This window comes from Streptomyces sp. NPDC014991 (genome assembly GCF_043080665.1).
Lineage (GTDB): Bacteria > Actinomycetota > Actinomycetes > Streptomycetales > Streptomycetaceae > Streptomyces.
Map to the genome: position 1 here is coordinate 57,672 of NZ_JBIBVY010000004.1, position 378,325 is coordinate 435,996.

302 protein-coding genes, 5 pseudogenes and 2 riboswitches (1 of these 309 running past the window's edge) are annotated in these 378,325 nt (G+C 72.5%); of the genes and pseudogenes, 195 read left to right on the plus strand and 112 right to left on the minus strand.

The features are described 5' to 3' along the window. The 6 genes from miaA to hflX form a co-directional block, all read left to right on the plus strand. A protein-coding gene (gene miaA, locus ACF1BE_RS08855) for a tRNA (adenosine(37)-N6)-dimethylallyltransferase MiaA (protein WP_392198284.1) crosses the window boundary here: on the plus strand, window positions 1–915 show its 3' portion. Its footprint begins 24 nt before the window's first position; 915 of the gene's 939 nt are visible here — the last part of the coding sequence; its start codon lies beyond the left edge, outside the window; it ends in the stop codon at window positions 913–915. A gap of 107 nt (window positions 916–1,022) precedes the next feature. Continuing rightward, complete coding sequence (locus ACF1BE_RS08860) at window positions 1,023–1,616, plus strand: hypothetical protein (protein ID WP_392198573.1); 594 nt, start codon at window positions 1,023–1,025, stop codon at window positions 1,614–1,616. A gap of 288 nt (window positions 1,617–1,904) precedes the next feature. Then, a complete protein-coding gene (gene dapF, locus ACF1BE_RS08865) occupies window positions 1,905–2,774 on the plus strand; it encodes a diaminopimelate epimerase (RefSeq protein WP_392198285.1) in 870 nt (289 codons plus the stop codon). Between the two features lie 284 nt (window positions 2,775–3,058). After that, window positions 3,059–5,260: a RelA/SpoT family protein gene (locus tag ACF1BE_RS08870; protein WP_392198286.1), complete on the plus strand. Its 2,202-nt coding sequence runs from the start codon at window positions 3,059–3,061 to the stop codon at window positions 5,258–5,260. Between the two features lie 85 nt (window positions 5,261–5,345). Then, complete coding sequence (locus ACF1BE_RS08875) at window positions 5,346–6,848, plus strand: M1 family metallopeptidase (protein WP_392198287.1); 1,503 nt, start codon at window positions 5,346–5,348, stop codon at window positions 6,846–6,848. 152 nt (window positions 6,849–7,000) lie between these two features. After that, on the plus strand, window positions 7,001–8,491 hold the full coding sequence (hflX, locus tag ACF1BE_RS08880; protein WP_392198288.1) for a GTPase HflX: 1,491 nt from the start codon (window positions 7,001–7,003) through the stop codon (window positions 8,489–8,491). Window positions 8,492–8,569: 78 nt separating this feature from the next. Here the strand turns inward: hflX and ACF1BE_RS08885 are convergent, their stop codons facing one another. Together ACF1BE_RS08885 and ACF1BE_RS08890 are read right to left on the minus strand one after the other, a co-directional pair. Then, window positions 8,570–9,793 carry a trypsin-like serine peptidase gene (locus ACF1BE_RS08885; protein ID WP_392198289.1) on the minus strand — a complete coding sequence of 408 codons (1,224 nt, stop codon included), beginning with the start codon at window positions 9,791–9,793 and terminating at the stop codon, window positions 8,570–8,572. Window positions 9,794–9,983: 190 nt separating this feature from the next. Continuing rightward, window positions 9,984–10,949 (minus strand): ScbA/BarX family gamma-butyrolactone biosynthesis protein, encoded by a 966-nt coding sequence (locus ACF1BE_RS08890; RefSeq protein WP_392198290.1) that lies wholly within the window; start codon window positions 10,947–10,949, stop codon window positions 9,984–9,986. A gap of 182 nt (window positions 10,950–11,131) precedes the next feature. Here ACF1BE_RS08890 and ACF1BE_RS08895 point away from each other — a divergent pair, with 182 nt between their 5' ends. From ACF1BE_RS08895 to ACF1BE_RS08970, 16 genes are all read left to right on the plus strand, one after another. Then, the gene (locus tag ACF1BE_RS08895; RefSeq protein ID WP_392198291.1) at window positions 11,132–11,800 is read left to right on the plus strand and encodes a ScbR family autoregulator-binding transcription factor; all 669 of its coding nucleotides are present in this window, start codon (window positions 11,132–11,134) and stop codon (window positions 11,798–11,800) included. Window positions 11,801–11,966: 166 nt separating this feature from the next. Next, window positions 11,967–12,665, plus strand: a complete 699-nt coding sequence (locus ACF1BE_RS08900; protein ID WP_392198292.1) for an HAD family hydrolase — start codon at window positions 11,967–11,969, stop codon at window positions 12,663–12,665. Between the two features lies 1 nt (window position 12,666). After that, window positions 12,667–13,419 (plus strand): SDR family NAD(P)-dependent oxidoreductase, encoded by a 753-nt coding sequence (locus ACF1BE_RS08905; protein WP_392198293.1) that lies wholly within the window; start codon window positions 12,667–12,669, stop codon window positions 13,417–13,419. Between the two features lie 180 nt (window positions 13,420–13,599). Then, entirely contained in the window at window positions 13,600–14,175 is a 576-nt protein-coding gene (locus tag ACF1BE_RS08910) for a TetR family transcriptional regulator (protein WP_392198294.1), read from the plus strand. Window positions 14,176–14,537: 362 nt separating this feature from the next. Next, window positions 14,538–15,554: an NAD(P)/FAD-dependent oxidoreductase gene (locus tag ACF1BE_RS08915; RefSeq protein ID WP_392198295.1), complete on the plus strand. Its 1,017-nt coding sequence runs from the start codon at window positions 14,538–14,540 to the stop codon at window positions 15,552–15,554. Between the two features lie 154 nt (window positions 15,555–15,708). Next, window positions 15,709–16,008: a 2Fe-2S iron-sulfur cluster-binding protein gene (locus ACF1BE_RS08920; RefSeq protein ID WP_392198296.1), complete on the plus strand. Its 300-nt coding sequence runs from the start codon at window positions 15,709–15,711 to the stop codon at window positions 16,006–16,008. Window positions 16,009–16,114: 106 nt separating this feature from the next. After that, complete coding sequence (locus ACF1BE_RS08925) at window positions 16,115–17,296, plus strand: fatty acid desaturase (protein WP_392198297.1); 1,182 nt, start codon at window positions 16,115–16,117, stop codon at window positions 17,294–17,296. A gap of 49 nt (window positions 17,297–17,345) precedes the next feature. Continuing rightward, entirely contained in the window at window positions 17,346–17,798 is a 453-nt protein-coding gene (locus ACF1BE_RS08930; RefSeq protein ID WP_392198298.1) for a cobalamin-dependent protein, read from the plus strand. Then, on the plus strand, window positions 17,795–19,252 hold the full coding sequence (locus ACF1BE_RS08935) for a methylaspartate mutase (protein ID WP_392198299.1): 1,458 nt from the start codon (window positions 17,795–17,797) through the stop codon (window positions 19,250–19,252). Before ACF1BE_RS08930 ends, ACF1BE_RS08935 begins: the two co-directional genes overlap by 4 nt. Window positions 19,253–19,259: 7 nt before the next feature. Continuing rightward, the gene (locus ACF1BE_RS08940) at window positions 19,260–20,222 is read left to right on the plus strand and encodes a quinone oxidoreductase family protein (RefSeq protein ID WP_392198300.1); all 963 of its coding nucleotides are present in this window, start codon (window positions 19,260–19,262) and stop codon (window positions 20,220–20,222) included. A gap of 60 nt (window positions 20,223–20,282) precedes the next feature. Beyond that, complete coding sequence (locus tag ACF1BE_RS08945) at window positions 20,283–21,203, plus strand: DMT family transporter (protein WP_392198301.1); 921 nt, start codon at window positions 20,283–20,285, stop codon at window positions 21,201–21,203. A 48-nt stretch (window positions 21,204–21,251) separates the two neighbouring features. Then, a complete protein-coding gene (locus ACF1BE_RS08950) occupies window positions 21,252–22,799 on the plus strand; it encodes a pyridoxal phosphate-dependent decarboxylase family protein (protein WP_392198302.1) in 1,548 nt (515 codons plus the stop codon). A 243-nt stretch (window positions 22,800–23,042) separates the two neighbouring features. After that, on the plus strand, window positions 23,043–24,563 hold the full coding sequence (locus tag ACF1BE_RS08955) for a diaminobutyrate--2-oxoglutarate transaminase family protein (RefSeq protein ID WP_392198303.1): 1,521 nt from the start codon (window positions 23,043–23,045) through the stop codon (window positions 24,561–24,563). Between the two features lie 260 nt (window positions 24,564–24,823). Next, the gene (locus ACF1BE_RS08960) at window positions 24,824–26,776 is read left to right on the plus strand and encodes an IucA/IucC family protein (protein WP_392198304.1); all 1,953 of its coding nucleotides are present in this window, start codon (window positions 24,824–24,826) and stop codon (window positions 26,774–26,776) included. Window positions 26,777–26,886: 110 nt separating this feature from the next. Then, a complete protein-coding gene (locus ACF1BE_RS08965; RefSeq protein WP_392198305.1) occupies window positions 26,887–27,657 on the plus strand; it encodes a GNAT family N-acetyltransferase in 771 nt (256 codons plus the stop codon). Between the two features lie 249 nt (window positions 27,658–27,906). Beyond that, window positions 27,907–29,925, plus strand: a complete 2,019-nt coding sequence (locus ACF1BE_RS08970; protein WP_392198306.1) for an ATP-dependent DNA helicase — start codon at window positions 27,907–27,909, stop codon at window positions 29,923–29,925. 150 nt (window positions 29,926–30,075) lie between these two features. On the opposite strand, the gene lexA is transcribed toward ACF1BE_RS08970, so the two are convergent. After that, the gene (gene lexA / locus ACF1BE_RS08975; RefSeq protein ID WP_392198307.1) at window positions 30,076–30,855 is read right to left on the minus strand and encodes a transcriptional repressor LexA; all 780 of its coding nucleotides are present in this window, start codon (window positions 30,853–30,855) and stop codon (window positions 30,076–30,078) included. 561 nt (window positions 30,856–31,416) lie between these two features. Here lexA and nrdR point away from each other — a divergent pair. Both nrdR and ACF1BE_RS08985 read left to right on the plus strand, forming a co-directional pair. Further along, complete coding sequence (nrdR, locus tag ACF1BE_RS08980; RefSeq protein WP_392198308.1) at window positions 31,417–31,962, plus strand: transcriptional regulator NrdR; 546 nt, start codon at window positions 31,417–31,419, stop codon at window positions 31,960–31,962. A gap of 165 nt (window positions 31,963–32,127) precedes the next feature. Beyond that, a complete protein-coding gene (locus tag ACF1BE_RS08985; protein ID WP_392198309.1) occupies window positions 32,128–35,031 on the plus strand; it encodes a vitamin B12-dependent ribonucleotide reductase in 2,904 nt (967 codons plus the stop codon). Window positions 35,032–35,255: 224 nt separating this feature from the next. On the opposite strand, the gene ACF1BE_RS08990 is transcribed toward ACF1BE_RS08985, so the two are convergent. After that, window positions 35,256–35,789 carry a TerD family protein gene (locus ACF1BE_RS08990; protein ID WP_392198310.1) on the minus strand — a complete coding sequence of 178 codons (534 nt, stop codon included), beginning with the start codon at window positions 35,787–35,789 and terminating at the stop codon, window positions 35,256–35,258. Between the two features lie 152 nt (window positions 35,790–35,941). Here ACF1BE_RS08990 and ACF1BE_RS08995 point away from each other — a divergent pair, with 152 nt between their 5' ends. The 3 genes from ACF1BE_RS08995 (at window position 35,942) to ACF1BE_RS09005 (ending at window position 38,268) form a co-directional block, all read left to right on the plus strand. Then, entirely contained in the window at window positions 35,942–36,547 is a 606-nt protein-coding gene (locus ACF1BE_RS08995) for a YdbC family protein (protein ID WP_392198311.1), read from the plus strand. Between the two features lie 152 nt (window positions 36,548–36,699). Then, complete coding sequence (locus ACF1BE_RS09000; RefSeq protein WP_392198312.1) at window positions 36,700–37,359, plus strand: histidine phosphatase family protein; 660 nt, start codon at window positions 36,700–36,702, stop codon at window positions 37,357–37,359. A gap of 12 nt (window positions 37,360–37,371) precedes the next feature. Continuing rightward, window positions 37,372–38,268, plus strand: coding sequence for an ADP-ribosylglycohydrolase family protein (locus tag ACF1BE_RS09005; protein ID WP_392198313.1), 897 nt, complete (start codon window positions 37,372–37,374; stop codon window positions 38,266–38,268). A gap of 359 nt (window positions 38,269–38,627) precedes the next feature. On the opposite strand, the gene ACF1BE_RS09010 is transcribed toward ACF1BE_RS09005, so the two are convergent. After that, window positions 38,628–40,178 carry an MFS transporter gene (locus ACF1BE_RS09010; RefSeq protein WP_392198314.1) on the minus strand — a complete coding sequence of 517 codons (1,551 nt, stop codon included), beginning with the start codon at window positions 40,176–40,178 and terminating at the stop codon, window positions 38,628–38,630. A gap of 185 nt (window positions 40,179–40,363) precedes the next feature. Here ACF1BE_RS09010 and ACF1BE_RS09015 point away from each other — a divergent pair, with 185 nt between their 5' ends. The 3 genes from ACF1BE_RS09015 to ACF1BE_RS09025 all read left to right on the plus strand — a co-directional run bounded on the left by ACF1BE_RS09015 (window position 40,364) and on the right by ACF1BE_RS09025 (window position 42,472). Further along, window positions 40,364–40,987: a TetR/AcrR family transcriptional regulator gene (locus ACF1BE_RS09015; RefSeq protein WP_392198315.1), complete on the plus strand. Its 624-nt coding sequence runs from the start codon at window positions 40,364–40,366 to the stop codon at window positions 40,985–40,987. Window positions 40,988–41,069: 82 nt separating this feature from the next. Beyond that, window positions 41,070–41,771, plus strand: coding sequence for a ribonuclease HII (locus ACF1BE_RS09020; RefSeq protein ID WP_392198316.1), 702 nt, complete (start codon window positions 41,070–41,072; stop codon window positions 41,769–41,771). A 68-nt stretch (window positions 41,772–41,839) separates the two neighbouring features. Then, window positions 41,840–42,472 (plus strand): hypothetical protein, encoded by a 633-nt coding sequence (locus ACF1BE_RS09025; protein ID WP_392198317.1) that lies wholly within the window; start codon window positions 41,840–41,842, stop codon window positions 42,470–42,472. Window positions 42,473–42,866: 394 nt separating this feature from the next. Here the strand turns inward: ACF1BE_RS09025 and ACF1BE_RS09030 are convergent, their stop codons facing one another. Both ACF1BE_RS09030 and ACF1BE_RS09035 read right to left on the minus strand, forming a co-directional pair. Continuing rightward, complete coding sequence (locus tag ACF1BE_RS09030) at window positions 42,867–43,487, minus strand: hypothetical protein (protein WP_392198318.1); 621 nt, start codon at window positions 43,485–43,487, stop codon at window positions 42,867–42,869. 268 nt (window positions 43,488–43,755) lie between these two features. Further along, the gene (locus ACF1BE_RS09035) at window positions 43,756–45,921 is read right to left on the minus strand and encodes a RecQ family ATP-dependent DNA helicase (RefSeq protein ID WP_392198319.1); all 2,166 of its coding nucleotides are present in this window, start codon (window positions 45,919–45,921) and stop codon (window positions 43,756–43,758) included. Between the two features lie 141 nt (window positions 45,922–46,062). Here ACF1BE_RS09035 and ACF1BE_RS09040 point away from each other — a divergent pair, with 141 nt between their 5' ends. From ACF1BE_RS09040 to ACF1BE_RS09070, 7 genes are all read left to right on the plus strand, one after another. Further along, the gene (locus ACF1BE_RS09040; RefSeq protein ID WP_392198320.1) at window positions 46,063–47,643 is read left to right on the plus strand and encodes a DUF4192 family protein; all 1,581 of its coding nucleotides are present in this window, start codon (window positions 46,063–46,065) and stop codon (window positions 47,641–47,643) included. A gap of 1,016 nt (window positions 47,644–48,659) precedes the next feature. After that, window positions 48,660–50,864: a glycogen debranching N-terminal domain-containing protein gene (locus ACF1BE_RS09045; protein WP_392198321.1), complete on the plus strand. Its 2,205-nt coding sequence runs from the start codon at window positions 48,660–48,662 to the stop codon at window positions 50,862–50,864. 150 nt (window positions 50,865–51,014) lie between these two features. Then, window positions 51,015–51,773 (plus strand): NUDIX domain-containing protein, encoded by a 759-nt coding sequence (locus ACF1BE_RS09050; RefSeq protein WP_392198322.1) that lies wholly within the window; start codon window positions 51,015–51,017, stop codon window positions 51,771–51,773. Between the two features lie 162 nt (window positions 51,774–51,935). Then, window positions 51,936–54,617: an ATP-binding cassette domain-containing protein gene (locus tag ACF1BE_RS09055; RefSeq protein WP_392198323.1), complete on the plus strand. Its 2,682-nt coding sequence runs from the start codon at window positions 51,936–51,938 to the stop codon at window positions 54,615–54,617. A 162-nt stretch (window positions 54,618–54,779) separates the two neighbouring features. Then, window positions 54,780–55,667 carry a FadR/GntR family transcriptional regulator gene (locus ACF1BE_RS09060; protein ID WP_392198324.1) on the plus strand — a complete coding sequence of 296 codons (888 nt, stop codon included), beginning with the start codon at window positions 54,780–54,782 and terminating at the stop codon, window positions 55,665–55,667. A gap of 455 nt (window positions 55,668–56,122) precedes the next feature. Beyond that, on the plus strand, window positions 56,123–57,664 hold the full coding sequence (locus ACF1BE_RS09065; protein ID WP_392198325.1) for an RNA polymerase sigma factor: 1,542 nt from the start codon (window positions 56,123–56,125) through the stop codon (window positions 57,662–57,664). Window positions 57,665–57,787: 123 nt separating this feature from the next. Then, window positions 57,788–58,627, plus strand: coding sequence for a S1 family peptidase (locus ACF1BE_RS09070; protein ID WP_392198326.1), 840 nt, complete (start codon window positions 57,788–57,790; stop codon window positions 58,625–58,627). 120 nt (window positions 58,628–58,747) lie between these two features. Here ACF1BE_RS09070 and ACF1BE_RS09075 read toward each other — a convergent pair whose 3' ends face one another. Continuing rightward, window positions 58,748–58,978: a hypothetical protein gene (locus ACF1BE_RS09075; RefSeq protein ID WP_392198327.1), complete on the minus strand. Its 231-nt coding sequence runs from the start codon at window positions 58,976–58,978 to the stop codon at window positions 58,748–58,750. 440 nt (window positions 58,979–59,418) lie between these two features. Here ACF1BE_RS09075 and ACF1BE_RS09080 point away from each other — a divergent pair, with 440 nt between their 5' ends. The 6 genes from ACF1BE_RS09080 to ACF1BE_RS09105 all read left to right on the plus strand — a co-directional run bounded on the left by ACF1BE_RS09080 (window position 59,419) and on the right by ACF1BE_RS09105 (window position 66,553). Beyond that, complete coding sequence (locus ACF1BE_RS09080; protein ID WP_392198328.1) at window positions 59,419–61,542, plus strand: type IIA DNA topoisomerase subunit B; 2,124 nt, start codon at window positions 59,419–59,421, stop codon at window positions 61,540–61,542. A 448-nt stretch (window positions 61,543–61,990) separates the two neighbouring features. Next, window positions 61,991–62,512: a DUF1453 domain-containing protein gene (locus tag ACF1BE_RS09085; protein WP_392198329.1), complete on the plus strand. Its 522-nt coding sequence runs from the start codon at window positions 61,991–61,993 to the stop codon at window positions 62,510–62,512. Continuing rightward, complete coding sequence (locus ACF1BE_RS09090) at window positions 62,509–63,660, plus strand: sensor histidine kinase (protein ID WP_392198330.1); 1,152 nt, start codon at window positions 62,509–62,511, stop codon at window positions 63,658–63,660. The genes ACF1BE_RS09085 and ACF1BE_RS09090 overlap by 4 nt, the downstream gene beginning before the upstream one ends. Next, window positions 63,657–64,343 carry a response regulator gene (locus ACF1BE_RS09095; RefSeq protein WP_392198331.1) on the plus strand — a complete coding sequence of 229 codons (687 nt, stop codon included), beginning with the start codon at window positions 63,657–63,659 and terminating at the stop codon, window positions 64,341–64,343. The genes ACF1BE_RS09090 and ACF1BE_RS09095 overlap by 4 nt, the downstream gene beginning before the upstream one ends. Before the next feature lie 69 nt (window positions 64,344–64,412). Continuing rightward, on the plus strand, window positions 64,413–64,961 hold the full coding sequence (locus tag ACF1BE_RS09100; RefSeq protein ID WP_392198332.1) for a DUF485 domain-containing protein: 549 nt from the start codon (window positions 64,413–64,415) through the stop codon (window positions 64,959–64,961). Continuing rightward, complete coding sequence (locus tag ACF1BE_RS09105) at window positions 64,958–66,553, plus strand: cation acetate symporter (protein ID WP_392198333.1); 1,596 nt, start codon at window positions 64,958–64,960, stop codon at window positions 66,551–66,553. Before ACF1BE_RS09100 ends, ACF1BE_RS09105 begins: the two co-directional genes overlap by 4 nt. 17 nt (window positions 66,554–66,570) lie before the next feature. Here ACF1BE_RS09105 and ACF1BE_RS09110 read toward each other — a convergent pair whose 3' ends face one another. From ACF1BE_RS09110 to ACF1BE_RS09125, 4 genes are all read right to left on the minus strand, one after another. Beyond that, window positions 66,571–67,248 carry a response regulator gene (locus tag ACF1BE_RS09110; RefSeq protein ID WP_392198334.1) on the minus strand — a complete coding sequence of 226 codons (678 nt, stop codon included), beginning with the start codon at window positions 67,246–67,248 and terminating at the stop codon, window positions 66,571–66,573. Next, window positions 67,245–68,942, minus strand: coding sequence for an ATP-binding protein (locus tag ACF1BE_RS09115; RefSeq protein WP_392198335.1), 1,698 nt, complete (start codon window positions 68,940–68,942; stop codon window positions 67,245–67,247). Before ACF1BE_RS09115 ends, ACF1BE_RS09110 begins: the two co-directional genes overlap by 4 nt. 129 nt (window positions 68,943–69,071) lie before the next feature. After that, the gene (locus ACF1BE_RS09120) at window positions 69,072–70,013 is read right to left on the minus strand and encodes a sucrase ferredoxin (RefSeq protein WP_392198336.1); all 942 of its coding nucleotides are present in this window, start codon (window positions 70,011–70,013) and stop codon (window positions 69,072–69,074) included. A 115-nt stretch (window positions 70,014–70,128) separates the two neighbouring features. Continuing rightward, window positions 70,129–71,385, minus strand: coding sequence for a citrate synthase (locus ACF1BE_RS09125; RefSeq protein ID WP_392198337.1), 1,257 nt, complete (start codon window positions 71,383–71,385; stop codon window positions 70,129–70,131). Between the two features lie 140 nt (window positions 71,386–71,525). On the opposite strand from ACF1BE_RS09125, the gene ACF1BE_RS09130 reads away from it, so the two are divergent. Together ACF1BE_RS09130 and ACF1BE_RS09135 are read left to right on the plus strand one after the other, a co-directional pair. Continuing rightward, complete coding sequence (locus ACF1BE_RS09130) at window positions 71,526–72,692, plus strand: citrate synthase/methylcitrate synthase (RefSeq protein WP_392198338.1); 1,167 nt, start codon at window positions 71,526–71,528, stop codon at window positions 72,690–72,692. A 225-nt stretch (window positions 72,693–72,917) separates the two neighbouring features. After that, window positions 72,918–74,030, plus strand: a complete 1,113-nt coding sequence (locus ACF1BE_RS09135; RefSeq protein ID WP_392198339.1) for a CobW family GTP-binding protein — start codon at window positions 72,918–72,920, stop codon at window positions 74,028–74,030. Window positions 74,031–74,079: 49 nt separating this feature from the next. On the opposite strand, the gene ACF1BE_RS09140 is transcribed toward ACF1BE_RS09135, so the two are convergent. Further along, a complete protein-coding gene (locus ACF1BE_RS09140; RefSeq protein ID WP_392198340.1) occupies window positions 74,080–76,539 on the minus strand; it encodes a DNA topoisomerase (ATP-hydrolyzing) subunit A in 2,460 nt (819 codons plus the stop codon). Window positions 76,540–76,809: 270 nt separating this feature from the next. On the opposite strand from ACF1BE_RS09140, the gene ACF1BE_RS09145 reads away from it, so the two are divergent. The 4 genes from ACF1BE_RS09145 (at window position 76,810) to ACF1BE_RS09160 (ending at window position 81,659) form a co-directional block, all read left to right on the plus strand. Next, window positions 76,810–78,213, plus strand: a complete 1,404-nt coding sequence (locus ACF1BE_RS09145; RefSeq protein ID WP_392198341.1) for a M16 family metallopeptidase — start codon at window positions 76,810–76,812, stop codon at window positions 78,211–78,213. After that, the gene (locus ACF1BE_RS09150) at window positions 78,210–79,598 is read left to right on the plus strand and encodes a M16 family metallopeptidase (protein WP_392198342.1); all 1,389 of its coding nucleotides are present in this window, start codon (window positions 78,210–78,212) and stop codon (window positions 79,596–79,598) included. Before ACF1BE_RS09145 ends, ACF1BE_RS09150 begins: the two co-directional genes overlap by 4 nt. A 231-nt stretch (window positions 79,599–79,829) precedes the next feature. Then, window positions 79,830–79,990, plus strand: a riboswitch (cyclic di-AMP (ydaO/yuaA leader). A gap of 12 nt (window positions 79,991–80,002) precedes the next feature. Then, the gene (locus tag ACF1BE_RS09155; protein ID WP_392198343.1) at window positions 80,003–80,758 is read left to right on the plus strand and encodes a M23 family metallopeptidase; all 756 of its coding nucleotides are present in this window, start codon (window positions 80,003–80,005) and stop codon (window positions 80,756–80,758) included. Between the two features lie 214 nt (window positions 80,759–80,972). Beyond that, on the plus strand, window positions 80,973–81,659 hold the full coding sequence (locus ACF1BE_RS09160) for a GntR family transcriptional regulator (protein ID WP_392198344.1): 687 nt from the start codon (window positions 80,973–80,975) through the stop codon (window positions 81,657–81,659). A gap of 250 nt (window positions 81,660–81,909) precedes the next feature. On the opposite strand, the gene ACF1BE_RS09165 is transcribed toward ACF1BE_RS09160, so the two are convergent. After that, window positions 81,910–82,191 (minus strand): HPr family phosphocarrier protein, encoded by a 282-nt coding sequence (locus ACF1BE_RS09165; protein ID WP_217128300.1) that lies wholly within the window; start codon window positions 82,189–82,191, stop codon window positions 81,910–81,912. Between the two features lie 177 nt (window positions 82,192–82,368). Here ACF1BE_RS09165 and ACF1BE_RS09170 point away from each other — a divergent pair, with 177 nt between their 5' ends. From ACF1BE_RS09170 to ACF1BE_RS09190, 5 genes are all read left to right on the plus strand, one after another. Next, a complete protein-coding gene (locus ACF1BE_RS09170; RefSeq protein ID WP_392198345.1) occupies window positions 82,369–85,245 on the plus strand; it encodes a GNAT family N-acetyltransferase in 2,877 nt (958 codons plus the stop codon). Between the two features lie 9 nt (window positions 85,246–85,254). Then, a complete protein-coding gene (locus ACF1BE_RS09175; protein ID WP_392198346.1) occupies window positions 85,255–85,380 on the plus strand; it encodes a hypothetical protein in 126 nt (41 codons plus the stop codon). A gap of 286 nt (window positions 85,381–85,666) precedes the next feature. Beyond that, window positions 85,667–86,263: a DUF5998 family protein gene (locus tag ACF1BE_RS09180; protein WP_392198347.1), complete on the plus strand. Its 597-nt coding sequence runs from the start codon at window positions 85,667–85,669 to the stop codon at window positions 86,261–86,263. Further along, complete coding sequence (locus ACF1BE_RS09185) at window positions 86,263–87,453, plus strand: alkaline phosphatase family protein (RefSeq protein WP_392198348.1); 1,191 nt, start codon at window positions 86,263–86,265, stop codon at window positions 87,451–87,453. The genes ACF1BE_RS09180 and ACF1BE_RS09185 overlap by 1 nt, the downstream gene beginning before the upstream one ends. A 43-nt stretch (window positions 87,454–87,496) precedes the next feature. Next, the gene (locus ACF1BE_RS09190) at window positions 87,497–88,147 is read left to right on the plus strand and encodes a thymidine kinase (RefSeq protein ID WP_392198349.1); all 651 of its coding nucleotides are present in this window, start codon (window positions 87,497–87,499) and stop codon (window positions 88,145–88,147) included. Between the two features lie 4 nt (window positions 88,148–88,151). Here the strand turns inward: ACF1BE_RS09190 and ACF1BE_RS09195 are convergent, their stop codons facing one another. After that, on the minus strand, window positions 88,152–88,943 hold the full coding sequence (locus ACF1BE_RS09195) for a VOC family protein (protein WP_392198350.1): 792 nt from the start codon (window positions 88,941–88,943) through the stop codon (window positions 88,152–88,154). Between the two features lie 316 nt (window positions 88,944–89,259). On the opposite strand from ACF1BE_RS09195, the gene ACF1BE_RS09200 reads away from it, so the two are divergent. After that, window positions 89,260–90,111: a sulfurtransferase gene (locus ACF1BE_RS09200; RefSeq protein ID WP_392198351.1), complete on the plus strand. Its 852-nt coding sequence runs from the start codon at window positions 89,260–89,262 to the stop codon at window positions 90,109–90,111. A 52-nt stretch (window positions 90,112–90,163) separates the two neighbouring features. On the opposite strand, the gene sepH is transcribed toward ACF1BE_RS09200, so the two are convergent. The 3 genes from sepH to ACF1BE_RS09215 form a co-directional block, all read right to left on the minus strand. After that, the gene (gene sepH, locus ACF1BE_RS09205; protein ID WP_392198352.1) at window positions 90,164–91,204 is read right to left on the minus strand and encodes a septation protein SepH; all 1,041 of its coding nucleotides are present in this window, start codon (window positions 91,202–91,204) and stop codon (window positions 90,164–90,166) included. Between the two features lie 459 nt (window positions 91,205–91,663). Further along, window positions 91,664–92,983: a D-arabinono-1,4-lactone oxidase gene (locus tag ACF1BE_RS09210; RefSeq protein ID WP_392198353.1), complete on the minus strand. Its 1,320-nt coding sequence runs from the start codon at window positions 92,981–92,983 to the stop codon at window positions 91,664–91,666. Continuing rightward, window positions 92,943–94,181: an MFS transporter gene (locus tag ACF1BE_RS09215; RefSeq protein WP_392198354.1), complete on the minus strand. Its 1,239-nt coding sequence runs from the start codon at window positions 94,179–94,181 to the stop codon at window positions 92,943–92,945. The genes ACF1BE_RS09210 and ACF1BE_RS09215 overlap by 41 nt, the downstream gene beginning before the upstream one ends. A 172-nt stretch (window positions 94,182–94,353) precedes the next feature. Here ACF1BE_RS09215 and ACF1BE_RS09220 point away from each other — a divergent pair, with 172 nt between their 5' ends. Both ACF1BE_RS09220 and ACF1BE_RS09225 read left to right on the plus strand, forming a co-directional pair. Next, complete coding sequence (locus ACF1BE_RS09220) at window positions 94,354–95,481, plus strand: ferrochelatase (RefSeq protein ID WP_392198355.1); 1,128 nt, start codon at window positions 94,354–94,356, stop codon at window positions 95,479–95,481. Window positions 95,482–95,489: 8 nt separating this feature from the next. Next, the gene (locus ACF1BE_RS09225) at window positions 95,490–96,305 is read left to right on the plus strand and encodes an inositol monophosphatase family protein (RefSeq protein WP_392198356.1); all 816 of its coding nucleotides are present in this window, start codon (window positions 95,490–95,492) and stop codon (window positions 96,303–96,305) included. An 85-nt stretch (window positions 96,306–96,390) separates the two neighbouring features. Here ACF1BE_RS09225 and ACF1BE_RS09230 read toward each other — a convergent pair whose 3' ends face one another. Further along, complete coding sequence (locus ACF1BE_RS09230) at window positions 96,391–96,564, minus strand: hypothetical protein (RefSeq protein ID WP_023546087.1); 174 nt, start codon at window positions 96,562–96,564, stop codon at window positions 96,391–96,393. A 413-nt stretch (window positions 96,565–96,977) separates the two neighbouring features. Here ACF1BE_RS09230 and ACF1BE_RS09235 point away from each other — a divergent pair, with 413 nt between their 5' ends. The 4 genes from ACF1BE_RS09235 (at window position 96,978) to ACF1BE_RS09250 (ending at window position 100,497) form a co-directional block, all read left to right on the plus strand. Further along, complete coding sequence (locus tag ACF1BE_RS09235) at window positions 96,978–97,631, plus strand: response regulator transcription factor (RefSeq protein WP_031165802.1); 654 nt, start codon at window positions 96,978–96,980, stop codon at window positions 97,629–97,631. 6 nt (window positions 97,632–97,637) lie between these two features. After that, a complete protein-coding gene (locus ACF1BE_RS09240) occupies window positions 97,638–98,885 on the plus strand; it encodes a sensor histidine kinase (protein ID WP_392198357.1) in 1,248 nt (415 codons plus the stop codon). 393 nt (window positions 98,886–99,278) lie between these two features. Then, on the plus strand, window positions 99,279–99,575 hold the full coding sequence (locus ACF1BE_RS09245) for a DUF4193 domain-containing protein (RefSeq protein WP_003997302.1): 297 nt from the start codon (window positions 99,279–99,281) through the stop codon (window positions 99,573–99,575). A 13-nt stretch (window positions 99,576–99,588) separates the two neighbouring features. Further along, window positions 99,589–100,497 (plus strand): hypothetical protein, encoded by a 909-nt coding sequence (locus ACF1BE_RS09250; protein ID WP_392198358.1) that lies wholly within the window; start codon window positions 99,589–99,591, stop codon window positions 100,495–100,497. A gap of 74 nt (window positions 100,498–100,571) precedes the next feature. On the opposite strand, the gene ACF1BE_RS09255 is transcribed toward ACF1BE_RS09250, so the two are convergent. Beyond that, the gene (locus ACF1BE_RS09255; RefSeq protein WP_121786488.1) at window positions 100,572–101,036 is read right to left on the minus strand and encodes a DUF3093 domain-containing protein; all 465 of its coding nucleotides are present in this window, start codon (window positions 101,034–101,036) and stop codon (window positions 100,572–100,574) included. Window positions 101,037–101,094: 58 nt separating this feature from the next. Between ACF1BE_RS09255 and ACF1BE_RS09260 the strand changes: the two genes are divergently transcribed. From ACF1BE_RS09260 to ACF1BE_RS09290, 7 genes and pseudogenes are all read left to right on the plus strand, one after another. Then, window positions 101,095–101,679, plus strand: a complete 585-nt coding sequence (locus ACF1BE_RS09260) for a PaaI family thioesterase (protein ID WP_392198359.1) — start codon at window positions 101,095–101,097, stop codon at window positions 101,677–101,679. Further along, window positions 101,676–102,245: a dUTP diphosphatase gene (gene dut / locus ACF1BE_RS09265; RefSeq protein ID WP_392198360.1), complete on the plus strand. Its 570-nt coding sequence runs from the start codon at window positions 101,676–101,678 to the stop codon at window positions 102,243–102,245. Before ACF1BE_RS09260 ends, dut begins: the two co-directional genes overlap by 4 nt. Before the next feature lies 1 nt (window position 102,246). Continuing rightward, entirely contained in the window at window positions 102,247–103,017 is a 771-nt protein-coding gene (locus ACF1BE_RS09270; RefSeq protein ID WP_392198361.1) for a DUF3710 domain-containing protein, read from the plus strand. Between the two features lie 424 nt (window positions 103,018–103,441). After that, window positions 103,442–103,796: pseudogene (locus tag ACF1BE_RS09275) on the plus strand (sensor histidine kinase); the annotation flags it as partial. Beyond that, window positions 103,793–104,482 carry a response regulator gene (locus ACF1BE_RS09280; RefSeq protein WP_392198362.1) on the plus strand — a complete coding sequence of 230 codons (690 nt, stop codon included), beginning with the start codon at window positions 103,793–103,795 and terminating at the stop codon, window positions 104,480–104,482. The pseudogene ACF1BE_RS09275 and the gene ACF1BE_RS09280, both read left to right, overlap by 4 nt. Before the next feature lie 85 nt (window positions 104,483–104,567). Beyond that, window positions 104,568–104,966, plus strand: a complete 399-nt coding sequence (locus ACF1BE_RS09285) for an OB-fold nucleic acid binding domain-containing protein (protein ID WP_392198363.1) — start codon at window positions 104,568–104,570, stop codon at window positions 104,964–104,966. 3 nt (window positions 104,967–104,969) lie between these two features. Further along, window positions 104,970–105,776, plus strand: a complete 807-nt coding sequence (locus tag ACF1BE_RS09290) for a DUF3159 domain-containing protein (RefSeq protein WP_392198364.1) — start codon at window positions 104,970–104,972, stop codon at window positions 105,774–105,776. A 132-nt stretch (window positions 105,777–105,908) separates the two neighbouring features. Here the strand turns inward: ACF1BE_RS09290 and ACF1BE_RS09295 are convergent, their stop codons facing one another. Both ACF1BE_RS09295 and ACF1BE_RS09300 read right to left on the minus strand, forming a co-directional pair. Next, on the minus strand, window positions 105,909–106,580 hold the full coding sequence (locus ACF1BE_RS09295) for a TrkA family potassium uptake protein (RefSeq protein ID WP_361992697.1): 672 nt from the start codon (window positions 106,578–106,580) through the stop codon (window positions 105,909–105,911). Further along, window positions 106,580–107,251: an NAD-binding protein gene (locus ACF1BE_RS09300; protein WP_392198365.1), complete on the minus strand. Its 672-nt coding sequence runs from the start codon at window positions 107,249–107,251 to the stop codon at window positions 106,580–106,582. Before ACF1BE_RS09300 ends, ACF1BE_RS09295 begins: the two co-directional genes overlap by 1 nt. Window positions 107,252–107,622: 371 nt before the next feature. Here ACF1BE_RS09300 and ACF1BE_RS09305 point away from each other — a divergent pair, with 371 nt between their 5' ends. Both ACF1BE_RS09305 and ACF1BE_RS09310 read left to right on the plus strand, forming a co-directional pair. After that, complete coding sequence (locus tag ACF1BE_RS09305) at window positions 107,623–109,671, plus strand: APC family permease (protein WP_392198366.1); 2,049 nt, start codon at window positions 107,623–107,625, stop codon at window positions 109,669–109,671. A gap of 104 nt (window positions 109,672–109,775) precedes the next feature. After that, window positions 109,776–111,104, plus strand: coding sequence for a class I SAM-dependent RNA methyltransferase (locus ACF1BE_RS09310; protein WP_392198367.1), 1,329 nt, complete (start codon window positions 109,776–109,778; stop codon window positions 111,102–111,104). 486 nt (window positions 111,105–111,590) lie between these two features. Here ACF1BE_RS09310 and ACF1BE_RS09315 read toward each other — a convergent pair whose 3' ends face one another. Continuing rightward, window positions 111,591–112,526 carry an MBL fold metallo-hydrolase gene (locus ACF1BE_RS09315; RefSeq protein WP_392198368.1) on the minus strand — a complete coding sequence of 312 codons (936 nt, stop codon included), beginning with the start codon at window positions 112,524–112,526 and terminating at the stop codon, window positions 111,591–111,593. 18 nt (window positions 112,527–112,544) lie between these two features. Continuing rightward, a complete protein-coding gene (locus ACF1BE_RS09320) occupies window positions 112,545–113,411 on the minus strand; it encodes an MFS transporter (protein WP_392198369.1) in 867 nt (288 codons plus the stop codon). Window positions 113,412–113,710: 299 nt separating this feature from the next. Between ACF1BE_RS09320 and ACF1BE_RS09325 the strand changes: the two genes are divergently transcribed. The 10 genes and pseudogenes from ACF1BE_RS09325 to ACF1BE_RS09370 all read left to right on the plus strand — a co-directional run bounded on the left by ACF1BE_RS09325 (window position 113,711) and on the right by ACF1BE_RS09370 (window position 126,345). Continuing rightward, window positions 113,711–113,917 (plus strand): hypothetical protein, encoded by a 207-nt coding sequence (locus ACF1BE_RS09325; RefSeq protein WP_392198370.1) that lies wholly within the window; start codon window positions 113,711–113,713, stop codon window positions 113,915–113,917. Beyond that, entirely contained in the window at window positions 113,904–115,295 is a 1,392-nt protein-coding gene (locus ACF1BE_RS09330) for an amidase (protein ID WP_392198371.1), read from the plus strand. The genes ACF1BE_RS09325 and ACF1BE_RS09330 overlap by 14 nt, the downstream gene beginning before the upstream one ends. Before the next feature lie 156 nt (window positions 115,296–115,451). Further along, complete coding sequence (locus ACF1BE_RS09335) at window positions 115,452–116,039, plus strand: TetR/AcrR family transcriptional regulator (protein WP_392198372.1); 588 nt, start codon at window positions 115,452–115,454, stop codon at window positions 116,037–116,039. A 241-nt stretch (window positions 116,040–116,280) separates the two neighbouring features. Continuing rightward, window positions 116,281–116,520: pseudogene (locus tag ACF1BE_RS09340) on the plus strand (type II toxin-antitoxin system death-on-curing family toxin); the annotation flags it as partial. Window positions 116,521–116,645: 125 nt separating this feature from the next. Beyond that, window positions 116,646–117,017: pseudogene (locus tag ACF1BE_RS09345) on the plus strand (hypothetical protein); the annotation flags it as partial. Between the two features lie 324 nt (window positions 117,018–117,341). After that, complete coding sequence (locus ACF1BE_RS09350) at window positions 117,342–117,755, plus strand: SseB family protein (RefSeq protein ID WP_392198574.1); 414 nt, start codon at window positions 117,342–117,344, stop codon at window positions 117,753–117,755. Further along, the gene (locus tag ACF1BE_RS09355; protein WP_392198373.1) at window positions 117,752–118,405 is read left to right on the plus strand and encodes a hypothetical protein; all 654 of its coding nucleotides are present in this window, start codon (window positions 117,752–117,754) and stop codon (window positions 118,403–118,405) included. Before ACF1BE_RS09350 ends, ACF1BE_RS09355 begins: the two co-directional genes overlap by 4 nt. A 2-nt stretch (window positions 118,406–118,407) precedes the next feature. Then, the gene (locus ACF1BE_RS09360) at window positions 118,408–123,171 is read left to right on the plus strand and encodes a putative T7SS-secreted protein (protein ID WP_392198374.1); all 4,764 of its coding nucleotides are present in this window, start codon (window positions 118,408–118,410) and stop codon (window positions 123,169–123,171) included. Between the two features lie 13 nt (window positions 123,172–123,184). Beyond that, window positions 123,185–123,937, plus strand: coding sequence for a hypothetical protein (locus ACF1BE_RS09365; RefSeq protein ID WP_392198375.1), 753 nt, complete (start codon window positions 123,185–123,187; stop codon window positions 123,935–123,937). Between the two features lie 803 nt (window positions 123,938–124,740). Further along, entirely contained in the window at window positions 124,741–126,345 is a 1,605-nt protein-coding gene (locus tag ACF1BE_RS09370; RefSeq protein ID WP_392198376.1) for an MFS transporter, read from the plus strand. 317 nt (window positions 126,346–126,662) lie between these two features. On the opposite strand, the gene ACF1BE_RS09375 is transcribed toward ACF1BE_RS09370, so the two are convergent. From ACF1BE_RS09375 to ACF1BE_RS09385, 3 genes are all read right to left on the minus strand, one after another. Further along, entirely contained in the window at window positions 126,663–127,496 is an 834-nt protein-coding gene (locus tag ACF1BE_RS09375) for a class II glutamine amidotransferase (RefSeq protein ID WP_392198377.1), read from the minus strand. Between the two features lie 206 nt (window positions 127,497–127,702). Continuing rightward, window positions 127,703–127,993: a potassium channel family protein gene (locus tag ACF1BE_RS09380; RefSeq protein ID WP_392198378.1), complete on the minus strand. Its 291-nt coding sequence runs from the start codon at window positions 127,991–127,993 to the stop codon at window positions 127,703–127,705. A 403-nt stretch (window positions 127,994–128,396) separates the two neighbouring features. After that, the gene (locus tag ACF1BE_RS09385; RefSeq protein WP_392198379.1) at window positions 128,397–129,596 is read right to left on the minus strand and encodes a PucR family transcriptional regulator; all 1,200 of its coding nucleotides are present in this window, start codon (window positions 129,594–129,596) and stop codon (window positions 128,397–128,399) included. Window positions 129,597–129,793: 197 nt separating this feature from the next. Between ACF1BE_RS09385 and ACF1BE_RS09390 the strand changes: the two genes are divergently transcribed. Beyond that, window positions 129,794–131,323 (plus strand): hypothetical protein, encoded by a 1,530-nt coding sequence (locus ACF1BE_RS09390; protein ID WP_392198380.1) that lies wholly within the window; start codon window positions 129,794–129,796, stop codon window positions 131,321–131,323. A gap of 159 nt (window positions 131,324–131,482) precedes the next feature. Continuing rightward, complete coding sequence (locus ACF1BE_RS09395) at window positions 131,483–131,950, plus strand: hypothetical protein (protein ID WP_392198381.1); 468 nt, start codon at window positions 131,483–131,485, stop codon at window positions 131,948–131,950. 152 nt (window positions 131,951–132,102) lie between these two features. Here the strand turns inward: ACF1BE_RS09395 and ACF1BE_RS09400 are convergent, their stop codons facing one another. Together ACF1BE_RS09400 and ACF1BE_RS09405 are read right to left on the minus strand one after the other, a co-directional pair. Next, entirely contained in the window at window positions 132,103–132,867 is a 765-nt protein-coding gene (locus ACF1BE_RS09400; RefSeq protein WP_392198382.1) for an SDR family oxidoreductase, read from the minus strand. Between the two features lie 182 nt (window positions 132,868–133,049). Beyond that, entirely contained in the window at window positions 133,050–134,063 is a 1,014-nt protein-coding gene (locus ACF1BE_RS09405) for a glycosyl hydrolase (RefSeq protein ID WP_392198383.1), read from the minus strand. 863 nt (window positions 134,064–134,926) lie between these two features. Between ACF1BE_RS09405 and ACF1BE_RS09410 the strand changes: the two genes are divergently transcribed. The 4 genes from ACF1BE_RS09410 (at window position 134,927) to ACF1BE_RS09425 (ending at window position 140,007) form a co-directional block, all read left to right on the plus strand. Continuing rightward, complete coding sequence (locus ACF1BE_RS09410) at window positions 134,927–135,934, plus strand: DUF2637 domain-containing protein (RefSeq protein WP_392198384.1); 1,008 nt, start codon at window positions 134,927–134,929, stop codon at window positions 135,932–135,934. Between the two features lie 298 nt (window positions 135,935–136,232). After that, a complete protein-coding gene (locus tag ACF1BE_RS09415; RefSeq protein WP_392198385.1) occupies window positions 136,233–136,445 on the plus strand; it encodes a hypothetical protein in 213 nt (70 codons plus the stop codon). Between the two features lie 200 nt (window positions 136,446–136,645). Then, a complete protein-coding gene (locus tag ACF1BE_RS09420; RefSeq protein ID WP_392198386.1) occupies window positions 136,646–138,229 on the plus strand; it encodes an FMN-binding glutamate synthase family protein in 1,584 nt (527 codons plus the stop codon). 14 nt (window positions 138,230–138,243) lie between these two features. Then, a complete protein-coding gene (locus ACF1BE_RS09425) occupies window positions 138,244–140,007 on the plus strand; it encodes a thiamine pyrophosphate-dependent enzyme (RefSeq protein WP_392198387.1) in 1,764 nt (587 codons plus the stop codon). Window positions 140,008–140,017: 10 nt separating this feature from the next. On the opposite strand, the gene ACF1BE_RS09430 is transcribed toward ACF1BE_RS09425, so the two are convergent. The 5 genes from ACF1BE_RS09430 to ACF1BE_RS09450 form a co-directional block, all read right to left on the minus strand. Continuing rightward, window positions 140,018–140,233 carry a DUF397 domain-containing protein gene (locus tag ACF1BE_RS09430; RefSeq protein ID WP_392198388.1) on the minus strand — a complete coding sequence of 72 codons (216 nt, stop codon included), beginning with the start codon at window positions 140,231–140,233 and terminating at the stop codon, window positions 140,018–140,020. Further along, window positions 140,215–141,057, minus strand: a complete 843-nt coding sequence (locus tag ACF1BE_RS09435; protein WP_392198389.1) for a helix-turn-helix domain-containing protein — start codon at window positions 141,055–141,057, stop codon at window positions 140,215–140,217. The genes ACF1BE_RS09430 and ACF1BE_RS09435 overlap by 19 nt, the downstream gene beginning before the upstream one ends. Window positions 141,058–141,116: 59 nt before the next feature. Next, window positions 141,117–142,607, minus strand: coding sequence for an MFS transporter (locus ACF1BE_RS09440; RefSeq protein ID WP_392198390.1), 1,491 nt, complete (start codon window positions 142,605–142,607; stop codon window positions 141,117–141,119). A gap of 23 nt (window positions 142,608–142,630) precedes the next feature. After that, the gene (locus tag ACF1BE_RS09445) at window positions 142,631–143,299 is read right to left on the minus strand and encodes an HAD family hydrolase (RefSeq protein ID WP_392198391.1); all 669 of its coding nucleotides are present in this window, start codon (window positions 143,297–143,299) and stop codon (window positions 142,631–142,633) included. 61 nt (window positions 143,300–143,360) lie between these two features. After that, the gene (locus ACF1BE_RS09450; protein ID WP_392198392.1) at window positions 143,361–144,836 is read right to left on the minus strand and encodes an amidase; all 1,476 of its coding nucleotides are present in this window, start codon (window positions 144,834–144,836) and stop codon (window positions 143,361–143,363) included. Between the two features lie 339 nt (window positions 144,837–145,175). On the opposite strand from ACF1BE_RS09450, the gene ACF1BE_RS09455 reads away from it, so the two are divergent. From ACF1BE_RS09455 to ACF1BE_RS09465, 3 genes are all read left to right on the plus strand, one after another. Further along, complete coding sequence (locus tag ACF1BE_RS09455) at window positions 145,176–146,771, plus strand: hypothetical protein (protein ID WP_392198393.1); 1,596 nt, start codon at window positions 145,176–145,178, stop codon at window positions 146,769–146,771. A gap of 162 nt (window positions 146,772–146,933) precedes the next feature. Continuing rightward, a riboswitch (cobalamin riboswitch) is annotated at window positions 146,934–147,068 on the plus strand. Window positions 147,069–147,106: 38 nt separating this feature from the next. Further along, the gene (locus ACF1BE_RS09460) at window positions 147,107–147,328 is read left to right on the plus strand and encodes a CbtB-domain containing protein (protein WP_392198394.1); all 222 of its coding nucleotides are present in this window, start codon (window positions 147,107–147,109) and stop codon (window positions 147,326–147,328) included. 20 nt (window positions 147,329–147,348) lie between these two features. Continuing rightward, window positions 147,349–148,113 carry a CbtA family protein gene (locus ACF1BE_RS09465; protein WP_392198395.1) on the plus strand — a complete coding sequence of 255 codons (765 nt, stop codon included), beginning with the start codon at window positions 147,349–147,351 and terminating at the stop codon, window positions 148,111–148,113. Between the two features lie 62 nt (window positions 148,114–148,175). Here the strand turns inward: ACF1BE_RS09465 and ACF1BE_RS09470 are convergent, their stop codons facing one another. The 5 genes from ACF1BE_RS09470 to ACF1BE_RS09490 all read right to left on the minus strand — a co-directional run bounded on the left by ACF1BE_RS09470 (window position 148,176) and on the right by ACF1BE_RS09490 (window position 155,657). Next, the gene (locus ACF1BE_RS09470) at window positions 148,176–148,757 is read right to left on the minus strand and encodes a histidine phosphatase family protein (protein ID WP_392198396.1); all 582 of its coding nucleotides are present in this window, start codon (window positions 148,755–148,757) and stop codon (window positions 148,176–148,178) included. Then, window positions 148,754–149,770: a methylmalonyl Co-A mutase-associated GTPase MeaB gene (gene meaB / locus ACF1BE_RS09475; RefSeq protein WP_392198397.1), complete on the minus strand. Its 1,017-nt coding sequence runs from the start codon at window positions 149,768–149,770 to the stop codon at window positions 148,754–148,756. Before meaB ends, ACF1BE_RS09470 begins: the two co-directional genes overlap by 4 nt. Before the next feature lie 5 nt (window positions 149,771–149,775). Further along, window positions 149,776–151,950 (minus strand): methylmalonyl-CoA mutase, encoded by a 2,175-nt coding sequence (scpA, locus tag ACF1BE_RS09480; RefSeq protein WP_392198398.1) that lies wholly within the window; start codon window positions 151,948–151,950, stop codon window positions 149,776–149,778. Then, on the minus strand, window positions 151,950–153,767 hold the full coding sequence (locus ACF1BE_RS09485) for a methylmalonyl-CoA mutase family protein (protein WP_392198399.1): 1,818 nt from the start codon (window positions 153,765–153,767) through the stop codon (window positions 151,950–151,952). Before ACF1BE_RS09485 ends, scpA begins: the two co-directional genes overlap by 1 nt. Window positions 153,768–153,911: 144 nt before the next feature. Further along, window positions 153,912–155,657 carry a hypothetical protein gene (locus ACF1BE_RS09490; RefSeq protein WP_392198400.1) on the minus strand — a complete coding sequence of 582 codons (1,746 nt, stop codon included), beginning with the start codon at window positions 155,655–155,657 and terminating at the stop codon, window positions 153,912–153,914. Between the two features lie 224 nt (window positions 155,658–155,881). Between ACF1BE_RS09490 and ACF1BE_RS09495 the strand changes: the two genes are divergently transcribed. The 5 genes from ACF1BE_RS09495 (at window position 155,882) to ACF1BE_RS09515 (ending at window position 159,660) form a co-directional block, all read left to right on the plus strand. Continuing rightward, window positions 155,882–156,259 carry a cell division protein SepF gene (locus ACF1BE_RS09495; RefSeq protein ID WP_121786420.1) on the plus strand — a complete coding sequence of 126 codons (378 nt, stop codon included), beginning with the start codon at window positions 155,882–155,884 and terminating at the stop codon, window positions 156,257–156,259. Window positions 156,260–156,411: 152 nt separating this feature from the next. Then, complete coding sequence (locus ACF1BE_RS09500; protein WP_392198401.1) at window positions 156,412–157,608, plus strand: AAA family ATPase; 1,197 nt, start codon at window positions 156,412–156,414, stop codon at window positions 157,606–157,608. Beyond that, window positions 157,605–157,958, plus strand: a complete 354-nt coding sequence (locus ACF1BE_RS09505; RefSeq protein ID WP_392198402.1) for a nucleotide pyrophosphohydrolase — start codon at window positions 157,605–157,607, stop codon at window positions 157,956–157,958. Before ACF1BE_RS09500 ends, ACF1BE_RS09505 begins: the two co-directional genes overlap by 4 nt. A gap of 169 nt (window positions 157,959–158,127) precedes the next feature. After that, window positions 158,128–158,622 carry a DUF6099 family protein gene (locus ACF1BE_RS09510; protein ID WP_392198403.1) on the plus strand — a complete coding sequence of 165 codons (495 nt, stop codon included), beginning with the start codon at window positions 158,128–158,130 and terminating at the stop codon, window positions 158,620–158,622. Between the two features lie 114 nt (window positions 158,623–158,736). Further along, entirely contained in the window at window positions 158,737–159,660 is a 924-nt protein-coding gene (locus ACF1BE_RS09515; protein ID WP_392198404.1) for an LLM class F420-dependent oxidoreductase, read from the plus strand. Window positions 159,661–159,747: 87 nt separating this feature from the next. On the opposite strand, the gene ACF1BE_RS09520 is transcribed toward ACF1BE_RS09515, so the two are convergent. Further along, window positions 159,748–160,704: a D-alanyl-D-alanine carboxypeptidase family protein gene (locus ACF1BE_RS09520; RefSeq protein WP_392198405.1), complete on the minus strand. Its 957-nt coding sequence runs from the start codon at window positions 160,702–160,704 to the stop codon at window positions 159,748–159,750. Between the two features lie 293 nt (window positions 160,705–160,997). On the opposite strand from ACF1BE_RS09520, the gene ACF1BE_RS09525 reads away from it, so the two are divergent. The 7 genes from ACF1BE_RS09525 to ACF1BE_RS09555 all read left to right on the plus strand — a co-directional run bounded on the left by ACF1BE_RS09525 (window position 160,998) and on the right by ACF1BE_RS09555 (window position 171,557). Continuing rightward, on the plus strand, window positions 160,998–162,479 hold the full coding sequence (locus ACF1BE_RS09525; protein WP_392198406.1) for a 3' terminal RNA ribose 2'-O-methyltransferase Hen1: 1,482 nt from the start codon (window positions 160,998–161,000) through the stop codon (window positions 162,477–162,479). Further along, the gene (locus tag ACF1BE_RS09530; RefSeq protein WP_392198407.1) at window positions 162,476–165,019 is read left to right on the plus strand and encodes a polynucleotide kinase-phosphatase; all 2,544 of its coding nucleotides are present in this window, start codon (window positions 162,476–162,478) and stop codon (window positions 165,017–165,019) included. The genes ACF1BE_RS09525 and ACF1BE_RS09530 overlap by 4 nt, the downstream gene beginning before the upstream one ends. Before the next feature lie 192 nt (window positions 165,020–165,211). Further along, window positions 165,212–167,059, plus strand: coding sequence for a RiPP maturation radical SAM C-methyltransferase (locus tag ACF1BE_RS09535; RefSeq protein ID WP_392198408.1), 1,848 nt, complete (start codon window positions 165,212–165,214; stop codon window positions 167,057–167,059). Continuing rightward, window positions 167,056–167,613 carry a DUF5825 family protein gene (locus ACF1BE_RS09540; RefSeq protein WP_392198409.1) on the plus strand — a complete coding sequence of 186 codons (558 nt, stop codon included), beginning with the start codon at window positions 167,056–167,058 and terminating at the stop codon, window positions 167,611–167,613. The genes ACF1BE_RS09535 and ACF1BE_RS09540 overlap by 4 nt, the downstream gene beginning before the upstream one ends. 101 nt (window positions 167,614–167,714) lie before the next feature. Beyond that, window positions 167,715–168,938, plus strand: a complete 1,224-nt coding sequence (locus ACF1BE_RS09545) for an arginine deiminase (protein WP_392198410.1) — start codon at window positions 167,715–167,717, stop codon at window positions 168,936–168,938. Window positions 168,939–169,000: 62 nt separating this feature from the next. Then, a complete protein-coding gene (argF, locus tag ACF1BE_RS09550) occupies window positions 169,001–170,008 on the plus strand; it encodes an ornithine carbamoyltransferase (RefSeq protein WP_392198411.1) in 1,008 nt (335 codons plus the stop codon). A gap of 100 nt (window positions 170,009–170,108) precedes the next feature. Further along, the gene (locus tag ACF1BE_RS09555; protein ID WP_392198412.1) at window positions 170,109–171,557 is read left to right on the plus strand and encodes an amino acid permease; all 1,449 of its coding nucleotides are present in this window, start codon (window positions 170,109–170,111) and stop codon (window positions 171,555–171,557) included. Here ACF1BE_RS09555 and ACF1BE_RS09560 read toward each other — a convergent pair. Continuing rightward, on the minus strand, window positions 171,517–171,954 hold the full coding sequence (locus ACF1BE_RS09560) for an ATP-binding protein (RefSeq protein ID WP_392198413.1): 438 nt from the start codon (window positions 171,952–171,954) through the stop codon (window positions 171,517–171,519). The two genes, ACF1BE_RS09555 and ACF1BE_RS09560, sit on opposite strands and share 41 nt — an antisense overlap. Before the next feature lie 213 nt (window positions 171,955–172,167). Between ACF1BE_RS09560 and ACF1BE_RS09565 the strand changes: the two genes are divergently transcribed. After that, window positions 172,168–172,995, plus strand: coding sequence for an enoyl-CoA hydratase family protein (locus ACF1BE_RS09565; protein WP_392198414.1), 828 nt, complete (start codon window positions 172,168–172,170; stop codon window positions 172,993–172,995). 7 nt (window positions 172,996–173,002) lie between these two features. Next, window positions 173,003–175,363, plus strand: coding sequence for a bifunctional salicylyl-CoA 5-hydroxylase/oxidoreductase (locus tag ACF1BE_RS09570; RefSeq protein WP_392198415.1), 2,361 nt, complete (start codon window positions 173,003–173,005; stop codon window positions 175,361–175,363). Window positions 175,364–175,397: 34 nt separating this feature from the next. Here the strand turns inward: ACF1BE_RS09570 and ACF1BE_RS09575 are convergent, their stop codons facing one another. After that, window positions 175,398–176,210, minus strand: coding sequence for a PaaX family transcriptional regulator C-terminal domain-containing protein (locus tag ACF1BE_RS09575; protein ID WP_392198416.1), 813 nt, complete (start codon window positions 176,208–176,210; stop codon window positions 175,398–175,400). Then, on the minus strand, window positions 176,207–177,817 hold the full coding sequence (locus tag ACF1BE_RS09580) for an AMP-binding protein (RefSeq protein ID WP_392198575.1): 1,611 nt from the start codon (window positions 177,815–177,817) through the stop codon (window positions 176,207–176,209). Before ACF1BE_RS09580 ends, ACF1BE_RS09575 begins: the two co-directional genes overlap by 4 nt. A gap of 225 nt (window positions 177,818–178,042) precedes the next feature. Here ACF1BE_RS09580 and ACF1BE_RS09585 point away from each other — a divergent pair, with 225 nt between their 5' ends. The 3 genes from ACF1BE_RS09585 to ACF1BE_RS09595 all read left to right on the plus strand — a co-directional run bounded on the left by ACF1BE_RS09585 (window position 178,043) and on the right by ACF1BE_RS09595 (window position 180,163). Continuing rightward, window positions 178,043–179,173 carry an acyl-CoA dehydrogenase family protein gene (locus ACF1BE_RS09585; protein ID WP_392198417.1) on the plus strand — a complete coding sequence of 377 codons (1,131 nt, stop codon included), beginning with the start codon at window positions 178,043–178,045 and terminating at the stop codon, window positions 179,171–179,173. Then, complete coding sequence (locus ACF1BE_RS09590) at window positions 179,170–179,568, plus strand: RidA family protein (protein WP_392198418.1); 399 nt, start codon at window positions 179,170–179,172, stop codon at window positions 179,566–179,568. Before ACF1BE_RS09585 ends, ACF1BE_RS09590 begins: the two co-directional genes overlap by 4 nt. Before the next feature lie 148 nt (window positions 179,569–179,716). Further along, complete coding sequence (locus ACF1BE_RS09595; protein WP_392198419.1) at window positions 179,717–180,163, plus strand: DUF6299 family protein; 447 nt, start codon at window positions 179,717–179,719, stop codon at window positions 180,161–180,163. 65 nt (window positions 180,164–180,228) lie between these two features. Here ACF1BE_RS09595 and ACF1BE_RS09600 read toward each other — a convergent pair whose 3' ends face one another. Next, window positions 180,229–181,047 (minus strand): GntR family transcriptional regulator, encoded by an 819-nt coding sequence (locus tag ACF1BE_RS09600; protein WP_392198420.1) that lies wholly within the window; start codon window positions 181,045–181,047, stop codon window positions 180,229–180,231. A 301-nt stretch (window positions 181,048–181,348) separates the two neighbouring features. On the opposite strand from ACF1BE_RS09600, the gene ACF1BE_RS09605 reads away from it, so the two are divergent. The 10 genes from ACF1BE_RS09605 to ACF1BE_RS09650 all read left to right on the plus strand — a co-directional run bounded on the left by ACF1BE_RS09605 (window position 181,349) and on the right by ACF1BE_RS09650 (window position 194,136). Then, complete coding sequence (locus ACF1BE_RS09605; RefSeq protein ID WP_392198421.1) at window positions 181,349–182,629, plus strand: extracellular solute-binding protein; 1,281 nt, start codon at window positions 181,349–181,351, stop codon at window positions 182,627–182,629. A gap of 281 nt (window positions 182,630–182,910) precedes the next feature. Beyond that, a complete protein-coding gene (locus tag ACF1BE_RS09610) occupies window positions 182,911–183,909 on the plus strand; it encodes a carbohydrate ABC transporter permease (RefSeq protein WP_392198422.1) in 999 nt (332 codons plus the stop codon). Further along, entirely contained in the window at window positions 183,906–184,736 is an 831-nt protein-coding gene (locus ACF1BE_RS09615; protein ID WP_392198423.1) for a carbohydrate ABC transporter permease, read from the plus strand. The genes ACF1BE_RS09610 and ACF1BE_RS09615 overlap by 4 nt, the downstream gene beginning before the upstream one ends. A gap of 8 nt (window positions 184,737–184,744) precedes the next feature. After that, window positions 184,745–186,256, plus strand: a complete 1,512-nt coding sequence (locus tag ACF1BE_RS09620; RefSeq protein WP_392198424.1) for a glycoside hydrolase family 3 protein — start codon at window positions 184,745–184,747, stop codon at window positions 186,254–186,256. 155 nt (window positions 186,257–186,411) lie between these two features. Continuing rightward, the gene (locus ACF1BE_RS09625; protein WP_392198425.1) at window positions 186,412–187,443 is read left to right on the plus strand and encodes a phytanoyl-CoA dioxygenase family protein; all 1,032 of its coding nucleotides are present in this window, start codon (window positions 186,412–186,414) and stop codon (window positions 187,441–187,443) included. Further along, window positions 187,440–188,729: a DUF6271 family protein gene (locus ACF1BE_RS09630; protein WP_392198426.1), complete on the plus strand. Its 1,290-nt coding sequence runs from the start codon at window positions 187,440–187,442 to the stop codon at window positions 188,727–188,729. Before ACF1BE_RS09625 ends, ACF1BE_RS09630 begins: the two co-directional genes overlap by 4 nt. Then, the gene (locus ACF1BE_RS09635; RefSeq protein WP_392198427.1) at window positions 188,726–190,000 is read left to right on the plus strand and encodes a type III PLP-dependent enzyme; all 1,275 of its coding nucleotides are present in this window, start codon (window positions 188,726–188,728) and stop codon (window positions 189,998–190,000) included. Before ACF1BE_RS09630 ends, ACF1BE_RS09635 begins: the two co-directional genes overlap by 4 nt. An 11-nt stretch (window positions 190,001–190,011) precedes the next feature. Beyond that, window positions 190,012–190,533, plus strand: a complete 522-nt coding sequence (locus ACF1BE_RS09640) for a GNAT family N-acetyltransferase (protein WP_392198428.1) — start codon at window positions 190,012–190,014, stop codon at window positions 190,531–190,533. Then, on the plus strand, window positions 190,533–191,729 hold the full coding sequence (locus ACF1BE_RS09645) for an MFS transporter (RefSeq protein WP_392198429.1): 1,197 nt from the start codon (window positions 190,533–190,535) through the stop codon (window positions 191,727–191,729). Before ACF1BE_RS09640 ends, ACF1BE_RS09645 begins: the two co-directional genes overlap by 1 nt. Window positions 191,730–192,012: 283 nt before the next feature. Continuing rightward, on the plus strand, window positions 192,013–194,136 hold the full coding sequence (locus ACF1BE_RS09650; RefSeq protein WP_392198430.1) for a SpoIIE family protein phosphatase: 2,124 nt from the start codon (window positions 192,013–192,015) through the stop codon (window positions 194,134–194,136). Window positions 194,137–194,327: 191 nt separating this feature from the next. On the opposite strand, the gene ACF1BE_RS09655 is transcribed toward ACF1BE_RS09650, so the two are convergent. Further along, window positions 194,328–196,349, minus strand: coding sequence for a non-reducing end alpha-L-arabinofuranosidase family hydrolase (locus ACF1BE_RS09655; protein ID WP_392198431.1), 2,022 nt, complete (start codon window positions 196,347–196,349; stop codon window positions 194,328–194,330). Between the two features lie 53 nt (window positions 196,350–196,402). Beyond that, the gene (locus ACF1BE_RS09660; protein WP_392198580.1) at window positions 196,403–196,714 is read right to left on the minus strand and encodes a hypothetical protein; all 312 of its coding nucleotides are present in this window, start codon (window positions 196,712–196,714) and stop codon (window positions 196,403–196,405) included. Between the two features lie 306 nt (window positions 196,715–197,020). On the opposite strand from ACF1BE_RS09660, the gene ACF1BE_RS09665 reads away from it, so the two are divergent. Continuing rightward, on the plus strand, window positions 197,021–198,667 hold the full coding sequence (locus ACF1BE_RS09665; protein ID WP_392198432.1) for a glycoside hydrolase family 27 protein: 1,647 nt from the start codon (window positions 197,021–197,023) through the stop codon (window positions 198,665–198,667). A 278-nt stretch (window positions 198,668–198,945) separates the two neighbouring features. On the opposite strand, the gene ACF1BE_RS09670 is transcribed toward ACF1BE_RS09665, so the two are convergent. Then, on the minus strand, window positions 198,946–200,475 hold the full coding sequence (locus ACF1BE_RS09670) for a helix-turn-helix domain-containing protein (RefSeq protein WP_392198433.1): 1,530 nt from the start codon (window positions 200,473–200,475) through the stop codon (window positions 198,946–198,948). A gap of 598 nt (window positions 200,476–201,073) precedes the next feature. Here ACF1BE_RS09670 and ACF1BE_RS09675 point away from each other — a divergent pair. After that, window positions 201,074–203,869, plus strand: a complete 2,796-nt coding sequence (locus tag ACF1BE_RS09675; RefSeq protein ID WP_392198434.1) for an aconitate hydratase — start codon at window positions 201,074–201,076, stop codon at window positions 203,867–203,869. 121 nt (window positions 203,870–203,990) lie between these two features. On the opposite strand, the gene ACF1BE_RS09680 is transcribed toward ACF1BE_RS09675, so the two are convergent. Continuing rightward, complete coding sequence (locus tag ACF1BE_RS09680; RefSeq protein WP_392198435.1) at window positions 203,991–206,705, minus strand: SpoIIE family protein phosphatase; 2,715 nt, start codon at window positions 206,703–206,705, stop codon at window positions 203,991–203,993. Between the two features lie 426 nt (window positions 206,706–207,131). Here ACF1BE_RS09680 and ACF1BE_RS09685 point away from each other — a divergent pair, with 426 nt between their 5' ends. Further along, window positions 207,132–210,455 carry a GH92 family glycosyl hydrolase gene (locus ACF1BE_RS09685; protein WP_392198436.1) on the plus strand — a complete coding sequence of 1,108 codons (3,324 nt, stop codon included), beginning with the start codon at window positions 207,132–207,134 and terminating at the stop codon, window positions 210,453–210,455. Window positions 210,456–210,567: 112 nt separating this feature from the next. Here ACF1BE_RS09685 and ACF1BE_RS09690 read toward each other — a convergent pair whose 3' ends face one another. Beyond that, entirely contained in the window at window positions 210,568–214,371 is a 3,804-nt protein-coding gene (locus ACF1BE_RS09690; RefSeq protein WP_392198437.1) for a GH92 family glycosyl hydrolase, read from the minus strand. A gap of 384 nt (window positions 214,372–214,755) precedes the next feature. Between ACF1BE_RS09690 and ngcE the strand changes: the two genes are divergently transcribed. From ngcE to ACF1BE_RS09740, 10 genes are all read left to right on the plus strand, one after another. Next, complete coding sequence (gene ngcE / locus ACF1BE_RS09695) at window positions 214,756–216,204, plus strand: N-acetylglucosamine/diacetylchitobiose ABC transporter substrate-binding protein (RefSeq protein WP_392198438.1); 1,449 nt, start codon at window positions 214,756–214,758, stop codon at window positions 216,202–216,204. 120 nt (window positions 216,205–216,324) lie between these two features. Beyond that, complete coding sequence (locus tag ACF1BE_RS09700; protein WP_392198439.1) at window positions 216,325–217,260, plus strand: carbohydrate ABC transporter permease; 936 nt, start codon at window positions 216,325–216,327, stop codon at window positions 217,258–217,260. A 15-nt stretch (window positions 217,261–217,275) separates the two neighbouring features. Beyond that, the gene (locus tag ACF1BE_RS09705; RefSeq protein WP_392198440.1) at window positions 217,276–218,199 is read left to right on the plus strand and encodes a carbohydrate ABC transporter permease; all 924 of its coding nucleotides are present in this window, start codon (window positions 217,276–217,278) and stop codon (window positions 218,197–218,199) included. A gap of 185 nt (window positions 218,200–218,384) precedes the next feature. Beyond that, complete coding sequence (locus ACF1BE_RS09710; RefSeq protein ID WP_392198441.1) at window positions 218,385–219,584, plus strand: ROK family transcriptional regulator; 1,200 nt, start codon at window positions 218,385–218,387, stop codon at window positions 219,582–219,584. Window positions 219,585–219,705: 121 nt separating this feature from the next. Then, window positions 219,706–220,821 carry a substrate-binding domain-containing protein gene (locus ACF1BE_RS09715; RefSeq protein WP_392198442.1) on the plus strand — a complete coding sequence of 372 codons (1,116 nt, stop codon included), beginning with the start codon at window positions 219,706–219,708 and terminating at the stop codon, window positions 220,819–220,821. Between the two features lie 181 nt (window positions 220,822–221,002). Then, the gene (locus tag ACF1BE_RS09720) at window positions 221,003–221,791 is read left to right on the plus strand and encodes an ATP-binding cassette domain-containing protein (protein ID WP_392198443.1); all 789 of its coding nucleotides are present in this window, start codon (window positions 221,003–221,005) and stop codon (window positions 221,789–221,791) included. Further along, window positions 221,788–223,080: a sugar ABC transporter permease gene (locus ACF1BE_RS09725; protein ID WP_392198444.1), complete on the plus strand. Its 1,293-nt coding sequence runs from the start codon at window positions 221,788–221,790 to the stop codon at window positions 223,078–223,080. Before ACF1BE_RS09720 ends, ACF1BE_RS09725 begins: the two co-directional genes overlap by 4 nt. 140 nt (window positions 223,081–223,220) lie before the next feature. Next, complete coding sequence (dxs, locus tag ACF1BE_RS09730) at window positions 223,221–225,182, plus strand: 1-deoxy-D-xylulose-5-phosphate synthase (protein WP_392198445.1); 1,962 nt, start codon at window positions 223,221–223,223, stop codon at window positions 225,180–225,182. 142 nt (window positions 225,183–225,324) lie between these two features. Next, a complete protein-coding gene (locus ACF1BE_RS09735) occupies window positions 225,325–226,851 on the plus strand; it encodes an amino acid permease (protein WP_392198446.1) in 1,527 nt (508 codons plus the stop codon). 74 nt (window positions 226,852–226,925) lie between these two features. Next, complete coding sequence (locus ACF1BE_RS09740) at window positions 226,926–228,464, plus strand: ArnT family glycosyltransferase (protein WP_392198447.1); 1,539 nt, start codon at window positions 226,926–226,928, stop codon at window positions 228,462–228,464. Here the strand turns inward: ACF1BE_RS09740 and ACF1BE_RS09745 are convergent. Next, window positions 228,385–228,777: an NTP pyrophosphohydrolase gene (locus ACF1BE_RS09745; protein ID WP_392198448.1), complete on the minus strand. Its 393-nt coding sequence runs from the start codon at window positions 228,775–228,777 to the stop codon at window positions 228,385–228,387. The two genes, ACF1BE_RS09740 and ACF1BE_RS09745, sit on opposite strands and share 80 nt — an antisense overlap. 72 nt (window positions 228,778–228,849) lie before the next feature. Here ACF1BE_RS09745 and ACF1BE_RS09750 point away from each other — a divergent pair, with 72 nt between their 5' ends. Continuing rightward, entirely contained in the window at window positions 228,850–229,866 is a 1,017-nt protein-coding gene (locus ACF1BE_RS09750; protein WP_392198449.1) for a hypothetical protein, read from the plus strand. A 109-nt stretch (window positions 229,867–229,975) separates the two neighbouring features. On the opposite strand, the gene ACF1BE_RS09755 is transcribed toward ACF1BE_RS09750, so the two are convergent. The 5 genes from ACF1BE_RS09755 to ACF1BE_RS09775 form a co-directional block, all read right to left on the minus strand. Further along, window positions 229,976–232,105, minus strand: a complete 2,130-nt coding sequence (locus tag ACF1BE_RS09755; protein ID WP_392198450.1) for a 3-hydroxyacyl-CoA dehydrogenase NAD-binding domain-containing protein — start codon at window positions 232,103–232,105, stop codon at window positions 229,976–229,978. Continuing rightward, window positions 232,102–233,319, minus strand: coding sequence for a thiolase family protein (locus ACF1BE_RS09760; protein ID WP_392198451.1), 1,218 nt, complete (start codon window positions 233,317–233,319; stop codon window positions 232,102–232,104). Before ACF1BE_RS09760 ends, ACF1BE_RS09755 begins: the two co-directional genes overlap by 4 nt. A gap of 381 nt (window positions 233,320–233,700) precedes the next feature. Continuing rightward, window positions 233,701–234,990 carry a ribonuclease D gene (locus ACF1BE_RS09765; RefSeq protein WP_392198452.1) on the minus strand — a complete coding sequence of 430 codons (1,290 nt, stop codon included), beginning with the start codon at window positions 234,988–234,990 and terminating at the stop codon, window positions 233,701–233,703. 146 nt (window positions 234,991–235,136) lie between these two features. Beyond that, window positions 235,137–235,796, minus strand: coding sequence for a LuxR C-terminal-related transcriptional regulator (locus tag ACF1BE_RS09770; protein ID WP_392198453.1), 660 nt, complete (start codon window positions 235,794–235,796; stop codon window positions 235,137–235,139). Window positions 235,797–236,077: 281 nt separating this feature from the next. Continuing rightward, complete coding sequence (locus ACF1BE_RS09775; protein ID WP_392198454.1) at window positions 236,078–236,749, minus strand: DUF3000 domain-containing protein; 672 nt, start codon at window positions 236,747–236,749, stop codon at window positions 236,078–236,080. A gap of 86 nt (window positions 236,750–236,835) precedes the next feature. Between ACF1BE_RS09775 and hemE the strand changes: the two genes are divergently transcribed. Next, entirely contained in the window at window positions 236,836–237,903 is a 1,068-nt protein-coding gene (hemE, locus tag ACF1BE_RS09780; protein WP_392198455.1) for a uroporphyrinogen decarboxylase, read from the plus strand. Window position 237,904: 1 nt separating this feature from the next. Here the strand turns inward: hemE and ACF1BE_RS09785 are convergent, their stop codons facing one another. After that, window positions 237,905–238,729 (minus strand): rhomboid family intramembrane serine protease, encoded by an 825-nt coding sequence (locus tag ACF1BE_RS09785; RefSeq protein ID WP_392198456.1) that lies wholly within the window; start codon window positions 238,727–238,729, stop codon window positions 237,905–237,907. Between the two features lie 122 nt (window positions 238,730–238,851). On the opposite strand from ACF1BE_RS09785, the gene ACF1BE_RS09790 reads away from it, so the two are divergent. Further along, window positions 238,852–239,112, plus strand: coding sequence for a hypothetical protein (locus ACF1BE_RS09790; protein WP_392198576.1), 261 nt, complete (start codon window positions 238,852–238,854; stop codon window positions 239,110–239,112). A 147-nt stretch (window positions 239,113–239,259) separates the two neighbouring features. Here the strand turns inward: ACF1BE_RS09790 and ACF1BE_RS09795 are convergent, their stop codons facing one another. Next, complete coding sequence (locus tag ACF1BE_RS09795) at window positions 239,260–240,675, minus strand: FAD-dependent oxidoreductase (RefSeq protein ID WP_392198457.1); 1,416 nt, start codon at window positions 240,673–240,675, stop codon at window positions 239,260–239,262. 28 nt (window positions 240,676–240,703) lie between these two features. Then, window positions 240,704–241,675: a DUF4349 domain-containing protein gene (locus ACF1BE_RS09800; protein WP_392198458.1), complete on the minus strand. Its 972-nt coding sequence runs from the start codon at window positions 241,673–241,675 to the stop codon at window positions 240,704–240,706. Between the two features lie 158 nt (window positions 241,676–241,833). Between ACF1BE_RS09800 and hemG the strand changes: the two genes are divergently transcribed. Further along, window positions 241,834–243,369, plus strand: coding sequence for a protoporphyrinogen oxidase (gene hemG / locus ACF1BE_RS09805; protein WP_392198459.1), 1,536 nt, complete (start codon window positions 241,834–241,836; stop codon window positions 243,367–243,369). A gap of 5 nt (window positions 243,370–243,374) precedes the next feature. Then, window positions 243,375–244,106, plus strand: coding sequence for a hydrogen peroxide-dependent heme synthase (hemQ, locus tag ACF1BE_RS09810; protein WP_392198460.1), 732 nt, complete (start codon window positions 243,375–243,377; stop codon window positions 244,104–244,106). Between the two features lie 79 nt (window positions 244,107–244,185). Here the strand turns inward: hemQ and ACF1BE_RS09815 are convergent, their stop codons facing one another. From ACF1BE_RS09815 to ACF1BE_RS09830, 4 genes are all read right to left on the minus strand, one after another. Continuing rightward, the gene (locus tag ACF1BE_RS09815) at window positions 244,186–245,826 is read right to left on the minus strand and encodes an alpha/beta hydrolase (RefSeq protein ID WP_392198461.1); all 1,641 of its coding nucleotides are present in this window, start codon (window positions 245,824–245,826) and stop codon (window positions 244,186–244,188) included. Window positions 245,827–245,994: 168 nt separating this feature from the next. Continuing rightward, window positions 245,995–246,774 (minus strand): TIGR04222 domain-containing membrane protein, encoded by a 780-nt coding sequence (locus ACF1BE_RS09820; protein WP_392198462.1) that lies wholly within the window; start codon window positions 246,772–246,774, stop codon window positions 245,995–245,997. A gap of 107 nt (window positions 246,775–246,881) precedes the next feature. Continuing rightward, window positions 246,882–247,652, minus strand: a complete 771-nt coding sequence (locus ACF1BE_RS09825; protein ID WP_392198463.1) for a DUF4142 domain-containing protein — start codon at window positions 247,650–247,652, stop codon at window positions 246,882–246,884. A 385-nt stretch (window positions 247,653–248,037) separates the two neighbouring features. Continuing rightward, window positions 248,038–249,369 carry a DUF692 domain-containing protein gene (locus ACF1BE_RS09830; protein ID WP_392198464.1) on the minus strand — a complete coding sequence of 444 codons (1,332 nt, stop codon included), beginning with the start codon at window positions 249,367–249,369 and terminating at the stop codon, window positions 248,038–248,040. Window positions 249,370–249,876: 507 nt separating this feature from the next. Between ACF1BE_RS09830 and ACF1BE_RS09835 the strand changes: the two genes are divergently transcribed. Then, window positions 249,877–250,086, plus strand: coding sequence for a hypothetical protein (locus ACF1BE_RS09835; RefSeq protein ID WP_392198465.1), 210 nt, complete (start codon window positions 249,877–249,879; stop codon window positions 250,084–250,086). Window positions 250,087–250,152: 66 nt separating this feature from the next. On the opposite strand, the gene ACF1BE_RS09840 is transcribed toward ACF1BE_RS09835, so the two are convergent. Next, complete coding sequence (locus tag ACF1BE_RS09840; protein WP_392198466.1) at window positions 250,153–250,878, minus strand: peptidyl-tRNA hydrolase; 726 nt, start codon at window positions 250,876–250,878, stop codon at window positions 250,153–250,155. 121 nt (window positions 250,879–250,999) lie between these two features. On the opposite strand from ACF1BE_RS09840, the gene ACF1BE_RS09845 reads away from it, so the two are divergent. After that, window positions 251,000–251,479 carry a hypothetical protein gene (locus ACF1BE_RS09845; RefSeq protein ID WP_392198467.1) on the plus strand — a complete coding sequence of 160 codons (480 nt, stop codon included), beginning with the start codon at window positions 251,000–251,002 and terminating at the stop codon, window positions 251,477–251,479. A 129-nt stretch (window positions 251,480–251,608) separates the two neighbouring features. On the opposite strand, the gene ACF1BE_RS09850 is transcribed toward ACF1BE_RS09845, so the two are convergent. The 8 genes from ACF1BE_RS09850 to zapE all read right to left on the minus strand — a co-directional run bounded on the left by ACF1BE_RS09850 (window position 251,609) and on the right by zapE (window position 260,246). Then, window positions 251,609–252,457 carry a polysaccharide deacetylase family protein gene (locus tag ACF1BE_RS09850; RefSeq protein ID WP_392198468.1) on the minus strand — a complete coding sequence of 283 codons (849 nt, stop codon included), beginning with the start codon at window positions 252,455–252,457 and terminating at the stop codon, window positions 251,609–251,611. Window positions 252,458–252,660: 203 nt separating this feature from the next. Beyond that, entirely contained in the window at window positions 252,661–254,205 is a 1,545-nt protein-coding gene (locus ACF1BE_RS09855; RefSeq protein WP_392198469.1) for an FAD-dependent oxidoreductase, read from the minus strand. A 28-nt stretch (window positions 254,206–254,233) separates the two neighbouring features. Next, window positions 254,234–255,103, minus strand: a complete 870-nt coding sequence (locus ACF1BE_RS09860; protein ID WP_392198470.1) for a PPK2 family polyphosphate kinase — start codon at window positions 255,101–255,103, stop codon at window positions 254,234–254,236. Window positions 255,104–255,365: 262 nt separating this feature from the next. Beyond that, complete coding sequence (locus ACF1BE_RS09865; RefSeq protein WP_392198471.1) at window positions 255,366–256,259, minus strand: slipin family protein; 894 nt, start codon at window positions 256,257–256,259, stop codon at window positions 255,366–255,368. Between the two features lie 107 nt (window positions 256,260–256,366). Beyond that, on the minus strand, window positions 256,367–257,863 hold the full coding sequence (locus ACF1BE_RS09870) for a SulP family inorganic anion transporter (RefSeq protein ID WP_392198472.1): 1,497 nt from the start codon (window positions 257,861–257,863) through the stop codon (window positions 256,367–256,369). Between the two features lie 8 nt (window positions 257,864–257,871). After that, window positions 257,872–258,450 carry a carbonic anhydrase gene (locus ACF1BE_RS09875; RefSeq protein ID WP_392198473.1) on the minus strand — a complete coding sequence of 193 codons (579 nt, stop codon included), beginning with the start codon at window positions 258,448–258,450 and terminating at the stop codon, window positions 257,872–257,874. An 88-nt stretch (window positions 258,451–258,538) separates the two neighbouring features. After that, complete coding sequence (locus ACF1BE_RS09880; RefSeq protein ID WP_392198474.1) at window positions 258,539–258,931, minus strand: hypothetical protein; 393 nt, start codon at window positions 258,929–258,931, stop codon at window positions 258,539–258,541. A gap of 211 nt (window positions 258,932–259,142) precedes the next feature. After that, a complete protein-coding gene (gene zapE / locus ACF1BE_RS09885) occupies window positions 259,143–260,246 on the minus strand; it encodes a cell division protein ZapE (protein WP_392198475.1) in 1,104 nt (367 codons plus the stop codon). A 37-nt stretch (window positions 260,247–260,283) separates the two neighbouring features. On the opposite strand from zapE, the gene ACF1BE_RS09890 reads away from it, so the two are divergent. The 8 genes from ACF1BE_RS09890 (at window position 260,284) to ACF1BE_RS09925 (ending at window position 267,427) form a co-directional block, all read left to right on the plus strand. Further along, window positions 260,284–261,084, plus strand: coding sequence for a pyrimidine reductase family protein (locus ACF1BE_RS09890; protein WP_392198476.1), 801 nt, complete (start codon window positions 260,284–260,286; stop codon window positions 261,082–261,084). A gap of 180 nt (window positions 261,085–261,264) precedes the next feature. Next, a complete protein-coding gene (locus ACF1BE_RS09895; protein WP_392198477.1) occupies window positions 261,265–261,738 on the plus strand; it encodes an indole-3-glycerol phosphate synthase in 474 nt (157 codons plus the stop codon). 100 nt (window positions 261,739–261,838) lie between these two features. Beyond that, window positions 261,839–263,230, plus strand: a complete 1,392-nt coding sequence (murC, locus tag ACF1BE_RS09900; RefSeq protein ID WP_392198478.1) for a UDP-N-acetylmuramate--L-alanine ligase — start codon at window positions 261,839–261,841, stop codon at window positions 263,228–263,230. Between the two features lie 17 nt (window positions 263,231–263,247). Next, window positions 263,248–263,655, plus strand: a complete 408-nt coding sequence (msrB, locus tag ACF1BE_RS09905; RefSeq protein WP_392198479.1) for a peptide-methionine (R)-S-oxide reductase MsrB — start codon at window positions 263,248–263,250, stop codon at window positions 263,653–263,655. Window positions 263,656–263,832: 177 nt separating this feature from the next. Beyond that, on the plus strand, window positions 263,833–264,960 hold the full coding sequence (locus ACF1BE_RS09910) for an ABC transporter ATP-binding protein (protein ID WP_392198480.1): 1,128 nt from the start codon (window positions 263,833–263,835) through the stop codon (window positions 264,958–264,960). After that, window positions 264,960–265,613 (plus strand): ABC transporter permease, encoded by a 654-nt coding sequence (locus ACF1BE_RS09915; protein ID WP_392198481.1) that lies wholly within the window; start codon window positions 264,960–264,962, stop codon window positions 265,611–265,613. The genes ACF1BE_RS09910 and ACF1BE_RS09915 overlap by 1 nt, the downstream gene beginning before the upstream one ends. After that, window positions 265,610–266,278, plus strand: coding sequence for an ABC transporter permease (locus ACF1BE_RS09920; protein WP_392198482.1), 669 nt, complete (start codon window positions 265,610–265,612; stop codon window positions 266,276–266,278). Before ACF1BE_RS09915 ends, ACF1BE_RS09920 begins: the two co-directional genes overlap by 4 nt. Window positions 266,279–266,467: 189 nt before the next feature. Beyond that, window positions 266,468–267,427: an ABC transporter substrate-binding protein gene (locus ACF1BE_RS09925; RefSeq protein ID WP_392198483.1), complete on the plus strand. Its 960-nt coding sequence runs from the start codon at window positions 266,468–266,470 to the stop codon at window positions 267,425–267,427. 4 nt (window positions 267,428–267,431) lie between these two features. Here the strand turns inward: ACF1BE_RS09925 and ACF1BE_RS09930 are convergent, their stop codons facing one another. The 3 genes from ACF1BE_RS09930 to ACF1BE_RS09940 form a co-directional block, all read right to left on the minus strand. After that, entirely contained in the window at window positions 267,432–267,602 is a 171-nt protein-coding gene (locus tag ACF1BE_RS09930) for a hypothetical protein (RefSeq protein ID WP_392198484.1), read from the minus strand. A gap of 281 nt (window positions 267,603–267,883) precedes the next feature. Next, a complete protein-coding gene (locus tag ACF1BE_RS09935) occupies window positions 267,884–268,348 on the minus strand; it encodes a DUF6114 domain-containing protein (RefSeq protein WP_392198485.1) in 465 nt (154 codons plus the stop codon). After that, window positions 268,342–269,040, minus strand: a complete 699-nt coding sequence (locus tag ACF1BE_RS09940) for a DUF6230 family protein (RefSeq protein WP_392198486.1) — start codon at window positions 269,038–269,040, stop codon at window positions 268,342–268,344. The genes ACF1BE_RS09935 and ACF1BE_RS09940 overlap by 7 nt, the downstream gene beginning before the upstream one ends. 638 nt (window positions 269,041–269,678) lie before the next feature. Between ACF1BE_RS09940 and ACF1BE_RS09945 the strand changes: the two genes are divergently transcribed. Continuing rightward, the gene (locus tag ACF1BE_RS09945) at window positions 269,679–270,329 is read left to right on the plus strand and encodes a Tat pathway signal sequence domain protein (protein WP_392198487.1); all 651 of its coding nucleotides are present in this window, start codon (window positions 269,679–269,681) and stop codon (window positions 270,327–270,329) included. Window positions 270,330–270,508: 179 nt separating this feature from the next. On the opposite strand, the gene ACF1BE_RS09950 is transcribed toward ACF1BE_RS09945, so the two are convergent. Next, window positions 270,509–271,432 (minus strand): lytic polysaccharide monooxygenase, encoded by a 924-nt coding sequence (locus ACF1BE_RS09950; RefSeq protein ID WP_392198488.1) that lies wholly within the window; start codon window positions 271,430–271,432, stop codon window positions 270,509–270,511. A 434-nt stretch (window positions 271,433–271,866) separates the two neighbouring features. Between ACF1BE_RS09950 and ACF1BE_RS09955 the strand changes: the two genes are divergently transcribed. The 7 genes from ACF1BE_RS09955 (at window position 271,867) to ACF1BE_RS09985 (ending at window position 281,031) form a co-directional block, all read left to right on the plus strand. Next, window positions 271,867–272,514, plus strand: a complete 648-nt coding sequence (locus tag ACF1BE_RS09955) for a ScbR family autoregulator-binding transcription factor (RefSeq protein WP_392198489.1) — start codon at window positions 271,867–271,869, stop codon at window positions 272,512–272,514. A 22-nt stretch (window positions 272,515–272,536) separates the two neighbouring features. Continuing rightward, complete coding sequence (locus tag ACF1BE_RS09960; RefSeq protein WP_392198490.1) at window positions 272,537–273,736, plus strand: damage-control phosphatase ARMT1 family protein; 1,200 nt, start codon at window positions 272,537–272,539, stop codon at window positions 273,734–273,736. A 149-nt stretch (window positions 273,737–273,885) separates the two neighbouring features. Then, window positions 273,886–276,048, plus strand: coding sequence for a germacradienol/geosmin synthase Cyc2 (cyc2, locus tag ACF1BE_RS09965; RefSeq protein WP_392198491.1), 2,163 nt, complete (start codon window positions 273,886–273,888; stop codon window positions 276,046–276,048). A 114-nt stretch (window positions 276,049–276,162) separates the two neighbouring features. Continuing rightward, window positions 276,163–278,037 carry an O-aminophenol oxidase PhsA gene (gene phsA, locus ACF1BE_RS09970; protein WP_392198492.1) on the plus strand — a complete coding sequence of 625 codons (1,875 nt, stop codon included), beginning with the start codon at window positions 276,163–276,165 and terminating at the stop codon, window positions 278,035–278,037. Between the two features lie 123 nt (window positions 278,038–278,160). After that, window positions 278,161–278,721, plus strand: a complete 561-nt coding sequence (locus tag ACF1BE_RS09975; protein ID WP_392198493.1) for a PDZ domain-containing protein — start codon at window positions 278,161–278,163, stop codon at window positions 278,719–278,721. Window positions 278,722–278,914: 193 nt separating this feature from the next. Continuing rightward, on the plus strand, window positions 278,915–280,042 hold the full coding sequence (locus tag ACF1BE_RS09980) for an aminopeptidase P family protein (protein ID WP_392198494.1): 1,128 nt from the start codon (window positions 278,915–278,917) through the stop codon (window positions 280,040–280,042). A 53-nt stretch (window positions 280,043–280,095) separates the two neighbouring features. Further along, entirely contained in the window at window positions 280,096–281,031 is a 936-nt protein-coding gene (locus ACF1BE_RS09985; RefSeq protein WP_392198495.1) for a phosphotransferase family protein, read from the plus strand. A 20-nt stretch (window positions 281,032–281,051) separates the two neighbouring features. Here the strand turns inward: ACF1BE_RS09985 and treZ are convergent, their stop codons facing one another. After that, window positions 281,052–282,797, minus strand: coding sequence for a malto-oligosyltrehalose trehalohydrolase (gene treZ, locus ACF1BE_RS09990; RefSeq protein ID WP_392198496.1), 1,746 nt, complete (start codon window positions 282,795–282,797; stop codon window positions 281,052–281,054). Between the two features lie 194 nt (window positions 282,798–282,991). On the opposite strand from treZ, the gene ACF1BE_RS09995 reads away from it, so the two are divergent. Both ACF1BE_RS09995 and ACF1BE_RS10000 read left to right on the plus strand, forming a co-directional pair. Further along, a complete protein-coding gene (locus tag ACF1BE_RS09995) occupies window positions 282,992–283,543 on the plus strand; it encodes an FHA domain-containing protein (protein ID WP_392198497.1) in 552 nt (183 codons plus the stop codon). 108 nt (window positions 283,544–283,651) lie between these two features. Beyond that, complete coding sequence (locus tag ACF1BE_RS10000; protein WP_392198498.1) at window positions 283,652–284,068, plus strand: SSI family serine proteinase inhibitor; 417 nt, start codon at window positions 283,652–283,654, stop codon at window positions 284,066–284,068. Between the two features lie 39 nt (window positions 284,069–284,107). Here the strand turns inward: ACF1BE_RS10000 and ACF1BE_RS10005 are convergent, their stop codons facing one another. Next, window positions 284,108–285,358 carry a M14 family zinc carboxypeptidase gene (locus ACF1BE_RS10005; RefSeq protein WP_392198499.1) on the minus strand — a complete coding sequence of 417 codons (1,251 nt, stop codon included), beginning with the start codon at window positions 285,356–285,358 and terminating at the stop codon, window positions 284,108–284,110. 136 nt (window positions 285,359–285,494) lie between these two features. Next, on the minus strand, window positions 285,495–287,003 hold the full coding sequence (gene lpdA, locus ACF1BE_RS10010; protein WP_392198500.1) for a dihydrolipoyl dehydrogenase: 1,509 nt from the start codon (window positions 287,001–287,003) through the stop codon (window positions 285,495–285,497). Between the two features lie 88 nt (window positions 287,004–287,091). On the opposite strand from lpdA, the gene ACF1BE_RS10015 reads away from it, so the two are divergent. Further along, window positions 287,092–288,027: a LysR family transcriptional regulator gene (locus ACF1BE_RS10015; protein WP_392198501.1), complete on the plus strand. Its 936-nt coding sequence runs from the start codon at window positions 287,092–287,094 to the stop codon at window positions 288,025–288,027. 15 nt (window positions 288,028–288,042) lie between these two features. Here ACF1BE_RS10015 and treY read toward each other — a convergent pair whose 3' ends face one another. Together treY and glgX are read right to left on the minus strand one after the other, a co-directional pair. Beyond that, window positions 288,043–290,412 carry a malto-oligosyltrehalose synthase gene (gene treY / locus ACF1BE_RS10020; RefSeq protein WP_392198502.1) on the minus strand — a complete coding sequence of 790 codons (2,370 nt, stop codon included), beginning with the start codon at window positions 290,410–290,412 and terminating at the stop codon, window positions 288,043–288,045. Between the two features lie 253 nt (window positions 290,413–290,665). Next, window positions 290,666–292,777, minus strand: coding sequence for a glycogen debranching protein GlgX (gene glgX, locus ACF1BE_RS10025; protein WP_392198503.1), 2,112 nt, complete (start codon window positions 292,775–292,777; stop codon window positions 290,666–290,668). A gap of 196 nt (window positions 292,778–292,973) precedes the next feature. Between glgX and ACF1BE_RS10030 the strand changes: the two genes are divergently transcribed. The 4 genes from ACF1BE_RS10030 (at window position 292,974) to ACF1BE_RS10045 (ending at window position 297,357) form a co-directional block, all read left to right on the plus strand. Beyond that, window positions 292,974–293,786, plus strand: coding sequence for a Tat pathway signal sequence domain protein (locus ACF1BE_RS10030; protein WP_392198504.1), 813 nt, complete (start codon window positions 292,974–292,976; stop codon window positions 293,784–293,786). A gap of 52 nt (window positions 293,787–293,838) precedes the next feature. Then, window positions 293,839–295,179 (plus strand): copper amine oxidase, encoded by a 1,341-nt coding sequence (locus ACF1BE_RS10035; protein WP_392198505.1) that lies wholly within the window; start codon window positions 293,839–293,841, stop codon window positions 295,177–295,179. Window positions 295,180–295,294: 115 nt separating this feature from the next. Next, entirely contained in the window at window positions 295,295–296,533 is a 1,239-nt protein-coding gene (locus ACF1BE_RS10040) for an SAV2148 family HEPN domain-containing protein (protein WP_392198506.1), read from the plus strand. A gap of 101 nt (window positions 296,534–296,634) precedes the next feature. Further along, on the plus strand, window positions 296,635–297,357 hold the full coding sequence (locus tag ACF1BE_RS10045; RefSeq protein ID WP_392198507.1) for a 3'-5' exonuclease: 723 nt from the start codon (window positions 296,635–296,637) through the stop codon (window positions 297,355–297,357). 17 nt (window positions 297,358–297,374) lie between these two features. Here the strand turns inward: ACF1BE_RS10045 and ACF1BE_RS10050 are convergent, their stop codons facing one another. Further along, entirely contained in the window at window positions 297,375–298,238 is an 864-nt protein-coding gene (locus ACF1BE_RS10050; RefSeq protein WP_392198508.1) for a phosphotransferase enzyme family protein, read from the minus strand. A gap of 142 nt (window positions 298,239–298,380) precedes the next feature. Between ACF1BE_RS10050 and ACF1BE_RS10055 the strand changes: the two genes are divergently transcribed. The 4 genes from ACF1BE_RS10055 to mgt all read left to right on the plus strand — a co-directional run bounded on the left by ACF1BE_RS10055 (window position 298,381) and on the right by mgt (window position 302,746). Beyond that, complete coding sequence (locus ACF1BE_RS10055; protein WP_392198509.1) at window positions 298,381–299,352, plus strand: carbohydrate ABC transporter permease; 972 nt, start codon at window positions 298,381–298,383, stop codon at window positions 299,350–299,352. Beyond that, window positions 299,349–300,182 carry a carbohydrate ABC transporter permease gene (locus ACF1BE_RS10060; RefSeq protein ID WP_392198510.1) on the plus strand — a complete coding sequence of 278 codons (834 nt, stop codon included), beginning with the start codon at window positions 299,349–299,351 and terminating at the stop codon, window positions 300,180–300,182. The genes ACF1BE_RS10055 and ACF1BE_RS10060 overlap by 4 nt, the downstream gene beginning before the upstream one ends. Continuing rightward, on the plus strand, window positions 300,182–301,456 hold the full coding sequence (locus ACF1BE_RS10065; protein ID WP_392198511.1) for an ABC transporter substrate-binding protein: 1,275 nt from the start codon (window positions 300,182–300,184) through the stop codon (window positions 301,454–301,456). The genes ACF1BE_RS10060 and ACF1BE_RS10065 overlap by 1 nt, the downstream gene beginning before the upstream one ends. 78 nt (window positions 301,457–301,534) lie before the next feature. Beyond that, entirely contained in the window at window positions 301,535–302,746 is a 1,212-nt protein-coding gene (gene mgt, locus ACF1BE_RS10070; protein ID WP_392198512.1) for a macrolide-inactivating glycosyltransferase, read from the plus strand. Between the two features lie 10 nt (window positions 302,747–302,756). Here mgt and ACF1BE_RS10075 read toward each other — a convergent pair whose 3' ends face one another. Then, window positions 302,757–303,155 carry a hypothetical protein gene (locus tag ACF1BE_RS10075; protein ID WP_392198513.1) on the minus strand — a complete coding sequence of 133 codons (399 nt, stop codon included), beginning with the start codon at window positions 303,153–303,155 and terminating at the stop codon, window positions 302,757–302,759. A gap of 342 nt (window positions 303,156–303,497) precedes the next feature. Here ACF1BE_RS10075 and ACF1BE_RS10080 point away from each other — a divergent pair. The 3 genes and pseudogenes from ACF1BE_RS10080 to ACF1BE_RS10090 form a co-directional block, all read left to right on the plus strand. Then, a pseudogene (locus ACF1BE_RS10080) lies at window positions 303,498–303,754 on the plus strand (ketopantoate reductase family protein); the annotation flags it as partial. 143 nt (window positions 303,755–303,897) lie between these two features. After that, complete coding sequence (locus ACF1BE_RS10085) at window positions 303,898–304,545, plus strand: DsbA family protein (protein WP_392198514.1); 648 nt, start codon at window positions 303,898–303,900, stop codon at window positions 304,543–304,545. Window positions 304,546–305,240: 695 nt separating this feature from the next. Continuing rightward, on the plus strand, window positions 305,241–305,564 hold the full coding sequence (locus tag ACF1BE_RS10090) for a hypothetical protein (RefSeq protein ID WP_392198515.1): 324 nt from the start codon (window positions 305,241–305,243) through the stop codon (window positions 305,562–305,564). 107 nt (window positions 305,565–305,671) lie between these two features. Here the strand turns inward: ACF1BE_RS10090 and ACF1BE_RS10095 are convergent, their stop codons facing one another. From ACF1BE_RS10095 to ACF1BE_RS10175, 17 genes are all read right to left on the minus strand, one after another. Then, complete coding sequence (locus ACF1BE_RS10095) at window positions 305,672–306,763, minus strand: hypothetical protein (RefSeq protein ID WP_392198516.1); 1,092 nt, start codon at window positions 306,761–306,763, stop codon at window positions 305,672–305,674. Window positions 306,764–306,828: 65 nt separating this feature from the next. Next, window positions 306,829–307,305: a hypothetical protein gene (locus ACF1BE_RS10100; RefSeq protein ID WP_392198517.1), complete on the minus strand. Its 477-nt coding sequence runs from the start codon at window positions 307,303–307,305 to the stop codon at window positions 306,829–306,831. Between the two features lie 179 nt (window positions 307,306–307,484). After that, entirely contained in the window at window positions 307,485–308,225 is a 741-nt protein-coding gene (locus ACF1BE_RS10105; RefSeq protein WP_392198518.1) for a sirohydrochlorin chelatase, read from the minus strand. A gap of 4 nt (window positions 308,226–308,229) precedes the next feature. Further along, window positions 308,230–309,114 (minus strand): ABC transporter permease, encoded by an 885-nt coding sequence (locus ACF1BE_RS10110; RefSeq protein ID WP_392198519.1) that lies wholly within the window; start codon window positions 309,112–309,114, stop codon window positions 308,230–308,232. Then, entirely contained in the window at window positions 309,101–309,904 is an 804-nt protein-coding gene (locus tag ACF1BE_RS10115) for an ABC transporter ATP-binding protein (protein WP_392198520.1), read from the minus strand. Before ACF1BE_RS10115 ends, ACF1BE_RS10110 begins: the two co-directional genes overlap by 14 nt. Before the next feature lie 12 nt (window positions 309,905–309,916). Continuing rightward, a complete protein-coding gene (locus tag ACF1BE_RS10120) occupies window positions 309,917–311,020 on the minus strand; it encodes an ABC transporter substrate-binding protein (RefSeq protein WP_392198521.1) in 1,104 nt (367 codons plus the stop codon). A 223-nt stretch (window positions 311,021–311,243) separates the two neighbouring features. After that, a complete protein-coding gene (locus ACF1BE_RS10125) occupies window positions 311,244–312,578 on the minus strand; it encodes a sulfate adenylyltransferase subunit 1 (protein WP_392198522.1) in 1,335 nt (444 codons plus the stop codon). A gap of 2 nt (window positions 312,579–312,580) precedes the next feature. Next, entirely contained in the window at window positions 312,581–313,516 is a 936-nt protein-coding gene (gene cysD, locus ACF1BE_RS10130; protein WP_392198523.1) for a sulfate adenylyltransferase subunit CysD, read from the minus strand. Further along, window positions 313,513–314,049, minus strand: coding sequence for an adenylyl-sulfate kinase (cysC, locus tag ACF1BE_RS10135; RefSeq protein WP_392198524.1), 537 nt, complete (start codon window positions 314,047–314,049; stop codon window positions 313,513–313,515). Before cysC ends, cysD begins: the two co-directional genes overlap by 4 nt. Before the next feature lie 26 nt (window positions 314,050–314,075). After that, window positions 314,076–314,786, minus strand: a complete 711-nt coding sequence (locus ACF1BE_RS10140; protein ID WP_392198525.1) for a phosphoadenylyl-sulfate reductase — start codon at window positions 314,784–314,786, stop codon at window positions 314,076–314,078. Then, window positions 314,783–314,965 carry a hypothetical protein gene (locus tag ACF1BE_RS10145; protein ID WP_392198526.1) on the minus strand — a complete coding sequence of 61 codons (183 nt, stop codon included), beginning with the start codon at window positions 314,963–314,965 and terminating at the stop codon, window positions 314,783–314,785. Before ACF1BE_RS10145 ends, ACF1BE_RS10140 begins: the two co-directional genes overlap by 4 nt. After that, on the minus strand, window positions 314,962–316,659 hold the full coding sequence (locus tag ACF1BE_RS10150) for a nitrite/sulfite reductase (protein ID WP_392198527.1): 1,698 nt from the start codon (window positions 316,657–316,659) through the stop codon (window positions 314,962–314,964). Before ACF1BE_RS10150 ends, ACF1BE_RS10145 begins: the two co-directional genes overlap by 4 nt. Before the next feature lie 126 nt (window positions 316,660–316,785). After that, window positions 316,786–316,869: a putative leader peptide gene (locus ACF1BE_RS10155; RefSeq protein ID WP_311136957.1), complete on the minus strand. Its 84-nt coding sequence runs from the start codon at window positions 316,867–316,869 to the stop codon at window positions 316,786–316,788. A 127-nt stretch (window positions 316,870–316,996) separates the two neighbouring features. Beyond that, window positions 316,997–317,569 (minus strand): GNAT family N-acetyltransferase, encoded by a 573-nt coding sequence (locus tag ACF1BE_RS10160; RefSeq protein ID WP_392198528.1) that lies wholly within the window; start codon window positions 317,567–317,569, stop codon window positions 316,997–316,999. 49 nt (window positions 317,570–317,618) lie between these two features. Next, window positions 317,619–318,953: a hypothetical protein gene (locus ACF1BE_RS10165; RefSeq protein ID WP_392198529.1), complete on the minus strand. Its 1,335-nt coding sequence runs from the start codon at window positions 318,951–318,953 to the stop codon at window positions 317,619–317,621. Window positions 318,954–319,092: 139 nt separating this feature from the next. Then, on the minus strand, window positions 319,093–320,409 hold the full coding sequence (locus ACF1BE_RS10170; RefSeq protein WP_392198530.1) for a GAF domain-containing protein: 1,317 nt from the start codon (window positions 320,407–320,409) through the stop codon (window positions 319,093–319,095). A gap of 366 nt (window positions 320,410–320,775) precedes the next feature. Then, window positions 320,776–322,410 (minus strand): acyl-CoA dehydrogenase family protein, encoded by a 1,635-nt coding sequence (locus ACF1BE_RS10175; RefSeq protein ID WP_392198531.1) that lies wholly within the window; start codon window positions 322,408–322,410, stop codon window positions 320,776–320,778. Between the two features lie 193 nt (window positions 322,411–322,603). On the opposite strand from ACF1BE_RS10175, the gene ACF1BE_RS10180 reads away from it, so the two are divergent. From ACF1BE_RS10180 to ACF1BE_RS10195, 4 genes and pseudogenes are all read left to right on the plus strand, one after another. Continuing rightward, the gene (locus ACF1BE_RS10180) at window positions 322,604–323,758 is read left to right on the plus strand and encodes a YihY/virulence factor BrkB family protein (protein WP_392198532.1); all 1,155 of its coding nucleotides are present in this window, start codon (window positions 322,604–322,606) and stop codon (window positions 323,756–323,758) included. A 54-nt stretch (window positions 323,759–323,812) separates the two neighbouring features. Then, window positions 323,813–324,439 (plus strand): annotated as a pseudogene (locus ACF1BE_RS10185) (ThuA domain-containing protein); the annotation flags it as partial. 122 nt (window positions 324,440–324,561) lie between these two features. After that, window positions 324,562–325,425, plus strand: a complete 864-nt coding sequence (locus ACF1BE_RS10190; RefSeq protein WP_392198533.1) for an oxaloacetate decarboxylase — start codon at window positions 324,562–324,564, stop codon at window positions 325,423–325,425. Then, window positions 325,422–325,685, plus strand: a complete 264-nt coding sequence (locus ACF1BE_RS10195; protein WP_392198534.1) for a hypothetical protein — start codon at window positions 325,422–325,424, stop codon at window positions 325,683–325,685. Before ACF1BE_RS10190 ends, ACF1BE_RS10195 begins: the two co-directional genes overlap by 4 nt. A 355-nt stretch (window positions 325,686–326,040) precedes the next feature. Here the strand turns inward: ACF1BE_RS10195 and ACF1BE_RS10200 are convergent, their stop codons facing one another. Together ACF1BE_RS10200 and mmuM are read right to left on the minus strand one after the other, a co-directional pair. Next, the gene (locus tag ACF1BE_RS10200; RefSeq protein ID WP_392198535.1) at window positions 326,041–327,120 is read right to left on the minus strand and encodes a LacI family DNA-binding transcriptional regulator; all 1,080 of its coding nucleotides are present in this window, start codon (window positions 327,118–327,120) and stop codon (window positions 326,041–326,043) included. A 424-nt stretch (window positions 327,121–327,544) separates the two neighbouring features. Further along, a complete protein-coding gene (gene mmuM / locus ACF1BE_RS10205; protein WP_392198536.1) occupies window positions 327,545–328,489 on the minus strand; it encodes a homocysteine S-methyltransferase in 945 nt (314 codons plus the stop codon). Between the two features lie 302 nt (window positions 328,490–328,791). On the opposite strand from mmuM, the gene ACF1BE_RS10210 reads away from it, so the two are divergent. The 3 genes from ACF1BE_RS10210 to ACF1BE_RS10220 all read left to right on the plus strand — a co-directional run bounded on the left by ACF1BE_RS10210 (window position 328,792) and on the right by ACF1BE_RS10220 (window position 333,118). Beyond that, a complete protein-coding gene (locus ACF1BE_RS10210) occupies window positions 328,792–329,886 on the plus strand; it encodes a family 43 glycosylhydrolase (RefSeq protein WP_392198537.1) in 1,095 nt (364 codons plus the stop codon). 1 nt (window position 329,887) lies between these two features. Continuing rightward, window positions 329,888–331,297, plus strand: a complete 1,410-nt coding sequence (locus tag ACF1BE_RS10215; protein ID WP_392198538.1) for an RICIN domain-containing protein — start codon at window positions 329,888–329,890, stop codon at window positions 331,295–331,297. Window positions 331,298–331,420: 123 nt separating this feature from the next. Continuing rightward, on the plus strand, window positions 331,421–333,118 hold the full coding sequence (locus ACF1BE_RS10220; RefSeq protein ID WP_392198577.1) for a DUF2264 domain-containing protein: 1,698 nt from the start codon (window positions 331,421–331,423) through the stop codon (window positions 333,116–333,118). Window positions 333,119–333,218: 100 nt separating this feature from the next. On the opposite strand, the gene ACF1BE_RS10225 is transcribed toward ACF1BE_RS10220, so the two are convergent. From ACF1BE_RS10225 to ACF1BE_RS10240, 4 genes are all read right to left on the minus strand, one after another. Continuing rightward, window positions 333,219–333,920, minus strand: a complete 702-nt coding sequence (locus ACF1BE_RS10225) for an alpha/beta fold hydrolase (protein WP_392198539.1) — start codon at window positions 333,918–333,920, stop codon at window positions 333,219–333,221. Next, window positions 333,913–334,497, minus strand: a complete 585-nt coding sequence (locus ACF1BE_RS10230) for a TetR/AcrR family transcriptional regulator (protein WP_392198540.1) — start codon at window positions 334,495–334,497, stop codon at window positions 333,913–333,915. The genes ACF1BE_RS10225 and ACF1BE_RS10230 overlap by 8 nt, the downstream gene beginning before the upstream one ends. Window positions 334,498–334,562: 65 nt before the next feature. Next, window positions 334,563–337,475: a glycoside hydrolase family 2 TIM barrel-domain containing protein gene (locus tag ACF1BE_RS10235; RefSeq protein ID WP_392198541.1), complete on the minus strand. Its 2,913-nt coding sequence runs from the start codon at window positions 337,473–337,475 to the stop codon at window positions 334,563–334,565. Window positions 337,476–337,808: 333 nt separating this feature from the next. Next, window positions 337,809–339,134: an FAD-binding protein gene (locus ACF1BE_RS10240; RefSeq protein WP_392198542.1), complete on the minus strand. Its 1,326-nt coding sequence runs from the start codon at window positions 339,132–339,134 to the stop codon at window positions 337,809–337,811. A 109-nt stretch (window positions 339,135–339,243) separates the two neighbouring features. Between ACF1BE_RS10240 and ACF1BE_RS10245 the strand changes: the two genes are divergently transcribed. The 10 genes from ACF1BE_RS10245 (at window position 339,244) to ACF1BE_RS10290 (ending at window position 352,614) form a co-directional block, all read left to right on the plus strand. Further along, window positions 339,244–340,251, plus strand: a complete 1,008-nt coding sequence (locus tag ACF1BE_RS10245) for a hydroxyacid dehydrogenase (RefSeq protein WP_392198543.1) — start codon at window positions 339,244–339,246, stop codon at window positions 340,249–340,251. 150 nt (window positions 340,252–340,401) lie between these two features. Then, the gene (locus tag ACF1BE_RS10250) at window positions 340,402–341,745 is read left to right on the plus strand and encodes a radical SAM protein (RefSeq protein WP_392198544.1); all 1,344 of its coding nucleotides are present in this window, start codon (window positions 340,402–340,404) and stop codon (window positions 341,743–341,745) included. 278 nt (window positions 341,746–342,023) lie between these two features. Next, entirely contained in the window at window positions 342,024–343,529 is a 1,506-nt protein-coding gene (locus ACF1BE_RS10255) for a cellulose binding domain-containing protein (RefSeq protein ID WP_392198545.1), read from the plus strand. Window positions 343,530–343,812: 283 nt separating this feature from the next. After that, the gene (gene rsgA, locus ACF1BE_RS10260; RefSeq protein ID WP_392198546.1) at window positions 343,813–344,907 is read left to right on the plus strand and encodes a ribosome small subunit-dependent GTPase A; all 1,095 of its coding nucleotides are present in this window, start codon (window positions 343,813–343,815) and stop codon (window positions 344,905–344,907) included. A gap of 196 nt (window positions 344,908–345,103) precedes the next feature. Further along, complete coding sequence (locus ACF1BE_RS10265; RefSeq protein ID WP_392198578.1) at window positions 345,104–346,498, plus strand: AlkA N-terminal domain-containing protein; 1,395 nt, start codon at window positions 345,104–345,106, stop codon at window positions 346,496–346,498. 370 nt (window positions 346,499–346,868) lie between these two features. After that, a complete protein-coding gene (locus ACF1BE_RS10270) occupies window positions 346,869–348,050 on the plus strand; it encodes a GDSL-type esterase/lipase family protein (RefSeq protein ID WP_392198547.1) in 1,182 nt (393 codons plus the stop codon). A 453-nt stretch (window positions 348,051–348,503) separates the two neighbouring features. Further along, window positions 348,504–350,021, plus strand: coding sequence for a protein phosphatase 2C domain-containing protein (locus ACF1BE_RS10275; RefSeq protein ID WP_392198548.1), 1,518 nt, complete (start codon window positions 348,504–348,506; stop codon window positions 350,019–350,021). A gap of 69 nt (window positions 350,022–350,090) precedes the next feature. Then, complete coding sequence (locus ACF1BE_RS10280; RefSeq protein ID WP_392198549.1) at window positions 350,091–351,833, plus strand: pyruvate dehydrogenase; 1,743 nt, start codon at window positions 350,091–350,093, stop codon at window positions 351,831–351,833. A 128-nt stretch (window positions 351,834–351,961) separates the two neighbouring features. Continuing rightward, window positions 351,962–352,132 (plus strand): hypothetical protein, encoded by a 171-nt coding sequence (locus ACF1BE_RS10285; protein ID WP_392198550.1) that lies wholly within the window; start codon window positions 351,962–351,964, stop codon window positions 352,130–352,132. 26 nt (window positions 352,133–352,158) lie between these two features. Then, entirely contained in the window at window positions 352,159–352,614 is a 456-nt protein-coding gene (locus ACF1BE_RS10290; RefSeq protein WP_392198551.1) for an ATP-binding protein, read from the plus strand. Window positions 352,615–352,724: 110 nt separating this feature from the next. Here the strand turns inward: ACF1BE_RS10290 and ACF1BE_RS10295 are convergent, their stop codons facing one another. Next, the gene (locus ACF1BE_RS10295) at window positions 352,725–353,765 is read right to left on the minus strand and encodes a DUF2637 domain-containing protein (RefSeq protein WP_392198552.1); all 1,041 of its coding nucleotides are present in this window, start codon (window positions 353,763–353,765) and stop codon (window positions 352,725–352,727) included. Between the two features lie 317 nt (window positions 353,766–354,082). Further along, window positions 354,083–354,925, minus strand: coding sequence for a (2Fe-2S)-binding protein (locus tag ACF1BE_RS10300; protein ID WP_392198553.1), 843 nt, complete (start codon window positions 354,923–354,925; stop codon window positions 354,083–354,085). A 174-nt stretch (window positions 354,926–355,099) separates the two neighbouring features. Here ACF1BE_RS10300 and ACF1BE_RS10305 point away from each other — a divergent pair, with 174 nt between their 5' ends. Then, window positions 355,100–355,921, plus strand: coding sequence for a GntR family transcriptional regulator (locus ACF1BE_RS10305; RefSeq protein ID WP_392198554.1), 822 nt, complete (start codon window positions 355,100–355,102; stop codon window positions 355,919–355,921). 204 nt (window positions 355,922–356,125) lie between these two features. On the opposite strand, the gene ACF1BE_RS10310 is transcribed toward ACF1BE_RS10305, so the two are convergent. Together ACF1BE_RS10310 and ACF1BE_RS10315 are read right to left on the minus strand one after the other, a co-directional pair. Beyond that, window positions 356,126–356,890: a hypothetical protein gene (locus ACF1BE_RS10310; RefSeq protein ID WP_392198555.1), complete on the minus strand. Its 765-nt coding sequence runs from the start codon at window positions 356,888–356,890 to the stop codon at window positions 356,126–356,128. 166 nt (window positions 356,891–357,056) lie between these two features. Beyond that, entirely contained in the window at window positions 357,057–358,730 is a 1,674-nt protein-coding gene (locus tag ACF1BE_RS10315) for a PucR family transcriptional regulator (RefSeq protein ID WP_392198556.1), read from the minus strand. Between the two features lie 354 nt (window positions 358,731–359,084). Here ACF1BE_RS10315 and ACF1BE_RS10320 point away from each other — a divergent pair, with 354 nt between their 5' ends. The 5 genes from ACF1BE_RS10320 to ACF1BE_RS10340 all read left to right on the plus strand — a co-directional run bounded on the left by ACF1BE_RS10320 (window position 359,085) and on the right by ACF1BE_RS10340 (window position 365,765). Then, on the plus strand, window positions 359,085–359,978 hold the full coding sequence (locus tag ACF1BE_RS10320) for an FAD binding domain-containing protein (protein ID WP_392198557.1): 894 nt from the start codon (window positions 359,085–359,087) through the stop codon (window positions 359,976–359,978). Beyond that, window positions 359,978–360,568, plus strand: a complete 591-nt coding sequence (locus ACF1BE_RS10325; protein ID WP_392198558.1) for a (2Fe-2S)-binding protein — start codon at window positions 359,978–359,980, stop codon at window positions 360,566–360,568. The genes ACF1BE_RS10320 and ACF1BE_RS10325 overlap by 1 nt, the downstream gene beginning before the upstream one ends. Window positions 360,569–360,570: 2 nt before the next feature. Next, window positions 360,571–362,952, plus strand: a complete 2,382-nt coding sequence (locus ACF1BE_RS10330; protein WP_392198559.1) for a xanthine dehydrogenase family protein molybdopterin-binding subunit — start codon at window positions 360,571–360,573, stop codon at window positions 362,950–362,952. A 154-nt stretch (window positions 362,953–363,106) separates the two neighbouring features. Beyond that, complete coding sequence (locus tag ACF1BE_RS10335) at window positions 363,107–364,564, plus strand: NCS2 family permease (RefSeq protein ID WP_392198560.1); 1,458 nt, start codon at window positions 363,107–363,109, stop codon at window positions 364,562–364,564. Window positions 364,565–364,613: 49 nt separating this feature from the next. Further along, window positions 364,614–365,765 carry an XdhC family protein gene (locus tag ACF1BE_RS10340; RefSeq protein ID WP_392198561.1) on the plus strand — a complete coding sequence of 384 codons (1,152 nt, stop codon included), beginning with the start codon at window positions 364,614–364,616 and terminating at the stop codon, window positions 365,763–365,765. 71 nt (window positions 365,766–365,836) lie between these two features. Here ACF1BE_RS10340 and ACF1BE_RS10345 read toward each other — a convergent pair whose 3' ends face one another. Continuing rightward, entirely contained in the window at window positions 365,837–366,277 is a 441-nt protein-coding gene (locus ACF1BE_RS10345) for an SRPBCC family protein (RefSeq protein ID WP_392198562.1), read from the minus strand. A 109-nt stretch (window positions 366,278–366,386) separates the two neighbouring features. Further along, complete coding sequence (locus ACF1BE_RS10350; RefSeq protein WP_392198579.1) at window positions 366,387–367,154, minus strand: polysaccharide deacetylase family protein; 768 nt, start codon at window positions 367,152–367,154, stop codon at window positions 366,387–366,389. Between the two features lie 218 nt (window positions 367,155–367,372). Here ACF1BE_RS10350 and ACF1BE_RS10355 point away from each other — a divergent pair, with 218 nt between their 5' ends. The 5 genes from ACF1BE_RS10355 to ACF1BE_RS10375 are packed head-to-tail and all read left to right on the plus strand — an operon-like array spanning window position 367,373 to window position 375,717. After that, window positions 367,373–369,064, plus strand: coding sequence for a trypsin-like peptidase domain-containing protein (locus ACF1BE_RS10355; protein WP_392198563.1), 1,692 nt, complete (start codon window positions 367,373–367,375; stop codon window positions 369,062–369,064). Beyond that, window positions 369,061–371,310, plus strand: coding sequence for a tetratricopeptide repeat protein (locus ACF1BE_RS10360; RefSeq protein ID WP_392198564.1), 2,250 nt, complete (start codon window positions 369,061–369,063; stop codon window positions 371,308–371,310). Before ACF1BE_RS10355 ends, ACF1BE_RS10360 begins: the two co-directional genes overlap by 4 nt. A 29-nt stretch (window positions 371,311–371,339) precedes the next feature. Continuing rightward, on the plus strand, window positions 371,340–373,331 hold the full coding sequence (locus ACF1BE_RS10365; protein ID WP_392198565.1) for a VWA domain-containing protein: 1,992 nt from the start codon (window positions 371,340–371,342) through the stop codon (window positions 373,329–373,331). After that, window positions 373,328–374,404 carry a hypothetical protein gene (locus tag ACF1BE_RS10370; RefSeq protein ID WP_392198566.1) on the plus strand — a complete coding sequence of 359 codons (1,077 nt, stop codon included), beginning with the start codon at window positions 373,328–373,330 and terminating at the stop codon, window positions 374,402–374,404. Before ACF1BE_RS10365 ends, ACF1BE_RS10370 begins: the two co-directional genes overlap by 4 nt. After that, on the plus strand, window positions 374,401–375,717 hold the full coding sequence (locus ACF1BE_RS10375) for an extracellular solute-binding protein (RefSeq protein WP_392198567.1): 1,317 nt from the start codon (window positions 374,401–374,403) through the stop codon (window positions 375,715–375,717). Before ACF1BE_RS10370 ends, ACF1BE_RS10375 begins: the two co-directional genes overlap by 4 nt. A gap of 16 nt (window positions 375,718–375,733) precedes the next feature. On the opposite strand, the gene ACF1BE_RS10380 is transcribed toward ACF1BE_RS10375, so the two are convergent. Next, a complete protein-coding gene (locus tag ACF1BE_RS10380) occupies window positions 375,734–376,864 on the minus strand; it encodes a magnesium and cobalt transport protein CorA (RefSeq protein WP_392198568.1) in 1,131 nt (376 codons plus the stop codon). Between the two features lie 153 nt (window positions 376,865–377,017). Here ACF1BE_RS10380 and ACF1BE_RS10385 point away from each other — a divergent pair, with 153 nt between their 5' ends. After that, window positions 377,018–378,157 (plus strand): winged helix DNA-binding domain-containing protein, encoded by a 1,140-nt coding sequence (locus tag ACF1BE_RS10385; RefSeq protein WP_392198569.1) that lies wholly within the window; start codon window positions 377,018–377,020, stop codon window positions 378,155–378,157. Window positions 378,158–378,325 lie beyond the last annotated feature (168 nt).

Sequence of the window (378,325 nt, forward strand, 5' to 3'; positions counted from 1 at the left end):
CGCGTCATCGCCGTCGTCGGACCGACCGCGGCCGGTAAATCCGATCTCGGTGTCTTCCTGGCCCAGCGCCTCGGCGGCGAGGTCGTCAACGCCGACTCCATGCAGCTGTACCGGGGGATGGACATCGGTACCGCCAAGCTGACGCCGCATGAGCGCGGCGGCGTCCCGCACCACCTGCTGGACATCTGGGACGTGACGGTCGCCGCGTCGGTCGCCGAGTACCAGAAACTGGCCCGCGCGCGGATCGACGCCCTGCTCGCCGAGGGCCGCTGGCCGGTCCTGGTCGGCGGCTCCGGCCTGTACGTCCGCGGAGCCGTCGACAACCTGGAGTTCCCCGGCACCGACCCGGACGTGCGGGCCCGCCTGGAGGAGGAGCTGACGCTGCGCGGCCCGGGCGCCCTGCACGCGCGGCTCGCCGCCGCCGACCCCGACGCCGCCCGCGCGATCCTGCCCGGCAACGGCCGCCGTATCGTCCGGGCCCTGGAAGTGATCGAGATCACCGGGCGGCCCTTCACGGCCAACCTGCCCAGCCACGACTCCGTGTACGACACCGTCCAGATCGGGGTCGACGTGGCGCGTCCGGAGCTGGACGACCGCATCGCGCGGCGCGTCGACCGGATGTGGGAGGCGGGTCTCGTGGACGAGGTGCGCGCACTGGAGGCGCGCGGCCTGCGCGAGGGGCGCACGGCGTCCCGCGCGCTCGGCTACCAGCAGGTGCTGGCCGCGCTCGCCGGGGAGTGCACCGAAGCGGAAGCGCGGGCCGAGACCGTCCGTGCGACCAAACGCTTCGCGCGCCGTCAGGATTCGTGGTTCAGGCGCGATCCCCGGGTGCATTGGTTGAGTGGGGCCCTCGCGGACCGCGGGGAACTTCCGCAGCAGGCCCTGGCGTTGGTCGAACGACCGGTCACAGCCTGATCACGTCCTGGCATCGGGATGCGCCGCCGGTCATCCCGGCCCGTGGCGCCGTGCCATCATCGAGCTTCGATCGACCAAGTGGAGCCTAGTTGGGAGGGCGCGTGGCGATGGAGGCCGGCCCTCGCGACACCGCACGAAGTGCCGAGCACGTCACTACGGACAGTGACGAGCCGGGTCGGGCCGATGCCGGTCCGACCGTGGACGGTCTGGCTGTGGACGGATCGGCCGTGGACGGTCTGGCCGTGGACGCTCTGATCGTCGACGGAGCGGCCGTGGACCGGCTGGCCGACGACGGGCCCGACGAGACGCTGGGCGGCGTCACCGCAGACGGACCCGATCCCGAGGAGATGTACCCGGTCGGGCCGGAGGTCGAGGTCGAGCTGCGCCCGCAGCGCCGGCTGCGCATCTGGCAGCTCGCCCCCATCGTGGGGCTCTCCGCAGTCGGCTCCCTGATGTTCGCCTTCCCGCTCGCCTTCGACTTCGGCGACAGCGGCGCGGTCATCGCCATGCTCGGCCTGCTGATCTGCTCGTGCGCGGCGGGCTGGGGCATGATGGCCGCCCGCCGGGTGGGCTACACCTGGCCCGGCCTGCCCCCGCGCGGCTCCGGCCGCCGCCCCGACTGGCGGGTCGTGCTCGGCTACCTCCTGCTGGTGGCCCTGGTGGTCGTCCTCGCGGTATGGCGAGTGGCAAGACTCCGCTGAAACGCCCGCACGAGGTGCCCCGCGAGCGCCCCGTGCACCGCCCCGGCAAGGAACCGGCTCCGAAGCGCGCGTGAAACGCCTCCGTAAGGCCGCCGGGAACCGCGCGTGAAGCACCCTGGCAAGGTGTCCGCGACCCGCGTCCGGAACGCCCCGCGAAGGCCCCGGCAACCGCTCCACCGCCCACGGACCACCCGCACCGGCCCGCCCCCCCCGCACCACCCCCCGCCTCGATCGGCGCCGCGCCACCTCCACCGGCCCCGCCGCGCACCGCTCCCGTACGATCGAGGGATGAGCACACGGATCGCCTTCCTCAAGGGGCACGGCACCGAGAACGACTTCGTGATCGTGCCGGACCCCGAGAACGCCATCGAGCTGCCCCCGGCCACCGTCGCCGCCCTGTGCGACCGCCGGGCCGGTATCGGTGGCGACGGCGTGCTGCACGTCGTGCGGTCCGCGGCGCACCCGGAGGCCATGGCGATGGCCGCCGAGGCCGAGTGGTTCATGGACTACCGCAACGGCGACGGCTCGGTCGCCGAGATGTGCGGCAACGGCGTGCGTGTGTTCGCGCGCTACCTCCAGCACGCGGGACATGTGGCCGAAGGAGATCTCGTGATCGCCACGCGCGGGGGCGTGAAGTCCGTCCACATCGCGAAGGACGGTGACGTCACCGTCGGCATGGGCCGCGCCCGCCTCCCCGAGGGAGAGGTCACGGTGACCGTCGGCGAGCGCAGCTGGCCCGCGCGCAACGTCAACATGGGCAACCCGCACGCCGTCGCCTTCGTGGCCGACCTGGCGCACGCCGGCCATCTGTTCACCCCGCCGCCGGTCGGCCCGGCGGGCGCCTACCCGGACGGCGTGAACGTCGAGTTCGTCGTCGACCGCGGCCCCCGGCACGTCGCGATGCGTGTGCACGAGCGCGGCTCCGGCGAGACCCGCTCGTGCGGCACGGGCGCGTGTGCCGTCGCCGTGGCCGCCGCCCGGCGTGACGGCGCCGATCCGGCCGTCACCGGCACCCCGGCGACGTACACCGTCGACGTGCCCGGCGGTCGCCTGGTCATCACCGAGCGGCCCGACGGCGAGATCGAGATGACCGGCCCCGCCGTGATCGTCGCCGAAGGCGAGATCGACGGCGACTGGCTGGAAAACGCCGCTCGCTGACCTGGGGGAACAAGGAGGACGAGGCGTCGCGCGCCCGGATCACCGCCTGCCTGCTGCCGGGACCGTTCGAAACCGCGGCCGAGCGCCGCGCATGTGGCGCAAACCGTTAAACCTCGTTTCCATCGCTCGTACGGGTGATCCGTTTCACGCTCGGCGAGAGGCGGTCTACCGCACGTGGTGGGCTCGGTAGCATCAAGCACCGGCACGGACGGGGGAACGTCGCCATCCCTGAGCCGCGTACGCCCTGGGGGCCCCGTCCGCCGGTCCGAGAGCCGGAGGTGCCCATGAGTGCGGAGGCCACGAACCCTGCGACCCCTGGCCCGGCAGCGCCCACTGCGCCCACAGCCACGGCGGGCCGCAGGAAGTCCCGGCCCCGGATCGACCTGCGCCGGCTCGGCCGGGCCGCGCTGCTCGGCCCCGCCGCCCGCGACAGGCTGCCCGACGCCATCGGCCACGTCGTCGAGGCCCACCGCGCCCACCACCCCGACGCGGACCTCGAACCCCTGCGCCGCGCCTACGTCCTCGCCGAGTCCTCCCACCGCGGCCAGATGCGGAAGAGCGGTGAGCCGTACATCACCCACCCGCTCGCCGTGACCCTGATCCTCGCCGAACTGGGCGCCGAGACCACCACGTTGACGGCCTCCCTGCTCCACGACACCGTCGAGGACACCGAGGTGACGCTCGAACAGGTGCGGGAACAGTTCGGCGAGGAGGTGCGTTATCTGGTCGACGGCGTCACGAAGCTGGAGAAGGTCGACTACGGAGCCGCCGCCGAGCCGGAGACCTTCCGCAAGATGCTCGTCGCCACCGGCAACGACGTGCGCGTGATGTCGATCAAACTCGCCGACCGCCTGCACAACATGCGCACCCTCGGTGTGATGCGCCCCGAGAAGCAGGCGCGGATCGCCAAGGTCACCCGTGACGTCCTCATCCCGCTCGCCGAACGCCTCGGTGTGCAGGCCCTGAAGACCGAGCTGGAGGACCTGGTCTTCGCCATCCTCCGGCCCGAGGAGTACGAGCACACCAGGGAACTCATCGCCGAGAACGCCGCCCGCCCCGGCGACCCCCTCGCCGAGGTCGCCGACGAGGCCCGCGGTGTGCTGCGCGAGGCAGGCATCCCCGCCGAGGTCCTCATCCGGCCCCGGCACTTCGTCTCCGTGCACCGCGTGGCCCGCAAGCGCGGGCGGCTGCGCGGCGCCGACTTCGGCCGGCTGCTGGTGCTGGTGAACGAGGACGCCGACTGCTATGCCGTCCTCGGCGAGCTGCACACCTGCATGACGCCGGTCGTCTCGGAGTTCAAGGACTTCATCGCCGTACCGAAGTTCAACCTGTACCAGTCGCTGCACACCGCTATCGCCCGGCCGGACCGCCAGGTCGTCGAGGTCCTCATCCGCACCCACCAGATGCACAAGGTCGCCGAGGCCGGCGTCGTCGCGCTCGGCAACCCGTACGCCGCCGGGACCGACACCCCGGGCACCGACACCCCCGCGGCCGACGCCCCCGCCGACGGCGAGCGCGCCGACCCCACCCGCCCGGGCTGGCTGTCCCGGCTGCTCGACTGGCAGCAGGCCGCCCCCGACCCGGACACCTTCTGGTCCACCCTGCGCGAGGACCTCGCCCAGGACCGGGAGATCACCGTGTTCCGCCCCGACGGTGGCGCCCTCGGCCTGCCCGAGGGCGCCACCTGTGTCGACGCCGCGTACGCGCAGTACGGCGAGGACGCGCACGCCTGCATCGGCGCCCGGGTCAACGGCCGCCTGGCCACGCTCAGCACGGTCCTGGGCGACGGTGACACGGTCCAGCTCCTCATGGGCCAGGACCCGGCCTCCGAGCCCTCCCGCGAGTGGCTGGAGCACGCCCACACCGCGGCCGCCCGCATCGCCATCCAGCGCTGGCTCGCCGCGCACCCCGGCGGCGGCACCGGCGGCGAGGGCGCGCGCGGCAGCCGTACCGGGCCCGCCGGCGGCGCCGCCCGTGCCGGAGCCGCCTCCGCCGCGCGCCCCGCGGACGGCGCCCCCGCCGCGCGCCCCCGGCGCGCCGACGTCCTCGTGGACCGGCCCGGTGCCGCCGTACGGCTCGCCGGATGCTGTACGCCCGTGCCGCCGGACGAGATCACCGGGTTCGCGGTCCGCGGGGGAGTGGTGACCGTGCACCGCGGGGAGTGCGCCGCGGTGGCGCACATGAAGAGCCGGGGGCGCGCGGAGATCGGTGTGCGCTGGGGGGACACCACCGAGTGCCGGGTCACGCTGGTCGCCGAATCGTTCGGCCGGCCCCATCTGCTCGCCGACCTCACCGAGGCGATCGCCCTGGAGGGCGCCGAGATCGTCTCCGCCACCGTCGAGCCCCCCAGCCAGCAGCGGGTGCGCCACACCTACACCCTCGAGCTGCCCGACGCGGCCCGCCTCCCGGCGCTGATGCGCGCCATGCGGGACGTCCCCGGCGTGTACGACGTGAGCCGCGCCCGGCACCAGGCGCCGGCCTCCTGAACACGGCGTCCCGCGGCCGACCCGTTCGGGTGGCCCGGGCGCGAGTCGCCGCCCTGCCGGGGGCACACCCTGGTAGCGGTGGTCCATGCTGTTCACCTCGCGCCACCGGCCCCGGCCCAGGATCTCCCGGCACCGCAAGGCGGCCCTGCTCGCCTGCGCCGTCTCCGGCTGTCTCGTCGCCGCCGCGGCGCCGCCCGTGCCCCTGGGCGTCGGCGACCGCCTCTACCCGTACCTGGGCAACCCCGGCTACGACGTGGTGTCGTACGACATCTCCCTCACCTACCCGGGCACCAACGACAAGCCGCTCCAGGCCGTCACCACCATCGACGCCTGGACCACCGCCGACCTGGACCGCGTCAACCTCGACTTCGCGCACGGCACCGTGCGGTCGGTCGAGGTCGACGGGCGTCCCGCGAGGTTCACCAGTGCCGGTGAGGACCTGGTCGTCACGCCGCGGGCCGCCCTGACCGAGGGCAGCTGGACCCGGATCACCGTGCGGCACACCAGCGACCCGGTCCCCGCCAAGGACCAGGACGGCGGCTGGGTGCGCACCGTGGACGGTCTCGCCATGGCGAACCAGGCCAACGCCGCCCACCTGGTCTTCCCGGGCAACGACCACCCGTCGGACAAGGCGGTGTTCACGTTCCGGATCACCGCCCCCAACGGCTACACCGCCGTCGCCAACGGCCTGCCCACCGGCGCGCACCGGGCCGGCCGCACCACCACCTGGACCTACCGCACCCGCCACCCCATGGCCACCGAGCTGGCCCAGGTGTCCATCGGCCGCTCCGCGGTGGTGCACCGCGCGGGACCGCACGGGCTGCCCCTGCGGGACGTCGTGCCCGCCGCCGACCGCAAGGCCCTCGAACCGTGGCTCGCCAGAACGCCCGACCAGATCGCCTGGATGGAGAGCAAGGTCGGCCGGTACCCGTTCGAGACCTACGGCGTGCTCATGGCACAGGCCGATACGGGGTTCGAGCTGGAGACACAGACCCTGTCGCTGTTCGAGAAGGACCTGTTCACCAAGCCCGCCTACCCCAAGTGGTACATCGAGTCGGTGATGGTGCACGAGCTGTCCCACCAGTGGTTCGGCGACAGCGTCACCCCGCGCACCTGGTCCGACGTGTGGCTCAACGAGGGGCACGCCACCTGGTACGAGGAGCTGTACGCCGAGGAGACGGCGAACCGGCCCATGGAGAAGCGGATGAAGGCCGCCTACGGCGCCGCCGACCGCTGGCGCGAGGCCGGCGGCCCGCCCGCCCGGCCCAAGCCGCCCGCCCCCGGCCAGAAGATCGACATCTTCCGGCCCGGCATCTACGACGGCGCCGCACTCGCGCTCTACGCGCTGCGGCAGGAGATCGGCCGGCCGGCCTTCGAACGGCTGGAACGGCTCTGGGTCCAGGAACACCGGGACGTCACCGCCACCACCGCCGACTTCGTGCGGCTCGCCTCGGCCGTCGCCGGGCGCGACCTGGGAGGTTTCCTCGGGGCCTGGCTGTACGGCGAGAAGACCCCGCCGATGCCCGGCCATCCCGACTGGAAGCCGACGGCCGAGGCCGGCCCCGCCGAGCCCCGCGCCACGCGATAAGCCCGTGACGAGACGTGCCGTACCGTGCGACCATCTACGCGCACCGGGGGACACGGGAATCTCCCGGGGTACCCGTGCGTTGTACACCACGAGCGGTCGAGCAGACCGCCGTATCGATGCCGTAACGGCACTCTCATCGACTTAAGGATCAAATGACCTCCTCTTCTTCCCCTTCCCAGGACACCCAGCGCCTCGCGCACGCCTACCCCGAAGGTCTTCGGGCCGATGCCCTGATGGAAGAGGACGTCGCCTGGAGCTTCGAGATCGACGGCGAGCGGGACGGCGACCAGTTCGACCGCTCCGAGCGCGCCGCCCTGCGCCGCGTGGCAGGCCTGTCCACCGAGCTGGAGGACGTCACCGAGGTCGAGTACCGCCAGCTCCGTCTGGAGCGGGTCGTGCTCGTCGGCGTGTGGACCACCGGCACGGCGCAGGACGCCGACAACTCCCTCGCGGAGCTGGCCGCCCTCGCCGAGACCGCGGGCGCGCTCGTGCTCGACGGCGTCATCCAGCGCCGCGACAAGCCCGACGCGGCCACTTACATCGGCTCCGGCAAGGCCCTGGAGCTGCGCGACATCGTCCTCGAGACGGGCGCGGACACCGTCATCTGCGACGGTGAGCTCAGCCCCGGCCAGCTCATCCAGCTGGAGGATGTCGTCAAGGTCAAGGTCATCGACCGTACGGCCCTGATCCTGGACATCTTCGCCCAGCACGCCAAGTCCCGCGAGGGCAAGGCACAGGTCGCGCTCGCGCAGATGCAGTACATGCTGCCGCGGCTGCGCGGCTGGGGTCAGTCGCTGTCCCGGCAGATGGGCGGCGGCCGCGGCGGCCTCGCCACGCGTGGCCCCGGTGAGACCAAGATCGAGACGGACCGGCGGCGGATCCGCGAGAAGATGGCGAAGATGCGCCGGGAGATCGCGGACATGAAGACCGGCCGCGAGGTCAAGCGGCAGGAACGCCGGCGCAACAAGGTGCCGTCCGTGGCGATCGCCGGCTACACCAACGCCGGCAAGTCCTCCCTGCTCAACCGCCTCACGGGCGCCGGTGTCCTGGTCGAGAACGCCCTGTTCGCGACCCTTGACCCGACCGTCCGCCGCGCGGAGACCCCGAGCGGCCGGCTCTACACCCTGGCGGACACCGTCGGCTTCGTCCGGCACCTGCCGCACCACCTGGTCGAGGCGTTCCGCTCCACCATGGAGGAGGTCGGCGACTCCGACCTGATCCTGCACGTGGTGGACGGCTCGCACCCGACCCCGGAGGAGCAGCTCGCCGCCGTACGCGAGGTGATCCGGGACGTAGGCGCCACCGGCGTGCCCGAGATCGTCGTGATCAACAAGGCCGACGCGGCCGACCCGCTGGTCCTCCAGCGGCTGCTGCGGGTCGAGAAGCACTCGATCGCCGTGTCGGCCCGCACCGGACAGGGCATCGACAAGCTGCTCGCCCTGATCGACGACGAGCTGCCCCACCCCTCGGTCGAGATCGAGGCGCTCGTGCCCTACACGCACGGCCAGCTGGTCGCCCGCGCCCACACCGAGGGCGAGGTGATCTCCGAGGAGCACACCGCGGAGGGCACCCTGCTCAAGGGCCGGGTGCACGCGGAACTGGCGTCGGACCTGGCGCCGTACACAACGGTCGCCACGGCCTGACCCACGGCACCGAGCCACGAAGGCCCGCCACCCCCTCGGGGGCGGCGGGCCTTCGCCGCGCCGTGACGACGCGGCCGGCTACCGGCCGGCGAACTGCTTGCTCACCGAGTCGTACACGCCCTTGGCCACCTCGCCCAGCCGGGGGCCGGCCAGCCAGCCCGAACTCACCGGGCCGATGGACGTGTTGGAGACCAGCGCCGGCTTGCCGTCGGCGCCCGTCTCCACCCAGCCGCCGCCGGAGGAGCCACCGGTCATCGTGCAGCCGATCCGGTACATCGTCGGGTCGGACCGGTCCATGGACAGCCGGCCCGGCCGGTCCTGGCACTGGTACAGCAGCTGACCGTCGAACGGCGCCGCCGCCGGATACCCGGACGCGGTCAGGCTGCGCACGTTCGCCACGGCCGGCGCGTCGAAGTCGACCGGCAGCGCCCCGCCGACGGTCTCCTCCAGCGACCTGCCGCCGCTGCCCCGCTCCGGGGTCACGTGGATGACGGCGAAGTCGTACGAGGCGCCGTTGCCGCCCGTCGCACCGCCCTCGCTGATCCACTGCTGGGAGGTCTTCGCCGCGTCGGCCCACCAGACGCCGTACGGGGCGACCTCGGAGCGGCCGGCGTTCTCCAGCTCGGCGGCCGACCTGCCCTGGTTGTTGTACGACGGCACGAAGGCGATGTTGCGGTACCAGCCGCCCTTCTTGCCGGCGTGCACACAGTGGCCCGCCGTCCAGACGAGGTTGGACCTGCCCGGGTGCGCGGGGTCCGTCACGACCGTCGCCGAGCAGACCATGGTGCCGTCGGGGGCGTCGAAGAGCAGCTTGCCCGAGGTGGCCGCGCTGCTGTGGTACGGCGGCACGACCGTGCGCGCCCGCACGGGCTGCGGCGCCGGGTCGGTCACGCCCTGGTCACCGGAGATGTCGTTGTCGTCGACGCCCTTGTCCGGGTCGTCGGCGTCCCGCATGCGGTCCGGGTCCCACAGGCCCTTGATCATCGGGTTGACGAAGTCGTCGGCCTCGCGCAGCCAGTCCTGCTTGTTCCAGTTCCTCCAGGCGCCGTTCTTCCACTTGTCGATGTCGATCCCGTGCTCCTTGAGCCTCTGCCTGAGGTCGTCCGGGATCCTGAGCTTGCCGTCGCCGGAGCCGCCCGCGGTCGCGCCCGTGGCGGGCCGGCCGGCGGCGTTGTCGTCCCCGCCGCAGGCCGTGGCGGTCATCGCCAGCGCCGAGGCGAGGGCGACCGCCGCCAACGCGCGGGAGGTCCGGTGTGGGCCCCTCCCTCGCCGAACGGTGAACGACGGCCGTATGGATCGCATGCTTCTGACTCCCCCTGCTGTGAAGGAACTCGGCGATGAGGACGTGCCACCGGCATGCCTCCTCCGCGGAGTTCATGCCGGGCCGCATCCTTGCGGAACGGCATCACACCCTATGCGGTCGCCGCGGGGGAGTTCCGACGGGACCGCAACGCTTCGGCTACAAGCCGCCCGACCTGCCGCGTCTTGGTCCTCACCAAGCCGGGGTGAGCGTGACGACGGCGGTGAACAGGGCCTCGTCGTGCTGCACCGCGGTGACGCGCACCCGCTGTCCGGCGGCGCCGGACGATTCCCGGGTGGTCTCGATCCAGCACGGCGAGTCCAGCTCGACATAGCGCCTGAAGTCGGCTTCCAGGCCGGTCACCACCATCGGCTCGGGCTGTGCGTCCCGGTGCGCGGCCTGCCGCGCGGCCTCCAGCAGCAGCATCCCGGGAACGTGGTCCACCGGGTGGTCGAAGAGCACCGGGTGGGACAGGTCCACCCGCAGCCGGCTGCGGCCGGTCCGCTCACCGGCCGACAGGACGACGTCGGCGGAACGCCGGCGCGCCACCTCACCGGGTGCCATCGGGGGCGCCGCCGGCACGGCCTGAGCGGTGGCCCGCTCCAGGTCGGCGTAACGGCCGCGCAGCCGCTGGTAGATCGCGGGCGGGTGGTTGTGGAAGGCCAGCTCCGCGGTGCCGAGCGGCAGGCCGTCGCGGACCATGTCGACCCGCATGGTGGCCGAGGCCAGCCGTCCGGCCCGGCGCACCACGTCGGTGCAGGAGATGCGCAGTTCCGTGTCGGCCGCCGTCGTGCCGCTGGTCAGTGCGGCCGGGGAGAGCGTCTGCCGGTAGTGGTCCCAGGACTGGCGGTGCCCGAACGGCACGTCGTAGGCGGTGTGGCTCAGCAGCGGGACCGCCTGGCGAATCGATTCTGCTGCGAACAGCGGATCGAAGAGGCCGTGGACCGGGCCGTAGAAGGAGTGGCCGACGGGCCAGCGTGCGGTGACCAGGAACGTGTCGGGCGCGACCGTCTGGCATTCCCTCAGCAGAACCTCGGATTCGGCCAGCTTGTGTACCAGCTCCCGTGGCACGGGGTCGATGACGGATGTCGACCCCGGCGCGCTGTGCCCTTCCCGGCTGGTGACGGCCAGCATGTGCATCCCCCTTGGTGCGGACATCGGTTACCACATGGTTGCGCCCACAAGATAAAGAGTGATCGTTTTGTTTTGGGTAAAGCGACGGTAATAACTGAGGCTCGCGAGGTCGAGATCCGGCCTCGGGCGGAGGTTCAGGGGCAGAACGACCCGCTCAATGCCGCTTACCATAGGGAACGTTTCATTTGAATGAAGGAGGGAACGTGGTGGGGCAACCCAGACAGGAGCGGGCCATACAGACGCGCGGGGCGCTCATCCTCGCGGCGGCGGAGGTCTTCGACGAGTACGGCTTCGCGGGCGCCAGCATCAGCCGCATCCTCAAACGGGCCGGGGTCACCGCGGGAGCCCTGTACTTCCACTTCGAGTCCAAGGAAGCCCTCGCCAAGGCCGTGATGAACGCCCAGTCCGACACGATCCTGCCGTTCCTGGAGTCCCAGGGGCTGCAACGGCTGGTCGACATCACGCTGGTCTGGGCGCGCCGGCTGCAGACCGATCCGCTGTTGCGGGCCGGGGTCCGGCTCACCGGCGAGCAGACGACCTTCGGACTGCGCGACTCCAGCCCCTACCAGGCATGGAGTCAGATCATGGAGGAATGCCTCCTGGTCGCCCGGGACAAGGGGGAACTCCAGGCCGGTGTCGAGCCGTGGGAACTCGCCGAGCTGATCGTCGAGGCCTGTACCGGCATGCAGATGTACGCGGCGGCGCAGACCTGCCGCGCCGACCTGTCCGACCGGGTCGTGCGGATGTGGCGGCTGCTGCTGCCGGGCATCGCCGTGCCGGCCGTGGTCGCCCGTACCGCGGTCGATCCCGCCCGTGCCCTGGCGGCCGAGGAAGCACCGGCTCCCGTCGGCGCCCCGGGCGGGACCACCGGCTGAGCCACCGCGCCCACCACGCCCCGAGCAAGATCACCCACCCCCCGCGGCCGTCAGGGCACCTGCACGTAAGGTGTCCCGCGTCGTACGCCCTGTCTCCCGACAGGTCTGTCCCGCGGGGCCGTTCAGGCATCCGGCGGGGTTCGCGCCACCGTAGGGGGAGTAACTCATGGTTCACACGCTCAGCCGGCTACGCCTGGCCGCGGTCAACATCGACGGCGTCCTTCTCAACGACACCTTCAGCCCGGTCATCCACCACTTCCTGGTCGACCGGGGCTGCGCCTACACGGCCGAGCTGGAACGCAGCATCTTCTCGCAGCCACGCGCCGTCGCCGGCCGGCTGCTGGCCGAGGCGATCGGCGGATCCGTCACCCCGGAAGCGGCGCTGGAGCTGTACTTCCGGGAGCGCGCGCAGTATCTGGAGACCCATCCCGTGCGGCTCGACGAGGGCGCGGTGAAACTCCTGCGGCGGCTGCGCGGCACCGGTCTGCGGACCGTCTGCTACGGCGGCCTCGACAAGGGTCACTTCGACACGTTCCTCGGCCCGCACGCGGACCTCTTCGACGACCCCGGGTACATCTGCACCGACGCGTTCCGGCCCGGCATCCACGAGATCGTCACCGAGCACTTCGGGCTCGAGTACGACGAGGCCGTCTTCATCGACGACGTGGCGAACGTCGGCCGTGCCGCCAGAGAGCTGAACGTGCCCTTCATCGGCCGTCCCACCGACTTCCGGCACAGCTTCCAGCGGCAGCTGATGCGCGAGGCCGGCGTGCGGCACATCGTGGACTCCCTGCACGCCGTCGACGAGGAACTGCTGCGGACCCTGGACCGGGAAGCGGCACTCGGCACCGTCTGGCGGGACTGACATGCTGGGCGGCAAGGTAGCCATGATCACCGGCGCGTCCAGCGGCATCGGTGCCGCGGCCGCGCGGCTGTTCGCCGAGGAGGGCGCCGCCGTGGTGCTCATGGCCCGGCGCGGGGACCGCCTCGGGCAGCTGGTGGCGGAGATCCGCGCGGCGGGCGGACGCGCGCTCGCGGCGGAGGGTGACGTCTGCTCGTCCGAGGACGTCGAACGGGCCGTCACGGCCGCCGTCGACACCTTCGGCAGGCTCGACGCGGCCTTCAACAACGCCGGTTACGCCACCGTCGGCACGCCCCTGCTGGAGATGGACGACGAGGACTACGCCCGCACGATGGACGTCAACGTGCGCGGCGTCTGGAACTGCCTGCGCCGGCAGATCCCGGCGATGCTCACCTCCGGCGGCGGGGCCGTGGTGAACACCTCCAGCGTCGCCGGGGTGCTGGCCTCCAGCGCGTCCGCCGCGTACGTGGCCGCCAAACACGCGGTGATCGGCCTGAGCCGGGCCGCCGCGCGCGAGTACGGCGACCGCGGGATCCGGGTCAACGCGCTGGTCGTGGGCAGCACGCGCACCGAGATGATGGACCAGGTCATCGGTGGGTCCCGGGAGCTGGAGGAACGTTTCGAGGCGCGCACGCTGCGCCGGCGCATGGCCTCGCCCGAGGAGATCGCCCAGGCCGCGGTCTGGCTGTGCAGCGACCGGGCGGCCTTCGTGACGGGCGCGGCGGTGCCGGTCGACGGCGGCCGGACGGCGGTCTGAGCCGACGCGGGCGTGCCCGGCCGGAGGGGCGGGCGGCGTTCCGAGGGGGCGGCCTTCCGGGGCCGCCCCCTCGTCCCATCGCAGGCGCGGAGCTCGCGGGAGGTGCCGAGGCCCAAGCACCTGACGGGGACTGGTAAATAAAGCGAACACTTGCTTTTATTCGCCGACCGGAGGTGCCTCATGGTCAGTCAGGAGAGATCCGCCCGCACCCGGCAGCGGCTGGTGTTCGCCGCCGCCACCGCGATCGCCGAGAGCGGTTACGAGGGGGCCACCCTGGCCCGCATCTGCAAGGCCGCCCAGGTGTCCATCGGGGCGCTGACCTTTCACTTCAGCTCCAAACGGCATCTTGCCGACGCGGTGCGCGCAGACGCCCGCGCCCTCACCCACGACCGGATGCGGCAGGCGGTGGGCATGGTGGACGCGGCGAGCACCTCGGGCGCCGCGCTGCCCTGCCTGGTCCGGCTGACCGTCCAGCTGGCCCATCTGCTGGAGACGGAGGTGGTCGTACGGTCCGCGGCCCGGCTCGCCCGGGACTGTCCTGACGATGACGCGTGGGTGGGCGTCTGGCTTCCCCTGGTACGCCGGCTGCTGTCACAGGCGCAGCGCTCCGGAGAGCTGCGGGCAGGGGTGGATCCGCAGGTCATGGCCGCTCTGGTGCATTACCTCGTGATCGGGGCGCAGCCGCTTCCGGGGTCGGCCTCGCAACTGGAGCGCGTCTGGGAGGTCGTCCTCCGGGGTGCCGCGTCCTTGCGCTGACTTCCTCGCGCCGGCCGGCCGTGCGCGACGGGGCCCGGATCGGCCAGGCCTTGAAAAAAATAGCGAACGTTCTCTACTCTTTTCCTCGGGCCAACGGTCGATGACGGGCTGTGGCCTCCGTGTGCACGGGGGCGAACGGGCTCCTGGTCGAAACAGGAACGGGGGAGTGGGTCGTGACAGCCATGGATGCGCGCGACGCGGAGCGGGCGCTGAGTGCACGCGTCGCACTCGGCGCCAGGGGTGCCGGCGGTGACGCCGGTGGGGTCGGCGGTTCCGGTGGTGTCGTCGACGGGGCTCGCGGTTCTGCCGGTGCTCATGGTGTCGATGTGGGCGCCGGTGTCCGCCCGGCCGAGAAGCTTGACATGCCCCCCTCAATCGAGTCGGATGTCGACCTCGCCATCGTCGGCGCGGGACCGAGCGGACTCCACGCCGCGTACTACGCCGGATTCCGCGGCCTCACCACCGCCGTGCTGGACACCCTCCCGCACGCCGGCGGACAGGTGGCCGCGATGTACCCGGAGAAGCCGCTCTACGACATCCCGGCGCACCCCGCCATCAAGGGACGCGACCTCGTGGACAACCTGCTCCGGCAGGCGGCGCCCTTCCAGCCGCACTACCTCCTGGGCCAGACCGCCACCACACTCGTCCGCACCGGCACCGGCTGGACCCTGCGGACCGACCGTGGCACATGCGTGCGCGCCGGTGCCGTGCTCATCACCGCCGGCCTCGGCGCCTTCGTACCGCGCAGGCTGCCGGCCGCCGCGGAGCACGAGGGTCGCGGGGTGACGCACCATGTGCCGCGGCTGGACGAGCACCGCGGCCGGGACGTCGTCATCACCGGCGGCGGCGACAGCGCGGTGGACTGGGCGCTCGCCCTCGCCCCCCTCGCCCGCTCCGTGACCCTCGTGCACCGGCGGGCCGCCTTCCGGGCCCACGAGTACAGCGTCCGGCAGCTGTACGCCGCACCCGTGCGGGTCATCACCGACGCGCGGATCACGCGGTGCCTGGGGGAGCGGCGGCTCGAAGCGGTTCAGGTACGGTCCGGCGACGACCTGCTGACGCTGCCCGCCTCCACCCTGATCACCGCGCTCGGCTTCACCGCACAGCTCGGCCCGATCGCCGACTGGGACGTCGAGCTGGAATTCCGGCAGATCAAGGTGGACGCGACCATGCGCACCAATCTGCCCCAGGTGTACGCCGCCGGGGACGTCTGCACCCACCCCGGCCGGGTGCCCCTCATCTCCGTCGGCTTCGCCGAGGCCGCCACCGCGGTCAACCACGCGGCCGTGGCACTCCGGCCGGGCGAGCGCCTCGCCCCCGGCCACTCCTCCGACGCGGTACCCCCGCCGGAGCAGCCGCTGCCTGCCGCCGTGGCCTGACCACCGTACGCCTCGCCCGGTCCGACGGCCGGGACGGCCCGCGACCACCCGGCGCCACGGTGGCGCGGCCCGCAACAACCGGCCCCGCCGGCCGACCGAACCCGCCCCCGGCCCCGCCGGGGAACCGACATGCCCTCAGGGAGATACCGCCGCAATGGACCGCAAGAAACTGACCCTGATGCCGTACGGCCTGGAAGTGCATCTGCCGGCCGGGTCACCGCTGACCGACCTCGAGCGCGAGACCTCACAGCGCGTCATCCCGTTCGGCTGCCAGCAGGGGGCGTGCGGGGCCTGCGTCATCGAGGTGCTCGACGGCTTCGACGCGCTGGGCGAGATGGACCCCGAAGAGGCCGACTTCCTCGAGGACCTCGGCCAGACCGGCGGGAACTACCGCCTGGCCTGCCAGTGCCGCCTGATGAACGCCGCCACCGTCCGCGTCGCGGAGGCCCTGTAGCCCTGCCGGCTCCCTTCGCACAGCCCACGAACAGACAACCTCGGAACCGATAGGAGTTCTTGTGTCGGCGACCAACTCCGCAGTCCGGAGTGCCGGTGTACGTCCCGTGTCCCCGCCCCAGCCCCAGGACCCCCGCGAGACCCTGACCCGTCTGCCGAAGGCGTTCCAGTTCCCCCTGACCCTGTTCACCGGCAAAGCACTGCCCGGCCAGGCCGCCCCGGGCTGGACCCCCACCCTCCACCTCGCCACGGCACTGTCCTCCACGGCCGCCGGCGTCCTGGTCGGCACGCTCGGGTACGCACTCGGCGGCGGCTGGCTGCTGCTCCTGATACCGGGGTGGGCCATCACCCTGCACGGCATACGCAACCTGCGGATGATGATCTACCACCAGTGCTCCCACCGGAACATGTACCGGCGGCGCAAGCTCGACCGGTTCATCGGCCACGGCGTCTCCAGCCTGCTCATCATCCAGAACTTCCAGCGCTACAGCCGCGAGCACGTCAAGGACCACCACGCCGCCGGGCACATGACGCTCAAGGACCCGACGGTCCAGGCGTTCCTGGTCAGCCTCGAACTGCACCCGGGCATGACGCGCCGCCGGATGTGGCGCCGGGTACTGGGCAAACTCGTCTCCCCGCGCTTCCACTTCGCCTTCGCCGTCTCCCGCGCCCGCTCCTTCTGGAGCGAGTCGGCCCGCAGCGAGAAGGTCTCCGCGCTCGTGCTGTACGGCGGTGCCGTCACCGCCACCGTGGCCACCGGCACCTGGCCGGCCCTGCTGCTGATCTGGTTCGTGCCGCTCGTCCCGCTGTTCCAGGTGAGCAACACCCTGCGGCTGTGCGTGAAACACACCTTCCCGGAGCCCGGTGTGGAGATCCGCCACGGCCGTGAGTACTTCTCCAGCCTGACCAACGCCATCTTCATCGGCGACCCGGCCCCCTCCGCCGGCCTCCCGGCCGCCCGCCGCATCGCCGCCTGGGCCCGCTGGACCCTCCGGCTCCTGTTCGTGCATGCCCCGTCCCGCTACCTGGTGCTGACCGGCGACACCGTCGTACACGACTACCACCACCGCTACCCGGCCGCCCCGAACTGGGCGAACTACATCTTCGCCCGCCAGCAGGACATCGACGCCGGCCACCAGGGCTGGCCCCCGTACCAGGAGGTCTGGGGCCTCGTCCCCGCCATCAGCCACGTCTTCGACTCGCTGTCCCGCGCGGACGCCCAGGAATACGACATCGACCGGCTGAAGGCGGTCAGCAAGCGCGAACTGTTCGCGGCCTTCGACGACTGACGACCACCGACGACCGACGATCACCACGTGTGACGAGGAAAACAGGTCCATGCAGAGCAAGCAAGCAACCGCCACCCGCACGGTCATCCTCGGAGTGGCCGCCAGCGACAGCCACGCCGTGGCCAACCACCTGATCGCCTACGCGCTCCGCGGCGCCGGCTTCGACGTGGTCAACCTCGGCACCTGCACACCCGTCGAAGAATTCGCACAGGCGTGCGCCACCCACCCGGACGCCGAAGCCGTCATCATCGGCAGCCTCAACGGCCACATCCACGAGGACCTGCGCGGACTCGCGGAGACCAAGCGCTCCGGCAAGATCCCCTGCCCGGTCGTCGTGGGCGGGAACCTCTCCGTCGGCAGCCACAAGGACGGCTCCGCGCACGAGCGCCTCTACGCCCTCGGCGTCGACCACATCCTGACCGACCCCGGTGAACTCCCCGCGCTGCTCGACGAACTGCGCGCCACCCGGGACGGCATCACCGCCCTGCGCACGGCGTCATGACCGGGCCGCACCAGCCCCTGGCCCTTCTCGGCGGTGCCACCGGGAAGGCCCCGGCCGGGGACACGGCCGCCGGCCTGCCCACCGTGGCCGAGTCCGCCGCCTACATCACCGCCCTCGGCAAACCCACCGCCGCCGAGGTCCTGCAACGCTGCCGGGCCGCGGGCCGGGTCGCCATCCAGCCGCGCTGCGGGGTCGGCGGACACGCCGAGATGACACAACTGCTGCGCACCCTGGAAGCCGAGGCGCACCCCGACATCCTCACCCTCACCATCGACTCGCACACCCGGCTCAAGCGGTTCGAGGAAGCACTGCGCAGCCTCAACCTTCACCCCGACGACCTCAACGGCTACCCGCTGGTCGCCCACGGCTGGCGGCGCGGCCGGGAACTGAACGAGTCCGTCGCCGCACCCCTGGAGATCCGGCACGGCTCACCGGACGCCCGGCGGCTCTTCGACGTCTCCGTCGCCTCCGGCATCACCTCCTTCGAGGGCGGCGGCATCTCCTACAACCTGCCGTACTCCAAGGCCGTCCCGCTCACCGAGTCCCTCGGCGCCTGGCAGGACGTCGACCGCCGCTGCGGCGAACTCGCCGACCTCGGCGTCATCGTCGACCGGGAGCTGTTCGGCACCCTCACCGCCGTCCTCGTACCGCCCTCCATCAGCCTGGCCGTCAGCGTCGTCGAAGCGGTGCTGGCGGCACGCGCCGGAGTGCGCTGCATCTCCGTCGCCTACCCCCAGGGCGGCCACCTCGCCCAGGACATCGCGGCCCTGCGCTGCATCCCCGTCCTCGCGGAGCGCTACCTGCCCGCCGGCGTCGACGTGCACGCCGTACTGCACGAGTTCATGGGCGTGTTCCCCCGGCAGCGGGACAACGCCGAGGACCTCATCCTCTACGGCGCCCTGGTCGCCCGCCTCGGCGGCGCCTCCAAGCTCATCACCAAGACCTACCAGGAGGCCTACGGCATCCCCGACACCCGGGCCAACGTGGAGGGGCTGCGGCTAGCGGACCGGGCCAACTCCCCGCTGCTGGACTTCCTCCGGGTCGACGAGGCGCGGGTCGCCGAGGAGATGGAGTGGATCCTCACCGAGGTCGGTGACCTCGTGGATCCCCTCGTCGAGCGCGCGGACCTCATCGAGGCGGCGGCCGAGGCATTCGAACGGGGCGCCCTGGACATCCCGTTCAGCGCGAGCCGCTACGCACGCTCCGACGTCATCCCCCGGCGCGACGCCGAGGGCGCCATCCGCTATCTCTCGGCCGGTTCCCTGCCGTTCTCCGCGGCCGGCCGCCGTCGCAACGAGGAATTACTCGCGGCCCGGCCCGGCACGGAGGCGGCCCTGGGCTCCCTGATGGCCGGCCTCACCGGCGACATCAACTACTTCCGCACCGTCTTCGACGAAACGGACGACACCGCATCAGCCGGCACCACCGGTGCCGACATCCCCGTGAGCAAGTGAGGTATCCATGCGCGCGATCCAGGTGACCCGGACAGGCGGCTCCGCGGCTCTCACCCCTGTGGAACTGCCCGAGCCCGCACCCGCGGCCGGCGAAGCCGTGGTGCGCAACGCGGTGATCGGACTCAACTTCATCGACGTCTACTTCCGCGACGGCAGCTACCCCGCGCCCTGCCCGTTCGTCCCCGGCCAGGAAGCCGCGGGCACCGTCACCGCGGTGGGCGAGGGCGTCGAGGGCATCGCCGTCGGCGACCGCGTCGCCTATGCCACCCAGCTCGGCGCCTACGCCGAGTCCACCGCCGTACCCGCGGCCAAGCTCGTCCCCGTCCCGGAGAACATCCACCTCCGCGACGCCGCCGCCGTACTCCTCCAGGGCCTGGCCGCGCACTACCTCACCCACACCACGCACCCCGTCACCGCCGGCGAGACCGTGGTCGTCCTCGCCGCGGCCGGCGGACTCGGCCGGCTGCTGGTCCAGCTCGCCGCCCACCGCGGGGCGACCGTCGTCGCCGTGGCCTCCACCGAGGACAAACAGCGCCTGGCACTCGAAGCAGGGGCCCGGCACGCACTGCCCTACGACGGCTTCGCCGAGCGGATCAGGGAACTCACCGGCGGCGAGGGCGCCCACGTCGTCTACGACTCGGTCGGCGCCGACACCTTCGACCACAGCCTGGCCGCGCTGCGCCGCCGGGGCCACCTGGTGGTCTGCGGGCTCTCCAGCGGTCCGGTCGGCGCGATCGACGTCGAACGGCTGCGCACGGCCGGGTCGCTGACCCTGACCCGGCCGTCCCTGGGCGACCACGTACCCGACACGGCCGCCCTGCGCGCCGCCGCCGCGGACGTCTTCGCCCACGTCGCCGACGGCGTCGTACGACCGCGGGTCCAGACCGAGCTGCCGCTGTCCGAGGCGGCCCGGGCCCACGACCTGCTGGAGGGCCGGGGCACGACCGGAAAGGTCCTGCTGCGCCCCTGAGAACGCGGCACCGGACGGACGGAACCGACGGACGAGACAGGCGACGAGGAAGGCTGAACCATGAGTGTCGAAGCGGGAGTCGGACCACAGCCCGCCGGGGCCGCCCCACCCGGCACACCGGACGCGGCGGGCCCGGACGCCCGGGGGATCGGCCTGGTCCCGGCCCCGGTGCTCATGCTGATCGGCATGGTCAGCACGCAGCTGGGCGCGGCCTTCGCCAAGCAGATGTTCGGCACGGTCGGACCCGCCGTCATGACCGTCCTCCGCCTCGGCTTCGCCGCCGTCGCACTGCTGCTGTGGTGGCGGCCCTCCTTGCGGCTGGAGCGGCGCACCGCCCTCACGGTGGCCGGCCTCGGCGTCACCATCGCCGGCATGAACATGTGCTTCTACCTGGCCATGGCCCGCCTGCCCGTCGGCGTGGCGCTCACCATCGGCATGTCGGGGCCGCTCATGGTCGCCGCACTGTCCAGCCGGCGGGGCCGTGACCGGATGTGGACGCTGCTGGCCGGCGCGGGCATCGCCCTGCTCGGCTGGCAGGGCGGCGCCACCGGCCTCGCCGGCCTGCTGATCTCCGCTGGCTGCGCCGTGTTCTGGGGCGCCTACGTCCCCCTGTCCGCCCGGGTCGGAGCCCAGCTCCCGGGCGGCGGCGGGCTCGCCCTCGCCATGCTCTTCGGCACCGTGTGCGCGCTGCCGTTCGGGCTGACCGAGGGCGGCTCGGTCCTGGGCCACCCCTGGGCGCTCGCCTTCGGGTTCGGCGTGGCGATGCTGTCCTCGCTCGTCCCGTACACCTGCGAGATGGAGACCCTGCGCCGGGTGTCGGCGCTGGTCTTCGGCGTACTGCTGAGCCTGGAGCCGGCGATCGGCGCACTCGTCGCCCTGATCGTGCTGGGCGAGACCCTGTCCGCCGGGCAGGTCCTGGGGCTCGCCTCCGTGGTCACCGCGTCGATCGGCGTCATCCGCGGCACCCGCGCCACCACCTGAACCCGCCGCCCCCGCGCCACCACCGAACCCGACAGAAGGATGCGATCCGTGAACGACACCACCCCCGCCACCACCGGCACCGGGCACCGCGTGGCCCTGGCGGGCACCCCCGACGGTCTGGAGCAGCTGCGCACGCTGGTGACCGCCGCCCTCGACGCGGTCTCCGCCGCCGCGGCCCAGCGGACCGGCCCGGTCCCGGCCGGCGGCCCCGACGCGGCGGTCGCCGCGGTACGCGACCTGGTGCGCGACGGCGGCTTCCTCACCGACGCACCCGGCCCGGACCGGGTGCGGGAGCTGTTCGAGGCGTACGCGGCCGGGGCGGCCGACCTGACCCACCCGGCCGCCGTCTCCCGGATGCAGTGCGCGCCCACGCCCGCCGCCGCTGCCGCCGAACTCCTCGCCGCCGTCCTCAACCAGTCGCTGCACTCCTGGGAGAGCGGCCCCTTCGCCCTCGAACTGGAACGCCGGCTGATCGCCGAGATGGCCGACTGGGTCGGTTACGGCGAGACGGCCTCCGGCACCCTGACCCCCGGCGGCAGCATCTCCAACCTGATGGGCCTGCTGCTCAGCCGCGACCACGTGCTCGGCGGCGTCACCGGCGCCGACATCTCCCACACCGGACTCGCCGGCCGGGCCGTACGGCCGCGGATCCTCTGCTCGACCGCCGCGCACTTCTCCGTCGCACGCGCCGCCGGCTTCCTCGGGCTGGGCCGGGACGCGGTGGTGCGGGTGCCCGCGGACGAACGAGGCCGCATGCTCCCCGAGGAGGCACGCCGGCTCCTGGACGGATTCGCCCCCGACGAGGTCCCCATCGCGCTGGTGGCCACCGCCGGCACCACGGACCACGGCTCCTTCGACCCGCTGCCGGAGCTCGCCGCCCTCGCCGCCGAACGCAGGATCTGGCTCCACGTCGACGCCGCGTACGGCATCGGCGCCCTGTTCTCGGACACGCTCCGCCCCCTCTTCGACGGACTGGCGGAAGCCGACTCCATCGCCTTCGACCTGCACAAGTTCGGCTGGACACCGGCGTCCTCCAGCATTCTCCTGGTACGGGACCGGGCCCGGATGAACCCGCTCGGCCAGCAGGCCGTCTATCTCAACCCGCCGGACGACGAGGCCGAGGGCTACACCGCGCTCCTGGGCACCTCCCTCCAGACCACCCGCCGCTCCGACGCCTTCAAGATCGCGGCCTCGCTGCTGGCCCTGGGCCGCGAGGGCATGGGCGAATGGGTCGACGCCTGTCACTCCCAGGCCCGGTACGCAGCCGCGCGCGTCACCCGCGACCCGGACCTCGACCTGCTCGCCGAACCGGTCCTCAGCACCGTGGTCTTCCGCTGCCGGGCCGGTTCGGCCGTCGAGGACGAGAGCGCCTGGAACGCCGCGGTCCGCAGGCACCTGATGGCCGAGGGCAAGGCCCTGCTGGCCCGCACGAAGGTACGGCGCCAGGACGGGCAGGCACAGGTGCACCTGAAGCTGGTCTTCCTGAACCCGGCGACCACCACGGAGGAGATCGACGCGCTGCTGGACGACGTCGTGGCCGCCGCCGCGGAGGTCCGGGAGTCCACGCGGGCGCGGACGCCGCAGACGGCACACTGAGCGGCCCACCGGTCCGGGCCCTGGCCGGCGTTCCCACGCCCGTCCGGGGCCGTACCGCGCCCCGGACGGCACGGACGCCGAACCGGAACGGCACGACACCTTCCGGCGGCAGTCACGGCACCGATCTCGACGCAACCCGTAACCCGCTGAACGGTCCGCGGTTGTAGGCGGTGGGGGGACTGTCGGCTGAGCCCGGTCCCCGCGGATCAACTCGCCTCTGGACAGCGGGGAGGACAGCGCGTCGTGGCCGTTACGGAGTCGGTGGCAGGAGGCACGCCCGGGCAGACGCGGGCCGTGCACGAGGGAGTTCTCAGACGCCAGTCGGCGCGTGAGTCCTCGGCGCGCACCTACGCCCGCGCCCTGCCCATCGTGCCCGTCCGGGCGCGTGGGCTCACCATCGAGGGCGCCGACGGGCGCCGCTACCTCGACTGCCTCTCCGGCGCCGGCGCCCTCGCGCTCGGCCACAACCACCCCGTGGTGCTGGAGGCCATCCGCGCGGTCCTCGACTCCGGCGCCCCCCTCTCCGTCCTCGACCTGGCGACCCCCGTCAAGGACGCCTTCGTCACGGAGCTGTTCCGCACGCTTCCGCCCGGCCTCGCCGGCCGCGCCCGCGTGCAGTTCTGCGGACCGGCCGGCACCGACGCCGTCGAGGCCGCCCTCACCCTGGTCCGGGCCGCGACCGGCCGCGCCGGCATGCTCGCCTTCACCGGCGCCTACCACGGCATGACCACCGGCGCCCTGGCCGTCTCCGGCGGTGCCCCCGATGTCCGGGTCGCCCGCCTGCCCTACCCGCAGGACTACCGCTGCCCCTTCGGTGTCGGCGGTCCGCGCGGCGCCGAACTCGCCGCCCGCTGGACCGAGTCCCTCCTCGACGATCCCAAGTCGGGCGTCCCCCTGCCCGCCGGGATGATCGTCGAACCCGTCCAGGGCGAGGGTGGTGTGATTCCCGCGCCGGACGACTGGTTGCGGCGCATGCGACAGCTCACGGCGGACCGGTCCATCCCGCTGGTCGCCGACGAGATCCAGACCGGTGTCGGCCGGACGGGCAGCTTCTGGGCCGTCGGCCACAGCGGCGTCACCCCCGACGTCATGGTCCTGTCCAAGGCCATCGGCGGCAGTCTCCCCCTGGCCGTGATCGTCTACCGCGACGATCTCGACGTCTGGCAGCCCGGCGCCCACGCCGGCACGTTCCGCGGCAACCAGCTCGCCATGGCCGCGGGCACCGCCACCCTCGCCTACGTCCGCGAGAACGGCCTCGCCGACCGCGCCGCCGCCCTCGGCTCCCGCATGCTGTCCCGGCTCCAGGACCTGGCCCGCGAGTTCCCCTGCGTGGGCGACGTACGGGGGCGGGGGCTGATGATCGGACTGGAACTGGTCGACCCGGAAGCCGACGGACCCGTCCCCGGCCGCGGACACGTCCCGGTCCCCGTCCCCGGCTCCGGACTCGTCCCCGGCTCCGGACCAGCCCTCGGCGAGCGCGGCGCCACACCGGCAGGGCAGGAGCCCACCCGCACGCCGCACCCCGCCGCGCCCCAACTCGCCGCCGCCGTACAGCGGGAGTGTCTCCAGCGAGGCCTGATCGTCGAACTCGGCGGCCGTCACGCGTCCGTGGTCCGGCTGCTTCCCCCACTGACGATCAGTGACGAACAGGCGACGGCCGTACTCGACCGCCTGGCCGACGCGGTGGCGGCCGCGGCCCGCCGGCACGAGACCCACGGCCCACACCACCCAGGCCGCCACGGCCCCGCCGAGCGCGCCGGCTGAGCACCACCCGCACCCCACCCGGCCCCTGACACAGGTGCCGGCCATCGGGCCGTCACTCCGTCCCCTCACGCCACGCCCCCTTTCCCGGACGTCCGGGCCGACGCCGCCCGCCGGCACCGACCGCAAAGCCATCTCGTCCACGTCCAGCTCTCTTCGCCCACCCACCCCGTCGCTCCGGCGACCCCCACCCAGACGATGCGGCGACCGAGCGGACGGCCGACCGAGCCGCACCACCTCACCTCCAGCCCCGAGGAGCCGTCATGAACGCCACACCCACTCCCGACGGCCACTCCGGCGCCCCCGACGAACCAGGGGGCTCCGGCGCCCCGGCCACACCGGTACCGCTCACCGAATCGCTTCCTCAGCAGAAGCGGCGGGACGCGGACCTCACGCGACGGACCGAGCCAGGCGCCGACCCCCTGGAGAGCCCCGATCCCCGCACCGCGGCCCAGGCCGCCGCGGTGGAGAACCTGCTGCGCTGCTGGGTCCGCGAGACCGGCCTGGCCGCCCCCACGACCGGCAGCCTCCACATCCCGCTGCCCGCCAGCGGCACCGCACTGACCGTGCCGGTCCGCTACTGGTCCCCGACGGGCTGGCACCGCTTGGGCCCTCCCCGTTTCACCGGCGCTCCCGAGACCGCGCCGCCCGTCGACGCCGTCACACTCGCGGCACTGCTCGTAAGGGAACCAGCCGATGACCGGCGCGGCGCCGTCCGGACCTCGCAGAGCACCGCCGCCGGCCCGGGAGACGACGACCTGGTGACGCGAGTGGCCGACTCCGTCCGCCGCACCGCCGCCTTCATCCGCCACCGGCGCGACCACTCGGCCGACGCCCCCGACCTCTTCCTCAGTGCCGAACAGTCCCTTCTCCTCGGCCACCCGCTGCACCCGACCCCGAAGAGCCGGGAAGGCCTGACCGAGGCCGAGGCCGACCGGTACTCACCCGAGCTGCACGGCTCCTTCCCCCTGCACTGGCTGGCTGTCGCCCCTTCCCTCCTCGCGACCGACACCGCCTGGACCGAACGCGGCCGTCCCGTCCCCGCCGGCCACCTCGTCCGACGTCTTGCCGGAACCGGACTCCCCCTGCCCGACGGCTACACCGCCCTGCCGTTGCACCCCTGGCAGGCCCGCGAGGTACGGCACCGCCCGTCCGTCGCCGCACTCCTCGGCTCAGGACTCCTGCGCGACCTCGGCCTCCTCGGTGCTCCCTGGCATCCCACCTCCTCCGTACGAACCGTCCACCGGTCCGGCGCCCCCGCGATGCTCAAACTGTCGCTGGGCCTGCGCATCACCAACTCCCGCCGCGAGAACCTGCGCAAAGAGCTCCACCGCGGAGTCGAGGTGCACCGGCTGCTGCGCACCGGCCTGGCCGAGCAGTGGCAGGCCGTGCACCCCGGCTTCGACATCGTCCGCGACCCGGCCTGGCTCGCCGTCGACGACCCGGACGGCCTGCCCGTGCCGGGCCTCGACGTGGTGATCCGGCACAACCCGTTCACCCCGGCCGACGACGCCGGCTGCGTCGCCGGACTGCTCTCGCCCCGTCCCGTCGCCGAGCAGACCGCCGAGTCCTCACGGGGACAGGGGACCTGGCCGATGCGCTCCCGGCTGGAACGACTCGTCGCGAGGCTCGCCGCGCACACCGGCCGGCCGGTCGGCGCCGTCGCCACGGAGTGGTTCCTCCGTTACCTGGAGCACGTGGTCCGCCCCGTGCTCTGGCTGGACGGCGAGGCAGGCATCGCTCTCGAGGCCCACCAGCAGAACACCCTGCTCCTGCTCGACCGCGACGGCTGGCCCGCCGGCGGCCGCTACCGCGACAACCAGGGGTACTACTTCCGAGAGTCCCGGCGAGCCGAACTGGACGCCCGGCTGCCCGGCATCGGTGAGCACAGCGACACCTTCGTCTCCGACGAGGTCACCGACGAACGCTTCGCCTACTACCTCGCCGTCAACAACGTGCTGGGGCTGATCGGCGCCTTCGGCTCCCAGCACCTGGCCGACGAACGGCTGCTCCTCGCGGCCTTCCGCCGCTTCCTCACCGACCTCGCCACGGGACCCGCCCCGCTGCGCACCTCCCTGCCCGGCCGCCTGCTCGACTCTCCCGTCCTGCGCTGCAAGGCCAATCTGCTGACCCGGCTGCACGGCCTCGACGAACTCGTCGGCCCGGTCGACACCCAGTCCGTCTACGTCACCATCGCCAACCCCCTTCATTCCTGAGCGCGACACCCCGGGGCGCCGCCCGAGCGGACCGCACCCCTGGCGAGCCGCACCGTCTTCCCGCACATCCGAGGAACATGAACCACCTCGTCTCCTGAGAGGAGCGCACCGTGCCTCCCACCGACGCCGGCGCCGCAACCAGCCCCGCCCCTGCCCACCAGGGCTGCGCCGGCCCCGGACCGGACACCGCGGCCCCTCGTAGCTCACGCTTCCGCGGGTTCACCGTCGAGGACGACGACCCGGACAGCGAGGACACGCTGGACCTGCGCCTGCCCGCCGACTTCATCGCCTTCTGCGCCGGAGGGACGGTCGGCCTGCTCGACCGGCCCTCCGCCTGGGGGCCGGTCACCACCTCGGCCGGCACCTTCCGCCTGATGCCTGTACGCATCGAGCACGACCTGCCGCTCGTCCACCGCTGGATGAACGACCCCGCCGTCGCCCCCTTCTGGGACCTGGCCGGATCCCGGAGCCGGACCGAGGACCATCTGCGGACCCAGCTGGCCGGCGACGGACGCAGCGTGCCGTGCCTCGGCGTACTGAACGGCACCCCGATGAGCTACTGGGAGATCTACCGCGCGGACCTGGATCCACTGGCCCGCCACTACCCGGCCCGTCCGCACGACACCGGGATCCACCTCCTTCTCGGTGATGCCGCCGACCGCGGACGAGGGCTGGGAACCGCCCTGCTCCGAGCCGTGGCCGACCTGGTCCTCGACCGGCGTCCCGCATGCGCACGCGTCGTAGCGGAACCCGATCTGTGCAACACCCCCTCCGTGGCCGCGTTCCTGAGCGCGGGCTTCCGGTACGCGGCCGAGGTCGACCTGCCTGCCAAGCGGGCCGCCCTCATGATCCGGGACCGACTCCTGCGCCATGTTCTGTAGCGTTCAGTCATCGAGTGCTCACCATGAGATACGAACGGCGGATCCCCGATGTTCCCCGCGGCCGAAGAAATCTCCGCCTCACCGAGCGCCCCTCAACGCCCCACCCCGACGACCTCCCCCTCCGCCCCGTCCCCCCGATCCGGCCTCGCCGATTCCCCCGCCCCCACCAGGAGCCCCGGCCGTGATCCCGCCCCCTGTCGCCGCCACGAGACCCCGTTTGTCAGTGCAGGGCCGTAGGGTGGTCGGGCTATGACGAAGCCCTCACTTCCCGAACTCCTGCATGCCGCCGTCACTGCCGTCGGCGGCACGGAGCGCCCCGGCCAGGTCACCATGGCCGAAGCGGTCGCCGAGGCGATCGACGACGGATCCCACCTGCTGGTCCAGGCCGGCACCGGCACCGGAAAGTCGCTGGGCTATCTCGTGCCCGCGCTCGCGCACGGAGAACGGGTGATCGTCGCGACGGCCACACTCGCCCTCCAGCGCCAGCTGGTGGAGCGGGACCTGCCGCGTACGGTCGACGCCCTGCACCCGCTGCTGCGCCGCCGTCCGGAGTTCGCCATGCTCAAGGGCCGGTCGAACTACCTGTGCCTGCACCGGCTGCACGAGGGCATGCCGCAGGACGAGGAGGAGGGCCTCTTCGACCAGTTCGAGGCCGCCGCGCCCACCAGCAAGCTGGGCCAGGACCTGCTGCGGCTACGGGACTGGGCGGATGACACGGAGAACGGCGACCGGGACGATCTCAGCCCGGGCGTCTCCGATCGCGCCTGGGCGCAGGTGTCGGTGTCGTCGCGGGAGTGCCTGGGCGCGTCGAAGTGCGCGTACGGTGCCGAGTGCTTCGCGGAGATGGCCCGCGAGCGCGCCAAGCTCGCCGAGGTCGTGGTCACCAACCACGCCCTGCTGGCCATCGACGCCATCGAGGGCGCCCCGGTGCTGCCTCAGCACGAGGTGCTCATCGTGGACGAGGCGCACGAACTCGTCTCCCGTGTCACCGGCGTCGCCACCGGCGAACTCACGCCCGGCCAGGTGAACCGTGCCGTGCGCCGTGCCGCCAAGCTCGTCAACGAGAAGGCCGCCGACCAGCTGCAGACCGCCGCCGAGGGCTTCGAGCGGCTCATGGAGCTGGCGCTGCCGGGCCGTCTGGAGGAGATCCCGGAGGATCTCGGCTACGCCCTGATGGCGCTGCGCGACGCTGCCCGTACGGTCATCTCGGGGATCGGCGCGACGCGCGACAAGTCCGTCCAGGACGAGGACGCGGTCCGTAAGCAGGCGCTCGCGTCCGTGGAGTCGGTGCACGATGTGGCGGAGCGGGTCGTGAACGGCTCGGAGTGGGATGTCGTCTGGTACGAGCGGCACGACCGTTTCGGCGCCTCCCTCAGGGTCGCCCCCATGTCGGTGTCGGGGCTGCTCAGGGAGAAGCTCTTCGCCGACCGTGCCGTCGTCCTCACCTCGGCGACGCTCAAGCTGGGCGGCGACTTCAACGGGGTCGGGGCCTCCCTGGGGCTCGGGCCCGAAGGCGTGGAGGGCGAGGACCTGCCGAAGTGGAAGGGTGTCGACGTCGGCTCCCCCTTCGACTACCGCAGACAGGGCATCCTGTATGTCGCCAAGCACCTGGCGCGCCCCGCGCGGGACGGCGACCGGACCGACATGCTGGACGAGCTGACCGAGCTGATCCAGGCGGCCGGCGGCCGCACCCTCGGGCTGTTCTCCTCCATGCGGGCCGCCCAGCTCGCGGCGGAGGAGCTGCGCTCCCGGATCCCCGAGTTCCCGATCCTCCTCCAGGGCGAGGAGACGCTCGGTGAACTGATCAAGAACTTCGCGGCCGACCCGAAGACCTGCCTTTTCGGCACGCTCTCGCTGTGGCAGGGCGTCGACGTCCCGGGACCCAGCTGCCAGCTGGTCGTCATGGACAAGATCCCGTTCCCGCGTCCCGACGACCCGCTGATGAGCGCGCGCCAGAAGGCGGTGGAGGAAGCGGGGGGCAACGGGTTCATGGCGGTGGCCGCGACACACGCCGCCCTGCTGATGGCGCAGGGCGCCGGCCGCCTCGTACGGGCGTCCGGCGACCGGGGGGTGGTCGCCGTACTGGACCAGCGGCTGGCCACCGCGCGATACGGCGGCTATCTGAAATCGTCGCTGCCGGAATTCTGGTACACCACGGACCGTAACCAGGTCCGCAGGTCGCTGGCGGCTATCGACGCGGCGGCGCAGCAGGGCGAGACCCAGCGGGCAGAGACGCAGCGGCCGGAGACGCAGCACGCGGCGACGTGACCGTGGGGTGGTCCGACCGCACTGGGCGGACCACCCCACGACGGCAGCCGTCCGTGCGGCCACCCGGGCACAGGCAGGACCCCGGAACCGGCGCAGAGGTTCCGGGGCCCGGTCAGGGAGCGAGCCGCCGGGGCCCGCCTGCCGCGTTCGTCACACGCGGCGCAGCACCGCGACGACCTTGCCCAGGATCGTCGCGTCGTCGCCGGGGATCGGCTCGTAGGCCGCGTTGTGCGGGAGGAGCCAGACGTGGCCGTCCTCGCGCTTGAAGCGCTTGACGGTGGCTTCGCCGTCGAGCATGGCGGCCACGATGTCGCCGTTCTCGGCGACCGGCTGGCGGCGCACGGTCACCCAGTCACCGTCACAGATCGCGGCCTCGATCATCGAGTCACCGACGACCTTCAGGACGAACAGTTCGCCGTCGCCGACGAGCTGGCGGGGGAGGGGGAAGACATCCTCGACGGACTCCTCCGCGAGGATCGGGCCGCCGGCCGCGATACGGCCGACCAGCGGGACGTACGACGCGGCGGGCTTGCCGGCGGTGTCCGTGGGCTGCACCGTCACGGCCTGGTCGGAGCCGCGCACCTCGTACGCGCGCGGGCGGTGCGGGTCGCGACGCAGGAAACCCTTGCGTTCCAGTGCCATCAGCTGGTGGGCGACCGAGGACGTGCTGGACAGGCCGACGGCCTGGCCGATCTCCCGCATCGACGGTGGGTAGCCTCGCCGCTGCACCGAGTCCCTGATGACCTCGATCACCCGGCGCTGCCGGTCGGTGAGCCCCGAGCTGTCCGCCCGGATGCCCGGAGGCCGGCCCGGTAGGGAGCGCTTGTGTCCCTCGGGATTCGTCACTTCGTTCGTCACGTGCACCGGCTCGACTCGGCCCTGGGAGCGGTCCTGGGCGGTGATGGTGGCACTGTCTGCGGTGGTGGTCACGGCGGCCCCTCTCGATGGTCTCCCTGCTGCACAACGGTAGTTGCTTTCGAAAGGTTGCGCCAAACACACGTTCGAGTGAAAAAGTGCGTTTCGCGTGACGCGATCGTGTGTCTGGGTGTATGGCTCATCCGACACCTGGCGGACAAAAGCGCCCATTGCTGTACTCTTCACCGCCGGGGTCGCCGAACTTGTGGGCCGCGCCCTCAGTCTGCCATCCGGAGCCCCGCGGTCCGGGATCCGGGGCCCTTCTGTGCCGGAGTGCCACGCTCCTCCGTGCGGTGTCCACGCTATCCGCGTATGCGTCACGGTGGCACGGGTACGCGTGCGCGTGTCGGGTGTGGTCACCGCCGATGCCCGGGATCCCCTGTTCTGCCGCGACACGCGTGTCTGCCTGGCTGTATGGGTGAATCCCCACATCTAGTGGTTGGATGGCTACAGCAGCCCACAAGTTGTGGTCCCCCGGTCGGAGATGGCTCGTCGATCGCCTATGCTTAGGGCTGCTTCGCGGGGCCCGTGGGTCTGGTGGAGTCAACGAGACTGCTGTGAGGAGGGTTGGAGATCATGCACTGCCCCTTCTGCAGGCATCCCGACAGCCGCGTGGTCGACAGTCGTACGACTGACGACGGCACGTCGATCCGCAGGCGCCGCCAGTGCCCCGACTGCTCCCGTCGTTTCACGACCGTGGAGACGTGCTCGCTCATGGTGGTCAAGCGATCCGGGGTCACCGAGCCGTTCAGTCGCGCCAAGGTCATCAACGGTGTGCGCAAGGCATGCCAGGGACGGCCTGTCACCGAGGACGCACTCGCCCAGCTCGGCCAGCGGGTCGAGGAGGCGGTGCGCGCCACCGGAAGCGCCGAGCTGACCACCCATGACGTGGGTCTGGCCATACTCGGCCCCTTGCAGGAACTCGACCTCGTCGCTTACCTGCGGTTCGCCTCCGTCTACCGGGCGTTCGACTCGCTCGACGACTTCGAGGCCGCGATCGCGGAGCTGAGGCGGGCCACGCGAGGCCCCGCCGCGGACGGCGAGGGCCCGGGTGACCGGGAAGCAGACTGCGGGCCCGGCGGGACCACCCAGGTCCCGGCGCCCGCTCACGCCGCCGACTGACCGGCGGGCCGGGAGCCGGGGGGAGACCCGGATCCCGGCCGGGAGGCGGCCTACAAAGACCTGTTGCGGGCGGCAGCTGAGGGTGCCCGCAACACATGACAGAACACCGTGCCACGGGAACAAACGGGGCACTTCAGGGCGTTTTGCCCGTACCAGGGAGGCGGCATGACAGAGACGGCGAGCGGTCCGGCACGAGGTTCCCGAGCCAAGGGCGGCAAGGCGGGGAACAAGGGGCTGCACATCGAGCGCATCCACACCACCCCCGGCGTGCACCCGTACGACGAGGTGAGCTGGGAGCGCCGTGACGTCGTCATGACCAACTGGCGCGACGGCTCGGTCAACTTCGAGCAGCGTGGCGTCGAGTTCCCCGACTTCTGGTCGGTGAACGCGGTCAACATCGTCACCAGCAAGTACTTCCGGGGCGCCGTGGGCACCCCGCAGCGCGAGGTCAGCCTCAGGCAGCTGATCGACCGCATCGTGAAGACGTACCGGAAGGCCGGTGAGGACCACAAGTACTTCGCCTCGCCCGCCGACGCCGAGATCTTCGAGCACGAACTGGCCTACGCCCTCCTGCACCAGATCTTCAGCTTCAACAGCCCCGTCTGGTTCAACGTCGGCACCCCGCAGCCCCAGCAGGTCTCCGCCTGCTTCATCCTGTCCGTCGACGACTCCATGGAGTCGATCCTCGACTGGTACAAGGAAGAGGGCATGATCTTCAAGGGCGGCTCCGGCGCCGGCCTGAACCTCTCCCGCATCCGCTCCTCCAAGGAGCTGCTCTCCTCCGGCGGCAACGCCTCCGGCCCGGTCTCCTTCATGCGTGGCGCCGACGCCTCCGCCGGCACCATCAAGTCCGGTGGTGCCACCCGGCGCGCCGCCAAGATGGTCGTGCTCGACGTCGACCACCCCGACATCGAGGACTTCATCGAGACCAAGGTCAAGGAGGAGGAGAAGATCCGCGCCCTGCGCGACGCGGGCTTCGACATGGACCTGGGCGGCGACGACATCACGTCCGTCCAGTACCAGAACGCCAACAACTCCGTCCGTGTCAACGACGAGTTCATGACGGCGGTCGAGAAGGGCGGCAAGTTCGGCCTGCGTGCCCGCATGACCGGTGAGGTCATCGAGGAGGTCGACGCCAAGTCCCTCTTCCGCCGGATGGCCGAGGCCGCCTGGGCCTGCGCCGACCCGGGCATCCAGTACGACGACACCATCAACAACTGGCACACCTGCCCCGAGTCCGGCCGGATCACCGCGTCGAACCCGTGCAGCGAGTACATGCACCTGGACAACACGTCCTGCAACCTGGCCTCGCTGAACCTGATGAAGTTCCTCAAGGACGACGGCAAGGGCCACCAGTCCTTCGAGACCGAGCGCTTCCAGAAGGTCGTCGAGCTGGTCATCACCGCGATGGACATCTCGATCTGCTTCGCGGACTTTCCGACCGAGAAGATCGGCGAGAACACGCGCGCGTTCCGCCAGCTCGGCATCGGCTACGCCAACCTCGGCGCCCTGCTGATGGCCACCGGCCACGCCTACGACTCGGACGGCGGTCGCGCCCTGGCAGGCGCCATCACCTCTCTGATGACGGGTACGGCGTACCGCCGCTCCGCAGAGCTGGCCGCGGTCGTCGGCACCTACGACGGCTACGCCCGCAACGCCGACGCCCACAACCGCGTCATGAAGCAGCACGCCGACGCCAACGGCACGGCCGTCCGCATGGACGACCTGGACACCCCGGTGTGGGCCGCCGCCACGGAGGCCTGGCAGGACGTGGTGCGCCTCGGCGAGCGGAATGGTTTCCGCAACTCCCAGGCGTCCGTCCTCGCCCCGACCGGCACCATCGGTCTCGCGATGTCCTGCGACACCACGGGCGTCGAGCCCGACCTCGCGCTGGTCAAGTTCAAGAAGCTCGTCGGCGGCGGCTCGATGCAGATCGTCAACGGCACCGTCCCGCAGGCCCTGCGCCGCCTGGGTTACCAGGAGGAGCAGATCGAGGCGATCGTCGCCCACATCGCCGACAACGGCAACGTGATCGACGCCCCCGGTCTCGCGCACGAGCACTACGAGGTGTTCGACTGCGCCATGGGCGAGCGCGCCATCTCCCCGATGGGCCACGTCCGCATGATGGCCGCGATCCAGCCGTGGATCTCCGGCGCCATCTCCAAGACGGTCAACATGCCGGAGTCGGCGACCGTCGAGGAGGTCGAGGAGATCTACTTCGAGGCCTGGAAGCTGGGCGTCAAGGCGCTCGCCATCTACCGCGACAACTGCAAGGTCGGCCAGCCCCTCTCCGCGAAGACGAAGGAGAAGGAGAAGGCCGAGGTCACGGAGAAGACCGAGACGGCCATCCGCGAGACGGTCGAGAAGGTCATCGAGTACCGCCCGGTCCGCAAGCGCCTCCCCAAGGGCCGCCCGGGGATCACCACCTCCTTCACGGTCGGCGGCGCCGAGGGCTACATGACGGCCAACTCCTACCCGGACGACGGTCTCGGCGAGGTCTTCCTGAAGATGTCCAAGCAGGGCTCCACCCTCGCGGGCATGATGGACGCCTTCTCCATCGCCGTCTCCGTCGGCCTCCAGTACGGCGTGCCGCTGGAGACGTACGTCTCGAAGTTCACCAACATGCGCTTCGAGCCGGCCGGTATGACGGACGACCCCGACGTGCGGATGGCGCAGTCGATCGTCGACTACATCTTCCGCCGCCTGGCGCTGGACTTCCTGCCCTTCGAGACGCGCTCCGCGCTCGGCATCCACTCCGCCGAGGAGCGTCAGCGCCACCTGGAGACCGGTTCGTACGAGCAGTCCATGGAAGAGGACGAGCTCGACGTCGAGGGCCTGGCCCAGTCGGCGCCGCGCACCCAGGAGCTGAAGGCGGTCGCCACGCCGAAGGCCGAGACCGAGGCGGCCAAGCCCGCCCCGAAGCAGGCCCACACCAGCGCCGAGCTGGTCGAGATGCAGCTGGGCATCCAGGCCGACGCCCCGCTGTGCTTCTCCTGCGGTACGAAGATGCAGCGGGCCGGTTCCTGCTACATCTGCGAGGGCTGCGGCTCGACCAGCGGTTGCAGCTGACCAGCAGCCGGAACGAGACTTGACACGTAGTCCCTGGTGAAGAGGGGGCGCCGGCCACACGCCGGCGCCCCTTCCGCACACCCCGGCGACCGAGCAGCCCCGCCGTTGCCGGACGGGACCCTCCCTCGCCGGTCACCCCCATGCCCACGTGCCACTGGGGTCTTAGGGTCGCCACAGGTAAGGGGCGCGCCGCCATGGCCGCGCGCCCCTTGCCTGTCGCCGTGTCAGGGCCGGCGTGCCCGGCCCATGACCTGGGTGAAGGTCGCCGGATCGTCGTCGAAGCCGTGCACGCCGGGACGCAGGGTCCACTCGCCGGAGTCGTCACGCACGAACTCGGCGATCGTCGCGGCCGTCGCTCCGAGGACCGACCCGAAGTCGTCCTCGGCGAGGACCGTGTAGCCCTCCCGGACGCGCACGGCCGGATTCAGTACGTCGGAGAACGTCTTGTACCCGGGCCGCTGCTGGATGACGACACCCACCACCACGCGCGCGTACCGGCTGTCGAGCCGTTCCAGCTCGAGCATCATGACCTCGTCCCAGCCGAAGCCCCTGCCGTCCGTGCTGTCGCGGTTGAGGAAGATCGTGCCGTCCGGTGAACGGCTGTCGAAGTGCACCAGATAGGCCGGAGTCCCGTAGGCGTCGGCCGACACGAACGTCGCGGCGATGATGTCGAGATCGGTCGGCGGCCGTCCCGCCGGACTGGGATCCCACTTGAGCGCGATCTCGACCTTGCGGATTCCCTTGCTGAAGCCGGTCACCAGGCTCCCCCTTCCCCCTGTGGCTCGCTCGCCCCCAACTCTCCTGAGTGGGACGCTCCTTGCCCATCGTGCCACGTGCGTGGGGGCGCACGCCCGGGCGTTGTCCACCGGAGCATGACCGGTGGCACGCCCGGTGGCCTTACGATGGCGCGGTGCTGGTCAAGTGGATTCGCTGCACCGTGGTCGACCGCCGCGGTTTCGAGCGCGGGCAGCGGAAATGGGCGGGGCTTCCGGGGGAGCCGGGTTTCCGGGGACAGGGCGGGGGCTGGAGCCGGCAGCGGCCGGGAGTGGCGCACGTCTTCACCTTCTGGGAGAGCCGCGCCTTCTACGACTCCTTCATGGCCCGTTCCCATGACCGCCTGGCCGCCGCCCAGTCCGGCACCTTCAAGGACGCACAGGTCAGGCTGTTCGAGTACCGCTTCGACGTGAAGACGGGCTTCGAGCCGCGCTTCACCGACGCCGATCTCGTCCGGGTGGCCCTGTGCCGGATCCACGAGGAGCGCGTGGAGCACTTCACGCTCATGCAGGAGAAGGTCTGGAACCCGGCCATGGCCGGTTCGCCCGGCATGATCCGCGGCATGTTCGCCGAGGCACCCGAACAGGAGTTCCTGATCCTCTCGATGTGGCGGTCGGCGGCCGAACACGGCAAGTACCGCACCGAACGCATCGAACGGCTCGCCCTGCGCGCCCAGACCGAGGCGGACGTCGCGGCGCTCTCCGGCGACATCGTGGAACTGGAGCCGTCCTGGACGGTCTGAGGTCACATCGGTCGGTTGGGGAACCGGACGTACTGTCCGAGGCCGTCGCACCGTCGTCACGGAAGGGGCCACGGCGCGCAGATCATGTGACCTACGCCGTATGGAGCCCATACGAGTGCTCGACCGTCCGCCGTTCGATCTAGGGTTTCGGCATGGCACGACCACGGCGCATCGTCCTTGTCCGGCACGGGGAGTCGACCGGCAACATCGACGACTCCGTGTACGAACGTGAGCCCGACCACGCCCTCGCGCTGACCGAGCGCGGCCGGCGGCAGGCCGAGGAGACCGGAGAGCGGCTCCGGCAGCTCTTCGGCAGGGAACGCGTGAGCGTGTACGTGTCCCCGTACCGCCGCACGCACGAGACGCTCCGCGCCTTCCACCTCGACTCCGACCTCATACGCGTCCGGGAGGAGCCCAGGCTCAGGGAGCAGGACTGGGGGAACTGGCAGGACCGCGACGACGTACGCCTGCAGAAGGCCTACCGCGACGCCTACGGCCACTTCTTCTTCCGGTTCCCCCAGGGAGAGTCCGGCGCCGACGTGTACGACCGGGTCGGCGGCTTCCTGGAGAGCCTGTTCCGCAGCTTCGAGGCCCCCGACCACCCTCCGAACGTGCTGCTGGTGACCCACGGGCTGGCGATGCGGCTGTTCTGCATGCGCTGGTTCCACTGGACGGTCGCCGACTTCGAGTCGCTGGCCAATCCGGGGAACGCCGAGATGCGGATGCTCGTCCTCGGGGACGACGGCAAGTACGCACTCGACCGGCCCTTCGAACGCTGGCGGGAGCCGGTGCCGTACTGGGTCAGCGGATAGAGTGGCAGAGCGATGACCGCTGACTCCTCTTCCCTCGAACGCGCCTCGGCGAGCCTGCGCGGACTCGCCGTGGGAGACGCGCTGGGCTCCCAGTTCTTCGTTCCGGTGAACTACCCCCTGCTGAAGCGCCGCGAACTGCCCCCGGGCCCCTGGCAGTGGACGGACGACACCGAGATGGCCTGCTCCGTGCTGGCCGTCCTCGCCGCCCACCAGCGGATCGACCAGGACGCGCTCGCCCGCTCCTTCGCCGAGCACCACGACTTCGACCGGGGTTACGGACCCGCGGTCAACCGCCTGCTGCGTCTGGTCCGGGAGGGCGGGGACTGGCGTGAGCTGGCCGCCGGTCTCTTCAACGGCCAGGGGTCCTGGGGCAACGGCGCGGCCATGCGGATCGCCCCCCTGGGCGCCTGGTACGCGGACGATCCCGAGCAGGCGACCCACCAGGCGGAAATCTCGGCCTACACCACGCACCAGCACCGGGAGGCCGTGGTCGGGGCCATGGCGGTGGCCGCGGCAGCGGCTCTGGCCGGCTCGCCCGACGGCCCGCCCAGCGGGGAGGCACTCCTCGACGGTGTCATCGCGCTCGTGCCCAAGAGCGCGGTCGGCCAGGGCCTCCGCCGCGCCCGGGACATGCTCGACTACGGCGACCCGGGCACCGTCGCGGCCGTGCTGGGCAGCGGTCGCCGCACGACCGCGCATGACACCGTCCCCTTCGCCCTGTGGTCCGCCGCGCGGGCCCTCGGCGACTATGAGACGGCGTTCTGGACGACCGCCCAGGTGGGCGGAGACGTGGACACGACCTGCGCGATCGTGGGCGGCGTGCTGGCCGCGGGCAAGGCCGGGGCACCGCCCGCCGAGTGGGTGCGGCGCACGGAGGCGCTGCCGGAGTGGGTGCCCACGGGCCTCTGACGGGTCCCCCGGCCGGTGGTCCGGAGAACGCTCCGTGTCCGCCGGGAACTCTCTGTGATCGACGCTCGTTCTTCCCGTATCCGCCGTGCACCGCGTCTTCCGGCGCGAGGGCGGACGGAGCGGCGGGGGCGAGAAGCGGCACGGGAGAGGAGGGGGGCGGGATGGGGTATGTCCTGCTGGCGCTGGGGCCGGCTGCGCCGCTGGTGGTCCTGGCGTGTGCGCTGGTGTTCCTGACGCCGGTGCCTTCGGTGCCCTTGGTGCCGTTGGTGTCCCTGGTGCGGCCGACCGGTCCGCTGTTCGCGCCGGCTGCGTCCGGGCGACGGTCCGGCCGGCCGCGACTCCGCGCCGCGCGGCCCGGATCAGCCGATGCCCGGGCCCGCCACGCCCGCGAGGGAGTCGAGATCGCTCTTGCGGACCCTGATCACCAGCCAGGCGGTGAGGAAGGCGAGCACGGCCATCGCGGCGGCCGGGACGAAGGCCGTGGAGATGCCGTGGGCGAGCACCTCGTGCCCCCAGGGCGCGGGCAGCTGGTGCGTCTTGGCGAACTGTGCCTTCTGCTCCGGCGAGCCGTCGGCGAGGAACCTCGGCAGCTGTTTCTTCGCCTCGTCCTTGCCGGCCGAGCCGAAGACGGTCGTCAGGATGGACAGGCCGAGCGAGCCACCGACCTGCTGCATGGCGTTGAGCAGCCCGGACGCCGCGCCCGCCTCGTGCTGGGCCACGCCGGACACGGCGGTGACGGTGGCCGTCACGAAGTTCAGGCCCATGCCGAAGCCGAACACCAGCAGGGGACCCAGCACACCGCCGACGTAGGTGCTGTCGGGCCGGATGAACGTCTGCCACGTCAGCCCGATCACCACGAACGCCGAACCGCTCATCATGAACGGCTTGGGGCCGAAGGCCGGCAGGAAGCGCTGGGACAGACCCGCGCCGACCGCGATCGCCACGGTCACGGGGAGGAAGGCGACACCGGCCTTGATGGCGCTGTAACCGAGCACGTTCTGCACGAACAGCACGATGTAGAAGAACATGCCGAACATCGCCGCGGCCAGGCTGAGCATGATCACGTACGTGCCCCAGCGGTTCCGGTCGGTGAACATCCTCAGCGGAGTGATCGGCTCCTTGGCCCGCATCTCGGTGAAGACGAAGGCGAACAGCAGGACGACGGACGCGGCGAACGAGCCGATGGTGAGACCGTCCCGCCAGCCCTCCTCCGCGGCACGGATGAATCCGTACACGAGCGTGGCCATGCCGGTCGTGGAGGTCAGCGCTCCCGTGAGGTCGAAGCGTCCCGGGTGTCGCCGGGATTCGTTGATGTACAGCGGCGCGAGCGACGCGATCAGCACGCCGATGGGCACGTTGACGAACAGCACCCACCGCCAGTCGAGCCAGTCGGTGAGCATGCCGCCCGCGAGCAGGCCGATGGCACCACCGCCGGCGGACACGGCGGCGAACACTCCGAAGGCGCGGTTGCGTTCGGGGCCTTCGGGGAAGGTCGTCGTGATCAGTGCCAGCGAGGTGGGCGACGCGATCGCGCCACCCACGCCCTGCAAGGCCCGTGCGGCCAGCAACTGCCAGGGTTCCTGAGCCAGACCGCCCAGCAGAGAGGCGAAGGTGAACAGCAGGATGCCGGCCATGAACACCCGGCGGCGGCCGAGGATGTCCCCGGCCCGCGCACCGAGCAGGAGCAGGCCGCCGAAGGTGAGCGTGTAGGCGCTGACCACCCAGGTGAGGTCGGTCGTGCTGAACTCGAGAGCGTCTTGAATGTGCGGGAGCGCGATGTTCACAATCGTCGCGTCGAGCACCACCATGAGTTGGCAGGCCGCGATGACGGCGAGCGCGATGCCGGGATGTCCTTCCCGGCGGGCCGTGCCCGGTTTCCGATCGTCCTGGAGCAGCTGAGAGGTCGTCACTATGGGTCCCCCATCAAGGCTTTAGTGAACGCTCGCGTTCACTGTCGCGCCCACGGTAGTGAGTCCTCAACAGTGAACGCAAGCGTTCACTTAATCGTGTGCCGCGCCCCGCGTCCCCCGTTGCTGCGACGTGGCATCCGCCTCCCCGGAATCCCCGCTTCCCTTTGCATGCTGGAGAAATACAGATGGCTACCTCGCGCTGGACGGCCGCGCCCGCTCGGACGGCTTCCCCTCGTCGGCGTGGTGCGGTGCTGGAGCGCGCGATCCTCGAAGCCGCCCTGGAGCAGCTGAGCACGGTGGGCTGGAAGGGGCTGACCATGGAGGGCGTCGCGGCCGGAGCTCAGACGGGCAAGGCCGCGGTCTACCGGCGCTGGCCGTCCAAGGAGGATCTGGTCGCCGACGCGCTGGTGTCCGGGCTGCCCCGGCTGGAGAAGGCGCCCGACCTCGGAAGCATCCGCGAGGATCTGCTCACGCTGTGCCGGCAGGTGCGGCGGATCATGTTCTCGCGTCCCGGCGTCGCACTCCGTTCAGTCATTCACGAATGCGATCAACTGCAAGCCGAGCGCTTCGAGGAGGTGATCGTGGGGAGCGTCGTCGAGCCGACTGTCATGCTTCTCCGTGCGGTCATCACCCGTGGCATACAGCGAGGAGAGGTCCGCTCGGACGCGGCCAACGGATACGTCTTCGACGCCATCCCGGCCATGATGATGTACCGGTCGAAGATGTGCGGAAGTGAATGGAGCGATCAAGACCTCGGGGAGATGGTCGACCGGTTGATGCTCCCGCTGCTGCGTCCGTACGGAGCCTGATCCCCCGCGCCGATGGTCCCCGCGCGGGACGGGCGGACCGGGGTGTCGCGCGGCGATCCCGGCGGCGTACGCTAAGGGCGCCATGCCGTACGAACCTCCTACACACACCGTCGAGCGCTCCCTGCGCGCCACGACCGGAGCGAAGGTCATTGCCGGTGTCGACGAGGTGGGACGCGGCGCCTGGGCCGGGCCCGTCACCGTCTGCGCGGCGATCACCGGTCTCCGCCGGCCGCCCGAGGGACTGACCGACTCCAAGCTGCTGACGATCCGGCGGCGCACGGAACTGGCCGAGATCCTCCGGGCATGGGTGACCGCCTATGCCCTGGGACATGCCTCCCCCGAGGAGATAGACGACCTGGGGATGACGGCCGCGTTGCGGCTCGCCGCGATCCGTGCCCTGGAAGCTCTGCCGGTCCGTCCCGACGCCGTGATCCTCGACGGGAAGCACGACTATCTCGGCTCTCCCTGGAAGGTCCGCACGGTGATCAAGGGAGACCGGTCGTGTGTGGCAGTCTCGGCCGCGTCGGTGATCGCCAAGGTTCAGCGCGACAAAATGATGGCCGAACTGGCTGTCGACCATGCAGACTTCGGATTCGCGGACAACGCCGGGTATCCGTCGCCCGTGCACAAGGCCGCACTGGCGGAGCGGGGGCCCACCCCGCACCACCGTTTGTCATGGGCGTATCTTGATGCGTTGCCTCAGTGGCGGCACCTCAAGAAGGTCCGCAGCTGGGCGGACGGAGGCGTTCCGGAAATCGAGGGTCAGCTCGGCTTCGATTTCTGACGGTTCCACTGGCACTGATGTGCCACCCGGGCATCCGCGCCGCACGAATGTTTGATAAAAATCAGCTCATGCCTCTCATTCCCGAGGAGCCTCAGATTCACGAGAGTGCCCAGGGTCCCCGCGCCACTCCGGCCAGCAGCCGTACCGCGCCGACCCCCCGCCCCGTACCCGGCCCCCGTCCCGCGGCTCCGTCCCGCCCCGGTCGTCCCGGCCCTCTGCGGCCCACGCCGCCGGTGCAGCGCACGCCGCGTGACGGAGCTCCGGCCAAGCCGGGCCCGTCCGGTCCGGCCGTTCCCCCCGCTGCTGCGGCAAACCCGCAGATCCAGCTGATCCCGGCGTCGCCCGAGGGTGCGCTCGACGCCGCCGACGAGGCGGTGGACCTGCTCCTTGACTCGGGCCGCGCCCCCGGCGACGTGCTTGTGATCACCACCGGTGCCCAGCACCCGTGGGCCGAGCACGAGTTGTCCTTCGGCGAGGCGTCCTACTGGGCGCAGCACGATGCCGGCGACGACGTCTTCTACGCGGACGCCGCCGTCGTCTCCCGTGCCGCGACCCGCCCGGTGGTCGTCGTGGCCGTCAACGGAGGCCCCGGCTCCGCCGCCGGCTCCGCTCTGCCGCTCGCCCACTCCCGGGCCGGCGCCCTGCTGATCGTCTGCGGCGACCCGCAGACGATCAACTCGGTGCTGGGCGCCGGCGTCTGAGTCCTCCGGCACCACGGGGAACCGAGGTGCCGGAGGAGCCGCTCCGGCGGGATCCGCACGGTGCGGCTTTCGGCATGCCCGGCTGACGGGCGATGGGCCACACCATTCCCCGGTCGGCTTCCCGGGAAGCCCGAGGGTGGAGCCGAAGCTACCCGGCCGTGCTGAGCAGGTCGCCGGGGCGGCCGTGCGCCGGCCGGAGGATGAGCCGGGCGCCACAGCGCAGCCAGGGCGATCCGGGCCTGGATGTCAGTGGCGGCCCGGGCCGGCGGGTGCGCCCGCCGGTGCCTCACCGCGCCGGTTGCCGTCCGCGTGCGCGCCGGCAGGTCTTCCCACTGGTACCGCCCCGTCGATCAGACCGGCCGTGATGCCGAGGTCCCGCCCGCGCCCGCGCCGTTCAGCGGGCCGCGGCCCGGCGCAGGACCTCGGAGACCGGTCCGCCGGTGCGTGGCACGAGCGGCGGGACCTCCGACGTCGCGACGGGTTCCGGCGCCGAGTGCGCGTGGGGATGGCGTCCGCCACGCCCCTCGCCGAGCACATGCCACCCGTCCTGCGTCAGCGTGATGTACGCCCCGCAACGCAGCCCGTGAAGTGTGCAGGCATCACGCAGCCCCCACATCCACGCGCCGTCCTCCTCCGTCCAACGCCCGTCCCCTTCGCGGCAGTAGAGGAGTACGGCCGTACGTACGGGGGTGCGGCGGCGCAGGTCGTGCGGGATCACCCGGCGCAACTGGGCGAGCAGGGCGTTGCGGAACATCCAGCCGTCGGCCGGAGCCGGACGAGGGGTGAACGAGGCGCTGGCCCGCAGCCGCTCGTCCGGATCGAGGACCGCCACGATCGCCGTGGACGGCTTCGGGTGATGACGGGCATGCAGCCCGCTGACGACCTCACGGGGGTTGCGCAGCAGAGGGATTCCTGCGGCGGCCCACTCCGCCGGCTCGAGCAGGCGGCTGGCGGAAGCGGCGGACGCGGACGTCGACAAGGAGGCCGCCGAGGACGAGGCGAATCCGAAGGTCACGTTCCTCCCTTCGGCTACGCGCCCATACTGCGGGCGAGGTCGGATTCCAGGGGAGCGCGCACCGCAGGGGAGCCCAGCCTGATCACGGACGAGCCGTGCGGGGAGCGGAGCTCAATTCTTCCTGTCGAACTTGGATGCGGCAACGAGCAATTGGGGCCACCGACTGTTATCTGCTGGTGCGTGGCTTATATCCCTACCCAAAGGTGAGACGGCCGACGCTTGCGGCGCCCGCCTCCGCCCGGCGGGGCTGCGGCGAGCGCCCGGGTGGTCAGCCCTGGACGGCGAGGACGAGCGGCAGCACCCCCTGCGCCCCGGACTTCCTGAGCAGGCGGGCCGCGACCGCCAGGGTCCAGCCCGTCTCGGTGAAATCGTCGATCAGCAGCACCGGGCCGTGGGCCTCGGTGAGTGCGGACGCGAGGACAGGCGGCACGGTCAACGCCCCGTCGAGTGCCTTCAGTCGCTGGGCGCTGTTGCTGCGCGGCATCCGGGGCGCGTCTCCGTCGTACTCCACGGCGCCGAGCAGGGGAAGCCTGCCGATCTCCGCGATCCGCAGGCCCAGCGAATGGACCAGCCGTGGCCGGCTGCGCGAGGCGACGGTGACCACGCCCACCGGCCGGGGCGCGGCGTCCGGGGCACCGGAGGCCCAGCCACCGGGTCCTCTGGCCCAGTCGGCCAGCACGTCGACCACGGCTCGCGCCACGTCGTCCGGGACAACGGTGTCCGGCGCCTGGGGCGCGAGCAGCGGACGCAGCCGGTTGCCCCAGCCGATGTCCGACAGACGTCCCAGAGCCCGCCCCATCGAGGCCTGCTCACCGGCCGGGATGCGCCCCTTGAGGTCGATGCCGATGGCCGGGAGCCCGGTCGGCCACATGCGGCGGGGCTCCACCTCCACTCCGGCACGGCCCAGGTCGCTCCGTGCGGCGTCCAGGGCCGTCGTGGAAAGACCGGCTGTGAAGCGCGGACCCGCGCAGTTGTCGCAGCGGCCGCAGGGTTTGGCACCCTCGTCGTCCAGCTGGCGCTGGAGGAACTCCATCCGGCACTCGGTGGTGGCCGCGTACTCGCGCATCGCCTGCTGCTCGGCAGCTCTCTGCCGGGCCACCCACGCGTAGCGCTCGGTGTCGTACGACCACGGCTGTCCGGTCGCGATCCAGCCGCCCTTGACGCGGTGCACCGCTCCGTCCACGTCGAGCACCTTGAGCATGGTCTCCAGGCGTGATCGGCGCAGTTCGACCAGGGGTTCCAGGGCGGGCAGCGACAAGGGGCGTCCGGCCCGGGCGAGGACGTCCAGGGTGCGCCGGACCAGTTCCTCGGAGGGGAAGGCCAGCGAGGCGAAGTACTCCCAGATCGCCTCGTCCTCCTTGCCGGGCAGCAGCAGGACCTCCGCGTTCTCGACGCCGCGGCCGGCACGGCCGACCTGCTGGTAGTAGGCGATGGGGGAGGACGGAGAGCCGAGGTGGACGACGAAGCCGAGATCGGGCTTGTCGAAGCCCATGCCGAGTGCCGACGTGGCGATCAGGGCCTTGACGCGGTTGGCCAGCAGGTCGTCCTCGGCCTGCTGGCGGTCGGCGTTCTCCGTCTTGCCCGTGTAGGAGGCGACAGTGTGCCCGCGCTGTCGCAGGAACGCGGTGACCTCCTCGGCCGCGGCGACGGTGAGCGTGTAGACGATGCCGGAGCCCGGCAGCTCGTCGAGATGGTCGGCGAGCCAGGCCATCCGGTGGGCGGCGTCCGGGAGCGGCAGCACAGCCAGGCGAAGGCTCTCCCGGTCCAGTGGCCCGCGCAGCACCAGCGCGTCCGACGCACCGCCGGTGCCGAGCTGCTCGGCGACGTCCGCGGTCACCCGCGCGTTGGCCGTGGCCGTGGTGGCCAGCACGGGTACGCCGGGCGGGAGATCGCCGAGCATGGTGCGCAGCCGGCGGTAGTCGGGGCGGAAGTCGTGACCCCAGTCGGAGATGCAGTGGGCCTCGTCCACGACCAACAGGCCGGTGGCCGCGGACAGCTTGGGCAGGACCTGGTCACGGAAGTCGGGGTTGTTCAGCCGCTCCGGTGAGACGAGCAGCACGTCGACGCCACCGGCCGCGATCTCGGCCTGGACGTCCTCCCACTCCTCGGTGTTGGCGGAGTTGATGGTCCGGGCGTGGATGCCGGCCCTGGCCGCGGCCTCCACCTGGTTGCGCATGAGCGCGAGCAGGGGCGAGACGATCACCGTGGGTCCGCTTCCTCTGGCCCGCAGCAGCGAGGTGGCCACGAAGTACACCGCGGACTTGCCCCATCCCGTGCGCTGCACGACCAGGGCCCGGCGCTTGTCGGCGACCAGCGCCTCGATCGCCCGCCACTGGTCCTCGCGCAGCCGGGCGGCGCCCGAGGCATTCCCGACGAGCCGGGCGAGGACGGCGTCCGCCTCTGCCCGGAGATCCGCGTTACTCGTGTGCTCCATGCGTCCCATACAACAGGACGGGACCGACAACCGGACGGTCCCGGCCGAGACTGTGGACAACGACCGCGTTCTTGTCGTGCCCCTGATTCGACTTATCCACAGGCCCAAGCGGAATCACAAGATCCGCGAGATCGTCGGCGCATGACGAATCACAGCGAGACCACCGGGCCCTTCGAGAACAGCGGGTTGACGCGTCGGGAACCGCCTGCCGAACCGGCCGAGCAGGCCGCGCAGGTCACTCTGCGCACCCCGGCGGAACTGGCCGACGCACTGCCCTACCTGCTGGGGTATCGCCCGGAGGACAGCATGGTGCTGGTCGCCCTGCACGATCACGCGGGCCGGGGCAGGTTCGGCGGCCGGGCTCGGCTCGGCATCCCCGCACACGAGGAGGACTGGGAGGCCGCCGCACGGCAGCTGGCCCGCGGGCTGGTCACCGGCAGCGAGCGGCGCGGAGCCCGGCCCGAGCGCATGGTGGCCTACGTCTGCCAGGAGCCCGGCCCTGGAGAGTCCGGCCGCGACGTCAAACGACGACTCGGCCGGCTGGCCCATCTGCTGCGCACCGAGTGCGGCAGCCTCGACGTGCCGGTCATCGAGGCACTGTGCATCTCGGACGGCCGCTTCTGGTCGTACTGCTGCGCGGTCGAGGACTGCTGCCCCGAGGACGGCTCACCGATGGGCCTTCCCGGCACCTCCGTTCTGGCCGCCGCGGCCACCTATGCCGGCCTCCAGGTGCGCGGCACGCTCAGGGAGTTGCATGTCCGGCTACAGCCCTGGGAGACCACCGCGGCGCTGGAGCAGGAGATCGCGCTGGACACGGCCGGCATGACCCTGGTGCCCCGCATCCTGGACGAGACGACCCGCCAAGGCGTCGCGCAGGAGACCCTGGACCTCGCCGAGCGGATCATCCGCCGCTACACCGCGGCAGCGCCGGTCTTGGGCACACATCCGGCGGACGTGCGCGACGACGACCTCCTCGAAGACGACGAGGCGGCGATGCTGATCCTCGGGCTCCAGGACCGCACGACCCGTGACCGGGCCGCCGCCTGGATGGAGGGGGAGGAGGCCGGCCCGGCTCTCCGGCTCTGGCGCGCCCTGGCCCGCCGCTGCGTCGGGCCTTACGGGGAGCACGCCGCCGCTCCCCTGACCCTCGCCGGCTGGGTCGCCTGGTCCATGGGCGACGAACTGGAGGCGCGGGAGGCGCTGGCCATGGCGCTGGGCGCCGATCCTGACTATCTCTTCGCCCGCCTGCTGCACCAGGCCTGCAACGAAGGACTCGACCCCGAGTCGATCCGCCGCTGCCTGCGGGCGCAGAGCGCGCAACGCACACCGGCGGAGGCGGAAGCGACCTCGGCGCGGACCGCGGGACAATCGGCCCCCGCGTCGCACGGTGCGCCCACCGAGCCCTCGCGGACCCCGGCGCCCGGGCTCGCGGCGAGCCGATCGGCGGACGCCGAGGAGACGGCATCCAGCTCGCGGACGGACACGCATCGCCGGCGTCGCGCTCGATCCGAGTCCGGTGAGGGCAGCCGTCACGCGGCCCGGGCCACCGGTGGCCGACGCCGGCCGGCCGACTCCCGTCCCCGTTCGTTCGCTCCCGAACCCACACGGCCCCGCACCCGCACCCCGAGCGCCACACGCGCGCGTGCGACGGGCACGGGCGACACCACGACCACTGGGACCCCGTCGGAAAGCGGGCGCCCTGAGCCCGAGGTCGACGGATGAGCACCCGCCGGTTCGCGGGCGGGCCGGTATCCGACGTCCGGGGGAGAGGCGGGGCCGCGCCGGCGCAGAGCGGGGAGGCCACCCGGAACCGGGTCGTGACGACGAGCCCGCGCTGCCGAGGAAGGGCAGTGTCCGGCGAGTGTCAGGGGGGACCGGCGGCGCGGGAGCAACGCCGTCCATGCGGGGTGGTGCCGCGGCATCGTCACGGCTCTCGGCCGGTGTTCGCAGGGACCGCGGGACGTCCGGAGACGTTCCACGGTCACCTCGGACGCCCGGCCGTGTCGGCACCGTACGACTCAGGAACGGAGGTGTCCGCGCGGTGCCACGGACATCGAGCGGTGTCCGCTCGGTGCTACCGGCCTTCAGCTGTCCCCGCGCGTGATTCCCGGCCTTCGACCGGGTTCACGCCGGGTTACGAGTGCATGGTCGTGCCCGATCGTGTCCCCGGCCCCCGGCCGTATGCACGCGGGGCCACGGGCGTCCGGCAGCGTCCGCGCCGTCCCACCGGGCTCCGGGTGTGTCCGTGCGGTGGCATGGGCGTATCGACGCGTCCGCACGGCACTGCCGGCGTCCGGCCGTGTCCACGCGGTCCGATCGGCGCCCGGCGATGTGTACGCCGCGCCACCGGTGCCCGGGGGTATCGGAGCAGGCCCACCGCAGGCGTCCGGTGCCGTCCGTGCGGTGCCGTTGCCGCATCGGCCCTCTTCGCCCTCCTATCTCTGACCGTCCTGTTCGGCCGGGCACCTCGGAGCGCGCCTCCTACGCCCTCGACCCGGTCCCGCCCCCGTCGGCGCAACCGGTCGAGGGCCGCAGAGACGGACGCCCCCGTCGCCCGCTCACGCCGCCATTCGATCGGCTTCTCCCAGCCGAGCCGTGACCCGCACGAGTTCCCTTCCGTTCACCTGAGTGGCGGAATGCCCGGACGGGCCCTGCCGCCGCACCCTCCCTGTCCCCCGGGGCGGCCTTTCGGCCGCCCAGCGCGTCCGAGGCGCACCGAGCGCAGAAGAAGCCACCGCATGCACCAGCAGCCGTCGCAGTCGTCTCCGCCCTCCGCCGCCCGTGAAGATCCGCCCCGGAGCAGCCGCGGGCCGTTCCCCGGGCACGGTGCCGGCTCCGCCGCACCCGAGCCCACCGGCCGCCCGCTGCCACCGGCCCCGGCCTCCCTGTCCGACTCCCCGTCCCTCCTCGGCAACCGGCCGTCCCCCGTCCCGGGACGGATCCGCCGACCCGCCGCGGTCCCGTCCGCGGGTACAGCCCCGGGCAGCCGCTCGGCGCCCGGACTGCCGCCCACGCACGACGCGCTCATCTGTGTGGCCCTGCCCGGCCTCGCCATCTCCGGCGAGCCGGGACAGCTGGCCGGCCGGGGACTGGACGGGTTCTACCGAGGCGGCAGGCGCCTGCTCTCGCGGTGCCAGGTCCGCGTCGCAGGACGTGAACCCCTGCCGATGCAGGCCAGGATGACCGGAGCCGACAGCGCCCGCTTCGTGGGCACCCTGCGCGTTACCCCGGTGGCGGGCCCCGACCCGGACGTCGTGGTCGAACGGGCACGCCACGCCGACGGAACCGAACGGATCACCCTCCGCAACACCGGTCTGCGTCCACTGCGTCTGCCCGTCGAGGTCGCCCTCGGCACCGACCTGGCGGAACTCGGCGCCATCGCCTCCGGCACGGCAGGCCCCGACCTCACGGCCAGCGTGCACGACTCGGGCCTGCGCTGGGCCACGGCCGACGCCGCCGCCTGTGTCACCGCCGACCCGCCGCCCTCGGACGCGCTGGCGTCGGCCGGGATGCTGCGCTGGGAAGTGGAACTGCCACCGGGCGGGACGGCGGCCGTGGAGCTGAGGGTACGGCCGGAAGGCGCAGGCCCGCTGCGAGCGGCGGGCCAGGCCGCGACCAGCCCCCTCGCCGCCGCGCAGGCGGCAGGCGACGACCCCCGGGTGGCCCCTCTGCTGCACGCGGCGGTCGCCGACCTTCATGCCCTGCTGCTGCGCGACCCCGCACACCCCTCCGACACCTACCTTGCGGCGGGCGCCCCCTGGCGCTGCGGAATGGCCCCCGCCGAGGCACTCGCCGCCGCCCGCATGGCCCTGCCCCTGGGCACCCGGCTCGCCGCGGGCACACTGCGCACCCTGGCCCGCACCCAGCTCGACGGTCCAGGCCCCGGGGCCGGGATGATCCCCGGTCCACGACGCGACGCGGGCCCGCACCTCCCGCCGGGCTGCACCGCGACGGAGGCCACTCTGCTCTTCCCCGTCCTGCTCGCGGAGGCCCGCCGCTGGGGGCTCCCCGAGCAGGAGACGAGGGATTTGCTGCCCGCGGCGGAACACTGCCTGACCTGGCTGCGGACCACCACCGGCGACGGTATCTACCTCCCCGACCCGTATCCGGCAGGCCCGGTCCGTTGCGAGACCCAGGCCCATGCGCACCGCGCGGCCCTGCTCGGCGCCGACCTCCTCGATGCCTTCGGCAGACCGGGCGCCACGGAGTTACGCCAGTGGGCCCAGAACCTGCGTGCGGCCTTCCGGGCCGACTTCTGGATCGAGGACCGCGGAGGCGGCCGCCCGGCCGCGGCCCTGGCACCTGACGGCCGGCCCGTTCCCCATCTGTCCGCCACCACGGTCCACCTCCTCGACACCGGCCTGCTCGATGCCGGTCGGCCGGCTCCGGGTCTGCTGGACAAGGCGAGCACCGAACACCTCGCCCGATTGCTCGGGACCCCCGCGATGGACGCGGGCTGGGGACTTCGGGGACTCGGCACAGAGGAGCCGGGACACAACCCGTTCGGCCACCGGACCGGGGCTGTACGGGTCCAGGAGACCGCACTCGCCGTCGCAGGACTGGCTGCGGCCGGCTGCGAGAAGGAAGCCGGTGGTCTCCTGCGAGGACTGCTGGGGGCGGCGGAACACTTCGGCCACCGGCTGCCCGAGATGTTCGCCGGCGAGCAGCGCTCCGCCGGCAGCGCACCCCTCCCGCATCCCGCGGCCTGCCGGCCGGCGGCCACCAGCGCGGCAGCCGTGGTCCTCGTGCTCACCGCTCTCGCGGGTGTCCGCCCCGACGTACCGGCCCGGACGGTCACCCTGCGCCCCGTTCGAAGCGCACCGCTGGGCGAACTCAGCCTCACCGGGCTGCGTGTCGCAGGCGCACCCTTCGCCGTGCGGATCAGCCGACTGGGACTCGCCGTGGTGGAGGAGGCCGCGGACGGACTCCAACTGGGATCGTGACTCCCCCGGGATCAAGAGGGACCTCACGCGGCGCACTCGGTCGACGATCCGAGCCGACCCCTGTGAGCCGTACCGGGATCCTGCCGAACCACCACCGATGCGGTTGACGAAGGGAGTGTTTATCGTCAGGAAGACGACTATGATCGCGGCATGCCCTACGACCCGTCAGCCTTTCCGCCTTTCGCTGTCACCGTGGACCTGGTCGTGCTGACCGTGCGCCGCCACGCACTGTGCGCGCTGGCGGTACGCAGGGGTGAGCCCCCCTTCCAGGGGCGCTGGGCACTGCCGGGGGGCTTCGTACGGGCCGATGAGGATCTGTCGCAGGCGGCGGCGCGGGAGCTGGCCGAGGAGACCGGGCTGCGCGCACACGACCCCTCGGTCCCGGTTCAGGATCAGGGCGCCCATCTCGAGCAGCTCGCCACCTATGGCGACCCGAAGCGGGACCCGCGTATGCGCGTGGTCAGCGTGGCGCATCTCGCGCTCGCGCCCGACCTGCCCGCACCGCGTGCCGGAGGCGACGCGAGCAACGCGCGCTGGGCACCGGTCGAGGAACTGCTCCAGCAGGCGGGCTACGCCCGCGAGGGCGAGTCCGCGGCGCCACTCGCCTTCGACCACGCCCAGATCCTCGCCGACGGAGTGGAACGGGCCCGCTCCAAGATCGAGTACTCGTCACTGGCCACCGCTTTCTGCCCGTCCGAGTTCACCGTGGGGGAGTTGCGCCGGGTGTACGAGGCGGTGTGGGGCGTGGCCCTCGACCCGCGCAACTTCCACCGCAAGGTCACCGGCACCCCCGGCTTCCTCGTCCCCACAGGGGGTACGACCACACGCCAGGGCGGCCGGCCGGCACAGCTCTTCCGGGCCGGTGGCGCCACCCTGCTCAACCCGCCGATGCTGCGCCCGGAAGTGTGAGACGCGGGGCGGCGAGCCCGCCGGGCGACCGGGCACACCCGCCGTCCGCACCGAGTCGTGGCTGCGTCGAACGGCGGCCATCGGTGGGGTCAGGGCAGACAGCAGCTTGCCGTACAGCGCCTTATACCCAGAAAACGGACATCTCGCGCTATCTTGCTGTAGGTGATCCAGGCCTTCGGACTGACCAGCGACTCCCGCAAGGCGCACCCGCCCGCCCTTGACGACGTTTCCTTCGAGGCGCGCGCCGGGCATGTCACCGCGCTTCTCGGTGGCGCCGGTGCGGGCAAGACCACGGCGTTGAAGCTGATGCTCGAACTCCAACACGGGCGAGGCATCACCTACTTCAGAGGACGCCCCCTGCACCGGATCGCTCATCCGTCGCGGGAGGTCGGCGTACTCCTCGGAGACGTACCGGGCCATCCGGCCCGCACGGTACGTGGTCACCTGCGCATGCTGTGCGCAGCCGCGGGAGTTCCCGCGCGGCGCGCGGACGAGGTGCTCGAAGTGGTCGGCCTCGTCAGCCTCCGGGAGGAGCGCCTCGGGACGCTGTCCCGCGGCATGGACCGCAGACTCGGCCTGGCCTGCGCCCTGCTGCCCGACCCCCACACGCTCGTCCTGGACGAACCGACCGACGGCCTCTCCGCCCGCGAGGCGGAGTGGCTGCACGGCATGCTGCGGGCCCACGCCGCCCAGGGCGGCACGGTGCTTTTCACCACGGCCGAACCGAAAGAGGCCGCACGCACCGCCGACCGGGTCGTCACCCTCGACGGCGGCAGGCTCGTCGCCGACCAGGAGGCAAGGGAGTTCGCCCGGACCCGGCTGCGCCCGCGCGTGGCCGTTCGCAGCCCTCACGCCGCACGCCTCGCGGCTCTCCTCGCCAAGGACGCCCGCATCACCCGCCGCTCCGTCGAAGTCGTACGTGAGGACGGCAACCGGCTCTCGGTGTACGGCAGTACGACCGCCGACGTCGGTGAGATCGCGTTCCGCCACGGCATCCTCGTCCACCAACTCGCGGACGAGGTAGGTGACATGGGGCCGGGAGCCGGAGCCGGCAGTGACGAGGGAACACCGTCCGCCGAGTCCGGGCGGGCCGCACCGGACACGCCGCCGGAGGAGCGGGCCGACGCGGAGCATGCCATCAAGCGGGCGGAGCGGGACCAGGCCGAAGCCGACCACACCCACACCCCGGCAGGCCGCAGAGACACGGAGCCCGGCTCCCCGGCGGGGCGGGCCGTCTCTGCCGCGCCGGATGCCTCACCGGAAGACCCGAGTCCGGCCGTGGGCGAGTCGCCTACCGCGCCGGCACACGCTGCGCAGCCGGACACCGCCACGACCGACGCCCCGGCCGCCGGGTTGCGCTTCGCAGAGCCGGCGACGAAGCCGGACACCGCAGCGATCGACCCGCGACCGGCCGAACCCTGTCCCGGCCGGTCCGGGACGGTCCAACGGTCCCCGGTGCCGGCTCTGCCGTCGAAAGGCCGGGACACATCACCGTCCGGCCGGTTGTCGGGGCATCGGGAGCACACCGCGGACGACCCGTCGACGCCGGAAGCGGAGCGGGCAGTGGCCGGCCTCTGTGTCCCCGACGAGACGCGGAGACCGTCGGGTTCCCCGGTGCCGGAGCGGGCGCGGGCCGCCGCCGGCGAGCCGTCCGCGACCGGCGATGCGCTCGGCCGACGGCCCGTGCCGGACCGCACGGAGCCCCGCCCGGGCACAGCGGCCCCGAGCATGTCGCCGGCCGCCGCTTCCTGCTCGGCCGGCGACACGGCGCACGGTGACGCCGCACCGGATGACAAGCACGCCTCCGGCGCGGGTCCGGGCGAGATTCGCGCGCGAACCGCCGGCGGCCGGTCCGCCGACCCGACGGCCGCGCCCGACGCCGGCCCAGGCGGGGTCGCGACGGCATCCGGACCGCAGCCCAGCACCAACAGCGTGCTCGCGGAAGGCACCACCGGCACCCGCACCCGGCTCCCCGGGGCCAGGCAGCCGCAGGCCGGTCGCACCGCCCGCCCCGACGCCGCCCGCACGGTCACCGCCCTGCCACCGCTCCCGCCCCCCATCTCCGTCCGCCCCGCCCCCAGCCCCCTGCGCCCCCTCCGCTACGAGGTCCGGCGCGCCACCGGAATCGGCACCGGCTTCCTCACCTGCGGCATCGCGCTGGTGGTGTCCGCCTTCACAGCCGTACTCCTGGCGCGACTCGGTCACACCCCGCAGGCGCGGCTGTTCGCCGCCTGGCCGCGGGAGCTGCCGCTGCCGCCCGCGGCGCTCGCGGCCGGACTGCTCGGCGCGCTGGCGTTCGGGGACGAGTTCCGCCACCCCGCCCTGGCGGCGGACCGCGGCACCGTGCCCCGCCGGCTGGGCCTGCTGACCGCGAAACTGCTCGTCTCCGGAGCCACCGCCGCGCTGCTCGCCTTCCTCACCGTGGGCTGCGACGCCGAAGTGCTCTACGTCGTCTACGGACGGGAGCTCACCCGAGTTCCCGCGGACTGGCTTTCGCTCACCGCGAGTTGGTTCGGGCTGGTCACCGGGTGTGCCTGGGCCGGTGTGCTCGCGGCGGGTGTGTTCCGGTCGGCGTCGGCCGGCCTGGCCGCCGTACTCGCCGTACCGGTCCTTGTCGTCCCCGTCGTCCACGAGGTGCTGCGGGACCCCGCCGTCAGGATGGCGGCGGGCTTCCCGGTGCGGATGCGGCAGGTCCTCCTGTTGCAGTGGCCCTTCGGAGGGGAGCGGTACGTGCTCGCAGCCGCGCGGGTCGTAGCTCAACCCGTCGGCGGCGCGCTCGCGTTGTCCCTCACGGCTCTGCTGTGCGCGTACGTGCTCACGACCCTGCGCACCAGGTTCCGGTGACGGCTGCTCCTACGGTTCTGGACCCACTGTGCCCACAACTCCCCTCAGAACGCCCATTTCTTTCCGATAAGGCGTCAATTGCGACGGGGTGAGCGATCACCCTTTCGTGTGCTTTTCACCAAAGACCTCAAGGGAGTTGAAAGGGACGCCGACAAAGGATCCGTGAGTACCCTTGCGCACACCATGATGACCGCCGCCCGCTCCGCAGACTCAGGTCTGGCCGGCCCGGGCGGATTCGACCGCTACCCCTACGCCGAGACCCCGATGGCCGACCGCGTCGGCGTTCCCGCCTGGGACGGCGGGGATCCCGAGCTGGGCCGCGTCGGCCGGCGGGCCGGGGGCAGCCGCGGGCGCGGACTGCACGGCCAGCTGGTCCAGCAGCTGGGCCAGATGATCGTCTCCGGCGACCTGGGCGCGGACCGGCCGCTGGTGCCCGAGGAGATCGGCCAGCGGTTCGAGGTCTCCCGTACCGTCGTCCGCGAGTCCCTCCGCGTCCTCGAGGCCAAGGGCCTGGTCAGCGCCCGCCCGAACGTCGGAACGCGCGTGCGTCCCGTCAGCGACTGGAATCTCCTCGATCCGGACATCATCGAGTGGCGGGCGTTCGGGCCCCAGCGCGACGACCAGCGCCGGGAGCTGAGTGAGCTGCGCTGGACGATCGAGCCGCTCGCCGCCCGCCTCGCCGCCGGGCACGGCCGCGAGGAGGTGCAGCAGCGCCTGTGCGACATGGTCGAGATCATGAGCCACGCCATGGCCCAGGGTGACGCGCTCACGTATTCGCGCGCCGACACCGAGTTCCACGCGATGCTCATCCAGATCGCGGGCAACCGCATGCTGGAGCACCTCTCCGGCATCGTCTCGGCGGCCCTCCAGGTCTCCGGTGGCCCGGTCACCGGCTGTGACCGGCCCACCGAGGCGTCTCTCGCGCAGCACGCGCGGATCGTCGACGCGCTCGGCACCGGGGACGGCACGGCGGCGGAGACGGCCATGCGTCAGCTGCTCGCGATCCACCCGGAGGTGGAGCGCGTGGTTCCCGCCCCGCGTGAGCACTGACTGCGTGCGGAACGCGGTGCGGTCGCCGGTGTGCGGCGTCCCTGCGGTGCTCGCGTCGGCACCTGGCCCCGGGTGCCGGCCGTCGCCGGACCCTGCCGGACGCTCTGGAGTCCGGCGGGGTCCGGGGGTGTGGCGAGGTCCGCCGGTGCGACGGGCCGCCGCGGTCGTGAGGGTGCTCGGCCGTACATCACCAACTATCACGTTTGACCACATCTGACCGTTTTTGACTGCTTACGGGGTGTGACTCGGGCCACGCAGATTGGGCGTAACGCTCGTGGAGACAGCGCGATGACCTAAGAGGTGACAGCCGCGGAGGGAATACGGACGCCAGTGCAGGCGCTGTGCATCCTCCCGGCCCCCGCCCGCGCCGTCGGCCGATCCCCAGGCCGGTGGTCGGCTCCCGTCCGTACTGGGCGGCGCCGGAAGCCGTTTTCCAACGTTCCGAGAGGTTGTTCGTGTCGGCCAGCACATCCCGTACGCTCCCGCCGGAGATCGCCGAGTCCGTCTCTGTCATGGCGCTCATTGAGCGGGGAAAGGCTGAGGGGCAGATCGCCGGCGACGATGTGCGTCGGGCCTTCGAAGCTGACCAGATTCCGGCCACTCAGTGGAAGAACGTACTGCGCAGCCTCAACCAGATTCTTGAGGAAGAGGGTGTGACGCTGATGGTCAGTGCCGCAGAGCCCAAGCGCACCCGCAAGAGCGTCGCAGCGAAGAGTCCGGCCAAGCGCACCGCCACCAAGACGGTCGCGGCGAAGACGGTGACCACGAGGAAGGCCACCGCCACCGCGGCAGCCCCCGCGGCGCCCGCCGCTTCGGCAGAGGCCGATGCCCCCGAGGAAGCCGCACCCGCCAAGAAGGCCGCCGCCAAGAAGACGGCCGTGAAGAAGACGGTCGCCAAGAAGGCCGTCGCCAAGAAGACGGCCGCCAAGAAGACCACGGCCAAGAAGGACGATGTCGAGCTCCTCGAGGAGGAGGTCCTCGAGGACACCAAGGTCGCCGACGAGCCCGAGGTCACCGAGAGCGCCGGCTTCGTCCTGTCCGACGAGGACGAGGACGACGCGCCCGCGCAGCAGGTCGCCGCGGCCGGCGCCACGGCGGACCCCGTCAAGGACTACCTGAAGCAGATCGGCAAGGTCCCCCTGCTCAACGCCGAGCAGGAGGTCGAGCTGGCCAAGCGCATCGAGGCGGGCCTGTTCGCCGAGGACAAGCTGGCCAACGCCGACAAGCTGGCCCCGAAGCTCAAGCGCGAGCTGGAGATCATCGCCGAGGACGGCCGCCGCGCCAAGAACCACCTCCTGGAGGCCAACCTCCGTCTGGTGGTCTCCCTGGCCAAGCGCTACACCGGCCGCGGCATGCTCTTCCTGGACCTCATCCAGGAGGGCAACCTCGGTCTGATCCGCGCGGTCGAGAAGTTCGACTACACCAAGGGCTACAAGTTCTCCACGTACGCCACCTGGTGGATCCGTCAGGCGATCACCCGCGCCATGGCCGACCAGGCCCGCACCATCCGTATCCCGGTGCACATGGTCGAGGTCATCAACAAGCTCGCGCGCGTGCAGCGCCAGATGCTCCAGGACCTGGGCCGCGAGCCCACCCCGGAGGAGCTGGCCAAGGAACTCGACATGACCCCGGAGAAGGTCATCGAGGTCCAGAAGTACGGTCGCGAGCCCATCTCGCTGCACACCCCGCTCGGCGAGGACGGCGACAGCGAGTTCGGTGACCTCATCGAGGACTCCGAGGCCGTGGTCCCGGCCGACGCGGTCAGCTTCACGCTTCTCCAGGAGCAGCTGCACTCCGTCCTGGACACCCTGTCCGAGCGTGAGGCCGGCGTCGTCTCCATGCGCTTCGGTCTCACCGACGGTCAGCCCAAGACCCTCGACGAGATCGGCAAGGTCTATGGCGTGACGCGTGAGCGCATCCGCCAGATCGAGTCCAAGACCATGTCGAAGCTGCGCCACCCGTCCCGCTCCCAGGTGCTGCGCGACTACCTCGACTAGGTCGCGGTCGTACGACGGCGAAGGCCCGGTCCTCCTCGAGGAGGACCGGGCCTTCGTGCTGCGCGCGGCGGGCCGGTGGCTGACTCTGGGTGTCCCAGCAGCATCCCCGAGTGAGGAGTCTGCATGCGCCGTTACATTGCCCGGGCGCTGATCCGGCCGCTCGCCCTGGCGGCCGCCTTGACCGGCATACCCCTGGTGACCGCCGGCCCGGCCGCAGCCGGCAGTGTGGTGGTCGGGGGCTTCCCGATAGATGTCTCGCAAGCTCCGTGGACCGTGGCGCTGGCCAGCCGTGACCGGTTCGGAGGTACGCGGGCGGGTCAGTTCTGCGGCGGTGTGGCCGTAGCCCGCACCGTCGTGCTCACCGCGGCCCACTGTATGACCGAGGAGGCCCTCGGAGTGCCACCGAACCGTGTGCGTGATCTCAGGGTCATCGCGGGCCGCACGGACCTGCTGTCGGGCGAGGGCGAGGAGATCGCCGTACGGGGCGTCCAGGTCAATCCCGCGTACGAGCCCACGTCCGACTCCGGCGACTTCGCGCTCGTCTCTCTTGCCGGGGAGCTGCCGCAGAGCGCGGTCGTCGCCATGGCCGGCACGGACGACCCGGCCTATGCGCCGGGCACCGAGGCCTTGGTGTCCGGCTGGGGCGACACGACCGGCGGAGGGGACTACGCGCGCCGGCTGCGCGCCGCACGCGTGCACGTACTGCCCGACGACTCGTGTGCCCGGGCCTATCCGGGCGGTCCGGAGGGCACCTACCGGGCCGCCACCATGCTGTGCGCCGGCGAGCTCGCCGGTGGCCCCGACGGCTGCCAGGGGGACAGTGGCGGCCCCCTGGTGGCCGGAGGCCGGCTGATCGGTCTGGTGTCGTGGGGAAGCGGCTGTGGGCGGCCGGGGAGACCCGGCGTCTACACGCGGGTCTCGGAGGTCGCACGGACGCTGCAAGCGGCTACAGAGGCCACGTAGGGCCCTGGAAGGCGCAAGTGAGTGCCTGGGGGGGAGCATGAGCACGGGCGGCCGCTCCCGAGAAGGGCGGCCGCCCGTTCACCGGCCTGTGCCGGGGCTGGCTCGTCGTGTGTGCGAGATTCAGCGCTCTTCTTCAGAACCGGTGTCCGGAACGGACGTCAGCCGCTCCGTCTCGTCCTGTATCTCGGCGGCGATCTTCTTGAGTTCCGGCTCGAACTTGCGACCGTGGTGGGCGCAGAAGAGCAGTTCTCCGCCGCTCAGCAGGACGACGCGCAGGTATGCCTGGGCGCCGCAGCGGTCGCAGCGATCGGCGGCCGTCAGCGGGCTCGCGGGGGTCAGAACAGTAGTCACGTCGCCTCTTCTCTAGCTCGACGAGCTGTCGTACCAGGGTCAACATCCAACCAGCCCCAAAACGTTCCCGCTCGTGGCTTTTCCTCGAAAATTTCTTTCCGGGGCGGCTGTCTGCTGCCGGTTGGCGGCGAATGTGCCGTAGTGCGTCTCTGGGTGCGTACGGGTTCGCGCTGTCTTGCGGTCTCGGTCCTCCCGGCCGGGTTGCCGGTTGTTCATGAGGACGTGCCCGGAGCCTAAATGGTTCATGCCTCCAAGGGAACCTGATGTCTACTTCACTCCGACGAGGGATCGAACGTCCATGCGAGTCTGGTCTAGTCTGAGTTCCCGCCGAGGGTGGCGTTACACCAGCTCTACCAGGCCTCGGTACCCTCTGAGCGGCGACCGAAGCCGCCCCCTTACCCAAAAGGGGGCCACCTGAAATTCAGCGAGGAGCGAACCGCGTGACCGCCGATACGTCCGTGCCGTCCACAGCGCTGCTGGCAGGAGCAGACCGGGACGGTTCCAACTACACCGCGCGGCACCTGCTCGTCCTCGAGGGCCTTGAGGCCGTGCGCAAGCGCCCGGGCATGTACATCGGCTCGACCGACAGCCGCGGTCTGATGCACTGCCTCTGGGAGATCATCGACAACTCCGTGGACGAGGCCCTCGGTGGCTACTGCGACCACATCGAGGTGATCCTCCACGACGACGGCTCGGTGGAGGTGCGCGACAACGGGCGTGGCATCCCCGTGGACGTGGAGCCGAAGACGGGCCTGTCCGGTGTCGAGGTCGTCATGACCAAGCTTCACGCGGGCGGCAAGTTCGGCGGCGGCTCCTACGCCGCCTCCGGCGGCCTGCACGGCGTCGGCGCCTCCGTGGTCAACGCGCTCTCCGCCCGTCTCGACGTCGAGGTCGACCGAGGCGGCCACACCCACGCCATCAGCTTCCGGCGTGGCGTGCCCGGTGCCTTCGCCTCCGCCGGCGCCGACGCCAAGTTCGAGGCCAAGAGCGGTCTGCGCAAGACCAAGAAGGTTCCCAAGACCCGCAGCGGCACGCGCGTGCGTTACTGGGCCGACCGGCAGATCTTCCTCAAGGACGCCAAGCTCTCCCTGGAGAACCTCCACCAGCGCGCCCGGCAGACCGCGTTCCTGGTCCCCGGCCTGACCATCGTCGTCCGCGACGAGTTCGGTCTGGGCGACGGCGGCAGCAAGGGCGAGGAGTCCTTCCGCTTCGACGGTGGCATCAGCGAGTTCTGCGAGTTCCTGGCGAGCGACAAGCCGGTCTGCGATGTCCTCCGCCTGTCGGGCCAGGGCAGCTTCAAGGAGACGGTCCCGGTCCTGGACGAGCACGGCCAGATGACCCCCACCGAGGTCACGCGCGAGCTGGGCGTGGACGTGGCGCTGCGCTGGGGCACCGGCTACGACACCACCCTGCGCTCGTTCGTCAACATCATCGCCACCCCCAAGGGCGGCACCCACGTGGCCGGTTTCGAACAGGCCATCGCCAAGACGATGAACGAGATGCTGCGCGCCAAGAAGCTGCTGCGCGTGGCCGAGGACGACATCGTCAAGGACGACGCGCTGGAGGGCCTGACCGCGGTCGTCACCGTGCGTCTGGCCGAGCCGCAGTTCGAGGGGCAGACCAAGGAGGTGCTCGGCACCTCGGCGGCCCGCCGCATCGTCTTCAACGTGATCTCCAAGGAACTGAAGGCGTTCCTGACCTCCACCAAGCGGGACGCCGCCGCGCAGGCGCGGGTGGTCATGGAGAAGGTGGTCGCCGCCGCCCGCACCCGTGTCGCGGCACGCCAGCACAAGGACGCCCAGCGCCGGAAGACCGCCCTGGAGTCCTCGTCCCTGCCGGCCAAGCTCGCCGACTGCCGCAGCGACGACGTCGACCGCAGCGAGCTGTTCATCGTCGAGGGCGACTCCGCGCTCGGCACGGCCAAGCTGGCACGGAACTCCGAGTTCCAGGCGTTGCTGCCGATCCGCGGCAAGATCCTCAACGTGCAGCGCTCGTCCGTGACCGACATGCTCAAGAACGCCGAGTGCGGCGCGATCATCCAGGTCATAGGAGCGGGGTCGGGCCGCACGTTCGACATCGACCAGGCCCGCTACGGCAAGATCATCATGATGACCGACGCCGACGTGGACGGTTCCCACATCCGCTGCCTGCTGCTCACGCTGTTCCAGCGCTACATGCGGCCCATGGTCGAGGCGGGCCGGGTCTTCGCCGCGGTGCCGCCGCTGCACCGCATCGAGCTGATCCAGCCGAAGAAGGGGCAGGACAAGTACGTCTACACGTACTCCGACCGCGAGCTGCGGGACACGCTCATGGAGTTCCAGAGCAAGGGCATCCGGTACAAGGACACCATCCAGCGCTACAAGGGTCTGGGCGAGATGGACGCCGACCAGCTGGCCGAGACCACGATGGACCCGCGCCATCGCACCCTGCGCCGCATCAACCTCGCCGACCTGGACGCCGCCGAACAGGTCTTCGACCTGCTGATGGGCAACGACGTGGCGCCCCGCAAGGAGTTCATCTCCAGCTCGGCGGCGACGCTCGACCGGTCCCGCATCGACGCGTGACCGCTGCGCCGGGCTCGGGCCGACGGGGTTCCCGAGGCCGGGGGCGGTGCGTGCAGGCGGCGGACGGGCTGGAGACCGAGGCCCCTGGGCGCGTCGGGGAGGGCGGAACGGTGTCGGTGGCGGTGGGAGGGGATTCCACCGCCACCGGTGTCCGGCCGTCGCTCCATGGCAGTCGGCCAGTCGGCCAGTCGGTCAGTCGATCTGGTCGTACCGCAGTACTGCGACGCACCTGTTCCGTCACCCCGGACTCCCTCGGGTCACGGGGCGCCCCGAGCCGTCGTCGCAGCCGACCCGGATGGTTTCTCCACCCGGGGGTGGACGCGGGCCGTTCGGAGGCTCCACCCGTGATCCACCCCAGCTCCGATCCCGTGACCTGCTCCTTTCCGTAACTTCGAAGGCGTCGGCAGCGCTCGCTTCCGGCACCACCTTCGCGGTCAGGGAGGCGCCGATGTCCGGGCTCGTCAACGCACTGGTGATCGTGGCCGTCGTCGGCACAGCGATCGCGCGGCAGTTCCGTGCCCACGCGATCGACACGGACCGACGCTGGTGGCTCCCACCCGCGGTCCTGGCGGTTGTCGCCCTGCGCGAGCCCGGAATACTTGACGCCCATCACCGTGTGGAGTCCGCCGCCCTGCTCGCGACGGAACTGCTCCTCGGCCTGGCCATTGGCGCGGGCTGGGGCTGGACCACGCGCATCTGGACGGCTCCGGACGGTGCCGTCCGCAGCAGAAGCACGAAGGCGAGCGTCGCGGTATGGGGCCTCGGCATAGCTCTGCGCGCCGGGCTCTTTCTCCTCGGCTCCGCGCTCGGTCTGCGCCAGGACAGCTCCACCCTGATGCTCGGTCTCGCCGGCACCCTGCTGGTCCGCGGTGGGGTCCTGGCCTGGCGGGCCCAGTCGTCCGGCACCGCCGGCCGACCGGCCCCGGCGTACGGGGACGACAAGCGTTCGGCGTGTAAGGAGCGGGTGTGACGGACAACGCCTGGACACGCTGGCCGTCGCGGGAGGCGCTCGGCCGTGCGGGTATCACCATGCCCCGCCGCCTGCTCGCCTGGGCTGTCAGACTGCTCGTGCTCGCCACGCTCCTGTGGGGTGCCTTCAGCCGGAAACACGTCGGCCCCTGGGGAGCACTCGCGGCAGCGGGGGCGATCGTCCTCGTCGCTCTGGTCTCCTGGGCCTTCTTCACGACCACCTACGAGCACCGGCTGGTGCGGTCCCTCGCGCTCATGAGCGTGCTCCTGTGCGTCGCGGTCGCCGCCGAGGCCACCGGGTTCACCGGACCCGCTCTCGTGATCTGGTGCGGCTGCGGGGTCGCCGCGTTGGAGCGGCTGCCGCTCGGGGCCGCCGTCCCCGTGACCTCGGTGGCACTGGCCTCGTACTCCGCGTTCACCAGCGACGTCTGGCTGACCACGGCCGCCACCGTGGCGGGCATGGCCCTGGCCGGATACGTCCTGCGGCTGGACGCCGAAGCGAGAGGCAGCGCGCAGCGGCTGCTCGCCCAGGAGCGGGCCGCACGCGCGGCCGAGGCCGAGTCCGCCGCGCTGGCCGAGCGGGCCCGCATCGCACGGGAGATCCACGACGTGCTGGCCCACAGCCTCTCGGCGCAACTGGTGCACCTGGAGGCGGCCCGGTTGCTGATCGAGAACGGCGCCGACCGCGAGCGGATCCTGGAGCGGGTGGTGGCCGCCCGGGGAATGGCCCGCGACGGCCTCTCCGAGACCCGGCAGGCGCTGTCCGCCCTGCGGGGCGAGCTGACCCCGCTGGAGGACTTCCTCAGCGAACTCGTCAGCGCGGCAGACGGCGCCGAGGTCACCGTCACGGGTGAGCGCAGGCCGCTGCCGGCCGAGGCGTCCCAGGCGGTACGGCGGGTCGCGCAGGAGGCGCTGACGAACGTCCGCAAGCACGCCCACGGCGCCAGGGTCCGGGTGCGGCTCGACTACAAGGAGCACGAAGTGGCACTCCACGTGCGGGACTCGGGTGGACGCGCGGGCGAACTCGGCGCAGCCGGAGGTGGGTACGGTCTGCTGGGCATGCGTGAGCGTGCCGAGCTGCTGGGCGGTTCGCTGGACGCGGGACCGGACGAGGAGGGGTTCATGGTGACGCTGAAGGTGCCCGTATGACGGAGACGGAGGGGGAGAAGAAGCCGGCACGGGTGGTGGTCGTCGACGACCAGACCGTGGTCCGGGAGGGCATCGTGATGTTGCTCGGGCTGCTGCCCGGTGTGGAGGTCGTCGGCGCCGCGGGGGACGGTGAGGAGGCGGTGCGGCTGGTCGGAGAACTCTCCCCGGACGTCGTCCTGATGGACCTCAGGATGCCCCGCTGCGACGGCGTGGAAGCCACCCGGCGGATCAGGGAGCAGTACCCCGGCACCCAGGTGGTGGTGCTCACCACGTACGCGGACGACGAGTCTCTGTTCCCCGCCCTGCGGGCCGGTGCCCGCGGGTACTTGACCAAGGACGCCGGCGGAGACGAAATCGTCCGTGCCGTGCGGAGCGTGCTGTCGGGAGACGCGGGACTGTCGCCGAGTGTCCAGCGTCGGCTGCTGGAGCGGCTCTCGCAGCATCCCGCGCCGGCGCCCGCGCCCGCCGGGGCACCGGACGGATTGACCGGGCGTGAGTGCGAGGTCCTGGTGCTGATCGCCGAAGGCCTCAGCAACCAGGAGATCGCCCGTCGGCTGCATGTGTCGACCGCGACAGTGAAAACCCACATCAACAACCTCTTCGCCAAGACGGGCCTCAAGGACCGGGCGCAGGCGGTGCGGTACGCCTATAGCAAAGGACTGGTGCGGCCGCCCATCGGATGAATCACCTGATGGGGTGAAGAGCCTGGGGAAGAGAAGTCGCGGAAGCTCCCGGTCTGTCCATGCTTGGGCATGCAGTCAAGCAAAGGTCGCTCCCGCGGAGTCGGGGACGGTCCCGACAGTTCGGCCGGGAACCAGCAAGAACACGGCGCGCCCGCCCGTGACGTGACGTATGTAGACCCCTGGCACGACGCGCCGGCCTCGGGTTGGGGTGAACTGGACGGCACCGGCAGCCCGGCGCCGGCCGTGCCGCCCGCTCGCCGGAGCCCGGACGCAGCGGCGGTACGTGCCCGGGACGTGTACCTCGAGGTCCAGCGCAGCAAGGCGTTCCAGGAGGTGCGCGGCAGGTACCGCCGGTTCGTGGTGCCGGGCGCCACCACCTTCCTCGCCTGGTACGTGGCGTACGTGATCACCGCGACGACCGCACCCCGGCTCATGGCCCGGCCCGTGGTGGGGGCGGTGAACGTGGGCATGCTCGCGGGGCTCGGACAGTTCCTCACCACGTTCCTGCTGACCTGGGCCTACGCCCGGCACGCGCGGATGCGCCGGGACCGGGCCGCGCTGGAGCTGCGCTGGGACACGCAGGAACTGACCCGCGGAGTGCGGAGGGGTGCCTTGTGACCGGTGACCATCAGACTCTCGCACTGCTGCTGTTCAGCGGCTTCGTGGCGGTCACCCTCGGGATCACGACCTGGGTGAGCCGTAAGCGGCACGGTTCGGCGGAGGAGTTCTACGTCGGCGGGCGGTTGTTCTCCCCGATGGAGAACGGGTTCGCCATCGCGGGCGACTACATGTCGGCGGCCTCCTTCCTCGGGATCAGCGGGCTGATCGCGCTGTACGGGTACGACGGGCTGCTGTACGGGGTGGGATTCCTCGTGGCGTGGCTGGTCGTGCTGCTCCTGGTGGCCGAACTGGTGCGCAACTGCGGGCGGTTCACCCTGGCCGACGTGGTGGCCGCGCGGATGAGCGAACGGCCGGTGCGGATCGCCGCGGGAACTTCCTCGGTCACGGTGTCCGTTCTCTACCTGGTGGCACAAATGGTCGGCGCCGGCAGCCTGGTGGCGCTGCTGCTGGGGCGGACCAGCGGTGCGGCCCAGGCCTGGACGGTCATCGGCGTCGGTGCGCTCATGGTGATCTATGTGTCGTTGGGAGGGATGCGGGCCACCACCTGGATCCAGATCGTGAAGGCGGTGATACTGCTCGGCGGGACGGTCACGCTGACCGTGCTCGTTCTCGTGCGGTTCCACGGAGACGTGGACCAGCTGCTGCTCACGGCCGCGGAGCGCAGCGGGCACGGGAAGGCTTTCCTGGCGCCGGGCCTGAAGTACGGCGGGGACTGGACGGCCCGTCTCGACTTCATCAGCCTGGGAATCGCGCTGGTGCTGGGCACGGCAGGTCTGCCGCACATCCTGTCCCGCTTCTACACCGTGCCGACGGCGCGGGCGGCCCGCCGCTCCGTCGTGTGGTCCATCGGCCTGATCGGCAGCTTCTACCTGATGACGATCGTCCTCGGGTTCGGAGCGGCGGCGGTGGTGGGGCCGCAGGCCGTGCGCGGTTCGAACGCGGCGGGGAACACGGCGGTGCCCCTTCTCGCCCTCGACCTGGGCGGTGGAGCGGGCTCCACCGGAGGGACGGTCCTCCTCGCGATCGTCGCTGCCGTCGCCTTCGCCACCATCCTCGCGGTGGTCGCCGGCATCACGCTCGCCTCCTCGGCCTCGGTCGCCCATGACCTCTACGCCTCGCTGCGCCGGCCGCACCGCAGGGCCCCGCGCAGTGAGGTGACGGTGGCCCGGTGGGCGGCGGTCGGTGTCGGCGTCGTGGCGATCGCACTCGGTCTGCTGGCCCGCGATCTCAACGTCGCCTTCCTGGTGGGTCTGGCCTTCGCGGTGGCCGCGTCGGCGAACCTGCCGGTCCTGCTCTACTCGCTGTTCTGGCGGGGCTTCACCACACGCGGCGCGGTGTGGGCGGTGTACGGCGGGCTGTTCCCCGCGATCGGGCTCGTGCTGCTCTCCCCGGTGGTTTCCGGCAGTCCGGGTTCCCTGTTCCCGGACGTCGACTTCCAGTACTTCCCGCTGGAGAACCCGGGCATCGTCTCCATCCCGCTCGGCTTCCTCGCCGGCTGGCTGGGTACGGTCACCTCGGACGAGGTCGCGGACGAGGCCAAGTACGCGGAGACGGAGGTGCGCTCGCTGACCGGGGCCGGGGCCGTCTGACCGGGCCGCTCACGGCGCTACGGCGCCACCCAGGCGTACCGGTGTTCCGGGCGGCCCGCGTCGCCGTACCTGAGGGTCAACCGGGTCCGTCCGGTGCGTTCCAGAAGTTTCAGGTACCGCTGGGCGGTCTGCCGGCTCACCCCCGTCCGCTCGGCGATCTCCTGGGCGGACAGCGGCCCCTCTGCGTTGATCAGTGCCTGGCGCACCAGCTCGGCCGTGGTGGGGGAGTGCCCCTTGGGCAACCGGGGCTCCGACGGGGCGGACAGGGCACCGAAGATGCGGTCCACCTGCGCCTGTTCGGCCTCGCCGCCGCCGTCCAGGGTCCGCCGCAGCTCGGCGTAGGCCTCCAGCTTGGCCCGCAGTCCGGCGAAGGCGAACGGTTTCACCAGGTACTGGAGCGCTCCATGCCGCATGGCCGCCTGGACGGTCGACACGTCCCGCGCCGCGGTCACCATGATCACATCTGTCTGGTGGCCGCGCCGGCGCATCTCCTGGACGACCGCAAGCCCCGTGCCGTCGGGCAGGTAATGATCCAGCAGGACCAGGTCCAGCCGCGGCAGGTTCTCCACCTGGCGCAGCGCCTCGGCGGCGTTGTGTGCCTGGCCGGCCACATGGAAGCCGGGCACCTTCTGCACGTAGGCGGCGTTGACGCGGGCGACGCGGATGTCGTCGTCCACGACCAGAACCTCGATCATCGCGCCTCCTCCTCGGCCTCGGCGGTGACGACGACGCCGGCGGCGCCCTCGGGAGGCTCCTCGCGCACCGCCGGATCGTTCCCCGGCCCGGTCAGCGCCTCGGGCAGCACCACGGTGAACTCGGCGCCGCCACCGGCCGCCGCACCCACGGCCGCGCTGCCGCCCTGCCGTTCGGCGAGGCGGCGCACCAGGGAGAGTCCGATGCCCCGTTTCCCGTGCGCGGGCGGCTCCTTGGTGGACCACCCTTCCGTGAAGACCAGCTCCCGCTGGTCCGCCGGGATGCCGGGGCCGGTGTCGCACACCCGGAGTACGACCGTACGGCCTTCCGTGCGCAACTCGGCCTCCACGCGCGCGTGCGGGGTGCCCGCGACCGCGTCCACGGCGTTGTCCACGAGGTTGCCCACGATCGTCACCAGCCCTCGAGGATCGACCAGCCGATCCGGGAGCCGGGTGCGCTCCGACACCCGCAGGGCGACGCCGCGCTCGGCCGCCACGGTCGCCTTGCCGACCAGCAGCGCGGCCAGCAGCGGGTCCTGGATCCTCTCGGTTACCTGCTCGGCGGTGGCCCGGTGGTCGCCCACCACTTCACCGACGAACTCCACGGCGTCGTCGTACATCTCCAGTTCCAGCAGCCCGAGCAGGGTGTGCATGCGGTTGGCATGCTCGTGGTCCTGGGCGCGCAGGGCGTCGATCAGTCCACGGGTGGAGTCGAGTTCGCGGCCCAGCTGTTCCAGTTCGGTGCGGTCGCGCAGGGTGGCGACGGCGCCCCCGTCGTCGATGGGCATCCGGTTGGCGACCAGGACCCGTTGGCCGCGCACGGTCAGCAGGTCGGTGCCGGTCACCCGGCCGGCGAGCACGTCCGTCGTACGGCCCGCGCCGAGCGCCTCGTCGGGGGCCCGCCCGACCGCCTCGTCGCCGATGCCCAGCAGCCGCCGCGCCTCGTCGTTGAGCAGGCGGATCCGGCCACCGCGGTCGAGCGCGACAACGCCCTCCCGGATGCCGTGCAGCATCGCCTCACGCTCCGCGAGCAGCGCCGAGATGTCGGAGAACGCGAGGTCCCGGGTCTGCCGCTGGACCCGGCGTGAGATCAGCCAGGCGGCCAGGGCGCCCACCGCGAGCGCACCGCCGGCGTACGCGAACAGCCCCGGGATCGCACTGATCAGCCGAGCCCGGACGCTGTCGTAGGCGATGCCCACCGAGACCGCGCCGACGACGCGGTGCCCGGGGTCGTACAGCGGCACCTTCCCACGGGCCGAGCGCCCGAGGGTGCCCTTGTCGATCTCCATGACCTCCTTGCCGGCCAGGGCGTCGGTGGGGTCGGTGGAGACGCGCCGGCCGATCTCCGAGGCCGTGGGGTGCGACCAGCGCACCCAGTCCCGGTTCAGTACCACGATGTACTCGGCGTGGGTGGCCCGCCGTATTCGCTCGGCCTCCCGTTGTACGGGTCCGGTCCTGTCCGGCGGGGCGGTGAGGACGCCTTCGGCGATCTGCGGATCCTGGGCGGTGGTCTCGGCGATGGCCAGCGCGCGGCGCATCGCCTCCTGGTCCAGCTGCTTGCTCAGCGGCGCCAGGAACAGCCCGGTCGCGAGCACGGCGACTCCCGCGGCGATCGCCACCTGCATCAGCAGCACCTGCGAGAACATCCGCCGGGGCAGACCGAGGCGCAGGCGACGGGCGGGGGGAGTGGGGCTCATACCCACGACGGTACGTGGGACGGCCGTGAGCGCCCCAGCGCGTGTGGCGGGGATCTCTTGATCAATCTTGACGCACTGATCAATGCTCGGCAGAACCGGCCGGCCGCTGCCGTCGATCGCGCGTCCCGCCTAGCCGGCCAGCGCCGTCGGGCTCAGTGCGCGCAGGTGGGTCACGTCCATCCGCGCGGGCGCACCGAGCACCGCCGCGCCGCAGCTCTCGGGCCGGGGCGGAAGCGACGCGCCCTGAGCCACGGTGACGCGCCAACGGCGACCGTCGGCGTGGACGACGGTGACCTCCCAGCGCGGGGCTCCGCCATCGGTCCGCACCACGCTGAGCACACCCGCCCGGTACTCGCCCGCGGCGGACCGGACGGCCAGCTCGGCCGCCTGGCCGGGCCGGGCCCAGGCGGAGCACCCCCGGCATCCCTCGACGACCACACGGCCCTCCCGTACGCCGTGCAGGGCTTCCTTGATGGTGTGGGCCCCGGCGCGGCCGTAGGCGTAGCCGTACGGCAGCACGAGCACCGTCGGCGCGAAACGATGTCCACCCAGATGGGTGACCTCCCACACCCCGCGCACTCCCGAGTCGGCCAGCTCGGCGGCGAGGGGGCGGCCCAGGAGGGCGCAGCAGCGGTCGCGCTTGCCGTTGGTGCACACGAGTGCGAGCGGGTCACCGCGGTGCGGCCGCGCACCGAGCACGGTGCCGAGGGAACGGTGGTCGCCCGCTCCCAGGGCGGGGAAGTCCAGTTGGAGGAGCCGTTGAGGATCCCGGGTGATGGCGCTGTGCAGCCACACGCGTCCCGGAACGGTGTGGGCCGCGTACACCTGGCGGACCGGGGGCGCGCCGTGGTCGGCATGCGGCCCCGGCTGCCGGATCAGGGCGACGCGTACACCCGTTCCGTCGGCGGCGGCCTCAAGGGCCCGGCCCAGCGCGGAGTCCAGGTGACTCGAAGTGAGCGCCTCGGCACCCCACGGGCCGGGCTGTTCCAGCAGCAGCCAGGTCGTCGCCGTGGCCGCTGTGCCGGAAAGCGGCTCGTCGAGGTTTCGGGACACGGTCGCACACCTACTCACAGAGGTGAGCCTAACCTGAGTCGTTCCGAGGCGACTTCCGGCCTGGCCGTGTCCTAGGCCCTCTCGTTCGGATCATGCCGGGCTCGCGGGTCCGGCCTGATCCGAACGAAAGACCCTAGTCCGGGAGGGGCTGCGGCGGTCGCGCGCCGACGTAGTGGCCGCTGGGGCGCATACGCAGCGGGCGCTCGCCGTACTCCTCCAGGGCGTGCGCGATCCAGCCCGCCGTCCGCGCGACGGCGAAGATGGTCTCGCCGGCCGTGGCAGGCATGCCGCTGGAGGCGGTGAACACGGCGAGAGCCAGGTCGACGTTGGCGTGCAGTGGCGTGTGCCGGGTGGTCGTGGTGACGATGTCGCGGGCGGCGAGCAGCGCGGACTCCGCGCGCGGGACCTCCTCCAGGAGGTCGAACAGCACGCGCGCGCGGGGGTCTTCGCCGACGTAGAGCCGGTGCCCGAGCCCGGGTACGCGGCGACCCGCGCGGAGTTCGTCGGCGATCACCGGGACCGCTGTGCCCTGGTCGAGCACGTCGAGCAGCATCCGGTGGGCCAGGCCACTGGCGGCGCCGTGCAGCGGGCCCTCCAGGACGCCGAGGCCGGACGAGACGGCCGCGTAGGCGTGCGCCCGGGCGGAGGCGGCGACCCGGACCGCGAGCGTGGACGCGGCCAGGTCGTGGTCGGCGAGCAGGGCCAGCGCGGTGTCCAGGACACGCAGGGAGGCCTCGTCGGCCGGACGGCCGGTGAGCCGGCCCCACAGGCGGTGGGCGAGCGGGCCGTCGTCCTTGTGGTCGTCCCGGGCCGGCGGCAGCGCGGCGACGAGGGTGGGGATGAGGGTCCGTGCCGTGTTCAGCACGGCCTCCTCGGACAGGTCGAAGCGCAGGGGGTCCTCGGCCGCCGCGGCGATCGCCGCCACCCGCAGCCGGTCGGTCGGAGAGGCGTGCTCGGAGAGGGCGGCGACCGCGCGGCGGGCGACCTCGACGGTGGTCGGGGGTGCGGAGAACGTCACCCCCGGGGTCAGCCGGCCCGTCCACAGCCACTCCGCGACCTCCTCGTAGGAGTGGCGGACGGCCAGATCGACGGCGTCCACGCCCCGGAAGAAGTACCGGTCCTGCTCGATCAGCGTGATCCGGGTGCGCACGGAGAGGTCTCCGCCGGAGCCCGGACCGCCGGCCGCCTCTCGTCGGTTGCGGCGGGCGAGGGCCTCCACCTCCCTGGCCTCGAAGGTGCTGGCCCGGCCGCCGGGTTCGCGTCTGCTGCTGAGCAGGCCTCGGCTCACGTACGCGTAGACCGTCTCGGGCTTCACGCCGAGCAGCTCGGCGGCCTCCTTGGTGGTGAGCCGGCGCCCGGGGCGGTGCGGAGCGGGTTCGTGATCGCGCATGGAGTTCACCGTAGCGGCCTCTGCACACCTTGATACCTGCAAGTTGATTCAATCAATATTGACAGATAATTAATCAACTATGGATAGTCGCATGAAGACCGAAGAGTCCAGGGAGCCCAGAGCATCCAGGGAGGACAACCATGACCGTCGACAGGACCGCCACCCCCCTCATCGACGCGCCGCGCGGTCTCGCGGGCGTCGTCGTCACCGAGACCGAGATCGGTGACGTCCGGGGCCGCGAGGGCTTCTACCACTACCGCCAGTACTCGGCCGTCGACCTTGCCCGCACCCGCGGCTTCGAGGACGTGTGGCATCTCCTGGTGCACGGCACACTCCCCGACGCTGAGCGCGGTGCCGCCTTCGCCGCGCAGACCGCGGCACTGCGACGCCTGCCCGAGGAGGTGAGCGCGGTCCTGCCCGCGATCGCCGAGGCCGGCCGTGCCTCCGGTCCACTGGCCGGCCTGCGCACCGCGCTGTCGCTGCTGGGCGCCACGCGGGGTTTCCGGCCGGTGTACGACATCGACGCGGACCGGCGGCGCGACGACACCCTGGCGGCCTGTGCGGCCGTACCCACCCTGCTGGCCGCTCTGTACCGGCTCGGCCAGGGACTGGACCCCGTCGAGCCGCGCACGGACCTCTCCCACGCGGCCAACTACCTGTATATGCTCACCGGTTCCGAACCCGATCCGCGCCGGGCCCGCGCGGTCGAGCAGTACCTGATCTCAACCATTGATCACGGATTCAACGCGTCGACCTTCACGGCCCGTGTCATCGCCTCCACGGGCGCCGACATCGCGGCCTGCCTGGCCGGCGCCGTCGGCGCGCTGTCCGGGCCGCTGCACGGAGGTGCGCCCAGCCGAGCCCTGGACACGCTGGACGCGATCGGGGTGCCCGGTCGGATCGACTCCTGGATACGGCAGCGGGTGGGCGCGGGCGACCGGATCATGGGCTTCGGCCACGCCGTCTACCGCACGGAGGACCCCCGCTCGCGGATGCTGCGCGAGATCGCCCTCGGATTCGGCGGTCCCCGGGTGGACTTCGCGGTGGAGGTCGAGCGCCGGGTGGAGGCCATCCTCGCCGAGCTGAAGCCCGGCCGTGAACTGCACACGAACGTCGAGTTCTACGCCGGTGTGGTCATGGAACTGTGCGGCCTGCCCCGGGAGATGTTCACGCCCACGTTCGCCGCGGGACGGGTCGTGGGCTGGAGCGCCAACGTCCTGGAGCAGGCGGCCGACTCGAAGATCATCCGCCCGGTGGCGCGGTACGTGGGGCCCGAGCCGGTGGCCGTGGTGCCGGCAGCCGGATAGTCGCCGAAGCGGGCCGACCAGCCGCCGGGCGAGCGGCCGACCGGCCTGCCGGACGAGGGGACGACCGACCGTCAGGTGAGCGGTCCGACCGGTCACCCGTCCCGGTCAGGCCGACGCGTCTTTTCCCCACACTGCAGCCCGCTCGTATCCTGGACGCTCGGTCCATGCTCGTCCGCGCGCCGGGCCCCGAGCCGGTGCGCGCTGGTGCGTCAGAGAGGTCGCCCGTTGGGGAACAGCTCAGGGAACAGCCGCGGTCCGCGGCAGATCCCGGTCGTCGTGCTCGCCGGATTCCTGGGCTCCGGGAAGACCACGCTCCTCAACCACCTGCTGCACCGCAGCGGAGGCAGCCGGATCGGGGCGATCGTCAACGACTTCGGGGCCATCCAGATCGACGCGATGGCCGTCGCGGGCGCACTCGGCGACTCGACCGTCTCGCTCGGCAACGGCTGCCTGTGCTGTGCCGTCGACGCCGGTGAACTCGACCTCTACCTGGACCGGCTCGCCGCGCCCGCCGCCGGTGTCGACGTCATCGTCATCGAGGCCAGTGGGCTCGCCGAGCCGCAGGAACTCGTGCGGATGGTCCTGGCCAGCGAGCACCCGGGCATCGTCTACGGCGGCCTCGTGGAGGTCGTCGACGCCGCCGAGTTCGACGACACGCGCGCGAAGCACCCCGAGATCGACCGGCATCTCGCCCTGGCCGACCTGGTCGTCGTCAACAAGCTGGACCGCGTGGACGACGCCGACCGGACCCTGCGCCTCGTCCGCTCGCTCACCGGCCGCGCGGCCGTCGTCCCCGCCACGTACGGCCGCATCGACCCGGAGTTCCTCTTCGACTGCAAGCCCGTCGGAGAACGCGTCGGGCAGCTGTCCTTCGACGACCTGCACGAGTCCGGCGCGGACGACGAGCACGCCGGCGCCGGCCATCTGCACACCGGTTACGACAGCGTGTCCTTCACCTCCGGCGTGCCCCTGGAGCCCCGTCGGCTCATGGAGTTCCTGGACAGCCGCCCCGAGGGGCTGTACCGGATCAAGGGGTACGTCGACTTCGGGCCGTACGACCCGCTCAACCGCTACGTCGTGCACGCCGTCGGCCGGTTCCTGCGCTTCTACCCCGAGCCCTGGCCGAGCGGCGGCGACCGTCTCACCCAGCTTGTGCTGATCGGCTCCGGAATCGTCACCGACGCGCTCGGCAAGGCGCTTAAGGCGTGCGGGAACGACGCCCCGCACGCCGACGAGCACGGCATGTGGGGCGTCCTGCGGTACGTGCCGGGCACCGAGGAGGAGCCGGCCGCGGAAGCGAACGAGGCCTGGGACGCCGGCCCCGCCACCGAGGCATGAGCACCGGCCCGGGCACCCGAATCCGGGGTGCCCGCCCCGTCACCAGGTCCTAGCCGACCGGCCCCGCCACCACGGCCACCGTCTTCGGCAGCGACGTGCCCGAGCCGTCCCGGCGCGGGTCGGGTTCCGGCAGCTCCGCCGGGGTGCCGTTCTTCTGCGCCGCGCGCGCGGGAGCCGGGCCCGCCCAGGCCAGCGACAGGCAGTCCTCGCCCTTCAGGAACCGCTGGCAGCGCACGCCACCCGTGGCGCGGCCCTTGCGCGGATACTGGTCGAACGGGGTCAGCTTGGCAGTCGTCTGCACCGAGTCGTCCAGCGTGCCGCGCGAGCCGGCGACCGTGATCACCACCGCGTCGACGGCCGGGTCGACCGCCGTGAAGGAGATCACCTTCGCGCCCTCGGTGAGCTTGATGCCGGTCATGCCGCCGGCCGGACGGCCCTGCGGGCGCACGATGGAGGCCTGGAAGCGCAGCAGCTGCGCGTCGTCGGTGATGAACACCAGGTCCTCGTCGCCGGTGCGCAGCTCCACCGCGCCGACGATCCGGTCGCCGTCCTTCAGGGTGATGACTTCCAACTCGTCCTTGTTGGACGGGTAGTCGGGGACCACGCGTTTGACGACGCCCTGCTCGGTGCCGAGCGCCAGCCCCGGGGACGACTCGTCCAGCGTGGTCAGGCAGACCACCGTCTCGTCACCCTCCAGGGAGACGAACTCCGCCAGCGGAGCGCCTCCGGAGAGGTTCGGCGCGCTCGCCGTCTCCGGGAGCTGCGGCAGGTCGACGACGTTGATCCGCAGCAGTCGGCCCGCCGATGTCACCGCGCCGATCACCCCGCGCGCGGTCGTCGGCACCGCCGAGACGATCACGTCGTGCTTGACGCGCCTGGCGTCCGCCCCCTCGGAGGAGGTGTCGACGCTCGCCGTACGGGCCAGCAGTCCCGTCGAGGACAGCAGCACCCGGCACGGGTCGTCGGCCACCTGCAACGGCACGGTGGCCGCGGGGGCGCCCGCGGACTCCAGCAGGACCGTGCGCCGGTCGGTGCCGAACTTCTTCGACACGGCGGCCAGTTCGGCCGAGACGAGCTTGCGCAGCTCCGCGTCCGACTCCAGGATGCGGGTCAGCTCCGCGATCTCCGTGGTGAGCCGCTCCTGCTCCGCCTCCAGCTCGATCCGGTCGTACTTGGTGAGCCGGCGCAGCGGCGTGTCGAGGATGTACTGCGTCTGCACCTCGCTCAGCGAGAACCGCTCCATCAGGCGGCCCTTGGCCTGCGCGGAGTTCTCGCTGGACCGGATGATCCGGATGACCTCGTCGATGTCGACCAGTGCGGTCAGCAGACCCTCGACCAGGTGCAGCCGGTCGCGCCTCTTGGCGCGGCGGAACTCGCTGCGGCGCCGGACCACCTCGAAGCGGTGGTCGAGGTAGACCTCCAGCAGCTCCTTCAGGCCCAGGGTGAGCGGCTGGCCGTCGACCAGGGCGACGTTGTTGATGCCGAAGGACTCCTCCATGGGCGTCAGCTTGTACAGCTGCTCCAGGATCGCCTCGGGCACGAAGCCGTTCTTGATCTCGATGACCAGGCGCAGGCCGTGCTCGCGGTCGGTGAGGTCCTTGACGTCGGCGATGCCCTGGATCTTCTTCGCGTTGACCAGATCCTTGATCTTCGCGATGACCTTCTCGGGGCCGACGGTGAACGGCAGTTCGGTGACCACCAGGCCCTTGCGGCGGGCGGTGACGGCCTCGACGGTGACCGTCGCGCGCATCTTGAAGGTGCCGCGGCCCGTCGCGTAGGCGTCACGGACGCCGCCCAGTCCGACGATCCGGCCGCCGGTGGGCAGGTCCGGGCCCGGCACGTGCCTCATCAGCGCGTCGAGGTCGGCGTTCGGGTACCGGATCAGATGGCGGGCGGCGGCGATGACCTCGCGCAGGTTGTGCGGCGGCATGTTCGTCGCCATGCCGACCGCGATCCCCGAGGAGCCGTTGACCAGCAGGTTCGGGAAGGCGGCCGGCAGCGCCACCGGCTCCTGCTCCTGGCCGTCGTAGTTCGGCGCGAAGTCGACCGTGTCCTCGTCGATCGACTCGGTCATCAGGCTCGACGCCTCGGCCATCCGGCACTCGGTGTACCGCATGGCGGCCGGCGGGTCGTCGTTGCCCAGCGAGCCGAAGTTGCCGTGGCCGTCGACCAGTGGCACGCGCATGGAGAACGGCTGTGCCATGCGCACCAGGGCGTCGTAGATCGAGGCGTCGCCGTGCGGGTGCAGCTTGCCCATGACCTCGCCGACGACACGCGCGCACTTCACGTAGCCGCGCTCGGGGCGCAGGCCCATCTCGTTCATCTGGTACACGATGCGGCGGTGCACCGGCTTGAGGCCGTCACGGGCGTCCGGCAGGGCACGCGAGTAGATGACCGAGTAGGCGTACTCGAGGTAGGAGCCACGCATCTCGTCCACGACGTCGATGTCGAGGATCCGCTCCTCGTACGAATCGTCGGGCGGCGGGGTCTTCGTGCTGCGGCGGGCCATCGCTGCCGGCTCCTTGCTGAAGCGACTGACTGAACTGACGCGGACCATTGTGGACCGCGGCACTGACAGCCCGGGCCACGACCCGGTCTCCGTCGGCCCGGCCGGTGCCGGCGAGCCCTGCGGAGACGGGTCGCACGCAGGCTACGCGATCCGCTGTGGGCGTACGTCCCGCGGGAACTTCGCCGGGGCCCCGCACGCTTTGCATACAGTGGCAGGAACGGCAGGAAAACCGCGGTTTCTACGACCGCCTCCGCTCGCGAAGGGACGTACATGCCCATGGGTCACACGACCACAGCCGAGGCAGGCTCCGGGGGCCTGACAGCGACCGAGCATCGCCTGGCCAACGGTCTGCGCGTGGTGCTCTCCGAGGACCACCTGACCCCCGTGGCGGCGGTCTGCCTCTGGTACGACGTCGGCTCCCGCCACGAAGTCAAGGGGCGAACCGGCCTGGCTCACCTCTTCGAGCACCTGATGTTCCAGGGTTCCGGTCAGGTCAAGGGCAACGGCCACTTCGAGCTGGTGCAGGGCGCCGGCGGCTCGCTCAACGGCACCACCAGCTTCGAGCGCACCAACTACTTCGAGACCATGCCCGCCCACCAGCTGGAGCTGGCGCTCTGGCTGGAGGCCGACCGCATGGGCTCCCTGCTGGCGGCCCTGGACGACGAGTCCATGGAGAACCAGCGGGACGTCGTCAAGAACGAGCGCCGTCAGCGCTACGACAACGTGCCCTACGGCACCGCCTTCGAGAAGCTGACCGCCCTGTCCTACCCGGAGGGCCACCCCTACCACCACACGCCGATCGGCTCGATGGCGGACCTGGACGCGGCCACCCTGGAGGACGCGCGCCGGTTCTTCCGCACCTACTACGCGCCGAACAACGCGGTGCTCTCCGTGGTCGGCGACATCGACCCCGAGCAGACCCTCGCCTGGGTCGAGAAGTACTTCGGCTCCATCGCCGCCCACGACGGCAAGCCCGAGCCCCGCGACGGTTCCCTGCCGGACGTCATCGGTGAGCAGCTGCGCGAGGTCGTCGTGGAGGAGGTCCCCGCGCGCGCCCTGATGGCCGCCTACCGGCTGCCGCACGACGGTACGCGCGCGTGCGACGCGGCCGACCTCGCCCTGACCGTCCTCGGCGGCGGCGAGTCCTCCCGGCTCTACAACCGGCTGGTGCGCCGCGACCGTACGGCCGTCGCGGCCGGCTTCGGCCTGCTGCGCCTGGCCGGCGCGCCCTCCATGGGCTGGCTGGACGTGAAGACGTCCGGTGACGTCGAGGTGCCGGTCATCGAGGCCGCCATCGACGAGGAGCTGGCCCGGTTCGCCGAGGAGGGCCCCACCCCCGAGGAGATGGAGCGCGCGCAGGCCCAGCTGGAGCGCGAGTGGCTGGACCGGCTCGGCACCGTCGCGGGCCGCGCCGACGAACTGTGCCGGTACGCCGTCCTGTTCGGTGACCCGCAGCTCGCCCTCACCGCGGTGCGGCGCGTCCTGGAGGTCACCCCCGAGGAGGTGCGGGAGGTCGCCAAGGCCCGACTGCGCCCCGACAACCGCGCGGTCCTCGTCTACGAGCCGAAGTCCCCGGAGGCCGTCGAGGACACCGCGGTCCCCGAGGACCCGGAGCGGGAAGCCACCGTAGAGGCGGGCCGCGTCGAGACCGAGAACGAGGAGACGGCCAAGTGACCGAGCTCGCCACCATGGAGTTCCACCCCCAGCCGCAGCCCGGTGAGGCCAGGCCCTGGGCGTTCCCGGCCCCGGAGCGCGGCACCCTCGGCAACGGCCTGACCGTGCTGCGCTGCCACCGCCCCGGCCAGCAGGTCGTCGCCGTGGAGGTGCTGCTGGACGCGCCGCTGGACGCCGAGCCCGCCGGCCTGGACGGCGTCGCCACGATCATGGCGCGGGCCTTCTCCGAGGGCACCGACAAGCACTCGGCCGAGGAGTTCGCCGCCGAGCTGGAGCGCGCGGGCGCCACGCTCGACGCGCACGCCGACCACCCCGGTGTCCGGCTCGGCCTGGAGGTCCCGGCCTCCCGCCTGGCCAGGGGTCTCGGCCTGCTCGCCGACGCCCTGCGTGCGCCCGCCTTCGCCGAGAGCGAGGTCGAGCGGCTGGTCCGCAACCGCCTGGACGAGATCCCGCACGAGCTGGCCAGTCCGGCTCGCCGGGCCGCCAAGGAACTCTCCAGGGAGCTGTTCCCGGCGACCTCGCGCATGTCCCGCCCGCGCCAGGGCACCGAGGAGACGGTCGGGAAGATCGACGCGGAGGCCGTGCGCGCCTTCTACGACCGCCATGTGCGGCCCGCCACGGCCACCGTGGTCGTCGTCGGCGACCTGACCGGCGCCGATCTGGACGCGCTGCTCGCCGACACCCTGGGCGCCTGGACCGGCACGCCGGGCGAGCCGCGGCCCGTCCCGCCGGTGACCGCCGACGACACCGGGCGCGTGATCGTCGTGGACCGGCCCGGTGCCGTCCAGACGCAGCTGCTCATCGGCCGCGTCGGGGCCGACCGGCACGACCGGGTCTGGCCCGCCCAGGTGCTCGGCACGTACTGCCTCGGCGGCACCCTCACCTCCCGACTGGACCGCGTCCTGCGCGAGGAGAAGGGCTACACCTACGGTGTGCGCGCCTTCGGTCAGGTCCTGCGCTCGGCGCCGGACGGCACGGGCGCGGCGATGCTCGCCATCAGCGGCTCGGTGGACACGCCGAACACCGGCCCCGCGCTGGACGACCTGTGGAAGGTGCTGCGCACGCTCGCGGCGGAGGGCCTGACCGACGCGGAGCGGGACGTCGCCGTGCAGAACCTCGTCGGTGTGGCGCCGCTGAAGTACGAGACCGCGGCGGCCGTCGCCAGCACGCTGGCCGACCAGGTCGAGCAGCACCTGCCCGACGACTTCCAGGCGACGCTGTATCAGCGGCTGGCCGCAACGGGCACGGTGGAGGCCACCGCGGCCGTCGTGAACGCCTTCCCGGTGGACCGCCTGGTGACGGTCCTCGTCGGTGACGCGTCCCAGATCAAGGCGCCGGTCGAGGCGCTCGGCATCGGCGAAGTCACCGTCGTCGCCGCGGAGTAGACGCACCGGCGGACGCGCCGGTGCCATGTGCGCGTGGGGCCCTGCCGACCTACGGGTCGTCAGGGCCCCTGCTGTTCCACTCGTTCCCTCAGATGCCCGTTTTGGGGCGGAGGTTGCCTGTCTGCCCTGTGGGATGCGCTACAAAAACCCGGATCTGTTTGAGGATGAGAAGCGGGCCGCCGTACCGTCATGCGGGCTGTTCGTCAGGCAGTGCGCCGCACCCGCGGCACCGGACAGTCATCGCCGAGTCCCCGTACGGCGCGAGCCAGGGGAGCCGGGGACCCATCGTCCCTGGGGTGAATCGGGCGCCCGCGCGTGAGCGAGGGGGCCCGTAGGAGACCTTCCTGCTCCGAACCCGTCAGCTAACCCGGTAGGCGAGAGGGAAGGAAAGGACCAGCCACTTCATGGCGTTCATGTGCGCCACCGGGAAGCACCGCAAGCCCGGCCGGGTCAAGCGCACCACCGCTCAGGCGGCGGGTGTCGCGGCCCTCACCACCACCGGTGTCATCGGCACCCTCGCTGCGTCCCCGGCGCTCGCCGCCGAAAGCCCCGTGGAGCAGACCGGCCTCACTCCGGTCCTCACCGTGAACGACGACGTCGCCGAGCAGATCGACGCGCAGGCCGCCGCCCAGCAGCAGGCCGCCGAGCAGAAGGCGGCCGAGGAGGCCGCGGAGAAGGCGGCCGCGAAGCGGGCCGAGGAGGTCCGTGAGGCGCGGGTCCGTGCCGCTCGTGAGGCCGAGCGCAAGCGGCTGAACGCCTTCGTGATCCCGATCGCGCACTCGTACGTCTCCACGGCCTACCAGGCCAGCAGCTCCCTGTGGTCCTCCGGTTCGCACACCGGCGTCGACTTCCACGCGGCCAGCGGCACCTCCGTCCACGCGGTGGGTTCCGGCACGGTCGTCTCCACTGGCTGGGGCGGCGCGTACGGCAACCAGATCGTGATCCGGATGGCCGACGGCATGTACACCCAGTACGGCCACCTGTCGTCCATCGGCGTCACGGTGGGCCAGAAGGTCGTCCCGGGGCAGCAGATCGGCGTGTCGGGCGCGACCGGCAACGTCACCGGCCCGCACCTGCACTTCGAGGCCCGTACGACCCCCGACTACGGCTCGGACATCGACCCCGTCGCCTATCTCCGCAAGCACGGCGTGAACGTCTGACCGGACGGTCGTCCGCACGGCATCCGAAGCCCCGGCTCACCGAGCCGGGGCTTTCGCCTTTTTCCGCGTTTCCTTCCGGTGCCCGCAGGACCCGCTGACCAAAAAATATCCATGGATGACTCCCTGCCGTCGGAAATTCGAGTCCCTTGGAATAGAGTCGCGGGAACACGCGTCCATCGTCGGCGTTTTACGGGTATTGAGGCGGAGGTCGGTCATGCGTATTCCGGCGCAATCGGTGTGCACCGCTGTCCGGGACGACATCGTCGCCGGTGTCTACGAGCGCGGCAGCCGCCTCACCGAGGAAGTCCTGGCCCGCCGCTACGGCGTCTCGCGTGTCCCCGTCCGAGAGGCCCTGCGCACCCTGGAGGCGGAGGGCTTCGTGGTGACACGCCGGCACGCGGGCGCGTGCGTGGCCGAACCGACCGAGCAGGAGGCCGCCGACCTGCTGGAGATGCGGATGCTGCTGGAGCCGTTGGGGGCCGCCCGGGCCGCGCAGCGACGCACGGAGGCCCATCTGAAGGTGCTGCGCGGACTGGTCCGGCTGGGCCAGGAGCGGGCCAGGAGGGGCGGCAGCGAGGATCTGCGCGCGCTGGGCGGCTGGTTCCACGAGACGCTCGCCCAGGCCTCCGGCAGTCCCTCGCTGACCTCGGTGCTCACCCAGCTGCGGCACAAGATCGCCTGGATGTACGCGGTGGCGACGCCGCTCGGCCCGGTGGAGTCGTGGGCGGAGCACGGGGCGATCGTGGACGCGGTGGCGCGGGGGGACGGCGAGCGCGCGCGGGCGCTCACCGCGCTGCACACCGAGCGTGCCACCGGCGGCCACCGGCTGCGTTTCTCGGGCGCCGCGGAGCGTGTGAGGACTTCGCAACGGGCCGTAAACACGACGGGCCCGCGGAATTAACAGGGACACCGTATACAAAGGAGAGTCATTTCGGGGGGCCTCGGCGGGCTTTTTTCGCTGCCCTCCGCTGCCTCCCGCTGCCCTCCGCCGTGTGAAAACCGCTCTCCGTGAATTCGCGGGAAATGCCGGCGCGGGCCGGTTGTGAACCGGCGGCCGGAAACCGGTGGACCGTGCGGAGCTTTGCGCGGATACGGCGAAGCCGCGCCGCCCCGGGGGGCGAACGCGGCTCCGGCGTTCTGTGCGGTGCCGCTCAGACGGTCTCGGGCAGCTCCTCGAGGCCCTCGGAGACCAGCTTGGCCAGGCGGTCGAGGGCGGCGTCCGCGCCCTCGGCGTCGGAGGCGAGGACGATCTCCTCGCCTCCCTGGGCGCCCAGACTCAGGACGGCCAGCATGGAGGCCGCGTTGACGGGATCGCCTCCAGCCTTGGCGATCGTCACCGGGACGCCTGTGGCCGTGGCGGCTCGGACGAAGATGGAAGCGGGGCGGGCGTGGAGACCCTCGGCCCAGCCGACGTTGACGCGGCGCTCAGCCATGTGTTGCTGCCCTTCAGTGCTCAGGGTTGTCTAGACCAGTTTCCCATATCGTGAAGCGTGCCCGGAGCGGGCCTTCGTCCCCTCCGGTGCGCCGTCGGACCGCGGCCTCGGTCCGGCGTGTCGTCCCCCACAGACTGCCTCGCGCCGTTGTCGTACGCGAGCCGTACTCTGGGGCCCATGCAGACCTCGGCGGACCGGCAGGACCGGCACGAGTACCCCGCCCACTGGGAGGCGGACGTGGTGCTGCGCGACGGGGGTACCGCGCGCATCCGGCCCATCACCGTCGACGACGCCGACCGCCTGGTCAGCTTCTACGAGCAGGTGTCGGACGAGTCGAAGTACTACCGCTTCTTCGCTCCGTACCCACGGCTCTCCGCCAAGGACGTCCACCGCTTCACGCACCACGACTTCGTGGACCGGGTGGGACTCGCGGCCACCATCGGCGGCGAGTTCATCGCCACCGTACGCTACGACCGCATCGGCGCCGACGGCATGCCCGCCTCCGCGCCCGCCGACGAGGCCGAGGTCGCCTTCCTCGTCCAGGACGCCCACCAGGGCCGCGGGGTCGCCTCCGCCCTGCTGGAGCACGTCGCGGCCGTCGCGCGCGAGCGGGGCATCCGCCGCTTCGCCGCCGAGGTGCTGCCCGCCAACAGCAGGATGATCAAGGTCTTCACGGACGCCGGCTACACCCAGAGGCGCAGCTTCGAGGACGGCGTCGTCCGCCTGGAGTTCGGCCTCGAACCCACCGACCGCTCACTGGCCGTGCAGCGCGCGCGGGAGCAGCGCGCCGAGGCCCGCTCGGTACGGCGGCTCCTCGCGCCCGGGTCCGTGGCGGTCGTCGGCGTCGGCCGCGCCCCCGGCGGGGTGGGCCGCAGCATCCTCGGCAACATCCGCGACGCCGGTTACCCGGGCCGGCTGCACGCCGTGAACAAGGCCTTCCCCGAGGACCTGGAGGAGGTCGACGGGGTGCCCGCGTACCGGTCGGTGCGGGACGTCGAGGGGCCCGTGGACCTCGCCGTCGTCGCCGTACCGGCCGAGCACGTGCCCGCCGTGGTCGCCGAGTGCGGGGAACACGGCGTCCAGGGGCTGGTGGTGCTCTCCTCCGGATACGCCGAGAGCGGTCCCGGGGGACGGGAGCGGCAGCGGGCGCTGGTCCGGGCCGCGCGCGCGTACGGCATGCGGATCATCGGCCCCAACGCCTTCGGGATCATCAACACCGCCGCGGACGTCCGGCTGAACGCCTCCCTCGCCCCGGAGATGCCCCGCCCCGGCCGCATCGGGATGTTCGCCCAGTCCGGGGCCATCGGCATCGCCCTGCTGTCACGGCTGCACCGGCGCGGGGGAGGGGTCACCGGAGTCACCGGCGTGTCCACCTTCGTCTCCGCCGGCAACCGCGCGGACGTCTCCGGCAACGACGTCCTTCAATACTGGTACGACGACCCCGAGACCGACGTCGTCCTCATGTACCTGGAGTCCATCGGCAACCCCCGCAAGTTCACCCGCCTCGCCCGGCGGACGGCGGCGGCCAAGCCGCTGGTGGTCGTGCAGGGCACGGGGACGGCCCCGCAGGGGCACGCCGTACGGGCCACACGGCTGCCGTACGCCACCGTCTCCGCGCTGCTCCGGCAGGCCGGGGTGATCCGGGTCGACACGATCACCGAGCTGGTCGACGCGGGCCTGCTGCTCGCCCGCCAGCCGCTGCCCGCCGGGCCGCGCGTGGCCATCCTCGGCAACTCCGAATCGCTGGGCGTACTGACGTACGACCGGTGTCTGGCCGAGGGGCTGCGGCCGGCGCGGCCGGTGGACCTGACGACCGGGGCGACGGCGGAGGACTTCCACCGGGCGCTGTCGGCCGCGCTGGCGGACGACACCTGCGACTCCGTGGTGGTCACCGCCATCCCCGCCATCGGGGAGGCGTCTCCGGGCGACGCCGAGCTGGCGGCGGCGCTGCGGTCCGCTTCGGCCGCGGTGCCGGGAAAGCCGGTGCTGGTGGTGCACGTGGAACTCGGAGGGCTGGCCGAAGCGCTGTCGGCCGCGGCGAGCACCGCGCCGGGAGCCGCCGACAGGACGCCCGGCCCCGAGGGCGGTACCCACCCCGTCCGTCGCCTCGCGGAACGACCGCCCACCACGACAGCGGACACGGGGCCGGGCGCGGCACCCGCTGCCGTGCCGTCGGCCCCGCCGGAAGGCACCCGCCTCATCCCCGCCTACCCCGCGGCCGAGCGCGCCGTCCGCGCGCTCTCCGAAGCGGTGAAGTACGCGCAGTGGCGCCGGGAGGCGACCGACCCCGGGAAGGTGCCGGAGTACGACGACATCGACGAGAAGGGCGCCGCCCGCCTGATCGGCGAGCTGCTCGCGCGCGGGGAGGGACTGACGATCCCGGCCGCCGAGACCTGCGAGCTGCTCGAGAAGTACGGCGTCCACGTCCGTCGGGCGTTTCCCGCGCCCACCCCGGAGGCCGCCGCCGCGGCGGCCCGCGCGCTCGGCTACCCCGTGGCCCTCAAGGCCACCGCCCCGCACCTCAGACACCGCGCCGACCTGGGCGGCGTACGCCTGGATCTCGCGGACGAGGAGCAACTACGCCGGGCGTACGCCGAGTTGGCCGAGCTGTTCGGGCAGCCGGAGGAGCTGCGGCCGGTGGTGCAGGGGATGGCGCCGCGCGGGGTCGACACGGTCGTACGAGCCGTGATCGATCCGGCGGCCGGGGCCGTGCTGTCCTTCGGGCTCGCCGGGGCGGCGTCGCAGCTGCTCGGGGACATGGCGCACCGGCTGGTTCCCGTCACGGACCGGGAGGCGACCTCGCTGGTGCGGGCGATCCGCACCGCACCGCTGCTGTTCGGCTGGCGCGGCTCCACGCCCGTCGACACCCCCGCGCTGGAGGAGCTGCTGCTGCGGGTGTCCAGGCTGGTCGACGACCATCCGGAGGTGGTCGCGGTCACCCTGGAGCCCGTCGTCGTCGCCCCGCAGGGCGTGAGTGTCCTCGGCGCCACCGTACGGCTCGCGCCCCCGCCCGCCCGCGACGACCTGGGCCCGCGCACGCTGCCGGCCTACTGAGCGGGGCGCGTGGAGATCGCCGGACGGGAGCTGCCCGAGGGCAGCTGGTGGGACCGCAAGGCCGTCGTCCGGGCCGCGGGGCAGCCGCGCCGGGCGGCCGGGTACGACCTCACCCACCACCACGGCCTGGGCTGATCCTCGTCGGTCCCGCCCTCGTCTCCTGCCCGCGGAGCGCCCAGGACCCCGGCTTCCGCCCGCCCACGGCCGCCGGGACGGAGGGGTCCGCGCGGGCACCGGCCGAGGAGCGCCGCTCCTCGTCGCGTTCGAGGCGGACGCCGGCGGACCGGAACCCGTGTCCTGTCCGATCGCCGCCGAGCGGCCGGAGATCCGGCCGGGGCTCGCGCCGAGGCCCCCGCGCCCGGACGCACGGGCGGCCCCGGGCCCCGTGACTGGCCCGGACCGCCTCCGCCCACGGATTAGGATGGACGCCATGGCCAAGACCAGTACGACGACCCAGGGGCTGCGCACGGCGATCGAGCGCAGCGGCTACTACCCGGCCCTCGTGGCCGACGCGGTGGAGGCCGCCGTGGGCGGCGAACCCATCAGGTCGTACCTGGTCCACCAGGAGACGACGTTCGACCAGAACGAGGTGCGCCGGCATGTGACGGTGCTGGTCCTCACCGGCAACCGCTTCATCGTCAGCCACACCGACGAGCAGGCCGCCGACACCACCTCCCCGACGCCGTACGCCACCACCTCCACCGAGTCCGTCAAGCTCAGCCGGATCTCGTCGGTCGTGGTCAGCCGGGTGGTGGCCAACCCCGAGCAGTACACGCCGGGCACGCTTCCCCGCGAGGTCGTGCTGACCATCGGCTGGGGCGCGGTCAGCCGCATCGACCTGGAGCCCGCCGCCTGCGGCGACCCCAACTGCGACGCGGACCACGGCTACACGGGGAACTCCACGGCGGACGACCTCAGCCTGCGCGTCAGCGAGGCGGGGGACGGCCCGGAGACGGTGCGCCAGGCGCTCGCCTTCGCGCAGGCCATCTCGGAGGCGACCGCGGACTTCACCCGCTGATGTCCCAGTTCTCCACCTGGGACGATCCGGAACCCCTCGCCCTGGACACCGCGCCGCTGCCCGAATACGGCACCGGCTCCCTGGCCGACCTGCTGCCCACCGTGGCCGCCGGTATGGGCGTCCCCGGCCTGACCGCAACGATCACGGAACTGACCGCGGCCGACCGGGTCTGTGTCTTCCTGATCGACGGGCTCGGCTGGGAACAGCTCAGGTCCCACCCCGACGAGGCCCCGTACCTGACCTCCCTGCTCGGCAGCTCGCGCGGCGGCACCGGCCGCCCGCTCACCGCCGGCTACCCCGCCACCACCGCCACCTCCCTCGCCTCCGTGGGCACCGGCCTGCCGCCCGGCGCCCACGGCCTGCCCGGGTACGCCGTACGGAACCCGGCCACCGGCGAGCTGATGAACCAGCTCCGCTGGCACCCGTACACCCCGCCGCGCCCCTGGCAGCCGTACCCCACCGTCTTCGAGCTGGCCCACCAGGCCGGGGTGCACGCCGCGCAGGTGTCCTCGCCCGCCTTCCAGCACACCCCGCTCACCAAGGTGGCGCTCAGCGGCGGCACCTTCCACGGACGGCTCACCGGCGAGGAGCGCATGGACCTCGCCGCCGCGCAGCTGGCCGCCGGGGACCGCTCACTGGTGTACACGTACTACGCCGAACTGGACGGCTCCGGACACCGCTACGGCATCGCCTCCGACACCTGGCGCGGCCAGCTCATGTACGTCGACCGGCTCGTCCAGCGACTCGCGGAGCAACTGCCGCCGCGCAGCGCGCTGTACGTGACCGCCGACCACGGGATGGTCGACATCCCGTTCGACGAGCGGCACCGCATCGACTTCGACGAGGACTGGGAGCTGAGCGCCGGGGTCGCCCTGCTGGGCGGCGAGGGCCGGGCCCGGCACGTGTACGCGGTGCCGGGCGCCGAGAACGACGTCCTGACCTGCTGGCGCGAGGTGCTCGGCGAGCAGTTCTGGGTGGCCTCGCGCGACGAGGCCGTCGCGGCGGGCTGGTTCGGGCCGCGGGTGGACGAGCGCGTGTACCCGCGGATCGGGGACGTGGTCGCCGCCGCACACGACGACGTGCTGCTGATCGCCTCCGAGCGGGAGCCCAAGGAATCGGCGCTGGTCGGCAACCACGGTTCGATGACGTCCGCCGAGCAGCTGGTCCCGCTCCTCGAAGTACGCTCCTGACGGCCCCTCGCCCCGCTCCTCACCGAAAGGCGTTCCACCCCTCATGCCCGAGCTGGTCTTCTTCTCCGGAACGATGGACTGCGGGAAGTCGACGCTGGCTCTCCAGATCGAGCACAACCGCTCCGCGCGCGGCCTCGCCGGGATGATCTTCACCCGGGACGACCGCGCGGGTGAGGGCAAGCTGTCCTCCCGGCTCGGCCTGGTCACCGACGCGGTGGAGGTCGAGGACGGCCAGGACCTGTACTCCTACCTCGTGGACCACCTCTCCCAGGGCGGCCGGGCCGACTATGTGATCGCGGACGAGGCGCAGTTCCTCGCGCCGGAACAGATCGACCAGCTCGCGCGCGTGGTGGACGACCTCGGCCTGGACGTGTTCGCCTTCGGCATCACCACCGACTTCCGCTCCAAGCTCTTCCCCGGCTCGCAGCGGCTCGTGGAGCTGGCCGACCGGATAGAGGTGCTCCAGGTGGAGGCGTTGTGCTGGTGCGGCGCCCGCGCCACGCACAACGCCCGCACGGTCGGGGGCGCGATGGTGGTCGAGGGCGCCCAGGTGGTCGTGGGCGATGTCAACCAGTCGGCGGGCGAGGTCGGTTACGAGGTGCTGTGCCGCCGCCACCACCGGCGCCGGATGACCGCCGCGTCGGCCCGCGCGGCGGCCCTGTCCCCGGACGTCCTGCCGGTCCCGTCCTCCTGAGGGATCAGCCCGGGTCGCGGACCACCGAGAACTCGGCGCCCTCCGGGTCCGCGACCGTCGCCACCCGTCCGTGCGGGCCGTCGTGCGCCGCCCTGAGGATCCGCCCGCCCAGACCGGTCACCTGCCGCAGCGTCTCGTCGACGTCGGCGACCTCGAAGTACGTCCGCCAGTGCGGCCCCCGGTCCCGGGGCATGGCGTGGCCCACCCCGTGCAGCCCGGCCACCGGCCGGTCGCCCAGGCGCAGGGTCACGTAATCGAAGTCGGGGGAGACCACCGGCTCCTCCTCGTAGCCGAACACGCTCGTGTAGAACTTGGCGACGCTCTCCGTCTCGAAGGTCACCAGCTCGTTCCAGACGGGGGTGCCGGGCACACCGGTGATCGCCGTGCCCAGATGCGCGGAGCCCTGCCAGACCCCGAACACCGCCCCGGAGGGGTCGGAGGCGATCACCATCCGGCCCGCCTCGGCGGCGTCCAGCGGGCCGACGGCCACCGTCCCGCCGCACAGCCGTACCGTGTCGGCCGTCCGGTCCACGTCGTCCGAGGCGAAGTACGGCGTCCAGGCGACCGGAAGCCGGTGGTCCGGCGGCAGATGGCCCATGCCCGCCACCTCCCGCCCGTCGAGCAGCGCCCGCACGTACGGGCCGAGCTGCTGCGGGCCCGGCAGGAACTCCCAGCCGAACAGCTCACCGTAGAACTCCTCGGTGGCGTCCAGCCCGTGCGCCATCAGGCTCACCCAGCAGGGTGTGCCGGGCGCGCGCCGCGCGTGCGGACCGGCCGGTTCCCGTGCCTCGGTCATCGATCACTCTCTCCCCGGCCCCTTCACGGTGGCCGTGTCGCTTCCGCTCCCCGGAAGGGGTGTCCGCGCCGCCGGCGCGCACGCCCGTGCCGGTACCCGCATCCTCCGTGGTGCCGCGGGGCCGTGTCGCGCCCGGCGTTCCCCCCGGAAGGATGCCCGAATGCCGTCTTCCGCTGCTTCCTGACGATGGCCGGCGGGTGTCCGTCGGCTGTACGGACGGTGCCCGATCGCATACGCCATGTGACCGAACCTGTCCGGCGGAGCAGAGTAGCCGGACCTGGACGCCGCGGCCACCCCTGGCGTAAGGATGGACGCCATGACAGCCATCATCACCGCAACCCGACTCGCGGACGAGCTGACCGGCGCGAACCCGCCCGTGCTGCTGGACGTCCGCTGGCAGCTGAGCCTGGCGAAGGCGGCGGGCGCGCCGGCCTTCGACGGCCCGGCCGCGTACGCCGCCGGGCACATCCCCGGCGCGGTCTTCGTCGACCTGGACCGGGAACTGGCCGCCGCGCCCGGCACGAACGGCCGCCATCCGCTGCCCGACCTCGCGGAGTTCGGTGCCGCGATGCGCCGCGCGGGCGTGTCGTCGCACCGGCCGGTCGTCGTGTACGACGGCGGGCAGGGCTGGGCCGCCGCGCGCGCGTGGTGGCTGCTGCGCTGGACGGGTCACCCGGACGTGCGGGTGCTCGACGGCGGGTTGCCGTCCTGGCAGGGTGAGCTGACCTGCGAGACACCCGCCCCGGCCGAAGGCGACTACCGTCCCGCGCCCGCGGCCGCGGGGCTGCTCGACGCGGACGCGGCCGCGGCCCTGGCCCGCACGGGCGTGCTCCTGGACGCCCGCGCGGGGGAGCGGTACCGCGGTGAGGTGGAGCCGATCGACCGGGTCGGCGGGCACATCCCGGGCGCCGTGTCGGCGCCCACGACGGAGAACGTGGGTCCCGACGGCCGCTTCCTGCCCGCGGCGGAACTCAGGGACCGCTTCAAGGCCCTGGGCGTCTCGGAGGACACCGAGGTGGGTGTGTACTGCGGTTCGGGCGTCTCGGCCGCCCACGAGGTGCTCGCCCTGGCGGTGGCGGGCGTTCCGGCGGCCCTGTACGTCGGCTCCTGGTCCGAGTGGTCCTCGGATCCGTCCCGCCCGGTGGCTGTGGGTGCGGACCCGCAGTAGGGCAGCCCGGTGAGGGGGCACGCGCGCGTGCCCCCTCACCCGGTGGGGCAACCTACTCCTGCTTCTTGCGGCGCGTGCCGAACACGATCTCGTCCCAGCTCGGTACGGCCGCGCGGCGGCCGGGGCGGACCCCGTCGGCCTCGGCCTGCCGGTCGGTCGCGCCGACGAGCCGGTCACGGTGACTGCCGACGGAGCGCGGCATGAGGACGTCCGCGTAGGCGGAGCCGGCCGACGCGGCGGGTGCCGGGGGTTCCTCGGCGACGGGCTCGTCGTCGACCTCCTCCACGGACTCCGGGGGGCCCTCCGGGACCACCAGGTCGCCCCGGAAGCTCGGCACGGCCTCCAGCAGGCTGGTCAGCGAGTCGCGTTCACCCGTGCTCTCCTCGGCCGGCTCGGACGCCTGCGAGGGCAGGCTGAGCCGCTCCCGGTCGACCCGCTCGAGCGCGCGGTCCATCGACCGCTCGCGCGGCAGCCGGGCGATGCGCGGGACGAACGGGAAGCTCGGCTCGGGTACGGCGAGGTCGTCCGACTCACCGATCAGCGAGCGCGCCTCGTCGTCCACGGCCTGGACGAGCCGCCGGGGCGGGTCGTACGTCCAGCTGGCCGAATGCGGTTCGCCCGCGACCCGGTAGACGAGCAGCACCTCCCAGGTGCCGTCGTCGCGGCGCCAGGAGTCCCACTGCACGGTGTCCTTCTCGGCGCCGCGCAGCAACAGCCGCTCCTGGACGGTCTCGCCGAGCAGCGGGCCGGAGTTCTCACCGGGGCGGCGGACCGGGGTCTTGCGGGCCCGCTCGGCCATGAAGGCGCGCTCGGCCAGCACGGGCCCCTCGAAGCGCCGTACCCGGTCGACGGGAATGCCGGCGAGCTGCGCGACCTCTTCCGCGGTGGCACCGGCTCGTATCCGCGCCTGGATGTCACGCGGGCGCAGATGGCTCTCGACCTCGATCTCGATCTGCCCGAGGCGCGGCCGGTCGCCCCGTACGGCGGCGCGCAGCCGTTCGTCGATCGGAAGCGTGTACTCCGTGGAATCGGCAGCCTTCAGCACCAGCCGTGTGCCGTCATTCGAGACGGCCACGACACGCAGTTCGGGCATGGGGACCTCCCGGGTGGTGCCTGCCGACGTCACGTGCGTCGCTGCTTCCGCTAGTCGAGTGTGGCCTGCCCGGGTTCAGCCTGCCACAACCTTGCCGAGTTGCCCGGCGTGTCGGGCACGGGCCCGGGGCCGCCGTTATGGCACGGTTACCTGTTCGCAACGCTAAGTGACCAACCGCGGTCACCCTGTGCAACCAGCCTCCTCCCGGCGGTCCTGCAAGCCCGCGGGCACCCTGGTGGGAGGCCGGACCCAGGGCTCGCCACAGTACTCCATTCGGGCCATGTGCGTGGATCGGCGCGCCGCCCAACTTCTGGCAAGGGCTGCGACTTGGCCGCGCGCAACCGGTTCTCCCGATCTCGGACGTGGCGAACGTCACGCGCTCTTCCGAAGGCGGTTCCACGGTTTCGTCCCTGCCCCTCGGGGCAGGCAAATACCGCGGGCACCGGGCGAGTTCACCACCTACGCGCCGAGAACCCTGCGTACGTAGTCGTTCTGGAAGAGCCGGTCCGGGTCGAGGCGGTCCCGCAGTGCGGTGAACTCACCGAAGCGCGGGTACACCCGGGCGAGGTACTCCGCGTCCCGCGTGTGGACCTTGCCCCAGTGCGGACGTCCCTCGTGCGCGGTGAGGACCCGCTCGGCGGCGGTGAAGTACGCCCGATAGGGCGTGCCGCGGAACATGTGCACGGCGATGTAGGCACTGTCCCGGCCCGAGGCGGTCGACAGGGTGATGTCGTCGGCCGGCGCGGTGCGCACCTCCACCGGGAAACTCACCCGCAGGCCCGAGCGCTCGACCACGGCCTTGAGTTCGCGCAGCGTCTCCGTCAGGGCGGCGCGCGGGACGGCGTACTCCATCTCCACGAACCGGACCCGGCGCGGCGAGGTGAAGACCTTGTACGGGATGTCCGTGTACGTCCGCGCGGACAGCGCCCTGCTGGAGATCCGGGCGATCGCCGGGACGGTGGCGGGGACGGCGCGGCCGGCCCACTGGGCCACCTGGAAGACGCCGTTGGAGAGGAACTCGTCCTCGAACCAGCCGGCCAGCCGCCCCACCGGCTGCTCGGGGCCCGCGCTGCGGTTGTTGCGCTTGGTGTTGGTGCTGCCGGTGTGCGGGAACCAGTAGAACTCGAAGTGCTCGTTCTCGGCCCACAGCTGGTCGAACTCGGCGAGTACGCGCTCGAAGGGCATCGGTTCCTCGCGCGCGGTGAGCAGGAAGAGCGGTTCCACGGCGAAGGTGAGGGCGGTGACGATGCCGAGGGCGCCCAGGCCGACGCGGGCCGCCGCGAAGACGTCCGGGTTCTCCTGCGCGGAGCAGGTGAGCACCGAGCCGTCCGCCGTGACGACTTCCAGTGCCGTGACCTGCGCGGCGATCGAACCCGACTCGCGGCCCGTGCCGTGCGTGCCGGTGCTGATGGCCCCGGAGACGGTCTGTTCCATGATGTCGCCCATGTTGGTGAGCGACAGGCCCTCGCGCGCGAGGGCGGCGTTGAGTCTCTTGAGCGGGGTGCCCGCCTCCACCGTGACGGTCATGGACGTACGGTCGATGCCGCGTATGCCCGTCAACAGTTGAGGGCGTATCAACACACCGTCGGTGGCGGCTATGGACGTGAAGGAGTGGCCGGTTCCCACCGCCTTCACCTTCAGGCCGTCCTCGCGGGCCCTGCGCACCGCCGCGGCCAGCTCCTCCACCGAGGCGGGCGTGACCTGCCGGGCGGGCCGGGCCGAGACGTTGCCGCCCCAGTTACGCCAGGTGCCGTTCTTCCCGCTCGCTGTGCTGCCCAACGGTGCCTCCCCGACCCGAGGCCGGCCTGCGCAGCCGGCGGTACCCGAGGAAACCCACCACGACCGCGACGGCCCCGGACACCACCGGGACCCCGTACCCGGCCCGCGCCCCGGCTGCGTCGATCACCCAGCCGGCCAGGGAGGAGCCGAGCGCGACGCCGACCGCGAGACCGGTGCTCACCCAGGTCATGCCTTCGGTGAGCCGCGCGCGAGGTACGTGCTCTTCGATCAGGGACATCGTCGTGATCATCGTCGGTGCGATGGACAGCCCCGAAACGAACAGCGCCACGGCCAGAAGCGGCAGGTTCCCGACCAGTAGGAGGGGGATCATACTCACGGCCATGGCCGTGACGCCCAGCAACCAGCGTCGTTCGGGCGCCCCGGTGAAGCGCAGCAGCCCGAAGACGGCGCCCGCCGTCCCGGAACCGGCCGCGTACAGCGCCAGGACCATGCTCGCCGCGGCCTTGTGGCCGCGTTCGTCGGCGAAGGCGACGGTGACCACGTCCACCGCTCCGAAGATCGTGCCGGTCGCCACGAAGGTCGCCACCAGGACCCGCAGCCCCGCCGAGCGCAGGGCGCTGCCGTCGGCGTGCCGCTCGCGCGGATGCGGCTCGGGCTCGGTGGCGCGCTGGGCGGTGAGCCAGAGGACGCCGGCCGCCAGGAAGCAGGCGGCCAGCAGGGGGCCGGCCTCCGGGAACCACGCCGTGCACAGGCCGATGGAGAGGATCGGCCCGACGACGAAGCAGATCTCGTCCACGACCGACTCGAAGGAGTAGGCCGTGTGCAGCTTCGGGGTGCCCCGGTACAGCGCCGCCCACCGGGCCCGGATCATCGCGCCCAGGCTGGGCACCGAGCCGATCCCGGCGGCGCACACGAACAGCACCCAGTCCGGCCACCGCAGGTGCGCGGCGAGCAGCAGCCCGGCCGCCGCGGCCAGCGCCACCAGCGTCGCGGGGCGCAGCACCCGGCGCTGCCCGTGCCGGTCCACCAGCCGGGAGATCCGCGGCCCGAGCACGGCGGCGGAGAGCGCGATGGTGGCCGACAGGGCGCCCGCGAGGCCGTACCGCCCGGTGAGCTGGGAGACCATCGTGACCACGCCGATGCCCATCATCGACAGCGGCATCCGGCCGAGGAATCCCGCGGCGGAGAAGGCCTTGGTGCCGGGCGCGGCGAACAGGGCTCTGTAGGGGCTGGGCACGTGGTCTCCGGAGTGGCTCGGTAAGGCGCCATGCGGCTCACACAGCTTACAAGTGAGGCGACCCCTCATCGCATCGTGTGTCAAACGTGGGAAAAGCGGATCAAAACATCCGCAACGCGACTCTACGTCCGGCTGATTCCCCGCTGTCGGCGCCGGGTGGCAGGATCGAGACATGCCAGACGCGCTCGATGCCAGCCCCTACGACGCCCTGCTCCTGCTCTCCTTCGGCGGCCCCGAAGGCCCGGACGACGTGGTCCCCTTCCTGGAGAACGTCACGCGCGGGCGCGGCATCCCGAAGGAACGCCTCAAGGAGGTCGGGCAGCACTACTTCCTCTTCGGCGGGGTCAGCCCCATCAACGACCAGAACCGCGCCCTGCTGGACGCCCTGCGCAAGGACTTCGCCGAACACGGCCTGAACCTGCCGGTGTACTGGGGGAACCGCAACTGGGCGCCGTATCTCACGGACACCCTGCGCCAGATGGCCGCCGACGGCCGCCGCCGCGTCCTGGTCCTCGCCACCAGCGCCTACGCCTCCTACTCGGGCTGCCGCCAGTACCGCGAGAACCTCGCCGACGCGCTGGCCACCCTGGAGCGCGAGGGCCTCCGCCCGCCGGCGGTCGACAAGCTGCGGCACTACTTCAACCACCCCGGTTTCGTCGAACCCATGACCGACGGCGTGCTGCGCTCCCTCGCCGACCTCCCCGAGGACGTCCGCGCGGGCGCCCACATCGCCTTCACCACCCACTCCGTGCCGACCGCCGCCGCCGACACCTCCGGTCCGGCCGAGGCCCACGGCGAGGGCGGCGCCTACGTCGAGCAGCACCTGGACGTGGCCCGGCTGATCACCGACGCCGTCCGCGAGCGCACCGGCGTCGACCACCCCTGGCGGCTCGTCTACCAGTCCCGCTCCGGCGCCCCGCACATCCCGTGGCTGGAACCCGACATCTGCGACCACCTTCAGGAGCGGCACGCGGCGGGCGTCCCCGCCGTCGTCATGGCTCCCATCGGCTTCGTCTCCGACCACATGGAGGTCCTCTACGACCTCGACACCGAGGCGAAGGCCAAGGCCGAGGAGCTGGGCCTGCCGGTGCGCCGCTCGGCCACCGTGGGCGCCGATCCGCGGTTCGCGGCGGCGGTCCGCGAGCTGGTCCTGGAACGGGCCACCGTGGAACGCGGCGGCCGGGCCGCCCCCTGCGCCCTGGGCGCGCTCGGTCCCAGCCACCACGTGTGCCCGGCCGGCTGCTGCCCGGCCCGCGCCCCCCGCCCGGCCGCCGCGGGCGCCGACAGCCCCTACGCGTGAGGACACCCGTGACCGACGCCCTGCACCGGGACCTGCTCGCCCTCGCCCAGGAGGCCGCCCGCCGCGCCGGCGAGCTCCTGCGGGACGGCCGCCCCGCCGATCTGGCCGTGGCCAGGACCAAGTCCAGCCCCATCGACGTCGTCACCGAGATGGACATCGCGGCGGAGAGGCTGATCACCGATCTGATCTCCGGACGGCGCCCCGACGACGGCTTCCTCGGGGAGGAGGGCGCCTCGGCCGAGGGCACGAGTGGCGTCCGCTGGGTGATCGACCCCCTCGACGGCACGGTCAACTACCTGTACGGGCTGCCGACCTGGGCGGTGTCCATCGCGGCCGAGCAGGACGGGGAGACCGTCGCCGGGGTGGTCGCGGCGCCGATGCGCGGCGAGACGTACCACGCCGTGCGTGGCGGCGGCGCGTGGGCCACGGGCGCGTGGGAGGGAGAGCGGGCGCTCACCTGCCGCCCCGCGCCCCCGTTGGACCAGGCACTGGTCTCCACCGGCTTCAACTACGTCACCGAGGTCCGCGCCCATCAGGCCGAGGTGGCCGGCCGGCTGATCCCGCTGCTGCGGGACATCCGGCGCAGCGGCTCGGCGGCGGTCGACCTGTGCGACGTGGCCTGCGGCCGGCTCGACGGGTACTACGAGCGCGGACTTCACCCGTGGGACGTCGCGGCAGGGGACCTGATCGCCCGGGAGGCGGGTGCCCTGACCGGTGGACGCCCCGGAGAGCGCCCCTCACGTGACCTCACGGTCGCGGGGACGCCGGGGGTGTTCGAGCCCCTCCAGCGGCTGCTGGAGGACTTCGGCGCCTGGCACGACTGACGCTCGTCCCGGACCGGGTCCGGGACGAGCGAGGGGCCCCCGGCGCTGGATTCGCCGGGGGCCCCGCTGTCGAGCTTCGGGCAGGTCAGACGCGTGAAGCGCCGACCTCCACGCCGTGTTCGGCGGCGAGGCGTCGCAGGTCGTCCAGCTCTGCCTGCTCCACCTCGACGAGGAAGTCGTCGCCCTCGTCACGAGCCCGCGACAGATCGGACTCCGTCGCCCTTATGCGCTGGAGAAGTCCCGCGGTGAAAGCGTCCATGCTGCGCCCCCTCGTCATGGGTCGTGGGTCGGGTGGCACGGGGGTGTGCCGGGTGGAAGGGGTGATCACGTCTCTCGCGGGTGCCCAGCGCTGCCCGGCCGGGCGGCGACGGTGCCGGACACCCACGCCCGCTCTGCGAAGCGGACCGCGAAGTACCACATGGTGCTGTGGCACATGCAGAGCGTGATCGCGGGGTGTACAGCCGTCCTCCCCGCACGCCGTTCCCCGGAAACCTCGGACGGAGCACAAAATCTCGCGTTCCTCCGCCGGCACCCGGATTCCTGCGGCCCGGACCTCGTCTTACAGCCGACTTACGGCCGAAAAGGGCAGGATGGGGGCCACATCCCACGAACACCCCCGCCCGCGGGGCGCACACGGCGCGCCGCGCGGTGGACACAGGAAGGACAAGCGACGTGCGCGTACTCGTCGTCGAGGACGAGCAGCTGCTCGCCGATGCGGTGGCCACCGGACTGCGCCGGGAGGCCATGGCCGTCGACGTCGTGTACGACGGTGCGGCCGCCCTGGAACGCATCGGCGTGAACGACTACGACGTCGTCGTCCTCGACCGCGACCTCCCGCTCGTGCACGGCGACGACGTCTGCCGCAAGATCGTCGAGCTGGGCATGCCCACGCGCGTGCTCATGCTCACCGCCTCCGGCGACGTCAGCGACCGGGTCGAGGGCCTGGAGATCGGCGCCGACGACTATCTGCCCAAGCCGTTCGCGTTCAGCGAGCTGATCGCGCGCGTGCGCGCCCTCGGCCGCCGGACCAGCGTGCCGCTGCCGCCGGTCCTGGAGCGGGCCGGGATCAAGCTCGACCCCAACCGCCGCGAGGTCTTCCGCGACGGCAAGGAGATCCAGCTCGCGCCCAAGGAGTTCGCGGTCCTGGAGGTGCTGATGCGCAGCGAGGGCGCGGTGGTCTCCGCCGAGCAGCTGCTGGAGAAGGCGTGGGACGAGAACACCGACCCGTTCACCAACGTGGTGCGCGTGACGGTCATGACCCTGCGCCGCAAACTGGGCGAGCCGCCCGTCATCGTCACGGTCCCCGGCTCCGGCTACCGGATCTGACCGGCCGTGGCCGCCACCCCCGCGCCCCCGCAGGCGCCGCCGAAACCCACCTGGGACCCCAGCAGGGCGCAACCTCCCTTCCCGTGGCTGCGCCCGACCATCCGCATACGGCTCACGCTGCTGTACGGCGGCATGTTCCTGATCGCCGGCATTCTGCTGCTGTCGATCATCTATCTGCTGGCCGCCCAGGCGATCAGCACCGGGAACCAGCCGCTTTTCAAGATCGTCAGTTTCCAGAAGCTCCAGGTCTCCAGCGACAACTGCCCCGCGATCAACACCACGAGCCTGCCCCTCGAGGACTTCAAGGACGCGATCAGCCGGTGTGTGACCCACCAGCGCCAGGAGGCCCTGGACAATCTGCTCAGTCGCTCCCTGCTGGCCCTGCTGGGGCTCGCCGTCATCGCCTTCGCGTTCGGCTACGCGATGGCCGGCCGCGTGCTCTCCCCGCTCGGCCGGATCACCCGTACCGCCCGCCAGGTGGCCGGTTCGGACCTGTCGCGCCGGATCGAGCTGGACGGCCCGGACGACGAGCTGAAGGAGCTGGCGGACACCTTCGACGACATGCTGGAGCGGCTGCAGCGGGCCTTCACCGCCCAGCAGCGCTTCGTCGGCAACGCCTCGCACGAACTGCGCACCCCGCTGGCGATCAACCGCACGCTCCTCGAGGTGCACCTGTCGGATCCGGACGCGCCGGTCGAGCTCCAGCAGCTCGGCAGGACCCTTTTGGCCACCAACGAGCGCAGTGAACAGTTGGTCGAGGGCCTGCTGCTGCTCGCCCGGAGCGACAACCAGATCGTCGAGCGCAAGCCCGTCGACCTGGCCGAGGTCGCGACGCAGGCCGTCGACCAGGTGCACGCCGAGGCGGAGGCCAAGGGCGTCGAGATCCGCGGTGAGCGCAAACCGGCCGTCGTGCGGGGCAACGGCGTGCTGCTGGAGCGGATCGCCCTGAATCTCGTGCAGAATGCGGTGCGCTACAACGTGGCCGAGCACGGCTGGGTGGAGGTGCATACCGAGGTCGAGCACGGGCAGGCTGTGCTCACCGTCTCGAACACCGGCCCGGTGGTGCCCGCGTACGAGATCGACAACCTCTTCGAGCCCTTCCGGCGGCTGCGCACGGAGCGGACGGGCAGCGACAAGGGCGTGGGCCTCGGTCTGTCGATCGTCCGGTCGGTGACCCGCGCGCACGGCGGGCACATCCTGGCAACGCCCCGGGAAGGCGGTGGCCTGGTGATGCGTGTCACCCTGCCGGTGTGACGGGCGACCGACACACGCGGAGTCCGTTCGCTCGGCGCGGAATTTCCCGACCACCGCGCGGGGTTCTCCCTGTGTGATCGATCACATGGACGATTTTCCGGCCATGCACGCAGAGTGATCATGGCCGTAGGTGGAAAGCCGGGAAAGTCCTGGTTTTCAGGGCACTTGATCACGGGAAGTACACGATGAGGCGCCTTTGAGGTGCGGCATCCGAACCGTGTACGGTCCTCACCGCCAGCCAAGCCGATCACCATCAAGTGGTCGGGTTGGGTGTCGATTGAGTAACAGACCTTGATGTGAGGCAAAATCTCCGCCTCAGGTCGGGCACAGATCCGGCCTCTCACGCGTTACGTGCGCTGGAGACACCGCAGACACCCAGAGGGGGAGAGCGATATGGCAACCGATTACGACACTCCACGCAAGACCGACGACGACGTCGACTCGGACAGTCTTGAAGAGCTGAAGGCCAGGCGGAACGACAAGTCCACCTCGTCGGTGGACGTCGACGAGTTCGAGGCCGCCGAAGGCCTCGAACTGCCCGGAGCGGACCTCTCGAACGAGGAGCTGGCCGTCCGGGTGCTGCCCAAGCAGCAGGACGAGTTCACATGTATGAGCTGCTTCCTGGTGCACCACCGCAGCCAGCTGGCCCGGGAGAAGAACGGTCAGCCGATCTGCCGCGACTGCGACTGAGGACGGGTCGGCCGTGTCTGGCTCGACCCCTCCACGGAAGCGCCGCTTCTCCTTGCGGAAAGCGGACCAAGGGCCGTCAGACGGCTCGCACGGCGCGCGTGACGACGAGCGGGGCTCACCCGGGGCGGTGGCCTCGCCCGGACCGGCGGCCGACAGGGACGACCTGCCGGTGCCGGTGCGGCCGCCCGTCGCACGGCGCCGGGCTGTGGTCCTGCGCCAAAGGGCCAGGGACCTCGCCCGGGAAGGGTCCCGCAAGGGCGGCAGCCACGCCCGCGCGGGCCTGGCGTACGTCGCGGACCGCATCATCGACATCGCGCCCCGGGTGCCCGTACGCGGTCTCGACACCCTGCGCGGACAGTTCCCCGGACTCGGGCCGGAGGAGCTGGCCGACAAGCTGGTGGCGGGCGCGGCGGCCGGCACCTCGGCGGTCGGAGCCGGGATCGGGGCGGCGGCGATGCTGCCCGTGCCGCCGGCCATGCCGACCGAACTCGCCGCGGAGATCACCGGGGTCGCCGCGATCGAGCTGAAACTCATCGCCGAACTGCACGAGGTCTACGGCGTCCGTGCACCGGGCGGGCTGAGAGCCCGCAGCACCGCGTACCTGTCCGCCTGGTCGGAGGAGCGCGGCATCGACGTGACGAAACCGTCGACGTACGACACGGCCCTCGGCGGCCGGATGAAACGCGAACTGCGCCGGCAGATCATGAAGCGGATGGTCCGCAACCTGCCCAACCTGACGCCGTTCATGGTGGGAGCCGCGGTCGGAGCGGTCATGAACCGCCGGGACACCAGAAAGCTCGCCGCACAGATCCGGGCCGACCTGCGCCGGATCCAGGTGCCCTGGGACGAGTTGCCCGAGCTGCCGCCGCTGGAGAAGCCGGCGGATCCGCTGTCCCTGCGCGAGCTCCCCGAGGAGCCGTAGGAGCCACCGCCAGGAAGCCCCGGCGCTCCCGGGGTCTCAGACGCCCGGAACCGCCTCGGGTGCCGTGCACCGCATCAGGCGTTCGCCGTGCGGGCCGCCTCGATCGCCGCCGCCAGCTTCTCCGGCTCACGCGTCGACAGGTACAGGTACGGCGTCGGGTCCTGCGGATCCGTGACCTCCACGCGCAACGCCGTCGGGATGTAGGCACGCAGCAGCAGGAAGGCGCGGGTGTCGGCCTTGTACGTACGCCAGGCACGTGCCTCCTGCGCGTCCAGCACCTGCGTCGCGCCCAGCGCCGACACGGGGATCCGCGCCTCGCCCGCGACCAGGGAGTCGCCCACGACCCGGATGCGCGGAGAGCCGTAGGCACTCGCCACCACCGCCGCGGCGGCCGTACCCCCGACCAGCCCGCCGAGCAGCGGCAGGGTGCCGAAGGGAAGCAGGATCAGCGCGAAGGAGACGCCCACCAGGAAGCTGATCAGCCACCACGAACGGGGGGCGGTGAGGCGTTCTTCGTAGGGGGTGGCGGAGAGCTGCATGAGGCCAAGCTTGGCACGGGATCCGCGCAGGCCCGACGCACGGGTAAGGTCTGCGGCTGTGAGTGGTAGTCCCGCAGCTCTTCAGCCTCCCGCGGACGCGGTGAAACCGGTACGGCACCCCGACGCGCCCGCGCCCGGGGAGCTTCTCGGCGCCCACTACGAACACTGCTTCGGCTGCGGTCCCGGGCAGCCGCACGGACTGCACCTGGAGGCCCGCGCCGGCGAGGGCGTCACGCTGACCGCCGAGTTCACCGTCCGGCCCGCCCACCAGGGCGCCCCCGGCCTCGCGCACGGCGGAGTGCTGGCCACGGCCCTGGACGAGACCCTCGGCTCGCTGAACTGGCTGCTGCGCACCATCGCCGTGACGGGACGACTGGAGACGGACTTCGTCCGGCCCGTCCCCCTCGGCACCACGCTGCACCTGGCGGCCGAGGTGACCGCCGTCGCCGGGCGGAAGATCTACTGCACCGCCACCGGACGCATCGGCGGCCCCGGCGGACCGGTCGCCGTCCGCGCCGACGCCCTCTTCGTGGAGGTCAAGATCGACCACTTCATCGACCACGGCCGCGGCGAGGAGATCCGGGCGGCCATGGAGGATCCCGATCAGATCCGCCGTGCCCGTGCCTTCGAGGTGAACCCGTGACCGCGGCAGGCCCCGCCGGCCGGGTGCCCCTGGACGTGCAGATCCGGCGCGTCGATCCGGACGTACCGCTTCCGGCGTACGAGCATCCCGGGGACGCCGGAGCCGATCTGCGCACCACCGAGGCCTGCGTGCTTCGGCCCGGCGAACGGGCCGTTCTGCCCACGGGAGTGTCGATCGCCCTGCCCGAGGGGTACGCGGCCTTCGTGCATCCGCGTTCCGGCCTCGCCGCCCGCTGCGGTGTCGCCCTCGTCAATGCCCCGGGGACGGTCGATGCCGGGTACCGTGGGGAGATCAAGGTGATCGTGGTGAATCTCGACCCGCGCGAGAGCGTGCGGTTCGAGCGCTTCGACCGGATTGCCCAACTGGTCGTCCAGCAGGTCGAGAGGGTCCGCTTCCAGGAGGTCGCGGAACTTCCCGGCTCGGCGCGGGCCGAAGGGGGCTTCGGGTCCACCGGTGGCCATGCCGCGGTGGGCGGCGAGAGCGGCACAAGCGGTCAGGCCGCCGAGGGCGGTCCGACGGGTGGGAATCGATACGCTTCGGTCGTATCCGACCGGGAAGGACAGTGACGTGTTCGGACGTCGCAAGAAGAAGGGTGCCGCCGAGGAAGCGGCCGGCGAGGCCGAGCAGGTCGTCGACAGCGTCGACACCGAGGCGGACGAAGAGGAGGCCGAGCGCGAGCGAGAGCGCGTCCGGCTGGAGCCCGGGCCCCGGCCCGACGGGCCGTGGGACAGCAGTGAGGTGCGCGACCCGGCCGAGGGCCGCGTGGACCTCGGTGGTCTGTTCGTACCGGGCGTCGACGGCATGGAGCTGCGGGTCGAGGTCGCCGGTGACGCGATCGTCGCCGCGACCGTCGTGCTGCGTGACAGCGCCATCCAGCTCCAGGCGTTCGCCGCGCCCAAGCGCGAGGGCATCTGGGGCGAGGTCCGTGAGGAGATCGGCAGCGGTATCACCCAGCAGGGTGGCATCATCGACGAGGTCGAGGGCCCCCTCGGCTGGGAGCTGCGCGCCCAGGTGCCGGTGCAGCTGCCCGACGGCACCGGCGGCTTCCAGGTCGTCCGGTTCGTCGGTGTGGACGGCCCGCGCTGGTTCCTGCGCGGTGTGATCTCCGGCCAGGGCGCCGTGCAGCCGCAGGCCGCCGGGCTGCTGGAGCAGATCTTCCGCGACACGGTCGTGGTCCGCGGTGAGGGCCCGATGGCCCCGCGCGACCCCATCGTCCTCAAGCTCCCGAACGACGCCCAGATGGTCCCCGAGGGCGTTCAGCAGGAGGAGGAAGGCTCGCGCTTCTCCGGCGGTATGGGACATCTCCAGCGCGGACCGGAGATCACCGAGGTCCGCTAGGGCCTCTCGCCGGGGTCGAAAGACCCTGGCCCCTCCGTTCGCCTTCAGCCGTGACACCGGGCCGTACTCCCCGCGGGGAGTACGGCCCGCTGCGCGTGACGGGCCGAAGCCCGCGGTGCGTGCCCGAGGCCGGTCGCGCGGTCTCCCGCGGCGCGCCCGTCGTCCGGCGTGCCGGGGAGGTACCCCGGCGTGCTCATCGGGGTCGCGTCAAAGTCGCCCGCCGCCCCCGATCCCGTTCGGTCCGCCGTGATGGCGGGCCAGTAGGGTCGACGCCGCAGGCAACGGGCACGGGAAGACCATGAGGCCAGGGCACCCGGCAGGCCACGGATCCACCTGGGCGCGGCACCCGGCGTGGGCAGGGCCTACCCGATGCTCGCCGAGGCGCACCGCCGGACCGACCGGGGCACCGACTGCGTCGTCGCGCCGGCGCGTCCTGGTCGCCGCCGGTGCCCTCGCCGACCGCGGGGAGGTACGGGTGGTGGACCGCGGGCCGGGGCGTGCCGGACGAGGCCAGGGACCGTATCGTCGAGCCGTTCCAGCGCTACGGTGACGCCCCGCTCGGCGCCGGTGCCGGACTCGGCCCCGCCGTCGCCCGGGATTTCCGCCGAGGCCGTGGGCGGCACCCCCGACGCGAGGACACGCCGGGCGGCGGGCTCACCATGGTGCTGACCCTGCGCGCGGCGGGCCCGCGCCCCGGCTCCCGCGACGTGGGCACGGACATCGCGGACGACGGGGACACGGGCACGGACATCGCAGAACCGGAAAGGCAGGTCCTATGACGACCCGGGTGCTCGTGGTCGACGACGAGCCGCAGATCGTGCGGGCCCTCGTGATCAACCTCAAGGCGCGCGGGTACGAGGCCGACGCCGCCTCCGACGGCAGGACCGCCCTCGAACTCGTCGCCTCCCGCCACCCCGACGTCGTCGTCCTCGGCCTCGGCCTGCCCGACATGGACGGCGTCGAGGTGATCAGGGGCCTGCGCGGCCGGACCCGCGTGCCGATCCTGGTGCTCTCCGCGCGGCCCTCCTCCGACGAGAAGGCGGAGGCGCTGGACGCCGGCGCCGACGACTACGTCACCAAGCCCTTCGGCATGGACGAGCTGCTGGACCGGCTCCGCGCCGCCGTCCGCCGGGCCGAGCCGGCCGGGCCCGGCGAGGACGACCTGACGACCGTGGAGACCGCGGGCTTCACCGTCGACCTGACCGCGAGGAAGGTGCACCGCGGCGGCAGGGACGTCCGACTCACCCCCACCGAGTGGCACCTGCTGGAGGTGCTGGTCCGCAACACCGGCCGCCTGGTCGGCCAGAAGCAGCTGCTCCAGGAGGTGTGGGGGCCGTCGTACGGCACCGAGACCAACTACCTGCGCGTGTACATGGCCCAGCTGCGCAGGAAGCTGGAGGCGGACCCCTCGCACCCGGAGCACTTCATCACCGAGCCGGGCGTCGGCTACCGGTTCGAGAAGTGAGGCGGCGGTCGTTCGCTGTGTGCGGCGGTCGCGGGGTGGTGAGCTGCGCACCGGTCCTGTCGGCGCACCCCGGTACGCTTCAGGTATGAGTGCTGTTCCTCGTTCCGAAAAGCCGGCCGGCCGGTTCCGGCGCATGCTCGACCGGCTCTCCTCGTCGCAGGAGGACCTGGAGTCCGAGGAGCTGCGCGAGGACGCCGAAACCGCGGGCTGCACGAAGATCGGCGACTGCCGTGACCGGCAGATCGTCACGGTAACTGGTACCTTGCGCACGGTCACCTTGCGCCCGCGCGCCGGCGTCCCGGCCCTGGAGGCCGAGCTGTTCGACGGCTCGGCCGCGCTGGACGTGGTGTGGCTCGGCAGGCGTTCCATCGTGGGCATAGAGCCGGGGCGCAAGCTGATCGCATCGGGCCGGGTCTCCATGAGCCGGGGCCGCCGGGTGCTGTTCAACCCCAAATACGAACTGCGACCCCTCGGACGGGAGTAGCCGGTGACGTCCCTCGACAAGCCGACCCAGGACACCGACCAGCCCCCGTCGGAGGTGAGCGAACCGGGCGGGCCCCGCCCGGACGACGCCCGCGCCGTGACGGAGGCCGCGCTGTTCGAGGCGTTCGGTGGTGTCCGTGGCATGGTCGAGACGGTCGTGCCGGGCCTGCTCTTCGTCACGATCTTCACGATCAGCAAGGACCTGCACCTCTCGGCGATCGCCGCACTGGTCGTGTCGCTGGTGCTGGTCGTGGTCCGGCTGGCCATGAAGGACACCGTCAAGCACGCCTTCAGCGGCGTCTTCGGCGTGGCCTTCGGCGTCGTGTTCGCGATGTTCACGGGCAACGCCAAGGACTTCTACCTCCCCGGCATGATCTACACGCTCGGCCTGGCGGTGGCGTACATCGTCACGACCCTCGCCGGCGTGCCCCTGATCGGCCTGATCCTCGGCCCGGTCTTCAAGGAGAACCTCTCCTGGCGCACCCGCAATCCGGGCCGCAAGAAGGCGTACGCCAAGGCCAGTTGGGCCTGGGGTCTGATCCTGCTCGCCAAGTGCGCGATCCTCTTCCCGCTGTACTGGTGGGCCGACACCACCCAGCTCGGCTGGATCCTGATCGCCCTGAAGATCCCGCCGTTCCTGCTGGCGGTCTGGCTGACCTGGGTCTTCCTCGCCAAGGCGCCGGCCCCCATCGACGTCTTCGCGGAGATGGAGGCCGAGGAGCGGGCCGAAAAGGCGGCGAAGGAGCGCGAGGCCGCCACGGCCGCGGAGAGCGGCGAGCCGACGGGCGGACGGCACCGCCGGGAGGCGTGAGCGAGGTCCTACGACGCCGAAGGGCGCCCCCTGGCAGTCAGGGGGCGCCCTTCGCCGTACCAACGACCGCTGCCGATGCCTGCCGTCCGCTGCCGGACGGCGCGGGCGCCGGCCGCCCGCCGCAGGAGACGCTCAGGCCTCTTCCCGGCGTACCGACAGCAGTTCCTCCAGCTGCTCCTCCCGGGCCTGCGCGGCCACGAAGAGGAGTTCGTCGCCCGCCTCCAGGGAGTCCTCCCCGGAGGGGGTCAGCACACGGGTGCCGCGGATGATCGTGACCAGGGAGGTGTCCTGCGGCCACTCCACGTCGCCGACCTGGGTGCCGGCCAGGGCCGACTCCTCCGGCAGGGTCAGCTCCACCAGGTTGGCGTCACCGTGGCTGAAGCGGAGCAGGCGGACCAGGTCGCCGACGCTCACCGCCTCCTCGACCAGGGCGGACATCAGGCGCGGGGTGGAGACGGCGACGTCGACGCCCCAGGCCTCGTTGAACAGCCACTCGTTCTTGGGGTTGTTCACGCGGGCCACGACGCGCGGAACGCCGTACTCCGTCTTGGCGAGCAGCGAGACGACCAGGTTCACCTTGTCGTCGCCGGTCGCGGCGATCACGACGTTGCAGCGCTGCAACGCCGCCTCGTCCAGGGACGTGATCTCGCAGGCGTCGGCCAGCAGCCACTCCGCCTGCGGGACGCGCTCGACCGAGATGGCGGTCGGCGCCTTGTCGATCAGCAGGACCTCGTGGCCGTTCTCGAGCAGCTCGCCCGCGATCGAGCGGCCGACGGCGCCGGCCCCGGCAATGGCGACCCTCATCAGTGACCGCTCTCCTCTTCCGGGCCACCGGCGAACGCCGCCTCGACCTTGTCCACGTCGTCCGTCCGCATCATCACGTGCACGAGGTCGCCCTCCTGGAGCACCGTCTGCGAGCTGGGCAGGATCGCCTCGCCCAGGCGGGTCAGGAACGCCACCCGGACGCCCGTCTCCTCCTGGAGCCTGCTGATCTTGTGACCGACCCACTTCGGCGAGGCGTGCACCTCGGCGAGCTGCACCCCGCCGGTGGGGTCGCGCCACAGCGGCTCGGCCCCGGAGGGCAGCAGGCGGCGCAGCATCTGGTCGGCGGTCCAGCGGACCGTGGCCACGGTGGGGATGCCCAGGCGCTGGTAGACCTCGGCGCGACGGGGGTCGTAGATGCGGGCGGCGACGTTCTGCACGCCGAACATCTCACGGGCCACGCGGGCGGAGATGATGTTGGAGTTGTCACCGCTGGAGACGGCGGCGAAGGCACCGGCTTCCTCGATGCCCGCCTCGCGCAGGGTGTCCTGGTCGAAGCCGACACCGGTGACCCGGCGGCCTCCGAAGCCCGGGCCCAGCCGGCGGAAGGCGGTGGGATCCTGGTCGATCACGGCGACCGTGTGTCCCTGTTGCTCCAGGGTCTGGGCAAGAGCGGAACCCACTCGTCCGCAGCCCATGATGACGATGTGCACAACCGTCCTTCCGGTGTCCCAAAGTTACTGCTGAGCATCAGGGTCTCAGACCGACGCCCAAAGCTACACACGGGTGCTGCCCGGGCGGCACCCCTGCGCCGGGACCGGGGGAAGCCGCCGCCGAGTGATGCTGCGCACGCTGCACAGGGTCAGGATTCCGAGGCCGGTGAGGGCGAGCGCCGCCCCGATCAGCTCCGCGGTCGCGGGCATGGCACCTCCGGAGGGCGATGGCGGGCGGGGTTTGCCATCTAGACACGGAGGGCACCCGCACCACGGAATCCGTAGTTCCGTGCGCCCCCGATTTCACTCGTGAGGCAGATACAGCACGCCGGGTGGGCGGGTGCCAGTTCAAAGGCTTACGATCCTCTCTCGTGTCCAAACTGACCGACGTGCCCAAACGGATCCTGATCGGGCGCGCACTGCGCAGTGACCGGCTGGGCGAGACGCTCCTGCCGAAGCGCATCGCACTGCCCGTCTTCGCCTCCGACCCGCTGTCCTCCGTCGCCTACGCGCCGGGGGAGGTCCTGCTGGTCCTGTCCATCGCGGGCGTGTCGGCGTACCACTTCAGCCCCTGGATCGCGGTCGCGGTCGTGGTGCTGATGTTCACCGTGGTCGCCTCCTACCGGCAGAACGTGCATGCCTACCCGAGCGGCGGCGGCGACTACGAGGTCGCCACCACCAACCTCGGCCCCAAGGCCGGCCTGACCGTGGCCAGCGCCCTGCTCGTCGACTATGTGCTGACCGTCGCCGTCTCCATCGCCTCCGGCATCGAGAACCTCGGCTCCGCGATCCCCTACGTGGTCCAGCACAAGGTGCTCTGCGCCGCGGCCGTGATCATCCTGCTGACGCTGATGAACCTGCGCGGCGTGAAGGAGTCGGGCAAGCTCTTCGCGATCCCGACGTACGTCTTCGTGGGCGGCGTCTTCATCATGATCGCCTGGGGCGCCTTCCGCGGCCTGCTCCTGGGCGACACCATGCGCGCCCCGACCGCCGACTACCACATCAGGGCCGAGCACCAGGGGCTCGCGGGCTTCGCGCTCGTCTTCCTGCTGCTGCGCGCCTTCTCCTCCGGCTGTGCGGCCCTCACCGGCGTGGAGGCGATCTCCAACGGCGTCCCCGCCTTCCGCAAGCCGAAGTCGAAGAACGCCGCCACCACGCTCGCGATGATGGGCCTGCTGGCCGTCACCATGTTCTGCGGAATCATCGCGCTCGCCATGACCACCAAGGTCCGCATGGCCGAGAACCCCGCGACCGACCTGCTGCACCACGGCGTCCCGCTCGGCGGGGGGTACGTGCAGAACCCGGTGATCTCCCAGGTCGCCGAGGCGGTCTTCGGCAAGGGCAGCTTCCTGTTCGTCGTCCTGGCCGCCGCCACCGCGCTGGTCCTGTTCCTGGCCGCCAACACGGCCTACAACGGCTTCCCGCTGCTCGGCTCGATCCTCGCCCAGGACCGCTACCTGCCGCGCCAGCTGCACACCCGCGGTGACCGCCTCGCCTTCTCCAACGGCATCGTGCTGCTCTCCGGAGCGGCGATGCTGCTGGTGTTCCTCTACGGCGCCGACTCCACCCGCCTGATCCAGCTCTACATCGTCGGTGTGTTCGTGTCCTTCACGCTCAGCCAGACCGGCATGGTCCGGCACTGGAACCGCCACCTCGCGGTCGAGAAGGACCCGGCCAAGCGCAGCCACATGATCCGCTCCCGCGCGATCAACACGTTCGGCGCCTTCTTCACCGGCCTGGTGCTCGTCGTCGTCCTGGTCACCAAGTTCACCCACGGCGCCTGGGTGGCCCTGCTCGGCATGTGCATCTTCTACGCGACGATGACCGCGATCCGGAAGCACTACGACCGCGTCGCCGAGGAGATCGCCGCCCCCGAGGGCCCGAGCGACGACATGGTCCGCCCCTCCCGCGTCCACTCGGTCGTCCTGATCTCCAAGATCCACCGCCCCACGCTCCGCGCCCTGGCCTACGCCAAGCTGATGCGCTCCGACACCCTGGAGGCGCTCACCGTCAACGTGGACCCGGCCGAGACGAAGGCGCTGCGCGAGGAGTGGGAGCGGCGCGGGATCGACGTACCGCTGAAGGTGCTGGACTCGCCCTACCGCGAGGTCACCCGCCCGGTGATCGAGTACGTCAAGAGCCTGCGCAAGGAGTCCCCGCGCGACGCGGTCTCCGTGATCATCCCCGAGTACGTGGTCGGCCACTGGTACGAGCACCTGCTGCACAACCAGAGCGCCCTGCGCCTGAAGGGCCGCCTGCTGTTCACGGCCGGCGTGATGGTCACCTCCGTCCCCTACCAGCTGGCCTCCTCCGAGGCCGCCCGGACCCGTGCCCGCAAGCGGCAGGAGTGGAACGCACCGGGCGCGGTCCGGCGCGGCCCGGCCGTGATGCGGCCCAAGGAGCCGTCGGGCAAGGACTGAGCCGGGGCGGGAAGGCCGTAGACTGGTGGGCTGTTGTCCGGCCCACCGGTGTGCGGCCGTCCCTCGCGCCACCTTCCCGCCTCCCGATCTGGAGTCACCCCACCATGCAGGCAGAACCGAGCACGTCCCTGGTGGGTGAGGAGTACGAGGTCGAGATCGGCCCCGTCGCCCACGGTGGCCACTGCATCGCCCGTACCTCCGAGGGACAGGTGCTCTTCGTCCGGCACGCGCTGCCCGGCGAGCGGGTCGTGGCCCGGGTCACTGAGGGCGAGCAGGGCGCCCGCTTCCTGCGCGCCGACGCCGTGCGCATCGTCGAGGCGTCCAAGGACCGCATCGAGGCCCCCTGCCCCTTCGCCGGGCCCGGCCGCTGCGGCGGCTGCGACTGGCAGCACGCCAAGCCGGGCGCCCAGCGCCGCCTCAAGGCCGACGTGATCGCCGAACAGCTCCAGCGGCTCGCCGGCCTCACCCCCGAGGAGGCGGGCTGGGACGGCACGGTCCTCCCGGCCGAGGGCGACAAGCTGCCGGCGGGTCAGGTGCCGCAGTGGCGGACCCGGGTGCAGTACGCCGTGGACGCCGACGGCAACGCCGGACTGCGCCGCCACCGCTCGCACGAGGTCGAGCCGATCGACCACTGCATGATCGCGGCGGCGGGCGTCAGCGAACTCGGCATCGAGGAGCGGGACTGGTCCGGCATGGCCTCCGTGGAGGCGATCGCCGCGACCGGATCCCAGGACCGCATGGTGATCCTGGAGCCACGGCCCGGGGCACGGCTGCCGCTCGTCGAGCTGAACAGGCCCGTCTCCGTCATGCGCGTCGAGGAGAACGACGGCGGCATCCACCGCGTCCACGGCCGGGCGTTCGTGCGCGAACGCGCCGACGACCGCACCTACCGCGTCGGCAGCGGCGGCTTCTGGCAGGTCCACCCGAAGGCGGCCGACACCCTGGTCAAGGCTGTCATGCAGGGCCTGCTGCCGCGCAAGGGCGACATGGCCCTGGACCTGTACTGCGGCGTGGGCCTGTTCGCCGGCGCCCTGGCCGACCGCCTCGGCGAGAAGGGTGCGGTCCTCGGCATCGAGTCCGGCAAGCGGGCGGTGGAGGACGCGCGGCACAACCTGGCCGCCTTCCCCCGGGTCCGTATCGAGCAGGGCAAGGTCGAGTCGGTCCTGCCCCGCACGGGCATCACCGAGGTCGACCTCATCGTCCTGGACCCGCCCCGCGCCGGCGCCGGCCGCAACACGGTCACCCACCTCGCCTCCCTGGGCGCCCGCCGCATCGCCTACGTCGCCTGCGACCCCGCTGCGCTGGCCCGCGATCTGGCCTACTTCCGCGAGGGCGGATACCGGGTGCGGACGCTTCGGGCGTTCGATCTGTTCCCGATGACGCATCACGTGGAGTGCGTGGCTATTTTGGAGCCTGCGGACAAGGGTGTATGACCTGCGGTTTTGTGGTCCGGGTGGGTCGCTCGACCTGTTTTCTCCGTGTAGCGGGTCGGGCAGACGCACTGCTTGTCCAAACTCGCCTGACCTGCGGTTACAGGGTGTGGCGGGGTTCGTACGAATGATGTCGGCGACGCGCAGTCATCATTCTTGACGCTCGAATGACGCTCGATTCGTGAGACTGAAGCAGGGTCGCGTTGCTCGGCCGGCGAGGGGCGAGTGGGGCCGGCACGTGGCCCTCGTTCGCGACGCGTCGGCGTGACTGACGCCCACGTGGGACAGCCGACAGCCGGCTTACGCAAAGGGCGCAAGCCGGTGATCGATCGGTCATCACTTCCTCCGGCACCACCGGTGACGACGGAGCGCATGCCGGAGGAGTCTCACATCCGCTCCCGGGCCGTCCGGTCGCGGACGCTCAGGACGTCACCCGCACGGACTCGGTGCGACTCGGTGCGCGGCCCGTCCCGGGTGCTTTGATCCGCTTCAGCCCCCGATGGGCGTGACCCCTGAGGGAGCCGGGGCCAGTCGGTACCCGCCGTCCTCGCGTCGCACGTGTCCGGCGGTCGGCGGCGGGAAGTGGCTTCCCAGCAGGAGAGTTGACGTACCGGCCAGTGAGCCGAGCACCTGGTTCCGGGTCCTGGCCGCTAGTTCGGGAGCGACGTCCACACAGCTGCAGAGCTCCGGATGCGCCATCTGGACCGGGTGGTGGATGCTGTCGCCGGTGACCAGTGCGCTCTCGCCACGGCTGCTCAGTTCCACCGCTACCTGCCCCGGTGTGTGGCCGGGGGTGGGCAGCAGACGGATGCCCGGCGCGACGTCCGTGCCGTCGTCCGCGACATCGATGAGGTCGAACAGACCTGCCTCCCGGACGGGATGGACCGAGTCCCGGAACATCTGCCGACGCCCCTCCTCCATGTCGACCCCCGCCCAGTAGTCCCACTCGGTGCGTGAGGTGAGATAGCGCGCGTTCGGGAAGGTGGGCACCCAGGCGTCGCCCTCGGCACGCGTGTTCCACCCCACGTGGTCGGCGTGGAGGTGGGTCAGGACCACGACGTCAACGCTCTCCGGCGCGAAACCCGCCGCCCGTAGCCGTGCTTCGTAGTCGCTGTTCAGGTTGTGCCAGGCGGGGTTGGAGCGCCGCTTCCCGTTTCCGATGCCGGTGTCCACCAGCACCCGCATGCCGTCCACCTCGACGGCGAAGCTGTGACTCGCCAGGCGCAGGACGCCTTGTTCGTCGGCGAAATCGGGGCTCAGCCAGGGAGTCCGGCTCACGAGGTCGGTGGTTGCCCCGGGCAGCAGCCACGGACCGGTCTGGGCGGGCAGGGCCACTTCGTCGATGCGTCGTACGGTGTGGTTGCCCACCGTCCAGGAAGAGGCGGGGGGAGTAGTGGACTTGGTCGTCTGCGATGAGGTGAACACGGCGACTTTCCTTATCTGTTATGGGTCGCGAGGACGTAGATGTCTGGAGCGGGTGTGTCGGGTGAGGCGGATGTGTAGTTGCTCGTTGCCGGGCGGGAGTGGGCGTCCGGGCGGCGGGGCACCCAGGGTCAGGACGGCCGCCGGAATCACCGTGCAGCTCCAGAGAAGAGCGGAGACGCCGGCACGCATCCTGCGCGTGAAGTACACCGTCGGGGCGGCGACGGCCGTCAGCGTGAAGAAGACCAGGCCGCCGGCGTATTCGGGTCCGCCGGGGGAGACGAGCCGTGTGAAGCCCGGTCCCAGGGACGAGTCGAAGCCGCCGAGTGCCCAGACGGCGACGACGCCGGCGCCGTTGAGCAGGAGAGCGTGGGCGGCCGCCGACGGCAGCGTCAGGTGGGGCCGCGTCGAGCGCAGTGCTCCGGGACGGCGGCGGACGGTCTCGGACGTCGAGACTAGGGCGATGGCGATGGCCTGCGCGGCGAACACGGCGATCAGGGCCGCGTACACCGTGATCGCCGGAACGGGGGCGAAGCGCACCATGAGGGTGGCTGCCAGGACGCCGGCCGCCATGCCCGTCACCGGCGCGATGCGTTGGGCCAGAGCGGGGCGCCCCGGCCGGGCGGGGTCTTCCAGGTCGAGGAGAGCCGCACCTGCTGCGCTGGTCGCCGCGCCGGTCGCGATGCCCTGCAGCACGCGGGCGCCGATCAGGGCGGTCAGGCCGTCGGCCGTCGCGAACAGTGCCATGGAGGCGACCTGGACCGCGAGCGCGCCCAGGAGCACGGGGCGGCGTCCGACATGGTCGGAAAGGGCTCCGGTCGTCAGCAGTGCGATCAGGAGTGCCAGAGCGTAGGCGCTGAAGACCACCGTGATGTCGAGGGCCGACAACTGCCACTGAGCCTGGTAGTGGGGGGTACAGCGGGGTCGGCGCGCTGGACGCGGCGAGCAGCGCGATGAGGATCGAGGTGTGCAATGCGAACGGCAGGCGTCCGGATGGGGAGGTGCGGGGAGGCGTGAGGCCCGCGGGGACGCTCTGCATGAGGGCCCTTCCTGCGCTAAAAGCGATTGGTTTGCTTTAAGGCACCGTAGGTCCTACGATCGACTAAAGCAAATGATTCGCTTTTACGGTGGTCGGAGGTCCTGTACCAGCTCCGGCCCGTCGCGCCGCACAGATCCGGAAGGAAGCCATGACCAGCGAACTCACCCCCCAAGAGGCAGCCCGAGGGGCGCTGCGGGCGGGGCTCCCCCTCGGGGACGGCCGAGATGAAGAAGTGGCCATGACGGCCAACTACATCCATTCCGTGATCAGCACGTTGCGCGAGCTCGATTTCGGCGAGACCCCTCCCGCGTCCTCCTACCGAGCCGGACAGGGGAACGCCGATGCAACCGTTTGAGCTGTCGCTGACCGAAGCCTCCCGTGCGGTGCGCGCACGGGAGCTGTCCCCCGTCGAACTCACCGAATCGGTGCTCGCCCGTATTGACGCCGTCGAAGGACGGCTGGGCGCCTACGTCACCGTCGCCGCCGACGCGGCCCTGGCCGCAGCGGTCCGCGCCGAACGGGAGATCTCCGGAAGCGGACCGCGCGGGCCGCTGCACGGGATCCCCATGGCGCTCAAGGATCTGATCGACGCAGAGGGGGTACCCACCACGGCGAGCTCGCACGTCCGGGCAGGGCACGTGGCGGAACGCGACAGCCGGGTGGCCGAACGGCTCGGCGCCGCCGGGGCCGTCCTCCTGGGCAAGACGCACACGCACGAGTTCGCCTACGGCCTGACCACTCCGCAGACGAACAATGCCTGGGACCACAGCCGGGTCGCGGGCGGGTCGAGCGGCGGCTCGGCGGTAGCTGTCGCCGCCGGCGGGGCGACGTTCGCCATGGGCACGGACACGGGCGGTTCCATCCGGGTCCCCGCGGCCCTGAACGGCGTGGTGGGCCTCAAGCCGACCTATGGCCTGGTCCCACGCACAGGCGTGACCTCGCTGTCCTGGTCCCTGGACCACCTTGGCCCTCTCACCCGCACCGTCCAGGACGTCGCCCTGGTGCTGTCGGCGACCGCCGGCCACGACCCGCGTGACCCGGCGAGCGTGTCCGGCCCCATGCTGGACCGCTTCCCGGGAGGCGACCTGCGGGGACTGAAGGTCGGCGTACCGCGGAACCACTACTTCGACCGGGTCACGCCCGAGGTCGAGGAGTCCGTACGCGGCGCGATCGAGCGGCTGGCGGAGCTGGGGGCGGAGCTCGTCGACGTCGAGATCCCGATGGCGCGCTACATCCAGGCCGTTCAGTGGGGGCTGATGGTTCCCGAGGCCACCGCTTACCACGAGCGGTCGCTGCGCGCCACCCCCGACCTGTACGCGTCGGACGTTCGCATCCTGCTGGAGGCCGGCGAACTCACCTCTGCGGGCGACTACCTCCGCGCCCAGCGGGCCCGCACCATGATGCGAGACGCCTGGGCTCGCATGTTCGACGGAATCGACGTCCTCGCCGCGCCGACGGTGCCGATGACCGCCGCCGAGGCGGGGCAGGAAGCCATCGAGTGGGCCGATGGCACGACCGAGGCCGTGTCGGACAGCTACGTCCGCCTCTGTGCCCCCGCCAACATCACCGGCGTCCCGGCCCTCACCCTGCCGGTCGGTCACGACCGCGCCGGACTGCCGATCGGTATGCAGCTGATGGCGCGCCCCTTCCACGACGCGACGGTGCTCCGTGTGGGCCGGGTCTACGAGGAGTCGGTGGCCGGCGCGGGGCGGCTTGCTCCCCTCGCTGCCTGAGGGAAGGCGGATGTTCCAACCGGCATGCGGTCGCGTCGCCGCAGGGCGTCCGACCTGCTCGGGCGCCCGGATACGCAGCCCTGCGGGTCGCCGACGCCGGCCACCGCCTAGAAGCAACAAATTCGCATTAAGGTGGAACGCATGAGTCCCAGGCCCATGGCCCGCCCCGGCGGGCGCAGCGCACGCGTACAGGAGTCCGTCCATGCGGCGGTACGTGAACTCGTAGGGGAGGTGGGCCGCGACGCGCTCACGGTCCCGATGGTGGCCACTCGGGCGGGCGTGACTCCCTCCACGATCTACCGTCGTTGGGGCGACCTGCAGGAACTCCTGTCCGACGTGGCCGTCGAACGACTGCGCCCGGAAACGGATCCGGCCGATCTCGGAAGCCTGCGGGCCGATCTCGACGCGTGGGCGGAACAGTTCCTCGACGAGATGGCCTCACCGACCGGGCGTGCCTACATCCGGGACGCCCTGCTCGGCGACCCCGACGGCACCAATGCCGGTCAGTGTTCGGCGTATGCCGCAGAGCAGATCGACGCCGTGTTGGCCCGTGCGGTGCAGCGGGGGGAGCCGGTGCCCGAGACGGAACTGCTGATCGACCGTGTCGTGGCGCCGATCATGTACCGCATCCTCTTCCGCCCTGGCCGACTGGACGCCGCATACGCGCGCGAGCTCGTGACGAACGCCGTGTACTCCCTGCAGACCGAGGCCGGCTCTCGCCCCACCCGGTCCGCCGCCCCGTGACGCTCGAATAAACCCGACAGCTGACCACTTCGCTCATCGGGCGGTCTGGCCACCGGGCCGTGGAGGCCAAACGGCTGGCTGTACCGGCAGGGGTCCTGAAATCCCGAGCAATGACCGATCCCAGGACGTAGCCCTGGGGCGTGACGCCCGTTTGACGCTCCGTGCGCACGAAGGGCCCTTCAGCGGAGTAGAAAATGACCCCTGACCTGGTGTTATACGAGATCCATCCTGCCGGGACATCGTGCACGAGAAGGCTGCGGCACTGCTGCACTCCGTCGCCCGCAATCACGCGCTGATCGACGGCAACAAGCCCATCGCCTGGCTCGCCATGCGTGTTTTCCTGCGGTTCAACGGCGTCAGCGCCCGTATCGTTCCGCCGCCCGTCTCCATCGCCGGCCCGTTCGTCGAGGAAGTCGCACAGGACAACATCGATGTACCGGCCATCGCCAAGCGCCTGTCGGCCTGGTTCCCAGTCTCCTGAGGTTCGACGTCGTGAAGTGGGGGTGAGGTTCCCCTCGCAGTGCGGAGTCGGTGACAGCAGGGGACGTCGGTTGTCATGGGGGCGGGGTGTAGCCAAAGTCCGGGGCGGCCGGGAGCTGTTCAGGGGTGCAGCAGTGGGAGCGTACGCAACCGGTCATTGATCGTCGCGGTGACGAAGTCCGGTACGGGGAAGTCCCCTGGCACGCTGGGCCAGGAGCGGGCCATGGCGTCTGCAGGCTCCGCGACTGTGTCGACGATCTGCTCCTCGGGCAGGCCGAGGGCGGGGGACAGGCCCCGGAAGTTGCGTCGGGTGACGGCCCCGGGCCCGCCTCGACAGGCACGCCCGCCAACCAGCGCAAGCTCGACGCTGCCGAACAGCTCGCCGTCCGGAGAAGGCCGGCCTCACACTCATCGCTCGCCGTCCCCTTCGTCGTCAACCACCCCGGCGTCACCTCGGTGATCATCGGAACGCCCAGCATGGCGCAGTTGGAGGCGTTCCTGCCCGCCGCCGACGTCACGCTGCCGGCCGACGTGCTCGGCGCCATCGACGGGATCGTCGCCCCCGGGGTCACGGTCAAGCCGGTCGACAACAGCTACGGCGACCTCGAGCTGTGGGTCGACTGGGGCAGCGGTGACGCGAGGCGGATCGGCAGGCCAGGATCGGTCGATGCGCATCCCGGGTCGACGAGAAGCGATGCGCGATGCCGCCCGCAGTCCGTCGCCGAGCACTTCCGCCGTCTCACGAGACCCCGGAGAACCACACCCGCGTTCCTGCGCGTCCCTCCCTACGGTGCCATCACCGACCACGGCCAGGGAGGAAGCGTGCAGCAGCCGAAGACGGCGTTCGCCGAGCGCATCGCCGAGCGGAGAAGGGCGGAAGGCGACCCTCGAGCCCTCGTGGGTGAGATGCGCCGCTCGGTCCTTCTGGTGCCGGTGGCCGACGGAGGGCTGTGGTCGGTGCGTTCGGGCGGGGTGCGGTGGATCTGCGGGTTCACCGACGAGGCCGCACTGGCCCGGTTCGTCCTGCACCACGCGCCCGGTGACCAGCCGGTGGACTACGCGGCTCTGCTGGGCGCGCGCATCGTCGACGAGATCGTGCCGGCCCTGGGTGAGCCCGCCGGTCTCGCCGTCGACATCGCCACCGAGGAAGGGGCGATGCTCTTCCCGCCGGTCGCCGGCATCGTCCCGGACGCGGTCGCTGTCGACACCGGCCGGGCGGGGGATAAGGGGGCATGAACGACGACGGCAAGGACCTCCAGCTGGACAAGGAGTCCGTCGCCAAGTTCACGCAGGGCCTGGGGACGACCATCGACCAGCTCGGCGACCTCGGCGGCGCCACCGGTTCCCTCATGGGAAAGGGCTTCTCCGAGCTGGCGATGACGGGGATGGAGGCCGGACACCACGGCCTCGCGACCGACTTCGAGGACTTCTGCGAGTCCTGGGAGTGGGGCGTGCGCGCCCTGGTCCGGGACGCCAGCGAGATCGCGAACCGGCTCGGCCTGGCGGCCGGCACCCTCTGGGAGGAGGACCGGTACGTCGCGGGCTCGCTGAAGGTGGGCGCCAACGCCGTGTTCGGCGGCAACCCGCACGCCGGCGAGGAGGAGATCGCCAAGCAGAGCTGGGGCGACATCTTCACCCCGGACTACCTGCACCCCGACTACAGCGCCGAGTCGTTCGACAAGGCCGGGGACGACATGGCGCAGACCTGGAAGGACACCGGCCGTACTGTGCTCACCGAGGGCCAGGGCGGCCGGCAGTCGCACCTGCTCAACGAGGCGTTCGGGATCTCCGACGGCCAGTGGAACCAGGCGCTGGACGACACCTTCGGACCGTCGCCCGAGGAGCGCGCGCAGCAGCAACAGCAGGGTGAGCCCGGGGGGAACTGACGGTGGGTATCGGCGACTTCATCAGTGACATTACGCCCGACTCGGTCGAGGACAAGATCGAGGACGGCGTCGAGTGGGTGGGCGACCGGGTCGAGGACGCGGGCAACTGGACCGCCGACCGTTTGCAGGACGTCGGCTGGCAGTCCGGCGCCGACTGGGTGCGCGAGCAGTCCCGTTCGGTCGCCAACCGGCTGGGCGCCGAGGTCGACGAGATGGACCTCGGGCAGACCGAGGACAAGACCAAGCTCATCTACGGCAGCCCGAGCAAGATCAACTCCGTCGCCGCGAAGCTCCGCGCCTTCGAGTCGGCCTTCGACGAGACCGGCGACGGTCTCAGGGGCCTCGACACTTCCCGGCTCAAGGGCGAGGCGGCCGACGCGCTGCGCACCACCGTCGGCAAGCAGCCGCACAGGTGGTACCAGGCGGCTGACGCCTGCGTGAAGGCGATCAGCGCGCTGGAGTCGTTCGCCGACACGGTCATCTGGGCCCAGGGCCAGGCGCAGACGGCGATCGACAAGTGGAAGGCGGGCGTCAAGGCGTCCGAGGACGCCGCCGACGCCCACCGCGCGAAGGTCGATGCCTACAACAAGGCCGTCGACCGCTACAACGCCCAGCCCGCCGACAAGCGGGACCCCTCCTCGCTCCCGCCACGCCCCGCCGAGACGTTCGACGACCCCGGCAAGAAGCTGATGAAGGACGCGCAGGACATCCTGGCCGAGGCGCGCAAACAGCGGAACTCGGCCGCGGAGACCGCGCGCTCGACGGTCCGCGCAGCCCGCGCCATGGCCCCGAAGAAGCCGTCCTACGCCGAGCAGTTGCGCGACGGCTACGGCGAACTGCAGCTCATGCAGGACCATGTGGCAGGGGGCCTGATCAAGGGCACCGCCGGGATAGTGAACTTCGTCCGCAGCGTCGATCCCATGGACCCGTACAACCTCACGCACCCGGCCGAGTACGCCACGTCCCTCAACAGCCTGGCCGCCGGCCTCGTCGTGGCCGCCAACGACCCCGCCGGCACCGGCACCCAGATGGTCAAGGACTTCATGAAGGACCCGGCCGAGGGGTTCGGCCGGCTGATCCCCGACATCGTGCTGACCGTGGCCACCGACGGCGGCGGCGCCGCGGTGAAGGGCGTGCGCATCGCCGAGGACGCTTCCGGGGCCTCGAAGGTCCGGCGGCTCGTCGACGACGTCGAGGAGGGGACCCACAAGCGCCCGGACGGGGAACGCCTCACCGACGGCTCAGACCCGGTGGACCTCGCCACCGGCCGGATGTTCCTGCCCCAGACCGACGTGGAGATCCCCGGCATCCTGCCGCTGGTCTTCACCCGGCGCACCGAGTCGGGCCTCGCGACCGGCCGCTTCCTGGGGCCGTCATGGACATCCACGGTCGACGAACGGCTGGAGGTCGATGCCATCGGCGTCGTCCACGCCACCGCCGACGGCCTCCTGATCACCTACCCGCACCCGGTCCCCGGCGACCCCACCCGGCCGGACTCCGGCGGCCGTACCCTGCTCGCCCGCGACGCCGACGGCGACTACACCCTGACCGACCCCGATTCGGGCCTGGTCCGCCACTTCACCGCCCCGCCCGGCGCCGAACCCGGCGGCGACGGCACCGCCTGGCTGTCCGGCATCGGAGCACGGGGCGGCCACTCCGTCACCGTGGACCGGGCGGACGACGGACTGCCTCTGGCCCTCGTCCACTCCGCGGGCCACCGGTTGAGACTGACCACCGCCGACGGCCGCGTGACCGCGCTCTTCCTCGCGGGCGCGGGGGAGAACGGCGCGGACTTGCCACTGATGGGCTACGGCTACGAGAACGGCGACCTCACCACCGTCACCCGCCCGTCCGGCGCCGTCACCATCTTCGACTACGACGAACGCCACCGTGTCATCGCCTGGACCGACTCCAACGGCCGCCGCTACGACTACGTGTACGACGACAGCGACCGGATCGTTGCCGAGGGCGGCGAGGCCGGCCACGTCCAGATCACCCTGACGTACACCGAACCGGACCCCACGACCGGCCACCGTACGACGGTCCTGACCACCGCCGACGGCCGGGTCACCCGGCATGTGATCGGCCCGGGGTGCCAGATCCTGGCCACCACGGACGCGCTCGGCCACACCACCCGCTTCCGCCACGACGCGAGCGGCAACCTGCTGTCCCGCACCGACCCGCTCGGCGCCACGAACGGCTTCACCTACGACGACGAGGGCCGGCTTATCTCGGCCGTCCGCCCGGACGGCTCCGAACTGCGCGTCGTACGCGGCCCGTTCGGGCTGCCGACGGAGGTCGTCGGGCCGGACGGCGCCCGCACCACGTACGCCTACGACGAGCGCGGCAACCGCACCGCGTACACCGACCCGGCCGGACACACCACCCGCACCGCCTACGACGACGCGGGCCGCCCCGCCTCGATCACCGACGCCCTCGGGAACACCACCCACGTGGTGTGCGACGCGGCGGGGCGGACCGTGGCGGTGACCGACCCGTCCGGCGCCACCACCCGTTCCGAGCGGGACGGGCTCGGCCGCCCGGTCCGCGTCACCGATCCGACGGGCGGGGTCACCCGCCTGGAGTGGAACGCGGACGGCCAACTCGCCCGTCGCACCGGCCCGGACGGTGCGAGCGAGTCATGGACCTACGACGGCGAGGGAAACTGCACGGCCCACACCGACGCCTCCGGAGCCGTCACGAGCTACGAATACACCCACTTCGACCTTCCTCTCGCCACCACCCGTCCCGACGGCGGCCGTTACGAGTTCGAACACGACGCCGATCTGCGCCTCACCCGGGTCACCAACCCACAGGGCCTGGCCTGGACCTACGAGTACGACGCGGTCGGCAACATCGTCTCCGAGACCGACTTCGACGGGCGCACCCTGAGCTACCGCGTGGACGCCGTCGGTCGCCTCACCGCCAGGACCGACGCCCTCGGCGGCACCATCTCCTTCGAGCGCGACTCACTCGGCCAGGTGCTCGCCAAGACCGTCGACGGCCGGGTCACGACCTACGCGTACGACCGGGCGGGCCGCCTCCTCGAGGCGGTCGCACCGGACAGCGAACTGCGCTACCAGTACGACCGCAACGGGCGCGTCAAAACGGAACTGGTGGACGGCCGCCCGATGCTCTACTCCTACGACGCCCTGGGCCGGCGAGTCCGCCGGACCACGCCAACCGGGCACGTCACCTCCTGTTCCTACGACTCCGACGGGCTCCCCGCACGGCTGACCACCGGCGGCCGCCCGGTCGACTTCACCCACGACGAGGCCGGTCGCGAACTGCTCCGTGTCTTCGGTGACGCGCTCACCGTGACGTCGGCCTGGGACGAGGCCGGCCGGCTTGCCACGCAGCACATCACCGCCGGGGCCCACGCCGTCGACAGCCGTGCCTACGCCTACCGTGCCGACGGGCACCTGCTCTCCGTCGAGGACCGGCTCTCCGGGATCCGCACGTTCGACCTGGACCCGATGGGCCGGGTGACCGCCGTCCACGCCCCGGGCTGGACGGAGCGGTACGCGTACGACGACGCCGGCAACCAGACCTCGGCCACCTGGCCCGACCGGCACCCCGGCGGCGAGGCCACTGGACCGCGTACCTACAGCGGCACCGGCATCACCCGTGCCGGAGACGTCCGTTTCGAGCACGACGCCCTCGGCCGGGTCACCCTGCGGCAGAAGACCCGCCTGTCCCGGAAGCCGGACACCTGGCGCTACGAGTGGGACACGGAGAACCGCCTCACCTCCCTCACCACCCCCGACGGCACCCGGTGGCGCTACCGCTACGACCCGCTGGGCCGCCGCACCGCGAAGCAGCGTCTCGCGGCCGACTGCGAGAGCGTGGTCGAGGAGGTCCGTTTCACCTGGGACGGACTCACCCTGTGCGAGCAGACCAGCCATCGGCCGGACCTCCCGCACACGGTCGCGCTCACCTGGGACCACCGGGACGTCGTCCCCCTCGCCCAGACCGAGCGCATCCTGACAGCCGACAGCCGGCAGCAGGAGATCGACCGGCGGTTCTTCGCCATCGCCACCGACCTGATCGGCACACCCACCGAACTGATCGACGAGACCGGCGACATCGCCTGGCGCAGCCGCAGCACCCTCTGGGGCACCACCGCCTGGGCGCAGGACAGCAGCGCCTACACCCCGCTCCGCTTCCCCGGCCAGTACTACGACCCCGAGACCGGCCTCCACTACAACCTCTTCCGTTACTACGATCCCGCGACCGGCCGCTACGCCTCCCCGGACCCGCTGGGCCTCGGCCCCGCGCCCAATCCCCTCGGCTACGTGGACAACCCGTACATGGGGTGCGATCCGCTTGGGCTGATGCCCAAGTACACGAAGGAGGAGAAGGCCAGGCAGCGGAGCGTCAAGACTGCGGACGGGGTGATAGAGCGGGCGCAGGACGGCACGTTTCGGAAACACCCCAAGTACCACGGGGACGAGATGCACGGCTTCACCGACGAACGTGTCCTGGACATCCTGAAGAACCCGGATGCCGTGTACCAATCGTCGGGCTCGGCCGGAAAGCTCGTCTTCCGGCAGGGCGAGGACGTCGTTGTGACCCATGGGCCCGGCTCCGAAGCCGGTCAGGCCATCACGGCCTACGGGCCGTCGGGCATCAGGGGCGAATCCGGAGCGACGGCACTGGGCGGCAAGCCGACCGATCCCGGTGCACCGATCACCCACGAAGACATCGTGGAGGGAAGGATTCCGGGCAAGGATGGATCCATGCCCCCCGCGGTACAGATCAAATGAGGCAGCACTGACCATGAGACTGACCCTCGACAACGACTGGCGCGCGACGGTGACGGACGATCCTCTGCGCTTCACTCCGCGCTTCCCGGGCACCTTCGTGGCCGTCGCGCCTTACGCGGACGTGAAGGAACGTGTGCGGTTCCTCGCGGACACCTTCGGCAGCCAGGAGTGGCTGTGGGACACCCCGGACACGCTCCGGTTCGACCGGGCGAGCCGGGAGCTGGTCGGCGCCGAGTTCCAGCTGCCCCACGAGTCGGCATCAGTCGAGGACTGCGCCCGCCTCCCCTCCGTGCCGGCCGTCCGTCCGGGCGGGCTGCGCGCGGACGAGGAGCGCGACTGCCGCTTCGAAGCGGCCTCGGTGCTGTGCCGTGCGCCCGGGGATGCCGTGCTGACCTGTCTGCGCGACCTCGAGGTCCTCGACGCACCGCTGGAGGCCCGTATCGGGATCGCCCCGGACGTGGCGCTCCTGGTCCAGGACGGCACCGTCGTCGGCTGGAGTCTCACCGATCCCGCGCGCTATCTGACAACCGCCTACGCTGCTACCGACCCGGCTCCGCCGTCTCCGGCCACCCGCGCGCTGCTCAGTTCCTGCCTCGACCTGATCACAGATCCGCTGCTCGAAGAGGTGCAGGACGGGGACCCGGCCGCCCTGGACCGGCTCTGGGAGGTCCACCAGGCCCTGCGCGCCCAGCGCGAGGACAGGCACCGCGCCGACGCCCTCCTCTCGCTCATCGGCAACCTGGTGGAGGACTACGGGAACCGGTGAGGTCGGCGAGGAGGCCGTGGTCGCTGTCCGCCCGGTTCGGCTTGGCGGAAACGCTGATGGATATGGTCGTGACGCTCGTTTGACGCTCCGGGCGTCAGCCAAGGCCGCTCAATGTGGCTGACGCCCGCGCTGACGCAACACTCGGCTTCCGTGACGTGCTTCGATGACGCATCACGTGGAGTGCGTGGCGATCCTTGAACCGGCGGCTAAGGGCTCCTGACCTGCTGCTCTTCTGATTTGCCCAGACCGCGGGCGGGTCGTGCCGACATGTTTCCGTAAGTCCACCCCGTGGAGCATGATGCAGGTCCCGCCACATGTCTCACCTGCGGTTTCCCAGTGGGGCGCCGGCCGGGATCGCTCGGCCTCAACTCCGTGAGAGAGGGGTTCGGGGAATGTCTTGACGCTCGTTCGACGCTGATTCCGACGGAGCGACGCGGTTGTCCTGGATCAGACAGTGATGCCGGTCGCCGCCGACGCCGGGCTGGTCTCCCGGCTCGACGACGTGGTCGCAGGAGCGACAACGCACATGCGGCGAAGACAGGCCAGCCGTTCCCGGCGCCGGTGCTCCCCGCACTCCGTGCCGCGGCACCCGAGCGGGCCGCACTCAGCACAATCGCGCCCTCGCGTTCGCGTTCGGCCGGTCAAGCTACTTCCCATCTCCTCTCACCGGAGCCGCTACTCATCTCAGGGCGTCCGACCGGCAGCGCTCGGCGAGCAGCTCACGGCCGGGAGCGACTCCGCCAATCGGTCGACCTCCGGGGTGGGACGGGTTTCACCCCGAGGGCGGCTGGAACGATGCGCGCATGGCACCCAGGGAAAGCCCGGCAAAGGCGCGGACCGTTCTGCTGACACTCGCGGCTGGTCAGTTCCTGATGGCGCTCGACAGCTCGGTCATGAACGTCTCGATCGCGACGGTGGCCGACGACGTGGGCGCGACGGTGACGGGCGTCCAGGGCGCCATCACGGCCTACACCCTCGTGATGGCGATGTTCATGATTCTCGGCGGCAAGGTGGGGGCGCTCATCGGCCGCAAGCGCGTGTTCATGATCGGCTGCGTCATCTACGGCTGCGGCTCCTTCACCACGGCACTCGCACCGAGCCTGACCGTGCTGCTGATCGGCTGGTCGTTTCTCGAGGGGATCGGGGCGGCGCTCATCATGCCCGCGATCGTGGCGCTCGTGGCCGGCAACTTCGCCACCGAGCGCCGTCCCGCCGCCTATGGTCTCGTCGCGGCCGCGGGGGCCGTGGCGATCGCGGTCGGGCCGCTCATCGGGGGTGTCGCGACGACGTACTTCTCCTGGCGGTGGGTCTTCGCGGGAGAGGTCCTGGTCGTGCTCGGCATCCTGGTGCTCGCCCGCCGTATCGCCGACGCGCCGGTCGGCGAAGGCGCTCGCATCGACGTCGTCGGCGCCGTGCTGTCCGCGCTCGGGCTCGGGGTCTTCGTCTACGGCGTGCTCCGCTCCGACGAGTGGGGCTGGTTCCAGCCGAAGCCCGACGCGCCTTCGTGGCTCGGGGTCTCGCTCGTCGTGTGGCTGATGCTGGCCGGGCTCCTGCTGGTCTGGCTCTTCCTCCGCTGGGAGGCCCGCACGGTGAAGCGGCACAGGGAGCCACTCGTCGACCCGGCCATGCTGCAGAACAAGCAGCTCACCGGCGGACTGACGATGTTCTTCTTCCAGTACCTCGTCCAGATGGGCGTCTTCTTCGTCGTACCGCTCTATCTGTCGGTCGCTCTGGGCCTGTCCGCGCTGAAGACGGGTGCCCGCCTCCTGCCGCTCTCCGTGACCCTGCTGGCGGCCGCCGTCCTGATCCCCCGTTACCTGCCGGACGTCTCGCCCCGTCGAGTGGTGCGGCTCGGAGTGTGCGCGCTGTTCGCGGGGGCGGTGGTCCTGATGGCCGCGCTCGACGTGGACGCCGGTGCGGAGATCGTCACCATCCCCCTGCTGCTGATCGGGCTGGGCATGGGCGCGCTGGCGTCCCAGCTCGGGTCGGTGACCGTGTCCGCCGTGCCGGAATCGGAGAGCGCGGAAGTCGGCGGCGTCCAGAACTCCGTCACCAACCTGGGCGCCTCGATCGGCACGGCGCTCGCCGGGTCGATCCTGATCGCCGCGATGACGACGTCCTTCCTCACCAGCGTGGAGCAGAATCCGGATGTCCCGGCCCAGGTCAAGAGCCAGGCGACCGTCGAGCTGGAAAGCGGCGTACCGTTCCTGTCCGACGCCGACCTCGAGTCCGCGCTCGACGAGGCGGGCACCAGCGAGAAGGTGGCTCAGGCGGCACTCGACGCGAACGAGGCGGCCAGGATCGACGGTCTGCGCGCCGCGGTCGCCATCCTCGCCTCGGCCGCGCTCCTCGCGATGTTCTTCACCTCACGGATCGTGAAGGTCCAGCCGGGGTCGACGAAGCCGTAGCCCTGGGGCGGCTGCATCCGAGCTGTCCTCGTCTCACCGCCCCGCCGGGCCAGGGGCGGCGGAGCGGTGAGACGGACCGACGGTGCGGGCCGGGTAGCCTCTGTGACGCACCGCAGCCATACGTCCACCCGGAGCCGGTGCGGCCATCTCGGTGCACGGTGTACCGTGCGCGCACGCGGTGTGCGACCGGCACGGCCTCCGATCCCGACCGAACGGCACATCCGCAACACGGGACCGGGGCGTCGCGCACGGCCAACCCCGCTGAACCGGCGGCAGGTCGGGCGTCAGGATGTCGGTCGACGGAGAGTACCGGCGCCCTACACAAGTTGCGGGGCGAAGGGGATCAGGTTGGCCCCTCCGGGTTGTACGACGCCGTAGCTGCTCTCGGGGACCTCGTTCCAGGCGCCGGGCAGATCGCCCAGCGGTTCGGACACGATGAGACGGGTCTCGTCGGACACCTCCTGCAGGAATTCCACGTCGGGGTGGAGTGCGCGCAGCGCCTCCACCCGGGTGCTGTAGTACAGCGAGCGGGAGGCTCCCTGACTGGAGTAGCGGAAGGCCCACACCTGCCGGCCGTCGGTCACGGCGACCGTCATCTGCATCGGGAACTCCACCCCGTGCTCATGACCGGTCCGTTCCACCAAGCCGACCATACGGGCGACGGCGCCCGGCGGGTCCTGCTCCAGACCGAAGGTGAGTGCCAGGTAGAACATCATCTCGGAGTCCGTCGATCCCTCGATATCGAGGAAGAGTCCCGGATCGACCGCCAGGGCGAGATCACGCCTCACCTGGTGGAAGTCGGTGATCCCGCCGTTGTGCATCCACATCCAGCGGCCGTGGCGGAACGGGTGGCAGTTGGACTGCTGCACCGGTGTGCCGGTCGAGGCCCGGATGTGGGCGAAGAACAGGGGGGAGCGGACATGGTCGGCGATCTCCCGCAGATTGCGGTTGCTCCATGCGGGGCCGGTGTCCCGGAAGACCGCGGGGGTGCCGTCGTCCGGTGTGTACCAGCCGACGCCGCACCCGTCGCCGTTGGTCGTCTCGACACCCATCCGGGCGTGCAGGCTCTGGTCGATCAGCGAGTGGACCGGTTTGTACAGCACGGTGTCGAGCAGTACGGGTGTTCCTGTGTAGGCAAGCCACCGGCACATCGGCTACCACCTTCCTGGTGTTCGAAAACCACGCCGCAGGGGTGTCGTCTCCGACGGAGGCGCAGCGGCTGCTTCTCTGTGAAGTCCACCGTGGGCCCGCTGTGTGCGGTTCCGCATCACCCGGGACGGGTGCGCGGGAGCTGTTGCTCGCCGTTCCGCGGCCGGTGCGGAACCAGTGGCCGTACGCCGTTGCGGTGATGGAAGGCTCACTTCCGCCCCGGAGCACGGTCACCTGTCTCCGGGTCCCGACGGCGTCGGCCTGCCTCGGCAGCCCTGACCACCACCCGAGCCGCGAGCCCGACAAGCAGGATCCCGCCGACGATCTGGATCATCGTCATGACGCGTGCCGTCTCGGTGCGTGCGGTGATGTCGCCGAAGCCGACGGTGCTGACCACGGTGAGTGCGAAGTACAGGGCGTCGGTACGGGTGAGGGGCTCGGTGAAGCTGCCGTGTGTGTTCCGCGCCAGCAGGAAACACGAGGTGGCGAAGAGCAGCACGAACAGGGGAGGACGGCGGCGACTCCACGGCCCGCAGTCCCGGGTGCGGGGAACGTACGATCGCACGAACCTGCCGGAGGAACAGCACCGTCACCGCGAGCAGACCGAGGACGAGACCGGTCACCGTGCCGCCGTCGAGCGGTGCGTCCATGGGCAGCAGGTAGTACGCGAGGACCAGTCCGGACGACATGAGGACCGACCGCGTCACCGCCGACAGGACCGCGTGACGGCCGGGCCGTGGGAGGTCATCCGTCATGTCCCGCAGCCCTCCTCATCGCCGTCACGGCCAGCCGTCGCACCCCGTGCCGGTCCATCGCGGGGCTGGCGCGGGGCACGCCGGGGCGGTCGCGGGGCACCCGCACGCGCAGGGCGCGCGGCAGGGTGCGGCACCGGACGGGGGTCGTCATCGATCGCGCGCCGGTGGCATCACCGCGGCCGGACGGCCGTGCACCCGCTGGTGCGCCAGCGCCCACCAGACTTCTGCCAGGTCCCCCGGATCGCGCAGACTGGTCCCGGAGACCTCCTCGAACCGGCGCAAGCGGTTGCGGAGGGTGTTCGGGTGGACGAACAGGGTGCGCGCGGCCGCCTCCAGCCTGAGCCCGTGTTCCAGGTACGCCGTCACCGCCTCCTCCAACTGGGCGCCGTCGTCCCCGCGTTCGTGCAGGGGCGCGAGTCGCTGGCGTACCAGAAGCTCACCCAGCACCGGCGTCTGCGTCACGGCAGCCCGCAGCCCCAGCTCGTCGCAGGTGAACACCCCGGCCATGCCGAAGGCCACCGCCGTCTGCACCGCTCGGCTCGCCGCCGTGAACTCCTCGGCCAGGTCGTGTGCGGCGACCGCCACACCCAGGCCCACCACCAGGTTCCGGCACAGCGCGGAAGGGCGCCCGGTCAGCAACCCCGCCGCGTCGCCGTCGACGGTCGTCACCATGGGCTCACCGGCCGCGTCCACGGCCAGCCACGGCCGCAGTGAGCGCACCACGGCGGTCAGCGCCGTCGCCCCGGACGTCGCCCGCGCCCTGAACGGCAGGCGCGCCGTACCCGGCTTTCCGGCGAAGGCCCGCACCACGGCCGGATCCGCCGGGGTCGTCAACAGAAGGCGTACATAGGCCCCGAGCCGGCCCTCGGCCGACCCGGGGCGCGTTTCGGCCCGCGCATCGCGAAGCGCTCTGCGGCGTACGATCCGCAGCGTCATCGCCCCGGCCCACGACCACACCTGTTCACCGATCGCCAGCAGTTCCTCCGGGGTGGCCTGCCGCGCGGCCATCTCCGCGCCGAACCGCGACCACACCACGTCGACGCCGGTCCGGTAAGCGTGGATGACGTCGTCGACCGGCACGGTGTCACCGATCGCCCCGACGGCGGTGACCGGCACCGCCGGGTCGCCGCCGGTGCCACGAGCGGCCACCGGCAGGGCGTCCGCATCCCCGGCCGCGCACAACCGCGCCACGACACCCAGGCCGCGGTCCACCGCTCGCGTCACGCGCAGCGTCAGCAGCTCCGGCGGCACGCGTGCGTACGACGGCAGTTCCGCCCTCAGCCGGTCGGTCAACTCACCGGCGATGGCGGGCAGATCGTCGCGCAGCGCGGCGACCGCCGCCGGCACTCTTGTGGAAACCCCCTCCGTGCCCCCCACTGGTCGCTGCCTTCCTCCATGGTGCGTTGTTCGAACGCTCGACATGCTAGGTCCAGCAGTCCCGGACTCCGGAGCACCGACATACGTCAGGTGGCCGGTGAACGACGGGACTTGGAGGACCGCGCTGCCGGTCCCACCCCCCTCATGACGCACACGAAGGACTCCCCATGGCCTTTTCCTGGAGACGTGTGGCGCTGCCCGCCGCCGTCCTCGGCATACTCGTGCCCGCCGGACTCGGCGCGCAGGCGCTGCTCTCCCCGTCCGGCGACGCCCCCTCGGCAGTCGCCGCGCCCCTGAGCAGCGCCTCGGCACCCGCCTACGAGGAGGTGGAGAGCGACGGCGCCGGTGCCGTGGTCGGGCAGCCGTCCGCCCGGCCCGACCGGCGTGTGCACTCCGCGTCCGTCCGCGTCGCCGCCTACGACCGGGGGCAGCGCCGGGCGGTGCTGAAGACGTCGGAGCGCGGGGCCGTACGCGCCGGTGACGTCGTCGCCTCGGCGCCGACACGTTCGGCGCCCGCCGGTGCGCTGTTCAAGGTCGCCAAGGTGGTGCGGAGCAACGGGGACGAGGTCTCCGTGACGACGGCGCCCGCCACCCTTCCCGAACTTCTCGGCGAGCGCAGCGTGGAGCGGCGCGCGGCCGTCCCCGCCGGCGAACTGCGCGTCAAGCCGCTGTCGGAGGGCGTGACGGCGACCACGGACCGCGCGTCGGCGGCTGCGAGCGCCCCGGTGTCCCCCTCGCCCACCGGTCCCGTTCCGTCGCATGCTGCGCCGTCGGTCTCCCCCGAACCGGCAGGCACGGGCACGGGCGCCGGTACGGCCTCACCCGTGCCGTCCGCGTCGCCGTCACCGTCGCTCACCGCGTCCTCGGAGGCATCCGCCCCCGCCTCCGCTCCGACGGCGAGCGCCGGGCCCGGCCTGCCGCGTGAGGCGGCGACGCCGCTGACCACGCTCCGCCTGGCCCTCGACGTGCCCCTGCCCGCCGGGATCGAGGCCACCGACCGCTCACCCGCGCGGCTGGCGGGCGAAGTGAGGTTCACCCCCGAGGTGTTCTTCCAGTACGAGAAGCGGCGCGGTCTGTCGGTCCTGCCCGAGCGGGCGGCCGTCGGCCTCGGCGGCTCGTACGCGTACGACTGGCAGGTCCACGGCAAGGTGAGCCGCGCAGTGGACTCCGGCGAGGTCACCCGGCCGCTCGCGGCAGTCACCGGCCGGCACACCTTCTGGGTGGGTCCCGTGCCCGTCGTCGTCAACACCGAGGTCGTCTTCGTCTACCGCTTCACGGCCGACGGGCGCATCGTCCTCGACGCCGACCAGCGCACGTCCGGCTCGTTCGACATCGGCGCCCGCTACGACCGCGCCAACGGCTGGCAGTCCGTCCGGCACGCCGAGCAGCGCACCGAGGGCGACCAGCCGCGCGTCGAAGGGGCGGCCACCGCCAAGGCCGTCATCGGTGCCAGGACCAAGGTCTCCCTCTACGACGCGGCCGGAGTAGGTGGCGACCTCTCCGTCCAGCTGCGGGGACGTGCGAGCGGGGCCTCGGACGCGGAGCCCGCCTGGGAGCTGACGGCCGGGTACGACCTCAAGACCGAGCTGACGCTTCAGCTGAAGATTTTCGGCATCAGCGTCGTGGACCTGCGCACCACTCCCTTCACCCTGCACGGAGAGCGCCGCCTCTTCGGCCAGGGCACGCCGACGGCGTGACGCGGCGCTGACCGGGGGTGCCGGCCTTCGGTTCGGTGCCCATCGGCCCGTGGCCCGTCTTCGAACCCGGGTGCAGCCGCTTCCTGCCCGCCGGCAGTGCCGTTCGCCCTCACCCTCCCTGCCTGATTCGGCTCGAGCGCAGGGGGGACTCGGCCAGGCATGATGCAGACCATTGTGCGCGGTGGGGCGGCAGGCGCCGCCGGGACGACGGTACTGAACGCCGTGACCTATGCCGACATGGCACTGCGGGGCAGGCCATCGAGCCAGACCCCGGCCCGGACCGTGGACAAGATCGCACACGGTACGGGGCATCCGGTCCCGGGGGCGGGTGAGATCCGGGACAACCGGCTGTCGGGGCTGGGTGCGCTGTCGGGCATAGCCGTCGGCTGCGGCATCGGCATGGCTGTCTCGCTCACCCGCGGCGCGGGTATTCGGCCGCCGTGGTGGTTGGGCGGGGTGCTCACCGGTGCCCTGGCCATGGTGGCGACCGACCTGCCGATGGCACGGTTGGGTGTGAGTGATCCGACGAGCTGGTCGGCGAAGGACTGGGCATCGGACGTGGTGCCGCATCTGCTGTACGGGCTGACCACCTACGGGATGCTGGCCGGCTCCGACCGCCGGCCATGAGGCGGGTTGCTTCTGCCGGCTGTGCAAGTCGGTGAAAGCCGGCTCTTCCCTCCTGGTGGAGGTGAGCAGCGCGGCATGCGAACGCGGAGCCTGGACGGCGAGGCCGACGGTGAGGAGCGCTCAGGCTGTGGCTCCTGCCCTGCCGAGCCGCCTCACGGCCAGGACGATTCAGTTCGCGGCACGATCACCACTTCCGGCATGGCACTGGTGGAGGGTACGGACAACGCGCACAGCACTGCGTCGGCCACGATATCGGGATGCTGAAGTTTCGATGTGTCGGCGTCCGGGAAACGCTCGGTGATGAACGGCGTTTCCATCCCACCGGCAATCACGCCCGTGACGCCGATTCCGAGACAGTCTCGCTGGGCCTCCTGGAACAGCGTGTGGGTAAAAGCCCGCAGGCCCGTTTTGCTCGCGGCGTAGGGACCCGCTTCGGTCCAGGTCCGGTTGGAGGCGGTGGACAGAACATTGACGATATGGCCCTCACCGCGTGCGATCATGCGCCGATAAACAGCCAGACACAGATACATGGGGCCCAGGAGGTTCGTGGTCACCACATGGGTGACTTCGTCGGCCGTCAGGTGCTCGATCGGCTTGGTGACGTCCACCGCGGCGTTGTTCACGAGGATGCCCACCGGCCATCCGTCCTGTTCGATGTCCTCGATCGCCGCGGCGACGGCGTCGGCGTCGCGGACATCGAGGTGCACGAAGCGCGCGTCGTGACCGTCCATGGCCAGAGCGGCGCACACCTTCTCGCCGTCTTCACGGCGTACGTCGGCGAGGCACACACTCGCACCGGCCTGAGCCAGGCGACGGGCGATGGAGGCCCCCAGACCCCGTGCCGCCCCCGTGACAACGGCGCGTCTTCCGGACAGGTCTGGAGGGGAGTCGGGTCTCAAGGTGGGTCCCTTCTTCATCTCTTCAGCGGCGGCTCCTTTCTCCTTGCCCCGGCAGGGGCGGGCGGGACGGCGCCCGGCAGGGAGAGCACCCGGTTGGGTCAGGGACGTTGACCGACGGAGTGCCGGGCGTCGGGGGTCCGGTGCGCCGACGGGCACTGCGCGGCCGGCTGTGAGCGGCACAGCCGGCCGGCTCCAGGGGGTCAGGGCAGTGCGACCTCGCCCTGGTTCAGCACACGCGGGAGGAAGTACGCCGTCTGGATCTCCGCATTGGTGTTGCTCCCACGCAGTTGTTCGGACCAGATCATGAACCACGCCCACTGCGGCTGACTGTCCAGCAGTGCTGCGGTCGGCACCTTGCCCATCTCCGCGATGGCCATGGGCTTCGTCCCCGCGATGCTCCGCATCTGCTGGTAGTCGGCGGAACTGGGGTAGTTCTTGTACCAGGCGTCCAGCGAGACGACATCCACGTACTGGTCGCCCGGATAGTAGTTGCTCCAGCCGCCCGCCGGATTGTCCTGCACGTTCCAGACCCAGATCAGATTGTCCAGGCCCTTCGTCTCGGCGAGATAGTCATGGGTGATGCGGTAAAGGCGCGCACTGCCGTTGGTTCCGGGCCGGTTTCCCCACCAGTTCCACGCTTCGTTCATCTCGTGCAGCGGCCGGAAGAGGACCGGAACGCCCGCGTTCCTCAGTTGCTGAAGGTAGGGGACGACCTCGTCGAGGCGCCGCTTCCAGGCATTGTTCAGGGCGCTGCCGTCGGTGACGATCTCCGAGAACTGCGCGTTCGAGATGTTCGACTTCACGCCGCCCTCGAACGCGCAGGTGCTCCCGCCGGTCGGCGGGCAGACGTGCCACGTGAGGGCGACCAGAGAGCCGTTCGCCCACTCGGTCTTCGCCTGGTCGATCACGCGCTGGCGGTCGGCCACGTCCGCGGCGGCGAACATCAGGTCGCCGCCCCACAGACCGGGATACTGCCCGGTCACGTCCTTGACCTGTTGCGTGTACTGCCCGGGCGCGGAAGCGGGCTCCTTGTTGTGTTGCCCGGAAACGATGTGGTCACCGGAAATGGAGCGGAGGTAGTTCAGGACAGTCTGCTTGGGAGTCGCGGGAAACGCCTGCGCGGATTCCGTCGCCGGCCAGACGAGGACCGCCGCGGCGACAGAAGCGACAGCCACGATGAAGGTGACGTGATGCCGGATTGTTCTCTTGAGCATCCGAGCTCTCCTGGTCGATCGGAATACGTGTCGCCAAGGTGGCTGCTAAACCGGTTCGGCGTCAATGGGTCGGACCCTCGTCCGCAACCCGCTCGCGGAATTCTTGACTAAACGTTTCCTGAACGCTGTCGAGAAGCCGGCTTCTTCTCCGCTATATGCCTTTTCGTGCTGCGGCTCGTCGGCCGACCACGGAGGCCCCGGACCGCGACGGACTTCGGTCGCGGCCGTAGCGGTCGGCCGGCGTGGGTGGCTCGGCCCTGCCCCGTGCCGAGGTGGCCGGGACCTGACCAGCCGGCTGCCGGGTGCGCCGCGGCGCCTAGGGGCAGCGCACCCGAACGCGGCGACCGCGGCCACGCCCGGAACCGGTACGGATGAGAGCCCTGGACCGATATGCCGAGATGCGTGGCAGCGATGGGCGCCGCTTCGACGGTGTCCGCTTGTCTTTATTAATACAGCCTCATATAGGTCCAGACGATACCTGACCGAGGTGCTAGTCGGGCTAATGTGTCACCCGTTCGCTCCCGCATCCATCATCGAATGGCGGCGTTACTCGTAACATGACGAAGGGAATCAGAGGGCGAGCATCCGAAGTCGCTACAGGGTGGTCGTACTCGACGGTGAGGCGACCGGCACGGCTGGGCTCCTACATGTATCTGCCTGCGCCGAACATGGCCGGGTCCACCAAGGGGGTGCTGGTGAAGGGTGGCCTCCCCGTCACGCTCGAGGTCATCGAGGGGACGCTACAGGAATTCATGGACGCCATCAGTTCCCTGGAAACGGACATCTCGAGACGATGGCCCAGTCCGGAGGCCGGGTTCTGCGTGCCGACGGAATGACCGGGCGGCGCCATGTACGGTGAACATATGGGGTATTACCCAGAGCCCCCCGTCGAATATCCGGACGGCTTCCAGAACGGCGGGGGACGGCATCGGGCGTCCACCGACGATTTCCAGTCGAACCTGACTCCTCCTGACTCGAACTGGGATCCCGCGGAAGAGCTGGCCTTCATGCTGCGGGACGCCATCGACCAGCAGTCGAGGATCCCGACGGCACATGACGAGGACTTTCTCGCCGGTCCGGGTCCGACGCCCCCTCGCGAAACCTTGGTGGAAGTCACGGCGGAAGCGCCGCCGGTGACGTCTCCTCCTCGGAACCATCGGAAGGTGCGAACACGGCAGCGCCCGAACAAGATCCGGATCGCCACCCGCTTCATCGCCGCACTGGTGACCGCCATCGCCTCCGCTGTGAGCATCTTCGGCGGCCTGATCGCCTACGATCCGCTGCGGTTGGTGGCGGAGTCGCGGATGCAGAGCAGCGTGGTGTCCTGGTGGCCTCTCCTGGTGTTCGGCCCCTGGCTGGTGGCGTCGCTGTCCATCCTCCGGGCAGCGTTGCACCAGCGTCGGGCCCTGCATTCCTGGTCCATGCTCCTGGTCTTTTCCGCCATCGCCATGACGCTGTGCGTCGCACAGGCTCCGAGGAACGTCATCGGCACCGCGGCTGCCGCCTTGCCGTGCTTCGCCTCGCTGGCGTGCTTCCAGCAGGTGGTGCGGCAGATCACCCTGACGAGGCCGCCCCGGCGGGTGCTGCCCCGGCACCGGTTGCGGCTTCCCAGGGCGCCCGCCGGGGAGGCGCCGGACGTACGACTGCCGCAGGGCGGTACGACGTCGGCATACGGTGACCTCCCCTTGGGGGAGCATGGGCAACGGGATGCCCGCTCCCACGGTCGCGGGCCGGTGACGCGTCCCGACGTGGCCGCGACCGGCCGCACGCTACAGACCGAGCCGGGGCGGTTCGGCTCCGGCGGCCAAGCGGTCTACGACCAGCGCCTCGGCGATCCGCGCCTCTTCGGACGGGCCGGCGACATCCTGTGAGCCCGCGCCGGCGCACCGAGGCGTCACCAGCCAGGCCGACCACCGTCTGAAGAACAGTTGAGGGCTCCACATCGATGACGAGTTCCATCACTCCGGTCCGGGCAGCCCCCGGCGCCCGCTCCGCCGGCGGCCGGTCCCTCCGGCGCGAGGGGTCCACGGCAGGCACCGGCCGCGGGCTCATCCAGGACATCGCGGGCAGAGGGCCGGCCGTCGACGCCCGGTGCCACCACCCCCGCGGCCCGGACAGGCAGCCACACGGCGCAGGGGTCCAAGGCGGGCTGCGCGTCAGGACCACCGAGTGAACAGTTCTGTCACGTTGCTCCCGTCCTTCCCCGACGTCGCCCAGCTCCTGCCCCGCCAGCAGATGGCCATGGACTGTGCCGTCTGCGCCTGCCCGCTGGGAGCGAGCGGCCGGGTGCTGGCAGAGGTGCGCCACCGGGGACTGCCGTTCCGGCTCTGGGTCTGCGGAAACGGCTGTCCGGTGGCCCGGTCGACCTTCCTGGCCGTCTAGGGCCTCTCTTTCGGATCTTGCCGGGGTCGCGGGGCCATGCGGCGCCCGCGATCCCGGCCGGCCTGATCCGGACACGCACCTGGCGCCGGCTTCCGCGCAGCTCGTCCGGCGCCTCCTCACCGCGTCCGCTCCGCCGCACCTTGCCGGTTTCTTGACGAAACCCTGGGACTGGAAGGGCGGCCCAGGGCAAGGAGCGAGAGGTGACTCGTATGGCAATCGTGGCCCTGACCCTGGCCGCCGGCATCGTGGCGGCCGTCGCGGCGGTCGGCCTGTCCCCCTGGTGGTGCGCGGCCGCCGTACCGCTCGTCCTGCTCGGTCTGCTGGGTGCGGCGGACCTGGTGCAACGCAGGCACTCGGTGCTGCGCAACTATCCCGTTCTGGGACACGCCCGCTTCCTCCTGGAGCGGATCCGCCCGGAGCTGCAGCAGTACTTCATCGAGCGGAACTTCGACGGCCGCCCCTTCGACCGGGACGTCCGCACGATCGTCTACGAGCGGGCGAAGGGCACGGATGCCGAGCAGCCGTACGGCACGGAGCGGGACGTCTACCAGCCGGGTTACGAGTTCCTGGTGCCGTCCATGGCTCCCTGCCCGGTGCCGGAGACGCCCCCGCGGGTGCGGATCGGCGGCCCCGACTGCGGCCGCCCCTACGACATGGCGCTGCTGAACGTGTCGGCGATGAGCTTCGGCTCGCTGTCGGGCAACGCCGTCCTCGCTCTCAACGGCGGCGCGGCGGCCGGCGGTTTCGCCCACGACACCGGTGAGGGCGGCCTGTCGGAGTACCACCTGCGGCCGGGTGGGGACCTGGTCTGGGAGATAGGCACCGGATACTTCGGCTGCCGTACCCAGGACGGCGACTTCGACCCTGCCGAGTTCGCCGACAAGGCCGCTCACGAGCACGTCAAGTGCGTGTCCCTCAAGCTCTCGCAGGGCGCCAAACCGGGCATCGGCGGGGTCCTGCCGGGCGCGAAGGTCAACGCCGAGATAGCGAAGGTGCGGGACGTGCCCGAGGGGAGGACGGTGATCTCACCGCCGTACCACCGGGTGTTCTCCACCCCACGCGAACTCGTCCGCTTCATCGCCCGGATGCGGGAGCTGTCCGGCGGCAAGCCCGCAGGGTTCAAACTGTGCGTGGGCTCGCGCCGGCAGTTCCTGGCCGTGTGCAAGGCCATGCTGGAGGAGGGCACGAGCCCCGACTTCATCGTCGTGGACGGAGGCGAGGGCGGCACCGGAGCCGCGCCCCTGGAGTTCGCCGACCACATGGGAACCCCCCTGACCGAGGGCCTGCTCACCGTGCACAACGCCCTCGTCGGCGCCGGCCTGCGTGACCGCGTCAGGATCGGAGCGAGCGGCAAGATCGCCACGGGTACCGATCTGGTCAAACGCCTGGTGCAGGGGGCCGACTACGGCAACGCGGCACGGGCGATGATGTTCGCCGTCGGCTGCATCCAGGCCCAGCGGTGTCACACGAACACCTGCCCCACCGGTGTGACCACCCAGGACCCCCACCGCGCCCGCGCCCTCGACGTGCGGGACAAGACGCCGCGGGTCCAGCGCTTCCAGGAGGCGACGGTGGCCGGCGCCCTCCAGCTCATGGCGTCCATGGGCGTCACCGACCCCGCCGAGCTGCGCCCGCACATGCTCCGCCGGCGCATCGACCCGTACACCGAGCGCTCCTACGAGGAGTTGTACGAGTGGCTCGAACCGGGGCAGCTGCTCGCTGAACCCCCTGCCTCCTGGGCGGCCGACTGGCAGGCCGCCGACCCCGACCGATTCACCGTCTGACCTGGAGGAACAAAGTGGCCCGTACCGTCGCCCGCGTCATCGTGGACGCACTGAGCGAACTCGGCGTGCGCCAGGTGTTCGGCGTGGTGGGAGACGCGCTCAACCCCCTGACGGACGCCATCCGCACCACCGAGGACCTGGAGTGGGTGGGCTGCCGGCACGAGGAGGCGGCGGCGTTCGCCGCGAGCGCCCAGTCGCAGCTCTCGGGCACCCTCGGCGTCTGCATGGGCACGGTCGGACCCGGTTCCGTCCACCTGCTCAACGGGCTGTACGACGCGGCCAAGAGCCACACCCCCGTCCTGGCGATCGCCGGCCAGGTACCGCTCGCCGAACTCGGCACCGACTACTTCCAGGAAGTCGACAACGACGCCCTCTTCAGCGACGTGGCCGTCTTCCGCGCGACCATCACCTCTCCCGACCAGCTGCCGCAGATGCTGGAGACGGCGGTGCGCCACGCCCTGGGCCGCAAGGGGGTCGCCGTCCTGACCGTGCCCGGCGACCTGGGCGAACTCGAACTGGACACGGACCGCCCGGCCAGGTTCTCCCTCAACCCTCCGCTCAGCCGGCCGGAGGAGTCCGCCGTGCGCCGGGCGGCCGAGCTCCTGGACGGCTCGGAACGGGTCACGCTGCTCGTCGGACGGGGCGCGCGCGGCGCCCGCGAGGACGTGCTGGCCCTCGCCGACCGGCTCGCCGCGCCGATGGTGCTCACCCTCAAGGCCAAGGAGGGCTTCGAGGGCGACACCAACCCGTTCCAGGTCGGCCAGACCGGACTGATCGGCAACCCGGCCGCCGCGTCGGCCCTGAACGACGCGGACACCCTGCTGCTCCTGGGAACCGACTTCCCCTACCGGGACTGGTATCCGGAAGGGAAGACCGTCATCCAGGTGGACACCGAGGCGGCTCACATCGGGCGGCGCGTACCGGTCGACATCGGCCTCGTCGGCGACACCGGCGTGACCGTCCGGGACCTGCTCGTCCACCTCGCCGCCCCTCCCGCCGGCACGGACGGCGCGCGGGACCGCTCGCACCTGGAGAAGGCACGTGAGCGTTTTCAGCAGTGGCGCCAGAACCAGGCACGACTGGCCGACCCGGCGCACGACAAGGGCCTGATCGGCCGCGTCCGTTCCTCGCTCGACAACCGCACCCACGACATCCGGCCGGAGGCGCTGGCGGCCGTGGTGGACCGGCTGGCCGACGACGACGCCGTCTTCACCTCCGACACCGGCATGGCGACGGTGTGGCTCTCACGTTTCGTCGAGATGCGGGGCGAGCGGCAGCTCATCGGTTCCTACAACCTCGGCTCGATGGCCAACGCGATGCCCCAGGCGCTGGGAGCCCAGTGCCTGGACCGCGGGCGGCAGGTTGTGGCCTTCTGCGGGGACGGCGGGCTGAGCATGCTCCTCGGCGACCTCATGACCCTGAAGACACACCGTCTCCCGGTGAAGCTCGTCGTCTTCGACAACCGCCGCCTGGGCATGGTGAAGCTGGAACAGGAACAGGCCGGGCTCCCCGAGTTCGGCACCGTCCTGGACAACCCCGACTTCGCCGCCGTCGCCACGGCCATGGGCATCCCCGGCATCCGCGTGACCGACCCGGCCGAGCTGGAGAAGGCCGTACGCCACGCCTTCGACACCCCCGGGCCCGTCCTGCTCGACGTGCTCACCAACCCGGACGAGGTCGCGGTACCGGCCAAGCCGACCGTCGAGCAGGGCTGGGGGTTCGCCATGGCCAAGCTCAAGGAGATCGTCCGCAGCCACGGGGACGACAGCACGCCTTGACAGAACCGGTTCAGCGTCCGTCGCTCAGCCGGTCGTCGGTGACGGCGGTCACGAAGCTGGCCCAGCCACCGGCGGGGAACACGAGCACCGGCCCGTGCGGGACCTTGCTGTCCCGCACGGGAACGACGGCGTCGAGGTCGTCGCAGACCTCGAGGCACGCGCCGCCGTCCTGGTTGCTGTAGCTGCTCTTACGCCAAGACACCGCACTCAGGTCGATGGATCGCACGCCTTTTCCTCCAACATCCGCAGGATGAACTTGCGCGACTCCACCGGGGTGAGTGCCAGGTCGCGCACCGCATCGTACGTCTTCTGCAAACGTACAACCGGACCGGCATCCTCGATGAGTTGGCCCCAGTATCCGTTCTCGGTGTACGCCACGGTTCTGCCCTCGGGAAGGAGCAGATACCAGACGTCCACCCCCAACAGGCCGTGCAACCCGGCACTCTGTAGGACCACTTGGACCGTGACGTTGGGACGCTCCGCAACTCCTACCAGGTACTCCAACTGCCCCCGCCACTCGCCCACGTCCCGCAACGGCGTCCGAAGCACCGCCTCCGACAGGATCGTCCGGAACGGCGGCGCGTCCTTCCCCTCCAACAACTCCCGCCGCCCCATGCGGGCCTTGACCTGTTGCTCCAGCTCCTTCTCCTTCAGCCCACCGGCCGCCAGCACCTCCCGCGCGTATCCCGGTGTCTGAAACAGCCCCGGCAGGACGCTCACCGCGAAGTGCCACAGGCTCACCGCCTTCGCCTCCAGCGCCATGTACCGCCGGTACCGCTCGCGGAACTGCGTATGGTCCCCGGCGGCCAACTCCCACAGCGCGAGCAGCAGTCCCGGCGTGCCGTAGTGCGTGTCGAGGGCCTGGACGACCTCGGGGCTGCCGAGCGTCTCGCCCTTCTCCATCTTGCCGAACAGGGACCAGTCCCAGCCCAGCCGCTCCCCGAGCTGCCGCAGGCTCGTCCCGCTGCCGGTGCGCAGGGTCCGCAGTTCCTCGGCGAAGCGCTGGCGTGGTTCCTGGCTGCGGCCGGTGACGACGCGTCGCTGCGACATACGGCTGGCTCCCCTCGGTCCGAGCGCAGTCTCGTAACGCTCCGGCTACACAGCGTAGTTCACCCGGTGTGTGGGTGGCTGCCACGGTGGGCCGCCGCTGCGGACAGGACCGACAGGGCGGCCGACGCGCAGAGCATCCACTGGAGTGCGTGGGCCGCCGACCCGGCCGTGGCCCTGGCCGTGTCGGACAGGAAGAGGTAGACGCCGCCCAGTGTCGCGACACCCAGCGCCCCGCACAGTTGCGCGTTGGTGCTGATGACCCCGGACAGGTCGGCGGCGTAGTCGTCCGGGAGGGTGAACGTCATCTGCCCGATCAGGGAGTTGGAGCTGATGCCCAGGCCCAGTCCGCCGATGCCCAGCAGCAGGAACAGGACGGGGCCGGAGCGGTGCCCGGTGACCAGGTAGCACCACACGGCGGTGTAGCCGGCGGCGAGGATCAGGCAGCCGAGGGCGGGCATCGCCGGCCGGTGGCGTTCGGGTACGGCGGCGAGCAGCGGGCCGGCCAGGCCGAAGGCCGCCACCCACGAGACCATCGCCAGCCCGGCGTAGGCGGGTCCGTGTCCCAGCCCGTCCTGGAGGTAGACCGCCAGGACGAACAGCAGGGCGAAGTAGGTCATGGTGGTGACGCCGTGGGCGGCCAGCAGCCACCGGACGGCAGGTTCGCGGACCACCTCCTCGGCGATCAGGGGCCTGCCGCCCCGCGCGGCGAGACGGCGCTGGCCGCGCCGGAAGGCCACCGTCACCGGCACGCTCGCGGCCAGGCAGAGCCAGGTCCAGGCGGGCCAGCCCTGGTCGGTGCCGAGCAGCAGCGGGACGATCAGCAGCAGGACCGCGACGGACAGCAGGAGCATGCCGCGGGCGTCCACGTCGTCCCAGCCGCCTCGCCTCTCCTCGGCCGGCATCCAGCGTAGTGCCGCCCAGCTGAGCAGGATGCCGACCGGCACGTTGATCAGGAAGATGGGGCGCCAGCCCGTACCGAACAGGTCGGCCGCGATCAGCACGCCGCCCAGGGCCTGGCCGGCCACCGCGCCTCCGGAGAGCGCGATCGCGTAGTAGCCCAGCGCCTTGATCCGCTGCCGGCCGGCGAAGTGCGTCTGGATGCCGCTGAGCACCTGCGGCACCATCAGCGCCGCGCCGGCCCCTTGCGCGACTCGCGCGGTGATCAGCACGAGCGCGCCCGGGGCCAGCGCGCAGGCCAGCGAGGCGACGGTGAAGAGGGCCATCCCGGCCAGGAAGACACGGCGGTGGCCGTGGCTGGCGCCGAGCCGCGCGCCGGTGACGAGCAGTACGGCGTAGGCCACCACGTAGCCGGAGATCACCAGGCCGGTCTCCCCGCCGGAGGCGTGGAGGTCGCCGCGGATCGCCGGTGCGGCGATGTTGGCGATCGCGGTGTCGATGTTGGCCATGAACTGTGCCGCGAGCAGCACCGCAAGGAGCCGCCAGCGGTGGGCGGCCGGCAGGGCCGGCGCACCGCTCCCGCCGGGGGATACCGGGTCGTCCGTCCGCGGTGGTGCGGGGGAGCGGTCCGGGTCGGCGTCCTTGCTTCGCATGGTGGGTCCGTCCGTGAAGTGGATCAGGCGGCGAACAGCCGCGGCCAGCTGATGCCGGCGAGGTCGGGTGCGACGAGATCCGCGGCGCCGAGCGCCTCGGCGGCGTGCGTGGTGGTCAGCGCGACGCACCTGAGCCCGGCCGCCTTGGCCGCGGCGATCCCCGCGGGCGCGTCCTCGAACGCCACCGCCCGCGCCGGGGAGACGCCCAGCGCGGCACACCCCGCCAGGAATCCCTCGGGGTCCGGTTTGCCCCGGCGCACGTCCTCGGCGGTGATCAGCGCGGTGAACAGGCCCGCGCCGCCCACGTGGTCGAGGAGCGCGCGGGCGTGTTCGCGCAGCCCGGAGGTGACCACGGCCATCGGCACCCCCTCGGCGTGCAGCTTCTTCACCAGCACCTCGGCGCCCGGTACGGGATGGGGCGGCGGGATGTCGGGGCCGTTGAGGTATCCGACGGCCTCCTCGAACAGGTCGGGGACGGAACCGCCCGGGAAGCGGTGCACATGGTCGGCCAGCGCCTCCTGGCCGCGGCGGCCGACGAAGGTGGCCAGCAGGGCGTCGTCGACCTCCAGCCCGTGCGCGCGGAACAGCCGGGTCCACGCGGCACGGCTGCGGTGCTCGGTGGCCACGAGCGTGCCGTCGAGATCGAAGAGTGCGGCGCGGACCGGCTCAGCGCCGGAGGGTTCTTCAGTCATCGGTGTCAACCATCCTTAGTCCCTGGGGGGCGGGTGTGGGGCCCGGTGGCCGGCCGGGACGTCACCGGGCGGTGAGCCCCGGGTCGAACTCCTGGTACAGGTGCTGCCAGTCGAGGTGCTCCTGGCAGGCGGCGGCACCGCGCACGACGGCCGCGTCGTTGTGCCGGCGGGCCGCGAGCTGCATGCCGACGGGGACACCGTTGGCCGCCCGGCCCACCGGGACCGTGGCCGCGGGGCTGCCGATCAGGTTGTACGGGCTCGTCATGGACCAGCCGACGAACGGGTCGGTGTCCTGGCCGTTGACCTGACGGGGGCCGACGGTGGTGCGCGTGCTGTCGTTGGGGATGCCCGCCACACAGTTCACCGGGCTGACGATCAGGTCGTAGCCGTCGAAGAGGTCCTCGAACGCGTCCAGCACCTGGGTGCGCACGAGGTCGCCGAGACGGAAGTCCACCGCGCTCAGCGCGGCGCCGGTCCGGACGCTCTCCAGATAGCCCGGGTCCACGACACGGCCCTGCTCACCCAGCAGATCGATGCCCTGCCGCAGGCTGATCGCGGCGGACTCGGCGTGGGCCATCGACAGGTAGCGGCGCCACATCCGGGTCAGCTCGGCGGCGGGCAGCGGCAGCCGGAAGTCGACCTCCACGATCTCGGCACCGGCCTCTTCGAGGGCGGGCAGTGCCGCCCGCACCAGCGCCTCGACCTCCGGCTCGACCGGGTAGCCGCCGAGGTCGGGCAGGTAGGCGACACGCATTCCGGCCAGCGACGGCGAGAGTGCCGCCGCCAGCGGCTCACCCACCGGGAAGGAGTACGGGTCCCGGGGGTGCGGGCCCGACATCAGGTCGAGTCCCAGGACGGCGTCGTCCACGGTCCTGGCCAGCGGCGCGTAGCAGACCATGGGGTTGAGACGGCGGAACGCGTTGGGCCGGGCCGGCACCGCCACCCGTCCGAAGGTCGTCATCATGGTGAACACACCGCAGAAGGCTCCGGGTACGCGCAGCGAACCGCCCGCGTCCGAGCCCTGCGCCAGCGGGACCATGCCCGTCGCGACCGCCGCCGCGCTCCCGCCGGAGGAGCCGCCCGCGTTCATCGCCAGGTTGAACGGCGTGGAAGCCGGCCCGAGCAGGGAGCTGTCCGTCGTGGCCTTGAACCCGAACTCCGGCGTGTTCGTCTTGCCGACCACGATGGCGCCGGCATCGGTCAGCCGTTCGACACACAGGATCGTGTCCTGTGCCACCTCCTCGGCGAAGATCTTCGAACCACGCGTGACGCGCACGCCGGCGACGGGGTCCAGGTCCTTCACCCCGATGGGGACGCCGTGCAGCGGACCCAGCTCGGCTCCGGACAGCACGGCCTGTTCGGCTTCCTTGGCGGCGGCGAGCGCCTGGTCGGCGCAGACCGTGACGAACGCGTTGACCGCGGGGTTGAGCCGCTCGATGCGGTCCAGGGAGTTCTGCACCACTTCCACCGGTGACACGGCCCGGGAACGAACAAGCTCAGCGAGCTGGAGCGCCGTCAGCGCCTCGAAATCGCCCATCACTCTTTCCTTCCTCGACAACACTGGCGTCCGTGGACCGGCGTACCAGGAGCCGGCCCAGCCGGGTGGGACTTGGTACGGACTAAAACACCGCGGCGTCGCAGAGGGTTGCATGATCGGTGGCCGCTCACCCCCACCGAACAGCCCCTGACGATCGTTTCTGGCCGCACGCGCGCCGATCGGCAAAAGCCGGACACCGATCGTGAGGAACGATGCGCGCTGCGAAGTCATGGCCGGTCGGGTGCGGCGGTACTACGGTGACCCCTCAAGTGACGCCCTGACCGTGTTCGAGGGGGGACCGGTCCGCTCGCCGGGCGTCCGGGGCTGAGGGGAGCCACCGTGCAGGTGCTGTATGCCGTCGCCTTCGACGTCCAGGACGCCCGGTCCGCCCGGCGGCCCGGCCACGTGTACGAGCGTCTGCGCGACCATCTCGCCGCATGGCTCGGTGACCGCGGCCGGTCACCGGCCCCGTACCCCGCGGACCTCGACCGCGCCGGGCGTGCGGTGCTCACCGGCAGGGACCCCGGGCAGGGCGAGCGGAGGGTGAGCTGGTCCGTGGCGGGCGACGAGCGCGCCCGTGCGCTGCGGATGACCATCCACCAGCCGCTGTCCGACGGTCCGGCACAGTTCGTCACCCGCGTCACGGTCTCCGGGACGGAGGACGGCGGCGGGGGACTCCGGGTCGTCATGGGCAGGGAGATCCCCGACGGCTGGATCGCGCCGGTGCAGAATCCGCGGCTCAGGCGTCCCCATCTGCTGCGGGCGGTGCTCGCGGACGGCGAACTCGACGTGCGGGTGCTCGGTCAGCGCGCCACCGGGCGGTACGAGCGGATCCGGGAGCCCGGGCATGCGGCGGTGCTGCTGGAGTCGCTGGTACTGAGCACGCGCCTGCCCATCCTCCTGATGCACCCCCGGGACCAGGCGGCATGGACCGTGGCGGCCGACGCCTCGGGACAACTCGCCGGACTGGCCCAGGTCGTGACCCTGAACTACGTCACCGCGCAGGCCGTCCGCCGGGTCCACGAGCAGGTGGCCGTCCCCAGCGGCGGGGCACGGCTGGTCTGGCCCAACCTCGGCCTGGAACATCCCGCCTACTCACGTGAGCAGGTGACCCAGCCGTCCTTCGTGAGCAGACGGCTCATGCCGTCGCTCGCCCATCTCTCCGTCATCGCCCGGGGCAGTGACACGGCCTGGGAGCGGGCACGGCAGGCCTCGTACCGGGCCGGGGCACGCAGAGCGGCCGAACGGCTGTCGCGCGCACAGGCCGCCGGGGACACGACCGCCGAGCTCGAGGCGCTGAAGGAACGCGCGCGGCAGCTGGAGGAGGACGCCAGGTCGTGGGAGGACATGGCCCAGAGCTGTATGGAGGAACGTGACAAGGCGCAGTCCGAGGCCGCCGCGGCCGAGACGCTGCGCCAGGACCGGGACTACTGGAAGAAGCTGTACCTGGACCTGTCGCGGGGCGGGGCCGGGCAGGCGGCCGAGCCGGACGTCTGGCACGGGATCCCGGTCCTGGGCACGGACGCCGTGCCCACCTTCGAGGCTCTCGCCAGGACGTCGGAGGAGCGCATCGTGTTCACGGTGCGGGCGGCGCGCGCGTGGAAGGCCTCCCAGTACCCGTATCCCGAGGAGATGACCGACCAGCTGATCGCCCTCGCGCAGGCCGCGATGGACCTGTACACCAAGCCCGGCAAGCGGCCCAGACTCGACCAGTGGTTCTACGACCACCACGGGCTGAGGTTCGCGAACAGCGACGAGAAGCTCAGCAAGAACAAGGACAAGCGCTACTTCATGTTCGAGCACAAGCGCCGGGACGGGCTGCCGCACATCAAGGTCCGCGACGCCGTGTCGCCCAACGAGGCCGGACGCATCTACTTCGCCCTGGACCCCGAGGGCAAGCGGCTGATCGTGAACCATGTGGGGCTGCACCTGTGACCCGTGCGGCCGGGGCGGCCGTCGAGGGCGTCATCGCCGCAGGCGGGTTCGACGAGGGTGTCGTCGGGGAGGGGGGCGTGCGTCCGAGGGGGCGTACGCCGGGCGCCGCGGGCGCCGGCACCCGGCCGTCCGCCCGCCCGCGGTGCGCTCTTGGCCGGGCGGGCACCACGCGGTACTGTCCGTCCGACATCGACGACGGTCGACGGAAGCCGGTGGGAGTCCGGCACGGTCGCGCCACTGTATGCGAGAGCCTCCGGGTGTTCGTGAGTCAGACCCGTGGCCGTCGTCCTGTGCACCACCGAGATGGGACGCGAACTCCCAGAGGAGGTCCTGCCATGGCGCAGACCGTCGCCCGGCCGACAGCCACCCTCCCCGCCGTACCGGCCAAGCTGCCGCTGAAGGCCATCGCCCCGTGGGCGGTCTTCTTCGGCATCCTCATGCTCGTCCTGCTGTACTTCGTCGGCGCCGAACAGGGCGCCACCTCCGTGCTCGACGGCACGGACGTCCACGAGTGGGTGCACGACGCCCGCCATCTGCTCGGCTTCCCCTGCCACTGACGCGAGGGACGCCCCCACCCATGAACTCCGCGACGGTGAGGAACCTCCTCGTGCGGGGCATGCTCGCCGGCCTGGCCGCCGGCGTGCTCGCCCTGCTCACCGCCTACTTCCTCGGCGAGCCGAGCGTCGACAGCGCGATCGGCTTCGAGGACGCTCACTCCCACACGCACGGGACGGAAGTCGTCCCGCGCTCGGTGCAGTCCACCGCCGGCCTCGCCACCGGCGTCCTCGTCTACGGGGTCGCGTTCGGCGGCATCGTCGCACTCGCCTTCTGCTTCGCGCTCGGCCGCGTCGGCCGTTTCTCCCCGCGGGCGACCGCGCTGCTGCTGTCGGGCTGCGCGCTGCTCGCCGTGTACGTCGTGCCGTTCCTGAAGTACCCGGCCAACCCGCCGTCGGTCGGCGACCCCGGCACCATCGGCGAGCGGACCGGCCTGTACTTCCTGATGATGCTGCTCAGCGTGCTCCTCGCGGTCGCCGCCACCCTCCTGGGCAAGCGACTCGCACCCCGGCTGGGCACCTGGTACGCCACCGTCGCCGCGGTGGCCGCCTTCGTCCTCGTGACCGCCCTGGCCTACGCCTTCCTGCCGGCCGTCAACGAGGTGCCGAAGGACTTCCCGGCCGCCCTGCTGTGGCGGTTCCGTCTCTCCGCGCTGGCCGTCCAGGCCGTCCTGTGGGCCGGTTTCGGCCTGCTCTTCGGCGAGTTCGCCGAACGGCTGCTGCGCCCGGAGCCCGTACCGTCCGGCACCGGGCGGTCGGTCGCCGCGCCGCACCGAACCGCCACCTGACGCGGGAGGGCCCTCCGGATCCGTCCGAGGGCCCTCCCGCGTTGTCGGGACACCGGCCGGCGTCAGTGGGCGGACGCGTTCCCCAGCGGGTGTCCGAGCCGCAGATTCCAGCGTCCGGACCGGCCGGTGACCTCCGTCGCCGTGAGCGGCGGCACGTCGAGGCGCCAGAACGCGGCGCCGGGCACGTCCAGGACGTGCACCGCCACCGCGCGGACCACCTCCGGCTCCACCACGGCCACCGTCCGGCCGCCGGCCTGGCCGCACCGCTCCAGCCACCGTGCGACGCGTTCGCACAGCTCCCGTACCGAGGTGCCGCCGTGCGGTGCCGCGTCGGGATCGGCCAGCCAGCGGGCCAGCGCCGCCGGTTCGGCGCCGCCGACGTCCGCCAGCGCCCGGCCCCGCCACCGGCCCACGTCCAGTCCGGCGAGTTCCGCCGTCGCGGCGGCGTCGAGGCCGAGCGCCGAGGCCGTCTCCCGGCAGCGCGTACTGGGCGAGGAGAGGACCTGCCCGGCGGCGGGCACATACCCCGCCGCCGCCCTGGCCTGCGCCGCTCCCGCGCCGTCGAGCGAGTCGCCGTCGTCGAAACGGGCCCGCCGCAGGGAGGGAGTGGCCGCCGGTGCGATCAGGGTGACACGGGTCGTCACGAGGCCGGTTCAGCGGCCGGCGGGGGAGCGGTGCGGTCCTCGAAGGCCGCGAGGATGCGTTCCGCGGCCAGGGTCGCCGTCAAACGGCCCTCCCTCACCTGCCGTTCGAGGTGGGGCGCGGTCGCACGCACCGCCGGGTCGGCGTGCAGCCGGCCGAGCAGTTCGTCGCGGACCATCGCCCAGGTCCACTCGACCTGCTGGTCCCGCCGCTTGGCGGCCAGCCGCCCGGTGGAGTCCAGCAGCGTACGGTGCTGCTCCAGCCGCTCCCACACGGTGTCCAGGCCCGTGGAGTCCCGGGCACTGCAGTGCAGCACCGGCGGCGTCCAGAACGCGTCCTTGCCGTGCATCAGCCGCAGCGCGCCCGCCAGCTCCCGGGCCGCGGCCCGCGCGTCGCGCTCGTGCGGGCCGTCCGCCTTGTTGACGGCGATGACGTCGGCCAGCTCCAGGACGCCCTTCTTGATGCCCTGGAGCTGGTCGCCGGTGCGGGCCAGCGTCAGCAGCAGGAAGGAGTCGACCATGCCCGCGACCGCCGTCTCCGACTGGCCCACGCCGACGGTCTCCACGAGGATCACGTCGTAGCCGGCCGCCTCCATGACCACCATCGACTCCCGGGTGGCCTTCGCGACACCGCCCAGCGTGCCCGCGCTGGGAGAGGGCCGGACGAAGGCGTCCGGGTCCACCGCGAGCCGTTCCATCCGGGTCTTGTCACCGAGGATGGAGCCGCCGGTGCGGGTGGAGGACGGGTCGACGGCGAGGACGGCGACCCGGTGCCCCAGCGAGGTCAGCTGCGTACCGAACGCGTCGATGAACGTCGACTTGCCGACACCGGGCACGCCGCTCACCCCGATCCGCCGGGCCCGGCCGCTGTACGGCAGCAGCTCGGTCAGCAGCTGCTGAGCCAGCGCCCGGTGCTGCGGGCGGGTGGACTCGACGAGCGTGATGGCACGGGCCACCAGGGCCCGCTTCCCGTCGAGGACACCCTTCACATACGTGTCGAGACCGATCGCTGCCATCGGCGCTACAGGGTGTGGCCGAGGTCGGCCGACAGCTGCTTGACCAGGTCGTGGGCCGCGTCCGGGATCACCGTCCCGGGCGGGAACACGGCCGTGGCGCCCATCTCGAGCAGGGTCGGCACGTCCTGCGGGGGGATCACCCCGCCGACCACGACCATGATGTCCTCACGGCCCTCCTCGGCCAGCTTGTCGCGCAGCGCCGGTACGAGGGTGAGGTGCCCGGCGGCCAGCGAGGACACGCCGACCACGTGCACGTCCGCCTCGACCGCCTGCCGGGCGACCTCCTCCGGCGTCTGGAACAGCGGGCCGACGTCGACGTCGAAGCCGAGGTCGGCGAAGGCGGTCGCGATCACCTTCTGGCCGCGGTCGTGGCCGTCCTGGCCCATCTTGGCGACCAGGATGCGCGGCCGGCGCCCCTCGGCCTCCTCGAACGCGTCCACCAGGGCACGGGTGCGGTCCACGGACGGGGACTGGCCTGCTTCGTTGCGGTACACGCCGGAGATCGTACGGATCTGGCCGGCGTGCCGCCCGTACACCTTCTCCAGGGCGTCGGAGATCTCACCCACGGTCGCCTTGGCGCGGGCCGCGCGCACGGCCAGCTCCAGCAGGTTCTCGCTGCCGTCGGCGGCCCGGGTGAGCGCGTCCAGGGCGTCCTGGCAGGCCTGTTCGTCCCGCTCCGCGCGCAGCCGTCGCAGTTTCTCGATCTGCTGGGCGCGTACCGAGGAGTTGTCGACCTTGAGGACGTCGATCTGCTCGTCGGTCTCCACGCGGTACTTGTTCACGCCGATCACGGGCTGCCGTCCGGAGTCGATGCGCGCCTGGGTGCGGGCCGCCGCCTCCTCCACGCGCAGCTTCGGGATGCCGGCGTCGATGGCCTGCGCCATGCCGCCGGCCTGCTCGACCTCCTGGATGTGCGCCCAGGCCTTGCGCGCGAGGTCGTAGGTCAGCCGCTCCACGTAGGCGCTGCCGCCCCACGGGTCGATGACCCGGGTGGTGCCCGACTCCTGCTGGATGAGCAGCTGGGTGTTGCGGGCGATGCGCGCCGAGAAGTCGGTCGGCAGCGCGAGGGCCTCGTCGAGGGCGTTGGTGTGCAGCGACTGGGTGTGGCCCTGGGTGGCGGCCATCGCCTCGACACAGGTGCGCGTGACGTTGTTGAAGACGTCCTGCGCGGTCAGCGACCAGCCCGAGGTCTGCGAATGGGTGCGCAAGGACAGGGACTTGGCGTTCTTCGGGTCGAACTGCGCGACCAGCCTGGCCCACAGCAGCCGTGCCGCGCGCAGCTTGGCGACCTCCATGAAGAAGTTCATGCCGATCGCCCAGAAGAACGACAGCCGGGGCGCGAACGCGTCCACGTCCAGGCCCGCCCCCCGCCCGGCACGGAGGTACTCCACACCGTCGGCGAGGGTGTACGCCAGCTCCAGGTCGGCCGTCGCGCCCGCCTCCTGGATGTGGTAGCCGGAGATCGAGATGGAGTTGTAGCGGGGCATCCGCTGCGAGGTGTACGCGAAGATGTCGGAGATGATCCGCATCGACGGTTTCGGCGGGTAGATGTAGGTGTTGCGGACCATGAACTCCTTGAGGATGTCGTTCTGGATGGTCCCGGCCAGCTTCTCGGGCGGTACGCCCTGTTCCTCCGCCGCCACGATGTACAGCGCCAGCACCGGCAGCACGGCGCCGTTCATCGTCATCGACACGGACATCTTGTCCAGCGGGATGCCGTCGAACAGCTGACGCATGTCGTAGATCGAGTCGATGGCCACGCCCGCCATGCCGACGTCACCCGTCACGCGCGGGTGGTCACTGTCGTAACCCCGGTGCGTGGGCAGGTCGAAGGCGACCGACAGGCCCTTCTGGCCCGCCGCCAGGTTGCGCCGGTAGAAGGCGTTGGACTCCTCGGCGGTGGAGAAGCCCGCGTACTGGCGGATCGTCCAGGGCTGGTTGACGTACATCGTCGGGTAGGGGCCGCGCAGGTACGGCGCGATACCGGGGTACGTCCCGAGGAAGTCCAGGCCCTCCAGGTCACGGCCGGTGTACAGCGGCTTGACCCCGATGCCTTCCGGAGTCTCCCAGAGCGGCGGCGCGCCACCGGTGGCGGCTTCGACGGCCGCCCGCCACGCGTCGTCACTTCCGCCGGCGACCGGGGTCCCCAGCTCGATGCCGGAGAAGTCGGGGATTCCCATCAGGACACTCCCATGCGGTCGAGGGTCGCGGACAGCACGGTCACGGCGTCGCAGCCCGCGTAGACGTACGAGTCGATGCCGGTGTGGTCGGCCGGCCGGCCCGCCAGGGTCACGTGCCGGGCACCGGCCGCGCGCAGCGACCGGGCGGTCTCGGCGGCCCGTTCGGCGTAGACGGCGTCGCTGGAGCACAGTACGGCCTCGCTCGCGCCGCTGTCCTCGAAGCGGCCCTCGGCGACCGTTTCGATGCCGCCCGCCTGGAAGAGGTTGGCGGCGAAGGACGCGCGCGCGGTGTACTCGGCCGGCGAGCCGAGAGTGGCCAGGAAGATCCGGGGCCGGGCGCCGGTCGCCGCGAGATGGGCGTCGGAGCGGGCCCGCAGTTCCTCGTACGCCTCGTCGCGGCGCACCCGCGGCAGCCCGCCGGACGGCGGCTCGGGCGCGGGGGCGCGCTCCACCGGCTTCTCCGACAGCAGCGGGAACTCGCTGACACCGGTGATCGGTTCACGCCGCTTGGCCAGCTTCTTGGAACGCTCGGCCCAGGTCGTCGCCAGGTCGGTGCGCAGCCGGCCGGAGCGCAGCACGGCCGCCTGGCCGCCGTCCCGCTCGACGGACCGGAAGAACTGCCAGGCGGACTCGGCGAGTTCGTCCGTCAGCCGCTCGACGTACCAGGAGCCGCCCGCCGGGTCGATGACCCGGGCCAGGTGGGACTCCTCGATCAGGATCGAGGAGGTGTTGCGGGCGATCCGCCGCGCGAACGCGTCCGGCAGCCCGAGTGCGTGGTCGAACGGCAACACGGTCACGGAGTCGGCGCCGCCCACTCCCGCGGCGAGCGTCGCGACGGTCGTGCGGAGCATGTTCACCCACGGGTCGCGGCGGGACATCATCACCGGCGAGGTCACCACGTGCTGCACCTGCGCGCCCGCGTCCGGCGCCCCGCACACCTCGGCGACCCGCGCCCACAGCCGGCGGGCGGCACGCAGCTTGGCGATGGTCAGGAACTGGTCGGCGGTGGCCGCGTACCGGAACTCCAGCTGACGGACGGCCTGCTCGACGCCGAGCCCGGCCTCGGTCAGCTCCCGCAGGTAGGCCACGCCGGTGGCGAGCGAGGCGCCCAGCTCCTGCGCGGCCGAGCCGCCCGCCTCGTGGTACGGCAGCGCGTCCACGGTCAGCGCGCGCAGGCCCGGGTACGACTCGGCGCAGCGCGCGGCCAGCGCGGCGAACGGCGCGAAGTCCAGCGCGGTGCCGGTACGGGCCTCGTGGCCCAGCGGGTCGCCGCCCAGGTTGCCCCGTACGACCTCCGGGGCGACGCCCCGGCGCGCGTACAGCCGCAGCAGCGCCTCGGCGGCCGGCTCGGTGTCACGGCCCGCGTCCAGGACGACCGGCGCCAGGTCGAGGTAGACGCCGTCGAGAGCGCGGTCCAGCTCGGAGACGGGGATGCCCCCCTCACCGAGCACCAGCCAGAGGGAGGTACCGCCGTTCTCCAGGTCGGCGAGCACGGCGTGCGCCGTGCCGTCGCCGAGTGCCGCGTGCCGCTGCCGTACGTCCCAGCCGTTCGCGAGGGAGCCCTCGGGGCGGCTGCCCCGCACGAACGGGGAGAAGCCCGGCAGGCCGGGGTCGGGCGCGCTGTCGCGCGCGGTGTACAGGGGCCGGGTGCGCAGCCCGTCCTCCAACGTCGTGGACAGGGCGTCCTCAGCTGCCGCGCCGGCGACTTCCCTGCCCGACTTGCGCAGTACGCCCTCGACCAGGCGTTGCCACTGCTCATGTGTCGCGTCAGGAAACTCGGCGGCCAGTGAGAGCCCGTCGTCAGGCAGGACCGTCATGGCTCGGATGCTAGGGCAGGCCGCGGAACCGGGGGCGGCGCACGGGCTGTGAGGTTTCTCCCCTTGCGGTGGTGACCGGCACCGCTTCCGCCCGGACGGGACGCCCGCCGGTCCCGGCGCGCGCGGCGTCGGCCGCGCTCCGGTTCATCCGGGCGGGTGCCCGAGGCCCAGTTCCCCGCGCCGTACGTCCCGGGTGGACAGCGTCTGCGGGTCCGCCGTGAAGGCGCGCAGCCGCAGGCGGGATCCCCTCTTCGGCGACGCCCTGAACGCGCCGGAGGGGGCGCGCAGTTCGACGGTCGCCGTGCTGTGCGCGGCGATGGTGGCCGGGCCGCGCACCAGCGACCAGTAGCGGCTCATGCCCTGGCCGGTGGCCAGCATGTAGTGCGGGGTCAGCGCGTCACCGCCGGTGTTGGCGACCCGCAGCGTCAGCCGGGACACGGTGTACGGCGAGGTGCGCCGGGCCGCCGTGACGTCCATCCGCAGCGGTGGTCTTCCCGTCACCGCCAGCGCCGCGCTCACCAGCGCGGGTGTCAGCAGCAGGACGACGGCAGCGGCCGGGGCGGCCCGGCGGCGCGGGCCGGCCGGCGAGCGGGGCCGCGGCTGCCAGGCGTGGGCGAACTCCGGCAGGGGCACGGTGACCGCCGCCGCCAGCCACAGCGGGGTCATCATCAGGTAGTAGCCGTCCTGCGACCGGGTCGCGAGGTAGAACGCGCACCACGGCAGCACCGTCACGGCCGGCCCGAGGCGCCGCACGAACAGCACGGACAGCGCCAGCAGGGCCACGGCGAGCAGTATCCCCGCGTGGCCGTACCAGTCGAGCCGGTCGCTGCCGTGGGTGAAGTACAGCGAGACGCCGGCCAGGCCCTGGCCGTGCAGCACCGCGCCCTGGGTCAGCGGCAGGGCGACGCCCCGCAGCCACGGCCCCGGCTCGCTCACGATGAAGTACGTGCTGATCAGCAGCCAGGTGAGCACCGCTGTGCCGACGAGCCGCAGGACCACCCGCGCCGCCTCCCGTCCGCCCAGCTCGCCGCGGCGCACGGCGTACACCCCGGCCAGCAGGAACGGGGTGACGAACCACGGCAGCTGCTGGGCCGCGCACGCCGCGCCCAGGCACACGGCCCGCGCCACCCCGGCCCCGCCCAGCCGGCCGTACGCGCCGAGCCGGGGCCAGCGCACGACCACCGGGATCAGCAGGACCATGCCGATGATCGCCGGATAGCCCTGACGGGCGTACGACGGCAGGAGACCGAAGCCCAGGCAGACCATCGTCGCCGCCGAGCGCCACGGCACCGGAAGCAGCCGCCACAGCGTGACCGCGCCCACGACCAGCGCCGCCGTGGCCGCCGCTGTCGCCGGGGCGCCGCCGTGGCCCAGCCACAGCAGCGGCACGGTGAGCAGCGGGGCCAGCGGGGGATAGCCGTAGGTGAAGTCGTACCCGCCGTCGGTCGTCGGGGTGAGCGCGATGCCCGGGCCGTGGAACAGCCAGGGCCAGGGCTGCCCGTACACGGCGTGGCCGCCGGCCAGTTCCCGCGCCGCCTGTGCGGTGAGGACGGCCTCGTCGCCGCCGGCGTGGTTCAGCGCCCACGCGCACAGGGCGAGGATCACCGCGGTCACCAGCACCACCAGGTCCAGGCGGGCCAGTGAACGCGCCCGGCGGACCGTCAGGGTGAGCACTCCGGTCACCAGGATCGCGGCGTAGCAGGCCGAGATGACCCCCGCGAGGACCAGCCGGTGCGTGGCCGCCTGGGTCCACACCGACCGCGTGCCGATGAACAGGCTCACGTCGGCGAGCAGCGTCAGCACACGGTGCCACTGCGCGGGACCGTCCTGGGCTTCCGTGCGCACGGCCCGCGGAGCGGGTGCCACCTGTTGTCGTTCTGCCAAGTGCACGGCACCGCACGCTAGCGCTCACCGGTGAGCGGAGCACGGAGGCCGGTGAAGAGTCGGGTATGAGCCAGGTAAGAACCGGGCGTATGCCCACATCTGACGCGAGACGGGGCCCGGATCGGCTGCCGGGCCGGTCGCGGACCGTGTCGCTGTTGGGCCGAACAGGTGACTTGGCGTAAGAATTGGCTGGTGCAGGGATCGCAAGCGAGTCAGGTCAGGGGGAGCCGGTGAGCCGTTACGACGTCACCGATGAACAGTGGGAGGGGCTCGCCCAGGTCGTGCCACTGCGGGGCCGGGACGCCTGGCCCTCCGCGGTGAGCCACCGCTCGCTGCCCGACGCCGAGACCGAGACCCGGCGCCGGTTCGTGGTTCTTCGTGTCAATGTCTTCGCGGACGCCCGCGAGGTCGCGGAGACACTGATGGCGGGATCACCGGTCCTGCTCGACCTGTCCGGCGCGGAAGGGGACGTCGCCAAGCGTGTCCTGGACTTCAGCACGGGCGTCGTCTTCGGCCTGGGCAGCGGAATGCACCGCGTCGACCGCAACGTGTTCCTGCTCACCCCGCCCGGTACGGAGGTCAGCGGCCTGATGGAGGGTGCCGGCTGATCCACGGGCCCCGGTCCGCCGCGGTACCTGCCGTGGGCTCCGGCCCGGCGGGGTGGGTGCCGGTGGCCGTGGGGGCCGGGTGGTCGCTCGTTCGTGGGAACGGGTCGGTGGTGAAACGGTTCGCCGGTGGAGCGGAGTCTTACGGTCCGCATATGGCCGTGCCTTCCGTGTCCGCTGACCCCCCGCCGGTCGCCGCACCCCCCGGGACCGTTCCCGCGCCCTCCCGGCCGCCCCTCGACGTCCGCGCCCGGATCACCGAGCTGCGGCTGTCGGCCTTCGCCGGACACCGCGGTGCCCGGTATCCGCTGGGGCCGGTCACCCTGTTCGCGGGGCCCAGCGGGTCCGGCAAGACGACCGCGCTGGCCGCCTACGAGGCCCTCGCACGGCTCGGTGGCGGCGCCCCGCTCGCCGAGGCGTTCCGGGACCCCGCCGCCCGCGTACCGGAACGGGCGAGCCCCGACGCCGGGGGGCGGCGGGGCTTCCGGATCGGTTGTACGGCCGACGGCGCGCAGGGCCCGGTCCGGCTGGACATCGCCGTACAGGCCGAACCCGAGCTGCGGATCGTGGGGGAGCGGCTGACCGCGCGCGGAGTCGTCCTGCTGGAGACCGCCCTGCGCGACCCGGGCCGCCGGACCGTCCAGGCCGCCTGGCACACCGCGGGCTCCGCCCCCGTGACCCGCGCCCCGCTCCCCGACGACCGCCTCGGCACCGCCCTGCTGCCACTGCGCGTGGCCGGCAAGACGGACGGACAGCGCCATGTGCTGGCCGCGGCCGAGCAGATGGTCGTCGCCCTGCGCTCGGTCTTCCCCTGCGACCCGCGCCCCGCGTCCATGCGCGCCCCCGTCCCCCTGGGCTCGGGCCGGCTGCTGTCCGGCTGCGACAACCTCGCCGACGTGCTGTGGCGCACGCGCGCGCAGTGCGGCCGTCGGCACGCCCAGCTGGTCGAGGCGCTGGACGCGGGCTGCGCCGGACCGGTGGCCGACCTGGTCGCCGAGCCGCTGCCGGACGGCACGGTCCGGGCGGTGCTCGACCGCGGCGACGGCTTGCGCACCGGGCTCGCCCGGCTCGGCGACGGTGAACTGCGCTATCTCGCGCTGACGCTGGTGCTGCTGACCGGGCCCGGCGTCCTGGAGGTGGACGCCCCGGGCGAGGTACCCGACGCCCTGCGCACCCTCACGGTGCTGGCCGACGGTTTCGACCGCGGCCTCGACCCGGCACAGCGCCGGGAACTGCTGGGGCTGGCCGCGCGGATGGGCGGGCGTGGGCACATCCGCTGCGTGGCCGCGGTGAGCGACGCCTCGTGGGCCACGGGAACCCCGGACGTCACAGTGGTACACATGAACCCGTGACAGAACATCCTGACCTCGCCGGACTCCAGCGCAGACTGGCCGAGTTCGCCGCCGTGCGGAACTGGCAGCCGTACCACACCCCCAAGAACCTCGTCGCCGCCCTCTCGGTGGAGGCCTCCGAACTCGTCGAGATCTTCCAGTGGCTGACCCCGGAGGAGTCCGCCGGGGTGATGACGGACCCGGACACCGCGCACCGGGTCACCGACGAGGTCGCCGACGTGCTGGCCTATCTGCTGCAACTGTGCGAGGTCCTCGGCATCGACCCGCTGGCCGCTCTGGCCGCGAAGATCGACCGGAACGAACACCGCTTCCCGGTCCCGGAACGGGAGGACCAACAGCCGGAATCCTGAATTCCGTTATTACTCTCCGGAGTCAAATTGCCCGCCGAATCCGAATTGTTGTCCACAATTTCCGTCTTCCTCTAGCTTTTCGATCCGGATCCCCTCACGCTGGGTAGTGGACAAGAAAGAGTCCCAGCAGAGGCGCGGCAGCGCACGGAGGACGGACGGGGGGCACCGGATGGACGCGGTACGGCTCATCCTCACGAGCAGGCGTGCGCTGGCGCGCGGCGCCGACGCGGCGGAGATGATGGCGGAGGTCTGGCAGGCTCAGGCCCTGGCGCAGGCGATCGGCAGCCGCCTCGCGGTCTCCGGCCCGCCGGAGCTGCGCGGCGAGGCGCTGGGGCTGACGGAGCTGGCGGGCCGGGGCTGCGGCGTCCTGGACCCGCCCGAACTCGACCCCGGTGACCTGCGCGCCGCCCAGCTCACCGAGCTGGCCGACGCCCGCGAGACACTGCTCTGCCTCGGCGGCCTGCTCGGCGAGGTCGGCATAGCCCTGGTCGGCATGGCCAGCGCCGCGGCCGACGAGACGACGTACTGGCAGTGCATGGAGGCCATCGACGCGGCCGACGAGTCCCGTGACCGCGTCCGGGAGATGCTGCGCAAACTGGCCGCCCGGGAGGAGGTGTTACGGGAGAGCGGCAACGAGAGCAGCAGTCCCTCCGGCGCCCTGTGACGAGGGGCGGGACGGGCAGGACGAACCGACGGCCGGTCCGGTCGGGTCCTCACCCGGCCGCGGGCGGCCGTGCCGGACGGTACCGGCGCGGTCCGCGGCGTGCAGGATAGGTGTATGGACCTTCGAATTTTCACCGAGCCCCAGCAGGGCGCCACCTACGACACCCTGCTCACCGTGGCCAAGGCCACCGAGGACCTCGGCTTCGATGCCTTCTTCCGCTCCGACCACTACCTCCGCATGGGCAGTGTGCACGGCCTGCCCGGTCCCACGGACGCCTGGATCACCCTGGCCGGCCTGGCCCGTGAGACCAAGCGCATCCGCCTCGGCACCCTGATGACGGCCGGCACCTTCCGGCTGCCCGGCGTGCTCGCCATCCAGGTCGCCCAGGTCGACCAGATGTCCGGCGGCCGGATCGAGCTGGGCCTGGGAGCGGGCTGGTTCGAGGAGGAGCACAAGGCGTACGGCATCCCGTTCCCGAAGGAGAGGTTCGCCCGGCTGGAGGAGCAGCTGGCGATCGTCACCGGGCTGTGGGCGACCGAGGCCGGCAAGAGCTTCGACTTCCACGGCACGTACTACGACCTCACCGACTCGCCCGCGCTGCCCAAGCCCGCCCAGCCGAAGGTGCCGGTGCTCATCGGCGGTCACGGCGCGACCCGCACCCCCCGGCTCGCCGCCCGGTACGCCGACGAGTTCAACATCCCGTTCGCCTCGATCGAGGACAGTGAGCGGCAGTTCGGCCGGGTGCGGGCCGCCGCGGTGGAGGCCGGCCGCGACGCGGACGACCTGACGTACTCCAACGCGCTCGTGGTCTGCGTCGGCAGGGACGACCGGGAGGTGGCCCGGCGGGCCGCCGTCATCGGCCGCGAGGTGGACGAGCTGAAGGCCAACGGCCTGGCCGGCTCCCCGGCCGAGGTCGTCGACAGGATCGGCCGGTACGCGGCGATCGGCTCGCAGCGGATCTATCTCCAGGTGCTGGACCTCGACGACCTCGACCACCTGGAGCTGATCTCCTCCCAGGTCCAGTCGCAGCTGTCGTAGCGGCCTCCATGGCCCCGCCCGGTTCCGGGGAGCCGGACACGGGCCCGGGCGGTGCCGGGGGGATCGGGTGATCCCCCCGGGCCCCGCTCAGCCGCGCTGGGCGAAGCCGTAGTCCAGGATCTTCGTGGCGTCCTTGAACCGCTGGTCCACCGAGGTGTCCGCGAGCACGGTGCCCACCACGGTCCTCGAGCCGCGGGTCGCGGCGAACACCAGGCAGAACTTCGCCTCCGGCCCCGAGCCGGTCTTCACGCCGATCGCGCCCCGGTACGAGCCGAGCAGCGTGTTGGTGTTCTTCCACTCCTTCATCGCGTGCGTTCCGCCGCCGGGCCGGTAGGACTTCATGTCGGCGTAGACCTTCCTGCCCACGACCGCCTTGAACGTCTTGTTCTTCAGCGCGGTCCCGGCCAGCTTGGCCAGATCACGCGGCGAGGCGTGGTTCTTGCCGTTGGACACCCCGTCGAAGGAGTCGAAGTGGGTGTTCGTCAGGCCGAGTTCCCGGGCCTTGGCATTCATCTTGCCGATGAAGGACTTGGTGCGCTGGGCCGTCGTCGTGCCCGACCCGTAGGTGTCGGCGAGCGCGTACGCCGCGTCGCAGCCCGAGGGGAGCAGCAGCCCGTACAGCAGGTCGCGCACCTTCATCGAGTCGCCGAGGATCAGGTTCGCGCTGGAGTAGCGCTGGGTGTGGGTCACCGGGTCGATGACGTAGTCCGTGTACTCCTTCCTGATCCTCACCTTGCGGTCGAGGTCGACGTTCCGCTGGGACAGCACCACGAGCGCCGTCATGATCTTCGTGGTGGAGCCGGTGCGCAGCTGTCCGTTCGGCGCCTTGCCGAAGAGCTGCTTGCCCGTGGCCGCGTCCATCGCGTACGCGCCCTGGGCCTGCACCTGCGGCGCCGCCGCGGCGGCGCGCACCACGCCGGCGGCGGGCGTCGGCGTGACCGCCCGGGCCGGAGCGGTCGCGAGGACGCCCGCACCCAGGACGGCGCCGGCCGCCACGACGGCGGCGGCTCTCCCGCGCACCCGGACTCCCTGGCCGATGGTCATGGTTCCCCCTTCAGTCACTGGTCAGTTGACGAGCACTCACTTCATCAGGTCCCGGGTGGCGGGGGCCATAACGGAGATCACATGGAACGCCCGTGCGCCCGGGTGAGCCCTCGGCACGGCCGAGCGGAAGGCCCCGGACACAGCCGGCCCGCGGCGGCCGACAGCACCCCAGAGCCCCACGGCGCCCCGCAGGCCCCACGGCGGGCCACGGCGCCCGGCCCGGCGCCCCGGCCGGTCGCCAGGATGCGGAAAACCTCTGGTCACAGGGGCTCGGGCCCGGGAGACTCGGCACCATGTTCGTGACGATCTCCACCACCGGTGCGCCCGGCAGCCCGGCCACCGACCTGGGGTACCTGCTGCACAAGCACCCCGACAAGGCGCAGGCGTTCTCCACCTCGTACGGCACGGCACACGTGTTCTACCCCGAGGCGGACGCCGATCGCTGCACGGCCGCGCTCCTGCTGGAGATCGACACCGTCGCGCTGGTCAGGCGGGGGAAGGGCAAGGGCCGCGGCGGCGCGCCCGACGCGGCCCTCGCGCAGTACGTCAACGACCGCCCCTACGCGGCCTCCTCGCTGCTCGCGGTCGCGCTGAGCAACGTGTTCTCCAGCGCCCTGCGCGGGGTGTGCGCCGCCCGCCCGGAGCGGGCGGCCACGCCGCTGCCCCTGCGCGTCGGGATACCGGCCCTGCCGGCCCGCGGCGGGGCGGGCCTCGTACGACGCCTCTTCGAGCCCCTCGGCTGGAGCGTGACCGCCGATCCCGTGCCCCTCGACACCGAGTTCCCCGAGTGGGGCGACTCGCGGTACGTACGGCTCGTCCTGGAGGCGCGGACACTGACCCTCGCCGAGGCGCTGCGCCATCTGTACGTCCTGCTGCCGGTGCTCGACGACGCCAAGCACTACTGGGTGTCCGCCGACGAGGTCGACAAACTGCTGCGGGCCGGCGAGGGCTGGCTGGCCGGGCACCCGGAGCAGCAGCTGATCACCAGCCGCTATCTCTCCCGCCGCTGGTCGCTGACCCGGCAGGCGCGGGAGCGGCTGGAGCTGGTGCGCCTGGCCGAGGCCGACGACGGCGAGGTCGAGGACATCGACAACGCGGTCGCTGAGGACACCGGCGCGGAGGCCGAGGAGAAGCCGGCCCCGCTCGCCGTCCTGCGCCGGGAGGCGGTCCTCGCCGTCCTGCGTGGCCGCGGTGCCGCCCGCGTGCTCGACCTCGGCTGCGGGCAGGGCCAGCTGGTGCAGGAGCTGCTGAAGGACACGCGGTTCACCGAGGTGGTCGGCGTCGACGTGTCCGTGCGGGCCCTGGCCGTCGCCTCCCGCCGGCTGGGACTCGACCGCATGGGGGAGCGGCAGGCGTCCCGCGTCAGGCTCGTCCAGGGCTCCCTGGCCTACACCGACAACCGGCTCAAGGGCTACGACGCCGCCGTGCTCAGCGAGGTGATCGAGCATGTCGACCTGCCCCGGCTGCCCGCCCTGGAGTACGCCGTGTTCGGGCACGCGCGCCCTGGCACGGTCGTGGTGACCACCCCGAACGTCGAGTACAACGTCCGCTGGGAGACCCTGCCCGCCGGGCACGTCCGGCACGGCGACCACCGTTTCGAGTGGACCCGCGAGGAGTTCGGTGCCTGGGCGGCGGCCGTGGCCGGACGACACGGCTACGACCTCGCGTTCACCCCCGTCGGACCGGACGACCCCGAGGTCGGACCGCCCACGCAGATGGCCGTGTTCACCCTCACGACCACCACGGACGAGAAGAAGGAGGCGAGGGCCGCATGACCGAGACCCGCACGGGACGGGTGCTGCCCGTCACCGACCTCTCCCTGGTCGTCCTCGTCGGCGCCTCAGGCTCGGGCAAGTCCACCTTCGCCCGCAGACACTTCAAGCCGACCGAGGTGATCTCCTCCGACTTCTGCCGCGGCCTGGTCTGCGACGACGAGAACGACCAGAGCGCGTCCGGGGACGCCTTCGACCTCCTGCACTACATCGCGGGCAAGCGGCTGGCCGCCGGCCGCCGCACCGTCGTGGACGCCACCAGCGTGCAGCAGGACAGCCGGCGGCAGCTGGTCGAACTGGCGAAGAAGTACGACGTGCTGCCCATCGCCATCGTGCTGGACGTGCCGGAAGAGGTGTGCGCCGAGCGCAACGCCGCCCGCACGGACCGCGCCGACATGCCCCGCCGGGTCATCCAGCGGCACATCCGCGAACTGCGCCGCTCCCTGCGCCACCTGGAGCGGGAGGGCTTCCGCAAGGTGCACGTGCTGCGCGGAGCGGAGGAGGCGGAGAACGCCACCGTCGTCACCGAGAAGCGCTTCAACGACCTGACCCACCTCACCGGCCCCTTCGACATCATCGGTGACGTCCACGGCTGCTCGGCCGAACTGGAGTCGCTGCTCGCGGAGCTGGGCTACACCGACGGCGTGCACCCCGAGGGCCGTACCGCCGTGTTCGTCGGCGACCTGGTCGACCGTGGCCCGGACACCCCCGGGGTGCTGCGCCGGGTGATGGGCATGGTGAAGTCGGGCAACGCGCTGTGCGTGCCGGGCAACCACGAGAACAAGTACGGCCGTCATCTCAAGGGCCGGACGGTCCGCCACACCCACGGGCTCGCCGAGACCGTCGCACAGATGGCGGGGGAGAGCGAGGAGTTCCGGGCCGAGGTCCGCCAGTTCCTGGACGGGCTGGTCAGCCACTACGTCCTGGACGGCGGCCGGCTCGTGGTCTGCCACGCCGGTCTGCCCGAGAAGTACCACGGCCGCACCTCGGGCCGGGTCCGCTCGCACGCCCTGTACGGCGAGACCACCGGGGGGACCGACGAGTTCGGCCTGCCGGTGCGCTATCCGTGGGCGGAGGACTACCGGGGCCGGGCGGCCGTGGTCTACGGGCACACGCCGGTCCCGGAGGCCACCTGGCTCAACAACACCATCTGCCTGGACACCGGTGCCGTCTTAGGCGGCAAGCTGACCGCGCTGCGCTGGCCGGAACGCGAGCTGGTCGACGTACCGGCGCAGCGGGTCTGGTACGAGCCGGCGAAACCGCTGCGCTCCGAGGCCCCCGGCGGGCACGACGGCCGGCCGCTGGACCTGGCGGACGTCCACGGCCGCCGGTCCGTGGAGACCCGGCACGCCGGCAGGGTGGCGGTCCGCGAGGAGAACGCGGCGGCGGCCCTGGAGGTCATGAGCCGCTTCGCCGTCGACCCGCGCCTGCTGCCCTACCTGCCGCCGACCATGGCGCCGACGGCCACCTCGGCGGTGGACGGCTACCTGGAGCATCCCGAGGAGGCGTTCGCGCAGTACGCGCGGGACGGGGTCGCACGGGTGGTGTGCGAGGAGAAGCACATGGGCTCGCGGGCCGTGGCCCTGGTGTGCCGGGACGCGGACGTCGCCCGCACCCGTTTCGGAGCCGGGGAAGGCCCCACGGGCTCGCTGTACACCCGTACCGGGCGGCCGTTCTTCGACGACGGCAGGACGACGGAGGAGATCCTCGGCCGGCTGCGCTCGGCGGTCACGGACGCGGGACTGTGGGACGAACTCGCCACGGACTGGCTGCTGGTGGACGCCGAGCTGATGCCCTGGTCGCTGAAGGCCGCCGGGCTGCTGCGCAGCCAGTACGCGGCGGTGGGCGCGGCCTCCGGCGCGGTGTTCCCGGGCGCGCTCGCCGCCCTGGAGGCGGCAGCCGCGCGTGGTGCCGACGTCGGCGGCCTGACGGCCCGGCAGCGGGAACGCGCGGCGGACGCCGCCGCGTTCACCGCCGCCTACCGCCGCTACTGCTGGACCACCGAGGGCCTGGAAGGGATCCGGCTGGCCCCCTTCCAGATCCTGGCCGTCCAGGGCCGCAGCCTCGCCGCGCTGCCGCACGACGGACAACTGGGCCTGATCGACCGGATGGTGGAGCACGACGGCAGCGGACTGCTCCGGACGACCCGGCGGCTGTACGTCGACACCGGTGACCCGGAGTCGGTCCGCGCGGGCGTCGACTGGTGGCTGGAGATGACCGGCCGGGGCGGTGAGGGCATGGTCGTCAAGCCGGTCGGCGCGCTGGTCCGGGGCGGCGACGGACGGCTGGTGCAGCCCGGCGTCAAGGTCCGGGGCCGGGAGTACCTGCGGATCGTCTACGGTCCCGAGTACACCCGGCCGGACACCCTCACCCGGCTGCGCCGGCGGTTCCTGAACCACAAGCGTTCGCTGGCCCTGCGCGAGTACGCGCTCGGCCTGGAGGCCCTGGACCGGCTCGCGGACGGGGAGCCGCTGTGGCGGGTGCACGAGGCGGTGTTCGGGGTGCTGGCGCTGGAGTCGGAGCCGGTGGACCCGCGCCTGTAGGCGGGCCGTCACAGAAAGCCCTTGTGTCGCACGGGCGACTGTCCATATGGTGGACAGCCGTGCGACACAAGGGTGTTGGCGCGTCGTGACGGGAGTGGTGGGCGTGGAGATCAAGAAGGTGGTGGTCCGCGAGGACCCGAAGAGCACCACGCGCCGGCCGGCGATCCTGGAGAAGCGGCCGACCCGCTGAGCATGCGCGTCCACCTCGTCACCATGCCGTGGCATCCCCTCGACCTGCCCTCGCTGCAACTGGGCCTGCTCAACCGGATCGTGCGGCGGACGCGTCCCGGTGATGAGGTGACCGAGTTCCACGGTGCGCTGCGCTGGGCGGAGTTCCTGCTGGAGCGGACCGGCGGCCGACTGCTGCCGGGCGACTGCGTGGAGGTCGGCAGCGACGGGATCTTCCACGGCCTCGGCGACTGGGTCTTCGCCGGAGTCCTCCACGACGACCCCGGCTGGGGCCTGGCCCGGCTGCGGGACTACGCGGCCGGCCGGGACGTCCGCATCGATACGGCCCTCGCCATGCGCCCGCACGCGGCCCCCTTCGTCGACGCCTGCGCCACCGAGGTGCTGGCGGCCGAGCCGGACGTGGTCGGGTTCACCAGCACGTTCATGCAGAACGTGCCCTCTCTCGCCCTGGCCCGCGAGCTCAAGCGCCGGCGCCCGGAGCTGACGGTCGTCCTCGGCGGCAGCAACTGCGACGGCCCCATGGGCCACGCCCTGCACCGCAACCACCGCTTCGTCGACCACGTGGTCCGCGGCGAGGCCGAGCACGCCTTCCCGGCCCTGCTGCGGCACCTGGCCGAGGGCACCGCCCCGGCGGACGTGCCCGGCCTGTGCTGGTGGGACGGCGCCACGGCGCGGGCCAACACGGAGACCCGGCGGACCGTGGCACCCGCCGACATCCCCTCGCCGGACTACGACCAGTGGCAGGCCGCGCTGGACGCCTCCCCGGTCCGGGAGCACATCCACCCCAAGCTGGTCGTGGAGGGGGCCCGGGGCTGCTGGTGGGGCGAGAAGCACCACTGCACCTTCTGCGGGCTGAACGGCACCGCCATGGAGTTCCGGGCCAAGCCGGGGGAGCGGCTGTGGGCCGAGATCGACCGGCTGGTGCGCCGCCACCGCCTCCTCGACGTGGTCACCGTCGACAACATCATCGACATGGCCTACTTCCGCGACTTCCTGCCCCGCGTCGTCGGCAGCGGCTGGGACCTGCGGCTGCACTACGAGGTCAAGTCCAACCTCACGCCCGAACAGCTCCGGCTCCTCGCCGCGTCCGGCACGGTGCACATCCAGCCCGGCATCGAGAGCCTGGGCAGCCGGGTCCTGGACCTCATGGACAAGGGTGTCACCGGCGCCCGTAACGTCCGCACCCTGCGCGAGTGCGAGAACCACGCGCTGACCTGTTCCTGGAACCTGCTGTACGGCTTTCCCGGCGAGAGCGCCGAGGACTACACGCCCGTCGTCGACCAGCTCCCGAACCTGGTCCACCTCCAGCCGCCCAGCGGCGCCCACCGCATCCAGCTGGAGCGGTTCAGCCCCCACTTCACCGATCCGCGGCTCGGCTTCGGCAAGCGCCGCCCGGCCGAGATGTACCAGCACGTCTACGACCTGCCCGAGGAGGAACTCACCGACCTGGTCTACCTGTTCGACACCGAGGACGCGGGCATCAGCGGCCCGGTCGAACGGCGGCTGCGGGAGGCCGTGGCCGCCTGGCGGGCCGGGCACGCACACTCCCGGCTGCTGTTCGAGGAGGACGGCGCGGTGCTGCTGGTGCACGACCGGCGGCACGGCCGGCCGCCCGCCACCCACCGTGTCACGGGCTGGCGCGCCGCGGCCCTGCGCCGCCTGGAGGACGGCCGGACCGTTCCCGCGCTGCACCGGCTGCTGGCCGCCGACGGCCACGAGGTGCCGTCCGGCGCGCTGGCGGACTGGGTCGACGAGGCCCTGCGGCTCGGCCTGTTGTTCCGGGACGGCGCCACCTGCGTGTCCCTGCCGACCTGGGGCGAACCCGTACGGCTGCCCGAGGGGGCCGGATGAGCGGGCTGCCCGGCACCGTGCCGCACCGGCTCACCGGGTGCCGGGTGGAGACGGCCGGGCTCCTGGACCTGAGCGGAAGCGGGCGGGGGACGGCGGAGGCGGTGCGGTTCCTGCGCGAGTGCCAGAGCCTCGGCCTGCGCGTGGACTGGCGGGCGACGGGCACCCCGTCGTACGACCCCGCCCTGCTGCACCACCTGCCACCGCCCGCCCAGCTCCCCCCGCCCACCGCACGCCCCTCTCTCGCGCGCGACCAGGCGGGCTGGCGGGAGGCCTACGGCCACGGCGTCCTCTACCACCGGCGCGGCCCGGACTTCGTCACCGTCCTGGACCGCCGGGAGCGGGGCACGGCCGTGCGGCTCACCCTGGACCACCCCGCTCTCGTCGGCACGTTCCTCCGCCTCCTGGAGCCGACGCCCGTCGACGCCCTGGATCCCGACGGACGCGAGGCGCTCGGCCTGCTCGTCGCCGAACGGCTGGTCCTGGCCGCCGGCGGGTGGGCGGTGAGCCTGCCGCCGCGGATCCGGCGGTGGCCGGTCCCGTGCACCGCGATCTGAGCCCGCCCCACGGACGGCTCGTGGCCGACGTGCGGAAGAACGGGGACGCGGATCCGGCCGCGCAGGGGGTGAACCCCGCCCTTCGTGGTCAGGATGGAGGCATGGGATTCCACGTCGACTCCGAGGCCGGGCGGCTGCGCCGCGTCATCCTGCACCGGCCGGATCTGGAGCTCAAAAGGCTCACCCCCAGCAACAAGGACGCCCTGCTCTTCGACGACGTGCTCTGGGTGCGCCGGGCGCGCGCCGAGCACGACGGGTTCGCCGACGTCCTGCGCGACCGCGGGGTCGAAGTCCACCTCTTCGGGGACCTGCTCGCCGAGACCCTGGCGCTCCCCGAGGCCCGCACGCTCGTCCTGGACCGCGTCTTCGACGAGAAGGAGTACGGCCCGCTCGCCACCGACCACCTGCGCGCCGCCTTCGACGGGATGGCCCCGCCCGAGCTGGCCGAGGCGCTGGTCGGCGGCATGACCAAGCGGGAGTTCCTGGACTCGCACGCGGAACCGGCCTCGGTCCGCTTCCACGTCATGGACCTGGACGACTTCCTGCTGCGCCCGCTGCCGAACCACCTGTTCACCCGCGACACCTCCGCCTGGATCTACGACGGCGTCTCCATCAACGCCATGCGCTGGCCCGCCCGGCAGCGCGAGACGGTGCACTTCGAGGCGATCTACCGGCACCACCCGCTGTTCCGTGGCGAAACGTTCCACGTCTGGTCCCGGGGGCAGGCCGACTACCCCTCCACCATCGAGGGCGGGGACGTCCTGGTGCTCGGGGGCGGCGTCGTCCTGATCGGTATGAGCGAGCGCACCACCCCGCAGGCCGTCGAGATGCTCGCGCACAAGCTGTTCGAGGCCGGCTCGGCGCGCACGATCGTCGCCCTCGACCTGCCCAAGCGGCGCGCCTTCATGCATCTGGACACGGTGATGACCATGGTCGACGGCGACACCTTCACCCAGTACGCCGGCCTCGGCATGCTCCGCTCGTACACCATCGAACCGGGTGTCGGTGAGCGGGAGCTGAAGGTCACCGACCATCCGCCGGAGCACATGCACCGCGCGATCGCCGCCGCACTCGGCCTCGGCGAGATCCGGGTGCTGACCGCCACCCAGGACGTGCACGCCGCCGAACGCGAGCAGTGGGACGACGGCTGCAACGTCCTCGCCGTGGAACCCGGTGTCGTCGTCGCCTACGAGCGGAACGTGACCACCAACACGCATCTGCGCAAGTGCGGCATCGAGGTGATCGAGATCCCGGGCAGCGAGCTGGGCAGGGGGCGGGGCGGGCCGCGGTGCATGAGCTGTCCCGTGGAACGAGACGCCGTATAGAAATGTGGAAGGTCGTATAGACTTTCAGGGTCATCCGTAGTCGTACGTCTGGAGCGCCCCCCATGGCGACAGTGCCGACGGCCCTCGCCGGCCGCCACTTCCTCAAGGAGCTGGACTTCACCGAGGAGGAGTTCCGCGGCCTGGTCGAGCTGGCCGCCGAGCTGAAGGCCGCCAAGAAGGCCGGGGCCGAGACCCGGTACCTGCGGGGCAGGAACATCGCGCTGATCTTCGAGAAGACCTCGACGCGCACCCGCTGCGCGTTCGAGGTCGCCGCCGCCGACCAGGGCGCCCACACCACCTACCTCGACCCCTCCGGCTCGCAGATCGGGCACAAGGAGTCCGTGCGGGACACCGCCCGGGTCCTCGGCCGGATGTACGACGCCATCGAGTACCGGGGCGACAGCCAGGCCAAGGTCGAGGAGCTGGCCGCGCACGCCGGCGTGCCCGTCTACAACGGCCTCACCGACGACTGGCACCCCACCCAGATGCTCGCCGACGTGCTCACCATGACCGAGCACAGCGCCAAGCCGCTGCGGAAGATCACCTTCGCCTACCTCGGTGACGCCCGCTTCAACATGGGTAACTCCTACCTGGTCACCGGCGCCCTGCTCGGCATGGATGTCCGGATAGTCGCCCCCAAGCCCTACTGGCCCGCCCAGGAGATCATCGACCACGCCCATGACCTGGCCGCGTCCAGCGGTGCCCGCATCACCCTCACCGAGGAGGTCGCCGAGGGCGTCGCGGGCGCCGACTTCGTGGCCACCGACGTCTGGGTCTCCATGGGAGAGCCCAAAGAGGTGTGGAGCGAGCGGATCAAGGCCCTCGCCCCCTACGCCGTCACCATGGACGTCCTGCGCGCCACCGGCAACCCCGACGTCAGATTCCTGCACTGCCTGCCGGCCTTCCACGACCTCGGCACCGAGGTCGGCCGGGAGATTCACGACCGCCACGGCCTGACCGCCCTGGAGGTGACCGACGAGGTGTTCGAATCCGCGCACTCGGTCGTCTTCGACGAGGCCGAGAACCGCCTGCACACGATCAAGGCGGTGCTGGTGGCGACACTCGCCTGACCCGCCTTATCCTGACCGGCGGCCCGGAGCCACCCCTTCCTGGGCCGCCGCCGCGCCCGTACGACGGGCGCCCGCACCACCAGAAACGAGCACCACCCGCATGCCCGCTCCCCGCATCAAGTCCCCGCACGTGCTCGTCGCCGAATCCGGCGCCGACCGCGAGGGGCACGGCCTGAAGCGCACCATGGGCCTCTTCCAGCTCATCTGCTTCGGCGTCGGCGCCATCGTCGGCACCGGCATCTTCGTCGGCCTCTCCGACTCCGTCGCCCAGGCCGGCCCGGCCGTCGTCGTCTCCTTCATCCTCGCCGCGCTGACCTGCGTCTTCACCGCCTTCTCCTTCGCGGAGCTGGGCGGCGCCATCCCGGTCTCCGGTTCCTCGTACTCCTTCGCCTACGCCGGCCTGGGCGAGTCCACCGCGTTCCTGGTCGGCTGGTGCCTGCTGCTGGAGTACGGCATCTCCATCTCGGCCGTCGCGGTCGGCTGGAGCCAGTACGTCAACGAGCTGCTGCACAGCCTCACCGGCTGGCAGCTCCCGGCCGCACTGTCGGCGGGGCCGGGCGACGGCGGGGCCGTGAACCTCCCCGCCGTGATCGTCATCGGCATGGCCTCCGTACTGCTCGTGCGCGGGGTGCGCGAGAGCGCCCGGGCCACCGCCGCCATGGCCGCCGTCAAGCTCGCCATCCTGCTCGCCTTCTGCGCCATCGGCTACAGCGCCTTCAAGGACGGCAACCTCACCCCGTTCTCCCCGGCCGGCCTCGGCGGGATCGGCGCGGGCACCACCGCCGCGTTCTTCTCCTACATCGGCTTCGACGCGATCACCACCGCCGGCGAGGAGGCGAAGAACCCGCGCCGTGACGTGCCCGTCGCGATCCTCGTCTGCATGGGCCTGGTCACCCTGCTCTACTGCGCCGTCGCGGTCGCCGCCATCGGCGCCATCGGCGGCGACCAGGTCGCCGGCCGGCCCGCGGCCCTCTCCTACGTCGTCAACGAGGTCACCGGCTCCGCCGTCGGCGGCGGTGTCATCGCCTTCGGCGCGGTCGTCGCCATCGCCTCGGTCGTCCTCGCCGTGATGTACGGCCAGACCCGCATCCTGATGTCGATGTCCCGGGACGGCCTCGTCCCGGGCGTCTTCGAGAAGGTGTCCCCGAGGACGTCCACGCCCGTCGCCGGCACGCTGATCGTCGCCGTCGTCTTCGCGGTCCCGGCGGCCTTCGCCTCCCTCGACGCCGTGATGAACCTGTGCACCATCGGCACGCTCGCCATCATGGCCGTCGTCAACGTCTGCGTGATCGCCCTGCGCCGCCGCGAACCGGGCCTCGCCCGCAGCTTCCGCGTGCCCCTCTACCCCGTGGCACCGCTGCTCGGCGTCGCCTTCTGCCTGTACCTGATGTACGAGACCGGCTGGCGGACCTGGATCCAGTTCGCCGTGTTCCTCGCGGCCGGCCTGCTGGTCTACGGCGCCTACGGACGCCGGCACTCCACGCTGGCCGCCGCCGGGCCGGACCCGGTCACGCCGGACGCCGCTGAGCGGGAACCACAGGCAGTCTGAACCACACCGCCTTGCCCGACGGGGTGGGGCGGTGTCCGCACGAGGAACTCAGGGCGCGGATCAGCAGCAGCCCGCGCCCGCCCTCGTCCCAGACGTCGGGCGTCTCGATCACCGGCCGGGTCAGATGGCCGGGGGGCGCCGGGTCCGGATCGTGCACCTCGACCTGGCAGCCGGTCGGCGCCAGCTCCACCACCAGCTCTATCGGACCGCGCCCGGCGGTGTGCTCCACGGCGTTGGCGACCAGCTCGGCCGTGAGCAGCTCCGCCGTGTCGCAGTCGGTCGCGTGCTCCACTTCGGTCAGCGCCGTGCGCACCAGGGCACGGGCCACCGGCACCGCCGCCGTGGTGTGCGGCAGCGCGATGCGCCAGGAGGCCGGTCGGGCGGAGCGTTCGTGCAAGGCGAGTCCGTTCTGGGAGCAGGCTGTCCTGCTTGCGACTGTAGGAAATGGTACGGGCCCGGTCCCGCGGGCCGTCGCCGGGCGTCGTCCGGAGCCCCGGCCCGGGCGGACGGCACCAGCTTGTCGCGCCCCCGTGACGACGGTCACAAAGAGGTGATAACTTCGTCAGGGAGAGCAACGTACGGCACCACCCCCTCCAGGAGGCCGCACGTCATGAGTCCCTTCACCGGCTCCGCCGCCCGCACCGCCGACTGGGAACACCTGCGCGTCCGGTTCGACGACGGGGTCGCCACCGTCACCCTCGCCCGTCCCGAGAAGCTCAACGCCCTCACCTTCGGCGGCTACGCCGACCTGCGTGACCTGCTCGCCGAGCTGTCCCGGGAACGCTCGGTGCGCGCCCTCGTCCTGGCCGGCGAGGGACGCGGCTTCTGCTCCGGCGGCGACGTGGACGAGATCATCGGCGCCACGCTGTCCCTGGACACGGCCCAGCTGCTCGACTTCAACCGGATGACCGGCCAGGTGGTGCGGGCGATCCGTGAATGCCCGTTCCCGGTGGTCGCGGCGGTCCACGGCGTCGCCGCCGGCGCCGGCGCCGTCCTCGCCCTCGCGGCCGACTTCCGGATCGCCGACCCCTCGGCCCGCTTCGCCTTCCTCTTCACCCGGGTCGGCCTGTCCGGCGGTGACATGGGCGCGGCCTATCTGCTGCCCCGGGTCGTCGGCCTGGGCCACGCCACCCGCCTCCTCATGCTCGGTGACCCGGTACGGGCCCCCGAGGCCGAGCGCATCGGCCTGATCAGCGAACTGACGGAGGAGGGCCATGCGGACGAGGCCGCCCAGGCCCTCGCCCGCCGCCTGGCCGACGGCCCGGCCCTGGCACACGCCCAGACCAAGGCCCTGCTGACGGCCGAGCTGGACATGCCGCTGGCCGCGTCGGTGGAACTGGACGCCTCCACGCAGGCCCTCCTCATGAACGGCGCGGACTACGCCGAGTTCCACGCCGCGTTCACGGAGAGGCGCCCGCCGAAATGGCAGGGCAGGTGAGCTCGTGATGCCGACCCCCGGCGCGCCGGCCCCAGGGGCGCGGGAGACCGCGCGTCCGGTCACGCGCGGCCCGCGGCCACCGACGACGGGCGACCGCCCCGCGCGCATAGCCGTCGTCGGCGGCGGCCCCGGCGGCCTCTACGCCGCGGCCCTGCTGAAACGCCGCGACCCCGCACGGCACGTCACCGTCTGGGAACGCAACGCCCCGGACGACACCTTCGGCTTCGGCGTCGTCCTGTCGGACGAGACCCTGGGCGGCATGGAACACGCGGACCCCGTCGTCCACGAGGCCCTCAGCCGGGACTTCACCCGCTGGGACGACATCGACGTCGTGCACCGGGGCGTGCGGCACCGCTCGGGCGGACACGGATTCGCGGCCCTGGGACGGCGCCGGCTCCTGGAGATCCTGCACGCCCGCTGCCACTCACTCGGCGTGGAGATCAACTTCCGTACCGAGGCCCCGCACCCGGACGTCCTGTCCGCCGGACACGACCTCGTCATCGCCGCCGACGGGGTCCACAGCACCGTCCGCACGGCCTACGCCCACGTGTTCCGCCCCCAGGTGGCCGAACACCACTGCCGCTACCTGTGGCTCGCCGCCGACCTCCCCTTCGACGCCTTCCGCTTCGAGATCGCCGAGACCGAGCACGGCGTCATGCAACTGCACGGCTACCCCTACGCGGCGGACGCCTCCACCGTCATCGTCGAGATGCGCGAGGAGGTCTGGCGGGCGGCGGGATTCGACGACGTCACCCCCCAGGAATCCGTCGAACGCTGCGCCAAGATCTTCGCAGACGCACTCGGCGGCCGGCCCCTGCGCTCCCACCGGCCGGCCTGGACCACCTTCCGCACGGTGGTCAACGAGCACTGGTCGCACGGCAACGTCGTCCTCCTCGGCGACGCCGCCCACACCGCCCACTTCTCCATCGGCTCCGGCACCAAACTCGCCGTGGAGGACGCCGTGGCCCTGGTGGCCTGCCTGGAGGAACAGCCGGACGTCCCCAGGGCGCTGGCGGCCTACGAGGAGGAGCGCAAGCCCGTCGTCGCCTCCACCCAGCGGGCCGCCCGGGCCAGCCTGGAGTGGTTCGAGAACCTGCGGCTGTACCTGCGCCAGCCGCCCCGCCAGTTCGCCTTCAACCTCCTCACCCGCAGCCGCCGCGTCACCCACGACAACCTCCGCCTGCGCGACGCCCGCTTCACCGAGACCGTCGAGCGCGAGTTCGGCTGCCCGCCCGGCACACCCCCGATGTTCACCCCGTTCCGGCTGCGCGGCCTGACCCTGCGCAACCGGGTCGTCGTGTCACCGATGGACATGTACTCCGCCACCGACGGCGTCCCCGGCGACTTCCACCTCGTCCACCTGGGCGCCCGCGCCCTCGGCGGGGCCGGCCTGGTGATGACCGAGATGACGTGCGTCAGCGAGGAGGGCCGCATCACCCCCGGCTGCGCCGGCCTCTTCACCGGCCGGCAGGCCGAGGCCTGGCGGCGCGTCACCGACTTCGTGCACACCCGGGCACCGGGCACCGCGATCGGCGTGCAGCTCGGGCACTCCGGCCGCAAGGGTTCCACGAAGCGGATGTGGGAGGGCATGGACGAGCCGCTGCCCGACGGCAACTGGCCACTCGTGGCCGCCTCGCCGCTGCCGTACCGGCCGGGCGGCCAGATCCCGCGCCAGCTCTCGCGCGCCCAGCTGACCGACATACGCGAGCAGTTCGCAGCCGCCGCCTGGCGGGCCGCCCGGGCCGGCTTCGACCTGCTCGAACTGCACTGCGCCCACGGCTATCTGCTCTCCGGCTTCCTCTCCCCGCTCACCAACCGGCGCACCGACGCCTACGGCGGCTCGCTGGAACGGCGGCTGCGGTTCCCGCTGGAGGTCTTCGACGCCGTACGCGCGGTGTGGCCGGCGGAACGGCCCATGACGGTCCGGATCTCGGCCACCGACTGGGCGGAGGGCGGGACGACCGCCGAGGACGCCGTCGAGACCGCCCGGGCCTTCGCCGCGCACGGTGCCGACGCGCTCGACGTCTCCACCGGGCAGGTGGTGGCGCAGGAGCGGCCGGAGTTCGGGCGGTCGTACCAGACGCCGTTCGCCGACCGGATCCGGCACGAGGCGCGCGTCCCGGTGATCGCGGTGGGCGCGATCTCCTCCTGGGACGACGTCAACTCCCTGATCCTGGCCGGACGGGCCGACCTGTGCGCACTGGGCCGCCCGCACCTGTACGACCCGCACTGGACGCTGCACGCGGCGGCCGAGCAGGGATACGAGGGCCCCGGCGCCGGCTGGCCCGCGCCCTACCGCGCGGGCAGCCGGCCCCCGCGCACCGGCCGCACCGACGCCCCCGGGCCCCGCCTGTCGCTCGGCGGCTGAGACCCGCCGCCCCGGCGCCCGACGACGCCTGGGGTCACAGTCCCGCGAACTCCGCCCCCGCGTCCCGCAGCCGTTCGTGCAGGCCCCGGAAGACCTCCGCCGAACGGACACCCGGCCAGTCGGGGGGCAGCAGCCGGGCGGGCAGGCCCGGGTCGACGTAGGGGAGGTGGCGCCAGGAGTCCAGGACGAGGAGGTAGTCCCGGTAGGCCTCCTCGGGCGGGGTGCCGGTACGCCGCTGCCAGGCGTGCAGCACCGGCGCGTGCGTCTCCAGGAACCGCTCGTGCTCCTTGGCGATCGCGGCCAGGTCCCACCAGCGGGCCACCGCCTCGCCCGTCGGCGCGAAGCCCAGGTGCTCGCCGCGGAAGAAGTCCACGTACGGATCCAGACGCAGCCGGCGCAGGGTGTGCTCCGTCTCCTCGTACAGCCGGGCCGGGGCGATCCACACCCCCGGGGCCGCCGTGCCGAACCCCAGCCGGGCGAGCCGGGAGCGCAGCACGTGCCGCTTCTGCCGCTCCGACTCGGGCACCGAGAACACCGCGAGCACCCAGCCGTCGTCCCCGAAGGGCGCGGTGGCGTAGATGCGCCGGTCGCCGTCGTGCAGCAACTGGCGCGCCTCGGCGGAGAGTTCGTAACCGGCGGCGCCGGACCCGGTGCGGGCCGGCACCAGCAGGCCGCGCCGCTTGAGCCGGGACACCGAGGAACGCACGGAGGGCGCGTCCACCCCCACCGCGGCCAGCAGCCGGATCAGCTCGGCGACGGGAACCGGGCCGGGCATGAAGCGGCCGTACGCGCCGTAGAGCGTGACGATGAGGGACCGGGGGGCGTGTTGCTCGGACACGTTGATCATTTTAGGTCGTCGGCATCGCCGCTGGTCACGTGGGTGCGCAGCCGGAACCGCTGCACCTTGCCGGTGGCCGTGCGGGGGAGTGCGTCGAGGAAGACGAACTCGCGCGGGCATTTGTAGGGCGCCAGTTCGGAGCGGAGGAAGGCGCGCAGCGCCTCCGGGTCGCGCCGGGCCCCCGCGCGCAGCACGGTGTAGGCCACCACCACCTGGCCGCGGGCCTCGTCGGGACGGCCGACGACCGCCGTCTCGGCCACGTCCGGATGGCGCAGCAGCGCGTCCTCCACCTCCGGGCCCGCGATGTTGTACCCGGCGGAGATGATCATGTCGTCGGCGCGGGCCATATGGCGGAAGTACCCGTCGGCCTCACGGACACACGTGTCCCCGGTGATGTTCCAGCCGTCCCGGACGTACTCCCGCTGCCGCGGATCGGCGAGATAACGGCAGCCGACCGGGCCGCGTACCGCCAGCAGACCGGGCTCGCCGTCGGGCACGGGCCTTCCTTCGGCGTCCTGGACACGCGCCTGCCAGCCCGGGACCGGGATGCCCAGGGTGCCCGGCCTGGTCCGCTCGTCGGCGGCGGAGAGGAAGATGTGCAGCAGCTCGGTGGCGCCGATGCCGTTGATGAGGCGCAGGCCCGTGCGTTCGCGCCAGGCCTGCCAGGTCGCCGCGGGCAGGTTCTCGCCGGCCGACACACAGCGCCGCAGCGACGACAGGTCGTACCGGTGCGGGTCGTCCAGCATGGCGCGGTAGGCGGTCGGCGCGGTGAACAGGATTGAGACCCGGTGCTCGGCGATCGCGGGAAGCAGCTGCCGGGGGCCCGCCCGCTCCAGCAGGAGCGTGCTGGCACCGGCGCGCAGGGGGAAGACCACCAGTCCGCCGAGACCGAACGTGAAGCCGAGCGGGGGGCTGCCGGCGAAGATGTCGTCCACATGGGGGCGCAACACATGCTTGGAGAACGTGTCGGCTGTTGCCAGCACATCCCGGTGGAAGTGCATGCACCCTTTCGGGCGGCCCGTCGTGCCGGAGGTGAACGCGATCAGCGCGACGTCGTCGGCGGCGGTGTCCACCGCCGGGTACGGCGCGGCGGGCGCCGGGCGGCGCAGCAGGTCGTCGGGGGAGTCGCCGCCGTACGTCGTGACGCGCAGCCCGGGTATCCGGGCCCGCGCCAGGTCGTCCACCGCCCGTATGTCGCACAGCGCGTGTCCCACCCGGGCGATCCCGCACAGGGTCGCCAGCTCCTGCGGGCGCTGCTGGGCCAGCACGGTGACCGCGACCGCGCCCGCCTTCAGCACGGCCAGCCAGCAGGCGGCGAGCCACGGGGTGGTGGGACCGCGCAGCAGGACCCGGTTGCCCGGGACCACGCCCAGGCCGGTGGTCAGGACGTGCGCGACGCGGTCGACGCGTGCCCGCAGCTCGCCGTACGTCCAGGTGGCACCGGCCGGGGTGCGGAACACCGGCCGGTCCGGATCGGCGTGGTCCACCAGCTCCGCGGCACAGTTCAGCCGGCCGGGGTAACGCAGCTCCGGCAGGTCGAACCGCAGCTCGGGCCAGGCGTGCGGCGGCGGGAGATGGTCGCGCGTGAACGTGTCGACGTGGGCCGAGCGATGTATGGCGGTCCGCCCCCTTGCCGTGACAGACGTCCGGACGGTTCCTGGTGGGCTCGCAACTGGAGCGTATCGTGTTGGTGACGGCAGTCAACTGTGCGCGATAACCTCGTCGGAGGGCGGAAGGCCGTCCCGGAGGTGACGGCGCGTCAGCGGGGCACGCCCCCCGGGTGGCGAGCGTCATGGCGTCGCGGGGAGGGCCCGTGGTCCTTCCCCGGAGGGAGGACGGCAGTGTCCGCATTCTCGCTCGGGCCGGAACAGACGGCCTGGTGCGCCGAGCTGCGCGCACTGGCCGCCGGCCGGCTGCGCCCGCTCGCCGACCGGGGCGAACCCGGCCGTGTCAACCGGCCGCTCCTCGCCGAACTGGGCCGGCTCGGCCTGCTCGCCCGGCTGTTCGGCTCCGGCGCCCTCGACCTGTGCCTGATGCGCGAGTCCCTCGCCCAGGCCTGCACCGAGGCCGAGACCGCCCTCGCCCTCCAGGGCCTGGGCGCCCACCCGGTGCACGCGCACGGCACGCCGGCCCAGCGAGGTCACTGGCTGCCCCGGGTCGCCGACGGCAGCGCCGTCGCCGCGTTCGCGCTGAGCGAGCCCGGGGCCGGTTCGGACGCGGCGGCGCTGGCCCTCGCGGCCGAGCCCGACGGCGGCGGCTGGCGGCTCACCGGCGCCAAGTGCTGGATCTCCAACGCCCCCGAGGCCGATTTCTACACCGTCTTCGCCCGCACCACCCCCGCCGCCGGCGCCCGGGGCGTCACCGCCTTCCTGGTCCCCGCCGGGCGGCCGGGACTCACCGGCAGCCCCCTGGAGATGATCTCCCCGCACCCCATCGGCGCCCTCGACTTCGACGCCGTGCCCGTCACCGCCGACGACGTGCTGGGCGAGCCCGAGCGCGGTTTCGCCGTCGCCATGGGCACCCTCAACCTCTTCCGCCCCAGCGTCGGCGCCTTCGCGGTCGGCATGGCCCAGGCCGCCCTGGACGCCACCCTCGCCCACACCAGCCGGCGCGAGGCGTTCCAGGGCCGGCTGATGGACCTTCAGGCGGTGTCCCACCAGGTCGCCGAGATGGCCCTGCGCACGGAGGCGGCCCGGCTGATGGTGTACGCGGCGGCCTCGGCGTACGACGCGGGGGCCGCCGACGTCCCCCGGCGCGCCGCGATGGCCAAGCTGCTCGCCACCGAGACCGCGCAGTACGTCGTCGACACCGCGGTCCAGCTGCACGGCGCCCGCGCCCTGCGCCGCGGCCACCTCCTCGAACACCTCTACCGCGAGGTGCGCGCGCCCCGTATCTACGAGGGCGCCAGCGAGGTGCAGCGAGGCATCATCGCCAAGGAGCTGTACGCCACGGCACCCGAGGAGGCCCGGTGACGACCGAGCGCGTCAACCCGCCCGAGCTGTCCCCGCCCACGGGGTTCTCGCACGCCGTCGTCGCGACCGGTTCCCGCGTGGTGTTCCTCGCGGGCCAGACCGCACTCGACGCCGGCGGCAAGGTCACCGGCGACAGCCTTCCCGAGCAGTTCGAAACGGCGCTCGGCAACCTCCTCACGGCCCTGCGCGCGGCCGGCGGCACCCCCGCCGACCTGGCCCGGGTCACCGTCTACGCCACGGACGTCGCCGCGTACCGCACGCACGCCCGGCAACTGGGCGACGTCTGGCGCCGGCTGGCGGGCCGTGACTATCCCGCGATGGCCGTCGTGGAGGTCGTACGGCTGTGGGACGAGCGGGCGCTGGTCGAGCTGGACGGGTTCGCCGTACTGCCGTAGGGCGACCGGCCCGCACCGGCCGTACCCCCGCCCGACCGGCCCCGGACGGTTCCATGACGCGCCACCGATGGGGTGACGGTCACGCCCGCCCGCCCGGCCGCCCGGTACCAGTGGACCCGTCGAATCCGCCGATACCGGGAGGTATCCCATGTTCCTGCGCCCCGCCCTCGTCACGGCCCTCAGTGCCGCGGCCCTGCTGTGCGTCACCGCCGGCCCGGCCGGCGCCGCCCCCTCCAAGGCCGTCACCGACCCCTCCGAGACCGTCACCGTCGACACCGTCGGCCGGCTCGCGTCCGACGGCTCGGTGACGCTCTCGGGCACCTACCGCTGCGCCGGCGGCACCGGCCCGGTCTTCGTCAGCTCCTCGGTCAGCCAGGGCGACTCCCTGGTCGAGCACGCCATCGGCGGCGACCTGGCCCGGTGCGACGGTGCCGAACACCGCTGGGAGAACTCCGGGCCGGTCTCCTCGGAGGTGCTGAAAGCCGGGGCGGCGCACGTCGAGGCCACCCTCACGGAGCTGCGCCCCTCGGGCCTCCTGCTGCTGCCGGCGTTCCACGCGGTGAGCGGCCAGGACGTCACGCTCGTCCAGGAGTGACATCGGGCGCCCCCGCCCGCCGTCCCCCGATCGGCGGCTACGCCTGAACCGTCCCCGACCCGGTTTCAGGCGTGGCCGAGCCCGTCCCGCTCGACAGGGGCCGTCCTGCGCCGGACCACCGGGGGGCCCGGCCGGTGCAGGGCGGCGACGAACTTGTAGCGGGAGCCCCGGTACACCGAGCGCACCCACTCCACCGGGGAGCCCTCCGCGTCCCGTGAGTGCCGGGACAGCAGGAGCATCGGCAGCCCCACGTCGGTGCCGAGCAACTGTGCCTCGCGCGGGGTCGACAGCGAGGTCTCGATGGTCTCGTCGGCCTCGGCGAGATGGACGCCGTACACCTCGGCGAGCGCCGTGTACAGCGACGGGCAGCCGGTCAGGGATCGGCGCAGGCCGGGGAAGCGGCGTACGGACAGGTGGGTCGTCTCGATCGCCATCGGGTCGCCGCTGGCCAGCCGCAGCCGCTCGATGCGCAGCACCCGTTCGCCGATCCCGATGCCGAGCAGGCCCGCCAGCTTCTCGTCCGCGGGCACCTCCCCGACGTCCAGCGTCTGGGAGGCGGGCGTGAGGCCCTGCGCCCGCATGTCCTCGGTGTGCGAGGTGAGCTGGAGCGTGCGGTACAGCTTGGGCTGGGCGACGAAGGTGCCCTTGCCCTGGATCCGGTCGAGCCGGCCCTCGCCCACGAGTTCCTGGAGCGCCTGGCGGACGGTGGTCCGGGAGGTGTCGAACCGGACGGCGAGCAGCCGTTCCGCGGGCATGGCCGAACCGGGCTGGAGCGCCTCGGCCATGCTGAGGAGCTGTTGCTTGATCCGGTAGTACTTCGGCACGCGCGCGGTGCGGCCGGGCACCCCTCCGTGCGGCTGGGCGCTGCTGACGTCGGTGGTCATGCCTGCCTTCCCGGCTGTGTCGATGGGCTCCCGTTATAGCGACCAACTGCCTTATGGTCTAGTCCAACTGGCCCGTCCGGGCGAAGGGGGCCGAATGCGGATGGACGCGCTCCGGTGTCTTTCTCGTAACGGCCCGGACCGGCTTTCCGAACCACCCTTGACACTCCAAAAGGTCTAGGCCAAGCTCCCGGTACTGGTCTACACCATTAGTGGCCAGGTCCCGAGCCCTACGTGCAACAGCGTCGTACGCAGGTCACCGCCGAGGGCGTGGGGGGTTAGTGGCATCCCTGAGGAGGGTGGCGTGAAGCGCAAGCTTGCGGCCGCGATCGTGATCGCGGGCATGATGGTCTCCGTGTCGGCGTGCGGCGGAGACGACGGCGACGACAGCGGCAAGAACGCCGGACCGGACAGCTTCAAGGGGCAGACCCTGACGGTCTGGGCGATGGACGGCTCCACGCCGGACCAGTGGTCCAAGGACGTCACGGCCGCCTTCGAGAAGAAGACCGGCGCCAAGCTGAAGTTCGAGACGCAGAAGTGGGACGGGATCCAGCAGAAGATCACCACCGCCCTCTCCGAGTCCACCCCGCCGGACGTGCTGGAGGTCGGCAACACCCAGACCCCGGCCTACGCGGCCACCGGCGGCCTGGCCGACCTGAGTGACCTCAAGCAGGAGATCGGCGCCGACTGGACGCCGTCGGTCTCCCAGTCCTCGGTCTACGAAGGCAAGCAGTACGCCGCCCCCTGGTACTTCGCCAACCGCGTGGTCATCTACAACAAGAAGATCTGGGCGAAGGCCGGCATCAAGGACACCCCCAGGACCCGGGACGAGTTCTTCCGGGACCTGGAGACCATCGGCAAGAAGACCGACGCCGAGCCGCTCTACCTGCCCGGCCAGAACTGGTACTTCTTCGACGGCCTGACCATCGGCCAGGGTGCCGACCTGGTGAAGAAGGACGGCGGCACGTACGTCTCCAACCTCGGTGACCCGAAGGTCGCCAGGGCCATGGAGATCTACAAGAAGTACGCCTCCTACTCCAAGGCCCCCAAGGACAAGGACGAGGCCACCCCGCAGCAGGCCGAGGTCTTCGCCAAGGGCAGGACCGGCGCCTTCATCGGCATGGGCTGGGAGGCCGGCACCGCCGTCACCGCCAACAAGGCGATCGAGAAGGACCTCGGCTACTTCACGATCCCCGGCGAGAGCGCGGACAAGCCCGAGGGCGTCTTCCTCGGCGGCTCCAACCTCGCCATCGCGCAGGGCAGCAAGAAGCAGGCCCTGGCCAAGGAGTTCCTGAAGATCGCCCTGTCGGACCGGTACGAGGGCGAGCTGGCCAAGCTCAACGGCGTCATCCCGAACAAGCAGGCCCTGGAGAGCAACCTCAAGGGCAACGCCGTCGCCGAGGCCGCCGCTCCCGGCGCCGCCGTGGGCGGCACCACCCCGCTGATCCCCGAGTGGGGCGCGGTGGAGAACAGCCCCAACCCGATCAAGTCCTACATGACCGCCGTGCTCAACGGTAAGTCCCCGGCGGACGCCGCCAAGCAGGTCGAGGGCGAGATCAACAAGCGCCTGGCCCAGCAGAACTAGGCCCTCTCGTTCGGATCATGCCGGGCTCGCGGGTCCTGGCACCGCGCCTCGCCGCGTTGTCGTCGGTTGCCATGGCTCCGCCATGGCGCCCTCCTCCGCCGTGCGACGCACGGCACCAGGACCCGCTCCCTGATCCGGCCCGATCCGAACGAAAGACCCTAGACCCGCGCCCGGGGCGCCACGAGGGGGCGCCCCCGGCTCACCTGTGCCGGCGCACGGCCCGGACGCCGTGCGCGCGGCCGAGGAAGTCGTTCGTACGGCCACGGAAGAGATGGCAACTCATGTCAGTGCAGACCGAAGGCACGGACACGGCCGGGGAGCCCGCTGTCCGCAAGGCCCGGGTGCCGGCCCCGCCGCCAGGCGGGGACCGCACCCCCGCCGGGGCCCCGTCCCGGCGCGCCGCCGCCCCCTACCTGCTCCTGCTGCCCGCGCTGCTGGCCACCCTGGTGCTGCTCGGCTGGCCCCTGGTCAAGAACGGCATGCTGTCGTTCCAGAACCTCAACCCGCGGCAGCTCATCCAGCACCTCACCGAGTGGAACGGCGTCGACAACTACCGGGAGGTGCTGAGCGGCGGGGAGTTCTGGCACGTCGTCGAGCGTTCCGTCGTCTTCACCGCCGTCAACGTCGTCCTGATCATGGTGGTCGGCACCCTGATCGGGCTGCTGCTCGCCCGGCTCGGCAAGAAGATGCGGCTGCTGCTCATGGTGGGCCTCGTCCTCGCCTGGGCCATGCCGATCATCGCGGCCACCACCGTCTACCAGTGGCTGTTCGCCCAGCGCTTCGGCGTCGTCAACTGGGTGCTGGACAAACTCGGCTGGCACTCCATGGCCGACCACAACTGGCTGGAGACCCAGTTCTCCACCTTCGCCGTGGTCACCCTGCTCATCGTCTGGCAGTCGATCCCCTTCGTGGCGATCAACCTCTACGCCGCCACCACCACGATCCCCCGCGAGCTGTACGAGGCCGCATCCCTGGACGGCGCCGGCGCCTGGCAGAACTTCACCTCCGTGACCCTGCCCTTCCTGCGGCCGTTCCTGTACGCCACGACGTTCCTCGAAGTCATCTGGGTCTTCAAGTCGTTCGCGCAGATCTTCGCCATGAACGAGGGCGGCCCCGACCACCTCACCGAGACCCTGCCGATCTACGCCTACGTCCAGGGCGTCGGCAACCAGCACTTCGGACTCGGCGCGGCGATCTCCTTCCTGACCATCCTGGTGCTGCTCGCCATCACCTCGTACTACCTGCGCATGGTGCTCAAGCAAGAGGAGGACGAGCTGTGAAGCGCTCGCTCATCGGCCGCATCTGGCCCAACGCGACCGCCGCCGTCCTCTTCGCCGGCTTCGTGTTCCCCGTCTACTGGATGTTCGCGACGGCCTTCAAGCCGACCGGCGACATCATCGCCGACGACCCGGTGTGGTTCCCGACGCACGCCACGCTCGACCACTTCAAGAAGGCCGTCGACGCCGACCACTTCTGGACCCTGGTCCTCAACTCCGTCACCGTCACGGTCCTGTCGGTGGTCTTCTCGCTCGTCATCGCCCTGTTCGCGGCCTTCGCCCTCACCCGGATGCGGTTCCGGGGCCGGCGCGGCCTCATCGTGACGTTCATGCTGGCGCAGATGGCCCCCTGGGAGGTCATGATCATCGCCATCTACATGCTCGTCCGCGACAACGACATGCTCAACAGCCTGGTCCCGCTCACCGTCTTCTACACCATGATGGTGCTGCCCCTGACCATCCTGACGCTCCGCGGCTACGTCGCCGCCGTGCCCAAGGAGCTGGAGGAGTCGGCGATGGTCGACGGCTGCACCCGCTTCCAGGCCTTCGTCAAGGTGATCTTCCCGCTGCTCGCGCCCGGCCTGATGGCGACCTCGCTGTTCGGTTTCGTCACCGCCTGGAACGAGTTCCCCCTCGTCCTGATCCTCAACAAGGACGTCGAGAAGCAGACCCTTCCGCTGTGGCTGTCCCAGTTCCAGACCGCCTTCGGCGACGACTGGGGGGCCACGATGGCCGCCTCGTCCCTGTTCGCGCTGCCCATCCTGATCCTCTTCATCTTCCTGCAACGCAAGGCAGTCAGCGGTCTCACCGACGGCGCCGTGAAGGGATGACGCCCCCGATGACCACCATCCCCACCACCGCGTCCGACAGCGGCTCCGCCGCGGGCGACACCCTCAGCCGGGACGCCCTCGCGGTGCTCCAGCCGGGGTTCGACGGCACCACCGCCCCCGACTGGGTGCGCCGCCGCATCGGCGAGGGCCTCGCCTCCGTCGCCCTGTTCGGCCGCAACGTCGTCAGCGAGAAGCAGGTCACCGCTCTCACCGCCCAGTTGCGCACCGAACGTGACGACCTCCTGGTCGCCATCGACGAGGAGAGCGGCGACGTCACCCGGCTCGACGTACGCACCGGCTCCTCCTTCCCCGGCAACCACGCCCTCGGCGCCGTCGACGACCCCCAGCTCACCCGGGCCGTCTCCCGCGAACTGGGCCGGCGCCTGGCCGCCTGCGGCGTCAACTTCGACTGGGCGCCCTCCGCCGACGTCAACGCCAACCCCGACAACCCCGTCATCGGCGTCCGCTCCTTCGGCGCGAGCCCCGACCTGGTGGCCCGGCACACCGCCGCCTGGGTCGAGGGCCTCCAGTCCACCGGCGTCGCCGCCTGCACCAAGCACTTCCCCGGCCACGGCGACACCAACGTCGACTCCCACCACGCCGTACCCCGCATCGACGTCGACGCCGACACCCTCCACGCACGCGAACTGCCGCCGTTCCGTGCCGCGATCGCCGCCGGCACCCGGGCCGTCATGAGCGCCCACATCCTCGTCCCGGCCCTCGACCCGGACCGCCCCGGCACCCTGTCCCGGCGCATCCTCACCGAGCTGCTGCGCGGCGAACTCGGCTACCAGGGCCTCATCGTCACCGACGGCATGGAGATGCGCGCGATCTCCGGCACCTACGGCCTGGAGCACGGCGTGGTCCTCGCGATCGCGGCCGGCGCCGACGCCATCTGCGTGGGCGGCGGACTGTGCGACGAGCGCACCGTGCTGAACCTCCGGGACGCGCTCGTCGCCGCCGTACGCTCCGGTGAACTGCCCGAGGAGCGGCTGGCCGACGCGGCCACCCGGGTGCGGGCGCTGGCCGCCTGGACCGCCGCGGCACGCGGTGACGCGGACAGGACCCCCGCCGACCCGGAGATCGGCCTGGTCGCGGCCCGCCGCGCGCTGACCGTGACCCGCGCCGGTGCCGCCGCACCCGTCACCGAACCCGTGTTCACCGCCCAGTTCAACCCGGCCCCGAACATCGCCGTCGGCGACCAGACCCCCTGGGGCGTCGCCGCCGAACTGCAGCGGCTGCTGCCCGGCAGCACCTCCGGCTCCTTCACCGGTGACGGCGCCGGTGCCGCCGTCCTCGCCGCGGCCGGCGGACGCCGGATCGTCGCCGTCGTCCGCGACGCGCACCGGCACGACTGGATGCGCTCCGCGCTCGACACCCTGCTCGCCGCCCGGCCCGACACCGTCGTGGTCGAGATGGGCCTGCCGCAGGCCCCGCCCCGCGGCGCCCCGCACATCGCCACCTACGGAGCCGCCCGCGTCTGCGGCGTGGCGGCGGCCGAGGCCGTCGTCGCCGGCTGACCCACGGCCGCACCGGGCCGCCCGCCCCCGCGGTGGGCGGCCCGCCCCTTCCCTTTCCGCGGAACCCGACGGCCCTGCCGCGCTCCGGCGCCCGTCACCGGCACATGTCTCACGCCCGACCCGAAGGTGTTCCCGTTCCACCCCGGAGTGATCGCATGCAGACACCCGCCCCCTACCTGCACCGAGCGGCGACCGGCCGCCCCTACTTCAGTGCCGACGGCGAGACCTACCTCGCCCCGACCCCCCTGCGCGACCTCGAGAAGAGCCGGCCCCTGCGCGTGCTGTCCGAGGAGGATCTCGCCTTCTGGCAGACGTACGGCCACGTCGTCGTCCGCGAGGCCATCACCCCCGGCGAGGCCAAGGAACTGCTCGACTTCGCCTGGGACTTCCAGGGCCTCGACCCCGACCGCCCCGACACCTGGTACACCGAACCGGAGTTCCGCTCCGAACTGGACCGGCACCTCTACATCTACGGCTTCGTCGAGGCGTACCACCACCAGCTCCTGTGGAACAGCCGCCAGAACCACCGCGTCCACGACGCCTTCGCGGACGTCTGGGACAGTGAGGAACTGTGGGTCACCCTGGACCGGCTCAACCTCAACCCGCCCAACCGGCACACCCGTTCACGCTCCCTGATCGAGCCCACCGACGAGGGCTTCGACATCGAACTGCACTGGGACGTCGACACCACCCTCGCCGTGCTGCCGCAGCGGGTCCAGGGCATCATCGCGCTCACCGACACCCGGCCCGAACTCGGCGGCTTCCAGTGCGCGCCCGAACTCTTCCGCCGCTTCGAGGAGTGGCGCGTCGCCCAGCCTCCCGGCCGCGACCCGGTCCGGCCCGCGATCGACCGCGCCGAGTTCCCCGTCGTCCGTCCCGACCTCCAGGCCGGCGACCTGCTGATCTTCAACGGGCTGCTCGCCCACGGCGTCGCCCCCAACGTCTCTGACAACGCTGTCCGAGCCGTCCAGTACCTGTCGATGATGCCCGCGCTGGAGGAGCACACCGCCCTGCGCGACTCCCGCGTGGAGTCCTGGCGCACCCTCGCCACCCCCGACTGGAACGCCACCCTGCTCGGCGACGCCCGCACCCCCGAAGCCCTGCGTTACGGCCGCGCCGAACTGAACGACCTCGGGCGCAAGCTGCTCGGCCTCGACTCCTGGACCCCCGCGGAAGGGGACCGGTGAACCGCGTCTGCCTCACCCTGCCCACCAACCGTGCCTGCTCCGCCACCATCGCCGCCGTGCACGCCGAAGCCGCCTACGCCGCACGCCACTTCGGCGCCGACGTCCAGCTGCTGATCCTGGACTCCGCCGACGAGCGCACCCGGGCCGCGCACACCCGCACGGTCGCCGCCCTGCCGCAGGAGCCGGGCGTGACCGTCCACCACCTCGACGAGGAACGGCAACGCGTCCGGCTGCGCCGCACGATCGAACGCGCCGGCCTGTCCGACCGGGACCGTCTGCTCCGCCTGATGCTCCCGTCCGCCGTCTCCTACGGCGCGTGCACCAACCGCGCCTTCCTGCTGGCAGCCTCCCTCGGCTGCCATTCGGTGCACCGCAGGGACTCCGACAGCACCTACCAACTCAACTCCGGCGAACCGGTGTTCCCCGTCCACCACGAGCTGCCCTGGCTGGGCCGGCCCGCCACCGACGCCTCGGCCGCCGTCACCCGCACCGACCTCGACCCGGCCCTGGCACACCGCCCGGTCTCGCTGGCCGGGGCCTCCTTCATCGGTGAACTCTCCGTCGACATCGCGGAGATACGACGGCTCGACGAAGCCGTCTACCAGGACGTAGTCGGCCTCTGGGCGCCCGGCGACTGGCCCGAGGACCGCAGACGCGCACTGGTCGAGGAGTCCTTCACCGGGGCGGGCACCGCACCCTTCACCGGGGACCACTCCACCCTCACGCTGGTCGACCCCATGCGCGTCGACATGTGCAACGTCGCCTTCGACCGGGCGGTGTACGAGCGGGTGCCGCTCCCGCCCGCCACCGACACCATCGGCAGCGACTACTTCCTCCTCCACCTCGTCCACGACGCGAGACTGCCCGGCATCCTGCACAACCGGCACATCGAGAACTTCCACACCCCCGAACGCCGCACCGACACCGGCTTCCCGGCCTACCAGCGGCGGTTCGTGAAGTTCCTGCTGTCGATGCTCTACTTCCACCACGTCTACGACCGGATGGCCGCCCAGGACGACCGGCTCCTGGACACCGGCCTGCGCGTCCGCCCCGAGGCCGTCACCGGCCTGCTGCGCGAGAGCACCGGACTCGACCGCGCCGAGAACGCCTGGCGGCTCGACCGCGTCGACACGGCGTACCGCAAACTCGGCGGACGGTACGCGGCCTTCGCGGACCGGCTCGCGGTGGAACGCGACCGGTTACTGGACGAGGCCGAGTCGGACATCGAGGACTTCGCCGACCTGACCGAGGCCTGGCCGGCACTCATCGAGGCGGCCCGCACATGAGCGTCCCGCACGGGCGCGGGGGACCGCGCGCACAACCACGACCGGCCCACGGCCGCCCAACGGCGGTCCAAGGCACTCCCAGCGACGCCCTGACCACCGCGCTGGCCACCGCCGAGACCGACCGCATCGTCTACGACCTCTCCGGCATAGAGCGCCAGTTCGACGCCCTGCTGGCCGAGTTGCCCGGCACCCGCGTCCGCTTCGCCCTCAAGGCCTGCCCCGTGGACGACGTCCTGCGCCGCCTTGCCGCCCGCGGAGCGGGATTCGACGCGGCGAGTCCCGCCGAGATCGCCCAGGCCCTGGCCGCCGGCGCTCCCGCCGACCGCATCCACCACGGCAACACCGTCAAGTCCGACCACGACATCGCCGAAGCCCACCGCCTGGGGATCCGCACCTTCGCCACCGACAGCGTCGAGGACGTCACCGCGATCGCCCGGCACGCCCCCGGCGCCCGCGTGTTCTGCCGCCTCGCGACCAGCGGGCAGGGCGCCCTGTGGGGCCTGAACCGCAAGTTCGGCTGCACCCGCGACGACGCCGTCCGCGTCCTGGCGACGGCCCGCGCGGCGGGCCTCGTCCCGGCCGGGCTGTCCGTGCACGTCGGCTCCCAGCAGATGACTGGCGAGGCCTGGCAGGAGGCGTTCGACACGCTCGCCGACACCCTGACGGCACTGGCCGGGCAGGGGATCGTACCGGACCACGTCAACCTCGGCGGCGGTCTGCCCGCGCTCGGTTACCGGGACCGCCACGGCAACCCCCTCGACCCGCCCCTCGACAAGATCTTCACCGTCATCCGCGAAGGCACCGACCGCCTGCGCGGCCTCACCCCCACGCCCCTCGCCCTGGTCATGGAACCGGGCCGGCACCTCGTCGCCGACCACGGTGCCGTCCGCGCCCACGTGCTGCGGCTGACCCGGCGCCGGCAGCCGGACGGCGAGGACGCGCACTGGCTCTACCTGAGCTGCGGCAAGTTCAACGGCCTGTACGAGATGGACCAGGTGACACACCGGCTGGTCTTCCCCGCCCGAACCCGGGCGGCCGGCCACGTCCGGGCGGTCGTCGCCGGCCCCACCTGTGACAGCGACGACGCCTACGGCGGCGGCCGGCACCCGGTGTCCGTCCCCCGCTCCGTCGCCTCCGGCGACCCCGTCTGGATCCTCTCCGCCGGCGCCTACGCCACCAGCTACACGACCCAGGGGTTCAACGGCATCCGCCCGCTGCCGTGCGTCTGCGTACCCGGCACCGCGTCCGACGCCCCCGAAGAACGGCATTGAAAGGCCACCCCATGCGCATACGCGGGATCACCGAGGCCGACTGGCCGCGGCTGGCCGCCATGGAGAGCGAGGCGTACGCGGACCTCTCCCTCGCGGAGGGCGAGGAACTGCTGCGCTCACGGGCCCGCGCCTCGCCCGGCACCTGCTTCGTCCTCGACCTCGACGGCCGGCTCGCGGGCTATGCCCTCGCCCTGCCCTACCCGCCGTTCCGCTGCCCCGACCCGGCCCGCCCCGAGCGGACCGTCCACCACAGCACCAACCTCCACCTGCACGACCTGGTCGTCAGCGCCCCGCTACGGCGCCGCGGACTCGGCACCCGGCTGGCACGCCATCTGACCGGCGTGGCCCGCACCCGCGGCTTCACGACCATGTCGCTGGTCGCCGTCGCCGGCAAGGAGGGGTTCTGGCGGGCCAACGGCTACCGCACCCACCACGCGGCACCCGTCCCGCCGGGCTACGGCAGCGACGCGGTCTACATGTCGGCACCGCTGGCCGCCGCACCCCGCCCGCACCAGGCCCGGGAGGCCGTGTGATGCCCGAACCCTCCTTCACACGCGCCAAGTGGTCGATAGCGGCGCTGTTCTGCTTCCTAGGCTTCCAGTACGGCACCTGGGTCGCCCGCCTGCCCGCGCTCAAGACCCGCCTCGACCTGGGCGCTGGCGAGGTCGGCCTGCTGCTCATGGCCTGCGGCGTCGGCGCGGCGGCCTCCTTCCCGCTGGTCACCGTCCTGATGCGACGGTTCGGCTCCCGGCGCCTCTGCCTCGCGTCCGCCGCCTGCCTGATCGCCGTACTGGCCGCCCTGTCCGTCGTACCCGACTACCCGCTCGCGCTGCTCGCCGTCGCCGCCGACGGCGTCGCGGTCGGCTGCCTCAACGTCGCCATGAACGCGCAGGGCGCCGCCCTGGAGAGCGCCCACGGGCGTACGGCCATGTCCCAGCTGCACGCCACCTTCAGCGGCGGCCTGCTCGCCGCCGCCCTCCTCGCCTCCGGCGTCACCACCCTGACCACCTCGGTCACCGCCCACTTCGCGCCGGCCGGGGCCCTGCTGCTGCTCCTGCTCGGCGGCGCCCGCCCGGGCCTGCTGACACACCGGGAGGCGACCCCCTCGAACGAGGGCCGGCCGAAGCGGCACGCCCGTCACCTCCCCTCGGGCACGACCCTCCTCATGGGCTGTGCCATGGCCTTCGGCACGATCACCGAGGGCGCCATGAACGACTGGTCGACGCTCTACATGAAGGACGTCGTCAGGGCGTCCACGACCGTCGCCCCGCTCGGCATCGCCGTCGTCTCCGTGATGATGCTGCTCGCCCGCCTCCGCGCGGACCGCTGGCGCAGCCGCTGGGGCGACGGACCCGTGGTGCGCGCCGGCAGCGCGGTGGCCGCCGCCGGCCTGGCCCTCGCCCTGCTCACCGGGGGAGTGGTACCCACGCTCCTCGGCTTCGCCTGCGTCGGCCTCGGCGCCGCCGCGATCACCCCGTGCGTGTACGTGGCGGCGGCCGGACACGGCTCCGGCGCCCTCGCGCTGGTCGCCGCGATGGGCACCACGGGCCTGCTGGCCGGCCCGGCCCTGATCGGCTTCGTCGCCGGCGCCGCGAACCTGACGGCAGGCATGGCCACCGTCGCCGTATCGGCGCTGATCGTCACCCTGACCGCCCTCCGTATCCCGTGGCGGACCCGCACCCCCGACGCCGCCCGCCTGCCGGGCGAGGCACCGGCACCGGCCGGGTGAGGGCGCGCCGCGGTCGGGCCGGGTGGCGCCGCGGGGCCGGCCGGGTGCCGGGTGACGCCCCAGCGGCCGAGGCGGCGCCCCGCGCTACCGCCCTCCCGGCCGCGGGGGAGCAGGGAGTACGGGCGACCCGTCGGCCACGGGGTCCGGGACGGCGTGCCGACCGCCGTCCGGGGCGGTAGCGTCCCCCTAGGGGCTGAGGTCGCCGGCGCGGTGTCCCGCCGGCCCGGCCCGAGCCCCTCCGTGGTGACTTCCCGAAAGTCGCCGGCCAGGCTGGAGGCGCCTCGTGACGAGTTCGGGTGGCGGGGACACGGACGCGGAGGCACGAGATGCCGCGTTCGCGGAGACGGTACGCCGGGCAGGCGCGTCCATCGGCGCTCTCTACCTCCTCACCCCGGACGGGCAGCAGCTCTCCCTCGACGTGCTCTACGGGGCACCCGCCGACTTCGCGGTCCCGTGGGCCAGGATCCCGGTCACCGCACCGGCGCCGGTGGCCGACGCCCTGCGCGGCGACCGCGTGGTGTGGGTGGCCAGCCAGGAGGAGATGGCCCGCGGCTACCCGCGTACCGCGATGGCCCTGCCGTACCCGCTCGCGCTGGCCGCCGCACCGGTCACCGGCATCCGCCGCTGGGGAACGCTCCTGCTGATGTGGCCGGCCACCCGGCCGCCCTACATGACCCAGCGGGAACGAGGACACATCGCGTCCAGCTGCGGACGTCTGGCCCGGCTGATCGAGGAGGCCGTCGACCACGGAGCGTTCCCGGTCCCCGGCCCCCGGCCGCGCGTACTGGCCCCCGACCGGATGCGCCGGTCCGCGGGCCCGGAGATGGCCGTCGCCGACTTCGTCGAGCGGCTGCCCGGCGGCAGCTGCGCCCTGGACCTGGAGGGGAACCTCACCTTCCTGAGCGCGGGAGCCTGCGAACTGCTCGGCCGCGACGCCGGTGAGCTGCTGGGGACGCAGCCCTGGCAGTCCCTGCGCTGGCTGGACGAACCCGTCTACGAGGACCGCTACCGTGCCGCGGTCATCAGCCGCGAGCCCGTCGTCTTCACCGCGTGCCGCCCGCCCGACCGGTGGCTGGACTTCCACCTCTACCCGGACGCCAGCGGCATCAGCGTCCGTATCCTCCCCAGCGGCGGTCAGGGGCCGCCGTCCCCGGCGTCCCCGTCCTCCTCACGCACCGTCCCGATGACCCGCGCGGGCCGCCTCTACCAGCTCATGCACCTGGCCGCCGCGCTGACCGAGGTCGTCGGCGTCCAGGACGTCATCGACCTGGTCGCCGACCAGATCATGCCCGCCTTCGGCGCCCAGTCCCTGGTCCTGTCCGCCACCGACGCCGGGCGGCTGCGGATCACCGGGTACCGCGGCTACGACCCGGACACCGTCGAGCGTCTGGACGGCCTGCCCCTCGACACCGTGTTCACCCCGGTCGGACGGGTCCTGCGCAGCGGCGTCCCCGCGTTCTTCGCCGACCCGGAGGACATGCGGCGCAGTTACCCGGAGGCCTCCGTGATCAGCGGCAAGCAGGCCTGGGCCTTCCTGCCGCTCATCGTCTCCGGCCGGCCCGTCGGCTGCTGCATCCTCTCCTACGACGCACCCCGCGCGTTCCCGGCCGAGGACCGCGCCGTACTGACCGCGCTCGCCGGCCTCGTCGCCCAGGCCCTGGACCGCGCCCGCCTCTACGACACCAAACGCGACCTCGCCCACGGCCTCCAGCAGGCGCTGCTCCCGCGTACCCTGCCGGAGGTCACCGGTCTGCGGGTCGCCGCCCGCTATCTGCCCGCCACCCGGGGCATGGACATCGGCGGGGACTTCTACGACCTCATCCCTCTCGGTGACAGCGCCGTCGCGGCCGTCATCGGCGACGTCCAGGGCCACGACGCGGCAGCCGCCGCGCTCATGGGGCAGGTCCGTACCGCCGTCCACGCCCACGCGACCCTCGGCACCACCGCGGACCAGGTCCTCGCCGGCACCAACCGGCTCGTCCTCGATCTCTGCCCGGACCTGTTCACCAGCTGTCTCTACGCCCACCTCGACCTGGCCGGACGCCGCGTGACCCTGGCCAGCGCCGGTCATCCACCACCGGTCGTACGGCTGCCCGGCCGCGGCGCCCGGCCCCTCGACGTGCCGCCCGGCCCGCTCCTGGGCATCGACCCCGACGCCGCCTTCCCGGTCACCGAGATCCCGCTCACCCCCGCACTCATGCTCCTCCTCTACACCGACGGCCTCATCGAACGGCCGGGAGACGACCTGGAGGACTCCATCACCGCCCTCGCACACCATCTCGCCCAGGCCGACACCGCGGACCTGGAGGTCCTCATCGACACCCTCGTCGGCAAGGCGGGCACCAGCTGGCAGCGCACCGACGACGTCGCCCTCCTGGTCCTGCACGAGACGACACCGCACCCGTGAAGAGGGGCGGCGGCGGTGGCCCGCCGGCCGGCGTGTGTGACCGCCGCCCTTGACCACGCCGGCCGCCCGTACCTGCCCGATCACCGGATCCACCGCGACGGCCCGACCAGCGAGCGCCCCCTGCCCCTCGGGCCAGGGGGCGCTTCGGCCGGCCGGCAACGGCCACTCGTGGCCCGACGCGTACCCGGCTGTCAGCAGGTGGAGCTGGTCTGGGTGAGCAGGCCCAGCCGCCACGGCAGGCTGTCGTAGTCACCGCCCGCGTCGGGGTCCTTGCCCTGGTACAGGTACTGCAGCCTGCAGGCCGGGACGGTGAGCGTCTGGTCGTAGCCCGCGCGGATCATCTCGCCATGACTGATGTCCCGCGTCCAGGTGCCGGCGGGGAACGTCACGTTGCTCGACCTGGCGAACGGGTTGCTCTCGGACGCGGCGAGGGGGGACCACGAGCCGGCGAGGCTGCCCGCGGTCCACGAGCGGAAGTAGCGCCGGCCGTCCGAACCGATGGCCTCGACGAGGAGCAGGTACTGGTTGCTGCCCTGCACCTTGTACACGTTGCTCGCTTCGAACAAGGCGTACCTGTTGGAGTCCTGGGCCGCGATGACGGTGTTCGTGAAGCCGTTGGGGAACTGGCCGACGGTCGTCTGCGAGCGGTACAGGTGTCCGTTGTCGTCGGAGGAGAACAGGTAGCAGTTCGCGCTGTCGCAGATCACCCACATGTCGACCCAGTAGCCGTTGCCGATGTGCTGCCGGATGATGTCCGGCATCGAGGCGTAGAAGTTGCGCGGCGCGCTCCACCCGTCGGGGTTGCTGATGTCGGGGTTGGTGGAGTACGACGCGTTGCCGGTCTGGTAGACGAGGTACCACAGGCGCTGCGGCGCGTAGTAGAAGACCTGAGGCGCGGCCCGGTACCCGGCGCCGATGGCGGTGCGGTCGAGGTAGTGGTGCGTGGCCGACCCGGCCTGCGACCAGTCGCTGAAGCTCAGGTACACCAGGTTGTACCCGGAGGAGCCGGCGGCGCTCGCGAACACGTGGTACTTGCCGTTGTAGTAGACGACCGACGGGTCTTTTATCCCCGCGATGTGGTGGGTCGAGTCCGGCTTGGGGGAGATCAGCGGCCCGCTCGAGCTCCAGCGGAAGGAGGAGGGGAGTGCGGCGGCGGACCGGGCCGGCCGGGCGTCCGTCCGCTGTGCCGCGGCACTGCCGCCCAGGGCGGTGAGCACGGACTGGTAGGCGGGCTTCTTGTTGCCGTTGCGGTCGAACAGCAGCGGGTTCTCCCCGCTGCGCCAGGAGTCGCTGTCACGGATGCCCCAGACGGTGATGCCGGTGCAGCGCGCGACGTTCATGCAGGCCCGGACCGTGTTCGCGTACGCGGTCGCCGGCGCCTGTGCGATGTCCAGTTCGGTGATCTGGACGTCCACGCCGAGGGCGGCGAAGTTCGCCAGCGTGGTCTGGAAGCTCGACGGCGGGCCGCCGGTGCCGAAGTGGGACTGGAAGCCGACGCAGTCGATGGGCACGCCGCGCGACTTGAAGTCGCGCACCATGCGGTAGACGCCCTGGGTCTTGGCGTCGTTCCAGTTCTCGATGTTGTAGTCGTTGTAGCAGAGTCTGGCCGCCGGGTCGGCCGACCGCGCGGTGCGGAAGGCCTGTTCGATGAAGCCGTCGCCGAGCAGGTTCTGGAACACCGAGGAGCGGTGCCGGCCGCTGCCGTCGTCGGCGAAGGCCTCGTTGACGACGTCCCAGGAGTGGATCCGGCCCTTGTAGTGGCTCATCACGGTGGTGATGTGGTTGTTCATCACGCTGCGCAGGGTGTTCGCGTCCGTGAGGGAGCTGACCCAGCCGGGCAGCTGGGAGTGCCAGACCAGGGTGTGGCCGCGTACGCGCTGCCCGCGGGACGTGGCGCGGTCGACGATCTGGTCGGCGGAGCGGAAGTCGAACGAGCCGCGGGACCGCTCGGTGGTGTCCCACTTCATCTCGTTCTCGGGCGTGACCGAGTTGAACTCGCGGTCCAGAACCGAGGTGTACGTGCCGTCACCGAGCCTGCCGGCGGCCACAGCGGTGCCGAAGTACCGTCCGGACTGGGCCGCCTGGGCACCCAGCGTGCCGGCCTGGACCGCGTCGGGTGCGCCGGTAGCGGTCCCGGGCGTCATCAGGGCGGCCGCGGCCACCAGGGCCGACAGCAGGGCTCGGCGACGGCCGAGCCGCTTCAGCGGGTTCATGGTCCTCCTCGTACGGTCGGGTGCGGGTGGGTTGTGCGAGGGATCGGATCGGTTCAGGGCGGGGACAGCTCGAAGCGCGTGACGCGGACCGCGCCGCCCAGGGCCTGCGTGGCGTGGTGGAAGAGGGCGAACCGGTAGCCGCCGCCGGCTTTACGCGGCCGTCCGGGGGCTCCGGCCAAGGGAAGGAAGGCACCCGTGACCAGGCCGGCGGCGCCGGTCAGCGCCGACTTCTCGTAAGGATTGATGTGGCCATGACATGTCCTTGTCTCGCTCTCCTTGTGCGGTCCGGCCGTCGGGGGTGGGTGCGGCGCCACGGTGTGCGGTTCATTGCGGCGGGAGCGGCGGTGCTGCGCGGGATGCGACAACGCGAGAAGCCTTGACGTTCGTGATGTCGAACATTGGTCGGAGCGTCGAGCATTCTGGATGATAGAAGGTCGCTGTCCGCCGTCAATACCTCTCGCAGGATTCGCTTTACCCGTCGAATCATTTCGAAGGAGCGGTGGTTCCGCGAGGCCGTGGCGCGACTGAAAGCCCCGGTCGGAGGGCGTTGACATGTTCGAAAGTCCCTCTATCATCCGTGACGGCACGACATGCGGAATGACGTTCGGCATATCGAGCACATGACGTCCACGTGTTCCGCGCGCCCACCCCCCTCAGGGAAAGGAGCCCCGGTGCCCCGACGATCAGGCAGACGACTGCTCCACCTCCTCGCGGCCGCCGCGCTCACGGTCGCCGCGTCCCTCACGGCCTCCGCCCACTCCACCGCTTCGGCCGCACCGGGCAGCCCGGCACTCACCCCGCCCCTGGGCTGGAACAGCTGGAACAGCCTCGGGTGCGGGGTCACCGAGGCGCAGGTACGCCAGGCCACCGACGCGATGGTGTCCTCGGGCATGCGGGACGCCGGCTACCGGTACGTGGTGGTCGACGACTGCTGGTTCGCCCCGCAGCGCGACGCGGCGGGCAATCTGCGGGCCGACCCGGCCAAGTTCCCGAGCGGGATGAAGGCGCTCGGCGACTACATCCACGGCAAGGGGCTGAAGTTCGGCATCTACCAGGCGCCGGGCGAGCGCACCTGCGCGCAGGCCACGGGCGGCTACCCGGGATCCACGGGCAGCGGGGGACACGAGGCCCAGGACGCCGCCACGTTCGCCTCGTGGGGGGTCGACTATCTCAAGTACGACTGGTGTTCCCCCAACGGCACCCGGGACGAGCAGGTCGCGCGGTTCACGCTCATGCGCGACGCCCTGCGCGCCACCGGGCGGCCGATCGTCTACAGCATCAATCCCAACAGCCTGCACGCCATCACCGGCGCCACGTACGACTGGGGCGAGGTCGCCGACCTGTGGCGGACGACGGAGGACCTGCTCGACATCTGGCAGAACGGCAACACCAACAGCTATCCGATGGGCGTCGGCAACGTCCTGGACGTCACCGCCCCGCTGGCGGCGCAGTCAGGCCCGGGTCACTGGAACGACCCCGACATGCTGGTCGTCGGCCGTCCCGGCCTGTCACTGACCGAGTCCCGCTCCCACTTCGCCCTGTGGGCGCTGCTCGGCGCCCCGCTCATGGCCGGCAACGACATCCGCACCATGTCCACGGACGTGAGCGCGGTCCTGCGCAACCCACGTCTGCTGGCGGTGGACCAGGACCGGCTGGGCGCGGGGGGACGCAGGGTGCGCGACGACGGCAGCACCGAGGTGTTCGCCAAGGCGCTGTCCGACGGCTCGGTCGCGGTGGGCCTGTTCAACCGGGGAGCCGGCACCGCGACGGTCACCACCACGGCAGCGCAGGCCGGCCTCTCCGGCGGGCCGTTCACGCTGACGGACCTGTGGACCGGTGGCACGTCGAGCACGTCGGGGCAGATCTCGGCGACCGTCCCCGCGCACGGTGCGGCCGTGTTCCGGGTGAGCGGTGGCAGCCCGCTGCCCGCCACCACGTCCCGTCTGCGCGGCAGCGCGTCCGGCCGTTGCCTGGACGTGGACAACGCCTCCACCGCGGCCGGGGCCACCGTACTGATCTGGGACTGCCACACGGCCGCCAACCAGCTGTGGACCACCTGGGCCGGCGGCGAGATCCGCGTCTTCGGCGACAAGTGCCTGGACGCCTACGACCAGGGCACCACCAACGGCACGCGTGTCATCACCTGGCCCTGCAACGGCCAGGACAACCAGAAGTGGACCGTCGGCTCCGACGGGACGATCCGCAACGCCCACGCCGGGCTGTGCCTCGACGCCGACCGGGCCGGCACCGCCGACGGCACCCCGCTGGTCCTGTGGACCTGCGACGGCCAGGCGAGCCAGAGGTGGACCCGTGCGTGAGGGAGGTCGTGCACCGTCCGGCGGCAAACCGTCCGCCGGCCGTCCTCCGCCGGCCGTCCTCCGTCGGCGGAGGCGAGGGCCGGCCCTCCTTCAGGAGGTCATGCCGGTCACCGTGCCTCCCGGGTCGGCGTCGGGGACCGCCCCGAAGGCCTTCCCCCACAGCGGAGGGGGGCCGGCCGGGCTGACGCATCGACAGCCCGCACCCCTGGAACCCGCGCATCGGCGGCCCGGGACGGCGCCCTGCGCACCGCCGTCCCGGGAGCGGGGTTCTCGGAGGTTCAGATGTCCCGGAAGATCTCGATCTGCGCCCCGATCGAGTTCAGGCGTTCGGCGAGGTCCTCGTAACCGCGGTTGATGACGTACACGTTGCGCAGTACCGACGTGCCCTCGGCCGCCATCATCGCCAGCAGGACGACCACGGCGGGGCGCAGGGCCGGCGGGCACATCATCTCGGCGGCGCGCCAGCGGGTCGGTCCCTCGACCAGCACCCGGTGGGGGTCCAGGAGTTGGAGCCGGCCGCCGAGGCGGTTGAGGTCGGTGAGGTAGATGGCGCGGTTGTCGTAGACCCAGTCGTGGATGAGGGTCTGGCCCGACGCGACCGCCGCGATGGCCGCGAAGAACGGGACGTTGTCGATGTTCAGGCCCGGGAAGGGCATGGGGTGGATCTTGTCGATCGGGGCTTCGAGCTTGGAGGGGCGGACCGTGAGGTCCACCAGCCGGGTGCGGCCGTTGTCCGCGAAGTACTCGGGGCTGCGGTCGTGGTCGAGGCCCATCTCCTCCAGGACCGCCAGCTCGATCTCCAGGAACTCGATCGGCACCCGGCGCACCGTCAGCTCCGACTCGGTCACCACGGCGGCGGCGAGCAGGCTCATCGCCTCGACCGGGTCCTCGGAGGGGGAGTAGTCGACGTCGGTGTCGATGTTCGGCACGCCGTGCACGGTGAGCGTGGTGGTGCCGATGCCCTCCACCTTGACGCCCAGCGCCTCCAGGAAGAAACACAGGTCCTGGACCATGTAGTTGGAGGACGCGTTGCGGATGACGGTGACGCCGTCGTGCCGGGCGGCGGCCAGCAGCGCGTTCTCGGTCACGGTGTCGCCGCGCTCGGTCAGCACGATCGGCCGGTCGGGACGGACCGTGCGGTCCACCCGTGCGTGGTACTGGCCCTCGGTGGCCGCGATGTCGAGGCCGAACCGCCGCAGCGCGATCATGTGCGGCTCGATGGTGCGGGTCCCCAGGTCACAGCCGCCGGCGTAGGGCAGCTTGAAGTGGTCCACGCGGTGCAGCAGCGGGCCCAGGAACATGATGATCGAGCGGGTGCGGACGGCGGCCTCCGCGTCGATCGCCGCCATCTCCAGCTCGGCGGGCGGGACGAGTTCCAGGTCGACGCCGTCGTTGATCCAGCGGGTGCGCACGCCGATGGAGTTGAGGACCTCCAGGAGGCGGTACACCTCCTCGATCCGCGCCACCCGGCGCAGCACCGTGCGCCCCTTGTTCAGCAGCGAGGCGCACAGCAGGGCCACGCACGCGTTCTTACTGGTCTTGACGTCGATGGCGCCGGACAGACGGCGACCGCCCACCACGCGCAGATGCATCGGGCCCGCGTAACCGAGCGACACGATCTCGCTGTCGAGGGCCTCGCCGATACGGGCGATCATCTCAAGGCTGATGTTCTGGTTGCCGCGCTCGATGCGGTTGACCGCGCTCTGGCTGGTGCCGAGCGCTTCCGCGAGTTGCGTCTGGGTCCAGCCCCGGTGTTGCCGGGCGTCACGGATGAGCTTGCCGATGCGTACGAGGTAGTCGTCTGACATGACGTCGAGGCTATCTCAGATATGAGATGGCGCCTGTTGGGGGGTCTGTTCGGGTGACGTCCCTTCGGGTGAGCTCGGTGACGGCCCGTCAACCATGTTGTCCGATTCTCGCCTGATAATTCGTAGGGATGTGGGTTAATCCGTCCATATCGGCGCGAAACGCCTCGCGATCCGTCCGCCCCGCCCGGTGTGCGCGGAACCCCTGTCCGCGCGTCCCTCTCTCCTTCCCGGGTGCGACACCTTCCCGTTGTCGCCGCGCTCGCTCTCTGTCGCCCACCGGGGCCTTCCGGACCTCACGAGTGACGGCCGGGGCGGCCAGTGCCTTCCTGGCGCCACGTCCTGGGCCGGCCAGGACCGCCGCGAGCGGGGCCGGTGGCCGCCGTGCGCGCCGGCCCGGAACGGGTGCCGGGCCGGGTCGGGCATGACCATCCGACGCCCATGTACTAGAGTTATCTCGACATCGAGATATCTGCCGAGGCGCACCGCAGCCGCCATGTTAGTAAGGGTCACCTAACTTAGCCTGACCTTAGCGGATCGGCCCAGTCGGCGTGGCGGCAGGATTGACGGTGGTACGCGCACATCAATGAAGGAGACTGTCGTGTCGGCGAACAGCTTCGACGCCCGCAGCACGCTGCCGGTGGGCGACGAGTCGTACGAGATCTTCCGGCTGGACAAGGTGGAGGGCTCGGCCCGCCTGCCGTACAGCCTCAAGGTCCTGCTGGAGAACCTGCTCCGCACGGAGGACGGCGCGAACATCACCGCCGACCACATCCGCGCACTCGCCAACTGGGACTCCCAGGCCCAGCCCTCCCAGGAGATCCAGTTCACGCCGGCCCGCGTGATCATGCAGGACTTCACCGGCGTTCCCTGCGTGGTGGACCTCGCCACGATGCGTGAGGCCGTCAAGGAGCTGGGCGGCGACCCGGCCAAGATCAACCCGCTGGCGCCGGCCGAGCTGGTCATCGACCACTCCGTCATCGCCGACAAGTTCGGCACGAACGACGCCTTCAAGCAGAACGTCGAGCTGGAGTACGGCCGCAACAAGGAGCGCTACCAGTTCCTGCGCTGGGGCCAGACCGCGTTCGACGAGTTCGCGGTCGTACCGCCGGGCACCGGCATCGTCCACCAGGTGAACATCGAGCACCTGGCCCGCACGGTCATGGTGCGAAACGGCCAGGCGTACCCCGACACCCTGGTCGGCACCGACTCGCACACCACCATGGTCAACGGCCTCGGCGTCCTCGGCTGGGGCGTCGGCGGCATCGAGGCCGAGGCCGCCATGCTCGGCCAGCCGGTCTCCATGCTCATCCCGCGCGTCGTCGGCTTCAAGCTGACCGGTGAGCTGCCCGCCGGCACCACCGCCACCGACCTCGTGCTCACCATCACCGAGATGCTCCGCAAGCACGGTGTGGTCGGCAAGTTCGTCGAGTTCTACGGCGAGGGCGTCGCCGCCACCTCCCTGGCCAACCGCGCCACCATCGGCAACATGTCGCCGGAGTTCGGCTCCACCGCCGCGATCTTCCCGATCGACGACGAGACCCTGAACTACCTGCGCCTGACCGGCCGCTCCGCGCAGCAGGTCGCCCTGGTCGAGGCCTACGCCAAGGAGCAGGGCCTCTGGCTGGACCCGCAGGCCGAGCCGGACTTCTCCGAGAAGCTCGAGCTGGACCTGTCCACGGTCGTGCCGTCCATCGCCGGCCCGAAGCGCCCGCAGGACCGCATCATCCTCGCCGAGGCCGCCCAGCAGTTCGCCAAGGACGTCCTGAACTACGTCGAGGCGCCCGTCGGGCAGACGCCGGCCGCCGCCGACTCCCCGGTCGACGAGGCCAGCGCCGAGTCCTTCCCGGCCTCCGACGCCCCGGCCTACGGCCACCAGGAGAACGGTGCCGGCGCGCCGCGGCACGGCGAGGGCACCGGTGCCGTCCCGTCCCACCCGGTCCAGGTGACCGCCCCCGACGGCACCACCTACGAGCTGGACCACGGTGCGGTGACGGTCGCGGCCATCACCTCCTGCACCAACACCTCCAACCCGTACGTCATGGTCGCCGCCGCCCTGGTGGCCAAGAAGGCGGTCGAGAAGGGTTTGACCCGCAAGCCGTGGGTCAAGACCACCCTCGCCCCGGGCTCGAAGGTCGTCACCGACTACTTCGAGAAGGCGGGCCTGACCCCGTACCTGGACAAGGTCGGCTTCAACCTCGTCGGCTACGGCTGCACCACCTGCATCGGCAACTCCGGCCCGCTGCCGGAGGAGGTCTCCAAGGCCGTCAACGAGCACGACCTCGCGGTCACCTCGGTCCTCTCGGGCAACCGGAACTTCGAGGGCCGCATCAACCCCGACGTCAAGATGAACTACCTGGCGTCCCCGCCGCTGGTCGTCGCGTACGCCCTCGCGGGCTCCATGAAGGTGGACGTCACCCGTGACGCCCTGGGCACCGACCAGGACGGCAACCCGGTCTTCCTGAAGGACATCTGGCCCTCCGAGGCCGAGGTCAACGACGTCGTCGCCAACGCCATCGGCGAGGACATGTTCGCCAAGTCCTACCAGGACGTCTTCGCCGGCGACGCCCAGTGGCAGTCGCTGCCGGTCCCCACCGGCAACACCTTCGAGTGGGACCCGCAGTCCACCTACGTCCGCAAGCCCCCGTACTTCGAGGGCATGACGATGGAGACCACCCCGGTCTCCGACATCACGGGCGCGCGCGTCCTGGCCAAGCTGGGCGACTCGGTCACCACCGACCACATCTCCCCGGCCGGCGCCATCAAGGCGGACACCCCGGCCGGCAAGTACCTCACCGAGCACGGTGTGGAGCGCCGTGACTTCAACAGCTACGGCTCCCGCCGCGGCAACCACGAGGTCATGATCCGCGGTACGTTCGCCAACATCCGCCTGCGCAACCAGATCGCGCCGGGCACCGAGGGCGGCTACACCCGCGACTTCACCCAGCCGGACGCGCCGGTCTCCTTCATCTACGACGCCTCCCGCAACTACATCGAGCAGGGCATCCCGCTGGTCGTCCTGGCCGGCAAGGAGTACGGCTCCGGCTCGTCCCGCGACTGGGCGGCCAAGGGCACCGCGCTGCTCGGCGTGAAGGCCGTCATCGCCGAGTCGTACGAGCGCATCCACCGCTCGAACCTCATCGGCATGGGCGTCCTGCCGCTCCAGTTCCCGGAGGGCCAGAACGCCGAGTACCTCGGCCTGACCGGCGAGGAGACCTTCTCCATCTCCGGTGTGACCGAGCTGAACGACGGCACCACGCCGCGCACGGTCAAGGTCACCACCGACACCGGTGTCGAGTTCGACGCGGTCGTCCGCATCGACACCCCCGGTGAGGCCGACTACTACCGCAACGGCGGCATCATGCAGTACGTGCTGCGCAGCCTGATCCGCAAGTAAGCGGTACGGCACAGCAGGTCCAGGGCCGCATCCCCGCCCCCGGGGATGCGGCCCTCGCCGTACCCCGGGGGTGGCGGCGGCATGCGGACCAGGGGGCTGCCCGGCAGCCCGCCCGAGCCCCTCAGTCCTCGAGCAACGCCGAGAGGTCCGGCAGTGTCAGCTCGGCCCAGATGACCTTGCCGTGCGGGGTGTACCGGGTGCCCCAGCGCTCGGCCAGCTGGGAGACCAGGAACAGTCCCCGGCCTCCCTCGTCGGTCGTCGCGGCGTACCGCAGATGCGGCGAGGTGCTGCTGCCGTCGGCCACCTCGCAGATCAGCGTGCGGTCGCGGATGAGCCGCACATGGACGGGATCGGAGCCGTACCGGATGGCGTTCGTGATCAGCTCGCTCAGTACGAGTTCCATCCCGAAGCCCAGCTCCGACAGCCCCCACTCCTCCAGCCGGTCGGAGACGGCACTGCGCATCCCGGACACGGCGGCCGGGTCGCGCGGCACGTCCCAGTCGGCGACCTGTCCGGGCGGCAGCGCCCGGGTGCGGGCGACCAGCAGGGCCACGTCGTCCTTGGGGCGCTCGGGCAGCAGCTCCTCCAGCACCGCCCGGCAGCTCTCCTCCGGCGACCGCTCGGGGTGGCCGGCCAGCGCCCGGCGCAGCATCTCGAGCCCCACGTCCAGATCGCGCGAGCGGTCCTCGACCAGGCCGTCGGTGTACAGGACGAGCTGGCTGCCCTCGGCCAGCTCCAGCTCGGCCGTCCGGAACGGCATGCCGCCCAGCCCCAGCGGCGGGCCACCCGGCAGATCGGGGAAGACGACGCTGCCGTCGGGGTGGACCAGCGCGGGCGCCGGATGCCCGGCCCGGGCCATGACACAGCGCCGCGTCACGGGATCGTAGATCGCGTACAGACAGGTGGCGCCGACGATCTCCCCGGACCGGTTCGCGGAGCCCTCGTCCTGATCGATGCGGCCTACCAGGTCGTCCACGTGATGCAGCAGCTCGTCGGGCGGCAGGTCGAGGGTGGAGAAGTTGTGCACCGCGGTCCGCAGCCGGCCCATCGTCGCGGCGGCGTGCAGGCCGTGCCCGACCACGTCGCCGACGGCCAGCGCGACCCGGCCGCCCGGCAGCGGGATCACGTCGAACCAGTCACCGCTCACCCCGGACTGCGCCGGCAGATAGCGGTAGCCGACGTCGAGCGCGCTCTGTTCGGGCAGGGCCCGCGGCAGCAGACTGCGCTGGAGCGTGACCGCGAGGGCGTGTTCACGGGTGAAGCGGCGGGCGTTGTCGATGCTGACCGCGGCCCGGGCCACCAGTTCGTCCGCCAGGGACAGCTCCTCCGCGTCGAAGGCCTCCCGCTTGGCACGCCAGAAGTTGGCCATGCCCAGCACGACACCGCGCGCCTGGATCGGGGCGGCGATCAGCGAGTGGATGCCGTAGTCCAGGATCTGCCGGGTCCGCTCCGGGTCCTGCACCCGCCAGCCGTCGGCCGCCGACAGGTCCGTCACCAGCTCGGAGCGTCCGGCGCCGTAGCCGCGGGCCTGCGGGGTGGAGGGCAGGAAGTCGATCAGCCGGCCCTCCTCGTAGAGCGGGTGGTCGTCCCGGATGCCGCACACCGAGACCCGCCGCATGTCCGTCGCCGCCGGCATGGTGTCCCCCGCCGTCGGAGCGGGTTCGTCCCCGTGCAGTACGGCGTCGGCCAGGTCGACGGTGACGAAGTCGGCGAACCGGGGCACGGCGACCCGCGCCAGCTCGTCCGCGGTGCGGACCACGTCCAGGCTGCTGCCGATGCACAGCCCCGCGTCGTACAGCAGCTCCAGCCGTTCCCTGGCGGTCTCGGCGCGGCCCGACACCGCCTGGAGCTCGGTGGAGTCGCGCAGCGTCACGACGGTTCCGCCGGGGCCTCCCGCCCGGTCCGTGGGCCGTTGGTTGACCGCCAGCAGCCGGCCCTTGGCGAAGTGCACCTCGTCGCTGGCCTCGCGCCCGGAGGCGAGCAGCTCCACCGTCGCGGGTTCGAGGTCCGGCAGTTCCCGTATCGTGCGTCCCTCGCTGTCGGCGGGCAGCTCCAGCAGGCGTCTGGCCTCGTCGTTGACGAGCAGCAGCCGGCCGTCGGGGCCCACGATGAGCACGCCCTCGCGCACCGAGTGCAGGACCGTGTCGTGGTGCTCGTACATGCGGGTCATCTCGTCCGGGGCCAGGCTGTGGGTCTGCCGCCGGAGTCTGCGGCCCACCATCGCCGTACCGCCCGTCGACACCACGAGCGCGCCGGCCCCGGCGCCCAGGATGATCGGCAGCTGCCGGTCCAGCTCGCTGGTGACGTTCCGGACCTTCAGCCCGGCGGAGACGAGCGCGACCACCTTGCCGCGGGTGTTCTCGACGGGCACGGTGGCCTGCACCTCGTGGCCCAGCGGACCGTGGACGCTCTCGGTGTACACCTTTCCGGCCAGGGAGGGCGCGATGTTGCCCACGAACCGCTTGCCGATCCGGCTGGGCATCGGATGGGTGTACCTGGTGCCGTGCGTGTCCATGACCACGATGAAGTCGACGCCGGCGACCTTGCGCGCCGCCTCGGTGAGCGGCTGGAGGACCGTGGACGGATCAGGGAGCCGAAGTGCCTGCTGCAGCCCCGGAGCGTGGGCGAAGGTCTCGGCGACGGCCACGGACCGGCGCCTGGCCTCCGTGGTGGTGTCCCGCCGTGACTGGAGCACGAGGGCGAGGACGGCGCAGAGCACGAGCAACACCACCAGCGCCACCTGTAGCAGGAAGACCTGTCCGGCGACGCTGCGGGGACTTTTGCCGATCACAGTGCGCCATGCGAGGCGCCTGAATCGGGCAGGTGCGTCCGACATGCGGCATTTGTAGCACTGGTGATTTCCGGCTGGCTATGGCCCGTCCACGAGATGGACGGTCCGGATGCCGTCTCCGGGGCTCCGTGACCCGTTTCCGGCATCTGCTCTCCAGCATCCACCCGCCGCGGCCGGGATCCAAACGGCCGCCGGCGGGAGGGGCGGGTCGTGTCGTGCCCGGGAGGCCCGGGAACTGCGTGGCTTGTGCGCCGACATGACCGCGCGACATCGTTGTCAAAGGTTCGTACCTGACTCTACCCCCCCAACCGACAACGATGTCAACCCACTTGACCGGTCCGGCCGGGGGGACGGGAGCGCGCCTGCCCGGGCGCAGGCGGTCTTCCGTGGTACCGGTGACCCACGCTACTGTCCCTGCGGCTTGTGCGACCCGTGGTGCGCGACCCGTCCGTAAGGAGGAAGGGCCGCGTCATGCGTTTACGACCCACGTCCCTGCTGCTGGCCGCGTTCCTGGCGACCACCGGCACCGCAACCCCCGCCCTCGCGGCGCCCGCCGCGCCACCCCGCCTCGTCGAGGACCCCACGCCGTACGTCGATCCGCTGATCGGCACCAGCAACGGCGGCGACGTCTTCCCGGGCGCCGTCGTGCCGTTCGGGATGCTCTCCTGGAGCCCGGAGAACACCCGCGGCGACGCCACCAGAACGGCCGCCCCGGGCGGCTACCGGTACGACGCCACCCGCATCCGGGGCTTCAGCCTCACCCACATGTCCGGCACCGGCTGCGCCGGCGGCAGCGGCGACATCCCGTTCTTCCCGTACGCCGGCGAGGTCACCTCCTCACCGGCGAGCGACACGGGGAACACCGTCTACGCGTCCGGGTTCACCCACGCCGACGAGACCGCCGAACCCGGCCACTACAAGGTCGCCCTGGCCTCGGGCGTCACCGCCGACCTCACCGCCACCGCCCGTACCGGATCGGCCCGCTTCACCTTCCCGGCCGGAGCACCCGCCTCCCTGCTCGTGCGCACCGCCGACTCCGAGGTGGGGTCCGAGGACTCGACGGTCTCGATCGACCCGGACACCCGCACCATCTCCGGATCGGTCACCTCCGGGAACTTCTGCGGCTACCTCGATCCCGAGGGCCGGCGCGCCTACTACACCCTGCACTTCACCGCCCGCTTCGACCGCGCCTTCCGGGCCACCGGCACCTGGCACGACGACACGCTCCAGCCCGGGTCCCGGGAGACGTCCGGCGGCACCGGCGGCTTCTCGCACGGCGGCCGGCCCGTCGCCGGCCGGGGCGCCGGCGGTTACGTCGAGTTCGAACCCGGCGACGGTCCGGTGAACGCCAAGGTGGGCATCTCCTACGTCGGCGGGGCGGCGGCCGAGGCGAACCTCGCCGCCGAGAACCCGCCGGGCCGCACGTTCGACGCCGTCCGCGACGCGGCCCGGCGCGCCTGGCGGGAGCGGCTGGGCGCCGTCCGGGTCGGCGGCGGTACGGAGGCCGAGCGCACCACCTTCTACACCGCGCTGTACCACGCGCTGCTGCACCCCAACGTCATCAGCGACGCCGACGGCGGGTACCGCGGAGCCGACGGCCGTGTGCACACCGTCGCCGGCGCGCATCCCGGCGCGCATCCCGGCGGGGACGGCCGGCGGGACCCGGCCGGGCGTCGCCGGCACGCCCAGTACGGCACCTTCTCCGGCTGGGACGTCTACCGCGACCAGCTCCAGCTCCTCACTCTCCTCGACCCGGACACCGGATCCGACATCGCCCGGTCGCTGTACACCCTGGCCCGCCAGAACAACGGCGTCTGGGACCGCTGGCTGCACGGCGCGAGCGGCACCCACGTCATGAACGGCGACCCCGCGCCGACCGCGCTGGCCGGCATCCACGCCTTCGGCGGGACCGGCTTCGACCTGAAGGGCGCCCTGCGCTCGCTGGTCAGGGCGGCGACCGTGGCCACCCCGCAGGACCTGTCGGCGGCCGGCAAACCCGTGCTGTCCGCCGGCCAGCGCCCCTCGCTCGACAAGTACCTGAAGCTGCACTACATGCCCAGCGTGTCCAACGCCTGGGGCGGCGCCGCGGAGACCCTGGAGATGTCCACCGCGGACTTCGCCATCTCCCAGCTCGCCCGGGCGGCGGGGGAGAGGCACACGCAGGCCGACTTCGCCCGCCGCGCGCAGTGGTGGCAGAACAACCTCGACATCGCCGCCGCCCCCTCCGGCGCCTACATGGCCGACCGCAGGGCCGACGGCAGCTGGGTGACCGGCTTCACCCCGGACACCGGACACGGCTTCGTGGAGGGCACGGCCGCCCAGTACACCTGGATGGTCCCGCACGATCCGGCGGGCCTCTTCGCCGCGCTCGGCGGCCGGGACCGGGCCCTGGCCCGGCTGGACGACTTCTTCCACGACGCCGGCGGCGGCTGGGCGTTCACCGGTGGTGGCGGCACCAAGGCGGAGCTGGACAACGAACCGTCGATCAACGTCCCCTACCTGTACGACTACGCGGGCGCCCCCTACAACACGCAGGAGACCGTCCGCGCGGCGATGCGGCAGCTGTGGTCCGACCGGCCCGGCGGCATCCCGGGCAACGACGACCTCGGCGCGATGTCGGCCTGGTACGTCTTCTCGGCCCTCGGCATGTATCCGCAGGTGCCGTCCCGGGCCGAACTGGTCCTCGCCTCCCCGCTGTTCGAGCGCGTCGAGATCAGCCGGCCGCGGGGCAACGACATCTCCGTCCGTGCGGCGGGAGCCGCGGCCGACGCACCCTACGTCCAGTCCCTGCGGGTCGACGGCCGGCCCAGCGACCGCCCCTGGCTGCCCGCGTCCTTCGTCCGGGACGGCGGCCGGCTCGACTACACCCTGGGCCGCAGCGCGAACCACGCCTGGGGCGCGGGCAGCCCGCCGCCGTCCTTCCGGCAGGGCGAGCAGCCGTACCAGATCGGTGTCGGGCCCACCGCCGCCACCCTCGCGCCCGGCGACAGCACCACGGTCGGCGTCCGCGCACTGTCCCTGACCGGCGGCACCGGCCCACGGGTGCGTTTCCGGGTGGAAACCCCGGCCGGGGTCACGGCCACGCCCGCCGAGGGCACGGTCACCGACGGCGCCCGGGAGATCACGCTCACGGCGGCCCGGGACGCCGCACCGGGCTTCTCCGACGTCACGGTCACGGTCACCTCGGGCGACACCTCCTACCGGCAGCCGGTGGCCCTCACCGTGGCCGCCCCCGGAACGCTCCTCGCCGCCTACGACAACACGGGCGTCTCCGACGACTCCGGTGACCATGACGAGGCCGACTTCGACGGCGGCGGCTGGAGCTACTCACGCCAGGCGCTCGCCGCGGCCGGCCTCACCGGGGGCGCCCGGGGCAGCGTCGAGGGGCTGGTGTTCACCTGGCCCGCCTCACCCGGTGGCCGCCCCGACAACGCCTCCGCGGCCGGGCAGACCATCCGGCTGCCGGCGCCCGCGGAGAGGCTGGCCTTCGTCGGCAGCGCGGTCAACGGCGACCAGCGCTCCGGTGCCACCGTCACGTACACCGACGGCACCACCGGCACCGTCGACCTGTCCTTCACCGACTGGACCGTGGGCGGCGGAGGCGGCAGCGTGCAGTACGGCAACGAGGTCGTCGCCAGGACCGCGTACCGCAATGTCGCGGGCGCGGACAAGGACCCGGTGGCGACGTACGTGTTCGCCACCCGGCCGTACCGGGCCCCGGCGGGCAGGGCGATCCGGAGCGTCACGCTCCCGCGCGACGGGGACCTGCACGTGTTCACCCTCGCGACGGGCTGAGCCCCCGCACACCGAAGCGGCCCGCTCCCGGTTCCCGGGGCGGGCCGCCTCGCTCTCGTTCCGTGCCGCGCGCCGTCCGGCCGAACGGCCGGCCGCCGTACGCGCCTGGAGGTCAGGCCAGCAGTTCCACCTCCGCCAGGGCCGACTCGCCGTCCAGGACCAGGCGGTACCTCGTGTACGTGCCGGGCGCGGCGATGGTGAAGGCACGGGTCTGCCGGTCCCAGCCGAACGTCTCACCGGAGCGGTGGTCCAGCGTCCGCCAGGCCGTGCCGTCGGCGGAACCCTGGAGGGTCCAGCCGGCCGGCGCCCTGGTGTGGTCCGCCGCCGAGGTCAGCGTGTACTGCACCGGCTTCACGGCGCCCGGGACCGGCAGGTCCGCCGTGGTGACCGTCGCGCTCGTCGCCGAGGTGTCGTCGAAGAGCGGGCCCTCGCCCTTCAGGACGTCCGACCGGGGCGCCGGGACCTTGTCGTCCCGGGTGACGGAGACCGGCGCCGCGTCCTTCCCCGTGCCCCACGTCGAGGGCTCGGCGCCCATGGCGAAGTCCAGCACCCCGCCCTCGGACAGCAGCGAATGGGGCAGCGACGTCGACGTCCAGGGGCGGCCGTTGAACCGGACCCCCTGGACGTAGACGTTCCTGGCACTGTTGTGCGGCGCCCGGACCACCAGGTCACGGCCGTTCTCCAGGTGCACGGTGACCTGCTTGAACAGCGGGGAGCCGATGGAGTACTCGCCGCTGCCCATGACCAGCGGGTAGAAACCGAGCGCGGAGAAGAGGTACCAGGCCGACTGCTCGCCGTTGTCCTCGTCGCCGTGGTAGCCCTGCCCGATCTCGCTGCCGGTGTAGAGCCGGGAGAGCGCCTCGCGCACGCGGGCCTGCGTCTTCCAGGGCTGACCGGCCGCGTCGTACATGTACAGGACGTGGTGGGCGACCTGGTTGGAGTGGCCGTACATGCCCATGCGCACGTCCCGGGCCTCGGTCATCTCGTGGATGACCCCGCCGTAGGAGCCGACGTAGTCCGGGGAGGCCGTCTCGGGGGTGGCGAGGTACGTGTCGAGCTTGTCCGCGAGTCCGTCCCGGCCGCCGTAGAGGTTGGCCAGGCCCCGGCTGTCCTGCGGTGCGGTGAAGGCGTAGCCCCAGCCGTTGGTCTCCGTGTAGTCGTAGCCCCACACGCGCGGGTCGTACTGCGCGGAGTTCACGCGCCAGTCGCCCTCGGCGTCCCGGCCCTGGAAGAAGCCGGCCCTGGTGTCGAACAGCTTCACGTAGTCCCGGGCCCGGTTGAGGAAGTACTCCGATTCCTCGCGGTAGCGTTTCTCGCCCGTCTTCCGGTAGAGCGCCTCGCCCATCTTCGCGATGCCGTAGTCGTTGACGTAGCCCTCCATCGCCCAGGACAGGCCCTCGTGCGTGTCGGTGCTGGTGTAGCCGAGGAAGGGCGAGGTGCTCATGCCCTTGCGGCCCACGCCCGGCATCGGCGGGACGACGGTCGCGTTCTTCACGGCCGCGTCGTACGCCGCTCCCGCGTCGAACCTCACGCCCTTGACGTAGGCGTCGGCGAACGCCACGTCCGAGGAGGTGCCGGTCATCAGGTCGGCGTAGCCGGGGGAGGACCAGCGGGAGGTCCAGCCGCCGTCCTTGTACTGCTGCACGAAACCGTCGGCCATCTTGCCCGCCTGGGAGGGCGTCAGGAACGAGTACGCCGGCCAGGTGGTCCGATAGGTGTCCCAGAAACCGTTGTTGACGTACACCGTGCCGTCGACGATCTTCGCCCCGGTGTGCGTCGGGGTGTCCGGGCCCGGCATGGGGGAGAACGGGGAGGCGTACCGGTTCCTGCCGCCGGCCTTCTCGAAGCCGGAGTTGGGGTAGAGGTACAGCCGGTACAGCCCGGAGTACAGCGTGCTCAGCTGGTCCGGGGTCGCGCCCTCCACCTCGACCCTGCCCAGCAGCTTGTCCCAGACGCGCTGGGCGTGTGCCCTGACCGTGTCGAAGGACGCGCCGCCCGGGACCTCCTGGCGCAGGTTGTCCTTCGCCTGGTCGACGCCGATGAGCGAGGTGGCGATCCGCAGGGTGACGGTGCGGTCGGCGCCCGCGTCGAAGCGCAGGAAGCCCTTCACCCCGCTCGAACCGCCGTCCTTCACCGGCTTGTCGAACTCGCCGTACACGAACAGCCGGGTCGCGCCCGTGGACAGCCCCGACTTCACGTCCGAGTAGCCGGTGAGGGTGCCGTGCTCCTTGTCGAGTGTCAGGCCGGCCTGCTCGGTGACGTTGTCGAACAGCACGCTCGCGTCGTCACCGGGGTAGGTGAAGCGGAGGACGGCCGCATGGTCGGTCGGGGTCATCTCGGCCTTGAGGCCGTTGTCGAACCGGACGCCGTAGTAGTAGGGCCGCGCGGTCTCGTTCTCGTGCCGGAAGGGCAGTGCCCGTGCCTCGCGCCCGGTGTCCGGGGTGCCGGACGCGGCCGACGGCATCAGCTGGAAGGTCTGCCGGTCGCCCATCCAGGGGCTCGGCTCGTGACTCGCGCTGAACGCCTGGATGGTCGGCAGGTTGTCGGCGTTGTTCGCACGTGCGTACTCGTACAGCCAGCTCAGCGAGGACGCGTTGGTGACCGGCGTCCAGAAGTTGAAGCCGTGCGGCAGGGCCGTCGCCGGGAAGTCGTTGCCGCGCGAGAAACTGCCGCTGGAGTTGGTGCCGCGGGTGGTCAGGGCGTAGTCCGACAGGTGCGCCTTCGGCCGCTCCGGTGCCACGGGTCTCAGGGACACGTCGTCGATCCATCCGCGGAACTTGGCCGGGCCGGCGGGGGAGTCGTACGCCACCAGGATCCGGTCGACCGTCCTGCCCGCCGCCACCGCGCCGATCCGCGCGCCCACGTTGTTCCACTGGTTGACGTACAGCGCCTTCGACGCGCCCTGTCCGCGCGGCGAGAGCGGGAAGCCGTGCTGGTCCAGCGCGCCCAGGCCGCTGAGGTAGGTGCCGTCGGTGAAGGCCAGGTCGAGGGAGACGAAGGTGGCGTCGTAGTCGCGGTCGCCGTCGGCCATCGAGGGGAGGACGCGGTACGAGAGCCGGGTGTCACGGCCCACCTTCACGTTCACGTCGAAGACCTTGTTGTACGAGTACGCCCGGCCGGCCGCCGTGTGCCGCCCGGCATAGCGCAGGGCCCGCTTCCCGGTGAAACCGGCCCGTGCCTTCGCGGTCGGCGAGCCGCTCGGGCCCCGGTCGGTCAGGGTCAGCATGTCCTGCGGCACCGGCCCGCCCCCGCCGCCGGTGGAGAACTGCACGTCGGCGAGCTGGAGGATGTCCGGAGCGCCGTGGTTCCTCGTCACCTCCAGCCGGAAGTGCCGGTACTCGGCCGGCTCGGCGAGGTCGTAGGACTTGGTCCGGAACCGTTCGGAGAACGTCTCGTCCGAGCGGGTGTCGACGGTCTTCCAGTCCTTGCCGTCGGTGGAGCCCCGCAGGGTCCAGTCCGCGGGGTCCCGTTCGGCGTAGTCGTTGGCCGAGGTGAGGGCGTACGTCGTTATCCGGGTGGGCTTGTCCAGGTCGAACTCCACCCAGCCGGTGGGCTCGAAGGTCAGCCACTTGGTGCCGGGCTCGCCGTCGGCGAGGTTCTCCCCCACCTCGCCGGCGCCCGGGTTCTCGCCGCTCGCCCGGACCTCGGTGACGTGGTCGGTCACATTGCCCGGAATGCCGGTGCTGTACCCGCCGTCGACGCCCGAGGCGCGTTTGCCGCCGTCCGGCCCGGTGTCGACGGTGTTCAGCCAGTCCGGCGCCGGATCCCCCGCCTCGAACGAGGATGCGAACTCCCGGTCGGCTGCCGCAGCCCTGGCCGGCAGGGCGACCGCCGCGCCCTGCGCGCCGACGGCCATGACAAAGGCGGCCGTGAGGACGGCCGCCGGGCCCCAGCTGTGCCGAGTTCTCCGCTGCATCTATGGAATTCCCCTCCCGCACCCTCTTCGGACAACGTTGTCAGTTGCGGGGCGCAGGAACCAGTAGGTGGTCAAGTGGCCCGGGATGTCAAGGGTGTTGGCTGTGGCATTCAGGGCGTTATACCGCTGGTTTTCCGGGCATGGCGCACGACGGCGTCCGATATTTCCGTGAGGTCTCAACTCGGAAAAGACCCATGGCCAACCTTGCGTTCGATCTTGCTCCGTTGGCGGGAAGTGGACTATACCTGTCGGCGCCCGGTACAGAATCGCACTTCCGGCAGAACACGCACTCCGTACTTCCCGCACCACCCAGCTTGACCCGACCGCGGTGCCGGGCAGGATCCGGTTCACCGCCTGAGTCCTGGAGAAGGCGAGGACTTGAGCATGGGATCCACTCCCGAAGGGGACCACGGCCGCGCAGGTGTCGGCCGCCGCGCACTGATCAGGCGGTCCGCCGCACTCGGCCTGGTGAGTGTCCCGGCGATGAGCTTCCTGTCCGCGTGCGCCAGCGGAGGCGGAGGCGACGGCGACGGCGGCGACACCGCCAAGGGGAAGACGTCGAAGGACAACCCCTTCGGCGCCAAGAAGGGCGGCAAGCTCGACGTCGTCGTCTTCAAGGGCGGATACGGCGACGACTACGCCAAGGCGTGGGAGGCCGACTTCGCCGAGAAGCTCGGCGTCACCTCCAGCCACACCGGCACCCAGGAGATCACCGGCAAGCTCCAGCCGCGCTTCAACGCGGGCAACCCACCGGACATCGTGGACGACTCGGGCGCCCAGAAGATCAACATCGATGTCCTGTACAAGAACGGCCAGCTCCTCGACCTCGCCGAGGTCCTGGACGCGCCCTCGGTCGACGACCCGGCCCGCAAGGTCCGCGACACCCTGATCCCCGGCACGCTCGACCCGGGCATGCAGGAGGGCAAGATCGTCGCGCTGAACTACATCTACACGGTCTGGGGCCTGTGGTACTCCGGCAAGCTCTTCGAGGAGAAGGGCTGGCAGGCGCCGAAGACCTGGGACGACTTCCTCGCCATCTGCAAGGACGCGAAGTCGCAGGGCATCGGCGGCCTCGCCCACCAGGGCAAGTACCCGTACTACATCAACGTCGCCCTCATGGACCTGATCGCCAAGAAGGGCGGTCTGGACGCGATGAAGGCCATCGACAACCTGGACCCCAAGGCGTTCGTCGGCTCCGACGCCGCCCAGGCCGCCGTCGAGGCCGTCTACGAGGTCGTCGAGAAGGGCTATCTCATGCCCGGCACGAACGGCCTGACCCACACCGAGTCGCAGACCCGCTGGAACCAGTACAAGGCCGCGTTCATCACCTGCGGCTCCTGGCTGGAGAACGAGCAGCTCAAGCAGACGCCGACGGACTTCGACATGAAGTTCCTGCCCATGCCGCTGCTGTCCGGCAGCGCCCTGCCGTTCGAGGCGATCCGGGCCGGCTCGGGCGAGCCCTTCGTCATCCCGTCGAAGGCCGGGAACCTGCCGGCCGCCAAGGAGTTCATGCGGCGCATGCTCTCCAAGGAGTGGTCGACGCTCTTCGCCAAGCAGGCCAACTCGCTCACCATCCTCAAGGACGGCGTCGACCCGGGTGTGCGGTTGCGCCCGGGCACGCAGTCCACGGTCGAGGCGTCCAAGGCGGCCGGTGACCACACCTTCCGATACCTGTACACCGAGTGGTACGGCGAGATGGGCACCGCCATCGAGGCCGCGTCCAACGAGCTGATGGCCCGGCGCATCCAGCCGAAGGAGTGGCTGAAGCGGTGTCAGGCCGCGGTGGACAAACAGGCCAAGGACCCCGCGTCGAAGAAGAACCACCGGGACTAGTCCGCCGGGGCGCCCCGGGGGCGCGGGCGTGACTGCGGATGCCGGTTCGTCGCGGCGTGTCGCGCAGTCCCCCGCGCTCCCTCCGGGGCGCCGGTGCGGGCCGGAATGTCAGGGGCAGGTATGCGCAGAGGGCAGTACCGGTTCGTCACGGGATTTCTCCTCGTCCCCGTGGCGCTTTATCTGATCTTCGTGATCTGGCCGTACATCCAGACGATCGGCTATTCACTGACCGACTGGAAGGGACAGTCGCAGACCTTTCGCTTCGTCGGTCTGGACAATTACCGGGCGCTGTTCCAGGACGACATCTTCCTGGAGGCCGTCTGGCACAACATCCTCTTCCTGGTCTTCATCCCGGTGATCACGATTCTGCTCGCCCTGTTCTTCGCCTACATGCTCAACGCGGGCGGGCGCAGCCGGGCCGGCGGGGTGCGGGGAGTCGCCGGAGCGACGTTCTACAAGATCCTCTACTTCTTCCCCCAGGTGCTGTCACTGGCGATCCTCGCGGTGCTGTTCAACGCCGTGTACCGCAGCGACGGCGGTGGTCTGCTCAACGGCCTGCTGATCAAGACGGGGCTGGTCGACGCCGACAACCCCGTCGAATGGCTCAACGAGCCGAGCATGGTGCTCTGGGCGCTGATGCTGGTCGTGGTCTGGCACGGCGTCGGCTTCTACCTGGTGCTGTTCTCCGCCGCCATGCAGACCGTCCCGCGGGACATCTACGAAGCCGCCCTGATCGACGGGGCGAGCCGCAACCAGTCCTTCTTCCGCATCACCCTGCCCCTGCTGTGGGACTCGGTGCAGACCGCCTGGGTCTACCTCGGCATCGTCGCCATGGACATGTTCGTGCTGGTCTCGGCCATGACCCAGAACATGGGCGCGTACGGCGGCGGCCCCGACCACCACAGCGACGTGATGTCGACGGTGATGATGCGCAACTTCCTGTACTACGGCAAGAGCGGCTACGCCTGCGCCATGGGCGTCGTCATGCTGCTGCTCACGCTGGTCCTGTCCGTGGTCACGCTGCGCGCCACCCGCCGCGAGCGCATCGAGTTCTGAGCGGGAGAGACGACGATGAGCGCACCCATCAAGGAAACCGCCCCCGCGCAGGCCGGGCGGCCCGTCGCCAGGCCCCCCCTGCGAGCCGGCGGCCGGCGCGGCGAGGGCGTGGTCCTGAACGCCTTCTCCCACGGCTTCCTCGCCCTGTGGGCCCTGCTGATCGTGCTGCCGCTGCTGTGGCTGGTGCTCAGCTCCTTCAAGACCGACGCCCAGATCGGCGGCTCGGCCTTCGGCTGGCCCCGGCACTGGTCCCTGGACGTCTTCGCCCGCGCCTGGGACAAGGGCATCGGCGACTACTTCCTGAACACTGTGATCGTCCTGGTCTTCTCCGTGCCGCTGACCATGCTGTTCGGGTCGATGGCCGCGTACGTGCTGGCCCGGTACCCGTTCCCGGGCAGCCGGCTGCTGTACTACTTCTTCGTCGCCGGCGCGATGTTCCCGGTGTTCCTGGCCCTGGTCCCGCTGTTCTTCATGGTCAAACGGCTGGACATGCTCAACACCTACCAGGGGCTGGTCCTGGTCTACATCGCCTACTCGATGCCGTTCACGGTGTTCTTCATGCACGCCTTCTTCCGGACCCTGCCCACCGCCGTCTTCGAGGCGGCCGTACTGGACGGCGCCTCGCACACCCGGACGTTCTTCCAGGTGATGCTGCCCATGGCCAAGCCGGGACTGATCAGCGTGGGGATCTTCAACACGCTGGGGCAGTGGAACCAGTTCATCCTGCCCACGGTCCTCATGCAGCCGCAGAGCGGCTCCGACCCCGAACGGTACGTCCTCACCCAGGGCCTGATCCAGCTGAACCAGCAGCAGGGATACGCCGCCGACCTGCCCGTTCTGTTCGCGGGTGTGACCATCGCCATGATTCCGATGCTGGTGGTGTACCTGTCCTTCCAGCGCCAGGTGCAGGCGGGGCTGACCTCGGCGACCCTTAAATAACCGCACCCGGCGCCGTCCGCGCGTACGCCGCTCCAGGCTCCGGGGGCGGCGCGCACGCGTGCGTCCGGGTACCCGGAAACGGTTCAACCTCTTGACGGGAGTCACCCCGAACGGCTCAGCTTAGAGTTCACTAGTTGGACATACACGGGGCCTCGCCGAAGCGGCCCCGCGCTCAGGAGGTCGTCGTGGAGACTCCAGGGTCGCAGTCATCACTGCACCGAGCCAACCTGGAGCGGGTCGTCCGGGCCGTGCGCCTGGCCGGGTCCCTCACGCAGGCGGAGATCGCGCGGACGACCGGTCTGTCGGCCGCGACCGTCTCCAATATCGTGCGGGAACTGAAGGACGGTGGAACCGTCGAGGTCACGCCCACGTCGGCGGGCGGGCGGCGGGCCCGCAGCGTCAGTCTGAGCGGGGACGCCGGCATCGTGATCGGCGTGGACTTCGGGCACACCCATCTGCGCGTCGCGATCGGGAACCTCGCCCACCAGGTGCTGGCCGAGGAGGCCGAGCCGCTGGACGTCGACGCCTCCGCCGACCAGGGTTTCGACCGGGCCGAACAGCTGGTCAGCCGGCTGGTCGCGGCAACCGGGGTGGACCGGTCCAAGGTGGCCGGCGTGGGACTCGGCGTGCCGGGTCCGATCGACGTGGAGTCGGGGACGCTGGGGTCCACCGCGATCCTCCCCGGCTGGGGCGGCACCAAGCCCGCCGAGGAGCTGCGCGAACGGCTCGGCGTGCCCGTGCACGTGGACAACGACGCCAACCTCGGCGCCCTCGGCGAGCTGGTCTGGGGCAGCGGCAAGGGCGTGCGCGACCTGGCGTACATCAAGGTCGCCAGCGGTGTCGGGGCGGGCCTGGTGATCGACGGGAAGATCTACCGCGGCCCCGGCGGCACGGCCGGCGAGATCGGGCACATCACCCTCGACGAGTCCGGTCCGGTCTGCCGCTGCGGCAACCGCGGCTGCCTGGAGACCTTCGCGGCGGCACGCTACGTGCTCCCGCTGCTCCAGCCCAGCCACGGCAGCGACCTGACGATGGAGGGCGTCGTACGGCTGGCCAGGGACGGTGACCCGGGCTGCCGCCGGGTGGTCGCCGACGTCGGCCGCCACATCGGCAGCGGCGTGGCCAATCTCTGCAACCTGCTGAACCCGAGCAGGGTGGTCCTCGGCGGTGATCTCGCCGAGGCGGGTGAGCTGGTGCTCGGGCCCATCAGGGAGTCGGTCGGCCGCTATGCCATCCCCAGCGCGGCGCGCCAACTGTCCGTGCTCCCGGGGGCACTTGGCGGTCGCGCGGAGGTGCTCGGGGCGCTCGCCCTCGCCCTCAGCGAGATGGGTGATTCGACCCTTTTGGAGGGGGCGCTCCCCGTGGCGGCCCCTGCCTTCACTTAGAGAACGGATGGCACCGTTGCCATCTCGTTAAGGATTTACTTCTTGACGTCGCACGTGTGGCCGAGTTGACTTCCAGCCACCTCGGCCGCAACGACGCGGCCTCGTCAGGGAGGTTTCTCAAGTGAACGCACGTATGCGTCGTGCCGCCGTTGCCGTTGCCGCCGGTGCGATGGCCGTGTCGCTGGCCGCCTGTGGCAGTGCCAAGGAATCCAAGGGCAACAGCGACCACTCCAGCTCCGGTGCCAAGAAGGGCGACGCCATCACGGTGGGTCTGCTTCTTCCGGAGAACCAGACCGCGCGTTACGAAAAGTTCGACAAGCCCATCATCGAGAAGCAGGTCCGGGACCTGACGAACGGCAAGGGCAAGGTCGTCTACGCGAACGCCAAGCAGGACGCCACCACGCAGAACCAGCAGGTCGACACGATGGTGACCAACAAGGTCGACGTGCTGATCGTGGACGCGGTGGACTCCAAGGCCATCGCCAGCTCGGTCAAGAAGGCCAAGGACGCCGGCATCCCGGTCGTCGCCTACGACCGCCTGGCCGAGGGCCCGATCGACGCCTACACCTCCTTCGACAACGAAGAGGTCGGTCACACCCAGGGCAAGGCCCTGCTGAAGGCGCTGGGCGACAAGGCCAAGCCCTCCGCCAAGATCGTCATGATGAACGGCGCGATCACCGACCCGAACGCCGCCTTCTTCAAGAAGGGCGCGCTGGCGGAGCTCAAGGGCAAGGTCGACATCGCCAAGTCGTACGACACCAAGGAGTGGAAGCCGGAGAACGCCAACGCCAACATGGAGGGCGCCATCTCCGCCCTCGGCAAGAAGAACATCGTGGGCGTCTACTCCGCCAACGACGGCATGGCCGGCGGTATCATCACCGCGCTCAAGGCCGCGGGCATCAGCGTTCCGGTGACCGGCCAGGACGCCGAGCTCGCCGGTGTGCAGCGCATCGTGACGGGCGACCAGTACATGAGCGTGTACAAGTCCTACCCGCAGGAGGCCGCCGTGGCCGCTAAGATGGCCGTCGCGCTCGGCAAGGGCGAGAAGCTCGACTCCATCGCCACGAGCAAGGTCGACAGCCCGACCGCGAAGCAGGTCCCCTCGGTCATCGTCCCGGTCGTCTCGCTGACCAAGGACAACATCAAGGAGACCGTCATCAAGGACGGCTTCTACACGATCAGCGACATCTGCACCGGCAAGTACAAGTCGGCCTGCGACAAGATCGGTCTGAAGTAAGCAGCCGCACGACGCCTCACGTACGCGCGAGTTCCCCGGAGGACTTCCCCGGCGGACACGCGCGGTGACAAACCCCTCCGGCGCCCCGCATCCACCAGCCCCGCAAGCTAGGGCGGGGCGCCGGACGGACCCCCCTTCCAAACTTCTGCACAACCTCCCGCCGGGTCAGGCGGCGAAGGAGATGGTTCACGTGTCCGCTACGCCCGTGCTGGCGTTGCGCGGGGTCTCCAAGCGGTTCGGTGCCGTCCAGGCGCTCACCGACGTCGAGCTTGAGGTCCACGCCGGTGAAGTGGTCGCCCTGGTGGGCGACAACGGCGCCGGAAAGTCCACGCTGGTCAAGACGATCGCCGGCGTGCATCCCATCGATGAGGGTGTCATCGAGTGGGACGGTAGAACCGTACAGATCAACAAGCCGCACGACGCCCAGAACCTGGGCATCGCGACCGTCTACCAGGACCTCGCGCTGTGCGACAACATCGACGTCGTCGGCAACCTCTACCTGGGCCGGGAGCTGCGCAAGCGCGGCGTCCTGGACGAGGTGGAGATGGAGCGCCGCTCCCGTGAGCTGCTCACCACGCTTTCGATCCGCATCCCCAGCGTGCGCATCCCGATCGCCTCGCTCTCCGGCGGTCAGCGCCAGACCGTGGCCATCGCCCGCTCCATGCTCGGCGAGCCCAAGCTGGTCATCCTCGACGAGCCCACCGCGGCCCTCGGTGTCGAGCAGACCGCGCAGGTCCTCGACCTCGTGGAGCGGCTGCGCGAGCGCGGCCACGCCGTGATCCTCATCAGCCACAACATGGCCGACGTGAAGGCCGTGGCGGACAAGGTCGCCGTGCTGCGCCTGGGGCGCAACAACGGCGTGTTCGAGGTCAAGTCGACCTCGCAGGAAGAGATCATCTCCGCCATCACCGGTGCCACGGACAACGCCGTGACCCGCCGTGCGGCGCGCAACGGGGAGGCTCAGAAGTGAGCATCGACAAGACTTCCGCCCCCGCCGGCGGGCAGACGGCGGAAAACCCGGAGGCCGCCGCCGGCTCGGACGTGGCCGTCGACCCCCGGCTGCTCGTGCGCGAGCAGGGCCTCGCCGGCTACATCGGCGAGTTCAAGCGCAAGATCCGCGGCGGTGACCTCGGCTCGATCCCGGTCGTCGTCGGCCTGATCGTCATCTGGGCGATCTTCGCGAGCCTGAACTCCAACTTCCTCACCGCGGGCAACCTGTCCGACATCTCCGTGGCCATGGTCGGCACGGGCATGATCGCCGTCGGCATCGTGTTCGTCCTGCTGCTCGGCGAGATCGACCTGTCGGTCGGTTCGGTCAGCGGTGTCGCGGGCGCCACCTTCGCCGTCCTCAACATCACGCACGGCATGGCCGAGTGGCTGGCGCTGATCCTCGCCATCCTCACCGGCGCGGTCGCGGGCGCGATCCACGGCTTCTTCTTCGCCCGGGTGGGTGTCCCGGCCTTCGCCGTCACCCTGGCCGGTCTGCTGTTCTGGAACGGCTTCATGCTCCAGATCCTCGGCAGCAACGGCACGATCAACCTGGACGACAGCGGTCTGGTCGCCAAGCTGAGCGGCTACTACTTCAGCGACGTGGCGGCCGCCTACGGCCTCGCCACGGTCGCCGTCGTCGTGTTCTTCCTCACCGCGTTCTTCGACACCCGCCGCCGTGAGGCCGCGGGTGTGCCGTCCCGTCCGCTGAGCGAGATCATCGTCCGCACGGCGCTCCTCGCCGTCGTGGCCTTCGCCGCCGCCGCCGTCTTCAACCAGTACAAGGGCCTGCCGCTGGCCGTGGTGCTGTTCCTGGCGGTCCTGGTGATCACCGACTTCGTGCTGCGCCGCACGGCGTACGGCCGCAAGATCTTCGCGCTCGGCGGCAGCATCGAGGCCTCCCGCCGGGCCGGCATCAACGTCGCGGCGATCCGGATCTCGGTCTACGCCATCTCCGGCACCTTCGCCGCCATCGGCGGTCTGTTCATCGCCTCCAAGATCACCTCGGCCAACCAGGGCGCCGGTGGCGGTGACCTGCTGATGAACGCGATCGCGGCGGCCGTGATCGGCGGCACGTCCCTCTTCGGCGGCCGGGGCCGGACCTGGGACGCGCTCCTCGGCGTGCTGGTGATCGTCTCGATCCAGTACGGCCTCGCCCTGCAGGGCATCGCCTCCCCGGTCCAGTACATGATCACCGGCGGCGTCCTGCTGGCCACCGTCGTCATCGACGCGGTGACCCGCAGGACCCAGAAGTCGGCCGGGCGGGCGTAACACCCGGACGACCCAGTGCCCGGCGCCTTCGAGGCGCCGGGCACTCCCGTGTCCTGCACCCGGGCACCACCGGCGAAGCCGGAACATTAGACTCGACAAGCCCGGCAAAGCTCGATCAGCTCTACTGCAAGGAGGCACGGGTGCCGCTGCTGACCCGTATCACGGGACCGCGCGATCTGGACCGGCTCAGCCTGGAGGAGCTGGACCAGCTGGCAGGGGAGATCCGGAGCTTCCTCGTCGACGCGGTTTCCAAGACCGGCGGCCACCTCGGCCCGAACCTCGGTGTGGTGGAGCTGACCATCGCCCTGCACCGGGTCTTCGACTCGCCGAAGGACAAGGTGCTGTGGGACACCGGCCACCAGTCCTACGTGCACAAGCTGCTCACCGGCCGGCAGGACTTCTCCCGGCTGAAGATGAAGGGCGGCCTGTCGGGCTATCCCTCGCAGGCCGAGTCCGAGCACGACGTCATCGAGAACAGCCACGCCTCCACGGTCCTCGGCTGGGCCGACGGCATCGCCAAGGCCAACCAGCGCCGCGAGCGGGACAGCCATGTCGTCGCCGTCATCGGTGACGGCGCGCTGACCGGCGGCATGGCCTGGGAGGCGCTGAACAACATCGCCGAGGCCAAGGACCGCCCGCTCGTCATCGTCGTCAACGACAACGAGCGCTCCTACGCCCCGACCATCGGCGGGCTCGCCAACCACCTGGCGACGCTGCGCACCACCGACGGCTACGAGCGCTTCCTGGCCCGGACGAAGGACATCCTCGACCGCACCCCGGTCGTGGGACGGCCGCTGTACGAGACGCTGCACGGCGCCAAGAAGGGGCTGAAGGACTTCATCGCCCCGCAGGGCATGTTCGAGGACCTGGGCCTGAAGTACGTCGGCCCGATCGACGGGCACGACATCGAGGCGCTGGAGTCGGCGCTGGCCCGTGCCAAGCGGTTCGGCGGCCCGGTGATCGTGCACTGCCTGACCGAGAAGGGCCGCGGCTACCAGCCCGCCCTCCAGGACGAGGCCGACCGTTTCCACGCCGTCGGCAAGATCCACCCCGACACCGGGCTGCCGATCGCCTCCTCCGGCGCCGACTGGACCTCCGTGTTCGGCGAGGAGATGGTGCGGCTCGGCGAGGAGCGCGACGACATCGTCGCGATCACCGCGGCCATGCTCCAGCCCGTCGGCCTGGACAAGTTCGCCAAGCGCTTCCCCGAACGGGTGTACGACGTCGGGATCGCCGAGCAGCACGGCGCCGTCTCCGCGGCGGGCCTCGCGTACGGCGGGCTGCATCCCGTCTTCGCCGTGTACGCCACCTTCCTCAACCGCGCCTTCGACCAGGTCCTCATGGACGTCGCCCTGCACCGGTGCGGGGTGACCTTCGTGCTCGACCGGGCCGGTGTCACGGGCACCGACGGCGCCTCGCACAACGGCATGTGGGACATGTCCCTCCTCCAGGTCGTGCCGGGGCTGCGGCTCGCCGCGCCGCGCGACGCCGACCAGGTCCGCGCCCAGCTGCGTGAGGCCGTCGCCGTCGAGGACGCGCCGACCGTGGTGCGCTTCTCCAAGGGCGCCGTCGGCCCCGCCGTACCGGCCGTGGGCCGGGTCGGCGGCATGGACGTGCTCCGCGAGCCCGCCACCGACCTCTCCCGCGGCATGAACGGCACGGCAGGTGCCCCCACGGACGTGCTGCTGGTCTCCGTGGGTGCCCTCGCCCCGATGTGCCTGGAGATCGCCGCCCTGCTGGACCGGCAGGGGATCTCCACCACCGTGGTCGACCCGCGCTGGGTCAAGCCCGTCGACGAGGCCATGGCCCCGCTGGCCGAGCGGCACCGGGTCGTCGTCACCGTCGAGGACAACAGCCGCGTCGGCGGTGTGGGCTCCGCGATCGCCCAGGCGCTGCGCGACGCGGGCGTGGACGTACCGCTGCGCGACTTCGGCATCCCGCCGCGCTTCCTCGACCACGCCTCCCGCGCCGAGGTGCTCGCCGAGATCGGGCTGACCGCGCCCGACATCGCCCGCCAGGTCACCGGGCTGGTCTCCAAGCTCGACGGCCGCTTCGACCGCGCGGCCGACGCGGTGGACTCCGTGGAGCCCGCGCGCGACTAGAACCACCCGCTCCCGGACGCCGGTTCCGCCACGCCAGGTGGCGGAACCGGCGTTTTTGCGTGAACCTGCCTGTGCCGGGCCAGACACGTCCCAGGCCCTCTCGAATCATGTCGAGGACGACAAGCGCGTGGGAGGTAGGCCCGTGAGCAGTACCCTTTTCCGGACGAAGAAGGTCGAGCAGTCCATCCTCGACACCGAGGAGCCGGAGCACGCGCTCAAGAAGTCCCTGTCGGCGCTGGACCTGACCGTGTTCGGCGTCGGTGTGATCATCGGCACCGGCATCTTCGTCTACACCGGGTCGGTCGCCAGGACGACCGCCGGCCCCGCGATCTCCCTGTCGTTCGTCGCCGCGGGTGTCGCCTGCGCCCTCGCCGCCCTCTGCTACGCCGAGTTCGCCTCCAGCGTCCCGGTGGCGGGGTCCGCGTACACCTTCTCGTACGCCTCCATCGGCGAGCTGCCCGCCTGGATCATCGGCTGGGACCTGGTCCTGGAGTTCGCGCTGGGCACGGCGGTGGTCGCCGTCGGCTGGTCGGGCTACTTCCGGTCGTTCCTCGCCACCAACATCGGCTGGCACGTCCCCGCCGCACTCGGCGGACGGGACAACGCCCACGGCTTCGGGTTCGACATCTTCGCCGCCCTGCTGGTGCTGGCGCTCACGGCCGTGCTCGTCGTCGGCATGAAACTGTCCGCGCGCGTCACCCAGGTGGTCGTGGCGGTCAAGGTGACCGTCGTGCTCATCGTCATCATCGCGGGCGCGTTCATCGTCAACACGGCCAACTACAACCCGTACATCCCCCCGGCGCTGCCCGCGGAGGCCGGCGGCAACCTCAAGGCACCGCTGATCCAGCTGATGTTCGGCTGGGCACCGTCCAACTTCGGCGTGATGGGCATCTTCACCGGCGCCTCGATCGTGTTCTTCGCCTTCATCGGCTTCGACGTGGTGGCCACGGCCGCCGAGGAGACCCGTAACCCGCAGCGCGACATGCCCCGCGGCATCCTCGGCTCCCTCATCATCTGTACGCTGCTCTACGTCGCGGTGTCGATCGTCGTCACGGGGATGGAGAAGTACAAGAGGCTGTCCGTGGAGGCCCCGCTCGCGGAGGCCTTCAAGGCCACGGGGCACCCCTGGTACGCGGGCGTGATCAGCTTCGGCGCCACCATCGGCCTCATCACCGTCTGCATGATCCTGCTGCTCGGCCAGACCCGCGTGTTCTTCGCGATGAGCCGCGACGGGCTGCTGCCGCGGTTCTTCTCGCGCACCCACCCGCGCTTCCGCACGCCGTACCGGCCGACGATCCTGCTCGGCGTCGTCATCGCGGTCGTCGCGGGCTTCACCAGCCTGACAACCCTCGGCGAACTGGTCAACATCGGCACGCTGTTCGCGTTCATCGTCGTCGCGATCAGCGTCATCATCCTCCGCCGGACCCGCCCGGACCTGCCTCGCGCGTTCCGCACCCCGTGGGTTCCGGTCATCCCCGTCCTGTCGGTGTGCGCCTCGCTGTGGCTGATGCTGAACCTGCCCGCCGAGACGTGGCTGCGCTTCGCGATCTGGATGGTCATCGGCTTCGTCATCTACTTCCTCTACGGCCGCTCGCACAGCCGGCTCGGCCGGGGGGAGAGCACCACGGCAGGCGGGGCCGCCCGCCCGCCGAGCGGGGACACCGCGTAACCGGACGCGTTCGGGGGACCGGCCCCGTATGTCCCGCCGCGGCGCGGACCGCCGGGCCGGATAGCGTGCTGACCATGCTCGCCGCCCCGCTCGCCCCCGCACGGACCGCGGTCACCCGGACGGCGTACTGGCCGCGGCTGCTGCCCGTACTGGCGGCCCTGGCCTGCGCGACCCGGATCCCGTCCTTCGTCCGGCCGCTGTGGAACCCCGACGAGGGCTATCTCGCCGTACAGGCCGGGCTGCTACTCCAGGGAGGCCGGCTGTACGACACGGTGGTGGACCGCAAACCGCCGCTGCTGCCCTGGCTCTACCAGGCCGCGTTCGCGGTCTGCGGATCCGGCTCCCTGACCCCGCTGCGGGTGCTCGCCGTCCTCGCCCAGCTGCTCACGGCCATGCTGCTGGCCTCCCTCGCCCGCCGCCGCTGGGGCGACCGCGCGGGCCGTACCGCCGGGGTGCTGTACCTGCTGGTCTCCGTCGGGCTCAACCCCGAGGACGCGCAGGCCGCCACCTTCGAGGTGTTCATGCTGCCCGGCACCGCCGCGGCCCTGTGGTGCGCCGACCGGGGGCGCTGGGGCGCGGCCGGGACCGCCGTCGCCGCAGCGTTCCTGACCAAGCAGACCGGGGGTGCGGTACTGCTGCCGGTGGCCTGGCTGCTGTACCGCCGGGGCGCCCCGCGCGCGGACGTGACACGGCTCGCGGCCGGCTGCGCCGTGCCGGTGACCGTCGCGGCCCTGCTCACCGGCCCGGCCGGCTTCCTGTTCTGGACGGTGACCGGTTCCGCCGCGTACGCCTCCCTCACCGGCTCCCCACTCCACGTCCTGGCCCGCGCGTCGGCCAACACCGCCCTCCTGGCCGGGGCGTCGGCGGGCCTGCTCCCACCGGTCGTACGGGCCCTGCGCGCCGCCCGCTCCCCGGCGCCCGAACTGTGGCTGTGGCTGGCCTCCTCGGCCGCCGCCGTCACCCTCGGCCTCCACTTCTTCGGCCACTACTACCTGCAACTCACCCCGCCGCTGGCACTCCTGGCGACCGCCGCGCTCCAGGTCCCGCCCCGGGACCGGCACCGGGCCGCCGTCCGGATCTCCGCCTGCTGCTGCGCCCTCTTCGTCGCCTGGGGCCTGCTCGCCCCGCGCCCGGAACTCCGGCACGCCGAACGGCTCGCGGCGGCCCTCGCCCACCGCACCGGGCCCGCCGACCGGGTCCTCGTCTGGGGCATACACCCGGAGACGTACTGGCTGGCCGGCCGCACCCCCGCCACCCGCTACCTCACCGCGGGCCTGCTCACCAACTACAGCGGTGGCCGCGACGGCCTCCGGGTCGGCGAGGAGTACGCCGTCGCCGGCACCTGGCCGGTCTTCCGCCGGGAACTGGCCGCGCACGCCCCGGCCCTGGTCGTGGACGACTCCCGGGGCAGGCCGTACGCCCCCGACCGCGTCCCCACCCTGCGCCGGCTGCTGGCCGCGGGGTACACCCGGGCGGGCCGGGTGGACGGGGCGGTGCTGTACGCCCGGGTGCCGGGGGCACAGCGGGCGCGGCTCAGCCCAGGACCGTACGCGGACCGGCCACCTCCGCGCCCAGCCCCGCCACCCGGCGCCGCAGCTCACGGTCGGCGGTGATCACCAGGCGGGCCCGGCCGGCGTTCTCGGCGGCCAGCTCCACGATCCGGTCGTCGCCGCTGCCCGGCGCCGCCTCCACCCGCACGCCCGGCACCGAGGCAACACCACGGGCCGCGCCCTCGACCACGAGCACGATCTCCACCGGTTCCGCCCGCCCCGGCAGGCCCTGTCCCGCCAGCCGGTCCCGCAGCCGCTCGGCCGCCCCCTCACGGTCCCGCCACCAGCCGTCGGGCCGCGAACCGACGACGTTCGCGCCGTCCACGATCACGAGCAGCGGGGCCGGGGAGGGCGGGGCGTCCAAGGGCTCGGTCATGCGGCAAGGGTGCCACGTCGGCGGGCGGGGGCCGCGCCCCCGGGCCGCCGCCGAGCGGCTTAAGGTGAACCGGTGAACGGCGACTGGCTCCTCCGCGGCCGAGACGGCCGGCTCAGTGTCTACCAGCTGTCCGGCGACGCCGTCCTGTGCCGGGCGGAGCGCGGCCCCGGCGGCCCCTGGTCCGCCCCGCGCCGGGTGGGCGGCGACCAGCGGCTGCACCCCGTCCTCGCCGTCGGCCAGGGCGCCGACGGCTACGCCCATCTGGTCTCCTGGCGGCCCACCGTCAAGGGCGAGTCCGGGCTCGTGCACTCCACGCACTTCCGCCCGCACCTGGCCGCCCTGGACTGGAACCCGGTCGGCCACCCGCACAAGAAGGGCGACCGGACCGGCACCCCCGCGGTCGCCGTCGACGCGCAGGGCCGCGCCCATCTTTTCGTGCCCGACGGCGACGGCGGGGTGAGCCTGCTCGCGCAGAAGGAGAAGGGCGGCTGGGAGCCCTGGCGGGACCTGGAGGGCAGCGAGGTGATCGACGGACTGGCCGCGGTCACGGGGGAGTCCGGCAGGACAGAACTGTACGCGGCGGTGCCACAGGGCCTGCTGTACTGGCGTCAGGAGCAGCCGGGCGGCCGGCCCGTGCTCCAGGAGACCCTCAGGGCTCCGGTCCGCCCGGGCACCCTGCGCGCCCTCGCCACCTCACCCGACCGGACGACCGTCTTCTACACCGACACCTCCGGCGGCCTGTGCGCCTGGCGCTCCGGCGACGAGCCGGCCACCCTGCTGCCGGCGGCGGGCCCCGGCCCGGTCGCGGCGGTCCGCTGCGCGCTGGACGGTTACGACTGCACCCTGCTGGCCCAGCGGTCGGCGAGCGGACGCGTCGCCTTCGCCGCGTACCCGACCGAGGTGGAGTCGGCGGGCGCCTGGTGGACCGAGTCGGGCCCGCAGCTCCCACTGGACGCGCTGGTGTGCCTCGCGACGGACGAGGAGGGCCGGGTGGTGGCGGCGACGTCGTCCCCGTCGACCGGGCGGCTCCTGCTGACCCGGCGCAAGGACGAGCCGGGGCTGGCGCTGGAGGCGTGGCAGGAGGTGTGACCCCGCCCGGCCCGGCCCGGCGACCCGCCGGGCGGGGAACGGCGGGCAGAACGCCGGGTGCCCGCACTCCGGGAGGAGTGCGGGCACCCGGCGTGCGACCGGAGAGGCGTTACGCGGGCACGCTCGCCACGCCCGGCGCCAGGAACTTCTTGCCGTTCACGCGCTCCGAGACACCCTCACGGTCCAGGTACGGCGTGATGCCGCCCAGGTGGAAGGGCCAGCCGGCGCCCGTGATCAGGCACAGGTCGATGTCCTGGGCCTCGGCGACGACGCCCTCGTCGAGCATGAGCCCGATCTCCTGCGCCACCGCGTCCAGCACCCGGGCCCGCACCTGCTCCTCGGTGAGGACGGTGTCACCCTGCTTCAGCAGCGCGGCGACCTCGGGGTCCAGCTCCGGCTTGCCGCTGTCGTAGACGTAGAAGCCGCGCTTGCCGGCCTCGACGACCGCCTTCAGGTTCGGGGAGACGGTGAAGCGGTCCGGGAAGGCCCGGTTGAGGGTCTCCGAGACGTGCAGGCCGATGGCGGGGCCGACCAGTTCCAGCAGGACCAGCGGGGACATCGGCAGACCGAGCGGCTCGACGGCCTTCTCGGCGACCTCGACCGGGGTGCCCTCGTCGATGACGTTCTGGATCTCGCCCATGAAGCGGGTCAAAATGCGGTTCACGACGAACGCCGGGGCGTCCTTGACCAGCACCGCGGTCTTCTTCAGCTTCTTGGCCACCGCGAAGGCGGTCGCCAGCGAGGCGTCGTCCGTCTGCTCGCCGCGGACGATCTCCAGCAGCGGGAGGATCGCGACCGGGTTGAAGAAGTGGAAGCCCACGACCCGCTCGGGGTTCTTGAGCTTCGACGCCATCTCCGTCACCGACAGGGACGAGGTGTTGGTGGCGAGGATCGCGTGCGCCGGGGCGACCGCCTCGACCTCCGCGAACACCTGCTGCTTGACCCCGATCTCCTCGAACACGGCCTCGATGACGAAGTCCGCGTCCGAGAAGCCCTCGGCCTTGTCCAGCACGCCGGTGACCAGGGCCTTGAGACGGTTGGCCTTGTCCTGGTTGACGCGCCCCTTGCCGAGCAGCTTGTCGATCTCGGCGTGGACGTAGCCCACACCCTTGTCGACGCGCTCCTGGTCGATGTCGGTCAGGACGACCGGCACCTCCAGGCGGCGCAGGAACAGCAGGGCGAGCTGGGAGGCCATCAGACCGGCGCCGACGACACCGACCTTGGTGACCGGGCGGGCCAGGCTCTTGTCCGGGGCGCCGGCGGGACGCTTGCCGCGCTTCTGCACGAGGTTGAACGCGTAGATGCCGGAGCGCAGTTCACCGCCCATGATCAGGTCGGCGAGCGCCTGGTCCTCGGCGTCGTAGCCCTGCTGGAGGTCGCCGTTCTTCGCGGCGGCGATGATGTCCAGGGCGCGGTAGGCGGCCGGGGCCGCGCCGTGCACCTTGGAGTCGGCGATGAACCGGCCGCGCGCGACCGCCTGGTCCCAGGCCTCGCCGCGGTCGATCGCCGGACGCTCGACCTTGATGTCGCCCTTGAGGACCTGGGCGGTCCACAGCAGCGACTGCTCCAGGAAGTCGGCACCCTCGAACAGGGCGTCGGCGATGCCCAGCTCGAAGACCTGCTTGCCCTTGAGCTGCTTGTTCTGGTTGAGCGAGTTCTCGATGACGACCGAGACGGCCTTGTCGGCGCCGATCAGGTTGGGCAGCAGCGTGCAGCCGCCCCAGCCGGGGACCAGGCCGAGGAAGACCTCGGGCAGGGAGAACGCCGGGATCGCCTTCGAGACGGTCCGGTAGGTGCAGTGCAGGCCGACCTCGACGCCGCCGCCCATCGCCGCGCCGTTGTAGTAGGCGAACGTCGGGACGGCCAGCTTCGACAGGCGCTTGAAGACCTCGTGGCCGCCCTTGCCGATGGCGAGCGCGTGCTCGTGCTCCTTCAGCAGCTCGACGCCCTTGAGGTCGGCGCCGACCGCGAAGATGAACGGCTTGCCGGTGATGCCGGCACCGACGATCTCACCGTCGGCGGCCTCCTTCTCCACCTGGTCGATCGCGGTGTCGAGGTTCGCGAGCGAGGCGGGCCCGAAGGTGGTCGGCTTGGTGTGGTCCAGGCCGTTGTCCAGCGTGATCAGCGCGAAGCGGCCGGCGCCGAACGGCAGGTCGAAGTGGCGTACGTGCGCACTGGTGACGACCTCGTCGGGAAACAGCTCCGAAGCCTGCTTCAGAAGCTCGGTGGTGGTGCTCACTTGTCCCCCTCGAAGTGCGGGTTCTCCCAGACGACCGTCGCGCCCATGCCGAAGCCGACGCACATGGTGGTCAGGCCGTAGCGGACGTGCGGCTGCTCCTCGAACTGGCGGGCCAGCTGCGTCATCAGACGGACGCCGGAGGAGGCCAGCGGGTGGCCGTAGGCGATGGCGCCGCCGTACTGGTTGACGCGCTCGTCGTCGTCCGCGATGCCGTAGTGGTCGAGGAAGGCCAGGACCTGGATGGCGAAGGCCTCGTTGATCTCGAACAGGCCGATGTCGGAGATGGACAGGCCCGCCTTGGCCAGGGCCTTCTCCGTGGCCGGGATCGGGCCGTAGCCCATGACCTCCGGCTCGACGCCCGCGAAGGCGTAGGAGACGAGGCGCATCCGGACCGGCAGGCCGTTCTCGCGGGCGAAGTCCTCGCTCGCGATGATCGACGCGGTGGCGCCGTCGTTCAGACCGGCCGCGTTACCGGCGGTGACCCGGCCGTGCACACGGAACGGCGTCTTGAGGTTCGCCAGGTTCTCCAGCGTGGTGCCCGGGCGCATCGGCTCGTCGGCGGTGACCAGGCCCCAGCCCGTCTCACCGCCCTCGGGGTTGGTCCGGCGCACCGAGATCGGCACCAGGTCCTGCTGGATCTTGCCGTTGGCGTACGCCTTGGCGGCCTTCTCCTGCGAGCGCACCGCGTACTCGTCGGTGCGCAGCTTGGTGATGTGCGGGTAGCGGTCGTGCAGGTTCTCCGCGGTCATGCCCATGAACAGGGCCGACTCGTCGACCAGCTTCTCGGAGACGAACCGCGGGTTCGGGTCCACGCCCTCGCCCATCGGGTGGCGGCCCATGTGCTCGACGCCACCGGCGATGACGGCGTCGTAGGCGCCGAATGCGATCGAACCGGCGGTGGTCGTCACGGCGGTCAGGGCGCCGGCGCACATGCGGTCGATCGAGTAACCGGGGACGGACTGCGGCAGGCCCGCGAGGATGCCGGCGGTGCGGCCGAGGGTCAGGCCCTGGTCGCCGATCTGCGTGGTCGCGGCGATGGCGACCTCGTCGATCTTCTGCGGGTCCAGGCCGGGGTTGCGGCGCAGCAGCTCCCGGATCGCCTTCACGACGAGGTCGTCGGCGCGGGTCTCGTGGTAGATACCCTTCGGGCCCGCCTTGCCGAACGGGGTGCGGACGCCGTCGACGAAGACGACGTCCCTGACGGTACGAGGCACGATTGGCTCTCCTCCAGGGTGCGGGATGGCACTGCTGCGATGCGCTGAGCGCGCGCTCAGAACCCATGCTACTTATGAGTAACGTAGCTGCACAGTCCTGCCGACCCAAGCGGTGAAGGTCACACCCCCGGTGGGCACGGCAACCGCGCGGGAGCCACCGTGCAGCCCCAGGATCTTGGCGTGATCTCGACGTTCGCACCGGCTTCTCGCGCAGGGCGGCGTCTCACGGGCGGCGACGCGCCGGAGCCCTCCGGAAGGAGGCCGCGACCGGGCCGCGGCCGGCCCGCCGCCGCGGATCAGGCGCCGCGGCGGCGAGTGACGGCACCACCGAAGGCGCGCTTGCCAGGCCCCGCGACGCGGGCAGGGTCCGGAGGGCGGGCCTCAGGCGCCCTGGGCGGCCAGCGCGTCCACCAGTACCGGTGTCACCAGCTCGACCTGCCACGGACGTGCGCCGTACCCGGCCAGCGCGGTCGCCACCGAACCGGCGTCGACGGTCCGCGGCGGCTCCCAGCAGATCCGCCGCACGGTGTCCGGGGAGACCAGGTTCTCCTGCGGCATGGTGAGCCGCTCGGCCAGGGCGGACACCGCCGCCCGCGCCGCGGACAGCCGGGCCGCGGCGACCGGGTCCTTGTCTGCCCATGCCCGGGGCGGCGGGGGGCCGGTCACGGCCTGGCCCAGCTGCGGCAGCGCGCTCTCCGGCACGGCCTTGGCCCGGTCCACGGCCGCCTGCCACTGCTCCAGCTGCCGGCGGCCCGTCCGGTGCCCGAACCCGTTCAGCGCGGCGAGCGCGTGGACGGTGCCCGGCAGGGCGAGCGCGGCCTCCACGATGGCCGCGTCGCTCAGCACCTTGCCCGGTGACACATCGCGCCGCTGCGCGATCCGGTCCCGGGTCTCCCACAGCTCCCGTACGACGGCCAGCTGCCGCCGCCGCCGCACCTTGTGCATCCCCGATGTACGGCGCCAGGGTTCCTTGCGGGGCTCGGCCGGCGGCGCGGCGACGATCGCGTCGAACTCCTGGTGCGCCCACTCCAGCTTGCCCTGCCGGTCCAGCTCCTTCTCCAGGGCGTCCCGCAGGTCCACGAGCAGCTCCACGTCCAGCGCGGCGTACCGCAGCCAGGGCTCGGGCAGCGGCCGGGTCGACCAGTCGACGGCGGAGTGGCCCTTCTCCAGGACGTACCCGAGGACGCCCTCCACCATCGCGCCGAGGCCGACCCGGGGGAACCCGGCGAGCCGGCCGGCCAGCTCGGTGTCGAACAGGCGGGTGGGCACCATGCCTATCTCGCGCAGGCAGGGCAGGTCCTGGGTGGCCGCGTGCAGCACCCACTCGACGCCGGACAGGGCCTCGCCGAGGCCGGACAGGTCCGGGCAGGCGACGGGGTCGATCAGCGCGCTGCCGGCGCCCTCACGGCGCAGCTGCACCAGGTAGGCGCGCTGCCCGTAGCGGTAGCCGGAGGCACGCTCGGCGTCCACGGCGACCGGCCCGGAGCCGGCGGCGAAGGCGGCGGTCACCTCGGCGAGGGCGGCCTCGTCGGTGATCACGGGCGGAATGCCCTCGCGGGGTTCGAGCAGCGGGGTCGGCGCCTCCGTCACAGAAGATCCGGCGTCGTCCGGAGGAGTGCCTCCGGTGATGCGCAGGGAGCCGTCTGCTGCGGTGTCTTGGGCGTCGGTCACCTGTCAAGGGTATCCGTGTGTGGACGGCGCCCGTCGACGGAACGTTCCGCCGACGGGTGCTGAAGGGTCGTAAACCAGTCACCCTGGGGCGGCACGGGGTTCGCCAGGGTGGACGGGGAGTCCTCCGGAGGGGGCATCCGGAGGGTTCAGTGGATGATCCCGGTGCGCAGGGCCACGGCCACCATGCCGGCCCGGTCACCGGTGCCCAGCTTGCGGGCGATGCGGGCGAGGTGGCTCTTGACGGTGAGGGCGGACAGGCCCATGGAGACGCCGATCGCCTTGTTCGACTGGCCCTCCGCGACCAGTCTCAGCACCTCGACCTCGCGTCCGGACAGCTCCCGGTAGCCGCCCGGGTGGCTCGGGGCACCCGGGGGGCGGCGGTGCATCCGGGCGGCGGCACCGAGGGGAGTGGAGCCGGGCCGGGAGGGGAGTCCGATGTTGGTGCGGGTGCCGGTGACGACGTACCCCTTGACGCCGCCCGCGAGCGCGTTGCGGACGGCACCGATGTCGTCGGCGGCGGAGAGCGCGAGTCCGTTGGGCCAGCCCGCGGCGCGGGTCTCGGACAGCAGGGTGAGGCCGGAGCCGTCGGGGAGGTGGACGTCGGCGACGCAGATGTCGCGGGGGTTGCCGATGCGGGGACGAGCCTCCGCGATGGACGAGGCTTCGATGACGTCGCGCACGCCGAGCGCCCACAGGTGGCGGGTGACGGTGGAGCGGACGCGGGGGTCGGCCACGACCACCATGGCGGTCGGCTTGTTCGGGCGGTAGGCGACCAGGCTTGCGGGTTGCTCGAGGAGAACGGACACCAGGCCTCCTGGGTGGGGGACGGGGCCGGCTTGTGGGGAGGAAGCCGGGACGAACCGTGCTTTCAAGGTCACAGTCGTCTTCGGCAGCAAACCTGTCCGCCTTTAGAGAATGATCACGATCTAGTGAGTAACAATCCGTGCAATTCGGACACGCGATCGATCATCCGAAGATCGAGTCGGTCCGAGCGGGTGCGATTCGAGTACGCAAAGTGGCCGTATCGACAAAGAGATGGTCAACCGGACGCCCACAAGGGTGAAGCGGTGCGGACAGCGGTGTCACGTCACCGGGACTGCGGCCCCCGGCGCTGCGGCAGCGTCACCACCGACGCGTCGCCCGGCCCGGCCGGCGGCAGGCCCGCGACCTGGGCCAGCAGATCGCACCAGGCCGCCAGATGAGCAGCGGTGTCCGGCGCCCCGCCGAGACCCTCGCGGGGCGTCCACGACGCCCTGATCTCGATCTGCGAGGCGGCCGGCCGCTCGGCCAGCCCGCCGAAGTAGTGCGAGCCGGCCCGCGTGATCGTGCCGCTCGGCTCGCCGTACCCGAGCCCGCGCGCCTGGAGCGCCCCCGTCAGCCACGACCAGCACACCTCGGGCAGCAGCGGATCGGCCGCCATCTCCGGCTCCAGCTCCGCGCGCACCAGCGTCACCAGCCGGAAGGTGCCCTGCCAGGCCTCGTGCCCGGCCGGATCGTGCAGCAGCACCAGCCGCCCGTCGGCCAGCTCCTGCTCGCCGTCGGCCACCACGGCCTCCAACGCGTACGCGTGCGGGGCGAGCCGCTGCGGGGCGGGCGTCGGCTCCACCTCGACCTGCGGCCGTACCCGCGCGGTGCGCAGCGCGTCGACCGCGGCCCGGAACGCCGGGGGCAGCCCGCTGCCCGCCCGCTCCTGCGCGGTGTCCTCCGCGTCGTCCATTCCGTCAGCGCCGTCCGACAATCGTCCCTGAGCCGCAGCCATGCGGGGAAGAGTAAGGGGAAGCGGGGCCCGGTGCGGGGCAAGACACCCCGCGCCGCCGGTCACCGATGTCATGCGAGACTTGCCCCGTGACCGCCAACGACATCCCCCCGGGCCGGCAGCCCGCAGCGACGTACGACAGCGCCTTCCTCCGGGCGTGCAGGCGCGAGCCCGTGCCGCACACCCCCGTGTGGTTCATGCGCCAGGCCGGCCGCTCCCTGCCCGAGTACCGCAAGGTGCGCGAGGGGGTGCCCATGCTGGAGTCCTGCATGCGGCCCGAACTGGTCACCGAGATCACCCTCCAGCCGGTGCGCCGGCACGACGTCGACGCGGCGATCTACTTCAGCGACATCGTCGTCCCGCTGAAGGCCATCGGCATCGATCTGGACATCAAGCCCGGCGTCGGCCCGGTCGTCGAGCAGCCCGTCCGCACCCGCGCCGACCTGGCCCGGCTGCGCGACCTCACCCCCGAGGACGTCCCGTACGTCACCGAGGCCATCGGCCTCCTCACCGCTGAGCTGGGCGGCACCCCGCTGATCGGTTTCGCGGGCGCGCCGTTCACCCTCGCGAGCTACCTGGTCGAGGGCGGCCCGTCCCGCACGTACGAGAACGCCAAGGCGATGATGTACGGCGACCCCGAGCTGTGGGCCGACCTGCTCGACCGCCTCGCCGACATCACGGCCGCCTTCCTGAAGGTCCAGATCGAGGCCGGCGCCGGCGCCGTCCAGCTCTTCGACTCCTGGGCCGGCGCCCTGGCCCCCGCGGACTACCGGGCGTCGGTCATGCCGGCCTCCGCGAAGGTCTTCGACGCCGTCGCCGGGTACGGCGTCCCGCGCATCCACTTCGGCGTCGGCACCGGTGAGCTGCTGCGACTCATGGGCGAGGCCGGCGCGGACGTCGTCGGCGTCGACTGGCGCGTCCCGCTGGACGAGGCCGCGCGCCGGGTCGGCCCCGGCAAGGCGCTCCAGGGCAACCTCGACCCGACCGTCCTGTTCACCGACAAGGACACCGTCGCCACGAAGGCCCGCGAGGTGCTCGACGCCGCCGCCGGCCTGGAGGGGCACGTCTTCAACCTCGGCCACGGCGTCCCGCCGAACGCCGACCCGGACGCGCTCACCCGGCTCGTGGAGTACGTGCACACCGCCACCGCGCGCTGACTCACCAGGAGTAGTGGGGCCGTGCCCGCCTGCCGAACAGCAGGCCGGGCGGCTCCGGCGGGGGCGGCGTGCCGGGCTTGAGCGGCCAGGCGAGCAGCATGCCCGCCACGAAGCCGACCACGTGCGCCGCGTACGCCACCGTGCCGGCGCCGGACACGCCGTGCCCGGAGGAGTACGCCGCCTGGAGCGCGAACCAGAAGCCCAGCACCAGCCAGGCGGGCAGCCGAAGCGGCAGGAAGACCAGGAACGGCACCAGCACCCACACCCTGGCCCTCGGGTACAGCACCAGATAGGCGCCGAGCACCCCGGCGATCGCGCCCGACGCGCCGATCAGCGGGTCGGTGGAGCCTTCGTTGAGCAGGGCGAAGCCGTAGCCGGCCGCGTAGCCGCAGACGACGTAGAAGAGCAAGTAGCGGATGTGGCCCATCCGGTCCTCGACGTTGTTGCCGAAGATCAGCAGGAAGAGCATGTTGCCGAGCAGGTGCAGCCAGCCGCCGTGCAGGAACATCGCCGTGAGGACCGACAGCGCCGGGGACTTGTCGTAGCCGGGCGGCGCCACGACGCAGCCCGGGCCGTGCGGGCCCACGCCGACGCTCCCGGTCGGCACGACACGCGGCATCTGATGGTGGATCAGTTCCCGGGGGACCGCGGCGTAGTGGTCCATGAAGGCCTGGAGATGACACAGCTGCACCAGATCGCTGCCGCCGGCCACGGCACCGGCGATGCCGGGCGTGGTGAGGAACACCAGCACGTTGGCGGCGATGAGCGCGTACGTCACCCAGGGGGTGCGGCGCACCGGATTCACGTCATGGACGGGTATGACCACACAGGAGTAGTGCCCGCGACGCGGTCGGTGAACCGGTGAACACCGCCGGGCGTGCGTGCGTATCCCCTCACAACCGACGTGAGGATCAGGCGATGAGTGCGAACGCTCCGCAGGTTTCGGCGATGCATGCCCTGCCCGACGGCGAGGCCGAGCTGTCCTTGGTGCTACGGCTTCCCTGGGAGGACGTCGCGAGGCTCGGCCAGGAGGCCGGCCGGCTCGCCTCGCAGATGCAGCGGCCGGTCACGCTGGACGAGGCGGTGAGCTACCGGCTGCGGTCCACCCGGCCGCCGGCGTCCCACGCCAAGCCCGCCGGCGAGCAGCCCACGGCCGTGACACCCAGCGCGGCCGTCACCTCCCTGCCCCGCATCAGCGGGACGGCCTAGGGTCTTTCGTTCGGATCGGGCCGGATCAGGGAGCGGGTCCTGGTGCCGTGCATCGCACGGCGGAGGAGGGCGCCATGGCAACCGACGACAACGCGGCGAGGCGCGGTGCCAGGGCCCGCGAGCCCGGCATGATCCGAACGAGAGGGCCTAGGCTGCCGCCCTCACCTTCGCCGCCGCCTTTCTCGCCGCCACCAGCACGGGGTCCCACACCGGCGAGAACGGCGGGGCGTAGCCCAGGTCCAGGGCCGTCATCTGCTCCACCGTCATCCGCGCGGTCAGTGCCACCGCCGCGATGTCGACCCGCTTGGCGGCGCCCTCCCGGCCGACGATCTGCACGCCGAGCAGCCGGCCCGTTCGGCGTTCCGCGAGCATCTTGACCGTCATGAGGGCGGCGCCGGGGTAGTAGCCGGCGCGGCTGGTCGACTCGATGGTGACCGTCTCGAACGCGAGGCCCACCCGGCGCGCGTCCTTCTCGCGCAGCCCGGTACGGGCGATCTCCAGGTCGCAGACCTTGCTGACCGCCGTGCCGACGACACCGGGGAAGGTGGCGTAGCCGCCGCCGGCGTTGGTGCCGATGACCTGGCCGTGCTTGTTGGCGTGCGTGCCGAGCGGGACGTACTGCTCCTGCCCGGACACCAGGTTCAGCACCTCCACGCAGTCGCCGCCCGCCCAGATGTCGCCGTGGCCGCGCACCCGCATCCCCAGGTCGGTGAGCAGACCGCCGTGCGCGCCGAGCGGAAGGCCGGCCGCCCGGGCGAGGCCGGTCTCCGGGCGGACGCCGATGCCGAGGACCACCAGGTCCGCGGGGTACTCGGCGTCCCGCGTGGCCACCGCCCGGACCCGGCCGTCCGGGCCGGTGAGCAGCCCGGTGACCTCGGTGTCGTTCACCATGGTGATGCCGAGGCCCTCCATGGCCCGGTGCACCAGCCGGCCCATGTCCGGATCGAGCGTCGACATGGGTTCCTTGCCGCGGTTGACGACCGTCACCTCGAAACCCCGGTTGATCAGCGCCTCGGCCATCTCCACGCCGATGTAGCCGGCGCCCACGACGACCGCGCGGCGGCCACGCACGCGTGCCAGCGTGTCCAGCAGGGCCTGGCCGTCGTCCAGGGTCTGCACGCCGTGCACGCCGGGGGCGTCCGCGCCGGGCAGGTCCGGGCGGACCGGGCGCGCCCCGGTCGCGATGACCAGCTTGTCGTACGACGTCCAGGACTCGGCGCCGGAATCGACGTCACGCGCGCGCACGCGCTGTCCGGCCACGTCGATCTCCGTGACCTCCGTACGCAGCCGCAGGTCGATCCCCCGCGTCCGGTGCTCCCCGGGCGTACGGGCGACGAGCTGATCGCGGTCGGCGACCTCACCGCCCACCCAGTACGGGATGCCGCACGCCGAGTACGACGTGAAGTGGCCGCGTTCGAAGGCCACGATGTCCAGCTCGTCCGGGCCCCGCAGCCGCCGCGCCTGCGACGCGGCGGACATGCCCGCCGCGTCGCCGCCGATCACGACCAGCCGCTCCTTGCCGCCGTCGCCGCCGCTGCCACCGCGCGCATCCTTCATGCTCATGAGGAACACGCTACGGTGCACGGGGACTTCACTTCCGCCCGGCCTCCCCGGGCTCCACCGGGCGGGCCGACGGCAGCGGGCCGGGCGCGGCCGTGGCCGGCGCGGGCCCCGCACGGCGCGGCAGCCGGGGACGTACGACGCGCAGCCACAGCAGCGCGAGCAGCGCGGCGAGCACCGCGAACGGCAGGACGGCGCCGAGCGCGAGGGCGATCCAGCGCAGCAGGGTGACGAACGCGTGCCAGCCGCCCGCCAGCGCGTCGGCGAGGTCCGGCGAGCCGTCACCGGACGCCTCCCGCACCGGTGTCCGTGACAACGACAGGGTGATGGTGGCCAGGCTCGTGCGGTCCTTGAGGGACGCCTGCCGGGCGAGCAGCGCCTCCAGGTCGGCCTGACGACTGCTCAGTTGGCCCTCCAGGGTGACGACGTCGTCGAGCTTGTCCGCCTTGTCCATCAGCGCACGGATCCGGGCCACACTGGCCCGCTGCGAGGTGACCCGGCTGTCCACGTCCACGACCTGGTCGGTGACGTCGACGGCCTTGGCCGTGCGGTGCACCACCCTGCCCGTGCCCTGGAGGCCGGTCAGGACCTCGTCGTACCTCTCGGTGGGCACGCGCAGCACGACCCGGGTGTGCTCGTGCCCGTCGCGGTCCCGGCTGGTGGTCTCCGTGCCGACGTAGCCGCCCGCGTCCCCGGCGGCCGAACGGGCCGCCTCCAGGGCCTTGGCCACGTCCTCGACCTCGACGGTGAGGGACGCGGTGCGGATGATCGCGTCCGTGGCGAGCCGGGGTGTGCCCCGCACGGCCTTCGCGCCGTCCGCCCTGCCGCCGGAGGCACCCGTCGGCCGCACCGCGGCGTCCGCGGCGGACTTCGCCGAGCCGCCGCCCGTGTCGTCCGCGCCGCCGCACCCGGCGAGCGCGAGGGAGGCGGCGAGCAGCGTCCCGGCCAGGGCCCGCGCCGGACGGGCGGGACGAGCGGAGCGGGTGACGTGTGGTGTGCGCATGGCCGGTACTCCCGTGGCTGTCGGTCTGTGACGCTCCTTCGACGGCGGGCCCGGCGGGGACGTTCGGCGCCGCCGGTCCCGGTGCGGTCACGATCCGGACCCGGGCCGGACACCGGGGCCCGGCGGGAGTGCCAGCGGGGTCTGAGAGAGTGGGAGGCATGAGCACAACGGGTAACGGTGCGACGGGCAGGGGCCTGGGACACGTCGTCGTCATCGGGGCCGGTGTCGCCGGGCTGGCCGCCGCGCACCGGCTGCTGGACCGCGGCGCGCGCGTGACCGTGCTGGAGGCCGGCGACCGGGTCGGCGGCAAGCTGCTGCCCGGCGAGATCGCCGGGGTACGCGTCGACCTGGGTGCCGAGTCCATGCTCGCCCGCCGCCCCGAGGCGGTGACGCTCGCGCGCGAGGCCGGCCTCGGCGACCGGCTCCAGCCGCCGGCCACGGCGACCGCCGCGATCTGGACCCGCGGCGCCCTGCGGCCCATGCCCAAGGGCCATGTGATGGGCGTCCCCGGCACCGCCGCCGCACTCGCCGGCGTCCTGTCCGACGAGGGCCTGGCCCGCATCGGGCGCGACACCGACCTGCCCCGCACGGAGACCGGTGACGACATCGCCGTGGGGGAGTACGTGGCGGCCCGGCTCGGCCGCGAGGTCGTGGACCGTCTGGTGGAGCCCCTCCTCGGCGGGGTCTACGCGGGCGACGCCTACCGCATCTCCATGCGCTCGGCCGTCCCGCAGCTCTTCCAGGCCGCCCGGACCCACGACTCCCTGACGGAGGCGGTCCGCGCGATCCAGGCGAAGGCGGCGGCGGCCCGGCAGACCGGACCGGTGTTCCTCGGCATCGAGGGCGGTGTGGGCGGACTGCCGCTCGCGGTCGCCGACTCGGTGCGGGCCCGCGGAGGCGAGATCCTGACCCGGACTCCGGTGCGGGAGCTGCGCCGCGGCGGCCCGGCACGACCGGGCGCCGAGGGCGAGGCGCAGTCCCGCGCGGCGACGGGGGACACGGCCGTCGGACACGGCGTCTGGCGCGTCCTTGCCGGTGAACGGGTGCTGGACGCGGACGCCGTCGTCCTCGCCGTCCCCGCCCGCCCGGCCGCCGACCTGCTGCGCGCCGAGGCCCCCGGGGCCGCCGCCGAGCTGGCCGCCGTGGAGTACGCCTCGATGGCCCTGGTGACCCTCGCCTACCGGCGCGCCGGACTGCGCCTGCCCGAGGGCAGCGGCTTCCTGGTGCCGCCCGTCGACGGCCGCACCATCAAGGCATCCACGTTCGCCTCCCAGAAGTGGGGATGGATCGCCGGGCAGGACCCGGACGTGGTCGTGCTGCGCACCTCCGTGGGCCGCCACGGCGAGACGCAGGTGCTCGGCCGGGACGACGCCGGCCTCGTGGAGATCTCCCGGCACGACCTGCGCGAGGCGACCGGCCTGGACGCCGAACCCCTCGAGACCCGCGTCACCCGCTGGACCGACGGCCTGCCGCAGTACCCCGTCGGGCACCACGCCCGCGTGGCCCGCATCCGTGAACACGTCGCCAGGCTCCCGGGCCTCGCGGTGTGCGGCGCCCAGTACGACGGGGTCGGCATCCCCGCGTGCATCGCGAGCGCGTACGCCGCGGTCGACCAGCTGGACGGCGACCCGGGCGGTGTGGCGGAGCTGACCGCCAACCCGGTGCAGAGCCTGCACGGCGGAGCGGGAGAATAGGGACCATGAGTGACGACGCCCCCACCACCGAGTCCGGCAGGATCCCGAACAAGGGCAAGCTGGCCAAGGACCTCAACGAGGTCATCCGCTACACCCTCTGGTCGGTGTTCAGGCTGAAGGACGTGCTGCCGGAGGACCGCACGGGATACGCCGACGAGGTCCAGGAGCTGTTCGACCAGCTCGCCGCGAAGGACGTCACGGTCCGCGGCACCTACGACCTGTCCGGCCTGCGCGCCGACGCCGACCTCATGATCTGGTGGCACGCCGAGACCAGCGACCAGCTCCAGGAGGCGTACAACCTCTTCCGCCGCACCCGGCTGGGCCGCGCGCTGGAGCCGGTGTGGTCGAACATGGCGCTGCACCGCCCCGCCGAGTTCAACCGCTCGCACATCCCGGCGTTCCTCGCCGACGAGACGCCCCGCGACTACGTCAGCGTCTACCCGTTCGTGCGCTCCTACGACTGGTACCTGCTGCCCGACGAGGACCGCCGCCGCATGCTCGCCGACCACGGCAAGATGGCCCGCGGCTACCCCGACGTGCGCGCCAACACCGTCGCCTCGTTCTCCCTCGGTGACTACGAGTGGATCCTGGCCTTCGAGGCCGACGAGCTGTACCGCATCGTCGACCTCATGCGCCACCTGCGCGCCTCCGAGGCCCGGATGCACGTCCGCGAGGAGGTGCCGTTCTACACGGGCCGCCGCAAGGACGTCGCCGAGCTGGTCGCCGGACTGGCCTGACGGACAACGCCCCGACGGGCCCACGCGGAACGCCTGAGGTCTTTCGTTCGGATCAGGCCAACGTCCCGGGACAGCACACCTAGGGCCGGGCGGCCCTGCCCTTCAGGGCGTCCCGCGAGGACGAGCCGGGGGCGGCCGGGGTGTCCGGCTTCGGCTCCGGGCGCGGGGCGCAGGACGCGTGCCGCGCCGGGAGCCGGCCCTCCAGCAGATACGCGTCCAGGTACGCGTTGACGCACGGGTTGGGGCCGCCCCCGACGCCGTGCGTGCCCGCGTCCCGCTCGGTCACCAGCACCGAGCCGGCCAGCCGCCGGTTCGTCTCCAGGGCCCCCTGGTAGGGGGTCGCCGCGTCCCGCTCGGCCGCCAGGATCAGCACCGGCGGCAGCTCGCCCGGAGCGGTCCGCACGTCCAGCGGACGCTGCCGGGGCGCCGGCCAGTACGCGCACGGCAGGTTCAGCCACGCGTTGTCCCAGGTCTCGAAGGGCGCCACCCGGGCGAGCCGCGTGTTGTCCCGGTCCCACACCTTCCACTGCGTCGGCCACGGCGCGTCGTTGCACTCGACGGCCGTGTACACCGCGCTGCCGTTCTCCGCCTCCACGGCCGTGTCCGGGCTCGGCGCGGCCAGCCGCACCAGCGGCTCCGGGTCACCGTGCAGGAAGGCCGCGAGGGCCTCGGCCCGGCTCGGCCAGAAGTCGTCGTAGTACCCGGCCGTCAGGAACGCGTTCTGCAGCTGGCCCGGGCCGACCTTGCCGCCCGCCGGCTTCCCGGCCAGCCGCTCGCGCGCGGTGTCGTAGGCGCGCTGCACCTTCCCGGGCGTGTCGCCGAGCCGGTACACGTCGTCGTGCCGGGCGATCCAGTCGCGGAAGTCCGCCCAGCGCTCCTCGAAGGCGGCCGACTGGTCGAGGTTGCTGCGGTACCAGATCTTCTCCGGGTCCGGGTCCACCGCCGAGTCCAGCACCATGCGCCGCACGTGCGTGGGGAACATCGCCGCGTACAGCGTGCCGAAGTAGGTGCCGTACGACGCGCCCATGAACGTCAGCCGGTCCTCGCCCAGCGCGGCCCGCAGGACGTCCAGGTCCCGGGCGTTGGCGAGGGAGTGGTAGAACCGCAGCCTGCTCCCGGAGCGCCGGGCGCAGCCGCGCGCGTAGGCCTTCGCCCGCGCGATGCGCTGCCGCTTGTACGCCTGCGACGGGTGGGCCGGTGACGGGGTGGGCGCCTTGAAGAGGTGCCCGGGGTCCTCGCAGGACAACGGCGCGGAACGGCCCACCCCGCGCGGGGCGTAGCCGACCAGGTCGTAGGCGGCGGCGGTCCGCCTCCACTGCGGGACCGTGCCGATCAGCGGGAAGTACATGCTGGAGGCGCCCGGACCGCCCGGGTTGTAGACGAGGGCGCCCTGCCGGGGGATCTTCCGCTTGCTGTTGTGCGGGTCCTTCTGGGTGGCCGGGATGCGGCTGACCGTCAGTTCGATCTTCCTGCCGTCGGGGTGGGCGTAGTCCAGCGGGACGGTCACCGTGCCGCACCGCAGCTCGGCCGGGGCCTGCGGCACGTCCGCGGCCGGGCACGGGCCGAAGTCGATGCCGGCCGCCCGGGCCCGGGCCACCGCCACCGCGGTCCCGCGCAGCTCGGCCGTGCCGGGGCTGCCGGGCGCGCCGCCCGCCGGGGCCGCGGCCAGGCTGGTCAGCAGCAAGGACCCGGCGGCCGAGTAGAGGGCGGCAGCTTTCATCGCGTGTCCCTTCGGTGCGCGGCGGCGATGGCACGGCTGCCACGGCCCGGCGACGTCACAAGGGATGCTTCGGCCGGCTGCCGGCGAAGGCAAGCACCGCCCGGCCGGTGTCGGCGGCAATGCCCCCTGTGCGCCCCCGGAAGGAGCCTTCACTCCGGGAGGGAACCGTCATTCCCGCCAGGGCTGGTCGCGGTGGGCGAAGGCCGCGCGCAGCTCCGGTTCGCCGATCGCGCGGACGCCGCGTACGGCGACGGACGTGAGGAACGACCGCTCGTCACCGGCCGGCCTCCCGGCCAGCGCGCCCAGCAGCCGCTGCCCGGCCGGGGAGGCCCAGCGCGAGTACGGGTGCACCTCGAACCGGGCGATGGCCAGGCAGCTCAGCGACAGCGTGAGGGGCAGGGCGAACCACAGGCCCACCAGCAGGCGCGGTGTCCCGGTCTGGACGGGCAGCAGCAGCGCGGTCACGCCGAGCGCCACCACGGCCACCGCGGCGGCCCGCACCCGGCGGACGGCGGCCCCCACGGTGACCCCCGTGCCCTCCGGCACCGCGAGCCCCGCGCGCACCAGCCCGTCGGCCAGCCGGCGCACCGCCTCGGCGCCGGCCGCCCGTGCCCGTACCGGCGCGATCCGTGACTGGCCCTCGGGCCCTATGGCCCCTATGACCGACCGCTCCATCTCGTCGCGGCCCCGCGGGTCGACGACCGTCGCCCAGCCGGTGTGCGCGAGCAGCAGCCGGCGCTGGCGGGCCATGGAGACCAGGGTCACGTCGGCGACCCGCGCGGGGCCGCCGGACAGGAAGGCCGCCTCGTACAGCGTCAGACCGCGCTCCCGGTCCGCCGGCACGTCACGCGCTTCGGCGGTCGCGGCGCGGACGGCGGCCAGGCACAGCAGGGCACCGGCCGTACCGGCGAAAGCCCAGGCCAGGAGTAGGAGAAGGACCCAGAACATGACGTGTTTCTATGCCAGGGCCCCGGGCGGACGCCATGCCCTGTTCACGATCCGGACACAGTGTCGCCGGTACGTGACGTTCCGTTTCCTGGGCGGGCCGGCGGCCGTCAGGGACCGCTCGTCGCCGGGGGCGGGCCGGCGGTGGCCGGTGGCAGGGCGTACGTCCCGCCCGGCGACGGGGTGACCGGCACCGCGGCGCCGGGATCGGCCTCCGGCGGTGTCGGCACCGGGGACGCCGGAGCCGCCAGGTCCCGGGCCAGCGCCGAGAAGTCGACGTACCCGGTCGCCTCCAGGATTCTGATGTGGTCCAGCACGGTCGTGTTGGCGTCGTCGGCGAGATCGCGGACCAGGGAGTTCTGGGTGCCGGCCCGGACCTGGGCCACCAGGGAGAACACCCGGCCGTGCGCGAACCGCAGCAGGCCGGCGAACTGCCGGTCGAAGTCCTGGCCGTGCGCCGAGTCCAGGGTGGCCAGCCACTGCTTCTGCTGGACGTTGGGTTCGTTGGGCAGGGCCACGCCGAGCTGGGTGGCGACGGTCCGTACGTGCGCGTCCAGCGAGGTGTGGCCGTCGACGAGGTGCCGTCCCGCCGTACGGACGGCAGGCGTGGTGCCCTTGTGCTGCGCCAGCTCCCCGGCGGGCAGCTCCCACAGGCCGGCCAGCCGCACCTTGGTGACGAAGTCCCGGTCCTGCGCGGACAGCGGACCGTACGGGGTCGTCACCGTCGCCGCGCTGAGCACGTTCGCGCTCGCCGGGTCCTGCCGGCCGGCGTAGGACCAGAGCGGAACGAGCAGCGCGACGACCGTCGCCGCCAGACCGGCGACGATGAGTCCGGTACCGCTGAATATGCCTCGGCCCTTGATCGGGGGTCGCGGTCGCATGCTGCCTCCTGCACCGCACGCCGTGGTGTGCTTGGGGGTGGCTGCGGGCTTGGCATATTACTGCGGGGCGGAGGGACGCCGTCCGCGGCGCGGTTGAGGGCCCGGGGGCGGGGCGGCCGGTCGGGGCGGCGGTGCGGGCGGGCCGCCGGCGCCACAGGTGATACGGGGACTGCCGCGGCACCGCGCCGAACCCGAGCGGACGCCGTGAACCGGGCCGGCCGCCGGACCCGCCGCCGTGGGCCGGGCGCCTTCCCCACCGCCTGCCCGCCCCGGCGGCGCGACGGCCCACGGGACCCCGAGCACCTTTCGATGTCACCGCCGGCTCCCCAGGGCGCGCGGAACCGCGCGGCCAGCCGTCCCCCACCCGCTCCCGCCCTCGCCCGCGTCAGGTCCGGCGCCGGAGCAGTGCCCGTATCGCCCGTGCCGCCGGCGAGACCCGCCGCGGTGCCGGTCCTGCCCGGTCCAGCCACCACTCCCGCAGCCTGCGCCGCCTCCCCGCGTTCCCCGGGCGTCCCAGCTTCAGCAGATGACCCGCGAAATCCAGCGCGTCCCGCCGGTATCCCGTGGTCATCGGCCGCTGCCGCGCGTACGCCAGGAACGCCTCCCGGTACGCGGCCCCGAGGATCACCGGCAGCTCGGGCGCCACTTTCGCCACCACGTCCGCCCGCTTCGCCGCCAGGGCCCGCGCCTGCACCCGCATCCGCGCCCGGTCGAACCCCTCCGGCACCGGTGTCCCCGCCACCAGTGAGGACAGCACGGCGGTCTGGGCCACCCCGAGCCGCTCGCGGACCCCGGCCACGGGCGGCGCCAGGACATCGACACCCCCCGCCCCCGTGCCGACGGCTCCCCCCGTCGCCGTGACCGCCGCCGGCGTACCGCCCGCCGGACGGGACCGCCCGGCCGCCACCGCCTCCCGTACGGCGTGCAACTCGCGCTCCAGCTCGGCGGGTTCAGGGAAGTTGTCGTCCCGCTCCAGCAGTACCCCGGGCGGCGTGACGCGGGTGGCGAGGCCGGTCAGGATGTCGAGCACCGGGCGCGGCACGGGGTGCGCGTGGCTGTCGTGCCAGACACCGTCGCGCTCGAAGCCGCCCGCGACATGGACGTAGGCGATCGCCTCCAGCGGCAGCGCGGCCAGCGCCTCGGCCGGGTCCTCGCCCCGGTTGACGTGGTTGGTGTGCAGGTTGGCCACGTCGATGAGCAGACGTACGCCGGTCCGTTCCACCAACTGGGACAGGAACTGCCCCTCGGTCAGCTCCTCGTCCGGCCAGGAGAACAGCGCGGCGATGTTCTCCAGTGCCAGCGGCACCGGCAGCGCGTCCTGGGCGATGCGGACGTTCTCGCACAGCACGTCCAGGGCGTCCCGGGTGCGCGGCACGGGCAGCAGGTGCCCGGCCTCCAGCGGCGGGGACGCGGTGAGCGCCCCGCCCGCCCGGACGAAGGCGATGTGCTCGGTGACCAGCGGCGCCCCCAGCGCCTGCGCCCGCTCGGCCAGCGCCGCGAGCCGTCCCTCGTCGGGACGGTCCGCGCCGCCGAGGCCGAGGGAGACGCCGTGCGGTATCACCGTCACACCGCGCTCGCGCAGCCGCAGCAGCGACTGCGGGAGGTGACCGGGGCAGACGTTCTCCGCCACGACCTCCACCCAGTCGATGCCCGGCATCCCCTCCACGGCCTCCGCGATCTCCGGCCGCCATCCGATCCCGGTCCCCAGTCGCTCCACGGTGCGCTCCCCCTCCTCGGCCGGCGTTCGTGCGTCGAGTGAGGGGGATATGGCCCCGCCGACGGGCCTCGAACCCCCTCCCTGCCGCGTTCAGAGCAACATTTGAGGTTCGGCCCCGGGCTCGGCCGTCGCTCCGGGCGGGGCCGGCCGACACCTTCCGGGCCGTCCAAGCGGGGGGTGGTCTGTGTACAGAGCGTCCAACTGCAAGGTGCCCTCTTGTACACATACGGCTCATGACGGCCCCGGGGCCGGGGGCGGTAGGCTCACTCGCACTGGTTGGACGACCTCAACTGGTCCGCACACAAGCCGCGTTCAGTCACGCGGCCGACAGAATCCCGGCCGCTTCTCCGGCCGGGCGAGAATCCCTGACGCGGATGCGGAACGCATCCGACGACCCTTGGACGTGGCGCCGGGAGCCCCGGCGAGGCCCTTGCTTGGCGGCCGGCCTCACCGGATCTCCCTCGCGTACCGACGGGTCTTCATCCTGTTGCGAGGAGAGTGGTTCCCTTGACGCCTTCCGAAGGTATCCCAGTCGACCCCCGGAGCGGCAGCCGTGCTCTCACCTGGTTCACGGCCTGCGTCGGCCTGCTGGCGATCGTCGTCTCGGTCGTCTTAGCCGTAGGCGGCCATGCCGAGGCAGCCGTGGCGGTGGCCTCGGTGGGCGCGGCTGTCGCCGGCAGCGGTGGCATGCGGGTGACGGTCCACGTCCGTCGTTGACGACAGAGGGACAGGGCGCCCGGCGCCGTCGAGGTCGTCACCGGCGACATGCCGTGTCTCGTCGGCTCATCCACCGGGGCGCAGTGCCGGATGATCGGCCACGACGGTGCATGACCCCGGGGCGATCTCGGTGAAGCCGGCGTCCCGGACGAGGGGCAGGCCGCTCGTGGTCAGGCGGGGCCAGTCGGCGCGGGAGGCCGTGCGGACGGTCAGTGCGAAGCCGGCCTCCCGCCACGCGGTGCGGTCCGCGTCGGACAGTGCCCACCAGGCCAGCTGGGCACCGTGGCCCGCCTGGGCCATCGCCTTGCCGGCCGACATCTCCAGATCCGGGTTCAGCCACAGCACGGGCTGTCCCGGGCCGGTGGCGACGGGCGGCTCCGGGTCGTCCAGTTCCGTGCCCGACACCTGGAGCTTCGCCAGGTCCTTGGGCCAGCCGTCCAACGGGATCGGCGGGAAGACCCGGACCTCCGCGGACCTGCCGGTCACCGTGATCCCGGGCAGGGTCCCGGCGCGCCGCCACTCGGCGCCCCGGGCCCGCCGGACCACCTTCCGGATGCGGGCGTCCTCCCAGTTCCGGACGGCCTCGGCCCACTCGCCGTCGCCGTGTGCCCGGTCGTCGCCGAGCAGGACGAGCACGGCCCGGGCGGCCGTCTCCAGCGCGTCGGTGCGGGCGGGCGGCGCGCCGCGCTCGATCCGTACGACGAGCGGCAGGACGAACTGGGGGGCCTGGTCGCGGGAATCGCGCGGCGAGTCGGAGGGGTGGTCGGCACTGGGGGCGGATACGTGGCTCACGACAGCCCAGCCTACGAAGCCGTGAACGGGCGGATCAACGCGGATGCCCGGCCGCGGCCGTCCGGCACCGGCACGTGAGGGCCGCTGGTGCCGCGGGAGTGGCTGGGACAGCATGCGGCGCATGGACTGGATGCCCTTGCTCTCCACGCTGACAGGTGCTGCTATCGGCATCGTCGCCACCATGACCGCCGAGCGCAGCAGGTGGCGGCACGAGGAAGAACGACACGCCCTGGAGGTGCGGCGCGCCGTGTACACCGAGTACGCCTCCGCCCTCAAAGACGCGGGGGAAGAGATACGGGCTGTCGCCCTGGGCGATCACATGTCCGAGTCGGCGCGTGACGCGGCGGTGCGCGAAGCCTTCCGTGGCACCGGACTGCACACGGCCGGCGAGCAGCTCTGGCTCGTGGGCCCGCCGCTCGTCGTCGCGGCGGGGAACGAGGCGTTCCACAGCCTGCGTCGGATGCGCGACGCCTATGCCCGCGGGGTTGCGGTCGGTTCCGCCGAGGACAGGGCCCTCATCCGACAGCGCCGTACGGCCATGGCCGAGATGCGCCGCCGCATGCGTGAGGATCTGGGCATCGGACCCCTCGGGATCGAGTGAGACCGGCGCGGACGAGGGACGCCGTACCGAACAGGTCACGCCGAGCGCCCCGAGGACGTCCAGCCGGCGGCGGAGCACCGCGGCGAGGACGCGGTGGTCCTCGTCGCTCGTACCCTCGGCGCAGGACGGTCAGCGGTGTCCGCCGCTCTGGCCGATCAGCTCGGAGACCTTCACGAACCGGTAGCCGCGGCGGCGCAGTTCGGGTACGACCGTGCGGACGACCTGCTCGGTGGTCGGGGCGGCGCTGCGGGTGCAGTGCATGACGACCACCGAGCCCGGCTTCACCCCGTCGAGCACCTGCCGGGTCACCGCGTCGGCGTCCGTGGCGAAGGCGTCGCCGCTCACCACGTCCCACTGGACCGCGGTCACCCCGAGCCCGCTCAGCGCCCGCAGGGCCTGCTGGTCGTAACAGCCCCCGGGGAAGCGGAAGTACGGCATCGGGTGCGGCACGCCGGCCGTGCGCAGCGAGGTGTACGCCCGCTGGACGTCCGCCCGCATCCGGTCGGCGGCGACGGTCGGCAGGCCGTAGCAGTCGGCGGTGAACGCGTAGTGGCTCCAGGAGTGGTTGGCGACCTCGAACCGCGGGTCGGTGCCGAGGCCGCGGGCCTCGGCCGGGTACTGGTCCGCCCACCGGCCGGTCATGAAGACCGTCGCCGGCACCTTCAGCGCGCGCAGGGCGCTGATCAGGCCCGGGTTGTCGAAGTGCTCGCCGGATGCCGCGCGGGGTCCCTGGTCGGCGGTCATGTCGGCGTCGAAGGTCAACGCCACCGTCCTGCCCCGGGTGCGCGGGCCGTGCTGGAAGACCGGGGTCAGCCCGCCGGGACCCGGCGCGAGCACGGGCGGACGGGTGGCGGAGGGGGACGCGGAGACGGGGGAGGTGGTCGGGGCGGGGCGCTCGCCGCCCGCGGTGCCGCAGGCGGTGAGCGCGGCGCCCAGGGCAGCGCAGACGGCGGTGATACGACGGACATGTGGGATCACCGTACGAACGTAAGACGCAATGTCTGTTCGTACGGTGATATGACTCGTGACGAGGCGATATGGTCACCCGCGCGGCGGTGCGCGGCACTCCCCGCTCGGCCCCGCCGGGCCTCGGTGGCCCCGGGGAGTCCGGTGAGCCCCCGCCCGCCCTGGTCAGCCCCGGTGAGTCCGCGTCAGCCCGGGCCGGTCCGGGCCGGCCCCGGTCAGCCGGCGTCCGTCGAGGATCCGTCGAGCTCCCGTCGCTCCAGCGGGCTGACCGCGGGGCCCTCGATCACCGCGCCGTCCACGTCGAAGCGGGACCCGTGGCAGGGGCACTCCCAGGCGCGTTCGGCACGGTTGAAGGAGACCAGGCAGCCCATGTGGGTGCAGCGGGCCGACACGGCGTGCAAGGTGCCCTCCTCGTCGCGGTGCACGGCGACCCGTTCGCCGCCGGACCGGACCAGCGCGCCGTCGCCGGGGGCCAGCTCGTCCACCGAGGCCGGTGGTTTCAGCCGGTCGCCGACGAAGTGCCGGGCCACCTCCGCCTGCGTCTTCAGCAGCGACGGCGCCTCGCGTACCACCGACTTCAGCCGGCGCGGGTCGTACAGCTCCCGCCAGGCGCAGTCCCGGCCGGTGATCAGGGCGGTCAGCAACAGCCCGGACATGATGCCGCCGCTCAGGCCCCAGCCGCCGAAACCGGTGGCGACGTACGTGTGCCGGGCGCCCGGGTGGAAGGGGCCGACCAGCGGGACCGTGTCGGTGGACTCGTTGTCCTGCGTGGCCCAGGCATGGTCCAGGCTCACCCCGGGGAAGTGCGCCTCGGCCCAGCCGGCGAGCCGTGCGAAACCGGCCTCCGGATCACCGGTGCCGGGCGTGAAGTGCTCCCCGGTGACGACGAGCATCCGCTGCCCGTCCGGACCGTAGGGCGCCGTGCGCACCGAGCGGGTGTTCTCGTCGGGCGTGATGTACATGCCGTCCGGGTCGGGGCCGGGACCCAGCGGGCCGGCGACGACCAGCTCCCGGCGCGGGGACAACCGGCTGAACAGCAGGGCCCGGTCGAACACCGGGTAGTGGGTGGCGACCACGACGTCCCGGGCGGTCACGACGGCGCCCCCCTCGGTCGTCAGCCGGCACGGCTCACCCTCCGTCAGGCCGGTGACCCGTGTGTGCTCGTACACCTGGCCGCCGTGCGCGAGCAGGTCGGCGGTGATCGCCCGGAGGTACTTGACCGGGTGGAACTGCGCCTGTCCGCTCACCCGGACCGCGCCCGCCACCGGGAACGGCAGCCCGGTCTCCGTGGTGAACGTGGCCGGCAGCCCCGCCTCCCGGGCGGCCTCCGCCTCCGCGCGCACCTGGTCCGCCCGCGACGGGTCCCGGACATAGGTGTACGCGTCCCTGGTCTCCCACTCGCACTCGATGCCCAGCTCGGCCACCAGCGCCGCCGCGTGCTCGATCGCCTCGGTCTGCGAGCGGGCGTACAGCCGGGCTCCCGCGGCGCCCCGGGTACGCCGGAGCCGGTCGTAGACCAGGGTGTGCTGGGCGGTCAGCTTGGCGGTGGTGTGGCCGGTGACGCCGGCCGCGGCCCGCCCGGCCTCCAGCACCGCCACCCGCCGCCCGGCCCGGGCCAGCTCGTGTGCGGTGCTCAGCCCGGCGATACCCGCGCCGACGACGGCCACGTCGACGTCGAGGTCCCCGGTCAGGGCGGGGTGGGCCGGCCCGGGGGCGGTCCGCAGCCAGTACGAATCGGTGACCTTTCGCTGCTCGTGCATGCCCGCCGGGTACCCCGGCCCGCCCGGCTCACGTCTGCCTCAGCAACCGCTCCCGGCACTGCTCCACGTCGAACTCGCCCTGCGGATACCGGGGATCCAGCTCCCGCAGATGCTCCAGCAGCAGCCGGCCGATCGCCCAGTCGCGGTACCACCTGCGGTCCGCCGGGACCAGGTACCAGGGCGCGTAAGGCGCCGAGCAGCGCGCCAGGGCCAGTTCGTACGCCTCCTGGTAGGCGGGCCACAGGGCGCGTTCGTCGATGTCGGCGGGGTCGAACTTCCAGTGTTTGTCGGGTCGGTCCAGGCGGCGCAGCAGACGCCGCTTCTGCTCCTCGCGGGAGACGTGGAGGAAGCACTTGACGAGGGTGACGCCGTCCTCGGCGAGAGAGCGCTCGAAGTCGTGGATCAGGCCGTAGCGGCTGCCGATCTCGGCGGGCCGGGCGAGGTGCCGGACGCGGGCGATGAGCACGTCCTCATAGTGCGAGCGGTCGAAGACGCCGATCTCGCCGGGCTCGGGCAGCGCGCGCCGCACCCGCCACAGGAAGTCGTGCCGCCGTTCCTCCTCGGTGGGTGCCCTGAACGCCGTGATCCGGCATCCCGCCGGGTCCAGCCGGCCGATCACGTGCTTGACCGTGCCGCCCTTGCCGCTGGTGTCCATGCCCTGGAGCACCAGCAGCACCCGGCGGTGGTCCCCCGCCGTGCCCGACGCCCACAGCCGCTCCTGGAACCGGGCCAGGCGCCGGCCCGTCCGGGCGGTGTCGGCGAGCCCCGCCTGCTTGCCGTCCGGGGCGCCGGGGGTGGCCCGGGCGTCGTACCCGGCCAGGTCGACGCGCTCGCCCGGCGGAAGGCGCAGCAGGTCCCGGAGAGCCTCGTCCTTCTTCCTGGTCGGGTGCTTCGGCACAGGTGGTCGGTCCTTCCGTCCCGGGCGGAACCGTGGCCCTCCGGGGTGCGATGCGCGCGGCCCGGGGTGCGGTGCCGGCTGCCGGCGCGGGGCACGGACGCTGGGCCCTCTCGTTCGGATCATGCCGGGCTCGCGGGCCCTGGCACCGCGCCTCGCCGCATTGTCGTCGGTTGCCATGGCTCCGCCATGGCGCCCTCCTCCGCCGTGCGATGCACGGCACCAGGACCCGCTCCCTGATCCGGCCCGATCCGAACGAAAGACCCTAGCCGGTGCGGGGCCCGCCGTCGGTGTGCAGTCCGCCGTCGGTGTGGGACACGGGCGTCGGCGGCGCCGTCTCCATGATCTGCTGCGGGACTTGCTGCGGTGCCGTCTCCGGGATCCGCTGCGCGGGCTCGGGCCGTCCGGCCCGCTCCAGGAAGTGCAGCAGCTCCACCGGGATGGGCAGCACCAGCGTGGAGTTCTTCTCGGCCGCCACCGCCATCACCGTCTGGAGCAGCCGCAACTGGAGCGCGGTCGGCGTCCCGGCCATCTGCTGGGCGGCCTCGGCGAGCTTCCGCGAGGCCTGGAGCTCGGCGTCGGCGTTGATGATCCGCGCCCGGCGCTCGCGGTCCGCCTCCGCCTGGCGGGCCATGGACCGCTTCATCGTGTCCGGCAGGGAGACGTCCTTGATCTCGACCCGGTCGACCTGGACACCCCAGCCCACGGCCGGGCTGTCGATCATCAGCTCCAGGCCCTGGTTGAGCTTCTCGCGGTCGGCGAGCAGGTCGTCCAGCTCACTCTTGCCGATGATCGACCGCAGGGAGGTCTGCGCCATCTGCGACACCGCGAACTTGTAGTCCTCGACCTTCACCAGGGCGCTCACCGCGTCGATCACCCGGAAATAGACCACCGCGTCCACCCGGACGGTGACGTTGTCCCGGGTGATGCCCTCCTGGGCCGGGACCGGCAGCGTCACGATCTGCATGTTGACCTTCTGCAGCCGGTCCACGAAGGGGATGATCAGGTTCAGGCCCGGCGCCCGAACGCCCTCGGCCACCCGGCCGAGCCGGAAGAGCACACCCCGCTCGTACTGTTTGACCACCCGCGCTGCCATCGCCAGAAAGACCAGTGCGGCGGCACATGCCGCCACCACGGCCACCACAAGCACCTCGACCATGGTGACTCTCCTCGCCCAGAGGTCGGGTTTGTCTGCTGTTGCCACCATAGGCCCGTAAGGCCGGGATGCCGAGAGGTTCCGGCGTCCCGGCCCCACGGGCCGGCCCCTCACGCCGCCGTGACCAGCTTCACCGGCTCCGTGCCGGCCGCGCTGTGCCGTGCGGCCCAGTTCTCCAGGGCCGTGCGGCAGGCGTGGTCCAGGTGGTGCAGCCCGGACAGGTCGAGCCGGACCGGGCGGTCCTGGGGGAGCGACTCCAGGGTGTCCAGGATCTTCGGCAGCCGCAGGAAGGTCGCATTGCCCGACAGGTGCCCCTCGACGGGGCCCGCGCCCTCGTCCGTGACCTCCAGCCGGATGTGCGAGGCCTCCCAGGCGGTCTTCACCACCGCCAGGGCGAGACCGATGAGCACGCCCTCGAACATGCTGACCGTCACGATGGAGACGGCCGTGACGGCGAGGACCAGCGCTTCCCCGCGATGCTCGCGCCACAGCCCGGCCAGCGCCCGGACGGGGATCAGCTTGGCGCCCGCGTGGACGAGGATGCCCGCGAGGGCCGGGACGGGGATGTGGGCGAGCACGCCCGGCAGCAGCGCCGCGAACAGCAGCAGCCAGACGCCGTGCAGCACCCGGGAGGCCTTCGTGCGGGCCCCGGCCTGCACGTTGGCCGCGCTGCGCACGATCACCGCGGTCATCGGCAGCGCGCCGAGGAGACCGCACACCGCGTTGCCCGCGCCCTGGGCGAGGAGTTCCCGGTTGTACTGGGTGCGCGGCCCGGAGTGCAGCCGGTCCACGGCCGCCGCGCTGAACAGCGACTCGGCGGACGCGATGAGGGTGAAGGCGACGACCGTGCCCAGCAGCCCCACACCGGCCAGTTCGCCGAACGCGCTCAGCGGCGGCGGCTGGACCGAGCCGAGCAGGCCCCGCACCTCCACGGTGGCCACGGGCAGGTTCAGTGCCAGTGCGGCCAGTGTGGCGAGCCCGACCGCGGCGAGGGCGCCGGGCACCGCGCGCAGCTTCGCGGGGGTGTGCTTCCACAGCAGCAGCACCGCGACGGTGCCCGCGCACACCGCGAGGGAGGCCAGCGCTCCGCTGTCGCCGAGGGCGTCCAGGAACGCGCCGGGCAGCCCGGTTATCTTGCTCAGGCCGGAGCCGGGGGCCTTCGCCGCCACCGCCGGATACAGCTGCCCGGCGATGATCACCAGGCCGATCCCGGCCAGCATGCCCTCGACGACGGAGACCGAGATGGCCCGGAAGTAGCGGCCGAGGCGCAGCAGGCCCATGGCCATCTGGAGCAGTCCTGCGGTGAGCACGATCACGCCGAGCACCGGCAGCCCGAACTCCGTGACCGCATCGAGGACGAGCACGGTCATGCCGGCCGCCGGGCCCGACACCTGAAGGCTGCTGCCGCGCATCAGCCCGGTGACGAGGCCGCCCACGATGCCGGTGACCAGGCCGAGTTCGGCCGGGACACCCGAAGCGACGGCCACGCCCACGCACAGCGGCAACGCGACCAGGAAGACGACGAGCGAGGCGGCGAAGTCCTGCCGCAGGTGCGGGGGCCGGGAGACGTGGGACAGGCGGGATATGAGGGTGCGCTTGTCGGTCATCGGCGCGCTCACAGGGCCTCGAAGGTGTCGGTCTGCGGGCGGTGGGTCCGTACGGCGCCGGTGTGCACCTCGTAGTACCAGGCGTGCAGGCCGAGCCGGCCCTCCGCCAGCTTCCGCTCGACGCAGGGGTACGAGCGCAGCCGCAGCAGCTGGGTCAGGACGTGGCTCTGCACGCCCTCCGCGACCTCCGGGTCCTCGGCCGCGCCGGCCGGGCGCGGGGTGGCTTGCGCCAGCCAGTCGCGCACGGCCGGTACGGCGGTCAGGTCGTCGCCGCGCACCAGGGCGCCGACGGCCCCGCAGTGGGAGTGGCCGCAGACCACGATGTCGCGGACGCCGAGCACCTCCACGGCGTACTCGATGGTGGCGGCCTCGCTGGTGGGGTGCGCGGAGGCGTGCGGCGGAACGATGTTGCCCGCGGTGCGCAGCTCGAACAGCTCGCCGGGGCGGGCGCCCGTGATCAGGGCGGGGACGACCCGGGAATCGGAGCAGGTGATGAAGAGCACCTGCGGGGACTGGCCTTCGGCGAGCTTGGCGAACTCCTCAGGGCGCTGTCCGAAGGTACGGGCGTTGTCGATGAGGGGCTGCATGTATGGGGTCCTCCTGGCGCGCCTGCCTGGCGCGTCGGGCTCGAACAACGGTTGTGGGGGTCGAGAGGGGAGCGGGTGGGCCCGGCTCTCAGCAGCGGAAGACCTGGAGGGCTGCCGGGGTGTGCGCTCTGGAGGCTCCGCGTGCGTGGCGGTGCCGGCCGCCGGAGGGGTCGTGCGGGGCCGTGCCGGCCGCCCGGCCGGATATGAGGGGGTCCTCCTGCGCCCAGGCGGAGGCGGAGCCGCGATGGCGGTCACGCACGCGCGGGACGCCGGTGGGCTGCGGGCGGTCCGGGGCGCGGACCGCGTCCGTGCCGTCGTACGCCGGTGGTACGGAGAGGTGGGTTCCGGTCTCGGTCTTGGCCAGTGCCTGACCGGCCGTGTGCGCGGATGCGAAGGTTCCGGCGGGGGTGAAGAGCTGGAACGCGAACAGTGTGACGCCGAGGAGGGTGAGCAGGGTCCGGGCCGTCGCACCTCGTGACATGAGCCCCCCTCCGCTCCGTCCGCGTCTCTTGTCCAGACCAAGTACTGGTCAATGGACGGTCAAGAAACACGTTAACCCTGCAAAGGCCTTTGCAGGGTCAACAGCGCGTTACGCGCCCAAGAGAGCGTGAAAACCGTGGGTGGCGTGGCGTGAACCCGCCCTTGCCCCCGGCCGCCCGACCGCTCCCGGACGGCCGGGGAGGGTGTGCCGGCTAGCCGCCGACCAGTCCCTTCGCGTCCCGGGCCAGCGCGGTGAGCCGGGATATCGCCCGGAAGTACTTCTTGCGGTAGCCGCCGTTCAGCATCTCCTCGCTGAACAGCCTGTCGAACGGCACCCCCGAGGCGAGCACCGGGACCTCACGGTCGTAGAGCCGGTCGGCGAGCACCACCAGGCGCAGCGCCGTCGACTGGTCCGGCACGGGCCGCACGCCGGTCAGGCACACCGCCCGGACCCCGTCGGTCAGCGCGCCATACCGGCTCGAGTGCACCCGCGCGAGGTGCTCCAGCAGGCCGGTGAAGTCGTCCAGCGAGGCACCCTCGGTGGCGAAGGCCGTCTTCCTGACCTCCTCGTCGGAGAACGGTGCCGGCGCCTCGGGCAGGCCGCGGTGGCGGTAGTCCTCGCCGTCGATGCGCAGGGCGCGGAAGTGGGCCGACAGGCCCTGGATCTCCCGCAGGAAGTCGGCGGCGGCGAACCGCCCCTCGCCCAGCTTGCCGGGCAGCGTGTTGGAGGTGGCGGCGAGCGCGACCCCCGCCTCGACCAGCTTGCCGAGCAGCGTCGAGACGAGGACCGTGTCGCCGGGGTCGTCCAGTTCGAACTCGTCGATGCACAGCAGGCTGTGTCCGGACAGCGTCTGCACGGTCTGCTGGAAACCCAGGGCGCCGACCAGGTTCGTCAGCTCCACGAAGGTGCCGAAGGCCTTGCGGGAGGCGTCGGCCGGAGCGGCGTGCCACAGCGAGGCGAGCAGATGGGTCTTGCCGACACCGTAGCCGCCGTCCAGGTACACCCCGCGCGGGCCCGCCGGGGCCTTGGGCGCCTTGGGCCGGCCGAAGCCGAACAGGCCGCGCCGGCCGGTACCGCCGGCGGGCGCGCCGCCGAGTCCGGCCGCGAAGCCTTCCAGGACCTGGACGGCCTCGGTCTGGCTGGGCTGCCCGGGATCCGGGATGTACGTGGCGAAGCGGACCGAGTCGAAGCGCGGGGGCGGCACCATCTCCGCGACCAGACGGTCGGCGGGAACGCGCGGCTCACGGGCGCACAGGGACACGGGGCCCGCGTCCGGCACAGGGCTGGATCCGGGGGCGGTGGAGGAGGACGACACAGTTCTTCATGCTAAGCGCCGTGCCACACTGCACGACATGCGACGCCTGTTCCCTGTGACCGACGAAACAGCAGCCCAGGCCCCCGGCGCCCCCGCGGCGGCCGTGGACCGCGAGTGGAGCCTCGCCGAGCTGGCCGCCGCGTACGCCTACCCCGAGCCCGGACCGGGCGCCCGGCGGCCCTGGCTGCGGGCCAACATGGTCTCCTCCCTCGACGGCGCCGCCCAGCACGAGGGCCGCTCCCAGCCCATCTCCAGCGCCACCGACATGCGCGTCTTCGGCACACTGCGGGCGCTCGCGGACGTCGTCCTGGTGGGCGCGGAGACGGTACGGCAGGAGGGGTACCGCCCGGCACGGGTGCGCGCGGAGTTCGCCGGGGCCCGCGCGGCGGCCGGGCAGGACCCGGTCCCGGCGATCGCGATCGTCAGCGCGAGCCTGGAGCTGGACTTCACGCTCCCGCTGTTCACCTCCCCCCTGGTGCCCACGCTGGTCCTGACCGGGGCCGCGGCGGCCCCCGACCGTGTCGCCGCCGCGGAGAAGGCCGGCGCCCGGGTGCTGGTCGCCGGCGACGGCACGGGCGTCGAGCCCGCGCGCGCGGTGCGGGCCCTCGCCGACCTCGGTCACACCCGGCTGCTGACCGAGGGCGGCCCCCGGCTCCTGGGCCAGCTGATCGCCGCCGAGGTGCTGGACGAGCTGTGCCTGACCGTGTCGCCCACGCTCACCGCGGGGGACGCGCAGCGCATCGCCGGGGGGCCGGCGGTCACCGTTCCACACCGGTTCGCCCTCGCGTCCCTGCTGGAGGAGGACGGGTTTCTGTTCGGTCGGTACCGTCGGCCCTGACGTCGACCCCCGGACGCCGACCCCCTGGCATTGACGGAATCTGCTGTTCCGATTGGCTCGGCGGGCAGACTTTGTCGGCAGTACCCGTGCGATCACGGGGAAGGATGGTTTCCGCAGGGGCCCTGCCGGGCCCCGCAGGACAGCGGGCCCCGCGGGCCCTCGCAGGAGAAGAGGCGCCTGGTGTTCACAAGCGTTCTGATGATCGAGAAGGCCCTGACGTCCGCCGACGTGGAGTTCGTCACCACCTTGCACGGAGACGAGCCCGTCTCCTTCCACGTGCTGCTCCAGCCGCGCGGTGACCAGGCGGACCGTCTGCTGCGGGCCGTCGACGACATCGCGCTCGGCGAACTCGACGAGGCGGTGCGCGAGGGAGAGACCCCCGAGGGACAGGACGCGAGGAGCGTCGGGCAGCAGGCCCTCGACGTGTCGCTCCAGGCCCTGCGCTCGGCGGGCAGCACGGCGGAGGGGCGGCTGGTCGAGAACCATCCGCTGGACGCGCTGAAGGGGGCCGTGGCCGAGGTGAACGCCGACGAGGTGATCGTGCTGACCGATCCGCACTACGTCGAGGAGTTCTTCCACCGGGACTGGGCCTCCCGGGCCCGGCACAAGGTGGGCGTGCCGGTGCTGAAGCTGTTCTCGCACAGCAAGGCGTAGACGGAGCGGGGGAGGACCGGTCGCCTCGCTGCGCGGCCCCCGGTGCTTCAGCGCATAGGCTAGGCCTGCTCTGGCTCGTACCGTCTCTGGGGAGAAACGCATGGCATCCGGCCTTCCTACCGCCATGGACCGACCGCACTTCATCGGCATCGGCGGCGCCGGAATGTCGGGTATCGCCAAGATCCTCGCGCAGCGCGGGGCGCGGGTGGCCGGCAGCGACGCCAAGGACTCGGCGACCGCGCAGGCGCTGCGGGCGCTCGGTGTCACCGTGCACATCGGACACGCCGCCGGGCACCTGGCGGACGACGCGAGCTGCGTCGTCGTGTCGTCGGCGATCCGCACGGACAACCCGGAGCTGGCCCGCGCCGCCGAGCTGGGCATCCCGGTGGTGCACCGCTCCGACGCGCTCGCCGCGCTGATGCGGGGGCTGCGCCCGATCGCCGTGGCCGGTACCCACGGCAAGACGACCACCACCTCGATGCTGGCGGTCTCCCTGACCGAGCTGGGCCTGCGGCCGTCGTACGCCATCGGCGGCGACCTGGACGCCCCCGGCTCCAACGCGCTGCACGGCGAGGGGGACATCTTCGTCGCCGAGGCCGACGAGTCGGACCGCAGCTTCCACAAGTACGCCCCCGAGGTCGCCATCGTCCTCAACGTCGAGCTGGACCACCACGCCAACTACGCGTCCATCGACGAGATCTACGAGTCGTTCGAGACGTTCGTGGACCGTGTCACCGACGGCGGCACCCTGATCGTGTCCGCCGACCACGAGGGCGCCCGCGAGCTGACCCGGCGCGTCCGGGAGCGCGCGGTGCGGATCGTCACCTACGGGGAGGCCCAGGACGCCGACGTACGCGTCCTGAGGATCGTCCCGCAGGGGCTGAGGAGCGAGGTCACCGCGGTGCTGGACGGTCAGGAGCTGACCTTCGCCGTCTCCGTGCCGGGCCGGCACTACGCGCTCAACGCCGTCGCCGCGCTCGCCGCCGGCGCCGCCCTCGGCATCCCGGCCGTGGAGCTGGCGCCCGCGCTCGCCGCCTACACCGGAGTCAAGCGCCGCCTCCAGCTCAAGGGCGAGGCGGCCGGCGTCCAGGTGATCGACTCCTATGCCCACCACCCCACCGAGATGACCGCGGACCTGGAGGCCATGCGCGCCGCCGCCGGTGACGCCCGCATCCTCGTCGTCTTCCAGCCGCACCTCTTCTCCCGCACCCAGGAACTGGGCAAGGAGATGGGACAGGCGCTGGGCCTCGCCGACGCCTCGGTGGTCCTGGACATCTACCCGGCCCGGGAGGACCCGATCCCCGGCGTCACCAGCGAGCTGATCATCGAGGCCGCGCGCGTCGCCGGCGCCGACGTGACCGCCGTGTCCGACAAGGCGGAGATCCCCGCGGTGATCGCGGGAATGGCGAAGCCCGGTGATCTCGTTCTCACCATGGGCGCGGGTGATGTGACGGACCTGGGCCCGCTGATCCTGGACCGCCTGTCACAGTGAGAAGGGGCTGAGAACTGATGTCGTACGACGTCGAGAAGCCGGACGAGCAGTGGCGCGCGGAGCTGAACCCGGCCGAGTACGCCGTCCTGCGCCAGGCCGGCACCGAGCCGGCCTTCACCGGTGAGTACACGGACACCAGCACCAAGGGCGTGTACTCCTGCCGGGCCTGCGGTGCCGAGCTGTTCACCTCCGAGACCAAGTTCGCCTCGCACTGCGGCTGGCCGTCCTTCTACGACCCGAAGGACACCGACGCCGTGGAACTGGTCCAGGACCGCTCCCACGGCATGGTCCGCACCGAGGTGCGGTGCGCCCGCTGTGGTTCCCACCTCGGGCACGTCTTCGAGGGCGAGGGGTATCCGACCCCGACCGACCAGCGGTACTGCATCAACTCCATCTCCCTGCGGCTGAGCCCCGACGAGGACTGAGGCGGCCGACGTGCCCGCGCGGCCGGGACGGTCCGGCCGCGCGGCCCGGCCGTACCGCCGCCCGCCGCCGCCGAACCGCGGTGACGCGGCGGTCTAGACTCGCTGCCCAACGGCCTGCGCAGAGTGAAAGTGACGGAAGCGGGCGGAAACCGGCGAAACCGAGGGGTGTCCGGCGTTTTGATACGGATAGACTCAGTCACGAAGCGATATCCGGACGGCACGGTCGCGGTCGACCGGCTGTCGCTGGAGATACCCGACCGCGCGATCACCGTCCTCGTCGGACCCTCGGGCTGCGGCAAGACGACGACCCTGCGGATGATCAACCGGATGGTGGAGCCCAGCGAGGGCAGCATCCTCCTCGACGGCCAGGACATCCGGCGGCAGCCGGTCAACACCCTGCGCCGGTCCATGGGTTACGTCATCCAGAACGCCGGCCTCTTCCAGCACCGCACCATCCTCGACAACATCGCCACCGTGCCCCGCCTGCTCGGCTGGAGCAAGCAGAAGGCCCGCGCCCGGGCCGCCGAGCTGATGGAGCGGGTCGGACTCGACTCCGCGCTGGCCAAGCGGTACCCGTACCAGCTCTCCGGCGGCCAGCAGCAGCGCGTCGGCGTTGCCCGCGCGCTCGCCGCCGACCCGCCGGTGCTGCTGATGGACGAACCGTTCTCCGCCGTCGACCCCATCGTCCGCAAAGGCCTTCAGGACGAACTCCTGCGTATACAGGAGGAATTGGCCAAGACCATCGTCTTCGTCACCCATGACATCGACGAGGCGATCAAACTGGGTACGAAGGTCGCCGTGCTGCGCACCGGTGGCCGGCTCGCCCAGTTCGCTCCGCCGGCCGAACTGCTCAGCGCGCCCGCGGACTCCTTCGTGGAGGACTTCCTCGGCGCCGACCGGGGCATCCGCCGGCTGTCCTTCTTCCCGTCCGCCGGGCTCCGGCTGGAGACCGACCCCGTCGTCCCGATCGACGCGGACGCCGAGCGGCTGGCCTCCCGGGCCACGGCCGAATGGCTCCTCGTCACCGATGCCGACGGCAGGCCGCTCGGCTGGAGCGAGCCGGACCGGCTGACCGCCGGGTCCGTCGACCGGGACCGGCTCCTGCCGTACGGGCGGCCGTTCGTGCCCGGCACCGACTCACTGCGCACCGCGCTCGACGGGGCCGTGCTCTCGCCGACCGGATGGGCGGTCGCGGTGGACGGCGAGGGACACGCCGTCGGCGTCGTCTCCCAGCAGGTCATCGGCGAGGCGATCCGCGCCGCCCACGACCGCGCGGCGGAGCGGGCCGAGGTGAACGCCGGGTGATGAGCGGCTTCTTCGACCTCCCGAGCGACCTCCAGCACAGCTATCTCGGCCTCGTCGGGCTGCACCTGCGCGAGGCCCTGCTGCCGGTGCTGGCCGGACTGCTCGTCTCGCTGCCCGTGGCCCAGCTGTGCGTACGGTTCCGCTGGATGTACCCGCCCGTCCTCGGCATCACCACCGTCCTCTACGCCATCCCGTCGCTGGCCTTCTTCGTCGTGCTCATCGACTACTTCGGGCAGAGCGAGACGACCGTGATGATCCCGCTCGCCCTCTACAGCCTGGTCGTGCTGGTCCCGGCGATCGTCGACGGTGTCCGCTCGGTGCCCCCGGAGACCCTGGCCGCCGCCCAGGCCATGGGTTTCGGAGCCGTACGGCGCTACGTGCAGATCCAGTTGCCCATCGCCGTACCCGCGATCATCGCCGGCCTCAGGGTGGCGACCGTCTCCAGCATCTCCCTGGTCAGCGTCGGCATGCTCATCGGCAACCAGGGCGCCCTCGGCAACATGCTCTACGACGCCCAGACCTACCACCGCCCCGCCCTCGCCGTGAACTCGGTGGTGACCATCGCGGTGCTGGGCATCCTCGCCGACGGCCTGCTGGTCCTTCTCCGCCTTCTCCTCACCCCCTGGATGCCGCGGAAGGGTGCCACCCGGTGAACGTCCTGGACTTCGCGCGCTCCTTCTTCAGCGACAGCGCCCACTGGCACGGCTACGACGGCATCCCCACCCGGTTCGCCGAGCACCTCAGGTACTCGCTGGAAGCGCTCCTGATCGCCGCCGCGATCGGACTGCCCGTCGGCCTGCTCACCGGCCACACCGGGCGCGGCGGCAACGCGCTCGCCCTCCTCGCCACCGCCGGCCGCGCCCTGCCCAGCTTCGGCCTGCTGGTGCTGATGTTCCTGTGGATCGGCTTCGGCCTGCTGCCCGTGATGATCCCGCTGGTGGTGCTCGCCGTACCGCCGATCCTGGTCACCGCCTACGAGGCGGTCCGCTCGGTCGACCCGTCCCCGGTGGACGCGGCCCGCGGCATGGGGATGTCCGAGACCCGTGTGCTGCTCCAGGTCGAGCTGCCGGTCGCGCTCCCGCTGGTCCTGAGCGGACTGCGCACGGCGGCCATCCAGATCGTCTCCACCGCCACCATCGCCGCGTACGTCAGCCTCGGTGGCCTCGGCCGGTACATCATCGACGGCCTCTACCAGAGGAACTACGACAAGGTCGTCGGCGGCGCCACCCTGGTCGCCGGGCTGGCCCTGGCGACCCTCGGCCTGTTCTGGGCGGCGGCCCGGCTCACGGTGTCCCCCGGCGTACGCCGGAGCGGCTGAGGGCCCCGCTGCGGGTCGCGCCCCCGCCGTCACCCCGTGTCACCCGATGTCCACCGGGGAGCCGGGGCGGCCCGGGGGCGTCGGCGACCCCGCGCGGGCACGGACGCGCACACAACGGGCCACAGATCGAGGCCAATCGGTGATCGAAGGCACTTGACTGACCGAGAACCGGGTGGATTGGATCGACGGGTGACTTACACGACCCACTTCAGCAGGTCCATCCGGAGGAACCGAGGCGCGGCGGTGGTCGCCCTCGCGGCGGCGACGGCTCTGCTGGCGGGCTGTTCCTCCAAGGACGACAAGGGCGGCAACCCCCTCACGGACGACAAGGCCGGCGGCGACAGCGTCGTCGTCGGCTCCAACAACTTCCCCGAGAGCACCCTGCTCGCCGACATCTACGGCGAGGCCCTCAGGGCCAAGGGCTTCAGCATCACCTACAAGCCGAACATCGGCAGCCGCGAGACCACCTACGGGCTGCTCAAGAACGGCGCCGTGACCGTGCTGCCCGAGTACAACGGCGCGCTGCTGGCCTACCTCGACCAGAAGGCCGCGCCGAAGACGGCCGAAGAGACCACGGCCGCCATCAAGGGCAAGCTGGACCCGAAGCTGACGCTGCTGAACCCGGCGCCGGCCCAGAACAAGGACTCGGTGACGGTCAACGCGGCCACCGCCCGGAAGTACCACCTCACCGGGAAGTCCTCCGTCGCCGACCTGAAGGACATCGCCGGGGACCTGGTCATCGGCGGCTCGCCGGAGTTCCAGACCCGGCAGCAGGGCCTGGTGGGCCTGAAGTCCGTATACGGCCTGGAGTTCGATTCCTTCAAGGCGCTGGACGCGGGCGGCCCGCTCACACTGGCGGCGCTGAAGAAGAACGCGGTGCAGGTCGCGGACCTCTTCACCACCGACCCGAACATCTCCAAGGAGAAGTTCGTCGTCCTTCAGGACCCGAAGAACCTCTTCGGCTTCGAGAACGTCCAGCCGCTCGTCCACAAGGACACCCTGCCGCAGAAGGGCGTCGACGCGCTCAACGCGGTCTCGGCCAAGCTGGACACCGCGACCCTGCTGGATCTGGACACCCAGACGCAGGTGCAGAAGAAGGACCCGCTGGACGTCGCCAAGGCCTGGCTGAAGTCCGCCGGTCTCGCCTGAGGCGTCACCGCCGGCCACGGCCGTGGCCGGCGGTGACGCGGGGGCTCCGGAGCTCCGGAGCCCCCGCGTCACCACCCTCCCGCGTCCGCCGGTCATCGTCGTCCCCGCCCTCGCCGTCCTGGTCCTCCTCCTCGAAGAGGTCACGGCTGTCGTCCACGACTTCCGCGGCCACCATGCGCCCACCACCCCCGCGGCGAGGCCCGCCGCGCCCATGGCCACGGCCGTCCCCACACCCGGTCCGGAGGGGTGGCCGAAGCCGTGGCCGTACGCCGCACGGCTGTCGTAGGCGCCGCGGTGCCCGGTGAGCCGGTGGATCCAGCCGCTGACCTCCGCCTGCCGGTCGAGGGCGGGGGCGTCCTCGTGACGCACGGTGAACTCGCTTTCACGGCACGGAAGTTCCCGGGTCACCTGTTCGGGGGACCTCCCGCCGCGTCGTGGCCCGGCGCCTGACGGACCTCAGGTCGTGCCTTCCGCGCCCTCCGGTGCCGGCGCCCGTCCCGCCGTCCTCGCCTGCCTGCGGCGGGCGCGGCGGCTGACGCGTGGCTGCTGGTCGGGGAGCCAGCCGAAGGCCAGACAGCTGCCGGTGGCGCCGAGGAGGAGGCCGAGGAAGAAGCCGCCCAGGTTGGAGGTGAGCCAGGTGCCCAGCGAGAGCAGAATGCCGGTGATGGAGTAGAAGAGCCGCTGCGAGGGGTTGAAGAGGATCAGCAGGCCCAGCAGCACCATGAGTCCCGGCAGCAGATAGCCCGCCAGGCCCTGCATGCCGATGTGCAGCACGACCTTCAGTGAGGCCTTCTCGGTGAGCAGGATCTCGCCGCCGCCCAGGGCGAGCAGCAGTCCGCCCCAGAACGGCCGGCGGGCCCGCCACCTGCGGAAGGCGGGCCTCGGTCCCAGACGCGGACGGTCCGGCACTGCGATCAGCAACCCGAGTCGCTGAAGCTCAGCTTCAGACCCGGCAGCCGGAACACGCCCGCGGTGGTCGCGTAGTTGGTCTGCCGCAGGTGGGCGATCCGCACGGTGTCGGCCTGTTGGCTGAAGACCCCGATCGGGCCCTTCACGCCCGCCTTGGTCAGCGTGCTGGCGTCATTGCCGATCTCGATGTTGTCGAACGAGGCGTCACCCGACAGCTCGGTGGAGTCGGTGGTCAGGTCGCGCGCGCTGACCTTCTCCTTCCCGCCGCCCGCCTTGATCAGCAGGTTGGTGCCGCCGAGGTCGACGCTCTGGCACAGCTTGGTCAGCGTGGCGTTCTTGATCGCGGAGGTGATGACGAGTACCTGGCCGCCGCTGTCGCCGGCGTTGGGGCTGCCGTCCGCCATGTTGTCGAGCGAGCCGAACTGTTCGAAGCCGGTGCCGTTCAGCTCGGTCGCGGTGACCGTGAACGGCATGCCGGAGATCGCGAACTGCACACCGAGCGCACCCTCTGCGGTGAGGATGGCGAGGCCGGCGGCGATCAGCGTGGCGGGTACGGCCATCACCGCCGCCCGGCGGGCCCGGACGCGGCCCCGCCGTTCGTCGCCGGTGGCGGTGCCGGCGGCGTTCGTGGTGTCGGAGGGTGAACCGCTTGCTGGATTCTCGGGGGTGTTGCCGGCGGACGGAACGTCCGGGGACGAGGCCATAACTGCTCCCATGGGCATGGATCAATGCGGTGTGGGCTTCAGTGGCGCGGTGTCCTGGCGCGGACAAGGGGGCAACCGCGTACGCCTCCTCGCGGCTCCCGGTGGGCGCAAGGGCTTACTGGTTACGCGGCAGTAGCCTTTCGAGGAAGTTACCGCCGGTTACATTGAAGGGTCAAGGGAGATGTGGAAAAAGGGTGCCGGATGTGCGCGGACGGCCTCCGCCTGGCACAACTCGGCCCCCACACCTTGACGTTGACGGATTGTCAGGTCTACAACTTCCCCTGTTTCCACGGATCCGTGGCGCCGGATCCAGCGAGCGGCACCAGCCGCGTCCCGGCGCGGTGTCCGCCGCGTCCGCCTCGCGGACCGGCCGGGTTCCCGCCCCTGTCACGGCAACCGATCCACTCACAGCGCGGCTCCGTCACGGCCGTTCCCCCTGTGGTCCCGTGCCGGCCGCCCCCTTCGCCGGCGCGGCCGGAGGTCTTCCCCCGAGGCCTCCGGCCGCGTCCGGTCCGCCGCCGTCGCCGGTCCGTCGCGTACGGAGAAGGCGCAACGGCCCTGCGCCGGCGGCACCCCAGCACCGCCCCACCCCCCACCTCACCTCAGCTGTCCCCCCACTCAGGAAGAGAGGCACCCGCATGCGCAAGCGCTCCCTCCTCGCCCTCGCCGGCACCGCCACCGCACTCGCCCTCGCGGCGGCCGCCCCGGCCTCCGCGGCCGGCGCGGTCCTCACCACCGGCAGCGCCGGCGGCACCGCGGTCGCGGTCGGCGACACCCTCACGGCACCCCTGGCCTCCGGCACGGCGGCCACCTTCTACTCCAGCGCGACCGGCACCAGCGGCGTCAAGTGCACGGGGTCCCAGTTCACCGCCAAGGTCACCGGCAACCCGACCGCCCCCGGCACGGCCACCGAGTCCGTCACCGCGCACACCTTCGACAGCTCGACCTGCACCAGCAACGTCACCGGCGTGCTCGGGGTCAACGGCATCACCATCGACAACCTGCCCTACGCGGCGACGGTCGCCTCGGACGGCACCCTCGCCGTCACGCCCCCGAGCGGCTCCGTCATCCAGGCCACGGTCAAGCTGCGCACCCTGCTGGGCAGCGTCACCTGCGTCTACCGGGCGCCCGGCCTGACCGGCAAGGCCGACAACGCCGACAGCAGCATCACCTTCACCGGCCAGCAGTTCACCAAGTACTCCGGTTCGTCGCTCTGCTTCGCCAACGGCTTCTTCACGGCGAAGTACGCGCCCGTCACCGACGCGGGCGCCCGGGTCTACGTCAACTAGGCCCTCTCGTTCGGATCATGCCGGGCTCGCGGGCCCTGGCACCGCGCCTCGCCGCGTTGTCGTCGGTTGCCATGGCTCCGCCATGGCGCCCTCCTCCGCCTTGCGACGCACGGCACCAGGACCCGCTCCCTGATCCGGCCCGATCCGAACGAAAGACCCTGGCCCGACGCAGCACCCCGTCAGCGTCGCCGCAGCCGCAGCGCGAGGGCGGCGCCCCCGGTGAGCGACAACACCGCGGCGGCGCCGCCCGCCAGCAGCGGCGCCGAGACCCCCGAGCCGGCGCGGGTGGCGTCCACCACCGGCGCCCCGTCACCCGCGGCGGTCCCGGGACGCCCGTCCGCCCGCCCGTGCACGGCGGTCGGGCTCGCCGCCGGTGAACCGGCCGTCCGCGCGGGCCGCGGGCGCGACGACGCCGGAGCCGCCGCCGGTGTCGTGCCCGTGGCCGCGCCGGCGGCTTTCGCGCGCCCAGGGAACACCACGTCGGAACACGAGTAGTACGTGTCCGGCGTGCTGCTGTTCTGCCAGACCGTGTACAGGACCTGACGTCCCGTCCGGTCCGCCGGCAGCGTCGCGCCGATGTGGTAGGCGCCGTCGCGCAGCGGCGGGTCGGTGACCTCCGCGAAGGGCCGTTCCGGCAGGTCGGACCAGGCCAGCGGCTTCGCGGGGTCGTAGCCCGGCCGGGTCAGATACAACCGGAACGTTCCCGTGTGCGCGATGGTCGAGGCGTACGTCAGTGTCATCCGGGCCCCCGGCGTCAGCCGTGTCGCCGGCCAGTCCGGCCGGGCCAGGTCCAGCCCCCGGTACGCCGGCAGGTTGCCGCTGCACAGCCGGCCGTCCGGAATCACCCGCCGGTCACGGCCCCCCACTCCCGCCACCCGCAGGTTGTCCCACGCGGTGAACGGCGCGCCGTTCGCCGCGACCGCGGCCCGGCAGGCCGCCGACCGGGTGGCGGTGCCACCCTCGGGGGAGCACGCGTAGACCCGGCTGACCGGATCCGTGGGGGCGCCGTGCGCCCGCGCCGGCCCCGCCGCCCACGGCAGGAGCAGGAGCGGCGCCGCGGCGGCGGCCACCCTGACACTCAGGCGGGCGGTCATCCGAGTCATGGGGACGTCTCCTCGGCAGGCGCGGGAATCGGGGGGCTGCGGCGTCCAGTACGGCGCCGGCGCCCACCCCGTTCACCCGGGACCGCGGACGGGGCAGGGGGGCGTGAAAGCACCGACCGGTCCGGCTGTTTCGCGCCTGCTCCGAGATCTCGTTGAGGAGCCCGTCACCGGCCTCGTATGGTGGCGATCACCGGGGCGGCAGCCACTGTCCCGTCGCCGCCGACAGCGCCGGCGCGGAGGGGGAGGAACCCGTTCTGGTCTCGCTCCCGCACGGCCGGAAGGACCCCGTCCGACGCGGCCGGCGGGCCGGTGACACGTGTCCCGCCCGCAGCCGGGACGCCGGACTTCCGTTGCCGCTCGGTGAGTTATCGTATGCAAGGGGTTAAAACAAACCGCATGTCCTGTTCGTTCGCAGCGCGAGGAGGGGTCCCACGATGGCAAGGCAGTTACGCGCCGAGCAAACCCGGGCAACCATCATCACGGCCGCCGCCGACCTGTTCGACCGACAGGGTTACGAGACCACCAGCCTGAGCGACATCGTCGCACACGCGAAGGTCACCAAGGGCGCCCTGTACTTCCACTTCGCCGCCAAGGAGGACCTGGCGCACGCGATCCTGGAACTCCAGGCCAGGGCCGCACAACGGGTCGTGGCCGACGTCGAGAGCCGCGGCTGCTCCTCCCTGGAGTCCCTGATGCGCACCACGTTCGGCATCGCCCGGCTCGCCGTGGAGGACCCGGTGCCGCGCGCCGGACTCCGCCTCGCCACCGCGGACGTGGCCGTACGGCCGCCGCTGCGGCATCCGTTCACCGAGTGGCTGGAGTACGCCACCCGCAAGTTCGGCGGAGCCGTGCGGGAGGCCGACGTACACGGCGAACTCGACGTCGGCGCCGTCGCGCACTCACTCGTCTGCTTCTTCATCGGCACCCGGGTCGCCGGCCGCTCCCTCGAACCCGTCGGACGGCTTCCGCGCCGGGTCGCCGAGATGTGGCACCTGATGATCCGGGGCCTCGTCCCCGTGCACCGCCGCCCCCGCTACGTCACCCTCGCCACCCAGCTGGAGCGGGAGATCAGAGCCGCCTGACCCGGGCGGTACGGTGACGGACATGCCCGACACCCCCTTCGCACCCGTGATCCTCGGCGACGAGCCCGGCTCGTTCCCGCACAGTGTGCTGGCCGAGCGGCACCCCGCGATCATCCGGCAGGTACGGGACGCCTTCCCGTACGGCCCCGCGCAGCACACGGCGCTGGACGAACTGCTGAGGAACTGCACCGGGGGCACGGTCGGACCGCTGCCCGCCGACGCCCCGGACCGGGACCGCTGGCACACCTGGGGCCTGCCCGGCCGCATCGGCCGGTCCTGGTACGACGTGCCGTGGCTGTGGTCCGAGAGCTACTTCTACCGCCGGCTGCTCGACGCCGTCGGCTACGTCGGCCCGGGTGCCTGGCAGGGCATCGACCCCTTCCGCCCGTTCAAGCGCGCCGAACTCGACGCCCCCGCGACGGACCGGGAACTGGCCGCCCTGGACGGCCTGCGGGACCTGCCCGAGGAGGAACGGGCACGCGCCCTGCTGCACGGCTCACTGTGGGGCAACCGCGCGGACCTCGGATTCCGGCTCTCCGCCGCGGACACCGAAACCCGGCGGCCGGTCCCCGCCCTGGTCGCCGACGACAGCGAGACCCTGTGGTCGCTGCTGCCGCCCGCCGGCACCGGCACGCTCGTGCTGGTCGCGGACAACGCCGGCCGTGAACTCCTCCCCGACCTCCTGCTGATCGCCCACCTCCTCGCCGAGGGCCGGGCCGCGCGGGCCGTCCTGCACGTCAAGCCGTACCCCTACTACGTCTCCGACGCCACCACCGCCGACGTGGTCGACGCCCTCCACCGGCTGCGTACGGCCCCCGGCGCGGCGGGCGAGTACGGGCGCGTGCTCTGGTCCGCCATGGCCGACGGCCGCCTCACCGTCCGCGCCCACCCCTTCTCCTGCGCCCCGCTGCCCTACGCCGACATGCCGGACGACCTGCGCGCCGAGTTCGCGGCGGCCACGCTGACCGTCGTCAAGGGCGACCTCAACTACCGCCGTCTGGTGGGCGACCGCCTCTGGCCGCCCACCACGCCCTTCCGGGAGACGACCGCGTACTTTCCCGGCCCGGTCGCCGCGCTGCGCACCCTCAAGTCCGAGGTGATCACCGGCCTGTCCGCCGCGACCGAGGCCGCGCTGGTGGCCGCCGAGGGGCAGCGCTGGCGGACGAGCGGGACGCACGCGCTCATCCAGGTCGACCCGTCGGGCGGCGCACGACGGCGGTGACGTGACGCCGTCGGCGCCGCGCGGGTCCGGCCCGGGCCCGCGGGACGAACCGGCGCGGGAAATCCCGCGTTTCCCGGGTGGTTCACGCGATGGTGTGATCATGTGCGGCCGGGTGGATGGGGCTCCGGGGCCGCGGGTAGGGCCCGGCCATGACGCAGCCGTTCGAACTCCCGCACTTCTACATGCCGTACCCCGCGCGCCTCAACCCGCACCTGGACGAGGCCCGTGCCCACTCGACCGGGTGGGCCCGCGAGATGGGCATGCTGGAAGGCTCCGGGATCTGGCAGCAGGCCGACCTGGAGGCACACGACTACGGGCTCCTGTGCGCCTACACCCACCCCGACTGCGACGGACCCGCTCTCTCGCTGATCACCGACTGGTACGTGTGGGTGTTCTTCTTCGACGACCACTTCCTGGACATGTTCAAGCGCACCCCGGACCGCGCCGCGGGCAAGGCCCACCTGGACCGCCTGCCGCTGTTCATGCCGCTCGACCCCGCCACCCCCGTGCCCGATCCGGAGAACCCGGTCGAGGCGGGCCTGAAGGACCTGTGGGCGCGTACGGTGCCGGCCATGTCCGCGGACTGGCGCCGCCGCTTCTCCGTCGCCACCGAGCACCTGCTCAACGAGTCGATGTGGGAGCTGTCCAACATCAACGAGGGGCGGATCGCCAACCCGGTCGAGTACATCGAGATGCGCCGCAAGGTGGGCGGCGCCCCCTGGTCGTCCGGGCTCGTGGAGTACGCGACCGCCGAGGTGCCCGCCGCCGTCGCCGGCACCCGGCCGCTGCGCGTCCTCATGGAGACGTTCTCCGACGCCGTCCACCTGCGCAACGACCTGTTCTCCTACCAGCGCGAGGTCGAGGACGAGGGCGAGAACAGCAACGGCGTCCTCGTCCTGGAGAAGTTCTTCGGCTGCACCACCCAGGAGGCCGCCGACACCGTCAACGACGTCCTCACCTCCCGGCTGCACCAGTTCGAGCACACCGCGCTCACCGAGGTTCCCGCCGTCGCCCTGGAGAACGGCCTCACCCCCGGTGAGGTCGCCGCGGTCGCCGCCTACACCAAGGGACTGCAGGACTGGCAGTCCGGCGGCCACGAATGGCACATGCGCTCCAGCCGCTACATGAACAAGGGCGCGCGTTCCACCTCGCCGTGGCAGGTCCCGGCAGGCCCCGGCACCTCGGCCGCCGACGTCGGCGCGCTGCTCGCCTCGGCCGCGCAGGAACGCCTGCGCGCCCACACGCACGTGCCCTTCCAGAAGGTCGGCCCGTCCCTCGTCCCCGACCTCCACATGCCCTTCGAGGTGCGGCTCAGCCCCCACCTGGACCGCTCCCGGGCCCACCTCGTGGAGTGGTGCCACCGGATGGGCATCCTCCAGGAGGGCGTGTGGGACCTGGACAAGCTCGCCGCGTACGACCTCGCGCTGTGCTCCGCCGGCCTGGACCCGGACGCCACGCCCGAGGCCCTCGACCTCAGCGCGCAGTGGCTCGCCTTCGGCACCTACGGCGACGACTACTACCCGCTGGTCTACGGCCACCGCCGGGACGTCGCCGCCGCCCGGCTGACCACCGCCCGGCTCTCCCTGTGCATGCCCGTCGACGGTGAGCGGGCCCCGGCCCCCGCCGACGCCATGGAGCGGGCCCTGGCCGACCTGTGGGCCCGTACGACGGCCGGGATGACCGCCGGCCAGCGGCGCACCCTGAGGGCCTCCGTGGACAAGATGACCGAGAGCTGGGTCTGGGAGGTGTCCAACCAGCTGTTCGACCGCATCCCCGACCCCGTCGACTACCTGGAGATGCGACGCTCCACGTTCGGCTCGGACCTCACCCTGAGCATGTGCCGGATGGGCCACGGCCCCGCGATCCCCGCCGAGGTGTACGCCAGCGGCCCGGTGCGCTCCCTGGAGAACGCCGCCATCGACTACGCCTGCCTGCTCAACGACGTCTTCTCGTACCAGAAGGAGATCGAGTACGAGGGCGAGATCCACAACGCGATCCTGGTCGTGCAGAACTTCTTCGGCGTGGACTATCCGACCGGACTCGGCGTCGTCCACGACCTGATGACCCAGCGCATGCGGCAGTTCGAACACGTGATCGCGCACGAACTCCCCGTCCTGTACGACGACTTCGGCCTGTCCGAGGAGGCGAGGGCCACCATGGACGACTACGTACTCGACCTGAAGAACTGGCTGGCCGGGATCCTCCACTGGCACCGGGAGGTCGACCGCTACAAGGCCCGGTGGCTCGGCAGCCGCGCCCACGGCTTCCTGCCCGACCGCGCGCCCGCCGTGCCCGCCCTGCCACGCGGCTGACGGCCGCCGAATCCTTTCGTGCGGAACCGGGCATTCAGGGAACTTCGGTGCGCCCTCGGGAGTCTTGTGGAGTAAGGGGAGAACAGACCACACAACACACGGGGGTGTCCGATCTTGACCGAGATCATCGAAAGGCCCACGACGGGGACCGCGGACGCGCAGGCACCTGCGGCGACCGAACTCACGCCGTACGTCGCGCCATTATCGGTCCCGCCGGTCCTGCGGCCCGCGGCGGACGACGTCCTGCGGGAGACCGAGATCGCCCTGCGCCCGGCCTGGGTGCGCCTGCACCCGCAGCTGCCGCCCACCCTCATGTGGGGGTACGACGGCCATGTGCCGGGCCCGACCATCGAGGTCCGGCGCGGACAGCGCGTCCGCATCGCCTGGACCAACCGCATACCGAAGGACAGCGAGTACCCGGTCACCGCGGTGCAGGTGAAGCTGCGCAGGGACGGACGCGCCCAGGCCACCACCGAGCCCGGCCGCGAGGGCGTCGAGCCCGACAAGGACGTCGCCGCCCTGCCGGCCTGGTCGGTGACCCATCTGCACGGCGCGCAGACGGGCGGCGGCAACGACGGCTGGGCGGACAACGCCGTCGGCCACGGCGACGCCCAGCTGTCGGAGTACCCGAACGACCACCAGGCGGTGCAGTGGTGGTACCACGACCACGCGATGAACATCACCCGCTGGAACGTGATGGCGGGTCTGTACGGCACCTACCTGGTCCGTGACGACGAGGAGGACGCCCTCCACCTGCCCTCCGGCGAGCGGGAGATCCCCCTGCTCATCGCCGACCGCAACCTCGACACCGACGAGGACGGCCGCCTCAACGGGCGGCTGCTGCACAAGACGGTGATCGTCCAGGACAGCAACCCGGAGACCGGGAAGCCGGTCTCCATACCGTTCACCGGCCCGTACACCACGGTCAACGGCCGCATCTGGCCCTACGCCGACGTCGACCCGGCCTGGTACCGCTTCCGGCTGGTCAACGCCTCCAACGCGCGCATCTTCGAACTCGTCCTGATCGACGAGGACGGCGAGCCGGTGCCGGGGACCGTCCACCAGATCGGCAGCGACGGCGGGCTGCTGCCGCGCCCGGTCCCGGTCGACTTCGACGAGGAGCTGCCCGCCCTGACCGCCGCGCCGGCCGAGCGCTTCGACCTGCTGGTCGACTTCCGCGCACTGGCCGGGCGGACCCTGCGCCTGGTGAACAAGGGCGGCAACCAGCCGGCCGGCGTGCCCGACCCGGCCGGAGACGTGCCCTTCCCGGCCGTGCTGGAGTTCCGGGTCCGGGAGGGCTGCGAGGAGGACACCTTCGAACTGCCCGAGGTGCTCTCCGGCTCCTTCCGCCGTCTCGGCCACGACGTCCCGCACGGCCACCGCCTGGTCCTGCTGACCCCGCCCGCCACCAGGGGCGCGGGCGGCCATCCGGAGATCTGGGAGATGGCCGAGGTCCGGGACACCGCCGGCCTGCGTCTCCCGGCCGACGGCATCGTCCAGGTCACCGGCCCGGACGGCACCACGAAGACGTACCGGCGCACCGCCCGCACGTTCAACGACGGACTCGGCTTCACCGTCGCCGAGGGCAGCCACGAGCAGTGGAGCTTCCTCAACCTCGCGCCCATCGTGCACCCCATGCACATCCACCTGGCCGACTTCCAGCTGCTGGGCCGGGACGCCTACGACGTCTCGGGCTTCGACCCGGCGGTGGGCGGCACCCGCACCCCGATCCGCTACGACACGGGCCGGACCATCCCGCTCGCGCCCAACGAGCGGGGACACAAGGACGTCTTCCGGGTGCCGGGCGACCAGATGCTGCGGGTCATGGGCCGCTTCGACGGCGCGTACGGCCGCTTCATGTACCACTGCCACCTGCTGGAGCACGAGGACATGGGCATGATGCGGCCCTTCGTCGTCATGCCGCCCGAGGCCCTGAAGTTCGACCACGGCGGGGCCCACGGCGGCCATGGCGAGGGCCACATGGGCTGAGGAACCGCCCCCGGAGGGTGGCTGCCCTGGCTGCCCTCCGCCACCCTCCGGCCAGTCTCACTCGTTCGTGTCTCGTCGCGGCCCGGCGGCGCGGGTAGAGCACCAGCCGGAGGCGAGCGAACCATGGAACAGACTGCGTTGCGTCCCAAGCCGATGCCGGGCCGGGCCGGGCGTGCGGGTGGCACGACCGGAGCCGCCCGCCGCCCGGATGCCGCGAGCCGGCGCGGGCGGCGGCTGCGGCCCCTGCTGGGCATCGGCGCCGGCACCCTGCTGGTGCTGTCCGGTGTCGGCCTCGGCACGGTCGGCGCCACGGTGACGGGGATGAGAGGACTCGCCGAGCCACAGGGCGTGACCCGGTCGCACGCCCCCGCGGCCACGGCCACCTCCGCGGCCGGACCGGGCCCCGCTCCGGCGCCGGCCGCGGCATCCCTCGGCGTGGAGGCCGTGGACACCCGGAAGCCGGGCGCCATGGTGGTGGGCGTGCACGTGCCCGGCCCCGGTTACTCGGCGGGCCTGGTCCGCGGGGACGTCGTGCTCCGGTTCGGTACGGCCCGCGTCGACACCGCCGCCGACCTCGCCCGGGCGGTCGCCCGGGCCCGCCCCGGGAAGGCGATGCTCCTCACCGTGCGCCACGGCAGCGGCGGCTACCAGCAGCTGACGGTGGTCCCCGCGGTGGTGACCTGACCGGGAGGCCCCGGCAGCCGCCTCGTACGCGCGCCGGTCAGCTCCCGTCGCGCGGGGCCGTGAGCGGCCCGGGCCGGACCCGCGGCCGTGGCCCTGTGGGACGCCGGTCGCCGTGACCGGCTCGCGTGGCTCCGTCCGGGCGGGCAGGATGCTCCCCGAGAAGCCCACGCCCCGCCCGCGCCCGGAGGCCCGGATGACCGGTACCACGCCCGCGCCCTTCACCGCCGCCGACCACACGGCCCGCATGGAGCGTGCCGTGCGCTCCGCCGCCGACGCCGGCCTCGCGGGGCTGCTCGTGGCCCCGGGGCCGGACATGGTGTGGCTCACCGGCTACACGCCCACCGCGGTCACCGAACGGCTCACCGTGCTGGTCCTGGCCCCCGGCCGCGACCCCGTGCTCGTCGTGCCCACTCTGGAGGCCCCGGACGCCGAGCACGCGGCGGGCGCCGGCGCGCTGACCCTGCGCGACTGGACCGACGGCACGGACCCCTACGCCGTCACCGCCGCCCTCCTCGACGGCCACGGCCGGTTCGGCATCAGCGACAACACCTGGGCGATGCACCTGCTCGGCTTCCAACGGGCACTCCCGGGCACCTCCTACGCCTCCCTCACCGACGCCCTGCCCATGCTGCGCGCCGTCAAGGACGCGGCCGAGCTGGAACTCCTGGCCGCCGCCGGAGCCGCTGCCGACGCCACGTTCGAGGAGATCCGGAAGGTCCCCTTCGCCGGCCGCCGCGAGTCGGACGTCGGCCAGGACCTCGCCGGCCTGCTGCGCCGCTTCGGCCACTCCCAGGTCGACTTCACCATCGTCGGATCCGGACCCAACGGCGCCAACCCGCACCACGAGGTCGGCGACCGCGTCATCCGGAGCGGCGACATGGTCGTCCTCGACTTCGGCGGCCTGAAGGACGGCTACGGCTCCGACACCACCCGCACGGTGCACGTCGGCGAGCCGACCGAAGAGGAACGCCGCGTCCACGACGTCGTGCGCGCCGCCCAGGAGGCCGGCTGCCGGGCCGTACGCCCGGGGGCGGCCTGCCAGGACGTCGACCGCGCCGCCCGCGCGGTGATCGCCGACGCCGGGTACGGCGCGTACTTCATCCACCGCACGGGGCACGGCATCGGCGTCACCACACACGAGCCGCCGTACATGATCGAGGGCGAGGAACAGCCCCTGGTGCCCGGCATGTGCTTCTCCGTGGAGCCCGGCATCTACCTGCCCGGCCGCTTCGGAGTGCGCATCGAGGACATCGTCACGGTCACCGAGGACGGCGGCCGCCGTCTCAACAACACCACGCGTGAGATGGTCATAGTGGACTGAGAGCATCCTGGAGACACCTCCTCGACGACACCCGGAACGGCGACCGGCGATCCATGACCCAGGCACCGACACCCACCGCGGACACCGTCCGCCGACTGGTCCGCTCGCTGCTCAAGGAGGGCGGTGACGGAGCCGGGGGACCCGACGTGCGGCCCGTGTCAAAGGATCGGGAGCACACCTGGTGGGTCGGCAGCCGGCATGTGCTGCGGCTCGCGCCCGACCGTGAGGCCTCCCTGCGCCGCCGCCGGGAGCTGCGCCTGCGCGACCTGGTCCGGCCGTACCTGCCCGTCGCCGTCCCGGCCAGCGTCGCGCACGGCGACTGGGCGCCCGGCCTCGCCTACACCCTCGACACCAGGGTGCCCGGCGGCACCGCCGACGAGTACGACGTCTCCGCCGTCGGCGAGGCCGACCTGGCCGGGCTGCTCGGCGGGCTGCGCGCGGTGCCCGTGCGCCAGGCGGAGGCGCAGGGGGTGCCACGGACCGCGCCGCGCTCGCTGGAGGCGCTGCGCCGGATGGCCGTGCACGCGGCCGAACGGCTCTCCGCCGCCGACGAGTTCGACGCCGCCCGGCTGCACCAGCTCACCCCGGCCGGCGCGGCCCAGCTCGCCGCGCCCGCCGGCTCCGCCGTCCTCACCCACCACGGGCTGACCGGCGCGCACGTGCTGGTCGGCGCCGACGGCCGGGTGCGCGGCATCCTGGACTGGACCGCGGCCACCGTGGGCGACCCCGCCGAGGACATCGCCGGGCTCGCCCTCGCCGTGGGCTCCCCGGCGGCCGTCCGCGCCGCCACCCTGGCCGGCTACGGCGCCCGCCCCTGCCTGCGCGGCCTGTGGCTCGCCCGCTGCGACACCGTCCTGCGCCTCACCGGCCGCCTGGAAGGCCGCACGGACGGCTCCCTGCCCCTGCTGCGCATCCAGCTGGGGCGCGCCTGGGAGCCGATCCTGCTGGAGCGGGTGACGGACGTCCAGGAGGACGGGACGGAACCCTGAGGGAGCCGCCGGGTGCCCTCTCAGGGCTGTGTCAGCACCACGCAGGACTCCCCGGGCACCTGGAGCAGTCCGTCCGGCCCCGGCTCCTCGACCTCGCCCCAGGCCGCGAGGACCTCCACCCGGCCGGTGCCCAGCGGGATCGCCGCCGTCTCCTTGCCCAGGTTCACCGCCACCCGTACGTCTCCGCGCCGGAAGGCGAGCCAGCGGGCCTCCGTGTCGTAGGCCACCTTGGTGTCGGCGAGATCCGGGTCGGTGAGGTCCGGCTGCGCGCGGCGCAGCGCGATCAGCTGCCGGTACCAGGCCAGCACGCGCGCGTGCGGCTCGCGTTCCGGCTCCGACCAGTCGAGGCAGGACCGCTCCCGGGTCGCCGCGTCCTGCGGGTCGGGTACGTCCTCCTCGGCCCACCCGTGCTCCGCGAACTCTCGCCGCCTGCCCCGTCGTACCGCCTCCGCCAGCTCCGGGTCGGTGTGGTCGGTGAAGAACTGCCAGGGCGTGCCCGCCGCCCACTCCTCGCCCATGAACAGCATCGGTGTGAACGGCGCGGTCAGCGTGAGCGTCGCCGCGCAGGCCAGCAGGCCGGGGGAGAGGTGGGCGGCTAGCCGGTCGCCCTGGGCGCGGTTGCCGACCTGGTCGTGGGTCTGGCTGTAGCCGAGCAGCCGGTGCCCGCCCACGCGCGCGCGGTCCAGCGGGCGGCCGTGGCGGCGGCCCCGGAAGCTGGAGTACGTCCCGTCGTGGAAGTAGCCGCCGGTGAGCGTCTTGGCGAGCGCGGCGAACGGTTCACGCGCGAAGTCGGCGTAGTAGCCCTGGGACTCGCCGGTCAGCGTGGTGTGCAGGGCATGGTGGAAGTCGTCGTTCCACTGCGCGTGCAGCCCGAGTCCGTGCTCCGCGCGCGGGGTGATGAACCGCGGGTTGTTGAGGTCGGATTCGGCGATCAGGAACAGCGGCCGGCCCAGTTCGCCGGCGAGAGCGTCCACGGCCGCCGACAGCTCCTCGAGGAAGTGGCTCGCGCGCGTGTCGTACAGCGCGTGCACGGCGTCCAGCCGCAGCCCGTCGAGCCGGTAGTCCCGCAGCCAGGCCAGCGCGCTGCCCAGGAGGAACGCGCGCACCTCGTCCGAGCCGGGCGCGTCCAGGTTCACGGCCGAGCCCCACGGCGTGGTGTGCGTGTCCGTGAAGTAGGGCCCGAACAGCGGCAGATAGTTGCCCGACGGGCCCAGGTGGTTGTGCACGACGTCCAGGACGACGCCCAGTCCGAGGGCGTGCGCGCGGTCGACGAAGCGTTTCAGGGCCTCGGGGCCGCCGTACGGCTCGTGCACCGCCCACAACGACACCCCCTCGTACCCCCAGCCGTGCCGCCCCGGGAACGGGCAAAGAGGCATCAACTCCACGTGCGTCACGCCGAGTTCCACCAGGTGATCCAGCCGTTCGGCGGCTGCGTCCAGCGTGCCCTCGCGGGTGTACGTGCCCACGTGCAGCTCGTACAGGACCGCACCCGGCAGCCCGCGCCCCGCCCACTCGGCCCGCCAGGCGTACCGCCCGTGGTCCACGACCGCGCTCAGCCCGTCCGGGCCGTCGGGCTGGCGGCGGGAACGCGGGTCCGGCAGCACGGGGCCGTCGTCCAGCGCGAAGCCGTACCGTGCGCCGTCCCCGGCCTCCGCCTCACCCGTCCACCAGCCGGCGCGCCCGGGATCGCGCGTCAACGCGCGCGTGCCGCCCTCGCAATGGAGCGTCACTCGGTCTGCCTGCGGTGCCCACACCTCGAACTGCACGGACGGTTCCCCTTCGTCGGCCTGTGTCGGTACGTCTGCCCACCGTCATGTCCCGCGTTCCATCGTGCCGTTCGGCGCGACCGATCCGCCTCCGTATCCTCCGTTTCCCGGCTGGTGTCGTGGAAGTACCCGCACACCGGCACCGATCCCGCGTTTTCTGGACACCCGGGTCCCACTGCCCGACAATCACCCTCGTGACGTCGTCCTTCGAGTTCTCCACCTACCCCGCGCGTCCGTCCGACGCGGAGCGCGACAAGGCGCTCCAGGTGCTGCGTGACGGCGTCGCCATGGGCCGGCTCTCGCACGACACGTTCGTGCGCCGCATGGAACTGGCGCTGGTGGCCCGCCGGTCCGACGAACTGGCCGTGCTCGTCGCCGACCTGCCCCGGGAGAACCGCTTCTCCCGCGCGGTCCTCGGCTCCGTCGAGGCGGTCTCCGGGTTCACCGTACGGCTGCGCCGGGCCTGGCAGGCCGAGCGGCTGCCCAAGCTGCTGCTGCCGCACCCGGCGCACACCCATCCGCTGCGCATCGGCCGCGACCCCGCGAACGGGCTGCGCCTGAACCACGAGACCGTCTCCCGCGTGCACGCCGAACTCCGCCACCAGGGCGACCTGTGGATCCTCAGGGACCTGGGGTCCACCAACGGCACCACCGTCAACGGCCGCCGGGTGATCGGGTCGGTCGTCGTCCGCGAGGGCGACCAGGTCGCCTTCGGGAGGGTGGCGTTCCGGCTCGCGGCGGGCTGAGTCCCTCTGGCCGGACGCGTTCGAACTGAGGTCCGCCGTGGCGCGTGTACGGCACCGATCGGGTGAGCCGGACTGAGGAAGTCGGGCCGCCGTGCCGATGCAACGGACATGACCTACCTCACCAGAGCGGCAGCGGCGGCCGGCGCCCTGCTGGCCGCCGCCGGCCTCCTCACCGCCGGCGGCCCGGCCCACGCCGCCTCCCGCGACACCCGCCCGGACAACTGGCTCTACCTGACGATCACCAGGGGTGACGCCCGGTCCGGCGACACACGCGGCACCGTACTGCTGTGCGACCCGCCCCAGGGGCACGCCCACGCGGCCGACGCGTGCGCCGAACTGGACGCCGCCGACGGCGACGTCAGCCGCATCCCGGCCAAGGAGGTGTTCTGCCCGATGATCTACGCCCCGGTGACCACCCACGCGCGCGGGCAGTGGAACGGCCGGGCGGTCGACTTCCAGCAGACGTACACCAGTACGTGCGTGATGAACGCGCGCACGGGGTCCGTCTTCGCCCTGGACGGCTGACCGGCGCACGGTGACCGGGTGGCGCGGGCCGGCACCGGCTCACGCCACCCGGTCACGCGCCTGCTGCGCCGCCACCAGCACCGTCCGCGACTGGTGCTCCACCTGGTGCTCCAACGGCACCCAGCGGGCCCCGAAGCGCTCCGCGAAGGCGTCGCACCAGGTGGCGACCAGCTCCTGCAGCCGGGGCGCCGCCCGGTCGTCCGCCTCCCGCAGCACCCGGAGCAGCATCGACGCCGCCCGCAGCGGCAGCCGCCGCCCGAAGGCGTCCACACTGCCGACGTACGCCATCGTGGTCGCGGCCGGCGGCGTGTGGATCCAGTCCTCGGCCAGGCCCGGAACCAGCTCCAGCGCCCACCGCGCGGCCCGAAGCAGCGGCCCGTCCCGTCCGTCCAGCCGGGGCAGCGCCTCGGCGAGGACCCGCTCCACCTGCCGTGCGTCCCGCAGCAACCGCGCCGCCAGGCGCTGAATGGCCGCGGCCGGTGCCGGGTGCGGTGCCGGGTCGCCCACCAGGTCGCTGGCCCACATCGGCACCTCCACCACCGCCGTCAGGCCGCCGTAGCGGTGCGCGTGGTACCAGGTGCTGTGCCGGGCGTCGTCCGGCATGCTCGGGTAGGCCACGCCCGTCTCCGGGCCGGGCATCACATGCACCCCGGGACCGGAGGCCGGCCAGAGCGCCGCGTCCGAGGCCCCCGTCTCCACCGGGATGTGCAGCTCAGCCGCGGACTTGGCGAACGGCTCGGCCAGTCCCGGCACGTCCTTCGTCAACTGCACCCAGCTGCCGCCCAGATCGGTGCCGTGCAGCGTCACCTGGAGGTACGGGCGCAGTTCGTCGATGACCCCGGTCAGCGTCCGCGTCTCCGGCGGCAGCCGGTCCGGGGGCAGCACCGACGGTGACCACTCCGGCTGCTCCGCACCCGTCGGCCGGTAGAAACCGAGGTGGTAGTCGAGCAGGCTGCGCGGCGCCGGGGTCACGTGCAGGCTGGCGCCGTCCGGGTCCGCGCACAGCAGGAAGTGCCAGGAGGTGTCCCCCCGCAGCTCCCGTTCCGACAACACTCTTTCGGCCAGCACCCGCAGTGTGGAACCGCCCGCGGGCTCGTTGGCGTGGGCGCCCGCCACGACCAGCACCGCCCGGCGGGCATGTCCCACCGACAGCAGGTGCAGGGGTCTTCCCGCGCGCGAGACACCCACCTCGCGCAGCGCGCACAGCGCGGGTTCGCGAGCGGCCAGCGTCCGCGCGCAGGCGACCAGTTCGGGAACGCTGGGATAGCGCAGCTCCGGCAGAAGACTCACCCCCGTCTGGTTCCGCCCGGCTTCGCCCTATCAGTCCCGCACGGGCGGGGTGAACTGTCAAGCAGGCGGCAGGGGTTGTCAGGGCGGGCGGGGGTGGTTCCCCGGCGGGTCCGCGCCCCTCGCGTGTGCCGTGGGCTCACTGCTGGTGCAGGCCGCGTCCCGCGAGCGTCAGGAACACCTCGCCCACCGCCTCCGACAGCGTGGGATGCGGATGCACATGCCGGGCCACGTCCGCGGGCTCGGCGTCCCAGCCGACGATCAGCTGGCTCTCGGCGATCATCTCCGACACGTGCGGACCGACCAGGTGCACGCCGAGCACGCGCCCGCCCCCGGCCTCCGCCACGACCTTCACCATCCCGCCCTGACCGTGCACCATCCCCTTGGCGACGGCGGTCAGCGGCATCGTGTTCACGGACACCTCGTGCCCACGCGCGCGTGCCTCGGCCTCGCCCAGCCCGACCGAGGCGGTCTGCGGCGAGGAGTACGTCACCCGGGGCACGGCCGCGTAGTCGACCGGCGCCGACGGCAGCCCCGCCAACGTCTCCGCCACCAGCAGACCCTCCGCGAACGAGGCGTGGGCGAGCCCCGGCGACGGCGGCGGCAGCAGGTCGCCGACCACGTGGATGCCGGGCACGGCCGTCTCCAGCCGCGTCCAGTCCGCCGGTACGACGAACCCCCGCCCGTCCGTCGTCAGTCCGGCCGCCTCCAGGCCCAGGCCCTCGGTGACCGGGACCCGGCCGACGGCCACCAGCAGCCGCTCCGCCTCCACCGTCCGGGTCTCGCCCCTCCCGTCCCGCACACGCGCGCGTACGCCGTCCTCCAGCAGCTCCACGTCCAGCAGTCGCGCTCCCGCCCGGACGTCGATCCCACGCTTCCTCAGACCTCGCGTCAGATACCGGCTCACCTCGCCGTCCTCCAGCGGCACGATCCGGTCGGCGGCCTCCACGAGGGTGACCTGGGCGCCCATGGAACGGTGGAAGGAGGCGTACTCCACACCGATCGCGCCGCCGCCGAGCACCAGGACGGACGCCGGGAGCCCCGGCGCGAACAGGGCGTCGTCGCTGGTCACCACGCGACGTCCGTCCGGCGCCGGACCCGGGAGCGTGCGCGGGCGCGAGCCGGTCGCGAGGACGACGGCACGGCGCGCGGTGAGGTCGTGGGTCCGAGCCGTGGTGACGTCGTGCGCTCGGGCCGCGGAACCCTCCTGCGCGCCCGGCGTGGAATCCGCGCGCGCACCCCGCACGCCCCCGACGCCCGGCACGTCCCGCACGCGCACCGTGCGCGTCCCCGTCAGCCGTGCGCTGCCCCGCACGACCCGCACGCCGGCGTGCGCGAGATGCGCCTCCACGCCCTTGTGGTTGCGCGCCACTATGTCGTCCCGCGTGGCCACGAGGGCCGGCCAGTCGACGGAGTCCACCGAGGCCCGCACGCCCCAGCGCTCCCGGGCCTCGGTGACCCCGTCGACCAGCTCGGCGGCGTGCAGCATCGCCTTGCTCGGGACGCAGCCCCGGTGCAGACACGTTCCGCCCACCTTGTCGCGTTCGACGAGGACGACGTCCAGCCCGAGGGCGGCGGCACGCAGGGCGGTGCTGTAGCCGCCGGTGCCGCCACCGATGACGATCACGTCGGATGTGTTGATGGTCATGGCATCCACCCTCCGTCCATCCCTTGTCATGAGTCCAAGGCAATGTTGTTGTGGGATCCATGCACGATCGTCATGGGAGGGCGGGGAGTTGAGCCTGCGACAGATGGAGTACTTCCTGACGGTCGTCCAGGAGGCGTCCTTCACCCGCGCGGCGGACGCCCTGCACGTCACCCAGCCCGCGCTCTCGCACCAGATCAAGGCGCTGGAGAAGTCGGTCGGCGGCGCCCTGCTGGAGCGCATGTCCCGGGGTGTGCGCCTCACCCCGATGGGACGCGCCTTCCTGCCCCACGCCGAACTGGCCGTCCGCAGCGCCGCCCAGGCACGCCGCGCGGCCCGCGCCACGGCCGGAGCCGAGGGCGGCGAACTGCACGTCGCGACCCTGCACTCCCTCGCGGTCGGCGGCCTGCCCGACGTCTTCGCCCGCTGGAGCGCGGCCCACCCGAGGGTCCTGCTGCTCCTGCACGAGTACGCCACCGCCGACGCCCTGGAGGAGGCCGTGCACCGCGGCACCGCCGACCTCGCCGTAGGCCCCGAGCCCGCCGGCCGGCCCGGCACCGTGATCCCCGTCGGGGAGGAGGAGATCGTCCTGGTCGTGCCCTTCGACGACCGGTTCGCCGGCCGTACGACGGTCACGCTCCCGGAACTCGCCGACCGCCCCTGGATCCGCTGCGCCATGGAACCCGTGGTGCACGGCGAACGCTTCCTCGACTGGGCCTGCGGACAGGCCGGGTTCCGGCCGCGGACCGCGCTGTGGACGGAACACACCTCGACGGCCGTACGCATGGCCGCCGCAGGCGTGGGGGTGTGCACCGCGCCCGCCCACCTGGTGCGCGGCGCCGTCGGCGAGGACTGCGTGGTCCTCACCCCCGAGCGGGCCTGGAAGCGCCCCGTGACCGTCTACGCGCGCGTGCCGCCCACCGGGGCCGCCGCGGCCTTCGTGGACCTCCTGCGCGCCACCTGGCCGGTCCCGGGCGCCACCGGTCCGTCCGAGGACTGCGTGGCGCCCGTCGCCCCGGCCCGCTGAGGCGGCTCCGCTCCCTCAGCCCTCCCCGGCCCGCTCCAGCAGCACCGCCGGCGACCGGTCGAAGAGGTCCGCCACACGCGCGTGGCCGGTGAACTCCCGCCCCGGGGCGAGCACGTCCGTCCAGCGCCCGGGCGGCAGCGCCAGCCGTGTGTCCCGCCAGCCGCCCGCCTCCGCGAGCCGCAGCGACAGCCTGGTCACCGCCGTGACCACCTCGCCGGAGCGTGCGAACGCCAGGCAGTGCCCGGCCGCCGGGCCCTCGGCGGCCAGCGGGTCGTACGACGCGCCCGCGCCGAACGCGCCGGGCCGCCGGGCGCGCAGCCGCAGCGCCGCCGCGGTCAGCGCGTCCTTCTCGCCGGGCCCTTCCGGGGGGAACGCCACGGGCCGCCGGTTGTCGGGGTCCACCAGCGCCCGGTACTCGCCCTCCGTGCCCTGGTACACGTCCGGCACCCCCGGCATCGTCAGGTGGACCAGCGCGGTGCCGAGCACGTTGGCCCGCACGTGCGGCTCCAGCGCCTTGCGGAACGCGGCCACGCGCTGGCCGGGCGGCCCGCACGGCCCCGCGGCCACGAAGGCGGTCACCGCCTCCTCGTACGGCGGCTCCCGCTCCGTCCAGCTGGTGTACATGCCCGCCTCGCGCACGTGCTTGAGCAGCGCCTCCCGGACCCGCTCCTCCTCGGCCGGACCCAGCCCGAACACCGTCTGCCAGGCGGCCCAGGCCAGCTGCCCGTCCGGCATCCCCTCCTCGGCCCGGGACACCTCGGCGAGCAGCTCCGCCCAGCGCTCCGGGCACTCGGTGAGCACGGCCAGCGCCGCGCGCACGTCGGCGCTGCGCTTGGTGTCGTGCGTGGTGACGACCGTGCCGGTGAGCGGCCAGTCGCGCTGCACGCGCGCGCAGTACGCGTGGAAGTCCTCCGGGGACACACCGGGACTGCCCGGGTCGCCACCCACCTCGGTCGCCGACAGCAGCGGCACGAAGCGGTAGAAGGCGGTGTCCTCCACCGCCTTGGCGCGCAGCGCCGACGCGGTCTGCGCGAACCGGGTGCGGAACTCCACCCGGTCGGCGTGGTCCGGCGCCGACGGGTCGCCGGGCGGCTCCACCAGCAGCCGGCGCACGACGCCGACGGCCTCGGCCTCCTCCGGCACCACGAAGGCCAGCCGGGCCTCCTCGGCGGCCTCCTCGGTGACGACGGCGGCGGCGTCACCGGAGGCGTAGGGCCGGTAGACCCGCAGCCGGACCAGCAGTTCCTCCACGGCCGTGCGCAGCGCCCAGGGCGCCCGGTCGCGCAGCGACGGGTCGGGCGAGCCGGCGCACAGCCGGGTGGCGACCCGGGTGAGCCGGTCGGTCTCGGTGGCCAGTTCGTGCGTGAGCACCTTGTAGGCGGCCCGCCGGACCGTGGCCTCCCAGTTGCCGCCGCGGTCCGTCTGCGGGGCCGCGAAGGCCCGGTAACGGCTTAGAAGTCCGTACGCCCCGGTGCGGTCCGTGAACAGGCCGTCGACGTGCCGCAGGGCGTCGTAGCCCGTGGTGCCCGCGACGGGCCAGGCGGTCGGCAGGTGCTCGCCGTCGCCCAGGATCTTCTCCACGACCGTCCAGCGTCCTCCGGTCGCCTCGTGCAGCCGGGCGAGGTAGCCGTCGGGGTCGGCGAGCCCGTCGGGGTGGTCGACGCGCAGCCCGTCGAGCACGCCCTCCGCCAGCAGCTGGAGGATTTTGGCGTGGGTGGCTTCGAACACCACCGGGTCCTCCACCCGCAGCCCGATCAGCTCGGAGATGCTGAAGAAGCGCCGGTAGTTCAGTTCGGTGCGGGCCAGCCGCCACCACACCGGGCGGTACCACTGGGCGTCCAGCAACTGGGGCAGCGGCAGGTGCGCGGTGCCGGGGCGGAGCGGGAAGGCGTGGTCGTGGTAGCGCAGCACCTCACCGTCGACCCGAAGGTGTGCCAGCTCCGTGCCGAGCGGGCCGCCGAGCACGGGCAGCAGCACCCGGCCGCCCTGCGCCTCCCAGTCGATGTCGAACCATCGCGCGTACGGTGAGCCGGTGCCCTCGCGCAGCACCTCCCACAGGGCGTGGTTGTACCGGGGCGCCATCGCCATGTGGTTCGGCACGATGTCCGCCACCAGGCCGAGACCGTGTTCCCGCGCGGTGTGCGCCAGGGCGCGCAGGCCGTCCTCGCCGCCCAGTTCCTCGCGCACACGTGTGTGGTCGACCACGTCGTAGCCGTGCGCCGAGCCGGGGACGGCCTCCAGGACCGGGGACAGATGCAGGTGCGAGACGCCGAGCGACGCCAGGTAGGGGACGGCCGCCGCGGCGGCCGCGAACGGGAACGCGGGCTGGAGCTGGAGCCGGTAGGTGGCCGTGGGCACCTCCGGTCCGGGGCGCGCAGAAGTCATGGGAACCTACGTACCCAGCTCGCCGGGTTTCGTGTCACCCGGCGCCGATCCACGCGCGCGTGCCCGGCGCCGGGCGGGGGAACGCCGGGGGCGACGGCGGCTGCCGACGGTGCCGTCCGGCCCGGGGCGCGCACTGCCGGACGAGCGTCCCCCGCCCGCCACGGGGGCTGCCCGGCACATCACGCGCGCTGGGCCGGACGGCCCACAGGCCGCCGGCGAACCGGCCCACCGGCTCCCACGGGGCGGGAGGTGCTCAGGCGGGGCGTTGCAGCACCGTCAGGCTGCGGTCCGGCAGGGTGATCCGGTCACCGGCCGCGACCTTCGCACCCGTGTCGGGCGGCACCCCGTCCGGGCGGGCCGTGTCGACCACCACCTGCCACTCCCGGCCGAGGTCGGCCGGCACCAGGAAGTCCAGCGGTTCGGGGGAGGCGTTGAACATCAGCAGGAAGGAGTCGTCGTCGATGTGCTCCCCGCGCGGGCCGGGCTCCGAGATCGCGTTGCCGTTCAGGAACACGGTCAGCGCGGACGCCGGCGCCGAGTCCCAGTCCTGCTGGGTCATCTCGCCGCCGTCGGGGGTGAACCAGGCGATGTCGGACAGCTCGTCGTGCGGGCCCTCCACCGGGCGGCCGTGGAAGAAGCGGCGCCGGCGGAAGACCGGGTGGTCCCGGCGCAGCCACACCATCGCGCGGACGAACTCCAGCAGGTCGCTCTCCAGGGAGTCCGGCCAGCTCACCCACGACAGCTCGTTGTCCTGGCAGTAGGCGTTGTTGTTGCCGCCCTGGGTGCGCGCGAACTCGTCGCCGTGGCTGATCATCGGCACGCCCTGGGACAGCATCAGCGTGGCGACGAAGTTCCGCATCTGCCGGGCGCGCAGCCCCAGCACCTCCGGGTCGTCTGTGTCGCCCTCCGCCCCGCAGTTCCAGGACCGGTTGTGGCTCTCGCCGTCCCGGTTGTCCTCGCCGTTGGCGTCGTTGTGCTTGTCGTTGTACGCCACGAGGTCGTGCAGCGTGAAACCGTCGTGGCAGGTGACGAAGTTGATGGAGGCCAGCGGGCGGCGGCCGTCGTCCTGGTAGAGGTCCGAGGAGCCGGTGAGCCGGGAGGCGAACTCCGCCAGCGCGCGCGGCTCGCCCCGCCACAGGTCGCGCACGGTGTCCCGGTACTTGCCGTTCCACTCGGTCCACATCGGCGGGAAGTTGCCCACCTGGTAGCCGCCCTCGCCGACGTCCCACGGCTCGGCGATCAGCTTCACCTGGGAGACCACCGGGTCCTGTTGCACCAGGTCGAAGAACGACGACAGCCGGTCCACCTCGTGGAACTGCCGGGCCAGGGTGGCCGCGAGGTCGAAGCGGAAGCCGTCGACGTGCATCTCGGTGACCCAGTAGCGCAGCGAGTCCATGATCAGCTGCAGCACGTGCGGGGACCGCATGAGCAGCGAGTTGCCGGTGCCCGTGGTGTCCATGTAGTAGCGGGGATCGTCCGTCAGGCGGTAGTACGACGGGTTGTCGATGCCCTTGAAGGACAGTGTCGGGCCCAGGTGGTTGCCCTCGGCGGTGTGGTTGTAGACGACGTCCAGGATGACCTCGATCCCGGCCTCGTGCAGTGCCCGGACCGCCGACTTGAACTCCAGCACCTGCTGGCCGCGGTCGCCCCAGGAGGCGTAGGCGTTGTGCGGGGCGAAGAAGCCGAGGGTGTTGTAGCCCCAGTAGTTGTTCAGGCCCATGTCGACCAGCCGGTGGTCGTTCACGAACTGGTGGACGGGCATCAGCTCGAGCGCCGTCACGCCGAGCTTGGTCAGGTGTTCGATGACCGCCGGGTGGGCGAGCCCCGCGTAGGTGCCCCGCAGCTCCTCCGGGAGCCCGGGGTGTCGCATGGTCAGGCCCTTGACGTGGGCTTCGTAGATCACCGTGCGGTGGTAGTCGGTGCGGGGCGGCCGGTCGTCGCCCCAGTCGAAGTAGGGGTTGATCACAACCGACGTCATGGTGTGCGGCGCCGAGTCGAGGTCGTTGCGGCGTTCCGGGTCGTCGAAGTGGTAGCCGTACACCTCCTCGCCCCACCGGATGGACCCGCTGACCGCCTTCGCGTACGGGTCGAGCAGCAGCTTCGACGAATTGCAGCGCAGTCCGCGCGCGGGGTCGTACGGGCCGTGCACCCGGAACCCGTACCGTTGCCCCGGCATCACGCCCGGCACGTACGCGTGCCGCACGAACGCGTCGCTCTCGCGCAGTTCCACGGCCGTCTCCGAGCCGTCGTCGTGCAGCAGACACAGTTCTACTCGGTCCGCGGCCTCCGTGAAGACCGCGAAGTTGGTGCCGGCGCCGTCATAGGTGGCGCCGAGCGGATACGCCTCGCCAGGCCAGACCTGCATGGATACGACTCTCCCAGTGTGCTGCCGCCGGGAGCCGTATTGACCCCCGAGTGTGCCCGAAAGTGGCGGAACCTTCCGCGACTTACGTCCCTCTTACCCACCGACCAGTGCGCATGGCGGTTCTGGTACCCGCCCTGCGCCGAACCAGCGGGGCAGAACACGTACTCCCGAGGACCACGGGCAGCAGGGGGAAGATGTGCGCGAGACAGTCCACCGCCATCTGGGGAAATTACTGACGGGCGCGGCCCTCGCGGCGGCGGGGACCGCCGCGATGGCCGCGGTCACCCTGCCGGGCACGGCGGGCGCGGACGACTCCGGGGGCGCCGGGGGCGGCACCCGGGCCGCGGGGCAGGCCGCTCAGCAACCGGACACCGTCCGGCCGGGCGTCGTGGAGCGGGCGCCCGCCCAGCGGGAACAGGGCACGGGCCGCGACCCGCTGACCGACGACGAGATCCGGCGCGTCGAGAGGGCCGCCGTGACCGGGCGGCTGTCGGTCACGGGCCGTGACGTCGGCGGAGGCCGCGGACCGCAGCGCCTCGCCGTCGACCTCGCCGAACCCGGGCCCGGCGAGGCCGACGACCCGGACGCGCCGCGCCGGGCCGACGTGACCTTCTACGACTACCGGACCGACAGCCTCGTGACCACGACCGTCGACCTGCGGACCGGGAAGGCCGAGCGGACCGGCTCCCAGCGCGGTGTCCAGCCGCCGCCGAGCCGCGCCGAGAACGCCGAGGCGGCCCGGATCCTCATCGCCGGCCCGCTCGGCGCGGGCCTGAGGGAGGACTACCAGGACGCCACCGGCAGGAAGCTCACCTCCCCGGACCAGCTGGAGCTGAGCGGCGGTGTCTACCGGGCAGCACCGGGCGCCCAGCCCGCGGTGCTCGACGACTGCGGCACGCACCGCTGCGTGCGGCTGTTCTCCAAGGTCAGGAACGGCCCCTGGATCGACACCAGAGACCTGGTGATCGATCTCAGTACCCGCAAGGCCGCCGCCCTCGACCGGGGCTGACCGGCCTCCGCCCGCCTCACCCACCCGACCTCCGGCAAGGAGTCACCTCGTCATGCCCGCACAGCACCTGCCCGGCGGCGTCCGGGCGCGAGCCGCCGGCCGTGTCCGCAAGGGAGCGGCCGTCGCCCTGTCCCTCGCCGCGCTGGCCGCCGGGGCCACCACGGGCGCCGGCCCGGCCGCGGCCCGCCCGCAGACCACGGCCGCGCCGGCCGCCGGATGCAGCACCGCCTACAGAATCGAACAGAAGCTGTCCACCGGCACGACCTGGCGCATGTGCCGGCGCTACGACAGCAAGGCCGGCCTCGTCCTGGAGAACGTCTCCTACCAGCCCAAGGGCGAGACAAAGCCGATCAAGGTCCTCAACAGCGCCAGACTCGGCCAGATCCACGTCCCCTACGACGACGGCAAGCACGAGTACGACGACCTGACGGGCCAGGGCTTCGCCCAGGGGCTGAGGGAGCTGGCGCCCGGCGAGTGCCCCGGCGGCACCATCAAGCCGGTCAGGGTCCCGGACGGGGACCCGCGGCACCCGGACGTCAAGGGCCTGTGCACGACCACCCGTTCCCGCGGCCACGCCTACCGGATGTCGGACTTCCGCACCGGCCGGGTCCACCAGACCCAGGGCAAGGACCTGCTGGTCTACACGGTCAACCAGGTCGGCTGGTACGAGTACATCACCGAGTGGCGGTTCCGGGACGACGGGACCGTCGACATGAACGTCGGCGCGACCGGCAGCCTCTCCTTCGAGGACTACAACGCCCAGGACGGACGCGGCTGGCCCATCGGCAAGGGCGCCAGGGACTACTCCACCAGCCACAGCCACAACGTCTTCTGGCGGCTGGACTTCGGTCTCGACGGCTCCTCCCGGACGAAGGTCGAGCAGTACGACTCGACCGTCAGTGCCCCCTCCGGCCGGCAGGAGGGCCCGTCCGCCAGGACCACCCGCACCAAGGTCACCAGGGAACTCGCGGCCGACCACAAGACCTACCGCTGGTGGCGGGTGGTCAGCGCGACCGGCAGGAACAAGGACGGCCACGCCCGCTCCTACGAGCTGGTCCCCGGGCCGACCACCAAGTATCCGGGCCGCGGCTTCACCAGGCACGACATGTACGTCACCCAGTACGACCCGTGCGAGCTGTTCGCCAGCAACAACCCCGGGTGCGCCGCCGGGCACCCCCGGTCCGTCGACAAGTGGGTCGACGGCCGGCCCCTCAGCCACCCGGTGGTCTGGATGAACGTCGGCTTCCACCACATCGCGCGGGACGAGGACCAGCAGCCCATGCCCGTGCACTGGCAGGGCTTCTCCATCGCCCCACGGGACGTCACGGCTATGAACCCGCTCACTCCCAAGGAGCTGGCATGGCAGAACGGTCATTGGGAATGGCGTAGTTGAGCGCGGCGGCCGGGAAACCGACCTGACCGTCCGGCTGCACCGCCGACCCCTCGCGGAGTACCCTTCCTTGATCGTTGAGACGGGAAAGGCCCGGGGGGCGGAAGGCGGTGCGCGGGTGGGCTCGGGAGGGCTGGAGCTGCCTTCTGGTGACGAGGGTCACGAGGGGAACTCCGCAGACGTCCCGCCCGGCGCGGTGTCCCTGGCCCGGCCGATGGACGCGGGATCCATCGGGCCGGAGCTGGACTGGGACGCCGACGCCTGGCGCGAGGTGCACACCCGCGCCCAGCGGGCCGGCCGTGCCTACATCTGGCTGAACCTCGTCGAACAACGGCTGCGCGCGGTCGTGGCCGCCGTGCTGCGGCCCGTCTACGAACCCGTCCACGGCGACGAGTGGGTGGTCGCCGCGGCCGGCCCGGCCGGGCAGGAGTGGGTGCAGCGCGCGGTCGCCGTGCGGGAGGTCAGCCGCCGCAAGGGCTATCTGCTCGACCCGGCCGACGACAACGTGCTCAGCTTCCTCACGCTGCCGCAGCTGCGCGAGCTGGTGGTGCAGCACTGGCCGTGCTTCGAGCCCTACTTCGACGAACGCCGGGACCTCGAACTCGCCCTGGACGAGCTGGAGGTGACCCGCAACGTCGTCTCCCGCAACCGGGCCCTGTCCGAGGCGGTGCTCGGCCAGGCCGAGCGGGCCTCGGCACGGCTGCTGGAGATGCTCGGCGCCGGCGGTGACGTCCCCTCGGCGCGCCGGCTGCCCGTCGACGCGGTCGAGGACCTGGTCGGCGACCGGTACGCCGATGTCGTCGCCGTCCACTCCGACCGGGTGCGGCTGCTGCGCCAGTTCCCGGCCGAGGACATCTTCGACGGCGCCCGCCGGCTCGACGCCATCGGTATCGGGCTCAACCTGCTGGTGCAGAACTTCTCCGGACGGCGCCTGGTCCGGCTCGCCGAATCGGGCTGCCGGGTGCGCCTGCTCTTCCTCAACCCTGCCTCCAGCTCGGTCAAGCGCCGCGAACGCGAACTCGGGATGAGGCGGGGCGAACTGGGCCGCTCCGTGGAGATGAACATCCTGCACATGCGCCGGGTGCGGTCGAGACTGCGCGATCCGGGCGCCTTCGAGATCCAGGTGTACGACGAGACGCCGCGCTTCACCGCCTATCTGGTGGACGCCGACGGAGCCGACGGCGTGGCCGTGGTGCAGTCCTATCTGCGCGGGGCGCGGGGCATGGAGTCACCGGTGCTGGTGCTGCGCAACGGCAGCCGGGTGGTCAGACCGGACCAGGCCGGAGAAGCCGGGCTTTTCCCGACATATCGCGAGGAGTTCGAGCTGGCGTGGGCGGATTCGCGCCCTGTGTCCTGAACGGTCCGCAGGAGAAGCGGAACGCGGTCCCCGGATTGTCAGTGGCGCGTGCGAGGGTGAAGGCCACTGGGGGAAAGCACCACCAAGAAGGGGGGCCGCCCATGGGCTGGCACCAGGAGCTGCTGATCGGCTTCGACCTGGAGACGACCGGGACCGATCCGCGCGAGGCGCGCATCGTCACGGGTGCCGTGATCGAGGTGCGGGCCGGTGAGCCCATGGGGCACCGGGAGTGGCTCGCCGATCCGGGCGTGGAGATCCCGGCCGACGCGGTTGCCGTGCACGGCATCAGCAACGAACGCGCGACGGCCGAGGGCCGCCCCGCCGACCGGGTCGCCGACGCCATCGCGGACGTCCTGGTGTCCTACTGGACGGCGGGCGTGCCGGTCGTCGCCTACAACGCGGCCTTCGACCTCAGCCTGCTCTCGGCGGAACTGCGCAGGTACGGCCTGCCGTCCCTCTCCGACCGGCTGGGCGGCATACGGCCCGCCCCGGTCATCGACCCCTACACCATCGACCGCCGGGTCGACCGCTACCGCCGCGGCAAGCGGAACCTGGAGGCGGTCTGCGCCGAGTACGGCATAGTCCTCGACGCCGCCCACGACGCCTCCGCCGACGCCCTGGCCGCGGCCCGCCTGGCGGCCGCGATAGCCGACCGTCACCCCAAGATCGCCGCCCTCGGCCCGGCGGAACTGCACCACCGTCAGATCGAGTGGTACGCGGCCTGGGCGGCCGACTTCCAGGCGTTCCTGCGCCGCAAGGGGGACTCCGGGGCCGTGGTGGACGGGGTCTGGCCGCTGCGGGAGCCGGTGGACGAGCGGGTCTGAGCGGGGCGGCCGCCGGCTCAGAAGGGATACCAGCGCACCGTCTCGTCGCCGTCGCGCAAGGAGGCCACCCGGCGCCGGAACTCGGCCAGCGCCCTGGCGTCGGCCGGCGCGTGCTGGGCCACCCAGGCGCAGCTGGCCGTCTCCCGGGCGCCCCGCAGCACCGCGCACCCCTCCCACTCCCGCACGTCCCAGCCGTACGCCGAGGTGAAGGAGTCGTAGGCCTCGGCGGGCAGGCCGTACCGGTCGCGGGAGAGGGCCATGACCACCAGGTCGTGCTCGCGCAGATCCGCCGAGAAGGTCTCCAGGTCGACCAGGACCGCACCGTCCGGCCCGATGTGCACGTTACGGGGCAGCGCGTCGCCGTGGACCGGGCCCGGGGTCAGCCGCGGGGTCAGTGCCGCCGCCTGTGCCGCGAAGCCGTCGCGGCGCGCGCGGAGATAGGCCGCGTCCTCGGGGTCGATCGCGTCCCCCGCGAGCCGCAGCCAGCGCTCCACACCGCCCAGCAGATCGCGGGGCGGCAGGGCGAACGGGGGAGAGGGGAGTGCGTGCACGATCCGCAGCAGCCCGGCCAGGTCCCGCGGTTCGGCGGGCCGCACGGGATCCGGCAGCCGGTGCCACACGGTCAGCGGGTGGCCGTCCACCAGCAGCGGCTCCGGCTCGGCCGCCCGTACCGCCGGCACGCCCGCCGCGGCCAGCCAGCCGGCGACGGCCAGCTCGCGCCCGGCCCGCTCCAGCAGCTCGGCGTCGCGGCCCACCTTGACCACCAGCCCGCCGGCGGCGAACACCGCGTTCTCGCCGAGGGCCAGGAGCCGCGCGTCCCGGGCCGGCCCCGGCAGCACTCCCGCCAGGGCCAGTACGTCCCGTGCCCGTGCCTCGTCCATCCTCGTGCCTCCGTGCCGTCTTCCGTGCCGCCCATGGGCCCACCGCGTGTTCCGGACGCGGGGCCTTTCCCCGGCAGTCTCCCATTCGTCCAGGTGGGGCGGCGGGCGCGGTCCCTTGACGAGGTGTCGGGTCTTCACGAACATGAACACGCCAATCCGAGCAGGCAAAGGGGCTGATCCCGTGACATCAGCGGCCGAGGCGCGGAGACCACCGGCCGGTGCGCGGCGGCCGGCCGGGCGTCGCTCAGCCGGTCATGGCGCCTGGTTCCTGGTCCTGCCCGCACTCCTGCCGATCCTCGTGCTCAGCGTCGGCCCGCTGCTCTACGGCATCCTGCTCGCCTTCACCGACGCCCAGTCCGGCCGGACGGCCGCCACCCGGTGGATCGGTGCCCTCAACTTCCGGGACCTGCTGCACGACACCCTCTTCTGGGAGTCGTTCCGGATCGGGCTGGTCTGGGCGGCCGGCGTCACCGTGCCCCAGTTCGTGCTGGCGCTCGGCCTGGCCCTGCTCCTCGACCAGGACCTGCGCCTGCGCGGCCTCGCCCGGGCGCTGGCGATCGTGCCGTGGGCGATGCCCGAGGTCGTCGTCGGCATCATGTGGCGGCTCGTCTACCACCCGGACGCCGGGATCCTCGACCAGACCCTCCGCGACCTGGGACTCGGCGACGGCCGGGACTGGCTGAGCGGCCTGGCCTCCGCACTGCCCGCGGTGATCGTCGTCGGTGTCTGGGCGGGCCTGCCGCAGACCACGGTCGCCCTGCTCGCCGGGCTCCAGAACGTCCCGCGCGAACTGAGCGAGGCGGCGGCCGTGGACGGGGCGGGCGCCTGGCGGCGTTTCCGCACCGTCACCTGGCCCGCGCTCAGACCGGTCGCCCTCGCCGTCACCGCGCTCAACCTGATCTGGAACCTCAACTCCTTCGCCCTGGTCTACGTGCTCACCGGCGGCGGACCCGGCGGGCGGACCCGGCTGCCGATGCTCTTCGCCTACGAGGAGGCCTTCCGTTACGGCCAGTTCGGGTACGCGGCGGCGATGGGCTGCGTGCTGGTCGCGGTGGTCTCCGTCCTGCTCGCGGTGTTCCTGGCCGGCCGGCTGCGAGGCGGTGACGACGCGTGAGGACCCGCCGCGCGGCCCGCGCCGGGCAGTACGCCGCACTGCTCGGTTACCTGCTCTTCCTGGCCTTCCCGCTGCTGTGGCTGCTGTCGACCGCGCTCAAGTCCCCGCGCGAGCTGGGCAGCCTGCGCCCCGCCTGGATCCCGCGCCACCCCACCCTGGCCAACGTACGACAGGCCTTCGCCGAGCAGCCGCTCGCGCACGCCGCCCTCAACTCCCTGCTGGTGGCGCTCACCACCGCCGTCGTCGCCGTGCTCGTCGCGACACCGATGGCCTACGTCATGGTCCGGCAGCGCACCCGGCTCGCCCGGGCCGCCACGGGCTGGGTGGTGGTCAGCCAGGCGTTCCCCCTCGTACTGGTGATCATCCCGCTGTTCCTGGTGCTGAAGGACCTGCGGCTGATCGACTCCCTGACCGGACTGGTACTGGTGTACGTCGTGTGGGCGCTGCCGTTCGCCCTGTGGATGCTCACCGGCCATGTCCGGGCGGTGCCCGCCGAACTGGAGGAGGCGGCGGCCGTCGACGGGGCCGGACGGCTGCGCACCCTCGTGTCGGTGACGGCACCCCTGCTCGCGCCGGGGATCGCGGCGACGGCGCTGTTCGCGTTCGTCACCGCCTGGAACGAGTTCTTCTTCGCGCTGGTGCTCCTCAAGAGCCCCGGGAAGCAGACCCTCCCGGTCGTCCTCACCCACTTCGTCGGCGCGGAGGGCGTGGCGGACCTCGGCCCGCTGGCCGCCGCCGCCTTCCTCGCCACCCTGCCCTCCGTGGCCGTCTTCGCGCTCGTCCAGCGGCGGATCACGGGCGGCCTGCTCACCGGGGCGGTGAAGAGCTGATGCGGACCCTCGCCAAGGCGCTCGTGGCGCTCCTGCTGCTCCTCGCGGGCTGCTCACCGCCGGGCCGCCAGGACGGCCCGGTCGTCCTGCGCTTCCAGTCCCTGGCCTGGCAGCGGGAGTCCGTCGCCGCCAACAAGGACCTGGTGCGGGAGTGGAACGCGAGCCATCCCGACGTCAGGGTCGAGTACGTCCAGGGCAGCTGGGACAGCGTGCACGACCAGCTGCTCACCTCCTTCGAGGGCGGCGAGGCCCCGGACGTCCTCCACGACGCCTCCGACGACCTCGCCGACTTCGCCCACGGCGGCTACCTCGCCGACCTGACGCACCTGCTGCCCGCCCGGCTCCGGGCCGACATCCCGCGCAGCGGCTGGGACGCGGTCACCTTCGGGCGCGGCGTCTACGGCGTGCCGTTCCTCCAGGAACCCCGGGTGCTGATCGCCGACGCCACCCGGCTGCGGGCGGCGAACGTGCGCATACCGACACCGGCGCACCCGTGGAGCTGGGCGGAGTTCCGTCAGGTCGCCAGGAAGCTGAGCGGGCCCGGCAGGTACGGCGTGGCCTGGCCGCTCAGGGAACCCGTCTCCGCCACGCTCGGCCTGTCCCTGTCGGCGGGCGGCCGGCTCTTCCACCGGGGCGCCGACGGCAGGGACACCGTGCGCTTCACGGCCGGGGACGCGGTCGTCCCGCGCACCATCCACGACCAGGTCGCCGTCGACCACAGCGCGCCCTCGGCCACGCTCGGCAGCAGCGGCTCGGACACCCTGCCCGGCTTCTTCGCGGGCCGCTACGCGATGGTCCCGCTGGGCTTCTCCTACCGCCAGCAGATCGTCCAGCAGGCCCCGGAGGGTTTCCGCTGGGAGGTGCTGCCCGCACCGGCGGGCGCCGACGGGCTCACCCAGGGCGTCAGTCCGCAGACCCTGTCCGTCTCCGCGGACTGCCCGCACAAGAAGGAGGCGGTGGCGTTCGTCGACTTCCTGCTGCGCCCGCGGAACATGGTCCGTCTCGCCCTCGGTGACTGGATGCTGCCCACCGGCGCCCGGGCCCTTGAGGATCCCGCCCTGCACACGGCGGAGAACGGCTGGGCCACCGGTACCGCCCTCGCGGCCCGGCTCCGGCCGGCGCCCGCCCAGTCGGTCCGGGGCTACCCGGAGTGGAAGGACAAGGTGGCCACCCCGGCCTATCAGGAGTACTACAGCGGCGCGATCGGCCTCGCGGGGCTGCGCGACCGGCTGGAGAAGGACGGCAACCTGGTGCTGGCCCGCTACCAGCGCTGACGGCCCCGGGAGAGGGGGAGGGACCGGACACGGGAAAGGCACTAGACGAGACGTATCGTCTCGCGTAGTGTCCGTGACATGACTCCAGTGACCGCACCCGCCCACATCGCCATGTTCTCCATCGCCGCCCACGGCCACGTGAACCCCAGCCTGGAGGTCGTCCGGGAACTCGTCGCCCGCGGCCACCGGGTCACGTACGCCATCCCGCCGTCCTTCGCCCGCACGGTGGCCGCCACCGGTGCCGAGCCCGTGCCCTACACCTCCACCCTGCCCGGCCCCGACGCCGGCCCCGAAGCGTGGGGCACCACCCTCCTGGACACCGTGGAGCCGTTCCTGGACGACGCCGTCCAGGCGCTCCCGCAGCTCGCCGCCGCCTACGCCGGTGACACGCCCGACCTCGTCCTGCACGACATCGCCTCCTACCCGGCCCGCGTCCTCGCCCACCGCTGGGGCGTCCCGGCGATCTCCCTCTCCCCGAACCTCGTCGCCTGGGAGGGCTACGAGGAGGAGGTCGCCGAGCCGATGTGGAGGGAACCGCGGCAGACCGGACGCGGGCAGGCGTACTACGCCCGGTTCGAGGCGTGGCTGGCCGAGAACGGGATCACCCAGCACCCGGACCCCTTCGTCGGCCGCCCGGCACGCTCCCTGGTGCTCATCCCGAAGGCGCTCCAGCCGCACGCCGACCGGGTCGACGAACGCGTCCACACGTTCGTCGGCGCCTGCCAGGGCGACCGCGCCGACCAGGGTGACTGGCAGCGGCCCGCCGGCGCGGAGAAGGTCGTCCTCGTCTCCCTCGGCTCGGCGTTCACCAAGCGGCCCGCGTTCTACCGCGCGTGCGTGCGCGCCTTCGCGGACCTGCCCGGCTGGCACCTCGTCCTGCAGACCGGCCCGCACGTGACCCGCGCCGAGCTGGGCGACGTACCGGCCGGTGTGGAGGTCCACAGCTGGGTGCCCCAGCTGGCGATCCTGCGGCAGGCCGACCTGTTCGTCACCCACGCCGGCGCCGGCGGCAGCCAGGAGGGACTGGTCACCGCCACGCCGATGATCGCCGTACCGCAGGCCGTCGACCAGTTCGGCAACGCCGACATGCTCCAGAGCCTCGGCGTCGCCCGGCACCTGCCGGCCGAGCAGGCCACCGCCGAGCGGCTCCGCGAGGCCGCGCTCGCCCTCGTGGACGATCCGGAGGTCGCGCGCCGGCTGGCTCGGATCCGGGCGGAGACGGCCCGGGAGGGCGGCACCCGGCGGGCGGCGGACCTCATCGAGGCCGAACTGCCGGGCCGCCGCCCGTGACGGGCCTCCGTCAGAGGGACGCCGTGGTGTCGAGCCGGGCCTTGTAGAGGACCGCTCCCTGCCGGGCCCGGGCGACACCGCTCACGTCGAAGTGGACGTACTTCGTCCCGAAGGCGTTGCCGCCCTCGACCGCTCCGGTCCACATCTGCTCACCGGAGGAGTGGTGCACGTACGACTTGACCAGCTTGCGCGTGTGCAGAGTCGTGCGCCGCATGGTCGACCTGTCGACCGCGTAGACGCCGTTGGTGTCGGTGACGAGGAGCCGGCCGGGGTACTGGTGGTCCGGCTGGAGGTCGTGCGGGTGGTGGAAGCCGGTGAGCCGGCGGCCGGTGTCCTCCACCAGGCGGGCCGAGTGCGCGCTCGTCACGATCCGGTAGGCCGTCAGCACCGAGGCGCCCGCCGCCCACATCCGCTCCAGTCGCGGGTCCCACAGCAGGCCGTGCGCCTGCGGGAACGGGACCGGTGAGCCCGCGCGGACCAGGGAGGTGCGCGGCGGCGCCGGCCGCGTTCGACGTGCTCGTCGGGGACATGAACTCCGGGCGGACCTTCCTCTTCGACCGCAACAAGCCGTTCACCGACGCGCACATCAGATGGCAGCTGAACCCGGTGGGTCCGGGGCATCCGATGGAACACCGCTTCCAGGACACGAGCGGCGACGGCCAGATCCTCCTCGCCGCGACCGGCACCCCGGACAGCGGGAGGGCGAGCGTCTACCGGCGCCGGGAAAGAAGCTGCTGTGCGGGCGGCATGCGGCGACAAGGTCACCCTGGTCCCGCTGGACGGGGCCCCGCACGGCGGCGGTTCCTCCTGGCAGTCCCTCGTCCGGGGCACCGCACCATCGAGGCGGACCACCTCAACGGCGAGATCGTCCTGCTGGGCCGGCTGCACGGCGTGCCGACGCCGCTGAACGCCCTGCTGCAACGCCTCGCGAGCCGGTTCGCGCGCGAACGCCGGCCGGCCGGCTCCCTGCCCGTCACCGGACTGGTCCGGCTGGCCGACGAGGCGGCGCGGCAGGGGGGGCGACCCCCCCGCCGCCCCGCGGTGTGCCGGGACGCGCGCGGGGGAGACGCCCCGCGTGCGGCAATTGGGCCAGGAAAAGGGGGTCCGATTGGGCCGGGAGATCGGTCCACCGGCCCTCTAGCGTCGGCGGTATGACGCACAGCAGCACCAGGACCACCCCCGACGCCCCCACCGCCCCGACCCGGATCGACTTCTTCTTCGACCCGGCGTGCCCCTTCGCCTGGATCACCTCCCGCTGGCTGCTGGAGGTCGAGCGCCTGCGCCCGGTCGACCTCCGGTTCCGGGTGATGAGCCTGTACCTGCACAACACCGGCAACGAACTCCCCGGCTGGTACCGGGACCTGGTGGACCGCTCGGCCGGCCCGGTGCGGGTCGCGGTGGCCGCCGCCGAACGGCACGGCGAGACGGTCCTGCGCGACCTGTACACCGCGTTCGGGACCCGCATCCACGCACGGGGCGTCAAGGACTTCGACACGGTGATCGAGGAGTCGCTGGCCGAACTCGGGCTCCCCGCCGAGCTGTCGGCCGCCGCCCACGACCCCTCGTACGACGAGGCGGTCCGCCGCAGCCACACCGCCGGTGCAGAGCCGGAGACCGGCGGCTACGTCGGCACACCCACCCTCCACCTCGACGGCACGGTGTGGTTCGGCCCCGTGCTGCGCGCCGTTCCGCGCGGCGCCGAAGCGGCCGAACTCTATGACAGCTTCCGGGTACTGGCCCGGCACCCCGACCTCTTCGAACTCAAGCGCACCCGCACCGGCGCCCTTCGCTTCGACTGACCCGCAGGGCGAGTTGGCCGATAACAGTCCCTGACGCGCGCCGGCTTCGGCACGCCTGTGACGCGGACGCCGAGACCGGCGCAGAACAAAGAGCCACCGCGGTCCGACGTCACAGGGGAATGCCGGACCGCGGCGGCCGATAGCACACATCCGCCCCCGGACGGGCCGGCTCACCGAACCTCGCGACAGCGCCCGCGCGGCGTCCCTAGGGTGAAACTCGTGGAAGGCCGGAGGGGGCGGGATGACGGTGACGCACGCATCATCATGCGGCACGCCGGGGCGGAGCCCAGCCCGCGAGCCGGTGCCCCCGGCGCCGTCTCGCGTCCGGGACGCGCGCGTGGCCGCTCACGGCGCCGCCTCCGGTCACCGGTGTGCCGGCTTCCGGATGCCGGTCAACGGACGTCCGTCACCCGGACGGGTGACTGTTTTCGGCCCTCTCGGCGTCCCCGCGGTCACGCGGAGCGTTCCCGGCCACCCGCCGTGGGCGGAGACCACCGGCGTCCGCCCCACCGGCGAGGCCCCACCCGTCATCGGCGTGCGGACCCGCGACATCGGTGACGTCGGCCGTCCCGGCACCTTCGGCGTCCACGGGACGGTCCGGCCGGGCGGGCAGCGCACCGAAGCCGCGATCCCCAGCCATCCGACGGCTCCCGCGGCCCGGACCCGAGCCGCCGCCCCAGAAGCGAGGACAGGACATGAGCACCTACCACTTCGGACCCGACCACGGCCCGGCCGACCTCGGTGACCGCGGCCGGATCCGCACCCCCTACGTCACCCCGGACCTGCCCGCGCTCATGCACGTCGCCGACCGGTTCACCGAGGCGCTGCGCGCCGAGTACCCGCGGCTGGTGAGCAACGGCGAGGTCGTCCAGCGGGAGCTGGCGCAGTCCGCGGAGGACGGTCTGCCCCCCAACCGGGGCCGTATCCGCACCGCCCTGGAGAACGTCGCCATCGGCGCGGCGGCCGGCACCGCCAGCCTCACCTTCACCCAGCAACTGACCGACGCCCTCGGTCTGTGAGCGGCCGGGGCCCCGCCGCCACGGGGCCCTCTCCCGGCCACCGCATGTCCACTCGCCGGGTGCCCCCTGGGGCGTCCTTCCCGGCGCGGCGCAGAGCCGGGACGGTGTCACGTGATGCGGCACTGCCGCTTCCCGGCCGCGATGCCGTGCCGCTCCGGCCTGCCCGACGGGCCGATGCTGTAGACGACTCCGTCCGCGGTGGTCAGCACGCTGTGGGCGTCGATCTGCGTCGGCTGTCTCCCGCCGTCCGCCGAGAGTGCTGTCAGCCGGCCGTCCGACAGGACGACTCCGCAGTCACGGAAGACACCGATCTCACCGTCGCTGTTCACCACGGTCTTGCGCAGGGGCGCGGACCGGTCCGCCGAGGCGAGGGAGATCGTCTGCTGTTGCTGCGCCTGGTCCGTACCCGCTGAGAAGGTCCCGAGTACGGTCGTGCTCCCGGAACTGGCGCAGTCGCTGGAGAACTGCGGGACTTCACGGATCTTCCTGCCGGTCGTCAGACGGTACTCGACGGCCTTCCTGCCGAGCGTCCACATGGTTTCCTGCTGCGCGGACAGGCAGCCGATGCTTCCGGGCAGTGCGTCGGAGACCAGGACCGGTGAAAGAGGCGCGCCCCTGAGCCGGAAGCGGTAGCCGCTCCAGGTCTGGGCGGAACCGGGCTGGACGGAGACCACCAGCGTGCTTTCGTCCGCGGAGACCCGCCCCAGCGCGTCGCTGACCCCTTGGGTGAACTTCTTGGTGTGGATGTGCCCGGATTCCGACCAGATGACCGAGGATTCGTCGGTCGCGACCCAGGTGTTCTCGTCCCTGGCCCAGTGGACGACCAGAGACCGACTGGGGGACGAGCGGACCGTGGAGGTGCCGCCGGTCTTCCAGACGGTGTGCGTCCGCGATTCCCGCTCGTTCAGTTCGGCCGTCGCGGATATGACGGCGTCCGGGCAGGTGCCCGCGCAGTGCACGTCGGTGGGGAAATAACGGCTTTCCCGCCATTTCTCGGTACCGTCGCTCGTGTATCCGGTCAGTACCTCGTGTTTCGTGTCGTACGTGATGTAGCCGTGGGAATCCCCGTCGGTCAGCACGACGGAATGGTCCGCGGCCGGCTGTGCTTCCGGGTTCGGCGACGACGATGTGCATCCGGTGGCGAGGAGAAGTCCGCTCAGTGCCGGTGCCAGTACGAGAAAGAGTTTCTGGGTGCTCATGCTTTTCCCGGTGTCAGGGACACCGCGTGGGTGCGCAGCCGCGCACCCACGCGACGGTCGGCGAACTAGAACACCCAGGACTGGGCCTTGCACTCGGTGGGCCAGGTGTCCAGCGCGTACCAGCCGTGGGTGACCAGGCGGGTCTTGCCCTTCTTGGTCACGGGATTCGCGCCCTGGGGGTAGCCGTAGCTGAACGTGATCATGTCCCACCGGATCGATCCGGGCTTCTCGTGGTCCCAGTCGATCCGGCTGTTGCCGACGAGCAGCCAGCTGGTCATGTCCGTGTCCGAGCGCGACTTCTTGATGCCGTGGCTGCTCGGGTAGAAATACCGGTTCAGGTGCTTCCAGGTCGTGCTCGTCTTCTTCGTGTAATACGTCCGCACCTTGATCTTGGCATCCGCGGTGGGAGTGAGCGAAGCGGAGCAGGTCGCATCCGCCTTGAGTGTGGCAGCGGACGCCTGAGGAGCTGACAGGCCGGTCAGCAGCATTGTGGCGGTGGCGGGTACCGCCAGGGTGGTCAGCCACTTCTTGGTGAGATTCACCGTATTCCCCGTTCTTTGGTTGTGTGATCATCCTTCCGTGCGAATGGGTGGGAGGGCAACCAAGTTGAGCGTTATCTGAGGTTCGGATTTCGCAATAAAATATGCAGACGGTATGCGCGTGAATATGCCACAGCATTCGGATGCGCCGTACGCGGGTCCGGAACTGCTGTACGGGCACTTCAGGCGATACGCGAGAGCGAAAGCCGCGGCGCTGCTTCGTCGAGCCGCTCCAGCAGGAGCCGAGCCACCTCCGGGGCCGGGCCGAGCACCTGGGCGAGCACGTCCGCCCCGGCCGCGCCCCGCGCGATGCGGTCCGGCAGGAAACCGGGGGCCAGCACGTACGGCGCGACGGCCACCCGCTCGCAGCCGAGGGCGCGCAGCTCCCGCACGGCGTCCTCGGTGCGCGGAAGGGACGCGGAGGCGAACGCAGGTCGCACGGCGCACCAACCGGTGTGCCACCACTCCCGCGCGATGTCGGCGATCACTGCGATCGCCTCCGGGTCGGAGGACCCCGCGGAGGCCAGCACGACCCCGGTCGAGGACTTGCCGGCGGGCGTGAGCCCCGCCTCGTACAACCGCCGATCCAACGCGGCCAGCAGCAACGGGGACGGGCCGAGGACCTCCGCCTGCCGGATCCGCAGCCGCGCCGGAGCGTCCCGCAGCACGGCGGGGATGTCGGCCTTGGCGTGGAAGGCACGGGTGAGCAGCAGCGGCAGGGCCACGACGTCCCGCACGCCCTCGGCCGCCAGCGACTCCAGTACTCCGTGCACCGACGGGACGTTGAAGTCCAGGAACCCCGTCTCCACGCGCAGCCCCGGCCGCAGCGACCGTACCCGCCGTACCAGGGCGTGCACGCTCGCCGCATGCCGCGGGTCACGGCTGCCGTGGGCGATGACGAGGAGAACGGGCTTGTCGTGCATGGGGCTAGCTCTTCACCAGCAGGCCGCGGTTGCGCAGCACCCGCCGCTCCAGCGGACTGAAGATCAACAGGTCGATGGCGATGCCGACGAACAGGATGAGCAGGATGGCCTCGAACACCATGGCCATGTCGGCGGCGGTGCGGGCGTTCTCCAGCAACTGGCCGAGGCCCACGCCCAGGTCGGGGTAGTTCGCGATGATCTCCGCGGCCATCAGCGACCGCCACGAGAAGGCCCAGCCCTGCTTCAGGCCGGCCACATAACCGGGCAGCGCGGCCGGCAGGGTGATGTGCCGGATGCTCCGGACACCGGTCGCCCCCAGTGTCCGGCCGGCGCGCAGGAACAGCGGCGGCACCTGGTCGACGCCGGCCACCAGGCCGTTGGCGACCGACGGGACCGCGCCGAGCAGGATCACCGCGTACATCATCGAGTTGTCCAGGCCCAGCCAGATCACCGCCGGCGGCACCCACGCCACCGACGGCAGTGACTGCAGGCCGGACAGGATCGGGCCGATGGCCGCGCGGACGAACTTCACCCGTGCCACCAGCAGACCCAGCGGGGTGCCGATGACCACCGCGAAGGCGAAGCCCAGCAGACCGCGCGAGACGCTGGTCCAGATGTACACGAGCAGATCGCCCTGGAGCCAGGCGTCCCTGAACGCGTCACCCACTGCTGCCGGCGAGGGAAGCTTCGTCGGGTTGTCGACCACCGGGTACAGCAGGGTCCAGACCGCGAGGATCACGGCGACGGCGACGACCGGAGGCAGGACCTTGCCGGTGAGCGTCTGCCGCAGCGGCGTACGGCCGACGACGCTGCTCTCCAGCGCGTCCAGGCCCGCCTCGACGCTGCCGGCGTCCGGCTGAACGGTCTTGGTCGTGTCAGTGCTGGCCATGGCGGCGGATCTCCCCACGCAGGACTTCGGTGATTTCGAGGGACAGTTCCGCCACGGGCGCGTCCTCGATGCGACGCGGCTGCGGGATGTCGACCGTCCACTCCCGCGCGATCCGGCCCGGACGGGAGGACAGCAGGATCACTCGCTGGGCCAGGCGCACCGCCTCGCGCACGTTGTGCGTGACGAACAGCACGGACAAGCCGGTCTCCTGCCAGATCCGGGTCAACTCGTCGTGCAGCACGTCCCGGGTGATGGCGTCCAGCGCCGCGAACGGCTCGTCCATCAGCAGCAGACTGCTCTCCTGGGCCAGTGCGCGGGCCATGGCCACACGCTGGCGCATACCGCCGGACAGCTCGTGGACACGCTTGCCGTACGCGCCCTTCAGCCGGACCAGTTCGAGCAGCTCCTGCGCCTTCTCCCTGCGCTGTGGGGCGGGAACTCCTCGTAGTTTGAGCGCGAGTTCTATGTTCTTGCCCGCGGTCAGCCACGGGAAGAGGGCGTGCTCCTGGAACATCAGGGCCGGGCGTCCGTCCGTGGCGATGGCACCCGCGGTCGGCCGGTCCAAACCCGCCACCAGGTTCAGCAGCGTGGACTTGCCGCAGCCCGAGGCCCCCAGGAGGGTGACGAACTCGCCCGGCGCGACATCGATGCTGATGTCGTCCAGCACGAGCTGCTGCCCGCCCGGTTCCGCGAAGGACTTCGAGACGTGCTCGAGGCGTGCCGCGAAGTCAATGGTCTCATCGGCCTTGGCGAGGGTCGTGGCCATGGTCGTCACCTCCTGGGAACTCATCGGGGACTTCGGTCAGCTGGTGCCGAGACCGGCCGCGTCGACCGGGCTCCGGCCGGCGGCCTTGAGGACCTTGTTGAGGATCCTCAGGTCGTAGATCCCCTTGAGGTCCGGCTTCTCCAGCAGGCCGGCCCTGACCGCGTGCCCCGCCTCGGTGTCGAGGGTGGCGGCCAGCGGGTCATCGGTGAACTGGATGGACTTCCAGGCGGGGTCGAGGATTTTCGCCGGCAGTGCCTTGCCGGAGTCCGTCTCCAGCCGCTTGTTCGCCGCCGCCTTCGCCGCGTCGGGGTTGGCGTCGATCCACTTGTTGGTCTCGACCGCGGCCTTCAGCACGGCTTCGACCGCCTTCGGGTGGTCCTTGAGGAAGCCCTGCCGCACGATGATGTTCGTGATCACGAACCTCTTGTCCGGCCACAGCGTCGACTCGTCCAGCAGCACCTTGGCGCCCTCGGCGACCAGCTTGGACGCGGTCGGTTCCGGCACCCAGGCACCGTCGATCGAACCGGACGCGTAGGCGTCCGGAGTGATCTTGTTGTCGGTACGGACGACGGTGACGTCACCCTTGCCGCTCTGCGCGTCGACCTTCCAGCCCTGGTCCGCCGCCCAGTTGAGGAACGCCACGTCCTGCGTGTTGCCCAGCTGGGGGGTGGCGATCTTCTTGCCCCTGACGTCCTTCAGGGACTTGATCTTCTTCGGGTCCACGACCAACTTCACACCGCCGGACGCCGAACCGCCGATGATCTTCAGGCTCTGGCCGTTCGACTTGGTGTAGCCGTTGATGGCCGGGGACGGGCCGATCCAGCCGATGTCGACGGAGCCGGAGTTGAGCGCCTCGATCTCGGAGGGGCCGGCGTTGAAGATCGCGGGCTTGACCTCGGTGGCGCCCAGTTCCTTCTGGAAGAAGCCCTTCTGCACGCCGACCAGCGCGGTCGCGTGCGTGAGGTTGCCGAAGTAGCCGATCCTGACGGTGTCGAGGCCATCGGTCTTCTCGGCCCCGGCAGCGATCTTGGCGTTGTTGTCCTCCTTGGCCTCGGAACCGTACCCGCAGGCGGCGAGAGTGAGGAGGGGAAGCGCGACTGTCACCGCGAGGCTACGGCGGAAAACGTTCGTTGCAGGCACGGAGGGTGTTCCTCTCGGAGGCCCGGCGGTCACGGTCTCTCAGGTCGTGGCCGGGAGATCGGCAGGTCTTCGTCTACGGCGGTGGGGGGTGCGGGCGCGCGAGCGGTGCGCGTACGTCAACGCACACATCGCGCCACTCCGCCCTGCCCGCTGCCGAGGGCGCCGCTGCCGACGCGGCCGCCCTCCTTCGCGAACGTCGAGTAGATATCGGTCGTCGTCATGCTCAGAAGTCCCATCCGTCGTCGTCGGCCTCGTCCTTGACGGGTTCGGGAGACGCGAACGACTCGCCGACCATGCCCGCGGTGAGCGTGGTGCCGTCGGCGGGGTCGATCAGGATGAAGGAGCCGGTACGGCGCGAGTCGGCGTAGGAGTCCACCGGCAGCGGCTCGGCGGTGCGGATCTTCACCCGGCCGATGTCGTTGGCGACGAGCCGCCCCGGATGCGGGTGCAGGGACAGGTCGTCGAGCGTGAGCCGGGACGGGATGTCCTTCACGACCGCCTTGACCGTGCGGGTGCCGTGCTTGAGCAGCACCCGGTGGCCGACGGTCAGCGGGGCGTCGGCGACGTGGCAGACGGTCGCCTCCACGTCCCGCGTGGTGGCCGGGGCGTCCTTGGTCGGGACGATCAGGTCGCCGCGCGAGACGTCGATGTCGTCCTCCAGCAGAACCGTCACCGACTGCGTCGTCCAGGCGACGTCGACCGGCTCGCCCAGCAGGTCGATCCCGGCGATCCGCGTGGTCCGGCCGGACGGCAGGACCGTGACGTCCTCGCCGACCCGGAACGTGCCGGCCGCGATCTGGCCCGCGTACCCCCGGTAGTCCGGGTGCTCGGCGGACTGCGGCCGGATCACGTACTGCACCGGCAGCCGCGCGTGGCAGTGCGCCAGGTCATGGCTGACCGGCACGGTCTCCAGGTGCTCGAGCACGGTGGGACCGCCGTACCAGTCCATGTTCGCGGACGGCTCCACCACGTTGTCCCCGGCGAGCGCCGAGATCGGGATGGCGGTGACCTCGGGGACGCCCAGCTCGGTCGCGTACGCCGTGAACTCCTCGGCGATCGCGGCGAACACCGGCTCCGCGTACCCGACGAGGTCCATCTTGTTCACGGCCAGGACCACGTGCGGGACGCGGAGCAGGGCGGCGATGGCCGCGTGCCGGCGGGTCTGTTCGACCACGCCGTTGCGGGCGTCGACCAGGACCACCGTCAGCTCGGCGGTGGAGGCACCCGTGACCATGTTCCGGGTGTACTGCACATGGCCCGGCGTGTCGGCCAGGATGAACCGGCGGCGCGGGGTCGCGAAGTAGCGGTAGGCGACGTCGATGGTGATGCCCTGTTCCCGCTCGGCGCGCAGGCCGTCGGTGAGCAGCGCGAGGTCCGGGCCCGCCTGGCCGCGGCTCGCGGAGACGCGCTCCACGGCCTCCAGCTGGTCGGTGAGGACCGACTTGGAGTCGTGCAGCAGCCGCCCGACGAGCGTGGACTTGCCGTCGTCCACGGAACCGGCCGTGGCGAACCGCAGCAGGGTGGTCTCCGGGAGGACCTCGGTCGTGGTCGTGCTCATCGTTAGAAGTACCCCTCGCGCTTGCGGTCTTCCATCGCGGCCTCGGACATCTTGTCGTCGGCGCGGGTCGCACCCCGCTCGGTGAGCCGGGAGGCGGCGATCTCGGCGATCACGGCATCCAGCGTGGTGGCGTCGGAGTCGACGGCGCCGGTGCACGACATGTCACCGACGGTGCGGTAGCGGACCTGCCGCAGCTCGACGGTCTCGGTGTCCTTCGGGCCGCCCCACTCGCCGGCCGTCAGCCACATGCCGCCGCGCCGGAACACCTCGCGCTCGTGCGCGAAGTAGATCTGCGGCAGCTCGATGCCCTCCCGGGCGATGTACTGCCAGACGTCCAGCTCGGTCCAGTTCGACAGCGGGAACACCCGGACGTGCTCACCGGGGGCGTGCCGGCCGTTGTACAGGTTCCACAGCTCGGGGCGCTGACGGCGGGGGTCCCACTGGGAGAACTCGTCGCGCAGGGAGAAGACGCGCTCCTTGGCGCGGGCCTTCTCCTCGTCCCGGCGTCCGCCGCCGAACACGGCGTCGAACCGCTCGCTCTGGATCTTCTCGGTGAGGGGAAGGGTCTGGAGCGGGTTGCGGGTGCCGTCGGGCCGTTCCTTGAGCACACCGCGGTCGATGTAGTCCTGGACGGAGGCCACATGGAGACGCAACCCATGTGCCGCGACCACACGGTCCCGGTACTCGAGAACTTCCGGGAAGTTGTGTCCGGTGTCCACATGGAGCAGGGAGAACGGGACCGGGGCCGGGGCGAACGCCTTCAGCGCCAGGTGCAGCATGACGATGGAGTCCTTGCCGCCGGAGAACAGGATCACCGGGTTCTCGAACTCGCCCGCCACCTCGCGGAAGATGTGCACGGCCTCGGACTCGAGGGCCTCCAGATGCGACAGGGCGTACGGGCTGTGCGTGCCCTCTTCCACCGTGACGACCGTGGTCATGCCCATCCCCTCTCGCTCAGCAGCGCGTACACCGACGCCGCGGACTCCTGCACCGTCTGGTGCTGCGACTCGATCCGCAGGTCGGGCCCGACCGGCTCCTCGTACGGGTCGTCCACGCCGGTCAGTCCGGTCAGCTCGCCCGCGGCCTGCCTGGCGTACAGCCCCTTCACATCGCGCTCGCTGCACACCTCGACCGGGGTCGCCACATGGATCTCCAGGTACGGCGTCCCGTTCTCCTCGTGCCGCTTGCGCACCGCGTCCCGGCTGTCCGCGTACGGCGCGATCACCGGCACCAGCGCCGTGACGCCGTTGCGGGCGAGCAGTTCGGCGACGAAGCCGATGCGCTGCACGTTGGTGTGCCGGTCCTCCCGGGAGAAGCCGAGGCCCGCCGAGATGAACTCGCGGATCTCGTCGCCGTCGAGCACCTCGACGCGTCGGCCGCCGGCGCGCAGCCGGCCGGCCAGCTCGTACGCGATGGTGGTCTTTCCGGCGCTCGGCAGGCCCGTGAGCCAGACGGTGGCTCCGGTCGTCACGTGGTTCTCCTGATTCTGGTCGTTCGTCATCCGTGCAGTCCGCACTCGGTCTTGCCGCGGCCGGCCCAGCGGCCGGCGCGCGCGTCCTCGCCCTCCAGGACCCTGCGGGTGCACGGGGCGCAGCCGATGGAGGCGTAGCCGTCCGTCAGCAACGGGTTGGCGAGCACGCCGTGTTCGGCGATGTACGCGTCCACGTCGTCCTGGGTCCAGCGGGCGATCGGCGAGACCTTGACCTTGCGCCGCTTCTCGTCCCAGCCGACGACCGGGGTGTTCGCCCGGGTCGGGGACTCGTCGCGGCGCAGGCCGGTCGCCCACGCCCGGTAGTTCCCGAGGCCGTCCTCGAGGGGCCGCACCTTGCGCAGGGCACAGCACAGATCGGGGTCGCGGTCGTGCAGCTTCGGGCCGTACTCCGCGTCCTGCTCGGCGACCGTCTGCTTCGGCGTGAGGGTGATGACGTTGACGTCCATCACGGCCTCCACGGCGTCCCGGGTACCGATGGTCTCCGGGAAGTGGTAGCCGGTGTCGAGGAAGACGACGTCCACGCCCTTGAGCACACGCGAGGCGAGATGGGCGACCACGGCGTCCTCCATGGAGGAGGTGACGCAGAACGCGTCGCCGAAGGTGTCCACCGCCCACCGGAGGATCTCCAGGGCGCTGGCGTCCTCCAGGTCGCGTCCCGCCTGCTCGGCGAGCGCCTTCAGCTCCTCGTCGGTACGGCCTTCCTGAGCCGTCGTCATATGCGCTCGTCCCCTTCGTGGTCGGCTCGCCGGAGCCCCCGGGCCAGCAGCCCGAGGAACGTCAGCCGGAATGCGCGGTTGCACGCCCCGCATTCCCAGGCGCCGTGGCCCTCGTCACTCGGACGCAGGTCCTCGTCGCCGCAGTAGGGGCAGTGGAAGGGCGCGGCTCGCTCGCTCACGACAGCGCCTCCTCGGACGCCCGCGCCGCCCAGGTCGCGAACCGTTCGCCGTCCTCGCGTTCCGCCTGGAACCGCTTCAGCACCCGCTCGACGTAGTCGGACAGCTCCTCCGCGGTGACCTTCAGGCCGCGCACCTTGCGGCCGAAGCCCGCCTCCAGGCCGAGCGCGCCGCCGAGGTGCACCTGGTAGCCCTCGACCTGCCGGCCCTGGTCGTCGAGGACCAGCTGGCCCTTGAGACCGATGTCCGCGACCTGGATACGGGCGCAGGCGTTCGGGCAGCCGTTGAGGTTGATGGTGATCGGCTCGTCGAAGTCCGGCAGCCGGCGCTCCAGTTCGTCGATCAGCTGGGAGCCGCGCTGCTTGGTCTCGACGATGGCGAGCTTGCAGAACTCGATGCCGGTGCAGGCCATGGTGCCGCGCCGGAAGGAGGACGGCCGCGCGGTGAGGTCCAGTGCCTCCAGTGCGTCGACCAGCGACTCGACCCGGTCCTGCTCGACATCGAGGACGATCATCTTCTGCTCGACGGTGGTCCGCACCCGGCCCGAGCCGTGTGCCTCCGCGAGGTCGGCGATCTTCGTCAGCATGGCGCCGTCCACGCGGCCGACGCGCGGGGCGAACCCGACGTAGAACCGGCCGTCCTGCTGCCGGTGCACACCGATGTGGTCGCGCCACTGCTGCACGGGCTGCTCGGGAGCGGGGCCGTCGGCCAGCTTGCGGTGCAGGTACTCGTCCTCCAGCACCTGCCGGAACTTCTCCGGGCCCCAGTCGGCGACCAGGAACTTCAGGCGGGCGCGCGTGCGCAGCCGGCGGTAGCCGTAGTCACGGAAGATCGAGAGGACGCCCTCGTAGACGTCCGGCACCTCGTCGATCGGCACCCAGGTGCCCAGGCGGACGCCCAGCTTGGGGTTGGTCGACAGGCCGCCGCCCACCCACACGTCGAAGCCCGGCCCGTGCTCGGGGTGCCGTACGCCGACGAACGCCACGTCGTTGATCTCGTGCACGACGTCCAGCAGCGGCGAGCCGGAGATGGCCGTCTTGAACTTCCGCGGCAGGTTCGAGTAGGCCGGGTTGTTCAGGACGCGGCGCTTCATCTCCTCCAGCGCCGGCGTGGCGTCGATGATCTCGTCCTCGGCGATGCCCGCCACCGGGGAGGCGATCATCACGCGCGGGGTGTCGCCGCAGGCGGTGACGGTGGACAGGCCGACGCCCTCCAGCCGTTCCCAGATCGCGGGCACGTCCTCGATCCGGATCCAGTGGTACTGCACGTTCTGCCGGTCGGTGATGTCGGCGGTGCCGCGCGCGAACTCCTGCGAGATCTCGCCGATCACCCGCAGCTGCCGCGTGGTGAGCGCACCCCCGTCGATGCGGACGCGCAGCATGAAGTACTCGTCGTCCAGCTCCTCCGGCTCCAGGATCGCGGTCTTGCCGCCGTCGATCCCGGGCTTGCGCTGGGTGTACAGCCCCCACCAGCGCATCCGGCCGCGCAGGTCGTTGGGGTCGATCGAGTCGAAACCGCGCTTGGAGTAGATCGTCTCAATGCGTGTCCGCACATTGAGACCGTCGTCGTCCTTCTTGAACTGCTCGTTGCCGTTGAGCGGGGTGAAGTGACCCACCGCCCACTGACCCTCGCCGCGGTGACGGCTCACCTTGCGGCGGGGCGCGGAGGCGGCGGGGTTCTGTGGGGTGGCGGCCATGGTTCTACGTCCTTCGGGACAGGCGGAAATCGGCTCTGACCTGCGCTTACGTGCGCATGCGGGCAGGCGCGCGCGTCCTTGCGCGGCAGGAATTCGGTGCGAGAAGGGTCGGCGGTGCTGGAGCGGTCAGCGCGCCGGACAGATGGCGCTGGACATGCGGCCGAGGTCGACGTGCCGCCGACTCACCAAGGCAGTTCCAGTTCCAGGCATGGCGGAAGCGTGGCACGGCGATCTGGACACAGTCCAGCTTCGTCCATCATGCGGACATCCTTGTCCCGAAGTGTGGGACGAGCGTGTTGTCGCTCACATGCGCCGTGGGAGGTCTTGTCCCGGCAGGTCAGGAGGGGTATGCGCCGGGCCACGGACCCGGAGTCGCCGCATCCGGCTCCAGCTCCACGCGGGTGTCGAACAGCTTGAAGCCCCGCCGCTGGTAGTTGTCCATCGCGAACTCGCCGTCCTTGCTGCACGTGTGCAGCCACACCCGCTTCGTGGGCGCCCGCTCCGGCCACCGCTCGGCCAGGTCCCAGGCGCGGGCCGTGCCGTACGACAGCAGGTGGCCGCCGATGCGCCGGCCGCGGAAGGCGGGGAGCAGCCCGAAGTAGGCGATCTCGACCACGCCCCCGTCCTGCGGGTCCAGTTCCACGTAGCCGGCCGGGGTTCCCCGGTCGTAGGCCACCCAGGTCTCCACGCCGGGGCGGTCCAGGTACTCCCGCCACCGCGCGTACGTCCAGCCCAGCCGGTCGGTCCAGCGGATGTCGCCGCCGACCGACGCGTACAGGAACCGGCTGAACTCGGGGGCGGGCACCTCGGCGCGGACGATCCGGACCTCGCCGTCGGGTGCGGCGGCGGGCAGGAGGTCGGCCGGGGAGGTCTGCTCCAGGGACCACGTGGTGACAGGGACGCTGCTCATGCGGGTCAGGGAATCATCCCGCCGCCCGGTCTGTCGATCGCCCCCCGGGTCAGCCCAGGGAGTGGTCGAGACCGGCCAGGGGCAGGGCGAACAGCATCCGGTCCGACAGCGACCACACCTCGCCGGTCCCTTGCCAGTAGGAGAGGGAACCCGCGTCCCGCGCCCAGCAGCGGTGCGAGGCGTCGGAGCCGCACCGGGCCGCCTCGGCGCCCCCGGTGTCCTGCCGCCACAGCCCGCCGTGTCCCTCCTGCGAGCCGGGCAGGCGTCCCACGTACCAGGACGGGCGGTCCGTCCCGGCCTTGCGGTACGACAGCACGCCCCGGACGCCGGACGCCCGGGTCCGGTAGGCCTCCACCGCGTCCGCGCGCCCCGTGGCATCCGTGGCGAGCAGCCCGGCGCGGGCCGGGTCGGTGCTGAACGCGTACCGCCACAGGCGGGTGTGCCCGCCGCCGCCGGGCGCGGTCCACTCCGCGGCGACCAGGCTGTCGGGCGCCGTACCGCGGTCGAGGGCGAGCGCACCCGGACACGGCGGCCCGGAGGCGGCACAGCGGCCGGAGGTGAAACGGTAGGAGCCGACCGCGGGCAGCACATAGCGGTACCCGTCGGCGGACCAGCCGCCCGGCACCCGGCCGATCGCGGGCCCGTCGACCGTGGTGCGCTGGATGCGGTCGAGGTCGTAGACGTAGAGCGCGTCGGCGCTGCCCGCCCTGGTGGTGACCAGGAGCTTGTGCTCGTACCAGACCATGCCGGAGATCCCGGAGGCCAGCGGCCGGTAGTCCCGGCCGCCGTGCGCCGGCACGACCAGCAGCACCCAGCGGTAGGCGAGGCGGGCGGGGTCGTCGGCGTCGACGAAGGCGACCCGGGCCAGCCCCCGTTCGGCGGGGCGGCCGGTGTCGCCGCGGTGGGTCCAGCCGGCGAGGACGACCCGGTGGGTGCCCCAGACGCCGTCGTCGTCGGCGTCCCCGGAGGTGGTCACCGAGGCCGGCCGCCAGGCGCCGGAGGCGGTGTCGGCGGGGTCCCAGCAGTAGGCGCGGGCGGCGGCCGGGGCGACGGGCAGGGAGGCACGGTCGTCGGAGGAGCAGCCGCCGGCCTCACGCAGACCGTGGTCGGCGCCGCGCAGCACGGCGTCCACACCGACCGGGCGGCCCATCCCGGTGGCGAGCCGGTCCAGGGTGCGGGCGGGCACCAGGTGCTCCTGGAGCCGCAGCCGGCCGGTGTCCGCCGGGGAGGTCAGCGGCTTGAGCGCGCCGGGATTCTCGGCGACCTGGGCCTGTGACGCGCTGATCAGGGTGGCGGCGGCGGTCAGCGCCAGCGCGGTCCCGGCCAGCACGCCGCGCAGTGCCGCGCCCCGCCTGCGCCGGCGGTGTCTGCCGCGATGCTTCATCTCTCCTCCAGAAGGCGGGCCAACTGCGCCTGATGGTCCGTACGTTGACGCGAGGAGCAGATGGGGAGGCCCGTACGGGATGCTACGGCAGGAACGGGCCCCGCAGGGCAAAGACCGCGCACATGGACGGAAGACACGCTCACGGGGCCCCGGTCCGGGCCGCCGGCGCGTCCCCACGGGCCCGCCCGCTCCCCACGTCGCTCCGTCTGCGGGTCACTGCCGGAGCGGCGGACCGGGGGAGCAGGTCACGGGAGTCGCCGGGGAGCAGCACCTCGACGTCCGCGTCCGCGCGCAGACGATACGGCCGATGCTGGAGGAACTCCCCGAGGTACCGCCGGATCCTGGATATCTCGGCCCGCACGGTCACCGTCCTGGAGGCGTCCCCGAACAGGTCTTCGGCCAGCTCCGCCGCCCCGCGCCCGCCGCGGTGCTCGGCGAGCAGGAACAGCAGCTCGGCGTGCCGGGGACTCAGTTCACGGGTCCAGGAGGCCGAGGGCGCCACGACCGTCACCGTGCGGCGGTCCGGCCGGGCGAGATCCAGCACGATCCGGGGCGCCGCGCCGGCGAGCGGCTCGTCCTCCGCCCGCAGCAGCCAGCCCCCGGCCAGCGGTTCCACCGCGCACACACCGAGCGCGGGCAGCCGGCGGCGGCCCGGCGCGAGTCCCTTCGGCAGCGCCACCCGCCGCGTGTACGGCATCCCCGTCACGGCCGCCGCCCAGCCGTCCCGGTCCACGACCACCGCCCGCCCGGCCAGCCGTGCCAGCACCGGCGCCGCCACCGTGCGCAGCCGCTCCAGCGAGTCCAGATGCAGCTCCCGCAGCTTGGCCTCGGCCAGCTTGGCCACCGAGTCCACCCAGGCGAGGGTCGCCGGATGCATGGTCTCCAGCGGACCGCTCAGATCCACCACACCGAGCAGCCGGCCGTCCCGGGGGTCGGTGATCGGGGCGCCGGAGCAGGTCCAGGAGGTCTGCGACCGCACGAAGTGCTCGGCGGCGAACACCTGCACGGGCCGCCGCAGCACCGCCGGGGTCCCCACCCCGTTGGTGCCGACGACGTCCTCCCGCCAGTCCGCGCCGAGTTCGAAGCCGAGCCCGTCGGCCTTGCGCAGCACCCGCGCCGCCCCCTCCCGCCACAGCACGCGCCCGTCGGCGTCCGCGACGACCATGATGTGCTGGGCGGCGTCCGCGACCGAAAGCAGACCCTCCCGCAGCACCGGCAGCACGTGCCGCAGGGGTGACTCCTCCCGCCGGCGCCGCACCTCGTCCGAGGGCAACAGCCCGGACCTGACGTCGCGCTCGGGATCGAGGCCGCTGCGCAGCATCCGTCCCCACGACTGCTCGATCACCGGCCGGGGCGCGATCCGCGCACGTCGCCCCGCGAGCGTGGCCTCGCGCACCTCGCGCAGCACCCGCGCCGCGTGCGCCGCGTCCACGGCGGCCAGGCGCGCCACGTCCATCGGCGGGTATCCCACTGGGGTCCTCCCGGAAACAGGGGCGTCGAACGGGCATGTCAAGTCCTCCGGGCGGCGGTTTCCGGCCCGGATGCGGCTCCCATACTGCCGTTCCGGGCACGGCGGATGCACAGACTCCGCGCACGTCCCCCACGAGTTGCAACCCCCTGCAACCCTGGTGAACCGTCGCGGACCGGCCGAGACTTGATTACGACGCGTTCGCGCGTCCGCGGGCCCGACGGGCCCGACGCCGGGGGTGGTGCCGTGTCGGCGCAGCACCACCCCCTGCCACCGGCGGCTTCGCGGGGTGGCAGGGGGCGGCTCCGGACTGCGGGGCGCCGGCGGGGCCGGGTGTCTTCGTCCCTGGGCGGGTCAGGCCGGACGGGCCCGTTCCACCACCGACCTCAGGTCCAGGCCGGCCGGCAGGGTGCCGAAGGACGCGCCGTGATCGCCGCCGAGACGGGAGGCGCAGAACGCGTCGGCCACCTCCGGCGGCGCGTGCCGCACCAGCAGCGAGCCCTGGAGCACCAGCGCCAGCCGCTCCACCAGCCGTCGCGCCCGCCCCTCCATGCCCTCCAGATCGGCGAGTTCGGTGAACAGGTCCTTCACCGCCCGGTCCAGGCGGTGATCGGCGCCGTGCGCCCGGCCGATCTCGGTGAGACAGGCGTCCAGCGCGGCCGGCTCCCGCCGCAGCGCCCGAAGCACGTCCAGTGCCTGCACGTTCCCGGCACCCTCCCAGACGGAGTTCAGGGGGGACTCGCGCACCAGCCGGGGCAGACCGGACTCCTCCACGTACCCGTTGCCGCCCAGGCACTCGGCGGCCTCCACGGCCACCGGCGCACACCGCTTGGTGATCCAGTACTTCGCGGCCGGCACCGCGAGCCGCAGGAAGGCGCGCTCCTGCTCGCCACCGTCGTCACAGGCGGCGGCGAGCCGCAGCGCGAGCGCGGTCGCGGCCTCCGACTCCAGCGCCAGATCGGCGAGGACGTTGCGCATCAGCGGCTTGTCGGCCAGCTTCCCGCCGAAGGCCTCCCGGTGGGCGCAGTGGTGCACCGCCTGTGCCACCGCCTGCCGCATCAGACCCGCCGAGCCGACCGCGCAGTCCAGCCGGGTCGCGGCGACCATCCCGATGACGGTCCGCACCCCGCGTCCCTCCTCGCCTACCCGGCGCGCCCACGTACCGTCGAACTCGATCTCGGCGGAGGCGTTCGAGCGGTTGCCCAGCTTGTCCTTCAGCCGCTGGATCAGGAAGACGTTGCGGCTGCCGTCGGGCAGGACCCGTGGCACCAGGAAACAGGTCAGCCCGCCCGGGGCCTGGGCGAGCACCAGGAAGGCGTCCGACATGGGCGCCGAGCAGAACCACTTGTGTCCCGTCAGCAGGTACGTCCCCGCCTCCGCGAGGGGCCGCGCCTCGGTGGTGTTCGCGCGGACGTCGCTGCCGCCCTGCTTCTCCGTCATGCCCATGCCGAACAACGCCCCGGGTTTCTCCCCGGGGGCCCGCAGCGCCCGGTCGTACACCGTGGACGTCAGCTGCGGCTCCCACTCGGCGGCCAGAGCGGGGTCGGCGCGCAGCGCGGGCACGGCCGCGTGGGTCATCGACAGCGGGCAGCAGGTGCCCGCCTCGACCTGCGTCCAGACCAGGAACCCGGCCGCCCTGCGCACGTGCCCGGCCGGCCGCGTCCAGGCACCGGTCAGCCCGGCCGACACGCCCTTGCCGAGCAGCCGGTGCCAGGCCGGATGGAACTCGACCTCGTCGATCCGGTGACCGTAGCGGTCGTGGGTGCGCAGCCGCGGCGGCTGCTCGTTCGCCTGCACCGCCCACTCCTGGAGCTGGGCCGAGCCGGCGGCCCGGCCCAGCGCGGTCAGCTCGGCGCGCACCTCGTCCAGGACGCCGGGGGCGGTGTGGCGGCCGACGGCCTCGGCGAGGGCCCGGTCGGCGGTGAAGACGTCGTAGCCGACCAGCGGGGGCGGCTGGTTCGTCACGATGTGCGTGGAGGTACCTGCCATGACGGGGAACCTACCCGGGAAGGCGGCCGTGATGGCCCCCGCCGTGACACGACGCCGCGAATCCGGCACGACGACGGAAACGTGGCACGTGGGGCCCGGAAACGCGCTGTGCCGGACCGGAAACCCCGTGTGCCGGACCGGTGACCGCACCCGAAAGGTGAGACAGGCCCGGCTCGGCGGATACCGTTAGGACGTGCAGCCAGCAAGTGAACCCCCCGAGCGGCCCGCAGGCCGGCTCCACCGGGCCAGAGCCCTCTACCGGAACGTCTCCAAGCGCAGGACCGCCTGGCTGTTGCTCAAGGACACCGTCAACTCCTGCATGGAGTACCGCATCCTGGGGCTCGCGGCCGAGGCGGCGTTCTTCACGCTGCTGTCGGTGCCGCCGCTGCTGCTGAGCCTCATCGGGCTGCTCGGCTACGTCGACGACTGGACCGGCGCCGACACCATCCACGGTCTGGAGGGCAACCTCCTCGAGGCCTCCCGCACGGTGCTGTCCGACAAGGGCGTGAAGGAGATCGCCCAGCCGATCCTGCACGACGTGATGAAGGGCGGCCGGCCCGACGTCATCTCCATAGGCTTCCTGTTCGCCCTGTGGTCGGGCTCGCGCGCCGTGAACGTCTTCATCGACACCATCACCGTGATGTACGGCCTCGACGGCGTCCGGGGCATCGTCAAGACGCGGATCATGGCCTTCCTGCTGTTCGTCGTGGCGCTGCTGATCGGCTCGGTGGCGCTGCCGCTGATGGTGGCGGGACCGGACGCGGTCGTCCGGATCGTGCCCTGGTCGGCGACGGTCGTGCAGGTCCTGTACTGGCCGGTCGTGATCGTCCTCTCCATCGTCTTCCTGACGACCCTGTACCACGTGTCGGTGCCGGTCCGCTCCCCGTGGATCGAGGACGTGCCCGGGGCGCTGGTGGCCCTCGCGATGTGGGTCCTCGGCAGCTTCCTGCTGCGCATCTACCTCACCAGCACCATCGAGGGCGCCACGATCTACGGCTCCCTGGCCGCCGCCGTCGCCGTGCTGCTGTGGATCGGCGTGTCCGCCTTCGCGGTGCTGGTCGGCGCGGCCGTGAACGCCGCCATCGACCGGGTCTGGCCCGCCGCTGCCACGGCCGCCGCCCGTGAGGCCAACGACCGGATGCGGGAGGCGCAGGTCGCCGAGTACGTCGCCCGCGCCGCGGCGGCCCTCGAGGCCGACCCGGACGACCCCGACATGCCTTCCGAGTTCCCCGAACGCTGGTCCCGCTTCCTTCCCCCCGAGGACGTGACGGCCCGCCTGCGCACCCACGCGAAGAGCCCCCACCACGTCCACAAGAGCAACGGCGACACCCCGCATCAGGGCCACTGACCGTCCGGGCCGCCACGGGCCGGGGGAGGGGGCGGCGGTGGCCCGGGTACGGGCGTCGCCGCCGTCCGGGCCCACGGACCTTTCGCGGTCGAGCACACCGAGGCGCCCGCCGACCTGGAACGGCCGCTGGACGGGTTCGCGGCCGTCGTCTTCCTCTCCACCAGCGGCGATGTGCTCACCCCGGACGGGCGTGAGCGGTTGCGCCGGTACGTCGCGGCGGGCGGCGGCTTCGCCGGGGTGCACGCGGCCGCCTGCACCGAGTACGGGTGGCCGTGGTTCGGCGAACTCCTCGGCGCGCGTTTCACCCGGCACCCCGCCTGCCGGCCCGGCCGCGCCCTCGTCGCGTACCCCGGCCATCCGGCGACCCGACGGCTGCCGGCCGTGTGGGAGTTCACCGACGAGTGGTACGACTTCGACCACGCTCCGCGCGGCCGGATGCGGGTGCTGCTGCGCGCCGACGAGGCGTCGTACGACGGCGGCGGGATGGGCGCGGACCATCCGCCGGCCTGGTGCCGGGAGCGGGGCCCGGCAGGCGGACGCATGTTCTACACGGCGCTCGGTCACACGGCCGACGCCTACCGCGACCCGGACTTCCTCGGTCACCTCGTCGGCGGGCTCACCTGGGCGGGGCGGCCGGCCGAGGGACGTTTCTGCGGTGAACCCGTACCGCCATCGGGGTGAGTAAAGCTCGCGTAGGCGGAAGGTCAGGTGTGTTTCTAGACATGCTTTTGTCTTGGCAAAGGGCGTCGAGACGCGGCGGCCCTCCCCGCACCGCGTCACCCACCCACACAAGGAGCCGGACCTTGACTTACGGTAAGAAGCTGCGCGAGCGCATCGCCGGGCCCGGGACCACCCCGCTGATCGGCGTGTATGACATGTACTCGGCATCGATCGCGGCCAAGCACTACGACGGGATGTTCGTCTCGGGCTTCGGCTTCGCGGCCTCGTACTACGGGCTGCCGGACATCGGATTCATCGCCTGGCCCGACATGGTGGCCTTCGTCCAGCGGCTGCGGGGCGCTTTCCCCCACCACCACCTGCTGGTCGACATCGACGACGGGTACGTCGACCCCGAGGTCGCCTGTCACGTCGTCGAGGGCCTGGAGCGCATCGGCGCGTCCGGGGTGATCCTCGAGGACCAGAAGCGGCCCCGCCGCTGCGGCCACGCCGACGGCAAGCAGGTGCTGCCGCTGGAGGAGTACCTGGAGAAACTGCACAGGGTCCTGGAGACCCGCAGGGACCTCGTCGTCGTCGCCCGTACGGACGCCACCGACGAGCACGACATCCTGCACCGCGCCGAGCGCCTGGCGGCCACCGACGCCGACGTGGTCCTGGTCGACGGGGTGCGCAGCGTCGAGTGGATCCGGCGGATCCGGGAGGTCGTCCGGGACAAACCGCTGCTGTTCAACCAGATCGCCGGCGGCAAGTCGCCGCGACTGTCGCTCGGTGAACTGTCCGACCTCGGCGTCGACGTGGCCATCTACAGCACCCCGTGCCTGTTCGCGGCGCACGAGGCCGTGGAGTCCGCGCTCTCGGGGCTGAAGGCGGCCGACGGCCGGCTGCCGGAGGTGGATCCCGCGAGTGGCGTCGGCGTGCGGGCCGCCACCAGCCTGCTGGAACGCAACATCGCCCCGGAGCGGCTCACCCCCGAAGGAGTGGGCGTGTGACCGGTTCCGTCCCCCGCCTCGGCATGGTCGCGGCGGTCGCCGCCGCACTCCTCGGCGCCGGTCCCGGCACCGCGGCCGCCGCCGGCACCGGGGGCCTGGTCACCGTGATCGACAACTCCCACGCCGACTCGATCCTGGAAGTGGACCGCACGGCCAACCTCCAGGCCGGCAGCGGCACAGCGGGCAGCGACCACGACGGCAGCGCCGTGGACGTGGTGGAGGCCCTCGCCGGTGCCACCGCCCACGACGAACCGGACTGAGGCGTCCGTCCCGGGCCGAGGACAGCCCGGCACGGCCGGACCGAGGGACGAAGGAGCGGGCGAGGGCCGGGCACCCCGTGCGGGAGGTGCCCGGCGCTCACGGCGGTCGTGCCGGTGGTGCCGGTGCTCCGTCCTCCGTGAGGTCGGGGCGGTCCTTCTCGTCCACCTCGACGTTCTCCTCCGGGTCGTGCGCGCCGGTGGGCGAGGCCACGGTGACGCGCTGCCGTCCGGGGGCGGGGTGCGGCAGGAGGCGTGGACCGTGCCGTAGCGGTGACCTGGGCGACCGCCGTCATGGCGGGGGCCGTGGTGGTACGCGTGGTGTTCATGCCCGGCGAACGGCCTCCGCCGGGACCGGTCACCGTCCCGCGGCCGAACGGGCCGCCTCTCTCACACGGTCGGCCGGTGGGGCCGTGCTCGCCCGCCGCACCAGCCGTGTCGACAGCTCCGTCCGCGTTCCCTCCGGGCGTTCGCCGTCCGTCATCCGCACCAGCAGCCGGAGTGCCGTCGCCGCCATCTCCGCCAGCGGGCGGCGCACGGTGGTCAGCGCCGGGGCCGCCCAGCGGGCCTCGGGCAGATCGCCGAAGCCCACCACGCTGATGTCGTCGGGCACGCTCAGCCCCCGTTCGGCCAGCGCCGCGTACACCCCGAGCGCCATCCGGTCCGAGGACACGGACACCGCGGTCGGCGGCTCGGGCAGGTCCAGCAGCTCGTGCGTGCGCTGCCGGGCGGTGGCCTCGTCGAGGCCCGCGGGCCGCAGGTACTCCGCGCGGTGCCGGACCCCGGCCGAGGCGAGCGCCGAACGGTGGCCGGCGAGGCGGGCGTCGCCGGCCACCGCACGAGGGTGCTCGGTGATCACCGCGATCCGCTCGTGGCCGAGCCCCAGCAGATGCTCGGTGGCGCTGACCCCGCCCTGCCGGTCGGCCGCCCCGACCGACACCACGCCGGCCGGCGGCTCGTGCGCCGGGTCGATCAGCACGTACGGGATGCGGTGGTGTTCCAGCCACGCGTACTGCGCCGCGGACAGCTCCGCCAGGTGCAACAGGGCCCCCGACGAGCCGCGTGCGGCCAGCCTGTCCAGCCGGCCGCGCTCCGGCCGGCCGGCCCGTGCCCGGGCCGGTCCGGCAGAGACCACCACCTCCAGGCCCGCCTCGTACGCCGCCGCCTCCGCACCGCGCAGCACCGCACCCGATGAGGAACTCTCCGGCGAGCGCAGGAACAGGTCCACCAGACCCGGCGCCTTCGCCGCGCCGAAGCGGGGGCGGCGCACGTAGCCGAGCCGGTCGAGCGCCTCGGTGACCCTTCGGCGGGTCTCCGGGGCGACGTCCTCGCGGCCGTTGACCACCTTGGAGGCGGTGGGCACGGACACCCCCGCCTCCCGGGCCACCACCGCGAGCGTCGGCCCGGTCGCCACGCCCGCACCTCCCGCTCGGACCATGGGGAACCACCTCTCCGGCCCGTCCGTGGGCCCTCGGGAGTCGCGGCCGGCACTGCCTGTGCCACCCGCTCGCCGACCGGACAGAAAGCGCTTCCTACGATAGCCGCGGCGTGACCATGGCGGGAAGACGACGGGCGTGCGCGGATCCTCACCGGCCGGGTTCCGGCACTCTGCCGCACGCCGGAACGGTCCGACTCGGGCCGAACGGCCCCCCGCGGGGGCGCGTGCGGGGTGCGGGACGCGGCGAAAGGCCGGTGGGCGATGACGGCAGGTGCGCGACACCGGTGCCTGCGGGCCGACCGGCGCCGGAACCGGTACTCCGAGGCGTCACCCCGTACCTGCCCGGCCCGGTGGTCCCCGGGGACGGCTGCCTCGGCCCCGGCGTGCGGACAGCGGCCGGCCGGCCGGCTCGGGCCGTGCTCAGTCAGCCCGCATGGTTGCCTCGCGTACCCTCCAGCGCCCGCCCGATCGACGCGATCGTGTCCGGGCCCACCCGGCAGCACCCCCCGATCAGCCGCGCTCCCGCCTCCCGCCACGCCGTGACCTGCCCGGCGGTGAACGTCGTCTGCCCCGTCCAGGCGCGGGCCTCGGCGTCCCAGGCCTCGCCGCTGTTCGGGTAGACCACGACCGGCTTGCCGGTGACGCGGGCCGCGATCTCGGCCGCGGGCTCGACGTCCCGCGGTGCGCAGCAGTTGACGCCGACCGCGATCACCTCGTCGGCGTCGGCGGCGAGCGCGAACGCCTCCTCCAGCGGCTGTCCGGCCCGTGTCCGTCGGCCGTCGACCGTGTACGACAGCCACGCCGGCACCCCCAGCCCGCGTACCGCGCGCAGCAGGGCGGCGGCCTCGTCGGCGTCCGGGACGGTCTCCAGCGCGAGGACGTCCGGCGCGGCGGCTGCGAGCACCTCGATCCGCGGCCGGTGGAACCGCTCCAGCTCGGCCACGCTCAGCCCGTACCGGCCCCGGTACTCGGAGCCGTCCGCGCGCATCGCCCCGTACGGCCCGACCGACGCCGCCACCCACAGCGGCCGGCGGATGCCCGTGCCGGCCGCCTGTCGCGCCGCCGTGCGGGCCAGTTCCACGCTGAGCGCGAGCAGCCGCGCGGCCTCCTTCTGGCCGATGCCGCGCTGTGCGAAGCCCTCGAAGGTGGCCTGATAGCTGGCGGTGATGGCGACGCCGGCGCCCGCGAGGAAGTAGGCGAGGTGGGCCTCGGTCACCGCCTCCGGCCGTTCGGCGAGCAGTCGTGCCGACCACAGCTCGTCGCTCAGGTCGTGCCCGGCCGACTCCAGCTGGTTGGACATGCCGCCGTCGAGCACGACCGTGCCGTCGGCGAGGGCGCCGGCGAGGCTGGGGGAGAGGTCGCTGGTCATGTCACGACGCTAGTCGACGCGGGACCCGGCCGGCCTCCGGTGTCCAGCACGTGAGCACCCCGCAGGTGCCTCGACCTGCGAGAACCCGGTGAGCGGAGCGAGGGGGGCCGCAGCCGTCGCGACCCGGCCGAGAGGTTCGTCCGGCGGCCCGGGGGGAAAGGGCTTTCCCCTCCTTTCGTCGGACCCATTGACCCTCTCCTGACCCGCCTCTACCTTTTCGGCGTTCGTAATCACAGATGGTGCACGAAATACCGAACATACGGGGCTCGAAAACAGCTCCGCCCCACCGAGAGGCAGTCCGCATGAGCCGCGACCACGACCTGCCCGGAGCGCACCTGCCCGCAGTCCCCAGCCGCAGAGTGATGCTCAAGGGGGCCGCGCTCGCCGCCGGTGCCCTCGTCGCCACCCCCGGCCTCGCCCAGGCGGTCCCCGTCCCGTCGAGGGCGCCCCGCCACACCAACCCGCTCGTCCTCCAGCGTGCCGATCCGCACATCACCCGCCACACCGACGGCCGTTACCACTTCACGGCCACCGTCCCCGAGTACGACCGCATCGTCCTGCGCCGCGCCCGCACCCTGAACGGCCTGTCCACGGCCCCCGAGTCGGTGATCTGGCGGGCGCACACCACCGGTCCGATGAGCGCGCACATCTGGGCGCCCGAACTGCACCGGATCGACGGCAAGTGGTACGTCTACTTCGCCTCGGCCCCCGCCGAGGACGTGTGGGCCATCCGTATCTGGGTGCTGGAGAACGCCCACCACGACCCCTTCCAGGGGACCTGGGTGGAACGGGGCCGGATCAGGACCGCCTGGGAGACCTTCTCCCTCGACGCCACCACCTTCACCCACCGCGGCAGCCGCTACCTGGTGTGGGCGCAGCACGAGCCCGGCATGGACAACAACACCGCACTGTGGATCTCGAAGATGGCCGACCCGTGGACTCTGACCGGTCCCCAGGTCCGGCTCTCCACCCCCGAGTACGACTGGGAGTGCGTCGGCTACCGGGTCAACGAGGGGCCGTCCGTCCTGAAGCGCAACGGCCGTGTCTTCCTCACCTACTCGGCCAGCGCCACCGACTGGCACTACTGCATGGGCCTGCTGACCGCCGACGCCGGCAGCGACCTGCTGGACGCGCGCAGCTGGGCCAAGTCGCCCGTCCCGGTGTTCACCAGCAACGACACCACGCGGGTGTACGGCCCCGGCCACAACTGCTTCACCGTCGCCGAGGACGGCCGCAGCGATGTCCTCGTCTACCACGCCCGCCAGTACCGGGAGATCACCGGCGACCCCCTTGACGACCCCAACCGGCACACCCGCGTCCAGAGGTTCGGCTGGAAGCCCGACGGCACCCCGGACTTCGGCGTCCCCGTCGCCGACACCGTGACGGGGAGTGCGTGAGATGAGACGCGCGTACGCGGTCCTGCTCGCCCTGTGCTGCGCACTCGCCGCCGCACTGGCGACAGCGGGCCCCGCGCAGGCGGCACCGCGCACCATCACCAACGGCACCCGGTTCACGGACGCTTCGGGCGATCCCGTGCACGCCCACGGCGGCGGGGTCATCAAGGTCGGGTCCTTCTACTACTGGTTCGGCGAGGACCGTGACGGCGACAACACCTTCCGGTCCGTCAACGCCTACCGCTCCACCGACCTGAAGAACTGGGAGTTCCGCGCCCGCGTCCTCACCCGGGCGTCCGCCGCCGAACTGGGCACCGCCTACGTCGAGCGCCCCAAGGTCGTCCACAACGCGGCCACCGGAATGTTCGTCATGTGGATGCACAAGGAGAACGGCACCGACTACGGCGAGGCGCGCGCCGCGGTGGCCGTCTCCAGCACCGTCGACGGCAGCTACACCTACCGGGGCAGCTTCCGCCCCCTCGGCCAGTACATGTCCCGTGACCTGACCGCCTACGTGGACACCGACGGCACCGCGTACCTGGTCTCCGCCGCCAAGGAGAACTACGACCTGCACATCTACCGGCTCACCGCCGACTACACCGGCATCGCCGCCCTGGTCGCCAACCCCTGGCCCGGCGGCCACCGCGAGGCACCCGCCCTGTTCAAGCGCGACGGCGTCTACTTCATGCTCACTTCGGGTGCCACCGGCTGGAGTCCCAACCAGCAGCAGTACGCCACCGCCACCTCCCTCACCGGCCCCTGGAGCTCCTGGTCGAACGTCGGGGACTCCACCGCATACGGCTCCCAGACCGCCTACGTCCTGACCGTGCAGGGCGGTTCGGGCACCTCGTACCTGTACCTGGGCGACCGCTGGGGCAACTCCTTCGGCGGCACGGTCGACGACTCCCGGTACGTGTGGCTGCCGCTGACCTTCCCGGCCGCCACATCCATGAGCATGTCCTGGTATCCGGAGGTCACCGTCGACACCACCGCGGGCACCGTCACCGGCACCGGCGCCACGTACCGCACGCTGGTCGCCCGGCACAGCTCCAAGTGCGTGGACGTGCCGAGCCGGTCCCTGTGGCAGGGCGTCGCCGTCGGCCAGTACACCTGCAACGGCGGCACCAACCAGAGGTGGTGGTCCAAGGACCTCGGCAACGGCTACTCCGCCCTGCTGGGCCGCGGCAGCTCCCTGTGCCTCCAGGAGAACGCCGGCGACGTCACACAGGAGGACTGCACCGGCGCCACCGCCCAGCAGTGGTCGGTCGTCGCCTCCGGCTCGTACGTGACCGTCCGGGCCCGGGCGAGCGGCGAATGCCTCGACGTGTCCGGCGCGTCCACCGCCGACTCCGCCGCGGTCATCACCTACACCTGCACCGGGAGCACCAACCAGCAGTGGACACGCGGTACCTGACGACCCGTGGTGCGCTCCTCGCCCTGCGTCCGGCGCTGCGGTACGGGTGGGGTGAACTCCCGGGGCGCCCCGACCGGAACCCGGGCGTCCCGGGCCCCGCCAGGAAGGAAGGCCACCGCCGTGCTGGACCTGCCCGCCGACGACCGCGCGTCGAGCCCGTACACCGGCTACACCCGCGCCCACTGGGAATCCGCCGCCGACACCCTGCTCGCCGCCGTCGAGCCCTACGCCACCGCCGGCCGCGCCCTCTACCAGCTGCCCGGCGGCCGTGCGAGCCACGCCGGCCGGCTCTCCGACGGCCTCGAAGGGTACGCCCGCACCCTGCTGCTGGCCGCTTTCCGGCGTGACGAGCGCGTGCTCGGGCGGTACGCGGAAGGCCTCGCGGCCGGACCCGGCGGCGTCTGGCCGCGGATCACCGACCGCAGTCAGCCGCTGGTCGAGGCCGCGTCCGTCGCCCTCGCCCTGCGGCTCACCCGGCCGCTGCTGTGGGACCGCCTGGCCGACGCGGTGCGCCAGCGGACCGCCGCCTGGCTGGCGGACGCGCTCACCGCGCGACCCTGGCCGTGCAACTGGGAGCTGTTCCCGGTCGCCGTCGCCGGTTTTCTCGCGGAGACCGGCCACCGGGAGCAGGCGGCGCGCAGGACGATCGACCGCGGACTGGAGCGGATCGAGGACTGGTACGCCGGCGACGGCTGGTACACCGACGGCGACGGCCGGAAGTTCGACTACTACAACGGCTGGGCCATGCACCTGTACCCGGTCCTGCACGCCTGGCTGGCGGACGACCGCGCCCTGCTGTCCCTGTACGGCGGACGGTTGTCACGCCATCTGGCCGACTACGCCCACCTGTTCGGCGGCGACGGCGCCCCGCTGCACCAGGGCCGCTCCCTGACCTACCGCTTCGCGACGGCGGCCCCGCTCTGGCTCGGCGCCCTGACCGGGCACACCCCCCTGCCCCCGGGCGAGACCCGGCGCCTGGCCTCCGGCGCCCTGCGCTGGTTCCTCGACGGCGGCGCGGTCGACCGGCGGGGCCTGCTGCCGCTCGGCTGGCTCGGCCGCGACGAGTCGCTCGCGCAGAGCTACTCGGGCCCCGCCTCCCCGTACTGGGCGAGCAAGGGCTTCCTCGGCCTGCTGCTGCCGCCCGCACACGAGGTGTGGACGGCGCGCGAGGAACCGGCCCCGGCCGACCGCGCCGACGTGGTACGCCCCGTACCCGCCCCCAACTGGCTGCTCCAGACCACCCGTTCGGACGGCCTGGTCCGGCTGCACAACCACGGCAGCGAGGACGTCCGCTACGACCCGTACTACACCCGGCTCGCCTACTCGACGGCGACCGCGCCCTCACCGTCGTACGACAACAGCGTCGTCGTCGGCGGGGACCCGAGCCGTACCGGCATCGAACCGCTGGGCGTCGGTGAGGGCTGGGCGGCCTCACGGCACACGGGTGGCGGGGGAGCCCGGGTGACGAGTGTCGTACTGGTCCGCGGGGCGGTGGAGGTCCGCGCCCACCTGGTCGACGGTGCCGCACCGGGGACACCGGTGCGGCTCACCGGATGGGCGGCCCGGAACGGGCAACGGGCCGAACTGCTGCCCGCGGCTGGCCTGTCCGGCACCCTCACCGGCACCACCGGCGAGGGCCCCACCCTCTTCGCCGCCCTGTCCAGACTGACCGCCGAGCCGGACCCGGCCCCACTCGCGGACCTGGTGTCCGTACGGGCGGACGGCTGCGACCCCCTGGACGTCCACTGGAGCACGGGCACCCCGGCACGGCTGCGGGTACGCCTGGACACGGCGGGAGTGGACGTCACCGTGCGGGAGTGAGGCTGAGGAACGAGCGATCCGCCCAGCCTGCCGGTGCGGGGCGCGGTGGCGCGCGCACCGGACGGACGAGGCCGCAACACGTGCGTACGGTGGCCCGGTATTACGCGGTGCCGGGGAGGAACGTGTCGCTGAGCAGGGCGGCGTAGGCGTCGGGGTGGTCCAGGGCGCCGAGGTGGCCGCCCGGGTACTCCACGAAGGGGCTGTGGAGGCGTGCGGCGACGCGGCGGGCGGTGTCGTGGAGGACCTGACCGCGCGAGGCGGATCCCGCGGCCACGGTGAGGCGGTCGGTGGTGAACCGGGGCGTCCAGGCGGTGAACGGACGCAGGACGTGGGCCAGGAACACGCCCATCGGCGTCGCCGACTCGCCCTCGGCGGGCGGCCGTCCGGGACCGTCGAGCCCGTCGATCAGCTCCTGGCGCCGCCGCGCCCCGTCCGGCAGCACGGTCACGCACGGCGGCTCGTGCGCGACCACGTGCGCCAGCCGCTCCGGATGCCGGGCGAGCAGGTCGAGGACCGCGATGCCGCCCGAACTGGTCCCGAAGGCGTACGCCCGCTCGCCGGGCGGCAGGACCTCCGCCAGCACCCGGTGCGCGCCTTCGCTCCACCGGGCCACCCGCTGCTCGGCGACCGGCAGCCCGAGCCGGCCGTGGGCGAGGCCGAGCGGGTCGTACGTCACCACGGTGAAACGCCGCGCCAGCCGCTCGGTCAGCGGGCCGAGACCCATCGGGTGCCCGGCCCCGCCCGGCATCAGCAGCAGGACGGGGCCGCGGCCGGTGACGTCGTGGTGGAGGGGGTCAGTCATCGCTCTTCTTCTCCCGGGGCCAGTGCTCGAGGGTGAGGTGCAGGGCGTCGACCGCCTTGTCCCAGGACTCGGCGACGGGCCGTGCCGCGCCGAAACCCCCGGCCGCCTCCAGGACGCAGTAGCCGTGAAAGGTGCTGCGCAACAGCCGTACCGCGTCCGTCAGGTCCGGCTCGTCCAGGCCGTAGGCCCGCAGCATGCCGTAGGTGATCTCGGTGGTGCGGCGCAGCGCCGGGGAGCCGGCGATCAGGGTCTGGTCGATGCGGATCTGGGTGGCCGCGTACCGGCCCGGGTGCTCCAGGGCGTAGGCCCGGTAGGCGCCGGCGAACGCGGTCAGCGCCTCCTTGCCCGCGCGGCCGGCCACGGCCACCGCGATCCGGTCGATCAGCTCGCCGCCGGCGTGCAGCGCGAGCCGTGTGCGCAGGTCCTGGAGACTGCGGACGTGCGAGTACAGGCTGGCGTCCCGGACGCCGAAACGCCGGGCCAGCGCGGAGATGCTGACGTGGTCGAGGCCGGCCTCGTCCGCCATGTCCGCGGCGGCTGCCACCAGCCGCTCGGCGGTGAGCCCCACCCGGGCCATGCGCCCACCTCCCTTGATCTACTAGGAGTCATCCTAGAGCCTCTAGGGAGCGGGTGCGAGCGGGATCAGGCGAGGCGGGCGCCGGACCGCGGGGAGAAGACGAACGAGAACTCCGCCGGTTCGGCCCGCAGGTGGTGGCGGGGCAGCGGGCCCGGCCCGCAGGACTGGGAACCGATGCCGTGCTGCCCGTGGTCGAGGTTGACCCAGACCGTGCCGCCGGGAACCAGGTCGGTGCGGTGGGCGGCGGCGTCCAGCTGCTCGGTGGTCCAGCGGCGGACGGTGAGGAAGAACACCGGGTCTCCCTCCACGCGCAGGCCGCCCAGCTCCGCCCAGCGGACGTCGATGCGCGCGCCGTTCTCCTGGGGGCGGACGTACGGGGTCTGCATGTCGTCCACGGCCGACTCCCAGCGGCCGACCGCGGACGCCGACCTCGTGTCCGGATACGCCTCGCCGGGGCCGCCGCCGTACCACCGCACACGGTCGGCCCCGGACAGCCCGAAGCGGATGCCGAGACGGGGCAGGGGGAGGGTCCAGTGGCCCTCCGGGATCGTGGACACGGTCAGCCGCAGCCGGTCTCCGTCGGACGTCCAGCGGTACACCGCCGACAGTCCCAGCTCCCCGCCGGCCGGCGCCACCCGGGTGCGGACCGTCAGCGCGTCACCGCCGGACTCGACCGCGTCCAGGCGGTGCCGCATCCGGTGCAGGCCGAGCCCGCGCCACAACGGCCCGTGACGTGGGTCGCCCTGCCAGGCCGCGCCGTCGTCGTTGTCCGTGGTCGCCCGCCACACGTCCAGGCGCAGACCGGTCACGGTCACTGAGCCGATCGTCCGCGGCGCTCCGGTGCGGGCGTCGAAGACACCGGGGCCGAGGGTGACGTGCCCGTCCCCGCGTGCCGGCCGGGCGGTCGCGGCGACGTAGGGCACGCGGCGCGGCGACGCCTGGGCCTGACCCCACGCGACGACATGCCCGGGCGGCGCCCACGCCGTGCCCGACGCCAGTACGGCACGGACGGTCCAGTGGGCCTCCGCCGCGGGTGCGGCGGCCGGCACGGCGGGCAGCTCGACCTCGGCGCTCTCGCCGGGAGCCAGCGCGGGCACGGGCAGGGTGCCGGAGCGCACCGTCGCGCCCTCCACCTCGTACGCCCAGGTGAACGCCAGCGCCGACAGGTCGGTGAAGTCGTACCGGTTGGTGATGCGGACCGTGTCGTGCGGGTCCGTCCCGGGCCGCCCGCTCCGCTCGCCCGGGGGTGACACGGTGATGGCGACCGGCTCGATCACCTTCTTGTACTCGGCCAGGCCGGGGGAGGGCCGGCGGTCGGGGAACAGCAGGCCGTCGCAGACGAAGTTGCCGTCGTGCAGCTCCTCGCCGAAGTCACCGCCGTACGCGTAGCCCAGCTCGGGGTGGGCGATGCCGTGGTCGATCCACTCCCAGACGAAACCGCCCTGGAGCCGGCCGTGGGCCTCGAACAGCCGCTGGTAGTCGGCGAGTCCGCCGGGGCCGTTGCCCATGGCGTGCGCGTACTCGCAGAGCAGGAAGGGGAGCGCGCGGCGCCTGCGGGGGCCGCCGTCCAGGCCGCGGCCGATCCGCTCCACCTCGGCGTGGCCGGCGTACATCCGTGAGTACACGTCCGTGTCACGGCAGTCGCGGTCACCCTCGTAGTGGATGGGGCGGGAGGTGTCGCGGGCGCGGATCCACCCGGCCATCGCCGTCAGGCCCCGGCCGGTGCCGGCCTCGTTGCCGAGCGACCAGATGACGACCGACGGGTGGTTCTTGTCCCGCTCGACCATGCGGGCCGCCCGGTCGAGCAGGGCCGGGGTCCAGCGGTCGTCGTCGACGGGGTTGTCACGCCAGCCCTGCTCGGTGAAGCCGTGCGTCTCCAGGTCGCACTCGTCGATCACCCACAGGCCGTACGTGTCGCACAGGTCGAGGAAGGCCGGGTGCGGCGGGTAGTGGGAGGTGCGGACGGCGTTGATGTTGTGCCGCTTCATCAGCAGCACGTCCCGCCGCATGGTGTCCAGGTCCAGGGCGCGGCCCCGCTCCGGATGCCACTCGTGCCGGTTGACGCCCTTGAAGAGCACCGGACGGCCGTTGACCTCGATCAGGCCGTTCGCCAGCCCCACCGTGCGGAAGCCGACGCGCAGCGGCACCTGTTCGCCCCCGGTGGCCAGCACACCGTCGTAGAGCCGGGGTGACTCGGCGGACCACGGTTCGACGGGCACGGTCGCCGGCTCGCCCGTCGCGATGTCGATGCCCAGCTCCGGGACGGTCACCCGGCCGGCCACGTCGGAGTCGACGCGCAGGGTCCCCTCGCCGGCCGTGTGGTCGTAGGAGGCGTGCACGAAGAAGTCCAGGACGCTGCCGGCCGGCCGGTGCAGCAGGGTGACGTCCCGGAAGATGCCCGGCAGCCACCACTGGTCCTGGTCCTCCAGGTAGGAGCCGGCCGACCACTGGTGGACGCGGACCGCCAGGACGTTGCCGGCGGTCCTCAGCAGGGGGCCGACCGGGAACTCGTGCGGCAGCCGGGAGCCCTTGAAATCGCCGAGGTCCGTGCCGTTCAGCCAGACCCGGGCGCAGGACTCCACCCCGTCGAAGCGTAAGGCGGCACCGCCGCCGGACGGTGCCGGCCAGTTTGCCGGGAGGTCGAAGACGCGCAGGTGGTCGCCGGTCGGGTTCTCGGTCGGCACCCGGGGCGGGTCGACCGGGAACGGGTAGCGGTGGTTGGTGTAGACGGGGGAACCGTGGCCCTGGAGCACCCAGTGGCCGGGGACGGAGACCTCCGCCCAGTCACCGGCGTCGTACCCCGGCGCCGCGAAGGAATCGTCCTCTGCGTCGGCCGCCGGCGACAGCCTGAAGCGCCAGTTTCCGTTCAATGAGAGGGAGTCGGCGTCCGAGGCGGCGTACCAGGCGCGGGGCGGCAGCGCCCCGGAACCCGGTGAGACGTCCTCGACGTGGTCGACGGTGCGGGTGCGTGCGGACATCGGTCTCCTGGCTCAGCCCTTGATGCGGTCCGGACAGGGACGCCGGGGCCGTGGGGATCGGGGGGGGCGGGCCGTCACGGGGTCCCGCCGGGAGGGGGGAGATCCAGCGGTGATCCGGGGCGGCAGCGCGTCGCGGTTCGCGGTACGGAGGTCACGTGGCGTGGGCCGCACGCGGCTGTCCTTCCGGTGCCGGCCGGGCCGGTGCGGCAGCGGCACCGGCGCGGCCGTCAGGCTATGGGCTGTGGCGGACGTTCGACAAGGGTCCCGGGAAGGGGCCGCTGGGCGCCACGGCGGGAAGCGACCGTGGGAGACGGGCGCTTGCCGAGGGGCCGGTCAGCCGTCGAGGAGGTCGCGTACGAAGGTGTTGGTGAAGGTGCCGCCGGGGTCCAGGGAGCGGACCAGGGCCCGGAAGTCGGGCAGACGCGCGTACCGCCGGCGGACCACGGCCGGCGGTGTCTCGTACACCTTGCCCCAGTGCGGACGCGGATCGAACGGGTCCAGCACCTCCTCCAGCCGGCGCACCACCGGCAGGACCGCAGCCTCGTCGCGCACCCAGGTGAAGTGCAGCGCGACCGAGTCCCGGCCGTGGGCCGGGCCGAGCCACTGCGGGTCGGCGGCGACCGTACGCACCTCGCACGTCCGGAGGACACCGGCGACCGTGCCCCGTATCCCGTCGACCGCGTCCAGCGCGTCGAGTGCCGCCGACCGCGGCAGCAGGTACTCCGACTGCATCTCCTCCCCGCTGCTCGGCGTGAACTCCGCCCGGAAGTGCGGCAGCCGCTCGTGCCACGGCCCCGGCACGCCCAGTTGCGCGGTGCAGTTGACCGCGGGCATCCCCGGTACCGGGTGCAGCGGCACGGCCGCGGGCGCCGCCCACCGGAAGTCCACCGCCGGCCGGTCCGTGCGCCGCTTGACCCACACCTGCCGGAAGCCCGGTTCCCGCCAGTCCGTGAACAGGCTCACGCTGTACCCGGCCGCTGCCACGGCCTCGAAATCGAGTCCCGCCAGCGGGAGTTCGGTGTACACGTGCTGCTCCACCTCGTAGGCCGGCTCCAGCGCGAGAGTGAGCGCGGTGACGACACCCAGCGCGCCGAGCGAGGTGACGGCCCCGTCGAAACGCGGGTCGTCCCGGCCGATCGTCACCGCCGTACCGTCCGCGACGACCAGCTCCAACTCCCGGACCGCCGACGCCAGCGGCCCGTTGGCGACACCCGAGCCGTGCGTGCCGGTCGCCACCGAACCGGCCACCGAGATGTGCGGCAGGGAGGCCATGTTGGGCAGGGCCAGCCCGTGCGCGTGCACCGCGCGGGCCAGTTCGGCGTACCGGACCCCGCCCGACACCCGGACCGTACGCGCCGCCGTGTCCACCTCCGTCACCGGCGGCAGCCCGGCGGTGGACAGCAGGACGCCGTCCGGGCCCGGGTCGGCGATCCGGTTGAAGGAGTGCCCGCTGCCCAGCACCCGCACCCGCGCACTGCCCGCCACCACCGCCGACAGCTCCTCCGGCGTGCGCGGGCGGTGGAGCTGACGCGCCGGGTACCGCACGGTGCGCGCCCAGTTGGTGAGGAGGCCCGCGTGCTCCCGCTGACCCGGCAACACGGTCCCTGCCCCTGTGCCCGCCGTCGCCGCCGGTTCCGTCGTCCCCGCACTCTCCGTCATTCCTGCGTCCCTCCCGGGAAGTCGCGTGTCCGTTGACCCTCTTGTCCGCCGCGACCTACCGTAGAGAACGCTTGCTGTCCGCGTGCCACCGAGCCGGAAGGTCACCTTCGTGCCCGAGCGTCCCCAGGCACTGTTCGCGATGGCCGCCGAGAACCTGCCGCACCTCTTCCCGCCGGAGCTGCTCGCGCGGCTGCGGGCATGCGTGACGATCGATCCCGCCCTGGTGGCGCACGACCTCACCGAACCCCGGGTGCGTCAGGCCCTGGCCCGCACCGAGGTCCTCATCACCGGCTGGGGCTGCCCCCGCCTGGACCCGGCCGCCCTGGACGCAGCACCGCGACTGCGCGCCGTGCTGCACGCGGCCGGCTCGGTCAAGGGGTTCGCCACCCCCGAGGTCTGGCAGCGGGGCATCCTCGTCTCCTCGGCCGCCGCCGCCAACGCCCTGCCCGTCGCCGAGTACACGCTCGCCATGATCCTGCTCGCCGGCAAGGACGTCCTCGCCTTCCGCGACCTGCTGCGCACCCGGCGCGCCTTCCCCTACGGGGGCGTCGTCCCCGGCATCGGCAACTACGGCCGGCGCGTCGGGATCGTCGGCGCCTCCCGCGTCGGCCGCCGCCTGATCGAACTGCTCCGCCCGCACGACCTCAGGGTGGCGCTCGCCGACCCCTACGTGGACGCGGCGGAGGCCGACCGTCTCGGCGTGCCGCTGCTGCCCCTGGACGAGCTGCTGCGCACCTGCGACATCGTCACCCTGCACGCTCCCGGGACCCCCGAGACCCGTCACCTGATCGGCGCCCGGGAGCTCGCCCTGATGCCCACGGGAGCGGTGCTGATCAACACCGCGCGCGGCGCTCTGGTCGAGCACGAGGCACTGGTCGGGGAGCTGCGCACCGGACGCCTCCGTGCCGTCCTGGACGTCACCGACCCCGAACCGCTGCCCGCCGGCTCCGCGCTCTACGACCTGCCGAACGCCTTCGTCACCCCGCATCTGGCCGGCTCCCAGGGCAACGAGGTGGCCCGCCTCGGCCGCACGGTCGTGGAGGAGGCCGAGCGGCTGGTGTCGGGCGCCGGCCTCCGGTACGCCGTCGACCACGCGGCGCTGGAGCGGACGGCCTGACCGACGCGGGCCGCCGGCGGACCGTACAGGGGCGGCGGGAGGCGGCCCGGCCGCGACGCGGCGCGCGCCCGGCGGGGACCCGGCACGGGCGAGCCGGAGGCGGGGGCATACGGTGAGACGTGTACGCCTGAGCCGGGAGGAGACAGACGAATGGGCAGTCGTACCGCGCTGGTCGAGGATCTGATGGAGCGCTTCCCGCACGTGCCGCGGGAGGCCGTCTTCAAGGAGGACCTGCTCCGGGGCGGTGTCGCCTTCGACGAGTCCGCCCTCAGCGACAACGAGGACGGGGACGTCAAACCGAAGTCGTACTTCATCTTCTCCTTCGACCACGGCACCCTGCCCGAGCTGGGCGAGGCCGCCCTGCGCCGGCCCCCGGAGGAGATCATCCTGACGGGTGGCCCCTACGACCTGAGGCGTACGGTCGTCTCCGTACGGGTGAACCCCGCCTCCCCCTACCGGGTCGCCTCCGACGCGGAGGGGCTGCTGGGGCTGTACCTGGACGGCAGGCGCATCGCCGACGTGGGCGTGCCGCCGATGCCCGAGTACTACCGGCACACGCTGTCCAACGGGAAGTCCGTGATGGAGGTCGCCCCGACCATCCAGTGGGGCTATCTGATCTACCTGACCGTCTTCCGGGTGTGCCAGTACTTCGGTGCCAAGGAGGAGTGCCAGTACTGCGACATCAACCACAACTGGCGCCAGCACAAGGCCGCCGGCCGGCCGTACACCGGGGTCAAGGACGTCGAGGAGGTCCTCGAGGCGCTGGAGATCATCGACCGGTACGACACCCAGAAGGCGTCCACCGCGTACACCCTCACCGGCGGGGCGATCACCAAGACGGTGGCGGGCCGGGACGAGGCCGACTTCTACGGCCACTACGCCAAGGCCATCGAGGAGCGCTTCCCGGGCCGGTGGATCGGCAAGGTCGTGGCGCAGGCGCTGCCGAAGGCCGACGTGCAGCGGTTCAAGGACTACGGCGTGCAGATCTACCACCCCAACTTCGAGGTGTGGGACCGCCGGCTGTTCGAGCTGTACTGCCCCGGCAAGGAGCGGTACGTCGGCCGCGACGAGTGGCACAAGCGGATCCTCGACTCCGCCGACGTCTTCGGCGCGCGCAATGTCATCCCCAACTTCGTGGCCGGGGTGGAGATGGCCGAGCCCTTCGGATTCACCACCGTCGACGAGGCGATCGCCTCCACCACCGAGGGCCTGCGGTTCTTCATGTCGCACGGCATCACGCCCCGGTTCACCACCTGGTGCCCGGAGCCCACCACCCCGCTCGGCAAGGCCAACCCGCAGGGCGCGCCGCTGGAGTACCACATCCGGCTGCTCCAGGCCTACCGGCAGACGATGGACGACTTCGGCCTGTCCTCCCCGCCCGGCTACGGCCCGCCCGGACCGGGCCGCGCGGTGTTCTCCGTCAGCTCCTTCATGGACAGCCTGCCCGTGCGGGAACCGGCGGCGGACGAGACGGAGACGCCGGCCGGGGTCTGACCCCGCCGGGCGCCGGGCGCCGGTCCCGCGCGGCGCGGGTGTGGGTGCGGTGGTGCGGGTGCGGCCGGTGAACGGGGCCGCGTCCGCGTCCGTACCAGAGGCGGGAACCACGGGCCCGTCGTGCCACGCGTCCGGGTCATGACCTTCGGTGACCAGATGTGAACAGGCAGCTTGTCAGTTGTGTCGAGGGCGTGAAAGGCTCTGTGTCCTCCCGCGAGGTCCCCTACAACTCCATTCCCCCTCTGGTGAGTTGACTCGCACGTGGATGCAGGAGTCCCATGCCCGACCTGCCGACCCCCCAGGACGACACCGAGGCCGCGCTGTTCGCGGAGTGCTGGGACGCGGTGCTCTCGTACGCGGACCTGTGCACCTCCGGGTCCCTGACGGCCCACCAGCTGGCGACCGAGGCGTTCACGCTCGGCATGCGCGAGGTCCGCGCGGCCGCCGGCCCTCACGTGCGCGGCGCCGGCCGCCGCAGCCCCCGGCTGCCCACGATCCCGGCGCTGCTCACCGCCGTACGCAACACCGCGGCTGCCTGGGAGGCCGACGGGCAGGGGCACAGACTCGACCCCGACCTGAGGCTGTGGCTCAACTCGCCGGGCGCGGCCCGCTTCACGGGACCGCCGCTGCGACGCCCGGTCGCGCTGCGCGGCCTGCGGGACATGCAGGAGGCCGACGCGGCGCTGCTGTGGCTGGCCGAGGTGGAGGCGCTGCCCCTGCCCACCGTGGCCCGCCGGCTCGGCCTGGACCCGGCCACCGCCGCCGGTGAACTCGACCAGGTCCGCACCCTGTTCAGGGACCGCTGTCACCGCGCCCACCTCGACTCCCTGACGGACGCGGAGTGCCGCTCCTACGCCCGCCTGCTGGACGCGGTCACCCGCTCGGCCACCGCCGACACCCCCGGTGACCTCTCCCGGCACCTCGCGACCTGTGTGCAGTGCGCCGAGGCCGCCGCCTGCCTGCGCCTGCACGGCGGCGGCCTGCCCGCCGCGCTGGCCGGCGGGGTGATCGGCTGGGGCGGCCTCGCCTACCTGGAACGCCGCCGCCGCGCCGCCGAGGTCCGCCTCGGCGCGGGCCGCCCCGGCCCGCCCGGACCCGGCACGGGGGACTCCGAGGAGGGGGCGGGCCGCAGCGGCGTCCTGCGCGGCGGACTGCTCGCCGCCGCGGTCCTGCTGTCGGCGCTGGCGCTCGGCGTGTCGATGATGCCTTTCGGCGGTTCCGGCGACGGCGTCGCCGAAGCCCGTGACAACCGGCAGACGGCCGCCGACCGCGGTGTCCCCCGCACCACCGTCCGCCCGGCCACGACCGCGCCACCGTCCGCCACACCGTCCGCCACACCGTCCGCCACTCCGTCCGCGGCCGGCACCGTGACCGTGCCCGTCCGGGAGGAACCCGGCCCCGAACCCCAGGGCACCTCCTGGGCCACCCGCCGTCCCCGCCCCACGAGCGCCCCCGCCACCCCGCGGACCACCGGCTGCCGGATCGCCTACCACCTGGTCGGCCAGTGGCCCGACGGCTTCCAGGCCACCGTGACCGTCGCCACCGACCGGGCCCTCACCGGCTGGCGGGTCTCCTGGTCCTTCCGCGACGGCCAGCAGGTCGGCAACATGTGGGACGCCACGGTCCACCAGGACGGCTCCCGCGTCACCGCCACCGCGGCCGACTACAACCGGACCGTCGCCGCGCACGGCACCGTGTCCTTCGGGTTCATCGGCTCCTGGCGGGACGCGAACCGGACACCGTCCGCCTTCACCCTCGACGGGGCCGCCTGCGCGACGAGCTGACGCCCCGGAGGCAACGGGAAGGACGAGCAGGTGAGGACGGCCCGGTCGTCCCGGTCGTGCGGATAAGGCTTTGACGCATGTCCCCGCCCGTGGGCTACAGTTGCCGCACACACCGAGGTGGTGTGCGGACGAGCGAGCGAGGCGAGGAGGTGTCGACGATGGCTGTGACTGCGCCGGGCGCTGCCCTCCCCCAGGAACTCCTCAAGTCCACCTCCGTGGCCACCGGCTGAACCGACCGCGCATCCGACGCGCCTGCCCGGGGCCACCCTGTGAAGGGTCTCCCTTGACTTCCACCTCCGCTGTCCCTACCGCCCTCGCCCGCTACGGCTGGGACGAGGCCTGGGCCGACGCGTTCGCCCCCCACGCGGCCGACGGGCTGCTGCCCGGCCGGGTCGTCCGGGTCGACCGCGGCCAGTGCGACGTCGTCACCGCCGACGGTGTCGTCCGCGCCGACACCGCCTTCGTCACCCCGCACGACCCGCTGCGGGTCGTGTGCACCGGCGACTGGGCCGCCGTCGACCCCGGCGGCAACCCCCGCTACGTCCGCGCGTACCTGCCGCGCCGTACCGCCTTCGTCCGCTCCACCTCCTCCAAGCGGTCCGAGGGGCAGATCCTCGCCGCCAACGTCGACCACGCCGTCGTCGCGGTGTCCCTCGCCGTGGAACTCGACCTCGGCCGCGTCGAACGCTTTCTCGCCCTCGCCTGGGAGTCGGGCGCGCAGCCCGTCGTCGTCCTCACCAAGGCCGACCTCGTGCCGGACCCGGTCACCCTGGCCCACCTCGTGCAGGACGTGGAGACCAGCGCGCCCGGCGTGCCCGTGATCCCCGTCAGCGCCCGGCACGGCGACGGCCTCGACGTCCTCCTCGCGCTGGTCGGCTCCGGTACGAGCGTGCTGCTCGGCCAGTCCGGCGCGGGCAAGTCCACGCTCGCCAACGGGCTCGCCGGCGCGGACGTCATGGAGGTGCAGGCAGCCCGGGACGTCGACGGCAAGGGCCGGCACACCACGACCACCCGCAACCTGCTCACCCTGCCCTCCGGCGGCGTCCTCATCGACACGCCCGGGCTGCGGGGCGTCGGCATGTACGACGCCGGGACCGGGGTCGGGCAGGTGTTCGCCGAGATCCAGGAACTGGCCGCGGGATGCCGGTTCCACGACTGCGCCCACGAGGCCGAGCCGGGCTGCGCGGTGCGCTCCGCCGTGGAGAACGGCGACCTTCCGGACCGAAGGCTGGAGAGCTACCGCAAGCTCGTGCGGGAGAACCAGTGGACCGTGGCCAAGTCCGACGCGCGGCTCCGGGCCGAGCTGAAGAAGGAGTGGCAGCGCAAGGGCCTCGCCGGCAAGGCGGCCGGCGAGGCCAAGCGCAGGTCCTGGAACTGACCGGCCCACACCGGCGACGGGACCCGGAAGCCGCCGCTCCCGGTCCCGTCGCCGTGCCGTCGCTCCGGCCACGGCACGAAGCGGCCTTTCGGGGTCGCCGCCCCCGGGTCCCGCTGCCGACGTGGAGGCTCTCGCCCGGTCCTCGTCCGATTTCCGCCGGCCGCGTCCGGTGGCCCGCCGCACACTGGGACACGTGATGGACGCGGACACCAGGTACGAGGCGGTACGCAGCCGGGACGGACGGTTCGACGGGGCGTTCTTCTTCGCTGTCGAGACCACCGGGATCTACTGCCGGCCCAGCTGCCCGGCGGTGACGCCGAAGCGGCACAACGTGCGGTACTTCCCGACGGCCGCCGCCGCCCAGGGCTCCGGGTTCCGCGCCTGCCGGCGGTGCCGGCCGGACGCCGTGCCCGGCTCGGCGGAGTGGAACGTCCGCGCGGACGTCGTCGGCCGGGCGATGCGCCTGATCGCCGACGGCGTCGTGGACCGCGAGGGCGTCGCCGGGCTCGCGGCTCGGCTCGGTTACAGCGCCCGGCAGGTCCAGCGGCAGCTCACCGCGGAACTGGGCGCCGGGCCCGTCGCGCTCGCCCGGGCCCAGCGGGCGCACACCGCGCGGGTGCTGCTCCGGACCACCGACCTGCCCGTCACGGAGATCGCGTTCGCGTCCGGGTTCGCCAGCGTGCGGCAGTTCAACGACACCATCCGCGAGGTGTACGACGCGACACCGACCGAGGTACGCGCCGCCGTCCCCCGGGGCCGGGGCGTCCGCCGCGCCACGCCCGGCGCGGGTGTCCCGCTCCGGCTCGCCCACCGGGGCCCGTACCAGGCCGCCGCCGTCTTCGACCAGCTCGCCAGGGAGGCCGTGCCGGGTGTCGAGGAGGTGACCGGCGGCCCCGGCGGCCGTACCTACCGGCGCAGTCTCCGGCTGCCGTACGGCACCGCGCTCGTCGCCGTCCACGAACGCACCCGGGCGTCGCGGGGCGCCGGCGGCACCCACCCGGGCGGCTGGCTCGAGGCCCGGCTGAACCTCACCGACCCCCGGGACCTCACCACCGCCGTGCAACGGCTGCGCCGGCTGTTCGACCTGGACGCCGACCCGTACGCCGTCGACGAGCGCCTCGGCGCCGCCCCGCGGCTCGCCCCGCTCGTCGCCGCCCGGCCCGGGCTGCGCTCGCCCGGTGCGGTGGACCCGCTGGAGCCCGCCGTGCGCGCCCTGGCCGGCATCCGGGGCGCCCAGGAACTGGTGCGCAGATACGGCAAGGCCCTCGACGCGCCCTGCGGCAGCCTCACACATCTCTTCCCCGAGCCCGCCGCCCTCGCCGAGGCCGGGCCCGCCGGCCCGCTGGGCGCACTGGCCGCCGCCCTCGCCGACGGCACCGTACGGCTGGACGCGGGCGCCGACCGGGACGACGCCGAGGAGGCCCTGCTCGCCCTGCCGGGCATGGACCCGGCCGTCGTCGCCGCCCTGCGCGTACGCGCCCTCGGTGATCCGGACGTGGCCCCGCCCGACGCCGACATCCCCGACACCTGGCGGCCCTGGCGGTCGTACGCCGTGCAACACCTGCGCGTAGCGGGGGAGTTGCCCTGGTGAGGACCCTGCACCGCGCGTAGGCGGACTCTCCCGCCCGGCGGGGGCCGCCTCACCACCGCCGTACGAGGGGACTCGCTGCCTCGCGTTCGGATCATGCCGGGCTCGGTGAGACAGCCGCGCCCATCGACGCCCCCCGCCCGCACCGTCGTGCCGTCGGGGCACCCGCCGGGCCGCTCGTCAGCCCTTGCCCCGCCGTCTCCCGGCGGCGCCGCCCCTTCTCCTGGTGCGGCCTTCCGCCGGCCGCGGCCCCGGCGCGGCGAGCACCGACCCCGTTGCGCCGACCGGGTGGACCGGTGTCGCCGTTCCCGTGGCACGGACCGGCCGTGTGGCACGGTCGGCTCCGGCGGGCCACGGGGAAGGGCGGACACACATGCGCGCGGTGGTACGGGTTCTCGCGGCCGTCCTGGCGGCGCTGGTGCCGGGCCTGACGGCACCGGCCGTCGCCGAGCCCGCCGCGCTGCCCTGGACCGGCGGCTGGGCGGCCGCACCCTCCGGTACCACCGACCCGCTGCCCGGCGCCGCCGTCCGCAACGTCGTCCACCTCGGCATCGGCGGCACCGCCGTCCGCGTCCGGCTCAGCAACCGGCTCGGCACCGAGCCGCTGCGCCTGGGGGCGGTCACCGTCGCGCTGCGCCGGGCGGCCGGCCCCGCCGCCGTCCCCGGCACCCTGCACACCGCCACCTTCCACGGCGCCCCGCGCACCACCGTCCCGCCGGGCGCGGACACGGTCACCGACCCGGTGCCGCTGCCGGTACGGGCCGGCGCCGACCTGCTCGTCACCGTGTACACCCCGGACGACTCCGGGCCCGCCACCTACCACCGCACCGCCCTGCAGACCAGCTACCTGGCCCGGGCCGGCACCGGCCGGGCCGCCGACGAGGACGGCACCGCGTACACCGCCACCACCGGCCACTGGTACTACGTCACCGGCGTCGACGTCCGCGGCACCGCTCTCGGCAGCATCGTCGCGTTCGGTGACTCGCTCACCGACGGCACCGGCTCCACCCCCGACACCAACCGCCGCTGGCCCGACCGGCTCGCCCAGCGGCTGCGCGGGCACCGGTTCGGCGTCCTCAACGCGGGCGTCGCCGGCAACCGGCTGCTGCGCGACGGCACCGGCCCCAGCGCCCTCGCCCGCCTGGACGCCGACGCCCTGGACCGGCCCCGGGCACGGGTCCTGGTCGTCCTGGAGGGCGTCAACGACATCAACGGCGCCCCCGAGGCGAGCGATCCGGCCGCCTACGCCGCCGCCTACCGCACCCTCGTCGCCCGGGCCCACGCCCGCGGCATCCGGGTCGTCGGCGTCACCCTCACGCCGTACGGCGGCCACCCCGCCTGGACCGCCGCCCGCGAGGCCGTACGACAGCGGGTGAACGCCTTCGTCCGCGGCGGCGGCGCCTTCGACGCGGTCGCCGACGCCGACGCCGCCGTACGCGATCCCGCCGCCCCCACCCGCCTCCTGCCCGCCTACGACCCCGGCGACCACCTGCACTTCAACGACGCCGGCATGACCGTGATCGCCGACACGGTCCACCGCGCCCTGGCCCACTGACCGCGGGCAAGCACGGGGCATCGGGAGTCCGCGCGGGTCACCCAGCCCCCTTCCCGGGCGTGCCGGCCCATTCGCAGCCGGGCCGTCACCCCGGCCGGCTCCATCTACCGCCGCACCCGGCGCCGCACGGTCGCGGGCCAGGCAGAGCCGTGGCAGGCCGCCGCGTGCGTCTCGTCCAGCCCGGCATGCTCGGCCGTGCCCGGGGAACCCAGCCGTCATCCGGCCGACCGGGCCCGCCAGGGATGCCCGGTCCACCGACCGTGGCCCGGTTCCGGGCCACTTGGGACGTCGCCGGGCGGTCCTCCCGTGGGGGGTGGGGCCGCCCGGCGGCCATCGACCGCCGCTCGTACGGCTGTTCACCCACTCACTCGACGGCCGTCCGGTGCGGCCGGGTGTGCGGAATTTTCCCGATGCCCCGTTTCCCCGCCGCCCGCGCGGTGGACAATCAGGGGCATGAGCCAGCAGGGGGGAAGTCCCGCCCGTTCCGAGGACGACTGGTGGGGTCAGCTGTACGACGACTCCACCCAGGACACGGGTCCCACGACCGCACCCGATTCCCTGGACGACCGCTTCACCTCGGCGAGGAACACGGTGGCCCGACGGGATCCGCCGCCCCGCCAGCCGGCGCCCCCGGCCGCGGCTCCGGTGCCGCCCCGACGCGCCGCCCCCGGCGACCCGGTCCCGCCCGCCGAAGCGCCACGACTCACGCCGCCCGCGGCACCCGAGGTCACCACCGAGCCCCCGGCCGCTGCCCCTGTGCCGCCCCAGCGCGCCACGCCCGCCGAGCCGGCCCCGCCCGTCGGCCCCGTCCCACCCGCCGGACCACCGCGGCCCACGCCGCCCGCGGTCCCCGGTGCCACCACCCCGCCCCCGTACACCGCCGTGCCCCGTGAGGCCGGCGCGCCCCCCGCCCCGGTGCCCGCGCCCGGCCCACCGCGGGCCTCCTCCGCACCTCCCATGCCCTCCGGCTCCGCCGTCGACTACGTCGGCTCCGGGCCTCCCACCTACGACCCCGAACCCACCGGGCTCCCGCTCGCGGCCCCCGACGAGCTGGACGGACTGGTCGCGGACACCGCACTGGACGGTGCCCGGTACGGGGCGTGGACGCTGCGGGCCGTGTCGTCGCGGGGGGACTCCGGGCGCTACCGCGGCGAGCCACGAAGGGACGCGCTGCTCACCGCGCGCTTCGGAGCCGGTGATCAGGCGCTGGTCCTCGTCGCGATGGCCACCGGCGCCCGGTCCACGCCCGGCACGCACCTGGCGGCGGCCGAGGTGTGCCGGTGGATCGGCCGGGCCGTGGGCCGCAGTCACCAGCGGCTCGCGGAGGACATCCGCACGGCCCGGCGCGGCGACCTCAAGGCCGGCCTGCACCGGCTGACCGACCGCGGGATGGGCAAGCTGCGCGCGAGCGCCGCCGAACGGGGCGTCGGTCCCGAGGAGTACACGGCGAGCCTGCGCTGTCTGCTGCTGCCCGCCGACCCGGACTGCCGTACGCGCGTGTTCTTCGGTGTCGGTGACGGCGGCCTGTTCCGGCTGCGGGACGGCGTGTGGCAGGACATCGAGCCGCGGACGCCGCCCCGGGACCAAACGGGGGCCACGGACGCCACGGGCAGCCCGGCCGACGGTGCCGGTTCGCCGTCGGAGCGAACCCCCGAGGGCGACCGGCTGACGATGGACCTCGGCATCCCGGCCCCGCCGAGCCCGTTCGAGCCCGCCCCGGAATCCGTCCCCGAACCGCCCCGCGAGCCGTTCCGCTTCCGGGCCACGGTAGCCCGCCCGGGTGACGCGCTGGTGATGTGCACCGCGGGTCTGGCCGAGCCGCTGCGCGGTGAACCCGCCCTGTGCGCCTACCTGGCCCGCCGCTGGTCCGGAGCCACCCCGCCCGGCCTCGCCGCGTTCCTCGCCGACGCCCAGGTACGGGTGAAGGGCTACGCCGACGACCGTACGGCGGCGGCCGTGTGGGAGGCGTAACCGCGGCCCCTGTGGATTGATGGACCGGGAGGGCTATCCCGGGACACAGCGAAGGGGCAGATGCGAGCCATGGCCAAACAGAACGTCGCCGAGCAGTTCGTCGACATCCTCGTCCGCGCCGGAGTGCGCCGCCTCTACGGTGTCGTCGGGGACAGCCTCAACCCGGTCGTGGACGCCGTCCGCCGCAACGCGGCCATCGACTGGGTCCACGTACGGCACGAGGAGACCGCCGCGTTCGCGGCCGGCGCCGAGGCGCAGCTCACCGGCAGCCTGGCCGCCTGCGCCGGCTCCTGCGGCCCGGGCCATCTGCACCTCGTCAACGGGCTGTACGACGCCCACCGCTCCATGGCCCCCGTCCTGGCCCTCGCCTCGCACATCCCGTCCAGCGAGATCGGCCTCGGCTACTTCCAGGAGACCCACCCGGACCGGCTGTTCCAGGAGTGCAGCCACTACTGCGAGCTGATCTCCAGCCCGAAGCAGATGCCCCGGCTGCTCCAGACCGCCATCCAGCACGCGGTGGGACGCAGCGGCGTGAGCGTGGTGTCCCTGCCGGGTGACATCGCCGGCGAACCCGCTCCGGAGAAGGCACCGCAGAGTGCCCTCGTCACGTCCCGGCCGACCGTCCGGCCCGGCGACACCGAGATCGACCGGCTCGTGGAGATGATCGACGCGGCCGGCAAGGTCACCCTGTTCTGCGGCAGCGGCACGGCCGGCGCCCACGCCGAGGTCATGCGGTTCGCGGAGAAGATCAAGTCGCCGGTGGGCCACGCCCTGCGCGGCAAGGAGTTCATCCAGTACGACAACAAGTTCGACGTGGGGATGAGCGGGCTCCTCGGTTACGGCGCCGCGTACGAGGCCACCCACGAATGCGACCTGCTGATCCTGCTCGGCACCGACTTCCCGTACAACGCCTTCCTGCCCGACGACGTGCGGATCGCCCAGGTCGACGTGCGGCCCGAGGTGCTCGGCCGCCGCTCCCGGCTCGACCTCGCCGTGTGGGGCGACGTCCGCGAGACGCTGCGCTGCCTGATCCCGCGGGTGAGGGAGAAGACCAGCCGGCGTTTCCTCGACAAGATGCTGAAGAAGCACGCCGACGCGCTGGAGGGCGTGGTCAAGGCGTACACCCGGAAGGTCGACAAGCACGTCCCGGTCCATCCCGAGTACGTGGCCGCCGTACTGGACGAGGTCGCCGCCGACGACGCGGTGTTCACGGTCGACACGGGCATGTGCAACGTCTGGGCGGCCCGCTATCTCACGCCCAACGGCCGCCGCCGCATCATCGGTTCGTTCTCGCACGGGTCGATGGCCAACGCGCTGCCCATGGCGATCGGCGCCCAGTTCACCGACCGCCGCCGGCAGGTGGTGGCCATGTCCGGCGACGGCGGATTCTCCATGCTGATGGGCGACTTCCTCACGCTCGTGCAGTACGACCTGCCGGTCAAGGTGGTGCTGTTCAACAACTCGTCCCTCGGCATGGTCGAGTTGGAGATGCTGGTCGCGGGTCTGCCCTCGTACGGCACCACCAACACCAACCCCGACTTCGCCGCCGTCGCCCGGGCGTGCGGTGCCCACGGGGTGCGGGTGGAGAAGCCCAAGCAGCTCGCCGGCTCCCTCAAGGAGGCATTCCGGCACAAGGGGCCGGCCCTGGTGGACATCGTCACCGACCCCAACGCCCTGTCCATTCCGCCGCGGATCAGCAAGGAGATGGTCACCGGGTTCGCCCTGTCCGCCTCGAAGATCGTGCTCGACGGCGGGGTGGGCCGGATGCTCCAGATGGCCCGTTCCAACCTGCGCAACGTGCCGCGTCCGTAGCCCCTCCGGGGATGGCTTTCGGCCAGTTTCACGCGGCGTGACGGCGAGCCGACAGCTGGTACCGGGCGGAGCCCGACCGGTGTCGCGGGGCGTCCGTGGCGCCCAGCGACGTGCGAGGAGCCCGGGGCGTGGCCGCGACGGACTCCGGCGGCCGGCCCGAGCCGGGTGCGGACGTGGCCGAACCACCGGTCATCGGGCACACCCCAGGACTGCCCGGGAGCCTGCTGGGCAAGCATCCCCCCGTGAACGTGTTCGACCAGGAAGGGCAGGGACCGGCGGCGTGCGGGCGGGGGTCATGAAGAGGCAGGCACGAGGGGGCGGTCCCGTGACCATCGGGGCCTCCTCGATGAAGACGGGGGAGACCGCGGGGGAGAGGGCCGGCACCATCACGGAACACGCGCAGCGTCTGAGGCGCAGGCTGGACCGGGCGGACCTCAAGGCGGTGCCGGAGGCCCGCCGGGAGCTGCGCGAACTGCTGCGGCACTGGGGGAAACCGGGCCGCTCGGAGATCGCCGAGCTGCTCACCAGCGAACTCGTCACCAACGCGCTCGTCCACACCGACGACGACGCCGTCCTCACGGCCGTCGTGGAAGCGGGCGGACTGCGGGTGGAGGTAAGGGACTTCGTGGCCCGCCGACCCGCGCCGCACGCCCCGCGACCGGACGACGACACCCACGGCCGGGGCCTGGTGCTGGTGCAGTCCCTCGCCGACGCCTGGGGGGTACGGCCGCACGGGGTGGGCAAGTCGGTGTGGTTCGAACTCGGCGCCGAGGCGGCGTGACGGCATGGACGGCACGGACGGCAGGACGGCACGGACGGCGACGGGGCGGGGGCGTGACCCGCGCGGTCACGCCCCCGCCCCGTAACGCGGGCCTACCCGCGGGCCGGCTGTCAGCCGAACTGCTGCTCCAGGTCCTTGAGCTTGCGCTCCAGGGAGTCCAGGCGCGGCAGGGCCATCGTGTCATCCTCCGCGGTGAGGTCGACGGTCACCGGCTCAGCTCCGCCGCGGACCGGCTGGAGGGAGGGCCGAGCGCGGACGGGCAGCTGCTCCGCGGTCGATATGGCAGGCTCCGCGGTCGCCGGGGCCGGACCGCGCTCCACCGCCGGCACCTCGACCTGCCGGCCGGACCGGCCGGCGAACCCTCGGTGCCCCCGGCTGATCGCCTTCAGCTGGGCACGCTCCACGCGCTGCTGGTCGCGACGCCGCTGCCGGGCCGCCTCCTTCTGCCGCTTGTCCTCGCGGGCCTCCTCGACCGCCTCGTCGAGGCTGCGTACGCCCTCCAGGAGCATCAGCGACCAGGCGCGGTAGGTCTCGCGGGGCGCGCGCATCCAGCGGACTATGCGGATCTGCGGCAGTGGACGCGGCACCAGGCCCTGTTCGCGCAGCGCGGCCCGGCGGGTCTGCTTCAGCGCGCGGTCGAACAGCACGGCGGCCGACAGCGACATGCCGGAGAAGAACTGCGGCGCGCCGTCGTGGCCGGCACCCCGGGGCGCGTGCACCCAGTTGAACCAGGCCGCCGCCGCTGCGAACATCCATACGAGCAGCCGCGAGCCGAGGGCCGCGTCACCGTGGCTGGCCTCCCGCACCGCGAGCACCGAGCAGAACATCGCCGCGCCGTCCAGACCGAACGGCACCAGGTACTGCCAGCCGTCGGTCAGCCCCAGGTTCTGTTCGCCGAAGCCGACGAGCCCGTGGAAGGACAGGGCGGCCGCGACCGCCGCACAGCAGAAGAGGAGCACGTAGGAGGCCGTGCCGTAGACGGCCTCCTTGCGCCGCCGGCGCTCCTCGCTGCGCTCCCACGAGTCGCCCGCGCTCGCGTTCTCCCCGGAGGTGCGCCTGCCGCGCGCGAGCACCGCCACCGCCGCCAGCATGCCCAGGAGCAGCACGGCGCCCGGAAGCAGCCAGTTCAGCGATATGTCGGTCAATCTCATCAGGGGTCCCTTGCATTGGGATAGGGCGTAACGCCCGCCATAGTGGCCCATTCCCGGCGACCCTCAGGGGGTTTCGGGGCAAGAGGCCGCCAAGGAGGTGCAAGGGGATGCCCTGAGACGGCTTTCTGCTCGAACTGCCGCGTGAGGGGCGGGAGTTGCGTTCGAACAAGACTACCCGTACGGGTGGTCCCCCGGAAAGTTCCCGTGACAGGTGGGGAAACGGTGAAGCACCTGTCCGGGGGCCGCTCCGTGAGCCGGCTGGTCCCGTCGCGGTGATCCTAGTGGACGCGGGGCCGTGCTGCGGACCTGACGCTCCCTCAAGCGGCAGCAGCGGAAGCCACGTTGGCGGTCCGCTCGCCGTCGCGGGTGCGCGGACAGGTGGCGCACGGGTCCTCGGGGCGGACGGTGTAGAACATGCAGCAGCTCGCCCGGACCCGGGTCGCCACGGGTGCCCCGTCAGGAGCCGCCGACGTCCGGAAGCCCGCCGCGCCCGCGTACGGCCGGGTCGAGCCGGGCAGGAGCAGCCCCAGCTCCCGCACGGCCCGCCGTTCCTCGTCCGCGCCGAGCAGCCGGGCGACGTACCACAGCCCCTCCACGACCTCATCGGTCGCCATGCCCCACAGTGCCCGCCCGCGCCGCCGGGCCCGGGGCCCGAAGGCGTCCAGCACCGGCTCCAGGTGCTCGGCCACGGCCGCCCGTACCCGGGCCCGCAGGGCCTCCTCGTCCGGTACGACGACCGCGCCGGGCAGCGCGGCGGCCGGATCGCCCGGCAGGCAGGCGAGGGCGACGGGCGGGCGTACGGCCATCCGGCCGGCCGTGCGGTGGTACGAGACGTGCGTCACGGGCAGCCGGGGCACCCGGCGGTGCAGGAACCACGGCACGGTGATCAGGAGGCAGGCGGCCCAGGCGTAGCGGTGCAGTCCGAAGCTCGCGACGACGTCGGGGCGGGCCGGCCGGCCGTGGTCACGCAGCACCTGAGCCGCGTCCCAGGCCAGGAACGCGTCCAGGTCCGCCCCGCCGGCGGCGAGCCCGGCGGCGCTGGTCCAGCCCTCGCCGGCGGGCTCGGGGGCGTCCGGGCCCAGCTCGGTCACGGTCAGCGCCGGCAGGGCCGCGCCCAGGCGGTCGTACGCGGCGGTGAGCGGCGAGGCCGCAGCGGGCATGACGAACACCGGCCCTTCGACGTGTCCCTGACGAGGACCGAACTGGAGAGGCAAGGCTTACCTTACCTGTCATGGTGGAGTTTGCGCTGCCGCCCGGTGCGCCTAAGGTGCTTGACGGACCGGTGACAACCCGCCGTTAATGACCCAAGTACCGACAAGCCGCCGGGAGGACCCGTGAAGCAGGGCGTGCAGGGCTCCACGGGCGCGCGTGCCGCCCGGGTGCCGGCGCAGCAGCGCCCGGCCCGCGCCGAGGCTCCCGCCCGGGAACGGGACGCCGCGGTACCGGGCGCGGCGCGGGGCGAGCACACGCACGGCGAGCGGCCGGTTCCCGCGCCGGGACCGCGGGCCGCGGTGCGGCGCTCCTCCGTCCGCGGGCAGATCCTGGACGCCCTGCGCACCGCGCTGGTCACCGGCGAGCTGCTGCCCGGCGAGGTCTACTCCGCGCCGGCGCTCGGCGAACGCTTCGGCGTCTCCGCCACGCCCGTGCGGGAGGCCATGCAACAGCTCACCCTGGAGGGCGCCGTCGAGGTCGTCCCCAACCGCGGCTTCCGGGTCGTCCGGCGGGGCGCGCGGGAACTGGCCGAACTGGCCGAGGTCCGCGCGCTCATCGAGGTGCCGGTGATGCTGCGGCTCGCCCGCACGGTGCCGGCCGAACGGTGGGCCGCCCTGCGGCCCCTGGCCGAGGAGACGGTCCGGGCGGCCGCGTGCGGCTGTCCGGCGACGTACGCGGAGGCCGACCGGGCGTTCCACCGGGCCCTGCTCGCCCTGTCGGGCAACGAACAGCTCGTCGGGATCGCCGAGGACCTGCACCGGCGCTCGCAGTGGCCGCCGGTACGGCACGGGCGGGCCGGGCTGGTGGCGGACGCGGCGGACCACCTGGCGCTGCTGGACGCGTTGAGCGCCGGGGACTGTGACGTGGTGCGGAGGCTGGTGGGAGAGCACTTCGCGGGCGCGGGCCGAGCGCTACCGGTGCCGGGGCGTGAGACGGGGGACTGAGGTCGTCCGCCGGGTGCGGGTCCGTCGTGGTCGCTCGCGCGGTTCCCCGCGTCCCTCGGGGTTGTCGCGGCCGGTGGCCGTTCGCGCGCGGTGGTGGTGGGGACGTGGGGTCTCGGCCGTTTCCGGCGTGCGGGTCCGTGGTGGCTGGTCGCACGGATCCCCGCCTCCCTTCGGTGCTCCTGCGGTCGGTCACCGCTCTCGCCCCTACGCCGTCGCCGCTCCCGGAGCCGGCGGGGTCAGCTGCCGCGCCAGCCACGTCGGCACGCCTCCCAGCAGCCGGAACAGGCGGCGGGCCTCCTCCCGCAGCCGGGACGCCTCCGGTTCGGACTCCGCGTCGGCCAGCGAGGCCAGTGCGGGGGCCGTGCCCACCAGGTAGCCCAGTTCCTCGCGGATGCGCAGGGATTCGGTGAAGCCGTGCCGGGCCTCCGCCACCTCGCCCTCGCGCAGGGCGAGTCCGGCGAGGTGCCGCCAGGTGAAGGACAGCAGGAGCGGGTCCCCGTGGGCCGCGGCGCCCGCGTGCGCGCGCCGGTACGCGGCGCGGGCCGCCTGCGGTGAGCGGGTCAGGTTCTCCGCGAGCAGGCCCCGGCGGAAGTCCAGCAGGGCCCGGCCGGCCGCCCCCGGAGGGATCAGCGCCGCCGCCCGGCCGAGCGCCGCCCGCGCCTCGTCGGCCCGGTCGCGGACCCCGTGCAGCGTGGCGGCGTAGGCGAGTTGACCCCGCTCGCAGGCGGCGGCACCGCGTTCCTCGTCGCCGTGTGCCAGGGCCTCCGCCGTCCGCAGCGCGTCCTCCGCGTCCTGCCAGCCCCGCTCGGTGTACAGGCACCGTTCGACCAGGAGTCCGGCCCGCTGCAAGGCCGTGCCGGGACGGTCGGCCGGCAGCAGGGCCGCGGCGTCGGCCCAGCAGGCACGGCTGCGCAACCGCCATACCGCGGTCTGGAGCGGATCGTCACCGGTGGTTCCGTTACCAGACATGGCGGTATGCGCCACGTTGCCCTCCCCGAGCACGCCATCGAGCTGTTGAGTGGTGGCGGCATTCCAGCACCAATCGCGGGGCCGGGCCAAGAGGGTGGGTGAAAGAATTCACAAAGTCGTGGGCGCGCACGCGGCCGTACCCGGCCGGCGTGCGCCCCCGCCGGCCTCAGCTCATGCGCAGGGCCAGGAAGAAGTCGAGCTTGTCCTCGAGGCGGGAGAGGTCCCGTCCCGTCAACTGCTCGATCCGGCCCACCCGGTAGCGCAGCGTGTTGACGTGCAGGTGGAGACGGGTGGCGCAGCGCGTCCAGGAGCCGTCGCAGTCGAGGAACGCCTCCAGAGTCGGGATCAGCTCGGCGCGGTGCCGTCGGTCGTAGTCCGTCAGCGGGTCCAGGAGACGGGCCGTGAACGCGCGGCGGACGTCGTCCGGGACGAAGGGCAGCAGCAGGACGTGACTGGCCAGTTCGTGGTGGCCGGCCGCGCAGACCCGGCCGGGGCGGGCCGCCGCCACCCGGCGGGCGTGCCGGGCCTCCTCCAGGGCTCCGCGCAGGCCCTCCGCCGAGTGCACGGCCGCGCTGACGCCGAGGGTGAGCCGGCCGTCGCCGTCCAGGCCGGCGGACAGCGGCTCCTGTACCGACCGGAGCAGCGTGTCGGCGAGGAGCCCGGTCTCGGAGCCGTCGTGCTCGGTGGAGACGGCGGGGAGGGGGACCAGGGCGATCGCCTCGTCGCCGGTGTGCGCGACGGCGATGCGGTCGGTCGGCTCCGGGCCGGTCGCCAGGGGGTCGACGAGCACCTCCTCCAGCAGGGACTGGGCGACCGCGCCGCCTCCGTCCTCCTCGCCCTCCCACTCCACGCGGGCCACCACGACCTGCCAGTGCGGTGCCGCCCCGAGCCCGGGCAGCAGCACCGGCGCGGCCACCCGCAGACGGGCGGCGATCTCGGCGGGGGCGGCGCCCGTCTGCACCAGCTCCAGCACCTCCTGGGCGAGCCGGCGCCGCACCGTGCGGGCCGCGTCACGGCGGTCCCGTTCGACGGCGATCAGCTGGGTGACGCCCTGGAGCAGGTCCAGCCGCTCCGGGGCCCAGTCGCCCGCGTCCGCCTCCACGGCCAGCAGCCAGTCCGCCAGGACCGTCTCGCGGACGTCGCGGGAGGCCTGCGGGGAGCGGCCGGCGGAGCGGACCGGGAACAGGGAGTAGGTGGCGCCGTTCAGCAGGACCCGGTGCGGGCCGCGGCGGCCGGTGCGGGTGGCGGCCAGGTGCTCCGCGGCGAGCCGGGCGCAGGTCTCGGCGGGCAGCGCCGGGCCCCCGACCTCGGAGCCGGCGATCAGCCGGCCGGTGGGGGAGAGCACCCAGGCGCGCAGGTCCAGGTCGGAGCCGAGCAGGTCCAGGACCACGTCCGGGCCGCCGCCCGCCGGGCCCGACGTCATCATCCGCCGGTGCCGCTCCACCACCGCGGCCAGGTCCCCGGCGCGCTCGCCGGAGACCTGCCGGACGACATGCTCGGTGATCGTGGCGAACGCCACCGACTCGTGCACCGCGAACAGTGGCAGCCGGTGCCGGGCGCAGGCCAGCACCAGGTCCTCCGGTACGTCGCCCAGTTCGGCCTCGCCGGCCGCGAGCGCCGCCACGCCGGCCTGCACCAGGATGCGTACGAAGGGCTCCGAGTCGTCGGCGTCCCGGCGCCAGGCCAGGCCGGTCAGCACCAGCTCGCCGCCGGTGAGGTAGCGGCTCGGGTCGCGCAGGTCGGTGGTCATGACCCCGCGCACCGCGCGGTCCAGCTCGTCCCCGCCGCCGAGCAGCCGCAGGCCCAGCGCGTCGGTGTCCAGCAGTGCGCGCAGCCGCATCTCGTCGCCGCCGTTCTTTGTCTCGAAACCTACGATGGATCTTGGAGGGTGGCGCGGGACGCGCCCGGTGGGGGCGCGCACGGCACGTACGCCGAGGTCTCCGCGCTGTTTCCCGCGTTTCCCCGGGAAATCGGAGAGGTTACCGACGGCCTCTGTTCATACGAATCTACAAGATGCCTGGCCTGGCCAGCGAACTCCTTCATGGTTTCGGTGACTGACCCCGCCGGAGTACCGAGCGGTGTACTGAGTCCACTCCGCGTCAACAGCACAGGAACGAGCCGGCACCGCCGCACACGGATTGGCTCGATCGGTACGACTCACGTACGACTCACGAGACGAAGAAGAGAGCCGGTCATGGACTTCCTTCGCCCCGCCAGCTGGGAGGAGGCGCTCGCCGCGAAGGCCGAGCACCCCACCGCTGTGCCGATTGCGGGTGGCACCGACGTGATGGTCGAGATCAACTTCGACCACCGCCGGCCCGAGTACCTGCTCGACCTCGACCGCGTCGGCGACCTCTCGGAGTGGGAGGTGGGGGAGGACACCGTACGACTGGGCGCCTCCGTCCCGTACACCAGGATCATGGAGGACCTCCGTGCCGAGCTGCCGGCCCTGGCGCTCGCCTCGCACACGGTCGCCTCCCCGCAGATCCGCAACCGCGGCAGCGTCGGCGGCAACCTCGGCACGGCCTCGCCCGCCGGCGACGCCCACCCCGCCCTCCTCGCGGCCGGCGCCGAGGTCGAGGTCGAGTCGGCGGCCCGCGGCACCCGGCTCATCCCGGTCGACGCGTTCTACACGGGCGTCAAGCGCAACGCGCTCCAGCCCGACGAGCTGATCCGCGCCGTGCACGTCCAGAAGGCCGACGGACCCCAGCAGTACTCGAAGGTGGGTACCCGCAATGCCATGGTCATCGCCGTGTGCGCCTTCGGTGTCGCCCTGCACCCCCGGACCCGGACGGTGCGCACCGGCATCGGTTCCGCCGCCCCCACCCCGGTGCGGGCCAGGACGGCCGAGGAGTTCCTGAACGCGGCCCTGGAGGAGGGCGGCTTCTGGGACAACGGAAAGATCATCACGCCGTCGGTCGCCAAGCGGTTCGCGGAGCTGTGCTCCGGCGCCTGCAACCCGATCGACGACGTCCGGGGCACCGCGAGCTACCGCCGGCACGCGGTCGGCGTCATGGCCCGCCGGACGCTCACCTGGACCTGGGAGTCCTACCGCGGCGCCCGCCGCGCATCCGAGGGAGCTGCGTAATGCGAGTCAACTTCACCGTCAACGGACGCCCGCAGGAGGCCGACGACGTCTGGGAGGGCGAGTCCCTGCTGTACGTGCTGCGGGAGCGCCTCGGTCTGCCGGGGTCGAAGAACGCCTGTGAACAGGGCGAGTGCGGGTCGTGCACCGTCCGGCTGGACGGCGTGCCGGTCTGCTCCTGCCTGGTCGCGGCCGGCCAGGCCGAGGGCCGCGAGGTCGTGACCGTCGAGGGCCTGGCGGACTACGCCAGGCAGCGCACCGAGGGCGGCCGCGCCACCGGCGCCCGCGGTCCGGCGAAGACCTCGCTCGACGAGGCCCGGCAGTGGCAGGCCAAGGGCACCGAGTCGCGCACCGGCGAGGGTGGTGGGCTGTCGCCGGTCCAGCAGGCGTTCATCGACGCCGGTGCCGTCCAGTGCGGCTTCTGCACCCCCGGTCTGCTCGTCGCCTCCGACGAACTGCTGGAGCGCAACCCGAACCCGTCCGACGCCGACATCCGTGAGGCGCTGTCGGGCAACCTGTGCCGCTGCACGGGCTACGAGAAGATCATGGACGCGGTCCGCCTCGCGGCCGCCCGCCAGTCCGAGGGGGTCTGAGCATGCCGGCCGACGGCGCACCCACGAAGATCACGCAGGGTACCCCGACCAAGGGCGGCATCGGCGAATCCACGCTGCGCCCGGACGGCACCCTGAAGGTCACCGGCGAGTTCGCGTACTCGTCCGACATGTGGCACGAGGACATGCTGTGGGGCCAGATCCTGCGCTCCACCGTCGCGCACGCCGAGATCGTCTCGATCGACACCTCCGAGGCCCTCGCGCTGCCCGGCGTGTACGCCGTCATGACGTACGACGACCTGCCCACCGAGGTGCGGAACTACGGCCTGGAGATACAGGACACCCCGGTCCTCGCGCACGGCAAGGTACGTCACCACGGCGAGCCGGTCGCGATCGTCGCCGCCGACCACCCGGAGACGGCCCGCCGCGCCGCCGCCAGGATCAGGGTGGACTACAAGGAGCTGCCCGTCATCACCGACGAGGCCTCCGCCACCGCGCCGGACGCGATCCTCGTCCACGAGAACCGCGACGACCACCACATCGGCCACGTCCCGCACCCCAACATCGTCCACCGGCAGCCGATCGTCCGCGGCAACGCGGCCGAGGCCGCCGCGAGGGCCGACGTCATCGTCCGGGGCGAGTACACGTTCGGCATGCAGGACCAGGCCTTCCTCGGCCCCGAGTCCGGCCTCGCCGTCCCCGACGAGGACGGCGGCGTCCACCTCTACATCGCCACCCAGTGGCTCCACTCCGACCTGCGCCAGATGGCCCCCGTCCTCGGCCTGCCCGAGGACAAGGTGCGGATGACGCTGGCCGGCGTCGGCGGCGCGTTCGGCGGCCGGGAGGATCTGTCGATGCAGATCCACGCCTGCCTGCTCGCGCTGCGCACCGGCAAGCCGGTGAAGATCGTCTACAACCGGTTCGAGTCCTTCTTCGGGCACGTCCACCGCCACCCCGCCAAGCTGTACTACGAGCACGGCGCCACCAGGGACGGCAGACTCACGCACCTGAAGTGCCGGATCGTGCTGGACGGCGGCGCCTACGCCTCCGCCTCCCCGGCGGTCGTCGGCAACGCCTCCTCGCTGGGCGTGGGGCCGTACGTCGTGGACGACGTCGACATCGAGGCCGTCGCCCTCTACACCAACAACCCGCCCTGCGGCGCCATGCGCGGCTTCGGCGCGGTCCAGGCGTGCTTCGCGTACGAGGCGCAGATGGACAAGCTGGCGAAGGAACTCGGCATGGACCCGGTCGAGTTCCGGCAGCTGAACGCGATGGAGCAGGGCACGCTCATGCCGACGGGCCAGCCCGTCGACTCGCCCGCTCCCGTCGCCGAACTGCTGCGCCGCGTCAAGGCGATGCCGCTGCCGCCGGAACGCCAGTGGGAGTCCAGCGAGGGCGCCGACGTGCGGCAGCTGCCCGGCGGCCTGTCCAACACCACGCACGGCGAGGGCGTCGTCCGCGGTGTCGGCTACGCGGTCGGCATCAAGAACGTCGGCTTCTCCGAGGGCTTCGACGACTACTCCACCGCCAGGGTGCGCATGGAGGTCGTGGGCGGCGAGCCCGTGGCCACGGTGCACACCGCGATGGCGGAGGTCGGCCAGGGCGGTGTCACCGTCCACGCGCAGATCGCCCGCACCGAACTGGGCGTCACCCGGGTGACGATCCACCCCGCGGACACGCAGGTCGGCTCGGCGGGTTCCACCTCGGCCTCCCGGCAGACGTACGTCACCGGCGGCGCCGTGAAGAACGCCTGCGAGCTCGTCCGCGAGAAGGTCCTGGAGATCGGACGCCGCAGGTTCGGCTCCTACCACCCGGCCTGGGCGACGGCCGAACTCCTCCTGGAGGGGGGCAAGGTCGTCACCGACGGCGGCGAGGTCCTCGGCGACCTGGCCGACGTCCTTCAGGGCGAGGCCGTGGAGGTCGAGGCGGAGTGGCGGCACCGGCCGACCGAGGCCTTCGACCTGCGCACCGGCCAGGGCAACGGACACGTCCAGTACTCCTTCGCCGCGCACCGCGCGGTCGTGGAGGTCGACACCGAGCTGGGCCTGGTCAAGGTCATCGAACTGGCCTGCGCCCAGGACGTCGGCAAGGCGCTCAACCCGCTGTCCGTCGTCGGCCAGATCCAGGGCGGCACCACGCAGGGCCTGGGTGTCGCGGTGATGGAGGAGATCATCGTCGACCCGAAGACGGCGAAGGTCAGGAACCCCTCCTTCACGGACTACCTCATCCCCACGATCCTCGACACGCCGACCATCCCGGTCGACGTGCTCGAACTCGCCGACGACCACGCCCCGTACGGGCTGCGTGGCATCGGCGAAGCCCCGACCCTGTCGTCCACGCCGGCCGTCCTCGCGGCGATCCGGAACGCGACCGGGCTGGAGCTGAACCGCACTCCGGTACGGCCCGAGCACCTGACGGGAACGTGACCCTCCGGGGTCCCGACCGGTGATCTCCCGGGGGGACTTCCGTCCCCCCGGGTTCCACTGTTCGTCTCGGGCCGTCCCCCGGGTCGTCCAATCCCAAATCCCGTGCCCGGCAAGCCGTCGCACGGGTGCCCCTGTGAACCTTGGGAGTTGGCCCATGACCCAGCAGTCAGTGGAGCCGAGAACCGCAGCCGACGACGCGGGCGATGGCAGCCGCGTCCCGGCAGGGCGGTCCTGGCTCGACCGTTGCTTCCACATATCCCGCAGAGGATCCACTCTCTCGCGAGAGATCCGCGGCGGCATCACCACCTTCATGGCGATGGCGTACATCCTCCTGCTCAACCCCCTGATCCTGTCCGGCAAGGACGCGGCGGGGGACACGCTCGGCCAGAAGGCGCTGATCACCGCGACCGCGTTCGCGGCGGCCTTCACCACACTCCTGATGGGCTTCGTCGGCAAGGTGCCGCTCGCCCTCGCCGCCGGCCTCTCCGTCTCCGGCGTGCTGTCCTCGCAGGTCGCTCCAGAGATGACCTGGCCGCAGGCCATGGGCATGTGCGTGATGTACGGCGTCGTCATCATGCTGCTGGTCGTCACCGGCCTGCGCGAGATGATCATGAACGCGATCCCGCTCGCGCTCAAGCACGGCATCACGATGGGCATCGGCCTGTTCATCGCCCTCATCGGCTTCTACAAGTCCGGCTTCGTGCACCAGGGCAAGGCCACCCCGCTCGCCCTCGGCCCCGCCGGCGAACTCGTCGGCTGGCCGGTCCTGCTCTTCGCCGGAACGCTGCTGCTGATCTTCATGCTCCAGGCCAGGAACGTCCCCGGAGCCATCCTCATCGGTCTCGTCACCGGCACGGTCGTCGCCGCCGTCCTCAACGGCCTCGGCGCCATCGACCCCGGCCAGTGGGCCAACGGCGCCCCCGAACTACCCGGCAGCGCGGTCTCGATGCCCGACTTCTCGCTCTTCGGGCACATCGATTTCGGCGGCTGGGGCGAAGTGGGCGCGATGACGATCGGCATGATCGTCTTCACCCTGGTGCTCGCCGGTTTCTTCGACGCGATGGCCACCATCATCGGCGTCGGCACCGAGGCCGGTCTGGCCGACGACAAGGGCCGTATGCCGGGCCTGTCCAAGGCGCTGTTCATCGACGGCGCCGGCGGCGCGATCGGCGGTGTCGCGGGCGGCTCCGGGCAGACCGTGTTCATCGAGTCCGCGACCGGCGTCGGCGAGGGCGCCCGCACCGGTCTCGCGTCCGTCGTCACCGGCCTGTTCTTCGCCGCCTGCCTGTTCTTCACGCCGGTCACCGCGCTCGTGCCGCAGGAGGTCGCCTCCGCCGCCCTCGTCGTCATCGGCGCCATGATGCTGATGAACGCCCGGCACGTGGACTGGGCGGACCGCGCCTCCGCCGTCCCGGTCTTCCTGACCGTGGTACTGATGCCGTTCACCTACACCATCACCAGCGGCGTGGCCGCGGGCGTGATCTCGTACGTGGCCATCAGGACCGCCCAGGGCAAGGCCCGGGAGATCGGCGCCTTCATGTGGGGTTTGACCGTGGTCTTCCTGGTCTACTTCGCCCTCCATCCCCTGGAGGGCCGGCTGGGCGTCCACTGACGCCGGCCCCCTTCGCACCCGCCCGCAACCCCCGTGAGGAGACCGAGACATGCTGGACATCGCCGAGGAGCTGAACCGGTGGGTCGAGCAGGGCCGTGACTTCGCCGTCGCCACGGTCGTGGCCGTCACAGGCAGCGCCCCGCGCCGGCCAGGCGCCGCCCTGGCGGTGGACGCCGACGGCACGGCCGTCGGATCGGTCTCCGGGGGGTGCGTGGAGGGCGCCGTGTACGAGCTGTGCCGACAGACGCTGCTGAGCGGGGAGAGCGTCCTGGAACGCTTCGGATACAGCGACGAGGATGCCTTCGCCGTCGGTCTGACCTGCGGCGGCGTCATCGACATCCTCGTCACGCCGGTCCGGGCGGACGACCCCGCCCGGCCGGTGGTCGCCGACGCCCTGGCCGCCGCCGCGCGCGGGGAGGCGGCGGCGGTGGCGCGCATCGCCGAGGGGCCGGCCGAGCTGCGGGGCCGGGCCCTCCTCGCCCGGCCCGACGGGTCGTACGACGGGGGGTTCGGCGCCCACCCCGAACTGGACCGCACGGTCGCCGCCGAGGCCCGCGCCCACCTGGACGCGGGCCGCACCGGCACCGTGGAGATCGGCGAGCGGGGCTCGCGCTGCGGCGCCCCGCTCACGGTCCTGGTGGAGTCCTCGGTCCCCGCACCCCGGATGATCGTCTTCGGCGCGATCGACTTCGCGTCGGCGCTGGTCCGCGTGGGCAAGTTCCTGGGCTACCACGTCACGGTGTGCGACGCCCGCCCGGTGTTCGCCACCCCGTCCCGCTTCCCGGACGCCGACGACATCGTCGTGGAGTGGCCCCACCGGTACCTCGGGCACACCGAGGTCGACGGCCGCACCGTCCTGTGCGTCCTCACCCACGACGCCAAGTTCGACGTGCCCCTGCTGCGGCTGGCGCTGCGGCTGCCGGTCGCCTACGTCGGCGCGATGGGCTCCCGCCGTACCCATCTGGACCGCAACGAGCGGCTGCGCGAGGTCGGCGTCAGTGAGCCGGAGCTGGCCCGGCTGCACTCCCCGATCGGACTCGACCTCGGCGCGCGGACACCCGAGGAGACGGCCCTGTCCATCGCGGCGGAGATCGTCGCCGGCCGGCGGGGCGGCAGCGGGGCCCCACTGACCGGGGCACACACCCCGATCCACCACGACCGGGAAGCACGGCAGGCCGGACGCGTCGGATCCGTCGCCTGAGAGCCACCGCGACAGCCGCCCGCCGCCGCCCCTGTGCCGGACGACGGCCAGGGCGCCCCCGGCCGGCCGCCTCACGCCTGCCGGAGCAGCCGGTTCGCCGCTCGGCCGAACATCCGGCGGGACACCGGCCCGAGGACGCCGTCGAAGGCGCGGGGCAGGAAGCGCACCCACAGCTCCTCGCGCCACACCACCCGGCTGCGGCCCCCGGGCCCCGGCCGTACCTCGATCTCCGCCCAGCCGAGGACCACCCGGCCGTGTTTCTCCAGCCGGCACAGGCCGCCCTCGCCGTCGGCGGGCGGGTGCCAGACCGTCACCTCCATCACGTCGTCGAAGGCGAGCGGGCCGACGCCCGAGCGGGCCACGAAGCGCGTGCCCTCGCGGGTCGGCGCGGGCGTGAGCACGCGGATCCGGGTGAGCGGGACCGCGTCGGCGTGGCGGGGCCACTCGGTGAGCCGGCGCCACGTCTCCTCGAGCGGGAGCGGCACGGTGCGTTCGAAAGAGAAGAAGGGCACGGCACGATCGTAGGCAACCGGCGGCGTCCACCTGCGCGTTCGCCCCCGGGTCACCTGTCCGGAGCAACGGTCGCCCGGCGCGACCGTACCCGTGGTCCGGCCCGCGGACTCAGGGACGGTAGACCTTGCCCGGCTCGGCCCTGCCGGGCGCCAGCAGCTGGGGGACCGTCACGAAGACGTAGCCGCGCGCCTTCAGCGCGTCGATGATGCCGGGTACGGCCGGCACGGTCCCCTGGTAGATGTCGTGCAGCAGGATGATCCCGTCCCGGGACGCCTGGGCGAGGACACGCTTGGTGATGAGCGCCGAGTCGGTGGTCGTGTAGTCCTTGGCGGTCACGCTCCACAGCACTTCCGCCAGGCCCAGTTCCTTGCTGATCGCGTGCACGTTCGCGTCGGTGCGGCCCTGCGGGGGGCGCATGAGCGTCGGCTTGTGCCCGGTGAGCCGCTCGATGGCGTCGTCGGGCCGCTTCAGCTCCTGACGTATCTGCGCGTCGGATATGCGGGTCAGGATCTTGTGATCCCAGGTGTGACTCGCCACCTCGTGCCCCTCGGCCGCCATCCGCCGGACCAGCTCCGGGTACTTCTCGATGTGCCGCTTGCCGAGCAGGAAGAAGGTGGCCGGGACCTTCTTCTCCTTGAGGATGTCCAGCAGGCGGGCGGAGTTCTCGCTCGGGCCCGCGTCGAAGGTGAGTGCGATGCACTTGGCCTCGCGGCAGTCGACCGTGCCGAGCCGGGCCGGCGCCCCGTGCGCCGCCGCGGCGCGGGCCGTGCTCGGCGCGGTCGTGTCGACCTGCGCGCAGCCGGACAGGGTGAGCGCCAGACAGGCCGCCGCGGACGCGAGGGCGGAGAGAGGCAACCTCCGGCCCGCCACGCGCATCTTCCTGGTCGCGTGGTCGGGCGTGGAGATCGTGTCGGTCGAAAGAGGCATGCGCGGACTATACACTGTGTGTATAGCACACGTGTACGAGCATGGGGCGTGTCAAGAGCGCCGACCGGCCGCCGCTCACCCCACACCCGGCACCGGCTCCCGTGCCGGTGCAACGACCCCGTGCACACCAGTGGTACCGGCCGGGTACGCGGAGTAACCTCGGAGGCATGACGCGCACGGGGGAGCGAGTCGTCACATCGCGCTTACGGACACCGTCCTGGATCGCGCGCATCGAGGCGCCGGACGGCCGGGTCCTCGGCGCGGGCGTGCTCCTCGCCCCCGACCGCGTGCTCACCGCCGGTCACGTCGTCGGCCCCGGGCCCCGCTACACCGTCCGCCTCGTCGGCGTACCCGGCCTCGCCGCCGTCGCCGCAACCGTCCGCGCCGACGAACACGTACCCCAGCGCCAGGACGCCTTCGGCGACCGCAGCGGCGACCTCGCCCTGCTGCGCCTGGCCGCACCGCTGCCCGCCGAGCACACCACCCGGCTCTACCGGCTCGCCGCACCGCACGGACCCGTCAGCATGTACGGCTTCCCCGACGGCGACGACGGCGGACGCTGGCACGGCGCCACCCTGGTCGCCGCCCGCGGCCGGGACAGCCAGGTGCAGCTGCGCCCGCTCACCCCCGGCGAACTCGCCGCCCCCGGCTTCAGCGGCGGCGGAGTCGTCGACCACGCCACCGACCAGGTCATCGGCATCGTCCTCAGCGTGGACGAGGGGCCGGGCTACGCCTTCAGCTACATGAGCCCCACCGAGACCATCCTCAGCCACCTCCCGCAGGTCGCCGCCTGGACCGACGGCGCCGAGGCCGTCGACCCGCGGCTGCGCAGCGACACCGGTGGCCCCGCCGGGCGGCTCGACCTCCCGTTCGCCACCCAGCTCGCCGCCTGGTTCCGCGGCGCGGGCTGGCCGGTGCTCGTCACCGTCGTCCCCGCCGCCGGCGACCGGGCCTGGACCCTGCAACGGGCCGTCACCCTCGCCGACCGGGAACTGCGCACCCACCGCAACACCAGCGCCGTCAGCCACGACCCGCCCGAGACCGTGCCCCCCGCCGGTGCCCAGGATCTCGCCCTGGACGTCGCGGGACTCACCGCCGCCGAGGTCATGGACCGCATCGCCGGACGCCTCGGCATCCGCGACGACCCCCGGCCCGAACGGCTCGGCACCCTGCGCCTCCCGCTCGCCGCCGTCCTCGTCGCCGTCGACGAGGCCGCCGAACCCGACGCCCTGCTCAGCCTGCTGGACCGGCTCGCCCGGCAGGGAGCCCGGCTGCTGCTGGTGTTCCGCCGCCCGGGCGAGCGCGCCGCACAGGCCGCCGACCTGCTCGTCCACCGCCCGCTGCGCGAACGCTGGACGCGTCTGCACGACGAACTCCGCCGGATCACCGACGAACTGGGGCCCGCGCTCGACGTACGCCAGGACCGCGTGCTGCCCGCCCCCGGCACCAGGCACCTGCTCGACCGGGCCGAATCCGGCGTACGGCGCACCCGCATGCTGCGCGCCTGGGTCGCCCACACCCCGGAACACGAACGCGAACCCGGACACGCCGACCTGCTGTTCACCTTCGAGGACGCCGTCGGACGCCGCCGGCGGCGGCTGGAACAGGCCGTCGGCATGCTGGACGCCCGGCTGCGCCGCCGTGAGGAACTCCTCGGCCGGGTCGGCGCCGAATGGCCGCTGTGCCGGCAGCGGGCCACCGCCCACGGCGACCGGGTCGTGGAGGCCTACCGGCTCTACGAACACGCCCTGTCGCTGCTGCGGCAGACCCCCTGCGACATCGAAGAAGCCGAGAGGGCCGTCGAGGCGTTCGTCGGCTTCTGCTCCGCCCCCGCATCCGACGAGGAGGGTGCGTCGTGACATCTTGCCTCCGGCCCGGCTGCCCGGGCCGCATCATGGTCACCGGCTACTGCGGTACCTGCGGCCACCGGCACACCGAGCCGCGCACCGCACCGCCCGAGCCGCCACCGGTCACCACCACCGAGGACACGGCCGGCCCGGCGGCCGTCCACGCCGTCGCCGGAATCGGCGGCCTCGACCAGCACGGACTCGTCGTCCTGCCCGAGGTGCCCGTCCCCGGCGACGTGCTCGTCAAGGACCCCCGCCCGCCCACGGGAGGCCGCCGCTGCGGCGCCGACGGCTGCACGATGATCGTCGGCGTGGGCTACGGCGGCCAGCCGGGCCGCGCCACCGGCCGCTGCCCCCGCTGCGGCACGCCCTACTCCTTCCTGCCCCAGCTCGCCCCGGGCGACGTCGTCGCGGGCCACTACAAGGTCCTCGGCTGCCTCGCCCACGGCGGCCTCGGCTGGATATACCTCGCCGAGGACACCGACGCAGACGGACACCGGGTCGTCCTCAAGGGCCAGATCAACGTGCGCGACGACCTCGCCCGACACGCCGCCGTCGAGGAGCGCCGCTCCCTCACGGACCTCCACCACCCCGACATCGTCCGCCTCATCACCTACACGCAGCACCGGTCCCCCGGCCACCCGTCCACCGGCTACCTGGTCATGGACTACATCGGCGGGCGCTCCCTCCAGCAGCTCTTCGACGCCGACGACGCCGAACGGATCTTCCACGGCCGCCCCCGCCTCGACCACGTCCTCACCTACGGCTGCAAGATCCTCGGCGCCCTCCAGTACATGCACGAACGCGGCCTGCTCCACTGCGACATGAAGCCCGCCAACGTCATCCACTTCGGCCGGGCGGTCAAGGTCGTCGACCTCGGCGCCGTCCGCGCCATCGGCGACCGCACCTCCGCCTACGTCCACACCGCCGGCTTCGCCCCGCCCCAGGAGGAGATCGACCGCCGCGGCTGGCACGTCGACAGCGACCTCTACACCGTCGGCATGACCCTCCAGGCCCTGGCCCGCGACACCGAACCCGCCCGCGGTCTGGCCTCCGACTCCTTCCGCCGCCTCGTCGACCGCGCCACCCACGCCGAACCCCGCGCCCGGTTCCGCTCGGCGGCCGAGATGTCCCGCCAGCTCTGGGAAGTCCTGCGCGAGTACCGCTCCCTGCAGTTCGGCGAGCAACTGCCGGAAAGCTCCACCCGGTTCCGCGCCACCGGCGCCAGCCTCGACGCCGGACTCGGCGCCATCCCCACCCTCGGCCACTGGGCCGCCCGCCCCGGCGAACGGCCCGCCGGCCTGGACGTCTCCCCGCCCCCCGCCGCCGAGGTCGCCGGCGCCCTGCCCGAGCCGGTCCCCGACCCCGACGACGGCGCCGCCCTGCTGCTGGACACCTTCCCGCCCGACGCCCCCGACCGTGTCGCCCGGCAGTGGCCCCGCGAATCCCGCCTCGGCACCCCGGAGACCGCGCTGTGGCTGTGCCGCGCGTACCTCAGGAAGGGCGAACAGGACGCGGCGGAGAGCTGGCTCGCCGAGGCCGAGACACAGCTCGGCGAACGCGCCGCCGGCCACGACTGGCGCATCGCCTGGCACCGGGGCGTCCTCCATCTCAGCAGGGGAGAGGTGGCCCTGGCCGGCTCCCGCTTCGACGCCGTCTACCGCGCGCTGCCAGGCGAGTACGTGCCCAAACTCGCCCTCGGCTACTGCGCCGAGCACACCGGCGGCGGACGCCCGGCCCGGGCCATGCGGTTCTACGAGGCCGTCTGGAAACGGGACTTCGCGCACACCCCCGCCGCCTTCGGCCTGGCGCGCGGCCACCTCACCGGCGGCGACCGGGACGCCGCCGTGCACGTCCTCGACGAGGTCCCCGCCACCTCCCGCCACCACGACGCCGCCCGCATCGCGGCCGTACGCGTCCGCGCCGGCGTCCTGCACGGCACCCCGCCCACCCCGGCCGGCCTGCGGGACGCCGCCCAGCGGCTGCCTCGGCTCCGCCTCGACGGCGGGGCCGCGGCCGGCGAGTCCCGGGCCCGGCTGGTGGCCGAGGTCCGCGAGAACACCCTGCACAGCCGTCCGGCACCCGGCTGGGGCCCGGAGTTCCCCGCCGGTGACCTCCTGGGCCCCGGCGACGAGGACAGCCTGCGCACCCTGCTGGAACAGTCCTTCCGGCAGCTCGCCGCGCAGGCCCGCACCGCCGGGGAACACGGCCGACTGCTCGACCTGGCGCACGCGATCCGGCCGGTCACCACCTTCTGACCCACTCACACCCCCGGAAAGAGGCAGCGATGACCGTGGCCGAGGAGACCGAGGTGACGCTCGCGGTCGGTCAGCACAAGGAACTGCCCGCCGTGCCGGACACGTCCGGACGCCACCCCGAACAGGAGATGCACGCCATCCTGGAGATCGGGGTCAGGAGCCAGGCCGGCCCGCGGCACACCGGCGCGCCCGCGCCGGGCACCGGGCCCGCGCTCGCCGAGGTGCTGATCGTCGACACCTCCCGCTCGATGCTCCACCCCGCCGCCAAACTGCGTGCCGCGAAGGACGCCACCGCGGCGGCGGTCCGGATGCTGCCCGACGGCACCGCCTTCGCCGTGCTCTCCGGGCGGTTCGACGCCACCCTCGTCCACCCCGGCCCCGACCGCCCCGTCCTCGCCGTCGCCGGGCCCGCCGAACGCGAGGCCGCCGAACGCGCCGTACGCATCCTGGACGCCGACGGCGGCACCGCCCTGGGCACCTGGCTCGACCTCGCCCGGCGGCTGCTCAAGGACCACCCCGCGCCCGTCAAGCACGTCCTGCTGCTCACCGACGGGCGCAACGAACACGACCACCGGGCCGCGATGGCCCTGGACACCGCGCTCGACGCCTGCGAGGGCCGGTTCGTCTGCGACGCGTGGGGCATCGGCGACGACTGGGACGCCGAACTGCTGCTGCGCATCACCCGGCGGCTGCACGGCCGGGCCCGCGCCGTCCGCGCCGAATCGGAACTGACCTCCGCGTACGAGGAGTTGGTGGCCGGTCTGCTCGGCACGGCCGTCCCCGAACTGCGCATCCGGCTCACCCCCACCCCCGGCACGGTGATCCGCCAGGTCAAGCAGGTGGTGCCGGCCGAGCAGGACCTGCCGGCCGTCCCGGCCGGGTCCGGCGGGCGCGCCGTGGAGTACGTCACCCGGGCCTGGGGCGAGGAGGTACGGCACTTCCAGGTCGTGCTGACCGCCGACCCGACCGGCCGTGAGACCGACGAGGACCTCCAGCTCGCCGCCGTGGAGGTCGTGCTGCCCGACTTCGGCCGGCCGGTACGGCTGCCCGCACCGCGGCCCGTCCTGGTGCGATGGACCGACAACCCGCGCGACGCCTCCCGGCAGTATCCCGGCGTGCGCCGGCACGAGCGGTACCAGCAGGCCGGCGCCGCCGTCGCCCGCGCCTACCGCGCCTGGCTGCGCGGCCCGGACGGCAGCGCCACGGCCGACCGCGCCCTCGCCCAGGCGCTCGCCCTGGCCGGCGAACTGGGCGACGCCCAACTCCGCGAGGCGCTCCGGCGCATCGAGGCCGCGCCGGGCACCGGACGCGTCCGCCCGGGCCTCAGGGACGTCGACTGGCAGCACCTGATCCTCTCCAGCGCCCTGACCACGCCACCGGCCGGGGGTACCGGAGCCTCTGGTGGTGGCGGGTCCGGGGCGCCGGCCGGCGCGGCGGCGTCTGCCGCCGGATCCTCACCGCAGCCGAGGGCGAGGGCGACGGCGCGGGGTGCGGGTCCAGGGTCACCGAGGGGGGCTGCGGACGGGCGGCCCGCGGGTGGTGGGGAGGGGCGGCCGGCCGACGGTGGGAACGTGCCACCGGGACCGGGGCTGCCCGTGCCGCAGGCAGGCGGCGCCGACGGGCCGGCGGGGGACGAGGCCGCCGTGCCACCGGGCACGGATGCCCCGGCGCCTCCGGCGGCCGGTGCGCCCGTGAACGGCGGGGATGCCGCGCCCGCACCACCCGGGGCGGACGCCGGCGTGTCACCCGGGTCCGGTGCCCCCGCATCGCACACACCCGACGGCTCCCCGCCCCCCGGGACCGGCGACCCCCCGCTCCCCGAGGCCGAGGCCCCCGTACCGGCCCGGGCCACCGGCGCCCGCGCGCACTCACCGGGCGTCCCGGGCGGCCCCGGCGGCCCCGACGTCCCCCTGCGTGCTGACGGGCTGGTGGAGTGTCCGGGGTGTCGGTGGCTCGGGCCGGCTGAGTCCGTGTACTGCGGGGGCGACTGCGGGCGGCGGCTGAGGGGGGCGTCGGCGTGAGAGGTGACAGGACGACGACGCCCGGTGCCGGCACGGGCACCGGCGTGTCCGGGGAACCGCAGCCGCCGCGCCGGCGCGCGCGTACGGCCGGCCGCCGCGCATCCGCCCGGGCGTACCGCAACCCGCTCACCCGGCTCCTCGGTGCCGGCCGGCGCCCGCCGGAGGGCCGCAGCACGACCGCGTACGACCTCGCGGTACGGCGCCGCCTGCTGCTGGCCCTGTCGGCCCTGCTCACCCTGTCCCTGTTCCTGTCGTACCAGGGTGTGCACGGCGACGCCGACCCGCTGCGCACCGCCAGCGCCCCGGCCGTGCTGTCCCTCGACACCGCGCAGTACGCCCTCGGCCAGGCCCAGCGGGACGCCGGAGCGGCGGCACCGACCAGCGACTTCCAGAAGCAGATCTCGGTCGCCGCGCACAGCCTCGCGGCGGCCGCGGGTGACGACGTCGGCGGCCCGGCGGGCCGGCAGGCCCTGCAGACGGTCGCCGGGCTGATCACCATGTACGCCGTGAAGGTGCAGCGCTCCCAGCTCCAGCCGGACCAGGACGTGCTGCGCGAGGCCTACCGCAGCTACGCCACCAGCATCCTCACCGACAAGGGCTCGGGGATACAGGCCCGACTGACGGTCCTCCAGCGGCAGCAGCGCGCCGCCGTGCACCGGCAGACCTCGTTCGGCCCGCTGCTGTGGCTCGCCTGGACCACGACACTGCTGCTGGCCCTCGCCCTCGCCACCGCCCTCGTGGAGACCCAGCTCTTCCTCCGCCACCGCTTCCGGCGCCGCTACAACCGGCACCTCGTCGCGGCCGGCGTCCTGCTGCTCGGCGGCGTGGCCGTCACCGTGCTGTTCACCGTGTGGACGCACCAGGGCATGGCCGACACCCGCGCCCTGCTCGAACGCCGGCTGGACGGAGCGGACATCACCGAAGCGGGGCGGGACACCGCCTCGTACCTCGCGCACACCGGCTTCCGCGCGGCAGCCGCGGTGTGGATCCTGATAGGAGGCATCCTGCTCATGGCACTCGCCGAGACGGGACTGCGGCGGCACATCGACGACTACCGGTTCAGGCCCCGGTGAGCGCGCCGCACGGCGGTCCCGCGCCGGCCGCCCCCGGGCGCCCCCGCCCCTCCCGCCGCCTCGCCCGCATCGTGACGCTGGTGGCGATCTGCCTGGCCGTCCTGGTGGCGGCCGTCGTGGTGGGCGTGCGCGCCCTCGGACGGGAGCCCACCGTCACCCTGCTGGCCAACTGGACCGGCGACGACGAGAGGAACCTCCGCAAGGCGGTGATCGAGCCGTTCGAGCGGAAGTACCACATCCGGGTCGAGTACCAGGGCAGCGCCGCCGAGAGCCAGGTGCTCGGCGCCGACGTGGAGGCCGGGACGCCGCCCGACGTGGTGGTGCTCACCGGTCCCGGCGAACTCGCCGAGTACGCCCGGCAGAAGAACCTCGTCGCCCTGGAGGACCTCATCCCGCGCCACGCCTTCGGGGCGTCCTGGGCCACGCCGCTCGCGGACGGGCACGTGTACTGGTTCCCGCTCAAGGCTGACCTGAAGAGCATCGTCTGGTACCCGGCCGGTGTCGGCGAACGGCAGCGCGCCGACGCGGCGAAGGAGCCGGCCGAGTGGTGTGTCGGCATGGGCTCCGGCGCCACCAGCGGCTGGCCCGGCACGGACTGGATCGAGGACATCCTGCTCCAGCGGTCCGGCCCGCGCGTCTACGCGCAGTGGGCGCGCGGCGACCTGTCCTGGCGGTCGAAGCCGGTCCGGCAGGCGTGGACGACCTGGCGCGACCTGATCGGTGCCGGCGGCGACCGGGGTCTCGTCCGGCGGGCCCTGATGACCCCGCACGACCGGGCGTCCGAGCCGATCACCACCGTTCCGCGGGGCTGCACCCTCGAACACCAGGCGTCGTTCATCCGGAACAAGACCCGCTGGGAACGCGTCGACGGCCGCTACGAACCCTCCGCCCGCCGCATCCCCGGGGCCACGGGCAACGGCGCGTGGGAGGTGTCCGGAGACCTGGTCGCCCTGCTGCACGGCACCCCGGAGGCGAAGCGGCTGACCCGCTACCTCGCCTCCGCCGAAGCCCAACGCGCCTGGAGCGCCGCGGAGTCCGGCTTCTCCGTGAACTCCGGGGCGCGGCCCGCTCCGGGCGCCGCCGGTTCCCCCTGGCACCGCTCCCTCGCGGACATCCTCGTCGACGACCACGCGGTGCACTGCTTCGACGCCTCCGACGCGATGCCGCCCTCGGTGCGGGACGCGTTCGCCGAGGCGACCATCGAGTTCCTCGCCCACCCCGGCCACCTGGAGACCCTGCTGCGCTCCCTGGACATCCTCAGCGGCACCCCGGGGCTGACCTGGGTGCCCTCGGTCTGCGACCGCGCGCCGTGAACCACCGCCGTGATTCCTACAGCCAGTCCCGCCGCTTGAACACCAGGTACAGGGTGGTGCACACCACCGCCATCAAACCGATCGCGAAGGGGTAGCCGAACAGCCAGTGCAGTTCCGGCATGTGGTCGAAGTTCATGCCGTAGATCGTGCCGACGAGGGTCGGTGCGAACAGAATGGCCGCCCATGACGAGATCTTCTTGACCTCCTCGTTCTGTTCGAAGCCCGCCTCCGCGAGGGCCCGCATCTCCGCGTTCTGCTGTTGGGTGACCAGGGTCGCGTTGACGGTGAGGATCTCGGTGAGGGCCTGGCGGAAGCCGTCGACGCGTTCGCTGGTGTGCGTGACGTGGTCGGCGACGTCCCTCAGGTAGCGCTGGAGCTCCTCGTCGGTCTCGTACTTGGCGAACCCGGCCATCAGGCCGTGCAGCATGCCGACGAGCGGGCGGGTGGCGCGCTGGAACTCGACCATCTCGCGGGAGAGTTCGTAGATGCGGCGGGAGACCTCGGGGTCGCCGCGGAACACCTCGGTCTCGATCTCGTCGATGTCGTTCTGGACGCCGGCCACGACGGGCGCGTAGCCGTCGACCACCGCGTCCAGGATCGCGTACAGCACCGCCTCCGGGCCGAGCGCCAGCAGCTCGGGTGCGTCCTCCATGCGGCGGCGGACCGCCGACAGGTCGGGGGCGTCGCCGTGCCGGACCGTGATGACGAAGTCGGGGCCGACGAAGACGTGCAGCTCGCCGAAGTCGACCTCCTCGGGCGCGTCGAGGTAGCGGGCGGCGCGCAGGACGACGAACAGCGTGTCGCCGTACCGTTCCAGCTTGGGCCGCTGGTGGGCCTCCATGGCGTCCTCGATGGCCAGCGGGTGGAGCCCGAACTCGGCAGCCAAGGAGTGCAGTTCGCTTCCCGTGGGCCGGGCGAGGCCGATCCACGCCATACCCCTCGGCTGCTCGCGCAGCTCGTGGTAGGTCTCGGCCAGGGTGGCGGGTGAGGAGACACGGACGCCGTCGCGGTAGAGCACGGCCCGTACGACGTCCGCCGGTCCGGGGGAGGGCGTGGGCGGCTCGGCGGCGGGGGGCTGGGCCGGGGTGAGGGCGCGGCGCCAGCCGGACCTGCGGCCGCCGTTCCTGCCGTTGGGTCGCTCGGGCATCGGCCGCCTCCCGGTGGAGCCCGCGCGGGGCGTGCTCACCCGGCGCGGTACCAGCAGGATATCCGCGGCCCGTCGCGATCGGCGGAAGCCGGGGCCCGGGTCCGGCGGGAGTCGCGGACAGAAAGTGTCCGCAAGCGGTGTCAGCATGCGGTCATGACCACGAACGGCGCGGGCGGGAGCAGTGTCCGAGGCAATGGCGCGGCGGGCGGTCCGGTCCTCGACGCGCGGGCCCTGAACCGCGCCACCCTGGCCCGTCAGCTCCTGCTGCACCGCTCCGGGCGGTCGGCCCTGGACGCGGTCGGTCACCTCCTCGGCCTGCAGGCGCAGAACACCCGGCCCCCGTACTACGCCCTGGCCGCCCGCCTCGACGGCTTCGCGCCGGAGCGGCTCTCCACGCTCATGTCCGGCCGCGAGGTCGCCCGGATCGTCACCCTGCGTTCCACGATCCACACCCACACCGCCGACGACTGCCTCGCCCTGCGGTCCTTCGTCCAGCCGGCCCGCCTCCGCGAACCGGGGAACTCCCGCACCGGGCCGGCCGGCGTCGACCTGGACCGTCTCGCCGCCGTGGCCCGCGAACTGGTCGAGGCCGAACCGCGGACCATGGCCCAGCTGCGCCGGGCCCTCGGCGCCGTGTGGCCGGACGCCGATCCGCAGGCCCTCGGCGTAGCCGCCCGCTGCACGCTCCCGCTGGTCCAGGTCACCCCGCGCGGACTGTGGGACGAGAGCGGACAGGTCGCCCTCACCACCGCGGAGCACTGGCTGGGCCGCGCCGCCGGGCCGGTCCCCACCGCGGAGTCCGTGGTCCTGCGTTATCTCGCCGCCTTCGGCCCCGCCTCCGTGCGGGACATGCAGACCTGGGCCGGACCGACCCGTCTGCGGCCCGTCTTCGAGCGCCTGCGCCCCCGGCTGCTGTCCTTCCGCGACCCGGCCGGTGTGGAACTCTTCGACGTACCCGGCGCCCCGCGCCCGGACCCGGCCACCCCGGCCCCGCCCCGTTTCCTGCCCGAGTTCGACAACCTCCTGCTCTCCCACGCCGACCGCACCCGCGTCGTACCGCCGGCCCACCGGGGCCGGAACTGGACGGGCAACCAGGCGCACCGCACGCTCCTGGTCGACGGATTCCTGGCCGGCCTGTGGAGGCTCGGCGCCGATGCCCTGGTCATCGAGCCGTTCGGCACGCTGCCGAAGGCCCTGCGCGAGGAGGTGGCGGAGGAGGGGGAGCGGATGCTGCGCGTGCTGCATCCGGGTCAGTCGTACGACATCCGGTTCGCCGCGGAGGTCCGGCGGTGAGCCGGAGGCGGTGGACGCAAAGCGGTGGAGAGGGGGGGGGGGGGGGGGCGGGGGGGGGGGCGCCCCCCCCCCCCCGGGGGCCCCCCCGGGGGGGGGGGGGGTGAGTACGGGGCCGCGGTGTGCGGCGGCGGGCACCAGTGCGCGGAAGGGGGCCCCCCGGGGGTGTGA

What these genes read in the sequence shown, in the direction of transcription:
- ACF1BE_RS09870 (WP_392198472.1), bottom strand. Translation starts at nt 257,863, where the DNA reads ATGACCGACAAGCGCACCCTCATATCCCGCCTGTCCCACGTCTCCCGG.
- ACF1BE_RS08875 (WP_392198287.1), top strand. Translation starts at nt 5,346, where the DNA reads ATGCTGTTCACCTCGCGCCACCGGCCCCGGCCCAGGATCTCCCGGCAC.
- ACF1BE_RS09195 (WP_392198350.1), bottom strand. Translation starts at nt 88,943, where the DNA reads ATGACCGAGGCACGGGAACCGGCCGGTCCGCACGCGCGGCGCGCGCCC.
- ACF1BE_RS09165 (WP_217128300.1), bottom strand. Translation starts at nt 82,191, where the DNA reads ATGGCTGAGCGCCGCGTCAACGTCGGCTGGGCCGAGGGTCTCCACGCC.
- ACF1BE_RS10035 (WP_392198505.1), top strand. Translation starts at nt 293,839, where the DNA reads ATGCCCGCACAGCACCTGCCCGGCGGCGTCCGGGCGCGAGCCGCCGGC.
- dapF (WP_392198285.1), top strand. Translation starts at nt 1,905, where the DNA reads ATGAGCACACGGATCGCCTTCCTCAAGGGGCACGGCACCGAGAACGAC.
- ACF1BE_RS09705 (WP_392198440.1), top strand. Translation starts at nt 217,276, where the DNA reads ATGAGCGCACCCATCAAGGAAACCGCCCCCGCGCAGGCCGGGCGGCCC.
- ACF1BE_RS09410 (WP_392198384.1), top strand. Translation starts at nt 134,927, where the DNA reads ATGGGGTATTACCCAGAGCCCCCCGTCGAATATCCGGACGGCTTCCAG.
- ACF1BE_RS10140 (WP_392198525.1), bottom strand. Translation starts at nt 314,786, where the DNA reads ATGACGACGGCTCAGGAAGGCCGTACCGACGAGGAGCTGAAGGCGCTC.
- ACF1BE_RS10085 (WP_392198514.1), top strand. Translation starts at nt 303,898, where the DNA reads ATGACGCACAGCAGCACCAGGACCACCCCCGACGCCCCCACCGCCCCG.
- ACF1BE_RS09445 (WP_392198391.1), bottom strand. Translation starts at nt 143,299, where the DNA reads ATGACTGAAGAACCCTCCGGCGCTGAGCCGGTCCGCGCCGCACTCTTC.
- ACF1BE_RS09095 (WP_392198331.1), top strand. Translation starts at nt 63,657, where the DNA reads ATGACGGAGACGGAGGGGGAGAAGAAGCCGGCACGGGTGGTGGTCGTC.
- ACF1BE_RS09310 (WP_392198367.1), top strand. Translation starts at nt 109,776, where the DNA reads ATGCAGGCAGAACCGAGCACGTCCCTGGTGGGTGAGGAGTACGAGGTC.
- ACF1BE_RS10275 (WP_392198548.1), top strand. Translation starts at nt 348,504, where the DNA reads ATGAGCCAGCAGGGGGGAAGTCCCGCCCGTTCCGAGGACGACTGGTGG.
- ACF1BE_RS09720 (WP_392198443.1), top strand. Translation starts at nt 221,003, where the DNA reads ATGGTTCACGTGTCCGCTACGCCCGTGCTGGCGTTGCGCGGGGTCTCC.
- ACF1BE_RS09625 (WP_392198425.1), top strand. Translation starts at nt 186,412, where the DNA reads ATGCAGACACCCGCCCCCTACCTGCACCGAGCGGCGACCGGCCGCCCC.
- ACF1BE_RS09025 (WP_392198317.1), top strand. Translation starts at nt 41,840, where the DNA reads ATGCCTCTCATTCCCGAGGAGCCTCAGATTCACGAGAGTGCCCAGGGT.
- ACF1BE_RS09230 (WP_023546087.1), bottom strand. Translation starts at nt 96,564, where the DNA reads ATGGACGCTTTCACCGCGGGACTTCTCCAGCGCATAAGGGCGACGGAG.
- ACF1BE_RS09815 (WP_392198461.1), bottom strand. Translation starts at nt 245,826, where the DNA reads ATGAAAGCTGCCGCCCTCTACTCGGCCGCCGGGTCCTTGCTGCTGACC.
- ACF1BE_RS09595 (WP_392198419.1), top strand. Translation starts at nt 179,717, where the DNA reads ATGTTCCTGCGCCCCGCCCTCGTCACGGCCCTCAGTGCCGCGGCCCTG.
- ACF1BE_RS10325 (WP_392198558.1), top strand. Translation starts at nt 359,978, where the DNA reads ATGCGAGTCAACTTCACCGTCAACGGACGCCCGCAGGAGGCCGACGAC.
- ACF1BE_RS08945 (WP_392198301.1), top strand. Translation starts at nt 20,283, where the DNA reads ATGAGTGTCGAAGCGGGAGTCGGACCACAGCCCGCCGGGGCCGCCCCA.
- ACF1BE_RS10315 (WP_392198556.1), bottom strand. Translation starts at nt 358,730, where the DNA reads ATGCGGCTGCGCGCACTGCTGGACACCGACGCGCTGGGCCTGCGGCTG.
- ACF1BE_RS09790 (WP_392198576.1), top strand. Translation starts at nt 238,852, where the DNA reads ATGCATGCCCTGCCCGACGGCGAGGCCGAGCTGTCCTTGGTGCTACGG.
- ACF1BE_RS09145 (WP_392198341.1), top strand. Translation starts at nt 76,810, where the DNA reads ATGCCCATGGGTCACACGACCACAGCCGAGGCAGGCTCCGGGGGCCTG.
- ACF1BE_RS10045 (WP_392198507.1), top strand. Translation starts at nt 296,635, where the DNA reads ATGGGCTGGCACCAGGAGCTGCTGATCGGCTTCGACCTGGAGACGACC.
- meaB (WP_392198397.1), bottom strand. Translation starts at nt 149,770, where the DNA reads ATGGCAGCGATCGGTCTCGACACGTATGTGAAGGGTGTCCTCGACGGG.
- ACF1BE_RS10335 (WP_392198560.1), top strand. Translation starts at nt 363,107, where the DNA reads ATGACCCAGCAGTCAGTGGAGCCGAGAACCGCAGCCGACGACGCGGGC.
- murC (WP_392198478.1), top strand. Translation starts at nt 261,839, where the DNA reads ATGGCATCCGGCCTTCCTACCGCCATGGACCGACCGCACTTCATCGGC.
- ACF1BE_RS08900 (WP_392198292.1), top strand. Translation starts at nt 11,967, where the DNA reads ATGGTTCACACGCTCAGCCGGCTACGCCTGGCCGCGGTCAACATCGAC.
- ACF1BE_RS08960 (WP_392198304.1), top strand. Translation starts at nt 24,824, where the DNA reads ATGAACGCCACACCCACTCCCGACGGCCACTCCGGCGCCCCCGACGAA.
- ACF1BE_RS10170 (WP_392198530.1), bottom strand. Translation starts at nt 320,409, where the DNA reads ATGGACGTGGCGCGCCTGGCCGCCGTGGACGCGGCGCACGCGGCGCGG.
- ACF1BE_RS09980 (WP_392198494.1), top strand. Translation starts at nt 278,915, where the DNA reads ATGACCGGTACCACGCCCGCGCCCTTCACCGCCGCCGACCACACGGCC.
- ACF1BE_RS10280 (WP_392198549.1), top strand. Translation starts at nt 350,091, where the DNA reads ATGGCCAAACAGAACGTCGCCGAGCAGTTCGTCGACATCCTCGTCCGC.
- ACF1BE_RS09280 (WP_392198362.1), top strand. Translation starts at nt 103,793, where the DNA reads ATGACGACCCGGGTGCTCGTGGTCGACGACGAGCCGCAGATCGTGCGG.
- ACF1BE_RS09245 (WP_003997302.1), top strand. Translation starts at nt 99,279, where the DNA reads ATGGCAACCGATTACGACACTCCACGCAAGACCGACGACGACGTCGAC.
- lpdA (WP_392198500.1), bottom strand. Translation starts at nt 287,003, where the DNA reads ATGACCATCAACACATCCGACGTGATCGTCATCGGTGGCGGCACCGGC.
- ACF1BE_RS09800 (WP_392198458.1), bottom strand. Translation starts at nt 241,675, where the DNA reads ATGCGCACACCACACGTCACCCGCTCCGCTCGTCCCGCCCGTCCGGCG.
- ACF1BE_RS09845 (WP_392198467.1), top strand. Translation starts at nt 251,000, where the DNA reads ATGGACTGGATGCCCTTGCTCTCCACGCTGACAGGTGCTGCTATCGGC.
- ACF1BE_RS09955 (WP_392198489.1), top strand. Translation starts at nt 271,867, where the DNA reads ATGGCAAGGCAGTTACGCGCCGAGCAAACCCGGGCAACCATCATCACG.
- ACF1BE_RS09395 (WP_392198381.1), top strand. Translation starts at nt 131,483, where the DNA reads ATGATGCAGACCATTGTGCGCGGTGGGGCGGCAGGCGCCGCCGGGACG.
- ACF1BE_RS08860 (WP_392198573.1), top strand. Translation starts at nt 1,023, where the DNA reads ATGGAGGCCGGCCCTCGCGACACCGCACGAAGTGCCGAGCACGTCACT.
- ACF1BE_RS10110 (WP_392198519.1), bottom strand. Translation starts at nt 309,114, where the DNA reads ATGGCCAGCACTGACACGACCAAGACCGTTCAGCCGGACGCCGGCAGC.
- ACF1BE_RS10310 (WP_392198555.1), bottom strand. Translation starts at nt 356,890, where the DNA reads ATGTCTGGTAACGGAACCACCGGTGACGATCCGCTCCAGACCGCGGTA.
- cyc2 (WP_392198491.1), top strand. Translation starts at nt 273,886, where the DNA reads ATGACGCAGCCGTTCGAACTCCCGCACTTCTACATGCCGTACCCCGCG.
- ACF1BE_RS09540 (WP_392198409.1), top strand. Translation starts at nt 167,056, where the DNA reads ATGAGCGGGCTGCCCGGCACCGTGCCGCACCGGCTCACCGGGTGCCGG.
- ACF1BE_RS10340 (WP_392198561.1), top strand. Translation starts at nt 364,614, where the DNA reads ATGCTGGACATCGCCGAGGAGCTGAACCGGTGGGTCGAGCAGGGCCGT.
- ACF1BE_RS09465 (WP_392198395.1), top strand. Translation starts at nt 147,349, where the DNA reads ATGAACTCCGCGACGGTGAGGAACCTCCTCGTGCGGGGCATGCTCGCC.
- ACF1BE_RS09015 (WP_392198315.1), top strand. Translation starts at nt 40,364, where the DNA reads ATGGCTACCTCGCGCTGGACGGCCGCGCCCGCTCGGACGGCTTCCCCT.
- ACF1BE_RS10265 (WP_392198578.1), top strand. Translation starts at nt 345,104, where the DNA reads ATGGACGCGGACACCAGGTACGAGGCGGTACGCAGCCGGGACGGACGG.
- glgX (WP_392198503.1), bottom strand. Translation starts at nt 292,777, where the DNA reads ATGCAGGTCTGGCCTGGCGAGGCGTATCCGCTCGGCGCCACCTATGAC.
- ACF1BE_RS08905 (WP_392198293.1), top strand. Translation starts at nt 12,667, where the DNA reads ATGCTGGGCGGCAAGGTAGCCATGATCACCGGCGCGTCCAGCGGCATC.
- ACF1BE_RS08890 (WP_392198290.1), bottom strand. Translation starts at nt 10,949, where the DNA reads ATGTCCGCACCAAGGGGGATGCACATGCTGGCCGTCACCAGCCGGGAA.
- msrB (WP_392198479.1), top strand. Translation starts at nt 263,248, where the DNA reads ATGTCGTACGACGTCGAGAAGCCGGACGAGCAGTGGCGCGCGGAGCTG.
- ACF1BE_RS08930 (WP_392198298.1), top strand. Translation starts at nt 17,346, where the DNA reads ATGCAGAGCAAGCAAGCAACCGCCACCCGCACGGTCATCCTCGGAGTG.
- ACF1BE_RS10055 (WP_392198509.1), top strand. Translation starts at nt 298,381, where the DNA reads ATGAACACGCCAATCCGAGCAGGCAAAGGGGCTGATCCCGTGACATCA.
- ACF1BE_RS10155 (WP_311136957.1), bottom strand. Translation starts at nt 316,869, where the DNA reads ATGCCTGGAACTGGAACTGCCTTGGTGAGTCGGCGGCACGTCGACCTC.
- ACF1BE_RS10240 (WP_392198542.1), bottom strand. Translation starts at nt 339,134, where the DNA reads ATGACGGAGAGTGCGGGGACGACGGAACCGGCGGCGACGGCGGGCACA.
- ACF1BE_RS09460 (WP_392198394.1), top strand. Translation starts at nt 147,107, where the DNA reads ATGGCGCAGACCGTCGCCCGGCCGACAGCCACCCTCCCCGCCGTACCG.
- ACF1BE_RS09640 (WP_392198428.1), top strand. Translation starts at nt 190,012, where the DNA reads ATGCGCATACGCGGGATCACCGAGGCCGACTGGCCGCGGCTGGCCGCC.
- ACF1BE_RS10295 (WP_392198552.1), bottom strand. Translation starts at nt 353,765, where the DNA reads ATGAGATTGACCGACATATCGCTGAACTGGCTGCTTCCGGGCGCCGTG.
- ngcE (WP_392198438.1), top strand. Translation starts at nt 214,756, where the DNA reads ATGGGATCCACTCCCGAAGGGGACCACGGCCGCGCAGGTGTCGGCCGC.
- ACF1BE_RS09285 (WP_392198363.1), top strand. Translation starts at nt 104,568, where the DNA reads ATGAGTGCTGTTCCTCGTTCCGAAAAGCCGGCCGGCCGGTTCCGGCGC.
- ACF1BE_RS09405 (WP_392198383.1), bottom strand. Translation starts at nt 134,063, where the DNA reads ATGCTCAAGAGAACAATCCGGCATCACGTCACCTTCATCGTGGCTGTC.
- ACF1BE_RS10235 (WP_392198541.1), bottom strand. Translation starts at nt 337,475, where the DNA reads ATGTCCGCACGCACCCGCACCGTCGACCACGTCGAGGACGTCTCACCG.
- ACF1BE_RS09575 (WP_392198416.1), bottom strand. Translation starts at nt 176,210, where the DNA reads ATGATCAACGTGTCCGAGCAACACGCCCCCCGGTCCCTCATCGTCACG.
- ACF1BE_RS10330 (WP_392198559.1), top strand. Translation starts at nt 360,571, where the DNA reads ATGCCGGCCGACGGCGCACCCACGAAGATCACGCAGGGTACCCCGACC.
- ACF1BE_RS09130 (WP_392198338.1), top strand. Translation starts at nt 71,526, where the DNA reads ATGACCGTCGACAGGACCGCCACCCCCCTCATCGACGCGCCGCGCGGT.
- ACF1BE_RS09620 (WP_392198424.1), top strand. Translation starts at nt 184,745, where the DNA reads ATGACCACCATCCCCACCACCGCGTCCGACAGCGGCTCCGCCGCGGGC.
- ACF1BE_RS09545 (WP_392198410.1), top strand. Translation starts at nt 167,715, where the DNA reads ATGGGATTCCACGTCGACTCCGAGGCCGGGCGGCTGCGCCGCGTCATC.
- ACF1BE_RS10350 (WP_392198579.1), bottom strand. Translation starts at nt 367,154, where the DNA reads ATGCGCGTGGCGGGCCGGAGGTTGCCTCTCTCCGCCCTCGCGTCCGCG.
- ACF1BE_RS09875 (WP_392198473.1), bottom strand. Translation starts at nt 258,450, where the DNA reads ATGCAGCCCCTCATCGACAACGCCCGTACCTTCGGACAGCGCCCTGAG.
- treY (WP_392198502.1), bottom strand. Translation starts at nt 290,412, where the DNA reads ATGACTTCTGCGCGCCCCGGACCGGAGGTGCCCACGGCCACCTACCGG.
- ACF1BE_RS09155 (WP_392198343.1), top strand. Translation starts at nt 80,003, where the DNA reads ATGGCGTTCATGTGCGCCACCGGGAAGCACCGCAAGCCCGGCCGGGTC.
- scpA (WP_392198398.1), bottom strand. Translation starts at nt 151,950, where the DNA reads ATGGGAATCCCCGACTTCTCCGGCATCGAGCTGGGGACCCCGGTCGCC.
- ACF1BE_RS10225 (WP_392198539.1), bottom strand. Translation starts at nt 333,920, where the DNA reads ATGACTGACCCCCTCCACCACGACGTCACCGGCCGCGGCCCCGTCCTG.
- ACF1BE_RS09435 (WP_392198389.1), bottom strand. Translation starts at nt 141,057, where the DNA reads ATGTCGCAGCGACGCGTCGTCACCGGCCGCAGCCAGGAACCACGCCAG.
- ACF1BE_RS08920 (WP_392198296.1), top strand. Translation starts at nt 15,709, where the DNA reads ATGGACCGCAAGAAACTGACCCTGATGCCGTACGGCCTGGAAGTGCAT.
- ACF1BE_RS09365 (WP_392198375.1), top strand. Translation starts at nt 123,185, where the DNA reads ATGAGACTGACCCTCGACAACGACTGGCGCGCGACGGTGACGGACGAT.
- ACF1BE_RS09400 (WP_392198382.1), bottom strand. Translation starts at nt 132,867, where the DNA reads ATGAAGAAGGGACCCACCTTGAGACCCGACTCCCCTCCAGACCTGTCC.
- ACF1BE_RS09500 (WP_392198401.1), top strand. Translation starts at nt 156,412, where the DNA reads ATGGCCGTGCCTTCCGTGTCCGCTGACCCCCCGCCGGTCGCCGCACCC.
- ACF1BE_RS10150 (WP_392198527.1), bottom strand. Translation starts at nt 316,659, where the DNA reads ATGGCCGCCACCCCACAGAACCCCGCCGCCTCCGCGCCCCGCCGCAAG.
- ACF1BE_RS09890 (WP_392198476.1), top strand. Translation starts at nt 260,284, where the DNA reads ATGCGACGCCTGTTCCCTGTGACCGACGAAACAGCAGCCCAGGCCCCC.
- ACF1BE_RS09100 (WP_392198332.1), top strand. Translation starts at nt 64,413, where the DNA reads ATGCAGTCAAGCAAAGGTCGCTCCCGCGGAGTCGGGGACGGTCCCGAC.
- ACF1BE_RS10000 (WP_392198498.1), top strand. Translation starts at nt 283,652, where the DNA reads ATGACCTACCTCACCAGAGCGGCAGCGGCGGCCGGCGCCCTGCTGGCC.
- ACF1BE_RS09525 (WP_392198406.1), top strand. Translation starts at nt 160,998, where the DNA reads ATGTTCGTGACGATCTCCACCACCGGTGCGCCCGGCAGCCCGGCCACC.
- ACF1BE_RS10320 (WP_392198557.1), top strand. Translation starts at nt 359,085, where the DNA reads ATGGACTTCCTTCGCCCCGCCAGCTGGGAGGAGGCGCTCGCCGCGAAG.
- ACF1BE_RS09180 (WP_392198347.1), top strand. Translation starts at nt 85,667, where the DNA reads ATGGACGCCATGGCCAAGACCAGTACGACGACCCAGGGGCTGCGCACG.
- ACF1BE_RS09685 (WP_392198436.1), top strand. Translation starts at nt 207,132, where the DNA reads ATGCGTTTACGACCCACGTCCCTGCTGCTGGCCGCGTTCCTGGCGACC.
- mgt (WP_392198512.1), top strand. Translation starts at nt 301,535, where the DNA reads ATGACTCCAGTGACCGCACCCGCCCACATCGCCATGTTCTCCATCGCC.
- ACF1BE_RS09190 (WP_392198349.1), top strand. Translation starts at nt 87,497, where the DNA reads ATGCCCGAGCTGGTCTTCTTCTCCGGAACGATGGACTGCGGGAAGTCG.
- nrdR (WP_392198308.1), top strand. Translation starts at nt 31,417, where the DNA reads ATGCACTGCCCCTTCTGCAGGCATCCCGACAGCCGCGTGGTCGACAGT.
- ACF1BE_RS09170 (WP_392198345.1), top strand. Translation starts at nt 82,369, where the DNA reads ATGCAGACCTCGGCGGACCGGCAGGACCGGCACGAGTACCCCGCCCAC.
- ACF1BE_RS09070 (WP_392198326.1), top strand. Translation starts at nt 57,788, where the DNA reads ATGCGCCGTTACATTGCCCGGGCGCTGATCCGGCCGCTCGCCCTGGCG.
- ACF1BE_RS09825 (WP_392198463.1), bottom strand. Translation starts at nt 247,652, where the DNA reads ATGCGACCGCGACCCCCGATCAAGGGCCGAGGCATATTCAGCGGTACC.
- ACF1BE_RS09040 (WP_392198320.1), top strand. Translation starts at nt 46,063, where the DNA reads ATGACGAATCACAGCGAGACCACCGGGCCCTTCGAGAACAGCGGGTTG.
- ACF1BE_RS09085 (WP_392198329.1), top strand. Translation starts at nt 61,991, where the DNA reads ATGTCCGGGCTCGTCAACGCACTGGTGATCGTGGCCGTCGTCGGCACA.
- ACF1BE_RS09450 (WP_392198392.1), bottom strand. Translation starts at nt 144,836, where the DNA reads ATGGGCGATTTCGAGGCGCTGACGGCGCTCCAGCTCGCTGAGCTTGTT.
- ACF1BE_RS09865 (WP_392198471.1), bottom strand. Translation starts at nt 256,259, where the DNA reads ATGGTCGAGGTGCTTGTGGTGGCCGTGGTGGCGGCATGTGCCGCCGCA.
- ACF1BE_RS09535 (WP_392198408.1), top strand. Translation starts at nt 165,212, where the DNA reads ATGCGCGTCCACCTCGTCACCATGCCGTGGCATCCCCTCGACCTGCCC.
- ACF1BE_RS10210 (WP_392198537.1), top strand. Translation starts at nt 328,792, where the DNA reads ATGAGCCGCGACCACGACCTGCCCGGAGCGCACCTGCCCGCAGTCCCC.
- ACF1BE_RS09855 (WP_392198469.1), bottom strand. Translation starts at nt 254,205, where the DNA reads ATGCACGAGCAGCGAAAGGTCACCGATTCGTACTGGCTGCGGACCGCC.
- ACF1BE_RS10125 (WP_392198522.1), bottom strand. Translation starts at nt 312,578, where the DNA reads ATGAGCACGACCACGACCGAGGTCCTCCCGGAGACCACCCTGCTGCGG.
- ACF1BE_RS10105 (WP_392198518.1), bottom strand. Translation starts at nt 308,225, where the DNA reads ATGCACGACAAGCCCGTTCTCCTCGTCATCGCCCACGGCAGCCGTGAC.
- ACF1BE_RS09795 (WP_392198457.1), bottom strand. Translation starts at nt 240,675, where the DNA reads ATGAGCATGAAGGATGCGCGCGGTGGCAGCGGCGGCGACGGCGGCAAG.
- ACF1BE_RS08935 (WP_392198299.1), top strand. Translation starts at nt 17,795, where the DNA reads ATGACCGGGCCGCACCAGCCCCTGGCCCTTCTCGGCGGTGCCACCGGG.
- ACF1BE_RS08885 (WP_392198289.1), bottom strand. Translation starts at nt 9,793, where the DNA reads ATGCGATCCATACGGCCGTCGTTCACCGTTCGGCGAGGGAGGGGCCCA.
- ACF1BE_RS09680 (WP_392198435.1), bottom strand. Translation starts at nt 206,705, where the DNA reads ATGTCGGACGCACCTGCCCGATTCAGGCGCCTCGCATGGCGCACTGTG.
- ACF1BE_RS09775 (WP_392198454.1), bottom strand. Translation starts at nt 236,749, where the DNA reads ATGGCTGCGGCTCAGGGACGATTGTCGGACGGCGCTGACGGAATGGAC.
- ACF1BE_RS09375 (WP_392198377.1), bottom strand. Translation starts at nt 127,496, where the DNA reads ATGTGCCGGTGGCTTGCCTACACAGGAACACCCGTACTGCTCGACACC.
- ACF1BE_RS10165 (WP_392198529.1), bottom strand. Translation starts at nt 318,953, where the DNA reads ATGAAGCATCGCGGCAGACACCGCCGGCGCAGGCGGGGCGCGGCACTG.
- ACF1BE_RS09220 (WP_392198355.1), top strand. Translation starts at nt 94,354, where the DNA reads ATGCCAGACGCGCTCGATGCCAGCCCCTACGACGCCCTGCTCCTGCTC.
- ACF1BE_RS10115 (WP_392198520.1), bottom strand. Translation starts at nt 309,904, where the DNA reads ATGAGTTCCCAGGAGGTGACGACCATGGCCACGACCCTCGCCAAGGCC.
- ACF1BE_RS09645 (WP_392198429.1), top strand. Translation starts at nt 190,533, where the DNA reads ATGCCCGAACCCTCCTTCACACGCGCCAAGTGGTCGATAGCGGCGCTG.
- ACF1BE_RS08870 (WP_392198286.1), top strand. Translation starts at nt 3,059, where the DNA reads ATGAGTGCGGAGGCCACGAACCCTGCGACCCCTGGCCCGGCAGCGCCC.
- ACF1BE_RS09325 (WP_392198370.1), top strand. Translation starts at nt 113,711, where the DNA reads ATGACCAGCGAACTCACCCCCCAAGAGGCAGCCCGAGGGGCGCTGCGG.
- ACF1BE_RS10255 (WP_392198545.1), top strand. Translation starts at nt 342,024, where the DNA reads ATGCCCGACCTGCCGACCCCCCAGGACGACACCGAGGCCGCGCTGTTC.
- ACF1BE_RS09255 (WP_121786488.1), bottom strand. Translation starts at nt 101,036, where the DNA reads ATGCAGCTCTCCGCCACCCCCTACGAAGAACGCCTCACCGCCCCCCGT.
- ACF1BE_RS08970 (WP_392198306.1), top strand. Translation starts at nt 27,907, where the DNA reads ATGACGAAGCCCTCACTTCCCGAACTCCTGCATGCCGCCGTCACTGCC.
- ACF1BE_RS09330 (WP_392198371.1), top strand. Translation starts at nt 113,904, where the DNA reads ATGCAACCGTTTGAGCTGTCGCTGACCGAAGCCTCCCGTGCGGTGCGC.
- ACF1BE_RS09485 (WP_392198399.1), bottom strand. Translation starts at nt 153,767, where the DNA reads ATGACGGTCCTGCCTGACGACGGGCTCTCACTGGCCGCCGAGTTTCCT.
- ACF1BE_RS10095 (WP_392198516.1), bottom strand. Translation starts at nt 306,763, where the DNA reads ATGAGCACCCAGAAACTCTTTCTCGTACTGGCACCGGCACTGAGCGGA.
- ACF1BE_RS08985 (WP_392198309.1), top strand. Translation starts at nt 32,128, where the DNA reads ATGACAGAGACGGCGAGCGGTCCGGCACGAGGTTCCCGAGCCAAGGGC.
- ACF1BE_RS09110 (WP_392198334.1), bottom strand. Translation starts at nt 67,248, where the DNA reads ATGATCGAGGTTCTGGTCGTGGACGACGACATCCGCGTCGCCCGCGTC.
- ACF1BE_RS09160 (WP_392198344.1), top strand. Translation starts at nt 80,973, where the DNA reads ATGCGTATTCCGGCGCAATCGGTGTGCACCGCTGTCCGGGACGACATC.
- ACF1BE_RS09335 (WP_392198372.1), top strand. Translation starts at nt 115,452, where the DNA reads ATGGCCCGCCCCGGCGGGCGCAGCGCACGCGTACAGGAGTCCGTCCAT.
- ACF1BE_RS09880 (WP_392198474.1), bottom strand. Translation starts at nt 258,931, where the DNA reads ATGTCACGAGGTGCGACGGCCCGGACCCTGCTCACCCTCCTCGGCGTC.
- sepH (WP_392198352.1), bottom strand. Translation starts at nt 91,204, where the DNA reads ATGCCCGAACTGCGTGTCGTGGCCGTCTCGAATGACGGCACACGGCTG.
- ACF1BE_RS09355 (WP_392198373.1), top strand. Translation starts at nt 117,752, where the DNA reads ATGAACGACGACGGCAAGGACCTCCAGCTGGACAAGGAGTCCGTCGCC.
- ACF1BE_RS09020 (WP_392198316.1), top strand. Translation starts at nt 41,070, where the DNA reads ATGCCGTACGAACCTCCTACACACACCGTCGAGCGCTCCCTGCGCGCC.
- ACF1BE_RS09035 (WP_392198319.1), bottom strand. Translation starts at nt 45,921, where the DNA reads ATGGAGCACACGAGTAACGCGGATCTCCGGGCAGAGGCGGACGCCGTC.
- cysD (WP_392198523.1), bottom strand. Translation starts at nt 313,516, where the DNA reads ATGACCACGGTCGTCACGGTGGAAGAGGGCACGCACAGCCCGTACGCC.
- ACF1BE_RS09690 (WP_392198437.1), bottom strand. Translation starts at nt 214,371, where the DNA reads ATGCAGCGGAGAACTCGGCACAGCTGGGGCCCGGCGGCCGTCCTCACG.
- ACF1BE_RS09950 (WP_392198488.1), bottom strand. Translation starts at nt 271,432, where the DNA reads ATGACTCGGATGACCGCCCGCCTGAGTGTCAGGGTGGCCGCCGCCGCG.
- ACF1BE_RS10215 (WP_392198538.1), top strand. Translation starts at nt 329,888, where the DNA reads ATGAGACGCGCGTACGCGGTCCTGCTCGCCCTGTGCTGCGCACTCGCC.
- hemQ (WP_392198460.1), top strand. Translation starts at nt 243,375, where the DNA reads ATGAGTGACGACGCCCCCACCACCGAGTCCGGCAGGATCCCGAACAAG.
- argF (WP_392198411.1), top strand. Translation starts at nt 169,001, where the DNA reads ATGGCGACAGTGCCGACGGCCCTCGCCGGCCGCCACTTCCTCAAGGAG.
- ACF1BE_RS10355 (WP_392198563.1), top strand. Translation starts at nt 367,373, where the DNA reads ATGACGCGCACGGGGGAGCGAGTCGTCACATCGCGCTTACGGACACCG.
- ACF1BE_RS09745 (WP_392198448.1), bottom strand. Translation starts at nt 228,777, where the DNA reads ATGACCGAGCCCTTGGACGCCCCGCCCTCCCCGGCCCCGCTGCTCGTG.
- ACF1BE_RS09510 (WP_392198403.1), top strand. Translation starts at nt 158,128, where the DNA reads ATGGACGCGGTACGGCTCATCCTCACGAGCAGGCGTGCGCTGGCGCGC.
- ACF1BE_RS09930 (WP_392198484.1), bottom strand. Translation starts at nt 267,602, where the DNA reads ATGGTGGCCGCGGAAGTCGTGGACGACAGCCGTGACCTCTTCGAGGAG.
- ACF1BE_RS09515 (WP_392198404.1), top strand. Translation starts at nt 158,737, where the DNA reads ATGGACCTTCGAATTTTCACCGAGCCCCAGCAGGGCGCCACCTACGAC.
- hemG (WP_392198459.1), top strand. Translation starts at nt 241,834, where the DNA reads ATGAGCACAACGGGTAACGGTGCGACGGGCAGGGGCCTGGGACACGTC.
- ACF1BE_RS10270 (WP_392198547.1), top strand. Translation starts at nt 346,869, where the DNA reads ATGCGCGCGGTGGTACGGGTTCTCGCGGCCGTCCTGGCGGCGCTGGTG.
- ACF1BE_RS09915 (WP_392198481.1), top strand. Translation starts at nt 264,960, where the DNA reads ATGAGCGGCTTCTTCGACCTCCCGAGCGACCTCCAGCACAGCTATCTC.
- ACF1BE_RS09600 (WP_392198420.1), bottom strand. Translation starts at nt 181,047, where the DNA reads ATGACCACCGACGTCAGCAGCGCCCAGCCGCACGGAGGGGTGCCCGGC.
- ACF1BE_RS09635 (WP_392198427.1), top strand. Translation starts at nt 188,726, where the DNA reads ATGAGCGTCCCGCACGGGCGCGGGGGACCGCGCGCACAACCACGACCG.
- ACF1BE_RS10200 (WP_392198535.1), bottom strand. Translation starts at nt 327,120, where the DNA reads ATGGTCCGAGCGGGAGGTGCGGGCGTGGCGACCGGGCCGACGCTCGCG.
- ACF1BE_RS10090 (WP_392198515.1), top strand. Translation starts at nt 305,241, where the DNA reads ATGAGCACCTACCACTTCGGACCCGACCACGGCCCGGCCGACCTCGGT.
- ACF1BE_RS09975 (WP_392198493.1), top strand. Translation starts at nt 278,161, where the DNA reads ATGGAACAGACTGCGTTGCGTCCCAAGCCGATGCCGGGCCGGGCCGGG.
- ACF1BE_RS09555 (WP_392198412.1), top strand. Translation starts at nt 170,109, where the DNA reads ATGCCCGCTCCCCGCATCAAGTCCCCGCACGTGCTCGTCGCCGAATCC.
- hflX (WP_392198288.1), top strand. Translation starts at nt 7,001, where the DNA reads ATGACCTCCTCTTCTTCCCCTTCCCAGGACACCCAGCGCCTCGCGCAC.
- ACF1BE_RS09610 (WP_392198422.1), top strand. Translation starts at nt 182,911, where the DNA reads ATGTCAGTGCAGACCGAAGGCACGGACACGGCCGGGGAGCCCGCTGTC.
- ACF1BE_RS09200 (WP_392198351.1), top strand. Translation starts at nt 89,260, where the DNA reads ATGACAGCCATCATCACCGCAACCCGACTCGCGGACGAGCTGACCGGC.
- ACF1BE_RS09140 (WP_392198340.1), bottom strand. Translation starts at nt 76,539, where the DNA reads ATGGCCCGCCGCAGCACGAAGACCCCGCCGCCCGACGATTCGTACGAG.
- ACF1BE_RS09000 (WP_392198312.1), top strand. Translation starts at nt 36,700, where the DNA reads ATGGCACGACCACGGCGCATCGTCCTTGTCCGGCACGGGGAGTCGACC.
- ACF1BE_RS09740 (WP_392198447.1), top strand. Translation starts at nt 226,926, where the DNA reads ATGCTCGCCGCCCCGCTCGCCCCCGCACGGACCGCGGTCACCCGGACG.
- ACF1BE_RS10385 (WP_392198569.1), top strand. Translation starts at nt 377,018, where the DNA reads ATGACCACGAACGGCGCGGGCGGGAGCAGTGTCCGAGGCAATGGCGCG.
- ACF1BE_RS09945 (WP_392198487.1), top strand. Translation starts at nt 269,679, where the DNA reads ATGCGCAAGCGCTCCCTCCTCGCCCTCGCCGGCACCGCCACCGCACTC.
- ACF1BE_RS09370 (WP_392198376.1), top strand. Translation starts at nt 124,741, where the DNA reads ATGGCACCCAGGGAAAGCCCGGCAAAGGCGCGGACCGTTCTGCTGACA.
- ACF1BE_RS09520 (WP_392198405.1), bottom strand. Translation starts at nt 160,704, where the DNA reads ATGACCATCGGCCAGGGAGTCCGGGTGCGCGGGAGAGCCGCCGCCGTC.
- ACF1BE_RS09960 (WP_392198490.1), top strand. Translation starts at nt 272,537, where the DNA reads ATGCCCGACACCCCCTTCGCACCCGTGATCCTCGGCGACGAGCCCGGC.
- ACF1BE_RS09185 (WP_392198348.1), top strand. Translation starts at nt 86,263, where the DNA reads ATGTCCCAGTTCTCCACCTGGGACGATCCGGAACCCCTCGCCCTGGAC.
- ACF1BE_RS09985 (WP_392198495.1), top strand. Translation starts at nt 280,096, where the DNA reads ATGACCCAGGCACCGACACCCACCGCGGACACCGTCCGCCGACTGGTC.
- ACF1BE_RS10230 (WP_392198540.1), bottom strand. Translation starts at nt 334,497, where the DNA reads ATGGCCCGGGTGGGGCTCACCGCCGAGCGGCTGGTGGCAGCCGCCGCG.
- ACF1BE_RS09670 (WP_392198433.1), bottom strand. Translation starts at nt 200,475, where the DNA reads ATGTCAGACGACTACCTCGTACGCATCGGCAAGCTCATCCGTGACGCC.
- ACF1BE_RS10075 (WP_392198513.1), bottom strand. Translation starts at nt 303,155, where the DNA reads ATGTGGGCGGCGGGCGCCTCGGTGCTGACGGCCTACCGGATCGTGACG.
- ACF1BE_RS10300 (WP_392198553.1), bottom strand. Translation starts at nt 354,925, where the DNA reads ATGCCCGCTGCGGCCTCGCCGCTCACCGCCGCGTACGACCGCCTGGGC.
- ACF1BE_RS09390 (WP_392198380.1), top strand. Translation starts at nt 129,794, where the DNA reads ATGGCCTTTTCCTGGAGACGTGTGGCGCTGCCCGCCGCCGTCCTCGGC.
- ACF1BE_RS10250 (WP_392198544.1), top strand. Translation starts at nt 340,402, where the DNA reads ATGGGCAGTCGTACCGCGCTGGTCGAGGATCTGATGGAGCGCTTCCCG.
- ACF1BE_RS10160 (WP_392198528.1), bottom strand. Translation starts at nt 317,569, where the DNA reads ATGAGCAGCGTCCCTGTCACCACGTGGTCCCTGGAGCAGACCTCCCCG.
- ACF1BE_RS10175 (WP_392198531.1), bottom strand. Translation starts at nt 322,410, where the DNA reads ATGGCAGGTACCTCCACGCACATCGTGACGAACCAGCCGCCCCCGCTG.
- ACF1BE_RS09530 (WP_392198407.1), top strand. Translation starts at nt 162,476, where the DNA reads ATGACCGAGACCCGCACGGGACGGGTGCTGCCCGTCACCGACCTCTCC.
- ACF1BE_RS09700 (WP_392198439.1), top strand. Translation starts at nt 216,325, where the DNA reads ATGCGCAGAGGGCAGTACCGGTTCGTCACGGGATTTCTCCTCGTCCCC.
- ACF1BE_RS09440 (WP_392198390.1), bottom strand. Translation starts at nt 142,607, where the DNA reads ATGCGAAGCAAGGACGCCGACCCGGACCGCTCCCCCGCACCACCGCGG.
- ACF1BE_RS09005 (WP_392198313.1), top strand. Translation starts at nt 37,372, where the DNA reads ATGACCGCTGACTCCTCTTCCCTCGAACGCGCCTCGGCGAGCCTGCGC.
- ACF1BE_RS09125 (WP_392198337.1), bottom strand. Translation starts at nt 71,385, where the DNA reads ATGCGCGATCACGAACCCGCTCCGCACCGCCCCGGGCGCCGGCTCACC.
- ACF1BE_RS08940 (WP_392198300.1), top strand. Translation starts at nt 19,260, where the DNA reads ATGCGCGCGATCCAGGTGACCCGGACAGGCGGCTCCGCGGCTCTCACC.
- ACF1BE_RS09050 (WP_392198322.1), top strand. Translation starts at nt 51,015, where the DNA reads ATGCCCTACGACCCGTCAGCCTTTCCGCCTTTCGCTGTCACCGTGGAC.
- ACF1BE_RS10365 (WP_392198565.1), top strand. Translation starts at nt 371,340, where the DNA reads ATGACCGTGGCCGAGGAGACCGAGGTGACGCTCGCGGTCGGTCAGCAC.
- ACF1BE_RS09565 (WP_392198414.1), top strand. Translation starts at nt 172,168, where the DNA reads ATGAGTCCCTTCACCGGCTCCGCCGCCCGCACCGCCGACTGGGAACAC.
- ACF1BE_RS09115 (WP_392198335.1), bottom strand. Translation starts at nt 68,942, where the DNA reads ATGAGCCCCACTCCCCCCGCCCGTCGCCTGCGCCTCGGTCTGCCCCGG.
- ACF1BE_RS10065 (WP_392198511.1), top strand. Translation starts at nt 300,182, where the DNA reads ATGCGGACCCTCGCCAAGGCGCTCGTGGCGCTCCTGCTGCTCCTCGCG.
- ACF1BE_RS10050 (WP_392198508.1), bottom strand. Translation starts at nt 298,238, where the DNA reads ATGGACGAGGCACGGGCACGGGACGTACTGGCCCTGGCGGGAGTGCTG.
- ACF1BE_RS08910 (WP_392198294.1), top strand. Translation starts at nt 13,600, where the DNA reads ATGGTCAGTCAGGAGAGATCCGCCCGCACCCGGCAGCGGCTGGTGTTC.
- mmuM (WP_392198536.1), bottom strand. Translation starts at nt 328,489, where the DNA reads ATGACCAGCGACCTCTCCCCCAGCCTCGCCGGCGCCCTCGCCGACGGC.
- ACF1BE_RS09820 (WP_392198462.1), bottom strand. Translation starts at nt 246,774, where the DNA reads ATGTTCTGGGTCCTTCTCCTACTCCTGGCCTGGGCTTTCGCCGGTACG.
- ACF1BE_RS09295 (WP_361992697.1), bottom strand. Translation starts at nt 106,580, where the DNA reads ATGAGGGTCGCCATTGCCGGGGCCGGCGCCGTCGGCCGCTCGATCGCG.
- ACF1BE_RS08915 (WP_392198295.1), top strand. Translation starts at nt 14,538, where the DNA reads ATGCCCCCCTCAATCGAGTCGGATGTCGACCTCGCCATCGTCGGCGCG.
- ACF1BE_RS09655 (WP_392198431.1), bottom strand. Translation starts at nt 196,349, where the DNA reads ATGAACCCGCTGAAGCGGCTCGGCCGTCGCCGAGCCCTGCTGTCGGCC.
- ACF1BE_RS09940 (WP_392198486.1), bottom strand. Translation starts at nt 269,040, where the DNA reads ATGGCCTCGTCCCCGGACGTTCCGTCCGCCGGCAACACCCCCGAGAAT.
- ACF1BE_RS10380 (WP_392198568.1), bottom strand. Translation starts at nt 376,864, where the DNA reads ATGCCCGAGCGACCCAACGGCAGGAACGGCGGCCGCAGGTCCGGCTGG.
- ACF1BE_RS09045 (WP_392198321.1), top strand. Translation starts at nt 48,660, where the DNA reads ATGCACCAGCAGCCGTCGCAGTCGTCTCCGCCCTCCGCCGCCCGTGAA.
- ACF1BE_RS09570 (WP_392198415.1), top strand. Translation starts at nt 173,003, where the DNA reads ATGCCGACCCCCGGCGCGCCGGCCCCAGGGGCGCGGGAGACCGCGCGT.